386 protein-coding genes, 4 tRNA genes, 2 pseudogenes and 1 riboswitch (2 of these 393 cut by a window edge) are annotated in these 461,373 nt (G+C 60.5%); of the genes and pseudogenes, 188 read left to right on the plus strand and 204 right to left on the minus strand.

Annotation, left to right across the window (positions count from 1 at the left end):
• Positions 1-2,603, minus strand: partial view of an efflux RND transporter permease subunit gene (locus BLW03_RS17245; protein WP_074655264.1) — the 5' portion only. 592 nt of this gene lie to the left of the window's left edge; 2,603 of the gene's 3,195 nt are visible here — the first part of the coding sequence; it begins with the start codon at positions 2,601-2,603; its stop codon lies off the left edge, out of view.
• A gap of 133 nt (positions 2,604-2,736) precedes the next feature.
• On the opposite strand from BLW03_RS17245, the gene BLW03_RS17250 reads away from it, so the two are divergent.
• The 3 genes from BLW03_RS17250 (at position 2,737) to BLW03_RS17260 (ending at position 5,458) form a co-directional block, all read left to right on the plus strand.
• The gene (locus BLW03_RS17250; RefSeq protein WP_074655265.1) at positions 2,737-3,639 is read left to right on the plus strand and encodes a LysR family transcriptional regulator; all 903 of its coding nucleotides are present in this window, start codon (positions 2,737-2,739) and stop codon (positions 3,637-3,639) included.
• An 81-nt stretch (positions 3,640-3,720) separates the two neighbouring features.
• On the plus strand, positions 3,721-4,245 hold the full coding sequence (locus BLW03_RS17255; RefSeq protein WP_074655266.1) for a hypothetical protein: 525 nt from the start codon (positions 3,721-3,723) through the stop codon (positions 4,243-4,245).
• A 58-nt stretch (positions 4,246-4,303) separates the two neighbouring features.
• A complete protein-coding gene (locus BLW03_RS17260; protein WP_074655267.1) occupies positions 4,304-5,458 on the plus strand; it encodes a diflavin oxidoreductase in 1,155 nt (384 codons plus the stop codon).
• A 683-nt stretch (positions 5,459-6,141) separates the two neighbouring features.
• On the opposite strand, the gene BLW03_RS17270 is transcribed toward BLW03_RS17260, so the two are convergent.
• On the minus strand, positions 6,142-6,555 hold the full coding sequence (locus tag BLW03_RS17270) for a DUF6526 family protein (RefSeq protein ID WP_074656105.1): 414 nt from the start codon (positions 6,553-6,555) through the stop codon (positions 6,142-6,144).
• 77 nt (positions 6,556-6,632) lie between these two features.
• On the opposite strand from BLW03_RS17270, the gene BLW03_RS17275 reads away from it, so the two are divergent.
• The 4 genes from BLW03_RS17275 to sseA all read left to right on the plus strand — a co-directional run bounded on the left by BLW03_RS17275 (position 6,633) and on the right by sseA (position 10,549).
• Entirely contained in the window at positions 6,633-7,508 is an 876-nt protein-coding gene (locus tag BLW03_RS17275) for a deoxyribonuclease IV (RefSeq protein ID WP_074655268.1), read from the plus strand.
• A 327-nt stretch (positions 7,509-7,835) separates the two neighbouring features.
• Positions 7,836-8,702: a hypothetical protein gene (locus BLW03_RS17280; RefSeq protein ID WP_074655269.1), complete on the plus strand. Its 867-nt coding sequence runs from the start codon at positions 7,836-7,838 to the stop codon at positions 8,700-8,702.
• 115 nt (positions 8,703-8,817) lie between these two features.
• Positions 8,818-9,699, plus strand: a complete 882-nt coding sequence (locus BLW03_RS17285; RefSeq protein ID WP_083350615.1) for a DUF4159 domain-containing protein — start codon at positions 8,818-8,820, stop codon at positions 9,697-9,699.
• A 10-nt stretch (positions 9,700-9,709) separates the two neighbouring features.
• Entirely contained in the window at positions 9,710-10,549 is an 840-nt protein-coding gene (gene sseA / locus BLW03_RS17290) for a 3-mercaptopyruvate sulfurtransferase (protein WP_074655271.1), read from the plus strand.
• An 11-nt stretch (positions 10,550-10,560) separates the two neighbouring features.
• On the opposite strand, the gene BLW03_RS17295 is transcribed toward sseA, so the two are convergent.
• Positions 10,561-11,250, minus strand: coding sequence for an SIR2 family NAD-dependent protein deacylase (locus tag BLW03_RS17295; protein WP_074655272.1), 690 nt, complete (start codon positions 11,248-11,250; stop codon positions 10,561-10,563).
• A 181-nt stretch (positions 11,251-11,431) separates the two neighbouring features.
• On the opposite strand from BLW03_RS17295, the gene BLW03_RS17300 reads away from it, so the two are divergent.
• Genes BLW03_RS17300 through BLW03_RS17310 form a run of 3 tightly spaced genes read left to right on the plus strand, consistent with a single transcriptional unit; the run spans position 11,432 to position 14,530 of the window.
• On the plus strand, positions 11,432-12,847 hold the full coding sequence (locus BLW03_RS17300) for a hemolysin family protein (RefSeq protein ID WP_074656106.1): 1,416 nt from the start codon (positions 11,432-11,434) through the stop codon (positions 12,845-12,847).
• The gene (locus BLW03_RS17305) at positions 12,844-13,794 is read left to right on the plus strand and encodes an ABC transporter permease (protein ID WP_074655273.1); all 951 of its coding nucleotides are present in this window, start codon (positions 12,844-12,846) and stop codon (positions 13,792-13,794) included. Before BLW03_RS17300 ends, BLW03_RS17305 begins: the two co-directional genes overlap by 4 nt.
• Before the next feature lie 31 nt (positions 13,795-13,825).
• Positions 13,826-14,530, plus strand: coding sequence for a hypothetical protein (locus tag BLW03_RS17310; protein ID WP_074655274.1), 705 nt, complete (start codon positions 13,826-13,828; stop codon positions 14,528-14,530).
• Positions 14,531-14,599: 69 nt separating this feature from the next.
• Here the strand turns inward: BLW03_RS17310 and BLW03_RS17315 are convergent, their stop codons facing one another.
• The gene (locus tag BLW03_RS17315) at positions 14,600-15,079 is read right to left on the minus strand and encodes a metallophosphoesterase family protein (protein ID WP_083350616.1); all 480 of its coding nucleotides are present in this window, start codon (positions 15,077-15,079) and stop codon (positions 14,600-14,602) included.
• 121 nt (positions 15,080-15,200) lie between these two features.
• On the opposite strand from BLW03_RS17315, the gene BLW03_RS17320 reads away from it, so the two are divergent.
• The 4 genes from BLW03_RS17320 (at position 15,201) to secA (ending at position 20,457) form a co-directional block, all read left to right on the plus strand.
• Positions 15,201-16,151 carry a tyrosine recombinase gene (locus BLW03_RS17320; protein WP_074655275.1) on the plus strand — a complete coding sequence of 317 codons (951 nt, stop codon included), beginning with the start codon at positions 15,201-15,203 and terminating at the stop codon, positions 16,149-16,151.
• Positions 16,148-17,146: a tyrosine-type recombinase/integrase gene (locus BLW03_RS17325; RefSeq protein WP_074655276.1), complete on the plus strand. Its 999-nt coding sequence runs from the start codon at positions 16,148-16,150 to the stop codon at positions 17,144-17,146. The genes BLW03_RS17320 and BLW03_RS17325 overlap by 4 nt, the downstream gene beginning before the upstream one ends.
• A 38-nt stretch (positions 17,147-17,184) precedes the next feature.
• Positions 17,185-17,478 (plus strand): hypothetical protein, encoded by a 294-nt coding sequence (locus tag BLW03_RS17330; protein ID WP_139285241.1) that lies wholly within the window; start codon positions 17,185-17,187, stop codon positions 17,476-17,478.
• Between the two features lie 90 nt (positions 17,479-17,568).
• Entirely contained in the window at positions 17,569-20,457 is a 2,889-nt protein-coding gene (gene secA, locus BLW03_RS17335) for a preprotein translocase subunit SecA (RefSeq protein WP_074655278.1), read from the plus strand.
• A gap of 93 nt (positions 20,458-20,550) precedes the next feature.
• Here the strand turns inward: secA and BLW03_RS20495 are convergent, their stop codons facing one another.
• From BLW03_RS20495 to BLW03_RS17350, 3 genes are read right to left on the minus strand one after another with little or no spacing between them, the layout of a single operon-like run.
• Positions 20,551-21,147 (minus strand): hypothetical protein, encoded by a 597-nt coding sequence (locus BLW03_RS20495; RefSeq protein ID WP_139285242.1) that lies wholly within the window; start codon positions 21,145-21,147, stop codon positions 20,551-20,553.
• Between the two features lie 33 nt (positions 21,148-21,180).
• Complete coding sequence (locus BLW03_RS17345) at positions 21,181-23,070, minus strand: two-component system sensor histidine kinase NtrB (RefSeq protein WP_074655280.1); 1,890 nt, start codon at positions 23,068-23,070, stop codon at positions 21,181-21,183.
• Positions 23,071-23,075: 5 nt separating this feature from the next.
• Positions 23,076-24,509 carry a sigma-54-dependent transcriptional regulator gene (locus tag BLW03_RS17350; protein WP_074655281.1) on the minus strand — a complete coding sequence of 478 codons (1,434 nt, stop codon included), beginning with the start codon at positions 24,507-24,509 and terminating at the stop codon, positions 23,076-23,078.
• A gap of 71 nt (positions 24,510-24,580) precedes the next feature.
• Between BLW03_RS17350 and BLW03_RS17355 the strand changes: the two genes are divergently transcribed.
• The 6 genes from BLW03_RS17355 (at position 24,581) to BLW03_RS17380 (ending at position 30,574) form a co-directional block, all read left to right on the plus strand.
• Positions 24,581-24,907 carry a rhodanese-like domain-containing protein gene (locus tag BLW03_RS17355; protein WP_244502138.1) on the plus strand — a complete coding sequence of 109 codons (327 nt, stop codon included), beginning with the start codon at positions 24,581-24,583 and terminating at the stop codon, positions 24,905-24,907.
• Between the two features lie 322 nt (positions 24,908-25,229).
• Positions 25,230-26,084 carry a flagellin gene (locus tag BLW03_RS17360; protein WP_074655283.1) on the plus strand — a complete coding sequence of 285 codons (855 nt, stop codon included), beginning with the start codon at positions 25,230-25,232 and terminating at the stop codon, positions 26,082-26,084.
• 111 nt (positions 26,085-26,195) lie between these two features.
• On the plus strand, positions 26,196-27,584 hold the full coding sequence (fliD, locus tag BLW03_RS17365; RefSeq protein ID WP_244502139.1) for a flagellar filament capping protein FliD: 1,389 nt from the start codon (positions 26,196-26,198) through the stop codon (positions 27,582-27,584).
• 32 nt (positions 27,585-27,616) lie between these two features.
• Positions 27,617-28,087: a flagellar export chaperone FliS gene (gene fliS, locus BLW03_RS17370; protein ID WP_074655284.1), complete on the plus strand. Its 471-nt coding sequence runs from the start codon at positions 27,617-27,619 to the stop codon at positions 28,085-28,087.
• Positions 28,088-28,490: 403 nt separating this feature from the next.
• Entirely contained in the window at positions 28,491-28,832 is a 342-nt protein-coding gene (locus BLW03_RS17375; RefSeq protein ID WP_212733228.1) for a hypothetical protein, read from the plus strand.
• Between the two features lie 161 nt (positions 28,833-28,993).
• Complete coding sequence (locus BLW03_RS17380) at positions 28,994-30,574, plus strand: UbiD family decarboxylase (protein ID WP_074656109.1); 1,581 nt, start codon at positions 28,994-28,996, stop codon at positions 30,572-30,574.
• A gap of 19 nt (positions 30,575-30,593) precedes the next feature.
• Here the strand turns inward: BLW03_RS17380 and BLW03_RS17385 are convergent, their stop codons facing one another.
• Positions 30,594-31,604, minus strand: a complete 1,011-nt coding sequence (locus tag BLW03_RS17385; protein ID WP_244502140.1) for a carboxypeptidase-like regulatory domain-containing protein — start codon at positions 31,602-31,604, stop codon at positions 30,594-30,596.
• 274 nt (positions 31,605-31,878) lie between these two features.
• Between BLW03_RS17385 and BLW03_RS17390 the strand changes: the two genes are divergently transcribed.
• Complete coding sequence (locus BLW03_RS17390) at positions 31,879-32,868, plus strand: DUF4105 domain-containing protein (protein ID WP_139285243.1); 990 nt, start codon at positions 31,879-31,881, stop codon at positions 32,866-32,868.
• A 342-nt stretch (positions 32,869-33,210) separates the two neighbouring features.
• Here the strand turns inward: BLW03_RS17390 and BLW03_RS17395 are convergent, their stop codons facing one another.
• Positions 33,211-33,741: a molybdopterin-binding protein gene (locus tag BLW03_RS17395; RefSeq protein ID WP_074655287.1), complete on the minus strand. Its 531-nt coding sequence runs from the start codon at positions 33,739-33,741 to the stop codon at positions 33,211-33,213.
• Positions 33,738-34,448: a hypothetical protein gene (locus BLW03_RS17400; RefSeq protein WP_074655288.1), complete on the minus strand. Its 711-nt coding sequence runs from the start codon at positions 34,446-34,448 to the stop codon at positions 33,738-33,740. Before BLW03_RS17400 ends, BLW03_RS17395 begins: the two co-directional genes overlap by 4 nt.
• 30 nt (positions 34,449-34,478) lie before the next feature.
• On the opposite strand from BLW03_RS17400, the pseudogene nuoI reads away from it, so the two are divergent.
• Positions 34,479-34,991: pseudogene (gene nuoI, locus BLW03_RS17405) on the plus strand (NADH-quinone oxidoreductase subunit NuoI); the annotation flags it as partial.
• Positions 34,992-35,005: 14 nt separating this feature from the next.
• Here nuoI and BLW03_RS17410 read toward each other — a convergent pair.
• The gene (locus BLW03_RS17410) at positions 35,006-35,449 is read right to left on the minus strand and encodes an ester cyclase (RefSeq protein WP_074655290.1); all 444 of its coding nucleotides are present in this window, start codon (positions 35,447-35,449) and stop codon (positions 35,006-35,008) included.
• 134 nt (positions 35,450-35,583) lie between these two features.
• Here BLW03_RS17410 and BLW03_RS17415 point away from each other — a divergent pair, with 134 nt between their 5' ends.
• Positions 35,584-37,680 (plus strand): M3 family metallopeptidase, encoded by a 2,097-nt coding sequence (locus tag BLW03_RS17415; RefSeq protein ID WP_074655291.1) that lies wholly within the window; start codon positions 35,584-35,586, stop codon positions 37,678-37,680.
• A 161-nt stretch (positions 37,681-37,841) separates the two neighbouring features.
• On the opposite strand, the gene metH is transcribed toward BLW03_RS17415, so the two are convergent.
• Positions 37,842-40,553, minus strand: a complete 2,712-nt coding sequence (metH, locus tag BLW03_RS17420) for a methionine synthase (protein ID WP_074655292.1) — start codon at positions 40,551-40,553, stop codon at positions 37,842-37,844.
• Positions 40,550-41,668: a homocysteine S-methyltransferase family protein gene (locus tag BLW03_RS17425; RefSeq protein WP_074655293.1), complete on the minus strand. Its 1,119-nt coding sequence runs from the start codon at positions 41,666-41,668 to the stop codon at positions 40,550-40,552. The genes metH and BLW03_RS17425 overlap by 4 nt, the downstream gene beginning before the upstream one ends.
• Positions 41,669-41,828: 160 nt before the next feature.
• Between BLW03_RS17425 and BLW03_RS17430 the strand changes: the two genes are divergently transcribed.
• Positions 41,829-42,212: a response regulator gene (locus BLW03_RS17430; protein ID WP_074655294.1), complete on the plus strand. Its 384-nt coding sequence runs from the start codon at positions 41,829-41,831 to the stop codon at positions 42,210-42,212.
• Positions 42,213-42,231: 19 nt separating this feature from the next.
• On the opposite strand, the gene BLW03_RS17435 is transcribed toward BLW03_RS17430, so the two are convergent.
• Positions 42,232-42,996, minus strand: a complete 765-nt coding sequence (locus tag BLW03_RS17435) for a hypothetical protein (RefSeq protein ID WP_139285244.1) — start codon at positions 42,994-42,996, stop codon at positions 42,232-42,234.
• A gap of 190 nt (positions 42,997-43,186) precedes the next feature.
• Between BLW03_RS17435 and BLW03_RS17440 the strand changes: the two genes are divergently transcribed.
• The 3 genes from BLW03_RS17440 to BLW03_RS17450 all read left to right on the plus strand — a co-directional run bounded on the left by BLW03_RS17440 (position 43,187) and on the right by BLW03_RS17450 (position 46,175).
• Positions 43,187-44,248, plus strand: a complete 1,062-nt coding sequence (locus tag BLW03_RS17440) for a hypothetical protein (protein WP_212733229.1) — start codon at positions 43,187-43,189, stop codon at positions 44,246-44,248.
• Positions 44,249-44,326: 78 nt separating this feature from the next.
• Positions 44,327-44,444: riboswitch (SAM riboswitch) on the plus strand.
• Between the two features lie 149 nt (positions 44,445-44,593).
• Positions 44,594-45,892 carry a threonine synthase gene (gene thrC, locus BLW03_RS17445; protein WP_074655296.1) on the plus strand — a complete coding sequence of 433 codons (1,299 nt, stop codon included), beginning with the start codon at positions 44,594-44,596 and terminating at the stop codon, positions 45,890-45,892.
• 1 nt (position 45,893) lies between these two features.
• Complete coding sequence (locus BLW03_RS17450) at positions 45,894-46,175, plus strand: MoaD/ThiS family protein (RefSeq protein WP_074655297.1); 282 nt, start codon at positions 45,894-45,896, stop codon at positions 46,173-46,175.
• Positions 46,176-46,246: 71 nt separating this feature from the next.
• Here BLW03_RS17450 and BLW03_RS17455 read toward each other — a convergent pair whose 3' ends face one another.
• Positions 46,247-46,396 carry a DUF3309 family protein gene (locus BLW03_RS17455; protein ID WP_074655298.1) on the minus strand — a complete coding sequence of 50 codons (150 nt, stop codon included), beginning with the start codon at positions 46,394-46,396 and terminating at the stop codon, positions 46,247-46,249.
• A gap of 186 nt (positions 46,397-46,582) precedes the next feature.
• Here BLW03_RS17455 and BLW03_RS20715 point away from each other — a divergent pair, with 186 nt between their 5' ends.
• Positions 46,583-46,729, plus strand: a complete 147-nt coding sequence (locus BLW03_RS20715) for a hypothetical protein (protein ID WP_170835072.1) — start codon at positions 46,583-46,585, stop codon at positions 46,727-46,729.
• A 67-nt stretch (positions 46,730-46,796) separates the two neighbouring features.
• Here the strand turns inward: BLW03_RS20715 and lon are convergent, their stop codons facing one another.
• Together lon and clpX are read right to left on the minus strand one after the other, a co-directional pair.
• Entirely contained in the window at positions 46,797-49,223 is a 2,427-nt protein-coding gene (lon, locus tag BLW03_RS17460) for an endopeptidase La (RefSeq protein WP_074655299.1), read from the minus strand.
• Positions 49,224-49,424: 201 nt separating this feature from the next.
• Positions 49,425-50,708 carry an ATP-dependent Clp protease ATP-binding subunit ClpX gene (gene clpX, locus BLW03_RS17465; RefSeq protein WP_074655300.1) on the minus strand — a complete coding sequence of 428 codons (1,284 nt, stop codon included), beginning with the start codon at positions 50,706-50,708 and terminating at the stop codon, positions 49,425-49,427.
• 183 nt (positions 50,709-50,891) lie between these two features.
• Here clpX and BLW03_RS17470 point away from each other — a divergent pair, with 183 nt between their 5' ends.
• A complete protein-coding gene (locus tag BLW03_RS17470) occupies positions 50,892-51,524 on the plus strand; it encodes an FMN-binding negative transcriptional regulator (RefSeq protein WP_074655301.1) in 633 nt (210 codons plus the stop codon).
• A gap of 56 nt (positions 51,525-51,580) precedes the next feature.
• Here BLW03_RS17470 and clpP read toward each other — a convergent pair whose 3' ends face one another.
• From clpP to BLW03_RS17485, 3 genes are all read right to left on the minus strand, one after another.
• A complete protein-coding gene (gene clpP, locus BLW03_RS17475) occupies positions 51,581-52,210 on the minus strand; it encodes an ATP-dependent Clp endopeptidase proteolytic subunit ClpP (protein ID WP_280138050.1) in 630 nt (209 codons plus the stop codon).
• A gap of 195 nt (positions 52,211-52,405) precedes the next feature.
• A complete protein-coding gene (tig, locus tag BLW03_RS17480; RefSeq protein ID WP_074655303.1) occupies positions 52,406-53,809 on the minus strand; it encodes a trigger factor in 1,404 nt (467 codons plus the stop codon).
• A 129-nt stretch (positions 53,810-53,938) separates the two neighbouring features.
• Positions 53,939-55,078, minus strand: a complete 1,140-nt coding sequence (locus BLW03_RS17485; protein ID WP_212733230.1) for an aldose epimerase family protein — start codon at positions 55,076-55,078, stop codon at positions 53,939-53,941.
• 91 nt (positions 55,079-55,169) lie between these two features.
• Between BLW03_RS17485 and BLW03_RS17490 the strand changes: the two genes are divergently transcribed.
• From BLW03_RS17490 to BLW03_RS17500, 3 genes are all read left to right on the plus strand, one after another.
• On the plus strand, positions 55,170-55,883 hold the full coding sequence (locus tag BLW03_RS17490) for a uracil-DNA glycosylase (RefSeq protein ID WP_074656111.1): 714 nt from the start codon (positions 55,170-55,172) through the stop codon (positions 55,881-55,883).
• Positions 55,884-55,978: 95 nt separating this feature from the next.
• Positions 55,979-56,341 carry a YtxH domain-containing protein gene (locus BLW03_RS17495; protein ID WP_074655305.1) on the plus strand — a complete coding sequence of 121 codons (363 nt, stop codon included), beginning with the start codon at positions 55,979-55,981 and terminating at the stop codon, positions 56,339-56,341.
• A 205-nt stretch (positions 56,342-56,546) separates the two neighbouring features.
• Positions 56,547-56,870 carry a hypothetical protein gene (locus BLW03_RS17500; RefSeq protein WP_139285246.1) on the plus strand — a complete coding sequence of 108 codons (324 nt, stop codon included), beginning with the start codon at positions 56,547-56,549 and terminating at the stop codon, positions 56,868-56,870.
• A 25-nt stretch (positions 56,871-56,895) separates the two neighbouring features.
• Here the strand turns inward: BLW03_RS17500 and BLW03_RS20920 are convergent, their stop codons facing one another.
• The 3 genes from BLW03_RS20920 to BLW03_RS17515 form a co-directional block, all read right to left on the minus strand.
• Complete coding sequence (locus tag BLW03_RS20920; RefSeq protein ID WP_074655307.1) at positions 56,896-57,141, minus strand: hypothetical protein; 246 nt, start codon at positions 57,139-57,141, stop codon at positions 56,896-56,898.
• A 48-nt stretch (positions 57,142-57,189) separates the two neighbouring features.
• Positions 57,190-59,217 carry a beta-L-arabinofuranosidase domain-containing protein gene (locus BLW03_RS17510; protein WP_083350617.1) on the minus strand — a complete coding sequence of 676 codons (2,028 nt, stop codon included), beginning with the start codon at positions 59,215-59,217 and terminating at the stop codon, positions 57,190-57,192.
• A 120-nt stretch (positions 59,218-59,337) separates the two neighbouring features.
• The gene (locus tag BLW03_RS17515; protein ID WP_074655308.1) at positions 59,338-59,754 is read right to left on the minus strand and encodes a hypothetical protein; all 417 of its coding nucleotides are present in this window, start codon (positions 59,752-59,754) and stop codon (positions 59,338-59,340) included.
• A gap of 163 nt (positions 59,755-59,917) precedes the next feature.
• Between BLW03_RS17515 and BLW03_RS17520 the strand changes: the two genes are divergently transcribed.
• From BLW03_RS17520 to BLW03_RS17555, 8 genes are all read left to right on the plus strand, one after another.
• Positions 59,918-60,643 carry an LPS-assembly lipoprotein LptE gene (locus tag BLW03_RS17520; RefSeq protein ID WP_074655309.1) on the plus strand — a complete coding sequence of 242 codons (726 nt, stop codon included), beginning with the start codon at positions 59,918-59,920 and terminating at the stop codon, positions 60,641-60,643.
• Positions 60,644-60,733: 90 nt separating this feature from the next.
• Positions 60,734-62,515 (plus strand): mechanosensitive ion channel domain-containing protein, encoded by a 1,782-nt coding sequence (locus tag BLW03_RS17525; protein WP_074655310.1) that lies wholly within the window; start codon positions 60,734-60,736, stop codon positions 62,513-62,515.
• Positions 62,516-62,656: 141 nt separating this feature from the next.
• Entirely contained in the window at positions 62,657-64,834 is a 2,178-nt protein-coding gene (locus BLW03_RS17530; protein WP_212733231.1) for an outer membrane protein assembly factor BamB family protein, read from the plus strand.
• Positions 64,835-65,177: 343 nt separating this feature from the next.
• Positions 65,178-68,381: a TonB-dependent receptor gene (locus tag BLW03_RS17535; protein ID WP_074655311.1), complete on the plus strand. Its 3,204-nt coding sequence runs from the start codon at positions 65,178-65,180 to the stop codon at positions 68,379-68,381.
• 403 nt (positions 68,382-68,784) lie between these two features.
• Positions 68,785-69,726: a sulfate adenylyltransferase subunit CysD gene (cysD, locus tag BLW03_RS17540; protein ID WP_074655312.1), complete on the plus strand. Its 942-nt coding sequence runs from the start codon at positions 68,785-68,787 to the stop codon at positions 69,724-69,726.
• 2 nt (positions 69,727-69,728) lie between these two features.
• Positions 69,729-71,366 (plus strand): sulfate adenylyltransferase subunit CysN, encoded by a 1,638-nt coding sequence (cysN, locus tag BLW03_RS17545; protein ID WP_074655313.1) that lies wholly within the window; start codon positions 69,729-69,731, stop codon positions 71,364-71,366.
• Positions 71,366-72,208: a phosphoadenylyl-sulfate reductase gene (locus BLW03_RS17550; protein WP_139285248.1), complete on the plus strand. Its 843-nt coding sequence runs from the start codon at positions 71,366-71,368 to the stop codon at positions 72,206-72,208. Before cysN ends, BLW03_RS17550 begins: the two co-directional genes overlap by 1 nt.
• A gap of 72 nt (positions 72,209-72,280) precedes the next feature.
• Positions 72,281-73,045 (plus strand): sulfite exporter TauE/SafE family protein, encoded by a 765-nt coding sequence (locus BLW03_RS17555; RefSeq protein ID WP_074655314.1) that lies wholly within the window; start codon positions 72,281-72,283, stop codon positions 73,043-73,045.
• Between the two features lie 68 nt (positions 73,046-73,113).
• Here the strand turns inward: BLW03_RS17555 and BLW03_RS17560 are convergent, their stop codons facing one another.
• The gene (locus BLW03_RS17560) at positions 73,114-73,524 is read right to left on the minus strand and encodes a hypothetical protein (RefSeq protein ID WP_139285249.1); all 411 of its coding nucleotides are present in this window, start codon (positions 73,522-73,524) and stop codon (positions 73,114-73,116) included.
• Positions 73,525-73,662: 138 nt separating this feature from the next.
• On the opposite strand from BLW03_RS17560, the gene BLW03_RS17565 reads away from it, so the two are divergent.
• Positions 73,663-74,640: a glycosyltransferase family 2 protein gene (locus tag BLW03_RS17565; protein ID WP_074655316.1), complete on the plus strand. Its 978-nt coding sequence runs from the start codon at positions 73,663-73,665 to the stop codon at positions 74,638-74,640.
• Positions 74,641-75,338: 698 nt separating this feature from the next.
• Here BLW03_RS17565 and BLW03_RS17570 read toward each other — a convergent pair.
• From BLW03_RS17570 to BLW03_RS17580, 3 genes are all read right to left on the minus strand, one after another.
• On the minus strand, positions 75,339-77,915 hold the full coding sequence (locus BLW03_RS17570; protein ID WP_074655317.1) for a TonB-dependent receptor: 2,577 nt from the start codon (positions 77,913-77,915) through the stop codon (positions 75,339-75,341).
• 106 nt (positions 77,916-78,021) lie between these two features.
• On the minus strand, positions 78,022-78,390 hold the full coding sequence (locus BLW03_RS17575; protein ID WP_074655318.1) for a hypothetical protein: 369 nt from the start codon (positions 78,388-78,390) through the stop codon (positions 78,022-78,024).
• A 363-nt stretch (positions 78,391-78,753) separates the two neighbouring features.
• On the minus strand, positions 78,754-80,622 hold the full coding sequence (locus BLW03_RS17580; RefSeq protein WP_074656115.1) for an APC family permease: 1,869 nt from the start codon (positions 80,620-80,622) through the stop codon (positions 78,754-78,756).
• Positions 80,623-80,781: 159 nt separating this feature from the next.
• Between BLW03_RS17580 and BLW03_RS17585 the strand changes: the two genes are divergently transcribed.
• From BLW03_RS17585 to phoU (BLW03_RS17595), 3 genes are all read left to right on the plus strand, one after another.
• Positions 80,782-81,525 (plus strand): winged helix-turn-helix domain-containing protein, encoded by a 744-nt coding sequence (locus BLW03_RS17585; RefSeq protein ID WP_244502141.1) that lies wholly within the window; start codon positions 80,782-80,784, stop codon positions 81,523-81,525.
• Between the two features lie 12 nt (positions 81,526-81,537).
• Positions 81,538-82,926: a sensor histidine kinase gene (locus tag BLW03_RS17590; RefSeq protein WP_074655320.1), complete on the plus strand. Its 1,389-nt coding sequence runs from the start codon at positions 81,538-81,540 to the stop codon at positions 82,924-82,926.
• Between the two features lie 171 nt (positions 82,927-83,097).
• Positions 83,098-83,760, plus strand: coding sequence for a phosphate signaling complex protein PhoU (phoU, locus tag BLW03_RS17595; protein ID WP_074656116.1), 663 nt, complete (start codon positions 83,098-83,100; stop codon positions 83,758-83,760).
• Positions 83,761-83,921: 161 nt separating this feature from the next.
• Here the strand turns inward: phoU (BLW03_RS17595) and BLW03_RS17600 are convergent, their stop codons facing one another.
• The 3 genes from BLW03_RS17600 to BLW03_RS17610 are packed head-to-tail and all read right to left on the minus strand — an operon-like array spanning position 83,922 to position 91,597.
• Complete coding sequence (locus tag BLW03_RS17600) at positions 83,922-87,611, minus strand: UvrD-helicase domain-containing protein (RefSeq protein ID WP_074655321.1); 3,690 nt, start codon at positions 87,609-87,611, stop codon at positions 83,922-83,924.
• Entirely contained in the window at positions 87,605-90,361 is a 2,757-nt protein-coding gene (locus BLW03_RS17605; RefSeq protein ID WP_074655322.1) for a PD-(D/E)XK nuclease family protein, read from the minus strand. The genes BLW03_RS17600 and BLW03_RS17605 overlap by 7 nt, the downstream gene beginning before the upstream one ends.
• An 18-nt stretch (positions 90,362-90,379) precedes the next feature.
• Positions 90,380-91,597 carry an MFS transporter gene (locus tag BLW03_RS17610; protein WP_083350618.1) on the minus strand — a complete coding sequence of 406 codons (1,218 nt, stop codon included), beginning with the start codon at positions 91,595-91,597 and terminating at the stop codon, positions 90,380-90,382.
• Positions 91,598-91,671: 74 nt separating this feature from the next.
• On the opposite strand from BLW03_RS17610, the gene BLW03_RS17615 reads away from it, so the two are divergent.
• Both BLW03_RS17615 and BLW03_RS17620 read left to right on the plus strand, forming a co-directional pair.
• Positions 91,672-92,568, plus strand: a complete 897-nt coding sequence (locus BLW03_RS17615) for an SCO family protein (RefSeq protein ID WP_074655323.1) — start codon at positions 91,672-91,674, stop codon at positions 92,566-92,568.
• Between the two features lie 87 nt (positions 92,569-92,655).
• Entirely contained in the window at positions 92,656-94,560 is a 1,905-nt protein-coding gene (locus BLW03_RS17620) for an ABC transporter ATP-binding protein (protein WP_074655324.1), read from the plus strand.
• An 18-nt stretch (positions 94,561-94,578) separates the two neighbouring features.
• On the opposite strand, the gene BLW03_RS17625 is transcribed toward BLW03_RS17620, so the two are convergent.
• Complete coding sequence (locus BLW03_RS17625; RefSeq protein WP_074655325.1) at positions 94,579-96,687, minus strand: S9 family peptidase; 2,109 nt, start codon at positions 96,685-96,687, stop codon at positions 94,579-94,581.
• A gap of 183 nt (positions 96,688-96,870) precedes the next feature.
• Here BLW03_RS17625 and BLW03_RS17630 point away from each other — a divergent pair, with 183 nt between their 5' ends.
• The 3 genes from BLW03_RS17630 to BLW03_RS17640 all read left to right on the plus strand — a co-directional run bounded on the left by BLW03_RS17630 (position 96,871) and on the right by BLW03_RS17640 (position 98,952).
• On the plus strand, positions 96,871-97,383 hold the full coding sequence (locus tag BLW03_RS17630) for a DUF4142 domain-containing protein (RefSeq protein ID WP_170835073.1): 513 nt from the start codon (positions 96,871-96,873) through the stop codon (positions 97,381-97,383).
• Between the two features lie 120 nt (positions 97,384-97,503).
• Positions 97,504-98,322 (plus strand): TPM domain-containing protein, encoded by an 819-nt coding sequence (locus tag BLW03_RS21165; protein ID WP_074655327.1) that lies wholly within the window; start codon positions 97,504-97,506, stop codon positions 98,320-98,322.
• A 57-nt stretch (positions 98,323-98,379) separates the two neighbouring features.
• Positions 98,380-98,952, plus strand: coding sequence for a LemA family protein (locus BLW03_RS17640; RefSeq protein ID WP_074656118.1), 573 nt, complete (start codon positions 98,380-98,382; stop codon positions 98,950-98,952).
• A 105-nt stretch (positions 98,953-99,057) separates the two neighbouring features.
• Here BLW03_RS17640 and BLW03_RS17645 read toward each other — a convergent pair whose 3' ends face one another.
• The 3 genes from BLW03_RS17645 to BLW03_RS17655 all read right to left on the minus strand — a co-directional run bounded on the left by BLW03_RS17645 (position 99,058) and on the right by BLW03_RS17655 (position 101,708).
• The gene (locus BLW03_RS17645) at positions 99,058-100,062 is read right to left on the minus strand and encodes a polyprenyl synthetase family protein (RefSeq protein WP_074655328.1); all 1,005 of its coding nucleotides are present in this window, start codon (positions 100,060-100,062) and stop codon (positions 99,058-99,060) included.
• A gap of 143 nt (positions 100,063-100,205) precedes the next feature.
• On the minus strand, positions 100,206-100,709 hold the full coding sequence (locus BLW03_RS17650) for a YajQ family cyclic di-GMP-binding protein (protein WP_074655329.1): 504 nt from the start codon (positions 100,707-100,709) through the stop codon (positions 100,206-100,208).
• A 117-nt stretch (positions 100,710-100,826) separates the two neighbouring features.
• Positions 100,827-101,708, minus strand: coding sequence for a TatD family hydrolase (locus BLW03_RS17655; RefSeq protein WP_244502142.1), 882 nt, complete (start codon positions 101,706-101,708; stop codon positions 100,827-100,829).
• A gap of 71 nt (positions 101,709-101,779) precedes the next feature.
• Between BLW03_RS17655 and BLW03_RS17660 the strand changes: the two genes are divergently transcribed.
• The gene (locus BLW03_RS17660; protein WP_074655330.1) at positions 101,780-102,646 is read left to right on the plus strand and encodes a TIGR03435 family protein; all 867 of its coding nucleotides are present in this window, start codon (positions 101,780-101,782) and stop codon (positions 102,644-102,646) included.
• Positions 102,647-102,653: 7 nt separating this feature from the next.
• Here BLW03_RS17660 and metG read toward each other — a convergent pair whose 3' ends face one another.
• Positions 102,654-104,828, minus strand: coding sequence for a methionine--tRNA ligase (gene metG, locus BLW03_RS17665; protein WP_074656120.1), 2,175 nt, complete (start codon positions 104,826-104,828; stop codon positions 102,654-102,656).
• 124 nt (positions 104,829-104,952) lie between these two features.
• On the opposite strand from metG, the gene rfaD reads away from it, so the two are divergent.
• From rfaD to BLW03_RS17680, 3 genes are read left to right on the plus strand one after another with little or no spacing between them, the layout of a single operon-like run.
• Positions 104,953-105,945, plus strand: a complete 993-nt coding sequence (rfaD, locus tag BLW03_RS17670) for an ADP-glyceromanno-heptose 6-epimerase (RefSeq protein ID WP_244502143.1) — start codon at positions 104,953-104,955, stop codon at positions 105,943-105,945.
• 2 nt (positions 105,946-105,947) lie between these two features.
• Positions 105,948-106,568 carry a D-sedoheptulose-7-phosphate isomerase gene (locus BLW03_RS17675; protein WP_074655331.1) on the plus strand — a complete coding sequence of 207 codons (621 nt, stop codon included), beginning with the start codon at positions 105,948-105,950 and terminating at the stop codon, positions 106,566-106,568.
• A gap of 26 nt (positions 106,569-106,594) precedes the next feature.
• Complete coding sequence (locus BLW03_RS17680; protein WP_170835074.1) at positions 106,595-107,506, plus strand: ROK family protein; 912 nt, start codon at positions 106,595-106,597, stop codon at positions 107,504-107,506.
• A gap of 87 nt (positions 107,507-107,593) precedes the next feature.
• Here the strand turns inward: BLW03_RS17680 and BLW03_RS17685 are convergent, their stop codons facing one another.
• Positions 107,594-108,031, minus strand: coding sequence for a CYCXC family (seleno)protein (locus BLW03_RS17685; RefSeq protein WP_074655332.1), 438 nt, complete (start codon positions 108,029-108,031; stop codon positions 107,594-107,596).
• 357 nt (positions 108,032-108,388) lie between these two features.
• Entirely contained in the window at positions 108,389-109,825 is a 1,437-nt protein-coding gene (glmU, locus tag BLW03_RS17690) for a bifunctional UDP-N-acetylglucosamine diphosphorylase/glucosamine-1-phosphate N-acetyltransferase GlmU (protein ID WP_074655333.1), read from the minus strand.
• 272 nt (positions 109,826-110,097) lie between these two features.
• Between glmU and BLW03_RS17695 the strand changes: the two genes are divergently transcribed.
• Positions 110,098-114,306: an Ig-like domain repeat protein gene (locus BLW03_RS17695; RefSeq protein ID WP_212733233.1), complete on the plus strand. Its 4,209-nt coding sequence runs from the start codon at positions 110,098-110,100 to the stop codon at positions 114,304-114,306.
• A gap of 25 nt (positions 114,307-114,331) precedes the next feature.
• Here the strand turns inward: BLW03_RS17695 and BLW03_RS17700 are convergent, their stop codons facing one another.
• Positions 114,332-114,727 (minus strand): nuclear transport factor 2 family protein, encoded by a 396-nt coding sequence (locus tag BLW03_RS17700; RefSeq protein WP_074655335.1) that lies wholly within the window; start codon positions 114,725-114,727, stop codon positions 114,332-114,334.
• A gap of 22 nt (positions 114,728-114,749) precedes the next feature.
• Positions 114,750-117,230: a polyphosphate kinase 1 gene (gene ppk1 / locus BLW03_RS17705; protein WP_083350621.1), complete on the minus strand. Its 2,481-nt coding sequence runs from the start codon at positions 117,228-117,230 to the stop codon at positions 114,750-114,752.
• A gap of 171 nt (positions 117,231-117,401) precedes the next feature.
• On the opposite strand from ppk1, the gene BLW03_RS17710 reads away from it, so the two are divergent.
• Positions 117,402-117,785 (plus strand): hypothetical protein, encoded by a 384-nt coding sequence (locus tag BLW03_RS17710; protein WP_074655336.1) that lies wholly within the window; start codon positions 117,402-117,404, stop codon positions 117,783-117,785.
• 70 nt (positions 117,786-117,855) lie between these two features.
• Here BLW03_RS17710 and BLW03_RS17715 read toward each other — a convergent pair whose 3' ends face one another.
• The 6 genes from BLW03_RS17715 to BLW03_RS17740 form a co-directional block, all read right to left on the minus strand.
• Positions 117,856-118,809 carry a COX15/CtaA family protein gene (locus BLW03_RS17715; protein WP_074655337.1) on the minus strand — a complete coding sequence of 318 codons (954 nt, stop codon included), beginning with the start codon at positions 118,807-118,809 and terminating at the stop codon, positions 117,856-117,858.
• Between the two features lie 19 nt (positions 118,810-118,828).
• Positions 118,829-119,689, minus strand: a complete 861-nt coding sequence (proC, locus tag BLW03_RS17720; RefSeq protein ID WP_074655338.1) for a pyrroline-5-carboxylate reductase — start codon at positions 119,687-119,689, stop codon at positions 118,829-118,831.
• Positions 119,686-120,228 (minus strand): Uma2 family endonuclease, encoded by a 543-nt coding sequence (locus tag BLW03_RS17725; protein WP_074655339.1) that lies wholly within the window; start codon positions 120,226-120,228, stop codon positions 119,686-119,688. The genes proC and BLW03_RS17725 overlap by 4 nt, the downstream gene beginning before the upstream one ends.
• A 74-nt stretch (positions 120,229-120,302) precedes the next feature.
• A complete protein-coding gene (locus BLW03_RS17730; RefSeq protein ID WP_083350622.1) occupies positions 120,303-121,919 on the minus strand; it encodes a M28 family peptidase in 1,617 nt (538 codons plus the stop codon).
• 106 nt (positions 121,920-122,025) lie between these two features.
• Positions 122,026-123,312, minus strand: a complete 1,287-nt coding sequence (murA, locus tag BLW03_RS17735; protein ID WP_074655341.1) for a UDP-N-acetylglucosamine 1-carboxyvinyltransferase — start codon at positions 123,310-123,312, stop codon at positions 122,026-122,028.
• Between the two features lie 282 nt (positions 123,313-123,594).
• Positions 123,595-123,996, minus strand: coding sequence for a hypothetical protein (locus BLW03_RS17740; protein WP_074656123.1), 402 nt, complete (start codon positions 123,994-123,996; stop codon positions 123,595-123,597).
• Positions 123,997-124,189: 193 nt separating this feature from the next.
• Between BLW03_RS17740 and BLW03_RS17745 the strand changes: the two genes are divergently transcribed.
• The gene (locus BLW03_RS17745) at positions 124,190-125,479 is read left to right on the plus strand and encodes a M24 family metallopeptidase (protein WP_074655342.1); all 1,290 of its coding nucleotides are present in this window, start codon (positions 124,190-124,192) and stop codon (positions 125,477-125,479) included.
• A gap of 106 nt (positions 125,480-125,585) precedes the next feature.
• Positions 125,586-127,457 carry a sensor histidine kinase gene (locus tag BLW03_RS17750; protein ID WP_074655343.1) on the plus strand — a complete coding sequence of 624 codons (1,872 nt, stop codon included), beginning with the start codon at positions 125,586-125,588 and terminating at the stop codon, positions 127,455-127,457.
• 169 nt (positions 127,458-127,626) lie between these two features.
• On the opposite strand, the gene murQ is transcribed toward BLW03_RS17750, so the two are convergent.
• Positions 127,627-128,592, minus strand: a complete 966-nt coding sequence (gene murQ / locus BLW03_RS17755; protein ID WP_083350623.1) for an N-acetylmuramic acid 6-phosphate etherase — start codon at positions 128,590-128,592, stop codon at positions 127,627-127,629.
• 224 nt (positions 128,593-128,816) lie between these two features.
• On the opposite strand from murQ, the gene lepB reads away from it, so the two are divergent.
• Positions 128,817-129,341 carry a signal peptidase I gene (lepB, locus tag BLW03_RS17760; RefSeq protein WP_074656124.1) on the plus strand — a complete coding sequence of 175 codons (525 nt, stop codon included), beginning with the start codon at positions 128,817-128,819 and terminating at the stop codon, positions 129,339-129,341.
• A gap of 102 nt (positions 129,342-129,443) precedes the next feature.
• Positions 129,444-129,599, plus strand: a complete 156-nt coding sequence (locus tag BLW03_RS20720; RefSeq protein ID WP_170835076.1) for a hypothetical protein — start codon at positions 129,444-129,446, stop codon at positions 129,597-129,599.
• A gap of 77 nt (positions 129,600-129,676) precedes the next feature.
• Here the strand turns inward: BLW03_RS20720 and tpiA are convergent, their stop codons facing one another.
• The 7 genes from tpiA to gap all read right to left on the minus strand — a co-directional run bounded on the left by tpiA (position 129,677) and on the right by gap (position 136,716).
• Positions 129,677-130,435 carry a triose-phosphate isomerase gene (gene tpiA / locus BLW03_RS17765; protein ID WP_074655345.1) on the minus strand — a complete coding sequence of 253 codons (759 nt, stop codon included), beginning with the start codon at positions 130,433-130,435 and terminating at the stop codon, positions 129,677-129,679.
• An 89-nt stretch (positions 130,436-130,524) separates the two neighbouring features.
• Positions 130,525-131,739, minus strand: coding sequence for a phosphoglycerate kinase (locus BLW03_RS17770; protein ID WP_074655346.1), 1,215 nt, complete (start codon positions 131,737-131,739; stop codon positions 130,525-130,527).
• 107 nt (positions 131,740-131,846) lie between these two features.
• Positions 131,847-133,415 (minus strand): trypsin-like peptidase domain-containing protein, encoded by a 1,569-nt coding sequence (locus BLW03_RS17775; RefSeq protein ID WP_074655347.1) that lies wholly within the window; start codon positions 133,413-133,415, stop codon positions 131,847-131,849.
• Positions 133,416-133,447: 32 nt separating this feature from the next.
• A complete protein-coding gene (locus tag BLW03_RS17780; protein ID WP_074655348.1) occupies positions 133,448-134,791 on the minus strand; it encodes a M56 family metallopeptidase in 1,344 nt (447 codons plus the stop codon).
• Entirely contained in the window at positions 134,788-135,201 is a 414-nt protein-coding gene (locus BLW03_RS17785) for a BlaI/MecI/CopY family transcriptional regulator (protein ID WP_074655349.1), read from the minus strand. The genes BLW03_RS17780 and BLW03_RS17785 overlap by 4 nt, the downstream gene beginning before the upstream one ends.
• A gap of 38 nt (positions 135,202-135,239) precedes the next feature.
• The gene (locus tag BLW03_RS17790) at positions 135,240-135,515 is read right to left on the minus strand and encodes a DUF2164 domain-containing protein (RefSeq protein ID WP_074655350.1); all 276 of its coding nucleotides are present in this window, start codon (positions 135,513-135,515) and stop codon (positions 135,240-135,242) included.
• 193 nt (positions 135,516-135,708) lie between these two features.
• On the minus strand, positions 135,709-136,716 hold the full coding sequence (gene gap, locus BLW03_RS17795) for a type I glyceraldehyde-3-phosphate dehydrogenase (protein ID WP_074655351.1): 1,008 nt from the start codon (positions 136,714-136,716) through the stop codon (positions 135,709-135,711).
• Between the two features lie 217 nt (positions 136,717-136,933).
• Between gap and BLW03_RS17800 the strand changes: the two genes are divergently transcribed.
• The 12 genes from BLW03_RS17800 to BLW03_RS17855 all read left to right on the plus strand — a co-directional run bounded on the left by BLW03_RS17800 (position 136,934) and on the right by BLW03_RS17855 (position 146,301).
• Positions 136,934-137,779, plus strand: coding sequence for an ATP-binding protein (locus tag BLW03_RS17800; RefSeq protein ID WP_074656125.1), 846 nt, complete (start codon positions 136,934-136,936; stop codon positions 137,777-137,779).
• A 6-nt stretch (positions 137,780-137,785) separates the two neighbouring features.
• Positions 137,786-138,547: an ATP-binding cassette domain-containing protein gene (locus BLW03_RS17805; RefSeq protein WP_074655352.1), complete on the plus strand. Its 762-nt coding sequence runs from the start codon at positions 137,786-137,788 to the stop codon at positions 138,545-138,547.
• A complete protein-coding gene (locus tag BLW03_RS17810; RefSeq protein WP_074655353.1) occupies positions 138,544-139,179 on the plus strand; it encodes an ABC transporter permease in 636 nt (211 codons plus the stop codon). The genes BLW03_RS17805 and BLW03_RS17810 overlap by 4 nt, the downstream gene beginning before the upstream one ends.
• A 47-nt stretch (positions 139,180-139,226) precedes the next feature.
• Positions 139,227-140,108: a glycine betaine ABC transporter substrate-binding protein gene (locus tag BLW03_RS17815; RefSeq protein WP_244502144.1), complete on the plus strand. Its 882-nt coding sequence runs from the start codon at positions 139,227-139,229 to the stop codon at positions 140,106-140,108.
• A 27-nt stretch (positions 140,109-140,135) separates the two neighbouring features.
• A complete protein-coding gene (locus BLW03_RS17820; protein WP_244502145.1) occupies positions 140,136-140,630 on the plus strand; it encodes a DUF3224 domain-containing protein in 495 nt (164 codons plus the stop codon).
• A gap of 57 nt (positions 140,631-140,687) precedes the next feature.
• The gene (locus BLW03_RS17825) at positions 140,688-141,194 is read left to right on the plus strand and encodes a pyridoxamine 5'-phosphate oxidase family protein (RefSeq protein WP_074655354.1); all 507 of its coding nucleotides are present in this window, start codon (positions 140,688-140,690) and stop codon (positions 141,192-141,194) included.
• A gap of 93 nt (positions 141,195-141,287) precedes the next feature.
• Complete coding sequence (locus BLW03_RS17830; RefSeq protein ID WP_074655355.1) at positions 141,288-141,800, plus strand: type IV pilin protein; 513 nt, start codon at positions 141,288-141,290, stop codon at positions 141,798-141,800.
• 105 nt (positions 141,801-141,905) lie between these two features.
• Entirely contained in the window at positions 141,906-142,556 is a 651-nt protein-coding gene (locus tag BLW03_RS17835; RefSeq protein WP_074655356.1) for a LolA family protein, read from the plus strand.
• Positions 142,557-142,565: 9 nt separating this feature from the next.
• Complete coding sequence (locus tag BLW03_RS17840) at positions 142,566-142,916, plus strand: cupin domain-containing protein (protein WP_074655357.1); 351 nt, start codon at positions 142,566-142,568, stop codon at positions 142,914-142,916.
• 206 nt (positions 142,917-143,122) lie between these two features.
• A complete protein-coding gene (locus BLW03_RS17845; RefSeq protein ID WP_074655358.1) occupies positions 143,123-144,028 on the plus strand; it encodes a CREC-EF hand family protein in 906 nt (301 codons plus the stop codon).
• 43 nt (positions 144,029-144,071) lie between these two features.
• On the plus strand, positions 144,072-145,628 hold the full coding sequence (locus BLW03_RS17850; RefSeq protein WP_074655359.1) for a DUF2271 domain-containing protein: 1,557 nt from the start codon (positions 144,072-144,074) through the stop codon (positions 145,626-145,628).
• On the plus strand, positions 145,609-146,301 hold the full coding sequence (locus tag BLW03_RS17855) for a PepSY-associated TM helix domain-containing protein (protein WP_083350625.1): 693 nt from the start codon (positions 145,609-145,611) through the stop codon (positions 146,299-146,301). The genes BLW03_RS17850 and BLW03_RS17855 overlap by 20 nt, the downstream gene beginning before the upstream one ends.
• Positions 146,302-146,304: 3 nt before the next feature.
• On the opposite strand, the gene BLW03_RS17860 is transcribed toward BLW03_RS17855, so the two are convergent.
• The 7 genes from BLW03_RS17860 to BLW03_RS17890 all read right to left on the minus strand — a co-directional run bounded on the left by BLW03_RS17860 (position 146,305) and on the right by BLW03_RS17890 (position 152,283).
• Positions 146,305-146,736, minus strand: coding sequence for a cupin domain-containing protein (locus tag BLW03_RS17860; protein ID WP_074655360.1), 432 nt, complete (start codon positions 146,734-146,736; stop codon positions 146,305-146,307).
• 30 nt (positions 146,737-146,766) lie between these two features.
• The gene (locus BLW03_RS17865; RefSeq protein WP_074655361.1) at positions 146,767-148,095 is read right to left on the minus strand and encodes a M16 family metallopeptidase; all 1,329 of its coding nucleotides are present in this window, start codon (positions 148,093-148,095) and stop codon (positions 146,767-146,769) included.
• Positions 148,096-148,111: 16 nt separating this feature from the next.
• Positions 148,112-148,708: a GNAT family N-acetyltransferase gene (locus BLW03_RS17870; RefSeq protein WP_074655362.1), complete on the minus strand. Its 597-nt coding sequence runs from the start codon at positions 148,706-148,708 to the stop codon at positions 148,112-148,114.
• On the minus strand, positions 148,705-149,769 hold the full coding sequence (locus tag BLW03_RS17875) for a gluconeogenesis factor YvcK family protein (protein ID WP_074655363.1): 1,065 nt from the start codon (positions 149,767-149,769) through the stop codon (positions 148,705-148,707). The genes BLW03_RS17870 and BLW03_RS17875 overlap by 4 nt, the downstream gene beginning before the upstream one ends.
• 151 nt (positions 149,770-149,920) lie before the next feature.
• Positions 149,921-150,892 carry a 2-hydroxyacid dehydrogenase gene (locus tag BLW03_RS17880; protein ID WP_074655364.1) on the minus strand — a complete coding sequence of 324 codons (972 nt, stop codon included), beginning with the start codon at positions 150,890-150,892 and terminating at the stop codon, positions 149,921-149,923.
• A 42-nt stretch (positions 150,893-150,934) separates the two neighbouring features.
• Positions 150,935-151,519, minus strand: coding sequence for a TPR end-of-group domain-containing protein (locus BLW03_RS17885; protein WP_074655365.1), 585 nt, complete (start codon positions 151,517-151,519; stop codon positions 150,935-150,937).
• 119 nt (positions 151,520-151,638) lie between these two features.
• Positions 151,639-152,283: a DUF4254 domain-containing protein gene (locus tag BLW03_RS17890; protein ID WP_074655366.1), complete on the minus strand. Its 645-nt coding sequence runs from the start codon at positions 152,281-152,283 to the stop codon at positions 151,639-151,641.
• Between the two features lie 59 nt (positions 152,284-152,342).
• On the opposite strand from BLW03_RS17890, the gene BLW03_RS17895 reads away from it, so the two are divergent.
• From BLW03_RS17895 to BLW03_RS17930, 8 genes are all read left to right on the plus strand, one after another.
• On the plus strand, positions 152,343-153,461 hold the full coding sequence (locus BLW03_RS17895; protein ID WP_074655367.1) for a glycosyltransferase: 1,119 nt from the start codon (positions 152,343-152,345) through the stop codon (positions 153,459-153,461).
• The gene (rfaE1, locus tag BLW03_RS17900; protein ID WP_074655368.1) at positions 153,458-154,942 is read left to right on the plus strand and encodes a D-glycero-beta-D-manno-heptose-7-phosphate kinase; all 1,485 of its coding nucleotides are present in this window, start codon (positions 153,458-153,460) and stop codon (positions 154,940-154,942) included. Before BLW03_RS17895 ends, rfaE1 begins: the two co-directional genes overlap by 4 nt.
• Before the next feature lie 93 nt (positions 154,943-155,035).
• A tRNA-Lys gene (locus BLW03_RS17905) sits at positions 155,036-155,111 on the plus strand.
• A gap of 107 nt (positions 155,112-155,218) precedes the next feature.
• A complete protein-coding gene (locus BLW03_RS17910; protein ID WP_074655369.1) occupies positions 155,219-156,361 on the plus strand; it encodes an acyltransferase family protein in 1,143 nt (380 codons plus the stop codon).
• A 378-nt stretch (positions 156,362-156,739) separates the two neighbouring features.
• On the plus strand, positions 156,740-159,754 hold the full coding sequence (locus tag BLW03_RS17915) for a cellulose synthase operon protein YhjQ/BcsQ (protein WP_074655370.1): 3,015 nt from the start codon (positions 156,740-156,742) through the stop codon (positions 159,752-159,754).
• Entirely contained in the window at positions 159,751-164,352 is a 4,602-nt protein-coding gene (gene bcsA / locus BLW03_RS17920; RefSeq protein WP_074655371.1) for a UDP-forming cellulose synthase catalytic subunit, read from the plus strand. Before BLW03_RS17915 ends, bcsA begins: the two co-directional genes overlap by 4 nt.
• A 47-nt stretch (positions 164,353-164,399) precedes the next feature.
• Positions 164,400-165,536, plus strand: a complete 1,137-nt coding sequence (bcsZ, locus tag BLW03_RS17925; RefSeq protein WP_244502146.1) for a cellulose synthase complex periplasmic endoglucanase BcsZ — start codon at positions 164,400-164,402, stop codon at positions 165,534-165,536.
• 153 nt (positions 165,537-165,689) lie between these two features.
• Entirely contained in the window at positions 165,690-171,164 is a 5,475-nt protein-coding gene (locus BLW03_RS17930) for a cellulose biosynthesis protein BcsC (RefSeq protein WP_170835078.1), read from the plus strand.
• A gap of 135 nt (positions 171,165-171,299) precedes the next feature.
• On the opposite strand, the gene BLW03_RS17935 is transcribed toward BLW03_RS17930, so the two are convergent.
• On the minus strand, positions 171,300-172,853 hold the full coding sequence (locus tag BLW03_RS17935; RefSeq protein ID WP_074655374.1) for a hypothetical protein: 1,554 nt from the start codon (positions 172,851-172,853) through the stop codon (positions 171,300-171,302).
• 200 nt (positions 172,854-173,053) lie between these two features.
• On the opposite strand from BLW03_RS17935, the gene BLW03_RS17940 reads away from it, so the two are divergent.
• Positions 173,054-174,121: a lysylphosphatidylglycerol synthase transmembrane domain-containing protein gene (locus BLW03_RS17940; RefSeq protein WP_074655375.1), complete on the plus strand. Its 1,068-nt coding sequence runs from the start codon at positions 173,054-173,056 to the stop codon at positions 174,119-174,121.
• Positions 174,122-174,164: 43 nt separating this feature from the next.
• Entirely contained in the window at positions 174,165-176,156 is a 1,992-nt protein-coding gene (locus tag BLW03_RS17945) for an arginine--tRNA ligase (RefSeq protein WP_074655376.1), read from the plus strand.
• An 85-nt stretch (positions 176,157-176,241) separates the two neighbouring features.
• Here BLW03_RS17945 and BLW03_RS17950 read toward each other — a convergent pair whose 3' ends face one another.
• From BLW03_RS17950 to smpB, 3 genes are all read right to left on the minus strand, one after another.
• Positions 176,242-176,658, minus strand: a complete 417-nt coding sequence (locus BLW03_RS17950; RefSeq protein ID WP_074655377.1) for a response regulator — start codon at positions 176,656-176,658, stop codon at positions 176,242-176,244.
• Entirely contained in the window at positions 176,634-178,175 is a 1,542-nt protein-coding gene (locus BLW03_RS17955) for a leucyl aminopeptidase (RefSeq protein ID WP_074655378.1), read from the minus strand. The genes BLW03_RS17950 and BLW03_RS17955 overlap by 25 nt, the downstream gene beginning before the upstream one ends.
• Positions 178,176-178,250: 75 nt before the next feature.
• Entirely contained in the window at positions 178,251-178,778 is a 528-nt protein-coding gene (gene smpB, locus BLW03_RS17960; RefSeq protein ID WP_074655379.1) for an SsrA-binding protein SmpB, read from the minus strand.
• Between the two features lie 180 nt (positions 178,779-178,958).
• Here smpB and BLW03_RS17965 point away from each other — a divergent pair, with 180 nt between their 5' ends.
• From BLW03_RS17965 to BLW03_RS17980, 4 genes are all read left to right on the plus strand, one after another.
• Positions 178,959-181,445, plus strand: a complete 2,487-nt coding sequence (locus tag BLW03_RS17965) for a cohesin domain-containing protein (protein WP_348270849.1) — start codon at positions 178,959-178,961, stop codon at positions 181,443-181,445.
• Between the two features lie 75 nt (positions 181,446-181,520).
• The gene (locus BLW03_RS17970) at positions 181,521-181,970 is read left to right on the plus strand and encodes a type IV pilin protein (RefSeq protein ID WP_074655380.1); all 450 of its coding nucleotides are present in this window, start codon (positions 181,521-181,523) and stop codon (positions 181,968-181,970) included.
• Between the two features lie 5 nt (positions 181,971-181,975).
• Positions 181,976-182,422, plus strand: coding sequence for a type II secretion system protein (locus BLW03_RS17975; protein ID WP_074655381.1), 447 nt, complete (start codon positions 181,976-181,978; stop codon positions 182,420-182,422).
• A gap of 6 nt (positions 182,423-182,428) precedes the next feature.
• The gene (locus tag BLW03_RS17980; RefSeq protein ID WP_074655382.1) at positions 182,429-183,121 is read left to right on the plus strand and encodes a hypothetical protein; all 693 of its coding nucleotides are present in this window, start codon (positions 182,429-182,431) and stop codon (positions 183,119-183,121) included.
• Here BLW03_RS17980 and yihA read toward each other — a convergent pair.
• Together yihA and BLW03_RS17990 are read right to left on the minus strand one after the other, a co-directional pair.
• Positions 183,118-183,759, minus strand: coding sequence for a ribosome biogenesis GTP-binding protein YihA/YsxC (yihA, locus tag BLW03_RS17985; RefSeq protein ID WP_074655383.1), 642 nt, complete (start codon positions 183,757-183,759; stop codon positions 183,118-183,120). The two genes, BLW03_RS17980 and yihA, sit on opposite strands and share 4 nt — an antisense overlap.
• A 147-nt stretch (positions 183,760-183,906) precedes the next feature.
• Positions 183,907-185,289 carry an alpha-amylase domain-containing protein gene (locus BLW03_RS17990; RefSeq protein WP_244502147.1) on the minus strand — a complete coding sequence of 461 codons (1,383 nt, stop codon included), beginning with the start codon at positions 185,287-185,289 and terminating at the stop codon, positions 183,907-183,909.
• A 97-nt stretch (positions 185,290-185,386) separates the two neighbouring features.
• On the opposite strand from BLW03_RS17990, the gene BLW03_RS17995 reads away from it, so the two are divergent.
• Complete coding sequence (locus BLW03_RS17995; RefSeq protein ID WP_244502148.1) at positions 185,387-185,917, plus strand: AI-2E family transporter; 531 nt, start codon at positions 185,387-185,389, stop codon at positions 185,915-185,917.
• A 227-nt stretch (positions 185,918-186,144) separates the two neighbouring features.
• On the opposite strand, the gene BLW03_RS18000 is transcribed toward BLW03_RS17995, so the two are convergent.
• Together BLW03_RS18000 and BLW03_RS18005 are read right to left on the minus strand one after the other, a co-directional pair.
• The gene (locus BLW03_RS18000; protein ID WP_074655384.1) at positions 186,145-187,932 is read right to left on the minus strand and encodes an ABC transporter permease; all 1,788 of its coding nucleotides are present in this window, start codon (positions 187,930-187,932) and stop codon (positions 186,145-186,147) included.
• Positions 187,929-189,269: an ABC transporter ATP-binding protein gene (locus tag BLW03_RS18005; RefSeq protein WP_074655385.1), complete on the minus strand. Its 1,341-nt coding sequence runs from the start codon at positions 189,267-189,269 to the stop codon at positions 187,929-187,931. The genes BLW03_RS18000 and BLW03_RS18005 overlap by 4 nt, the downstream gene beginning before the upstream one ends.
• A gap of 174 nt (positions 189,270-189,443) precedes the next feature.
• Between BLW03_RS18005 and BLW03_RS18010 the strand changes: the two genes are divergently transcribed.
• Entirely contained in the window at positions 189,444-189,815 is a 372-nt protein-coding gene (locus BLW03_RS18010; RefSeq protein ID WP_074655386.1) for a response regulator, read from the plus strand.
• 70 nt (positions 189,816-189,885) lie between these two features.
• Here the strand turns inward: BLW03_RS18010 and BLW03_RS18015 are convergent, their stop codons facing one another.
• From BLW03_RS18015 to BLW03_RS18040, 6 genes are all read right to left on the minus strand, one after another.
• Positions 189,886-190,713, minus strand: coding sequence for a glycosyltransferase family 2 protein (locus tag BLW03_RS18015; protein ID WP_074655387.1), 828 nt, complete (start codon positions 190,711-190,713; stop codon positions 189,886-189,888).
• Positions 190,710-191,342, minus strand: coding sequence for an LbetaH domain-containing protein (locus BLW03_RS18020; RefSeq protein WP_074655388.1), 633 nt, complete (start codon positions 191,340-191,342; stop codon positions 190,710-190,712). Before BLW03_RS18020 ends, BLW03_RS18015 begins: the two co-directional genes overlap by 4 nt.
• A complete protein-coding gene (locus tag BLW03_RS18025; RefSeq protein ID WP_074655389.1) occupies positions 191,342-192,505 on the minus strand; it encodes a glycosyltransferase in 1,164 nt (387 codons plus the stop codon). The genes BLW03_RS18020 and BLW03_RS18025 overlap by 1 nt, the downstream gene beginning before the upstream one ends.
• Positions 192,506-192,511: 6 nt before the next feature.
• Complete coding sequence (locus tag BLW03_RS18030) at positions 192,512-193,678, minus strand: glycosyltransferase family 4 protein (protein ID WP_244502149.1); 1,167 nt, start codon at positions 193,676-193,678, stop codon at positions 192,512-192,514.
• Between the two features lie 126 nt (positions 193,679-193,804).
• Entirely contained in the window at positions 193,805-194,803 is a 999-nt protein-coding gene (locus BLW03_RS18035; protein WP_083350629.1) for a polysaccharide biosynthesis/export family protein, read from the minus strand.
• Positions 194,800-197,109, minus strand: coding sequence for a GumC family protein (locus BLW03_RS18040; RefSeq protein WP_083350630.1), 2,310 nt, complete (start codon positions 197,107-197,109; stop codon positions 194,800-194,802). Before BLW03_RS18040 ends, BLW03_RS18035 begins: the two co-directional genes overlap by 4 nt.
• 132 nt (positions 197,110-197,241) lie before the next feature.
• Between BLW03_RS18040 and BLW03_RS18045 the strand changes: the two genes are divergently transcribed.
• Both BLW03_RS18045 and BLW03_RS18050 read left to right on the plus strand, forming a co-directional pair.
• Positions 197,242-198,642 (plus strand): UDP-glucose dehydrogenase family protein, encoded by a 1,401-nt coding sequence (locus tag BLW03_RS18045; protein ID WP_074655392.1) that lies wholly within the window; start codon positions 197,242-197,244, stop codon positions 198,640-198,642.
• 48 nt (positions 198,643-198,690) lie between these two features.
• Complete coding sequence (locus BLW03_RS18050) at positions 198,691-199,647, plus strand: UDP-glucuronic acid decarboxylase family protein (RefSeq protein ID WP_074655393.1); 957 nt, start codon at positions 198,691-198,693, stop codon at positions 199,645-199,647.
• Between the two features lie 67 nt (positions 199,648-199,714).
• Here BLW03_RS18050 and BLW03_RS18055 read toward each other — a convergent pair whose 3' ends face one another.
• The 6 genes from BLW03_RS18055 to BLW03_RS18080 all read right to left on the minus strand — a co-directional run bounded on the left by BLW03_RS18055 (position 199,715) and on the right by BLW03_RS18080 (position 208,175).
• A complete protein-coding gene (locus tag BLW03_RS18055) occupies positions 199,715-201,622 on the minus strand; it encodes a capsule assembly Wzi family protein (RefSeq protein WP_244502150.1) in 1,908 nt (635 codons plus the stop codon).
• Between the two features lie 39 nt (positions 201,623-201,661).
• The gene (locus BLW03_RS18060; RefSeq protein WP_074655394.1) at positions 201,662-202,372 is read right to left on the minus strand and encodes a thiamine pyrophosphate-dependent enzyme; all 711 of its coding nucleotides are present in this window, start codon (positions 202,370-202,372) and stop codon (positions 201,662-201,664) included.
• Positions 202,373-202,508: 136 nt separating this feature from the next.
• Complete coding sequence (aceE, locus tag BLW03_RS18065) at positions 202,509-205,184, minus strand: pyruvate dehydrogenase (acetyl-transferring), homodimeric type (protein WP_074655395.1); 2,676 nt, start codon at positions 205,182-205,184, stop codon at positions 202,509-202,511.
• 108 nt (positions 205,185-205,292) lie between these two features.
• A complete protein-coding gene (locus tag BLW03_RS18070; protein ID WP_074655396.1) occupies positions 205,293-205,805 on the minus strand; it encodes an SRPBCC family protein in 513 nt (170 codons plus the stop codon).
• Positions 205,806-205,826: 21 nt separating this feature from the next.
• Complete coding sequence (gene argJ, locus BLW03_RS18075; RefSeq protein WP_074655397.1) at positions 205,827-207,050, minus strand: bifunctional glutamate N-acetyltransferase/amino-acid acetyltransferase ArgJ; 1,224 nt, start codon at positions 207,048-207,050, stop codon at positions 205,827-205,829.
• Positions 207,051-207,083: 33 nt separating this feature from the next.
• Positions 207,084-208,175, minus strand: coding sequence for a Gfo/Idh/MocA family oxidoreductase (locus tag BLW03_RS18080; RefSeq protein ID WP_083350767.1), 1,092 nt, complete (start codon positions 208,173-208,175; stop codon positions 207,084-207,086).
• 259 nt (positions 208,176-208,434) lie between these two features.
• On the opposite strand from BLW03_RS18080, the gene BLW03_RS18085 reads away from it, so the two are divergent.
• The 4 genes from BLW03_RS18085 to BLW03_RS18100 all read left to right on the plus strand — a co-directional run bounded on the left by BLW03_RS18085 (position 208,435) and on the right by BLW03_RS18100 (position 212,101).
• A complete protein-coding gene (locus BLW03_RS18085; protein ID WP_083350631.1) occupies positions 208,435-210,012 on the plus strand; it encodes a TolC family protein in 1,578 nt (525 codons plus the stop codon).
• 2 nt (positions 210,013-210,014) lie between these two features.
• Entirely contained in the window at positions 210,015-211,286 is a 1,272-nt protein-coding gene (locus BLW03_RS18090) for an HlyD family secretion protein (RefSeq protein WP_074656135.1), read from the plus strand.
• 95 nt (positions 211,287-211,381) lie between these two features.
• Entirely contained in the window at positions 211,382-211,564 is a 183-nt protein-coding gene (locus BLW03_RS18095) for a hypothetical protein (protein WP_074655398.1), read from the plus strand.
• Complete coding sequence (locus BLW03_RS18100) at positions 211,565-212,101, plus strand: 3-hydroxyacyl-CoA dehydrogenase NAD-binding domain-containing protein (RefSeq protein ID WP_074655399.1); 537 nt, start codon at positions 211,565-211,567, stop codon at positions 212,099-212,101.
• Between the two features lie 9 nt (positions 212,102-212,110).
• Here the strand turns inward: BLW03_RS18100 and glgX are convergent, their stop codons facing one another.
• The 4 genes from glgX to hxlB all read right to left on the minus strand — a co-directional run bounded on the left by glgX (position 212,111) and on the right by hxlB (position 216,494).
• On the minus strand, positions 212,111-214,294 hold the full coding sequence (gene glgX, locus BLW03_RS18105) for a glycogen debranching protein GlgX (RefSeq protein WP_083350632.1): 2,184 nt from the start codon (positions 214,292-214,294) through the stop codon (positions 212,111-212,113).
• Positions 214,295-214,358: 64 nt separating this feature from the next.
• Positions 214,359-214,802 (minus strand): low affinity iron permease family protein, encoded by a 444-nt coding sequence (locus tag BLW03_RS18110; RefSeq protein WP_244502151.1) that lies wholly within the window; start codon positions 214,800-214,802, stop codon positions 214,359-214,361.
• Between the two features lie 408 nt (positions 214,803-215,210).
• Positions 215,211-215,843 carry a 3-hexulose-6-phosphate synthase gene (hxlA, locus tag BLW03_RS18115; protein ID WP_074655401.1) on the minus strand — a complete coding sequence of 211 codons (633 nt, stop codon included), beginning with the start codon at positions 215,841-215,843 and terminating at the stop codon, positions 215,211-215,213.
• A gap of 69 nt (positions 215,844-215,912) precedes the next feature.
• Positions 215,913-216,494 (minus strand): 6-phospho-3-hexuloisomerase, encoded by a 582-nt coding sequence (hxlB, locus tag BLW03_RS18120; RefSeq protein WP_074655402.1) that lies wholly within the window; start codon positions 216,492-216,494, stop codon positions 215,913-215,915.
• Positions 216,495-216,942: 448 nt separating this feature from the next.
• Here hxlB and BLW03_RS18125 point away from each other — a divergent pair, with 448 nt between their 5' ends.
• Positions 216,943-217,302 carry a hypothetical protein gene (locus BLW03_RS18125; protein ID WP_139285250.1) on the plus strand — a complete coding sequence of 120 codons (360 nt, stop codon included), beginning with the start codon at positions 216,943-216,945 and terminating at the stop codon, positions 217,300-217,302.
• 97 nt (positions 217,303-217,399) lie between these two features.
• The gene (locus BLW03_RS18130; protein ID WP_074655404.1) at positions 217,400-217,993 is read left to right on the plus strand and encodes an RNA polymerase sigma factor; all 594 of its coding nucleotides are present in this window, start codon (positions 217,400-217,402) and stop codon (positions 217,991-217,993) included.
• A gap of 240 nt (positions 217,994-218,233) precedes the next feature.
• Here the strand turns inward: BLW03_RS18130 and BLW03_RS18135 are convergent, their stop codons facing one another.
• The 4 genes and pseudogenes from BLW03_RS18135 to polA form a co-directional block, all read right to left on the minus strand.
• Positions 218,234-218,938 carry a MarC family protein gene (locus tag BLW03_RS18135; RefSeq protein WP_074655405.1) on the minus strand — a complete coding sequence of 235 codons (705 nt, stop codon included), beginning with the start codon at positions 218,936-218,938 and terminating at the stop codon, positions 218,234-218,236.
• Between the two features lie 473 nt (positions 218,939-219,411).
• Positions 219,412-219,990, minus strand: coding sequence for a Swt1 family HEPN domain-containing protein (locus tag BLW03_RS18145; protein ID WP_074655407.1), 579 nt, complete (start codon positions 219,988-219,990; stop codon positions 219,412-219,414).
• Positions 219,983-220,632, minus strand: a pseudogene (locus BLW03_RS21375) (DUF5343 domain-containing protein). The gene BLW03_RS18145 and the pseudogene BLW03_RS21375 overlap by 8 nt, the downstream one beginning before the upstream one ends.
• A gap of 48 nt (positions 220,633-220,680) precedes the next feature.
• Positions 220,681-223,494 carry a DNA polymerase I gene (gene polA, locus BLW03_RS18155; RefSeq protein WP_074655409.1) on the minus strand — a complete coding sequence of 938 codons (2,814 nt, stop codon included), beginning with the start codon at positions 223,492-223,494 and terminating at the stop codon, positions 220,681-220,683.
• Between the two features lie 132 nt (positions 223,495-223,626).
• Between polA and BLW03_RS18160 the strand changes: the two genes are divergently transcribed.
• Positions 223,627-223,995, plus strand: coding sequence for a nuclear transport factor 2 family protein (locus BLW03_RS18160; protein ID WP_074655410.1), 369 nt, complete (start codon positions 223,627-223,629; stop codon positions 223,993-223,995).
• Positions 223,996-224,051: 56 nt separating this feature from the next.
• On the opposite strand, the gene BLW03_RS18165 is transcribed toward BLW03_RS18160, so the two are convergent.
• Both BLW03_RS18165 and queA read right to left on the minus strand, forming a co-directional pair.
• Positions 224,052-225,677, minus strand: coding sequence for a S53 family peptidase (locus tag BLW03_RS18165; protein ID WP_074655411.1), 1,626 nt, complete (start codon positions 225,675-225,677; stop codon positions 224,052-224,054).
• A 198-nt stretch (positions 225,678-225,875) separates the two neighbouring features.
• Positions 225,876-227,006, minus strand: a complete 1,131-nt coding sequence (gene queA / locus BLW03_RS18170) for a tRNA preQ1(34) S-adenosylmethionine ribosyltransferase-isomerase QueA (protein ID WP_074655412.1) — start codon at positions 227,004-227,006, stop codon at positions 225,876-225,878.
• A gap of 80 nt (positions 227,007-227,086) precedes the next feature.
• Here queA and BLW03_RS18175 point away from each other — a divergent pair, with 80 nt between their 5' ends.
• Positions 227,087-227,920 carry a TIGR03435 family protein gene (locus BLW03_RS18175; protein ID WP_083350635.1) on the plus strand — a complete coding sequence of 278 codons (834 nt, stop codon included), beginning with the start codon at positions 227,087-227,089 and terminating at the stop codon, positions 227,918-227,920.
• A gap of 6 nt (positions 227,921-227,926) precedes the next feature.
• Here the strand turns inward: BLW03_RS18175 and BLW03_RS18180 are convergent, their stop codons facing one another.
• Positions 227,927-228,598: a lysophospholipid acyltransferase family protein gene (locus tag BLW03_RS18180; RefSeq protein ID WP_244502152.1), complete on the minus strand. Its 672-nt coding sequence runs from the start codon at positions 228,596-228,598 to the stop codon at positions 227,927-227,929.
• A gap of 98 nt (positions 228,599-228,696) precedes the next feature.
• Here BLW03_RS18180 and BLW03_RS18185 point away from each other — a divergent pair, with 98 nt between their 5' ends.
• Both BLW03_RS18185 and BLW03_RS18190 read left to right on the plus strand, forming a co-directional pair.
• Positions 228,697-230,610 carry a PAS domain-containing sensor histidine kinase gene (locus tag BLW03_RS18185; RefSeq protein WP_074655414.1) on the plus strand — a complete coding sequence of 638 codons (1,914 nt, stop codon included), beginning with the start codon at positions 228,697-228,699 and terminating at the stop codon, positions 230,608-230,610.
• Between the two features lie 57 nt (positions 230,611-230,667).
• On the plus strand, positions 230,668-231,459 hold the full coding sequence (locus tag BLW03_RS18190) for a glycosyltransferase (RefSeq protein ID WP_083350637.1): 792 nt from the start codon (positions 230,668-230,670) through the stop codon (positions 231,457-231,459).
• Between the two features lie 145 nt (positions 231,460-231,604).
• On the opposite strand, the gene BLW03_RS18195 is transcribed toward BLW03_RS18190, so the two are convergent.
• From BLW03_RS18195 to BLW03_RS18210, 4 genes are all read right to left on the minus strand, one after another.
• On the minus strand, positions 231,605-232,744 hold the full coding sequence (locus BLW03_RS18195) for a trans-sulfuration enzyme family protein (RefSeq protein WP_074655415.1): 1,140 nt from the start codon (positions 232,742-232,744) through the stop codon (positions 231,605-231,607).
• The gene (locus BLW03_RS18200) at positions 232,741-233,940 is read right to left on the minus strand and encodes a trans-sulfuration enzyme family protein (protein ID WP_170835080.1); all 1,200 of its coding nucleotides are present in this window, start codon (positions 233,938-233,940) and stop codon (positions 232,741-232,743) included. The genes BLW03_RS18195 and BLW03_RS18200 overlap by 4 nt, the downstream gene beginning before the upstream one ends.
• Positions 233,941-234,247: 307 nt before the next feature.
• Positions 234,248-236,740, minus strand: a complete 2,493-nt coding sequence (locus BLW03_RS18205) for an ATP-dependent Clp protease ATP-binding subunit (protein WP_074655416.1) — start codon at positions 236,738-236,740, stop codon at positions 234,248-234,250.
• A 352-nt stretch (positions 236,741-237,092) separates the two neighbouring features.
• Positions 237,093-237,791, minus strand: coding sequence for an ABC transporter ATP-binding protein (locus tag BLW03_RS18210; protein WP_074655417.1), 699 nt, complete (start codon positions 237,789-237,791; stop codon positions 237,093-237,095).
• Positions 237,792-237,816: 25 nt separating this feature from the next.
• On the opposite strand from BLW03_RS18210, the gene BLW03_RS18215 reads away from it, so the two are divergent.
• On the plus strand, positions 237,817-238,098 hold the full coding sequence (locus tag BLW03_RS18215) for a hypothetical protein (RefSeq protein ID WP_074655418.1): 282 nt from the start codon (positions 237,817-237,819) through the stop codon (positions 238,096-238,098).
• Here BLW03_RS18215 and glnD read toward each other — a convergent pair.
• The 7 genes from glnD to BLW03_RS18250 all read right to left on the minus strand — a co-directional run bounded on the left by glnD (position 238,095) and on the right by BLW03_RS18250 (position 249,688).
• Positions 238,095-240,680, minus strand: a complete 2,586-nt coding sequence (gene glnD / locus BLW03_RS18220; RefSeq protein ID WP_074655419.1) for a [protein-PII] uridylyltransferase — start codon at positions 240,678-240,680, stop codon at positions 238,095-238,097. The genes BLW03_RS18215 and glnD overlap by 4 nt on opposite strands.
• 45 nt (positions 240,681-240,725) lie before the next feature.
• Positions 240,726-243,827: an efflux RND transporter permease subunit gene (locus tag BLW03_RS18225; protein ID WP_074655420.1), complete on the minus strand. Its 3,102-nt coding sequence runs from the start codon at positions 243,825-243,827 to the stop codon at positions 240,726-240,728.
• A 6-nt stretch (positions 243,828-243,833) separates the two neighbouring features.
• Positions 243,834-245,087, minus strand: a complete 1,254-nt coding sequence (locus BLW03_RS18230; protein WP_074655421.1) for an efflux RND transporter periplasmic adaptor subunit — start codon at positions 245,085-245,087, stop codon at positions 243,834-243,836.
• A complete protein-coding gene (locus BLW03_RS18235) occupies positions 245,084-246,355 on the minus strand; it encodes a TolC family protein (protein ID WP_074655422.1) in 1,272 nt (423 codons plus the stop codon). Before BLW03_RS18235 ends, BLW03_RS18230 begins: the two co-directional genes overlap by 4 nt.
• 326 nt (positions 246,356-246,681) lie before the next feature.
• Positions 246,682-247,692 (minus strand): TIGR03435 family protein, encoded by a 1,011-nt coding sequence (locus tag BLW03_RS18240; RefSeq protein WP_170835081.1) that lies wholly within the window; start codon positions 247,690-247,692, stop codon positions 246,682-246,684.
• 46 nt (positions 247,693-247,738) lie between these two features.
• Positions 247,739-248,077, minus strand: a complete 339-nt coding sequence (locus BLW03_RS18245; RefSeq protein ID WP_014785372.1) for a P-II family nitrogen regulator — start codon at positions 248,075-248,077, stop codon at positions 247,739-247,741.
• 120 nt (positions 248,078-248,197) lie between these two features.
• A complete protein-coding gene (locus tag BLW03_RS18250) occupies positions 248,198-249,688 on the minus strand; it encodes an ammonium transporter (protein WP_083350640.1) in 1,491 nt (496 codons plus the stop codon).
• A 176-nt stretch (positions 249,689-249,864) separates the two neighbouring features.
• Here BLW03_RS18250 and BLW03_RS18255 point away from each other — a divergent pair, with 176 nt between their 5' ends.
• The 10 genes from BLW03_RS18255 to BLW03_RS18300 all read left to right on the plus strand — a co-directional run bounded on the left by BLW03_RS18255 (position 249,865) and on the right by BLW03_RS18300 (position 262,304).
• Positions 249,865-250,548 (plus strand): hypothetical protein, encoded by a 684-nt coding sequence (locus BLW03_RS18255; RefSeq protein WP_074655424.1) that lies wholly within the window; start codon positions 249,865-249,867, stop codon positions 250,546-250,548.
• 134 nt (positions 250,549-250,682) lie between these two features.
• Complete coding sequence (locus BLW03_RS18260) at positions 250,683-251,297, plus strand: NADH-quinone oxidoreductase subunit B (RefSeq protein WP_074656141.1); 615 nt, start codon at positions 250,683-250,685, stop codon at positions 251,295-251,297.
• Positions 251,298-251,534: 237 nt separating this feature from the next.
• Positions 251,535-253,172 carry an OmpA family protein gene (locus BLW03_RS18265; RefSeq protein ID WP_074655425.1) on the plus strand — a complete coding sequence of 546 codons (1,638 nt, stop codon included), beginning with the start codon at positions 251,535-251,537 and terminating at the stop codon, positions 253,170-253,172.
• 192 nt (positions 253,173-253,364) lie between these two features.
• Positions 253,365-255,449, plus strand: coding sequence for a WD40/YVTN/BNR-like repeat-containing protein (locus tag BLW03_RS18270; protein WP_074655426.1), 2,085 nt, complete (start codon positions 253,365-253,367; stop codon positions 255,447-255,449).
• Positions 255,450-255,512: 63 nt separating this feature from the next.
• Entirely contained in the window at positions 255,513-256,661 is a 1,149-nt protein-coding gene (gene mqnE, locus BLW03_RS18275; protein WP_074655427.1) for an aminofutalosine synthase MqnE, read from the plus strand.
• A 29-nt stretch (positions 256,662-256,690) separates the two neighbouring features.
• Positions 256,691-257,614: a DoxX-like family protein gene (locus BLW03_RS18280; protein ID WP_074655428.1), complete on the plus strand. Its 924-nt coding sequence runs from the start codon at positions 256,691-256,693 to the stop codon at positions 257,612-257,614.
• On the plus strand, positions 257,611-258,279 hold the full coding sequence (locus tag BLW03_RS18285) for a DUF4166 domain-containing protein (RefSeq protein WP_074655429.1): 669 nt from the start codon (positions 257,611-257,613) through the stop codon (positions 258,277-258,279). Before BLW03_RS18280 ends, BLW03_RS18285 begins: the two co-directional genes overlap by 4 nt.
• Before the next feature lie 63 nt (positions 258,280-258,342).
• Complete coding sequence (locus tag BLW03_RS18290; protein ID WP_074655430.1) at positions 258,343-260,316, plus strand: glycoside hydrolase family 88/105 protein; 1,974 nt, start codon at positions 258,343-258,345, stop codon at positions 260,314-260,316.
• Positions 260,317-260,370: 54 nt separating this feature from the next.
• Positions 260,371-261,678 (plus strand): MFS transporter, encoded by a 1,308-nt coding sequence (locus tag BLW03_RS18295; protein WP_074655431.1) that lies wholly within the window; start codon positions 260,371-260,373, stop codon positions 261,676-261,678.
• An 8-nt stretch (positions 261,679-261,686) separates the two neighbouring features.
• Entirely contained in the window at positions 261,687-262,304 is a 618-nt protein-coding gene (locus BLW03_RS18300; protein ID WP_280138036.1) for a DNA-3-methyladenine glycosylase I, read from the plus strand.
• Between the two features lie 450 nt (positions 262,305-262,754).
• Here BLW03_RS18300 and BLW03_RS18305 read toward each other — a convergent pair whose 3' ends face one another.
• Both BLW03_RS18305 and BLW03_RS18310 read right to left on the minus strand, forming a co-directional pair.
• Positions 262,755-264,146 (minus strand): APC family permease, encoded by a 1,392-nt coding sequence (locus BLW03_RS18305; protein ID WP_244502153.1) that lies wholly within the window; start codon positions 264,144-264,146, stop codon positions 262,755-262,757.
• 51 nt (positions 264,147-264,197) lie between these two features.
• A complete protein-coding gene (locus BLW03_RS18310; protein ID WP_074655433.1) occupies positions 264,198-265,787 on the minus strand; it encodes a glycosyltransferase family 39 protein in 1,590 nt (529 codons plus the stop codon).
• Positions 265,788-265,927: 140 nt separating this feature from the next.
• On the opposite strand from BLW03_RS18310, the gene ypfJ reads away from it, so the two are divergent.
• Positions 265,928-266,851 carry a KPN_02809 family neutral zinc metallopeptidase gene (gene ypfJ, locus BLW03_RS18315; protein WP_074656143.1) on the plus strand — a complete coding sequence of 308 codons (924 nt, stop codon included), beginning with the start codon at positions 265,928-265,930 and terminating at the stop codon, positions 266,849-266,851.
• The gene (locus tag BLW03_RS18320) at positions 266,835-268,157 is read left to right on the plus strand and encodes a glycosyltransferase 87 family protein (RefSeq protein WP_074655434.1); all 1,323 of its coding nucleotides are present in this window, start codon (positions 266,835-266,837) and stop codon (positions 268,155-268,157) included. Before ypfJ ends, BLW03_RS18320 begins: the two co-directional genes overlap by 17 nt.
• Before the next feature lie 11 nt (positions 268,158-268,168).
• On the opposite strand, the gene uvrC is transcribed toward BLW03_RS18320, so the two are convergent.
• Entirely contained in the window at positions 268,169-270,172 is a 2,004-nt protein-coding gene (uvrC, locus tag BLW03_RS18325) for an excinuclease ABC subunit UvrC (RefSeq protein ID WP_074655435.1), read from the minus strand.
• A gap of 233 nt (positions 270,173-270,405) precedes the next feature.
• On the opposite strand from uvrC, the gene BLW03_RS18330 reads away from it, so the two are divergent.
• Positions 270,406-271,152 (plus strand): OmpA family protein, encoded by a 747-nt coding sequence (locus BLW03_RS18330; RefSeq protein ID WP_074655436.1) that lies wholly within the window; start codon positions 270,406-270,408, stop codon positions 271,150-271,152.
• A gap of 133 nt (positions 271,153-271,285) precedes the next feature.
• Positions 271,286-272,566, plus strand: coding sequence for a GGDEF domain-containing protein (locus BLW03_RS18335; RefSeq protein ID WP_083350641.1), 1,281 nt, complete (start codon positions 271,286-271,288; stop codon positions 272,564-272,566).
• A gap of 17 nt (positions 272,567-272,583) precedes the next feature.
• Here BLW03_RS18335 and ribA read toward each other — a convergent pair whose 3' ends face one another.
• Positions 272,584-273,234, minus strand: a complete 651-nt coding sequence (ribA, locus tag BLW03_RS18340; protein ID WP_074655438.1) for a GTP cyclohydrolase II — start codon at positions 273,232-273,234, stop codon at positions 272,584-272,586.
• 101 nt (positions 273,235-273,335) lie between these two features.
• Between ribA and BLW03_RS18345 the strand changes: the two genes are divergently transcribed.
• On the plus strand, positions 273,336-274,679 hold the full coding sequence (locus BLW03_RS18345; RefSeq protein ID WP_074655439.1) for a sensor histidine kinase: 1,344 nt from the start codon (positions 273,336-273,338) through the stop codon (positions 274,677-274,679).
• Here BLW03_RS18345 and BLW03_RS18350 read toward each other — a convergent pair.
• Positions 274,676-275,533: a ChbG/HpnK family deacetylase gene (locus tag BLW03_RS18350; protein ID WP_074655440.1), complete on the minus strand. Its 858-nt coding sequence runs from the start codon at positions 275,531-275,533 to the stop codon at positions 274,676-274,678. The genes BLW03_RS18345 and BLW03_RS18350 overlap by 4 nt on opposite strands.
• A 343-nt stretch (positions 275,534-275,876) precedes the next feature.
• Between BLW03_RS18350 and BLW03_RS18355 the strand changes: the two genes are divergently transcribed.
• Together BLW03_RS18355 and BLW03_RS18360 are read left to right on the plus strand one after the other, a co-directional pair.
• Positions 275,877-277,391, plus strand: a complete 1,515-nt coding sequence (locus tag BLW03_RS18355; RefSeq protein WP_244502154.1) for a sugar transferase — start codon at positions 275,877-275,879, stop codon at positions 277,389-277,391.
• 57 nt (positions 277,392-277,448) lie between these two features.
• Entirely contained in the window at positions 277,449-279,116 is a 1,668-nt protein-coding gene (locus BLW03_RS18360; RefSeq protein ID WP_074655442.1) for an NAD+ synthase, read from the plus strand.
• A gap of 81 nt (positions 279,117-279,197) precedes the next feature.
• On the opposite strand, the gene BLW03_RS18365 is transcribed toward BLW03_RS18360, so the two are convergent.
• Positions 279,198-279,929 carry a TIGR03435 family protein gene (locus BLW03_RS18365; RefSeq protein ID WP_074655443.1) on the minus strand — a complete coding sequence of 244 codons (732 nt, stop codon included), beginning with the start codon at positions 279,927-279,929 and terminating at the stop codon, positions 279,198-279,200.
• Between the two features lie 102 nt (positions 279,930-280,031).
• Between BLW03_RS18365 and BLW03_RS18370 the strand changes: the two genes are divergently transcribed.
• A complete protein-coding gene (locus tag BLW03_RS18370) occupies positions 280,032-280,958 on the plus strand; it encodes a thioredoxin domain-containing protein (protein WP_074656144.1) in 927 nt (308 codons plus the stop codon).
• 212 nt (positions 280,959-281,170) lie between these two features.
• On the opposite strand, the gene BLW03_RS18375 is transcribed toward BLW03_RS18370, so the two are convergent.
• The gene (locus BLW03_RS18375) at positions 281,171-282,490 is read right to left on the minus strand and encodes an NCS2 family permease (RefSeq protein ID WP_244502155.1); all 1,320 of its coding nucleotides are present in this window, start codon (positions 282,488-282,490) and stop codon (positions 281,171-281,173) included.
• Between the two features lie 112 nt (positions 282,491-282,602).
• Between BLW03_RS18375 and BLW03_RS18380 the strand changes: the two genes are divergently transcribed.
• The 3 genes from BLW03_RS18380 to nadC all read left to right on the plus strand — a co-directional run bounded on the left by BLW03_RS18380 (position 282,603) and on the right by nadC (position 286,030).
• On the plus strand, positions 282,603-283,751 hold the full coding sequence (locus BLW03_RS18380) for a DNA topoisomerase IB (protein ID WP_074655444.1): 1,149 nt from the start codon (positions 282,603-282,605) through the stop codon (positions 283,749-283,751).
• 129 nt (positions 283,752-283,880) lie between these two features.
• The gene (nadA, locus tag BLW03_RS18385) at positions 283,881-285,176 is read left to right on the plus strand and encodes a quinolinate synthase NadA (RefSeq protein WP_139285253.1); all 1,296 of its coding nucleotides are present in this window, start codon (positions 283,881-283,883) and stop codon (positions 285,174-285,176) included.
• 35 nt (positions 285,177-285,211) lie between these two features.
• Entirely contained in the window at positions 285,212-286,030 is an 819-nt protein-coding gene (nadC, locus tag BLW03_RS18390) for a carboxylating nicotinate-nucleotide diphosphorylase (protein ID WP_244502156.1), read from the plus strand.
• A gap of 257 nt (positions 286,031-286,287) precedes the next feature.
• On the opposite strand, the gene BLW03_RS18395 is transcribed toward nadC, so the two are convergent.
• The 3 genes from BLW03_RS18395 to BLW03_RS18405 form a co-directional block, all read right to left on the minus strand.
• A complete protein-coding gene (locus tag BLW03_RS18395; RefSeq protein ID WP_074655447.1) occupies positions 286,288-287,148 on the minus strand; it encodes a menaquinone biosynthesis family protein in 861 nt (286 codons plus the stop codon).
• 89 nt (positions 287,149-287,237) lie between these two features.
• Positions 287,238-287,831: a biotin transporter BioY gene (locus BLW03_RS18400; RefSeq protein ID WP_074655448.1), complete on the minus strand. Its 594-nt coding sequence runs from the start codon at positions 287,829-287,831 to the stop codon at positions 287,238-287,240.
• 170 nt (positions 287,832-288,001) lie between these two features.
• On the minus strand, positions 288,002-288,493 hold the full coding sequence (locus BLW03_RS18405) for a hypothetical protein (RefSeq protein WP_074655449.1): 492 nt from the start codon (positions 288,491-288,493) through the stop codon (positions 288,002-288,004).
• Between the two features lie 92 nt (positions 288,494-288,585).
• Between BLW03_RS18405 and BLW03_RS18410 the strand changes: the two genes are divergently transcribed.
• A complete protein-coding gene (locus BLW03_RS18410; RefSeq protein ID WP_244502157.1) occupies positions 288,586-288,969 on the plus strand; it encodes an FtsB family cell division protein in 384 nt (127 codons plus the stop codon).
• Positions 288,970-289,073: 104 nt separating this feature from the next.
• Here BLW03_RS18410 and BLW03_RS18415 read toward each other — a convergent pair whose 3' ends face one another.
• The 6 genes from BLW03_RS18415 to truA all read right to left on the minus strand — a co-directional run bounded on the left by BLW03_RS18415 (position 289,074) and on the right by truA (position 295,333).
• The gene (locus BLW03_RS18415) at positions 289,074-289,661 is read right to left on the minus strand and encodes a hypothetical protein (protein ID WP_244502158.1); all 588 of its coding nucleotides are present in this window, start codon (positions 289,659-289,661) and stop codon (positions 289,074-289,076) included.
• Positions 289,662-289,741: 80 nt separating this feature from the next.
• Entirely contained in the window at positions 289,742-290,170 is a 429-nt protein-coding gene (locus tag BLW03_RS18420) for a peptidoglycan-binding protein (protein ID WP_244502159.1), read from the minus strand.
• Positions 290,171-290,327: 157 nt separating this feature from the next.
• The gene (locus BLW03_RS18425) at positions 290,328-291,968 is read right to left on the minus strand and encodes a trypsin-like peptidase domain-containing protein (protein ID WP_074655451.1); all 1,641 of its coding nucleotides are present in this window, start codon (positions 291,966-291,968) and stop codon (positions 290,328-290,330) included.
• 226 nt (positions 291,969-292,194) lie between these two features.
• On the minus strand, positions 292,195-293,154 hold the full coding sequence (locus BLW03_RS18430; protein WP_074655452.1) for a DMT family transporter: 960 nt from the start codon (positions 293,152-293,154) through the stop codon (positions 292,195-292,197).
• Positions 293,151-294,428 (minus strand): M20/M25/M40 family metallo-hydrolase, encoded by a 1,278-nt coding sequence (locus BLW03_RS18435; RefSeq protein ID WP_074655453.1) that lies wholly within the window; start codon positions 294,426-294,428, stop codon positions 293,151-293,153. The genes BLW03_RS18430 and BLW03_RS18435 overlap by 4 nt, the downstream gene beginning before the upstream one ends.
• Positions 294,425-295,333, minus strand: coding sequence for a tRNA pseudouridine(38-40) synthase TruA (gene truA / locus BLW03_RS18440; protein ID WP_074655454.1), 909 nt, complete (start codon positions 295,331-295,333; stop codon positions 294,425-294,427). The genes BLW03_RS18435 and truA overlap by 4 nt, the downstream gene beginning before the upstream one ends.
• Before the next feature lie 300 nt (positions 295,334-295,633).
• Here truA and BLW03_RS18445 point away from each other — a divergent pair, with 300 nt between their 5' ends.
• Together BLW03_RS18445 and BLW03_RS18450 are read left to right on the plus strand one after the other, a co-directional pair.
• Positions 295,634-297,910 (plus strand): TolC family protein, encoded by a 2,277-nt coding sequence (locus tag BLW03_RS18445; RefSeq protein ID WP_074655455.1) that lies wholly within the window; start codon positions 295,634-295,636, stop codon positions 297,908-297,910.
• Positions 297,911-298,088: 178 nt separating this feature from the next.
• Positions 298,089-300,221, plus strand: coding sequence for a thioredoxin domain-containing protein (locus BLW03_RS18450; protein WP_074655456.1), 2,133 nt, complete (start codon positions 298,089-298,091; stop codon positions 300,219-300,221).
• Positions 300,222-300,413: 192 nt separating this feature from the next.
• Here BLW03_RS18450 and BLW03_RS18455 read toward each other — a convergent pair whose 3' ends face one another.
• The 7 genes from BLW03_RS18455 to BLW03_RS18480 all read right to left on the minus strand — a co-directional run bounded on the left by BLW03_RS18455 (position 300,414) and on the right by BLW03_RS18480 (position 305,235).
• Entirely contained in the window at positions 300,414-301,526 is a 1,113-nt protein-coding gene (locus tag BLW03_RS18455; RefSeq protein ID WP_074656147.1) for a YncE family protein, read from the minus strand.
• Between the two features lie 81 nt (positions 301,527-301,607).
• The gene (locus BLW03_RS21170) at positions 301,608-301,733 is read right to left on the minus strand and encodes a hypothetical protein (RefSeq protein ID WP_280138037.1); all 126 of its coding nucleotides are present in this window, start codon (positions 301,731-301,733) and stop codon (positions 301,608-301,610) included.
• Between the two features lies 1 nt (position 301,734).
• Positions 301,735-302,427 (minus strand): cytochrome c biogenesis protein CcsA, encoded by a 693-nt coding sequence (gene ccsA / locus BLW03_RS18460; protein WP_074655457.1) that lies wholly within the window; start codon positions 302,425-302,427, stop codon positions 301,735-301,737.
• 65 nt (positions 302,428-302,492) lie between these two features.
• On the minus strand, positions 302,493-303,173 hold the full coding sequence (locus BLW03_RS18465; RefSeq protein ID WP_074655458.1) for a heme exporter protein CcmB: 681 nt from the start codon (positions 303,171-303,173) through the stop codon (positions 302,493-302,495).
• Positions 303,170-303,655 carry a Cys-tRNA(Pro) deacylase gene (gene ybaK / locus BLW03_RS18470; protein WP_074655459.1) on the minus strand — a complete coding sequence of 162 codons (486 nt, stop codon included), beginning with the start codon at positions 303,653-303,655 and terminating at the stop codon, positions 303,170-303,172. Before ybaK ends, BLW03_RS18465 begins: the two co-directional genes overlap by 4 nt.
• Complete coding sequence (locus BLW03_RS18475) at positions 303,652-304,350, minus strand: ABC transporter ATP-binding protein (RefSeq protein WP_074655460.1); 699 nt, start codon at positions 304,348-304,350, stop codon at positions 303,652-303,654. The genes ybaK and BLW03_RS18475 overlap by 4 nt, the downstream gene beginning before the upstream one ends.
• A gap of 411 nt (positions 304,351-304,761) precedes the next feature.
• Positions 304,762-305,235 (minus strand): cytochrome c maturation protein CcmE, encoded by a 474-nt coding sequence (locus BLW03_RS18480; protein ID WP_074655461.1) that lies wholly within the window; start codon positions 305,233-305,235, stop codon positions 304,762-304,764.
• A gap of 146 nt (positions 305,236-305,381) precedes the next feature.
• Between BLW03_RS18480 and thiC the strand changes: the two genes are divergently transcribed.
• Positions 305,382-306,863, plus strand: coding sequence for a phosphomethylpyrimidine synthase ThiC (gene thiC / locus BLW03_RS18485; RefSeq protein WP_074655462.1), 1,482 nt, complete (start codon positions 305,382-305,384; stop codon positions 306,861-306,863).
• A gap of 247 nt (positions 306,864-307,110) precedes the next feature.
• Here thiC and mscL read toward each other — a convergent pair whose 3' ends face one another.
• The 4 genes from mscL to BLW03_RS18505 form a co-directional block, all read right to left on the minus strand.
• Positions 307,111-307,575 (minus strand): large conductance mechanosensitive channel protein MscL, encoded by a 465-nt coding sequence (gene mscL, locus BLW03_RS18490; RefSeq protein ID WP_074655463.1) that lies wholly within the window; start codon positions 307,573-307,575, stop codon positions 307,111-307,113.
• A 48-nt stretch (positions 307,576-307,623) separates the two neighbouring features.
• Positions 307,624-307,932, minus strand: coding sequence for a permease (locus tag BLW03_RS18495; protein ID WP_074655464.1), 309 nt, complete (start codon positions 307,930-307,932; stop codon positions 307,624-307,626).
• Positions 307,916-308,998 (minus strand): S-methyl-5-thioribose-1-phosphate isomerase, encoded by a 1,083-nt coding sequence (gene mtnA / locus BLW03_RS18500; RefSeq protein WP_074655465.1) that lies wholly within the window; start codon positions 308,996-308,998, stop codon positions 307,916-307,918. The genes BLW03_RS18495 and mtnA overlap by 17 nt, the downstream gene beginning before the upstream one ends.
• Before the next feature lie 188 nt (positions 308,999-309,186).
• Positions 309,187-310,029, minus strand: coding sequence for a PGN_0703 family putative restriction endonuclease (locus tag BLW03_RS18505; protein WP_074655466.1), 843 nt, complete (start codon positions 310,027-310,029; stop codon positions 309,187-309,189).
• A 134-nt stretch (positions 310,030-310,163) separates the two neighbouring features.
• Between BLW03_RS18505 and BLW03_RS18510 the strand changes: the two genes are divergently transcribed.
• Positions 310,164-310,370 carry a hypothetical protein gene (locus tag BLW03_RS18510; RefSeq protein ID WP_074655467.1) on the plus strand — a complete coding sequence of 69 codons (207 nt, stop codon included), beginning with the start codon at positions 310,164-310,166 and terminating at the stop codon, positions 310,368-310,370.
• Positions 310,371-310,764: 394 nt separating this feature from the next.
• Here BLW03_RS18510 and pyrE read toward each other — a convergent pair whose 3' ends face one another.
• Complete coding sequence (gene pyrE, locus BLW03_RS18515) at positions 310,765-311,373, minus strand: orotate phosphoribosyltransferase (RefSeq protein ID WP_074655468.1); 609 nt, start codon at positions 311,371-311,373, stop codon at positions 310,765-310,767.
• 90 nt (positions 311,374-311,463) lie between these two features.
• Between pyrE and BLW03_RS18520 the strand changes: the two genes are divergently transcribed.
• Positions 311,464-311,973, plus strand: a complete 510-nt coding sequence (locus BLW03_RS18520) for a DinB family protein (RefSeq protein WP_074655469.1) — start codon at positions 311,464-311,466, stop codon at positions 311,971-311,973.
• A 6-nt stretch (positions 311,974-311,979) separates the two neighbouring features.
• On the opposite strand, the gene BLW03_RS18525 is transcribed toward BLW03_RS18520, so the two are convergent.
• Together BLW03_RS18525 and uvrA are read right to left on the minus strand one after the other, a co-directional pair.
• On the minus strand, positions 311,980-312,912 hold the full coding sequence (locus BLW03_RS18525) for a CPBP family intramembrane glutamic endopeptidase (protein ID WP_074655470.1): 933 nt from the start codon (positions 312,910-312,912) through the stop codon (positions 311,980-311,982).
• Positions 312,909-315,881 carry an excinuclease ABC subunit UvrA gene (uvrA, locus tag BLW03_RS18530; protein ID WP_074655471.1) on the minus strand — a complete coding sequence of 991 codons (2,973 nt, stop codon included), beginning with the start codon at positions 315,879-315,881 and terminating at the stop codon, positions 312,909-312,911. The genes BLW03_RS18525 and uvrA overlap by 4 nt, the downstream gene beginning before the upstream one ends.
• Before the next feature lie 247 nt (positions 315,882-316,128).
• Here uvrA and BLW03_RS18535 point away from each other — a divergent pair, with 247 nt between their 5' ends.
• Positions 316,129-316,308: a hypothetical protein gene (locus BLW03_RS18535; RefSeq protein ID WP_074655472.1), complete on the plus strand. Its 180-nt coding sequence runs from the start codon at positions 316,129-316,131 to the stop codon at positions 316,306-316,308.
• Between the two features lie 74 nt (positions 316,309-316,382).
• Here the strand turns inward: BLW03_RS18535 and BLW03_RS18540 are convergent, their stop codons facing one another.
• On the minus strand, positions 316,383-317,210 hold the full coding sequence (locus tag BLW03_RS18540; protein WP_139285254.1) for a hypothetical protein: 828 nt from the start codon (positions 317,208-317,210) through the stop codon (positions 316,383-316,385).
• A 210-nt stretch (positions 317,211-317,420) separates the two neighbouring features.
• Between BLW03_RS18540 and BLW03_RS18545 the strand changes: the two genes are divergently transcribed.
• From BLW03_RS18545 to BLW03_RS18555, 3 genes are read left to right on the plus strand one after another with little or no spacing between them, the layout of a single operon-like run.
• Entirely contained in the window at positions 317,421-318,389 is a 969-nt protein-coding gene (locus BLW03_RS18545; RefSeq protein ID WP_244502160.1) for a hypothetical protein, read from the plus strand.
• A 51-nt stretch (positions 318,390-318,440) separates the two neighbouring features.
• Entirely contained in the window at positions 318,441-319,088 is a 648-nt protein-coding gene (locus tag BLW03_RS18550) for a nitroreductase family protein (RefSeq protein ID WP_074655475.1), read from the plus strand.
• On the plus strand, positions 319,085-320,068 hold the full coding sequence (locus BLW03_RS18555; RefSeq protein WP_074655476.1) for an alpha/beta fold hydrolase: 984 nt from the start codon (positions 319,085-319,087) through the stop codon (positions 320,066-320,068). Before BLW03_RS18550 ends, BLW03_RS18555 begins: the two co-directional genes overlap by 4 nt.
• Before the next feature lie 52 nt (positions 320,069-320,120).
• Here the strand turns inward: BLW03_RS18555 and BLW03_RS18560 are convergent, their stop codons facing one another.
• Both BLW03_RS18560 and BLW03_RS18565 read right to left on the minus strand, forming a co-directional pair.
• Positions 320,121-320,747 carry a UbiX family flavin prenyltransferase gene (locus BLW03_RS18560; RefSeq protein WP_074655477.1) on the minus strand — a complete coding sequence of 209 codons (627 nt, stop codon included), beginning with the start codon at positions 320,745-320,747 and terminating at the stop codon, positions 320,121-320,123.
• A gap of 15 nt (positions 320,748-320,762) precedes the next feature.
• Entirely contained in the window at positions 320,763-322,601 is a 1,839-nt protein-coding gene (locus BLW03_RS18565) for a lysine--tRNA ligase (protein WP_074655478.1), read from the minus strand.
• Between the two features lie 63 nt (positions 322,602-322,664).
• Here BLW03_RS18565 and BLW03_RS18570 point away from each other — a divergent pair, with 63 nt between their 5' ends.
• From BLW03_RS18570 to BLW03_RS18585, 4 genes are all read left to right on the plus strand, one after another.
• Positions 322,665-322,913, plus strand: coding sequence for an AtpZ/AtpI family protein (locus BLW03_RS18570; RefSeq protein WP_074656148.1), 249 nt, complete (start codon positions 322,665-322,667; stop codon positions 322,911-322,913).
• Positions 322,913-323,347, plus strand: a complete 435-nt coding sequence (locus tag BLW03_RS18575; RefSeq protein WP_074655479.1) for a hypothetical protein — start codon at positions 322,913-322,915, stop codon at positions 323,345-323,347. Before BLW03_RS18570 ends, BLW03_RS18575 begins: the two co-directional genes overlap by 1 nt.
• A gap of 71 nt (positions 323,348-323,418) precedes the next feature.
• Positions 323,419-324,150 carry a F0F1 ATP synthase subunit A gene (gene atpB, locus BLW03_RS18580; protein WP_074655480.1) on the plus strand — a complete coding sequence of 244 codons (732 nt, stop codon included), beginning with the start codon at positions 323,419-323,421 and terminating at the stop codon, positions 324,148-324,150.
• Positions 324,151-324,333: 183 nt separating this feature from the next.
• Complete coding sequence (locus BLW03_RS18585) at positions 324,334-324,639, plus strand: ATP synthase F0 subunit C (protein WP_074655481.1); 306 nt, start codon at positions 324,334-324,336, stop codon at positions 324,637-324,639.
• A gap of 74 nt (positions 324,640-324,713) precedes the next feature.
• On the opposite strand, the gene BLW03_RS18590 is transcribed toward BLW03_RS18585, so the two are convergent.
• From BLW03_RS18590 to BLW03_RS18640, 11 genes are all read right to left on the minus strand, one after another.
• Complete coding sequence (locus tag BLW03_RS18590) at positions 324,714-325,499, minus strand: phosphatase PAP2 family protein (protein ID WP_074655482.1); 786 nt, start codon at positions 325,497-325,499, stop codon at positions 324,714-324,716.
• A 252-nt stretch (positions 325,500-325,751) separates the two neighbouring features.
• Positions 325,752-327,320, minus strand: a complete 1,569-nt coding sequence (locus BLW03_RS18595; protein ID WP_074655483.1) for an NADH-quinone oxidoreductase subunit N — start codon at positions 327,318-327,320, stop codon at positions 325,752-325,754.
• Positions 327,321-328,928, minus strand: a complete 1,608-nt coding sequence (locus tag BLW03_RS18600) for a complex I subunit 4 family protein (protein WP_074655484.1) — start codon at positions 328,926-328,928, stop codon at positions 327,321-327,323.
• 18 nt (positions 328,929-328,946) lie between these two features.
• Positions 328,947-330,992, minus strand: a complete 2,046-nt coding sequence (gene nuoL, locus BLW03_RS18605; RefSeq protein ID WP_074655485.1) for an NADH-quinone oxidoreductase subunit L — start codon at positions 330,990-330,992, stop codon at positions 328,947-328,949.
• Between the two features lie 21 nt (positions 330,993-331,013).
• On the minus strand, positions 331,014-331,316 hold the full coding sequence (nuoK, locus tag BLW03_RS18610; protein WP_074655486.1) for an NADH-quinone oxidoreductase subunit NuoK: 303 nt from the start codon (positions 331,314-331,316) through the stop codon (positions 331,014-331,016).
• A 3-nt stretch (positions 331,317-331,319) separates the two neighbouring features.
• Complete coding sequence (locus BLW03_RS18615) at positions 331,320-331,826, minus strand: NADH-quinone oxidoreductase subunit J family protein (RefSeq protein WP_074655487.1); 507 nt, start codon at positions 331,824-331,826, stop codon at positions 331,320-331,322.
• A gap of 80 nt (positions 331,827-331,906) precedes the next feature.
• Complete coding sequence (nuoH, locus tag BLW03_RS18620; protein WP_074655488.1) at positions 331,907-332,962, minus strand: NADH-quinone oxidoreductase subunit NuoH; 1,056 nt, start codon at positions 332,960-332,962, stop codon at positions 331,907-331,909.
• A gap of 24 nt (positions 332,963-332,986) precedes the next feature.
• Positions 332,987-335,359, minus strand: a complete 2,373-nt coding sequence (locus BLW03_RS18625; RefSeq protein ID WP_074655489.1) for a molybdopterin-dependent oxidoreductase — start codon at positions 335,357-335,359, stop codon at positions 332,987-332,989.
• A 12-nt stretch (positions 335,360-335,371) separates the two neighbouring features.
• On the minus strand, positions 335,372-336,694 hold the full coding sequence (gene nuoF / locus BLW03_RS18630) for an NADH-quinone oxidoreductase subunit NuoF (RefSeq protein ID WP_074655490.1): 1,323 nt from the start codon (positions 336,692-336,694) through the stop codon (positions 335,372-335,374).
• The gene (nuoE, locus tag BLW03_RS18635; protein WP_074655491.1) at positions 336,694-337,203 is read right to left on the minus strand and encodes an NADH-quinone oxidoreductase subunit NuoE family protein; all 510 of its coding nucleotides are present in this window, start codon (positions 337,201-337,203) and stop codon (positions 336,694-336,696) included. The genes nuoF and nuoE overlap by 1 nt, the downstream gene beginning before the upstream one ends.
• Positions 337,200-337,499, minus strand: a complete 300-nt coding sequence (locus tag BLW03_RS18640; protein ID WP_244502161.1) for a transcriptional regulator — start codon at positions 337,497-337,499, stop codon at positions 337,200-337,202. The genes nuoE and BLW03_RS18640 overlap by 4 nt, the downstream gene beginning before the upstream one ends.
• Before the next feature lie 142 nt (positions 337,500-337,641).
• On the opposite strand from BLW03_RS18640, the gene BLW03_RS18645 reads away from it, so the two are divergent.
• Positions 337,642-337,992, plus strand: a complete 351-nt coding sequence (locus BLW03_RS18645) for a VOC family protein (protein ID WP_074655492.1) — start codon at positions 337,642-337,644, stop codon at positions 337,990-337,992.
• Here BLW03_RS18645 and BLW03_RS18650 read toward each other — a convergent pair.
• The 5 genes from BLW03_RS18650 to BLW03_RS18670 form a co-directional block, all read right to left on the minus strand.
• Positions 337,989-338,411, minus strand: a complete 423-nt coding sequence (locus BLW03_RS18650) for a ribonuclease E inhibitor RraB (RefSeq protein ID WP_074655493.1) — start codon at positions 338,409-338,411, stop codon at positions 337,989-337,991. The genes BLW03_RS18645 and BLW03_RS18650 overlap by 4 nt on opposite strands.
• Before the next feature lie 53 nt (positions 338,412-338,464).
• Positions 338,465-338,998, minus strand: coding sequence for a Uma2 family endonuclease (locus BLW03_RS18655; protein ID WP_074655494.1), 534 nt, complete (start codon positions 338,996-338,998; stop codon positions 338,465-338,467).
• Positions 338,999-339,092: 94 nt separating this feature from the next.
• On the minus strand, positions 339,093-340,346 hold the full coding sequence (gene nuoD, locus BLW03_RS18660) for an NADH dehydrogenase (quinone) subunit D (RefSeq protein WP_074655495.1): 1,254 nt from the start codon (positions 340,344-340,346) through the stop codon (positions 339,093-339,095).
• Positions 340,347-340,413: 67 nt separating this feature from the next.
• The gene (locus tag BLW03_RS18665) at positions 340,414-340,896 is read right to left on the minus strand and encodes an NADH-quinone oxidoreductase subunit C (RefSeq protein WP_074655496.1); all 483 of its coding nucleotides are present in this window, start codon (positions 340,894-340,896) and stop codon (positions 340,414-340,416) included.
• Positions 340,896-341,306, minus strand: coding sequence for an NADH-quinone oxidoreductase subunit A (locus BLW03_RS18670; protein ID WP_074655497.1), 411 nt, complete (start codon positions 341,304-341,306; stop codon positions 340,896-340,898). Before BLW03_RS18670 ends, BLW03_RS18665 begins: the two co-directional genes overlap by 1 nt.
• A 104-nt stretch (positions 341,307-341,410) precedes the next feature.
• Here BLW03_RS18670 and BLW03_RS18675 point away from each other — a divergent pair, with 104 nt between their 5' ends.
• The 3 genes from BLW03_RS18675 (at position 341,411) to BLW03_RS18685 (ending at position 343,302) form a co-directional block, all read left to right on the plus strand.
• Entirely contained in the window at positions 341,411-341,794 is a 384-nt protein-coding gene (locus BLW03_RS18675; protein ID WP_212733234.1) for a VOC family protein, read from the plus strand.
• Positions 341,795-341,890: 96 nt separating this feature from the next.
• Complete coding sequence (locus BLW03_RS18680; RefSeq protein WP_074655498.1) at positions 341,891-343,006, plus strand: WD40/YVTN/BNR-like repeat-containing protein; 1,116 nt, start codon at positions 341,891-341,893, stop codon at positions 343,004-343,006.
• Positions 343,003-343,302 (plus strand): ubiquitin family protein, encoded by a 300-nt coding sequence (locus BLW03_RS18685; RefSeq protein ID WP_074655499.1) that lies wholly within the window; start codon positions 343,003-343,005, stop codon positions 343,300-343,302. The genes BLW03_RS18680 and BLW03_RS18685 overlap by 4 nt, the downstream gene beginning before the upstream one ends.
• A gap of 42 nt (positions 343,303-343,344) precedes the next feature.
• Here BLW03_RS18685 and BLW03_RS18690 read toward each other — a convergent pair whose 3' ends face one another.
• Complete coding sequence (locus tag BLW03_RS18690) at positions 343,345-344,262, minus strand: prepilin peptidase (RefSeq protein WP_074655500.1); 918 nt, start codon at positions 344,260-344,262, stop codon at positions 343,345-343,347.
• 140 nt (positions 344,263-344,402) lie between these two features.
• Here BLW03_RS18690 and BLW03_RS20500 point away from each other — a divergent pair, with 140 nt between their 5' ends.
• A complete protein-coding gene (locus BLW03_RS20500; protein ID WP_139285256.1) occupies positions 344,403-344,552 on the plus strand; it encodes a hypothetical protein in 150 nt (49 codons plus the stop codon).
• Between the two features lie 60 nt (positions 344,553-344,612).
• Here BLW03_RS20500 and BLW03_RS18695 read toward each other — a convergent pair whose 3' ends face one another.
• Complete coding sequence (locus tag BLW03_RS18695) at positions 344,613-344,831, minus strand: DUF3185 domain-containing protein (RefSeq protein ID WP_074655501.1); 219 nt, start codon at positions 344,829-344,831, stop codon at positions 344,613-344,615.
• Positions 344,832-345,253: 422 nt separating this feature from the next.
• Here BLW03_RS18695 and BLW03_RS18700 point away from each other — a divergent pair, with 422 nt between their 5' ends.
• Positions 345,254-346,024 (plus strand): thiazole synthase, encoded by a 771-nt coding sequence (locus BLW03_RS18700; RefSeq protein WP_074656151.1) that lies wholly within the window; start codon positions 345,254-345,256, stop codon positions 346,022-346,024.
• On the opposite strand, the gene BLW03_RS18705 is transcribed toward BLW03_RS18700, so the two are convergent.
• The 3 genes from BLW03_RS18705 to BLW03_RS18715 form a co-directional block, all read right to left on the minus strand.
• A complete protein-coding gene (locus tag BLW03_RS18705) occupies positions 345,982-347,235 on the minus strand; it encodes a glycosyltransferase 87 family protein (RefSeq protein WP_074655502.1) in 1,254 nt (417 codons plus the stop codon). The genes BLW03_RS18700 and BLW03_RS18705 overlap by 43 nt on opposite strands.
• A gap of 14 nt (positions 347,236-347,249) precedes the next feature.
• Positions 347,250-348,461 (minus strand): glycosyltransferase family 2 protein, encoded by a 1,212-nt coding sequence (locus BLW03_RS18710; protein ID WP_083350646.1) that lies wholly within the window; start codon positions 348,459-348,461, stop codon positions 347,250-347,252.
• A 141-nt stretch (positions 348,462-348,602) separates the two neighbouring features.
• Entirely contained in the window at positions 348,603-349,472 is an 870-nt protein-coding gene (locus tag BLW03_RS18715) for an IclR family transcriptional regulator domain-containing protein (RefSeq protein WP_083350647.1), read from the minus strand.
• 183 nt (positions 349,473-349,655) lie between these two features.
• Between BLW03_RS18715 and BLW03_RS18720 the strand changes: the two genes are divergently transcribed.
• Positions 349,656-351,389, plus strand: a complete 1,734-nt coding sequence (locus BLW03_RS18720; protein WP_074655503.1) for a bifunctional transaldolase/phosoglucose isomerase — start codon at positions 349,656-349,658, stop codon at positions 351,387-351,389.
• Positions 351,390-351,584: 195 nt separating this feature from the next.
• Here the strand turns inward: BLW03_RS18720 and BLW03_RS18725 are convergent, their stop codons facing one another.
• The 5 genes from BLW03_RS18725 to ffh all read right to left on the minus strand — a co-directional run bounded on the left by BLW03_RS18725 (position 351,585) and on the right by ffh (position 355,868).
• Positions 351,585-352,253, minus strand: a complete 669-nt coding sequence (locus tag BLW03_RS18725; protein ID WP_074656154.1) for a peroxiredoxin family protein — start codon at positions 352,251-352,253, stop codon at positions 351,585-351,587.
• A gap of 39 nt (positions 352,254-352,292) precedes the next feature.
• Positions 352,293-352,742, minus strand: a complete 450-nt coding sequence (locus BLW03_RS18730) for a VOC family protein (protein ID WP_074656155.1) — start codon at positions 352,740-352,742, stop codon at positions 352,293-352,295.
• Positions 352,743-352,855: 113 nt separating this feature from the next.
• On the minus strand, positions 352,856-353,782 hold the full coding sequence (locus BLW03_RS18735; protein WP_244502162.1) for a dienelactone hydrolase family protein: 927 nt from the start codon (positions 353,780-353,782) through the stop codon (positions 352,856-352,858).
• Between the two features lie 110 nt (positions 353,783-353,892).
• Positions 353,893-354,408 (minus strand): VIT1/CCC1 transporter family protein, encoded by a 516-nt coding sequence (locus tag BLW03_RS18740; RefSeq protein WP_074655504.1) that lies wholly within the window; start codon positions 354,406-354,408, stop codon positions 353,893-353,895.
• A 65-nt stretch (positions 354,409-354,473) separates the two neighbouring features.
• Entirely contained in the window at positions 354,474-355,868 is a 1,395-nt protein-coding gene (ffh, locus tag BLW03_RS18745; protein ID WP_074655505.1) for a signal recognition particle protein, read from the minus strand.
• A 46-nt stretch (positions 355,869-355,914) separates the two neighbouring features.
• Between ffh and BLW03_RS18750 the strand changes: the two genes are divergently transcribed.
• Entirely contained in the window at positions 355,915-356,436 is a 522-nt protein-coding gene (locus BLW03_RS18750) for a DinB family protein (protein ID WP_074655506.1), read from the plus strand.
• Between the two features lie 18 nt (positions 356,437-356,454).
• Here BLW03_RS18750 and BLW03_RS18755 read toward each other — a convergent pair whose 3' ends face one another.
• On the minus strand, positions 356,455-356,658 hold the full coding sequence (locus BLW03_RS18755) for a DUF3311 domain-containing protein (RefSeq protein WP_074656157.1): 204 nt from the start codon (positions 356,656-356,658) through the stop codon (positions 356,455-356,457).
• 40 nt (positions 356,659-356,698) lie between these two features.
• Here BLW03_RS18755 and mazG point away from each other — a divergent pair, with 40 nt between their 5' ends.
• Genes mazG through menC form a run of 3 tightly spaced genes read left to right on the plus strand, consistent with a single transcriptional unit; the run spans position 356,699 to position 359,383 of the window.
• Positions 356,699-357,511 (plus strand): nucleoside triphosphate pyrophosphohydrolase, encoded by an 813-nt coding sequence (gene mazG, locus BLW03_RS18760; RefSeq protein WP_074655507.1) that lies wholly within the window; start codon positions 356,699-356,701, stop codon positions 357,509-357,511.
• Entirely contained in the window at positions 357,475-358,263 is a 789-nt protein-coding gene (locus BLW03_RS18765) for a GNAT family N-acetyltransferase (protein WP_244502163.1), read from the plus strand. Before mazG ends, BLW03_RS18765 begins: the two co-directional genes overlap by 37 nt.
• 10 nt (positions 358,264-358,273) lie before the next feature.
• Complete coding sequence (gene menC, locus BLW03_RS18770) at positions 358,274-359,383, plus strand: o-succinylbenzoate synthase (protein ID WP_074655509.1); 1,110 nt, start codon at positions 358,274-358,276, stop codon at positions 359,381-359,383.
• A gap of 1 nt (position 359,384) precedes the next feature.
• Here the strand turns inward: menC and BLW03_RS18775 are convergent, their stop codons facing one another.
• A complete protein-coding gene (locus tag BLW03_RS18775) occupies positions 359,385-360,248 on the minus strand; it encodes a hypothetical protein (protein WP_074655510.1) in 864 nt (287 codons plus the stop codon).
• 129 nt (positions 360,249-360,377) lie between these two features.
• Here BLW03_RS18775 and BLW03_RS18780 point away from each other — a divergent pair, with 129 nt between their 5' ends.
• Together BLW03_RS18780 and BLW03_RS18785 are read left to right on the plus strand one after the other, a co-directional pair.
• On the plus strand, positions 360,378-360,716 hold the full coding sequence (locus tag BLW03_RS18780; protein WP_074655511.1) for a bactofilin family protein: 339 nt from the start codon (positions 360,378-360,380) through the stop codon (positions 360,714-360,716).
• A 61-nt stretch (positions 360,717-360,777) separates the two neighbouring features.
• Entirely contained in the window at positions 360,778-361,395 is a 618-nt protein-coding gene (locus BLW03_RS18785; RefSeq protein ID WP_074655512.1) for a class I SAM-dependent methyltransferase, read from the plus strand.
• Positions 361,396-361,459: 64 nt separating this feature from the next.
• Here BLW03_RS18785 and BLW03_RS18790 read toward each other — a convergent pair whose 3' ends face one another.
• From BLW03_RS18790 to BLW03_RS20730, 3 genes are all read right to left on the minus strand, one after another.
• Positions 361,460-361,726, minus strand: coding sequence for a hypothetical protein (locus tag BLW03_RS18790; RefSeq protein ID WP_074655513.1), 267 nt, complete (start codon positions 361,724-361,726; stop codon positions 361,460-361,462).
• Between the two features lie 98 nt (positions 361,727-361,824).
• A complete protein-coding gene (locus BLW03_RS18795) occupies positions 361,825-364,203 on the minus strand; it encodes an APC family permease (RefSeq protein ID WP_074655514.1) in 2,379 nt (792 codons plus the stop codon).
• Positions 364,204-364,318: 115 nt separating this feature from the next.
• The gene (locus tag BLW03_RS20730; RefSeq protein ID WP_170835082.1) at positions 364,319-364,483 is read right to left on the minus strand and encodes a hypothetical protein; all 165 of its coding nucleotides are present in this window, start codon (positions 364,481-364,483) and stop codon (positions 364,319-364,321) included.
• A gap of 72 nt (positions 364,484-364,555) precedes the next feature.
• On the opposite strand from BLW03_RS20730, the gene lnt reads away from it, so the two are divergent.
• The 5 genes from lnt (at position 364,556) to BLW03_RS18820 (ending at position 370,593) form a co-directional block, all read left to right on the plus strand.
• Entirely contained in the window at positions 364,556-366,112 is a 1,557-nt protein-coding gene (gene lnt / locus BLW03_RS18800; RefSeq protein WP_212733235.1) for an apolipoprotein N-acyltransferase, read from the plus strand.
• Between the two features lie 4 nt (positions 366,113-366,116).
• A protein-coding gene (gene prfB, locus BLW03_RS18805; protein WP_212733236.1) for a peptide chain release factor 2 occupies positions 366,117-367,242 on the plus strand; the annotation gives its coding sequence in 2 pieces (ribosomal slippage) (positions 366,117-366,185 and positions 366,187-367,242; 1,125 coding nt in all).
• Positions 367,243-367,284: 42 nt separating this feature from the next.
• On the plus strand, positions 367,285-367,791 hold the full coding sequence (locus tag BLW03_RS18810) for a DinB family protein (protein WP_074656159.1): 507 nt from the start codon (positions 367,285-367,287) through the stop codon (positions 367,789-367,791).
• The gene (locus BLW03_RS18815; RefSeq protein ID WP_074655516.1) at positions 367,788-368,189 is read left to right on the plus strand and encodes a CoA-binding protein; all 402 of its coding nucleotides are present in this window, start codon (positions 367,788-367,790) and stop codon (positions 368,187-368,189) included. Before BLW03_RS18810 ends, BLW03_RS18815 begins: the two co-directional genes overlap by 4 nt.
• A 256-nt stretch (positions 368,190-368,445) precedes the next feature.
• Positions 368,446-370,593, plus strand: coding sequence for a protein-disulfide reductase DsbD family protein (locus BLW03_RS18820; RefSeq protein WP_074656160.1), 2,148 nt, complete (start codon positions 368,446-368,448; stop codon positions 370,591-370,593).
• Between the two features lie 6 nt (positions 370,594-370,599).
• On the opposite strand, the gene BLW03_RS18825 is transcribed toward BLW03_RS18820, so the two are convergent.
• Both BLW03_RS18825 and BLW03_RS18830 read right to left on the minus strand, forming a co-directional pair.
• The gene (locus BLW03_RS18825; protein WP_074655517.1) at positions 370,600-371,949 is read right to left on the minus strand and encodes a replication-associated recombination protein A; all 1,350 of its coding nucleotides are present in this window, start codon (positions 371,947-371,949) and stop codon (positions 370,600-370,602) included.
• Positions 371,946-372,731, minus strand: coding sequence for a TrmH family RNA methyltransferase (locus BLW03_RS18830; protein WP_083350651.1), 786 nt, complete (start codon positions 372,729-372,731; stop codon positions 371,946-371,948). Before BLW03_RS18830 ends, BLW03_RS18825 begins: the two co-directional genes overlap by 4 nt.
• Before the next feature lie 115 nt (positions 372,732-372,846).
• Here BLW03_RS18830 and BLW03_RS18835 point away from each other — a divergent pair, with 115 nt between their 5' ends.
• The 3 genes from BLW03_RS18835 (at position 372,847) to BLW03_RS18845 (ending at position 375,699) form a co-directional block, all read left to right on the plus strand.
• Entirely contained in the window at positions 372,847-373,488 is a 642-nt protein-coding gene (locus BLW03_RS18835; RefSeq protein WP_074655518.1) for an L-threonylcarbamoyladenylate synthase, read from the plus strand.
• Positions 373,489-373,611: 123 nt separating this feature from the next.
• A complete protein-coding gene (locus tag BLW03_RS18840) occupies positions 373,612-374,193 on the plus strand; it encodes a YdcF family protein (RefSeq protein ID WP_244502164.1) in 582 nt (193 codons plus the stop codon).
• Positions 374,194-374,364: 171 nt separating this feature from the next.
• Positions 374,365-375,699: a YncE family protein gene (locus tag BLW03_RS18845; protein ID WP_139285257.1), complete on the plus strand. Its 1,335-nt coding sequence runs from the start codon at positions 374,365-374,367 to the stop codon at positions 375,697-375,699.
• Positions 375,700-375,782: 83 nt separating this feature from the next.
• On the opposite strand, the gene BLW03_RS18850 is transcribed toward BLW03_RS18845, so the two are convergent.
• Both BLW03_RS18850 and BLW03_RS18855 read right to left on the minus strand, forming a co-directional pair.
• Positions 375,783-376,724, minus strand: coding sequence for an anti-sigma factor (locus tag BLW03_RS18850; protein ID WP_074655521.1), 942 nt, complete (start codon positions 376,722-376,724; stop codon positions 375,783-375,785).
• Positions 376,721-377,344: a sigma-70 family RNA polymerase sigma factor gene (locus tag BLW03_RS18855; RefSeq protein ID WP_083350652.1), complete on the minus strand. Its 624-nt coding sequence runs from the start codon at positions 377,342-377,344 to the stop codon at positions 376,721-376,723. The genes BLW03_RS18850 and BLW03_RS18855 overlap by 4 nt, the downstream gene beginning before the upstream one ends.
• Positions 377,345-377,486: 142 nt before the next feature.
• Here BLW03_RS18855 and BLW03_RS18860 point away from each other — a divergent pair, with 142 nt between their 5' ends.
• Together BLW03_RS18860 and BLW03_RS18865 are read left to right on the plus strand one after the other, a co-directional pair.
• Positions 377,487-378,290, plus strand: coding sequence for a TlyA family RNA methyltransferase (locus BLW03_RS18860; protein WP_074655523.1), 804 nt, complete (start codon positions 377,487-377,489; stop codon positions 378,288-378,290).
• A gap of 19 nt (positions 378,291-378,309) precedes the next feature.
• Positions 378,310-379,164 (plus strand): NAD(+)/NADH kinase, encoded by an 855-nt coding sequence (locus BLW03_RS18865; protein ID WP_074655524.1) that lies wholly within the window; start codon positions 378,310-378,312, stop codon positions 379,162-379,164.
• A gap of 252 nt (positions 379,165-379,416) precedes the next feature.
• Here BLW03_RS18865 and BLW03_RS20735 read toward each other — a convergent pair whose 3' ends face one another.
• The 5 genes from BLW03_RS20735 to rfbF form a co-directional block, all read right to left on the minus strand.
• Positions 379,417-379,560: a hypothetical protein gene (locus BLW03_RS20735; protein ID WP_170835083.1), complete on the minus strand. Its 144-nt coding sequence runs from the start codon at positions 379,558-379,560 to the stop codon at positions 379,417-379,419.
• Positions 379,561-380,143: 583 nt separating this feature from the next.
• Positions 380,144-380,220: transfer RNA gene (locus BLW03_RS18870), tRNA-Arg, on the minus strand.
• 85 nt (positions 380,221-380,305) lie between these two features.
• Positions 380,306-380,572 carry a type 1 periplasmic-binding domain-containing protein gene (locus BLW03_RS18875; RefSeq protein ID WP_074655525.1) on the minus strand — a complete coding sequence of 89 codons (267 nt, stop codon included), beginning with the start codon at positions 380,570-380,572 and terminating at the stop codon, positions 380,306-380,308.
• A 37-nt stretch (positions 380,573-380,609) separates the two neighbouring features.
• Positions 380,610-381,713 (minus strand): CDP-glucose 4,6-dehydratase, encoded by a 1,104-nt coding sequence (rfbG, locus tag BLW03_RS18880; RefSeq protein WP_074655526.1) that lies wholly within the window; start codon positions 381,711-381,713, stop codon positions 380,610-380,612.
• Positions 381,698-382,468 (minus strand): glucose-1-phosphate cytidylyltransferase, encoded by a 771-nt coding sequence (gene rfbF / locus BLW03_RS18885; protein WP_074655527.1) that lies wholly within the window; start codon positions 382,466-382,468, stop codon positions 381,698-381,700. The genes rfbG and rfbF overlap by 16 nt, the downstream gene beginning before the upstream one ends.
• A 115-nt stretch (positions 382,469-382,583) precedes the next feature.
• On the opposite strand from rfbF, the gene rfbH reads away from it, so the two are divergent.
• The 7 genes from rfbH to BLW03_RS18920 all read left to right on the plus strand — a co-directional run bounded on the left by rfbH (position 382,584) and on the right by BLW03_RS18920 (position 390,429).
• Positions 382,584-383,927 carry a lipopolysaccharide biosynthesis protein RfbH gene (gene rfbH / locus BLW03_RS18890; RefSeq protein WP_074655528.1) on the plus strand — a complete coding sequence of 448 codons (1,344 nt, stop codon included), beginning with the start codon at positions 382,584-382,586 and terminating at the stop codon, positions 383,925-383,927.
• Between the two features lie 70 nt (positions 383,928-383,997).
• The gene (locus BLW03_RS18895) at positions 383,998-384,795 is read left to right on the plus strand and encodes an aldolase/citrate lyase family protein (protein ID WP_074655529.1); all 798 of its coding nucleotides are present in this window, start codon (positions 383,998-384,000) and stop codon (positions 384,793-384,795) included.
• Positions 384,796-384,807: 12 nt separating this feature from the next.
• On the plus strand, positions 384,808-385,515 hold the full coding sequence (locus tag BLW03_RS18900) for an SDR family NAD(P)-dependent oxidoreductase (RefSeq protein ID WP_074656162.1): 708 nt from the start codon (positions 384,808-384,810) through the stop codon (positions 385,513-385,515).
• Positions 385,499-386,575, plus strand: coding sequence for a 3-dehydroquinate synthase (locus tag BLW03_RS18905; RefSeq protein WP_074655530.1), 1,077 nt, complete (start codon positions 385,499-385,501; stop codon positions 386,573-386,575). The genes BLW03_RS18900 and BLW03_RS18905 overlap by 17 nt, the downstream gene beginning before the upstream one ends.
• Positions 386,572-388,368 (plus strand): thiamine pyrophosphate-binding protein, encoded by a 1,797-nt coding sequence (locus BLW03_RS18910; protein ID WP_074655531.1) that lies wholly within the window; start codon positions 386,572-386,574, stop codon positions 388,366-388,368. Before BLW03_RS18905 ends, BLW03_RS18910 begins: the two co-directional genes overlap by 4 nt.
• Positions 388,369-389,418, plus strand: coding sequence for an NAD-dependent epimerase/dehydratase family protein (locus tag BLW03_RS18915; RefSeq protein WP_074655532.1), 1,050 nt, complete (start codon positions 388,369-388,371; stop codon positions 389,416-389,418).
• A gap of 27 nt (positions 389,419-389,445) precedes the next feature.
• On the plus strand, positions 389,446-390,429 hold the full coding sequence (locus BLW03_RS18920; RefSeq protein ID WP_074655533.1) for an alpha/beta hydrolase: 984 nt from the start codon (positions 389,446-389,448) through the stop codon (positions 390,427-390,429).
• Between the two features lie 72 nt (positions 390,430-390,501).
• Here BLW03_RS18920 and BLW03_RS18925 read toward each other — a convergent pair whose 3' ends face one another.
• The 3 genes from BLW03_RS18925 to BLW03_RS18935 form a co-directional block, all read right to left on the minus strand.
• Complete coding sequence (locus BLW03_RS18925; protein ID WP_074655534.1) at positions 390,502-391,734, minus strand: FtsX-like permease family protein; 1,233 nt, start codon at positions 391,732-391,734, stop codon at positions 390,502-390,504.
• Positions 391,735-392,054: 320 nt separating this feature from the next.
• Complete coding sequence (locus BLW03_RS18930; RefSeq protein ID WP_244502165.1) at positions 392,055-394,103, minus strand: hypothetical protein; 2,049 nt, start codon at positions 394,101-394,103, stop codon at positions 392,055-392,057.
• Between the two features lie 137 nt (positions 394,104-394,240).
• Positions 394,241-396,082: a SpoIVB peptidase S55 gene (locus tag BLW03_RS18935; protein WP_244502166.1), complete on the minus strand. Its 1,842-nt coding sequence runs from the start codon at positions 396,080-396,082 to the stop codon at positions 394,241-394,243.
• Between the two features lie 120 nt (positions 396,083-396,202).
• Here BLW03_RS18935 and BLW03_RS18940 point away from each other — a divergent pair, with 120 nt between their 5' ends.
• On the plus strand, positions 396,203-397,351 hold the full coding sequence (locus BLW03_RS18940; RefSeq protein WP_074655535.1) for a VWA domain-containing protein: 1,149 nt from the start codon (positions 396,203-396,205) through the stop codon (positions 397,349-397,351).
• A 76-nt stretch (positions 397,352-397,427) separates the two neighbouring features.
• Here BLW03_RS18940 and BLW03_RS18945 read toward each other — a convergent pair whose 3' ends face one another.
• The 7 genes from BLW03_RS18945 to purQ form a co-directional block, all read right to left on the minus strand.
• Positions 397,428-398,840: a sugar transferase gene (locus tag BLW03_RS18945; RefSeq protein ID WP_083350653.1), complete on the minus strand. Its 1,413-nt coding sequence runs from the start codon at positions 398,838-398,840 to the stop codon at positions 397,428-397,430.
• 570 nt (positions 398,841-399,410) lie between these two features.
• Positions 399,411-399,487: transfer RNA gene (locus BLW03_RS18950), tRNA-Val, on the minus strand.
• A 27-nt stretch (positions 399,488-399,514) separates the two neighbouring features.
• On the minus strand, positions 399,515-400,912 hold the full coding sequence (locus tag BLW03_RS18955) for a glycoside hydrolase family 28 protein (protein WP_244502167.1): 1,398 nt from the start codon (positions 400,910-400,912) through the stop codon (positions 399,515-399,517).
• A 229-nt stretch (positions 400,913-401,141) separates the two neighbouring features.
• Entirely contained in the window at positions 401,142-403,004 is a 1,863-nt protein-coding gene (feoB, locus tag BLW03_RS18960; protein ID WP_083350654.1) for a ferrous iron transporter B, read from the minus strand.
• Positions 403,001-403,231: a FeoA family protein gene (locus BLW03_RS18965; protein ID WP_074655538.1), complete on the minus strand. Its 231-nt coding sequence runs from the start codon at positions 403,229-403,231 to the stop codon at positions 403,001-403,003. Before BLW03_RS18965 ends, feoB begins: the two co-directional genes overlap by 4 nt.
• 295 nt (positions 403,232-403,526) lie before the next feature.
• Positions 403,527-404,321, minus strand: a complete 795-nt coding sequence (locus BLW03_RS18970; protein ID WP_074655539.1) for a tyrosine-protein phosphatase — start codon at positions 404,319-404,321, stop codon at positions 403,527-403,529.
• A 19-nt stretch (positions 404,322-404,340) separates the two neighbouring features.
• Entirely contained in the window at positions 404,341-405,036 is a 696-nt protein-coding gene (gene purQ, locus BLW03_RS18975) for a phosphoribosylformylglycinamidine synthase subunit PurQ (RefSeq protein WP_074655540.1), read from the minus strand.
• Positions 405,037-405,094: 58 nt separating this feature from the next.
• On the opposite strand from purQ, the gene BLW03_RS18980 reads away from it, so the two are divergent.
• The 3 genes from BLW03_RS18980 to BLW03_RS18990 all read left to right on the plus strand — a co-directional run bounded on the left by BLW03_RS18980 (position 405,095) and on the right by BLW03_RS18990 (position 407,481).
• On the plus strand, positions 405,095-406,303 hold the full coding sequence (locus tag BLW03_RS18980) for a hypothetical protein (protein ID WP_074656166.1): 1,209 nt from the start codon (positions 405,095-405,097) through the stop codon (positions 406,301-406,303).
• A gap of 103 nt (positions 406,304-406,406) precedes the next feature.
• A complete protein-coding gene (locus tag BLW03_RS18985; RefSeq protein WP_170835084.1) occupies positions 406,407-406,760 on the plus strand; it encodes a PilZ domain-containing protein in 354 nt (117 codons plus the stop codon).
• A 16-nt stretch (positions 406,761-406,776) separates the two neighbouring features.
• Entirely contained in the window at positions 406,777-407,481 is a 705-nt protein-coding gene (locus tag BLW03_RS18990) for a response regulator transcription factor (RefSeq protein ID WP_074656167.1), read from the plus strand.
• A 66-nt stretch (positions 407,482-407,547) separates the two neighbouring features.
• Here the strand turns inward: BLW03_RS18990 and BLW03_RS18995 are convergent, their stop codons facing one another.
• A complete protein-coding gene (locus BLW03_RS18995) occupies positions 407,548-408,120 on the minus strand; it encodes a YceI family protein (protein ID WP_244502168.1) in 573 nt (190 codons plus the stop codon).
• Positions 408,121-408,314: 194 nt separating this feature from the next.
• Here BLW03_RS18995 and BLW03_RS19000 point away from each other — a divergent pair, with 194 nt between their 5' ends.
• From BLW03_RS19000 to cobA, 5 genes are all read left to right on the plus strand, one after another.
• On the plus strand, positions 408,315-409,589 hold the full coding sequence (locus BLW03_RS19000) for an MFS transporter (RefSeq protein WP_074655543.1): 1,275 nt from the start codon (positions 408,315-408,317) through the stop codon (positions 409,587-409,589).
• 205 nt (positions 409,590-409,794) lie between these two features.
• Positions 409,795-410,484, plus strand: coding sequence for a phosphate signaling complex protein PhoU (phoU, locus tag BLW03_RS19005; protein ID WP_074655544.1), 690 nt, complete (start codon positions 409,795-409,797; stop codon positions 410,482-410,484).
• 38 nt (positions 410,485-410,522) lie between these two features.
• Positions 410,523-412,289: a nitrite/sulfite reductase gene (locus BLW03_RS19010; protein WP_083350657.1), complete on the plus strand. Its 1,767-nt coding sequence runs from the start codon at positions 410,523-410,525 to the stop codon at positions 412,287-412,289.
• A gap of 155 nt (positions 412,290-412,444) precedes the next feature.
• Entirely contained in the window at positions 412,445-413,104 is a 660-nt protein-coding gene (locus BLW03_RS19015; protein ID WP_074655545.1) for a precorrin-2 dehydrogenase/sirohydrochlorin ferrochelatase family protein, read from the plus strand.
• Positions 413,101-413,889, plus strand: coding sequence for a uroporphyrinogen-III C-methyltransferase (cobA, locus tag BLW03_RS19020; RefSeq protein ID WP_244502169.1), 789 nt, complete (start codon positions 413,101-413,103; stop codon positions 413,887-413,889). The genes BLW03_RS19015 and cobA overlap by 4 nt, the downstream gene beginning before the upstream one ends.
• 6 nt (positions 413,890-413,895) lie before the next feature.
• Here the strand turns inward: cobA and BLW03_RS19025 are convergent, their stop codons facing one another.
• Genes BLW03_RS19025 through BLW03_RS19050 form a run of 6 tightly spaced genes read right to left on the minus strand, consistent with a single transcriptional unit; the run spans position 413,896 to position 424,232 of the window.
• Positions 413,896-417,786, minus strand: coding sequence for a sodium:solute symporter family transporter (locus tag BLW03_RS19025; RefSeq protein ID WP_074655547.1), 3,891 nt, complete (start codon positions 417,784-417,786; stop codon positions 413,896-413,898).
• A 26-nt stretch (positions 417,787-417,812) separates the two neighbouring features.
• Positions 417,813-418,967 carry an N-acetylglucosamine-6-phosphate deacetylase gene (gene nagA, locus BLW03_RS19030; protein ID WP_074655548.1) on the minus strand — a complete coding sequence of 385 codons (1,155 nt, stop codon included), beginning with the start codon at positions 418,965-418,967 and terminating at the stop codon, positions 417,813-417,815.
• Positions 418,964-421,099: a glycoside hydrolase family 20 zincin-like fold domain-containing protein gene (locus tag BLW03_RS19035; protein WP_074655549.1), complete on the minus strand. Its 2,136-nt coding sequence runs from the start codon at positions 421,097-421,099 to the stop codon at positions 418,964-418,966. The genes nagA and BLW03_RS19035 overlap by 4 nt, the downstream gene beginning before the upstream one ends.
• Positions 421,100-421,154: 55 nt before the next feature.
• Complete coding sequence (locus tag BLW03_RS19040; RefSeq protein ID WP_244502170.1) at positions 421,155-422,372, minus strand: alginate lyase family protein; 1,218 nt, start codon at positions 422,370-422,372, stop codon at positions 421,155-421,157.
• Positions 422,373-422,418: 46 nt separating this feature from the next.
• Positions 422,419-423,045 carry a response regulator transcription factor gene (locus BLW03_RS19045; protein WP_074655550.1) on the minus strand — a complete coding sequence of 209 codons (627 nt, stop codon included), beginning with the start codon at positions 423,043-423,045 and terminating at the stop codon, positions 422,419-422,421.
• On the minus strand, positions 423,042-424,232 hold the full coding sequence (locus BLW03_RS19050; protein ID WP_074655551.1) for a sensor histidine kinase: 1,191 nt from the start codon (positions 424,230-424,232) through the stop codon (positions 423,042-423,044). The genes BLW03_RS19045 and BLW03_RS19050 overlap by 4 nt, the downstream gene beginning before the upstream one ends.
• A 140-nt stretch (positions 424,233-424,372) precedes the next feature.
• Here BLW03_RS19050 and BLW03_RS19055 point away from each other — a divergent pair, with 140 nt between their 5' ends.
• The 9 genes from BLW03_RS19055 to BLW03_RS19100 all read left to right on the plus strand — a co-directional run bounded on the left by BLW03_RS19055 (position 424,373) and on the right by BLW03_RS19100 (position 438,129).
• Positions 424,373-427,075: a TonB-dependent receptor gene (locus BLW03_RS19055; protein WP_170835085.1), complete on the plus strand. Its 2,703-nt coding sequence runs from the start codon at positions 424,373-424,375 to the stop codon at positions 427,073-427,075.
• A 40-nt stretch (positions 427,076-427,115) separates the two neighbouring features.
• Positions 427,116-428,249 carry a hypothetical protein gene (locus tag BLW03_RS19060; RefSeq protein ID WP_074655553.1) on the plus strand — a complete coding sequence of 378 codons (1,134 nt, stop codon included), beginning with the start codon at positions 427,116-427,118 and terminating at the stop codon, positions 428,247-428,249.
• Positions 428,250-428,422: 173 nt separating this feature from the next.
• Positions 428,423-429,973 carry a DUF7125 family protein gene (locus tag BLW03_RS19065; RefSeq protein ID WP_074655554.1) on the plus strand — a complete coding sequence of 517 codons (1,551 nt, stop codon included), beginning with the start codon at positions 428,423-428,425 and terminating at the stop codon, positions 429,971-429,973.
• 36 nt (positions 429,974-430,009) lie between these two features.
• Positions 430,010-431,944, plus strand: a complete 1,935-nt coding sequence (locus tag BLW03_RS19070) for a PAS domain-containing sensor histidine kinase (protein WP_074655555.1) — start codon at positions 430,010-430,012, stop codon at positions 431,942-431,944.
• A gap of 627 nt (positions 431,945-432,571) precedes the next feature.
• Positions 432,572-433,987, plus strand: a complete 1,416-nt coding sequence (locus BLW03_RS19080; protein WP_074655557.1) for a UDP-glucose dehydrogenase family protein — start codon at positions 432,572-432,574, stop codon at positions 433,985-433,987.
• A gap of 426 nt (positions 433,988-434,413) precedes the next feature.
• Entirely contained in the window at positions 434,414-435,268 is an 855-nt protein-coding gene (locus BLW03_RS19085; protein WP_083350659.1) for a hypothetical protein, read from the plus strand.
• Positions 435,269-435,375: 107 nt separating this feature from the next.
• Positions 435,376-436,143: a hypothetical protein gene (locus BLW03_RS19090; RefSeq protein ID WP_212733237.1), complete on the plus strand. Its 768-nt coding sequence runs from the start codon at positions 435,376-435,378 to the stop codon at positions 436,141-436,143.
• A complete protein-coding gene (locus BLW03_RS19095) occupies positions 436,143-436,850 on the plus strand; it encodes an outer membrane protein (RefSeq protein ID WP_212733238.1) in 708 nt (235 codons plus the stop codon). The genes BLW03_RS19090 and BLW03_RS19095 overlap by 1 nt, the downstream gene beginning before the upstream one ends.
• Positions 436,851-436,968: 118 nt before the next feature.
• Positions 436,969-438,129 carry a glycosyltransferase family 4 protein gene (locus tag BLW03_RS19100; protein ID WP_244502217.1) on the plus strand — a complete coding sequence of 387 codons (1,161 nt, stop codon included), beginning with the start codon at positions 436,969-436,971 and terminating at the stop codon, positions 438,127-438,129.
• Between the two features lie 19 nt (positions 438,130-438,148).
• On the opposite strand, the gene BLW03_RS19105 is transcribed toward BLW03_RS19100, so the two are convergent.
• Positions 438,149-439,270: a glycosyltransferase gene (locus tag BLW03_RS19105; protein ID WP_244502171.1), complete on the minus strand. Its 1,122-nt coding sequence runs from the start codon at positions 439,268-439,270 to the stop codon at positions 438,149-438,151.
• Positions 439,271-439,760: 490 nt separating this feature from the next.
• Here BLW03_RS19105 and BLW03_RS19110 point away from each other — a divergent pair, with 490 nt between their 5' ends.
• Complete coding sequence (locus BLW03_RS19110; RefSeq protein ID WP_074655561.1) at positions 439,761-440,915, plus strand: hypothetical protein; 1,155 nt, start codon at positions 439,761-439,763, stop codon at positions 440,913-440,915.
• Between the two features lie 48 nt (positions 440,916-440,963).
• On the opposite strand, the gene BLW03_RS19115 is transcribed toward BLW03_RS19110, so the two are convergent.
• From BLW03_RS19115 to BLW03_RS19160, 10 genes are all read right to left on the minus strand, one after another.
• A complete protein-coding gene (locus tag BLW03_RS19115) occupies positions 440,964-442,121 on the minus strand; it encodes a glycosyltransferase family 4 protein (protein WP_074655562.1) in 1,158 nt (385 codons plus the stop codon).
• 2 nt (positions 442,122-442,123) lie between these two features.
• Complete coding sequence (locus BLW03_RS19120; RefSeq protein WP_074655563.1) at positions 442,124-443,281, minus strand: glycosyltransferase family 4 protein; 1,158 nt, start codon at positions 443,279-443,281, stop codon at positions 442,124-442,126.
• A 58-nt stretch (positions 443,282-443,339) separates the two neighbouring features.
• Positions 443,340-444,710, minus strand: a complete 1,371-nt coding sequence (locus tag BLW03_RS19125; RefSeq protein WP_074655564.1) for an oligosaccharide flippase family protein — start codon at positions 444,708-444,710, stop codon at positions 443,340-443,342.
• 65 nt (positions 444,711-444,775) lie between these two features.
• A complete protein-coding gene (locus BLW03_RS19130) occupies positions 444,776-446,086 on the minus strand; it encodes an acyltransferase family protein (RefSeq protein ID WP_083350661.1) in 1,311 nt (436 codons plus the stop codon).
• Positions 445,986-447,404 carry an O-antigen ligase family protein gene (locus BLW03_RS19135; RefSeq protein ID WP_139285261.1) on the minus strand — a complete coding sequence of 473 codons (1,419 nt, stop codon included), beginning with the start codon at positions 447,402-447,404 and terminating at the stop codon, positions 445,986-445,988. The genes BLW03_RS19130 and BLW03_RS19135 overlap by 101 nt, the downstream gene beginning before the upstream one ends.
• Positions 447,401-448,651 carry an acyltransferase family protein gene (locus BLW03_RS19140; RefSeq protein ID WP_139285262.1) on the minus strand — a complete coding sequence of 417 codons (1,251 nt, stop codon included), beginning with the start codon at positions 448,649-448,651 and terminating at the stop codon, positions 447,401-447,403. The genes BLW03_RS19135 and BLW03_RS19140 overlap by 4 nt, the downstream gene beginning before the upstream one ends.
• Positions 448,652-448,763: 112 nt before the next feature.
• Positions 448,764-449,969 carry a glycosyltransferase gene (locus BLW03_RS19145; RefSeq protein WP_074655568.1) on the minus strand — a complete coding sequence of 402 codons (1,206 nt, stop codon included), beginning with the start codon at positions 449,967-449,969 and terminating at the stop codon, positions 448,764-448,766.
• Positions 449,966-451,204: a glycosyltransferase family 4 protein gene (locus BLW03_RS19150; protein WP_074655569.1), complete on the minus strand. Its 1,239-nt coding sequence runs from the start codon at positions 451,202-451,204 to the stop codon at positions 449,966-449,968. The genes BLW03_RS19145 and BLW03_RS19150 overlap by 4 nt, the downstream gene beginning before the upstream one ends.
• A gap of 90 nt (positions 451,205-451,294) precedes the next feature.
• Positions 451,295-451,933: a polysaccharide biosynthesis/export family protein gene (locus BLW03_RS19155; protein WP_074655570.1), complete on the minus strand. Its 639-nt coding sequence runs from the start codon at positions 451,931-451,933 to the stop codon at positions 451,295-451,297.
• A gap of 21 nt (positions 451,934-451,954) precedes the next feature.
• The gene (locus BLW03_RS19160) at positions 451,955-453,346 is read right to left on the minus strand and encodes a GumC family protein (protein ID WP_074655571.1); all 1,392 of its coding nucleotides are present in this window, start codon (positions 453,344-453,346) and stop codon (positions 451,955-451,957) included.
• Between the two features lie 411 nt (positions 453,347-453,757).
• Between BLW03_RS19160 and BLW03_RS19165 the strand changes: the two genes are divergently transcribed.
• Together BLW03_RS19165 and BLW03_RS19170 are read left to right on the plus strand one after the other, a co-directional pair.
• Positions 453,758-455,257, plus strand: a complete 1,500-nt coding sequence (locus BLW03_RS19165) for a sugar transferase (protein WP_139285263.1) — start codon at positions 453,758-453,760, stop codon at positions 455,255-455,257.
• 416 nt (positions 455,258-455,673) lie between these two features.
• Positions 455,674-457,677: an InlB B-repeat-containing protein gene (locus BLW03_RS19170; RefSeq protein ID WP_139285264.1), complete on the plus strand. Its 2,004-nt coding sequence runs from the start codon at positions 455,674-455,676 to the stop codon at positions 457,675-457,677.
• Positions 457,678-458,044: 367 nt separating this feature from the next.
• Here BLW03_RS19170 and BLW03_RS19175 read toward each other — a convergent pair.
• A tRNA-Met gene (locus BLW03_RS19175) sits at positions 458,045-458,121 on the minus strand.
• 181 nt (positions 458,122-458,302) lie between these two features.
• Here BLW03_RS19175 and BLW03_RS19180 point away from each other — a divergent pair.
• Positions 458,303-460,273 carry a M61 family metallopeptidase gene (locus BLW03_RS19180; protein ID WP_074655574.1) on the plus strand — a complete coding sequence of 657 codons (1,971 nt, stop codon included), beginning with the start codon at positions 458,303-458,305 and terminating at the stop codon, positions 460,271-460,273.
• A 184-nt stretch (positions 460,274-460,457) separates the two neighbouring features.
• Positions 460,458-461,373, plus strand: partial view of a P-loop NTPase family protein gene (locus tag BLW03_RS19185; protein ID WP_074655575.1) — the 5' portion only. 305 nt of this gene lie beyond the right edge of the window; only the first 916 of its 1,221 coding nucleotides appear in the window; its start codon is at positions 460,458-460,460; the stop codon falls past the right edge of the window.

Consider the following 461,373-nt stretch of genomic DNA (forward strand, 5'->3'; position numbering starts at 1 on the left):
CGTGCCGCAGACTTCTGGCCGTTGTCGATGACCTTCTGGATGTCGCGGCTTACCGCACCTAGATCTCGTCCCTGCACGCTGCCGTAGATATCGACGACGCGACGGATGTTGAAGTGATTGATGACCGTGATTTCATGCCCACGCTCGACCTTCGCGATATCGCCCAGGATCTCAGGCTGCTGCGGGTTGGCCGGAGCGGCACCCGCAACGCTGCGATTGATGGGGATGTTCTGCAGGTCCTGCATGCTGTCCATCTTGTACTGGGGCGTCTGCGCGACCATGTTGTAGTTCACGCCGTTCTTCCAGTTCAGAAAGAACATGGGTGTTACCTGGAAGCTGCCGCTCAAAGTATTCAACACACTCTGTGATACATCGCGAGCGCTGAACCCGCCCTGCAATGCTTTGGTGCGATCGACGTTGACTTCCAGCGAAGGTCCGTCGAAGGGCTGCTGAATGCGAACATCCACAAGTCCGGGGATGTTGCGCAATTGCTGAAGCATCTTGTCTGCAGATGCCTTGCTGGCCTGCACGTTATTGCCTTCGATCTGAATGTCAATCGGGGCCGGGATACCGAAGTTCAGAATCTGCGTTGTGATGTCCGCAGGCAGCATATAGAACGTAGCCTTTGGGAACATGCGTGGCAGCTCTGAGCGCAGTTGCTCAACATAGTGTGCCGTCGGCTTGTGATCTTCCTTCAGCGTAACGAAGATATCGCCGTCCGCTGCGCTGATGGTGCCGTTGGTAAGGTGCTGCGTGTTGAGCGAGCTGTACGGCATGCCGATGTTATCGAGCTGTCCGGACAGTTCGTCCGCGGGAATGGTCTTGCGGATGTGTTGTTCCACCAGGTCGAACAACTTCGCCGTCTCTTCAATACGTGTGCCGGTTGGGGCGCGTACGTGGAGCACAAACTGACCGCTATCCGTGTCCGGGAAGAAGTCCTGTCCAAGGAACGGGATCAGCACGGTCGTCAGCAGGCAGAGGCCGAGGAAGATCGGAACGAAGGCGCTGCGCGCCGCGATCAGGCGCCGCAGCATGCGATCGTAAGCCTGGCGAACCTTCTCAAAGCGAGCGTTGAAGGCACGCGTGAAGCGCGCGAACAGGCCGTTCTCATGCGAGTTGGGATCATGCGCCTTCAACAGGTACATGGCCAGCGTGGGCACCAGCGTACGGCTCAGGATGTAGCTGGCAAGCATGGCGAACACAACTGCCTCAGCCAACGGAACAAAGAGGAATCGTGAGACGCCACTGAGGAAGAACATCGGCAGGAAGACGATGCAGATACAAAGGGTAGATACAAGTGCAGGCACAGAGATCTGCGCTGCGCCCTGCTCGATGGCTTCAAGAAGCGGGAAGCCATCTTCCAGGAAGCGTTCGATGTTCTCGATGGTCACCGTCGCATCATCCACCAGGATGCCAACGGCAAGTGCGAGGCCGCCGAGCGTCATAGTGTTGATCGTCTCGCCAATGAGGCCGAGGATGATGACCGAGGTCAGAATCGACAGAGGGATGGAAATCGCGATAATGATCGTCGACCTCCAACTGCCAAGGAACACCAGGATCATGATGGCTGTCAGTGCTGCGGCGATGATCGCTTCGCGGATAACGCCCTCGACGGCGGCGCGCACAAAGACACTCTGATCGCCAAGCGGTGTCAGCTTCAACTGAGGCGGCAGCGTGGATTGAACGCGCGGCAGCAGGGTGCGGATGCCCTTCACAACGTCGAGTGTTGACGAGTTGCCGTTCTTGAGAACGCTGATGAGTACGCCACGCTTGCCGTCCTGACGCACGACGTTCGTCTGGAAGCTGAAGCCGTCGGCGACGGTGGCGACGTCACGCAGGAAGATGGTGGTGCCGTTGACCTGCTTGATCGGGACACCGGCGAGATCGTCCAGGGTTCGTGGTGTGCCGTTGGGGCGTACGTCGTACTCGGTTGGCCCGATCTTGATGGTGCCGGACGGTGTCACGATGTTTTGCTGTGCGAGTGCTGCGAGCAGGTCGCCGGGGGCGATGCCCTTGGACTGCATGGCACTCTGATCCATTGAGATGGATACCTGCCGCTGCTTACCACCGTAGGGCAGCGGAACCACTGATCCGGGTACGGTGACCAGCTGGGCGCGAACGAAGTTCGTGGCGTAGTCATTCAGCGTGGCTTCGGAGAGACCGTCACCCGATACGCCAAGCTGAAGGATGGGCACGCTCGAAGCGGAGAAGTTAATGATCTGCGGGGGCAAGACGCCTGGCGGCAATTGGCGTAGCAGGTACTGCGACGCCGCCGTTACCTGGGCGTTGGCCGTATCCAGCGACGCGCCGGGCTGCAGGTAGACTCGGATGACCGAAAAGCCGTTGTAGCTGGTGGACTCGACGTGCTGAATGTTGTCGACCAGCGTGGTCAGCGCCTTCTCATACGGCGTGGTCAGACGGCCTTCCACCTCTTCCGGGTTGAGTCCTGTGTAGGTGAAACCTACGGAAACAACAGGGATATTGATGTTCGGGAAGATGTCCGTTGGCGTCCGGAGAATCATGATCGGCGCAGCAATCAGGATCAACAGCGCCAGAACGATGAAGGTATACGGTCGCGTCAGAGCGACCTTGACGATCCACATGCGGCAATCCTTTAGCTCGCTGGGAGCGGGCCTGTATCTATCTGACTACGGAGTTGGCAAGTACGACTGTGGTTTCTTCCGGCGTCTTCTATCGGAAAAACCGATACCACGGGAAAACCGATAGTATCGAGACATGGAGCTACGACACCTCCGCTATTTCGTCGCCGTTGCTGAACAGCAGAGCTTTAGCCGAGCGGCCGGCCTGCTGCATGTCTCGCAATCCGCGATCAGCGAACAGATGGCTGACCTGGAGGGCGAGATCGGTGTGCGCCTGCTCGACCGTGGATCACGCAGAACCCTGCTGACCGATACCGGCAAGGTCTTTCTGCAGCATGCGCAACGCGTTCTGGAAGAGAGCAAGAGCGCCGTGCAGGAGGCGCAGCGTGCGGAACGTGGCGAGGTTGGATCGTTGCGCATCGGTTTCTTTGCAGGCGGTTTAGGCGATGGGTTTCCACGGTTGATTCGGAGCTTCCGAGAGAAGCATCCGCAGGTGGAGCTATCGCTTGTGGAGATGAGTGTTTCGGAACAGTGGCCCGCATTGCTGGAAGGGCGCCTAGACATCGCATTCACACGTGTGCCGGAACCGCAGTTTCAACGGGACATCCGCTTCGAGATCATTCAGCACGATCCGATGGTTGCGATTCTGCCGAGAACACATGCGCGCGCTGAGGCAAAGCGGATTGACGTAAAGGACCTGGCGAAGGATCGCTTCGTGGTGTCCTCCCGGGCAACGTCACCATCTGTCTTCGACAAGCTGATCGAGCTTTGCTCGGATGCAGGTTTCGTGCCCAACATCGTGAGTACCAACACCGTCTGGAGCAGCGTGACGCTGATGGTGCAGTCGGGCGAGGGCGTATCGCTGCTGCCGGTAAATCATCAGCAGCCCAGTGCGACGGACCTTTCGTTTGTTCCGCTTAAAGCAAAGAATGCCTTTGTCGAACTGTGTGTATGCTGGGCTGCAAAACGTGACCGGCAACTGCTGCGGTCGTTTCGCGAATTGACGCGGCTGCATGTCCGCGGACATGAGCGTTTGTAGTTACTCCGCGGATTCCGCAATCAGCTTGTGAAATGGACCTGCGGGCTGCATTGAGTAGGCTTCTAGTGTGAGGACATCCCCATGGCCCTGAAGACTGTTCGTCGACTCTTTTCTACTCTCTGCATTGCCTCGTTGCCGTTGCTGGCGTACTCCACTGCAGCGCAGGCGCAGACCGGTATCTATGCACAGTTCACCGGCCAGTCCAACGACCTGAACAGCAGCAGCGGGTGGTTCTGGGGAGCGACTTTCGGTTTCTATCAGGACCGCCACAGTGTGGGTCCGGTGCATCTTGGAGTCGACTTCCGCGGGGCAATTTTGAAGCATGACCAGGCACAGTTCGACAGCGGTCTCGGCGGTCTGCGGCTGACGGTTGTGCCACACGTGGTTCCATTCAAGATCTACGCGGAAGCGTTGGGCGGCGTGGGGATCGTGTCGAACGGGCCCACGAATACGCATGCCCAGTACCAAGTGAATGGCGGGCTTGAGTACACCATCCTGCCGCGCATCGATTGGCGTGTTGCGGAGATTGCTTACAACGGGTACTCGGGGACCGGAACGGGCAATCCCGTGGGACTGTCCAGCGGACTCGTCTTCCGCCTGCCGTAGAGGCGCGGCCGGGTCCGTGCATGCTAGGCTTAAGTCTTACGGATTAAGCCAAAAAAACATGAGCACTGAGACCCAGAAGTACACGCGCAATAGCCCCTATCTGTCGACCATGCTGGTCAACACCGTCCTGACCGACAAGGACTCTGAAAAAGAGACACGCCACATTGAGCTGTCGTTGGAAGAGGGCATGCTGTACACGCCCGGCGACGCTGTGGGCATCCAGCCGACGAACCGCGATGCGGAAGTCGAGGCCGTTCTGAAGGCTCTGAACTTCAAGGGCGATGAGAAGGTGCTGGACTTCTTCAAGAAGGAAGACACGCTCGACAATGCTCTCCGCACGAAGCTGCACATCGGTAAGCTGACGCGCGGCAGTGTGAACAGCTACGCGAAAATTGCGCCGGAAGGCACACCAGGACTGGACTTCCTGAAGGGACTGGCCGGCCAGGACAACAAGTCGAAGGCCGAAGAGTATGTGTGGGGCCGCGAGTTTCTGGACCTGATCACGGAGCACCCCGGTGGCATCACTGATCCGCAGCAGTTGTTCACCGTGCTGCAGCGCCTGACGCCGCGTATGTACTCCATTGCGTCATCGCAGGCGAAGCACGCGGACGCGGTTCACACGACAGTGCGCGTGGTGCGTTATCACACGCATAATCGCGATCGTCAGGGCCTGTGCAGCGGCCACCTGGGCGAACGTGCCGATGAGGGCGCGAACATGCCTATCTTCCTGCATGCCAATGCGAACTTCCGTCTTCCCGAAGACACCTCGATGCCCGTCATCATGGTTGGTCCCGGCACCGGTGTCGCACCCTTCCGCGCGTTCCTGGAGCATCGCCAGGCGCATGGTCACAAGGGCGAGAACTGGCTCTTCTTCGGTGAGCAGCGCGCAGCCTCGGACTTCCTGTACAAGGATGAGTTCACGGCGATGCAGGCAGATGGCACGCTCACGCGGCTGGATACGGCCTTCTCACGCGACCAGCAGAAGAAGATCTACGTGCAGGACCGTATGAAGGAGAACTCCAAGGAGCTGTTCGCGTGGCTCGAGCGTGGCGCCTACTTCTACGTCTGCGGTGACGCATCGCGCATGGCGAAAGACGTGGAACAGACGCTGCTCGACACGATCGCTAACGGCAAGGATTGCAGCCCGGAGCATGCTCAGGAATATCTGAACGATCTGAAGAAGCAGAAGCGGTACCAGCTGGACGTTTACTAAACGACGTTCGCGGAACGCAAAGAGCGCGGCGAAAGCCGCGCTCTTTTTGCTGCTTACGTGAATCCCTATCGGTTAAATGAGCTATGGCTCGCGCGGGTTGGACTTCGTCCTTAGTCTCCGATGAACAGCTCTTTGAAGAAGAGCAGCGACGTGCCTGGCGGGAACTGCCCCTCGGCGATAGGCTTGTTTATATTCATGAGCTAAGTGTCATGGCGTACAGCGTGAAAGGCATTGGGCCCGAAGACGGTGAACGACTTTCGAGACTTGATACTCGCACTCAATAAGTTCCAGGTTCGTTACCTGATCATTGGCGGTTATGCCGTCGGTGTGCACCACGATCCCCGAACAACCAAAGATCTCGATCTCTTTGTCGCTACCAGCCCTGACGACAGCGAACGGATTTTTCGCTGCTCTTCAGGACTTCGGGGCTCCACTCTCGGGGATAGGACCTGAGTTCTTCGCCACACAGCAGAAGCAATGGTTTCAGATGGGCCGTCCGCCGTTCCGCGTCGACATCCTGCAGGCATCGAGGGTAAAGAGTTTGAGGTCGCCTGGGCGAACAAGGTCGAGGGATCACTTTTTGGCGTTCCGGTCTTTGTTATCTCTAATCAAGTTCTGATCGACAACAAGCTCGCAACCGGTCGTGCCATCGACCGGCGCGATGCGAAGAATTTGCGGAAGCCTTAGATTCGGTCGTTATCCGCGCGCCAGTTCGTGATGGCGGCCTTGATTGCCTTGGGCTCCATGTTTTCTGCGACGGCGCGGCGGGAGAGTGCCACGACTTCTTCATCAGAAGCAAAGCGAAGCGCAATGAACTGCGCTGGTTTGATGCCGGCTGCGCTGCCGCCGAGGGTCATGATGCGGAGCGACTCTTCTAGGCGGATGATGCGGTTCTGGTTCTGCAGCGCGTAGATGCGCGTCATCACAATGGCGCCCACGATGAGGAACGTCACCGGCACCAGGAGGACGTTCGCCCTTGAGTATTCGTGAAGCAGGTGCACGATGGACATAATGAAACAGAGGAGCGCGAGAGGTGCGAGGACCAGGTACTTCGGGTCGCGGCGTGTGTGATTGGTGAAGCTCTGTGGTTCTGCCATGATGCCTGCCATTCGTAAATCAGATTGTGGAGTCGCCCAAGTCTCGCACGACGAGCGCTTCCTCTAACATCGAAGTGATGGCACCTGCTAAGACCTCTCCCAAGCGCATCGGCATTCATCTCTCCACCAGCGGCGGCACATGGACGGCTGTGCAGCGCGCGGTGGATTGCGGCGCGAACTGTTTCCAGATCTTTTCGTCGTCGCCGCGGCAATGGAAGGCGAACGCTGTCGCTCCTGCCGATGCGGAGCAGATGCGTACGTTGCGCGCACAGCATGGCATCGCGCCGATGACTATCCACGCGTCCTATCTGATCAATCTTTGCTCGCAGAGCGAGGAGGTGCGCAGGAACTCGACCGCTGCCTTTCGTGGCGAGGTGGAGCGAGCGCTGGCGCTGGGTGCAGAGTTCCTTGTCTTCCATCCGGGATCATGGAAGGGCCTGACGCGTGCCGAGGCGCTGCAGCATGCAGCGGAGAATATCGAGCGCGCGATCGAGGGGCTCGGCTGCCAGGATTCACACCTTCGCATCCTGATCGAGAACACGGCCGGCAGTGAATTCAGCATGGGCGGCAAGCTCGACCAGGTGGCTGATCTGCTGCACATGCTCGACCGCTGCGCCCCGGTGGATGTCTGCCTGGACACCTGCCACACGCACGTCGCGGGTTATGACATCGTTACGTCCGAGGGCTATGAAGAGACGATTGCGCTCATTGGGGAATCATTCGGCAAGGAGCGTGTACGCGTGTGGCATTGCAACGATGCGAAGGCACCCATGGGTAGCAAACTGGACCGGCACGAGCACATTGGTGATGGCACCATTGGCCCGGATGCGTTTCGGCGCCTGCTACGCGATAAGCGCTTTGCGCACTGCGCGTTCATCGCAGAGACGCCGGTGGACGATCCCGGTGACATTCTGCGGAACGTGAGTGTGCTGCGGACGCTTGCGGCTCAATAACCTGCGAAGTTTTATTCTGCTGATTCGCCCAAGAGCCAGGAATCGCGGCAGCAGATTGCCCGTGGGCAGACTTCGTTCAGAGCACTGCATATTCTTCGCCGATCGAACTGCGTCGCGGCATTTGCCGGCCTATCGTTCGCGCAGGACGGGGGCAAGGCGCTCGCGGTATCGGGCTAGCATCCATTCATCGAGGGCACCCAGACAATCTCGCTGTGCCGCAGGCGAGTGCCTTGCGGTCGGCAGTCCAGAAATATTTATGCGCGCACCCGCAACTGTTTCCAGAAGAGGCCGTCTACTGGTGCAAGCTTAACTCTGAGGTGCTCTCTCATGAAGATTGGTCTCGTCTCTGCTGCTCTGTTGCTGGCCGTTGTGCCGGTGTTTGCGCAAGGTCCGGGTGGTCCGGGCGGCGGTCCTGGCTTCATGGGCCGTGGCTTTGGCCCCATGGAGGGCGGCTTCGGCATGATGCGCCAGCCGGTGACGAACGCGCCGTACTCCGCAACGTTCACCAGCACTTCCACGGAGAAGCTGCAGGATGGCACGGTTTTGACTCATACGACGACCCGCGTTGCTACGCGCGATGCGCTGGGCCGTACTCGTGAGGAAGTGACCTTGCCGGCGCGTCCGGATGGAGATGGTAAGCCGCACACGATGGTCGTCATCATGGATCCGATTGCGCATACGATCACGCGGCTGCAGGCGGAAAAGAAGATCGCTATCGTTCACCAGATTCCCGAGCCGCGTCCGCATGACGGACCGGGACGTCGCGGACCGGGCGGACCGCCGCAGGATGCGAGTGCGCCGCCGCCGCCCGACGGTGGACAGGGACCGCGTGGCCGCCATGAAGACAGGAATGTGGTGACCGCTGACCTGGGATCGAAGACGATCGACGGTGTGGTCGCGACGGGCAAGCGTGTGACGCGGACCATCCCGGTTAGTGGAACGGACAAGCCGGTCGTGGCGACGCATGAGGATTGGTTCTCGCCCGATCTAAAAATCGAACTGAGCCGCAGCGATGTGGATCCGTTCCGCGGCACGCACACCACGGTTGTCAGTGGTCTCTCCAAGGCTGCGCCCGATGCGACGCTCTTTCAGATTCCGCAGGGCTACACGGTAGAGCAGGCTCCGCAGCACGCCGGGCGGCGCGGTCCAGGTCGTGATGGCCAGGCGCCACCACCCCCACCGTCTGGTATGTAGTCAGTTGTGTGACATCAACGCGGCAGACGCAAAGGCAGCCAATCCGGCTGCCTTTGTTCGTTTTATGCACCTGCATGCGGGAGACTCACGATAACTGGGCTTCGTCTAACCCGCAATGAGGAAGACCTGGGGCATGGCCGCGTGGGCTGGTGCGCTGGCGGGCGCTGTGCTCGCAGTGGCTGCGGTGGCCGTTGCGCCCGGGGTGATCTTTGCAGCCGGAACGAATGCCGGTCCGCAGTGGCATGCGCCGTTCCGCGAGTATCCGTCCGTCGAGTACGGACGTTTCCCGGTTCCGCCGGACTATGAGCGGCAGGGTGAATGGACGTTCGCGCGGCTGATGTTTCCAGGCGGGCCGCTCGACGGCTATCGAGGACGCTTCGATGGGCCTTGGCAGGAGGGCATGACGCTGTGGACTCAGGATTATCCGCGGGCTGATCGTGCGCTTGCGAATGCTGTTCACCGGCTCACCCGAGCGGATGCGCGATCGGTGGAGCAGTCGGTCTCGCTGGATGATGGCGACGAGATTTACAACTGGCCTTGGCTGTACGCGGTGCAGGTAGGCGAGTGGGGGTTGACGGACAAGCAGGCTGCGAAGCTGCGGGACTACCTGCTGCGCGGCGGCTTCTTTATGGCCGACGACTGCCACGGGTCGCAGGAGGAGGCTTACTTCGTTCAGACGATGAAGCGGGTCTTCCCGGAGCGTGAGTTGGTCGACATCCCGGACGGCGATCCGATCTTTCACACGCTGTTCGATCTCGATGAGCGCTTCCAGGTGCCGGGGTCGGAACACCTGGCGACGGGGCACAAGAAGGACGGCTACGTGGCGCACTGGAAGGGAATCTACGACGACAAGGGGCGCATTATGGTGGCGTTCTCGCTGAACAGTGACCTCGGCGATTCGTGGGAGTTCCTGGACGATCCGCGGTACCCGGTGCGCTACTCGGCTCTGGGAACGAAGATCGGTGTGAACTATGTGCTGTATGCCATGACGCATTAGGCTGGAGTGCATGAACGCTCTCGTCTCGCCGCAGTGGGTGGCCAGCCGTCTTGGCTCGCCGGACCTCGTGATTGTTGATGCCACCATGCCGCCCGTGGGGGTCGCGCCAAAGGTGGATACTCATGCGATCTACCTGCAGAAGCACCTGCCAGGTGCGGTCTTCTTTGACATCGATGAACTGTCTGACCACAGCAGCGGCCTGCCCCATACCCTGCTGAGCGCCGAGGCCTTCGGAGCGGCGATGGGCGCACGGGGCATCACGGAGACGGCGACGATCGTGGTGTATGAGCAGGGCGATGTGTTTTCAGCCCCGCGGGCTCGGTGGACCTTCCGCACGATGGGCGCGAAGGAGGTATACCTGCTCGATGGCGGCCTGAAGGCATGGGAGGCTGCGGGATTGCCGGTGGAGTCGGGTGCAGTGACTCGCGAGCCCGCGGAGTTCCACGCCGTCCTGGATGCGGCTGCGGTGAAGGACTACGACAAGCTCCGCGCAACGCTCGCAGCAGGCGAGCAGGTGCTGGACGCTCGCAGCGCCGGACGGTTCAGCGGCGCAGATCCCGAGCCGCGCGCTGGTCTGAGCAGCGGCCACATGCCGGGCGCTACGAGCACGCCGTTCCCTCAGCTTGCCAATGGCGCCGCGATGAAGTCGCCGGAAGAGCTCCGCTCGGTCTTCCAGGCGAAGGGAGTCGACCTGCAGAAGCCCATCACGACGTCGTGCGGATCTGGCGTCACGGCGGCGGTCGTCGCCCTGGGACTGGAACTGGCGGGCGCGCCGCTCGTTACGCTCTACGACGGATCTTGGGCAGAGTATGCGTCGCGTTCCGAGTCGGTGATCGTGAAGGACGTTTAAAGGCGAACGGCTCAGAACAGGGAGGGCAGGACAGCGGCGGCGGTGCCGATCTCGATGCGGTGGAAGGAGGCGGCGTTCAGCGGCTCTTCCGGTCCGACGTAGATCGTCTGTATGCCGCGCTGCCTTGCGCTGTGCACGAATCCTGCTGCTGGATACACCGAGCCGGAAGTGCCGACGACCAGCAGGACCGTTGCCTGGTCGAGCTGCTCGTAGATCATGTCCATCGCCAGCGGCACCTCGCCAAACCAGACGATGTGTGGCCGAACGGGTGATCCGCAGGTGTCGCAGACGGGAAGCGTTTCCAGATACTCCCGGCGGTCCGGGAAGGGCTCGTTGCACTTCACGCAGCGCGACTCGAACAGCGACCCATGCATATGGTGCACGTTGCGCGAGCCGCCGCGCTCATGCAGATCGTCGACGTTCTGCGTGCAGAGGAAGAGTCGATCGCCCATCTTCTGTTCGAGCTTACCGAGCGAGAAGTGAGCGGCATTGGGCTCGGCGGCCTCTGCATCGCGCCGCCGCATGGAGTAGAAACGCCACACAAGCGCAGGATCCGTGTCCCATGCTTTGGGCGTCGCGACCTGCTCTACGCTGTGCCCTTCCCACAGGCCACCCGATCCACGAAAGGTAGCAAGCCCGCTCTCGGCGGATATTCCCGCTCCCGTAAGAGCAAAGACACGGTCAGATTTAGACAGCAGCATCGAAAAACATTATGCGCGACAGGCTCATCCGATGACCGCCCTGCGTCAGGCAAATTTCAGGTCTTTGATGGAGTTTAAATTTGTGACCACAGGGTGATTGCCAGGTCGTTGGGCAGGCCGCTTGTTGGCGGCATCCGTGGCAGACTTCGCCGGTGCCGGTGCCGTACCGTACACTCTCCCCATGCTCGAGTCGGCATTTTTCAAGCTGATGACGGTCGCGGTGCTGATCCTGGCTAACGCGTTTTTCGTCGCGGCGGAGTTTGCCATCGTCTCTGTTCGGGAGACGAGGCTGGAACAGATGTTGCGGTCCGGTCGCGTCGGAGCGACCACCGCGCTGCGGCTCAAGCGTGAGATCGACGACTTCCTGGCGGCCAACCAGCTTGGCGTGACGCTGTGCTCGCTGGCGCTCGGCTACCTGGGCGAAGGCACCGTTGCACAGCTTCTGGAACAGATCTTCGACAGCATGACCTTCGTGCAGCACGTTCCGTTTTTGCATGCGCATGCAGCTTCCGTCAGCCACATCATGGCGATCATTATTGCTTTCTCCCTTATCACCTATCTTGAAGTGTTGCTAGGAGAACAGGTTCCTAAGTCATTGGCTTTACAGCGCGGAGAGCGTATTGCTTTGGCGGTAGCGGGTCCGATGGATGTCTTCATCCGGATCACGCGGCCGGCGGTCCGACTCCTGAAGGGATCGACAGCCTTCGTTCTTAAACTGTTCCGCGTGCCTCTCCGTGGCGAGGGTGGCGAGGTCCACTCGCCCGAGGAATTGAAGATGGTGGCAACCGCGACCCGTCGCAGCGGACTGCTGCCGCCCTTCCAGGAGCAGATGATCCACCGCGCCATCGACCTGAACCATGTGACCGTCCGCGAGATCATGACGCCTCGCGGCCGCATCTTCGCGTTGCCCGCAGATATGCCGGTGGAACTCGCCTCGGCCCGCATCATCGAGGAGCAGCATTCGCGCGTGCCCGTCTATGACCCCGCGCTTGGCACTGAGCACATCATCGGTGTCGTTTACTCCAAGGACATCTCGCGGCTGATGCACTTTCGGCGCGATAGTCGGCTGCCGGCGGCGTTGCAGGCGCAGAGCGTTCCGCTGAGAACCGTGGCGCGCGAGGTTCTTGTGGTGCCCGAGACGAAGCTGGCGGTCGACGTTCTGCAGGAGTTCCAGGAACGCCGTCGGCAGATCGCGATTGTGGTCGACGAGTTCGGCTCGACCGTGGGTCTGGTCACCGCGGAAGATGCGCTGGAGCAACTGGTGGGCGAACTGGAGGACGAGTTCGACCTTTCCGGTCGAGCGCTGCCGACCCCGGACAGCCGTGGCTTCGTGGAATTCGATGGCACGGTAACGCTGCGCGACCTGGCCACGCAACTGCATTGGCAGTTCCCGCGCGAACCCGGCATTGAGACCCTCGCGGGCTTCCTGCTGGCGCAGCTTGGACATCTGCCAAAGCCCGGCGAGCGCGTCTGCCATGCAGGCCGCTGCTTCACCGTTACGGAGCTGGCGGGACGTCGTATCAGCCGTGTTCGCGTAGAGCCGGATGAACGGGCGAAGAGGGTTGCGGAGGCGGAAGGGCAGCGTGCTTCTGCATGAAAGCTTTGCTTCCGGTATTTCGTCGTATCCTGCTCATGCTGCCAGTGTTATGGATCATCGTTTCGCTGGTTTTTCTGCTGATCCATCTTGTCCCGGGCGATCCCATTGCTCAGATGATGGGTGAGGGCGCGAGTTCAACTGACCTGTCGGCGTTGCGGCATAGCTACGGCCTCGATCTGCCGCTGCACACACAGTATTACCGGTATTGGATTGGCATCTTCCACGGTGACCTGGGGCGGTCGCTTCGTCTGCGAGACTCTGTGACGAACCTGGTCCTGGCGCGTTACCCCTATACGTTGCTGATGAGTGTGGCCGCTCTGGTGCTGGCGCTGCTGCTTGCGGTGCCCGCCGGAGTCGCGAGCGCGTTACACCGCGGCCGGGCGGCTGACAGGCTGCTGGGCGGTGTGTCGCTGCTGGGGCTGTCGTTCCCAAACTTTGCGCTGGGGCCGATCCTGATCCTGATCTTCTCGATCAGTCTGGGATGGCTGCCGGTATCGGGCGCCGGGACCGGGCCTCTATTTGGTGGCAGCACACTGCTGCACCTGATCCTGCCGGCGGTCACGCTGGGGCTTTCACTGGCTGCGATCCTGACGCGGATGGTGCGGGCGTCCATGCTGGAAGAGCTGGGCCAGGACTATATACGGACGGCGCGGGCGAAGGGGCTGCCAGAGCGGACGGTGGTCTATCGCCATGCACTAAGGAATGCTCTGGTGCCGGTCCTCACCGTGGTGGGTCTTCAGTTCGGATCGCTGCTCGCCGGAGCCATCGTCACGGAGACGATCTTTAGCTGGCCGGGCCTGGGGCGGCTGACGCTATCCGCCATCTCAAACCGCGACTACGCGCTGGTGCAGGGTTGCACACTGACGATCGGGCTGACCTACCTGGCGGCCAACCTGCTTACGGACCTGGCGTACACGCTCGCGAATCCCCGGCTCCGTCGATCCTAGAGTGAGCGCTAGACTGAGCCCTGGAGAACTCATGCCTCGCATCCTGCTGACCCTTGCGTTACTGATGTCTCTGCCCGCAGCGGCGCAGACGGAGCGGCACCAGTTGCCCGTTCCCGGGATGGATCCACCGAAGCCGGTTCCCGGTGCACCGACGCCGAGGAAGCCGGGCGGCGTGAAGGGCATCACCGAGCCGGACGATCCGGAACATCCCATGCCTGCCGCGAGGGACTTTCACGATCCCAGGTATCACCTGTCACTGCATGTCCCGGCAGGCTGGAACTTTGAACGGCGGGACGGTGTCCTGTCGAACTTTGGTGTGGATGTGCGGACGACGAAGCGCACCCTGGACGTCCGTGGTGTCGCTTCGATCAACTTCAATCCGTACCCGGTTTCCACGTTTTCGGGCGCTACGATCTACTACTCGGTGATGCCGAAGGCCACGGCGGCAAGCTGCGCGGCACAGGCTACGACCGCGCCTCTTACACCGCAAAATGATGTGCGCATCGGCGGTCTACCGTTCAAGCATGGCCGCGACGAGCATGGCCACGTCTGCATCGAGTCTCGCGACGAAGTGTTTACCGCGCTGCAGGGTCGCAGCTGCCTGCGGTTCGACCTGGTGGTGAACACCTTTTGTTCCCAGACCAGCGGGGCAATGGAAATCTCGAAGGACCAACTTGCGGATGTGCAGGGGCGGCTGGGAAAGATACTGGGTTCGCTCACAGTCGAGGGACGCTAATCCACCGCTTCTGCTGGGTGCCCCATTCTTTCGCGGCTGCATCACGAAAGGGTGGGGTATTCGGACTTCTTACAAGTCGAACGTGACGGGTTCTGCGGTCAGTTTCCCATTTTCGATCTTTAGGAAGGCCATGGCGATGGGCAGCCGGAAGCGGCGCGGGCCTACGCTGCCGGGGTTCAGGTAGAGCACGCCATTGCGGGTTTCGTGTCCGGGCTTGTGGGAGTGACCGCTGACGACGACCTGCACGCGCGCGGCCGTCGGGCTGATGTCGAGATCCGCGATCGAATGCACCAGGTAGAAGGTTCTTCCACCGATTTCGACCATCTCGGTTGCGGGGAGGCTGCCGCAGCGGCCGGAAGTATCGACGTTACCGCGGATGGCTGTGAGCGGGGCGATGCTGCCGAGGGTATCGAGAATGGCAGGGTCGCCGACGTCGCCTGCGTGAAGGATGTGGTCGACGCCCTGGATGCGTTCCACGACCTCCGGACGGAGCAGGCCGTGTGTGTCGGAGAGAATCGCGATCCGGATATTGGTGTTCGCAGTTGTCATTCAGGATCTTCCCATTGGCAACGGCGTTCCGTTCGAGGATTCGTCTCGGCAATCAAAAGCATATCGAGTTAGATTCCGGCATCTACCCGATCAGACGCATGGCCGACATAATCGAATTGCGATGGACGCCCCGCAGCCTACAACCGGAAAGCCGCAGCCCAGCAGTAATTCGGTGCTGGTGCGCGAGTACGTGACCTGCCTGCGAGTGGAACGTGGCCTGCGACCGCTGACCTGCGAGGCTTACGTTCGTGACCTGCAGCAGTTTTCCGAACACCTGGAAGAGCATGCCGGCGTGCTGCACGCGGCGACGCGCGAAGATGTCGCGGCCTGGATGGAGCATCTGCGTACGCATGACCGGACGGATCGGTCCGTCGCGCGGAAGCTGAGCTGCCTGCGCGGCTTCTATAAGTGGATGCTGCTGGACAAGCGCATTGCGCATGATCCCACCGTGAACATTGAAGCTCCGTCCACTTGGAAGGTGCTGCCCAAGTCCCTGGCCGAGAGCGAAGTCAACGGCATGCTGGAACAGACTTCGATGGCCGCGAACCATCCACAGGCGGGCGGTCTGCAGTTACGCGATCACGCGTTGATGGAGTTGCTGTACGCAGGAGGGTTGCGTGCGGGCGAGATCGTTTCGCTGCGTGTGGAGGATCTGCACCTGGACCAGCAGCGGGCGCAGGTACGCGGCAAGGGGGACAAGGAACGGATTGTGCCTCTGGGGAATGCGGCTTGCGCCGCTCTCCAGGCCTATCTTGATCGAGGCCGTGCGGAGCTGGCTGGAAAGGGTTTGCAGCGTGCGCTGTTTCTCTCGGTTCGCGGGAAGCCGCTGACGACGCAGGTGGTGTGGTCGATTGTGAAGGGAACCAACGCCAATGCCAGCCCCCATAAGCTGCGGCATAGCTGCGCGACCCATATGGTGGAGCACGGCGCTGACCTGCGCAGCGTGCAGACGCTGCTGGGTCACGCCGACATTGCGACGACGCAGGTTTACACGCACCTGGCGCTGGGGCGGCTGAAGGAAGTCCATCGGATGCATCATCCGCGCGGACGCCGGCGGACGGAGGCAGCATGAGCGACCGCATGCAGGCACTTGCCGACCGATTCATCACCATGCTGGACGCGGAGCGTGGAGCGAGCGAACACACCGTTCGCGCTTACACGCGTGAGGTGCAGGCATTTGCGCTCTATCTTGCAGGAACGCTCGGCGAAGATGTCGAGCCGAAGGCCATTGAGCATACCCACATCCGTGGGTATCTTGCTGTCCTGTACGACCGCGGACTGACGCGCGCCTCGGCGGCGCGCGCGCTGGCGGCAGTTCGGTCATGGTTCAAGTGGATGGCGAAGGAAGGCATCGTCGACCAGAATCCGGCGACGCTGGTGTCGACGCCAAAGCTGCCGAAGCATCTGCCGCGTGTGCCGTCCGCCGAAGAGGTCAACCGCGTGCTCGATGCCATTGAGCTGGGAAGCCGCGAGCCTCGCATCGAGAAGCCGAAGCGGTCGGGCAAGCGAAAGGCCGCCGACAATGAAGCCTATACTGGCTGGCCGGAACGCGACCGCGTCATCTGGGAGTTGCTGTACGGCTGCGGCATCCGAAATTCTGAACTGGTCGGCATCGACATGGCGAGCCTGCACTGGGCAAACGATGCGATCCTGGTTCGCGGCAAGGGTCGCAAGGAGCGCTACGTCCCGCTCGGCGACGCGGCTGCCGAGGCGATTCGCAGCTATCTGCCGCATCGTGAGGCGAAGCTGCAGGCGGCGGGCAAAGGCGCCCTTGCTACCGCTGGGCCACTACTGATCAATCAGAGCGCGCGTGGCGTTGCTCGGCTGACGACCCGGTCTGTCGGCCGCATCGTGAAGTCCATCGCCATTGCACGCGGGCTCCCGGCAGACGTGCATCCGCACACGCTGCGCCATGCCTTTGGCACCCACATGCTGGAAGACGGAGCTGATTTGCGGGCTATTCAAGAACTGCTGGGACACGAGCGGCTGTCGACGACGCAGCGGTATACACAGCTGACCGTAAGCCAGGTGCAGCAGGTGTATGACGAGACGCATCCGCGGGCTTGAGCATTCGTGCATGCCGCACCTGAGCTAGACTAAGAAGGATGCGTTTCCGCGCCACACATTTGACGTGCCTTTTGTTGCTGCTTTCGAGCCTGGCGGTATCGGTTCATGCCAGCAACGTGGCGCCGACGCGGACGCCGGGTGGTGTGTTTGTCCGGAACCTGCTGCTGCAGGCCGCGGTGGAAGAGTCGGAGCCGGTTCGGTCTGACTTCTCGGATAAAAACCGCGATGCCTCGACGGTTCCCACGCCTCACCTGTGGAATGCTGCTCACGCGGTTGCGGGGCCGGTGGCACACACGGCGCATGTACACGCGGTGACCGGAAGCAGCCTGTAGCGCGCTGGCAATCCCTGCCAGTTCTCGCGGCCGTTCGACGTGCCGCGCCCTACTCTCGCGCTACTTTTCGCACCAGCAAGGAATCCACCCGTGATTAATTCAGTCTTTACCAAGGTTTTTGGTACCAGCAACGAACGCGCCGTGAAGCGCATGCAGCCTGTTCTGGATCAGATCAACGGCTTTGAGGCGTCGCTGCTGCCGCTGACGGATGAGCAGCTTCGAGGGAAGACGCTCGAGTTCAAGGAGCGCATCGCCGCTCGCACGGCCGATATCGCCGATCGCGATGAGCGTATTGCTGCGGAGAAGGTCGTCCTGGACGAGATTCTGCCGGAGGCTTTCGCTGTTGTGCGTGAGGCGGGCAAGCGTGCGGTTGGCATGCGTCACTTCGACGTGCAGATGATCGGCGGCATGGTGCTGCACCAGGGCAAAATCAGCGAAATGCGTACGGGTGAGGGTAAGACGCTGGTCGCCACGCTGCCTTGCTACCTGAACGCGCTCGCCGGCCGCGGCGTACACGTCATCACCGTAAACGACTATCTGGCCAAGCGTGATGCCGAGTGGATGGGCAAGATCTACGGCTTCCTCGGCCTAACCGTCGGCGTCATCGTGCATGACCTGGACGACCGTGAGCGCCGCGCAGCCTATGCTGCCGACATCACATACGGCACGAACAATGAGTTCGGCTTCGATTACCTGCGCGACAACATGAAGTTCGAGCTGACGGACCTGGTGCAGCGCGGGCATTATCACGCCATCGTCGACGAGGTTGACTCGATCCTCATTGACGAAGCGCGTACGCCGCTCATCATCAGCGGACCCACCGACCAGACGACGGACAAGTACGAGCGCGTAAACCTGATCATTCCGCATCTTGAGCTGGGTGAGTTCACGGAGACTCTGGAAGAGAAGACGTACACCGGCGACTACGTCGTCGATGAGAAGACCCGTTCCATCACCGTCACCGACGAGGGCTGGGAGAAGATCGAAGGTCTGCTCGGGATCGGTAACATTGCCGACCCTGAAAACTGGGATCTGAAGCACCACGTTGAGACCGCGATCAAGGCGCACAACCTGTACAAGCGCGACGTGGAGTACGTGGTGAAGGACGGCGAGATCATCATCGTCGACGAATTCACGGGCCGCCTGATGCCGGGCCGCCGCTGGTCCGATGGTCTGCACCAGGCTGTTGAGGCGAAGGAAGGCGTGGCCATCCGCAAGGAAGACCAGACGCTGGCGACCATCACCTTCCAGAACTACTTCCGCATGTACAAGAAGCTCTCCGGCATGACCGGTACAGCGGAGACGGAAGCCGCCGAGTTCGACAAGATCTACAAGCTTGAGATCACGGTGATCCCGACGAACCGCGTGATGCAGCGCATCGAATTTCCGGACGTGGTTTACCGCACGGCGAAGGAGAAGTACTTCGCGGTTGCCGATGAGATTGAGCGTCTGCACGAACTGAAGCAGCCGGTACTGGTGGGTACGACGTCCATCGAGAAGTCTGAGCTGCTGAGCGAGATCCTGAAAAAGAAGAACGTTCGGCACGTGGTGCTGAATGCGAAGTTTCACGAGCGCGAAGCAGAGATCGTCGCACAGGCGGGCCGGCTTGGCATGGTGACCATCGCCACCAATATGGCGGGTCGCGGTACCGATATTCTGCTGGGCGGCAATGCCGACTTCATGGCTCGCCAGGAGCTGGTCAAGGGTGGAACCGCTCGCGCGCTAAGCGCCGTCGAGGGTGAGATTGCACCGGTCGCGGGGCCGGGCATGTTCCGCTTCTACTACTCCAACCAGGAGTACGAGTGCACGCAGGCCCAGTGGGATGCGAGCACCGCGCACTTCCAGGACAACGTGAAGCGCGAGCATGAGCAGGTGCTGGCCGCGGGTGGTCTGTTCATCATCGGCACGGAGCGGCATGAGAGCCGCCGCGTCGACAACCAGCTGCGTGGACGTGCAGGCCGCCAGGGCGATCCCGGCGCAGCGCGCTTCTACCTGTCGCTGGAAGACGATCTGATGCGCATCTTCGCGCGGGAGTGGGTCGGCACGCTGCTGCAGCGACTGGGTATGGAAGAGGGTGTGCCGATTGAATCCGGCATGATCACCAACCGTATCGCCGCTGCACAGAAGGCCGTTGAAACGCAGAACTTTGAAAGCCGCAAGCACGTCCTGGAGTACGACGACGTGATGAACAAGCAGCGTGAGGCCGTGTATGGCCTGCGGCATAACCTGCTTGAGGGCATCGACCAGAAGGAACTGATCCTGGAGGACTACACGGCGACTGCGCTGTCGAACATCCTGGATGAGTTCGCACCGGCCAACGTTCATGCGGACCAGTGGAAGGTCGAGGAGATGAAGGCGAAGCTCGTCGACATCTTCGGCACGGACTTCCCGAACGTCGACTTCGGCGCGCTGAACCGTCATGAGCTGGGCGAGACGTTGTTCGAGCAGTTGGGCAAGCGCTTCGAGGTCAAGGAACAGATCCTGGGGGCGGAGACGCTGCGTTACCACGAGCGCGTTGTGCTGCTGACGGTGCTGGACGGCCTGTGGAAGGATCACCTGCTTGCAATGGACCACCTGAAGGAAGGCATCGGTCTGCGTGGTTATGCGCAGCAGGATCCCCTCGTGGCCTACAAGAAGGAATCGTTCGACATGTTCGAGGCGATGATGGCGCGCTTCCAGGAAGACACACTGCGGAACCTGTACCGCATGCAGATCCTGGGACCGGACGGCACGCCGATTGAGTCGCTGGAACAGCTTGCATCGCTGCAGGCTGCGGCTGCGGCGCCGATCGCACCGCCTCCACCGCAACTGCCCTCCACGCCGCAGCGCACTACGCTGAGTGGTGGTGGCAGCGAGCAGCAGGCGGCAGCGTCGCCGGTACCGCAGGAGCCGAGTTTCCCGACGTCGCAGGGACCGCAGCGCCAGCAGTACGCACCCGCCAAGGCGACCAGCGGACAGAAGCCGAAGCGCCGCCGGTAGCTGTTGGTTCAAGATCGAAAGGCCGCGAGCTTTGCTCGCGGCCTTTTGTATTTCCAGCGGTCCGGATCGGGATGATGATCCCTTAGCGGTGTTCTACTCCAACACTTCATCCAGCACCACCTTTGCCTTCGTGGCAAGGGTGCGAGCGCCTTCGATGTCCAGCTTGGTCCAGGCATCATTGGCCTGCTTCAGGAACAGGCGGGCCTGTTCGATCTGCTCGGTGTGCAAGGCGATTATCGAAGTCGGGATGGCATTCAAGCGGCGTGTCTGGGCCTTCAGCAAGTCATCGGTCTGCTGTCGCAGGGCAGTGTTGGTGGACTCGCCGCCCGTTGTCAGGCTCCCCAGATCCATGGGGGGAGGTGCGACCACAGCGGTCTGCGTTGGTGGCACGGGAGTGGGCCGGCGACGCGGTGGCTGTGGGCGCCTGACCGGTGGCACTGGCAGGGGCAGTGTCGGAGATGCGATCACCGGCTCTTCCGGCATCGGTTCACTCGGATGGGTGGGCGGCGGCACACTCACCATCTCAACGGGTGGCGGTGGCGGTGCGGCTACTACGACTACCTTGCGATGGCAGCCGGCCAGTGACACCAGGGCGCAGGCGGAAACGAAGATGCGCAGGCATTGCCGCCGAGCCTTACGGGCCGGGCGGACCTTGTTGCCGCGATGCGGGATCAACACTCTGTTTTGCATCCGCATCTCCCTAGATTAAATCCGCCGTCACGTTCATGCGGATGTCTTTAGCCCCGTCTGTGCGGGCGAACGTGCCGCCAGCGGCAGGCGCAGCGTGAAGCTGGTGCCCCGGCCGGGCGATGCCGGATCGGTCTCGGACGTGACCTCGATGACGCCGCCGTGCAATTGCACGATGCGATAGGTCATGGACAGACCGATACCGCTGCCGGTCGCCTTCGTCGTGAAGTAGAGATCAAAGATCTGATTCAGCATCTCCTTCGGGATACCCATACCGGTGTCCCGAAGCGACAGCACGGCGGAGTGCCGTGTGTGGGACAGGTTGATGTGGAGCACGCCGCCGTCCGGCATGGATTGCATGGCGTTCAGGGCGATGTTCAGCAGCGCCTGTCGCAGTAGTTCCGCATCGGCAACGACACGGACCGGCACGGAAGGAGATTCTTCCGTGACAGCGACGGCGATGTTGTGGCCTTCAGCCTCTGCGGCAATCAATTGCGTCACGGCCTGGATGATGGGCATCAGTGGCTGTTCCTGCAAACGCGGTTCCATCGGCCGCGAGAAGTCGGCAAGCGTCTGCACGACGCGGTCCAGACGACTCATCTCGCTGGCGAGCACTTCGACGTGTCGCTGGGCGTCGGCATTCGGTGTCTTGGACAGTTTGCCGCGCAGAAGTTCCAGATGAACAACCATGGCGTTGATCGGGTTCTTCACCTCGTGGCCCACGCCGGCGGTCAGTCGGCCGATGCTGGCCATGCGGCGTGCTACCTCGATCTCGCGTTCCAGCTCTTCTTGTGCTGCCACATCGTGCAGCGTCAGCAGTGCTCCCATCCCACTGCCGGGGAAGCAATTGAGTGTGAGTTCGATCGTGCGTCCACCGTAGAGCGATACCGGCACATCGCGCACGCTGCGGCGTTCGGAGATGATCTCGGAGAGTAGCGTGCCGATCTCGCTGGACTGGGGGAAGACCTCGGTGAGCGGTGTTCCTGCTGTGGGCGCGGTGCCGGATGGAAGGAAGTTGGCGCAGGATTCACTGGCCATGGCAATGCGCAGATCCGCAGTGAACAGCATCACGCCATCCTTCAAGGTCTGCAGCATGCTATCCAGGTTGGTGGCCATCTCCGTGCGGGTCTGTTCGCTGGTGCGGATCTGTTCATCGATGCGGCTGATGGTGGAAGAGACGCGCTGGACCGCATCGCGTGACGTCGTCTCTTCAACCGCTACCTGCTCCGCACCGCCGCGTGTTGAGATCACCTCAAGTTCTCGGCCAATCTGCTCAATGGGGCGCAGCGCGGCGGCCGAGATGGCGGCAGCAACCAGCAACGATCCTCCCAGCGCGAGCAGGCACACGATCACGGCATCACGCAGCCAAGGAGCGTACGCATTGCGCAGCAACGTCGACCGGATACCGAGGTGTGCGACAAGAAAGGGCTGACCGTTGCGCTCCAGAGGGAGGCTCACGTCCAGCGTCTCCGGCGCGCCAAACAGCAGCTTGCGCTTGCTCAGCAGGGAATTGCCGCTGGCATTTGAGAAAGGCCGGCGATGCGGCGGCGTGCCGTCCACCATAGATGGGTCCGTACTGACGAGTACGCGACCATTCGCTCCGGCAACATACGCATCCTGCAGGCTTGCCGAGTAACGAACGAAGCCGTCCAGCGTGTTCTGCAGCGTGTCATCGGTCTGCAGCGCGTGTTCAATGGCAACCTCGAAGGCTGCCTCGCCCGCTTCGGTTGGAGGCTTTTCCTTCAACCCGTGCTGCAAAGCTGTCCGCGTCGCCGCGAGAATCTGGTGCACCAGCACGTCGTTCGCGGCCTCAGTCTGTGCCACACGTTCGCGCAGCAATTCAGACAGGAAGACAAGCGACAGCACCACCGTCAGGACGAAGGTGAAGAGCAGCGTTGCAGCAATCAGTTGAGAGCGAAGGCGCATCCGCTTCACGCCTCCTTATCGTCGAGGGCGTATTCCTTCAACTTGTTCTGCAGAGTCTTCGAGCTGATGCCGAGTATCTCCGCCGCGCGTGTTTTGTTGTTGCGTGTGGATTGCAAAGTCTTCAGGATGAGCTGTTTTTCCGCCTCGTCAACGGTCGTGCCAACACTCAGGTGAACCATCTCTTCCCCGCCGGCAATGGGCGAGGCGGCTGCAGAAGGAAGCCCGCCCATCAGGTGCGCGCCATGCGCTGGCGGAGTATTTGCGAGTTCGCCAAATCCCGAAGTCAGGTGCGATACGTCAATCTGCTTGCTGTTAGAGAGGATGACGGCACGCTCGATGGTGTTGCGCAGTTCCCGCGCATTTCCCGGCCAGCTGTACGCAAGGAAGCGCTCCATAACCGACCGTGCAATGCCTGGGACGGTGGTGCCGTGGCGGGCATTCATCTCTTCCACCATAGCCGCGGCCATTGCAGGAATATCATCCCGATGCTCGCGCAGCGGCGGCATCTGGATGTTGAAGACGTTCAGTCGGTAGTACAGATCGCCGCGAAGCTCACCGGCGGCGACGGCCGTGTGCGGATCCTTGTTGGTGGCGGCAATCACGCGCACGTTGACAGGAATTTCATCGCGCGATCCCAGGCGGCGCAGCTTGCGGTCCTCCAGCACACGCAGCAGCTTGGTCTGCGTTGCGGCTGGCATCTCGCCAATCTCGTCGAGCAGCAGTGTGCCCTCCTCGGCCAATTCAAAGCAGCCGGCACGACGCTCCTGGGCACCGGTGAAGGCGCCGCGTTCATGCCCGAAGATCTCGCTTTCAATCAATGTCTCCGGAATCGCCGCGCAGTTCACGGCGACGAAGGGTTTGTTACGGCGGCCGCTCATCAGGTGCAGCGCACGCGCCGCGAGTTCCTTGCCTGTACCGCTCTCGCCCGTGATCAACACACTCACGTTGTTGGGCGCAATTCGTTCGATCATGGAAAAGATCTCACGCATCTGTGGTGAGGAGCCAACCAGCGGCCCAAGCCGACCAGCAGCCTCGGCCTCGGATTCAACCTGCGCAATCTCTTCGTTCGCCTCGGACTGTTGCCGCGCGTTTTGCAGAATCGTCTTCAGACGCTGCGGGTCCACGGGTTTCTGCAGGTAGTCATAGGCGCCCATGCGCATCGCGTCCACGGCAGAGTCGATGGAGCCCTGTGCCGTGAGCACAACGACGGCCACCTGCTGCGGCAGTTCGCTGATCCGGTCCAGTAGCTGCAGTCCGTCCATGCGCGGCATCATCATGTCCGTTACAACAACGTCCGGTGACCAGCGCACGACGGCATCAAGCCCTGCGGCGCCGTCTACGGCTGTTTCGGTACGGTAACCCCAGGATGCAATCAGCTCCGCCAGTCCAGCGCGTGCGTTCGGTTCGTCTTCGACGACCAGTACCTTGGTCTGTGCCAATCAAAATCCTCTCTCGTTCGGTCGGTCGTTGGATGCCACACAGACAAAAGAAGTTTGCGTATGCTAACTGTGTGTTGCCCTATGAGATCAGCGTCGCCGAGGTAGCGCAACTACGCGCGGCAGGAACCCCTTTCACCTTGCTGGATGTTCGCGAGCCGTGGGAGGTGGCTACGGCCAGTATCGCTGGAAGCCTGGACGTTCCCATGGGCGAAATTCCAGCGCGCGCCAACCAGGCACTGGATCCGGATGCACACATCGTCGTGGTCTGTCATCATGGCGCCCGATCCTTGTCCGTTACAGCCTGGTTACGCCGCGAAGGCTTTGATCGTGCCCAATCCATGGCTGGCGGTATTAACCAGTGGACGCGTGAGATCGATCCGAAAGTTCCTCTTTACTAGGAAGAGTCCTTCACGACAGGGACCGTTCCGATCCCTGTGTCGCCCATAACCATCGCCGCTGCTCCTTTGTACTCCGAGCTGCAGGCAAAGGTACTCCGAGCTGCAGGCAAAGGCGTTCGCCTGAGCGGGGCAAACCTGTGTGCGACGGTTCCGTGTCGCTGCCTGTGTCGCCGTGCAACATACGAGTCCCATCCATCAATCGATAGCAAACACCTGACATCCGCCTCATGGAGTCCTCCAGTACGCCGATATTGCTTTTGAGCGCCAGGGTATGGCGTAGAAGTTCAAATCTCAAAACGCTGAAAAGCAGGAGCGAATCCAAATGTCCCTTGGTGTACTCAATAACATCTCCGCCATCTACGCACAGAACAATTTGAGCGCAACGCAGAATAGCCTTTCGAAGACGCTGCAGCAGCTCTCCTCAGGTTCGCGCATCAACTCCGGCGCCGACGACGCAGCAGGTCTGGCAGTTGCCGATGGCCTTGCTGCAAATGTGACGGCCCTGTCGCAGTCCACCCGCAACGCCAGCGACGCCACCGGCCTGCTGCAGACGGCTGACGGCGCCCTGTCGCAGGTGAGCACGCTGCTGAATCGGGCAGTCACGCTTGCGACCCAGGCGGCGAACGGCACCCTGAGCGCCTCGCAGGTCTCTTCGGCCAACCAGGAGTATCAAAACATCCTGACGCAGGTGGCAAACATCGGTTCCACTACCAACTTCAATGGCACCTCGGTCTTCTCCGCAACGGCACGCAACTTCTTCGTGTCGGATGGCACGACGTCCGGTTCTTCCACCTATAGCGACACGGTCGGTACGCTGACGGCGTCGAGTGTGGGTACGACCAGCGGCGGCGGTGGCGTCGACTTCTCGGCCACCAGTGTTGCAACGCTTTCGGCATCGTCTGCGGTCAGCGTGCTGACAGCACTGACGAATGCCATCGGCGACGTAGCCTTTCAGCGTGGCAGCATCGGTGCGGACATCAACCAGTTGTCTTCCGCGTCCTCAGTCGCTGCCAGTGAAGAGACAAATCTGACCTCGGCAGAAGACAGCATCCGCGCTACGGATTACGGCCAGGCCGCTTCGAACCTGTCGAAGTTCCAGGTGCTTTCGCAGACAGGTATCAGCGCACTGGCGCAGGCGAACAGCGTGCAGCAGGAAGTCACGAAGCTGCTGCAGTAATCCACGTGAAGCAGGTAGGGGCGCGGAGGAAATTCGATCCGCGCCCCCCTGCTGTTTCTGAGCGCTTTCTTTGGCGCAACTAATGGTCAACAGGCTTTTGCGGCAGGATGCGTGCACGCCTATCCAGGCAAGGGAGTCGACATGGCGGTTGTGGGTCTCAGCTTTGGATCGGCGACGAGTGGCACGGGCTTCGACGTAACGACGACGGTCGCCAGCATCATGACGAACATGCGCGCACCCGAGACCCTGTGGACAACGCAGACGGCCGCGCTCACCGCTCAGGACGCGGTGCTGAGCACGCTTGGCACGGATCTGTCTGCTCTCTCGACGGCTTTGGCTGCGCTCACCAGCTTCGACGGATCGTTCTCACAGAAAGAGGGAGCGGTCAGCGACACGACAACGGTTGCCTTGACGGACGCAACAACCGACGCCTCCGCCGGGACACACACACTTACCGTGGAGAACCTCGCAACCAGCAGCCAGCAACACTCCAGTGCGGTCGCTGCCGGGGCAACGCTCAGCGGCAGCATCACGCTGCAGGTTGGCAGCAGCACAACGCAGACGATCGCGCTCGACTCCTCGAACAACACCGTGTCAGGACTGGCGGCAGCCATCAACAATTTGAACGCGGGCGTCAGCGCCACCGTCATCACAGACAGCACGGGTTCGCGACTGTCCCTCACCAGCAGCAATAGCGGTGCGGCCAATACGATGACCATCGACTCCAGTGGCATGGTGGACTCAGATGGAAACACGGTCGCCATGACAGTGACGCAGGTCGGCTCGGACGCGAACTTCACGTTGGACGGGATTCCGCTGACTTCCACCTCAAACACCATCTCAACCGCGCTGATTGGGGTTACGTTCCAGTTGCTGGGCGTTACCAGTAGCCCCGTGACCATGCAAATTGCGGAGGACACCAGCACCATCGCATCGGCGCTGGCCACCTTCGTTTCCGCTTACAACACGGTGGCAACCGCGCTCGCCGGACAGGAAGCCAAGGACTCGACCGGTGCAGCCGAGCCGCTCTTCGGCGACCAGACCCTCTCGCTGCTGCAATCGGAGCTCTCCAGTGCGCTCGCCTTTGCAACGGCGAACACCGGAAAGAGCAGCAACCTCGCGCAACTGGGCATCGCCGTTGGAACAACCGGGCTGCTAACGCTCGACACCAGCACGCTTTCCACCGCGCTCGCCGGCAACTTCACGGGCGCCACGAACTTCTTCCAAGACGTGGGTGACTTCGGCCAGAACCTGACCTCGGTGCTGAATAGCCTTGGCACCTCCGGCAATGGTGCACTGGCTCTGCGGGCCGCGCAGAATACAGCGCAGGAGAGGACACTGGCTGACAACAAGACCAACCTGGAGGCCAGGCTGGTGACCTATCAGGCGAACCTGACGACGGAGCTGAATGCTGCAAACCAGATATTGCAAAGCATCCCCTCCCAGTTGGACGAGATGAAGGAAATCTACGCGGCAATCACAGGCTACAACGGCAACTAAGCGACGCATCCAGAGAGAAGAAGGGAAGCAAGATGGATTATCGGGAGCATGCGCTGGCCGGCGCAACCGGTGTGGATTTGATCGTTGCGTTGTACGACGGATGGATCCGTTTCCTGCATCGGGCGGCCGATGCGGCGGAGAACGGTGACGTGACCGAGCGTCGCTATGCGGTAAAGCGTTCTCTCGACATCCTGATGTACCTGGAAGCGCGATTGCGGCCGGACATCGGCGGGTCGCCGGCTGGGGCACTCTCAGACTTTTATGCCGCCATGTTCACCATGACGCTTGAGGCCTCAAGAGAGGGCTCCGCCGAAGCGTTGCGTAAAGTCATCGACTGCGTACGCAACGTCAAGGAAGCCTGGGGGGTCGTGGCGCGCGATCCCGTGGCAAACCGCGTGCTGCCCCGTGAGTTGCGGACGGCAGCAGAACGACAGCCGCTCCCTGGGACCATGCCGAGGAGCCAGTCGAGCAGTCCGCCGCTGCCGATGCGATGGAGCGCGTAGCCTGTCCGTTCCACTCCGCAAAGACGTGCCTTTATTTTTTTTGAGGCACTTGTAGACCTTTTTGGTGGCCTTATTTTTGGGCGATCTGCGTGCTTGCCCTCTCACCCAAAGGTGGTAAGCTGCATGAAACCTTGGTTACAGTTAGCAAAGTTACCAATGCTATCTCATCCGAGGCGAGATTGCGGTGAAGCGATTTGGCCTGTTTCTCGTATGTGGCACATATCACTCACTAAATTAGGAAACCAAGGTGGGGGCTGGCGCATCTTTTCATGTATGGACTCTCTCCATGTCGTCGGCGTGTGCAGTGCATGCCCCCAAAATCCTGCAGCCGAGGTGAAGTTTGAGTAAAATGTTGAGTTCCTGGAAAGAAATCGCCCATTTTTTTGGTAAGGGCGTACGTACTGTGCAGCGTTGGGAAAAGACGCTCGACCTGCCCATCCATCGTCCGCCAGGTGCGCCGAGCAATGTTGTCTTGGCTCGCACCAGTGATTTGGAAGAGTGGATGCACCGCGGACCCGTTTCGCGTGCGGAGCTGGAGGGACCTGTCCTGACGGGCACCGCTGACTCCATCGCGTCGCTGGCTTCTCTCGAACGCGAGGTCACGTACCTTGCAGAGATCGCCGGCATCACGGTACCTGTTGTGGACGCTGCGTCTTCGTTTGAAGAACGCGTGAACGCCCTGACCGAGCTCGTGGCTGAGGCGAACAGCCGCCTGTCGAAGCGGTCCGGTATTCGCGCCGCGTAACAGCCCCTTCTTTCCGCAGTGTCGACGCACCCGCCTTTATGGCGGGTGTTGTTGCGTGTGGCCCATGCGCTTGTGCCTTTCGAGTGATGGTCAAGTCGTCAGGCGATACCATGAATCCTGCGGCTGCTTGCATGCGGCGCGCGGCTTGGAGCAATAGCATCATGGCGTATCGTGACCTGCGCGATTGGATTGCGCGACTGGATAAGAGCGGGGAACTGAAACGCATCAAGATCGAAGTCGATCCCGATCTGGAGATGGCCGAGATTGCCGACCGCGCGGCCAAGATGAATGGTGGCAAGGGTGGCCCGGCGCTGTTGTTTGAGAACGTCAAAGGTCATCCCGGCGCGCGTGTGCTGATGAACCAGTTCGGCAGCGAACGCAAGATGCGTATGGCGCTGGAGTGCAACTCACTCGACGAGATCGCCGGCCGCATTGACACGCTGCTGAAGCCGCAGATGCCTTCCACGCTGATGGACAAGCTGAAGATGCTGCCCATGCTCGCCGAGGTCGGTTCGTTCTTTCCGAAGGTCATCGATCGACGCCATGCGCCGTGCAAGGAAGTCGTTCACACTGGCGATGCTATCGATATCTTCGAACTGCCTGTGCTGAAGACATGGCCTGGTGACGCTGGCCGCTTCATCACGTTGCCACTGGTCATCACACGCGATCCCAAGTCCGGCAAGCGCAATACCGGCATGTACCGCATGCAGGTCTACGACGAGCGTACGACGGGGATGCACTGGCAGCGCCAGAAGAATGCTGCTGAACATCTCCGGGATCGCATCCGCGCCACCGCAAGCAGTGACGCGGAGCGTGTGAACCTGATGGCCATGACCGCCGGCGGTACGGTTGCGTCGGGCGCTGCAGCGGAGAGCTTGCCTGGCGTCACGTTATCCCGCATTCGCGGTGAGCGCATGGAAGTCGCCGTCGCCATTGGCGCAGATCCCGCGATGACCTTCAGCGCGATCGTGCCCGCACCACCGGAGATTGAGGAGTTCCTGATCGCCGGCTTCCTGCGGCAGTCGCCGGTCGAGCTGGTGAAGTGCGAAACCGTTGACCTGGAAGTGCCGGCACACGCCGAGTACATCCTGGAGGGCTACGTTGAACTCGGCGAACTCCGCATGGAAGGTCCCTTCGGAGACCACACCGGCTTCTACACCATGCCGGAGGAGTACCCGGTCTTCCACCTGACGGGGATCACGCACCGCAAGAACCCCATTTACGCGGCAACCGTCGTGGGCAAGCCGCCCATGGAAGACGCGTGGCTGGCCAAGGCGGTTGAGCGCATCTTCCTGCCACTGATCAAGCTGACCATGCCGGAGATCGTCGACATCAACCTGCCGCCTGAGGGTGTTGCACACAACCTGATGTTGGTCTCTATCCGCAAGAGTTATGCGGGGCACGCGCGTAAGGTGATGAGCGGTATCTGGGCGCTGGGGCAGGCGATGTTCACGAAGTGCATCGTCGTCGTGGACGAAGATTGCGATGTGCAGGACGTTGGAGAAGTCGTGCTGCGCGTCGCGAACAACATTGATCCGGAGCGTGACATTCAGTTCACGCTTGGGCCGGTGGATTCGCTCGATCACGCATCGCGCCTGCCCAACTACGGCAGCAAGATGGGCATCGACGCTACACGAAAGTGGGCCGCGGAAGGATTCACGCGACCCTGGCCACAGATGTTGGAGATGCCGAAGGACGTGAAGATGCGCGTCGATGCGATCTGGTCCAGGCTTGGCCTGTAAACAGGCGCTTTCGCGCTTGCTAGTTCTTGAGTGTGTTGCGCTTGCTGTTCGTGGTCAGTTTCTTGAGCACGAACTCCTGGAAGACGTTGTTCATCGCATCGCCGGCGATACCAAGCAGGCCGTTGACCAGCGTCACCTTCGCGCCCTGTCGATCTTCGGGCGCGTAATAAAGGTTTGAGAGCGCACCTGCAGACATGTCTCCAAGTACCGTGGAGTAGTTGAATTGGTGCCGGCCGTTGTCTCCGCGCGTTACAACCGTTCGAGTGACTGCGTACAGAAAGCGCTTTCGGACGGTGCCGGTACCTCGGTAAAAGTAGCGCGGGTCCTGGTGGAATATGGACGGATAAATCGCTCCCCCCAGGAATGTACCGGAGACAAGATTGCCCAGGTCCGCACCGTAACGGCGACCATACCCTTTGGCTCCCTGGCCGTAGCCGGGAAAGGCATTGTCGGCCTGTTGGACACCTGCAACCACTCCCACCAGCAGCAGGTTTCCAGGGTCACTCGCATTCTTGAATGCAAGGCGGAATTTCTGCCCGGAAGTAAGTGGGACCGCCCGGTACATATAACTCACAAAGAAATTCGGAAGTATTCCTGCAAGGCGCTGCTGTTCGGCCATGCGGACCTGCGCCTGTGCGATGTCTTTCGCCGATGCAGTCACACTGACGGAGTCACTGGCCGCTGGGTGCAAAGTGAAAGTTGCCGTGGCGGTATTTGCTTCGGGCGCCAGCTTCACGGATCCGGAGATCGGGCTGAAGCCGTCGCGCGAAACAGAGACCGTGAACATGCCCGGGGGTAACTCACCGATGAAGAAGTTTCCGTCGGCATCCGTTTCGGCCTCGCGCGCAGGCAATAGTGGCGCGCTCAGCTGCACCTTCGCACCGGGAAGAGGATCGCCCTCGGGCGATGTCACACGGCCATTCAAGCTGCAGTACGTTACGTTTTGCTGGCCGGGGTCAGCAGCGGCCATCAAGGGGCGAACAGGACCCACAGTGTTCCACTGCTGCGCGTGCATGGACAAAGCGGGCACAGCGGCGAGCATAAGAACTGCGCCGCGTGCGTATAAGTGGGGCAGCCGGGAACGGTCGAAATTACGGAATGACTTGGACATGAACACCTGTTGGATGCGTGTCTCTGTCATAACTCTGGCTAGGAAGTCCGAACATCGGCCATGACCGCTTTTGGCCGATCGCTGCCTGTCGTGTCATTCGCATCTATCTCTCTATCGCGGCGATCCTTCCGCCGTGGTTTTCGGAGAGTTTGTGAACGAGGTACCGTCGCGCCGCAGGTGGCGCGCACGCATCATGCTGCTGCTGACAATCGCCCTGCTGGGCGGTCGGTTCGCGCATGCCTCGCTTGCGGTGCTTGTGGGCGAACCATTCGGCAGCTTCGGCACCATGATGCCCCTGGGTCACACCGCCATCTATCTGAATCACGTTTGTGCAGACGGCCCACTCAAGGTTCGTCAGTGTCATGCGGGCGAGCCGCAGGGCGTTGTGCTGGCGCGCTATCACGCGATCGGTAGATACGACTGGCTTGCGACGCCCGTTATGGATTTCCTGTACGCCACGCAGGATGCTTCTGAAGTCCCTGCATACGCGACGCCGGAAGCGATCTGGGCCATGCGGGAACGGTATCGCGAGCGTTTTCTGCGTAACGTGGTGCCGGACGGCGTACAGGGCACGATGGACCGCGATGGAAGCGCGAAGAACGCGCGCGATCTTGAGGAGTGGTGGGAAACTGCGGGCATGGCCTACTATCGCCGGCTTTGGGCCTATGAGGTTGCGACAACGCCAGAGCAGGATGCAGCCCTGGTTGCCGTCATGAATGACCACGCGAACCGTCATCGCTATCACCTGAGCGGCGCGAACTGTGCGGATTTTGCAGCCGAACTCCTGAACCTGTACTTTCCCGGAGCGGTGCGACACGCCGATCGCGTTGCGGACTACGGTCTGATGACGCCGAAGCACGTGGTGCGCAGTCTGTCCGAATACGCGGGGAAGCACCCGGAACTGGACCTTCACGTGTGGGAGATCGCCCAGGTACCTGGATCTCTGCGACGCAGCAAGACGGTGTGGGGCGGTGTGGAATCGGCGTTAAAGACGAAGCGCTACCTGTTCACGCTGCTCGTCATTCAGCCGGAGGTGCCGTTGGTGCTGGAGGCGCTGTATCTGCGGCACGGCCGATGGAAACTGGGAGAAGGCGCTCAGCCCATGCCGCCACTTGTCCCGTCTGCGACCGAAGAGACGCTGGCCTCGGTGCCAGCCACGACAGAGCCGGACGGGTCGCAGTAGGAGTCTGATCTGGCACCTCTGGCCTTCGGAGCGGCATAGCGGCGGCGGTGGCACCTGAGTCCGGCTGTCGCGCCTAGCTGTGGCACCTAGCTCCGGCTGTGGCATCTGAGTCCGGCTGTGGCATCTGAGCCCGGCTGTGGCGCCTACCTCTAATTTCGGAAGGGCACAGCTTCAGCTGTGCCGTTTAGTCCAGAAAAGAAATGGGCTTCAGCCCCTGAGGCTCAGCTTCTCTGCCGCGAGCAGAGCCACACGTCAGCACCTAAAGCCGAACATTCCGGATGGAACGTTCCGGATGAGCTTGTTGGCACGACTGAGGCTGTGCCCTTCCGAGCGAAAGGCGTCCTAAGGCGCCACAGCCTTCACAGTCAAGGAAGACAGGTTCCGCGCCCAGCGTGCGGGCTTCTTGTCTTCTGTGAGCACCAGCTTAAAGGCACCGTCGGCTGCGATAGGCGTGCCATCCAGCGTGTCTGCGACGATCGCCTGGCCATTGCGACATTCGGGGTTCGTATCGCAAAGCGTGATGGCGACGTGAAAATTGTCCGTCGCGCTTGCGATGACAACCATCAGGTTCGCAGAGGTCCTCGGACCCTCACCTTTTGCCGGCTCCACCAGGGTAAGCAGCTCCTTGACGGGCACTCCGCTATAGCTCTCGTCCTTGTTGTTGTGCGCGTTGTGGACGCTGACGGTGACGTGCGGCATCGCCTTCAGATCCGCCGGTGTCAGTGCCTTTTTCTTGCCCGCGATGCCGGTCAGTACCAACTCCGTGGAAGGTGCTGACTTCTTCATGTCCATACCGGCCATTTGTGCGGGCGACTTGATCGCGGTCATCGCTGGGAGAAGAAGTGCAAGACAGAGGCTGATCGGACGGGTCATTGGGCTGCTCCAAAAAGAACGCCGTTCTGGTTGTTGCGGATGCACTTGGTGTAGTTGAACAGGAAGGTGTCGCGCATGCGAGCGTAATCTGCCGTGGACTTGATGGGTGCCTTTGCCGGGTTCAAGAGATAGACCGTCGTGACGACGTGCGTGTGATCGTCGATCAGCATGTAGATCCCGAGTGTCTTACCGTCGACCTTGTTGCGATCAAGACCAACGATGCCGAAGGCATTGAAGGGCGACTTGCGCGTCATGTTGCGGGCCACGTTCTTGTCGGACGCAATGATGTCATCGAAGTCATCCATCAGCAGCTTGCGATTCGCGACAAAATTCGCGTCCGGAAGCACTTCGATCTTGGCGCTGGCGTAGGGATCGGCACCGGGATAGGCAAAGTCCACACGACGGCCTCCAAGCAGTGGTACGGAGCCGGTCTTGCCATGCGACTGCACGGGGCGCTCCTTCACATCGTCCGGCATGGGCACAATGTTTGTGACCTGCAGGCCGTCCGGGAAAGAGCAGGATTCGTAAGGCTTTAGCTGCGGAAGGGACTTCGGCGCAACTGCCCGGGGCGCCTGTGCTCCCGTCGACGGGAAAAGAAGCGGCTTGGGCGAAACGGGTTTCACCGCAGGGGAAGCTGTGGTTTGAGCGTGCAGTGCAGCCATAGGCAGCAGGAAGAGGGCGACGATGGCGGAGGGTGCAAGACGCATCTCTGAACACTACCGGAACGGCCGTCGTATACTCAAGCCATGTCAGTCGTCAAGAATATCGCCGGCATCGCCAAGGGCATGGGCATCACCTTTAAGGAGATGCTGCAGCCGTCAGAGGTCGAAAACTACCCCGACGGCCCAGGGCCGATGCGTGGCGCCATCTTCCAGGAACGCTTTCGCGGCAAGCACCAGTTGCAGCGCGATGAGAACGGGCTGGAGAAGTGCGTCGCCTGCTTCCTGTGCGCGGCAGCGTGTCCGTCGAACTGCATCTACATCGAAGCTGCGGAGAACACGGAAGAGAAGCGCATCTCTTCCGCCGAGCGCTACGCGAAAGTCTACAACATCGACTACAACCGCTGCATCTTCTGCGGTTACTGCGTCGAAGCGTGCCCCACGGACGCCATCACACACGGTCATGGCTTTGAATTGGCCAGTTTGAACGCGACCAACCTGGTCATGCGTAAGGAAGACCTGTTGATGCCCACACCCGCGACACCGCTGAAGCCGGGCAGCAGCGAAGACCGCGTCGAGCTGCTCTCGTAGTCCGGCGTTGCACGCTATAGCGCTTCGAAAGATTGCCGGTCAGTGACCTCGGTCCTGGCCGGCGTTTCCATCTCCTGCATCTTCGCGATGACAGCCGTCATATCCACAAAGTTCCACGCTTCCACAATCTGACCGCTGGACCATCTGGCCGTCGCAAAGCCCGAAACGGCCGCCGGCTTATCCGTTGCGTCTTCGCGGCCGTGAAGCGTCGCGGTCCAGCGCACCGCGGACTTGTCTCCGTCCACGAAGACATCCTGCATCTTCAGCTGGATCTTCGGAAAAGCATTGTGAAATTGAACAACAGAGGCTTTGAAGCCTGCGGCATCCTGGACCGAATTGAATTCGGGGAAGCCGTGCGCCCGCACCTCGGGGGCCAGCAGCTCATCGACGGTTGCGAGCCGTTTCTGATTCCAGACCTCTTCAAACCACCGCTGCGTCAGTTCGCGTACATCCTGCATGGCTTCCCTCCAGTGCTGGGAGACTATGCAGCCGGGGAAAGCCGTTGCAAGAAAAATTACGGTGAGCAGCGCAATTTCTCTTAATCGGACGGTGCCGGGTTCTCAAAAGCCATGCGCGGTCGGAGAATAGAGGCATGACTGTTCTGAATGAAACGCCGGTAGTTGCGGGAACCGCTCCAGTTTTCGACGCAAGCAATCCGTTCTTTGCGCCCAGCTCGTTGCCTTACTCTGCGCCTCCATTCGACAAGATCCGCGAAGAGCACTACATGCCCGCGTTCGATGCCGGTATGGCTGAGGGGCGGGCCGAGGTGGATGCCATCATCGCGAACACCGATGCGCCAACGTTCGACAACACCCTGGTCGCTCTGGAGAAGAGCGGCGCCCTGCTGAACCGCGTTGCCACTGCCTTCTATGCGATCGCCGGCGCGAATACCAATGCTGCGATTCAGCAGATGCAGCAGGACGTTGCGCCCAAGCTGTCGGCGCATGGCGACAGCATCAACCTGGACGAGAAGTTGTTTGCACGCGTGAAGACCCTGTATGAGCAGCGCGAGTCGCTTGACCTGGATGCGGAGTCGCTGCGCCTGCTGGAAATCACGTATGACGGCTTCGTAAAGGCAGGCGCGCTGTTGAGCGAGCCGAGCAAGAACACCCTGCGCGCGCTGAATACCGAGCAGTCCACGCTGCAGGCGAAATTCATCAATCGCGTGCTGGCAGCCATGAAGGAAGGTGGCCTGCACGTTGTGACGCGCGAAGCGCTGGATGGCCTGTCGGATGCAGAGATTGCAGAGGCCGCCGAGGCAGCGAAGTCGCGCGAGTTGGATGGCTTCTATCTCTCACTGCAGAACACGACGCAGCAGCCTGCGCTTGCTTCACTGACCAATCGCGAGACCCGTAAGGCCCTGTGGGAGGCTTCGCTGACGCGTGCCGAACAGGGGAATGATCACGACACCCGCGAGATGATCTCGCGCCTGGCGCAGCTTCGCGCGCAACGTGCGCATCTGCTGGGTTACGAAAGCTATGCGGCCTGGAAGCTCTCCGACCAGATGGCCCGCACGCCCGAAGCCGCTGTGAAGTTTCTCGACAACCTGGTCCCCGCGGCGCTCGTCGGTGCCAAGGCCGAAGCGGCAGAAATGCAGGCACTGATCGGCGACTCCTTCACGCTGGAGCCGTGGGACTGGGCCTTCTATGCCGAAGCTGTTCGCAAGGCGAAGTACGACATCAATGAAGACGAGGTGAAGCAGTACTTCGAACTGAGCAGTGTCTTTGAAGATGGTGTGCTCTTTGCTGCAACGAAGCTCTATGGCATCACGTTCTCCAAGCGGGCGGACCTGCCGGTCTACCACCCGGACGTTGTGACCTATGAGGTTTTCAACGCGGACGGATCGCATCTTGCACTGCTGTACTGCGACTTCTACCGGCGCGATTCGAAGCGTGGCGGCGCGTGGATGAGTTCGCTGCTGACACAGTCAAAGCTGCTGGGCGATGCGCCCATCATCACCAATGTCTGCAACTACACGAAGCCGGTGGGCGATGAACCTTCGTTGATTGACAGCGATGAGGCGCAGACGCTCTTCCATGAGTTCGGGCACGCACTGCATGGCTTGTTCAGTGAAGCGACCTACCCATCGCTCAGCGGTACCGCGGTACCGCGTGACTTCGTCGAATTCCCATCGCAGTTCAATGAGCACTGGGCTTCGTACCCGGCCATCTTCAATAACTACGCGAAACACTGGAAGACGGGCGAAGTCATGCCCGCCGACCTACAGGCAAAGCTGAAGGCGACGAAGAATTTCAATGGCGGCCACGCGTTAACGGAAGTACTTGCAGCGGCCGAACTCGACATGCAATGGCACACGCTACCCTCGGACAGTGAAGCGCCGGATGCATCGGCCTTCGAAGCCGCTGCGCTGGAACGTGCCGGTGTGTCGGTGCCACTGGTGCCGCCACGCTATCGCTCGACGTACTTCTCGCACATCTTCGGCGGTGGCTATGCCGCGGGCTACTACGCGTACCTGTGGGCGGAGATGCTGGACAGCGATGCGTATCACTGGTTCGAAGAGCATGGCGGCCTGACACGCGCCAATGGCGATCGCCTGCGCAACATGGTGCTGTCACGCGGCAACACCGCCGATCCTGCTGAGCTCTATCGCGCGTGGGCGGGTCGTGATCCGGTCATTGGACCGATGCTGCAACAGCGTGGGATTCCTGACTCGGCGGTGACTGGATAGCAACAGACTTCGGGTGCCCCATTCTTTCGCGAAGCGAAAGGTGGGGTATCGCGCGGAAGCGCGACGCTGCTGCTGGAGTCGAACGGTCATGCTTCGCGTGATGCCCCACCCTTGCTGCGCAAGAATGGGGACCCACATGCGAGGGCGCGATCCTCTTCCTCTTAGCCTTCGGGATCGTAATTAAGGTTTGGTCCGAGCCAGCGTTCGACTTCCACCAGCGGCATGCCCTTACGCTTCGCGTAGTCCTGCGCCTGGTCACGGTCGATCTTTCCCAGTGAGAAGAAGCGCGACTCGGGATGGGCGAAGTAGATACCGCTCACGCTCGATCCGGGCCACATCGCGAAGGACTCGGTGATCTCGATGCCGGTGTTCGCCTGCGCGTCCAGCAGGCGCCAGATGGTGCCCTTCTCCGTGTGGTCCGGGCAGGCGGGATAGCCGGGCGCGGGACGGATGCCGCGATACTTCTCCGCGATGATCTGCTGCGTGGTCAGGCCCTCGTTGCGGCCAAACCCCCACTGATCACGCACACGCTTGTGCAGCGCTTCGGCGAACGCTTCGGCAAGACGATCCGCGATCGCCTCGGCCATGATGGCGCTGTAGTCATCGTGCTGTGCGCGGAAGCCATCGCAGAATTCCTTTAGGCCAATACCAGTCGTCACTGCGAAGGCACCGATGGTATCGGGCAGCCCGGTCTCCTTCGGTGCGATGAAGTCCGCGAGGGAGCGGCATGGTTCGTTGCCATCGCGATGCGCCTGCTGCCGCAGAAAGTGGAAGTGTTCGCGGACGTCGCTGCGCGCTGCGTCGCTGTAAAGCTCAACATCGTCACCGACTGCACTCGCGGGGAAGAAGCCGTACACACCACGGGCACGCAGCAGGTTCTCGTTCACAATGCGGTCGAGCATCTTGTTCGCATTCGTGTAGAGCTCGCGAGCCTCTTCGCCCTGCAGCTTGTCGTCGAGAATGCGCGGATAGATACCCTTCAGACCCCATGTGTGAAAGAAGGGAGACCAGTCGATGTACTCGCGCAGCTCCGCAAGAGGGAAGTGATCCAGCACGCGCACGCCGAGGAACTCCGGCTGTGCAATGTCTTCGCTGCGCCACTCAATGGGCGTGCGGCGAAGGCGCGCGGTAGCGATGGGAACCATGGGCTGCTTGGGCGCCAGGTGGGCTTTGCGAACAGCCTCATACTCCGCGGCATGCTGTGCGACGTACTGTGCGCGATTGTCCTCGCTCAGCAGGTTCGTGGTCACCGGCACGGCTCGGCTCGCGTCGGTGACATGCACGACGGGCTGACTGTAGTGTGGCGCGATCTTGATGGCTGTGTGTGCACGGCTGGTCGTTGCGCCGCCAATCAGCAGGGGGACGGTGAAGCCCTGCCGCTCCATCTCCTTCGCAACGTGCACCATCTCGTCGAGCGACGGCGTGATGAGGCCGCTGAGGCCGATGATGTCCGCGTTCACTTCCTTCGCGCGCGCAAGGATCTTCTCCGCAGGCACCATCACGCCCATGTCGAAGACCTCGTAGTTGTTGCAGGCAAGCACCACGCCGACGATGTTCTTGCCGATGTCGTGCACATCGCCCTTCACCGTCGCGAGCACGATCTTGCCCTGCGTGCGCATGACGATGCCGGCCGCGGCCATTTCGGCCTTCTCAGCCTCCATGAATGGGAAGAGGTAGGCGACGGCCTTCTTCATCACGCGAGCCGACTTCACCACCTGCGGCAGGAACATCTTGCCCGCACCGAAGAGATCGCCGACGACGCTCATGCCCTGCATGAGCGGGCCTTCGATGACGAGCAGTGGACGGCCCAGCTTTGCGCGGGCCTCTTCCGTGTCTTCATCAATATAGGTGTCGATGCCCTTGACCAGCGCATGCGACAGGCGCTCTTCCACCGTCCCGCTGCGCCACTCTTCGGCCTTCTTCGCAGCGGCCTCCGGGTTGCTGGTGCCGGCTGCTTTGAGCTGCTCGCCATAGTCGACCAGGCGCTCCGTCGCGTCCGGTCTACGGTTCAGCAGGACATCTTCGACCAGCACCTTTAGCTCAGGCTCGATGGCGTCGTACAGCTCCAGCATGCCGGCGTTGACGATGCCCATGTCCATACCCGCTGCGATCGCGTGATACAGGAACGCCGAGTGCATCGCCTCGCGGACCTTGTTGTTGCCACGGAAGCTGAACGAGATGTTGCTGACGCCGCCGCTGACCTTCGCATGCGGCAGGTTCGCCTTGATCCAGCGCGTCGCGTTGATGAAGTCGACGGCGTAGTTGTTGTGCTCCTCCATGCCGGTCGCAACGGTCAGGATGTTGGGATCGAAGATGATGTCTTCGGCAGGGAAGCCAACCTCATCGACGAGGATGCGATAGGCGCGCTCGCAGATGCGGATCTTGTCTTCGTAGGTCGCTGCCTGGCCCTGCTCGTCAAAGGCCATGACGACGACGGCCGCGCCATACTTCAACACGGTGCGTGCATTCTGGCGGAACTTGTCCTCGCCTTCCTTCAGCGAGATGGAGTTAACGATGCCCTTGCCCTGTAGGCACTTCAGCCCGGCCTCGATGACCTCCCACTTGGAGGAGTCGACCATGAAGGGCACCTTGGCCACCTCAGGCTCGCTGGCGAGCAGCTGCAGATAACGGGTCATGGCGGCGACGCCGTCGATCATGCCCTCGTCCATGCAGATGTCGATGACATTCGCGCCATTCTCCACCTGCTGGCGCGCGACGCTGACGGCCTCTTCGTACTTGCCCTCTTTGATCAGCTTCGCAAACTTCGGGGAGCCGGCCACGTTAGTGCGTTCGCCCAGCATGATGAAGACGCCGGCCTGCTGTGTGAAGGGCTGTGATCCGCTCAGGCGGAGGGGCTTACTGTCACCGGTCATGCGCGTGCACCTGCCAGTTCCAGTGCGTATTCGCGCGGATGCTTGCCTTCGAGCGCCTTTGCGATCGCGGCGATGTGGTCAGGCGTGTTGCCGCAGCAGCCGCCGGCAATGTTGATCAGGCCGTTCTTCGCAAAGTCACCGAGGAAGCGCGCCATGTCGTCCGGTTCAAGATCGAAACCGGTCGGCGACAACGGGTTCGGCAGACCTGCGTTCGGATAGCAGGAGATTGCGGTGTCCGCTTTCGCGGCGAGTTCCGTGAGAAACGGGTACATCAGATCGGGACCAATCGAGCAGTTCAAGCCCACGCTCAGCGGCTTCACATGTTTCACAGCGTTCCAGAAAGCCTCGACGGTCTGCGCGGAGATCATCGTCTCGCCGCCACGTCCCACAGCAGCGGAGATCATCACGGGCAGGTCCGTGCCTTTGGCAGTGTGGCCGTCTTCTTCGAAGACCTCGCGGATCGCGACGAGTGCTGCTTTCGCATTCAACGAATCGAAGATCGTCTCGACCAGCAGAACGTCCGAACCTCCGGCGATCAGCGCGCGTACCTGGTGCTTGTACGCGGTCAGCACCTGGTCAAAGGTGACCACGCGAAACCCTGGATCGTCGGCATCGGGTGAGTTTGAGAGTGAGACGGTTAGCGGGCCAATAGCGCCGGCAACAAAGCGCTGGCGGCCCGTGTCGTTCGACGTCCTGTCTGCAAGCTCGCGGCACTGCCTTGCGCTGACTTCGTTGATCTCCCAAGCCAGGTCGTTCAGCATCGTGTCGTCGATGATCTTCTGGTAAAACTCGGGATCCTTGCGGCCGCCGTGTTCGCGCGGATCGTCCACGAAGAACTCGCTCTGCGAGATGCCGGTCGCGCCGAAGGTGTTCGTCTCGATGATGTCGGCGCCCGCGTTTAGAAAACGCTGGTGGATGTCGCAGATCATCGCCGGCTGCGTCAGCGAAAAGATGTCGCCGTTGTTCAGCAGATCCTTCGGGGCGTCCTTGAAACGTTCGCCGCGCATGTCCGCTTCGGTCATGCCATAGGTGCGGATGGTCGTACCCATGGCGCCATCGATGATGGCGATGCGGTCTTCCAGAACTTTGCTGAGTGGGTGTTTGCTATCCGGCATGGCTGAGATTAGATGATATCGAACGCGGAAAGCACCAAGGGCCTGAGTCTGTAGCCACGGCGGGTTCGCCTCCGGTAAACTATCCCTACCGCGTGAAAGCAATCGGTCCCTGGCTCGCCTCCGTGCCCTGTGCCTGCTTGCGATAGCGCGCTACACAACCATGTCACCGCTACCCCCCGACCCCTCGGCCAAGAGCATCCTGCATATCTGTGCGCGCGAGATGCTGCGTCCCTTACGTGATCAGATCCTGCGCCTGTCGGGATTCTTCGTCGACTCGACGCTGTCCACTGCGGAAGGGCTTTCGCTCTTCTGGGCCAAGCACTACGACCTGGTGCTGATTGATGTGGAGGGCGAGCACAAGGTAGGCGACGCGGAAGAGATGTGCTCTGAAATCAAAACTGCCCAGCCCGAACAGAAGGTGGCGTTCGTCTGCAATTGGCGCGTGGCCATCATGACGGACTGCCCGGATGAGATCCTGCGGACGGAGTTCGATCCGCAGCGCTTTGTCTCCGGCGTGCAGAGCATGATTACCCAGGCCAGCTAGCGACCTTACCGCGGGCCAGCTAAGGCGACGCCGTCTGTATGCTGGTATCGACCTCATCCTGAATCATGTTCTGGACGCTTGCCCACACCTTCGGATCGTTCTCGATCTCAATGTGCGGATGCATAAACGTGCGCGCAAACCAGGGAAACTGGCTCGTATCCACTGGCGATGATTTATAGCTGACCAGCTGATTGCCAAGGATGATCGTCTTCGCGGGGTCTTCCGCGTGAATACTGCGCCGCCCGCTCAGCAGACCCTCCGTCTGGTAGATGTTCATGGCGTGATGCACATTGGCCGGAATGGTGCTGTCGTCTTCACCCAGCTTTTGCACGGAATCCACCTGAATGGTCAGCAACACAGGAACGCCTATGCGGTCCAGCTGGCGCGCGATATTTACCGTCTCGGAGGCGCCCCAGCTATGGCCGTAGAGCACAATCCGGGCGTTGCGCTTCTCTGCTTCGCTGAGCGCGCCATTGCCGTCGGTATCCAGGTAATGCATGACAGCCGTCATGGCCTGCGTTGTGTCGTGATTGGCGAAGGTCATCACGGTCATGCGGTTGCCGTTGTGCTGCTGTAGATCGCGCGCGATGACGGCTTCTTTGTGGACGAAGTTCGTGCTCTTCACGCGGCCTCCCATGAAGCCAAGCACCAGCGCAGGGTGTGCCGGATACCCGGTTGGAGCAGGTCTTTCCGCGCGCGGCTGTGCGCAAAGTGTCGTTGCAGCGGTAAGTCCGAGAATGAGTACGAGAGTCGAGACGCGAGGGAAGGACAACGGGCAGGGCATGAGCGCACCATGGGGGCCGGCGCTCACGATGAGCGGCGAACGCCAGTCTGAAATTTACACCTGCGCGCCGACACTTGCCACGTCGCGCCGGGTCTAGGCCTGTAGACCACCGCAGATGGCGCACGGGCCGCTGGGCGGGTAAAGTGAAAATAGCCTTAAGATCGTCGCGCAACGCGCCGGGAGACCCTCTTTGAAGCTCATCAGCAGGACCGGCCCGGCACCGCGGCGATGGCTATGGACTCTCGTCGCCGCTGCCGCAGCATTGCAGTTCGCCGTTCCCGCGCGCGCTTCGGTCGCGTTGTTGATGGAAGAGCCCTACGGACAGTTTGGAGCGTTCAACCCCACGGGGCACGCCGCGGTTTATCTGAACCACGTATGCGCCGTTACGCCCACACAACTTCGCACCTGTCGCCCCGGTGAGTTGGGCGTCGTCATCAGCCGCTATCACAAGATCCATCACAACGACTGGATCGCCATGCCCCTGGCGCCGTACCTCTACGCCGTCGACGAGCCGTCTGATGTGCCAAAGTCTGTGACGAAGGAAGATGTCACGCGCCTTCGCGAGGCTTACTGGCGGGCGCACCTGCAGAAGCTGGCTCCTGCGAAGGCGGATGGTTCTGTCCCCGGTGGCGAGTGGACGCAGTTGGTGGGCTCCTCCTTCGATCGCAAAATCCATGGCTTTGAAGTTGAGACGACACCTGAAGAGGACGAGCACCTCATCGCCTACTTCAACGATCGGCGCAACGTCGGCCATTTCAATCTGTTCTTCCATAACTGCGCGGACTTTTCGAAAGCGGTTCTGGACATCTACTTTCCGCATGCCATCCACCGAAATTTCATTGCGGACTTCGGCATCACCACGCCAAAGCAGGTCGCCAAGTCACTGGTGAAGTACGGTAAGAAGCACCCGGAGCTGAAGATGTCCGCGTTCACGATCCTGCAGGTGCCCGGGACCGTGGGGCGCAGCCACTCTGTGGACGGTGTCGCGGAATCGCTGGTGAAGAGTAAGAAGTACCTGCTGCCGCTGGTGGTTCTGCAGCCGGAGTTCGCGGGTGCGCTGGCGGTCGGTTATTTGTCTGAGGGACGGCTGCACCTGCCGAAGGACGCACCCATCTTCGAGATTGGCGATCTGGTGCCCGCGAATGCGCAGGACGCTGCAACGCCGGTAGCCAGTGCGGCGCCGCCTCCGCAGGGCATCATTCCTGCCTCCAATGTGCCTGCCGTCACTCCTGCGCCATCAACAGCGCAGTAGGCACACCCATTGCATCGCTGCCCCCAAGGTGCTACAAAAGTGTTAATCAAGTCTGCAGCAGTGATGCCGCAGATCTGAGTTTCATGAAGAGTGGCTGAGGGACGAGCCCTGCGACGCCACGACAACCGGACGAAGTCTGTACCGGTGTCACCTCTCTCCTGGGAACCCGCGCAAGTGGGAACAGGGAACATGAGATTCGGGATACAGCCTCCACGCAAGGTGTGGACCAGCCGTATGACCGTCTAATCAGGCTTCCGTACGTACCGCCTATCCGGCAGGTGCGTCTTCCCGGCAGAGTCGTCGCATGTGGTCCATACCCCTCTTCCGCTTAGGGAAGAAGGTTTCATGTCGTCTGTCTCGTCTGCGTGTACACCGTACGAGCTCTACTCGAAGGAATCGGGCAAGAGCTACGGCAACCAGCCCCTGTCCATCTGCGATGAGTCGTTTACGCCGCTTGAAGTGCGTTACGACCTGGAAGCCGCCCGCAGCATCTTCACGAAGAAGGCTATTGAAGCCGGTCCCGACAACATGTGGCGCTACAGCGGCCTGCTGCCCCTTCCCGAGGGCTTTCAGCCGGACCTGCCCGTTGGCTTCACGCCCCTGGTGCGCGCGAAGAACCTGGGCAAACGCCTTGGCTCCGCTAACCTTTATGTGAAGAATGACGCGGTCTGCTTCCCGACGCTGTCGTTCAAGGATCGTGTCGTTGCTGTTGCGCTGGCGAATGCGCGCGCGTTCGGCTTCGATGTCGTCGGCTGCTCGTCGACCGGCAATCTTGCGAACTCGGTTGCGGCACAGTCCGCACGCCTGGGTATGAAGGCATGCATCCTGGTCCCGGCCGATCTCGAGCCCGCGAAGATTCTGAACACGCTGATCTACGGCGCACGTCTGGTACGCATTGACGGCAACTATGATCACGTGAACCGTCTCTGCTCGCTCATCGCCGACCAGTACAACTGGGGCTTTGTGAACGTCAATCTGCGGCCCTATTACGCAGAAGGTTCCAAGTCCGTCGGCTACGAAATCGCGGAGCAGCTCGGCTGGAAGCTTCCTGACAATGTTGTTGTGCCGATGGCCGGTGGATCGCTGATCCGCAAGATCAAGAAGGCCTTCGATGAACTCGTCTTCCTCGGCCTGGTTGAGAAGAAGCATGTGCGCTTTTTCGGAGCGCAGGCCACCGGCTGCTCGCCCATTGCGCAGGCCGTAAAGAATGATACGGAGACCATCACTCCGCAGAAGCCGAACACCATCGCGCGTTCGCTCGCCATTGGCAATCCCGCGGACGGCCCGTTCGCATCGCGCATGATCCGCGAGACCGGCGGCTGGGCTGAGGATGTTTCGGACGTCGAAATCGTCAGCGGCATTCAGGAACTGGCGGAGACCGAAGGCATCTTCACGGAGACGGCGGGCGGCGTCACCACTGCTGTCACCGCGCGCCTCATCGCGCAGGGCCGCATCGCTGCGGACGACCTTACGGTTGTCTGCATCACAGGCAACGGCTTGAAGACCACTGACTGCATCGCCGACCGCTTCACGCTGGGTCGCGCCGTGCGTCCGCGCCTTGCGGATTTCGAGGAATACATCAACGAGCTGGACGGCACCACTGCTTCTGCAGAGCCCGAACTGGCCATTGCAGGAGGGAAGTAACTTGTCGATTCGCGTCATGCTGCCCGCCGCCTTTGCGCGGCACACCGCTGGCACCAAGCAGGTCCAGTCCGAAGCCACCACACTGCCCACACTTGTCGAAGATCTTGGCTCGAAATTTCCCGAGCTTGGATTGCACATCGTCGATGAGTCCGGCACACTGCGGAAGTTCATCAACGTGTACGTCAATGACGAAGACATCCGCTTCCTGGGCGGAGACACCTACCAATTCCAGGACCGCGACGAAGTTATGTTTATTCCGTCCATTGCAGGCGGACGCTCGTAGGGAACACTCGGTCTTATGAGAAAAAAGGGATGCGCTCATGCGCATCCCCTTTTTTTCGAGCGCCTCTTGATCTAAACGCCGTGCATCAGCAAAACAATCAGCACGATGATCGCCAGCAAGCCAAGGCCACCGCTGGGATAGTAGCCCCAGCCGCGGCTGTAGGGCAGAATCGGCGATGTACCAAACGCCAGTACAAGAAGAATAATCAGCAGGATCAGCATCGTTGTTCTCCCTCAAATATCTGCGTCGACTTCGCGACACAAACGTCTAGATGCGGCCCCACGCGGCGAATGTTTCCTGCCTGCTGAGAAATGATTTCTTCCCTTACATGCAACCAGCAATCGCCGTGTTGACTCTATGTATTCGTTTGTAGCTGCTTCAACATTGAAGCGCGGGAGGAAGTTCTTATGTTTTTTGCTATTGCCGGTGTACTGTTTCTGCTTTGGATCCTTGGCGAAGTTTTCACCCACGGCGCCAGTCTCGCGATCCATATTCTCGCCATCGTCTGGGTCATCTCGCTGATCGGTGGACTGTTCACCGGCCGCAAGGCATAGAGCGTTAAAGTTTCGCAATGCAAGAAGGGCCGGCTCTCGCCGGCCCTTCTTTTTGGTTCCAAGGAGTCTACTGACGCGCTTCCGTCGCGGGGCGGATCGCATTTGGCGGCGGCATGGTCTTTGCCAGCGCCTCGGGCTTCTCCTCTTCCAGCTTCGGCAGCTTGCCTTCAAGAGCCAGCTCCAGCACGTCGTCCATCTCGCTGACAAAGTGCAGTTTCATCTCGTCCTTGATCAACTGCGGCAGCTCGTCAAAGTCTTTCTCGTTATCCTTTGGCATGATGGCCTCGCGGATGCCGGTGCGATGTGCCGCAAGCAGCTTTTCCTTCAGGCCGCCGATGGCGAGTACCTTGCCGCGCAGCGTAATTTCGCCCGTCATGGCGATGTCACGGCGCACCGGTATCATCGTCAGGGCCGACGTGAGTGCCGTTGCAAGGGTGATGCCGGCAGACGGACCATCCTTCGGGATTGCGCCCTCTGGAACATGTACGTGGATATCAATGTTGCGGTAGAAGTCCTTGGGAAGGCCAAGGTGCTGCGCGCGGCTGCGGACGTAGCTCAGGGCTGCCTGGGCGCTCTCCTGCATCACGTCACCTAGCTGGCCGGTCGTGGTCAACTTACCCTTGCCGTCCAGCACCTGCACTTCAGCCTGCAGAATCGCACCGCCCACTTCGGTCCATGCGAGTCCGGTCACAAGACCGATCTCGCTCTTCTCCTGCATGATCGAGTCGCGGAACTTCTGCGCGCCCAGGAACTCGGAGATGTTCTCGGCCGTGATAACTTCCTTCGCGTGCTTTGGACCGGCCTTCACAACGCGACGAACCACCTTGCGGCAGACGTTGCCGATCTCGCGCTCCAGGTTACGGACGCCGGCCTCGCGCGTGTAACCGCGGATAAGCTCCTTCAGGCCCTCGTCGGTGAACTCGATGTTCTCCTCGGTCAGGCCGGTGCCCTCGCGCTGCTTCTTCACCAGGTACTGCTTGGCGATCTCCAGCTTTTCGACCTCGGTGTAGCCGTGCAGACGAAGGATCTCCATACGGTCCTGCAGGGGACCGGGTATCGTGTGCAGCACGTTCGCCGTGGCGACGAAGAGCACCTGCGACAGGTCGTACTCGACGTCCAGGTAGTGATCCTGGAAGGTCGCGTTCTGTTCCGGGTCAAGCACTTCAAGCAGAGCCGATGCAGGGTCGCCACGGAAGTCCGATGCCATCTTGTCGATCTCGTCCAGCATGATGACCGGGTTCTTCGTACCAGCCTTCTTCATGCTCTGGATGATCTGACCGGGCAGGGAACCGATGTACGTGCGGCGATGTCCGCGGATCTCGGCCTCGTCGCGCACTCCACCCAAAGACATACGGACGAACTTGCGGCCCGTTGCTTTCGCAATGCTCATTCCAAGCGAGGTCTTGCCCACGCCCGGAGGTCCGACGAAGCACAGGATGGAACCCTTCGGATTCTTCACCAATTGGCGGACTGCGAGGAACTCAAGAATGCGATCCTTGATCTTTGGCAGGCCGTAGTGGTCTTCGTTCAGAATCGTCTCCGCATGTTCGATGCTGCGGATGTCCTTCGATTTCTTCTTCCAGGGCACAGCCAGTAGCCAGTCCAGATAGTTGCGGCTGACGGTCGATTCCGCAGACATCGGCGGCATCGCTTCGAGCTTCTTCAACTCCTGGATGGCCTTGTCGAAGACATCCTTCGGCATACCAGCCGCTTCGATCTTCTTCTTTAGCTCGTCCCATTCGGACTTCTCGCCGCGGCCCAGTTCCTTCTGTATGGCCTTGATCTTCTCGTTGAGGTAGTACTCCTTCTGCGCGCGCTCCATCTGCCGCTTCACGCGCGACTGCACGGTGCGGTCCATGTTGAGCTTTTCAATCGCAATGTCGAGTACGTCTGCAATCTTCGCCAGGCGAAGAGCCGGGTCGAAGATGTCGAGCAATTCCTGCTTCTCTTCGATCGAGAGCTGAAGGTTCGCTGCGATCACGTCGGCCAGCTTCGTGGGCTCATCCGTGCGTACGCTGGCGACCATCGTCTCGTAGTTCAGGCTCTGCTGCAGCTTCAGGTGCTGCTCAAAGCGCTGCTGCACCACCTGCATCAACTGCTCAATCTGCGGTGTGACGACAAGTTCGGTCTTGTTAGTCCGAACGGTTGCGACGAAGAATCCGTCGTCGTCATTCAGTTCCAGCGTGCGTGCACGCTCCACACCTTCGACCAGCACCTTGATGTTGCCGTCGGGCATCTTCACGGACTGCACGATGTTGCCAATAGTGCCGGTCTCGAAGATGTCATCGCCGCTGGGCTCGTCGATGGACGCGTCGTGCTGCGTTGCGAGGAAGATCTTGCGATCACCCGTCAATGCTTCTTCGAGCGCGCGAACGCTCGATTCACGACCGACAACGAAAGGCGTCATCATGTGCGGGAAGATGACCATGTCGCGGATGGGCATCATGGGGAGCTTGCGTACGTCGCCGTGGGGTGCATCAGGTTGCTTAGGCATAATCTCCCTCATTAGACGCCGGAATGTCACACAGGATGCGGACACCGGGAGCGCTTCGAGAGATTGTAGCGCCTCTCAGGCCATCGCACGCAGAAGGAGACGGGTGCGAATCCAGACCAACTTGCGATGCGATATCAAAAGGGCACTGAGAGTGAACTCAGTGCCCTTTTTGTTCGTTCTGCGAACGTGAATTGAAACGCTTTAGCCGGCCTTCTCCAATTGCACGGGAATCGTGACATTGCGGTTCTTCACCTGGTCCGCAGTAATCTCGATCTCCTTCACCTTCTTGTTCGTCGGCACGGTATACATCAGGTCGAGCATAAGCTCTTCCAGAATCATGCGCAGACCACGCGCACCCACCTTGCGATTCAAAGCCTCGTGCGCCACGGCCTGTGCGGCCTCGGCAGTCCAGGTGACCTTGACGCCTTCGAACTCGAATAGCTTTGCGTACTGCTTCAAAATGGCGTTGCGCGGACGTGTGAGGATGTCGATCAGCGCAGCCTCATCCAACTCGTCGAGAATACCGAGGACCGGCAGACGTCCGACGAACTCTGGGATCAAGCCATACTTCAACAGATCCTGCGGTTCTGCCTGGCGCAACAGTTCGGTGTCACGCTGCGCGCGGATCGGCGTTACTTCTGCTTCCTTGGCATCGCCGTTGGCATGCTTGAAGCCAAGCGCCTTCTTGCCGATGCGGCGACCGATGACCTTCTCAAGTCCGACGAAGGCGCCACCGCAGATAAACAGGATGTTCGTCGTGTCGACGATGGTGAACTCCTGGTGCGGATGCTTGCGGCCGCCCTGCGGAGGAACATTGGCGACGGTGCCTTCCAGCAGCTTCAGCAGAGCTTGCTGCACGCCCTCACCGCTGACGTCGCGGGTGATGGACGGGTTCTCATCCTTACGGCCGATCTTGTCAATCTCATCGATGTAAATGATGCCCTGCTGCGCGCGCGTTACGTCGCCGTCAGCGGCCTGCAGCAGCTTCAGGATGATGTTTTCGACATCCTCGCCGACATAACCGGCTTCCGTCAGCGTGGTCGCGTCCACGATGGCGAATGGTACGTCCAGCATCTTCGCAAGCGTCTGTGCCAGCAAGGTCTTACCGCTGCCCGTTGGGCCGACGAGCAGGATGTTCGACTTCGCAAGCTCGACGTCGTTGCCGCGCGTGCGGTTCATCTGGATGCGCTTGTAGTGGTTGTAGACGGCGACCGCAAGCTTCTTCTTGGTCAGGTCCTGGCCGATGACGTACTCATCCAGAAACGCCTTGACCTCATGCGGCTTGGGCAGGTGCGCAGGCGCAGTGCCGGCCTGTACCTCCGTGCGGTCATCCTCAAGGATCGAGTTGCATACAGCAACGCACTCATCGCAGATGTAGGCGCGGGGATAGTCAGAGGGGGAAGAGATCAGCTTTGCGACTGCATCCTGCGATTTGTGGCAGAACGAACAGCGCAGTGAGTCGTCAGAACCTTTGGAAGTCTTCATGCGGATCCGCAACTCCTCTCCGGGCAATACTCAACCCGGCAGAGTTCAAGTTTACACCTGTGTTTCATTCCACGTGACACGCGCCCGTACCCCATAAGCGTCATTCGGGACGTGCTTTCCACATGGGCAATGTGGCGGAATAATGGCTTTGTCAGGCATCTTGTCGTACCGTCGAACCACAATATGTACAATCCACCGCAATTCGAGCTGGCGTCCTTGCCGGACCTGCACGCCGTGATCCGCGCATGCGGCCTGGCGCAATTTGTTACGGGAACCGCCGCAGGCCTGCTCGCGACACCGCTGCCTCTTTTTCTCGACGCCACCGAAGGAGACCTGGGCACGCTCTACGGACACCTGGCCCGTGCGAACGACCAGTGGAAGACCAGGCCGGAGCATGAAGCGCTCGCAATCTTCCCGACGGCCGACGCCTACATCTCGCCTTCCTGGTACGCCACCAAGGCTGAGACCTCGAAGGTCGTGCCGACCTGGAACTACGAGACCGTGCACGCCTTTGGAAACGCAGAGTTCTTCGACGATCCGCGACGTCTGCTGGACGTTGTGACACGCCTGACCGATCTGCACGAGGGCAGGCGCGCCGAGCCATGGCAGGTGAGCGACGCTCCAACAGACTTCGTGATGGGCCAACTGCGCGGCATCGTCGGCATCCGCATGCCCATCAGCCGCCTGGAAGGGAAGCGTAAGATGAGCCAGAACCGCAGCGAAGCGGATCGTGCCGGTGTGGTGGAAGGCCTCTCCCAATCACCGCGCGAGGGCGATCAGATTGCCGCGAAGATTGTTCCTATTAAGTCTCGCTAAGGACAGCAGAAAGGCCCGGCAGAAGCCGGGCCTTTCGTTTGGATCCACTAGAATTCTTACGACTTCTGACGCGAGATGATGTCGTCGATCAGGCCATAGTCCTTTGCCTGGTCGGCGCCCATCGTGAAGTCACGATCGGTGTCGCGTTCGATCTGGTCGAAGGTCTGGCCCGTATGGTCCGCCATGATCTTGTTCATACGCTCGCGCAAACGAAGGATTTCGCGTGCGTGAATGTCGATCTCGGTCGCCTGGCCCTGGATGCCGTGGCCCATGATCAGCGGCTGGTGGATCAGGATGCGCGAGTTCGGCAGGGCGAGACGCTTGCCCTTCTTGCCAGCCATCAGCAGGAACGCGCCCATGCTGGCAGCCTGACCGATGCAAAGCGTACTGACGTCGTTCTTGATGTACTGCATGGTGTCGTAGATCGCCATGCCTGCGCTGACGGATCCGCCCGGCGAGTTGATGTACAGCTGGATGTCCTTGTCCGGGTCCTCGCCGGAGAGGAAAAGCAACTGCGCAATGATCAGGTTGGCGACGTTGTCATCGATGGGCGTGCCCAGGAAGATGATGTTGTCGCGGAGCAGACGGCTGTAAATGTCGTAGGAGCGTTCGCCCCGACTCGTCTGCTCGAGCACCATTGGAATCAGACCCATGTTCTCCCTCGTTCTTCCGTTGTTGCTCTTAATGCGGTTGTTCGATGTTCGTGTTGACGATCTTTCGGAGGGCCATGGCTTCAGCCATGCCGACCCTGTTCGCTAGAGTAAATGGCTTTAGCCGCTGAGGGATTTCCCCCTCAGGGGCTAAAGCCCGGATGTAACGATGATCTTACGGCACGGCTGAAGCCGTGCCCTTCCGAGACTTGCATCGCGGAAAGGCAGTGACTATGCCAGCTTCTCGTACAGCGCAGTTGCGGTAGCTTCGCGGCGCATCTGCTCGCGCATGCGGCCCACGGTGCCGTCGTTATTCATGCGGGTGCGCAGTGTCTCCAGCGGCTCCCGTGTCTGCAGGGACATGATCATCAGCTCGCGCTCGATGTCATCTTCCTTCACTTCCACGTTCATCTCTGCGGCGATCTTATCCAGGATCAGCGATGCCTTGACTTCCTTCACGGCTTCGTCACGCTGCGCTTCGCGCAGGCGGGGGAAGTCGAGTGTCTGCATCTGCTCGCGGGTCATGCCCTGCTGCGCGAGAGCGCGAAGGCCACGGTCCAGGCGGACGTCGATCTGTTGGTTCACAAAGCTCTCGGGAACGGGGAACTGGAACTTCTCGACAAGGGCATCCACCAGCTTACCCTTGGCCTCGTTCTCCGCCTGCTGCTTCTTGCCTGCGGTTGCGTTCTCACGCAGACCGGCTTCGAAGTCTGCCCAGGTCTCATACTCGCCCAGCTGCTTGGCGAACTCGTCGTTCTTCTCCGGGTAGACCTTGCGCTTGATGCCGTTGACCGTCACCTTGTAGTCCACGGTGATACCGGCCAGGCGGACGTCGCCGAAGTCTGACGGATAGCTGACTTCCAGCTCGAACTCGGAACCCTTGGACTGACCGCGCAGAGCGTCGTTGAAGGCAGGCAGCGTGTTCTTGCCGCCGATCTCGACCATCACGTCCTGGCCGTCGATCTCGTCGGCCTCGTGCTCGCTGGTGTCGCCTTCCGCCTTGCGGCGTGCACCAGTGAAGCTGATCTCAGCCCAGTCGCCATCGGCGAGCGGACGATCTTCTTCGACCGGTTCGATGGTCGCGTGCGAGTCGAGGACGCGGTCCATCTCAGCCTCGTACTCTGCCTCTTCCAGTGCGACGTTCGGCTTCTCGACAGTAACGGTGTCATAGCCGGCGACATCCACGGTGGGAGCGGTCTCAAACTGTGCGCGGAAGCGCAGCGGCTGGCCGTCCTCGCAGAACAGTTCGCTGAGCTGCGGCTCAGAGATCGGGTTCAGGCCCTGTGCCTTGATCTCAGCAACAAATCGCTCCTGCACCAGCGACTCCAGAACTTCCTGACGGATGTCCTTCGCGAAGCGGTTGCGGATGGTTGCCTCGGGCACCTTGCCGGGGCGGAAGCCAGGGATGCGCGCGAGCTTGCTGTAGCGCTTGATCACCTTGCTGTACGCCTTGGAAACTTCTTCAGCCGATGCTTCCACACTGACCGAGCGCGTCAACTCAGGGTTGAACGGCGGGCGATGCACGTGGCCCTCATGCGAGTGGTCGTGACCCTCGTGCGAGTGATCGTGCGTAAGTTCGGTCTGCTCTGCCGGTGTTGTCTCGGCTGCTGCTTCTACTGTCTCGTTCGGAGTCAAAATCGGATGCCTTCTGGGTGGGTCTCTGCGGCGGGCCGCGACGGGCTCGCCGCGGGCGGTCATGCCGTCGTATCAATGGTACGGACCCGGGACGGGAGGGTCAAACCTGTTACGTCCGCGGGCCGCAGGTTATTGTGTGGAACTTTTATCGTCGGGGTCCGAAGGAACGTCCACCCGGACCCTCCACAGGAGTGTTTCGTGGGGCGCGACCACCGTCCTGGCCCGCTCCGGACTGTCGCCGGAGGCCGTGCTGAAGTCGATTGCAACGCCCTTACCGTCCTTGGCCGCATCAACTCTCATGCTCCGGATGCTGGGCGTCATGGCCGTCATCCGCAGAACGTAGCCATCTGCGGCATTGCGCAACCGCATCTCCGGTCCCTGGCTAAGGTAGCTGTATTTCAGGTTGGTGAAGACCTGGTGCACATCGCCGGCGCCCAGCGGCACCGTGCGCGCCGCTGCGCGGGAGGCCGCGGAACCGATCGAAGCGGACGGGGTCACAGCCTCCGGCGGCAGAATGATCATACCGGTCAGGCCGGCGCGCGGCGCTGCGAAGTGAGCGTGCCAGCTGATGGCCAGGGCCCGCGGCGTGTCGTTATGGTTCGTTGCGGCGATCGTCAGGTCCAGGCCACGGCCCGAAAGCGTGGTGGTGACCTTCGTCTCAATACCGCTGGGAGGGGGAACGCGACCGTCCGTGCCGGCCGGAGGGACTGCGGGGAATGTTGCATTGGCCGTGCTGCCGTCTGGTAGAAAGTCACTGCTGACGTTCTGCGCCGGATGGTTCATCACCAGTTCTGTGAATGGCCCCCAGCCGGTTCCGTCAGGAACCTGAGTGCGGACCGAGATAGGGGAATTCTGCAAGCCTGCGCGCGGGGCGAACGTCTGGGGATCCAGCTGCTCCGGCAGAGACGTCTCCTCAGTGCCCACCAGTACCGGCACCTGTCCATGTCCCGGGACGTTCAGGTTGGCCTGCAGCACTGCCATGCCTGCGCCCGGCAGCAGCAGCGCGGACGAGAACTTCGGCGTCATCTCTTCTGCGTGATCGTTGCGCATCATGTGCAGCACGTCCTGCCCACCGGGCCGCGCAGCCACAACCGTATCCGGAGCGATCTCAGGCGTGGTCATTTTGTGAATCTTGCCGTGCAAGTGTGCCTGCCACACCACGCCTAATACGCCCAGCACCACGGCCAGCAGAAGGGCGGTGACCAGTCCGGAGCTGGCGAGGCTCATACCGCGCCTGCGCTGGCGGCCTTCGCTCTGATTTTCGTTCACGGGTGTCATCTCTCCAATACCAGCGAACTTGGCTAAAACGTTGAAACGAAGCGAGGCGGAATAGTGCCACGCTACCATCATGTTAGCCGTCATGCCATCTGCACGAAATACCAAAGCAGCTACCGAGCTTGCAAACGTCAGCGCCAACATCATCGCCTGCACACGCTGCCCGCGCCTTCGCGAGTACTGCACCGCACTGGGAGAGACCAAGCGCCGCGCCTATATCGATTGGGAATATTGGACTCTGCCCGTACCAGGATTCGGCGATCCCAATGCTCGTGTCCTGATCGTCGGCCTGGCGCCCGGCGCGCACGGAGCTAATCGCACGGGGCGCCCCTTCACCGGTGATGGCGCCGGATATTTCATGTATCCCGTGCTGTATGAGACGGGCTTCTCAAACCAGCCGGACGCCACCGATCGCGACGACGGTCTGAAGCTGCGCCACGCACGTATCGCGTCCATCTGCCGGTGCGCACCGCCAGCGGATAAACCAACGCCGCAGGAGATCCGCAACTGCGCACCGCATCTTGCCGCAGAGATCGGCGCGCTCCCTCGGCTCCGTGTGGTCGTCGCACTTGGACGCATCGCGTTCGACGGCTACCTGAACTTCCTGATTGCGCAGGGCGTCATCGACTCGCGCAGACACTACCCCTTTGGCCATGGTGTCGAACATCGGCTGCCGAACGGCATGGTCCTGCTGGCCAGCTATCATCCATCGCTGCGCAATACGAATACGGGACGGCTGAATAAAGCCATGTTTACGAAGATTTTCGTGCGTGCGCGGGAGCTCGCGGGACTAGGCTGATTTCACGACACAGCGTCGACTCTGCGTGAAACCAAACAACCCACGCGGATGAGTGCCCATCACAAGGAAAAGAAGCAAGGAAGCGAGGCACGAGGATGAGCAGCAAGAGTTTCTGGATCGCCTTTATCGCCGGTACCACCGCGGGTGCCATCGTTGCACTGTTGTATGCGCCGCAGACCGGTGCGAAGACACGCAAGCAACTGGGCCGCGCCTACGACGAAGCGGGCGACTCCCTTGAGGACGCAGCCGACTATGTGAAGGATCAGGCCGAGCGCCTGTCCAAGGAAGCGAATTCGGCCTACAAGAAGGGCGTCAAGCAGTTGGACAGCGCCTACTCCCAGGCCATCGACGCTCTGAATGATTCCTACAGCGAAGCCAAGGAGAAGCTTGTAAGCGTCGCCGACGTCGCCATCGACAATGTGGAAACCATCACCAAGAAGGCTCGCTCGCTGGTGTAGCCATTCGCTCTGGAAGCAACTGCAAGTTGCCGTCCTGAGTGAAGTCAGGGGACCTGCTTCCGCCGCAGTTCCAACAATGTGAAGGAGTAACCCTCCGAGGCATTGTGGAACCACCGGCGCGAAGCAGGTCTTTCTCGTTCGTAAGGCACTCGCCGCCTACAACAACTAAGACCCCGGAGAGGGGTCTTCATCGTTGGAGAGCCACTTGAACGAACCGACCAGCACCAGCCTTTCTCACGAAGCACGCATCCTCCGGGTCAAGAAGATCGCCCTGGAGCATTTCAAAGAAGAACACTGGGTCGAGATGACCTCACAGGTCGGATGTTCCGATCTGCTTGAGATGCGGGATGAGGCCCTCGGCTCGGTATCCTGGGGTGACGATGCGTACGCAGCGACCGTATTAAAGATTCTGTCTGCGATCGTTCAACGGAATCCGACAGATCTCGACCGGCTCGAACTCTACGCGGACAAATGCCTCGCGCACGCCGAAGCCGGCTCCTTTTCGGGAGTTACCCTGACTAGAATCTGACACGACAAGGTTGCGCGCCGGCAGCTTATTCGTCGTCAGAATCGCCGGACCTGCCTCGCTTTACGTTGGTCCGACCCAACTCCACGCAGCGGTCGGAGACCTCAACCGGATTGGCCATCTTCCCAGCAGCCGCTCGGGAGAACGTGCGCCACATACGGTTTACGTCCACAGGCTTCCCAGCCCTGACCTCACGCTCCACCGCAACGTGCATCGCTGAGAGAAGTTCGTCGCGTAACTCGTGAAAGAGTTTGCTGATATAGATCGAGGGCACTGACTGAGGCTAACAGTTCATGCAGTGTTGCCCGTGCCGAGTCGCCTTTTAGGATCCTGGTTGCAACGTCGGGAACGATGTAATGCGTAGTTTGGCTGCGCCGTAAGGGATAAGAGGAATTAACTCGTCCGGTAAAGTTCCGGCCGATGCACTCAACTTTGGGTGTTCCGGAACCGGAGCGGCGACGCCATCTTCGGAACGCCAGGCATCGAGTATCTTCGCAGGGACCAGGAGTTTCACACCCGGATTCGCGGCGGAAAACGGGATTGCCCCGATCGCAGACTCGTGCACGGCAAGTCCCGGAGCGGAAGTCTCATCGACGTGCAGAGCATAGTTCCACTGCGCCTGCGGAAACACCTGCCAGTCTGCAGTGATCCCTCGGTCACGCAGCTTGACCCAGGTCGTGCCGGGTGAAAAGGAAAAGAGCAACGGTCCACGACTGAGTGTGGCTGAGCCGTGATAGCCACGGGTCAACAATGGCTGCATGGGAAGCACGAGCTCGACAACATCGCCGGCCTTCCAGGTGCGTGCAACCTTTGCAAAAGTGCCCGGGGCGGACGCAGTGTTCACGACTTCGCCGTTGACCGAGATCGCTGCTTTTGCAGCCCACATCGGTATGCGGAGGTGAAGAGTGAAACGAACATCCGAGCTTGGGTTCACGGTGATGCGAACGCGCTCGCGGAACGGATAGTCCGTCTGCTCCTGCAGGTGCACGCTGCAGCCGTTGATCTGCGTCGTCACGCTGCAGGGCGCATAGATCATCGCAGCCAATCCATCTCCATCAGCAGGCCGCATCCACAGGGACGAAGTGAGCTTTGGCCAGCCTTGATGGAAGTTAGCCGTGCAGCAGCCAAAGTGTGGCTCCAACCCATACAGGTTGGATTCGGCGCTGTTGGTGGTCCACGGTTTGGAATTGAGGCTGCAGGAGATCTGGTTGGCCTGCTGGTCGTATTGATGGGCCCACATGTCGTCCGTGAACGTGCCTGGCAGAGCGTTGTAGGCGATGCGCTCAATGCGATCCGCAATAGCGGCATCTCCAAAGGTAGCCAGGGCTACTTCCATCGAGAACAGCGTCTCCACGACCGTGCAAAGTTCAGTGCCCTGGCTGGTATTCAGACCAGCAAGATGCTCATCGCACGAGAACATGCCATTCGGCTGGCCATGAAATTTATCCAGGGCGCCCAGTTGCCGGTAATAGCCTGCCTTCTCCGCAGCGTTACCGTTCAACCGGAACTGCACAGCAGCAGTCTTCAACGCCTGCCCGTTGTTGACGCCGTGTGTCTGCATCCCTTCTGCTTTGTTTCCGCTCGGCCTGCTCGGATCAAGCAGACTCCGTGAAGTTGGACCTGTGTATTTGAAATCCCGAAAGCTTTCCACCCAGTCGAAGCCCTGCTGCTTGAGCAGGTGCATCAGGGCGAGCAGCTTCGGATCATTGGTCTGGGAATATAACCACTGAACGACATAGACTTCGTCCTGCCACCGGTACTGGCCCCACTCCTGCAACGGACGTTGCGGCATCTCTGCTAACTGATGGTGGAAGTATCTTGTCAAGGCAGGATGGACGCGTGGGTCGCCCGTTGCGTCATGGTATTGCGCCAGTGCCTTGACCATCACCATGCGGGGCCACCAATCGTTGTTGGAAGCAGGTCCGATCATTCCGCTTGGCTGCTGGTTGTCGAGGGTCCAGTCGATGAACCGCATCGCCTTGGCCTTCAGGACGGGATCGTCCAACTGCCAGGCGAGCGGCACCAGCCCATCCAGAAAATAGGGACCGCGCTCCCAGCTTTCGCCTGTGCCACCCAGCCATCCGGAGTTAAGACCGACATCCGGCCAGAACTCATCCAAATGACCGCCCATGCCGTCCGCCTGAATTCGCATCTGGCGCAACAGCCAACCCGCAGGCCGGATCTGACCGACCAGCAGCGGCTGAAATGCTGCAGGCGCTAACTTCGCCGCAGCAGTATCAGCTCGTCCTGTCTTCGGGCCCAGAGCGGAGAGACCTCGAGACGTGACTGCGGACGCCGCCAACACACAGGCGGTCGAATGGAGGAACTGGCGGCGACTAGCAGAAGACATTGAGAGGCCTCAGGGAACAGACTAAAGCTCCAGGCGTTGCAGGAACAGTGGTTGGGGCTGCGACTGCGACCAAAGAGGGAAACGGTGCGGTCGCGTCGTGGTTTCCTGCTGGTACATCCGCTACTTAGTCAGTTCGACCGACAACGAATATCGGCTGGTGGTTCCTCGCCTTGCCGCGTTGCGCATAAGGAAGACCTGGATCATGTAATCGCCTGGTTCACTTACAGGTACTTCCGCCTTTGTCCCAGCAGACGCGCCCTTGAAGATCGCCTCGTCTTTTCCGAGTTGTGCACCCGGTCCATACACGTTGAAGAGATTGGATCCCACCCCACTCTTCAACGCGATGCGCAACACACCGGCCGCATCGATGGATACGAGATAGCGCACGTCGTCATAACCCCGGACGGAGCCCCGTTCCTTGTGTGCGCCTCCATCCTTTCTGACGTTAAAGCGATGGAGCTGATCATGAGCGACGGCTGGTCGAACCGATAAGATGAGTGCTGCAAGGAACGCGATCGCGATCATCCGATGGCTCATGTTTGTTCCTCCGCTACAGGGATGGTAGAAATTGCTCGAAAAGGATACGGCTGTGACGACGTCGAAGGACAGTCCATCAACAGTTTCGAGGTAGAAAACGTAACAAAGTCGCTGCCGGAAACGCCGTCAAAATGCTAATCTGGCCCGATCACGGGGAGGTCTTATGCTGCGGCGCCATCTCACCCCTTTCGCTTCTCTGGCGATCGCCCTTGCTGTTGTGCCGAACGCCATCGGGCAGACGCTGATTCGGATGTACGTGCAGGCAGGGAGCGGCGATTTTGCAGCAAATGGTGCGGGAGATTCCGCGCTCGATCTGCGGAAAGCACTCCTCGGAAAATCTCGCACCATCCGTGTCGTGGATTCACCGGCAGAAGCCGAGGTTGTTGTGCGGATTGACTCCCGCAACGTGCGCAAGGAGACGGCGTCTGTCAACACTTACGCCAACCAGAGCAAAGATGGAAAGTCGGGTACAGCCACGACAGTCCCGACCATTCGAAACGTGAATGTGCTGCATGTGATGCTGCTCGCAGGCAACTCACAGATTCCGCTTGAAACAGAATCAGCGCTCTCCTGGCGACTCGCCGCAGGTGACATGGCATCCAGCATCGATCATTGGGTAAAGGAAAACTACGCTAAGCTCATCGAACGCAGGACAGAGCAGAAATACGCTCCCAGCGCGACCGAAGCTGCGCCATCTCCGTCAACTCCACCGGCCGCAGCGAAGTCAGCGAATGACGCATCGATCGCTCCGGGCATGTCTGAGTCACAGGTTCTTGAAGCCATGGGCGCGCCGGAGAAAAAGGTTATCTTCGGGAAGAAGTCGCTCTGGAACTACCGCGGACTGCAGGTTGTGTTTGAAGACGGTCGCGTTACCGATGTGAAGTTCTAAGACTCATCGGAAAACAGCAGAAACCAAGGCTCAATTTCGATAGCAAAGGCTGGAAAGAACGCGCGAGTGAAAACATTTCCGGCTACGAGAATGACACTGCCGCAACGCATCGGCCTTTGGCTGTTGGGATGTGTCGTGGTGATTATCTTCGTGGTCGCAAACTCGGGAACCGATCTCTCACTCTCGGAATTTTCCGCGCCGGCTGAAGCTCCTTCTTCCAACACCGCTGTCGATCAGAGCTATTACGTTACCGCGCGGAATCTTGCGGCGCTGGCTGCGACGCCCCAGGAGCAACAGTATGCGGTGCTGGCCATGCGATCGGCAGATCACGAGCTCGATCAAAGCTTCGCCTCGGCCATTCGCAACTCGGCAGCCCACCGACTCGAACACACCGCCGCGGCGACGTCGATGCTTCAACGGATTGCTGAGCTGAAGCAGTCGATCCGGGCCGATCAGGCAGGAGTTGCGGCCGCGAGTGCCGATTCCTCGAAGGCCTCTGATGACGACGGAGAGCGGTTGCGTATCGCGCAGGCCCAACTCACGCTGGATGAAGATGAACTGGAGAATGTGCAGCAGGATCTCGCTCGAACGGGCGGGGATCCCCAAACGGATATCCAACAGGCTTTCGATCAGCACCGGTCCATTGAGAGTCAAGCCGCAGCACTGCCGAAGAACACGGCGACCGCAGATCTCGAGTCCGCACGGTCCCTGCATTCGGTCGTAGGTAAGGTGCGGATCCTCTCGTCCTTGAAACAACGCCGGAAGATGCTGGCGGACGCGCGCAACAAGGTGCTTGCAGAGCAACAGAAATTGCAGCAGCAACATGACGGCCTCGACCGCCAGACCTATGTGTCGACACCGGGCGAAGATCCGTCATCAAGATCAGGCAGACTGACGCAACTGCGTGTCTCAGCCGAGCGCGAAAAGGACATGGCCGACCTCGACAAGCGTGTCCGGGACCTGGGCCAACTGGCGAAGGTCTACGAGGATTGGGGCCACCTTGTGCAGACCCAGCGTCGAACACTGCTGACTTCGCTGGCCGCAGATTTTCTGACGGTAGTTATGGCGGTACTGGGTATCTTCGCGCTGAGTGGTTTTGCGCAATACCTTCTCAAACGGTGGGAGAAGAATCATCATCGCCGCTTGAAACATGCCCGCGTGGTCATCACGCTCATTCTGGAAATTGTCGTCGTCGCCCGGATTGCGGTCGTCATCTTCGGCATGCCAGGTGATGTCTCAACTATCCTCGGCTTCATCACAGCGGGCATAACGGTCACTTTGAAAGACTTCCTGGTCTCCTTCGTCGGCTGGTTCGCACTGATGGGAAGACGGGGCATCCAGGTTGGGGATTGGGTCGAAATCGACGGCACGCAAGGCGAAGTTCTTGAGGTCACCGCACTTCACACCTACCTCCTCGAAGCTGGAAACTGGGCAACAAGTGGTCAGTTCACCGGCCGCCAGGCCGTCTTCATGAACAAGTTTGCCGTGGAGCGCAAGTACTTCAACTTTTCAACGTCAGAGCAGTGGCTCTGGGACGAGTTCGTGGTTCCCGTGCCTGCAAGTAAGGTCATCACGCAGGAACTGCTGTCCCGCGTGCAGCACCTGATCGCAACGGAGACACGAGACGATATGGCAAGTGCGGAAGCATCGTGGCGAGAACTCGCCACGACGCATGGCCTTCACGAACGGAAAGGCGCACCCACAGCAATCGTTCGCACCTCTGCCGCGGGGCTGGAGGTGGTGGTTCGGTATGTCACCAAAGCTCCCACCCGCTTTGATACGGCTGTTCGTCTGCGCCAGCTTGTTCTTGGCGCGTTGGGGTTGGGTCTGCATGTCGACCCGAGCATGCCGGCTCGACCCGTTGGCACCTAGGCACCCTCAACATCCTTGACGATGCGGCGGCTTGCATTTGACGAGGCCGAGCTCAATCGGTGACGACGGACAACGCTCTCGCACTCCATATAGCAGCCTCGCAACATTGCGACGTTCCCTGCGGTATGCGAATGTGGACAAATGCGCCACACGTTCCTTCGACTGCTTTGCTGCGTCGTGTTTGTCTCATCCGCCGTCGCCCAACAGACCCCGACGCGCTCGGATCACGAACTCTTCGTGCAGACATGCAGCAGTTGCCACAGCGAAGAGATTGCGACGCAGAAGCACTATTCGCACGACACATGGCAGGGCGTCGTCGCGAACATGCGCTCTCGCGGAGCCCAGGGCACCGACGCAGACTTCGCACGCATCGTGAACTACCTCACGACGCTGGACACAGCTCCTGTAAAAGAAACGAGTAAAGCAACGCAGGAGTGGAAGACCTACGGTGGCGATCTTGCCAATCATCGCTACTCGCCACTCGACCAGATCAACGCCTCGAACTTCAATAACCTCAAAGTCGCGTGGCGTTTCAACACCGCAAACCTCGGCAGCAGCCCCGAATACAAGTTCGAATCGACACCGCTTATGGTGAAGGGCGTGGTCTACACAACAGCAGGCTCACGACGCGATGTCGTCGCGCTCGACGCCGCAACTGGCGAAATGTTGTGGATGTACCGCGAAGACGAGGGACAACGCGCAAAGAATGCGCCCCGCCAGCTCTCCGGACGAGGCCTCGCCTATTGGTCTGACGGCCAGCACAATCGCATTCTCTACGTCACGCCCGGCTACCGGCTGATCGCGCTCGACGCGACCACCGGCCACCGCGTCTCCACCTTTGGCCGCGGCGGCGTCGTCGATCTGAAGGAACAGGACGACCAGAAGATTGATCCGCTGGGTGGCGACATCGGCCTGCACGCAGCACCCCTTGTTGCGGGCGACACCATCATCATCGGCGCAGCGCACAGCGTCGGCCTCATTCCCAAGAGCAGGAACAACACCAAGGGCTACGTCCGCGGCTTCGATGTCCGCACCGGCCGCCGCCTCTGGATCTTCCACACCATCCCCATGAAGAACGAGTTCGGTGCCGACACGTGGCAGGGCGACTCCGCTTCCTACACGGGTAATACCGGCGTCTGGGGCCAGATGAGCGTCGACGAGAAGCTTGGCCTCGCCTACCTGCCGGTGGAACTTCCCACCGGTGACGCCTACGGTGGATATCGTCCCGGCAACGGGCTCTTCGGCGAGACCCTCGTCGCAGTCGATCTGAAGACCGGCAAGCGCCGCTGGCACTACCAACTCGTTCACCACGGCATGTGGGACTACGACATCCCTTGCGCGCCCGTCCTCGTTGACATCACCGTCGACGGCAAACCGATCAAGGCACTCGCGCAACCCACCAAGCAGTCCATCCTCTTCGTGCTTGACCGCGAGACCGGCAAGCCCGTCTGGCCTATCGTCGAGCAGGCCGTCCCCCAGGGTGACGTTCCCGGCGAAACCTACTCGCCCACGCAACCCATCCCCACCAGGCCCGCAGCCTATGGCCGCAACGGTTTCAGCAACAACGACCTCATCAACTTCACGCCGCAACTGCATGCCGAGGCGATGAAGCTCGCATCCCGGTACCAGATCGGGCCCGTGTACACACCGCCCGTCGTCAGCAAAGCCGACGGGAAACTTGGGACACTCATCCTCGGCTTCTCGCTTGGCGGCTCCAACTGGCCCGGCGGCTCGTACGACCCGGAGACGCACACCTTCTACGTCTTCTCGCAGGCCCTGGTAGGCGCGGCGGGCCTCGTGCCACCCGATCCCAATGAATCCGACATGCGGTACGTCCTGGGCCAGGCGGCCACGGGCCCGGAAGACACCGGGAGAGACCTGGACATCCACAAGATGCCGCTCGTACACCCACCCTACGGCGAAATCTCCGCTATCGATCTCGATCACGGCACGATCCTCTGGCAGATCGCACACGGCGAAACCCCGGACGAAGTCCGCACCAACCCGCTCCTCAAAGGCATCAACATCCCTCGCACAGGACGTCTCGGCATTATTGGCGTGCTCACGACGAAATCACTCCTGATTGCGGGCGAAGCTGGCACCTTCACAAACACAGCAGGAGTAAAAGGCGCACTGCTGCGTGCCTACGAAAAGACCAGCGGCAAGGATGCCGGTGCCGTCGCTATGCCCACCGGGCAGACCGGATCCCCCATGACTTATATGTGGAAGGGCAAGCAATACCTGGTAGTCGCAGTCGGTGGTCCCGGCCACCCCGGGGAACTCATCGCTTACAGCCTGCCCGATGAAGGGGCGAAGTAGTTTTCCGGAAAGTCCAGGTTGTCGGGAGCAAGTTCCGTTTCTCTCAGAGCGACAGATTTAGCCGGACTTCCTTGCAATCTGCGTCTCAATCCGATACACATCTAAGTCATGGTGCTGCGTTCCCACGCAACGTGTAACTGTTGTCGCCGCTAGGTTGAGCGCGCGCACCTTTCTGCTTTTCTCCTCATCCAATCTCTGATTCACCGTTGGCGCATCGCGCCGTTTCCCATGAGGTCCGTTCATGCTCCTGTGTCGTTGTTGTCGCCGCTGATCCTTCGCAGCCTTGCTGTGCGCTAACGCCGCGCGCCAGCCCGACAACCGAACACAACGAGAGGAACACCCTGTGACGCACCCCTTTGCGCGACGTTCGCGCTTTCTTGCATCCGTCCCCATTGCCATCTCCGCGGTCCTTTCCGTGACCGCTGCATGCGCGGGCGCGCAGGTTGTCGGCAGCACCTTGTACGGCGTCATCACCGATGGCAGCGGCGCTGCCGTTCCCAATGCAACGGTCATCATCCACAATGAAGAGACCGGCACTGAGCGTCGCCTGCGCACCGATGCCGCTGGCCGCTACAGCGCGCCGTCCATCGCGGTTGGCCTCTATTCTGTCGCCGTAACTGCCGATGGTTTCAGCGCAGAGAAGCACACGGGCGTCGTCCTCACCGTTGGTCAGGCCGCATCGCTCGACGTGAAACTGCACGTCCGCAGCGATGAGCAGCAGGTCACCGTCAGCGACACGGTACCCACGGTCAATCTGTCCAACGAACAGGTCAGCGGTCTCGTCACCGAGCGCCAGGTGAAAGACCTGCCGCTCAACGGACGCAGCTACGACCAGCTCATCACGCTGAATCCTGCAACGGTCAACTACACCTCGCAGCGGTCGGGTTCTGTTGGAACTTCAAACTCCTCGGTGGGCAACATGTTCTCCGTCTCCGGCCGACGCCCGCAGGACAATCTTTACCTGCTCAACGGCGTGGAGTACACAGGAGCATCGCTCATTAACGTGACGCCGGGCGGCACCAGCGGTCAGTTGCTGGGCGTGGAAGCCGTGCGGGAATTCAACGTGGTCAGCGACACCTACGGCGCCAACTACGGCAAGCGGCAGGGTGCGCAGATCTCCATCGTCACCGCATCCGGCACCAATGCTCTGCACGGCGCGGCGTATGAGTTCATCCGCAACTCCGCACTCGACGCGCGCAACTACTTCGACCAGGCGAAGAAGCCCAACTTCCAGCGCAACAACTTCGGCGCAGCGCTGGGCGGTCCTATCAAGCACGACAAACTCTTCCTCTTCGCCAACTACGAGGGCTACCGCCAGAACCTGGGCCTCAGCGACGTAACACTCGTGCCCAACGCCGCCTCGCGTGCAGCGGCCGCACCTTCGGTCCGGCCGCTGCTGAACCTGTGGCCCGTTGCGAACGGCCCGGACCTTGGCTCCGGTATCGCCATCGCATACTCCACGCCTGTCCAGCACATCCGCGAAGACTTCGGCACCGCGCGCTTCGACGCCAACTTGTCCGCCAACGACCTTCTCTTCGGCGTCTACACCGTCGACGACTCCACCGCGAACACGCCCACGGCTAACCCCTACTCGCTCATCAACGAAGCCCTGCGCGAGCAGGTGGCCAGCGTGCAGGAACAGCACGTCTTCTCACCGAAACTTCTGAACACGGCGCGCGCCGGCTTCTCACGCGCCAGCTTCTACTTCCTGGGCGAAGTACCGCCGGATGTCGCCGCTGCCAGCGGCACCTTCGTCGCGGGCAAGCCGATCGGTGCGATCGTGATCGCCGGTTCCACAGCCTCGAACGGCTCTTCGCAGATCACCGGCGCAGGCGCCAACGTAGGATCGAACAACGCGATCACACGCAACCTCTTCACCTTCGACGACCACATCTTCTACACCCTTGGCAGTCACACGCTTGAGGCTGGCGGATGGCTGCAGCGTCTGCAATCGAACGACAACCTGGCGCAGAATCAGTACGGTCAGGCCAGCTTCGCATCGCTCAGCACCTTCCTCACCGGCAACATCAAAACCTTTACGGTCGTGCCCAATCCAACGGCACTTGCATGGCGGTCGTGGTTCGGCGCGGGCTACGTGCAGGACACGTGGAAGGCGTTGCCCACGCTCGAAGTCACGGCTGGCATCCGCTTCGAATCCAGCAACGGCTTCAACGAGGCGAAGGGACGCGCCGGTGTCTATGGCTTCACGAATGGCATCATCAACAGCACGCCAACCGTCGGCAGCGCAGGCCTTGCAACCAACCGTGCAAAGTTCCTCCCGGAGCCGCGTGTCGGCCTCGCGTGGAACGTCTCCGGCGATAACAAGACCGCCATCCGCGCTGGCTTTGGCCTGCACCATTCGTTGCTCGACAACCTGGACTATCGCCTCGACCAGGCCGCGCCGTACAACACCACGCTGTCGTACAGCGGCACCACGGTGGCGAACCCGACATCCGGCGCGCCCGGCCTGATCTCGCCGTCCAACGTGCAGCCAGACATCGCAACGCCCACCGTCTACTCCTACTCGCTGCACATCGAACGCCAGCTTGCCGCGAACCTCTCCGTTACTGTTGGCTACATCGGCTCCCGGGGCACCCACCAGATCCTGTCGTCAAATCAGAACGAGCCGGCTTCGCAGTCATGCGCCAACAACTGCCCAACAGGCGTGCCCAACGGCACGCTTTACTACCCGACGACCACGCGTGCGAATCCGGCCGTGGCTAACACCACTTCGTGGTCAAGTGGTGGCAGCAGCAACTACAACGGACTGGTGCTGGATGTGCGTCAGAGCCTGCGCAAGGGCCTGACACTGCGGGGCGTGTATACCTTCAGCAAGAATCTTGACAACGGCAGTGCGTGGAATACCAGCGTCTCGGCTAACACGCCCGCCTTTGTCAGCTACCCGAAGAATCCATCGCTCGACTACGGTCCCGCGGCAACTGACGTACGGCAACTTGCAGCGTTCAACGGCAGCTACGATCTGCCCTTCGGCACCAGCGCCAGCAGCAATCCTGTCTTTCGTCGCTCCGTCGGCGGATGGTCCGTGAGCACCATCGTCACGTTGCAGACCGGTCTGCCGTTCACGCCGCAACTCGGCTACAACCCCACCGGCTCCGGCGACACGCGAAATCCCGTCCGTCCCAATCGCAACCCGAACTTCACCGGCAAGCTCTATACCGGCGGCAGCACGGCGCAGCGCGCAGCGAAGTACTTTGACGCATCGGCCTTCTCCGCACCCGCCTATGGCACTGTCGGCAATCTTGGACGAGACACGCTGGTATCTCCCGGCTTCGCCAACTGGGATCTGTCGCTGCTGAAGAACACCCAGGTAAGCGAGCGTCTCAGAGTGCAGTTCCGCGCGGAAGCCTTCAACCTGCTCAACCACACCAACCTGCTCACACCGAACCCGGTCGTCTTCTCCTCCGGACCGACGCAGGGCACCGCCGCCAACCAGACCGCCGCCGTCGTCGCAAGCCCCACGGCAGGCGTCATCACCGCGGCAGCCACATCACGCCAGCTCCAATTCGGCGTCAAGGTTCTCTTCTAGTCGGAAGCGAAGAAGAGAAAGGCCGGTGTGGGGCGACACCCGCACCGGCCAACATTTCCATCGACCACAAGATCGGGTGCTCCACACATACGCAAAGCGGATGTGTGGGTTGCTCGTGAAGCGGAGAGCAGCGGGCCAAAGCCCGCGCAATCCTCGCCCAGGGGAAGCCCTTCGTGCGCGGAATGAGAAATCAAGCGGCCCAAAGGCCCACGCGAAGGATGCTTTTTGAATCCGAAGCCCCCGTTTGCTAATCTCAAAGAGCAGACATGCGCGCGCCCCTTTCCATCTGCGACTGTTGTCCGGCCGTCCTCACGGCTGTGTGTTGTTGCGCGCGCTAGACTTCCGCTCTGCCTCTCCTCCACCAAACATCTCAGCGCACGTCCCCATGCACTCATAGGAATCGATGGCCACACTCACTCCATCTCTGCCGCCTGTCACCGCAGCACCACCGCGCCTCAGTCACCTGCGTCTGCTCGAAGCTGAGAGCATCCAGATCCTGCGCGAGGTCGCCGCCGAGTTTGAAAAGCCGGTCATGCTCTACAGCATCGGCAAGGACTCCTCCGTCATGCTGCGGCTGGCGCAGAAGGCCTTCTATCCCGGCCCCATTCCGTTCCCGTTGCTGCACATCGACACCGGCTACAAGTTCCGCGAGATGATCGAATTCCGCGACAACATGGCGAAGTCCATCGGTGCGGAGCTGCTCGTGTGGCGCAATGAAGAGGCTCTCGCAAACGGCACCAATCCCATCAAGCTCGACACCAAGCGCTGCTGCGGTCTGCTGAAGACGCAGGCGCTGCTCGACGGTCTGAGCCACTACGGCTTCACCGCGGCCTTCGGTGGCGCTCGCCGCGACGAAGAAAAGTCGCGCGCAAAGGAACGCATCTACAGCTTCCGCGACACAGCCGGCCAGTGGGATCCGAAGAACCAGCGCCCCGAGCTCTGGAACCTCTACAACGCCCGCATCCACCCAGGCGAAAGCATTCGCGTCTTCCCGCTCAGCAACTGGACGGAGGTGGATGTGTGGCAGTACATCCACGAAGAAAACATCCCCGTGGTCGATCTCTACTTCGCGAAGGAGCGGCCAATGTATTTGCGCGGCGACGCGTTGCTGCCCACCGAGCAGGACTTCGTGGCACGCCTTGGTGAGAAGCCCACCATGGTCAAGAGCCGCCTGCGCTCGCTCGGCTGCAGCCCCTGCACCGGCGCCATTCGCAGCGACGCCGACACCATCCCAAAAATCATCGAAGAGATCCTTGGTTTCCGCTCGTCCGAACGCGCCAATCGCGTCATCGACCACGACCAGGAAGGCTCCATGGAGATCAAGAAGCGCGAGGGCTACTTCTAAACATGAGCGCTTTGAATAACGATCTCGTCGAGTTGAAGCTGGACTCCACTTCGCATGCCTCCAACGACCAGGCGGCCAACGGAGCGCCCTCGGGCGAACCCGAGTCCTGGAATCCCAACATTGCGCTCCACAATCCGCACCTCGGCCAGACACCCGAGCCGGAACCGATTCACGTGTCCGCCGAGTTCGCTGCGAACTTCAACATCAGCGACTACCTCGCGGAAGAACGCGGCAAGGACCTGCTGCGCTTCTCCACCGCAGGCTCCGTCGATGACGGCAAGTCCACGCTTATCGGCCGCCTGCTCTACGACACGCAATCCGTCTACGACGACCAGATCCAGTCCATCGAAGGCAAGGGAACCACCGCGCCCGGTGTGCTCGATCTTGCACTGCTGACCGACGGCCTGCGTGCCGAACGCGAGCAGGGCATCACTATCGACGTCGCCTATCGCTACTTCAGCACGGCGCGCCGCAAGTTCATCATCGCGGACACCCCCGGCCACGAGCAGTACACGCGCAACATGGCTACCGGCGCCAGCACGGCTGATGTTGCCGTTGTGCTCGTCGACGCGCGGAAGGGCGTGCTCATCCAGTCGCGCCGCCATGCGTACATCACCGCGTTGCTCGGCGTGCGGAATGTCATCGTAGCCGTGAACAAGATGGATCTCGTCGATTACAGCGAGGAGGTCTTCGGAAAGATCCAGCAGGACTTCACCAGGTTCTTCCACGATCTCGACGTCGACGGCAACGACCAGACCACGCTGCACTTCGTCCCGGTGAGCGCACTCGCCGGCGACAACGTCGTCCATAGCAGCAGCAACACTCCGTGGTATCGCGGCCAGACGCTTCTCGGCCTGCTCGAATCGATTCCGTCCTCGCAGGTCAATGTCGACGCACCCTTCCGCATGGCGGTGCAGCGCGTCATTCGTCCCAACCTCGACTTCCGCGGCTTCGCCGGGCAGATCTCCGCAGGCATCATCCGCGTCGGTGACACCATCACCGCACTCCCCAGCGGTAAACACAGCAAGGTGCAACGCATCGTCACCTTCGATGGCGACCTGCCGGAAGCCTTCGCACCACTCTCCGTCACGCTCACCCTCGAAGACGAGATCGACATCAGTCGCGGCGACCTGCTCGTCAACACGGCTGAGCAACCCGTCATCGCGAAGGGTTTCACAGCATCGCTCGTGTGGATGGATGAGACACCGCTGGAACTTGGCAAGCGCTACCTGCTGAAGCAGGGAAGCCGCAGCGTTCCTGCGCAGGTCAGCACACTCGTGCGCACGGTCGATCTGTCAGAAGTGCCCGGCCAGCTAAGCCATCACAAAGCTGCGTCGACACTGTCGATGAACGGCATCGGCAACGTCACCGTCGAAGCCCTGCAGCCGCTCGCGTTCGACACCTATGCAGCGAACCGCCACACCGGCAGCTTCGTCCTCATCGACCTGCAGACCAATGCAACCGTCGCTGCTGGCATGATCCGCAAGGCGGAACTTACAGGCACCCAGGCTGCCGCACAGATCACACGCGACATCATCCTGCACCCCACACACGCACTGCGTCTGCAGGGCAGTGAAGACGCCATCGCAGCGGCCATCGAGGCACTGCGCAGCGCAGGCGCACTCCGGGAGAACGACTAATGGCAGAGCTTCCCATCAACACCGCTGAAGTCGTTTCGCGCGAACACGAAAAGCAGGTTTTGCGCGCAGAGCGTGAGACCGAGCGAGCCGGCGGCGCGCCGCTCCCCAGCGTGCCCATCAACGACACCGCAAACCTGCGCCCCGAACTGCTCGAGCAGTTAGCCCATGTGCGTCAAACACTGCGGGAAGAATTAAGCGCGGTGGGCCCCGATGAGGCCTGCCTCACCTGCAGTTTCCAGGCCGAAGACGTTCTGCTGTTGCACCTCGCGATGGAGCTGCGGCCAGACATCCCTGTACTCTTCCTCGACACCGGCTACCACTTCAAAGAGACCTACGAATACCGCGATCGCATCGCCACCGATTGGCACCTGAACCTCACCAACCTGCTGCCGCGACAGACCGTCCCTCAGCAGGAATCCGAGTTCGGCCTCCTCTACCAGACCGAGCCCAATCGCTGCTGCGGCTTCCGCAAAGTCGAGCCGCTCTTCGACGCCGTCGCGCAGTACAAGGTCTGGCTCACCGGCCTCCGCCGCGAACAGGCACGCTCGCGCACCGCCCTCAAAGAGATCGACGACTTCGCCGTGAAGCCCGGCATCATCGTGCGTAAACTCAGCCCCTTCGCGGACTGGACCACGCGCGATGTCTGGCAGCTCTGCGCCCACTTCAACATCCCGCTGCTGCCGCTCTACGACCTCGGCTACACCAGCATCGGCTGCGAGCCATGTACCACGCTGCCCACCGACCCGAACGATCCTCGTTCCGGCAGATGGGCAGGCAAGAAAGTGGAGTGCGGCATCCATATCCAGGCCACAGAAGATGGCAATCCGGATGCCTCGCACTAAGTAGTTAGCCAAGCGAATGAAATGGCTGACACGGGTACGGAACGCAGCAGCACCGCTGTTTGAAAGCTACGGATGCATTACCTTATTGGCTTCATCATCGCGATGTTCATCGCGCTCACCGGCGTAGGCGCCGGCACGATTACGACACCGCTTTTGATCCTCTTTCTTGGTGTGCCCACCAGCATCGCCGTCACCACGGGGCTGGTCTTCGCCGCATCCGTGAAGTTACTGCTGGTGCCCACGCAGATCCTCCGCAAACAGGTCGCGTGGAAGGTGCTCGGCTGGATGTTGCTGGGTGGTCTGCCCGGCGTTCTGCTCGGCTCCTTCTTCCTCGCACACCTCGTCAGCAAGGGTTCGCAACACTTCATGAACGCCTTGCTGGGCGCGGTGCTGGTGGGCACGGCGATCTACCAGATCTTCTACTCCTTCCGGCCGATCAAGAACCCGCGTGAGATCACCCGCGACGCACCCTGGGCCATGCCACTGCTCATGTTTCCTGTCGGTGCAGAGGTTGGTTTTTCCTCGGCCGGTGCGGGCGCGCTGGGCACTGCGGCTCTGCTCTCACTCACCACGCTGCCACCTGCGCAGGTCGTGGGAACGGACATCCTCTTTGGTTTCCTGGTCGCGGTCATCGGCAGCGGCGTCCACATGTTCAACGGCGCGCATGACACACAGTTGCTGAAGGAGTTGATTATCGGCGGCATCGGCGGCGTCATTGTCGGAACCGTCTCGGCAAAGTTCATCCCGAAGCGCCCGTTGCGCTTCGCGCTGTGGGTCTGGCTGCTTATCATCGGCGTGCAGTTTCTGTACACCAACATGATCAGTGTCGCGAAGTAGCGAAAGCCTCTTCAAAGGTAAAAAGCGCGGGCATCAATGCCCGCGCTTTTTATTGGTCGTACAGTGACTTAATTATTTCCGCACGCATGGTTATAGACCACCGGCTTCTTCCACTCTTCCATGGTCGCAAACAGGATGCAGTTCGCGCCGGTCTCAGTGTTCACGCGCCACGTCAGATTCCCCTGGCGATAGACCTGGAACTTGCCAGTGCCGGTGAAGGCCGCGCCATTCGGCGGGTTCGGCTGGATGCTGTCTGTCGCGGTAGTCGGCCGGTTCTCAATAGCCGCGCGAGGTTTCTGCGCGGGTGCCGGCGTTTGTTCGGCAGTGGGAGTCGGATCGTCTTTCACCGTGTCCGCGCCGGTGTCATCAATCTTGATGGCGCCATCCGCAGCCTGCGTCGCCAGATGCCGCTGGTAGGCGTAATACCCCAGGTAGAGCGCCAACAAAACCACGACAATTCCGAAAATTCGCTTCCCCATGTCACCCTCAAGGTACCATCGGCGCGTTGTGTCGGCAGTACCACTTTTGATCCGGCAAATCACCCTCCGATCAGATCGGCGTCGCACCAGCAGCTATTTTCCAGGGCCACTCCAAGACGTGAGGCGTAAAATCAATACGTGCCGAAGTATTCCATTGTCGTCCCGTTTCATAACGAGGAAGAAAACGTAACTGCGCTTTATGACCGTCTGAAAGACGTCATGGAGCATGTGGGCGAGACCTTCGAGATGATCCTCGTCGACGATGGCTCGCGCGATCGCACCTATCGCCTGCTGGAAGAGATTGCCGCCGTCGACAGCCGTGTGCTCGTCATCAAGCTTCGCCGCAATTTCGGACAGACCTCCGCACTCGCTGCGGGCTTTGACCATGCGCAGGGCGACTATGTCCTTGCCATGGACGGCGATCTGCAGCACGATCCGCGTGAGATCCCGGGCTTCCTGTCCAAGCTCGAAGAGGGTTACGACGTCGTCAGCGGATGGCGCGCGCAACGTGCCGATAACTTCGTCATGCGCCGCATCCCGTCGCGCATCGCCAACTGGCTGATGGCGAAACTCAGCGGCGTCGACATTCACGACTTCGGTACCACCTTCAAGGCCTACCGCCGTGAAGTCATTCAGAACATCCCGCTCTACGGCCAGATGCACCGCTTCATCCCGGCACTCGCATCCTGGTACGGCGCATCGATTTGTGAGATCCCGATCTCGAACCCGCCGCGCGTTGCGGGCAAGAGCCACTACGGCATCACGCGCACCTTCCGCGTCTTCTTCGATCTGCTGACCATCCGCTTCCTGCTGAAGTACATGATGCGGCCGCTGCACTTCTTCGGCAGCTTCGGCGCGATCAGCGTCCTCGCAGGCATGCTGATGGCTCTATGGCTGGCGGTGTTGAAGGTCGTCACACACGGCCACATGCTCGCACAGCATGGCCCCTGGTTCATCATGGCTTCGGTCTTGATCCTGGCCGGCGTGCAGCTTATCGGCATCGGCCTGCTGGGCGAGCTACAGGTGCGTCACTACCACTCACCGCAGCACCGCGCGCCCTACGCCGTCGAGCGCATGGTGCGTTTGCGGTCGTCGGAAGAGACGATGCTCTCGTAGGTTTGTCACTTGGAATACAAGTAGGGCCGCGACACAGTCGCGGCCCTTGTTATTTCTCCGGCGTTCTCTCCCTATTGGCGTCATCCCCAAACGCAGCGAAGGACCCCTGCGAAGCTCAATCACCGATACCATTAGCATCTTGCAGCCACCAGCACTCGCGATCGTCCGAAGCGCAGTAATTCAGCTCTGTCACTGTCCCCGCCTCGATCCGTTTCACTTGGTCACCAGCGGACTGAAGGTCCGCGACTTCCCAGCCCAGGGCGAAGCCCAGGGGTCCGGAGTCGATGGGACAATTGCGGGCTGAAGGCCCCGCGACAGAACGCTCCCCTTGTGCAAGAGACGTTCGGGGCAGCCTGCTCTTTGTCGCGTGCTTTCAGCTCGCCGAGCGGCGCCTCGAAAGGCACCCAGGGCTACGCCCTGGGGTAGGAAGTCACGGGCCTTCAGCCCGCCGGGGTGCGGGATGCCCATTCATGACAGCTGCTTCGTCATGAGAGGATTTGCAGTGACAGCGGGAACGAAGTGCCCGCCACCAATGGAAGGATTCTTTCGGAGGGGCAGGGTTTCAGCCCTGCCATTTCAGTCATCACTCAAGATGGCTTTAGCCGCTGAGGGATTTCGCTTCAGTTGCTAAAGCCGAATCCTGTTGTCATCCGCATATGGCATGGCTGAAGCCATGCCCTTCCGAAAACAAGACGCTCCTAGAACGTCAACGCAATCTGTCCGGTCACCGTGCGCGGGCTCACAAAGTGCGTTCCGCTGAACGTCGACAGGAAGTTGTACAGCGCCACCTTGTTCGTCAGGTTGCTGCCGGTGATGGACACGTTGGTCTTGTATCGATCCTTATGCAGCACGTTGTCCCAGCCAAGCTGCGCATCGAACAGCGTGCGAGGCGCCACGCGCGGTGGATTCCTGTCGTCGTTCTCCGTGCCCGGTGCGGGGATTTTGATCAGCGGCGAGTACAACTGGTTTGCCGAGCAGCTTGTGATCGGCGCTGCCAGCGTCGCCTTCACGTTGCCGCACTGCAACTGGATCTGCGCCTGCTGGTCGGGCGTGAAACCGAGCACTGTTGCCGCGTCCGTCGCCGCGCCTGCCACCATGCCGCTCTCATACCGCCACGTCAGACCCGCGTAGGGACCATGCTTGAACTGGTATTGGAAGTTGCTCGACTGCTGGAATGCCTGGTCATGATCGATACGGAAAACGGTGCTGGTGTTGATGCTGGGATCGTTCGAGAGCACGCCGCCAACCTCGGGTCCGAAGAAGCGCGAACGCGTGTGCCCAATCGCCGAATAAGCCGAGAAGCCATGATAGTTCGGGATGCTGACCTTCACGCCCAGTCCATCAATCTTCGACTTCGCCCACTGGATGGGGAAGGCAAGCGGCGAATTCAGCACGGTGTCAAAGTCAAAGTCGCGATCGGTGTACTTCCAGAAGTACTCCGCGTTCACAACCACGAAGTGGCTGAAGGCCTGTTCAAAGCCGGCGTTGTACTGGTTGCGTGCTGCGGGCTTCAAAGGCACGGCAGCCACGGCATCGCCTGCCGTGCTCTCCAGCCCACCAATGCCCGTGGAACTGCTGACCAGCAGGTTCTCGTTGTAGGGCGTCAGGAAGAACTTGCCATAGCCCAGGCGGAAGACGGTGCCTGTCGAAGCCAGGTGATAGCTGACACCCAGGCGTGGCTGCACCAGTGACCGCCGGCTCAGGCCGTTGTAGTTATCCACGCGACCGCCCAGTTGCAGATTCAGGTTGTGCCACGTGATGTTGTCTTCCACGTAGAAAGCTTCCTGCTTGATATCCGTGCGTCCCTTGAAGGTGTACAGCGAACCACCGCGCGTCAGGTCGTACGAGGCCAAGCCCGCGCTGTAACCATCATTCGCTACGTAGTTATTTCCAACACCGCACTGCGCCTGTGTCCGGATCGTCGGATCGGTCACGGCGTTGCCGTTTGCGTCGTTGCAGGGCGCATTGAATGTTGCGTTCGTCACGCCCAGGCCAAAGCCCTCTGACAGGAACGTGTGATAGATCGTCGCTCCCACCTTGATGGTCTGGATACCCTTTGTCATGGTGTAGTCAGCCTTGAAACCCGCGTTCTGCAGGCGACGCGATTGAGACAGCGTGACCGGCGAATCATCCAGGATGTCGTGGCTGGGGTAGTAGTGAAAGTTATCCTGCCGCAGGTATGGCGACATGCTGAACAGGCTGGTCGCGTTGATCGTGTGCGTCCAGGAGGGTGCGATGTTGAACGAGATGATCTTGCCGCGCTGATCCTGCGTCGGCTGGTCGTACTGGTTCGGCTGTTGAAACCACGAACGCGAGAAGGTCGTGTTCAACTGCAGCGCATCCTTGTCCGTCGGGTGCCAGTCCGCACGGTTGAAGATGTTCTGGTTGTTGCCGATGTCGTGGATCGGATGCAGCTCCGGGCTGTCCAGGTAACGTCCGCTGCGGAAGCCGTCGACGGAGACGAAGTCGCCGACCTTCGCGCCGCCTACGCCGAAGGCAAGGGACGGCGAGAACGTTCCAAAACTGCCGTACCCCATCGAGACGGTGCCCGTCGGCTTCAACTGGCCAAGGCCGCTGCGTGTCGTCGTCTCGACGACCAGGCTGGTCTTGTCGCCATACTCGGCCGGGGCGATGCCGTTGATCACGTTGACCGACTGGATGATGTTGGGCGAGGGCTGGTTGCCGAAGACGCGGCTCTGCTGATCGCTGATGGGCTGGCCGTCGATGGCAAAGGTGGTGTCGGCGTGCTCGCCCAGCGGATGGAAGAGACCGTTGGAATCCGACGCGATGCCCGGCGTGCTGAGTGTCACCAGCGACGACAGCGGGGAAGACGTACTGACCAGAGGCAGCTTCGTGAACAGGTCGCGGTCAATGGTATTGGCCTGCTGCGCGCTGGTGTTCAGCACGTCCTCTGCCTCGACGGTGATCTCCTGCGAGGCAGCGCCAATGACCATCTTCAGATCGACCGTCGTCGGCGATCCGGTGCGCACCTGTGCATCGCCGGTGCCTGCGGCAAAGCCGGCTGCGGCCGCCTCAACGTGGTAGCGGTTGTAGGGCAGGTTTGAGAAGGTGTAGTGTCCTGCGCCGTCGCTGGTCGCGGTGCGGCGCAGGCCGCTGACCGGATTGGTGATGGTGACCGTGGCGTTCGGAACAGCGGCGCCGGAGGGATCGGCGACGGTGCCTGTCACGGATCCTGTGTTGCTTTGAGCGACAAGCGAAACACCGGCAACGGCCGGTGACAGAGCAAGCATGAAGGCGAATCGGCCCATGCGCATGTGTTGGTTCTCCCTGAGTGTTGTTGCCTGCGGAGCGGTGCGTCGAGCGCACCCTGCGGACTCATCAAGCCGTAAACAACACGACAGAGAGTCCGTACTACCCGGGCTAAAACGCTGGAGGAGGCCGGCAGAACAGGGAAGAGTGCCAACCCGTGACCGGACCGGAGGCCGCGATGCGCAGAACAGGTCGCGGCTGCGACACCCGCGGAATCCCAAAGGCAAAGACAGCCAGCGTGACGATCGTCGAAAGCGCAACGCAAAGTGCGCAGGCATCGGCGGAGTCAGGACCGGCAGGATTGCCGGTCTGGTCGAGAGTCAGGCCCATGCCATGCAGCGAGGGAGCCGCAAGGGCATCTGCGTGGCCCGTTGCCGTGTGCGCAAAGGAGAACATCAGCAGCAGCAGGCAGAGCACCGCACACGCCTGGCTGAAGGCCGAGGACGAGCGGTCGCGCACTGGGAACTGAGGAAGTCTCATTTGGATGGAACCAACTCCAGCTTACACACAACAGCCTCGCCCACGAAAACCTGTCAAGAGGTAAATCGCGTAAGTGGCCTGTTATGTGAGACGTAGAGGTGGCCGGAAAGCTGCGCCAAACCTCTACAATAGAAGTAGGGACTATTGGGAGGGTGAGACCCAGATCTTGCGGCCGGATCGGGAATCCGTCAGTCCGGTATGGAGTCGGCATCTCCGGTAAAGGAGGGCGCGATGGCTGCTAACCCCTTTGGAATCTGATTTTTGTCTGTAACTCCCATGGAATCTAATTTTTGCCGATTCGGGAATCGTCAACTTCAATGGAATGAATAATTTGCAAGAATAAGGGGGAGGGGTACCCCCGCGCTAGCTGACATGCACGATAGGGCGACGCTCCTGCTGCGGGATTGCCTTGCGAAGGACCTCCTGGGTCAGCGGAGCCGTATCGCCCTCGCCCAGGAACAGGAATCGCATGATGTTCACGGCGGGACTTACCTGCGTCCACCGGAAGTACACGTGAGGCACCTTGCCGGTTCGGCGCTCCAGGTAGATCAGTACGCCCGCGATGGCATTGGCGACGACGGGACTCTTGGCGCTGAGGATGCGGTGCCGGCCCACACGCCGGCCGGTGACGCACAGCGTCTCAGAGAAATCGGAGGCGTCGCCGCGCACGACCTCGAAGAAGAAAAGGCACTCGTCGTCGCTGAGGTTGTGGAAGCGACGAACTTTCCAGTCGGCCACGTCCAGCAGTTCAACGGAATCGCCCAGTTCGGGTCCGCGAGCCACCAGCCGAATGAGTTGGTCGTCATCCTCGGCAAGGATGGAGTCCGCCGCTTCGTCCAGTTCCACCTCGGTGATGCGGAGTTCCGTCGACCGCAGCGCTCGCGAGACGAATGAGGACAGCAGGATGCAGCCGATGAAGATGGACGAGATCTTCAGGCCTTCTGGCCGCTCCACGATGTTGGCGAGTGTCGTGTAAGCGAAGATTGCGGTGGTCGCGATGAAGGCCCAGCGCAGCTTGGTGTTCCACACACTGAGCATCACCGCGACGGATGCCGAGGTAATCAGTACGAGGACACCCGTCGCATACGCGCCGCCCTGTGCATCGACGTCCGCGTGAAACAGGATCGTGACAACCGTCGCGATGCCCATGAAGACCAGCACCAGCGGTCGCGAGGCTCGCGCCCACTCAGGCGCCATGCCGAACTTGGGCAGGTAACGCGGGATCAGGTTCAGCAGGCCGGCCATTGCGCTTGCGCCGGCAAAGCCAAGGATCAGGATCGTGCTGACGTCGTACGCTGTGCCCAGGACGTTGCCGGCGTAGTGGTGCGCCAGCCATGCCATCGCGCGGCCGTTCGCCTCACCGCCCTCGGCGAACTCCTTCGCCGGAATCAGGACGGTCGTAATGATGCTGGTCGAGATCAGGAAGACACTCATGATCGCCGCCGCCGTGACCAGCAGGTGCCGGGCGTTGCGGACGCGCTCTTCTTCCGAATCTGCCTTGATCAGCGGCATCACCGCAACGCCGGTTTCAAAGCCGGACAGACCGAGTGCCAGCTTGGGAAACAGCAGCAGTGAAAGGCCGATCATCATCGGGATGCTCTGGTGCCGCTCGCCGATGGCGAGACGCCAGTGGTGCAGTACAGCGGGGTGCTTGATGATCTCCCAGAAGCCGGCGCCGACCACGATGGCGTTCAGCACCAGGTAGCTGCCGACGAGCCAGACCGCGACGTCGATGGCTTCCTTGAAGCCCTTCAAAAAGATGCCGCTGAGAATCGCCAGGATCAGCAGCGTCACGATCATCTGGTGATCCATCCAGCCCGGCATCAGCGGGTTGTGGATCAGGTGGTTCGCGCCATCCGCCGCGGACAGCGTCATCGTGATCACGAAATCAGTCGTTGCAAAGCCGAGCAGCACCAGAACGAAGATCTTGCCGCCCCACGCGGGAAAAAGCCGCTGCAGCATGGCGACGGAGCCCTGCCCATACGGACTCGCCTTGCAGACGCGCCGGTAGACAGGCAGTGCGGCGAAGAGCGTCACCAGAACAAGAACCAGCGTGGCCAGCGGCGACAGAACGCCCGCGGCAAGGAACGCAATGCCTGGCTGGTATCCCAGCGTCGAGAAGTAGTCGACGCCGGTGAGGCACATCACGCGCCACCACGGATTCTGCGCCTCATGTTCAACGTTCGGCGTAGGAACGCGCAAATCGGCGAGCAGCCAGTCTGAGAATGTCATCTGTTCGTTCGGAGTCCTCGCCAAAGTATAAGGTTGGCTGGTCGGTACGACTGCTTCTTGCCAACGATTCATACGTCATTAGCATTCCCCGACCCGGAGTGCGCTAGGCTGATGCGGAGGGCCGCTTGTAGCGGACCTTTTCAAGGGGGATTGCCGCACGTGAGTCAGACTATCTTTCTGCTGGAAGACGACGCGGACATCAGTCGGCTCGTTCGCTACCACCTGGAAGCTTCCGGCTTCACCGTGCAGGCGTTCTCGAACGCCGGCGATGTTCTGCCTGCAGCCGAACGCAAAGCACCGTCGCTGTTCCTGCTGGACATCATGGTTCCCGGCGGCGATGGCCTCGACCTCTGCCGTCGCATGCGCCTGAATCCCGCTCTCAGCAGCGTTCCCGTCATCTTCCTGACGGCGCTGGCGACCGAGAGCGACCGGGTACACGGTCTGGAACTGGGCGCGGACGACTACATCACCAAGCCGTTCGGCACACGGGAATTGCTGGCCCGCGTGAAGGCCGTTCTGCGGCGCTTCGAGCGCCAGGAACCAACCGAGACGCTGCGCGTTGGAGAGATCGAGATCGACGGCAGCGCCATGCAGCTGCGGGTGCGCGGTGAACTTGTCACAACGACAGCCACTGAGTTCCGCCTGCTGGACTATCTTGCCCGTCATCCCGGACGTGTCTTCAGCCGCGACCAGTTGCTGGACGCAGTCTGGGGCGATGCCCGCTTTGTGACGCCGCGTTCCGTCGATGTTTACGTTCGCCGCATCCGCGAGAAGATCGAAGATGACGCCGAAGAGCCGCGCTACCTGAAGACCATGCGCGGTGCGGGCTACCGCTTCGAGCGTGCGGATAAGATTTCGCAGGCTGCCGCTGTTCCCAGCGAAGCCGCTGTCGAACCCGCGTAGACTGCGGCCAGGGTGAAACGCCTCCTCAAGCATCCGCTGACACACGCGCTGCTATGCTTCGGCTTCGGCGCGCTGCTGATTGCGTCGATTCCTCGAAATCCGGGGTTCCGATGGATTGCCGTGATGCTCTACGCTGCCACGTGCCTCTCCAGCGGCCTTGCTGTTCGCAGGCAATTCCGCATCCGCGCCAATGCCGCAGCACGCGGCGTAGCCGCCATCGTCGGCCATCACCAAAGCTCCACCGGCACGACGCTCGCGCCAGTACTCGATCTGCGAAACACCGTCGACGGCGGCGGTCCGATCTTTGATCCGATCCTGCGCGCCGCACGCGACGCCAGGGAATACATCGCCGCAGAACGCGCCAGGCTGGAAGAGCGTGGCAATCAGCTTGAGGTCCTGCTCGAAGGCATGCAGGATGCTGTACTGGGTGTGGACTCAGCCGGACGCGCCCAGTGGAGTAACGGCCACATGCAGCGCCTGATGGGCCGCGACACTGCCGGCGTCTCCGTTCGGCACGGTCGTGCCCTGGTCCATACCTTCCGCGATCCCGCGTTGCTGGCGTCGATTCAGAACACGCTCGACAACGGCGTTATCACCGAATGCCGCAGCGAGTCCATCGTCGCAGGCCGCATCTTCCAGGTTCACGCGGCGCCATTGCCAGGCGGTGGCGCAGTCGTCGTTCTGCATGACAACACCCAGGCAGAGCAGATGGAACGGACGCAGCGTGACTTTGTCGCGAATGTTTCGCATGAACTGCGTACGCCGCTGACATCCATCGTCGGCTACGTCGAGACGGTGCTGGACCACGAGACACTCTCTGTTCCCGCACGTGAATTCCTCGACACCGTCCTGAAGAACGCTTCGCGCATGCATCGGCTCACGGAAGACCTGCTCTTGCTGACACGCGTCGAGCGCGCGGAGAATCCACTGGAGCCCGCGCCGGTTGAGTCTGACCAGTTGCTGCGCGATGCCCTCAGCATGGTCTCCGGTTCGACCTATGCGGAGGGTGCCCGGCTGGAGATTGACGGCAGCACGAGGCGCCGCGTGCTCGCCGATGAGAACGCGATCCTCCAGGTGTTGGCCAATCTGCTTGAGAATGCTGTGAAGTATTCGACCGGCATCGTAGTGCAACCGCGTGTGATCCTGTCTGCCAGAGAGACCGAAGGCGAGGTGGAGTTCTGCGTGAAAGACGATGGCCCAGGCATCGCGTCGGAGCATCTGCCGCGCATCTTCGAACGCTTCTACCGCGTTGAAAAGGCTCGGTCGCGGGCTACGGGTGGGACGGGACTCGGGCTCTCGATCGCGCGCGATCTCATTGAGCAGCATGGCGGCCGCATCTGGGTCGAAAGCGCGCTGGGCGAGGGGAGTACCTTCCGATTTACCCTTCCGTTCGCTGATTGACAGTCTTTTCACGCTTTTCCCGTACTCTAATAGCACGATTTCGTGTGCAGTACGTAAGGCGTAAGACATAGACACGATCGTGTACGCGGGCAGCACCATCTCACATTCTGTAAGCAAATTCCGCCGCGCAAGGTGCGCACGGACAGCGAAGGCATCGAGGGGTTCCGGATCATGAGGAAGCGTTTCCACCAATCTCTCGACGAACTGAAAGAGAAGCTGCTGGTCATGGCGGGCTTTTCCGAACAGGCGATTCAGCGTGCCATTGAGGCCTATCGCACTCGCGACGGCGAGATGGTAGAGCTCGTGCGTAAGTCGGAGCCATCGATCAACCGCCTCGAACGTGAGATCGACTCCACAGCATTGGATCTGCTGGCGACTGAGCAGCCCATGGCGGTTGACTTGCGCTTCATCCTGTCTGTGATCCGAATCAACGCTGACCTGGAACGCGTCGGCGATCTCGCCGTGAACATTGCCGTGCGTGTCGGCGAGACGAACGCGCTGCAGCCTGTTGATCTCCCGGTGGACATCCCACGGCTCGGGACACTGGCTGCTGCCATGATCCGCAAGGCCCTGGAAGCCTTCATTGATGGCGATGCGGAGATGGCAGAGAGCGTACTGGCGTTGGATGATGAGGTCGATCGTTTAAACTCGGCCGCCTTCCACGCTCTCTCCCGCGTCATTCGTGAGCAGCCCGCCGTCACCACGCAGGCGCTGAACGCGATGCTAATCGCCCGCAATCTGGAGCGCGTGGGAGACCACGCCACCAACATCGCAGAAGACGTCATCTTCTGGGTGAAGGGCAATGACATCCGCCACAAGATGACCGCAGCGTAAGTTAACCGTGCGACCGGTCAGTGGCTCATGCCATCGAGCTGGGTCACAGGGTGATCCCCGGATCGATGTCAACACCGTGTAAGTCATCCGGTGACCACCCGTCAATGGAACACTTCACCAGCGGCTGAAGCGAGGATCAAGCGTTGAGACGAGCGGGGAGTTCAGCCAAATAGGCTGAATTGTCCCTTGCTGTTTGTGAGTGTCGAAACCTCTTCAACCTCTGCTGTGATCGCGCCGCCCGAAACGCCAACATCGGAAGCCTCAACGCTCGTTGGAGCATCGTCGGCGGTGAACTGCCACGAGATCATCCGTCCCATTAACGGATAGAACAACGCCAGCATGATCGGTGTGTCCGCAGGCAACGTCTTCAGCCGCATCGCAGCATACGCACGCAGCTGCTGTTCGTAAGTGATCCGTTCTTCTGCCAGAAAAAGATCCTGCTCACCGGCAGCACGGTCGGCAGTCTTGAAGTCCACGATCCAGAGCGTGTCTTCTCCCGCAGCGCCCGGCTTGCTGCCAGCAAAGAAGCTGCGGTCGAGACGTACACGAACCATCTCGGTACCTTCACCGCTACGCCATGCCGCCTCATTAGAAGACATGCGATGCTGCAGCAGCAGCCACCTGCCGTCCGTGCTGCGCAGCATCTGGAGGAGCGCACGTTCCACGGTGCCAGCTGCACGCTCCACCGCAGCGGGCGGCAAACCGCCCGAGCGAAGCATCGCGTGAATAGCCGTAGACCATTGCGGCACTTCACGCGCCATATGATCCAGCGCGCTCTCTGGCGTCTCGCCTGCGGCGATGTAATGAGCGACAGCCTGAGTGACTCGCTCTACAAAGGCGTGAATCGCATTGCCGACGGCACGGGCGCCAAAGGTTCCCTGCGGCCGAGCGAATCGCTGACGTGTCGTGCCTGCGTCGAGACTCAGATAGCTCCCCATCGCGGGCTGGGAGTTGTGCAGGGAACGGATTGGATCGACGCCGTCCGGCAATCTCTGGAAAGACGGTAGCCGAAAGGTCTTCGGCTCCACGTCCTCAAGATCGGCAGATGCGGCAAGTGCCAGCGGCCCCGTCTCGAATGTATCGTTGACCAGCTCGATGCCGTGTACCGGAGATGTCTCCATTTCGGGGATGGCATCAACACGGAACTCCATGGAAGCCGCAGGCCATGCGGCTTTCAAAAGTGTCCCAGCTTTGACGGTCGGCGCGCCGTCACTCGCACGCGCCTCCGGGAATCCGTAAAGGTGCAGCGAAACACGGGCACGCGTCGCAGCCACGTAGAACAGCCGCTTCAACTCGAGGTAGACGCGCTCGCGCCGGCGCTTGCGAATGTACTGCAGGACGGCCTCTGCCTGGCCGCCCTTCGCAGGCAATGGCGCCAGTAGTACATCGTCCGAGTTGGCAACTTCCAGCCACTCGAGCGCGGTGAAGGCATCTCGTCCCGCAGGGCGATGCAGACCGGGTACTATCACCAGATCCCACTCAAGGCCCTTAGCGCGGTGGACTGTCATGATGTCGACAGCGTTTGCAACATGGCCGGTCTGGGCAAACAGGCGCTCCACGCGACGGTTCAGTGCGGGCAGCGTTACGGCTTCGCCGTCGGTTTCCATCGCATCCAGAACGCGCAGGTACTGTCGTACATTCTCGCGACCCACGTCATCGGTGCACAGGTCGCCGCCCAGTGAGCGCCAGGTACGGTCCACCCGGTCCGCAAGCGCCGCTGTACCTGCGTGACGCAGGGCGCCGTCCATGACGTCCAGCAAGCGAAGGACCCGTGAGGCGGCAGGCGCAGGCAGCAGCGATGTACGCTGACGAAGCAAGGGACGCAGCGCGTCGCCGCGGTGTTGACGATCATCGCCGGCTACCAGCGTGTGCAGATGCGCGAGCTCCACACCACACCACGGTGCACGCAGCAGCGCAACCCAGGCAACGCGATCGGCTGGATGCAGCAGCGCGCGCGTCACCGCCATCACGTCCAGCACCTCCTGCCGTTCGGACAGACTCTCAAGGTCCACGGCGCGGTAAGGGATACCCGCTCTGCGCAGCGTGTTGGCAATTTCCGTGACATGAGTTCGCGCACGGGTCAGCACCGCGATGGTCGATGTCTCGCCTTTTCGGGCCCGCCACTGGCGAATGACTGTTGCAATCGCCCTGGCTTCCTGGCGCACGGCACGCCGCCGCACGCGTCGGTTCTCCATGAGACCGTCGCCGGGCGCGATGGCCCTCAGATGCCACTGCGCACCATCGCCTTCGACAGGATCCTTCGCTGCGGTCGCCGTGTGGAACTCCACATCTCCCTCGGGCGCGTGGTGCGGCGGGAAGATGCGCGTAAAGGCGCCATTCAGTTCCTCGACAAGCGTTCGTGTGGAGCGGAAGTTGCTCGATAGCCGCAACACGCTGAGCTGAATCTCGCCCAGCAGCCCAGACGCCATGCAGCCTTGAAAGCGATCAACGCGCGCCTGCCGGAAGAGGTAGATCGACTGTTTCGGATCGCCGACAAGGAAGACGGTCTGGCTTGCGCCATCCCATCCGGAGGTGAGCGTCTGGAGCAGGTCGTACTGGCCCGAGGAGGTGTCCTGCATCTCGTCCACCAGCAGGTGCCGCAGCGGAGCACCAAGCGCACTCTGCGCCTCAAAGGCGTTCTCCTTCAGAGCAGTCCGCGCAGCCAGCGCGATTTCCGTGAAATCGCAAACACCCTCGCGCGCGAAGAGCAGTTGTAACTCCACCAGCGCGCGCTCCAACAGGCGGAAGAGCGCCTTTGCGACCTCCCACTGTTCGCGGGGATACACGGCGCCTTCAAAACCGCGCACAATATTCAACAGGTCCTTCAGTTCTTCTGATTGAATCGATTCAATCAGCTCCTTCAGACGCGCTTTAGCCTTTGCATCGACAACAGCGAAGACGTGGTTCGTATTGTGCGAAGCGCGCCAGCCATCCTTGGTCAGCAAGGCATGTGCGATGGCCTTCCAGTACCGCAACTGGTCCGGGCCACAGCCGGGAGGCACGGGCATGCCGCCGCATTCCCGAAACGGATGCGGATAGTCCTTGTAAGGATCTGCATAGGCAAGCTGCTCGGTGATGGCGGCAATCTCCAGCAGCGCCTCTTCATCGAAGGCGTCCCGCAGCTCTTCCATTGCACCGCAGACGACGCGCTCCAACGAGGCGTTCAGGCGGGGCAGCGTCACGTGTTCAAGATGCTCCTCCGTCAGGTGACTGCCCAGTGGGATCAGGCTGCCCCATTGCTCGCGCGTGCCCAGCATCTCTGCCAGCACTCTCTCGCAGAAGATCAGGTCCCCGTCGCGATGCAGCAGGACGGTACGTACCGCTTCGTTCAGTGCTTCGTCTTCGCCGCCGAACTGCATCATGACGGCGCGTGCCGCGCGAGCATAGATGGGGCGCGCATCCTGCATGGGACGAGTCACGCCCGCCTCGCCGGAAAGCAGCGGAAGTGACCGGGCGATCTCTCCGCACAGGGAATCGATGGTGCGAATGTTGAGTCGCTGCGGCCGTTGCAGCAGCCGCCATCCTCGCTCGGCATCGCGTGTCAATACGGCCTGCGCCAGCTGCCTGGTGAGCCGGGCAAAGTCACTGTCAGCCTTGGCTGTGCCATCCGCGGTGGAGCTCAACGCGGCCAGCACACGCTCCTGCATTTCGGCCGTGGCTTTGTTGGTGAAGGTAAGCGCCAGCACTTGTGCAGGCTCGTCGACGGTGGCCAGCAGCTTCAGGAAGCGCTGGATCAGAAGGCCCGTCTTGCCACTGCCTGCGGGCGCTTCCACAATGCAGGAAGTCGTGACGTCCAGCGCTGCTTCACGCTCTGCGGCGTCGCTCATCGGTGTCGGGAACTCGATTACCACGCGGGGGCCTCATCTTCCTCTTCCGTCAGGTCGTCGTCGGGTTCCAGTTGCGTCAGGTCGAGCCGGCAGATAGGGCGGGCCGCACAGTGCTTGCAGGTGATCAGGTGGTCCTTGGGATCGACGGCAGCTTCGCCATTGGCATACGCCTCCGCCAGCCGCTGCAGATCTCGCCGCCATTCCTCCATGCGTTCATCGAAGGGTAGATCGCGCTTCGTTCTGGTCGCGGGTCCGATCATGCCGGCACGTTCGGCCATCTCGTCGAACTTCATGCCGTCCTTCTGAACACGAACGCTGCCAAAGGCGATGCCGCGCACATCGTCGATGCCGCCAGCGATGGCGTAGACGGGAAGTTGTGGCGCTTCGAGTCGTTCGCCGATCCAATCCTTTCGCTCGGCGACTCCAGTCTTGTAGTCGATCAGGACGCTTGCCGCTGTTCCCTCCTCTTCGCTGCCAACGCGATCGATGCGATCCACGCGCATGTCCATACGCAACGGACCGACCTGGGCGCCGGGAACCTGGAGTTCCGTGTGCAGCACGACGAAGGGAGGACGTTGGCATTCCACATCGAGCCAAGAGGAGAGCAGCTTGAAAAGCCGCTCGCGCTGCACCTGGAGATAGGCCTCGTCCCATTGATTTGCGGGCGTGTTAGCGAAGGCCTTCTCGATGCAGACTTGCAAAAGCGTATCCCGCTCTCGTGCACCGTTCGTATCAACCTTGCTGATTCGCAACAGCTCGGCCTGCGTCTTCACCGTCTCCCAGAATGCCTGTAGTGCGGTATGAACCTGCTCGCCGCGGTCACGCGCGGAAAGACCCGCGTCAAGCGTTTCCAGTTCTCGCACGAAGAGACGACCTTGAGCGAATGCGCGAAAGCCGCACTGCGCCTGCGCTGTAAGGACGCTGACACCGCCCGCTGCCACACCGTCCGGCAGTGAAGGCAGGGAGATCAAGTCTTCTACCGGCTTAACCAGTGCGGGAGTCGCGACCGCTTCGTTCACCGCGGCGGACTCGAAGACAATGCCGGGCATCGCTTCGACGAATGGTGACGGTCTGCGGTGGCCCTCAGGACCGCTCGCTGCATAGCTGAAAATTGTCGTCGCGGACGAACGCACGCAACGCATTGTTGCCTCGCGCGCTTCGTTCTCGTCGCGGTCAGTTTCGCTGCCGGGCATGCCGAGTGCACGCTGCAGTGCGGAAGGCAGCAGGGGATGCATTGCGCGTCGGGGTGGCCAGGTGGCGTCGTCCGCATGCAGGAACCAGAGCACGTCGGCAGTACTGCCCGCGGCTTCAGTGACGCTCATCACCTGGATGGGAGCGCCCCTGTTTTCCGGAGCGAAGAGCGTCTCTCGTAGGATGTCCGTAAGGTCGTCGAGAAAGGCAGCAAAGGTCGTTCTTGCACCCAGGAGGTCCAGCGTTGAGAGACGATCCAGCGCCTCTTCCCATCGGTCTACGGCCTGGTATTCCGTGCTCGACCGCTCCTGCCGGCCCGGCCATCCAGCGCGTTGCAGCAGTTTGCGGCTCTCATCCGCGAAGAAAGCATACGAGTTACGCGAGTCTTCGAGCGTGCGCGCTGCCGATGCGACGCCGCGTAGAGCTGTGGCAGTGCCTGCATCGCTCCTCGCGAGGATGGCTGTTGCTTCAGCAAGCGATACCTGCGCGCGCAAGAGAGTAGCGGAGGCTTCACGCAAAACAGAGGCATCCAGCTCCGCACCGCGTTCCGGCGTGGGCGCCATCGACAGGTAAGGACTGCACAGGATTGCGCCTGCATCGGGAATAGCGATCGATCCTGCACACCACCGCAGCAGCCGCAGAGCATCGGCCACCATGCCGACCTGTGAGAGCGGCCGCCCGGTTGAGAACTCGTAGGGCGCGGAGTGGATCGGTGCGGTGACATCGGCGAGCGCCGGCGCGACGGCGGACCGCAGCGCGCGTTCCAACTCAGGCCGCGCAGTTTCCAGGTCTGGCGCAATAATCGCTACACGCTTGCCGCCCGTAAGTGCTTCGCGAGCCCACGCGCTGCACGCGCGCAACTCGTCGTCTGGACTGCCGCAGGCCAGCAGCGTCGGTGAAGTCATTTGTTCGCGCGCCGGCTCTACGTGTTGCAGCGATGCTCCGACCTGTTGCAGGGAATCGGCCACGGCGCGCTGCGCGGGTGTCAAACGATCGAAGCCGTAAAGAAGGTACTCCGCGACGACGGTCGCTCTTCGGTTGCGCAGCAGGCCTGCAATCTCGATGTCCAGATATGAGTTCGGAAGCAGACCTTCGTCGCTGCACAGGTTGCTGAATTGCCTGTACCAACCGGCGAACGTCGCGGCATCGGACAGATCAGCCTGCAGGTTCATCCGGCCGAAGCGATCTTCGATATCGAATGCGCCTAAGAGCCGCAGCGCCGCGGAGCATAGCTTTGCCTGCGAGGTCAGTGGGCGAAGGCTCTGCGCCGCATCTTGCTGGAGAACACGCTGCCATACAGCGCGCTCCTGCAGGTCGTTGAGCAGCACGCGCGTTTCTGACCCGGCGATCAAAGCCGACTGCCATAACGATGCGGTCCACGCCGTCCAGGACAACACGTTGGCCGGTTGCCAGGCTAACGTGCCTTCAGCACGCCGCGCATCGTCGAAGTGTGCTGAAAGGCGACGAGCGGTGCGTAGATTCGGCGTCAGAACGACGGCGCCGCGCTTCAAGGCAGCGTCCACGCGCACGGAAAGATGGTCCGAGCCAGCCGATTCAGGTTGGGTTGCGGGGCGGTCGGACATTCTCTTTTTATACGCCTTTCAAGCCTGCTGGATCTCACCTGCACTTGCGGGCTGGCCGCGGCGAAAGCTCAGTGCGAAGAGCAACAGTAGACCGCACAGGGGGACCAGCAGGGCCGTTCGCAGGGAACCAGAAGCGCGCGAGACGGTTCCCAGCAGCAGCGGCAGCGTCGCCGCGCCGATACCAGACACAGCGATGATGGTCCCAACCTCATGAGCGGCTGCGCCTTCTCCCAGCATGGATGAGAGGACCAGAGGGAACCACGGCGCCAGTGCGATGCCCAGCAGCCCAGCGATCACAGTGATGGTTGAGCCCCCATGGGCGCGGCTCAGCATCGCGGTAAGTGCTGTGGCGGTGAGCAAAGATCCGATCAGCAAAGTCCGCTCGCGCATCAGTCTCAGCAGCAGTGGCGCCAGCGCGCGGCCTGACGTGATGCCAATCCAGAGGGCGGACTCGCCGAGGGCGCTGGTCTGCAGCGCACCCGATCCGTACCGCGTGCCGAAGGTGGTAATCCATCCACCGATGGATGTCTCCACGCCGCCGTACAGCAGAAGGAGGAAGCCGAAGTAAGCAAAGGCGATTCCAGACAAACCGCGCCCTGAGGTCCCAGCGCCTTTCGCCACACGCGCTGGACCGAAGCCTTTTGCGTTCACCATGGCCGCGATGCAGGCGGAGAAAAAGAGGGTCGCGGCAGAGCCCAACAGCATACCCAGTCGAACATGTGGCAGCAGGCTGCCGAGCAGGAAGGGAGCGCATACCGCACCCAGGCTCCAGCTCAGATTGACCAGGGACAGGGCCGATCCCCGGTGGCTGGCGAAGCGCTGGGAAGCCAGCAAGTTGACCGCGGTGAGCATCTGTCCAACGCCAAACCCCAGCGGCAGCAGCGCCGCCGCGTCCCAGGGCAGGGAAGCGTGCGACAGCGCGCATGCGCCCAGCAGAGCAAAGCCAAGGGTCGCGGCGGCCGATCCCCGGATCAACGAGAACCACAGGCGGCTGGAAGTGGTGACACCCCCGAAGAAGGCCCCCACGAATTGTGCGGTGAAGAAAAGCCCGCTGCCGCTGTCAGTGGCATGCGCGCTTGCGGCCAGCACGGGCAGGGTTGGCCCCAGGAACACTGTGCCGAAACCGGCAAGCAGCATGCAGAGATGAAGAAGTGCAAGGTGGGGGGATGCACCGGCCGTGATTTCGGCTGGCGTCGGGGCGGGCGCTGCTGTGCGCTCGCCGGACTGATGATTCATGTTCCCTCCGCGGCTCGTCGGCGCAGAAGGCTGCGCTCGCCGGCCATCTCTTCCTCGCAAAGTATCATGGACGGATGAGCCGTAACGTACAAAGGTGCTGCGCCGCTGTCGTGCTCTGCTTCTGCGGACTGATCGCCGGATGCCGCAAGTCGACTGAGGTGCTCCCAAAAACGACGAAGCAGTTCTCCGTCAAAGGCAAAATCATCGCCACCGATCCGGAGCATGCGGAGATCACCCTGCAGCACGATGCGATCCCCGGCCTGATGGAAGCCATGACCATGCCCTACAAGGTCGCGCGCAAGGAGATCGTCAATGAGTTGCACCCCGGCGATGTGATCCGCGCGCGCCTTCTGGCCGACCAAACGAGCGATGGCGATTTCACGGGTGCCAAGCTGGATGAGATCGCAGTCATCGCGCAGGCCAAGCCGGATTTCAAGCCGACCAGTAACTATCACGCTCCCAACGTTGGCGACGTGCTGCCGGACTTTACTCTGATCGATCAGGATGGCAAGCCCATTCATACGGCAAAGTTCAAGGGCAAGACGTTGCTCATCACCTTCATCTACACGCGCTGCCCGCTCGACGACTTCTGCCCAAAGATGAGCCGCAATTTCGCAGCGATCTCCAAGTCGCTGGCAGGAGATCGCGCACTGTATGACGGCACGCACATGCTGTCGATTTCGTTTGATCCTGCCTATGACAAGCCCTCTGTCCTGCGCGCTTACGGCAAGTCCTACACGGGTGATGGCGGGTTTGCGCACTGGCAGTTTGCCGCGCCAACGGCTGCAGCGCTCCCGGAAGTAGAGAAGTACTTCAACGTGGGCGTGACGCCGGAAGGCAACGGCTCCCTGACACATTCGTTGTCGACTCTGCTGATCGATCCGGCTGGCAAGGTGGCGGCCTGGTATCCCGGCAGTGAATGGACACCGGAAGAAGTGGTCGCGAAGATTCGATCCGTGCCCCGCAGCTGATCGGGCACACAAGAATCCCATCGCGGCTGGTCTGCCGTGCATCTAGATAACTGCAGCAGCTACAAGGCCCGAGGAGGGCGGCAACACATGGGATCGTTCGGACCCTCAATGTCGGGCGGTCATTCGGCCCGCGGCGTGGAACGCGCATCGCGTAATCCATCGCGTTCTATCTCAGCAGAGCTCACACAGAAGAAGCCAAAGCCCCCGCTGAAGCGGGTGTGGCCCGAGGTCATGAAGCTGGTGAAGCCGCGTCTGCCGCTACTGGGCGGCAGTCTGCTGGTGCTGATTCTCAACCGTGCCTGTGGCCTCGTCCTGCCGGCTTCCACGAAGTACCTGATCGACGACGTCATGCGACAGCACCACGCCGAGATGCTGCCACGCATTGTTGGTCTGGTCGTCACGGCGACGATCCTGCAGGGTGTGACCACCTTTGCGCTCACTCAGATGTTGTCGAAAGCCGGCCAACGCCTCATCACGGAGATGCGTACGAAGGTGCAGGCCCACATCGGCCGCCTGCCCGTCGCGTACTACGATGCCAACCGCTCCGGAACGCTGGTGGCTCGCATCATGTCTGACGTAGAGGGCGTACGCAACATCATTGGCACGGGGCTCGTCGACTTCCTCGGTGGCTTGATGACAGCGATCTTCGCGTTCATCTACCTGATCCGTCTCTCAACGCAGATGACGCTGCTGACCTTTGGCGTCCTGATTTTGTTCGGTGGCGTGATGGCTCGCGCCTTCAAGACCATCCGTCCCATCTTTCGTGCGCGCGCCATCATCAATGCAGAGGTGACGGGCCGTCTCACGGAATCGCTAGGTGGCGTTCGCGTTGTGAAGGGCTACCACGCCGAGGATAGCGAGGCGCAGGTCTTCGCTGAGGGTGCGCAGCGGTTGCTGAAGAATGTGATCAGCACGCTGACGGCGCAGTCGATCATGGCACTCTCATCCACTGCGGTGATGGGAATCGTTGGAGCTCTCGTGATGTACCTGGGTGCTCGACAGGTGCTTGCCGGTCAACTGTCCACGGGTGGCTATGTCACTTACACCATGTTCCTCGCGTTCATGATCGCGCCGCTGATGAGCCTGGTGAATATCGGCACGCAGATTACAGAGGCGCTCGCAGGCCTGGACCGCACAGCAGAGATTCTGAACGAGCGCGAAGAAGATGCCTATCCGAATCGTAAGGTCGTTCTGCCTGCCATCGCGGGTGATGTTGTCTTCAACAACGTTGTGTTCGAATACGACCCTGGCAAGCCGGTCCTTCATGGCGTGAGCTTTGAAGCGAGGCCGGACACGGTCACTGCGCTGGTCGGTTCGTCCGGATCGGGTAAGTCGACGATCATCTCGCTCGTCTGCGCCTTCCACGATGCAACCTCAGGCAAGGTGCTGGTAGACGGCATCGACCTTTCTACCGTGCAGCTCGCTTCGTACCGATCGCAGCTTGGTGTGGTGCTGCAGGAGACGTTCCTCTTCGACGGGACCGTGCGTGACAACGTGGTCTTCTCGCGACCGGATGCCACGGAGGCCCAGTTCCTCGAGGCGTGCCGCATCGCACGTGTGGACGAGTTTGCGGAGCGGTTTGAGCTTGGTTACAACACGATCGTGGGCGAGCGCGGTGTGAAGCTCTCCGGAGGCCAGCGTCAGCGGTTATCCATCGCACGCGCCATCCTTGCCGATCCGCGTATTCTGATCCTCGACGAAGCAACAAGCTCGCTCGATTCAGAAAGCGAAGCGATGATTCAACAGGGGCTCAACCACCTGATGACAGGACGAACCACATTCGTGATCGCGCATCGTCTCAGCACGATTCGCAACGCCGATCAGATCCTGGTGATCGAAGGTGGCAACATCGTGGAGCGTGGCACGCATAGTGTGCTCTTCGCTTTACGTGGACGCTACCGTGAGCTGTATGACCGCCAGCACGGCCTGGAAAGCAACCTGTTTCTCGCGCCGGGCGAGGGGGACAAACTGGTGGAGCCGGCGGCTGTTTAGTACCAGCCGCCGCTGCCCCTACGCCAGTCCCAGCTCTACCAGGATAAACGCGTAATCCATGGCGATCTCTCGCAGGTAGTCGTAGCGGCCTGATGCGCCGCCGTGGCCTGCGTCCATGTTTGTATGCAGCAGCAGTGGCGTATCCGCATTCGTCTTGAGTGTCCGTAGCTTCGCTACGAACTTTGCGGGTTCCCAATACATCACCTGCGAATCATTCAGGCTGGTCTTTACCAGCGTCGCGGGATACGCGCCGGGCTGCAGGTTGTCATAGGGCGAATAACTGCGCATGTAAGTGAATGCTTCGGGCTCGTTCGGATTGCCCCACTCTTCATACTCCGCTACGGTCAACGGCAGCGTTGCATCGAGCATGGTGTTCATCACGTCGACGAAGGGCACGTGCGACAACACGACTCGGAATAGATCGGGTCGCAGGTTCACGACGGCACCCATCAGCAGGCCGCCTGCGCTACCGCCCTCAATGATGACCTTATCCTTTGCGCCGTATTTCTCTGCGATCAGGTGTTCTGTTGCTGCGATGAAGTCGGTGAAGGTGTTGCGCTTCACCATCATCTTTCCGTCGTCGTGCCATGCATCGCCCAGATCGCCGCCACCGCGAATGTGCGCGTAGGCCATCACGATACCTCGATCCAGCAACGAAAGACGGCTGGTGCCGAAGCCTACCGGCAGAGCATAGCCGTAGGAACCGTAGCCATAGACATACAGCGGATTCGTCCCGTCTTTCTTGAACGCATCGCGACGATAGACAAGCGACACCGGCACGCGGACGCCATCGCTCGCCGTCGCCCACACACGCTCGGAGGCGTAATGTTCTCGATCGAAGCCACCGGGCACTTCCTGCTGCTTCAGCAATGTCGAGATGCCTGTGGCGACGTCGTACTCATAGACGGATGCAGGTGTCACCAGCGATTGATAGCTGTAGCGTAGCGTGGTTGCGTCGAAGTTGCGATTGACGTGCAGACCTGCGCTGTAACTCGGTTCAGGAAAGGCAACGGTCGCAAAGTCCTTGCTCAATGTGTCGCCATCAAAGCGGAAGACGCGCATGCGATCCAGTCCCTGAACAATCTCAGAGGCGACGGCAAAGTGCTGGAAGACCTCGAAATCATCCAGCGGAATCTCTTTGTTCTCAGCAAACAGTTCTGTCCAGTGCTCACGATCGGGAGTTGCAACTGGCGCAGTGACCACGCGGAAGTTCTTGCCGGTGTCGTTCACGCGGATGTAGAAGAGACCGTCGCGATGATCCGGGTAATACTCCTGATCGGCAACGCGTTCGGCGAGTAGCTGGAACTCCGCAGTCGGTGTCATGGCATCGACGAAGCGATACTCCGAGGTCGTATGACTGCCGACTTCGAGGAAGAGAAACTTGCGATCGCGCGAACGGCCTACGCCAACGTTGAAGCGCTCGTCTTTCTCTTCGAAGACGAAGACATCGGTATCCGCAGCGGCGCCCAGCGTATGTCGCAGAACGCGGTCCTGCCGCTTCGTCTGTTCATCCTCTACCGTGTAAAGGATCATCTTCGCGTCAGGCGTCCATACCAGCGATCCAACGCGTTCCGCTGTGTCCGGAAGCACCTCACCCGTGCGCAGATCTTTCACGTGCAGGGTGTACTGGCGGAAGCCTGTCTCGTCTGTCGTGTACGCCAGCAGATTGCCGTCTGGACTAACCGAAAGCGCACCGAGTGCCATGAAGGGCTTGCCTTCGGCAAGCTTGTTCACATCGAGCAGAACTTCCTCTGGAGCGGTGGCGTCATAGCTCCGATCTGCGGCTGCGCGGCGGCGGCAGTGGATGGCATACTGCGAGCCTTCGATGGTGTGCGTGAAGTAGTACCAGTCACCATCGCGATAGGGGACAGAGGTATCGGTCTCCTTGATGTGCGAAAGCATCTCGCGATACAGCGTCTCCTGCAGGCCTTTCGTTGGCGCAAGGACCGTGTCGGTGTAGTCATTCTCCGCTTCCAGGTATGCCCGGACCTCAGCCGACTCTTTCTCGCGCAGCCAGAAGTAATCATCGTCGAGCGTTTGCCCATGCAGTTGCGTCGGGTGCGGGATGCGCGCTGCGGTAGGTGGCTGAACGGCTGGGTCGACTGCGGCAAGAAGGGGACTGTTCATCCTCTTCAGGATACAAACTCTCGCCTATGTTCGTATGCGAACAAAGTGGCGCGCCGTGGCGTAGCAACGGATTTGGCGCGTTCGGTCCCTAAACAACTGACCTGCGTGGAGATGCGCAGAGGTAGCCGGCACTTTCGCCGCTGCTGAACGAACGATCGATTTGCACGTAATGGGAGAATGACCATGAAGATCCGCACGCTTGCACTGACTGCCACGTTGTTCGCCTGTACCGCCACCGCAGCATTCGGACAGGGCTTCTCCGATAAGGACAAGAGCTTTCTGAAGGAGTCCACGCAGGACAACATGGCTGAAGTGAAGATGGCCGAACTGGCGCTGAAGACCACGAAGAACCCGAAGATCCGCAGCTTTGCAGAGAAGATGGTGACGGACCATAATGCTCTGCTGGCAGGCGCCAAGCCCGTAGCCGCCAAGGCTGGTGTAGAGCCACCCAAAACCGACGGCTTCGAAGCCAATGCCGACTACCTGAAGCTGAAGGTACTGACCGGTGAAACCTTCGATAAGAGCTATGTGAAGACCATGGTGAGCGATCACCATAGCGACCTGGACAAGATCAAGCAGGAGAACGCGGCGACATCGAATCCCGATATGAAGAAGCTAACGACGCACGCTGCGACCGTCGTTGCGGGGCACACGAAGATGGTCGACGCACTGGCAGGATCGATGGGCTTGCAGTAAGTTTCTCCAAACATCTGCGGCGGCGCAGAGGGCAGGCAACGCGCCTGCCCTTTGCTATGTCTCTCAGGTGTGATTGAAAACACGGAACATTTTCTGCGTCGCAGCGTATCATCAAGCGTGATGGCAGCACGGCTCCGGTATCTTTGGTTCTTCGTCGTTGCACTGGCTCTGTTCGGGTGTATTTTCCCCGCAGCCGCCGAGTCTGTGAAGTCGATGCCGCAACCGACGGCGTATATCAACGACTACGCGGGCGTTCTCAACGACTCTACGAAATCTGATCTTGATGCGCAGCTGAAGCAGCTGGATACGCAGGCGCATGCGCAGGTCTTCGTGGCAATCATCCACAAGATCGAAGACGACAACAGTCCAGCGGAATTCGCAAACCAGCTGTTCGCGAAATGGAAGCCGGGTTCCAAAGGATCCGATCACGGCGTGCTGCTGCTGTTATCCGTGGAAGATCACAAGTATCAGTTTGAGATTGGCTACGGTCTCGAAGGCATTCTGCCCGATGCCAAGACCGGCGATATCGGTCGGGAGATGGTGCCGGACCTGAAGGCCGGCAGCTACGACGGCGCGGTACGCACAGCGGTCAACGACCTGACAAACATCATCGCGCAGGATGCTGGCGTTACGCTCGATGTACCGCAGCACACCTACCGTCGGCAGACCGTGCGACAGAAGTCGGGTGCCAGCGGCATCATCGGTTTCCTGGTCGTTTTGTTCATCATCTTCCTGCTCATGCGCGGCGGCGGTCGCGGGGGGCCGGGCGGCTTCCTGACCGGTATGCTGTTGGGCAATATGCTTGGCGGTAGTCGATATCGCGGCGGTGGCGATGGTGGATTTGGTGGCGGCTTCGGCGGCGGTGGTGACAGCGGCGGTGGCTTCGGCGGCGGTGGCGGCGGCAGTTCGGGCGGCGGCGGTGCCGGTGGCGGCTGGTAAGTTTTCGAGGGTGAACAGATGGCACAGATGCTGGAAGGCAATTCAAGTGGGGGAACGATGAAAAAGGGCTTGATCGGTCTGATTGTGGCGGTTGTACTCATTGGCCTGGTGGCGATGAGCTTTATCTCCGCGAAGAACTCGATCGCGGTGAAATCAAACGGGATTGACGCGGCTTTCAGCGAGGTTGATGTCAACCTGCAACGGCGCGCCGATCTGATTCCGAACCTGGTCGCCAGCGTCAAGGGCTATGCCAAGGTAGAGACCAATATCCTCACCGCCATCGCAGAGGCTCGCAGCGGCTTGCTGCAGGCGCGCACGCCTGACGAGAAGCTTGCAGCGAACGATCGTCTGTCCGCCACGCTGCTGCCGCTTACGCGCATGCAGGAGGCTTACCCGGACCTAAAGAGCAACCAGCAGTTCATGCGGCTGGAAGATGAGCTCTCGGGTACGGAGAACCGTATTGCCGTCGCACGCAAGCGTTACAACGACTCCATCCTGGACTACAACAATACGATCGCAGTCTTCCCGAACAGCATGTGGGCCAGCATCGCCGGTTACAAGCCGCGGACGACATACTACCGCGCGGATCCAGGTTCTGCCACGGTTCCGAAGGTCGACTTCGATAAGTAGTTCAATCGAAGCAGAAAGAATGGCCGGGATGGCAGCGAAAGCTGATCCGTCCTGGCCTTTTTTTTGCGACAAGCTTATGGATAGAAAGGGAAGTAGCGTGACGAACTACCGGTCTCGGTCTGTCACGTAACCTGGCACCCACAACAGTGCGCGTAAAGCCCGGCCCGCCTCAGCATTGGCTTGTGGCAGATCGGCAATCGACTGACGAGCAGCTTCGGCGTACGCGCGGGCGGCGTCCATCGCATAGTCCAGAGAGCCGTGGCCGCGCAGGATGTCGAGGATGGTTGAGTGCTTTACGCGGGTAAAGCTGCGGTCGGCCAGAACGGTCCGAATGGCCTCGCGCTCGGCACCGGTACCGCGTTCCAATGCATGAATCACGGCCAGGGTAGCCTTACCCTCGCGGAGATCGCTCGCGGCGGGCTTGCCCAGTGTTGCTTCTTCGCCCGTCAGGTCCAGTACGTCATCGACGATCTGAAATGCAAGTCCAAGGTTGCGGCCATACTCGCCCAGCTGTTGTTCGACAGTTTCGTCCACACCGGCCAGTGCCGCGCCGAGTTGCATGCTCACCTTGAACAGCATTGCGGTCTTGCGGAAGATCAGGTCGAAGTACTCTTCTTCATTAATCAGGTGGCCAAGCTTCTGCATCTGCAGGAGCTCACCTTCGACCATCTGCTGGGTCAAGCCGATCAGCAGATCGAGGATCTTGAAGTTTCGTTCGTCCAGCGCAGTCTGGAAGGACTGCATGTAGAGCCAGTCGCCGGCCAGGACGCATTTGCTGGCACCCCAGGCGGTGTTTGCGCTGGGCTTGCCGCGGCGAGTCTGCGCCTCATCGATGATGTCGTCGTGGACCAGCGTTGCCGTGTGCAGCATCTCTACGACCGCGCCCAGCCTGATCCGGCTCTCGCCGGTGAATCCGAGGGCCTTTGCAGAGAGCAGCAGCAGGAGTGGCCGGATGCGCTTGCCGCCACCTGAGAGCAGGTAGCGGGCGATGTCCTGAATGACTACGACTTCCGACTTGGACTGGCGTCCAAACTCCCGCTCAACGGCGGAAAGGTCGTCGCGGACAAGGTCAAAGACCTCTTTCGCGGTCGCAATGGGTAAGGAACTCACGCATCTTTGACTTTATCAGTAACCGCAGCGTCACACACTATTTCAGAACGTTCGTCCTGTTGGAAGCGGGGATATGTTCTTCGTGTGCAACGCAAAAAGGGTGCCCCACGGGTCGCTGTGTGGCACCCAGTCACTGTCCACGGTTAGTTCGAGCGGTAGTTTGTAAACTGCAGTTCCACGCCAATATCCTTGCCCTTCAGCAGGGTAATGATCTGCTGAAGAACATCGCGATCCTTGCTGACGACGCGAACGGTCTCGCCCTGAATGGAGGCCTGCGCCTTCAACTTGGAGTCTTTGATGGCCGCCACGATCTTCTTCGCGGCATCGGACTGGATACCCTGCTTCAGCTTGACCTTCTGGCGGACGGAACTGTTCGCGGCGGGCTCAATCTTCTCGTATTCGAGGTTCTTCAGGCTGATGCCGCGCTTGACCATCTTCTGCTGCAGGATCTCGGTCACGGCCTTGATGGTGTACTCATCCTGCGACGCCAGCAGGATGTTCTCATCGCCACCCTCGAGCGTGATGGTGGACTTCGAGTTCTTCAGATCGAAGCGGGCGTTAACTTCCTTGGTCGCCTGCTCGATGGCGTTCTTAACTTCCTGGATCTCGACCTTGCTCACAACGTCGAAGCTATTTTCGGCTGCCATTGTTGTTCTCCTTGCCAGTGGTGCAGTCTTGCTGTGGTGCGTGGGAGTGCTATGTGTTCAGAGCACCGAATCCGTGCGGCGCGTTGCCGGGCCATTCTACGTACTTCCGCAAGACCGCTACGTCGTCACGTCGAATAGCCGTGCAAAGTTTGCTGTGGTTTCTGCTGCAAGTTGCTCTAACGAAATGTTGCGAAGTCCGGCGACGAACTCTGCCGTAACGCGGGTACGGCCGGGCTCGTTGCGTTCGCCCCGATGCGGGACAGGGGCGAGAAACGGCGCGTCCGTCTCGACGAGGTAACGGTTGGAGGGAACAAGCTCAGCTGCTTCGCGGATAGAAGGGAAGCGGGAGTAGGTAACGTTTCCTGCGAAGGACAAGTAGAAGCCGAGGTCCAGGGCGTGCCGAGCCTCGTCGGCCGAGCCCGAGAAGCAGTGCATCACGCCTACTCCACCCTCGCTGCTGAAGTGCTCTGCGATCAGCCGCAGCAGGTCGTCCTGCGCATCGGCCGGTCCAAAGCGTTCCTTGGCCTGCGGCGTGGCGAGATCGCTGGTCCTGCAGTGGATCAGGATGGGCTTTTTCACCGCAAGTGCGATCTCCATCTGCGCGAGAAAGGCTCGCTGTTGCACGTCGATATCAGGGTTGTCGGAATGGTAGTAGTCCAGGCCGATCTCGCCAATGGCGACGACGTTGGGGTCTGCCGCGAGGGTTGTCAGCTTCGCTAACGATGCTTTGTTCGCGTGTGCCGCCTCCTGCGGATGAATCCCGGCGCTACAGACAATGCGTGGCGCGGCAGCGTTGCCCCTGTACTTCACGGCAAGGTCACGCGCGCGATGCATCGTCTCCGGGCCGTCTCCGATCCCGACGGCAAGGATAGTCTTGACGTCGGACTCGAGTGCGCGCGTCAATACCGCGTCGAGGTCGTCGGCATAGCTGGAGAAGTCGAGATGTGCGTGTGAATCAACGATGTGCATAAGGTTACCGAATCGGGTTGGCAATGCCATACCCATCCCTCTATTCTGTCATCCCACAGGCATTCACAGAACGACACGCGACAGCGCGGAGAGACAGAACGATGGGTGAGCTTCTCCGTAGTCATCTTCTGATGGCGCTTGGTCTATGGTGCGGGTCCGCCGTCGCTCAGATCCTGCATCCGCAGCAACCGATGCCTTCGTTTGAAGTGGCCACGATAAAACCCTGGAAGCCGAGCCAACCGGCACCCACAGCCGATGGTGGTCCCGGTGCGGTGAAGAAGATTGTGAAGATGGCTCCGGTAGGGTCGCCCCCGCTCTCGCAGCGCGTTCACTTCATCGGCCAGATCCAGTTGCTGATCGAATCCGCCTACAATCTGCCGGTGTCATCGGGTAATCGCATTCTGGGTGGTCCGGAGTGGGTACGCAGCGAGGGCGACCGTTATGAGCTCATGGCGAAGATCGACGACGCAAAATTCGCCGAGATGCAGCGCCTCACCGTCTCGCAACAGCAAGGCCAGGTCGCACGGATGGAGCAGACGCTCCTGGCGGAGCGCTTGGGTCTGAAGGTGCATTTTGAGATGCGGGAGATGCCCGTCTACACGCTCGTGATCGCCAAGGGTGGAGCGAAGCTCACCGCCTCATCAGGGAGCGATCCGAGCCGGCTTACAGTGGCCAGAAGCGAAGGAGAAAATGATCTTGCGGCGAAGTCTGTGACAATGGACGAGCTCGTACGATCGCCCTTCCTGCGCGGGATCGGCAGGCCTGTGTTCAATCAAACCGGGATAGTTGGTCCTTGTGACTTCTCACTCAAATGGTCTGCGGATGAGGTGGCTTCCTCGGAGGGAAGCAGTGCGGTTCCCGGTCTGTTCCCTGCGTTGGAAGAGCAACTAGGGCTGAAGCTTGTCGCATCGAGAGGGCCGGTCGAGGTAATCGTCATCGATCACATCGACCGGCCTTCAGATAACTAAGCGAAGCCTAGCGTAGTCGCGCGCCGATCTCGATGTCTTCGAGGAAGCTCGCGAGTGCTGGTGTGCCGTCGCCGACTGAGGCAGCAACGACCATGCCCTGCGACTCGTAGCCGCGCAGCTTGCGTGGCGCGAGGTTTGCGACGATGACGACCTTCCGGCCCACCAGCTTCTCCGGCTCGTAGAACTGTGCGATGCCTGCGAGGATCTGGCGCTTCTCATAGCCAAGGTCGACTTCAAGACGCAGCAGTTTGTCAGCCTTCGGGATGCGCTCGGCGACGAGCACCTTCGCTACGCGGAGATCGACCTTGATGAAGTCGTCGATGGTGATCTCGGGGGTATCAGGCTTGGTCGCGACCTTAGGATCAACGGCCGCGATTTCCGTTGCTGGCGCGGCCTCTGCGCGCGGCGATGCTGTTGGAGTTCCATCGGCGATGGGTGTCAGAGGCTGTTCGCCTTCTGCGAGGTTTTGCGGTGCGTTGGGGTCGATTGCTGCGGGCTTTTGTTCTGCGTCGTTCATACGTGTGATCAGTTCTTTCTCCGCGCGCGGGAAGATCGGCGCGATGGTTCCAAGCCTGGTGTTCGCAGCGAACCCGCCGCGGGAAAGGTCGCGTAGTTCGCCGAGTTCCGCGGCACGTTCGATGCTGCCAAGGCCCAGTTGCTCCCACACGCGTGCAGTGGCGTAAGGCAAAACTGGATGCAGCAGTGCGGTGATGATGCGGATGCTCTTCGCGGCGGTCCGGAGCACTTCGGCGAGGCGCTCGCGTTGCGCAGGATCCTTCGCCAGCTTCCACGGTGCGTTGGCTGTGAGGTACTGATCCGTCGCAGCGACGAGTGCTGACGTCGCAGAGACGGCAGCGGTGAACTCTTGCCGCTCAAGAGCTCCGCGCACGCTATCGATCGCTTCGGCAGTGGCCGCCGTAAGCTCCGTCGTCAGACCGCTCTCTGGGATCACGCTTTCGAAGTTCTGCGCGATCATGTTCAGCGTACGGCTTACGAGATTGCCGTATCCGTTGGCCAGGTCGCTGTTGTAACGGGCAACAAGCGCGTCAAAGCTGAACGATCCGTCCTGCCCGAAGGGGATCTCACGCAGCAGGAAGTAGCGAAGCACGTCCGCGCCGAAGAGATCCTGCTCATACTTCTCGGTGTCCGGTTTGAGCGATCCGAAGGCATCGAGGATTGTCTCAGTCCGCACAATGTTGCCGCGGCTCTTGGACATCTTCGATTCTTCGAAGAGCAACCAGCCGTGCGCGACGATCTTCTTTGGCAGCGGCAGGCCTGCGGCGAGCAGGAAGGCCGGCCAGTAGACGCAGTGGAAGCGGACGATCTCCTTGCCAACGAAGTGCAGATCGGCGGGCCAGAAACGCGCGAACATCTCTGCGCCATCTTCGGTGTCATCGCCGTATCCGACGGCCGTCATGTAGTTCGCCAGGGCGTCCAGCCATACATAAATGACGTGCTTTTGAGACGTTTCAGATGCTGCAATGTCCGGCACCGGGATGCCCCAGTCGAAGCTTGTGCGCGAAACGCTCAGATCCTTCACTGCACCCGGCACGTAGGCGACGCCGGTATCGCTCAGCAGCGTCTCCGAACCGTCGTTCACGTTGCCGCGGAGGAAGCTAAGGACCTCGTTCTTGCGGGCCTCGGGGGTAATGGTCAACTGGTTCGATTCGATCAGGTCGATGAGCGGCTTTTGGAAGGAGGAGAGCCGGAAGTAGAAGTTCTCTTCCGTGATAGTCTCGGTCGGCTTGCCGTCGGGGCCTATGGTGCCCGGGGGACCTTCGACGAACATCTCCTCACCAACGGAGTACTGGCCGGTGTAGCTGTCGAGGTAGATGTGGCCGCGCTGGTAGAGCGCCGTGAACAGCTTCTGCACGCCGCGCTTATGCTTCGCATCGGTCGTGCGGATGTACTGGTCATACGTGATCCCCATCCGGTGCCAGAGCGAGCGGAAGCTGGCGCTGACGTCGTCGGCGAACTGTTGGGGCTCGATGCCTGCGGCTGCGGCGGAGCGGCCGATCTTCTGGCCGTGTTCGTCGGTGCCTGTTAGGAAGTAGGTGTCGGCACCATCAATGCGTTTGCGGCGCGCAAGTGTGTCTGCGGCAATGGTGGTGTACGCGTGGCCGATGTGCGGGCGCGCGTTGACGTAGTAAATCGGGGTCGTTATATAGAACTTTTCAGGCATCGCGGCTGATGCCAAGTTTACCAGTGCGACAGCGGTCATCCATTGCATCCAAGGGTGGAACGCGCGGATCGGTGTGGATTGACGGTCAACTTGTCCGCCATCGTCGCCGTCTACAATGTCAGCCATGGGCAAGATGACAGTCGTAACGGGAGCTGCGGGATTTATTGGCCGCAATGTAGTGGCGGAGCTGAATCGCCGCGGGCAGACCGACCTGCTGCTGGTCGACGACCTGGGCACCGATGAGAAGTGGAAGAATCTGGTCGGCCTGAAGTACGAAGACCTGTTGCCCATTGACGACTTTCTTGACCGTGTTCACAGCGACAGCGAAAGCGCTCTGCCTGAGATCGACGGCATCGTGCACCTGGGCGCGTGCAGCGCCACCACCGAGAAGGACGCGGACTATCTGCTGACCAACAACTACGCCTACACCCGCACCCTGTGCGAGTGGGCGCAGGTGCATGGCGTGAGGTTTGTCTACGCTTCCAGCGCGGCCACGTACGGCGATGGCGCGCTGGGCTATGACGACAGTGACGCTGTCACACCGAACCTGAAGCCGCTGAACATGTACGGCTACTCAAAGCACATGTTTGACCTGTGGGCCCTCCGCAACAACCTGTACAGCGGTGCGAATCCCATCGCAGGGTTGAAGTACTTCAATGTCTATGGACCTTACGAGGACCACAAGGATGACATGCGCTCCGTCGTCCACAAGAGCTTCGGCCAGGTGGGCGAGGGCGAGGGCAAGGTGAAACTTTTCAAGAGTCACAAGCCTGAGTACAAAGACGGCGAGCAGATGCGCGACTTCGTTTATGTGAAGGACGCAGTCGCCGTGACGCTATGGCTGCTGGAAAACCCAAGTATCGGTGGCCTGTTCAACTGTGGCACCGGCATCTCACGCACCTGGCGCGACCTGGTTACGGCGGTCTATGCTGCGATCGGCAAGGAACCGAAGATCGAATACATCGACATGCCCGAGAGCCTGCGCGAAAAGTACCAGTACTACACCGAAGCCAAGCCCGATAAGTTGCGGGCCGCTGGGTATGACAAGCCATTCACCACGCTCGAAGATGGCATCCGAGATTACGTGAAGAACTATCTGCAGGCGCGGAAGGCATAGGCATGGCTGAGGCTTCGATCAGGGCCGATGGTTCGATTTTCCAGCACAACGTGTCGGATGCCACCGCAATGCTGCAGTCGCTGTTGAAGCTGGAGCCCCAGGTGGAACAGGCGGCATCGCTGCTGGCGAAGGCACTGCTGGGTGGCAACAAGCTGCTGGCCTGTGGCAACGGTGGCTCGGCAGCGGACGCATCGCACCTGACGACGGAGTTTGTCGTGCGCTTCCAGGCTGATCGCCGGCCCTATCCCGCGATCAGCTTTGCGACCAACGGTGGCGATCTGACTGCTTGCGGTAACGACTACGGTTTTGACGAGATCTTTGCGCGGCAGGTACGAGCCTACGGCCACAAGGGAGACGTGCTGTTTGCCTTCACTACCAGCGGCAACAGCGAGAATGTTCTGCGCGCGCTCCTGACCGCGAAGGAGACCGGTGTCACCACCGTCGCCTTCCTTGGCCGCGACGGTGGCCGCTCCGGTGGCATTGCCGACGTTGAATTCCTCGTGGAGCATGGCGTCACAGCCCGCATCCAGGAAGCGCACAAACTGTTGCTGCACACGATCTGCGAGCTGGTTGAGGTTCGGCTGCACGCCGCAGCCTCCGCGGGCCATCAACCCCTGACATAAGAAACACGGCAAGGATTTACGAACAGATGAGCATTCGCATTGGCATTGACCTGGGCGGCACCAAGATTGAGGGCCGCGCCTTTGACGAGCACGGACACGAGCTGGACCGCCTGCGCGTCGCGACACCGCGTGAAGATTACCCCGGCACCATTGAGGCGATCGTCGACGTTGCGCATTCCCTGGAAGTACGCGTCGGCTCCAAGGGAACTGTCGGTGTGGGCATTCCAGGCTCCGTCGTGCGATCGACCGGGCTTGTGAAGAACGCGAACTCTACGTGGCTGAACGGCCGCGCCATCGAGGTCGACCTGACAAAGCGCATGGGCCGTGAGGTCCGCTGTGCCAATGACGCCAACTGCCTGGCAGTCTCCGAGGCGACCGATGGTGCGGGTGCGGGTTACGCCGTCGTCTTCGGCGTCATCATCGGCACTGGCTGCGGTGGCGGCCTTGCCATCAACGGGCACGTACACAATGGTCCGAATGGCCTGGCAGGCGAGTGGGGCCACAATCCGCTGCCCCGCCAGACCGCCGCGGAGTGGCCCGGCCCTGTCTGCTACTGCGGCAAGCTGAGCTGCATTGAGATGTGGTGCTGCGGTACCGGTCTGGAGCGGGACTTCCGGACTGTGACGGGTAAAACTCTGCGAGGGCCGGAAATCGTTGCAGCGAGTGTGGCAGGCGATGCCGACGCCGAGGCCGCGATCGTACGGTTCGAAGATCGCCTCGCCAAGAGCCTGGCAACGATCTATAACTCACTGGACCCGGACTGCATTGTGCTCGGTGGCGGCCTGTCGCAGCTGGACCGGCTGTACACAAATCTGCCGCCGCTGATCTCGACCTATACGTTTGGCGGGCCGGTGGAGACACCGATCAAGAAGGCCGTCCACGGAGATGCGAGTGGTGTGCGCGGTGCGGCCTGGCTTTGGCCATCGGCTGCAGTTTAAGCCAGGGCATCTACCTTCCTGAAGCCAGTTTGTCATCCCTTCGCTTCACGGAATGACAAACTGGTAAGGACTCGGCAGGGACGCCAACTACAGCGCAGCGTGCTCCAGATCCACACTCAGCCACTGACCCTTCTCAATCGCCGCACGGATTTGTGCGGGCGTCTTGCCGAGCTTTGTCTGCTGGTAAGCGAAGACCGCTTCCTTCATACAGGTGGAGCACTCGGCGCCGTGCAGGCCTTCGAAGCAGCTATGGAGGCTATTGTGGCCCATGGCCTGATCGCAGCGGCAGTAACAGGGCATCTGGTGTAGAACGGGCTGAATCTTGGCCGCCATCTTGTACGCCGTGACCTGATACGGATGGGAGAAGTAAACACCGGTGGTCTGCGCTCCGGAGAGGACGGGCGGCAGCGGCTTGGTGGGTGCGCCGTTGTTGTACGCGGGAATATCCGCAGACGGGTTCGACCACTGCGCGCAGGCGGCAACAGTCAGCAGGGCAATGGCGAGCAGCGGCAGCAGGCGTTTCATGTGTCCATGATAATCCCGTGGGGCTTGCTCTGAGGTATCTGATGGCTCAGCAGTCGAAGCTCACGGTCGCGTGATCGCTCACCCTTTTGCTTCGCGACGAACCCGACCCGGGATGATCGTCATTCGATTTGAGGATGAGTGCGCTAAGCAAAAAAAAGCCCGTATCGACGATTACCGCCGATACGGGGGAGGCCAGTGACGCAACTTGTAGCGGAGGGAGAAACTCAACCTTCGCAGAACCTTTGGGCAACAACCGCGCCCACACACAGTATGACGCAAATCGGGGTTTGAAGTTGCTGTTTGGTACGTAAAAATGCAGAAATATATAAAAAACAGTAGAAATGGCCGAGTATGACGTCAGCGGCCGTTCCCCTCTGCTAGCCGGGCGGCGGCACGTTTGTCAGATGCCCAACCCGCTTTGGTCACTTGCCTAGCGCGCCCAAGTGCCAAGGCGTCGGCCGGAACGTCTTCCGTAATGCTCGATCCTGCAGCAACATAGGAGCCACTTTCTAAAGTGACGGGTGCAATCAGCGTTGAGTCCGAACCTACAAAAACACCATCACCAATGGTTGTGCGGTGCTTGTGGACGCCGTCGTAGTTGCAGGTGATGACTCCCGCGCCGATGTTTGACCCGGCCCCGATGGTCGCGTCGCCCAGGTAGGCAAGGTGGTTGGCCTTTGAGCCCTCTCCCAAGGTCGTTTTCTTCGTCTCTACGAAGTTGCCGACGTGGGCGCGGGCGCCAATCTGGCTTTCGGGACGAATGTGAGCGTAGGGGCCAAGCTGCGCTCCGTCGCCGACCGTGGAGTCGGTGAGGATGCAGCCGTTGCGGATGAGGACGCCCTCGCCGATCGTGCAATTTTCGATGACAGAGAAGGAGCGGATGCGGCAGTTGGCACCAATGGTTGTGGCGCCCAAAAGCTGAACGAAGGGTTCGATGACCGTGTCTGCCGATACCTGGACTGAAGCGTCGATGACGCAGGTGTCCGGCCGAAAGATGGTGACGCCGGCCGCCATCAGCCGGGCGGCAGACCGCTCACGGAAGCTGGCGTCGAGGTGCATCATCTCCGCAATGGTATTCGCGCCGAGCACTTCGTCGACGGAGTCCGCGGCGATGGCGACGACGCGCTCCTCATCATGCACGAGCATCGCGGCGATGTCCGTCAGGTAGAACTCACCGGCAGAGTTGGTGTTCGCGAGCTTGCCAAGTCTGTCGAAGAGTGCGCTGGTGCGAAAGGCATAGATGCCACTGTTGATCTCGCGCAGGCGCTCGGGAGTGGCGAGCTCATCTTCGGAGAGAGACTTCTGCTCGACGATGCCGCTGACATCCTCGGAGCCGTCCTGCTTGCGGAGTACGCGGCCGTACCCGGTGGGGTCGGGTGGAATGGCCGTGAGGATCGTCATCGCTGCGTTCTGCTTTAGATGCGTGGTGCGCAGGGCGGTGATGGTCTCCGGGCGGATGAGCGGCACGTCGCCGGAGAGGACGATGAGGTGCGTAGGCGGCGTGGTGCCGGTCTCGGCATACCAGTCGCGGACGCACTGCAGTGCGTGGCCCGTGCCGAGTTGCTGCGGCTGCAGCACAAAGCGGACGCCGGTAGGCGCTGCGGCCGCCTGAATCTGTGCTGCCTGGTGACCGACGACGACGAGAATGTCTGCAGCCGAGACCTGGGTTCTGGCTGCGTCGATAACGTGCAACAGAAGCGCTTTACCGCCGACGGCGTGCAGAACCTTGGGGCGGGCGCTCTTGAGTCGCGTGCCTTTGCCCGCGGCCATGACGACAATGCCGAAATCACTCATGCACCCGATGCTACGACGAAGCGGCCGGACGTGCTTTGACGGTGGCCACCGGGAGCGATCCGAGGAAACTATCGAACGGAGGAATGACCTGAACGTGTGGTTGCCAAGGGTGATGGCGCAGGGGAGACTATGTCGTCACTCCTATGATTTCTACGAAGGTTTCTCGCCGCTTTGCCGGCCAAGCGTGTTGCTCTGTCCGCATCGCCGCGGCGATTGCCTTGTCTTTCGGTTTTGCTGGAATTGCGTTGGCGCAGGATGCTGCGAATCAACGGGTGGCTCTTCCCGCACTGCGGCAGGTACTGCCCGTGGGTGGCAGCGCGACGGGCGATCTCCCCGCGTCGCAACCCGTGCCCTTGGTGACGGTGCAGCTGAAGCGCAGCGCGGCGCAGCAGGCTGACCTGGACGCGTTTCTGAAGTCGGTGCAGACCAAGGGCTCTGCGGAATATCACCACTGGCTGACACCGGCGCAGTTTGCGGCGCGCTTTGCGCCTTCCGCTGCGGACGTTGCGCCGGTGACGGCCTGGCTTGGATCGCAGGGGTTGCAGGTTCAGTCGGTATCGGCCGGCGGGATGCGCCTTACGGCCAGCGGCACAGCGGCGCAGGTGGCTGGCGCGTTCCATGTCCGTCTACAGCGGTACGCGCTGCCTGCCGGGGATCGCGTGCAGGTGGATGGCACGCCAACCGTGCCGGATGCGCTGGTGTCTTCGGTGCTCGCCGTGGGTGGGCTTGATCAGACTTCGGCGACGGCTACCGCCGACGCGGTAGCAGGTCTTGAGGCGTCGATTGATGCGAACACCGCTGCGGTGCTGGCGGCCGATCTGAGCGGTGCCAGCGCGAGCGCCGAAGAACTGAACGCAGCGTTGGAACAGGCAGGCGCGCAAGGGCAGACGGTGGTGTTGCAGCACGTCACGGCTCAAGTGCTACCGGCGCACGCGCTGGTGCTGGTGTCGAACACGCATCCAAGCGCCACTTTGGATGCAACAGACGTGACCAGGACCTTGCGGCCTGACTGGCAGGTCGCTCCGGGACTTCCCTCCAACACGCTGCGTGCGTTGCCGGATGCTTCGGCGGTCGATGCCAATGCTCTTACGGCGGCCCTGCAGCAGATTGTGACGAAAGCCGCGGCGCGGCAGGGTGAGGTGGCGTCGACGTTCTACAGGTTGGCGTCCGCCAAGGGTGTCTTCACGCACGCGGACACAACGGTCCCGGTGGGAACGTGGAGTGCATCGGACGGCCTCGGGACGGTGGATCCGATTGCGCTGGTGAAGGCATGGCCTTACGGCGTTACGGCGCCGAACAGCACGACGATTGCGCTCTCAGCCCACGTGGTGACGCACGGCGGGACAATTACGTTGACTGCAACGGTGACCGGCAGCAACGGGACGCCGACGGGGACCGTCAGCTTTGGCAGCAGCCAGAGCGGCACACTGGGATCGTCAACGCTGGATTCTACCGGCACTGCGACGTACACGCTGAACACGCTGGCCGGTGGTCAGTATGGATTCTTCGGCACATACAGCGGCGACAACACTTACGCCTCCACGACGACCAATGTCGATACGGCTACTGTCAATCCAGAGGCCGTGACGATCACGGGTGCACTGTCTTCCGCGACGGCTGTGGGAGGTACCTTGCCGATCCTGGTGACCGTGAAGTCGCCCAGCGGCATTGGTCAGCCTGCCGGGGCCGTCACGGTGAATGCCTATGGAACGAACGTCAGCGCCTCGGCATTCGCGGGCACGCTGGTGGCGACATCGACGGCGGGCACGTCGGCTGCGGCGGTAGCGGTGCCGGCGAGCAACGCTGGTTCATTCACCTTCCAGGCCAGTTGCACGACGGATGCGAGCTTCTCCTGCTATCAGCCTGCGTCGTTCGCGGTGACTGTGGTTCAGGGAACACCGACGGTCACGCTGACACAGGCGGGCACAGCAACGACCGCGACTCTGACGGCGACGGTGGCAGCGCCGGCCGGCAGCACTTCGGCGGCGGTGCCAACGGGCACTGTGCAGTTCCTGGATGGGACGACAGTCCTCGGGAGCGGAACGGTCGATAGTTCCGGCGTGGCGGCGTATGCGGGTGCGCTTGGCACCGGCACGACGCACTCGGTCAGTGCGACGTACCAGGGCGATGCAAATTATGTCACTGCCAGCTCCAACGCTGCGGCTGCGACCAAGAAGACGCCAACGGTGACGTTGGCAATGGCTTCGACGGGCACCTCGTTGCAGGTGACGGTATCCGGCGGCAGCACGGCCACGGTCGTGCCGACGGGCAATGTACAGTTCCTGGACAACACCACGGCGCTGGCAACGGCTGCTGTGGATACGACGGGTGTCGCGTCCTACATGGGCACCTACAGCTCCGCGACAGGGCACACGATTACGGCTGTGTACGCTGGCGACTCGAACTACAACACCGCAACCAGCAACGTGTTGCCGTCAACGACAAAGGCAACGGCGGCCGCGGTCCTGATGCAGACCAGCACCGCAGGCGCGGCGTCTGCGGCATTCCGTGTGACGGTCGCATCAGCCACGACGAGCAGCAACGCCCCCACTGGCAGCGTGCAGTTCCTGGATGGCACGACGGTCGTCGGCAACTCACCACTCACCACGGCCGGCGTTGCAACTTACACTGGCACGCTGGCAACTTCGGTGGCTCACTCCATCACAGCGTTGTACCTGGGTGACGCGAACTTCAACGCGGTGACCTCAAATGCAGTTGCGGTTGCGGCTACGACGTCGCTGATCACCACAACCACGGCACTCACGTCGTCAAGTGGCTATACCGGCGTGTACGGCACAGCCTTGTCACTGATCTCCGTGATCACGCCATCGAGTTACGTCGCAGCGGGCACCGCGCCGACTGGCACCATCACGATCATGGACGCTGGTCTGCCCGTGGGAACTGGGACGCTGAGCGCAGGCAATGCAACGATAGTTGTGTCCACACTCACCGTCGGCGCGCATGCTCTCACCGCGGTTTATGGCGGCGACAGCAACTATGCCGCAAGCACTTCGGCTGGGGTGGCTTTCTCGATCACGCCGCTGACGGCGACCCTTACTGCTTCGATTTCACCGACAGGCTCTGTCGTCTATGGCAACAATGCAAGCATCGCGATCACGGTGACGGCTGCATCCGGCACGGTTGGCCCGTCGGGGACTGTGATGGCCACGATCAGCGGCAGCAATGGCACCTACTCGGCACCGCTTGTCGCGACCACTGGATCGCTCATCAGCACTGCGAACCTTGTGCTGCCAGTGCCGCCGCCCGGTACGTACACCGTCACCGTGAAGTGCAACACAAACCTCGTGTGCAACACGGTGACCCTGTCGTTGACGACGGCAAAAGGCTTCACGACCACCACGATCAACGGCGTCACACCGACCACGCCGCAGGCCGGCACGCCGGTCAGCATCAGCGCGACTGTTGCAAATACGGGGACCGGTTCCGGCGCGTACACCTACTCCGGCATGGTCAGTTTTTATAGCAACAACAAGTTCCTTGGCTCGGGCGCAGTAGTCAACGGTTTGGCGACGGGCACGGTCGTCTTCCTCAGCGCGTCTTCCCAATCGGTCACGGCTATCTACAGCGGCGACGTGAATTGGACAGGGAGTACCTCCGATCCGATCACCGTGACGCCGACACCGATCCCAGCGACGATCGTGGTCGCCTCGAACACGCTCACCGGTATCGTCGGGCAAAATATCACGCTCACCGCCGCGGTCAGCGCCGGCATTACGAACACGGCGCTGGTGCCCAGCGGCACCGTCGCGTTTTACGACACATTCAATGGCATTGTGGTGAATCTCGGTTCTGCGACGGTGCTGTCCAACGGTTTGAACACTGGCTATGCGCAGCTGTCCACCACGGGGCTGCGGCCCGGTTCGCACTCGATCCTCGCCGTCTACTCGGGCGATGCGGTCTTCCTGAAGACGCAGTACAGCAACCTGGTCGTGAATATCGGTGACTTCGCTCTCACCTTTGCGCCCGCGTCGTTGAGCCTGTCGTCGGGCAGCACGGGCAAGGGCGTTCTTACTGTTGCAGGTCTCGATGGCTATTCGGGAGCGGTTGCGCTTGCTTGCACCATGCCTGCTGGCACGGAGACGACCTGCGCCCTGTCTTCTGCGCTCATAAACACCGGCGGCACAGTACAGTTCACCGTGAGCACGACGAAGAACACTGCCTTGCTGGTGCGAACTCTGGCAGCGTCGCGGGTCGCAGGCGCTGCGCTCTTCGGTGGTTTACTGAGCGTTTGCGTCCTGCGTCGCCGCAGACGTGTGGCTGCTCTGCTGTCGTTGCTGCTTGTGGCAGTGATCGCAGGTGGCGGCTGTACCCAGGTGGCTGCCACGGACGACTCGTCCACCGGCACCACGACGAGCACCGGCACACCGCTTGGGACGATCAATCTGACAATCACTGCTGCGACTACGGATCTGGCAGTGAATGCACGGCATACTTATGTCATCCCGGTGACCGTGCAGTAGGGGAGAGACTGTCGCGTCTGGCCTGTCAGGAAGTGTGGGCAAAGGCAGCCGACGGACCCCCGACTGCGTCGGTGTCATCCCCAAGGTCCATGGCCGCGAGGAGGCCGTGCCGCAGGGCGAACACGTGAAGGACCTCGCTGTCCGAAAGAACATCCCCGTGAAGGCTCTTCACAAGTTGATGAACCCTGACGCGGATCTTGCCGCCTTTTTCTTCAGCCAGCTCCAGCGGTTCGACGTGGGGATCGAACTCACTCCATTGCCGAGTCCAATAGGCGCGGATACTCTCTTTCCCGACGATCTTGCCGCCCTCGGAAGCCTTGGGCCAGCTCACATCCTCCGTCATTAGAGCCAGCGCGCTGTCAATGTCACGCTTGTTAAAAGCGGCGTATGCCTGCCGGACAAGAGTTTCCAGGTCTCGCATCGTCTGTTCTCCTTGACGCTTTCTAGGGCGAAGTAGCCTTCTTCGCGGAGGCCTTCTTTGCAGACGCCCTCTTTGCAACGGCCTTCTTCGCAGCAGCATTTACGGGTGCTGCTGACTTCGCGGGAACTGCCTTCTTTGCCTGTGCAGAAGGTGCGGTGTGCTTCACCGCGGCGGCCTTCTTTTCTGCTGTCGAGACGTCCGAAGACCTGTGACGCAGAACGCGTCTCGCCGGCGGGCTTACCTTGTCTGCGGCTGCGTCCTTCGCCTCCGTCGCGGATTTTGCTGCGGCGGAGTGCCCAGGGTTGGGCGATGCCGGCGCCGATTCGGCTGCGGCAAGTTCCATCAGGAGGACTTGTGCTTCCACAGGATGGGAGCCGCGCGGAGGTCGCGTGTACTCGCCGTCCTCCTGCAGCAGCCGTGCCTTCACCGTGTCCGACAGGTATGCCTCAAGAATCTCTTCGCGCAGGCGCTTCTTGAGCGCCGGGGCGGTAACGGGGTAGAGGTCTTCGCAGCGCTCATACAGGTTGCGCGGCATCCAGTCAGCCGATCCGCAGAAGACTTCGCTCTTATCGGCTGCGCCGGTCTTTCCGTCGGTGCCGTTGGCAAACCAGAAGATGCGGCTGTGTTCCAGGAACCGGCCGACGATTGATCGCACGCGAATACGTTCGCTGAGTTTGCGGACACCGGGTCGCAGTGAGCACATGCCGCGGATGATCAGGTCAATCTCCACTCCAGCCTGGGATGCGGCGTACAGCGCGCGGATGGTTTTGCCGTCCAGCAACGCATTCATCTTCGCGACGATGCGCGCGGGGCGCCCGGCGCGGGCGTGCTGCGCTTCCCGGTCGATCAGGTGCAGGATGTCATTCGCCAGGGTGACGGGAGCCACCATCAGCGGCCGGAAGTTCTCATCCTGCGCGTCTGCCGTCAGGTAGTTGAAGACGCGCTGGACGGCACCGGTAATGGCCTCGTCCGCAGTGATCAGGCTGATGTCCGTGTAGAAGCGTGCGGTAACAGAGTTGTAGTTGCCGGTGCCAAGGTGCGCATAGCGGCGGGTCACACCGTCGGGATCTCTGCGCACGAGCAGTGCGAGTTTCGCATGCGTTTTCAGGCCGACGATGCCATGGAAGACCTGCACGCCCGCGTCTTCCAGCGTGCGCGCCCAGCGAATGTTGGAATCCTCATCGAAACGTGCCATCAGCTCGACGACGACGGTGACATCGGTTGTCTGGGCAGCATCCAGCAGGGCCTGGAAGAGCGGGGAATCAGCCGAGGTTCGGTAGAGTGTCTGCTTGATGGCGATGACGCGATCATCCTCCGTTCCGGCCTCGATGAAGCGCTCGACGGCGCGGAAGGAATCAAAGGGATGGTGGAGAAGGATGTCGCCCTGGCGCAGCGTTTCGAATAGGCAGCCGGGCCGGCCATCCGGCAGCGGCGGCGGCATGTAGTCGCGTCCGACAAATTTCGGGAACTTCAGGTCCGGGCGGTCGACCGCGTTCACGATTTCCATGACACGCGTCAGGTTGACCGGCTCTTCTGCGCGGAAGATCTGCCAGCGCTCCAGTTCGAAGTTGACGCGCAGCTGGTCGATCAGCTCTTCGTCGGCACCGGCCGCAATCTCCAGCCGAACGACGTCTCCCTTGCGGCGGTTGTGCAGCTCGGCGCGGACGCTCTCCAGCAGTGATCGCGACTCTTCTTCCTGCAGGTAGAGGTTGCTGTTGCGGGTGACACGAAAGGCAGCGCGTGCCAGCACTTCGTAGCCGGGGAAGAGGCGGGGGACGCGTGCCTGGATCAACTCATGAAGAAACAGGAAGCGGTACGTGCCGTCCGGCGAAGGCAGGCGGACCAGCCGAGGCAACGAGCGGGGAACAGTGACCACACCCAGCATGCCGACGCCGGGAGTACGGCGACCGCCCTGCTTGCGTCGCAGAAGGAGACCGATGCACAACGCCTTGTTGAGAACGCGGGGGAAAGGATGCGTCGGGTCGATGGTGACGGGCGTCAGCAGCGGATCGACCTCGCGGTCGAAGTACTCGTTGGCGTGACGAAGCGAGGCTTCATCCAGGTCGTCCCAGTCCAGCAGCTCCACGCGTTCGTCGCGCAGAGCAGGGATGAGGCTGCGCGTCCAGCAGGCGTACTGTTCGCGGTTGAAGCGGTGCAGCTGGTCGGCCAGGGCGTCCAGGCGCTCCTGCTCGCTCATGCCGTCATCGTCCTCGCCAAGCGGCTTCTGGTAGCCGTCTTCAATCCGCTGCAGGATGCCGGCGACGCGAACTTCGATGAATTCGTCTAGATTTGACGCGGTGATGGAGAGAAACTTGACGCGCTCCAGTAGGGGATTCGTCGTGTCCTGCGCCTCTTCCAGAACGCGGCCGTTGAAGCGAAGCCAGGACTCGTCGCGATTAAAGAACAGGTGCTGGGGAGAGCTGCTGTTCGCTATGCTGCGGGCGGGCTGAGCGGTGCGTTGCGGCGTGGCCTTGGCCCTGGAAGTATTCGCGTTCTTCGGCATGCTCTCTCTTGGATGAAGCGCCCGGCGAGATGGGCGCCTCGATGTCAGATTGTGTGCTCGATAGTACCGGCAATGTGTGAATTCCCGTTGATTTGCACAACGTCCAACTCGTTCGCGTGTTCAGGAATCTATGCTGAAGACAGAAAGTCTTCACATACAAGGGAGTACGACATGCGACCGATCAGTTTTGCAGCGGTAGTTCTTGGAGTTGCGGTTTCCGCAGGTAGCCTGGTGGCGCAGACCGCCAAGCAGGACATGAAGGACGCCGGCCACGACACGGTGACCGCCACCAAGAAAACGGGCCACGTCATCGCCAAGGGCACTGAAAAGGGCTACGACAAGACCAAGGAAGGCACTGTAAAAGCGGCGCACGCAACCGCACATGGCACCAAGGTCGCGGCCAAGGACACCGCTCACGTGACCGAGAAGGGCTACGACAAGACCAAGGAAGGCACCGTAAAGGCCGCTGACGCGACCGCGCACGGCACCAAGGTTGCAGCCCACAAGACTGCCAATGGAACGAAAAAGGCTGCCGACAAGGTCGACGGAAAGTAACGTTTTTGGGTCGTAAACAGAAGAAAGGGGACGCGGATATCCGCGTCCCCTTTCTTCTGCTTCGAAGGCGTTAGATTTCTGCGATTCGTTGCGTTGCACGAGGAAACAGGACAGGTACGGCCAATGCCGAAAGCGTGATCCAGAACAGGTCAGCGCCGAGCAGGTGCAGCACCTGGATCCAGGTCGGCGCCAGTGTCAGTACGTCGGCAATGCCAATGGCCGCCTGCATCCAGAGGTTCAGCATCAGGAGGTTCGCCCCCTTCGAGGCGCCTCCTCTACGCATCAGGACGGCAAGCCAGATGGAACCGGCCACCACAAGGAGCGACGCGGCCGGGTGCATCCAACGCATGCGAACCAGCAGGGGTGAGTTGGCTGCGAAGTCGGCAGCGATTGCTGCGCGTAACGATGCGGATGGAAAGAGCGTGTCGGCAAGCGCTGCGACCGAACCCGTGGCGCCGGTGACGATGCTCGCGAGCAGTGTCAGCACCATCGGTATCCGAAAAGAAGCCGCATTCGCCACCCGCATGCCGCGGCCCAGCAGGACTGCAACGACCGTGGCTGCGGCCAGCAGCAGCATGGTGTTCGTGAAGTGGATCGACTGGACCAGCACGCGAGCGTCCGAGGTGTTCTTCTCGACGTAGTGGCCGAGAACCAATACGGCTCCAAGAGCTCCTTCGATCAGCAGCAGGATGCCGGCCACAATCGACGCGGTCCGCGCCGGGTGGCGCTTCGGTGTGGCATAGAACGTCCAGACGATGAGCCCCACGAACATCGCCGTACAAATGCCGGTGAGCGAGCGGTGAAGGAACTCAATGACGGTGGCCACGCGTTGGAAATGCGGCAGCACTTCGCCATTGCAGAGGGGCCAATGGTCCCCGCACCCGGCACCGGAGGATGTTGCGCGAACCACAGCACCCTCAAGCACCACGATGACGAAGAAAGCCAAGGTGGCCCACGCCCACGCACGTGCACCGCGTCGGCTGCGTTGTTCGTGGACCGCGGGCGTTGTGATCTGTGTTGCCATAGTGGTTTTCCTTGCCTGCTTAGCCGGCAGCAAGTTCCTTGGCGCGTGCTGTGGCGCGTTTAACAGCCTTGATCAATGTGACGCGGAGGCCGCCCTCTTCAAGTTCGAGAATGCCGTCGACGGTGCAGCCGGCCGGGGTGGTGACGGCGTCCTTCAACAGGGCAGGGTGGTAGCCCGTCTCCAGCACCATGCGCGCGGAGCCGTAGGTGGTCTGCGCGGCAAGCATGGTGGCGACGTCGCGCGGCAGGCCGACGTTGACGCCGGCCTCAGCCAGTGCCTCGATGATGATGTAGATGAACGCAGGACCGGAGCCGGAGAGACCCGTGACGGCGTCCATGTGCTTCTCATCCACAACCACGGTGCGACCGACCGTACCGAAGATGCGCTGGGCGATCGACATCTGCTGCTCGGTGACGAAGCGGCCGGCGCAGAGCGCGGTGATGCCGGCGGCGAGCATCGCAGGGGTATTCGGCATGGCGCGGATGACACCGAGATCCATGCCTGCTGCCTCCTCGATGGAGGCCGTCTTCACAGAGGCCGCGAAGGAGAGCAGGAGCTTCGACGGCGTCAGCACCGGGCGGATGAGTTCGACGAGGCCGGGCACCTGCATGGGCTTAACGCCGAGCAGGATTACATCCGCGTTGCGTGCGGCCTCGACGTTGTCGGTCGAAACTTCCACGCTGAACTGTGCGGAGAGCGCATGCGCACGTTCCGGGTGCGCGACCGTGGCGGTGATCTGCTCCGGATGTAACAGGTTGTTCTTGAGGAAGGCCTGCAGAAGGATGCCGCCCATCTTACCCGCGCCAAGGATCGCAACTTTCACGCCGGGCATGGCCGCAGGTGTGACGGGAAGTTCGTAGTCCAGTGTTTCGTCGCTCATGCTTTTTCTTTGTTCTTTCGTTTGTCGAGATCCGCGAAGAGATCGTTCACGTCGAGTGCGATATCGGTGCCCGGCGCCCGCAGGATCAGATCTTGTTGTCGTTCCAAGCCACCCGGACCGTATACGTAGGCGATCCTTTCCTGGGGATCGATGAGCCAGATGTTGGAGACGCCCATGGTGCGATAGTCGGATAGAACCATGACGGCACGAGCCAGGCGATCTTCTGGACACATAATCTCTACACAGATCACTGGTGGAGTCTCTCCGACTTGCTCATCGGGAAGATCGGATTGAACCAAAGCCACGTCGCAGATGCGAACACGCTTTTCACCAACGATCATGCGGTATTCGAGGATAGGCTCCAGAGCAAAAGAAGCTTCACGCAGGAGAAACCAACTGTAAACGTAGCCCTGTGCCCGCCCGTGATCTTTCTCGCCCAAGTTCCGCTCCTGGATTTCGCCGTCGACTAAATCCACGTCGGGGTGGAAGGAAGTGTGAAGGTACTGCTCCATCGTCATCAACGTAGGTGTCGTCGCCATCAGCTTGCCTCCTTATCAAAAGATTACGCCAGCCGCTGCGTGGCGACTGGCGTTTATCGGGCGAAACGTTCGGTTTACTTCGTTGCCGTCAGGGCGAAGGAGCTTTCCGGGTACCACTCCGGCCGCGGTCCGTTGGCGACGCGAGTGGTGAGTTGCGCGAGGACGACGGTGAACTGGGCTGCTGCAACTTTGTCGACGGGCTGGTTCAGGTCATCGCTCGGCTTGTGGTAACGGGTCTTCACCCATTCGTTGAAGGTCTTCATCTCGGGCGAGTCCGGTGTCCAGCCGAACTTGAATGCGAGAGCGGGAATGCCCTGCTTCACGAAATTCACCTGGTCGGACCGCACAAAGCGGTTCTCGTCAGGCTGCTTGTCGAACTGGACTTCGACGTCATTGCTCTGGAACGCTGCACGGGCGTCGTTGCCCAGCGTGCTCTCTGCCATCCCCTGGACCTCGATGTAGCGCAGCGGGAAGAGTGGCAGGTACATGTCCATGTTCAGGTCCGCGACGATGTCCTGCTTCGGCACCGTTGGTTTGCGGGCAAAGTAGGATGAGCCGAGTTCGCCAAGCTCCTCGCCCGCGAGGGTGATGAAGAGGATCGACCGCTTGGGCTTTGTCTTCTGCGCCATGAGGATCTTCGCGCATTCGATGACGGACGCGCTGCCGGAAGCGTTATCCATGGCGCCGTTATACAGGTGATCGCCTGCACCTTCGCCGCGTACGCCCAGGTGGTCCAGGTGCGCGCTGACGACGACGTACTCCTTCTTCAGTTTCGAGTCTGAACCCTCCACCATGCCGATGACGTTCGGCGCGCGAAAGGGCGTTCCTGCAACGGATGTCGTAACCGTGCTGAGGGTGCCGGAAAGTTTGAAGCTTGGTATCGGCATACCGGCCTTTGCCAGTGCCGTCAGTTCGGCTGGCGTATGACCCGTGCCGGCGAAAAGCTTTGCGGCGCCTGCGTCTGTCAGAGTGCCGACGACCTTGATGCCGGGGAGGCTTTCGAGTGATGGGTCAGAGAAGTACAAAGCGGAGGGAGCAGGTGCGGGTCCTTTTGCGGGTGGCGCATCCGCGGCCGCCGGGCGCGGCATTGCGATCTGAATCATGCCGACGGCGCCTGCGGCCTTCAGCGCTTTCCAGCGCTGGTCGTTGCTTCGGCCATAGGCGCGCTGCGGCCCCAGAAGGTGCTCCGGCGGGTAGTTGTAAAAGACGACGATGCGGCCCTTCACGTCGGCGTCGGTGTAGTTGTTGATGTGTTTGGCAGGGATGCGCAGGCCGTAGCCGATGAAGGCCAGAGGAGCTTCTACCGCGGAGTTTTTGAGCAGCGGAGTAAGGTACACATCCGTGCCAAGCGTGAGCGGCGTGGAGGCGCCCTGATGCTTCAGGACCGCGCTGGATTTCTCCAGATCGAGCGTCATCGGCTGGAAGTCAATCTGCTGTTTGTAACCGTCCGTGCCAGCGGGTTTCAGGCCGATGGCCTTGAACTGGCTCTCGACGTAAGCCACTGCAGCGTCGTAGCCGGGGGTGCCGGTGCGACGGCCCTGCAACTTATCGTCGGCCAGGTACTGTACATGCGACCACCAGGCGGCGGCAGGCTCGCTCCAGTCCGTACGCTCACTGAGCAGCGGGATCTGCGCATGGGCGGCCAGTGTGAGGGAGAAAGAAACGAGCAGGGCGGCGGCGGTTCGGCGCATCAGAGAAGGTCTCCAGAAGTCACAAAGGGATGGGGCCATGGTAAATCCACCGGCACCATCCCCAGTTTGTGAACTTCCTTAGACCGCGGCTTCTTACGCCGAGATCCTACCGCTTGCCGAAGACCTCGCCCATGCGACGGATCTGCGCGCCAACGCCGCGCAGCTTTTCCTCAATGTGCTCATAGCCGCGGTCGATGTGGTACACGCGGTCCAGAATCGTTTCGCCATCCGCGACCAGTGCAGCTAGTACCAGCGATGCGGAAGCGCGGAGGTCGCTGCACATGACGGCAGCAGCCTGCAGCGGCGTGCGGCCGGTGATGGTGGCGGTGCGGCCGTGGACACGGATGTCCGCGCCCATACGCGACAGTTCGCTGACGTGCATGAACCGGTTTTCGAAGATGTTCTCCGTCACGCTGGAGGTGCCTTCCGCCTGCGTTGCCAGCGCCATGTACTGCGCCTGCATGTCGGTCGGGAAACCGGGGTACTCGACGGTGGAGATGTCAGCAGCCTTCAGCGATCCACGGCCTTCGCTGCGGACGCGGATATTGTCCTTGCCCACGTCCATGCGGACGCCACACTCCTCCAGCTTGCTGATCACAGCGGCCAGGTGCGCGGGGTTGCAGCAGTCAACGTTCAAATCACCGCCCGATATGGCGCCCGCGATAAGGAAGGTTCCGGCCTCGATGCGATCCGGATTGATGCGGTGACGCACGCCGAGCAGCTTGTCGACGCCCTGCACGCGGATGGTGGAGGTGCCGGCGCCTTCGATCTTCGCGCCCATACCAATCAGCATGGCTGCCAGGTCGGTGACTTCCGGCTCCTGGGCGCAGTTCTCCATGACGGTCTCGCCTTCGGCCAGAGTCGCGGCCATCAGCAGATCTTCCGTACCGGTGACGGTGATCTTGTCAAAGACGATGTGTGCCCCCTTCAGGCGCTCCGTGCGTGCTTCGACGTAGCCGTACTCCTGAGTGATCTTGGCGCCCATCGCCTCAAGGCCCTTCAGGTGCAGATCGATGGGGCGATCACCGATGGTGCATCCGCCGGGCAGCGCGACACGGGCCATACCGGTGCGGGCGACGAGCGGTCCAAGCACCAGCGAGGACGCACGCATGGTCTTGACGATCTCGTACTTGGCCTGGGGGTCGCTGAGCACGGCGCACTGAATGGTGGTGCGATGCTGTGCGCGGCCGTAGCCCAGCTCGACCTGCGCGCCCATGGCTTCCAGCAGCTTGCGCTCGGTCTCGATGTCGCGGACCTGGGGAATGTTTTCCAGCACAACCTCGTCTGCGGTAAGGATGGCCGCAGCCATGCAGGGAAGTGCCGAGTTCTTTGCGCCGGAGACCTTGATGGTGCCGAGCAGGGGATTCCCGCCGCGGACGACAAACTTATCCATCGTTCGAGTTTACGAAAGAGTTACGAGGAAGATAGGTGCCGGGGGAGGTACTTTTCACACTGTTTGCCGTGCAACCCTGACATTGCAGTGACTTGAATCGGCAGAATGCATTGCGACGCCTTTAAATCTGTCCAAGGACTGCTGTCTGTAGGGACGAAACGAATCGTAAGGGCACGGCTTCAGCCGTGCCCTTACGATCCCACTCTATGGTGATACGGCCTGCGCCGTGGATGCGGATCGGCTTCATTGGTCCAGGACAGACGCCTGCAAACGGAATAGCGGTTAGACGGCTGGAGCGCCCGCCTTTTCGCGGGACTTTTCGTGGTGCATCTGCTTGAGCTGCTTCATCTGGTCGGGCGTCAGGATGTTGCTCATCTGCATGCGGGTGCTTTGGGCTATGGTGCGGCGCTGCTGTTTGCGCTGTGCCTCCGTCAGCGTGGTGTCGGCGCTCAAGGCCTCCATCTTGCTACGACGGTCGGCCAGAATCGGCTCCAGCTTTGCCGTCTGATCCGGGGACAGGCCAAGCTGCTGACTGATCTTCTGGGCAGCTTTGTGTGGGTCGTGTTTTCCGGCGTGCTTTGCCATGGGCGCTTCGTTCGCCTGTTGCGCGAAGGCCGAGGTTGCGGTGACGGAGAGTGTGCTGACAGCGAGAACGAGGGCGGCGAGGGACAGTGTGCGTTTCATCTTCGAACTCCTTGCGGCGGCGGTCAGGCCGCACTGCATTCATAGACACGCAGCGCAGCGATGGTTGCGCGCAACTTTCCATCGCTGCCGGGTTCGTGCAGCACTTTGCTGTAACTTGAAGGCATCAACACAAATTCAGAATGGGTGTGCTTCGCGGGCTTCAGTACTTCTGCGCGCGCATCGGGAGATTGCAATGAATCGACGGAGATTTCTTGGCAGCACGGCATTGGCAGCGGCGGCAGCACCGGGATTTCTCTACGGCCAGCGGCCTGAGACGCCCGCAATGCCTACCGGTGCTCTTCCGCCGTCGATTGCAGCGCTGAAGAATCGCAGGTCTGAAGCAAAGCCCATTACGAATGAAGAGCGCGCCGCACGTGTCGCTCGCGCGAAGGAACTGATGGCGCAGCAGGGCATCGCCGGGCTGGTGATGGTGGGTAGCACGTCGCTGGTGTATTTCACGGGCATTCGGACAGGAAATAGCGAGCGCATGTTTGCGTACGTCATCCCGGCGAAGGGGGACGCCTTCATCGTGTGTCCGTACTTCGAGGAAGAGCGTATGCGCGAGCGGCTGACGACCACTCCCGGTGGCGATAACACGCGCATCTACACCTGGAAAGAAGATGAGAGCCCTTACGCGCTGGTGAACAAGGGGCTTGCGGATCTGGGTCTACGCACGGGCAAGATCGGCGTCGAGGAGAAGACGCCTTACGTCTTTGCGAACGAGATCGCCAAAGCATGTCCCGGCATGCAGATGGTGGATGCAACGCCCGTAACCGCAGGCTGCCGCATGATTAAAAGCCAGCACGAGCTGGACCTGATGCGCCTTGCAAACCAGGTGACGCTGAAGGTGTATGAGGCAGCGTGGAAGGCCGGCCATCCCGGCATGACGACCGAGCAGTTCAGCAATCTTATGGGCGTTGCCTATATCCAGTCAGGCTTTCCAGGCTTTTCAAGCTGCGAGACGGGCATCTACAGCGCGCTGCCCCATGGTTCGATCAAGCCGCAGGTCATCAAGGAGAACGACATTGTTCTGATCGACGATGGCTGCACCGTCGAGGGCTATCCCGCTGATATTTCGCGCACATGGGTCTACGGCAAGCCGACGGACAAGATGCTGAAGGTATTTGACGTGGTACACGCGGCGCAAGCCGCTGCGGCTGCCGCCGCGAAGGCCGGCAATGAAGCACAGATGGTCGACACGGCGGCCCGCGACGTCATTACCAAGGCCGGTTTTGGACCGGATTACAAGACCTTCACACACCGGCTGGGCCACGGCATCGGTATGGACGGGCATGAGTGGACGTACCTGGTCCGTGGCAACAAGACCATCCTGCAGCCGAACATGACCTTCTCGGACGAGCCAGGTATCTACCTGAAGGGCGAGTTTGGCGTGCGGCTTGAGGACGACATGATCATCACCGCAAATGGTGGTGAACTGTTCACGCCGCAGAGCCCATCGCTGACGCAGCCGTTTGGGTCGTAATTCTTCTCTCATGTTTTGAAGGTATGAAGGGCGGCCACAACATCCGTGGCCGCCCTTCCTTGCTATGGCGCAACGGTCGCTTTGCGCGGCATAATGGCAACATCCTTTGAGACGCCTTTGGCCCAGAACGTTCTTCGCGCAGCTGGTCCTGGGAACGATCCTGGTCCAGACCTTGATGCTGGGCGTCTTCCTCACCTGGGTGGTGATCTCGCAGCGCAATCTGGCACAGGAACGCACCAGCGCGCGCATTGCCGGTCAGCTCCAGCGCCTTTCGATGGCCAGCGCGAGGCAGCTGGCGCGAGGCGATCTATCGAGCCTGCAGGACATCCTTGAGCTCGCGGAGATCGCACCGACCATTCAGGCAACGCGGTTGACCGACCTGGCAGGCAAGACGCTTGCGGTTAGCAACGCCGGTCGCGATCGCGGACTGGACGCGCAGGAGCTCAAGGTGCTGCCAACTGCCACGACGCAGCAGATCTTCAAGATCAGGAATGGCCAGCCGGAGGCTGTTACACCAGTCCTTTGGAATGGCAAGGCGATCGCCCTGTTGTGGCTGGAACCGAATCCCTCCATTTCGTTCAGTACGGCAAATACCGTTGCGCGCATCGCTCTGACCTATGGAGCGTTTGCCCTGCTGGCGAACCTCCTGCCCATCTTCCTGTTTACGCAGGCGATGACGCGGCCGCTGCGCCGGCTGAGCAGCGCCACGCAGAGTGTCGTTCGTAACGCTGGGAGAGAGGATGTCTTTCCCTTGCCGGTCACTACTGCGAACGAAGCCGGCGTGCTGACAGTGAACTTCAACACGATGGTGCGTGAGTTGGAAGAGCAGCGCAGCGGTCTGCTGGAGACACTGGCGCTGCTTGATTCCATGCTTGGAAATGCACCCATCGGATTCGCGTTTTTCGACAGGGATTTTCGTTTCGTCCGATTGAATGGATTCTTTACAGAGATGTCCGGTCAGACACATGCGGCGCACATCGGTGCTCGGGTCGTCGACATTCACGCGGGTGACTTCGGACGCCATCTGCAACGCTGCGTGGCTGCGGTCTTTCAGAACGGGAAAGCCATGCGTGATGTCGAGCTCGCCGCGGAGCCGACGGGCGACGGCATGCCCCGCCGTACATGGCTGATGAACTTCTATCCCGTTCGCACGCAGGCCGATGCGGTGCGCTGGGTAGGTGTCATCGTTTCGGAGATCACGGACCGGCTGGCCGCGGAAGAGAAGCTGCGCAAGACCGAGAAGCTGGCAGCGGCGGGGCGCTTGGCCGCCAGCGTTGCGCACGAAATCAATAACCCGCTCGAGGCCGTTACGAACCTGCTCTACATCCTTCGCCATCACCAGCCGATGGACGAACAGGCGGTGCTCTACATCGAGATGGCGCAGGGTGAGCTGGCGCGTGTGGCCGAGATCACGCAACAGACCCTCCGCTTCTACCGGCAGTCCGTCTCACGCAGCCGGACGGACATCGCCGAGGTGATGACCTCCATCGTGACGCTCTATCAGCCACGTATGACAGCAGCCCGCGTCACCGTTGTGAAGGACTTCCGCGAAGGCACGGAGTTGCTCTGCTTCGGCGGTGAGATCCGGCAACTGCTGGCTAACCTGATCGTCAATGCCGTCGATGCCATGCAGGCGGGCGGCATCCTGTCGCTGCGCGCTCGTCATGGCAGCGGACGGCTGCAGGACGGCGCGTGGGGGGAGGGCGTGCATGTAAGTGTGGCCGACACCGGCATGGGGATGTCGCCGCAGACCATGGCGAAGATCTTCGAGGCCTTCTTCACGACCAAGCAGGCTACGGGAACGGGTCTTGGACTTTGGGTCAGTGAAGAGATCATCCGCAAGCACGGTGGCAGCATCCGCGTGCGCAGCCGCCAGGGCGAGCACAGCGGCACCTGCTTCTGGATGTTCTTTCCGTACGCTGCGGCTGTCGATGGGAAAGCCGTGGAGACTGCCCCGGCTAGCAGCCTTTCGAACTGACCGCGACGCTATCCCCTTGATGTCTGTGCGCCCCGCCGTCCTGTTGCAACAGGGCCTGTCAGTCTCGATCGAACCTCCGCGAGGTGCGAAGGGATTATGGAGACGCGCCCGCGCAGGAAAAAGGCAGGGCCTGAGCCCTGCCTATCAACACCGTTCCTTATGGCCCGGCTTACAGCTCCAGGGCAGTGTTCTCGATAGCACGCCGCACGTTACCATCTGACTTCTGCAGGCGGCGAACCGCCTCCATCTTGTCGACATTTGCCTTGAGCATGACAACGGCGATGGGGATCGATTTGCCGGCGGATTTGATGGTTCGAATCGCCTGTTCGCGGTCGACGCCGGTAACACGCTGCAGCACGTTGATGCCGCGCTCTACCAGCTTTTCGTTCTTCATGTGCACGTTCACCATCAGGTTGTCGTACACATAGCCGAGCCGCGTCATCGCGCCGGTTGTGATCATATTGGTGATCATCTTTTGCGCACTGGATGCCTTCAGGCGGGTCGATCCGCTGATGACCTCAGGGCCTACTTCGGCCACGATGGTGATATCCGCGGCGTCTGCCAGTCTTGTGCCCACGTTGCAGACGATGGCAGCGGTCTGTGCGCCGCGAACGCGAGCGTACTCCACCGCGCCGACGACGTAGGGCGTACGGCCCGAAGCCGAGATGCCGATGACGATGTCCTTGCGTGTGGGGCGGCGCTTCGCGATGTCGCGCTGGCCCATGTCTGGCGAGTCCTCATTGACGTCGGCCGCGCTGGCAAGCGCTTTCGGACCGCCGCACATGATGTATTGCACCTGAGCGGGCTGCGTTGAAAAGGTAGCAGGGCATTCTGCAGCGTCGAGCGATGCGATGCGGCCCGATGAACCTGCGCCGACGTAGATGAGGCGACCGCCATCGCGAAGACAGCGCGCTACTACGTCAATGACCTGGGCGATCTCTGGCAGAGCCTTCTTCACGGCCGCACTCACCTTTGCGTCTTCCGCATTGATGATGCGCGCAATCTCCAGGGCCGACTTGGTGTCGAGCCCTTCGGAGGCTTCATTCTGCCGCTCCGTGGCCAGGGTGCGGATGCTCTGCGTCTCACGCAGGGCCGGTTTGTGTGTTTGTTCTTCCATCATCAAAGTTGCAGGCATGGATCTCCGTCCTTCGCCACGGGGCCAATTCTATTCCAACGGCCGTACGATGCACGGACTTTCCTTGGAGATACCCGGAAGAAACACCAGGAATTATCTTACGGATATCAGACATATGCTCCTTTCGGGGGATTTCATCGTCTTACATTACAGTTGAGTGCAGAGCCGTGAACGATCCGCAAGTAACAGATCCGCATCCCTTTGACCCGGCAGCCCCACCTGCGGTGGCCGCACCGCGACCGGCTACCTCCCTGGGATGGCTGCGCGATGTGCTTGCTTCTGTGGCGGTCTCCGTCTTCATCATCCTGTTTCTTTACCAGCCGGTCCGCGTGGAAGGCACCAGCATGGTGCCGATGCTGCAGGATCAGGACCGCCTTTTCATCAACAAACTTGCTTACCGCATGGGCGATGTCCGCCACAGCGACGTGGTCGTCTTTCACTATCCGCGCGACATCACGAAGAGCTACATCAAGCGCGTGATCGCGCTACCGGGAGACCGCCTGCGCATCGATCACGGCCGCGTTTATGTGAACGACGTCAAGCTGTCCGAGCCGTATGTGCCGGCGCGCTATGCGGACGAACGTTCGCAACCGGAGATGCTTGTCCCCGCCGGCGAGTACTTCGTGATGGGCGACCATCGCTCTATCTCCAGTGATAGCCGTGACTTCGGGACGGTGGACCGCGGACTGATCTACGGTAAGGCGAGCTTCGTCTACTGGCCCTTCGATCAGGCCGGCGCGGTCCACTAAAAGCGATACGAACCTTCGCTGAGTCCGGCACCGTGTTCGCACAACGCCGCCTTGCTCCCTTGCGTCACACTATCAATAGGCATTTCGCCCCTGGAGTTTCCATTGAAAAAATTTGCCAGCAGTCTGCTTTTGATGATCACGCTGTTCATCGTCGGCAGCGCAGTTCTGCCCACAGTGGCCAACGCGCAGCCGCGCCGCCGCTACCATCACCGCTACTACCGTCACCACCGCCCTTACCACCGCGGCTATCGCCGGTAGGTGTCATCGGGCTCATGGCCTGAAGAGACAAGAAAGCCCCGCCATTCGGCGGGGCTTCTCATTTGAATGGGCTGCTTTTACTTGGGGTGGGTGTGGATGATCTTCGCAAGGGATACCGGATCCAGGCTCGCACCACCGATAAGTAGGCCGTCAATGTCGGGCTGCGCGAGAAGTGCCGCACTGTTCTCGGGCTTCACGGATCCGCCGTAGAGGATCCGAGTCTTCTCGGCGACCTCCAGATTGAAGACCCGCGCGAGTTCGGCACGGATGATGGCATGCACCTCATTCGCTACTTCGGGGCTGGCGGTTGACCCGGTACCGATGGCCCAGACAGGTTCATAAGCGATCACAAGCGTTTTGGTGCTGGCCGCGGGGAGATTGGACAGCGCGGCACCCATCTGCGCCATCAGCGTGTCCTTTGTGAAACCGCCCTGGCGGTCCACCAGCATTTCGCCGAGGCAGACGACCGGCGTCAGGGAATGTGCGATGGCGGCCTTCAGCTTCAGGCTGACATGCTCATACGTCTCATTCGCATAGAGCCGGCGCTCAGAGTGACCGAGCAAAACATGCGTCGCGCCGATGCTCGTGAGCATGGTGGGCGAAGTCTGGCCGGTGTACGGGCCTTCGTTCAGCCAGTGCATCGTCTGTGCGCCTGCCTGGATATGCGTACCGCGGACACGGTCAATCACCGTTGAAAGCGATGTGGCCGTGGGAAAAATTACGATTTCGGACGCTTCGTGGTCATGAACCTTCGGGAGAAAGGCATTCAGGAATTCGAGCGACTCCATCGGAGTCTTGTACATCTTCCAGTTTGCCGCAATGATTTTCTTACGCATCGTTTGGTCCCAGCCTCTCTCAATGCGGCAGCTTATGCGAGGCGGCAGTAACAGGCAACCCTGTTGCTGCCGCCTCGCGCGGTTGACGATTACTTTTGCGTGAGCGCCGCGACACCCGGCAAGGTCTTGCCTTCCAGGAATTCGAGCGAAGCGCCCCCACCAGTGCTGATGTGCGTAATCTTATCCGTCACGCCGGCCATCACAGCGGCAGAAACACTGTCGCCTCCACCGATGATGCTGGTGGCGAACTCATTGTCCGCAACAGCATGTGCGACAGCCATGGTGCCCTTTGCGAAGGCAGGCATCTCGAAGACACCCATCGGACCGTTCCACACGATGGTGCGCGCGTCCTTGATCTCCTTGACGAACAGCGCAACGGACTTGGGTCCGATGTCGAGTGCCATGAGGTCTGCAGGGAAGTCTTCTGTGCCGTCGAAGGTGCTGGTCGTCGCGTCGGGTGCGAACTTGTCCGCGAGGATGTGGTCGACGGGCAGAAGGAAGCGCACGCCCTTCGCCTCGGCTTTTTTCAGCGCGGCTGCGGCGACGTCGATCTTGTCGGCTTCCAGCAGGCTCTTACCGGTCTTCTGGCCCTGAGCGTTCAGGAAGGTGTAAGCCATGCCGCCGCCAACGATGATGGCGTCTACCTGGTTCAGCAGGTTGTCGATGACATCGATCTTGTCCGACACCTTCGCGCCACCGATGATGGCGACGAAGGGCTTGTCGGGCGTGGTGAGCGCCTTGCCGAGATAGTTCAGTTCCTTATCCATCAACATGCCGCTGGCGCTCTGCTTGACGAAGTGCGTGATGCCTTCGGTGGAAGCGTGCGCGCGGTGTGCTGCGCCGAAGGCATCGTTCACATAGACGTCAGCGAGCTTCGCGAGCTGCTCTGCAAAGGCTGGATCATTCTTCTCTTCTTCCTTGTGGAAGCGAAGGTTTTCCAGCAGCAGTGCCTGTCCATTCTCTAGTTTAGAGACAAGCTCTTCCGCGATCTCGCCGACACAATCGGGAGAGAAGGCGACGTTGCGCGATTCGCCCAGGTCGGCGTCCAGCAATTGGCGAAGACGATCGACGACAGGACGGAGGCTCATGCTCTCAACGCGTTCGCCCTTAGGACGGCCCAGGTGTGCGGCGAGGATGACCTTCGCGCCGGCGCGCAGCGCAAACTCAATGGTCGGCAGCGTCTCGCGGATGCGGGTGTCGTCGAGAATCTCACCGCCATCCTTCGAGAGCGGAACGTTGAAGTCGACGCGGATGAACACGCGCTTGCCATGCAGATCGAGGTCACGGATTGAAAGCGTTGCCATGTAGACAGGATACCGCTGCGGCCGCAGAGGCCGGGCGGCTATCGCGCGAACGCGAAGGCCCCCGCGGTGAGCGAGGGCCTTCGGTAGTGTCGCGGGATGGGCCGTCGCTATCCCTGGTTGGGAGAGACAACGCGGTAGCTGGCGCCACCATTCGACCAGACCAGCAGAAGCACGCCCTTGCCATCCGGCACGCTCTTGATGTTGCTGGCGAGCTGATCGGCGGAGTTAATGGGCTTGCGATTCACCTCCATGATGACGTCGCCAGGCTGCAAACCCGCGTCTTCAGCCGGACTGCCGGGACGCACCTGAGCAATGGCTGCGCCATTGACGCTGGAGGGGATGTTCATCTGCTGCCGAACGTCCGGCGTCAGATCGCTCATGGCCAGGCCAAGCTTGCCGCCATTGCTTGGGCCGCTTTTGTTGCTGTCATTGCCTGCCACCTCGCCGTCTTTCTTGTACTCACCCAAAGCCACGTTGATGCTTTGGCGCGATCCATTGCGAAGGATGCCGAGGCTGATCTTCGTGCCGGGAGTGAGTTGCGCCACCTGTACCTGCAGGGCGCCACCGTTTTCGACTGGCTTGCCATTCACGCTGGTGATGACGTCGCCATTCTTCAAGCCGGCATTACTGGCGGGAGAACCCGGTGTCACCTGCGAGACGATGGCTCCCAGCGCCTGGTCAAGATTGAAGAACTGCGCATTCTGCGGCGTCACGTCGTTCATGGCGATGCCCAGGTAGCCATGGTGCACGCTGCCGGTCTTGATGATCTGGTCTGAGATCGCCCTGGCTGTTGCAGAGGGGATCGCAAAGCTGGCACCGGCAAAGCTGCCGCTGTTGGTTGCGATCATCTGATTGATGCCGACCAGCTCTCCGTGAGCGTTGACCAGCGGACCTCCGCTGTTGCCGGGATTGACGGCCGCGTCTGTCTGAATGAGGCCACCGGGCGTGCGGGCATCGCTGGAGAACGGCGCTGCACGGTTGACCGCGCTGACGATGCCGCGCGTGACGCTGAACTGCAGCACGCCGAAGGGACTGCCAAACGCGAGCACGGTCTGGCCGGGCTGCAGCTTGCTGGAGTCGCCCCATGAGATGGCCGGCAAATCGTGTGCGTCAACCTTCACTACGGCGATGTCGGTGAGTTTGTCGGTACCGACGACCTTGCCCGTCAGTACACGACGGTCATGCAGCGTTACCTTGATCTGCGTAGCGCCTTCCACCACATGGTTGTTGGTGATGATGTACCCATCTGGCGAGATGATGACGCCCGATCCAACACCGTGGCGAAGTTGCTGTTGCTGCGGCATGGCGCCGCCGCGACCGAAGCCACCGCCGTTGCCGAAGAACTGACGTAGCTGGGGCGGCAGATCCGACGGGTCGATGCCGCGCTGTGGGGTCTGGGCCTCATCGTCGTCATCGGTGCCGCGGCTGGTGACCGCAACGTTGACGACGGCTGGCGTGACGCGCGCCGCGAGAGTCTCCATGTCATGGTCGAGCGCAGCAAGGGATGAGACGCTCTGGTCGTCAAGCGCCGAAGCGGAGATTGCGTTGGCGTGCACGCCGGTACCATGAAAAAACATGGCAGAGCTGAGCACGGCTACAGCGGCAAGGCTGCTGGGAAGGGCAAAGCGACGAGCCTTTGTGCTGGCATTAACTAATGAATTAGTAGCTTGGCGCATGGTGGTGTTTTCTCCTGGTAATGCATTGGGTGCTAAAGCTCGATGAGGATCCAGCCGTTGCGTACGGGGACGGCGACGTAGGGAGTGATGAAGTCGGTTGTGACGAACCGGACGGGCGCGACGCCATCGTCAGTTGAAGGCTCTGCCGAATTTGTCTGCCGAAGGTTGTTTGCCAGTGCAGTGTGGACGAAGCGGACAGCCGAGTCGCTCTGCGGGGCCCGTCTCACCGCGTCCGCGGAGATTCTGCGTAGCGAGTTCTCATGCGCGTTCGCAGCGCGATGACGAGTCCTTGATGGTGTCTTCACAGGGAATACAGCGGGCACCATCGGGACCGCGGTCGACGTGCCAGTGGCTGATGCTTTCACCATGGTGGCGGCGAGTGCAGCCGGCACCGTGGTGATCTCGGGAACCTGCGTGGTGGCGAAGCTCATGGGGGCGTTCGTAAAGCGGACGAGCTGTGGCGCGTGCGCAAGTCCCGCGGAAACCGTCAACAGAAGTACGGCACCGGTCGCACCGGCAGCGCGTGTATGCCAGAGTGTGCAGGCCGGACGTTGTGCGAGCAGCGCATACACGCGCTGGGTCAGCTCTGACTTGCGGCCCCAGGCAGCCAGGGCCAGACGAAGGCTCCTGCGATGCATGCGCTGTTCTGCAAGCTTTGTGAGTGATGCTGCGTAGGCGAGAGGTTCGGCTGTCGACGCGACGACTTCCGCATCGCAGGCGAGTTCGCGCTGGATGCCGATGCTCCGGTTGAGCCAGTGCAGCGCCGGGTTGAGCGGCACCAGGACAAGCCCGAACTGCAGCAGCAGGTTGACCCAGTCATCGCGACGGCGCAGGTGCTCGCATTCGTGCAGGGCGATCTGGTGCAGATCGTTCGACGAGAGTTTCGGAGCGAGCCAATCCGGCAGCAGCAGCACGGGCCGGAAGAAGCCGAGGATAGTGGGGCTATCAACCTCCGACGAGACGCAGAGGAGTGCGCGGCGGCCACCGGCCGGAAAGCTGTCACTGCCAGCAATCACGATAGGAGTGGCGTTGCGGCGTACCCGCCGCAGGTGCAGCCAGGCCGAAGCGAGATGAATGGCGCGCACGGCCGTTGCGGCGATCCAAACCATGACGATGGCTGAGGCGATCCACGGGGCCGCTTGTAAGGGCGACGACCCTGTAGGAGATGTGGTCACGCGTCGTAGCGACGGCAGCCAGGGAAGTAAGGCGGTCACGATGAAAATGGCGATGAGAAGGGTATGCCGAAGGGCAGGCGAGGCCTTCGGCGTAAAGCGCAGCAGGGCAGATGCCAACAGCGCTAGAGCTGCGCCCTGCCACAGACCGGCGATGCAGCCCGTCGCGAGAACGGTTGAGAGATGTACGAGGGCAGGGGTCATTTCGCTGCCTCGTTCGCGCCGGACTTCTGAGCGGCCTCTGCCTCGGCGATGGCCCGCTTGAGTCGCGCCAACTCGTCGGAGCTGACGTCCCCCTCGCCGAGCAGTGCAAGCATCAGGCGCTCGCGGCTGTTGCCGAAGAAGCGGTGCATCACATGGCGCACCTCGTGCTGCTGCGCATCCTGCTCCGCGACACAGGCGGTATACAGGAAGGCGCGGCCCTCCTGCCGGTGCTCGACGTAGCCCTTGGTTTCGAGGATGCGGATGGTCGTCAGGACCGATGTATAGGCGAGGCGCGACTCCTCAGGCATGGCCGAGACGAGGTCCTGCACGGAGCACTCGCCGCAGGTCCAGAGCAGGCGCATGAGCCGGAGTTCGGCTTCGGTCAACGTATTGGAGCGGCGCGGCGGCATTCGTCTCTGGTAGGAAAGACGAGCAACTAAGGAATTAGTTAGCGACGGGTAGTGCGCTTTTTTTCGAGGCGGTGCCAGTATTGGAAGGGGTCTTCGTATAGCTCGCCGTCGACTTCGGCGATGCGGCCCTGCATGCGTGTTTGCGCGTCGGTGACGGCTTTGTTGTAGACGGCGGGTGCGATGTCTTCGAGGAAGAAGTCGAGGAGCATGCCTGCGGGCAGGTCGCCGATGGGCTCCGGCAGGTTGCGGTCGAAGTAGCGCTGAATGGAGGCGATGGCCTCCTTGCGGAGATGGTCTGGGAGCTCGATCGGCATGGCAGAATTAGTTTGCCATCTGCGCTGTCATCCTGACCAAAGCGAAGAACCCCGACGCTCTCCAGCCTGCCGGAACTGCTCGGAGCTTTCTTATGAGAAAGCCTGGAACAGCACGTGCAGAACGGGGTGCATCGGGGTCTTTCGTCTGCGGCTTAGGATGACGGGCCGCGGGTGTTCGTGGTCGTGGTGCGAGCTACAGGCCCTTCTTCACCAGGAAGAGGATCAGGTCCTTCACGCGTGAGCTGTAGCCCCACTCGTTGTCGTACCAGCTGAGGATCTTGCCGGTCTTATCGCCAATCACCTTGGTGAGCTTCGAGTCGACGATTGAAGAGCGTCCGTCACCTTTGAAGTCGCTGCTGACCAGTTCTTCGTCGGTGTAGCCGAGTATGCCCTTCAGTGCGCCCTCGCTCGCGGACTTGAGTGCAGCATTTACGGTGGCCACGCTGATCGGCTTGTCCGTGTTGAACGTCAGATCGACGATCGAAACATTCGGTGTGGGGACGCGCATGGAGAAGCCATCCAGCTTGCCGTCCATCTCTGGGATGACGAGCTTCAGGGCCTTGGCGGCACCGGTCGACGACGGGATCATGTTGATCGCGGCGGCGCGGGCGCGGCGCAGGTCCTTATGCGGGAAGTCGAGGATGACCTGATCATTGGTGTAGCTGTGGATCGTGGTCATGATGCCGCTGGTGATGCCGAAGGTGTCGTTCAGCACCTTGACGACGGGCGCCAGGCAGTTGGTGGTGCAACTGGCATTGGAGATGACGTTGTGCTTCGACGCGTCGTACTTGTCGTCGTTCACGCCCAGGACCACCGTCAGGTCCTCGTTGGTGGCAGGCGCGGAGATGATGACCTTCTTCACGGTCTCACCCAAGTGCGCTTTGGCCTTGGTAGCGTCGGTGAAATGGCCGGTGGATTCGACGACGATCTGGGCGCCGGTCTCGGCCCAGGGCAGCTTCGCGGGATCGCGCTCGGCGAAGACCTTGATCTTCTTGCCGTCGAACGAGATGAAGTCATCGCCCGAGGTGATCTCCTGCTTCAGATTGCCCAGGATGGAGTCGTACTTCAGCAGGTGCGCCAGCGTCGCGGGGCTGGTCAGATCATTGACGGCTACGATTTCAATGTCGGCGTTGCCGATTGCCGTGCGGAAAACATTGCGGCCGATACGGCCGAATCCGTTGATGCCTACCTTTACTGCCATGACGTGTCGCTTCCTCTCAGATGGTTCGTTTTCGATGGTTTGATCGACCCTCTCAGTGTAGCGGTTAGGCCGCCGGTTGCGCGCGGGACGCACCGTAAGAGGCATGCGAATTGCGGGCGGCAGAACCTGCAAACGGTCCTTACGGACAGGGGAGCGGTTTGGCTGGGAACGCCGGGTATGGTACAAACCGGCTATGCGCGACTGGATGCGCAACAAGATGAGAAGACGCAGTAAGCGTGGCCCGAACAATAGCGAGGCCACCGGCAAGATTGGGCAGGAGATCCCCCAGGATCAGCCCGCAGCACTTCAACCCACCTACCCGGACGCACCGGCCAAGGCCGCTCCTGCGGCCGTAGCAGCGGAGGCCGCACCGGCTCCTGCAGCCGAAAGCGCGGCACCCGGCAAGATCGAGGTCGAGACTCAGCCCGAATCGCTGGGAACCCTGCCGGTCGAACCGCCTTCGATGCCTGCGGGCGATAAGGCGCAGCCGCGAGGCTATGTCGTGCTGGCCATTGGCCTGCCCGGCAGCGGTAAGACTACCTGGTACAAGCGTCGCGGCGTTACGCCGCTGAGCAGCGACATGTTGCGAACGATTTTGTTCGATGACATCACGGATCAACGCTACAGCGGACTCGTCTTCAGCACACTGCGCAGCCTGCTGCGTGCGCGTCTGATTGCGAAGATGCCGTGGAACTATGTGGATGCCACGAACCTGTCGGCACACGAGCGCCGTCAGTGGATCAAGATGGCCAAGAGCTTCGGCTATGAGGCTCAGGCGGTTTACTTCGACGTGCCGTTCGCCGTCTGTATGGAACGCAACAGCAAGCGCGAACGCCGCGTGGCGGACGACGTCATGCAGAAGATGGCAGAGCGTCTGCGTCCACCATCGTTCAAGGAAGGCTTTTCGAAGATCACCGTGGTCCGCGTAAAGGGACTGCCGGGCAGCACGCCGGCGGCTTCCGAATCCGATGCATTCAATGCGCCGGTTCCTGCGGACATCGATGAGCCGAACGGCTCGGACGGCAATGATGCCGACAGCAACGATCCAAACCAGGACGAGTAGCTACCGATGACAGCCGCTGCGGGCAGCGTTGAGTTCACCCATGTGAGCTTCGCCCCGCACGGTGTGTCGCGGCCCATTCTGAACGACATCTCCCTCAAGCTGGAAGCGGGCACCACGACCGCACTGCTGGGCCGTTCCGGCTCCGGCAAGACAACCTTGCTGCGCACCGTGAACGGCCTTGTGCTGCCGACGGGTGGCGGTGTGCGCGTGAGCGGTGAGGAGGTCGTTGCGGCAGATCTGATCAAGCTGCGGCGCGGCATCGGCTACGTCATCCAGGAAACCGGCCTGTATCCGCACATGAGCATCGAGCGTAACGTCGCATTGCCGCTGGAGCTTGCGGGAAAGACGCCTGGTGAACGCACGCAACGCGCGCACGCGCTGCTGCAGGATGTCGGCCTGGAACCCTCGCAGTTCGCCAGGCGCATGCCGTGGCAGTTGAGTGGAGGGCAGCGACAGCGAGCCGGTGTGGCGCGTGCGCTGGCGACCGATCCGTCGATCCTTCTTCTCGATGAGCCCTTTGGCGCGCTCGATCCGCTGACCCGCGCGGAGATGCAGACGATGCTACGCGACCTGCTGGCGCGGCTGGGTAAGACCGCCATTCTCGTGACGCATGACCTGCAGGAGGCGATCTTCCTGGCGCATCGCGTGATCTTTATTGACGCGGGCAATGTAGCCGCGGACATGGCTTCACATGAGGTTCTGCAGTCGGAACTTGAGAACGTGCGCGAGTATGTGCGGGCGGTGAATCGCTTTGAGGCAGCCGGATGACCGGCTTCCTGAATCAGCACGTGTATGAGCTTGCCCGGCTCGTCTTTGAGCACTTGTGGCTCACCGGCTCGGCGATGTTGTTTGCGACGCTGATCGCGGTGCCCACCGGCATCTGGCTGACGCGGCATGAGCGCTGGGCGCGGCCTGTCATCGGCTTTGCCAACATCGTGCAGACGGTGCCGAGCCTCGCGCTCTTCGGCCTGCTCCTGCCGGTGCCGTGGCTTGGCGACCGCGCAGCCCGGCTCGCGATCATCGCGCTCACCGGCTACGCACTGCTTCCGATCCTGCGCAATACGTACACAGGCATTCGCGGCATCGATCCCGCATTGATCGATGTGAGCAATGCGCTGGGCATGACCCCGATGCAACGTCTGCTGAAGGTGGAACTGCCTTTGTCGGCGAGTGTGCTGCTGGCTGGTCTGCGCACCGCGACGGTCACATGCGTGGGTGTCGCAACCATCGCTGCGGCGATCGGTGCGGGCGGGTTGGGCGAGTTCATCTTCCGTGGCGTGGCTTCGGTGGACAATCGATTCGTGCTGCTCGGCGCGATCCCCGCGGCGCTGCTCGCGTTGATCGCGGATGCGCTGCTTGGACTCTTGGAACACAGGCTCGCTGTGAGACGAGATTCATGAGGCCTCATCACGATGGGTGCCCGATATCTCGAAGAGACGCGGGAGCGATGCTCAAAGCGGCAATGATGGTCGTGGTGACGCTGATGATTCTGCCCCTCACCGCGTGCGATCCTCCCCATGGTTCGCGCATTGTCATCGGTGCCAAGAACTTTACGGAGCAGGTGATTCTTGGCGAACTCCTCGCGCAGCAGATCGAGTCGACTGGCGAGAAGGTTGACCGGCGGTTTTATCTGGCGGGCAGCTACATCGCGCACCAGGCACTGGTGGCTGGGCGCATCGATGCGTACGTCGAGTACACGGGCACCGCGCTGACCTCGGTTCTGAAGCAGCCACTGGACCACGATCCCGATCGCGTGCTTTCCACGGTGCGCCGCATCTACGCGGACAAGTATGCGGTGCGTGTGCAGCCGTCCCTAGGCTTCGAGAACACCTTCGCGATGGTGCTGCGAGGCGCGGATGCGGACCGTCTCCATGTGAGGAAGCTTAGCGATCTTTCACAGGCCGCGCCCTCGCTCCGGCTTGGCGTCGGGTATGAGTTCGAGGAGCGGCCGGATGGTCTGCACGGCATGGACGACACCTACGGGCTGCGCTTCGACGGGACGCCGCGCATCATGGACCTAGGACTGCTCTATCGGGCACTCGGATCGAACCAGGTGGACGTGATCTCTGGCAATTCGACTGATGGGCAGATCACCGCAATGAACTTGCGTGTGTTGGCGGATGACCGCCACTATTTCCCGCCGTACCAGGCGGTGCCGCTGGTCCGTGAGGACGCATTGCGTTTGCATCCGAGGATGCAGATGGCACTGGATCGGCTGACAGGCCGCGTGAGCGAAAGCGAGATGCAGGCGATGAACCATGCCGTTGAGGGGGACCACCGCGACCCCGCGGATGTGGTCCGTGATTTCCGAAAATCTCATGGCTTGTAGACGCATGCAGTCTGTAGACTTGCAGGCATGCGGCGAATAAAGAGCGAATCATGCCTGCTGGCGTTGCTGGTGCTTCTGTTCGCAGCGGGTGCCATGGCCCAGACCACAAAACGAGGACCTACGATGCACGCGACAGGAACGTTCAAGGTGGATGTGAAGCCGACCGACATCTCACCCATCGGCAAGGAAGCCGGGTTGGGTGCGATGACCATCGACAAGACGTGGAGTGGAGCCATCGAGGGTTCCAGCAAGGGGCAGATGACCACTTCCGTGACAGGCAAGGCCATGGCTTACGTCGCGCTGGAGACGATGAACGTGAAGGTTGACGGGCACGCAGGCACCTTCGTGTTCATCCATTCCGCGAGCATGATGACGGATGATCCCAAGGCGGCTGTGCTCGATGTAACGGTCGTCCCGAACTCCGGCACGGGGGAACTCGCGGGCATTGAAGGCAAGCTAAACATCATCATCGACAAATCCGGCCATACTTACGATTTCCAGTACACCTTGCCTGCTCGATAGGCGGGAAACGGCACGCGGGCCCCAGTGCATCCAACGCACCTGAAGTTGGAGGCAGGAATGGCTGAGAAGAACGTGTCGGGCGCGGAAGGCATCGCGAAGATCAAGGAACTTACCAAGGACATCCACATCGCAATGCTGACCACCGTTGCCGACGATGGCACGCTGCACGCGCGACCGATGGGTACGGAGTCCGCGGATTTCGACGGAACGCTTTGGTTCATCACGCGTATCGATTCCGGCAAGGTCGATGAGATCCGTGAAGACAGCCACGTGCTGGTGAGCTATGAGCAACCGAAGGATGGCATGTACCTCTCGCTGCAGGGCCGCGCCGGCATCGTGAAGGATCGCGCCATGATCAAGCAGCACTGGTACAAGATGGCGGATGCGTGGTTCGAAAAGGGCAGTGATGATCCTGCGGCTGCGCTGCTCAAGGTGACTGTCACCGGCGGCGAATACTGGCAGTCGAGTTCGTCCGGCATTGTGCGTTTGGGACGGCTGGCCCTGGCTTCAGTCCTGGGCGCGGACAAGGTCAGCGTGGGAGACGCAGGCAAGATTACGCTGTAACCGGACGCGATTTGCTACAGTTTGTGATGTCGGATCGCTCGCGGCATCGTCCTACAGGCAGGCCGCGAGCACGGCACACATTCGAGGAACTGCATGACCCTGAAGAACCGCAGCCGACGCATCGGCAACGAAGACGGCTTTACCCTGATCGAATTGCTGATCGTGATGTCGATCATCATCATCATTGCCACGTTCGCCATCCCGAACATTACGCGCATCAAGCGGCAGGGCAATGAGACGTCGGCCATCCAGTCGATCCGTGCCATCGTTGCGGCGCAGCTTCAGTATCAGCAGACGTACCCGGCCAACGGCTATGCCTGCGATCTGAAGGCATTGGGCGGCGATAAGTCCGCGGCACCGTCGCCGGCTGCCGCAGGTCTGCTGCAGCCGGATCTTGCCGGCGGACAGAAGGCCGGCTATACCTTCGCTATCGTCAACTGCAACAAGGTGACGATCAACAATCAGGACCAGTACACCAGCTACGAAATCACGGCTGTACCGCAGAAGATCGGCAACACCGGCGATCGCGGCTTCTGCTCCGACGACTCGCAGCAGGTAAAGTACGACCCCAAGGGCGGCACCGCCTGCACGCAGCCCATCCAGTAGAAGCGCAGCTAGTCAGCAAGCTAGCGAGCCAGTCAGTCAGCGGAGTTTGTGCAGCGGGTGCGGCTTCGGCTGCACCCATTGCATTTGCGGCATCCTAAGGAATCGATGAGATTGATTGCCCGTACCGCCGTTCTGCTTGCTACCGTTGTTCTTCCCGTCGCGGCTCAGGACGTTCACACGCTCGCCAGCAAAGTCGACGACCACTACAACCACCTGACCAGCCTGCGCGCCAACTATACCGAGCACTACAGCGGCATGGGCCAGCAACGTACGGAGACAGGCACCCTGCTGCTGCGTAAGCCCGGGCGCATGCGCTGGACCTATTCCAGCGGCAAGCTGTTCGTTCTCGACGGCAAGTTCGGCGTCAGCTACACGCCGGGCGATCCACAGGCGCAGCGCGTTCCGGCCAAGCAACTGGACGACATGCGCTCCCCGCTGCGCTTTCTACTGGGTCATACGAAGCTTGAAAAGGAACTCGATCATCTGCAGGCCACGCCCGCTGCAAACGGAGCCGTCACGCTGGCCGGCACGCCGCACTACGAGATGACACCGGGAGATCAGCGCGTGCAGAAGATCGCTGTCACTGTGAGCCCCTCATCCGGTGCGATCAGCGGTCTGCGCATCGAGGAGATCGACGGCAGCTTCACGGACTTCATCTTCCGCGACATGCAGGAGAACGTGCCCGCCGCAGATGCTGACTTCCGCTTCACGCCGCCCGCTGGCGTCACCGTGATCGATGGCCTGCCCCCCGCGTAGAGTAGCGGTATGAAAGCCATCAACCTCGCTGCAAAGCTTGCCACCTTTACCGATCACTGGTCGCCAAGGATTGTCGCCGGTTACAACGGCAACGACATCATGGTGGTGAAAGTCCAGGGTGAATTCACATGGCACTCGCATGCGGATACCGACGATCTCTTCCTCGTACTGAAGGGCTCTCTGACTATCCGAATGCGAGAAAGCGACGTGCATGTGGGCCCGGGCGAACTCTTCGTCGTGCCTAAGGGCGTGGAACATTGCCCTGTTGCGGCGGAAGAAGTTCACCTGCTCTTGATTGAGCCGGCAGGTACCCCCAACACGGGCGACGCGGCCACGGCAGCGGTCAAGCAGCGGGTCTGAAATATTCTCTGCGCGTCCGCTATTCGACAGGCGAATCATTCTCCTTCTTGATCTCGGACTGAATTTGTCCTACAAACATTTAGGACTAATCCTGTCCGCATTTCTCTCAGCGCCTCCGATCCAGCTCAGCCGAGCGTGAGTATGAAGCGAGTCTGAAGAAACTTGCCGCGGATTTGGTCGTCTAGAGGATTCAGAGAGTGAAGACTATGCGCCGTCAACCGTTGCTTTCCGCCGCCATTGCCGTATTTACGCCAGCGCTGTTCGCTCCTCTGCTGGTTGCGCAACCGCCACGGACTCCGCCTCCTCGTGTCTTCCTGCTGGCTCTGGATACGGATGGGGACGGCCAGCTGTCGGCGGTGGAGATCGCGGCTGCGAGCAAATCGCTGTTAACGCTGGACAAGAACCACGATGGGCAGATCACGCCGGACGAGTACGCGCCTCGCTTCCAGGCGGACTCGCCTGTTTCCAACGAGCTGTACGCGCGGCTGATGGCGATGGATGCCAACAAGGACGGTGTCCTGACTATCGATGAAGTGCCGGAGCGTATGCAGCCAATGTTTCAGCGTGGTGACACGAATCACGATGGCAAGTTGACGGGCGATGAGATCCGCGCGATGGCGAATGCGCAGGCGGATCCGCAGGGCCGGCCGGTTGGCCGCAACAATGCGGCAGTGCAGCTTCGTGTCGATCCGATCACTAACGCCATTGATGTCGATCATGACGGTATCTTCTCCGCTGCTGAGATTGCGAGCGCTCCCGGTGCTCTGAAGACGCTGGACAAGAACGCGGACGGCATCCTTTCAGCCGATGAGCTGCGTGTTCGTCAGCAAACCCCTGCGGAGCGCGCTGCGCACAGCATGGATGAGTGGGATGGCGATCGCGATGGCTTCCTCGTCAAGGGTGAATTTCCTGACCGCATGCAGGCAAACTTTGAGGCGATGGACCTGAATCACGACGGCAAAATCGACCTGGAAGAGCTTACGACCTTTATGGCGACGCAGCCCATGGGGCGTGGTCCCGGTGGACCGCCAACCGGAGCTGGTGAACGCCCGGGCGACATGAAGCCTCCCACCGAACGCATGCCCGACAACAACGCTTCGCCCGCACGCTAAACCCTGCAGCACTTACCTGCCTTATCCAGGAGAAGAGATCGTGATGAAAAAGAAGACACAGGGATTGTTTGCCTCCGCTGCCATGGTTTCGGTGGGCGTGCTTCCCGCATTCGCCGCCACGCAGGCTGTCCCCCCCGCCCCCTCAAAGCACGATGCTGCAGGCACTTGGGCTTTCGCGCATGAGAACGTGCTGGGCACCTCGCTCGACATGAATGTCAGCGCTGCCTCGAAGGCGCAGGCGCGGTCGGCCGAGGCGGCAGCACTGGCAGAGTTCGATCGGCAGTCGAAGATACTGAGCGCGTGGGATGCGAACAGTGAGTTCTCGCGCTGGCAGAAGACACACGGTGTTGCCGTCAAGGTATCGCCAGACCTGATGGACGTGCTGGCGCGCTTCGATGCGTGGCAGGGCGAGACGGGCGGTGTGTTGAACGCCTCCTCGGAAGCAGCCGCGAAGGTATGGCGTGGCGCTGCTGCTCGTGGTGCTTCTCCATCCTCGAATGAGCTCGATGGCGCGATTCGTGCGATGGCGCAGAAGCACTGGTCGCTTGACCGTGTGCAGGGCACTGCCACACGCCTGTCCGACGCACCGCTGGTGCTTGCCAGCTTTACGAAGAGCCTGATCACGCAGAAGGCGGCAGCTGCCGCGCTGCATGCGGGCGCCACGGGTGTCATGCTGAATGTGGGCGGCGACATTGTCACAAGCGGCGCCCTGACGCAGCGTGTCGACATTGCCAATCCAAAGGCTGATGCGGAAAACGATGCCGCGCTCGATACCGTTGTCCTTCGTGATCGTGCCATTGCCACCAGCGGCAGCTATCGCCGCGGCTTCGACGTCGCGGGCGAGCACCTGTCGCACCTGATCGATCCTCGCACGGCGCAGCCTGCTGCCGCGGTGCTGTCGTCGAGTGTGATCGCACCGGATGCTGCCACGGCTGGAGCGCTTGCAACGGCGCTGTCGATTCTTTCGCCGCGGGAGTCGGCTGCGCTGATGCAGCGCCATCCAGACTCGGCTTACATGCTTATCACCCGTGATGGTGAGCGTATCGCCAGCGCCGGCTGGAATGCGTATGCTGAGCCAAAGATTGAGCGTGTGGCGTATGCCGTCCACGCAGGTGCAGCAGTACCGCAGGCCGGATCGAACTGGAACCAGTCCATGGAGCTGCTGGTAAAGCTCGAGTTACCGCGCGTGGATAACCCTCGCTATCACCGGCCGTACGTCGCCGTATGGATCGAAGACAAGGACAAGTACCCGGTACGCACGGTGGCACTGTGGTTCAAAAATCCGCGTTGGCTGAATGAGTTGAAGGGCTGGTATGGCGAGGATCGCGTTCGCAACCTGGCGGAGGGCACAGACATCTCCGCGACCGTCTCAAGCGCTACGCGCGCGCCCGGTACCTACACGCTGAAGTGGGATGGCAAGGACAACAACGGCAAGCTGGTAAAGGCAGGGAAGTACACGGTGGTGGTGGAAGCTGCGCGCGAGCATGGCGGCCACACGCTGCTGCGTCAGGAGATCGACTTCAACGGCACTGCCGCGCAGATGACGCTGCCCGCCAGCGAGGAACTGGGAGCCGTTCAGCTTGACTATCGGAAGCAGTAAGGTCGAACACAGCCCTGAGGCACAGAGCATCACTGCTGCTGTAAGCCGTCGCACCGCAGCGGAAAAGGCCGCGCAGCCACTGTCTGCGCGGCTGCGGAAGAAGACAGCCATCGTATCGCGATGGCTGCATATCTACCTGTCCATGGTGTCTTTCGCCGTGGTGCTGTTCTTCGCCGTGACGGGCCTGACGCTGAACCATGCGGAGGCCCTGTCGCATGGCGAGGTCGTGCGCAATCTGAACGGCTCGCTCTCCGCAAAGGAGATGGGACCCAAGGATCATCCGGATACGCTGGCGATCGTGGAGCATATTCGCGCGAAGGATGGCGTGCACGGTGCTGTCAGCGATCTGCGCGTCGAAGACGACCAGATCAGCTTCAGCTTTCGCGGGCCTGGCTATAGCGCGGATACGACGGTGACTCGCGCCGATGGTACTTACAACATCGTGGAGACGCGCGCAGGCTTCATTGCGGTGATCAACGATCTGCACAAGGGCCGCGATACGGGGAAGGTCTGGTCGTGGATCATTGATGCGTCCGCGATCCTGCTGACGCTGGTCTCGCTGAGTGGACTGGTGCTGATCTTCTTCGTCTACAAGAAGCGTGTCAGCGGCCTGTTTCTTGCGGGCGTTGCGACGGTCGTCTGCCTCATGCTCTACAAGCTCTATGTGCCGTAGGGCTTAGTCGACGATGAGTTCGTAGCGCGCCATGATCTCGATCATGCGGGCCCGGTCGGGCGGGCCGTCGCTCATGGCTTCGCGAACTTCTTCGAAGTAGCGCTTGCCAATGGAGCCGGGATTCAGTGTGACCAGGGCTTTGGCAGGCACGTCATGCAGATTCGCATGGTGATGCTTCACACCGCGCGGAATCATCAGCGACTCGCCGGCCTTCAGCTCGCGCGCTTCGCCGTTGACGGTGGAAGTAAGCGTGCCTTCAAGGCCGTAGACGAACTCGTCCACGTTGCGGTGGTCATGTGGCTCCGGCACACGAGCGCCGGGCTGCACGAGGAATTCGAAGATCACAAGATCGTCTGAGCCCTGTGTCTCGTCGACCAAGAACGTTAATTCAATGCCGCCGAGGCGCACCACGGCGTTGCCGGCTTGCTGCTGCATGACTCACCTATATTCCGGGGAGTCAGCAGGCTAACATGCCAGGTCGGCGCGCGTGATCTTTAAGTCGCCGAGGTTGCCGAGAAGAGTCAGCGAGATGCTGTCCCCCACCAGCAACTGGTTCGCTACGCGCTGCACATCGGCGGGCGTCACGCGGTCGACGTCCGCGATGATCTCATCGACAGTGTTGAACCGGCCGTAGTACATCTGCTGACGAGCGAGATTTCCCATGCGCGCGGACGAGCTCTCGAGACCCAGAACGATGTTGCCCTTCGACTGATTCTTGGCGCGCTCCAACTCGTCTTCGCCGATGGGTTCCGTCTTCAGCTTGCGGAACTCTTCGATGATCAGGCGAACCATCTCGGGCGTCTTCTCGATGGATGTACCCGCATAAACGCTGAGCGCACCGGTATCGCGGTAGGGCGAGAGTTCCGAGTAGATGGAGTATGCAAGACCCGCATCTTCACGCACCGATTGAAAGAGTCTCGAGCTCATACCGCCGCCTAGGATCGAATTCAAGAGGTAGAGAACGTAGCGGTCGGGCGAGTCGACCGCGGGTGCGGGAACGCCGAGGCAGATCTGAACCTGCTCCAGTGACTTCTTCTTCTTGAGCGTGATGTGCGGTGTTGCTTTAGGTGCGGGGAAGCGCACCAGCTTGTCTTCGCCAGCCGGCGCAAGCGCTCCGAAGTGCTTCTCGACGAGCGCGATCATCTCGTCGTGTTTCAGGTGGCCTGCGGCGGAGACGATGACGTTCGACGGCACGAAGCGGGAAGTGTGGAAGGCGCGTACTGCGGTCTCATCGAAGCTGGAGACCGTTTCTGCTGTGCCGAGAATCGAGCGTGCCAGAGGGTCGTTCTTCCAGAAATTTGCGGTGTGAATCTCGTGGACAAGATAGTCGGGATTGTCCTCGTCCATCTTGATCTCTTCAAGGACGACCGACTGTTCGCGTGCGATGTCGTCGGGGGCAAAGGTCGGGTTGAGGACAAGGTCTGCGAGGATCTCCATTGCTGGCTCGACGTTGGTGTCGAGCACCTTGATGTTGAAGCAGATGGTCTCTTTCCCGGTGAACGCATCCAGGTTGCCGCCGATAGCGTCGGTCTCGCGCGCGATCTGCTTGGCGGTTCGCGAGGTGGTGCCCTTGAAGACCATGTGCTCCACAAAGTGTGACAGGCCATTCTCTGCAGGCTGCTCATCACGCGAGCCGGTGCCGATCCATACGCCGACGGAGACCGAGCGCATGTGCGGCATGCTCTCGGTCAGGACGAGAAGGCCGTTGGGCAGCGTGGTCTTGCGGATGTTACGAGCGGGGGAGGCGGCAGTGGCAAGCGTCGCATTCTCAGCGACGGGGACGGTTTCAACCATCCTTCCATTGTAGGCGCTAGGCGGGTTTGACGATGGGTTCGGCCGCGATGCGCGCGAGGAGCGAGGCCTTGATCGCAGGCCAGTCTTCTTCGGTGATGCTGTACCACTTCGTGTGACGGGTGGAGCCGTCGGGCATGATCATGTGGTTGCGGAAGGTGCCTTCAAACTGCGCTCCCAGCTTGAGCATGGCGCGTTGCGAATGGAGGTTTTCGTGATGGGTTTTGAGCGCAATGCGGCGCATATGAATCGATTCAAAACCGTACTGCAGTTGCAAAAACTTCACTCTGGGATTGACTCCAGTGCCTCGCCACTCTTTCCCAAGCCAGGTGAAGCCGATTTCGACGGTCCGGTGAGTCCGGTTGAGATCAAGGTAGCTGGAGGCGCCCACGATCTCGCCATCGACGGTCGTCACCCAGGGCAGCACGGTGCCGGTTCCGGCGGCCTGCACGGAGTCGTCCACCAGCTTCTGTACGTCGGCTGGCGTCTCGATGCGCAGGTTCATGAAACGCCAGTTGGTCGGATCGATGGCGACGCGCGTAAGCCCCTCGACGTGATGCGGGGCGATGGGTTCAAGCCGAATGCCAAAGCCTTCGAGAACCGGAGTCTGGTTCAAACGGCTACGCTCTCGACGCGTGCGGGCAGGTCGAGCAGAAGTTCCGCCACATGATCGTAGTCATGGCGCAGCACATCGCCTTCGTGCACGAAGCTGCCGACGATGGGAGTTACGCCCAGTTCGCGGATCCGGTCCAGGTCAGCCTCAATGGGCTGCTGGCCTTCGCGAGCGTACTTTTCCAGCAGCACATCGGAGATGGGTGCGGTATTCACAAGCGCGAAGTCGAAAAGACGCTTGCCGCCGCAGTGTGACTGGATGTGGCGGATGTGGTCGGCAGCGGATAGTCCAAGCGATTCGTTCGCCTGGGTCATCAGGTTGCAGATGTAGACACGCTTCGCGCTCGACGCCGCGATGGCCTCCGGGATGCCTCCCACCAGCAGGTTCGTGATCAGCGACGTATACAGCGAGCCCGGCCCAAGCGTGATCAGGTCAGCCTTGGCAATTGCCTCCAACGCCTCGGGCAGCGGCCTGGCGTCCGCAGGGTGCAGCATCAACTCGGTGATACTGCGCTTTGAGGCGGTGATGTTTGTTTCGCCGTGGACGGTCGTGCCGTCATCCATCAGTGCAGAAAGCGTCACGTTGCTGTTGGTCGCGGGATAGATGGTGCCGCGCGCGGCCAGGATCTGTGACGACATCTGCACGGCCTGGGCAAAGTCTCCGCCGTGGATTGCCGTCAGCGCCGCGAGAAAGAGGTTGCCAAACGAGTGGCCTCCGAGACCGTTGTTTTCGGAGTTGGAGGGGAAGCGGTACTGGAAGAGCCTCGTCAACAGGCGCTCATCTTCGCTGAGGGCGGCGACGCAGTTACGCACATCGCCCGGCGGCAGCATCTTCAGGTCCTCCCGCAGGCGGCCGCTGGATCCGCCATCGTCCGTTACGGTCACAATCGCAGAGAGCTCTCCAACGCGGCACGGCGGGTCGTCGCAAACGTCTTCAGGACGAGGTGGCACGCCACGACGATCGTTCACCTGCACGTAGCGCTTCAGGCCACGCAGCAGCGTGGAAAGGCCAGTGCCGCCGCCGATGGCGACTACGTTGATCGGGGCGTGAGGGTGCGAGGACATCGATCTAAGTCTATCGGGTACTTTCGTGTTCGTTAGATAGTTACGGCTGCGTTGCCGTCTTTGTTTCAGTCGCCGGATTTTAGCCCTGGCTTTGATTTTTAAGTGACAGAAACCCATGTCTCCGAAGCGACCTCGGCACGCACGTAGTGCTCTAGCCGAGCGGAATTGGAGTTAGCGCTGACTTGCCGTCCAGCACGGCCTGTATGTTGTCAAGTGCCAGCATCCCCATTGCGGTGCGCGTCTCGACCGTTGCGCTGCCGATGTGGGGCAGCAGGTAGGTGTTGGGCAGATCCAGGTACCCCGGGTTCACCTGCGGCTCGCCCTCAAAGACGTCGAGACCGGCGGCGGCAACGCGTCCGCTGCGCAGCGCAGCGATCAGATCTTCATCATGGACCAGTGCGCCTCGCGCCGTGTTCACCACGATGGCACCGGGCGGCAGCAGACCGATCGTCTCGCGATTCAGGAAATGCTTCGTCTCTGCCGACGAGGGCGCGTGGATCGAGAGGAAGTTGCTGACACGCAGCAGAGACTCGGGCGTCTCGTGAAAGATGGCTCCCTGCGCCTCATCATCTGGAAGGGGACGACGGTTGTTGTAATGAATCGTCATGCCAAAGGCTCGCGCACGGTGTGCAAGTGCCTGGCCGATGCGGCCCATACCGTAGATGCCCAGGACGCGTCCGCCGAGCTGCGATCCCAACAGGTCAGCCGGCTTGGTCTTTGCCCATTGGCCGGACCGCACAAGTTGCTGCGCCTCGTAGGCGCGCCGGGATGCACCCAGCAACAGCAACATCGCGACATCGGCGGTGGCGTCGGTCAGTACACCGGGTGTGTTTGAAACTGGGATTCCGCTAACCTTTGCGGCCGCAAGGTCGACGTGATCGTAACCAACGGAGAAGGTTGCGATCGCCTTCACAGACTTCGGCACACGTGAGAAGAAGGTTGCGTCGAGCTTGTCGGCAGGGCTGATGAAAAGTGCGTCTGCACCTTCAGCCGCGGCGATCAATTCGTCGGCAGAGAGCGGTTTGTCGGAGGGATTGCGGCGCGGTTCAAAGTCGCGCGCGATACGCGCTTCCACGGCATCGGTGAAATGACGCGTGACGACGAGGATAGGCTTGGACGGCATCTGTAGATGCTATCGCGACGAAGCAGGGAACAGCGAACTGCTCTAGCCCTCGGGGTAGAGCAGTTCCGTGAAGCGCGGGTCGTCGGTCATGTCCTGGAAGTCAGAGTCCGAGCGAGCATGGATGCGATTCATGCTGTTCAGTTGGATGGCCTCGGTCAACCGTTCCAGGCAGGTGGAGGTATCGCCTGTCATGGAAGCGAGTACGGCCAGGCCGTAGAAGGCGTAGTCCGCCTGTCCATCGCCATCCAGGATCTCGTTCAGGTGCTCTCGCGCGTCCTCGTACTGCCCGTCATTCAGCAGCGAGATGGCATAGTCGTACTTCTCCTCGGGCGAGGAGAAATCGTTTGTGCCCTTCTTCGACTGCGCAATGCAGGCGGACAGATACATGCGAATGCGATCGATGAACTCCGGCGGCGCAGTCTGCAACAGCTTCTCCAGCGCGGGGTGCGCGGCGGAGTAGTTGCCCTGCTGCATGGCGGTCACGGCTGCCTGGTACTGCTCCAGCGCGGCAGCGCGGTTCGCGTCGTGCGCAACGGGAAGGTGACCGGCAAGAGTGCGCGGAGCCTGCTTCTCGGCGGTCTTACTTGTGGCTTTACTAGCTTTAGCGGCGGGCTTTGCGACGGGCATTTTGGGTTCCTGGTCGGCAGATGGATTCTAAGGCTTTCGTCCAGAAGCCATTGTTTGGGGGAACGGATGTTCGCTATGCGTTATACGGTACGCCAGAGGCAAGGTCAAGAGCCCGGCACTCAGCGGTGTTCTGACGCGGTGTAGAGCACTGGATTCAGCTCAGGATCGTTATACATCTTCATCTGGCGATAGAGGCGAAAGCGTCGCTCGCCGCCAAGGATCTCTTCGAACAACAGTGTGAGCGCTTGGCGGAGATCGTCACGCTGTTCGATAAGGATACGCAGACGAAGCAGGTTTCGCTGCCGGTGCGCGGCTGTCGCGGTAAATCGTTCCGATTCTTCGCGCGTGTGGAAGATTTTCAGCGACAGGATTGAGAGCCGATCAAGGATCTGCCCGGGTGTCTCGGAGTGCAATGGAGCGGATTCGTTCTGCTGCAAAAGTTGCAGAAGAGTTTCGTCAAGACTCTCCACCAGATTGTTGCGCTGCTGGTTCGTCCGATCGATCGACCGCTTGCACTCCACGATGGTTCGATCGGTTGCGCTTGGGTCGCGTGCCTCATCTTCCAGATGCCACAACGTGAAGTTCGCCGCGTGCAGACGCATGGCAATCCCTGCGGGAGTCAGGCCTGCTGGGACATCGGTCCCCAGAAGTTGTGTGTTGCCCCCGTCGTTGTGCCAGCGAAGCGTCGCACTGTCCTGTTCGTCGACCAGTATCACCGGTACGAGCGGAGTGGGTGCTGCGTCCGGCTGTGAGGGCTGTTGCATTCCCTGCCATTGTAGCCATTCACCAGGCACTTACGACGGCGTTGGTATGCTGGTCACTCATGCGGCTCTTACTCATCGGGAACTACGCGCCGGACAAGCAGAACAGCATGTTGCGGTATTCCGATCTGCTTCGCCGCGAGATGGAAGCCCGCGGACACCAGGTGCGCGTCATCGCCCCGAAGGCCTTTGCAACGCGCGTCCACGGTCGCGGTAGCGCGGGGAAGTGGCTCGGCTACGTCGACAAGTATCTGCTGTTCCCGCTGCGGCTCCGCGCGGCCGCGCGTGGATGGGACTGGGTTCACGTGTGCGACCACTCAAACTCGATGTACCTGCAGCATCTGGACCCGGCGTTGTCGAGCATCACGTGTCATGATCTGCTGGCGATCGAGGCCGCGTCCGAGCTGCACACCGCTGAGCTGGGCCGTAAGGTGTCGCTGACCGGCCGCGTGCAGCAGCGGTGGATTCGCAAGCACCTGGTGGCTGCGGCCCGCGTCGTCTGTGTCTCACACGCCACGGAGCGTGGCCTGCGTGCGCTGGGCGCGAACGGCATCATCGTGACGATCCACAATCCGTTGAATCGCAAGTTCTCACCCGCGCCGTCGACCGTGATTGATGCTGTTCGCATCCGCGCCGGCCTGGCCGAGGGCGAGCCTTACCTGCTGCACGTGGGTGGTAACCAGTGGTACAAGAACCGAGTTGGTGTCCTGCGGATCTTCGCTGCACTACGCGCGCATGCTGATTTTGCCGGGATGCGACTGGTGATGGCGGGGAAAGACTGGACACCCGCAATGCACGCAGTCGTTCTGGAGCTTGGCCTGGGCGATGCCGTTGTGGCGCTGGCGAATCCAGGCGATGCTGAAGTGGATGCGCTGTACACGGGCTGCGCCGCGATGTTGTTTCCGTCGCTTCAGGAGGGCTTCGGCTGGCCCATCATTGAAGCGCAGAGCTGCGGTGCATTGGTGATCACTTCCGATCGTGATCCTATGCGGGAGATTGCCGGGGCAAATGCACTGCTGATCGCGCCCGCGGACCCTGCTGCAGCCGCCCATGAGATCGTTCGGCGCTGGCCGGAGCGTGAGGCGCTGCGGTCAGCAGGGGCGCGCAATGCCGCAGCTTACGAACCAGAGCGGCTGATGCCGAAGTACGACGAGTTCTTTCGTGGGGGAGCGGTCGCATGATTGCGGAACGGGATGCGGTATTGCGCCTGCTGGAGACCGGTTTCAGCCGGTTGCGGGTGCTGGTGGTGGGCGATCTGATGATTGATCGCTACATAGTGGGTGATGTCGAACGCATCTCGCCCGAAGCTCCCGTGCCGGTACTTCGGCAGGCGCGGGAATACTCCCGCCCTGGCGGCGCGGCGAACGTAGCGATGAACCTGGCAGGCCTGGGATTGAAGACAACGCTGGCCGGATTCGTGGGACGCGATGCTTACGCGACCGAGCTCCGCGAGCTGATGAACGATGCGGGTGTTGATGCATCCGGGCTGGTTGAGTCTGAGCTGCCGACGATCGCCAAGACACGCGTTGTGAGCCGGACGCAGCAGTTGTTGCGCATCGATGTGGAGAGTCGTGAGGTTGCTTCGCCTGACGCCTTTGAGACACTCCGTGCGAGGGCTTTGACTGCCGTTGCGGACGCGGATGCCGTCATCCTTTCGGACTATGCGAAGGGCGCGCTGAGCGAAGCGATCTGCGGGGCGGTGATTGAGGCAGCGCGGTCCCGGGGCATCCCGGTGCTGGTCGATCCGAAGACACGCGATCTGACGAAGTACGCGGGCGCCACGACCATCTGCCCTAATCTGCAGGAGCTGAGCGCGGCGACGGGCATCGATGCCTACCGCACGGATGATCTGCTGCAAGCCGGTCGCGATCTGCTGCCGGCGCTTGGGATCGAATTTCTGACGGTCACCATGAGCGAGAAGGGCATTCGGGTCCTTCGGCATGATGGCCTGCTGGAAGAAATTCATTCGCCGGCGCGGGCTCGCGAGGTCTTCGACGTTTCAGGCGCGGGCGATACGGTGATTGCAACGTTGGCTGCGGGCCTTGCGGGCGGCCTCGCCGTCGATAGCGCGGTGGAACTTGCGAATGTAGCAGCAGGAATCGTTGTGGCGAAGCTTGGCACGGTACCGGTGGCTGCGCACGAGATTGTTGCGGAGCTTACGATGTCGAGCGGCATCGCCTCTGCGGATAAGGTCCTGGAGTTTGACCGTGCCGTCGCACGCGTTGCGGAGTGGCGCGCGTCTGGCGAAAGCATCGTGTTCACCAACGGCTGCTTTGACCTGCTGCACATCGGCCACATCACGCTGCTGGAAGACTGCCGCCGCTTTGGATCGAAGCTGATCGTGGGCATGAACACCGATCGTTCCGTCAGCGACCTGAAGGGACCCACGAGGCCCATTGTTGGGCAGAACGAACGGACAAAGGTGATGGCGGCCCTCGGCTCTGTGGACATGGTCGTCCTCTTCGATGAGGAGACGCCGCTGAACCTGATCCGCGCCATGAAGCCCGACGTGCTGGTGAAGGGCGGCGACTACAACGTGCAGACTGTCGTGGGCCATGAAGACGTGATTGCGGCGGGCGGGCGTGTGGAGATTGTGCCGACCGTCGAGGGCTTCTCGACGTCGAACATCGTCAAGAAGATGGTTAAAGGAGCCGGCAGTTGAGAAATCCTCGCCTGCCTCGCCAGTCAGCGGAAGAGCAGAGCCCGGCCGGCGTCGTAGTTTCCACGGCATCGTAGGGTATTCTTGAATACGGATGAGAGCGTAGCTCAGTTGGTAGAGCATCGCCCTTTTAAGGCGCTGGTCCTGGGTTCGAGCCCCAGCGCTCTCACCACCCCCCAACCACACTACTTAGAGCCACGGCGAAAGCTTTACGGGCAACCGCGCCTGGACAATGAGCACGACCGGGCCATCCGCAGGCCTGACGGTACAATTCGCAAAATGACGAGTTCAGAGTTGGGCGGACCACGTCGCCACTATCGAGCGTTGGATGGTCTTCGTGCGGTTGCCGCGCTTTCGGTCATCTACTATCACAGCGCAGCGAACGGCATCCACCTTCCAATCTCCCAATTGGCCTGGGTGGGAGTTGACCTGTTCTTCGTCCTGTCCGGCTTCCTGATCACGGGCGTGCTGCTGAAGACACGCGAGACGTCCAACTACTTTCGTGTGTTCTACGGACGGCGGGCGTTACGCATCTTCCCGATCTACTATGCGGCTCTGGCGGCCATCTTCTGCGCCCACTTTGTGTTGCCTCACTATCCGGTCTACCCATGGACCACCCAGGTTTGGTACTGGATCAATGCGAGTAACTTCCCAACCGCCATAGCTCTCGCCGGTGTGACCGACCTTACCCACTTCTGGACGCTTGCGATCGAAGAGCAGTTCTATCTGCTTTGGCCGCTGCTGGTGTACAACCTGCGCAACCGAACACTTCTGTACCTCTGCATGTTGGCGCTGCCGGTCGAGTACGCCCTGCGCCTGCTGCCGACCGTGGCGCGACTGAATGCCATCACCGATAACCAATTCAGCTATCGGCTGACACCGCTCCACTCCGAGGGACTTTTCGCCGGGGCGGCGATCGCGATCCTGCTGTCGGAAGAGGTTCTTGGGCCGTCGACCTTGAAGATGATAAGGCGCATAGCGGCTTCTGCGGGCGTCCTCGCTCTTTTGTCGGTACGGTGGAACACGGCGCCGCAGTGGATCGTCGCTTCGCGTTTCAGCCTGCTGGCAGTGGCATTCGCGGCGTTTGTCGCAATGTTGGCGGTCGGGCCTGCGGAGAGCCTTCCCGCCCGCGCACTATCTTCCGGTTTGTTGCGGAAGATCGGCAGGATGAGCTTCTCGATCTACGTGATCCATCTGCCGATCATGAACTTTCTGAAGTCGCATGTCTTCGGCTATCCCTCGACGAAGATTGCGTTGCTCGATCGCCTCATCGTGTCCCTGCTGGTCACGGTCGGGTGCGCGTCGGCGGCGTGGTGGGCCATCGAGGAGCCATGCCTGGCCATGAAGAGATTTTTCCTCTACCGCAGTGCTACAGAGACAGGAACTCGCACCGAGTATGCGCCGAGTGCCTCGGCGCTCTGAGTGGCCTTCAGGGCCATCCCTGCTGTCTCGTTTTTCAGCCGACGCAGGTCTCGCTCTCGCTCGCGATGCCCGGCCGCATCTCTCTGTGCCGTCAATCTTTATGCCTGTTGTCGTTACCGTTACGAGGACGCTCAATGGGTCATCCGCAGTGCCACTTAAGTATTAACGGCCAATGTTGACTTGGCATCGGCGCAGACGTAGCCTCTGCCTAGCGCACCCTTATCGCACCAACAGAAGTGCATCTGAAAGTTGAAGCAGCCAGCCGCACCGCGGTCTGGTTCACGGCCCGTTGTGCCGCGTCTGTGTCGACACATGCACCAGGTTGCCGATGGGCAACACGGCCGCGCCCAAGCGACGTGTTCACGGAGTACCGAAGGCATGGACGAGTTCGCGATCAACCCGACAGATGTAGAGGAACTGGTGCCTGAGCCAGAGACGCCGGAAGACGTAGCGGTCCTTTACACGTGGGCGAACGTCCACGGCGGCAAATACCGGGACTTCTCCGCATCGCGCCGCGAATATCGCGCACAGCAGCGCCATCGCATGGTGGAGGCGCAGCGCCAGGCTGAGCTGGAGGCTGCTCGCGAGAGCGAGGAGAAGGCTGCGCGCGAGTTGGAAGCGGCACACCAGCTGGGAATCGCCGCAGGCAAGACGGCCTTACCATCCGCAGAGGCAGAAGAGATTCGCCTTCGCGCTGAAGAACGTGCCGGGCAGGAACGACTGGCTGCACAGAAACACGTACAGACCGCCGAAGATCTGCGACTGGCCCTCGAAGAGGCTGAGCGCGAGATGGAAGAGGCTCGTCGCCGCGCCGAGGAACAGGCTGCACGTTACGCCGAGGCAGACGCTCGTTGGCGTGCACAGCAACGGGGCATGGCTGAAGTTGTTCCCGGCGAAATCAATGATCCGTATTACTTCGCCGGTCCGTTGGATCCGGGGGCATTCGCACCCGGCAAGGGCGTTCGCAGCTCCATGCCCCGGCGCATATCGTCCGAGCGTCGCATTGTGGATTCGTACTATCGCGCCCGTGGTGAAAGCAACCCCGAAGGGAACCCGCGCAGGGGAGACGTTCGCCGCGACGACGAGGCTATCGGTCTGTTTGAGGCCGGTGGCCGGATCAGCTCCGGCCACAGACCCATTTATCGTGAGGCAGCGTCACAGCCCCCGATCGAGCACTCAGGGAATCATCCCGAGACTCAGCCGCGTCCTGCTGCAGACCGCGGCGAGCGGGACGTCGATGCTTCGCAGGATTCGGCCTCTGGCAACGTGCCTTCGCCCGATGCGCGCAGCCGCAGTCGCGAGAGTGCTTCCGATGTGCTGGCGCGAACCACGCGCCGTCCTCGTGCCAACGGAGAAGCTCCGATGGCGGGCGAGTATAGCGATTACGCGTCCCGTAGCTTCGAAGCGGACGGCCGCAATGCATCGGCGTATACGCCTTCTCCTGAGCCGCGCCGCCAGATCGAGTCGGACGACTCTGTCGACTTCCGTCCCGCCGGGGCGGAGCCAGGTCGTCCGGCTGGAGTTGAACTTCCACGCGACCTAGCAGGCGTCAGCAACAACGCCGGTTTCGAGGAAACGGCACCCCGACCCGCACGCACCCACTATGACGACCGTCCGCAGACGTCGCTGCTTCCCCCCCAACCGGCTCGCGAAGAACTCGCCCGTCGGGAAGATCGGCCGGCCTGGCTTGGACGGGATGCTCGACCGAGCGATAAGGACGTCACTCCGCAGGGTTTCCGCGAAGCCGATGAGCGGGAGATAGAAGGCCGTCGCCGTGAGCGCGATGCCTTTGAGGAATTCCTCTCACGGACTGCGGACCTCACGCCGCGGTCGACGGACGATCGTCCGGCACGCTCGGCCTACGTGGAACGCGATGAGGTCCGCGACGATCGCCGCGAAGCGCGCGCCGACACACGTCCCACGCCGGACCGCGAAGGTCTGCGTGAGGAGGAAGAACTCCCGATTCGCCGGAACGACAACCTGCAGGATGACTTTGCCGAGCGGCGTGCGTCCGTGGACCGGCTGCCCGCGATACCAGAACGTGGCGCCTACCGAGAGAAGTCTGGCGAGCTGCCAGTAGTCCGCAGCGCGCAACGCACGTCGCCCACGGCAGCCTATGAAATTCCCGGCGTTCGTGAGGTGCCGGTGCCCCGCGAAACGATTTCGCCGCGCGAGACAGGCTCTTTGCCCACCTCAGAGTTTCCTTTCGGGGCCACATCGCGTCCGGATGGGGAGATCGCCTGGCCGCGAAGTGAACGCCGCCGTTTCCCCCGATCGTCCGGCTCACATGGAATCGCGACACAGCTGAGTGACAGCCGCGAGTATCGGGCAGCAGCCCGCGCTTCGGAACTGGAAGAGAAGATCGACCGCTCGCGCCTGCAATCGGCTCGTCGTGAGGTCGATCTGCGGGAGGACTCCCGGCAGGATCCGGCGGGGGGCGTCTACGTATCCGGGCCGACCGCTCCCGCAGGCTTCCCTGCGTCCGCTGGTATGCCTGCGCCACGTGCGACGGACACGCTGCAGCGGTCGCAGGAGCGGGTCGCCGCGCGCTGGTTTGCCCTGAAGGGCCTGATGGGTTCCAACACTGAAGCTGTACCCGATGCGCTGTCGCAAGCGCGACCGGTGACCGAGACAAGCGCGCCGATGCTGTCGATCGTTGCGTTGTCGGGCGGCGTAGGGAAAACAAGCCTGGTCGCCACGCTGGGAAGAGCCCTGTCCTCCGTTGGCGAGCGGGTTCTGCTGGCAGACACCACCGCGCATGGTCTGCTGCCGTATTACTTCGGCGCGCGTGAATTGCGGCCAGACGTTGTGCGGACCTTCTCGCCACCGCCCGGCAGCATCGATGCGCCGGTGTACATGGTCAACTACCAGACCGATCGCCTCGCCACGGATGACGCCGGTCAGGTGAACCTGGTGGAAGAGATTGGCCGTCACAGCAAAGGGACGCAGCGCGTCCTGCTGGACGTGAATGGATCCAGCGCATGGCTCGTTCGCCGGCTTGCGCGCCTCAACTCCGCCGTCCTGGTGCCGATCACGCCGGATATGAACTCCGTTCTGAGCATCCAGAACGTCGAACGTTTCTTTGGGGGTACACAAGATAGTGAGGGCAGGCCTGTTTCGCCCTACTATGTTCTGAACCAGTTTGATGCGTCGTTGCCGTTGCACCTGGATGTCCGCGAGGTGCTGCGTCAGCAGCTTGGAAACCGCCTGTTGCCCGTGATGATCCGGCGGTCACAGTCTGTGTCCGAAGCACTCGCAGAAGGAATGACCGTGATTGATTACGCCCCCGAATCGGCAGTGACCGAGGATTACATACAGTTGGCCGAATGGGTCCGTCACCTTGCAGCGCCTGCGAGCATTGGTCTTCGCAGAATGCGCTGGAGCGAACGATGACACAAACGCGACTCTGGAAGCAGTTTGAGAGTGGCGATAACGTTTTGCTGACAGTCCTTCGCATTGTGGTAGTGTGCGTATCCATTGGCGTCCTGCTCTATGCAGGCGCTCTGGAACTGACATGGCCGCAGCAGGCCGTGCTTGGCGTGGTTTCTGTACTGATCGCGGTCTGGATGGATCGCTCGTCTTCGAGCTACCTGATCACACTGACGCTGATGATGGCCTCGTGCTATTCCACCTTTCGCTATGCCTACTGGCGTATCGAAACCGTCATCCAGTTCTTCCGGAATCCCTCGACGCAGTGGAACGCGCTGGATGCGTTCTTTATTGGCACGCTGGTCTTCGCTGAAGCATATGCCTTCTCGATCCTCTATCTCGGTTACATGCAGACGCTGTGGCCCCTGCGCCGCACGCCGGTGCCATTACCGGACGATCCCCAGGAGTGGCCCGAGATCGATCTCCTGATCCCGACCTACAATGAGCCGCTGAGCGTCGTTCGGTATACCGCCCTTGCGGCCATGCACATCGACTGGCCTGCCGATAAGCTCAACGTCTACGTTCTGGATGATGGCAAGCGCGAGGAGTTCCGGGTCTTCTGTGAAGAGGCCGGCATCGGCTACATGACCCGGGATGACAACCAGCATGCGAAGGCAGGCAATATCAACCGCGCGTTGAAGCGGCTGAAGGCTCCGCTCGTTGCCATCTTCGATAGTGACCACGTTCCCACGCGATCGTTTCTGCAGGTCACCGTTGGCTGGTTCGTGCGTGACGAAAAACTGGGCATGCTGCAAACGCCGCATCACTTCTACTCGCCCGATCCGTTTGAGCGCAACCTGGGGCAGTTCCGTACCATTCCGAATGAGGGCGAGCTCTTCTACGGCATCGTTCAGGATGGCAACGACTTCTGGAACGCGACGTTCTTCTGCGGCTCGTGCGCGGTTCTGCGGCGCACCGCACTCGACGAGATCGGCGGCATCGCCGTCGAGACGGTAACGGAAGACGCGCATACTAGCCTGCGTATGCAGATGAATGGCTGGAACACGGCGTACATCAATATTCCGCAAGCGGCCGGTCTGGCGACGGAACGCCTCAGCGGCCATGTGAAGCAGCGGATTCGGTGGGCTCGCGGCATGATCCAGATCCTGCGTGCCGATAACCCGCTCTTCGCGCATGGTCTGAAGCCGATGCAACGGCTTTGCTATTTCAACGCCATGACGCACTTCCTGTATGGCCTGCCGCGCATGATCTTTCTCTTCGCGCCGCTGATCTACCTTGTGCTGGGTCATACCAACGTACCCGGCTACTGGGCGGCCATCCTCGCCTACGCGTTCCCGCACCTGGTGCTGTCGTCCATGACGAACTCGCGCATCCAGGGCCAGCATCGCCATTCCTTCTGGAATGAGATCTATGAGACGGTCCTGGCACCGTACATCCTGTTCCCGACGTTGATGGCTGTCATCAATCCGAAGCTGGGGTCATTCAACGTCACGGCGAAAGGCGGCGTGGTCAATCGACGCTTCTTTGATTCGCGCATTGCGCTGCCATTCCTGACAATCCTTGCGTTCAACTTTCTCGGGATGCTCTGCGCCATTCCGCGGTACTGGCAGTTTCCTGTGTTCCACGGCGGTCTTCTCGCGAGCGTGTTGAACGTTCCGGCGAACATGTATGACGGCGCGCATCCGGGAACCATCGTCATGAACCTGATCTGGACGCTGTTTAATACGCTGATCCTGGGCGTGGCGTGCGGGGTTGCGTGGGAGAACCAGCAGCGGCGTCAGACCGTGCGTGTGACCATGCAGGTGCCCGCCACTATTCAACTGCCGGATGGTGCGCTGATCACCGGTGTCACCGCCGATGTCTCGAGCGGCGGCGTGATGATGGAGACTGACGAGCCCGCGGACCTGCGCGGTGGCGAGCCCGTTCGCATTCACTTCCCCGTGTTGGACGGCGAGGAATCGCTGCCCGCAACGATCGTGCGCGTGAGCGGTACAGAGCTGCGAGCACAGTTCGATCCGCTCTCCATCCCCGAAGAAGAAGCCCTGACACAGGTCCTGTATTCCCGCGCTGACACTTGGCTGGGATGGGGCGAAGCACGCGATGCAGACAGGCCACTGAAGAGCCTGTGGCTCATTATGACTCTTGCAGTCATTGGTCTGAGGGAGACGTTACGGGGCCTGATGAACAATAGTCACGGCAGTTCTGCGGACGCACCAAAGTCGCGCCTGGTCGCCAGTGTGGCTCCTCTCGGCCTGATCCTTGCGATCGGGCTTGGCTTGATGATGCCGGCGCGTCCGGCACATGCGCAGTCGCTGCCATCGGCAAATGTGACGCAGGCGGCACGGGGTGGCGCGGCAAATCTTGCGGCAGACGTCCCGGGCATCATCCCGGGCTCTGCTCCCGTAGCGAAGTCGATGCCTGCAGGTCAGTTCGACAACGTCTTCACGCTGCAGGATGTGGGCGTGGCGGACACCATCGTTCTGCGAGGTGTGGACGCCTATCACTCCGTCTACTTCGCCGTGCCGCAGACGCAGATCGTGAAGACCGCGAAGCTGAAGCTTCGCTTCCACTTTTCGCCGGGCCTGCTGCCCGCTCTGAGCCATCTGAAGGTGTCGATCAACGGTACGCTTTTCGCCACGCTGCCTGTTACCTCGCAGCCGGACTTCGCCGGTCTGCCTGCCGACCTCTCTCCGAGACAGAAAGTGGCAGAGAGTCAGAAGCTCTCTGTGCGTCGCACCAGCGAAAACAATGCGCTGCTGGAAGCGACACTGGAGATGCCGGCCGAGATGCTGGTGCGCGACAACCAGATCACTTTTGAGTTCATCGGTCACTACACCCTGCAGTGCGAAGACCCAACGCACTCAACGCTGTGGTCGCATGTGGACAACAGCAGCTCCATCGAACTCACAGGGAATCTGTTGCCGCTGCAGGACGACCTGAAGCTGCTGCCGCTGCCGTTCTACGACGCTGCGGTGAACCTGCATCCGGTAGTCCCCATTGTCTTCCTGAACCAGCCGTCGACCAGGGCGATGCAGGCTGCCGGCATCGTTGCCAGCTACTTCGGCATGCTGACGGACTACCGCAATGTGCGCTTCCCGGTCTCCCTCGGGCAAATTCCTCAGGGCAACGTTATCGTGATCAGTGAGAATGCGGGCGAGCTGCCGGCATCACTCAACGTGCAGGGAACCAGCGGCCCAACGGTTGCGATGCGAACGAATCCATCGGACCCGTACAGCAAAGTCCTCATACTCACCGGCGGCAATGCAAACGATGTCGTGACGGCCGCACAGGCTCTATCGCTGTCGCGTGATGTGTGGCAGGGGAACCAGGTGAGCGTAACGCTTCGTCACCCACCCCGAAGCGAACCGGACGACGCTCCGCGCTGGATGTCCACCGAAAAGATCACGGATGTGGGACAGCTCATGAACCAGGGCGACCTGCAGGGCGATGGCTCCGTGCCCCTGGGTATCTTCATGCGTTTGCCACCCGATCTGTACTATGGCTCGCGCGAGAACCTGCCGTTCCACATGGATTACCGCTACAACCCTGTGCCGCTCGCCAATGAGAGCACGTTGCAGGTGTACATGAACGGCGCCTATGTCTCGTCGACGCCCATGCCGCATGCGGACCGGGCAAGCGCGCGTCTTGAGACTGAGATACCGGTCCCGCGCATGAACATGCGGCCGTTCTCACAGACCATGAGTCTGAAGTTCGTCTTCCAGATGGCGAAGAAGAACAAGTGCCAGGACACAGCTCCACTGAATCTGCAGGCCGCCATCATAAAGGACTCGTACCTGGATATCCGGGGCATTCCGCACTTGGCTGTGTTGCCGGATCTGGAGCTCTTCAGCAACGCCGGCTTCCCATTCACGCGATTCAAGGATCTCTCTGAAACGACCGTTATTCTTCCGGAGAATCCGGGCGCTGACGAGATCGAGATGTTCCTGACGCTGCTCGGTCACTTTGGCGCGGCCACGGGGTATCCGGCAATCGACGTCACTGTCGCAGGACCAGAGGGGCTGAAGGCGGACGGTAAGAAGGATTACATCGTTCTGGGGACGGTTGAAGACCAGACGGCCTTCTCGACACTGAACGGTCACCTGCCGGTGCAGATCGGGACGGGCGGCGTGAAAATCTCTGATACGCAGGGCTTCTTCGCACCGTTGGAGCATGCGTGGTGGAAGGTGCGCTCGTCGGATCAGGTGAAGTCGGCTGAGCTGGAAGTCTCCGGCGCGCTGCCGGACGCGCTCATCGAAGGGATCGAGTGGCCGGCGCGGTCAAAACGCTCCGTGGTGATGATTGCGGTCCGCGACCACTCCGTCATCCCCACGTTTCTGTCGACCTATCTCCGCGTCAGCAGCACGTCAGACATTTCGCAATCTGTCAGCGTCATGCACGGCACGCAATTTGTCTCGTACCGCATCGGAAACGATGTGTACAAGGTGGGATCGTTGTCAATCCTGACTCGCCTGCAGATGTTCTTCTCAGAGTTTCCAGCATCCGTTGTATTGCTGGTCATCGCTGCCTGCATCGTGTTGGCGGCACTAATTCGCGTGGCACTGCGCCGGCGTGCGCGGCTGAGACTGCAGGGAGAGGACTGATGCTGGGCGAAGCAGGGAACAAATGGGGTTGGAGACGGTGGGTTTCATTGGCGATCGCGCTCGGGACACTCTCGCTGCAGACGGGCTGCCGTGCCGAGGTGCCATGGCCCCTATGGCAGCAGTACCGCGCCAAATTCATTGAGGCCTCCGGTCGCGTCATCGACCACGACCCTGCGTCGAATGAGCGAACCACCAGCGAGGGCATGGCCTATGGCATGTTCTTTGCGCTGGTGGTGAACGACAGGCCCACCTTCGACAAGTTACTGCGCTGGACAGAAGACAATCTCGCCGGTGGCGATCTCACCGCGCGGTTGCCCGCATGGAACTGGGGTAAGTCGCCCGAAGGCGAATGGAAGCCGCTGGATACGAACTCGGCGAGTGACGCGGATTTGTGGATGGCGTATGACCTGCTTGAGGCTGGTCGTCTCTGGAAAGACGATCGGCTCAGCAAGCTGGGCGATGTGATGCTGGACCGGATCGCACACAGCGAGGTCGTCGTGTCGCCATCGCTTGGGACGGTGCTGCTACCCGGCCCGTTCGGCTTCAAACCCAAACCCAATACGATGATCCTGAACCCAAGCTACTCTCCGCCGCAGGTGCTTGCCCGCTTGAAAGCAGAGCAGCCCTCCGGTCCATGGGGAACTGCGTTGGAGGACCTGCCGGGGTTGATTGGCGCTGCCTCCCCCAGTGGCTTCGTGATGGATTGGGTTATCTCGGGCGCGACGACTGCGCCCTCGGGCACGCCGGCGGAAATCGCCGCGGGAGCAACGGACGCCAAGCCCGTCGGCGGATTTGAGTCGATCCGCGTGTACCTGTGGCTGGGCATGGCTGATAAAGCGACCCTCGGAGTCCAGAAGTCGTTGCAGTACACCAACGGCATGACGCACTACATGGACAGCAACGTCACACCACCGCTGCAGGTCGATGCGACCGGTAAGGTGCTGAATCCGGATGGCCCTGTCGGCTTTTCGGCCTCGATGATCCCGTACCTGGTGTCGTTGGGGCACAAGGATCAGGCGAACGCACAAGCGACGCGGCTGGCAGCAAGTGTCGACCCTGCAACGGGGCTGTACGGCCGTACGCCGCGTTATTACGACCAAAACCTGGCGATGTTTTCGACCGGCTGGGGCGAGGGAAGATTCCGCTTCGATCGGGACGGCAGGCTGAAGCTGAAGTGGAAATGACGCCTCCAAGCTGCTGTTAGCCAATGAGTAACGCCCTGAAAAAAACCGGTGACACAGGCAGTAAAAGGGTAAGATTCTGAGGAACACCCGGACCCTATACCCGGGTAAGTATTCGGGACGCGCCGGCAGAGCATCGGTGCAAAGGCAATGACGATGGCAGGCAGGAACCCATCCCGGAAGACGCTATGGCTGCTGAGTGCGTTCCTGCTCAGTGGTGGCGGCGTGGTGGCTGGGCAGGCGCAGGCGCCATCGACTAATACCAATGTGGCCACACAGGCGCTGCTTGAAAAGGCGCGTTCGCTTGAATCCCGCGGCCGCATGGACATGGCAGCCCAGACCTGGCAGCAGGTCCTGCTCGCAGACCCAAACAACACCGATGCACTGGGTGGTCTCGCCCGTTCTGCCAAAATGGCGAACAACCAGGCGCTTGCCAATACCTATCTGCAGCGGCTGAAGTCCATCAATCCGAACGATCCCGGCATCGCGCGCGCTGAGAGCGTGATGGGGCAGGGCGCACAGCTCTCGCAACTGCAGCAGGCAGGCAAACTGGCCGCGGCCGGCAACTATGCCGAGGCCATGAAAATCTATCGGCAGGTGTTTGGAACCAATCCGCCGCAGGGCGAGTGGGCTCTCGCTTACTACCAGACGGAAGCAGCGACAGAAGAAGGGCGTCCGCACGCGATCGCAGGGCTGCGTTCCATGGTGGACAAGTACCCACAGGATTCGCGTTATCAGATCGCGCTTGGCCGCATTCTGACTTACAACCCGAAGACGCGTGCGGAGGGCCGCCGCCTGCTGGAGCGGCATCCCAGCGATCCGCAGGCCACCGACGCCTTGAAGCAATCGCTGGTATGGGACGCGCAAAATCCGGCGACGGCCGGCGACATTCGTAACTACCTTCAGAAGCACAGCGATCCGCAGTTGCAGGAAGCGCTCCGCAATACAGAAGCAAACCAGCGCGCCAGCGCCGCTGCCGCCCGCAAGGCTGCCGCAGCAGGTTACGGTGCGGGTGCGACGGAAGACGCCGCCACAACGGTGGCAAATCGCCAGCACAACGCGGAAGAAAACGCGGCGTATGTTGCACTGAACGCGAAGCGCTTCACGGAGGCGGAAGAGCGCTTCAAGTCGCTGCTGGCAAAGGATCCGAACGATCCGCGCGCACTGGCTGGCATGGGTTACGTGCGGATGAATCAGCAGAACTTCGGCGGCGCCATCAGCTTTCTGGAGCAGGCGAAACAGGACGGCGCGACGGACAAGGGACTCGAAAGCAACCTTGCCACGGCACGCTACTTTTACCTGATTCAGGAGGGCGGCACGGCCCTCAACGAGAACGACCTGACAACCGCCGAGCAGGAATACCGCCTGGCCCTGGGCATGCGCCCGAACGGGACGGAAGCGCTGCTTGGTTTGGGCGGCACGCTGGCGAAAGCACAACAGGCCGAAGCTGCAGCACCTTACTATGCTGAGTACGTCAAGCTGAAGCCTGCGGCGATTGAAGGCTGGCGCGGCCTCTTCATGGCAGAGTTCCAGACAGGGAACGCCCAGCGCGCGCTCGAGACGGAGCGAAGGTTGCCCGCGAACATTCGGACACAACTCATGCGCGATCCGGACTTCCTCCGGACGCTTGCATCTGCGTACAGCGCCGCTGGCCGCGACGCGGATGCGCAGCGCGTCCTGCGATCCGCGCTGGATCTGCCGTTCCCGACGGGCGCCCAGGGTGTGAAGTCCGACACGCAATTGCAGTATGCGAGCCTGTTGTTGCAGGCCAATCATCTGGATCAGGCGGCTGGCCTTTATCGGCAGGTACTCTCCACGGATCCAATGAATGCGTTGGCCTGGGAGGGGCTGGTGAACGCCCAGCACGTCATGCACAACGACACGGGCGCGATCCAGGCACTGGAAAGCATGCCGCCCGAAGTCTACGAGCAGGCACTGCGCGAACCTGGCTTCCTTGGCTCCGCGGCTGCAATCTACGCGTCACAGAACAAGAACGATATCGCACAGGGACTTCTGGAGCGCGCGATCGCGCGGGAGAACACGACCGGCCAGAAGGTACCGGTGCCTCTCCAGTTGCAGCTCGCTGGCCTTTACCTGCAGCGCAACGATGCAGCCCATGCGTTTCCTATCTACCAGCGCATTCTGAGTGAGAACCCCGACCGTGTGGACGCCTGGAAAGGCCTGCTCGGAGCGCTGCACGTCGCCAATCGTGATCGCGATGCACTTGCGCAGATCCAGCAGATTCCGCCAGCCACTCGCAAGACGCTCGAGGCCGATGTTGACTACCTGCAGACGGTAGGGAACATCTACAACGGCCTGGGCCAGCCTCAGCAGGCGATGGTCTTCCTGAACCGCGTGCAGCAACGCTACATTGCACAGCACGCGACGCCGCCGGCCGATATCGACATCCAGAACGCGTACCTGCTCTTCAACGGCCAGAATGATACCGGCCTGTATCGCCAGTTGCTGGTGCTGGGTAGCCGCACCGATCTGAGTGATGAACAACGCCGCACGGTGCAGACGATCTGGGCGCTATGGGCAGTGCGTCGTTCAAACCAGGCTGCGGCAGCCGGCAATGACAAACGTGCGCTTGCCATTCTGAATGCGACGGCCAAGGCTTTTCCGGATAACCCCGGCGTGGTGAAGGCTTTGGCAAGCGGGTATCTTCGTGCAGGCCTGCCGAAGCAGGCAGTCGCGATCTTCAAGTCACAGGACATGACCACGGGTTCGGCTGCGGACTACAAGGGCGCGGTTGGGGCAGCACTGGCCGCGAATGATCTCAAGAATGCCGAGTCGTGGCTGCGCTACGGCCTGAATCAGTACCCCCGCGACGGGCAGATGCTTGGCTTGGCTGCAAAGTTTGAGCAGGCGCGCGGCGACAGTGGGCGCGCCGCCGACTATTACAAAGCGTCACTCGCAGCGATGCCGCCGGCCGACCCAGGTTCAGAACTCGCATACATTCTGAACCAGCCCGTTGCGCTGAATCCGCGCGCATTGCCAAGCCCGACCTCCGCACAGGATCTGGCCTCGCTGCTCGCGCCCGGACAGGAAGATCGGAACGCCGATGGCACGCGGATGACGCAGGCTCCAGCACGTCCGTATCTGCCCAGCATGACAAACGCTTATGGGCAGGCACCGGTTCAGATTGGGGCCGGATCGCCGCAGCCGGGTGTAGCGGGCCAAGGTGAGTACGCTCTGCCCACATCCAGCGCACCGGCCGTTCCGGAATATATGGCGAATCCGAACTCTACGGTCCGGACGACGCCCACCACCCAGCGTCTGCGCGACTATAAGCCTGTCGATCCGTCCACAACGCCCGCTGGCGGCTACATGATCTATCCCGGCATCTCGCAGAACTATGCGCCGCCCCAGGTGACAAACCAGGGACTTGACCGGACATTGACTGCCAGCGATTCGCTGCCGTTGCCGCGGACCTCCTCGGCGCTCTCAAGCGAGCGCGATCTGCCGGCGGATATGGCTGCGGACCAGCAGCAGGACTCCTACCTGACCTATCAGCAGGAACAGGTGCGCCGCAGTGTGCAACAAGCGCAGATCGCCGATGATGCAAGCTTCCTGGCAACAGGTCCGCGTCGCGACGGTGCGCAGACGGGACAGTTCAACGGCGAAGTTTACGGACCGTACGTCCCATATGTGCCGCCAAGTCAGGCCAATGCGCGACCGATGATCACGTACTCGCCCAGTGACGTGAACGCGACGACCATGAAGAACGCTCGCAACACGCGCGTCGCTCCCAGGTCCGGAACCTCCGTCCATCCGGAGATCGCGGCAGCTGAAGCTGCTGCGGCGCGCCGGCGGCAGTCTGACCCGCGCGGCATGATGGGGCAGAGCAATCCTCCGGACGACCTCGACAACGGCGTTGCGCAAAATTCGCAGTATGTCGGGAGTGGCCAGCGCCAGGTATCGCGACCGTCGAGCATTCCATCGACTGAGCCCACGAACGGTGGCACGACGTATACGTCGCAAGCGCAGACCTACAACAGCCAGACGCAGAGTTACAGCACGCCCAATGGCATCGGCAGCACACAGACCACGACCGTCCGACCGGGGGGCTATCCGCAGGGTGTCCCAGGCACCGGCGAGACCTATGGTCAGCAGTACCCGCGGCCGACGGGCGGCCTGATCACCCATGCCACACCGCGCCGCGCTGTACGACAGCGCTCCGCAACGGCAGTGACGGCGGTCGGTCCGGCTGGCGCTCCCATCTTCTATCCGGCAGCGCCCACGGGCCTGACGAACCAGCCGTATCCCGACCTGCCGCCCTACAATGGGACTGGCCCGATCCCGACCGACGAACAGTTGATTGCGCGAAACCTTCCTCCGCTGCGCGGCAACTACGACCCTAACGGTGCAGTCGCCGGTCCGCCGCTGACGGAGCGTCAGCAGACCGAGCTGGACCTTGAGACGCTGGAAGCAAGCTACAGTGCCTGGATGGGCGGCAGCGGCACGGTGCGCTTCCGCAGCGGTCGCGCCGGTGTGGAACGGCTGTTTGATTACGAAGTCCCGTTCGAAGCCACCGTGGTCACAGGCAAGCGCGTCCGCTTCTCTGTAGTGCCGAAGGCCGTCTTCCTGAACAGCGGAACGCTGGATTTGACGGGTGTCGACCCGACGACGACTGCGGTACCCGTACTGGGCACGCTGCCGATTACTGCGATCACGGCTCCTGCTCCGCAATTTTCCTCGGGCGTAGGCGGAGAGCTGCAGGCAGTGGGCACCAACTTTGGGATCTCCGTTGGCTACACGCCGTATGACTTCCTTGTCAGCAACATCATCGGACGTGCTCGAGTTCGTTTCTTCAACCACCTCACGCTCTTCGGTGAGCGCGATTCGGTGAAGGACACTCAGCTCTCGTATGCCGGCATGCGTGACCCCGGATCGGTGACGCCCGTGTTCGCGGGCAACATATGGGGCGGCGTGATCTCCACCGGGGGCGGCGCGCGGTTTGACCTGGGAGACGAAAAGTCAGGCTTCTACATCTCTGGCGATGGCGGCACCGTTACTGGCTACCATGTGCTGGACAACAAGAAGATCGAAGGCACCATGGGTGCTTACTTCCGCGTGAAGCAGTTCCCGGGCTATGGCTCGATGACGGTGGGTGGCAGCTTCTTCGGCATGCATTACACCAATAACGAGCGTCCGCTGAGCTATGGCAATGGCGGCTACTTCAGCCCGAAGGTGTACTTCCTGGGGTCCGTCCCGGTCACATTCAACGGGTATTACAAGAAGAACTTCCATTACACGATCGCTGGCGCGCTTGGCGTGCAGACGTTTGAAGAAGACTACGCGAAGCTGTTCCCGCTGGATGCCGTGCAGCAGGCCGGTGCTTACTCCGGCTGCACGCTGACACAGATCGCGCAGCATACCTGCACGACGGCCGAAGTCGCACGGAATACAAGCACTGGCGCCAACTTCAACATCGGTGGTCAGTTCAGCTATCGCGTCGCGGAGCACTGGTTTGTCGGCGGCGCACTTGCTGCAAACAACACAAACAACTACACCATGGTGCAGCCCAGCTTCTTTGCACGGTACGTCTTCCGGCCGCAGTATGCCACGGAGGATTACCCGACGGGTCTCTTCCCCATCGAGGGATTGCGCCCTCTGCGGGTTCCGTAACGCTTATCTCGTAATCTGACGAAGGCATGGCTTGCGCCATGCCTTTGTTGTTTGCTTGCCGGTCCAAGCATTTGTTCTGCTGGAAGTTATCGATACGGAACCCACGTCTCAAGAGCGGGTGGTGGGGTAGCTCTCTCAGGGCAGGCGGCAGACCTTCGCGGCCTCGTTCTGGAATGGGCATGCGAACCTGGTGGAAGCGGTTGCGGGCAACAGCATCCACGTAGCGCCGAGTGCTCTCACGCGGCTAAGGCGTTCTGCATCGCTGGCTGTCGCGAAGCCGGTTTGAAGAGAACTTCCACGCTGCCAAGCCTCAGCGAGCGCGGGAACGACTGATGCGACACCGCCATCCTTCGCCTGGTCCGGCAGCACAGTGCGTCGGGCTACGGCGCGGAACATCTGCGCGTCTTCGCTGGGCGTGTCGGTATAGTCAGCATCTGCGGCGAAGACTGCGTCGACCGGCGTGTTGGAGCGGACCCACAGGAATGCCCGCTCGTACGCGTTCCTGGGAACGGCGCCCGGCATCTCCCATTGGCCAGAATGCCCATAGATGCCGCGCTGCATGAATAACAGGCCCGCAGCCGTGACCAGGCAGGCGATCGCCGGCATCCAGCGCAAGCGCCGTGACAGGTCGCCGAGCAAGCCTCCGGCAAGGATCACGAAGACGAGGTAGACCGGGTGCAGCAGACGCAGCGGCTGCATACGCGCCAACAGCAGGCTCGTATTACCCGGATGGATGAGCAGTATGGAACCAGCGGCAGCGATGCCCGCGACTGCCGCAGTGGCAAACGCCAAGTCTCTTGAGGATGATGCATTTGGACTGTGCATGGCGCTTGGGCGCGCGAAGTAGACCAGCAATACCGGAGCGGCAATCAGGCCTACCAACTCGTACCACTCCCAACGGGCAAGGAACCAGTAGCCACGGCTGAGCGATGCCGCGCGAACGGCTGTGGGATCAGCCGGTGCGAGAACCTGCACGGCGGCCATCGCCATCAGCGCAAACGCAGCCAGTCCCACTATTCCCAACGCAGGGCGAGCCGACCGGCGCGCGATGACCGCAGCAAACAGCAGCGCAGCCCATACCGTCATCAGCGGATGCAGTGGTGCGGCGACCGCAAGGCATAGCAGTGCGGACCAGCGCCTGGAGCGGAGCAGCAGAGACAACCCGTAGAGCACCAGGGGTGTCCATAACGAGCGCGCCGTCAGGTAGGGATCGGCAAGATACAGAGAGGTGCCTGCGACGGGCAGACCAAGGGCCACCGCTAACAGCAGCACCGCCCATCGCTGCGACCGTACAGAAGGGAAGAGTACGCGCGCTAACGACCCGGCCGCAAGCAATGTCGCGAGGAGTGATACAGCAAATATCAGCAGCATTGCCCAGTCCTGCGGCAGATTCAGCACGCGGATCAGGCCTGCCAGAGCTGGAACGAACAGGCTCTGCGAAGTGTGCGCGATGGCGAAGGAATGTGGAAGATTGCGTTCTGTGGGGAATAATTCCGGATGCAGCCGCAGGGTGACGCCGGTCGCATAGATGCCGCCATCTTCCGCGAACGGATGGTAGCCGAGCAGCGCAAACGCGAGCGCCCAGCACAGGAGGATCCACGCTACCTGTGGCCGCGCAGAGGGAATGTCCTTCGTGGCACGGCCCCGCTTTTGTCGGTTCACCTCGGATAGAAGTGTGATGGTTGCCATGGACTCTCTTGGGTTTGCTTCAACCGGCCTCGAACACTATAAGCCAACGTACAGGTACAGACGTGCCACGGGCCGTTGAGTTGTGTTGCTGGGTCGCAATGGCGGTCCGGCAGGCTCTTGCTCCGTATAATCATAGGGATGTCCCCCAAACACTCCGGCCCGCCTGCGGCCCTTGGGAACGCAGCCGGAAGGAACGCCGCTTGAGTCAAGAAGAGAAAAGCAGCAACGTACGGAAGTACTGGAAACTCATCCCCGGGTTTGCCATCTCCGCGTACTTCCTTTGGCGCGTGCTTCGTGATCTAAAGGTCGACCGGCTGCGTGCGATGCGGTTGTCGCATCCCGTTTGGATCATGGTCTTCCTTGTTTTCATTGCCTGCGACTACGGCCTGCGCGGCTATCGCTGGTGGTACATGCTGCGTCCGGTCAAGGCCTCCTATGTCGCCTGCGTTCGCGTGCTGCTAACCAGCCTGGCTGCTAACAACATTCTGCCCTTCCGCATTGGCGACTTCATGCGGATCTTTGCCTACGCGCCAGATGTGAACGCACCCTCGTCCACGGTTCTCAGCACCGTACTTCTGGAGCGTCTGCTCGACATCTTTATGCTCTTCACTTTCTTTGTGATTGAGTTGCAGGGGGCGGATTCGCGCTTTCCGCGACAGATGATCCACGGGCACAGCCTGGGCGTGCAACACCTGGCGATCGTCCTGTTGATCCTTGCTGCCCTTGGCCTTGGAGCACTGCTGTTCGGAACGAATCTGCTGCAACGGCTTACGAACCGATTGATTACGCGGTTCGGTCAGCATCCCCGCACGGAAAAGATCGGGGAGTGGGCACGGCTGCTATTTGGCGCGGTGGCTCACCTGACTTTCGCGGGACGCGTCTTGTTGGTCGTCATCACTGCGGCCGTGTGGTGCTGCGAGGGTGTTGTCTTCGTCTCCGCTGCGAAGATGGTCGGCATCGCCTCCGGCGTACGGGGGCCATGGCTCGCAGCATCGCTCAGCAACCTGTCCTTCATGTTGCCGAGCGCGCCCGGCGGCATCGGTCCTTTCGAAGGATCGGCTAAGCTTGCCATGCAGTCGCAGGGCGCCATGGCAGACGATGCGGCGCTGTATGCGGTGCTGGTTCACGTACTGATCTGGTTTGCCATTACGGCGGTTGGTGGTATCGGCTTCCTGGTGCATCGCGCATCGCGCGGTGCGATGAGCAAGCCGCTGGCGCAGGAGTTAGCTGCCGTTCCTGTCGAACTGGAAATTCCCGAAACTCATTAAGATTCACAGAACGCACTAAGTTCCGAAACATCGCGAGATTCCTATGTACCGCACACAGAAGCAGGCGCTGCTCAGCAAGATCGAGCAGGTGTTGAAGGATAAGTACGACATCACCGGCGCGAACATCGCGACGGAGCAGCCGCCGACCATTGCGCTTGGCGAGATTGCGACGCCCGTTGCGTTTGAACTGGCGAAGCGGCTGCGCAAGGCTCCGAAGATGATCGCGGCAGAGCTTGCTGCGGAACTCAGTGGCATGGACGGTGTAGCAGCCATCGAAGTCGCGGGCGCCGGCTACCTCAACATCAAGCTTGACCGTGCGGCAGCGGCGAAGCGTATCGCGAACGGGGAACACGCGGATATCGGCGGCAAGGGTCTGCGGCTCATTGAGCACACGAGCATCAATCCGAACAAGGCCGCACACGTGGGCCATCTCCGCAACGCTATCCTTGGCGACACCTTCGCACGCCTGTTGAAGAAGGACGAGTACAAGTCCGGCTATCCCGTCGTGGTGCAGAACTACATCGATAACACCGGCGTGCAGGTTGCCGATGTGGTGGTTGCGCTGCTGCATCTGGAAGGCAAGACGCCGGAGCAGGTCGATGAACTTATCGGCGGCCTGATCGCGCGCGGCGAGCGGGTCGATTACTACATGTGGGATCTGTATGCCCGCGTGTCGCAGTGGTATGACAGCGATCCGGCACAGAAGGAAGCGCGCAAGAAGCTTCGCCTCGACACGCTGCATGAGCTTGAAGTAGGGCACAACGAAGTCTCTCGCGTTGCCGATCTTGTTGCCACGGCGGTGCTCGAGCGCCACCTTGAGACGATGGAGCGGCTCGGCATCGAGTACGATTTCCTGCCGCGCGAAAGTGAGATTCTGCACGGCCACTTCTGGGATGCTGCACGCGCACTGATGATTGAGCGCGGTGTGTTGTACGAAGAGACTGCGGGTAAGAACAAGGGGTGCTGGGTCATGCGGCGTCCAAATGCCGACACCATGGAAGCGGGCGCGACTGACGAGGATGCGAAGGTCATTGTTCGATCCAACGGAACGGTGACGTATGTCGGGAAGGACATCGCCTATCACCTTTGGAAGTTCGGCCTGCTCCCGGGCCGGGATTTTGGCTACAAGGTCTTCCGCGAATACGAGACGCACCCCTGCTGGATCAGCACGATGGATGGCGAAGAGAAGCATCCGCACTTCGGCCAGGCGACGGCCATCTACAACGTCATCGACTCCCGGCAAAATGACCCGCAGGCAAACGTTGTAGAGTCGCTTCGCGCGATGGGCTACATCGACGCAGCGGAGCACTACACGCATGTGAACTACGCCTTCGTTGCGCTGACGCCTCGTTGCGCCGAAGAACTGGGCTACGTCCTATCCGATGAAGACAAGCAGCGGCCCTACATCGAAGTCAGTGGACGTAAGGGCTTCGGCGTAAAGGCCGACGACCTGTTGGATCGCCTGATCGCGGCCGCCCGGGCTGAGGTCGATGCACGGCATCCTGAAGACGCGGAAGAGCTGCGGCGGGACGCCGCGGAGAAGATCGCGATCGGTGCTCTGCGTTACTTCATGCTGAAGTTCACGCGCAATACGCTTATTGCTTTTGACTTCCGCGAGGCACTGTCGTTCGAAGGCGAGACTGGTCCGTATGTGCAGTACTCGGCGGTGCGTGCCGCGAATATTCTGCGCAAGTCCGGCGTGTCGCATGACGATGCACTTGCTGGTCTGCAGGGCATCGACCTGGCACCTTACTTCACCGGCGATGTGGGCGACAGTCTGTGGGCGATGTGGTTGATCGCATCGCGTGTAACAACCGTCATCGAACAGGCGATTGCAGCAGCAGAGCCTGCCATAGTTGCTCGCTATGCCTTCCAACTTGCGCAGGAGTTCAACAACTTCTACCACCGAAATCATGTGCTGAACGAGACCGATGAGTCGCGGAAGAAGCTGCTGCTGGCTACCGCGGCCGTGGCCTACCGTGAGTTAGAGCGCGTGTTGGGTTGGTTGGGAATTGCCGTTCCGGTTTCCATGTAGGGGGTGCAAGCTTCTGTTGCGAAGTTCATCAAGCCAGGGTCCGGGATACGGCGAGAAGCGCACGGAAGATCTGACAAGTAACGCGTTATGCAGCTTGTGTGTCTGAGGGGATGTTTGCGACCACCCGGGTCAGCACTTTCACCAGTTCGGCGGGGTGCAGCGGTTTGGTGATCATCTCTGTGACGCCGAGGCGTTCCATCTCCGCGGGATTCTCCGATGCAACGCCGTTCACGAAAAAGACCACGGGAGCGGTGATACCTCGCTCACGCAGGGTCTGGATCAGTGTCAGGCCGTCCATATGGGGCATCTGCTTATCGCTCAGGATCACGTCGATGCGCTCTCGCTCCAGCACCAGGAGGGCGTCCAGGCCGTGTTCCGCGACGTGCACGGTCGCGCCCGTTTGCTGCAACACAAGGGAGAAGGTCAGCCGCAGGACGGGCTCATCATCGACGACGAGGATGGTGGAGTCGGAGAGCGTCATGCAGCCAGCGCTCTTACCCATTCCACGATGGAACGCACGGCGACGCCGCTCGGGCCTTTCGCAATTTCGGTGTGATGCTCGTCGATCCACGCCTGGCCGGCGATGTCGAGGTGAACCCACGGGGTCTCTCCCACGAACTCTTTCAGGAACATGGCTGCAGTGATGCTTCCGCCCCAGCGATCCCTGCCGGTGTTCATGATGTCCGCAATACTGCTCTTGATGAGTTCGCGATAGTCATCCGTGCAGGGCATTCGCCAGAAGTGTTCCCCGGCGGTACGTGCGGCCTGGTGAAAGTGAGCGCATGTCTCCTCATCGTTCGAGAAGAGTCCCGAGTTCAGCTTGCCCAGCGCAACCACCACGGCGCCCGTGAGCGTAGCGGCGTCGATCAGATGAGTCGCGCCAAGCGTCTTGGCGTAGTGCAGACCGTCGGCCAACACTAGCCTGCCCTCGGCATCGGTGTTCATGATTTCGATGGTCTTGCCGGACATTGCGGTCAGAACGTCGCCAGGCTTGTACGCCGTGCCGCTTGGCATGTTCTCAGCCGAGCAAATTACGCTGATGACTTCAATCCTCGGCTTGAGGGCTGCGATGGCCTGCATGGCGCCGATCATGGCTCCGGCGCCGGCCATGTCGTACTTCATCTTGTCCATGCCGTCAGCCGGTTTGATGGAGATGCCGCCTGTGTCGAACGTGATGCCCTTGCCGACTAGTGCGGCGATCTTGCCGCCGGGCGCTGGCTGCGCAGGTGTGTACCGCATCACGATGAGTGCCGGCGGCTCCGCCGAACCTTGGGCAACACCGAGGAATGCGCCCATGCCGAGTTCTTTAAGTTTGGCAGTGCTGTGGACCTCACAGGATAGGCCGGCTGCCCGGCACATCGTGGCTGTGCGCTTCCCGAGCTCGGTCGGCGTCAGTACGTTGCCAGGTTCGTTGACCAGCGATCGCGTGAAGTTCTGCGCCGCAGCGAAAATCATGCCTTCGGTGTGGCCTTCGCGGATCTCGTCCTGCGTCACCTTCTGTTGCGCCGGAGCAAGGATTGTGATGCCTTCCATGCTGCGATCCTTGCGGTCGCTGCGGTAGGTGTCGGGGTCAAAGTCGGCCAGGAGCGCGCCCTCAACCAGCGAACGCGCCGACGGCATACAGTCCAGGCTCTCCAGGTGCTCATCGGAGAGCGCGCGGTCTTCCGGGAAGAGAATGGCGACGCTGCGGATTGATTTTGATTTCGCGAAACGAACCGCAGTGCCGGAGCCTATTCGCAACTCGTCGGGTGAAAGTTTCTTCACGTTACCCAGGCCAACGATCAGCAGGCGATCAGCCTTGAGGCCTTCCGGACGGTGCAGCAGCAATGTCTCTCCCCGGGCGGCTTTGAACTCGCCGGATGCGAGCACCGTGCTGGCTGCGTCGCTCAAGACGTCCGAGGTGGTCAGCAGAGTCGGAAGCGGGTTGGCGTCTGTACCCGAGGCAATATCAACTGCAAAGACGGTGAGCAGGGGCGTGACAAACGAATCTGCATCCGCGAAAAGAAGCTGTGTACTCATACAGCTTCCAAGTGTATGCCGATCCGAGGGCCGGAATAGCGGGGTCGCAGGCCCTATGGGTTGTCAGAAATTTGGCTAGCGGCGCTGACTGCGCGCAATGGCAGACTTGGCTTCCTTGTCCGCCTCGTGCTTGCGTTCGGTTTCGCGCTTGTCCCAGTCCTGCTTACCCTTGGCCAATGCCAGCTCGCACTTCACGCGACCGTTCTTGAAGTACAGCCGCGTGGGGATGAGCGTGTAGCCCTTCTCCTTCGTCTTGACGGACAACCGCCGCAACTCTTCCTTATGCAGCAGCAACTTCCGTGTCCGTGTCTCCTCATGATTCATGGTGTTGCCATGGGAGAAGGCGCCGATGTGCGCATTGAGAAGGAACGCCTCGCCGTCCTTGACCAGGCCGTAGGCATCGCGCAGATTTGCCTTGCCTTCCCGGATGCTTTTGACCTCTGTGCCGCGCAGCGCAACGCCGCACTCCCAACGATCGGTCAGGAAGTAGTTATGCCCGGCCTGCCGGTTGTACGCGGCGTCGCGGGTGCCGACTGCAACGGCGTCGCGCTCCTTCGGCTTCTTTGAAGGGTTCTGCTGCGTCGCCGTGGGACTGTGTGCCATAAGATTTCAGATGCTAGCACGGGCCTTGCGGACGCACCGTCTGTTGCGCCCGCGATGGTACACTCGACACACGAAAACAGGCAGTATCGAGCCTCCCCCGGGTTTGTTGTGAGCGCTTTGCGCTCACGCCCGTCCAATGGGAAGCAGGGATCACCTGGAAGGCGGACGCGGAAGTTGAAGATGCAAAAAATGGGAAACGGCGGCGAGATCCAGGGGCACGGACGCAGCCTTTGCCATGGTTTGCCTCGCGGCCTTCTCCGCTCGGGCGTAACCGCAATCCTTGTGCTGTCACTGGCGGCTGTGAGCGTCCCTGCGGGCCATACACAGTCCGCTAACGCCTGGTCCAAGCGCGGTGCCGATGCTGAAGTTCGGGAAGACTGGGATGCGGCGTTCGAGGCCTATCGCCAGGCCCACCTGCTTAAGCCGGCCGACCTTCGCTACAAGACACATTTTGAACGGGCCCGCTTTTCCGCGGCTGCTGCCCACGTCGATCGCGGTCGGGTTCTGCGGCAGAGTGGCGACATGCGCGGCGCGCTGACCGAGTTCGAACGCGCTTTGGCCATCGACGGCGGCAACCAGTCCGCGCAGCAGGAGATCACCGTCACGGAGCGGCAGCTGTCGGATGCGCCGACCAGCAGCCTCGACCTGCCGGTTCCTGCCGGCCCTGCCCCGGAACTGGCTTCCATCTCCGAACCGCTGAAGCTCAAGCCTGTTTCCAGCAATCCTCTGACGCTGCACATGGTGGAAGACACCAAGGTCCTGTACCAGGCGATCGGCAAGGAAGCCGGCCTGAACGTGATCTTCGATCCGGACTATACTTCGCGCCGGATCGCGCTCGATCTGAATAATGTTTCGCTTTCGGACGCATTGCGTATTCTGGGCACGCAGGCAGGTACCTTTTACAAGCCGGTGACGGCGAACACTATCTTTGTTGCGCAGAACACGCAGACCAAGCGCAACGATCTGGCGTCCGTTGCAGTGCAGACGTTTTATCTGTCCAACGCAGCCACACAGGCCGACCAGAACGAACTGCTGACGGCGCTCCGTAACGTGCTCGATCAGAACGTCAAGATCTTTCTTGTGCCCAGCCAGAACGCCATCGTGATGCGCGCGACGCCGGACCAACTGATGCTGACGCAGGAGCTTCTGAATAATCTGGATCGTCCCCACAGTGAAGTCGTAGTCGACGTCGCCGTGCTGGAAGTGAATCGTGACCGTGCGCGCAACCTGGGTGTGACCCTGCCGCAGAGTTTCTCCATCACGCCGCAGGTCGCGAACTCCACCACATCGTCTTCGACCAGCACCACAACCACCAGCACGACCAGCACCACGACGTCTCCCACGCTGAACACGCTCGCGCACCTTACTGGCGCGAACTTTGCCGTGTCATTGGGAACCGCCACGGTCAATGCGCTGCTGACGGATAACGACACACGCGTGTTGCAGAATCCGCGCATTCGCGCGACCGACGGCCAGCGCGCCCAGCTAAAGATCGGCCAGCGTATCCCGGTGGCGACCGGATCGTACTCGTCCGGCGCCTCAACGTCGGTTGTCTCGTCGTTGGTCAATACGCAGTTCCAATACCTTGACGTCGGTGTGAACATCGACATGACGCCAACAGTGCACCAGGACCGCGAGATCACGTTGAAGATGGTGCTTGAGATCTCAAGCCAGAACGGCAATGTCACCATCTCGGGCGTTACGGAACCCATCATTGCGCAGCGCAAGGTAGAGCAGACCATCCAGCTGAAGGAAGGCGAGCCGAGCATCCTGGCCGGCATCCTGACACGGTCAGAGTCGGACTCCATCTCCGGCACGCCTGGTCTTGCGAGCATTCCCGGACTCAAGCGGTTGTTCTCTTCCAACAGCCGTGATCGAACGCAGGATGAGGTCGTCTTCCTGTTGATTCCGCACATCGTGCGCGAGCCGCTGGTGACCCGCATGAACACCCGCGCCATCGATACGGGCACGGGGCAGAGCATTGAGCTGCGCCACGACGCGATGTCCGAAGTACTGGCAACCGATACTTCCGCCAGTACCTCAACCGGCGCTTTCCAGCAGCAGCGCGGCCTCGGCAATGTCGCTGCTCCTGGGAGTTCTCAGCTCTCTGCTGCGCAGGCTGCATCCGCGATGATCGGTCAAGTGGGGAATGAGAACTCGCCGGCATCGCAGCGAGCCATGCAGGCTCTTGCGGCCAGTGGTTCGCCAAACAATGCTGCCGCGGCCGCCGCGCAGGCCATCCCGGCTGCCGGTGCGCCGGTCAACTTCAGCATTACGCCGCCACAAGCCACGCAGGCCGTGGGCGCCACCTTCCAGATGGCGGTGACCGCCAGCGGAGCCAAGGACATGTACTCCGTGCCGCTGCAGGTGCAGTTCAACCCGGCACTGCTGTCGCTGGTCAACGTAGACTCCGGTGAGTTCCTCGGTCGTGACGGCCAGTCGGTTGCAATTGTCCATCGTGATGAGGGCAACGGTATGGTGACCATCTCCATTTCGCGTCCACCTGCAGTGCGTGGCGTCGATGGCCAGGGCTCCGTCTGCGTGCTCACGTTCAAGGCGACTGCTACGGGTGACTCGCAGGTGTCGCTGGTGAAGGTGGGCGCGAAGGACAGCAAGCAAACGAATATGCCTGCCGTTGGCGGCGCCGCTACCGTGCACATCCGCTAAGAGGGTCACTTCATGTTCCTTTGGCTGAGATTCCGCGCAGCAGCACAGAATCGGGTGCCCACCTCAGCTTCGCGAATGGAAAGCACCCAGTCTGGTGTCACCCTCGTTGAGCTGGTCGTAGTGGTGAGCATCATCGCCATCCTTGCGACAGCGGCAGTGCCCGTCACACGCTGGCAGGTGAAGCGGGCTAAGGAGCGCGAATTGCGTGCCGCACTTTGGGAGATGCGCGGCGCCATCGACCGTTACAAGGACGCGGCAGAACGCGGCGCCTTTCAGACCAAGGTGGACAGCTTTAACTACCCGCCGGACCTGAGCTCGCTTGTGGACGGCGTGGATGTGCAGGAGAAGAAAGTGCGCTTCCTCCGCCGCATCCCGCGTGACCCCATGACCAACAGCACAGAGTGGCAGCTGCGTGCCATGCAGGATGATGCAGACAGTACGAGTTGGGGTGGTCAAAACGTCTTTGACGTTCATTCCAAAAGCCAGGGCACCGCGCTGGATGGCACGAAGTACTCGGAATGGTAGGGGCGATGACGACCAACAATACATCCCGGCGCACGCTCACGCAGAGGCCTGCGACCCCGTTTTCCGGCAATGAGAGCGGCTTTACGATGCTGGAACTGATCGTCGTGATGATGATCATCGGCGTACTTGCTGCCATGGCAATTCCGGCATTCACACATCACCTGAAGGTAGCGCGCGAGGCTGTGCTTCGCGAAGATCTGCATGTCATGCGGCAGGCCATCGACAGTTACACCGTGGACAAGCAGAAGGCGCCGCAGTCGCTGGACGAACTGGTGACCTCGGGCTATCTGAAGACGATGCCCATGGACCCCATGACGCACCGTACGGACACATGGACGGGCGATCGCTCCGACCAATACCAGAACGTCGATGAGACGGCCACCGGCATTAATGACGTGCATAGCGGTGCGCAGCAGTTGTCCACGGACGGCTCGCTGTACACCACCTGGTAGGCCGTCTTGGCTGCTTCTCAGGCTGAGACGCTTCGACTCTTCACTGCACTGCGTCTGCACCGGCCAGCCTGGGCTGGCGCGCTGTTGCTTTGCATCGGTCTCAACGACACAGGCCGAGCGCTCGCGCTGGCAGCGCTGGCTGCAGGCGCCGCCACTCTTTTCCTCGAAGACGAACCGGCCCGCCTGCGCGAGGCATCCCGCGAAGGCTGCGCTACCTTCACCGTTACGACACTCGACGAAGCTCTGCGCGCGCTGAAGAATGAGGTGCGCCAAGGGCGTGCGATCACGGTTGCACTGGGTGGTTCGGTGGAACAGTGGCTCACTGAGTCGGTCGAACGAGGTGTGCTGCCGCATGCGGTCGCGGCTACGCGAAAACTCTCGGGATCCGAAGAGCTATCGATCTCCACGTTGAAGCACTGGGGTGCTGAGCGACTCGTTGGAGATGGCCTGGCTGAAGCTGGCGAAGTCGACCTTGCGGAACGGGTGAGGGAAGTGGAACGCGATTGGGAGCTCGCAGAGGACGTTTCGAGCACGCAGATCGAACGCCGTGCGAAGGACGCATCCTTACTCGCTCTCGCAGCAGGCGATGCACCGATGTCCGCGATTCGGCAGCAATGGCTGCGCGCCGCGCCGACCCTCTTCCCGCGAGCCCTCAGCCGCCCGTATTGGGTGCGAAGAACGGGCCACCGAGTTCACTAGTCCTCGTCCGGGGTGCCGACGCGGGCGGCTTCGATGCGGGCCCAGAGTTCCTTCATGCCGCGGCCGTTCTTGCCTTCTTTCGCAGCGACGGCAATGATCTCTCCCACACCGTGCTCACGCTTTAACGTTGCAAGGGAGTTGGCAAGTGTGTTGTTCGAGAGCTTGTCGCTCTTGGTGCCGACGACCACGAACGGCTGACGATGCAGCTGCATGTACCTGATCATCTGTGCGTCGCTCTCCTGCGGCGGGATGTTGGTATCCACCAGGCAGCAGCTCAACGCAAGAGTCTCCCGGTCCGCAAGGTAAGGATCCACGAAGCTCGACCATTCGGACGAGATGGACTTTGAGATCTTCGCATAGCCATAACCCGGCAGATCGGCAAGGATCAGTGCCGGCATGGGGCGCATGGTGCCGGAGTTGAGCACCTCATGCATTGCGAAAAAGTTGATGGAACGTGTACGGCCCGGCGTGGATGAGACGCGTGCCTGACCTTCGCCCAGCAGCGCATTGATCAGGCTCGATTTGCCGACGTTGGATCGACCAAGGAAGGCGATCTCGGGGACACCGCCGGTCTTGACCGTGGAAGGGAAGTGCTCGGGCGCGAAGGCCGACAGCAGAAATTGGGCGCGAAGACGCATAGGTCCAGTGTATCTGCCCCTTGCCGGTCTGTTCGAAGGCCTTGCGTCTCCGCGTGCGTAGGTGCGAGCAGATACGAGCACCTGGCAAAAGAAGAGGCCCACAGCAGGATTTGCCGCGGGCCTCACAATTACGAATTGCGCTATTGGTTATTCAAACACCGGCGCATAGACGCAGTAGCCGCGGGGCGGAGCAGGGAACTCACCCTTGCCCTCGGCGTCTGTGCCGCGTTCGTCGGGGTGTGCCTCGTCCTTACCATCCCATGCGACGGGGACAAAGCGGGTATTAGGCCACTTGGTGGTCACGGTGGTGCCGCTCCACTGGTTGCCAAGGTTGTTCAGGACATAGATCAGGCCGCTCTGTCCCTCGTTGCCGCCGCGCTGCGAGATGTAGAGATCCGGATCGGCGTGCAGGATGCAGCTTTCGCCACCGGCGTGCTCATGGTGCGCCTTTACCAGCGCATCGATACCGTTGGGAGTACCTGGTCGCGCCAGGCCGAAGTTGTAATAGTCCTTCCAGAAGACGCAGGGGTAACCGTCCTGCGTCAGGATGAACGAGTATCCGAGCATCTTGTCATTCACGACTTCGTTACCACCCATGTCGTGGTTTTCGGTAAACGTCACCGCATTGAAGGGCCGCGCTGCAGAGACGGAGTTACCGTCGGTCAGGTTCCGCAGATCGTAATTCGGCGTGTCGCAGACATCCTTCAGCTTGTAGCGCAGCGGAAAATCAAATGCTGCGATCTGCGAATCGGTTAGTTTACTTACCGAATCCAGCCAGTCGCCAATGTCTTCCGGTCCGCTCCAGTACTCGCCCACGACAAACGGGGAGAAATTAGGATTGTTTTTCTTCTGATATTCGTACTTGGCCAGCAGGCCAATCATCCACGCGCCAAAGCCCTTTACGAAATCAAAACGGAATCCGTCGAAGTCGAGATCCTCAATAATCATGCGGGCATAGTCATACATTGCGCCGTAGACCTTGGGGTTGCGATGGCAGAGATGGGGGAAGCCGGCGAACTGCTCGCCTTCCATCATGACCTTCTCGTAACGCGACGGGTGAAAGCAGTCCCAGTTACGAGCAAATTTTCCGCTGGCGGGCGTGAACTTAGTCCAGCGCTTCTCGCCGTCAAGAGGGTTCTCTTCTTCCGCATCGGCGCCGCTGTTGTGATTAATGACCATGTCCGCGATGGCGCCCATGCCATTCTCGTGAATGATGCCGATCAGCTTTTCCAACTCAGCGCGATTGCCGAAGCTGGTCTTTAATTGACCCTTCTGCTCGAAGTCGCCCAGGTCGAAATAGTCATAGGGGTCATAGCCCATAGTTCCCTTGTCAGCGCCCTTGCTGATCGGGGGAAGCCAGATGGAATCGAATCCGACACCCTGCTTGCCAAGCTTGGGAATTTCACCCGCGACATAGTTCCACCACTCGCCCAGCTTGTCTTCATCCTTGGCACAATCCCAGTAAAAGCCCTGCATCATCACTGCCATGTTCGTTGTTACTCCGGTCTGCACAGCTGGGTCGCACTGCATCGCAGCACCTTTACCGTGTTTTGCTGTGTATCGTTTCGGTCTGATGCATCCAACAAGTGCGCGTTGTATGTTTCTGCGGCGCGGCGGGAGTTATCCAATGAATGGCGAGCGTACGACGCCCGAACGCACAAACGACGCGCGGATTTCCATGGCAGCAACGCCAGTTTCGTCACGCAGCGGCGATCACCTGCGCACGGCAGGTGGCGCTCTGATGGGTTGGTGGCGCGCCACAACGCTCGATGCACTGTGCGTCGGCGCGATGTGGTTTGTGGGGCTCTACTTTATCCATGTGCCGTGGGCGCCACTGTGGGCCATCGTAGGCGCCGTTTGCCAGTTCGTGCCGGGCATCGGCATGGCGATCAGCGTCTGTGGCCCTGCCGTCGCGGCGGCGCTGGCATCTACCGATTCGGACTTCGACAAGCTATGGTGGACTCTCGGCCTCTACGCCTTCATTGCCATCGTTGACGGACTCATCGTGCAGCCCATGCTGCTGAAACGGACGGCGCTGGTGCCGTGGTGGGCTGCCATGCTTGGCCCGATCGTCGGTGGTATCCTGCTGCCGCCATGGGGTGCATTAATCGCGCCGCCAGTGCTGGCGGTGATCTTCGCGTTTCGCAGGAAGCGCTGAACCTTGAAGGCCTTGTCGTCCTGAGCGGAGCGAAGCGGCGTCGAAGGACCAGCATTCAGTTGACTTCACGCGAAATATAAACTGAGGGCGCTTCGTCCTCCGCTTACATTTTTTGACTGCCATCGGAGTGCGGGTCCTTCGACTTCACCACGCTGCCCACGTTCCGCTCAGGATGACAAGAACTCAGAAAGGCCCGCACGGGGTGACAACCATCACGCGGATCCCTTCTAAGCGCCCAGCTTGTACTTGCTCTCCGCAATGCGGAAGAGCGGGCGCCACACCAGCCGGTTAATCGTCACTACCATCAGCGCCATCACAATTGTGGCCAGCAGCAACACTGCGAAACGTCCGGCATCCGTGGCTGCGCTGATCTGTTCGCCGAGGCCGAAGGTGGTCAGCGTGTTGCTCTTCAGGCGGAAGTATTCGGCGATGATGCTGGCATTCCAAGCACCGCCGCTGGCCGTAATCAACCCTGTCAGAAGGTAGGGGAAGATGCCCGGCAGGATAACGGTGCGCCAGCGCTGCACGGTGCCGAAATGGAAGAGGCGCGCCACTTCCTTCAGGTCGTTCGGGATCGCCATGGCGCCCGCAATAACATTGAAGAGGATGTACCACTGCGTGCCCAGCAGCATCAGCAGGACAGCACCTGTGCCCATGCCGGCGCCGCTCTTCAACAGCAAGAGCAGCAGGACAGGGAAGAGCGCGGTCGCCGGGACACTTGCCGCAATCTGCGCCAGAGGCTGCGCGATGCGCGCCAGTCGCGGGTGAAAGCCGATGGCCACACCAGCCGGCACCGTCCAAAGCGTAGCCAGCAGCAGGGCGATGACAACCCGCATCAGGGTCATGCCGGCGCCGCCAAAGATCTGCAGCACCTCATGCTGATCGATTCCACGCAGCAGGTGCAACGCTCGAATAGCCGCGTATCCAACCATCACAAAGATGGCGGCAATGGCAACTGTGCGTACTACGGTGGAGGGTGCTCGCCTGCCTGCCTCGTCGTACTGCGGATGCGTTGAACGACGTTTCGCCTCTCGGCGGTAGAGCCGCTCTGTCAGTGGCTCCAGCGTCAGGTGTCCAAGCCGCCGCACAAAATTGGATTGCTGCAGCATGGACAGAAGAGGCGAACGGACGCGACGCGAACTCTCAACCTGCTCGAACTTGAAGCGGTCGCTCCACGCGATCACTGGCCGCCACAGCAACTGGTCAGTGGCTACGATGATCAGGATCATCGTCAGCAGGCCCCACAGGATCGCGGTGGTATTGCCCTCGCTTGCTGCGGTCTGCAGATAGCTGCCCAGGCCGGGAAGACGGAAGTCGCGTGAGCCGAGCACGAACATTTCGCATGCCATCAGGAAGAACCAGCCACCGGCAACGGAGACCATGCTGTTCCAGATCAGACCGATTGCGGCGTACGGCAGCTCAAGCTGCAGCAGGCGCTGCCACCGGCTGAAGCCATAGATGGCGGATGCTTCCGTTAACTCGCGTGGCAGGCTCTTCAGCGAGGAGTAGAACGAGAAGGCCATGTTCCACACCTGGCCGGTGAAGATCAGGATGATGCAGCCCAGCTCCAGTCCCAACTGCCGAGTACGAAAGAGCGCGACCATCGCCAGCATGACGCCGGGCAGGAAGCTCAATACCGGGATGGATTGGAGGATGTCCAGCGCGGCGATCATGAGCGCTTCCAGTCGACGGCTGTACGCGGCAATATACCCGTAACCGACTGCGAAAATCAGGCTCAGGATGTACGCCAGCCCCATGCGGACGATGGAGTAGAAGGCGTAGCGAGGCAGCGCGTGCGGCGACAGGCTGAGCACGACGTTCGGCTGTGGCTGGCCCAGCCACAAACGCGCGATCTGCACGACGCCGTAGAAGATGGCAAGGCCGATGCATGCCACGACGAGATCGAGAAAGAAAGGCCAGCTGCGCTGTACCGCCTGTGACCGCGCGAGTGTTTGCGGGATGCCCAGTTCGCGGCGCGTGCGTAAACTGCCGAAGCTGTCCGGCAGGTTCTTCATCCGGCGACTTCCGTCGCGGACTCCGCAGACTGGTTCTGTGCCAGCGTGAAGCGTCGGCGCTGTGCGTCAAAGTCGAACAGCTCAGCGTACCGGCCCCAGTTGATGGCCGTCTCCAATTGACGCAGTGTCTCTTCCTCGCTGAACTGTTCATCCAGCATGTCGTGAAAGAACTCTTCCGGAACGGTGCCGTCGCTCTTCGCTTCCAGCGCTCGCATGATCTGCCGCAGCAGTAGAACGTTCTTCACTGCGGCTTCCCGGAAGATCTCTTTCTGACGGAGGATCTCGGCGTTCGCGAACTCGGCGCCGATGGGCGTCAGGTCGGCGTCGCCCTCGGTGACCTGTAGAAAGCCAAGCAGCGAGGACGCATCCACGATGGGCAGAAGATCGTCGACTTCAAACGCAAGGTCATCCGCAAGGCGATAGATATCCGCCTTGCCGCCATGATCGACCATCAGCTCCAGCAGACCTGCAATACCGCCCGGTCGTGCGTGCGGCAGCATTTGGTAGCTCATCAGGCGTTGATCCCGGACGCGTTTGCCGTCGGCGGTGCGCGGCAGCGCGGGGGGCTGCGCCTCGGGCTGGGTCAATACCTTGTAGATGTAGTCCACCAGCTGCGTGAATGCGGCAGCCTTGCGATCACGCGGATGCTGCAATGCCACGCGGAAATCGGTGCGCACGTGGCCCGGATTGCGGCCAAGCACGATGATGCGATCAGCCAGCAGAACGGCTTCTTCAATGTTATGCGTCACGATAAAGATCGCCTGCGTCGGCATGGTCTTCTTCTGCCACAGTTCCAGCAGCTCTGAGCGCAGGTTCTCCGCAGTAAGCACATCCAGGGCAGAGAAGGGCTCGTCCATGAAGAGTACTTCCGGCTCAACTACAAGGGCACGTGCGAAGCCAACACGTTGCCGCATGCCGCCTGAGAGTTCCTTCGGGTAGGCGTGCTGGAAGCCGTCAAGGCCGACCGTGTCAAGCATCTTCAGGGCACGCTTGCGGCGCTCGGCCGACTCCATGCCGCGCGCCTGCAGCGGCGCTTCAACATTCTCAAGGACAGTAAGCCAAGGGAACAGAGCGAAGCTTTGAAAGACGATGGCAACATTGATGTCGGCTTGGGCAATGGGCTTTTCATGCCAATAGACCTGACCGGCGGATGGGATGGAGAGTCCCGTCAACATCCGCATCAGTGTCGATTTACCGGATCCGGAAGGACCCAGCAGGGCAACAATTTCACCCGGCACAATGGCCAGGTCCGTTGGCGAGATGACCTGGATGCGGTTCTCGCTCGGCTGGGCGTAGTACTTCTCAACGCGCTCTGCGCGGATAATTGCCTGCTGCATGCCGTCTCCCTTGGTTGAGGCGGAAAGCTGATCAGAAAACCCTGGGCTTAGGTTGGGCGGACGGTCCGAGAGGCCAGAAGGCCCATCGTGCTCTCTGAGCCTAACATCCCTTCCTGTCACAGCAACTTCCACAACTTGCAAAGAGGTTTAGGGTCGAGTAGAACTGAGACTGACATGACGACTTCCTCCACAAAACCGCGCGTTCTGGTTGCCGACGATGAACAGGTCATCGCGAACACGCTTGCGATCATCCTGAATCAGGCCGGCTTTGAAGCCAGGGCCGTTTACTCCGGCGAAAATGCCGTTGAGTGCCTGGACGAGTTTCAGCCGAACATGCTGATCTCAGACGTAATCATGACCGGCATGACCGGTATCGAGGCCGCCATCAAGGTCCGTGCCAAGCTGCCCAGCTGCAAGATCCTGCTGTTCAGCGGCCAGGCCGCTACGGCTGACCTGCTGGAAAAGGCACGCGCCCAGGGGCACGAGTTCGAGATCCTGGCCAAGCCCGTTCACCCAACCGATCTGCTCGCAAAGCTTCGCAGCTAAATGTTTCGATGAAGTGAAAAGGCCTCCTCTGGGAGGCCTTATCACTTGGGTGGGAGTATTGCGTGCACCTTTACAAAGTGGAACGTTCTCCGCGAACGAGCTCGATTCGCTTTAGTTCGATCAGGTACTCGTAGAAGCTGGACAGCGTGCTATACGTGAAGCCTGCGTATCCGTCCAGTACCGCCCCGCGAATGAACATCATGTAAAACCACTTGAGCAAAGGCCGCATGGGCAGCTGGAAGAAGAGTGCCTTTTGCGCTGCTCGCTTCACCGCGCGGTCCTTTGCGAAAAGAGCGATACGCAGCGATGCGTCAACCGTGGCGGCACCACTCGCCAGAAGCTGCGCCTCCATCGTCGAATACACGTTATGCTTTGCCACCCAGTGAGCAATGCCCTTTGAAAACGGGTAGTGGTTCAGGGGGCAGATTAGCTCGATGATGCGACCATCAACCTCAAGGACCTCATTGATCTCGCGCACGTAGCGCGCTCGTCCGCGCCTGACCAGCCGCGTGTAAAAAGGCGTAATCTGAGCGTGCTTCAGCCAGGTGTCCCAAAGGTAGTCATGCCGGCGAAGGCGAAACCCATCGACGTCCGTGGGCGCCTTTGCAACTGCTTGTTGCATTTCCTCAACGAGTTCAGGCGTTGGGCGTTCGTCAGCGTCAAGGATCAGCAGCCACGGATGCCGGAAGGCCGGCTGTGTCAACGAGGCGTTACGCTGTGCAGCGTAGTTGTCAAAGACTCGCTCGTGCACCGTCGCGCCAAGTCTGCGCGCCATCTCCTGCGTGCCATCCGTGCTTAGGGAATCGAAAACGTGCACATCGTCTGAGAACGCCACGCTGCGAATCGCGCCGTCAATGTCCGCACTTTCGTTTCTGGTGAGGATCACGACGGAGATCACGTTAAGGAATCCTCAAGGACTGTTTCCATCACGGGAATGCCGCTGGTGTTGACACGTGCTCTCAGGGCTACCGCCGGATTACCCGCATAGACGGTCCACGGCTCCAGCGAACGCGTCGCAACCGAACCGAGCCCGAGCACGGCACCTACGCCCACCTGTACGCCGGGCCCGACCGAGGCGCGGGCGCAGATCCAGCAGTACGCGCCGAATCGCATCTCGTACGCGAGTAAGGGAAAGGCTGCGGAGTTGTAATCGTGCGTGGCCCCACAAAGGTAAGCTCCCTGAGACAGAATGGAGTGCGAACCGAAGTGCATGGGCGCAGGGTTGTAGATCTCCACACCGTCCGCCGCCGTGACTTGGTCGGCGCAGCGGAGATTCCACGGAGCCCAGATGCGCGATCCAGGATAGAAGTGGCAGTGGGGGCCCATGGTTGCGCCGAAGCTACGCAGAAGAGCGACTCGCCAGGCGTGCAGCGGCCTTGGCGAGGTGCGGTAGAGGGTCAGCCAAACCAATTGCCACAGCAGGCGGACGAGTCGATTCTTGCGTGAGAAAGCCGGTCGCAGGTACGGGTCCGCGATGCCGTCAGCGGCAATGTGCTGCGACGCGTCGTAGGCCACTTCGCGAGCCATCAGCGCCCCCTGCCTTCAAGATGCGCCTGCCGAAAGAGAGCCATGATCGTCTGCGCAGTCTCAAGCATGTCAAAGCGCGAGCGGAAGCACTCTGCCGCCTGCTCGCTCATCTTCAAACGATCTCCGGGATCCATTGCAATCCAGCGTTCCAGCAGCCGGCGTGTTCCTTCCAGCGTGTCCGCTTCAATCAGCGTGCAGCCCTGGTCCGCCAGCATGTCGCCGATGTTCACTTTGTCGCTCAGCAGTACAGGCAGTCCGGCGGCAAGCGCCTCAGCCACAGCGATACCGAAATTTTCCTGATGCGACGGAAGAATGAATGCCTCGGCTGCACGGAATGCACCCCACTTCGCCGGGCCACGCAGGATGCCTGGCCAGTGCACACGGTCGGCGCAGCCAGCCCTTTCTGCGATTGCGTTCAGTTCCGGCACCCACCCCGTCTCGTCCGGCCCGGCCATCACCAGTTGCAGATCAGGATCAGTCGCTGAGAGATCCGCAAACGCCTGCAGCAGCAGGTCGCAACCCTTCTTGGGGTGGACGCGGCTCAGGTAGATGAGGAAGCGCTTGCCGCGGACCTGTGGCACAAGCTCCAAAAAAGTAGCGATGTCCTTCGCGGGGTCCGTCTGCGGAGCACGAATACCGTAGGGAACCACCTGAGGTCGCCACTTCCAGAATGCGAAGCTCTCCTGTGCCAGCCGTTCTTCGGTGTCCGTCGTAAACAGCACGCGATAAGCCGAACGCAACACCCAGTACTCCACCGGATACCAATAGAGGACCTTCTTCAAATGCTTCAGACGGTAGCGGCGTTTGAAGTAGGGGTCCAGCATGCCGTGCGAGAAGACCATGTACGGCTTGCGGCCTCGCACTGCCAGCATCGCTGCGAGACCGTTGTACTGCCAAAGGCCATTGACGATGACGCCGTCAAAGCGATGGATGTTATCGCGCAGCCAGGGCAGCAGTCGCTTGTTATAGGCAAAGGTGGCGCGGACGGGTCCGAGAGCGTGTACCGGATAGGGAAGGTTTTGGAGATACGGTGCGTCGGGCGGGTCTGACGTCACGGCTTCGCCGATGTATCCTTCATCGGCGTAGCTGAACAGGGTCCGCACACCCTCAATGGGGCCGCCTGCAGCTGGATTCAGCGTTGAAATGATATGAAGAATTCGCATACTGGCCTATTTAGCTGCTCCTTGTATGGGCAACTTGGTGACATACCGAAGAGCTTCCTTCAGTCCACGCAAATCCTCGCGGTAGCTCCAACGCGACAGGATGTCACGGCTTCGCTGGCCCATCCTTTCACTTTTGCCTGGTTCAAGGGTCGCCGCGAGCGCATCCCGGAGCTTTGCGATATCGCCCACTGGGTACACGTAGCCATTCTCTCCATCCCGCAAAAGGTCCGCAGCGCAGCCCACATCACTGGACACGATCACCGGCAGGCCGGTAGCCATAGCCTCATTCGTGATCAAGCCCCATGCTTCGTGCCGGGACGGTAAGACGAAGACCGTGCTCAGGTCGAAGAAGCGCGGCAGTTCGCTCTGGTTCCGGAAGCCCAGAAAGCGAATGCCTTCCATGCCGCTTGCCTCGGCGCGCTGTTGCAGTTGCGCGCGCATCTCACCATCGCCCACGATAAGCAGGTAGGGAGTAAGCGTCGTCTCGGAGCGAAGGCGCAGGTAGGCCTCCAGCAGATGGTCCGCATGCTTTCGCTCCTGAAGCTTACTGGCGAACAGGATGACGGGGCGCGACGGATCGAGGCTTAGCTCTGCCTGTAATTTCTGGCGGGTGAGAGTGGAAGATGCTGCGCGACTGGCAAAGTATTCGTTATCGACAGCGTACGGCATGGTGAAAGCGGGAAAGTCTGAGCCGAAGTAACTCGTCCAGTATTCGGCGTTTCGCGTTCCGATGGGCAGAACAGCGTCCACAAGCAACTTCAGACCGCTCAGGTAAAGCTGCTTGAGGGCAAGCTTTGTGCTGGAGCGATCGCGGTCTGCAAGCCACGATTCAGCGCGCAACAGCACAGGGATACCGAGTGCGTTTGCCGAAAAGATCGCATGCAGACTATTCACCGTGGAGTAGCCATGAACCCACATCGCGTCGAATGGCATGCTATCGATACCGCCGGCCAGAGCACGGAACATCCCGCGTGAGATGGGCCGCGTGGGACTGAGCTTATCCGTATCGCGCCAGCGAGACAGCACCACCGAACGATATCCCTCGGTCAGGGGGACATCCCACTCAACATCGACGCCAAAGCCGGGATCCTTGTACTTCCGGAGGGACAAGTCGGAACAAAAGAACACCTTCAAATCAATGTCAGGATCAGCCGCGATGCGGCGGAGCAGCATCGCCTGATATTGAATGGGATGGCTCACGACGTAAGCCAGCCGTATTCTTCGGTGCGCGCCTTCCATGTATCCTCACGTGCAATCTTGAAGCGTTGCGATTTTTTCCTGAGCAGCGTTTCTGAGCGATTAACGCAGGATCGTGGCCATTGCAACAACCAGCGCGATCACGGTGCCCGAGGACTGTGTTGCAAGGAACTTTTTCAGACCGCTCGATGGCACAAGCAGAATGTCATCGGATTGCAGGACCACATCGGCAATCTTGCCGTCCTGGATCTGCCGAAGCTGTAGATTGATGATGGTTCGTTGCCCACCCACGTTGCGGATCAATCGAGCCTCATCACCCTTTGCCGGGAAGGTCATACCACCAGCGGCGCTTACCGCTTCCACGGCTGTAACAGGCACGGAGCCGCTAAGTTGTCCCACACCCGGCTTCACGACCGCACCCAGTACGTAGTACTGCCCAACTCGACCCACCGTGATGACATCACCGGTGAAGATGGGAATGTTTGCCTGCATGGTTCGTGCGGGGTCGTTGCCGATGTCTACGATGATGGGCTCTGCCTGGCCGACGCGATCAATCCGGAGGATTGTGCTTGCCGTCGCAGGAATACCACCGTTCGCTGCCACAATTTCCAGCAGGCGCTTGGGACCCAGAACCGGGACGGTCCCCTTGACTTCGCCCACGACCGTTGCGAAGTGCTGCGGCGCTTCCGTCAGTTCGATGGAAACCTGAGCGCTGTGAAAGATCTCAGCCTTTTCGAATCGCTCCGACATCGCTGCCTCAGCATCCTTCACGGACAGGCCAGCGACGTGGATGACGCCCCCAAGATTCATGCGAATACTGCCATCCAGGTCGACACGTTCACTGTCGGTGTACTCCGGGTCGACGCCGTAGACGCTGATCTTCAGCAGATCACCCGGCATCAGCGTCAGTTCACGCTGCGGTGGAAACAGGACTGCGGGATCGGTCGTGATAGGCAGATGAACATTGAGTCCGGGCGCGGACGTGGGCACAGTACCGGTGTATTGCGCGGCTGCCGGCAGGCAAAACGCAGTGCAGATTGCCAGGCACAAAGCCGCCAGTATTGCTGCTTTAAGCAAACGGAGAACTCGGGTCAAACTCATGCTCTGTCCTCTCCGTCGTGACCTTCCGCCCCGGATGGTTCACCGGGACCAGAGGAACGATTGCCGCCATCGCGAGCCTTACCTTGACCGCCGCCGGGCGTGGCATTCGAGCCCGCTTCCCATGACTCAGAGTCGATGTTGGAGTAGCTATAACCGGAATAGCCGTAGTATCCGTGGTATTCCGGTGCGTTGATATCGACAGAATTAAGAAGCACCCCCGTGATGTTTGCACCGGAGCGCACCAGCAGATCGCGTGATCGGCGCACCGCGTTCCGACTGCTCTTGCCATGACGCACCACAAGCACGATCGCATCGGCCTGCCGGGCGAGGATCACGCCATCGGTCACAGACAAAATCGGCGGCGTATCGATCACAATGTGCGTGTAGATGGAACAGCAGTACAGCAGCAGATCGTGCATCGCCTCAGAAGACAGCATCTCCGTGGGGAAGGGCGGTACCGGACCGCTGCAGAGCACGTCGAGGTTTGGAACCTCCGGCACATTCTTCACCGCGTCTTCCAACGTGCTGCCGCCGGACAGCACCGTCGACAAGCCCACACGTCCGTTCAAACCGAATCGGTGGTGCACATTGGGCCGGCGGAGATCGCCGTCGATCAGGATGACCTTTGTGTCGCGCTGAGCCAGGATCGCCGCCAGGTTCGTGGCAACGGTTGTCTTGCCCTCACCTGGCGTGGAGCTTGAGATAAGAATGACCTTCGGCGGATGACCGGTCGTAGCCAACAGAAGTGAGGTTCGAAGCGATCGGAACGCCTCAGAGAACTGAGATTTCGAAGTGGCAAGAACACCGATATTGTTCTGAGCCACTGACATCGTCCCGGTATCGGAACTCAGGCGTCGCACCCGCGGGATCACCGAGAGTGAGGGCAGTTGGGTGATCTGTTCCACCTCGGCGACGCTGCGAATACCGGTGTCCAGGCTCTCCATCGTGAAGGCGATCATCAGGCCCGCAACCAGGCTGATGAGGAGCGTCCGCAGAAGGATGGTAGAGCGAGGCGTAATGGAAGGAGCAGCGGGCTTCAACGCCTGATCGACAATATCGATCTCAAGTGAATCCAGGCCAGCCTGAACGCTTGCAGCGCGCAGCTTGGAGAGCAGGCTCTCGTAGAGGGTGCGGTTCGCTTCGTAGTCCCTCTGCCGCAGCGTGTATTCCACCAGGTCATCGCGCAGGCGGTAGGATTCCTGCTTCTGCTCCTCCAAAGCGGAGCTCGTCTGATCTTCGTTAGCCTTTGCAGCCACCAGGGCCTGCTTGGCTTCGGTCAGCAGGCGATTCTCTTCGGAGCGTAACTCTCTCTGGATCTCACGCTGGTGCGCCTGTAGCGCGACAATCTTCGGGTTCTTCGGGCCCAGGGTGATACTCAACTCCGCGATGCTCGCCTGTGTCTCTGCCGCATCCGAACGGAGCTTGGACAGTTCCGACTGTCCTCCGGCGACATCGAGGTTGCTTTCCAGCAGGTCAGGGTCGCTGTTTGCGAGCACCCGGTAGCGCGATTCCGCCAGGATGCGCTGCACCTTCGCACCGACCGAGGCGGTGCTGAGCGCGTCGACCGAAACGGCCAGTTGCGTCGTCGGCGGCTTGGTCGCGTCAAAGCCGAGGCCGAGCACTCCCAACCGCTTCTGTAGATCGATCAACTGTTCCTGGGATGTTTCGACCTGCTGCCGGAGGTCGTCCAGCTGGCCAGACAGCCACTGTGAAATGCGCTTCGTCGATTCAAATCGTGTTTCAAAAGAACGCTGCTGATACGCGTTGATGACCTGGTTGACGATGTCCGCTGCGAGTTGCGGCTTGCTTGCGGTGCAGGTGATGCGGACCATCGCGGTGCGCGGAATCACGGTAGCGACGACAGCGCCACCCAGCCTCCGAAGAACTTCCGTACGCACCACCGGGTCATTGATGTCCCGAAACCGTGCCGCTTTGCCGCCCATGAAGTCCGGGTTGTTCACCAGGTTCATATTCCGCGCAACATTCAGCAGCAGGGAATCGCTCATGATGATTCCCAGTTCATTCTCCAGGTTGGTCTCCTGGCTCAAGGAACTCCCCATCATCTGCGTCGCTGTACTGTTTGCCTCGTGGACCTGGATGCGACCAGTTGCCGTAAAGATGATCGGCTGCGTTGAGGCGAGGTAGTAGCCGTAAAGAATCCCCACAATGGCGCATGCGATCAGGATCCACCGGCGTTTGCGAATGACGGCAAGCGCCTCCGACAGCGCACTGTCGGCAGCAGTGGACGTGAACCCGGCAGGGTTGGCCGGATCATGGGTAACCGGCTGGTTCATAACTGGAGGCATCTGGAACCGATCATACCCGACGTTTCTTCCGTAACCTCTACATGTCAATCGGATTACCACGTGCACGAAGGTCCATGCATCTTGACGCTTTCGGTTGCACCTCCCTGGGGGCTCTGAGGTAGTCTGGTTTCTATGGGTAAGTGCGTGAATATCGCGGTGGTGGGTTCCGGCTACGTTGGCTTGGTAGCAGCGGTTTGTTTTGCAGAGATGGGGCACCAGGTGACCTGCGTCGACAACGATCCACGTAAGGTGGCGGCATTGCAGGGTGGTGACACGCTCATCCACGAAGAGCATCTGCCCGAGCTTCTGAATCGCTACCGCAACACGAAGGTGACCTTCACCACGGACCTTGGATCGGCTGCGGAAAAGGCTGCTGCCATCTTCATTGCTGTCGGTACGCCTCAGTCTGAGACCGGCGACGCCGATCTGTCTTACGTCGAAGCTGTCGCATGCGAGATTGCTCGCCACCTTACCAGCTACAAGGTCATTGTTGAGAAGAGCACTGTTCCCGTCTACACGAACGAGTGGATCCGCCGGTCCGTGGAACGCAACGGCGTCGATCGCAAGATGTTCGATGTAGTGTCAAATCCTGAATTCCTGCGTGAGGGCTCGGCGGTCGGCGACTTCCTGCATCCCGACCGTATCGTGGTCGGTGCCGACAGTGAGCGCGCCGCGCAGATACTGCAGGACATCTATTCGCCGCTGACGGATGGCAGCTACTACACGAAGCCGGACATCATTCCCGGACCGTTCAGCGCAGATGCGCCCCCGCCACTTCTTCTCACTTCCACGAAGAGTGCTGAGATCATTAAGCACGCGTCCAATGCCTTCCTGGCGCTCAAGATTTCGTTCATCAACGCGGTCAGCAATCTGTGCGAGGCCACTGACGCGAACGTGCAGCAGGTGGCGCAGGGCATGGGGCTCGATAGCCGCATCGGACCGCGCTTCCTTCGCCCCGGTATCGGTTACGGCGGTTCGTGCTTCCCGAAGGACGTCGCTGCCTTTCGGTCTGTCGCAGAGCAGATGGGTGTCGACTTCTCGCTGCTGTCGGAAGTGGAACGCATCAATGCAACGCAGAAGAAGCGCTTTCTCGCGAAGGTGCGCGCGGCTCTGTGGACCTTGCGCGGCAAGAAACTCGGCATCCTGGGCCTTGCCTTCAAGGGCGACACGGACGACATCCGCGACAGCCCCGCCATTGAGATGATGAAGATGCTGGTAGCCGAGGGATGCTCGGTGCGAGCCTTTGATCCTGCTGCTATCGAACGCACCAAGGCGGTTGTCCCTGAGTCGGACAAGGTCTCTTACGCTGCCGATGCCTACGCTGCCGCTGAAGACGCCGATGCGTTGCTAATCCTTACCGACTGGGCGGAATTTGCCAAGCTCGACCTGGATAAATTGCGCACCGGTCTGCGTTATCCCATCATCGTTGACGGCCGCAATATGTTTGAGCCATCCACGGTTGCTGCAGCAGGCATCACTTACTACAGCGTTGGACGTCCCGCTGCGCACCCCGTTCGAGGGGAAGTTAAGTAGAGTTCTCGACGTCCGCAACGCAGAAATACGATAAGTGAGGAAAGCCCGATGGCTTGGAAACGTGTGTTAATTACGGGGGCGGCGGGTTTTCTCGGCTCGCACCTTACGGATGCAGTTCTTGCGGAAGGAGCAGAGGTTATCGGTGTCGATAATCTTTGCACGGGCTCGCTCGACAACCTTAAGCATCTGAACGGCAATGCGAAGTTCAGCTTTGAGCAGCATGACATCTGCCAGCCGTTTGATTTTGGCGAAGTTGATTTCGTCCTCAACTTTGCTTCGCCGGCCAGCCCCGTCGACTACATGAAGCTTGGACCTGAGACGCTGCGCGTCGGCTCTGACGGCACGGTCAATGCGCTGGAGGTGGCCCGGAAGTACAAGGCTGGCTTCCTGCATGCCTCCACTTCAGAGTGCTATGGAGATCCCGAGCAGCATCCGCAGAAGGAAACCTACTGGGGCAACGTCAATCCCATCGGGCCACGTTCTGTCTACGACGAGGCCAAGCGCTTCTCCGAAGCCACCATCATGGCCTACCAGCGCTACTACGGCGTTCAGACCAGCATGGTGCGCATCTTCAACACCTACGGCCCGCGTCTGCAGCCCAACGATGGCCGCGTGATCAGCAACTTGATGATGCAGGCTCTCGCCGGCGAAGACCTTACTGTCTACGGCGACGGTGCTCAGACACGTTCGTTCTGCTTCCAGTCTGATCTTGTGCGTGGCATCCTCGCACTGGCAAAGTCGGGGGAACCTTTGCCGACAAACATCGGCAATCCGGAAGAGTGGACCATCCTTGAGTGCGCGAAGACCGTGCTCGAGGTGACCGGTTCCTCCAGCAAGATCGTCTACCGTCCCATGCCGACAGATGATCCCAAGCAGCGCAAACCGGACATCACGAAGGCCCGCGCGATCCTGGGCTGGGAGCCCACAGTGAACCTGCGCGAGGGCCTGGAGATGTCCATGGACTACTTCAAGCAGCGCATTGCGCAGGCTTCCGCCGCAAAGTAGATGGATGCAGACACCGAAGCGCCATCGCGACAGTCGCGATGGCGCTTTTTCTTGTTGCAAGGGATCGTTAGAACCCGGACCTCATCTTCGGATACCACGTCACCTGAAATGCGCCCGTCGTGCTGCTCTGCGGGCCAGCCTTCCACACAGGAGCCTTCCAGCGCTCCTCCTGGAACCACGCATTTAGTTCCACATCGCGCTTCAATCGCTTAATCACGTCCACGCGATAGATATCCTGTGTTGTCCCACCGGCGACGAAGTCTTTCGCGTTCTTCTTGCGCAGGTATTGAGCCGTGATGGTCTCGTTGCCGGAGAGATGATAGGTAATCCAGGCCTGACCACCCTTGGCTTCGCGTCCGATCCAATCCCCCATGATGTTGCCATTATTGGTGTAACCCTGACGCTGAATGTCCTCGTAATAGACGCCCTGGCCGAACATGCTGCGTGTGGTGACGTAATCCGTATAGGTCCCTTCAACACGGAAGTCGACCTTCGGCAGGAAGGGCAGGTGCGTGATGTAGACGCCCGGCCGCCATGCCGCCCGGCGTGGTGCTGAGATGGGGAAGACGTCGTCATGCGTAACCGAATCCGCATACAGTGTTGCGATGTTGCGCAGGAACGGCAGACGGTAGGAGAAGGTGACCGAACTATAGCGGGCGCCGGGATCGTCTCGTGAATACTTTTCCGCCGTCGTCGTGTTCTGGGTAGAGAAGAAGCCCTTTAAGAATGAGTGCAGCGTGATGGGCGCGTGGCCTTGCCCGCCGAAGATGATCGTTCGCTGAAAGCCCACCTGGAAGTTCTTCGTTGGGGCAAAGTCGAACTTCTCACTATGCGCGTAGGGGTGCCGCGGATAGGTGTGTCCCTGCAGGCTGCCGATCATGAAGTCGTATCGGACATCGCCAATCAGGCGGCTCAGCAGAGGAATGTGAAGTGGCTCGACGCGGTTGAAGCGGAAGGCGTACATGTTCTCGGCATTGTTCGACCATGCCATGGCGCCCCCGAGGCCGGGCCCAAGCCACGCGTCCGATTTTCCGAAGGAGATCTCATGACCCAGGACGTGTGCCGACGCCGTAGCCTCCAGAACGCGGAAACGATTGGCTGCGGCCACTGGCCCCTCGGGGATCGTCGGTTCCGGCCGGTTCGTGCCACCGAACAGGTTGTTGGTTGATCCGTAGTTGATGCCGTCGCTCGCTGCTACCAACTGCTGCGACAGCGCAAGGCTGTAGCCCTCGTACGTGGGGGCATGTTGCACTTCGCCGCGAAAGTACAGCGAGAACGGCCCAAGCTCTCCCGTTGCCGAGAAGCCGTCATAGCTATTGAAGCCGCTGGAATAGGGGCGGCCATAGTCATTGTTGAAGGTCTGTCCCAGGTGATAGCTGTCGCGCAGAACCGTTCCGCCCACCATGCGCGCGCCCGCGTAAGCAGAGCTCAGGCCGTAGACCAAGCCGCGCTTCTTCAGGGGCAGGGTGTTGGACGAAGGCTCGTCGCGCAGTTCGTAGTAAAGCTTGTCCAGCAACTCCTCTGCCTGGTCGTTCCCGTCGAAGCGGATATCGCTCTCTGAAAGATCCAACATATGTAAAACGCTGCGGCGCGTCCACGGGCGCAGTGAAAGATAAGCCGTATCGAGATAGCCCATGGAATAAAGCCGCAGCAGCGCCGGATACATCCAGCTATCCATTGGAATGTAGGGGGAACTGAGCCATTCGCCCGTGGGCACTGGTCGGCCATCGTCGGTGTAACCAGTCCGTTCCGGGAGAGCAGGTGTGGTCGAAACGGGTGCAACAAAGGGCTGCGACGCTGCGGTCGGCGCGGGAGCAGGTTCCGGCGCAGTCTGTGCAACTGCAGTCTGTGCAACGATGGTTGCGCCGCTAAGCGCGATGGTCAGTCCAGCGGTGCTTGCCGCTGCCTTCAGTGTGCGACAGCAGGCGAGCCGCGACCGCAGGAGCCGCGTAGGGTAGGAGGTCAGATCGGACACACGGTAAGTCTACCCGTCCCGGGCACTTGTGCGTCGAATCTATGCGACAGAGCTTCCGTCTAGTGGCATCAGTCCACGAACCTTTAGTCGGTGCTCCATGCCCTCCAGCGCGTCGGGGGCTCCGAGCAGCCGGGTTGCATGGATGACGGCTCCGCCCCAGCCATTGCGGGCGCGCAAGATCGATTCCTGCACCACGCGGCAAACAGCAACGGCGTCGGCGTCATCGACCGGCAGGATCGGTACCTTCGTGCCCAGCGTACGGCGCTGCGCATCGGCACGGGACAGCGGCTCGGAGCGTACCACCACAATCAGCGGCAGGTCATTCTGCTCGATCAGGGACAGCACTCCGTCAAGAGCAGGGTAAGCGCGCAGAAGAGCGACCGTTACGGCGCGTGGTCCTGTAGCGCGTGCCGTTTCAGCATGTTTCAACGCCATACCGGCTGCAACGGCCGCGCACTCCTCGCCACTGCCGGGGCAGACGACCGCATGCAGCGACGACACTTCAATGGGAAAGTAGGACGCGATCGCCGCCCTCGCGAGAGGGTCCACACCCTCGGTCAGCAGCGTGTCGCGACGATGCATCTGCGAAAGCAGGGCAGCGTGAAGAGCCTCGGGCTGGGCAGTCATCTCGGCACGATCTGCCCGGGAAAGGCCTTCCGTTGCGGTCCTGTCGCGCTTCGTCATCCGCAACTGTTGCATGGTGGCGTACATGCTGCGCATGGCAGCGTCGCTGATCAGCGGCTTACCCAAAGTGGTTCATCCTCGAATCGAAAGCAGTGGTGTGTGGAGAGTATCGCATCATTCGCGGAAGGCACCCGGTTGAGTGAACAGGCTGCAACAACAAAGGGCGCCGACCAAGGTCAGCGCCCGCTTGTCTCGTCCGAAGTTACTTCTTCGAAGGATCACTACCTTCGGTATCGATCCCCAGATCGGCAAACGCTTTCTGAGCAACCTTCGCCTTGACGCTGCCCTCGCGTACCAGCTTCGACAGTGTCGCCGTGACAACGGCTGCCGCATCCACTTCGAAGTGACGGCGCAGGTGTTCGCGGTTGTCGCTGCGACCGAAGCCGTCCGTGCCCAGTGTGACCAGGCGCGAACCAAGCCAGGGCGCCAGCGAGTCCGGCATGACCTTCATGTAATCGCTTGCAGCGATGATGGGCCCGTTCGATCCGGTCAGTGCCTGCAGCAGGTAAGGCTGCTTCTCCTTCTCCGCCGGGTGCAGACGGTTCCAGCGCTCCACGTCGAGCGCGTCGCGGCGCACCTCGATGTAGCTCGGAACAGACCAGACATCTGCCTCGACGCCGTACTTGGTCGACAGGATCTCCTGCGCCTTCAACACTTCGTTCAGGATGGTTCCCGAACCGAAGAGTTGCACGGTGGCAGCGCCCTTCGCTGCGGGCTTGAACTTGTACAGGCCGCGCAGAATGCCTTCGCGAACATTGTCGCCTGCGGGCATCTCAGGGTGGATGTAATCCTCGTTGTACATGGTGACGTAGTAGAAGATCTGCTCGTCATCCGCGTACATGCGCTTCAGTCCATCCTGAAGCACAACCGCGAGTTCGTAAGCGAACGCGGGGTCGTAGCTGATGCAGGTGGGGATGGTGCTGGACAACACGTGCGAGTGGCCGTCCTGGTGCTGCAGACCCTCACCCAGCATGGTCGTACGGCCGGCGGTGCCGCCCATCAGGAAGCCCTTGCCACGCGAGTCTGCGAAGGCCCACGCCATGTCACCGATGCGCTGGAAGCCGAACATCGAGTAGTACATGTAGAAGGGAACCGATGGCAGATTGTAGTTCGCGTAGGCAGTCCCTGCGGCGGTAAAGCTGGCCATCGATCCGGCTTCGGTGATGCCTTCTTCCAGGATCTGGCCGTCCTTCTCCTCGCGGTAGGAGAGGAGAACATCGCTGTCATGCGGAATGTATTTCTGGCCTTCGCTGGCGTAGATGCCGACCTGCTTGACTGCGGACTCCATGCCGAAGGTACGGCCCTCGTCGGGAACGATCGGCACGATCAGCTTGCCAATCGCCTTGTCCTTCATCAGTGCTCGAAGGATCGCAACGAAGACCATCGTCGTCGAGACGGCGCGGCCCTTCGATCCACCGAGCCACTCCTTGAAGAAGTCCATTGAGGGTGCGGCAAACTCAAAGGGCTTGACCTCGCGCCTGGGGATGTAGCCACCCAGGTTGGCGCGGTGCTCCTGCATGTACTTCAGTTCGGGTGCATCGTCCGCCGGCTTCCAGGGTTTACCTGCAGCAGCCTGCTCTTCGGGGACGGGAATGTCGAAGCGCTTGACGAAGGCGACGACGCCCTCATCCGTCAGCTTCTTCTCGTTGTGCGCGGCGTTACGGCCTTCCGTGGTCGCGAAGCCGTATCCCTTTACTGTCTTGGCAAGGATGACGGTCGGTCCGCCCTTGTGCTCCACGGCCTTCTTGTAGGCGTTGTAGACCTTCAGGGGGTCGTGTCCGCCGCGGTGCAGACGGCCGAGCTGCTCATCGGTGTAGTCCTTGACCAACGTCAGAAGCTCAGGGTACTTACCAAAGAAGTGCTGGCGGAGATACGCGCCGCCCTTGGCCTTGTACGCCTGGAAGTCGCCGTCGACGCACTCTTCCATGCGCTTCAGCAGCAGGCCGGTGTGATCCTGCTCGAAGAGCGCGTCCCAATCTGAACCCCAGACGACCTTGATGACATTCCAGCCGCAGCCGCGGAAGTGGCCTTCCAGCTCATCGATAATGCGCTTGTTGCCGCGCACCGGCCCGTCCAGGCGCTGCAGATTGCAGTTGACGACAAAGATCAGGTTATCCAGGTTCTCACGTGCGCCCAGCGTGATCGCGCCGAGTGTGTCGACCTCGTCCGACTCGCCGTCGCCGACAAAGGCCCAAACCTTGCGGTCGGTCTTCGCGATGAGGCTGCGGTTCTCCAGATACTTCATGAAACGCGCCTGATAGATGGCGTTCAGCGGGCCGATGCCCATGGAGACCGTGGGGAACTGCCAGAAATCCTGCATGAGCCAGGGGTGCGGATAGCTGGACAGGCCAGCGTGGTCGCGCAGTTCGTGGCGGAAGTTAAGAAGGTGCTCTTCGGACAGACGGCCTTCCAGGAAGGCGCGGCCGTAGACGCCGGGCGATGCGTGGCCCTGGAAGTAAACGAAGTCGCCGGGCTGATCGCCATAGCTGCCATGGAAGAAGTGGTTGAAGCCCACTTCCAGCAGCGTCGCGAGCGAAGAGTAAGTAGAGATGTGGCCGCCGATACCGGCGTCCTTTTTGTTCTGGCCGTGCACCATCGCCATGGCGTTCCAGCGGATCAGCGCCTCGATGCGCTTCTCCATGTCGCGGTCGCCGGGGTAGGGCACTTCGTCATGCTTGGGGATGGTGTTGCGGTAAGGCGTCGCCAGCTCGTTTTCGGCGTGAACACCGGCCTCGCGCGCGCGCTGACGCAGTGCGGTCATCAGCTCCGCGCCCTGTTGTGGGCCCTCGGCGACAATCATCTCGTCAAACGCTTCAATCCACTCCGCAATCTCCTGCTGCAGATCGCTTACCGGGGGCACAGCTACATTGGTCGCCATATTGCTCCAGCTTCGACGTCTTTTTGATGACCTGAATCGTCTCAAAAAGCGGCTTTTCTTACCTGACAATTATAAGTGGGAACCGTATCCGGTATAAGCGCGGGTCGCTTATCGCACAGCGACCGGCTTACCTCCGAACGACGCCGCCAGCTGTTTCACTACTTGTCGGGACAGAAAGTTCGGACCGAACAGCAGCATCAGGAAGCGCCAGGACGGGCGGTCGATAATTACGGTCTCGGTCATGTGGACTCGGGTCACCGTAGGAGAAACGGCCTCAAGCTGGTAGATCCAGATGCCACGCAGGTAGCCCGGGCTGGTGAGTGCCACCTCGCGGAGACGTGGAGGCGTGCTCGCCTCCACACACATCAGCACCGGCAGCTTACCTTCAGTCTCCTGCCAGCATGGGTGGCCATTCTGCGGCGGCGCAGGGGCAACGGTCAGACCCTTGCGCCATGTGGGTTGCTCCTCCACGTTCGCGATGCGCTCCCACACGGCCTTCTGGCTTGCAGACAGGTCGGCGGTGTACTCAGCCGTATGGTCCAGCGGCTGCATGTAGCCAATGCCCCACGCTGCAGCAACCAGCATGACCAGCACTGCAACGATGGTCAGCAACCGCCGCATCCAGAGTCCCTCCGCGTTTCCTTAGGTCGAATAGTCCGCGTTGATATGAACGTATTCCACCGTAAGATCGCAGGTCAGGAACTTTGAGTGGCCTGGGCCCGAACCAAAGTTGACAGCAATGGTGTACTCACGCTGCTGCATCTTCTCGTGGACTGCCGCCTCGTCATAGCCGTCAGCGCGCATGCCATGATCGAAGATGCGGACGCCGCCGATGGTGATGGTGACATCTGCTGCGTCAAACGGAACACCCGCATAGCCGGCTGCACACAGGATGCGCCCCCAGTTGGGATCGGCGCTGGACCAGGCCGTCTTGCAGAGTGGCGAATGGGCGATGGACTTCGCGATGGTCTTAGCCGACGCGTCATCCGGCAGGCCAGAGACATCGAGTGTCACGACATGCGTGACGCCTTCGCCGTCGTCGATGATGGCGTGCGCCAGGTCATCGCAGACCCGTTGAAGCTCTGCGCAGAACTCGTCCTGGAAGCTGCGCTGCACACTGGTCCACTTCACGCCGCTGGCACCACTGGCAAGGATCAGTACGGTGTCGTTAGTGGACGTATCGCCGTCAACCGAGATGGAGTTGAAGCTGGCCTCTACCGCTGGTTCGAGCAGGCCGCGGAGATCCGACGGATCGATCTGCAGGTCTGTGAACAGGTAGACCAGCATGGTGGCGTGAGGCGGTCCAAGCTGAGGTCCGATCATGCCGGCACCCTTGCAGCAACCGAAGATGCGGACGGAGCTCTCGGCGTCCTCCAGTGTCGCCTGCGACACCTTCATCTTCGTGTCGGTGGTCATGATGGCAGTGGCGAAGGCCTCAGCCGCAGCCTGATTGCTTGCGAGCCGTGCGTGCGCATTCGGCAGCGCCGCAATCAGCTTCTCGACGGGCAGCGGAACACCGATGATGCCGGTGGACGAAGGGAACACCTCGGTCGCGGGGCAGCCGAAGATTTCGCCCGCGGTAGCACATGTCTGCTCTGCGACTTGCAGGCCCAGGGGGCCCGTCGCGCAGTTCGCATTGCCCGCGTTGATGACCAGCGCGCGTACTTGACCCTGCGTCGCGGCTATGTTCCGTCGGCCGATGGTAACCGGCGCAGCGACGACCTGGTTCTTCGTGAACATGACGGCGGCGGATGCGGTGCGGTCAGCTACCGCGACGGCCACATCGGTGCGACCGCTGGCCTTGATGCCGGCCTTAACAGCAGCCCAGCGAAATCCGCGGGGCAATTCCTTACGTATCGATGGCAACTGCGTTTCCTTCTCTTCTGTTGAATCTGTTTGTTACCAGCCGGTGCTGTCCACGCGGACGGTAGTGCCGGTGCGCTGGCTTTCCATGGCAAGCTCGATCATGCGGGCAACGCGGATGGCACAACGAGCCGTGACCGCGGGCTCTGCCGTGCCGAGGATCGAGTCGGCCACATTCTGATAGAAGCCTCGATAGTCCCCGGGAATGGTCGGCACTTTCTCCGTTACTAATTCTGTGGGCTTGGTGGTGTCGGTAGCGGTCGTCAGTGTGCCCCATCGATCTTCCGCTTCGGCTAGCCAGGGAGACGACGAGTCGAGCGATGGGGGCAACATTCCGGCCAGGATTGTTGGCTCCTGTGGATCCAGACCATACTTCACATAGCTACCGCCCGTACCGTTCAGACGGTAGCGGGGACCGCCTTCAGCGGCCAGAACCGTTGTACCCAGCCGAACGGTCATGGTGCGATCCCGACCCGTTGGAAAGACGAGAATTAAGTCGAAGGCGTCTGGCACCTTCCCGACATTTCGGTCATGGCGGATGTTCGCGGTGATCGTCGACGGATGACCGAAGAGGGTAAGGGCCTGATCGATCAGGTGCGGCCCGATGTCGTAGAGCTGGCCTCCGCCTTCTTCCTCCTCCCGCCAGGCTCCCGGTTTCGGATCGGGGCGATATCGGTCGAAGCGTGACTCGAGTGTGACCGCACGGCCTACTTTGCCTTCCTGCAACAGCTTGCGGAGCGTCTGGAAGTCGCCGTCCCAGCGACGATTATGGAAAGGGAAGAGGAGAACGCCCTTCTCGCGGGCGATCTTTTCCAGCTCCTCAGCCTGCGCTAGTGTAGTCGTCATCGGCTTGTCGCAGACGACGTGCTTGCCGGCCAGCAAAGCCTGCTTAGTGAACGGATAGTGTGTCGGGTTGGGCGTCCCGATGACGACCAGTTCTACATCGCTGGCCAGAAGTTCTTCGAAGCTGCGCAGCTGCGCGGCGTGGGGGTAAGCCTGTTTCGCCGTCTCGCCCGTCCGCTGGACGATGGCGGTCAGTTCCAGCGACGGAACTGCCGAGACAAAGGGCGCGTGAAAGACGCGGCCCGCCAGGCCGTAACCAACGACTCCAGTGCGAATGCGGCGCAAGTGATCTCCCGGTGCCCGGTAGGGCGTGCGAACAAACAGGATAGAACGACGAGCGATCCAGCGTGTGAATGATTCGCGACAGGGGCATCTACCGCTTGCACCAGATGTGTTGCACACTGTGAGGACTGCCAAATCGTCCCCCTGCGTCGCAACATGAACATTTTCTGCATCGAAGGCGCGGGTAGGCCGCATCAGATAGGCAACGCTGATGATTTGCCACTCCGAGCGCACTGACCGTCGAGTCAGTGGCGGAGGTCGAGTGAGCACAGCAGTAATGGAGCGTATGACGCAACACGATCGAGCATGGAGCTGTTCCCCGCGCCCGGGGCGGTGGGCGACGGCGGTTCTTGCAGCAATCCTTCCGCTGGCAGCGGGCGCGCAGGCGACATCGCAGGGCAGCAACGGCCAGGGTTCTTCGGCTGGCGGCCACGCAGCGAGTGGCCCGGCGACGGTGCAGGCAGCACAACAGACCCTGCAGTCAATCCCCGGCGGCGGGCAGTCTCAGGGTGGCGTGAACGGCGTTAGCCAGAATGACTACAAGGGCTCGCTGATTCAGGGCAAGGCGACTGACGGCATCCTGGAGCTGACTCTGGACGATGCCATTCAGCGCGGGTTCCGTAACAACCTTGGCATCATCTTGCAGGGTTCGGCGGTGCAGAACGCGTCGGGCACACGTCTGCAGCAGTTGCAGGCTTTGCTGCCCACGATCACTGGCTCGGCGACCTACACGGTGCAGCAGGTGAACTTGGCGGCTTACGGCCTCACCTTCCCGGGTGTCCCGCAGATTGTTGGTCCCTTCCAGGTCTTCGACTTCCGCGCGTATCTTTCGCAGTCACTGTTGAACATCAACAGTATTCAGAGCTATCTGGCTGCGAAGCACAATTTCCAGGGGGCCAAGCTTTCAGCAGAGGATGCGCGCAACCTGGTGGTTTTGACCGTCGGGAACGCGTATCTGTTGTGCATCGCCGACGCATCGCGCATCGAGGCAGTAGAGGCGGAGAAGGCGAATGCAAAGGTTTCGCTTGATCAGGCAACCGCAAACCACGATGCCGGTACCAGCCCCAAGCTGGATGTGCTGCGCGCTCAAGTCGACTTCCAGAACACCGATCAGCAGCTGATCCAGGCTAAGAATCAACTGGAAAAGGACAAGCTTGCCTTGGCGCGGGCGATTGGTCTGCCGCTGGACCAGAAATTCCACGTGTCGGATGCCTCGCCGTATACGGCCGCGACACCCACCACACCTGACCAGGCTTTTGCCGACGCCATGAAGAACCGTAAGGATCTTGCCGGTGCGGAAGAGCGTGTCAAGGGTGCTGAGTCGCAGAAGTCCGCGGCCAGGGCTGAGTACTATCCGACGGTGAACGTGACCGGCGACTTTGGCGATCTGGGCACAACTCCAGGCCACTCGCACGGAACCTACACTGCGACGGGCGAGGTCTCCGCGCCGATTTTGCAGATTGCCAAGACGCGCGGCGACATTGCCGTGGCGGATGCGAGCCTGCAGCAGCAGAAAGCTCGTTACAGCGACCAGGTGCAGCAGATCAACGCGGACGTTCGCGATGCCCTGCTGGATATTGAGGCCGCTGCAAAGCTTGTAGAAGCTACCAAGTCCAACGTCGATCTTGCGAACGAAGCGTTGAGCGAGGCGCAGCAGCGCTTTCGCGCGGGTGTCGCAGACAATCTTGCCGTGTCCGACGCACAGTCGCAGACGCAGCAGGCGAATGATCAATACATCAGCGCGCTCTACCAGCACAATGTGGCGAAACTTTCGCTGGCGCGCGCGGTCGGCTATGCCGGCACGAACTATAAACAGGCTCTTCAACTCGGAGGAAAGTGATCGTGGCAGATTCCGATCAGCAACAAGCTGGTACTCAGCAGCAGGACAACAATCAGGCAGCTCCGCCGGCTCAGGACAACAAGCCTGAGGTGACGGAGAGTGCTCCCGCAAAAGCTCGTCGCAAGTTCATCATTATTGCGGTGGTCATTCTGCTGGTGCTGACAGCCGGATTCTTCTATTGGCGCTCGACCTTCACAGAAGATACGGACGACGCGCAGATCGACGGCGATCTGTACCAGGTGTCAGCGCGTGTCAGCGGCCAGGTCATCAAAGTGAACGTTACTGACAACCAGAAGGTCAACATCGGCGACCCGATTGCCGAGATTGACCCGCGCGACTACCAGGTCGCACTGGAGCAGGCAGAAGCACAGCTTGCGAATGCCAAGGCAAGCTTCACCCAGGCTAACGCGAACGTGCCGATCACCAGCGTGCAGACTCGGACGCAGGTCAGCACTTCAGGCTCAGACGTTGCAACCGCCGAAGCAGCCGTCGCACAACAGCAGAAGAATGTGTCGGCAGCGCAGGCTCGCGTGGAGCAGGCAAAGGCGAACGCTCTCAAGGCTCAGCTTGACGTGGAGCGCTACACGCCGCTCGTCGCCAAGGATGTCATCAGCAAGCAGCAGTTCGATCAGGCTGTAGCGCAAGCGTCCGCGACGAACGCGGCACTGCTTGAGGCGCAGCAGAACGTGATCGCTCAGCAGGCAGGCGTCGCGCAGGCACAGTCCAAGCTGGCAAGCTCCCGCAGCGATGCGCAGCAGGCCCGTGAGAACGGTCCCAAGCAGGTGCAGGTACAGCAGGCACGTGCGCAGGCAGCGAATGCGGACATCATGACGGCGCAGGCAAAGGTGGACCAGGCGAAGCTGAACCTGAGCTACTGCCACATCACGGCACCGACCAGCGGCATCATCAACCGGAAGAACGTTGCGGTTGGCCAGAATATCTCCATCGGCCAGAACATGCTCACGATCATTCCGCTGGATAACCTCTGGGTGACCGCGAACTTCAAGGAAACGCAGTTGGAAAAGATGAAAGTTGGACAGGTCGTCAACTTCACCGTCGACGCTCTGGGCGGCCGGAAGTATCACGGTCACCTGACTCAGGTCGGTGGCGCAACGGGCTCGCGCCTGTCGCTCTTCCCACCGGAAAACGCTACCGGTAACTATGTCAAGGTGGTGCAGCGCATCCCGGTCCGTATCGACATCGATAAGGGCGAGAATGACGATCACCTGTTGCGTCCTGGCTACTCCGTCGTGCCGGATGTGGACATCAAGTAGCCCATAGTTGCGGTGAGAAAGAGGCACGGCTTCGGCCGTGCCTCTTTGTTCGCGCCGAATCGACTACACTGACTGGAACGAAGGAGTTTTGCCGCATGCCGCTGTCCGGAGAAGCAATTCGCACCATGAACTACGTCGACGACATTTCTGTGACGCTGCGGCGCATCCACGCCGTTCTGCCGTCGCTTACGCCGGAAGAGCGCGCCCGCGTTGCCGAGCACATCTCCAAGGCCGAACCCAGCTACGCTTCGGTCGTCTCGGCGATCGAGGCGAAGTAGTTGACGTCTGTAACCCCACCTTTCGAAGGTAAGAAGGGCCCGCTGACGCTCGCGCTGATTGGCGCGGGCAAGGCGGGCCGTTCGCTTGCTGCCGCGGCGATTCGTGCGGGACATCGTGTGGTGCTGGAAGACGTCATGCCGGCCAAGCTGCGCGAGGCGCTCGACGAGATACCGATCGCAGGCATGCCAGGCACGCTTGAGACTGTCACCACGGTCGAAGATGCCGTGCGCGAAGCCGACATCGCGATCGACTTCGTGCCGGATGAACTCGAGTCAAAGCTTGAGATCGTCTGCATGGTCGACCGCATGGCTCCGCCGAAGACGGTGCTCTGCATCCAGACACGCGCGCTCAACGTGACCGATCTGGCGAATTGCACGTATCGTGCTGATCGCTGCGTTGGCCTTGTGTTCGACGAGACAATTACCGTTCGTCGCGGCATCAAGACATCCGACGAGACCATGGCACTGGTGGAAGCGTTTGCTCGCTCCTGTGGCGCCGCCGTAGAAGTGCGGGACGAAGCACCGATCACGCTGTAACTAGCCGGTTCAGGAAGCCGTGGCGTCCTTGACGAACAGCGCCAGCGACTGCGCTTTCACGGTGTAAGTCTCCTGGGCTTCCGGGCTTTCTTCCATGACATCCCGATCGGTATCGAGGAGCAGTTGCCACGCGCCATTCTTCGGCAGCGTGAACGGAACGTCCTCATGGAAGTCATTCACCGCCAGGAAGAGTGATTCTGTGTGGCCTCGCTCGGCGAGCCCCGACGGACGTGCTTCGCCGTCGATCATCATGCCAAAGCACCGCGGTGCATCGCCGTTCCATCCGCTCCGCTGCGTCTCGGTAGCATCCGGCAGAAACCAGCACAGCTCACGAATGCCCGACTCGGTGTCCACTTCGTCGTGCAGGTAGCGACTGCCGCGGAGCACGGGATAGCGAAACCGCAATGCCAGCAGCTTCTTCGTGAAGGCAAGCATCGCAGCATTCGTCTCACGCTTGCTCCAGTCCACCCAGCTGATGTCGTTGTCCTGGCAGTAGGCGTTATTATTGCCGCGTTGCGTCCGCGCGAACTCGTCTCCACCCAGCATCATCGGTGTGCCGTGCGAGAGCAGCAGGGTCGCCATGAGGTTTCGCATCTGCCGGTTGCGCAGGGTGTTGATCTTGCTGTCGTCCGTTGGTCCTTCTACGCCGCAGTTCCATGAACGGTTGTCGTTGCTGCCGTCGCGATTGTCTTCGCCATTCTCGAGATTGTGCTTGTCGTTGTAGCTGACAAGGTCATTCATGGTGAAGCCATCATGCGCCGTAATGAAGTTGACGCTGGTCCACGGTCGCCGGCCGTGGTGGTCGAAGATCTCGGGCGAGCCGGTCAGTGCTTTTGCCAGCTCTGTGCTGCTGTCGCGACCGATCCAGAAGCCTCGCGAGCGATCGCGGAAGGTGTCGTTCCACTCCATCCATCCGGGTGGAAACTCGCCTACACGATAGCCTCCAGGACCAATGTCCCATGGCTCAGCGATCAGCTTCACGCGGCTCAGAACCGGATCCTGCATGACGACTTTCAGGAAGCCGCTACCTTTGTCGAAGCCATCCGGCTCGCGTGCCAGGATCGTCCCAAGGTCGAAGCGGAAACCATCGACATGCGTTTCCTGTACCCAGTAGCGCAGGCTGTCGCAGACCATTTGCAGTACGCGTGGATGATTCACATTCACCGTGTTGCCGGTGCCCGTGTCATTCACGTAGTAGCGACGATTCTCGGCATGCAGGCGATAGTAACTGGCGTTATCAATTCCCTTGAAGGACAACGTCGGACCGCGTTCGTTACCTTCCGCGGTGTGGTTGTAGACCACGTCCATCACCACTTCGAGGCAGCGCTCGTGATACTGCGCCACCATGGTCTTGAACTCCTGCAAGGCACGCTTTGGATCGGCGGCATAGCGAGGATCCGGCGCGAAGAACCCGATGGTGTTGTAGCCCCAGAAGTTCGTCAGGTTCATGTCATGCAGGTGCGACTCATCCATGAAGGTCTGAATGGGCAGCAGTTCAATCGACGTCACGCCGAGCGACTCGATATAGTCCACGACCGGCTTCGATCCCAGGCCTGCATACGTGCCGCGCAGATTCTCTGGCAGATCCGGATGCAGCTTGGTGTAACCCTTCGTATGCAGCTCATACAGCACGGTGGCATCCCACGCGACGCGGCACGTCCGTGGTGTGCTGATGCTGTCATGCCACGCGAAGTTCGGGTCGGTGACCAGGCACTTTGGCATGCAGGTGGCGCTGTCACGCGTGTCGAAGGTGGTGTCATCGCCCGTCTCGACGATGTACCCGAAGATTTCAGGTCCCCACTTCAGGCTCCCGATGTGAGCCGTTGCGTACGGATCCAGCAGCAGCTTGTTCGGGTTGAAGCGATGACCCTGGGCGGGCTCATAAGGACCGTAGACGCGATAGCCGTACGCCGTGCCGGGAGCCAGTCCCTCGACGTATACATGCCAGATGCCGTCGGTGTATTCCGGCAGCATGATGCGTTCCACCTCGTTCTCGCCCGACTCATCGAACAGGCACAGCTCAACGCGCTTGGCGTTGTCGCTGAACAGGGAGAAGTTCGTACCGCTGCCGTCCCAGGTTGCACCGCGAGGGTTTGGTGAGCCTTCGCTGATTCTGTAGCGTGATGTCTGGGTCAAAACGGTCTGTTTCCTCTGCACGTTCGGCGACTGCCGCACGGCCTTTCGTGACGTCATCCCAGTTTATGCGGATCGGGCAGGGAAGTGTGCGCTTCCTTGTCCGTCTGTCTGCCGACGGACGCTACAGCGGAAGCTGTGTGACTTCTGCCGCGGGCTTCTGGGGTTCGTCGCATTCTGCTCGCACAGCTTCGTAGCCGGCGTGCAACGCATCGAGCTCCAGGTCGCTCAGGTTCTCAATGTCGATCATCTGATTGCGAGCGCGTTTGCTGGAACGGATCAACTCATCCAGCTTCAGGTTGATCGCACGCGCATCGCGGTTCTGCGTGTTCTGAATCAGGAAGACCATCAGGAACGTGACGATCGTCGTGCCAGTGTTGATCACCAGCTGCCATGACTGGGAGTAGTGGAAGAGCGGTCCCGTTGCTGCCCAGACCACAATCAGCAGAACGGCGGCGCAAAAGGCCCATTTCGAGCCAAGCCAGCCGGAGGACGATGCAGCGAAACGGCCGAACCAGTCATTCGTGGTGCGCATGCGTACTTCTACGGGAACGTCTTCAGTCGGCACCAGTCACACCTCGCAGCTCAGCGCAGCCTGCCCTCTGCATGGATGCGCTCTGCTCGACAGTAGACTGCTCGGTGACGCCTGGAAGACGATTGCTCCATCTGCACCACCCCCCCCGTCTGTTTCCCGTAAATATTAGAAAACAAGCAAGTTGACGATTCCCGTTTTTGCAAAAATCAGATTTCAAAGGACTTACAGGCAAAAATTAGATTCGAAAGGACTTAGCTGCAGGAGGACTATCCCGTTAATTCCCCTACTTCAATTGTAGCGATTTGAGACGGGAAACCGGCCAACTCTATGTCTTGTGGAATGAGTGCTTTAGGTGCTGAGGGGCTTGACACGATTTGCGCGCGCGAAAAGAATGAGGTGGCCGGAGAATCCCGGCCACCTCGTCTCTGCTTTCCTCTTGGTTTAGCCGAGGTTCTTGATCTTCGCGCGCAGGGCCTTTGCGGCTGCGGCTGGATCGGACGCGCCGTAGATGGCAGCACCTGCAACGGCGACCGATGCGCCCGCCGCTTCTACTTCGCTGATGCGGTCCAGATTCACGCCACCGGCAACGGCAAACGGGATGTCGGCGCCGCGGCCCGCTTCCAGCAGCTTGCTGATGGAGTAGCCGGCCTCTGCCTGCTCATCGAGACCTGCATGCAGCTCCACGGACTGAACGCCCAGAGCCTTGAGCTGCTTGACGCGTGTTGCCTTGTCGAGAACGCCGATAACGTCCGCTACGATGCCCTTGTTGTGCTTCTTCGCGGAGTCGACCGCGCCGGAGATGGTGCTGTCGCCCGCTGCTGCCAGAACGCTGACCAGGTCTGCGCCTGCCTTGAAGGCCATGTCGGCTTCCAGTGCGCCTGCGTCCATTGTCTTCATGTCCGCGAAGACGATCTTGTTGGGGTAGGCAGCCTTGACGGCGGTGACGACGGCGAGACCCTCCTGCTTGATGAGCGGCGTACCCAGCTCAATGATGTCGACGTGCTCCGCGACCTTCTCCAACAACGTGAGGGCGTCCTTCGTGGACAGAAGATCGATTGCTACCTGCAGCTTCATGAAATAGTTCTCCTTCGAATTAGATGAGCGGGGGTTGCACCGGACTCTTTTCCGGTGCGCTGCGATCCGTTACTCAAGGTTGGCGTGGCGCTTCAGCAGCTCCTCCGAGCTCTGCGTGCCGGACTTCCACAGCGCGTGGAAGAGCGTGTCCATCACCAGCAGGACGGCCTGCTCAAAGAGGGAACCGGCGTACTGCTGTGAAGCGCGCTCGCCTGTGTCGGATTTCGACGCGGCGGGCAGCAGGATAATGGCATCGGCAAGCTGGCCAAGCTTTGACGCCGGCGCCGTGGTGATGGCGAGCATGCGTGCGTTGTTCTTCTTCGCCACTTCGACTGCATTCATTACCGATGTCGTCGTGCCGGAAGCAGAGGCGACGACAAGAAGATCGCCTGCGGTGATGGAGGGCGTGGTGGTTTCACCCGCAACGTAGGCCTGCAGGCCCAGGTGCATCAGGCGCATGGCAACCATCTTCAACGAGAGTCCGCTGCGACCGGCGCCGAAGAGGAAGATGCGCGGGCTGGTCAGGATCAGCTTTGCCGCGGTCTGAAGCTGGGTGGGGTCTACGGCGTCGAGGGTGGTCTGGAGTTCGTGGACGAGAAGGTTGCGAGCGGTGGTGATGTCTTCGATCTGGGGTAGGGCTTGGTGAGGCATGGGTATTGGATGCGCTACCGCGGGGTATCAGTCCCTCAGCGGCTGAAGCCGAAGCTTTGTTGAAAGAGTTATGACAGGGCTAAGCCCTGTCCCTCCGAAAGATGGTCGCTCTCTCGACTGTTGAACAACAGTGACGAGACAGGCACCGAACTGGGTGCCCCATTCACACGCGAAGCGGGTGAGTGGGTTTTCGCGGGTGAGCGAGCGAAGCGCTTCGGAGGGGCGGGGCTTTAGCCCTGCCATTACGGATACATAAACGACCCCGGCTTTAGCCACTGAGGGACGGTTGGCGTTTCGCACGGATACCCGCTCACCGCTTCGCGCATGAAGGAGCACTTGGACATCCCCCCGTCGTTGAGCACCGGGCATCTCGGCCTCGGAACTGGTGCTTCTTTACGACTTATTCGTCTATAAGTGAGAGCGGCTACACTCTTGGTAGAGAGGCGCGATGCAGAAGACACAACATCGATCGATGGGCCGTTGGTTTCTTGCGGCGGGTCTGTTGCTGTTCGGCCTCTTCCTGAGTGGGTTCTCGTGCCCTGGCAACATTCCCGATCATCTGCCGGCGCGGGCTGAGGCTCGTGCTGCATCCGCGCAGCAGTCGCTGCGGCGGCAGTCGGTTCGTGCCGAGATCAAGGTGGAGCAGGCGAAGGCCGCTCCAATGCTGGCGATGCTGCTCTCGCTGGTGCCGGCGCGACCGCACGCGCCCTCAGACGCCGTTGTCGTGGTGGCGACGACGAGTGACAGCAGCCTCTGGCTGATGCCATACATGTTCCGTCCACCTCCTGCAAACATCCTCGTTCGGTAGCGATCTGCTTCGGCCCACTTTGGTGCCAGGGCATGCGTGACCCGCGGAGCGCCCGCTCCGCAAGACAGCGGCGATGAGCCGCCGAGGAACTACATCTATGCAGACGAATCCTGTTGGGATGACGAATGGATATCGCGCGCCGAGGACGGCGAGCGCGGCGAATGATCGCGCGGATTTGCTGGACGCGATGGTGGAACATCGGAACTATCTGAATCGAGTAGCGTTCTCGATCCTGCGCCATGCGGAGGACGCCGAGGATGCGGTGCAGGCGGCCTACCTGTCGGCGTGGACGGGGTGGGCATCGTTTCGCCAGCAGTCGTCGCTGAAGACGTGGCTGACGACGATTGTGATGAACAAGGCGCTGACCGAAGTGCGGAAGCGGCGGCAGACGTGCCTGTCGATGGATGCGGACCCGTTGCTGATGGCGGATGCCGAGTGGCAGTTATCCGTGGGGCAGGTGACGCCGGAGCAGCATGTGATCCGCGAGCAGAGTGTGCGGCGGTTGCAGGAGCGGATGGCGCGATTGCCGCAGCCTACGCGAACCATCGTGATGCTGCGGTTCGGGCAGGACCTGAGTCTGGAAGAGGTTGCGCTGAGCAGCGGGACGACGCGGTCGTCGGTGAACTGGCATTTGTCGCGTGGGTGTAAGGCTTTGCGGAAGAGTGTGGCCCGACGGCGGATGTTGATTTGAGAGGGCGGCCGGGATGTTGGGGTCTTCAGCCGTTATTCGCGCTTTGCGCGAAGGCCCCCCTCATCCGCTTTGCGTAGGCATGGGGCACCCGGCATCCAGGCGGACTGAAGGTCCGCGACTTCCCAGCCCAGGGCGAAGCCCTGGGGCCGTACCAACAAATCCCGATTAGCGGGCTGAAAGGCCCGCGACAAGATGTGCGTGGAAACCCGGACACATCGCTCATAAGCGCTCGCAAGGGAACTACGGATGCGGATGGAAGACTGACCGGAGCAGGAAGGCGATGCCGTTCCATGAGATCTGCACGCCGATGCAGAGCAGGATGAAGCCCATGACGCGCATGATGCCGTGCGCGGTTGCAGGTGGGATCGCCTTGGTGATGCGGGCTGCGTAGGCGTAACAGAAGTAGACGGCGGCGCTGAGAACGAGGATGGCGAGGAAGAGTCCGAGATGAGCGAGCAGGGCAGCGGTGCCGTGGTCGCCGGAGAAGCGTGCGCTCAATGTGAGCAGCACGACGAGCGTGCCCGGGCCTGAGGTGACGGGAAAGGTGAAGGGATAGAAGGCCTTCTCCTGCAGATTGACGAGCGCGTAGTCCGAGCCCCGCAGGGCTTGTTCGCTTCCCAGTTGGGCTTCTTCCTTTTTGGTGTCGGCCAGCGCCTGTGAGTCCTTCGCATTGAGGACTCCCCAGCCAATCGCCGCGATCACAAGGCCTCCGGAGACCTGAACGATGGGCAGCGAGATGCCGAAGAAGTGCAGAATCGCCGAGCCAAGCAGTTCAAAGATGCAGAGGAAGATGATGTTGTTGATAGCGATCTTGCGGGCGAGCGCGCGATAGACGCCCGACGGCACCTGCCCGACCAACCCGAGGAAGACCAGGGATGAGCCGAGTGGGTTGATCAGGGGTAGCAGGGCCGTGAAGGCTATGAGAAATGAATTCCAGACGGGCAAGGATCTTTCCCTCGGGTATGATCGTACCGCTTTCGCGATGTAGTGCCCGTCCATCCGCTTTGCAGGATGGGAACCCGGTTGTGAGGCACCCAGATTGGCAGCGATGGTAAGTTGTTGCCATGCCGGAAACGTCAATACCGTATCTCAATACCACGACGGCTCACAAGCACTCTAGGCATCATCGTGCTGAGTTGGAGCGGTCGGAAGTTTGTGGCTGCTTCTATTGCCTTTCGATCTACCCGCCCACTCAGATTGTCGAGTGGATCGATGATGGGCAGACAGCGATCTGCGCGAAGTGTCCAGTGGATTCGGTGATTGGGTCTGCTTCGGGGTGTCCGATCACCGCTGAATTCCTTGAGCTTATGCACTCACACTGGTTCTGACCGGCCGTTTCACTCGGCGGCTGAAGCATTGCCCCACGGTCTGCGCTTCGCGCGAATTCCCATGCGAAACACAAGATAGATCGGCCACATTTAGGCACCTACTTGCTTGATCCAATCGCGGATCACGGACCCGACCCTTTCGAGGTCCGCGTTTGCGAGTTCACCGCTATGCATGATGACGTTTCGGGACCGCTCTAACGTGCTGATGATGTGCCGCACCCAATCTATCTCACGAAGATGAACCTCAAACTTTTCCCAATTTTGCGAGATTATCGCGGTGAGGTCTCCAAACTCCGTGTAGTTCAGGAGTTGATCCCCACGTGGAGTATGCCAACGGACTTTCGCCTCTTCCTCGCGCCTGCTCTCAGCTTTCTTACGGATGCGCTCGCTGACGCAATTCTGCCACCAATTCTCTCCATCGGATTCAAGAAGTCTCTTCAAAACGAACTCTCGAACTCCGTTTTCGAACGCTGCGATCGCCGTATAAGCAGTCGCCATCCGGCGAGCTCGCAAAACAAATTCGGGATCTAGTGTTTCCAGTGCGACGCTTCGTGCCACGCCTTGATCGAGATTAGGAGAGCGTGCGGACCTAAGCTCTCTTTGCGTGCCATCGAGTGCTTGCTCAGTAAGCAAGCCGCGGAATGCAAATGCGTAAAGCTGGTCATCCATTGGAACTGACCAAGTGCTTTCGGAGACTCTCGAAGATTGCGTCGAACACCGCTGGATCTCTAGTATCGGGTAGGACCACCTGAATGTTGTAGTGAAGTTCTCGAAGATTCAGCTGTGGCGAAGAGTTACTCTTCGCTGCAATTGCGGGCTTCTCCTTTTCGGTGACGTCTTGCGCATGCTCGACCGGTGCGGTAGCAAGTGGAGGCGGTGTAGCTATCGGTTCCCAAGACGCGAGGTCGGCTACAGACTTGAAGGTCTTCGCCATGAGGCCGAGTACATTGTCCGAATATTGACCTTGCGTAAGTGTCCGGAACTTATTCTTGAGTTCATCCGCGGAGAGTTCGTGGGCCTTTGTATTGACCGCAAAGAGTTCTCCATAGGTTCTCGAAGGCCCTCGGCCAATATCTCTCCCGATCGGCTTTGGTCCAAGAATTCGAAGTATCTCTTGGTCGGAACACCTGAATCGTCAATCAGACCCAGTGCCTTCAAAAGGCCTATAAATAATCGGTCGTTTGAACTGTTGAACTCGAGATTCTTAAGAAAGGTACTGTTCACACGCTCAGGAGCCTTGGCACTTTTTAAAGCGTTAAGGAATTCCTCTAAGTTCTTCGTCGTTATGAGATAGGAGCTCGGGAGTGGCATTTAATCCTCGAGCGCAGCTTATCAACGCACTAGTCACATGCATAGCCTTTATTTAGCGTCGCGCCAGTTGGGGCCTTTGCCCACTTCAGCGACGATTGGGATGGAGAGCGATAGGACGCTCTCCATTTCGTGTTTTACGAGGGCGGTTACGGTCGCGGCTTCTGCTTCGGGGGCGTCGAAGAGGAGTTCGTCGTGGACCTGGAGGGTCATGCGGGTGGCTAGTTTCTGGTCGCGCAGGGCCTGGTCGATGCGGAGCATGGCGACCTTGATCATGTCGGCGGCGGTGCCTTGCAGCGGGGTGTTGACGGCGGTGCGTTCGGCGAAGCCTCGCATGTTGGGGTTGCGGGACTGGATGTCGGGGATGGGGCGGCTGCGGCCGAAGAGTGTGGTTACTTTGCCCGTTTCGCGAACGGTCGCGAGTGTCTCGTTGATAAAGTTCTGCACGCCCTTGTAGCGGTCGAAGTAAGTCTCGATGTAAGTGCGTGCTTCCTTTTGATCGATGCCAAGTTGTGCGGCGAGCCCAAAAGGCGAGATGCCGTAGACGATGCCGAAGTTGACGGCCTTGGCGCGGGCGCGAGTTTCTTTCGACATGGTGACGGGGTCGACGCCGAAGACCTCGCTGGCGGTGAGTGTGTGGATGTCGATGTCGTTGCGGTAGGCGTGGAGGAGCAGCGGGTCCTGCGAGAAATGCGCCATGAGGCGCAGCTCGATCTGCGAGTAGTCGGCGGAGAGGATGACGTTGCCGGGTGCCGCGATGAAGGCGGCGCGGATCTCGCGGCCAAGCTCGGTGCGGACGGGGATGTTCTGCAGGTTGGGCTGCGTGGAGGAGAGGCGGCCGGTGGCGGTGCCCACCTGATTGAACGTCGTATGGACGCGGCCTTCGCTATCGGCGAGTTGCGGCAGCTGCTCGGTGTAGTTGCTGCGGAGCTTGGCGAGCTGGCGGTACTCGAGGACGAGGCGCGGCGCTTCGTGGTGTTCGGCGAGCTCTTCGAGCACATCCTGCGCGGTGGAGACGACTTTGCCCTTGCCGTACTTCATCGGCTTGGGCAGTTCCATCTTGCCGAAGAGGACTTCGCCGAGCTGCTTGGGCGAGTTGATGTTAAAGGTCATGCCGGCCATCTCGTGGATGCGGCTGGCCAAGTCGTCCATCATGACGGCGAGTCGCGAGTTCTGCGTGCGCAGTAAGTCGCTGTCGATACGGACGCCGGCCTGTTCCATGCGGAGTAACACCGGGACTAACGGTAAGTCGATTTCGTTGTAAGTCTTGTCTAACTCGCCTTCGGCAATTTGTGTCTTGAGGATGGGCTTGAGTTGGAAGACGGCTGCCGCAGCTTCGGGCAGGATGTGATCAGGTGCGACCTGCTTCTTTTCGACGACGGTGAGTGCGCGGTCGTTGAAGCGAGCGGCGACGTCCGAGAGCTTGTGCGAGCCGTGCGTGGGGTTAACGAGGTAGCTGTAGAGCATGACGTCGTCGCGCACGCCTGCGATGGGCAGGTTGGCAAGTTCGCAGGTGCGGAGGACTGCCTTGAGGTCGTGGACGGTCTTGGGGATGGCAGGGTCGGCGAGGGCCTTGCGGATGGGCTCGGCGAGATCGCTGCGGAGGTCGAGGAGCATGGCGGTGTCGGCGGTGGCGGTGATGCCGATGGGAAGCGGCTCAGTCTGCGGCGCGGCGAAGGGCTTTGGCTGCGGTTCTTCTGCGGGAGCGCCGAAGAGATCCATGTTGGTGGCGATGGGGTCTTCCGCGGGTGCTTCGGGATCGGTCTCGGCTTCTGCGCCGGACTCCTCGGCGAGTGCTTGCTTGTCTTCGGGGAAGAAGAGGGTCAGGCCGGTGTCGCCACTGGCTGCTGCGAGAAGCGCAGTGATGTCCCTGGCGGTTGGCTTCAGGATGTAGTCGACGTGGGCGGCTTCGGGGCTGGGGAGGTCCTTGAGCAGCGTCGTGAATTCCAGCTCGGTGTAGAGGCTGCGGAGCTCGGCGAGGTTGGCTTCGCCTGCGGTGCTCATGGCCTCGATGGAGTAATCCACGGGAAGATTGCAGTGGATGGTAACGAGATCCTTGGACAACATGACGGTGTCGCGGTTGTTCTGCAGTGATTCGCGCTGCCGCTTGCCCTTGATGCTGTCGGGGTTGTCGCGGGCGGCGTCGAGCGCGGCTTCGACCGAGCCCCATTGCTGAATGAGTTCAACGGAGCCCTTATCGCCGATGCCGGGCGCGCCGGGAATGTTGTCGATGCTGTCGCCGCGCAGGGCCATGACGTCGATGACCTGCCTGGGCGGAACGCCGAGCACCTCTTCGACCTTCGCGGGGTCGAGGATCAGGTTGTCCTTCGTGGGGTTCAGGATGGAGACGTTCTCGTTCACGAGCTGCATCATGTCCTTGTCGGACGAGACGATGTAGACGTGGTGCCCCTGCTCGGCGAGGCGGCAGGAGAGCGTGCCGATCACATCGTCGGCTTCGAAGCCTTCATGGTGAAGGATGGGGATGCCGAAGGCTTCAAGCGCGCGGCGGATGTAGGGCTGCTGCTGCGTCAGGTCGGGTGGTGTTTCGCTGCGGGTGGCCTTGTAACCGGCGTAGTCGATCTCGTCGAACTGCTGGGTCTTGATGTTGAACTTGCGGATGGTCTTCATGGCCGCAGCGGCTTCGTTGCGGTGCACGGGCGCGCCCCCCTCGTAGATGGCTGCGAGGTAGTGCGGGGCGAAGTCCTGCCGCAGCTTGTTGATCATATTGATGAAGACATAGGTCGCCGCGGTGGGGATGCCGGTGCGCGTGGACATGGGCCGCGACCGCTGCATGGCGTGATAGGCGCGGAAGACGAAGGCCATGGTGTCAAGCAGGTATACGGGCGGCTTTTGTTCGGTCGGCATGGACTTCTAGTATCTCGCTTTGCGGCTGTGAATGGGGCTGATTGGGCCCGCTGTGACGATTTGTGAAGACTACTGACAGTACGGTGTCAGCAGGATGTCTCTACGCTGGCAGAGATGTCCAGGAGCATTGCAATGGCAACGAAGCAAGAAGCGTGGAATTTGTACGAACGGTATGTGCAGGCTTGGGCGGCAATCCCCCGGGAGGAGCGTGCGGCGATTGCCGACGAGGTGCTTGCCGACGATCTTCATTACTTCACTCCTCAGGTAGAGGGCAGCCGCGAAGCCGCGATTGCGGATATGCAGGGATTCCAGGAGAAGTTTCCGGGAGGGCGTTTCGATGTGGAGGATGGCTCCGTTCATCACGACGTTGCGTTGTTCACATGGGTGCTGGTGCAGTCGGATGGAACAAAGCTGGTGAAGGGGCACGATCAGATTCGCATCTCCGCGGAGGGCAAGATCGCCGCTCTGATCACCTTCGCGCCTTCCACTCCGAAGCCGTAGTGGTATTCGCCAGGCAAATGGGCCAGGCAGCGTCTGCTGCCTGGCCCTTTGCTGTTCTACCTGCCTGTCTTCGCGCTTTTCTTCGCTGATTTCTTATTCGCGCCTGATGCCAGCAGAGCGGCGATGGCTGTGCCGATGGGCGAGCCGAGACCGGTGCAGGCGTCCCATCCTGCTCCCGCTTTGTAGGCTCCGTTGTTGCCCTGCGTGATATCGCGAAACGCCTTCGCGCCCTTCGCCGCGTAGATCTTTGGCTGGATGAGTCCTGCGGCGGACTTGTTCCTCGCGTTGCAGACGGCGATCAGGCCCGCCCACAGCGGAGCGACGGCGCTGGTGCCGCCAATGACCATGGTCTGGCCGTCGACGCGGATCTGGTAGCCGGTCGTAGGGTCGGCGTCGCCGCTCACGTCGGGCACGCCGCGTCCCTTCCTGGTGGCAGCGATGCCTGCCTGCCAGGCGGGCTGCGGGAAGGCTGTGCTGATGCCACCGCCGGTTGCACCTTCGTTGTTGGCAGTCTCGTTCCAGACGACCTCGGAGGTGATCGCGTTGTTCGCTGCGACGAGCTTTGTTCCGCCGCATGCCAGCACGTTGGGGCTGCTGGCGGGGAAGTCGACGTGGTTGGCGCCGTCACTTACGCCGTCCGCCGAGCCGTTATCGCCGGCCGCGACGGTCACGGTAATGCCGAGAGCGGCTGCGGCTTTGCATGCGGTGTCCAGCGCGTTGCGAGCCTGCGCGGTCCAGCTCGATTCCGGTCCACCCCAGCTAACGGAGATGACCGTCGGCTTGTTGGTGGTGTCATGTGTCGCGGTCGTAATGGCATCCACGAAGCCCTGGTCGGTGTTTGGTGCAAAGTAGACGGCAATGTTTGCGCCCGGCGCGACGGCAGCGGCGACTTCGATGTCGAGCATGACCTCACCGTCGGCACCGTCGGCGGTGCTGGGGGAGTTCTTTCCGCCGTCAACTGGTACTGCGACCACCTTCGGCGCGGCTACGCCGATGGATTTGAAGTAGGCCGTGATGTCTGCCGTCCGGTAGCCGCCACCCAACTCGATGAGTGCGATGGTCTGCCCTGCCGCGGAAGCTCCCGCGGGGAAGCTGTAGAGCTTCGCCAGTTGCGGTGGTGTGAAAGAGGAGGATACGGCGCGAGGCCGAGCCACGCGAAAGTGGGGCGATGCCTGCGGACGATCGTCGAGTCCAAGGACGGCCTGCACATGCTGCAGCAGCGACTGCGGCAGGGTGATCTGACCCTCGCGAATGCGAAACGTGGTCTCACCATCCGTGTGCTGGTGCAGCGCGATGCCGAAGGCCTTCTGCATGTCGGCGACCGTGCCCGTGAGTTGAATGGTGCGGCGAGCGGGGTCAGACTTTGGCGTGAGGCCGTAGGCCTTTGCGAAGGCTGTGACGGCTTTGACTGCGGCTGGGGCGGCTCCGTGTGCGGCTTTGAACTGTGCGCGGGTGAGGTGCTTGCCCGCGACGGCGGACGCCGGGATTGGTTTCGCGCAGTGCACAATCACGGACACGCTGATGCGCTTGCGTGCGCCGGCCGCGACCTTCGGCTGCACCGCGGCGCGGCGTTTCCCGGTTGGTGCCATGGGAGTCCTGTCGCTGCCGGGGAGGGGAACTCGCGCTTCGGTCAGGTAGTTGAGGGCGGGGACGCGGGCGGCACTCTTCGTGGTTTTGGACATGGCAGGCTCCTGCTTTTTGAGATGCCTTGTCTTCCTGCCTGATGTGATGGCGGCGCGATAAGACGAGCTTGTCTGAGAGAAGGGGGCGCTTTGTGTCGCATCAGACTGAGCAGTTCGCGCGTACGCGACTAGTCCACCCTTTCGCGATGAAGCCGCGAAAGAATCGAGCACCCGTGCTTCTGTCCTTGCGAGAAGCGCCTAGCTTAGGAACATGCAATCGCCGTAGGAGAAGAAGCGATAGTGCTTGTGCACGGCGTGTTCGTACGCGGCAAGAACCTTCTCGCGGCCACCTGTTCCCGCGAAAGCGCTTACCAGCATCAGCAGGGTCGACTTGGGCAGGTGGAAGTTCGTGAGCAGGGCATCGACCAGCGCGAAGCGGTGTCCTGGCTGCAGGAAGATGCTGGTGCTGCCGGAGTGTGCGTGGACCTGGTTCGTCGCGGCCACATGTTCCAGCGTTCGCGTCGTGGTGGTGCCGACGGAGACGATACGCCTGCCTTCGGCTTTGGCGCGGAGGATCGCGTCGGCGGTGACGCCGGGCAGCGTGTAGTGCTCCTCATGCAGGCGGATGTCTGCGAGAGTATCCGCGCGCACGGGCTGGAAGGTGCCGAGACCGACGTGGAGGGTGACGTGTGCCGTCTCCACGCCACGTTGCTTGATCTGCTGCAGGATCTCCGGTGTGAAGTGCAGACCGGCGGTGGGTGCTGCGGCGGACCCGTGGGTGTCGGCGCCGGCGTAGACCGTCTGGTAGCGATCGCGGTCTTCCGGCTCGTCGTCGCTACGGCGGATGTAGGGCGGCAACGGCATGTGGCCGAGGCGATCAAGTGTGCCGAAGAAGTCGGCTGCGGGTGCGAACTGGAGGGTTCGTTCGCCGAAGTCGCCGGCTTCGATGACGTCGGCTTCCAGGTGGGCCGCAGGCTGTCGGTCCTGCGTCTCAGAGGCAAGATGTGGAGCACCCGATTCGCTGGCTTGCTCAAAGAGGAGACGTTCGCCGACGGGGACTTTGCGACCGGGTTTCACCAGGGCACGCCAGCGGCCTTCGCCGAGTGGCTGGGTCAGCAAAACTTCGACGTGGCCTGTGGGCGCGGGGGAGTTGTGCTGGGTGCGCAGGCCCGCTCGTCGTGCAAAGAGCCGTGCCGGAATCACGCGGCTGTCATTCATCACCAGCAGATCGCCGGGCCGCAGCATGGAGGGGAAATCGCGGAAGTGCCGGTCGGCGAGTGCACCGGAGGTGCGGTCCACCGTCATCATGCGAGAGTCGCCGCGTTCCGCCGGTGGGTGTTGCGCGATGAGTTCCGGGGGAAGGTCGAAGTCGAAGTCAGTTACGCGCACAGTCTCATTGTAAGTAGCTCGCGTTCTTCGGCTCAGTGAGTCATATCATCACTTCAATTCTGTGAGGGACTCACTTGCTGATGGCGCTACGTGGATCATTCTCCGTATTGCTAGGTTTGCTGTTCGTCGCAGGTCCTGTCGCTGCGCAAACGGTCAGTCCAACGCGACAAAGCTTCGAGGTGACCACGGTTCGTCCGGCAAAGCCGGACAGCACAGGGCAAAGCTGGCATACGCAGAACAACCGCACAGACATGGAGAACTTCACCTTGCGACACCTGATCCGCAATGCCTACCGGCTGAAGGTTGACTCGCAGGTGCTGGGCGGGCCGGAGTGGATGGACAAGGATCACTTCGATATCACGGCGAAGATGGACGACGAGGACTTTCGGAGGACGAAGGCGCTCCCGGCCTCGGAGTCGGGCCGTGTGAGTGCGCAACTGCAGCAGTCGTTGCTGGCGGAGCGGTTTGACCTCCCCGCTTCTGTTGAGCAGCGTTCCATGCCGGTGTATGCGCTGGTGCTTGATGCCCCCGGTAACAAGTTAGTCAGGTCCGCGGATCCGCCCTTGAAGGACGGCGAGTTGAAGCCGGAGGTGGAGCACATCATTTCAATGCGTACTCGCGACCACGACATGCACCTGGAGGCAAAGAGCATCACAATGGCCGATCTAACCGGGCTACTCTCGGATCGGTACGAGACAGGGCATCGTGTGGTGGTGGACCAGACCGGGCTGACGGGGAACTTCGACTTCAAGCTGGACTGGGCACAGGACAACGGTTCGGGGATTGCGGCCGATGCGACGCAGCCGGGACTCATCATGGCACTCCGGGAGCAGCTTGGTCTCCGATTGGAGAAGCAGGAGCGAGACGTTCCGGTGGTGGTCGTGCAGTCTGCCGCTCTTCCACAGTTTGATTGACGGCGTTTAAGCCTCGGCGGAGCGAACGGCCCCATTGAGCGAGTCTTGTAAGGAAAGTGTCGTTGGATCTTCCAACGGTGCCTGCCACGCTACGCGAACGCGGCTGAATGGCTTTGGGATGAGGAAGCGGTCCCAGGAGCGAAGGGTCCACGCGGATTCCGGATGCAGATGGAAGCAGGATGCGCTACTGTGGGCGCGCTGCGCGATGGCTGCCGCTCCGTCCTTTGCCACGTAGACAGGGCCTCGCGGCCCGTCTGCGGTAATGGCTACTTTGTAGCCGGCCTTGCGGGCGCGCGTGGCGGCGAGCAGGCCGGCGGCGCCGCCGCGTGAACTGGAGCCGCGCACCGGCACGAAGCCCAGGCGCTCCACCAGGCGAGCGATGAGTTCGCCGTCGAATGAGGCAGAGATGAGGATGCGAATGCCGAGCCCGCGGTAGCGCCAGGCTGCCAGCAGCAGTGCGCGATGCCAGAAGACGTAGACCTCCGCTTCCTGCGGGAAGCGGTCTGCGGGGCGGGCACCGGGTGCGTCCCGATCTTTGAAGCGCAGCGTGGAGCCCAGCAGGTGCAGCAGGAAGGAGGCGAGAGGTGGCACGATGGTCAGCAGCAGCCGCTGCTGACGCGTGAATTGCAGGCCGCCGGTATCTCGGGGTTCCGCACTTGCCTGTTGGGGAGAGGGCACGGGAATATTGTAGGTTGCGTGCGATGAAAGTGGCTGCACGGAATACAGACTTGAAAGACACGCAGTAGCGCTTAGACTGGATGCAATCCCCCGCACCGATGAGTGAAACCGTCCCAAAGACTGACTTGCCGACTCTGCCTTCGACAACGTCGGACGCGGTGATGCCTGCTGACATCCGCGATGACCTGCGCTACATGCTGGATCACCTGCCGGACGGCGTCATCTTCCTGGATGAGGAGTGGCGGATCACCTACGCGAATGAGCAGGCGCGCCGTATCAGCCGCATTCGCCCGGAACATCTGAACAGCAAGTCACACTGGGAGCTCTATCCGGCCACCGTGGGGACCGAGCAGGAGCGGAAGTACCACCGCGTCATGCACGAGCGGACGACCGAGGAGCTTGAGTTCTACTACGAGCCTTTCGAGGTCTGGATCAAGCTGCGAGCGCTGCCCATCGCCAGCGGTATCGCGGTCTACTACCAGGACGTGACCGAGCTGCGGAATTCCCAGCGCGCCGCTGAGTTGGCCGCGGCGCGCCTTCGGCAGGTCTTTGATGTGACGTCCGACGCCATTGTCACGTTGAACCGCGAGTGGCGTTACACCTTTGTCAATCGGCGCGCGAAGGACCTGCTGGGAAGCGGCGATGAGCTGCTCGACCAGACTGTGTGGCATTTCTTCCCAGAGACTGTCTATCCCGGCTCGCCTTACGTCGAAAACTTTTATCGCACGATGGTGCAGCGCGAGGCGACGATCTTTGAGGCCTACTACCCCGAGCCACTGAACAAGTGGCTGCGGCTGGAGTGTCAGCCCTCCGAAGAGGGCATTGCCATCTTCTTTCGGGATATCACTCAGAGCAAGAAGTTTGAGCATGCACTGCGCGCGCAGCAGGCGGAGACGGAGCGGCAGCGAGCGGAGCTTGAGGCGATCTACCGCACGGCGCCTGTCGGCCTGATTCTCTTTGAGCCGACGGAGCTGCGGTATGCCCGCATCAACGATCGCCAGGCAGAGATGATGGGTCTGCCGCGGGAGGCAGTCATCGGGCGGCGCGTGGAGGAGATCGTGAAGTCGCCGGTCGCACTTGAGAATCTGCGCAAGGTGGCCCAGGGCGGCGTTGTCACGGACTTCACCTATGAGACAGGCTTCATCGGTCGCCCGGGCGAGTCGCAGGCCTTTAATGTGAACTATTCGCCTGTCTTCGATGAGGACGGTAAGGTCCGGGCCATCAGCGTCGCTGCGCTGGATGTTACGCAGCTGCGCAAGGCCGAGCGGGCTCTGATTCAGAGCGAGAAGCTGGCGGCGGTGGGACGCCTGGCCTCTTCCATCTCGCATGAGATCAACAACCCGCTTGAGGCAGTGACGAATCTGCTGTACCTGATTGCGACGGATGCCGCGTTGCCCGAGTCGCTGAAGACGTATGTGCATGCGGCGCAGGACGAACTCTCGCGCGTCTCCCAGATTGCCACGCAGACTCTGCGCTTCCATCGCCAGTCCAACAAGCCGACCGAGGTAACTCCCGCGCAACTGGTGGATGCGGTGCTGAACCTCTTCGCGGGCCGTTTGAGCAACAGCGGCATCCACGTGGAAGCGTCCTACGCGACGGCAACGAAGATCCTGTGCTTCGAGAACGATATACGGCAGGTACTGAACAACCTGATCGCCAATGCCATTGACGCGATGCGCACGGGCGGCCGCCTGGTGATTCGCGCGCACGACGCGCGGCACCGCATGCTCGGAACGCCGGGGATTCGCATTATCGTCGCCGATAACGGCTCCGGCATGTCGGCGGAGACGCAGCGCCGTCTCTTCGAGCCCTTCTATACGACCAAGGATCTCAATGGAACGGGCCTGGGCCTTTGGATCTCGAAGGAGATTGTGGAACGTCACGGAGGCGAGTTGAATGTGCGATCGACGCAGGAGCCGCAGCGGCAGGGCACTGTCTTCTCGCTCTTCCTGCCGCTCGAGCGTCGGTCCGTGAAGCGCGAGGAATCTCCTGTTGCCCGGATTCCTGCGTGAGCCTGCGTTAGCATTACGGCTGAGCTTTTAAGTTTTTTGAGAGAAGGGTAGCCCAGCATGGAGATGACGTCGCAGGCAATTCTGCCCTGCACGCTGGTAGTGCCCTGCTACAACGAGGAACTGCGGTTTCGTGAAGACGCGTTCTCAGCCTTCCTGGCTGCAGAACCCGACGTCACGCTGCTGTTCGTAAACGATGGCAGCCGCGACGGCACGCTGGCGCGGCTGCAGGCCTTTTGCGCGGCACACGCCGGCCGCTGCGACGTACTGGATGTGCAGCCGAACGGCGGCAAAGGTGAGGCAGTGCGGCGCGGCATGCTGCATGCTCTGCTCACCGCCGCAAATGGTTCGCTGGTTGGCTTCTGGGACGCTGACCTGGCCACGCCACTGGATGCTTATGATGACTTTCGCCTGATCCTGGAGACGCTGCCGGAGATCGAGATGGTCTTCGGATCGCGCATCCAGCTGCTGGGCCGCCACGTCAGCCGCAATCCCATGCGTCACTATGCGGGCCGCGTCTTTGCGACGACTGTCTCCGTGGTGTTGGGTTTACCTATCTACGACTCGCAGTGTGGCGCCAAGGTATTTCGTGTGTCAGGCGTGCTGCGTGAGGTGATGGCACGACCGTTCGTCTCGCGCTGGATCTTTGATGTTGAGGTGCTGGCGCGCTTCCTTGCTGTGTGGCGCGCGGGGAGCGTCCACCCGGAGACCCGCATCTACGAACTGCCGCTGAAGGTGTGGATCGATGTGCCGGGATCGAAAGTCCACTTCAGTGACTTCGTCCGTTCCTTCACGGATCTGATCAAGATCCGAGGCAGCTTCCCGCCGGGGCATGGACCGAAGGGCCGGTAAGTTCTCAGTTCGTGATCGAGTTAGAGGGGTGGGGTATCGCGCCTCAGCGCTAAAGTTCCGCGCGAGAACAAAACGTTCGCGCAAGCGCGAACACCCCAACCTTCGCGAAAAACCGCGAAAGGTTGGGTACCCGTCTTCGCCGCTCCTACAACTTTGCGATCTGCGCTGTCAGGTCGGCGATCAGGTCGTCAGCATCCTCGATGCCACAGGAGATTCGCAGCAGGTCTTCCGGGATGCCGCGTGCTGCCCGCTGATCTGCAGGGACGCTTGCGTGGGACATTCCGTATGGAATGCTGATCGACGAGTTCACGCTGCCGAAGCTCACGGCGATTTTGAAGAGCTCAAGACCCCCCGCAATCTGCTTCGCTGCCGCAGGGGAACCTGCGCGGAAGGTCAGCAGAACGCCGGCACCAGTCGCCTGAGCTGCCTGCACTGCGTAAGCGGCATCCCCTTGCAAGCCAGGGTAGGCGACTTCCAGTTGAGGGTAGTGCAGGTGCAGGTGTTCGGCGATGCGTTGCGCATTGGCCTGTTGCGCATCGATGCGGAGCTTCAGCGTCTTGAGGCCACGCAGCAGCAGGAAACAGTCCATCGGGCCGAGCGCTGTGCCCTCCGCGTTTTGGAGGAAGTAGATTTCTTTCGCCAGCGCTTCATCTTTCACGACCACTGCGCCTGCCATCACATCGCTGTGGCCGCAAAGCAGCTTGGTGCCGGAGTGGATGACGATGTCGGCACCGAGTGCGAGAGGCTGCTGCAGGTAGGGCGACATCGCGGAGCTGTCGACACAGAACAGTAGGCCGCAATCCTTGGCAACGGCCGCGAGGGCGCGGAGGTCAAGCACGCGCAGCAGGGGATTGGTAGGGGACTCGACGTAGAGCATACGCGTCGCGGGCCCAACGGCTGCTCGCACGGCGTCGATATCGGTTCCATCGACCAGTCGAACGGTAACGCCGGCGCGACGCACCACGCTGTCAAACAGACGGCTTGCGCCGCCATAGAGATCCCAGTCCGCCACAATTTCGTCGCCAGCCTTCAGCAGCCGCGTGACGGTGGCGATGGCGGTCATGCCGCTGGAGAAGGCGAAGCCACGGGCTCCGCCCTCAAGCGCAGCCATGTGGTCTTCCAGTACCCGCCGCGTCGGATTGCCGGATCGGGAATAGTCGTACTCGCCGAAACTGTCCGCGTGCTCCTGTTCAAAGGTGGCCGTCTGGTAGATGGGCGTGGCCATCGGACGGTAGGGATCCTTTGGTGCCGGGTCGAAGTGGACGAGGCGTGTGGCGGTCTTCATTCGCCACTTCCGGCGGTGTTGCCGTTGAAGGTGGCAGCGAAGGCCTGCTCGAAGTCTTTGATGAGGTCCTTCGGCGACTCCAGGCCTACGGAAAGGCGGATGAGACGGTCGGGGATGCCGAGGGCTTCGCGCTGTTCCAGCGGCAGGTCGCAGTGCGAGGCCGTGGCGGGATTGGTCACAAGCGTCTCGACGGAGCCGAGGCTCTCCGCGCAGGTGCAGAGGCGCAGCGCGTCAATGAAGTGCAGCGAGTCGACGGTATTGGCCGCCAGTTCGAAGGACATCATGCCGCCGAAGCCTGTCTGCTGCTTCTCGGCGAGTGCCTTCTGCGGGAAGGAGTCGAGGCCGGGATAGTTGACCTTATGAACCAGCGGGTGCTGCTCCAGCCAGGTTGCTACGGCCATGGCGTTCGAGCAGTGCATGGCAAGACGTGCAGGCAGAGTCTTGACGCCCTGCAGCGCAAGCCACGCATCGAACGGCGGCTGGATGCTGCCGATGGTCTTGCGCACCAGGCGCATACGCTCTACGAGCGCTTCGTTGTGCGTCGCGAGCGAGCCGCCGATGGTCGCGTTGTGCCCATCGATGTACTTTGTCGTGGACAGCATGGAGACGTCCGCGCCAAGGTTAAGGCAGTTCTGCAGCAGCGGCGTCAGGAAGGTGTTGTCAACGGCGACGAGGATGTCCTTGTGCGAATGCGCCATCTCCGACAGTGCGCGAACGTCGCTCAGCTTCAGCGTCGGATTCGCAGGCGTCTCAAGGAAGAGGAGGCGTGTGTTCGATTTGATCGCCTTTTCCGTGTCTTCCACGCTCGCGGTGTTGGCGAAGGTGTACTCGATGCCGAAGTTGCCGAGCACCTGGTGGAAGAGCCGCGAGGTACCGCCGTAATTGACATCGCTCAGGATGACGTGATCACCGGCCTTGAGCATAGAGAGGCAGAGCGTCGTGATGGCCGACATGCCGCTGCGGAAGCAGAGCGCGTGTTCCGTTCCTTCAATGGCGGCGATCGCCTGCTCCAGCGCGTTGACCGTGGGGTTCGCACCGCGAGAGTAGCCGTATCCCTTGGTGACGCCCACGCTCTCGTGGATGTAGGTCGCCGTCTGATGGATGGGGAAGAGGATCGAGTTCGACTGCTTTTCGTAGCTCCGGTTGCTGTGGATGACGAGTGTCGATGGATCGAAGTCCGGGCGGTCTGGCAACATGCTTCTCCCTGCGTGCGGTTGTTCACCGCGTACATCAATCTTCTTATTTCAGCACATACGTTGGATCGACGCGGGTGATGCGGCGATTCGTCGATTGCGTCGTTACGCCGGGAGATCGCGAGCGTGTGTGAATTTCGCAGTCGCCGTCATCACGAGCCTCTCGCTCCGGTCCATGCCGCGCCGGTGAGCGCCTGTCGAGGCGCACTGAAGGCGCGGGCTTTCAGCTCGCAGACGTCGCGCTCCATAACCTTAAACAGAGAAGGGAGGCCGATGTGGCCTCCCTTCCTGGTGTTCGTATTCGAGCGATCTAGACGATGGCGAGTGCGGCGCCTTCCATCTGCTCGTCGCCTTCCTGCGCGACGGGACGGTAGAAGAGCTTGTCGCCCGACAGGTAGACCTCAAGGAACGCCGGCCGTGCTGTGATCTGGCCCGCGATCAGCGCCTCGGAGAGCGGATCTTCCACGTAGCGCTGGAGGGCGCGGCGTAGCGGACGCGCGCCGTAGCTGCGGTCGACGAGTGTCTTGTCGAGGATCCACTTCTTGGCCTCGTCGTTGACGCTGATAGTGATGGCCTTGTGCACCAGGTTGGTGTTGAGGTTCTGCACCAGCAGCTCCAGGATCTGCATCAGGTCCGCATCCGATAGCGACGTGAAGACGATGATCTCGTCCAGGCGGTTGATGAATTCAGGGTTGAAGGTACGCTTCACTTCCGCCTTCACCATCTCCTCCATCTTCTCCAGAACAATCTCTTCCTTGTTCGAGGCGAAGCCGAGGCCTTCACGCTTCATCAGGTGCTTGGCGCCGATGTTCGACGTCATGATGAGGATCGTGTTCTTGAAGTCGACGGTGTTGCCCAGGCCGTCGGTCAGGTGGCCGTCTTCAAAGACCTGCAACAGCAAGTTAAAGACATCCGGATGCGCCTTCTCGATTTCGTCGAGGAGCACGACCGAATATGGCGACCGCTTGACGCGCTCGGTGAGCTGACCGCCCTCTTCGTAACCAACGTAGCCCGGAGGCGAACCGATCAGCTTGCTGATCGAGTGCTTCTCCATGAACTCCGACATATCGAAGCGGATGAGGCTCTTGTCGCTGCCGAAGAGGAACTGCGCCAGAGTGCGCGCCATCTCCGTTTTGCCGACGCCGGTGGGTCCGAGGAAGAGGAAGGAACCGATGGGACGCGCAGGGTTCTTGAGGCCCGCACGCGAACGGCGGATGGCGCGGGAGAGGGCACTGATCGCCTTCTCCTGGCTGATGACACGCTTGTGGAGTTCTTCCTCCACGCGCATCAGCTTCGACATCTCTTCTTCCTTCAGCGAGTTGATGGGTACGCCCGTCCAGCGGCTGACCACGTCCTCAATGTCTTCCTTGGTCACAATGCCCGAGGAGGAATCGTCAAGGTGGTACTTGTCACGCAGGGCGCGAAGGTTCTCACGCTCTTTACGCTCTTCGTCGCTGTAGAAGCGCGCCTTCTCGAACTCGTGGTTCGCGATGGCGTTCTCCATGCGGTGCACGATGAACTTGATGCGCTTCTGGACCTCAGTCAGTTCGTCGGGCAGGGTGGTCTGGCGTAGTTTCACGCGAGCGCCCGCCTCGTCGATCAGATCGATGGCCTTGTCCGGCAGGAAACGGTCCGGGATGTACCGCGAGGAATGCGTGACGGAGTAGGTGATGGCCTCATCCGTGTAGCTGACCGCGTGGAACTTCTCGTATTTGTCCTTGATGCCCATGATGATCTTGATGGCATCTTCTTCGTTGGGGGGCGGTACCTTCACAGCCTGGAAGCGCCGTTCCAGCGAGCGATCCTTTTCAATCGACTTGCGGAACTCCGCAGGGGTAGTGGCGCCGATGCACTGGATCTCGCCGCGCGAGAGTGCCGGCTTCAGGATATTGGCGGCGTCTAGCGATCCCTCGGCCGATCCAGCGCCCACCAGGGTGTGCAGCTCGTCAATGAAGACGATACTGTTCTGGTTCTCCATCAGTTCTTTCATGATGGTCTTCAGGCGCTCTTCGAATTGGCCGCGGTACTTGGTGCCCGCAACGATCAGCGAAAGGTCGAGCGACAGGACGCGCTTATCCGCCAGAAAGCTGGGGACTTCGCCGTCGGCGATCTTCTGCGCCAGACCTTCGACGATTGCCGTCTTACCCACGCCAGGCTCGCCGATGAGGACCGGGTTGTTCTTGGTCCGGCGGCAGAGAATTTGGATGACGCGATCGACTTCCGTGTCACGGCCCACCAGCGGATCCAGCTGCTGATCCATGGCGGCCTGCGTCAGGTCACGGGAGAACTCGGCGAGCATGCTCTGTTCGCCACCGCCGCCCTGCTGCTGGGCGCGGCCCTGCTTGCCGCTTCCCTGCTGTGCCGCCGGCTTCTCCTGCGTGGTGCGCTGGAGTTCTTCTCGGATGGTAGGAAGGCGCAGGCCACGCTCCATCAGGATCTCCGCGGCGAAGCACTTCTCTTCGCGCAGCAGACCCAGCAGGAGGTGCTCCGTGCCAATGTGTTTGTGGCTCAGCCGCTCGGCTTCCTCTGCGGCGTAGGCCAGAACACGCTTGCACTCGTTGGAGAGGGGGAGATCGACCGAAGTCGAAACCTTCTCACGAATGGTCGTGTGTCCTTCAATCTGTTTGCGGATGGACTCCACCGAGGCGTGCGATCGGAGGAACCGGTTGGTCAGCGCCTTGTCCTCGCGGAGCAGGCCCAGCAACAGGTGCTCCGTCTCGATGTAGGGCGAGCCAAATTGACTTGCTTCGTAACGCGCAAAGAAGATCACGCGCCGCGCTTTTTCGGTGTAACGCTCGAACATGCTCCCCCTTAGCCCTCATGCTGCGGCGTGCTGCCGCTTCTGAGGCCATTGGTTCACCGCTCGTTCCCGCATCACGCGCTAAAGCGTTCGATGCGGGAACCCCTAGAACAAACTCCGCCGAAGGCACGCCGGCGAAGCTGCTCCCACATCTCAAAGTGCGACCAGTGTACCGAACCCGGCACGTTGTGCGCATTTGCCCTGAAACTTAGGCAAAACCTTATCAGGCAATCACACTCCTGAAACCTGTTTATTGGACGCATCCTGTGGGAAAACGATGCGTAACCGCTACGGCGTAGCGGTCGTTCGTTGACAGCACGCATAAAGCGAACCAAAGCAGGGCGCCGTGCGCGTTTCAGCCGACCAGTTGTCCCTCGCGCAGTACCAGCGTGCGGTCGCAGCGGGCGGCAATCGCCATGTTGTGCGTGACCATGACTGTGCTGACGCCGTGTGAGGCGTGCAGACGGTTCAGGAGATCGAAGATGGCGTCGCCAGTCGCGGCGTCCAGATTGCCGGTAGGCTCGTCGGCCAACAGCAGGCGCGGTTCCGTCACCAGGGCGCGCGCCAGCGAGACGCGCTGCTGCTCGCCGCCGGAGAGTTCGCCGGCCCGATGGGTTGCGCGGTCGGCCAAGCCGACCTCTGCGAGCCACTTGCGGGCCTTCCGGCGGGCGTCAGCCTGCGATTCGCCCCGGGCCAGCAGCGGCATGGCGACGTTTTCCTCGGCGGTGAACTCCGGCAGCAGGTAATGCGCCTGCCAGACATAGCCGATGGTGCGGTTCCGGAAGTCGGCCTGCTGCTGTGGCTTTAGAGAGGCGAGGGAAGTACCGTCGATGACGACATCGCCGGAAGTGGGCGAATCCATGGCTGCCAGCAGGTGCAAAAGGGTGCTCTTCCCTGCGCCACTGGCGCCGACGATGGCCAGCATCTCGCCACGCGCGACGGTGAAGCTAAGTTCGCGAAAGAGCGCGAGCTCGCCGCGGCCGGTGGTGTAGCTCTTCGTGAGCGCGTCGACGGTTACCAGTGGCGTCGCATGGAGTGGTGTCGGGTCGGGCATCTATCCTCATCGTAGAGGAGACACGATGCATCCTGCTGTCGAAAGCTTCCTGGCGAAGCCCGCCGCTGACGCCCCGGCGGGCCCACTGCGTGCCCTATGGCATGCCGCCCACGGCGACTGGACCGCCGCACACGAGATCGCACAGGCCAGCGAAGACCGCGATTCGGCCTGGGTGCACGCGTATCTGCACCGCGAAGAAGGCGATCAATGGAATGCGGAGTACTGGTATCGGCGAGCGGGTAAGCCCGTGTTCAAGGGTTCGCTGGAAGACGAGCGGGAAGCGATGATCGCTACGCTGCTCGTCTAGCCAGCGTTTGTCGCAATGGCCGTGACCAGCTTTGCCTGCAACTCCGGCAGTTCCGCGCTCTCCAGCACATCTCCATCTCGCGTCAGGTAGAAGACGTCGATGGCGGTGTCGCCTTCGGTGTCGATGACGGCAACCTCAATGTTTGCGCGGGCCTCGCCGATGGTGGTGCTGATGGCATAGAGCAGACCGGGAAGATCCTGCGCAACGACCTGCAGGACTGTCGAGTGAGACGAAGACTCCGTGTCGAACTCCACGGAGGTCTGCACATCGACGAGCGGGGCGCGGCGGCGGGATCGCTTGCGGTTGGCGATCATCTTCTCGGCCACGGCTGGGTCCGCGATCGCGTCATGCAGGTTCTGCACCAGGCGTTCGCGTTCGGACGGGTTCATCTCCAGCGTCTTGAAGCTGTCGGTGAAGCGGAAGCTGTCGACGACGATACCGTGCGCGTTGCTGAAGGCATCTGCCGTGATGATGTTCATGCCCCACGCTGCCAGCACGCCGGCTATGCGCGCGAAGAGCAACTGGCGATCGGGTGTGACCAGCGTGATCTCACTGCGGTCAGCGCGCCATACGAAGTCAAGCTGCACTGCGTCGATGCTGAGCTTTTTGCTCATCAGGTAATGCGTGCGGATCTGCTCGGGCGAGCGGGTGCGCAGGTAGCGTTGCGGGAAGCCTTCCAGGAAGTGCATCACGTCGCGGCTTTCGCCCTGCAGCAGTTGCGCGACGCGCAGGACGAGTTCGCTGCTGACGCGCAGGTCGACGCGCTCTTCGTCGATGTTGCGGTCGAGGTGGTTTGACGTGGCGATGTACAGGCGCCACAAGTTCTCAGCCTTCCACGGCGTCAGCGCGTCGGGGTGGACCGCGTGGATGTCCGCAAAGGTGAAGAGTGTGATCATGCGCAGCTCTTCGGGCGTCTGGATCTTCGCCGCGAAGCCGCGGATGGTCTCTGCGTCAAAGATGTCGCGGCGCAGGGCAGCGCTCATCTCCAGGTGATTCTGGATCAGGCCCAGGACGAGCCCTGCTTCGTAGTCATCCAATTCAAGCCGCGCCACAACGCTCTTCGCCAGGCGCGCGCTTTCCGTGGTGTGTTCGCCGGTCGACCGGCCCTTGCCCGTGTCATGCAGCAGCGACGCGAGATAGAGCAGATCGGCATGCTGCAGGTCGCGCAGGATGGCGGCGAAGCGACGCTTCCACTCTGCCATGGGGCCTTCCCCAGGCGTGAAGAGGCCGTGCAGTGTGTCGATCAGCACGAAGGTGTGTTCGTCCACGGTGTAGCGGTGATAAGCGTCGCGGATGACGAGCGCATCGATCCCGTGAAATTCCGGGATCAGCAGTTCGAGGATGCCCAGCGCGTGCATCGAGCGCAGTGCCTGACCGGCGTACCGGCCGAGCAGGATCAACCGCAGCTTGTGCCAGAGCGCAGTACCCTCTTCCAGTTGAGACGACAGGACCGGAACGGCTTCTTCGAGCCGAACTTCTGCCACGTTGCTGAGTGGCGCTCCGGTCTCCGCGATGGTCTGGAAGGCGAGCAGCATCACCTCTGGATCGCACGCGGGATCGTACGTGCCGCTGGCGTCGTCGACCATGATGCGACCGCGTTCCAGCCGCATGCCCGGCGTTTCCGGAGGAACGCTGCGCTTCAACAGATCTCGCGAGATCTTCAGCAGCGATTTCTGCTTGGGCAACGCATCGATCTGCTGCTCCAGCCTCCGGGCGATCACACGCGCGTGGCGGAAGTAGAGTTGCATCCAGTGCGCCGCATCGCGAGGCAGGCCGCTTGGAACGCCGATACCATCCGCGGCCGCAGCGTCCTGCGTCTTCCAGTCGAGCGCGTTGCTGTCGCGGCCGTTGCGCAGATGCAGGAAGCAACGAACAGCAGCAAGAAAATCGAATGCCTCGCGGAACTCCGTCATCGGTGACGGTTCATCCTTCGTCAGCCTCGCGAGCCAGCCGCAGACATGCGCATCGCGCAGCCCGCCGGGGCACTCCTTGATGTTTGGCTCCAGGTGGAAGAGTGTGTTGCCGTAACGGGCGTGACGCTCGCGTGTCAGTTCGGCGACGCGCTGGATAAGACCCTTCCGCTCGCGGTCCAGCAGTTTCGGCACGCATTCGTCCGTCAGTTTGCGGGAGAGCGCGACGTCGCCCGCGACCTGCCGTGCGTCGAGCAGGGAGAGCGTGAACTCCGCATTGTCGCTGTCGTACTTCTCACATTCGGAGAGGACGCGTGTCGTTGCGGCAACGCGAATCTCGCTGTCCCAAAGCTGCTGATTAATCCGCTTGATCGGATCCTTCGCGCTCTTTTCTTTCGCGGCATCTTCCACGATGAACAACAGATCGAGGTCCGAAGCAGGGAAGAGCTCCTGGCGTCCGTAGCCGCCGACGGCCAGCACGGCGATGCCGCTCTGCAGGCGCTCTTCGGTGGCCTCAGCCGCCTGCCACAGCGCGCGGACCAGCGCGTCGGCTGCGGCAGCACGCGCATGAACCAGCGCCACGCCCGTTGTTGCGCGAGCACTAAATTGGCCTCGCAGGGTGGCCATGCTGTGGAGGTACTGTTGCCGGGGCGCGGCGGTGTCGTCTGCCATGCCCTTACCTTCTCATGCTTTCCGACTTCTTTCTAGAAGCAGCTCTCAGTGGGAGTCCGCAATCTCCCGCGGGCTGAAGCGGCGATAGAGCAATGGCAGCACGAAGAGCGTCAGCAGCGTCGCGGTGACAAGGCCGCCGATGACGACGACCGCCAAAGGTCTCTGGACCTCGGCGCCGCGCGAGTTTGCAAGGGCCATCGGAACGAAGCCGAGCGAAGCCACGAGGGCTGTGATGAGCACGGGTCTCAAGCGGTCCGACGCGCCTTGTTGCACGGCTGTCTCAAGATCCTTACCGTCTTTACGCAGCGTGTTGATGTGCGACACCATCACAACGCCGTTCAGTACTGCAATGCCGAACAACGCGATAAATCCAACGCTGGCCGACAGGTTCAGGTTGATGCCGGTGATCCAAAGCGCAGCAATGCCGCCGACCAATGCCAGTGGAACGATGCAGAGGATGAGCAGCATCTGCCGGGCGTTGCGGAAGGTTGCATAAAGCAGCGCGGCGATGATGAGGATAGAAATGGGGAAGACGATGGCCAGGCGCTGCTGTGCGCGACTCTGGTTCTCGTACTGGCCACCCCACTCCAGCCGATAGCCGGTAGGAAGCTGCATGCCGCTCGCAATGGCCTTTTTGCAGTCGACGACGAAGCTGCCCAGGTCGCGCCCGTCCACGTTCGACGTAACGACAGCGCGGCGCGTAGCGTTTTCGCGATTGATGAGAATCGGGCCGCGCACTTCGCGGATCTCAGCAAGCTGATCGAGCCGCACGAGGTTCCCGCTGGGTGTCTTCATCTGGATCGCGCTCAGTTGCTCGGGGTCGTTGCGGAGGTTGGCGGGCAGCCGTAGTGCGATGGCGAATCGCTGCTGGCCGATCAGCATCTCGGAGACAGTCTTGCTGCCGTACAGCGACTCGATAAACTCACGAATGTCCGAGACGTTGATGCCGTAGCGTGCGATGGCATCCCGGTCGATGCGGATCTGAAGCTCCTCCGCTCCGGAGATAAGTTCCATCTGATTTTCGGAGGCGCCTTTGACGCCGCCGATGATGCGGTTGGCCTGGTGGCCAAGCTGTTCCAGCGTGTCAATGTCGCCACCGGTTTCGGGCGCAAAGATCTTGAGCGCTATGTCGCCGCGTGTGCCGGTGATCGTCTCATCCATGCGCATCTGCATGGGCTGGGTGAACTCGTAGTTCACGCCGGGAATCTTCTCCAGTTCTTTCTCAATGCGGTCGGAGAGCTCTTTGTGTTTGCTGGTGCTCGCTTCCTGAAATTTCGGTGTGAACGAGACGTAGGAGTCCGACTCGTACTCTCCCATGGCCTCAGTCGCCAGGTCGGGGCGACCCAGCTTGGTGACGACGCTGCTGATCTCGGGGAAGCTCTTGATGGTGCGTTCAATCTGCTGGCCGATGGCGACGGATTCCGTCAGTGAGATGCCGGGCAGTCGCTTGGAGGTGATGACCATGGAACCTTCGTCGAGCCGCGGCATGAACTCCGTGCCGATGAACTTGAGCGATCCGATGGCCAGGACGATGAGCACACCGGAGACGACGAAGATCCAGCGCGAGTACCGCTCCGAGCGCTTGAGCGCACTCTCGTAATGACGGCGAAGTTTGTCGAACCAGTTCGGCTGTTTCTCTTCGTGCTTCTCCCGTTCTTCCTTTGTCTGCTTCGCCTTATGACGCAGTGCGAAGGAACAGAGTGTGGGCACGATGAAGAGTGCGAGGAAGAGGGAACCCGCAAGCGCAGAGACGACCGTGACCGCCATGGGCCGGAACATGCGGCCTTCAAGGCTCTCCAGCGTAAGTACCGGCAGATAGACCGCGATGATGATGAGGACGCCGAAGGTAACGGGACGGGCGACCTCGATGGCGGCGTCGCGGATGATCTCCAGCAGCGGTCGCTGCTCGCCTGTCTCGACGCGATGGATGCAGTTCTCCACCATGACGACAGAACCGTCGACGATGGTGCCGAAGTCGATCGCGCCAAGGCTCATCAGGTTGATGGAGATACGGAAGGCACCCATCCCCAGGAAGCCAAAGAGCAGCGAGAGTGGGATGGTGACGGCAACGACGATGGCTGCGCGCCAGTCACCAAGGAAGAACAGCAGGATGACGATGACGAGGAACGCCGCCTCAATGAGGTTTTTCTTGACGGTGTGCGTCGTGGCGTTGATGACATCGCTCTGATCGTAGAAGGGGAGAATGCGTGCGCCGCCCGGCAGCTTGAGCGAGGCGACCTTTTCCTTCACCAGCTTGATGATCTGGTCGCCGTTTTCTCCGCGCAGGATGATGACCATACCGGAGACGGTCTCACCCTTGCCATCCTTCATGACGGCGCCGTGACGGGGCAGTGCCGATAGCTTCATCGTGGCGATCTGGTTCAGGTACGTCGGGATGCCATTGCGTGTGGTGACGACGATCTTTCCAAGGTCATCGAGCGACGTGGCGCGACCGATGCCGCGAATGGTGTATTGCTGCTCGGCGTGCTCGATGTAACTGCCGCCGAAGTTGTCGTTGTTCGACGAGACGGCGGTGACGACGTCGTGCAATGTGAGGTCATACCGGCGAAGGCTGTCAGGGTTGACCTCGATGGTGTACTGCTTGGTCTCGCCGCCCCAGGAGTTGATTTCGCTGACACCGGGAATGGAGAGCAGGTCATAGCGGATGACCCAGTCATGCAGCGTCTTGATGTCCATGGGGGACATCTTCGGAGCATCGACGGTGTACTGGTAGACCTCACCAAACGCCGTGGCCATGGGGCCAATCTGCGGTTGCAGACCCGCAGGGATGCGGCCCTGCACCTGGTTCAACCGCTCGGCGACAAGCTGGCGGACGAGGTACTTGTCCATGCTGTCATCGAAAATGACCGTGACCATGGAAAGGTCAAGCTTCGAAGTGGAGCGCACCATCTGCAGCTTTGGCATACCCATCAGCGATGTTTCGATTGGGTACGTCACAAGCTGCTCGACTTCAACAGGCGACAATCCCGGGCACTGCACCGTCACGACGACCTGGTTGTTCGTCAGGTCGGGGAAGGCCTCGATCGGCAGCTGGAACATCGTGTAGATGCCGCCTGCAATCAGGACGAGCAGCATCGCAGCCACGAGCCAGCGGTTGTCCAGCAGGAATGAGATGACCTTCTTCATCTGCGTTTAGCTGTCTCCCACGGTGCCCTTGAGCAGCTCGCCCTTCACCATGAACGATCCCTTGACTACGATGCGGTCACCCGGCTTCAGTCCCTGCACGATCTCCGCACGGCCCATGGAATGCGTGCCCAGCTTGACGACCTGTGGCCGGAAGGTAACGCCGTCGGCGGTCAGGAAGACGATCTGATTGCCGTTGATGTTCTGTAGCGCGTCCTCCGGAATGAAGACAGCAGTGCGTGTGGCGGACCCAGTGATGTGTGCCGCGGCAAACATGCCGGGACGCAGGCGCTGCGCGGGGTTGGGCAGCACGATGCGCACCGGAATGGTGCGCGTCTGCGGATCGAGTTCGCTACCGATCTGGCCGACACGGCCCGTAAAGGCGAGGTCGGGAAAACCCTGCGTGGTGACGTCGGCAGCAGCGCCGTTGTGCAGCAGGCTGATGTCCTTTTCGTTCGCCGAGGCTGTAACCCACACCGTGGAGAGGTCGGAGATCAGAAACGCCTCATCGCCCGTGTTGACGACCTGGCCCACGGTGAGCGAACGCGTGAGGACGATGCCGTCGATGGGAGAGCGGATGGGCACGAGTTCGCGGTTGTAGAGGTTGTTTGCGTTCAGGCTTTCGGGCGCGACCTGCAGCAGTTCCGAGAGATGTTCGCGCTCCATGTGGACGCTGGCCTCGGCATCGGAGAGACTCTGCTTTGCCTGTAGCAGATCCTGCTCAGACTTCTGCTTTTCTTCCAGCGATGCTGCCTGGATGCCGTACAGCTTCGCATAGCGATCACGGGCCTGCGTGGCGAAGGTGACGGCTCCCTTCGCACGATCCACCGCGGCGAAGGCCTGCAGGAGAGCGCCGACCGTCTCATGCACGGAATGGCTATGGACCTCGCCCAGTGTTTGACCCCGGTGAACGACCGCGCCCGGCAGAACATTCAGTGCCGTGATGCGACCGTCCGCGATGACGCCGACGTGCGAGGTACGCTGATCATTCGGAACCACCTGACCGTTGAGTGTCAGGAGCTGCGGAACCGTCGCGGTTTCAACCGGCGCAATGGAGATACCGGCCTTTTGCTGGTCGGCGGCCTGGATCTTTACAGCGTCGCTGCTGCCACCCATGCTGTCCGGTTCGCCGCTTTTGCTGTCACCCTTCTTCGAAGAGGCCTGCTGATCGGAACCCTTTGCGCTGCCGCTGTCGCTCTTCGAGCAGGCGAGGAGCGAGAGGCAGAGGAGGGCTGCGGGGATGAGGCGTGCGTGCGCGTTCATGGGCGCTCTCCTGTGGCGATCTGCAGGCGGAAGGCGCTCTGTTGATACTCGGTGAGGGTTTTCAGTGCGGTAATCTCAACGTCGATCTCGGTGCGTTCGGCGTCAATGTAGCGCAGCAGGTCGACACCGCCGATGCGGTAGGCCTCGGTCATGATGGTCAGGTTCTGGCGAGCACGGTAACGCATGTCGGGCAGTGTGTGTTGCACAATCTCAAGCTGCTGCTGATAGCTGACGCGAGCGGCATCGATGTCAGCTTTCGCGGCCATCTGCGCCTGGCGTAACTGGTCTTCTGCGAGACGAACCTGTGCCTGCGCTCGTTCGATCTCGCCCTGGTTCCGATTACGGACCGGAAGTTGGATGTTCATGGCGGTGTAGAGCGTGTTGTCCGCGCTGTTGCGCTTGTAGCCTGCAGAAAGGTCGAGGTCCGGTGTCGCGACGGCATGTTGGAGCCGCAAATTCGCCTGGGCCGACGCGAGTTGCTGTTCCGCGATCTTCAGATCGTAGCGGCGGCTCAGGGCCGTCTGCACGTCGACAGGCGGCAGCATCTGCACGTTGGCGATGTCATCCGTCAGGCGGATCGTGCTGAAGTCCTGGCGGCCGATCTGGCGGAAGAGTTCCGCACGGGCAAGAGCAGCGTCGCGTTGCGCGGTCTGCAGCGATAGGTAGACACGGTCGCGTTCGATCTGTACGCGAATCAGGTCGACACCTCGCATGGCTCCCTGGTCGACCCGCTCTTTGTGATAGCGGACAATCTCGTCCACGCCGGCGATGTCCTGCTGCAGCAAGTCCACGATGGACTGGGCGCTGACAGCCTTCCAATAGCTCGCGGCGACACTGGCGATGAATTGCTGCCGCTTCAGATCGCGTTCCGTCTGAGCGACGTGCAGGTCAGCTTCCGCTACGCCAACACGCTTCCTGCGCTTGCCATCGAGCTCGAAGGTTTGCATCAGGTACCCATAGTCCTCGGTCTGGGTGGTGAAAGAGAACTGCGAGTCCCAGGGACGGAGGTCTTCTGACTGCAGATAGAGTCGCGGATTAAGACCAAGCCCTGCCTGTCGTACCTGGGCTCGGGACTCGTTCAATTGCTCGTCGAAGACCTGGGCGGCAGGGCTGGAGAGGGCAGAGGTGATTGCATCTGTAAGGCTCAGAGGCTGCTGTGCAATCAGGTGAGGCAAAGCGAAGAGCGCGGCGGCAGTCGCGTAACCGAACGTGCGGGCACGCAGAGATTTGCTTTCCCCACTGCGCCTGCATGACTCTGGTCTGGACATCCCGGTTTCTTCCTGGCTCCTTTGCACTGATCGCGACCTGCGGAAGCTGTCGTGACTCTTCATGGACAAGTGTCCACAGGCCCGCAGAGATCAGGCGTTATAAATTCTGCGATTCGACCATTTACACGACATCGCCATGATCTCGCCTGCGAGCCAAGATCACAACGCCGATAGCAGTCCAGGACTGCTGCAGGACCTGAGGCAGCAGTTGTCGTGAAGCCGACTCTATCAGCAGATAACTTAAGTTTCCATAAAGAGCTCAATCAGCTGTGATTACCTCAATCGCTGATCTCTGCGCTTTTGGAATGGTGATACAAGGTCACGCGCTAATTCTCGGAGGGTCGCTCCACGTGCTCGACCACGAGAAAGCTGATAGGGGCTTTGGCGGGCTTCAGTCGAAGGCCCAGCTGCTTCTTCAGGGCATCGAGGATGTTCGCAGAGTTATCCCCGACCGCGTCGTTCTGTCCGGACGCGTCATGCACCCAGCTCAAGGTGAAGTCATAGAGCCCGTTGAGTCCGGTCTGATCGACCACAGGGCGGGGCATTGCAGCCATGCCCGTCATCGTTGGCAGCGAGGTCGCCAAAAGGGAGAGGGAAACGGCGTGACCGCCATAGTGTTGTCCCGGCTCGGTGGAAGCGACGTGCGCAATGACGCCGCAAGCGCCAGGGATATTGACAACGGCGCCATGAGCAGCGCCAGCCGCAGGAGTTCCGTCCGGCCCGCGAGCCTCGCACTTGTCTGAAGATGGAAGGAGATCCGGTCCCAAGACACCAGGACTGACCAGCACAAGCGCAAAGACCGGGGCATCCGCGGTGGTGGTGTGCGTGACCAGATGGAAACGCTCAGCGAGAAGGGTCTGCATCATCCGGCGCATCTGGTCGATGGAGGTGTCGGCGGGAGCGCGCGCCGTAACGTCGAAGAATTCCGGGGCTGCGTCGAAGGATCCGGTCACCCAGAATGGCGCTCCGGATTTTGGTGTGCCGGAAAAGAAGTTGAACCGGAGAGCAAGCTCCTGTGTGCCGGAGAGCTTGTAAGCGAATGAGATGAACCGCCACAAGGGCTGGTGACTCGCAATCAGGAGACCGCCGGCAGCTGATCGCGCATCGTCGGCATCGATGGTGCCGTAAATGTTGCCGGAGTCGAGTGGAACGTTCGTGTGTTGCGCCGCGCCGGGCTTGCTTGGGCGGACCGAAGCGGTTTCAAAGGACGGCGCCGCAGGTGCGGGGGCAGTCTGGGCACATGCGGATGCCGCTGCCAGGATGCAGAGAGACGGCGTGAATCGGAGTAGAGAAGAGACATCGGCATCCCGGGGGAAGTCAGGTTCGACCAACGACAACGGGCACGGCTCGTGGCCGTGCCCATCGTATCGCGAAGGAGCTGGTTTAGAGCGCCAGATCGCCGCGGTCTTCGTTGCGGATGCGGATGGCGTCGTCGACGCGGGTGATGAAGATCTTGCCGTCGCCTATGGAGCCGGTCTGCGCCGCAGTGATGATGGCGTTGACGGCCTTCTCCGCCAGGTCGTCGGTGACGACGGTTTCGAGCTTGATCTTTGGCAATAGATCGACCGAGTATTCGCGACCGCGGTAGAACTCCGTGTGACCCTTCTGGCGGCCGTGTCCGCGCGCTTCCAGGATGGTGATGCCTTCAATGCCGGCCTCGATAAGTGCTTCTTTGACTGCGTCCAGCTTGCCTGGCTGGATGACTGCTTCAATCTTCTGCATGGTGTTCTCCGAATCCTTCTCGCGTGCGCCGTGTGCGCCGCGAAGCATCTCATTCTGCCCGAAAGGTCCGGGCGCTGTCGTCACCCATTGGTGAAACGGCAGCACCCATGCTGGTTCCGCTTAGTAGGACGGCTCGGCGTGATAACCCTCTTCGCCGTGCTGGGACAGGTCAAGACCCGTGTCCTCATCTTCGGCGGAGACGCGCAGACCGATCGTCTTGTCGACCACGATCAGGATGATCGTGGTTCCCACGATGGCCAGGCCCCAGGCGATCGCCACGCCGACCGCCTGGTTCAGCAGCTGGTGTCCGTTGCCTTCCAGGACGCCGGTCGCTTTGCCTGCGCCAAGGATGGGGTTGATGACCGATGTGGCGAAGATGCCGGTCAGAATCGCGCCGATAGTCCCACCGGCACCGTGGACACCGAAGGCATCCAGTGAGTCGTCGTAGCCGAACTTCTGCTTGACGATAAAGACCATGAAGAAGCAGAAGACGCCGGTGATGGCGCCGATCCACAGGGCTGAGATCGGTGTCACGAATCCGGCCGCCGGGGTGATGCCGACGAGGCCTGCGACCGCTCCCGAGATGGCACCCAGGGCAGTGGGCTTGCCGGTCTTGATCCACTCAGCAACTGTCCATGCGCAGGCTGCTGCGGCAGCAGCAAAGTGCGTGGCCACAAATGCGGAGGTGGCCAGACCGCTTGCATTCAGGGCCGAACCCGCGTTGAAGCCGAACCAGCCAACCCACAGCAGCGCGGCTCCAATGAAGCTGAGCACCAGCGAGTGAGGCGGCATGGGTTCCTTCGGGTAGCCGCGGCGCTTGCCCATGTAGAGGCAGGTCACGAGGGCCGAGACGCCGCTGGTGACGTGCACGACAGTTCCGCCGGCGAAGTCGAGCGTGGGGAACTTGCCACCGAGAGCAGCGTTCAGCAGGCCGCCCTTACCCCAGACCATGTGTGCCATGGGGCTGTAGACCAGGATCGCCCAGAGGATCATGAACACCAGCATGCCGCTGAACTTCATGCGTTCTGCAAAGGCGCCCGTGATCAGCGCCGGGGTGATGATGGCGAACATCAACTGGTAGACCATGAACGTCTGCAGGGGAATGGTCGTGACGTAAACCTTATCCGGCACCAGGCCGACGCCGTGCAGGAGCGCGTTCTGGAACGAACCAATAAAGAAGCCGAAGTGGCCGGTGTTCTCACCAAAGGCCAGCGAGTAGCCGATGAGCGCCCACAGGACCGTGATGACGCCCATCATGGCAAAGGTCTGCATCATGGTGGCGAGGATGTTCTTCTTGCGAACCAGTCCGCCGTAGAACAGGGTCAGGCCGGGCGCGGACATCATCAGCACCAGCGCTGCGGAGACCAGCATCCATCCGTTATCGCCAGCGCTCTGCGCCGCGGCTACCGACGTCTGGAGATCAGCATTCGCCTTCTCCAGCGCGGCAATGCGAGCGTCGGATGTCGGTGCGGTACCAGAGACGCCATGCAGTTCGGGACCGGGGCCTGCAGTCGGTGTCTGCGCATGCGCGCCACCCGCGATCAGGAGCAAAAGTACCGAAAGAAGACATGGAAGCAGGCGCTTCCGGGAAATTCGTTGCAGATTACGCATAGTGCAGATCACCTGTGCCGAAAAAAAGTAAGGGAGTCGGCCACATCGCGGCCTCATCGCAGAGGAACGCGGCGTGGTATCGCCGGTAGAAGGAAGCGCGGCGAAACGGTGCGTACAGTTGGTTCGTTTCGTTTACTGTACACAATGACCCGAGGTACTTAGGTGGTTCACAACGCATGACGGCACGATTTCCCGCACGCGTCGCAGGATTACGCGGCACGTCTATTTTTTTCGCGCTGCTGGCCCTCGGAACGAGATCGCTGCTTGCGCAGGGACTGCTTTGTCCGTCGCGGCAGTTTGAAGGGCAGGTCGAAGCAGGGAAGAGCTTCCGGCGTCCGATGGATCGATCGCACGACTTTGTCCTGGAGAGCATCGCCTCCGGGTGGATCGTCCGCGTCCTGCCAGCTTCCGGTCCGCGCCCGATGCATGATTATGCAGAGCTCGCCACGCCGCCATACCGTTCGCCTAACCCCTTACTCATCTCAACCGATTTCAGCTTTCGCGCGCAGGACGCCATTGCCTGGAACCCGCGGGAGTTTCATTTCTTCACCACTGGAACGCAGTTGGCGACGGCGACCAGGGCTCTCGAGGCGACAGAGCGAGAGCCGAATCACCCATCGGCCGGTGCCGCACTCTTTCCCCTGCTACCCCAGGCGTGCACGGCCGAGTTGCGGATCACGGATGCCCGCATCGCCGGCGGTACGGCCGACCAGGCAGCCACTGCCGCCATGGTGGCGTCCCACTTCGCGCAGACGGCACACACGCTGGAGACCGATGCCACGCCAACAAAGCTGGGCCGGATCGTCTCCTTGCATTTCCGCGTGTTATTTCAAGGCAGCAAGCCCGCTTCCTCTCACTGAAGCACCGTGATTTGCATCACAATATCTACCGGTGCCGTGTTCAAGAATCTGTTGCAGGTCAAATAAGGTCGACTGCATCGAGATTCGGAGACATCGTCCGGCTTCACAAAAGTTCGTGACATAGAATGAGGATCATGAGTACACCTCCAGAAGAGACCTCCAGCAACGGTCGGCCCGCGTCGCCCCAGGGGTCGGACCGCTACTTTTTCGGGACCCTTGATTCCTTTGGGAAGAACCAGGACAAGCTGCGTGAGGTGAACTGGGGACCGCAGCAGCCTGAGGGCGTTGTACTGGCGTCCATGGACGCTGCGGTGAACTGGGTCCGCAAGAACTCGGTTTGGCCCATGACCTTCGGCCTGGCCTGCTGCGCCATCGAGATGATGAGCATGGGCGGGTCGCGCTACGATATTGCCCGGTTTGGTGCAGAGGTGTTCCGTCCCTCGCCACGCCAGAGCGACCTGATGGTCGTCGCCGGTCGCGTTTCGCAGAAGATGGCGCCCGTGATTCGCCGGCTGTATGAACAGATGCCGGAGCCCAAATGGGTCATCAGTATGGGCGCGTGTGCAACTTCTGGGGGAGTCTTTAACAACTACGCGTTACTTCAGGGGGTCAACCAGATTATTCCCGTTGACATCTATGTTCCTGGGTGTCCCCCACGTCCAGAGCAGCTTCTTTATGCAATTACACTCCTTCAGGAAAAAATTCAGCGGGAGCGGGGCAGCATAAAGGACTCTTTGAACATCGCATAGTGCATATAAGGATTTGTTTCGCCCCCTGCCGAGCGTTACTGGTTGGATTCGGCCTGTGGTCACGGAACAGTTGCGCTGATGTAAACCAGCATCAGTGCATAGGACAACAGCAACGGTAGATATTTCTGTGATCGCATAGAAATGCTGCTATACACTCAATCGCAATCGTTACCAAGCGGGCCATTTCTCTCTAGAGCCCGCGCAAGCGTATTAGATATTCCGCGGAGGATAAGTCGCATGTTTTCTCAGCCGTTTCGCAAACTGGGCCGTTCAGTATTGGCAGCCAGCGCAGTAACCCTGGGCGCTGCAAGCCTGGGTGCGCAAACAACGCCAGCCGCACCGCCCGCAGGTCCCAACCCGTCGCGCGTCGACATCTTTATGGGATATTCATACTGGAGCGGTCATGGCCAGCTGAAGCCCGCCGGTATCAGCTACTCCTCGATTAACCTCGGCGCCATCGGCAGCGGAGCCTACTACTTCAACAAGTATGCGGGTTTTGAGGTTTCGGCCGCATTCCATCCGGACGGCAACAACGACGGCCTCATGCCGCTGCTGCAGGCTGGTCCGATCTTCCGCCTGCCCGGACAGTACGTTACCTTCTTCGGTCACGCGATGGCCGGCGCTGCCCGTCTGGGCGGACCGAACAGCGAAGTTCCCGGTGCGGTCTATCACGAGCCCTACAACTGGGGCCCGGCCCTCACGGCCGGCGGCGGCATGGATTATGATCTGCCGTTCTTCAACCACAAGCTGGGTCTCCGCCTGTTCCAGGCTGATTACACCTACATCCACGAGGACTACGGCCCATACACGCAGATCCCCACGGGCGGTGTGCTCGGTGGCCGTGCGAACGTAAGCTCTGCTCAGCTGAGCTCGGGCCTGCTGATTCACATGGGCAGCATCGTTCCGCCGCCCCCTGTGACCTACTCGTGCGTCGCCAGCCCGGCTTCGGGTTATGCGGGTGATCCCATCACCGTGACCGGTACGGCCATGAACGTCAACCCGAAGAAGACCGCGACCTACGCGTGGACTTCGGATGGCGGCAAGGTATCCGGCACCAGCAATGTTGCGACTGTGGACACCACGGGTGCTGCACCTGGTACGTACAACGTGAAGGGAACTGTCACGGAGAGCATGAAGGCTGGCCGTTTCGCAGAGTGCGCTGCTCCGTTCACGGTTAACCCGCTGCCCGCTCTGTCGCTCAGCTGCTCTGCCAGCCCCTCGTCGGTTGCGCCGGGTGGATCTTCGACCATCAACTCGGTGGTTTCGGATTCCTACGGTCGTCCGGTCAACTACACGTACAGCTATAGCGCCACCTCTGGTTCGATCTCGGGCAGCGGCACCACCGCGACCCTCTCGACCGCTGGTGCTGCTCCTGGCACGGTCTCCATCACCTGCAACGTCATGGACGACAAGGGCCGCAACGCAACGGCATCCACGACGGTAGCGATTGTTGCACCGCCGCCGCCGCCGCCAGTCGCCACGTCGAAGTCGCTCTGCTCCATCACCTTCGACAAGGACAAGAAGCGCCCCGCACGTGTGGACAATGAAGCCAAGGCCTGCCTGGATGACATTGCTCTGAACCTGCAGCGCGATTCGTCCGCGAAGCTTGACCTGGTTGGCAATGCTGCAGCCGGCAAGCGCACTGGCAAGCTCGCTGCTGAGCGTGCCGTCAACACGAAGGCCTACCTGGTCACCGAGAAGGGCGTCGATGCTTCCCGCATCCAGCTCTACACCGGTTCGACCGGCGACAACTCGGTCACCTCGACCCTGGTTCCGGCTGGCGCCACCGCGCCTGACCTCGGCACCTCGGTGGATGAGTCCGCTGTCAAGGTCCAGCCCCGCACCGCTCCGGCTCGCCGTCACCACAAGAAGTAAACCGGAACGGTAATGAACAGGAGGCGGCTGACCGAAAGGTCAGCCGCCTCTTTGTTTTCCGGCGTCTAAACTTCTGGCGCTTTCGCCAAGTCAAAACGGGATGCACCATGACGTGCCGTCGCAGGTTCCTTTACGCGCCTCCCAGGAGTCGCGGCAACTAGAATCATGGTGCTTTCTATAACAAGGAAACCCATGAAGTCTTTTGTCAAAATTGCTGCCTCGCTGACCGTTCTCGCTACGCTTTCCTCTGCTGCCATAGCTCAAAATCGCTGGCTGCCGTATGGTCCGGATGGCGGCGACGCCCGTTCCTTCGCGACCGACCCGCACGACCACAACCACATCTATCTCGGCACTGTGAGCGGCACCATCTACGACTCGCATGATGGCGGCCAGAGCTGGAAGCGTCTTGCTGTCGTAGGCAAACGCGATGATCTGGTGCTGGACAACATCCTGGTCGACCCTTCGAACGCCAACCATGTGCTGGCGGGCGGATGGGTGTTGAGTGACGTGGATGGGGGCCTGTATGTCTCCAATGACGCGGGCAAGACCTGGACGCCCAACAAGCAACTCGCCGGGCATTCGGTGCGATCGCTCACTGTTGCTCCCTCTGACCCGAAGATCATGATCATCGGCACGCTCGACGGCGTGTATCGCACGACGGACAGTGGCACCACCTGGACGCTGATCAGCCCCGAGGGCAGCAAGGAGATTCACGAGGTCGAGTCAGTCGCCATCGACCCGAAGGACCCGCAGCGGATGTACGCGGGCACCTGGCATCTCCCCTGGCGTACGACGGATGGTGGTCAGACCTGGCAGAACATGAAGGAAGGCATCATCGACGATTCCGATGTCTTCTCCATCATTGTTGATCCTACGAATCCAACGAACGTCTACCTCTCGGCCTGCTCCGGTATTTATCGCAGCACAGACCAGGGTATGAAGTACACGAAGGTGCAGGGCATCCCTGCCACGGCCCGCCGGACACGCGTGCTGATGGAAGACCCCAAGGCGCCGGGCACCGTCTTCGCCGGGACCACGGAAGGCCTGTGGAAGACCAGCGACAGCGGCCGCACCTTTCTTCGGAACGGCGATCCTTCTTGGATCATCAATGACGTCAACATTGACGCGGAGAACAGCAAGCGCGTTCTGCTGGCCACCGATCGCAACGGCGTTCTGCTCTCGAACGACGGCGGTCTGACCTTTGCGCCGTCGAATCGCGGCTTCTCCTCGCGCCAGATTTCATCCATCGCACAGGACCGTACCAACTCGCAGCATGTGTACGTCGGCATCATTAACGACAAGACAGCGGGAGGCGTCTTTGCCAGCGAGGATGGCGGCCTTACTTGGACACAGAAGGCCAGTGGTCTGAGCGGCGCCGACGTCTTTTCGCTGACGCAGGCCCCCGACGGCACGATGCTCGCCGGTACGCGGCACGGTATCTTCCGTTCGAACGGCGACGGTTGGGTCAGTTCGGGCCTGACGCTGGCACTCGCGGCAGAGCCTGATCCCGAGGCACCGAAGAAGCCGAAAACGCCGGTGAAGACTCCCGCCAAGGCCACGACCCGTGGGCGCGCGACCGGCAAAGCCTCCACGAAATACCATGCACCCGCCGTCAGCAGCATGGCGCCGTCTCGTACCGTGCCGCCGCAGGAGTCGAACACCGGTGTGTACTCCATGACGTCGCTGGACAACACGGTCTATGCGGGCACGGAAGAGGGCCTCCTGAGCTCCGCGGACAATGGCCGCACCTGGAATCACGTACGCAGCGCTGCGGGCACCTGGCGGCTGGTATCGGCCCAGGGCCTTCGCGTCGCCATCGGCGATCTTCACAAGCTGGCTTTGTCAGTCGATAAGGGGATGAACTTCCACGAGATCTCAGCGCCCACGGAACTCACCTACATCACGGCGGTCGCAGTGGATGACGGTGGCAGGATCTGGGTCGGTGGACGCGAGGGCATCTGGGTTTCGGACAATAACGGTACGTCCTGGCATTCGCAGCCGAACCTGTTCGTGCCCAACGTCAGCGGGATCTACTATGACCACGCCAGCAGCCGCGTGCTGGTCACATCGCATGAGCCAAACACCCTCGTCTTCAGCGTGCATACGCCGGATCTGAAGGTGAGCTACAGCGATGCGGGCTGGTCGCTCCGCACGGTGCGCCCGGTGGGCGACCACCTGGTGGGTGTCACGCCGTTTGACGGCGTCGTGCTGGAGCCGCGGATGGTTGTGTCGCAGGAGCAGCCGCTGCGCAAAGAAGCCCCATCAAAAACCAACTGAAACCGACCCGCGGCGCCACACAAATCGAAGCGTGGCGCCGCCGGGCTCATCTAAACTAATGTCATGACCGAATCGCCCACAGGCCGCCCTCGCCACGAGTTTCAGACAGACGATGCCAGCCTGTTGCCGATTGCACAGAAGGTGATGGCCGGCGAGCGCCTCTCCGCCGAGGATGGTTACGCGCTGTATCGGTCGCCCGACATTTTGGCCGTGGGTTGGCTCGCCAACCTGGTGCGCGAGCGCATGCACGGCAACCTGACGTTCTTCAACGTCAACCGCCACATCAATCCGACCAATGTCTGTGTCGCCAGTTGCCGCCTATGTGCCTTTGGCAAGAAGAAGGGCGATAGCGGCACGTACACCATGGCCCTGGAAGAGGCGTGGCAGTCGGCCGGCGAAGGTTACAGCGAAGCTGTCACGGAGTTCCACATCGTTGGCGGATTGCATCCTGACCTTCCCTTCGAGTACTTCCTCGACCTGGTGCAGGGCCTGAAGGTCCGCTTCCCGAAGGTCCATATCAAGGCCTTCACGATGGTTGAAGTTGCCTTCCTGGCAAAGCGCGCAAAGCTCTCGATTCCCGATGCGCTCATCCAGATGAAGCTCGCCGGTGTCGACTCCTGCCCGGGCGGCGGCGCGGAGATCTTCGCGGATCGCGTGCGGCACATCATCTGCGACCACAAGATCGACGGCAGCGAGTGGCTCGAGACGGCGGAGATGGTCCACAACGCGGGTCTCCGCTCGAACGCGACCATGCTCTACGGCCACATTGAGAACGAAGAAGACCGCGTCGACCACATTCTGAAGCTGCGCGCGGTGCAGGATCGTACGGGCGGCTTCCAGACCTTCATCCCGTTGGCCTTCCACCCCGAAAACACCGTCCTGGGCCACCTGCCGCGCACGACGGGCTTCGACGACATGCGGCAGATCGCCGTGGGCCGCCTGCTCCTCGACAACTTCGCGCATGTGAAGAGCTACTGGCAGATGGTGACACCGAAAATGGCGCAGATATCTCTTCGCTTCGGTGCCGATGACATCGACGGCACCGTCGTCGAAGAGAAGATCTATCACGAGGCAGGCGCGACCACCCCGCAGGGGATGCGCCGCGCAGATCTCGAACGGCTCATCCGTGAAGCAGGCCGAGAGCCAGTTGAGCGCGACACGCTCTACAACCGTGTGACGCGCACGGAAGACACCTTCGTGATTGCCGTTTAGTTTCGCCCCCTCCCTGATACGCTGCTTGCGTGACCACTCGCCGCCAGCCGGGCATCTATGTTGAGATCCTCATCGATGCTCCGTTGGAACGCGTCTGGGAACTGACGCAGGAGCCCGGCGTCCACCAGCGTTGGGACCTTCGCTTCACCAACATTGAATATCTTCCACGGCCTTCCTCTGAGGAGCCGCAGCGCTTTCTCTACGAGACACGCATCGGAGCCGGTCTCGCCATTCGCGGTACCGGGGAGAGCATTGCCACGCGGACAGCGGAGGACGGTTCCGCAATCTCATCTCTGCGTTTCGCGTCGGATGACGCTCTTTCGCTGATCCACGAGGGTGCCGGTTACTGGCGCTACATCCCGACGTCCTCAGGATTGCGCTTTCTTACCTGGTACGACTACCGAACCAGATTCGGGCGGCTGGGCTATCTTGCAGATCGCACGATCTTTCGCCCGCTCATGGGCTGGGCGACAGCTTGGAGCTTCGATCGCATGCGGCTTTGGGCAGAGCATGGCATCCCTCCGGAACTCTCCCTACGCATGGCCGTGATTCACGCGATGTGCCGTACGGGGATTGCGTTTGTGTGGTTGTGGCACGGCCTGGTCCCCAAACTCATCTTCAAGGATCCCGACGAGCAGGCTATGCTGCTGCAGGCAGGAGTGGGTCTGCGCTGGCTCCCATGGATTGGCGGCGGAGAGATACTGATGGGCATCCTCGTCCTTGCGCTCTGGCGATGGCGCAGCTTGTTCCTTCTGAACATCACGCTCATGATTGGGGCACTGGCAGCCGTGCTGTTGCGCTCACCGGCGTATCTTTCGCATGCCTTCAATCCAATGACATTGAATCTATGCGTGGCACTGCTGGCGGGTGTGGGATACATCGTCTCAGCACAGCTTCCATCGGCGCGCCGATGCCTGCGGGTGGATCCCAGGGAAAAGGACGGAAACGGATGATCTCCATCTATCAACGTGCGCTTGGGTCTGATTTCGCGCGGCTGCATCCACGCATTCAGCAGCGCTTCGCTCTGCACTCACAGAGCGGTTTTGCGCACGTTGGTACGGGTGTCATGGAGTCGCTGTGGCACGGCCCACCCTATACACTGCCGTTCCTGTACATCGGCACGTGGCGCGCCATCATGTTTCCAGAGCAGGGAAAGAACGTCCCTTTCACCATCCAGAACTACGGCTATCGCGACCCGCTCGGCCGCGAGACCGTGACGTGGGTGCGCACCTTCCGCACCGCCCGACCGCGCCGCTTCGACGCGTACATGATCTGGAGCGAGGAACGCGGATGTATCGTCGATTACCTCGGCACCCATCAGCACCTGGCCGTCGATCTGGAGCTGAGTGTCGCAGAGAATGGCGGCCTCCGCATCCGCTCGCGCGAGCAGCGCTTCTATGAAGGGCCGGTGTCGTTTCGCTTTCCCATGTTCTTCTCCGGGGAGGCCGATGTCTGCGAGTGGTACGACGATGCGGCCGGTTGCTTCCGCATCCGCGTGAATGCAAGCAATCGTCGATGGGGACCACTCTTCGGCTATACGGGCAGCTTCCAGTCTGAGGTTGTCGCGCCCCTGCCACCGGCGGAGATTCTTCCGCGGCGGCTTGAAGCACGCGAGTGATAATCGCCAGCTTGGACGACCGGCGCCAGCTGCTTATGTCGGCGTGCGCTACCATAAACCCGAATGAAAAACGTTTCGATAAGCATCCTCGCCGGAGCAGCCTTGCTGCTCGTGACCTCTCCCGCAACGTACGCACAGAGCATCGCAGCGGCTGCTGAGCAGGCGCGGGTAGACGGTGCGGCCATGGCTTCGACCGTGATCGCGAAGTGGCCCAATGGTGTGCTGGCGACACAAGCGCGGCCCGGTGTGTGGACCTATGAGACGGGTGTCACTCTCGACGGCATGGCAGCGCAATGGCAGGTGTCGGCGAACGGCGGTGACTTCGCCTACGTGAAAGCTGCGGTGGATCGCTGGGTGGATGACAAGGGCAACATCAGCGTCGATCCGGGCAAGGCCTTTGATCCTTCGGCGCATACGCTCGACAATCTGGAGCCCGGCCGTGCCGTGATGCTGGTCTATCGCGTCACCGGCGATGCGCGCTACGCCAAGGCTGCGAAGACGCTGTATCAGCAGTTCGCCACGCAGCCTCGCACGACGGAGGGCGGCTTCTGGCACAAGCAGATCTATCCGCGGCAGATGTGGCTGGACGGCGCCTACATGGCCGAGCCTTTTCGCGCGGCGTACGCGCACACATTTCAGCAGACGGCTGACTTCGACGACATCGCAAAGCAGTTGCTGCTGATGCGCGACAAGACGCGCGACCCGAAGACTGGACTGCTGCATCACGGTTGGGACGCAAGCACTGCGGCCGAGCAGCCGCAGCCATGGGCCGACAAGCAGACCGGAATGTCTGCCGAGGTGTGGGCGCGTGCGATGGGCTGGTATGTCGTAGCACTCGTGGACACGCTGCCGTGGTTCCCTGAGGGGCATCCGGATCGTCCAAAGCTGATCGCTGCATTGCAGGACGCGATGGCAGCCGCGACGAAGTACCAGGACAAGTCGACAGGCCTGTGGTGGGATGTGCTGGACAAGGGCACGCAGCCCGGCAACTTCCTCGAAGCATCTGCTTCCGAGATGTTCGTCTATGCGACTGCGAAGGGTGTACGCCTTGGCTATCTGCCGCAGAGCTACGAAGCTTCCGCAGTGCGCGGATGGACCGGCATCGAGAAGAAGTTCATCACGAAGGACGCGGCGGGCCAGGTCACATTGCATGGCACGGTGAAGGTCAGCGGCCTGGGTGGCAAGCCCTATCGCGCGGGTGACTACAACTACTACGTCCACGAGGGTGTGGGCGATGACGATGGCAAGGGCGTCGGCATGTACCTGATGGCGGCGAGCGAGATGCAGATGGCTGCAACACAGTCGCTGGCTCAGGGCAGGCTGGTGCTTGCGGATGCCTGGTTCGATTCGCAGACGCGCAAGAATGCCGAAGGCCAGACCGAGCTCTTCCACTACAAGTTCGATGATGACGCGAACTCCGGCTTCGCGTTCTTTGGCAGAGGCTTTGAGCGCAACGGTGCGCGCATCGCGAATCTGCATGCAGCGCCCACAACGGAGAATCTTGCAAAGGCGAGCGTGTACATCCTAGCCTCGCCCGACATACCTTCGAAGACGCCGAATCCGAACTACATGGATGCGAAGTCCGGTGATGCGATTGAGGCATGGGTCAAGCAGGGCGGTGTCCTTCTGCTGATGCAGAACGACAACACCAACGCGGAGTTCGAGCACTTCGACACACTCACGCGGCGCTTTGGCATCCACTTCAACCCGGTGCTGCGCAACACGGTTGAGGGGCGTCACTTTGAGCAGGGCGAGCTTCACATTCCTGCCGGCACCGGTGGAATCTTCCCGCAGCCGCTGCAGGTCTACATGAAAGAAATCTGCACCATCACGACGAGCGGCCCCGCCAAGCCCATCTATGTCGACAGGGGCGATACGCTGATGGCGGTTGCGCGTGTGGGCAAGGGGACTGTGTACGCCGTGGTCGACCCTTGGCTCTACAACGAGTACGTGGATGGCCGCAAACTTCCGAAAGAGTTCCAGAACTTCGACGCGTCGGTAGCCTTGTCCGCCTGGGCATTGCGGCAGACGAAGTAAGCTTGCGCCGCACATTGGCGCAGTCCCGGTCGACGAAGGGACTGTCTAACAGACATGCCGAAAACAGCTGAACGCCCTGCACCCAACGCCGTCGCCGTGGGGCGCTTCGCCCACATCTGGCGCGCGTTGCGGCACCGCAACTTCCGCCTGTACATGATGGGGCAGGGCGTGTCGCTGATGGGCACGTGGATGACGCGGCTAGCACTGTCGTGGCTCACCTTCCGTCTGACGCACTCGGCATTTTTGCTGGGTCTGGTCGGATTCTCCGGGCAAATCCTGACATTCCTGCTGGCCCCGTTTGCCGGCGTCTGGGTCGATCGAGTCGATCGCCGCAAACTGTTGCTTGCAACGCAGGTCGCCGCCGCTCTGCAGTCGCTGGCTCTCGCATGGCTGACGCTCGCGGGTGTGATCACCATTGGTGAGATCCTTGCGCTGGCCGCATTGCAGGGCCTGATCGATGCCTTCGATATGCCGGCTCGGCAGTCGTTCGTGGTGAAGATGGTTCCCGAAAAAGCCGACCTGGGCAATGCCATTGCGCTTAATTCCTCAATGGTGAATGTCGCGAGGTTGGTGGGACCGCCCGTAGCTGCCTTCGTGATCGCGAGACTGAGCGAAGGATATTGCTTCCTGATCGATGGCGTGTCTTACATCGCGGTCATTGGGTCGCTGCTGCTGATGCGCGTCGTGCATGAACGTGTCGTCACCAATGGCAAGCCTTCCATGCTGGTCCAGATGCAGGATGGCTGGGGTTATGTCTCGCGCTATCTTCCGGTGCGCAATATCCTGCTGATGTTCGCGATCAGCAGCCTGCTTGGTATGTCCTCCATGGTGCTGACGCCAGTGGTTGCTATCGATGTCCTGCATGGCGGGCCGCATACGCTGGGTCTGTTAACGGCATGCAGCGGCGTCGGTGCATTGACATCGGCAATCCTGCTGGCATCGCGTAAGAGTGTTATCGGCCTGCTGCGCAAGATCCAGATGTCGTCCTATCTATTTGGCGCGGGTCTGATTGTGTTAAGCCTGTCGCACTGGCTGCTCCTGTCCCTGGCTGCAATGCTGGTCTCGGGCTTCGGCATGATGCAGGGTCTGGCATCCAGCAACACCGTCATCCAGACACTTGTGCCGGAAGAGAAGCGCGGTCGCGTGATGAGTTTCTACACGATGGCCTTCATTGGCATGACGCCCTTCGGAAGTCTGCTCGCGGGGTCTCTCGCGGCCCGGTTTGGTGCGCCGCACACGCTGATGCTGTGCGGTGTGGGCCTGATCCTTTCGGCGACCCTGTTCCTGTTGCAGAGCCCTCACATGAAGCGCGAGATGCGACCTCGCTACGAGGAACTCGGCCTCCTCCAGCCGCTCGCATAACTGGGTGGATGCGCCCTGTGACAGATAAGATCGTCTGCATGGGTAAGAAGCAGATTGATCCGGCGCACCGTTGCCGATGGGCGAACAGCGATGCGCTGATGACCAAGTATCACGACGAAGAGTGGGGCGTGCCTGAGCGCGACCCGCGCATGCTGTGGGAGACCCTAATGCTCGAAGGCTTCCAGGCTGGCCTGTCGTGGAGCATCATCCTGCGCAAACGCGAGACCTTCCGCGAGGCCTTCCTCGACTTCGATCCGAAGAAAGTCGCGCGCTTTGGCGAGCGTGAGATCGAAGTGCTGATGGCCAACCCGGGCATCGTTCGCGCTCGCGCCAAGATCGAATCCACCATCAAGGGCGCGCAGATCTATCTCGATATGAAGGAACGCGGCGAGAGCTTCGCAGACTTCTGCTGGAGCTTTACGGACGGCAAGGTCCTGAAGGGCGATGGCGAGACCTTTGCGACTACGACACCGCTCGCGGAGAAAATCGCGAAAGAGATGAAGAAACGTGGCTTCAAGTTTGTGGGGCCATCCATCACTTACGCGTGGATGCAGGCCGTCGGCATCGTGAATGATCACAGCAAAGAATGCTTCCGCCGCAAGCAGGTCCAGCCATCGACCGGGTGAAGGTGTATTGCGAAGGAATCGCAGCGGTCGAGATCCCCGTTGCGCGCCTGATGAGCAAGGACTATCGCGGCAAAAGAGAAATGCCGAGTCGGACTACGGAAGTCATGCACGCTCAAGGCGACCATCCACCTGAGCCTCTCGACCATCCACTTGACTCTTGATCGTCAAGCTGAGCCTCTTAATCATCCACTCGAGCCTCTCGACCATCTACGTGAGCCTCTCTCCACCCCAGGCTCTCTCCACCTGAGCTTCTTCATCATCCCCCCTGAGCCTCTTTCGGAGGAGCATGGCTTTAGCTATGCTGTTTGCGTCCAGGTTGAAACACGGCTTCAGCCGCTGAGGGATTCACTGCCCGTCGATAGGAAGTCCCTCAGGAGCTAAAGCGCAGTCCTTAGCAGTGCAGTTCTGACATGGCTGAAACCATGTCCCTCCGAGGGCTAGAGCGCCGAGCTAAAGCGCCATCGCCTTCCGCTTACGTTCGAAGAGATAGAAGACCGGCACCCCGAGAACGATCACAAGGCATCCGAGCAAGGTGTTCTTCGGATCATCCATCAGCTGGAAGACCGTCAGCGCAATCGATGCAAGGATGAAGAGAATCGGGACAACCGGATAGCCGGGCGTCGAGAAGGCACGAGGCTTGCCGGTCTTTGCGTCGCGGCTGCGGAAGACAAAAACAGTGCTGACAGCGAGGCCGTAGGTGATCCACTCCGCGAAGATGGCGAGTGAGAACAGCGCCTGGAAACGGCCAATGGCGAAGATCAGCAGGGACGACATCGCAGCCTGCACGACGAGTGACACCGCAGGTGTTTCAAAACGCGGATGGACGCTGGCAATCGATGAGAAGAATAGGCGGTCGCGTGCGGCGGCAAAGCTGATGCGTGCCCCCGAAAGCGTTGTGGCGATGAGCGTCGCGGTGATACTGATGGCCATGCCGATGCTGACCAGCGCTGCTCCCCATGCGATGCCGTGAGAGCTCATCACCAGGCGGAGAGCGTCTGCGGCAGGACGATCATCCGCGGCAAGCGCCGCTGCCGGAAGCACGTATTGAATCGCCGCATTGGTCAGCATGTAAAGGCCACCAACAGCCAGAATTCCGCCGACCAACGCAATGGGCAGATCACGCTGCGGGCGCTTCACTTCGCCTGCGACGGCCGCTACGTCAGACCAGCCGTCATAGGCCCACAGCGCGGCGATCAGCGCCACCATGAAGCCGGCTGCTCCGCCTCGTGCTCCTGTGAAGACAGAGGCGAAGTGGTGCACGGACCCGAGTGGACCGGCGAAGACAAAGCAACTGATCGCAATGACCGCGATAAGGATGACCTTCAGGAGAGTCAGGCCCATCTGCACGTCCGCCGCCTTGCGTGTGCCGACGATATCGAGGCCGGTTGCGAGCCACAGGGCGACCAGTGCGGCGACCTGTCCCCAGTTCATATGGAGGAAGGCGGGATTGTTGAAGAAGTAGAAGATGCTGAAGGTCGCCAGCGTCCGCACAAGACCGCTCACGACCGATGCGATGGAGGCGGGCTTCGCAATGGTCCACCACGTCCACATGTGCAGGAAGCCGACCATGTCGCCATATGCCTCGCGCAGAAAGGCGTATTCGCCACCATAGGCGGGGCGGGCAGAGGCGATCTCTGCATAAGTGAGAGATCCGAAGAGGCTGAGCAGGCCGCCGACGATCCACACCAGGTACAGCGTGCTGGACTTGCCGACTGCCGCGATCATCTCGCGCGGGACAAGGAAGATGCCGCTGCCGATGATGATACCGACAACAATGGCCGTGGCATGCCGTGCGCCGAGGACACGCGGCAGTTCGTGGTCGTGCTGCGGGTGGGAAGTCATGCGGTGGATGCAGCGTAGCATCCACCGCAGCGATCCGGGAAATCGAATCGATCAGAAGTAGAACTTGCTCTCGGCCCAGTCCGGGGCCAATGGCATCTTGCGATGACGCGCGAGGTAGATATCGTGCCGCTCGTACGGCATGGAGAGCGGGTTGTCGACGTGACCGACCACCTGCACCTCCTCGTAGTACTTGCGGAGCTTCTCCACCGACGTCTTGCGATCGATGATCATCAGTTCTCCGTCCAACCCGCGCGTGCCCCACAACCAATAGGTGTTGTGCTCGCTGATCACTGTCGGCAGGCCGTGCCCCAGCCACTCCAGCGATGCGGCTTCACCGTAATTGCCGCAGAAGATGCCAACCTTCGCCCGGTCTTCCGGCGAAAGGCTGTTGACGATGCGGGTGACCTCGTCGACATTCTCCTGCCAGCCGTAACGGTCCGCGAAGAACTGTGGCAGGGCAGCGCGTTCTGCGTTCTCCGTCTCGGTGTCCGGAAGATGGAGTGTCTTTGCGAAGCGCCAGTAAGCCTGCGGTCTGAGAACCGGCGCGGCCGATGGAAAGACGATCGCCGAAAAAACAAACATGGTGGCGATGGCGCCGATGAAGGCGAGACCGCTGTCACGTTGTACGGTCTCTCGCTTGGCGAATCGTGCCTGCCATGCGACACCGCCCGCGGCGAAGAGGATGGGATAGACCGGCGCAAAGTAATAGTCTTTCGCCCCGAGCGCGATCATAACGACGAGCAGAATCAGAAACGTCAGGCCAAGCCATCTGCGGTCTGCTCGTCGCAGCAGGTGAACCAGTCCGGGAATCCACACCAACGCGGTCCACGGGCCGATGACCACAAGTTGATTAAGCAGGAAGGCCGGCGGCGACAGCGCGATGTTCTTGCCTTCAACACGCCCGTTGTGCAGGAATTCGAGCGTAGGCCAGTGGTTGTGAAGCTGCCAGAAGACGTTGGGGAGCGCTATGACGGTTAACAGCGCAACGCCGTAGGCGGCCTGGCGTGTAAAGAGAACTCTCCGCTGCGGCGTGAGCAACAGCGCAATGCCGAGCGAGACCAGGAAGAAGAGCATGGACGGCTTGTTCAGCAGACCGATGCCGGCGCTGACGCCGAGCAGGGACCACCACATCCAGCGGCGGTCAGTGCCTTCCGCCTCATCGCGCAGGATCATGATCAACGCGAGCAGGCACGGCATCCAGAACATAGACTCGAAGCTGTTCATGGACAGAAAGCCATCGATGCCGAGGAAGAGCGGGACGCAGGTGACTGCGGCCATGGCCAGCGCCTGCGCGGATCTTCGGCCACCAAGTGACCAACAGAGCATGCCCGTCAGAAAAACGCGCATCGCTCCCGCTCCAGCCGATAAGATCCGGATGCCTAAAAGGCTGTGGCCGAAGACCGTCTCAGCGAAACGGGCCTGCAGCGCCACGATTGGGCCGTGATCCACATAGCCCCACGCCAGGTGGCGTCCGCACATCAGGTAGTAGAACTCGTCGCGAAAGTATCCAACGCCGATATGCCGCTGCCAGAGGGTTGCGGCGATGTGGATCAGAAGTTTGATCGCCGAGAAAAGCAGCGCAAGGCGGACGGCGGAGCGCAGGGAAACGTCTGCCGGTCGGACGATGGTCGTGCGGGTCATGCCGGAAGCATACGCAACCCGCAGCCTCCTTGTTCCTCCAATTTGCAGCTTACGTTTCCGGCGCAGGCATCGGCGGGCGTGCGGTAGCATCCAACGGAGCGCAAAACAAATTTACGCACCACACACCAAGGGGCACACAGATGGAATGGACGCCGGGCGGTACCAGCAGTGACATCGAGGATCGGCGGGGCGATTCCGGCGGCGGTGGCGGCTTCAACCTGGGTGGCGGTGGTGGCTTCGGCATCGTGGGCTTCATCATTGTTGTTGTGATCGGCCTCATCTCCGGCCGAGGTTTCCTTGGCAGCATCCTTGGCGGTCTCGGCGCGGGCATGGGCAGCGGTGGGGCCAACGTACAACCGGCGCAGGAGCGCCAGGCACGTAACGCGGATGGCACCGTGCAGGAGAGCAGTTCGGAGCATCGCGACGTGCAGCTTGTCTCCTTCGTACTGGACGATGCGCAGAAGACTTGGACGGCGATCCTGCCAGAGCAGGCCGGGCGAAACTATCGGCATGCCAAGCTGGTGCTCTTCCGCGATGCAACCCGTTCCGGCTGCGGCAATGCACAGTCCTCTACGGGTCCTTTCTACTGCCCGCAGGACGAGCGTGTGTACATCGATCTCGGTTTCTGGGATGAGTTGCGCAAGCTTGGCGGCAATACCGGCGACTTTGCGCAGGCCTACGTCATCACGCATGAGCTTGGCCATCATGTGCAGAACATCCTCGGCATCGAGCAGCGGGCGCAGAGCGCCATGCGCGATCCATCGCAGCGCTCGAAGACCTCCGTTGAGCTCGAACTGCAGGCCGACTGTTACGCAGGTATCTGGGCGCACAGCACGCAACAGCGCAACATCCTCCAGTCGGGCGATATCGACCAGGCGCTGCAGAACGCGGCTGCCGTGGGTGACGACCACATCCAGAAGATGCAGCGTGGCAGCGTGAGCCCGGAGAGCTTTACGCATGGCACCAGCGCGGAACGCCAGGGCTGGTTCAAGCGCGGCTTCACCACGGGCGAGGTGAAGCAGTGCGACACCTTCACCGCCGGGGCAGATGGCTACGGCCGCTGAAGACGTGGGCGCGCCGTTAGCCGTCGATGATCCAATCCGAAGACGGGCATCGGCGCGCTTGGCTCTGCGGCTGTATGTCATCGCTTTTGTGTTGCTATCGGTGATCGGGTGGGGCCTTGAGATTGCCGGCCGTGCAGACGTGGGCGATGTGTCGATTGACCACTCGGCACTCTTTCATCCGGAGGAAGATTTCCGGGACCACGCTGCCTTTGGCGACCTGACCGACGTGAAAGAGCGCACCGTACACCTGAGTGCTGCGGCACTCCGAAAGCCGGACGCCGTCGCCTTCCCCTATCCGCCTGCGTCGGCGTTTCTGTTCAAGTTCTTCAACCAGGGGTTCCGTAATGGCGTGGCTGCCTATCTTTGTTGCTTCGGACTGATCGCTATCATTGCGATTCTGCTGGTAGCGATCAGGATGGGCCGCGCACTGCCGCTCGCCTGGGCTGCTCTTGCGGTCACGGTGCTCCTGGGCTCTGCGCAGATCTTCTGCGCGAATCGCGGAAACCTGGAGCTCTTCAGCGCGACCTTCGCAGCGGCAGGGCTCGGTTTGTTTCTCGGAGGCTTTGGCTGGGCGGCCGCGGTGCTGATCGGTTTGGCGATGTGTGTCAAACCATTTCCGGCGGCGCTGCTGTTGTTGTTCCTGTGGCGCAGGCAGTGGGCTCAGGCAGCGGTCGCTCTTGCTGTCTGCCTCGTCCTGTCGATCAGTGCCCTGTACATCCTGGGACCGAGTGTGGCCGCAGCAGGGAAGATCATTCTTGCCTGCTGGGGTGATTACTTTTATCAGCAAGTCCTTGTGCTGAACATCGTCCAGGAACTCAAGACGGATCATTCCCTGATGGACGCAGTGAAGATGCTCCTGTGGCGATTGCTGGGGGATGACTCGCTGGCCGTCCGGTTGACGGATTCGGACCTGCCGGTATGGGCCCGGCTTGATCTCTGGACCCGGTTCTTCGAGGTCTTCGCAATCCTCGCAGTTACAGGAACGGCATGGTACTTCCGTCGCAAACCGATTCTCAACCAGGTCTTCGCGCTTGTGCTGTTGATGCTCCTGCTGCCTTACATCTCGTCGGAGTACACGCTGATGCTGCTGTACCTGCCGTGTGCAGTGCTGCTGCTCTGGATCAGCCGCGATGAGTGGGCGGCGAGTACCGGGCAAATGGTTTTGCTGGCCTTGCCGCTGGCAATGATCTTCGCGCCGCTGAATGTCGTGGGGGTGTACTCAGGGGTCGTAAAGACCCTTCTGTTGCTTGGTCTGTTCGGCTACATCGCGGTCGTGCCGTTGCAAAGAACAAACACTTCGCAGTGATACGGTAGAGACTACTGCAGGATGCGCAGGGAAGGTTCTGCCGAGTCGGTGGTCGGTGTGCCCATCCCATCGATGGCGCCCTCCCGTTCCCCGTCGAAGTAGGCACGAATCTTCCTGGCCGTTGCCGCGTTCACCACCGCTGTCAGAGCGTCGTAGCCTGCTGCCTTGATCCCGCGCAGGCTGCCGAAGTGTTCGATCAGTCGCTTGCGGGTGGTGTCGCCCACGCCCGGTATCTCCAGCAGTTCGCTGTCGCGGTCGCGCATCTCGCGGCGTTTGCGGTGGTAGCTGATGGCGAAGCGATGCGACTCATCGCGGATGCGCTGCACTAAGTGGAGGACCGGACTGCGCCGGTCTAAGACCACAGGATCGTCCTCCTGCCCGTAGACGTAGATCACCTCTTCACGCTTGGCGATGGAGGCCAGCGGCTGCAGGGTGATGCCAATGCTCTCAAGCGCCGCGTACGCCGCGTGGAGCTGGCCTAAGCCGCCGTCGATGAGGATCAGCGAAGGGAAGGGCTCGTTGTTGGCCTGCAGCTTGCTGTAACGGCGAACAAGAATCTCGTGCATTGACGCGAAGTCATCGACACCGCTGACCGTCTTCACCTTGAACTTGCGGTAGTCGGCCTTCTTCATCTCGCCGTTCTCCCAGACGACCATGCTGGCAACGGTCTCGGCGCCGGCGATGTGCGAGATGTCGAAGCACTCGATGCGTGTGGGCGTTTCGGGCAGTCCCAGTGCCTCCTGCAGCGCATTCGCGATGGCGTTCTTCGATGGTGTCAGCGTGCGGAAGCGTTGATCGTACGCCTGCTTGGCATTCTGCCCCACAAGGTCGACGAGCGATCGCTTGTCCCCGCGCTGTGGTGCGAGGATCTCGACCTTGCGGCCGGACTGCTCGCTCAGGAAGGATGCCAGCGCCACTCGATCGGGGAACTCCAGCGGCACAAGGATCGTGCGCGGAACGTAAGGCTGATCCAGATAAAGCTGCTTAAGAAACGCTGAGAAAAAGACGCCTGGGGAGAATGGTTCGCCGGCGGCTGGTGACGCGTTCACGCTGTCCGCCGCGGGCTCGGCTTGTTCTTTCAGGCTGACGCCCGGCGTCGGCTCAACGGAGAGTTCATCCTGCTCAGGTTCGGGAGCATCGAAGAGCAGATCGGGCAGGTCTTCCCAGAAGAAGTCACGCTTGTCGACGATCTTGCCCTCGCGCATATGGAACTGCCCGACGGCGAGCATCTCCTTGTCGAAGTGATAGCCGAAGACGTCGGCATCCTCATTCTCTGCAGAGGCGATGCGCTGCTTCTCCTGCAACTGGTGCACGGTCACTAACTGGTCGCGGAATTTTGCTGCCATCTCGTACTGCTCGTTCATGGCAGCGTCGGCCATGCGCTTCTTCAGACGGCCCTCAAGCTCATCTTCATGGCCCTCCAGGAACAATTGCACATCGCGGATGGCCTCGCGATACGTCTCTGCTGCCACCTGGTTCTCGACACAGGGCGCCAGGCACCGCTTGATGTAGAACTCGAGGCACGGCCGTGGATGATACCGATTCAGGTCGACCTTGCAGCTCGGGATCAGGAACGATCGATGGATCAGGTCCACGATGCGATACGCAAGGTTACCCGGGAAGTAGGGGCCGTAATACTGGCTGCCATCCTTCTTCAATTTGCGTGTGACGAAGACCTTTGGGTGACGGTCGCCCACGGTCAGCTTCACGTAGGGGTAGGTCTTGTCATCGCGCAGCAGGATATTGAAACGCGGCTTCCGCTGCTTGATCAGGTTATTCTCGAGCGCCAGAGCTTCGTGCTCGTTCGCTACCTGAATGTAATCAACGTCGACGGCCTCACGCATCAGCGAGCCGGTCTTCCGGTTTGCTAACTGGTTCGCTTCCAGCAGGTAACTGCTCACACGGCTGCGAAGGTTCTTCGCCTTGCCGACGTAGATGACCTCGCCTTCCGCGTTCTTGTACAGGTAGACGCCTGGCTGCTTTGGCAGCGTCCGAATTTTAGCGGCGAGATCCATGGGGCTTGTTTCGAGGCGAGCGCGATGCTGACTGTAGTTTAGATCGCCGCCGTGACAGGAAGATTCTGCCCGAAATTCCGGCAAATTCTGCCATGCTTTTGTCGTATTGCTTTCGCACGGACGGTGCAAAGCTATCAATTCAAAGTGGTTGTGCCGTAGAAGTGTTTGGTGTCCAAGTTGCTTCGTTCCCTACGTCAGGCGCCATGCGCCTTTAAGACCTGGAGGATGGACCAATGAATACCAGCGCAAAGAAAATGACACGTGCGGGTTTGGCGGCAGGTTCCGCTGCCCTGATTCTCTTTCTGACCACGGGCTGCTCCACCAAGAACTACGTTCGTTCGCAGACGGCACCCCTGGTGCAGAACACCAATGAACTTGATGCACGCACCTCGCAGGACCACCGCAATATCGTAGACACGGACACGCGTGCGCAGGCGGGTATCGCCAGCGCTCAGAACGCAGCGAACGCAGCGGATCAACATGCAATGGCCGCTGGTCAGGCAGCGAACCAGGCGCAGGGTAGTGCGAAGGATGCTTACAACCGCGTCGACTCTCTGTCGGGTGTAGTGGCTGGTCTGGATACTTACAAGCCGTTGAGTGAGAGCAGTGTGACCTTTGCCTTCGATAAGTCGACGCTAACGCCGGCGGACAAGAAGGCCCTTGACACCATCGCGGCGAGCCTGGACACAACGAAGCACTACATCCTGGAACTGACGGGTGGAACTGACTCCACGGGCGATGCCCAGTACAACTACGCCCTGAGCCAGAAGCGTGCGGACGCCGTGGCCTTCTACCTGCAGAGCAAGTACAACATTGCGCCGCACAAGTTCTACATGGTCGGCATCGGCAAGGATAAGGAAGTAGCTTCCAACCGTACGGCAGCAGGTCGTAAGGAGAACCGCCGAGTTGAGGTTCGCGTCCTGTCGAACCTGCAGGAAGAGGCAACCACGTCCGCCCAGAACGCACCGGCCGGCCAGTAGTTCCTTTCGCTCACCGTATTCCAAAGGGGTGGCCAACATGGCCACCCCTTTTGCATTGTTTTCTTCATGAGTAGATTAGGGAGCCACATAATTTCAAGGCAATCGAGTACGCTCACTGAAGAAGGGCCGTCCGATGCCAAAACTAGTATCCAGTTCTTCAGAACTATCTGGCATAGGTACCAGCAAAGAGGATGATGCCCAGATCACCGGGAAGCAGCTCAATGAAGAAATTCGGCTGTTGGACAGCGGCGGTCTTCGCTGGCTGAGTCACATACCCACGCTTGAAGCCCACTTCGAGACAACGACAGCGGCGCAACGCTCTCGGCGATTTTGGATGCTCGGCATCGTCTGCATCTTCGTGTTCAACTTCTTCCTGATCTCTGACTATCTCTTCTCTCCGGCGCACTTCCTTCATGCGTTCGTGGTCAGGGCCTGCATCGCAACGCCGCCGACGATACTCGCGGTCGTCTTCTTACGCCGCGGCGTCAGCAAGGCGGTACGCGAGGGCATGGCCATTATGGTCTGTGCCATCTTTGCGTTGTGCAGCCTGGATCTTTATTTCAATGTCAGCCCGGTGGTCTCGACCTATGCCATGACTTCGATGGCGATCCTGGTGCTCTTCACCAACATCGGCATTCGCGTTCGTTTGCCGTACGCGATTTTTGCAGCGGTGATGTGCCTTCTGTTTGGCATCGTCTACCTGCTGACAGACTCCACGCTGAAGAACCCGGAGAAGTTTCAAAGCTTCTCGATCCTGCTGGCAGCCGCGGTGCTTTCCCTGGTGTCCAACTACACCGCCGAACGGGGAGAGCGGCTCAACTTCCTCCATCGGATTCGAATCGAAGCGAACTTTGGAGCGTTGGTCGATGCGAACGATCAGCTGCTGATTCTTTCGCGGGAAGACAAACTTACCGGGATGGCGAATCGCGGTCACTTTGACGAGACCTACAAGCGCGCCTGGGCCGAATGCGCTCAGAGGGGAGCAGGTCTTTCGATCATCATGATCGACATCGACAACTTCAAATCCATGAACGACCGCTACGGCCACCCGTATGGAGACCTGGTTATCCAGCGCGTGGCGCTGCTGCTGAAGCAGTCTTTGCGCAATGAGAATGACTTTGTGGCGCGCTACGGTGGCGAGGAATTCGTAGTGATGCTGCCCAACGCTGCCGAGAGAGTTGCACTCCACGTCGCGCAACGAATCCGGTTGCTGGTGGAGGTCGCAGGCAGTCCCCCGGTTTCGCTGTCAGTCCCAAGTGAAGGCGGTTGGGGAACCGTCAGTTGCGGTGTGTCAACGGCCTGGCCGCGTCACGGCATGAATCGTAACGATCTGATTGCGCGCGCCGACCTGGCACTCTATCGAGCCAAAGCCGACGGACGGAATCGCGTCTCTGTCGATGAGCAGGCAGCTTAGAGGGGGAGGGGCGAAGACTAGAGCAGTGAGCCGATCAGGTGGCCCATCTTGTCCCGCTTCACTTCCAGATACTTCTGGCTGGTTAGTTCCGCGGCGACTTCTGCACTGATCCGTTCCACGACTCGAATGCCGGCATTTTCCATGGCCTGCACCTTCTCCGGGTTGTTCGTGATCAGGCGGACGGCCTTGACGCCCAGCTGCTTGAGGATCTCCGCAGGCAGGGTGAAGTCGCGATGGTCGGAACGATAACCCAGATCTTCATTGGCCTGGATCGTGTCCCGGCCCTGGTCCTGCAGTTCGTAGGCGCGCAGCTTTGCCATCAGGCCGATACCGCGGCCTTCCTGCGCCTCGTAGATCAGGATGCCGGCGCCATGTGCCGTGATCGTGTCCAGCGCCAGTTCGAGTTGCTGGCGGCAGTCACAGCGCAACGAATGAAACACATCGCCCGTAAGGCACTGCGAATGGACGCGAACAATCGGTGTCTTGCCGTTGCAGTCACCGTCGCTGCAATTCCCGAAGACTAGAGCGACAGCTTCTTCGACCGTCTTGCCCATGGGACCGGGCGTAGCACCCGGAGGCAGGTGGCCTTCGAAGCCAAGAATGCGGAAACTGCCCCAGCGCGTGGGCAGATCGGCTTCGGCAATTTTTTCAACCCGGCTGTAGAGCATAACGTCATTCTATAGATGCAGGGCGAACCGGACGGATGCAGACGCAGCGTCTTGGAGCAACGGGGCGGCGCGGAGGCGACCGGTCGACGTAGAGTAGAACCGTGAACCCAATCGAACCCAAGCTGGTTCTTATCTCGTTGTTGGTCCAGTTGGGCGTCGCGGCGGCGGTATCCAGTTCGCTGGCGCGGTCCACGTTGTTCCGCAGGCTATTGCTGAGGCCCGAGCGCTCCCCGATGGACCGGTTGAAGATGGTTGCGCTGATCTGCGCTCCACTGATGCTCGGCGTCTGGATCCGCGGGGTTGTGCCGAACTTTCTCGCTGCCGATATCTCGCTGGCAACGGTGATATTGCTGGGCACCATCGTGGGCACGCCTGCGGCATCCATGGGGGCAGTTCTCCTCTCGCTTCCAGCGCTGCTCCATCGCGAGTACCTCTCACTCCCCGTAAACCTGATTGCGGCCGCAGTGGCGGGAGCGTTCTACCGTTTCGTGGATGTTGAAGCTGTCTGGTCGTTTTCACCGATGATCGACCTGAGCCTCTATCGCTGGGTCCGCCGCAACCTGCGCCGCCCTCACCTGGACCGGCAGGTCCTCCTGCTGGTGATCATCGCCCTGCTGCAACTGGGTGCCAGCGAAGTTGCAGAGTTCTATCCGCGCCGCTACTTCAGCCTGCGGTCTGACCTTTGGCTGTTGCAGCTTGCCATCTGCGCCGCTACTCCGGTGCTGGTGGGTATCCCACTGAAGATCTGGAATGCGATACGCATTGAGGACAAGCTGGAGCAGCAGGCGCGCCTGCTGCTGGAGGCTCGGCTGGACGCTCTGCAGCGCCAGATCAATCCACACTTTCTGTTCAACACGCTGAACTCCATTGGATCGCTTATACGGGTCGAGCCGGACATGGCGCGCGAGATGGTCAACCGACTGGCCAACATCCTGCGCATCTTGCTCCGGACGCGCGAAGCGTTTGTGCCTTTCCGTGACGAGCTTGCATTCACGGACGATTACCTGGGCATTGAAGTGGTTCGCTTTGGAGAAAAGCTGCGCGTTGTGAAGGAAATTGCGCCGGAGACGCTGGACCTGGTCGTGCCCAGCATGCTGCTGCAGCCGCTGATCGAGAACAGCATCAAGCATGGTCTGGAGCCGCGCATCAGCGGTGGTACGGTGACGCTGCGGAGTCGCGTGCGTGGCCAACGACTGCTGCTTGAGGTGGAAGACGATGGAGTCGGCGTCGCGCCGGAACGACCGCTGAACAGCGCAAGCGGTCTGGTGCGGCCAGGGACCGGCATCGGCATGAAGAACGTGCGGGAGCGTATGGAAGTGCTCTACGGCCCCGACGCTGTGATGGAGATGGAGAGCCGGCCGGGTCGGGGCACACGCATCACGCTGGAGATGCCGATCGTCGATAGCACCGAGCTGGCCGGTGGCCGGGGCGATTCCCGGCGCTAGAGGTCTGCGAAGCTGATCAGTGCAATGCGGCCATCGCGAACTGCCTTTGGGATCAGTTGAAGAAGGGCCTCCCGCTCCGTGTCGCGTGTCGCTCGCAGACGTGTCTTCACCTGATCCAGATCCCGATCGTTGTAGCCCGGGTGGCAGACCAGCTCCCACGTGCCCGGCGTTGCCGCGGTGAGCAGGCGCTCTAACGTCTCCGCATCCAGGTTCCCCGTAGCGGAGACGCCGATCGAGCCGTCCGTCGTTTTCAGGCCGGCAGCCCGGCGCAGTTTGTGAAACCTCTCCGAGAACCTCCGCAACGCAGCGACCTCCATCTTGCGCAGGAGCGCTCCACGGGTAAGGTTGGCCGACCATGCCTGCTCGAACGGATTGCGGATGGCCCGCACGTCGCAACGCAGGGCTGCACGGATCAAAGGTCGCGCGACGTGCGGAAACAGGTGCGTGTGCTTGTGCGTGTCCACGTGAGTGACCACGACGCCGGCAGACTGAAGTCGGGAGATCTGCGCGACCGCCTCAATCTCAATCTCTTTCTCGGTGATCCGACCCATCTGCAGATCGGCAACAAACCGGACAAGGGAAGTCTGCAGCTTGCCGTTTTTATTTACGAGCGATGGGACCTGGGCTGCGGGGGAAACGGGGGATCCATCTACCAGAACGACATGGCAGCCAGTCGCAGGCGCGCCCCCGGCGATGGCGTCTTGGAACGCCGATCCGTTCGCCATCAGCGTCGTCGATGACAACGCACCCGCGGCGGCAAGCTCTGTGACCGCCCGGTTAACTCCGGCGGTCAGACCTGCGTCGTCAGCGTTCACAATCAGGCGGATCGCAGGTGTCGGTGTCAGAGGAGGCATCTTGCGAAGTCTAAATGCGCGCGCCGAATCGCACCGGCCCGAAGTGTGAACGGTCGCATAGGCCTACCGACCGTCGGCTCGGTCCGCTGCACACTGCCCAAACGCGAGCGCCATTTTCGGCAACTTTTTCCCACTGTTGGCGCATTTTGCGACATTTGATTGCATAAACAACATCTTTTAGCTCCTCCACTGGGTTATTCTCGGTTCAAGCAGCCAGTAAAAGGCAGTCATCCCAGAACTTTCTGGCGGTGCTGCAGGCCGAACTCCCTCAACGTAACCACGCGCAACGCCATGAAGCAGCCGGTCCTACGGGACGGTGAGCACGCGGCAAAAAAGGGTTGTGATGCCACCAGCACGAGATTACCCCCACGAGGGTGTCATGAGCGGCCGACCGGCGATGCGGTCGCCGATGCGCACTGGCTCGGTCGCGCAGGGCGTTCTGGAGCGGCCAAGCATCACAAGCGCGGCCTGGGCTGTTTTGGATGTCGTAACGACCCTTGTCGCCTGCATGATCGCCACGCGCTTCCGGCTGGATGTAGCGGATCCCGGTAGCGCAATGAGTAGCGAAGGTCTGCTAAGCGGCCTCTGGAGCACATTCGGGGCTTACATGGCCTGGTTTGCCGTGTGCCTGGTCTTTTTCACACGCTCCTATGGCCTCTACGGCCCAATTCAAAATCGCAGCGGACTCAATGAGCAGCGCATGACTCTGCAGGCAGTTCTCGTCTCTGGTCTGATTCTTTGCGGCACTATCTATCTTTCGCGCGGCGAGGCCGCCTCACGCATTGTTGTCGTGCTCTCCGTGCTCCTGACCGGGGCCATGCTCTGCGCGCGCCGAGCCCTATGGCGCTCCATGGTCTACACGCGCTATCGCGAGGGCGTGGATACGCGCAATGTACTCATCATTGGCGCGGGTCGCGTGGCGCACGCTCTGCGCAATCACCTGGAGTCCCTTCGCCACCTGGGTTTCCGCTTTCGTGGTTTCATCTCGCTGACGGAGCAGGAGGCAGAGAGCGGCGATGCTGACATTATCGGTGACGTAAAAAACTGCCTGGCGCTTGCGCGGGCGCTCTTCGTCGATGAGATCTTCTTCTCGGTACCGGCCGACAAGAGGATGGTGATCGCGCTGGTGAACGAGGCCCGTGAGCTGGGCATCGATGTGCGCGTCGTGCCGGATCTCTACGACGGCCTGGCCTGGAATGCGCCGGTGGAGTACATCGGCCAGTTTCCGACCATCCCACTCCATCGCAGGGATTTCCCGATTGGCTCCTTCATGGTGAAGCGCATGATGGACATTACCCTGTCGGCGCTGGCGCTGCTGGCACTGAGCCCGGTCCTGCTTGCGATTTCGATCGCCGTACGGTTCAACTCCACCGGTCCCATCTTCTATAAGGCGCGGCGAATCGGCCGCAAGGGACGAACCTTTAACTGCATGAAATTCCGCACCATGGTCCAGAACGCGGACGATCTGAAGGCGCAACTGGAACACATGAACGAGCGGGACGGCATCCTCTTCAAGGTGACGAACGATCCGCGCATCACACGCGTGGGCCGTGTTCTTCGCAAATACTCGCTCGATGAAATTCCGCAGTTCTTCAACGTTCTGCGGGGTGACATGAGCCTCGTTGGACCACGTCCGCCGATCGCCTCCGAGGTGGAGCGGTATGACCTCGCCCATCTGCGTCGCCTGGATGTCCTGCCCGGAATCACCGGTCTGTGGCAGGTGGAAGCGCGGCAGGACCCATCGTTCGACAGCTACATCTCGCTCGATACGGCCTACGTCGAAAACTGGAATCTATGGCTCGATCTGAAGATCCTGGTCCGCACCGTCAGTGTCGTGCTGGGCGGGACGGGCACTTAGCGTGTAGCGAACTGACCTGCCACGAGCGCCACCTCACCCACTTAGTAGAATGATGTTGTGAAGATTGCTCTGGCGCAGCTGAATCCCACCGTTGGCGATTTCGCCCGGAACGTAGCAAAGATTCTGGCAACAGCAGAGCGCGCGGCAGCACTGGGCGCTGAGCTGGTCGTCTTTCCAGAACTTGCGGTTTCGGGCTACCCACCCCAGGATCTGATCGAAGACGATAACTTCCTTGATCGAGCAGAGGCGGCGCTTCAGCAGGTCGCAGCGGCAACGGCCAACGCCGGGATGCCAGCCATCCTGTGCGGCAACGTTCGGCGATCGGAAATTCGGCCCGGGAAGCGCGCCCGCAATGTTGCAGCGCTGTGTTTCGATGGCGCCGTGAAGTTTGTGCAGACGAAGATGCTGCTGCCGTTCTACGACGTCTTCGATGAGCAGCGTTACTTTCAGCCGGCCACAACGCAATCTTTGTGTGCCTTCGGCGATGAAGTACTGGCGATCACGATCTGCGAGGATGCATGGAACGATAAAGGCTTCTGGCCAGACCGCCTCTATGAGAACGATCCTGTCGAACGCCTTATGAACTGCTCCCTGCCTGACGGACGCAAGCCGACGGTGATGTTGAACCTGTCCGCGTCGCCCTATTGGGAAGGGAAGCAGTCAGTGCGGCGCCGCATGATTGGCGCGGTCGCCAGGCGCCATGGAGTACCCGCTGCCATGGTGGGACAGGTCGGTGGCAACGATAGCCTGATCTTCGATGGTGCTTCGTTCGCCGTGGATGACCAGGGCGAGACCGTCCTCGCGGCAAAGAGTTTCGAGGAGGACCTCGTGCTCTTTGATACCAGGAACCTGTCTGCAGGCACGGCTCCCGCGCTGCCGCAGGATGGCGTCGAAGCAGCCTGGAATGCACTCGTTCTGGGTGTTCGTGACTACGTTCGCAAGTGCGGCTTCAGCAAAGTGTTGCTGGGTCTCAGCGGCGGCATTGACTCGGCCGTGGTTGCCGCGATTGCCGTAGACGCACTGGGTGCGGAGAACGTGCTCGGCATCGGTATGCCCAGCGAATTCTCGTCGACCGGATCGGTTGAAGACGCGCGCGCCCTCGCGACGAATCTTGGTATCCGATTTGAAGTGATCGCCATTCGCGAAACCGTCGACATGATGGCCCGCGCGCTGCAGCCACTCTTCGCGGGCACTCCTTTCGGCCTTGCCGAAGAAAACATGCAGGCGCGGATCCGCGGGACATTGCTCATGAGTGTATCCAACAAGTTCGGTCACCTGGTGCTGACCACGGGCAACAAGAGCGAGATGTCGGTGGGATACTGCACGCTCTACGGCGATATGGTCGGCGCGCTTGCCGTGATTGGCGACGTCTGGAAGACGCGGGTCTACGAACTGGCGCGGTACGCGAACCGTGAGCGCGAAGTGATCCCGCAGGACACCATCACGAAGCCACCGAGCGCGGAGTTAAGGCCTGATCAGAAGGACACCGATTCGCTGCCGCCCTATGAGGTGCTCGACCCGATCCTGCAGGCTTATGTGGAGCGCTACGAGTCGGCGGAGCAAATTGCAGAGTCACTCGGAGTAGATCTCGAACGTGTCGACCACTTGCTCCGGTTGGTGGAACGCAGCGAATACAAGCGCCAGCAGGCTGCACCGGTGCTGAAGGTGACGGCAAAGAGCTTTGGAACGGGGCGTCGATTCCCGTTGGCGGCCCGAGCGCGTTAGCGCTGTTCCAAGATGTTTCCCGTTTCCCCTGGGCCGTGGGACGCCGTCTTGCTGTTCGCCTTCCACGTTGAATCGAAAAGCCTAGTTCGGCATGGGCGTGTCGACGTGGTCGATCACGAGCGTCGCTACGGTGCTGCGCTCACGCACCAGGCGCAATCCCAGTTCCCCTTCGAAGGCAGCTCTCATCACTGCCTTCGGGTCTGCATGGATGTCACTCGCTTCATCGACGTAGGGTCGAAAGTCGATGTCAAAGTCATATTTGCCTGAAAGATTCGTCTTGTCGACCAGAGGCGCGGCCAGCGGTTCCGACATGTAGGTCACGAAGTCCTGCATGCTGAAATTCCTCGCCACCATTCCCATCGAGGAGTTCTGGTGCCACGGTTCGCCGTCTTTCACGGCGGCAACTTTGAGCTTTTTCAATCCCTTCGGTGCGATGGTGAGGCAGTAGGCATCCACCTGCTTTGTACCGGGATGCAACTTCAACGCAAATCGCTCGGCGAGCAATGAGCGGAGCATGACACGCATCTGTTCTGTCGTCGGCTCTCCCTCAACCTTGGCGATGATGTCGTAGTGCTGGTGGCCCAGGTCCTCCGGTCCGTCAATCTGTACACGCTGCACTTGATAGGCCCACTTAATGGAAGTGAGCAGCGTAACGTCATGCATGCGCAGGGACCCGTGGGAGACCGTCACCTCCCCGTCGCGTTCAAATTCCACCGCACCGCTGCTCGGCTTGACCGTGGCTACATCGAAGTTGGTCTGCGCGAAGGCACAGGAGGCGGCGAGCAGACCGGCGGCGAGGAGAGGAAGGTGCATGTGTAGGCCTTACGCAGGTAGCCCGCCCGGGGTTCCGCAGATTCTGGCTTTCGTATCCGAAACTCAACGTCACCCGTCTCAAGTGAGAAAATGAAGACGATCATGCGAATTAAGTCTCTTTCCGCCTTTGCTGGTACGTTGGCGCTCCTTGCCGGCGCCGTGTCTTTCGCCCAGACGGCCGCGCCCAGCGCGGATCCGTTCCCGCCTGTGAATCCAAAATTCTTCGATGCGCCGTCGCCCACCGCTGCGGATGTCGACGCTTTCCTGAAGGCCATCTGGGGTTACGACACCAACCGTACGTGGCGCGTGGAGGCGGTGCAGAAGACAGCTGCGCCCGGCGTCAGCAAGGTGACCATCTTCGTCGCGGACAAGAGCCAGGGCAACAAGGTCGAGAGCGTGCGCTTTTTCGTCACGCCCGACGGCAAGTATGCCATTGCCGATACGGTCTTCCGCTTTGGCGCAAAGCCATTTGAAGACAATGCGAAGCTGCTGGAAGCTGAAGCGAACGGCCCTGCGGAGGGCTCCGCTTCGAAGAAGATTCTGCTTGTGGAATTCGCCGATCTGCAGTGCCCTCACTGCAAGGAAGCCGTGCCCACCATGGATCAGTTGCGCAAGGACTATCCGGACGCTCGCATTGTCTTTCAGAACTATCCTCTGACCCAGATTCATCCGTTCGCGTACAAGGCTGCGGCCATGGGCAACTGCGTTGCTGCCGCCAAGGGCGATGCTGCCTTCTTCGCTTACATCAAGGATGTCTTCGATCACCAGGAGTCGCTGACCGACCAACTCGCCGAGACGACCATGACCAATGCTGTGAAGGCCGCGGGCGCCGACCCGGCATCGGTCGCGACCTGTGCCGCATCGCCCGCAGCCAGGGCGAAACTGGATGGTCAGACGGCTCTTGCGGAGAAGATCGGCGTCGACCAGACACCGATGATCGCAGTCAACGGTCACCTGATGCCGCTGGGCGGCGTACCCTACGAAACGCTGAAGCAGGTCATCGACTGGGACCTCAAGCAGGGGAAGTAGTTGACACGCGCGATACAATAAAGGAAGAAGCAAAGGGAGGGCCTACGGGCTCTCCCTTTCGCGTTTTGGCGGCTAAGTGCTTTGTTCTCTAATTTTTGCGTGTAAGTCTTTTCGAATCTAATTTTTGCCGTTTCGGGAAACGTCAAGTCCTTTGGAATGAAATTTTTACGGAAATTGCGGGGGGGGGGAGGATCCGAACCGGTGCCGTGGCACTAAGTGCGAGAGAGGAACGCGAAGCGCGCGATAAATAATCCTGCCAATAAAAAAAGCAGCCAGTCATGCCGCGTCGCCTTGCCGCTGAATAGTCGCAACGCCGCGAAGGCAGTAATGCCGATTCCGAGGCCATTTGCGATGGAGTATGTCAGTGGGATCATCACCAGCGTGAGGAACGCGGGAATGGCGACGGTCGCATCGGCCCAATCCACCTCTGCGATCGACCCAAGCATTAATGCGCCGACGATGATTAACGCGGGCGCGGTCGCGGCGCTTGGAATTGGTCCCACCAGCGGCGCCAGGAAGAGCGATACCAGGAAGCAGAGTCCCGTGACGATCGCGGGGATTCCTGTGCGTCCTCCGGCGGCAACGCCAGCCGACGATTCGATGTACGAACAAACGGTGCTGGTGCCCGTCAGCGATCCGACGATGGTCGCCGTCGCGTCCGCGAAGAAGATGCGCGACAGCCTCGGGATCTTCGCATCGTCCGTGATCAGTCCAGCCTTCTTTGTGACTGCGACAAGGGTTCCAACATTGTCGAAGAGGTCGACGAACAGGAAGACAAAGATGATCTCAAGCGCGCCGGTATGCAGCGCACCGCGTATGTCGAGCTGCCCTGCGGTCGCTGTGAGTTCGTGCAGAGCGAAGTGCTGCGGCGTCCAATGGACCTGTCCGAAGACGTACCCGGTGAGCAGAGTGCCCACGATACCGACGAGGATCGATGCGCGGATCTTCAGCATCTGCAGCACCGCGATCAACAGCAGTCCAAAGAGCGCGAGAGCAGTACCCGGCGCGCGCAGATTGCCGAGCGCGACGACTGTGTCTGAGTCGCGCACCACGATGCCCGATTCGATGAGGCCGATAAACGCGATGAAGAGTCCCACGCCGCCGGCAACCGACGCATGCAACTCCCGCGGGATCGCTTCGACCAGCAGTTGGCGAATGCCTCCAAAGGTGAGCGCGAGGAAGATGACTCCTGACAGAAAGACAGCGCCCAGCGCGGTCTGCCACGGGATGTGCATCTTCAGGCAGACCGTGTACGTGAAGTACGCGTTCAGCCCCATGCCCGGCGCGAGTGCCAAGGGGTACCTCGCCAGCACGCCCATCAGGATCGATCCGAAGGCTGCGCAAAGACAGGTCGCTGCCGTCACTGCGGCGATCGGCATGCCTGTCTTCGACAGGATGGCGGGGTTGACGAAGATGATGTACGCCATCGTCAGGAAGGTGGTCAGGCCCGCGAGAATCTCGGTGCGCCAGGTGGCGCCGAGACCGCGGAAGTCAAAGTACTGCTCGATGCGCGCGTGGGTGCTGTTGGACAAGCGGGCCTTTCCGTTGGACGGGTGTAACGCCATCATACGAAACCGGGAGGACGTTGATGGCGTCAGCGTAGGCAGTCACGCAGATGAGTTGGAATGCATCCCACTCTGTGCGATGAAGCCACGTGTAGCCGCCCCTCACTCGAAGTCCAAGCAGAAGTCTCGGAAGGCAGCCGTGGAGATCGTCCTCGATCCCGAGGAGGCGGCGCGAGCTGCGGGTTTGCGCTACGTCTCCGACCGCCAGCCCGGCATCCATCGTGTGAAGCGAGGCGATGCCTTCCGATTCGTCGCACCCGACGGAAAGTTGGTGCGGGACAAAGCGGTGCTGGCCCGCATCAAGTCGCTGGTGATCCCGCCAGCATGGACCGATGTGTGGATTACGACGTCAGCAAACGGACACCTTCAATGCACAGGCCGCGATGCCCGCGGCCGCAAGCAGAGCCGCTACCATCCGCACTGGCGCGAAGTCCGCGATGAGACGAAGTACGAACGTATGGCGCACTTCGCGAAGGCTTTGCCCGCGATTCGCAAACGTGTCACGCACAACATGGCACAACCCGGCTTATCGCGTGAGAAGGTGCTTGCCACCGTGGTGCGGCTGATGGAAGAGACGCATATTCGTGTGGGCAACGAAGAATATGCGCGCACCAACAAGAGCTATGGCCTGACCACCATGCAGAACAAACACGTCAACGTGCGCGGAGCCACGGTGCGCTTTAGTTTTCAGGGTAAGAGCCGCGTCCATCACACCATTGACCTTGCCGACAAGCGCATCGCTCGCATCGTGAAGCAGTGCTCGGATCTGCCGGGCCACGAACTCTTTCAGTACGTCGACGAGGAGGGGAATCCGCACTCCATTCACTCAAACGACGTAAACGACTATCTGCGTGAGATCACCGGCGAGCACTTCACGGCGAAGGACTTCCGTACATGGGCCGGGTCGGTGCTGTGCTGCGATCTGCTCAGCGAGTTTGAGCCCGCGACCTCGGTTACGGAGGCGAAGAAGAACGTGGTGCAGGCGATCGCGCAGGTTGCTGCGAAGCTCGGAAACACACCCAGCGTCTGCCGCAAATGTTATGTCCACCCCGCGGTGCTGGAGCGGTACTTGGGTAACATCTCCGCGGCGGATGCGAAGGCTACGCTGGACCACGAAATCGAGGCGGAGCGTATGACCATAGCCCAGCACAGCGAGGCATTGCGCAAGGAAGAGCAGGCTCTGCTCAATCTATTGCAGCAGAAAGAGCTGCTGACGAGAGCAGCGTGATTGCGTAGAAGCCGCGTCCGCTGACTGGGCAGGAGCATCTGATCCGAAGAAGCTTTATCCTGAAGTCTGGCAGCAGGCTGCGCCGTAGAGGTCACCAGACCGCGCGAGCGCGTTGTGAGGGAGTGGACGTTGGCATCGGTTGACCGCACCATCCAGTTGATTCGCATTGGCGAACAGCAAGGCAGCAGTTGTTCCTCAGCATTGGCGGAAGCACCGTGGGAGAGCGACGTCCATGAGGGCTACGGCCCGGGAGCTTCGCAGCGGGATCTGATCCCCGGCGGTTCGCCGGTACAGGGAGTCATTCCCCGCGAATATCGCCAGGCTTCGGCCGCTGAGCTGGACCTCCGGATCCGCGCCGCACGTCATTCGCTGGGGGAACGGGTGGTGCTCTTAGGGCACTTCTATCAGCGGGATGAAACGATCCAATACGCCGATTTTGTCGGCGACAGCTTTCAACTGGCGCAAGCCGCCAAGACTCGGCCCAAGGCGGAGGCGATCGTCTTTTGCGGTGTGCATTTCATGGCTGAGACGGCTGACATGCTCTCGCGCGAAGACCAGGCAGTGATCCTGCCAAACCTGGCAGCCGGTTGCTCCATGGCGGATATGGCTGACCTGGACAGCGTGCAGGACTGCTGGGAGGAGCTAGAGGCTCTGTACGGCACGGAGCCGGATGCGCAGGGGCGCGTGCCGGTCATCCCGGTCACGTACATGAACTCCTCCGCCGCGCTGAAGGCCTTCTGCGGAGAGCACGGTGGCATCGTCTGCACGTCCTCGAATGCCTCACGAGTGCTGGAATGGGCCTTTGCGCGCGGACAGCGTGTACTGTTCTTTCCAGACCAGCATCTGGGCCGCAACACCGCGTTTGCCATGGGCATCCCGCTGGAGGAAATGCCGGTGTGGCAGCCAGAGCAGCGACTCGGCGGCAACAACGAAGCCACGATGCGTGAAGCCCTTGTGATCCTTTGGCATGGCTACTGTTCCGTGCATAAGCGCTTCACCGTAGAGCAGATCAAGCATGCGCGGCATCGGCATCCGGGCGTCCGTGTCATCGTGCATCCTGAGTGCCCGATCGAGGTGGTGCAGGCCGCCGATGAGAATGGCTCGACGGACTACATCAAGAAGGCGATCGAGGCTGCGGAGCCCGGCGGCATCTTCGCCATTGGTACCGAGATCAACATGGTGCAGCGGTTGGCAAATGAGCATCCTGAGCACACGATCTTCTGCCTTGATTCGATCATCTGCCCCTGCTCGACGATGTATCGCATTCATCCCAGCTACCTGGCGTGGGTGCTGGAATCGCTGGAGCGCGGCGAGATCGTCAATCGCATCACGGTACCGGAGGGCGTGGCTGTGCCCGCTCGCGTCGCGCTGGAACGAATGCTGAGTCTCAATCCCACGACTGTGCCGACGGGGCAGGGGCAGTGAGCCTTTCGCCGGACCTAATCGAACGCATAGTCCGGATGGCGCTGGATGAGGATGCCCCGTGGGGCGACATCACTTCGGAGGCGTTAATCCCTTTAGATGCTATTGTCACGGCACAACTCGTGGCCCGCGAGGACGGCGTGTTGTGTGGCGCAGAGATCTTCGCTGCTGCCATGGCGATGTGCGATCCTGGCATCGTCGTGGACTTTGCCGTAGAGGACGCTTCGCGCTTTACCGTGGGGCAGACGCTTGCATCTATCACCGGCCCCGCGCGCGGCGTACTGCGTGGTGAACGGGTGGCGCTGAACTTCACGCAGAGGCTTTCGGGCATCGCGACGATGACGGCGAAGTATGTCGCGGAAACGTCCGGTACGCAGGCGCGCATTGTGGATACGCGCAAGACCACGCCGGGGTTGCGGCAGTTTGAGCGGTATGCCGTGCGGTGCGGCGGTGGGTGGAACCATCGCTTCTCGTTGTCCGATGCTGTGATGGCAAAGGACAATCATTTGGCCATCGTGGCTCAGAGCAGTCCCTTGTCTTTGACCGAGGCTTTGCTTGCAGCTCGCAGGCGTTTGCCGCATACGATGCACATCGAAGTCGAAGTGGATCGTCCCGATCAAATAGAGCCGGTGCTCGCTGCCGGTGTCGATACGATCATGCTTGATAACTTCAGCACCGCTGCGATGCGGGACGCCGTGGTGCAGACCGCCGGGCGTGCGCTGGTTGAAGCGAGTGGTGGGATAACGCTGGGACGGATCCGTGAGATTGCGGAGACTGGCGTGGACGTGATCTCGGTCGGGGCGCTGACGCATAGTGTGCGGGCGCTGGATCTCGGGCTGGATATCGCTGTCTTTTAGCGCTGGCCTTCAGCCCGCTCAAGTAACCTCTTCAGCCTGCCTACCAGGTCTCAGACGCACGACCTTGGCACCTGCTTGCCGCTCTTAAAGTTGTCATCCTCCGTTGTGCTGCGGGATTTGCGACTTCATGAGGGAAACAACGGTGATAGCCGCGCGCTGAATCTTGAAGTAAATCCATGGAAAAAGGGCCACCGTCTCCGGTGGCCCTTGGTGTCTACGCGCGAGCGCGTCGTGATCGGTACGAAGTGCTGAAGTGCTTAGTCGATGAAGTCGACCTTTGACTTCATGGGGATGACACCGCGTTCGTAGCCCATGTCCAGCAGCTTCTGGATGGCGATGCGGCCGTCGTCGCCGTAGTTCAGCGTGCGTTCGTTGACGTACATGCCGACGAACTTGTTGGCGAGGGCGGGGTCGAGGTCGCGTGCGAACTGCATTGCGTACTCGAGTGCTGCCGGGCGGTGGTCGAGCGCGTGCTGGATGCTGTCGCGCAGGGCCTGGGTCGTAATCTTCATGCTCTCAGCGCCCAGCGAGCGGCGGATGGCGTTGCCGCCGAGGGGAAGGGGCAGGCCGCCGGTTTCGTCGCGCCACCAGACTCCCATGTCCAGGATCTTGTGCAGGCCGTTGTCGCCGTAAGTGAGCTGGCCTTCGTGGATGATGAGGCCGGCGTCGAACTCGCCGGAGACGACCTTGGGGATGATCTCGTCGAAGGGAACGGTGACTGTCTCAATGTCCGGCGCGAAGAGCTTCAGCGTCAGGTATGCCGTCGTCATGGTGCCCGGGACGGCGATCTTCAGCTTCTTGACTTCGTCCAGCGTGTACTTGCGCGGCGAGACGATCATGGGGCCGTAGCCATCGCCCACGGAGCCGCCACACGCCATCAGCGCATAGTTCTCCTGCAGGTAGGGATAAGCGTGGAAGCTGATGGCGGTGACGTCGTAGTACGGATCGTGGATGGCGCGCTGGTTGAGCGTCTCGATGTCCGTAAGGACGTGCGTGAACTTGTAGCCGGGGACGCGGACCTTGTTGGTGGCCAGGCCGTAGAACATGAAGGCATCGTCGGAGTCCGGGCTGTGCGCAATCTTGATCTCTTGAACGTCGGTCGCGGTGGTAGTGCTCATGTACGTGTGTTGCCCTTCTGTGTTGCTGCTCGAAAGTATCTCTAAAGATTCGACGTTCGCGCGCGCGCGACGACTCATACGATGCTGCGTTAAGCGCGCTTGACCAGCGCTGCTGCGATACCCGCTGCAGCGCAGATCTTAACCACGTCCGACAGCGCAAAGGGCAGAACGGTGCTGCCAAGCGCTGCGGAGAAGTGCATGCCCAGCTGGTGGCTAAACCAGAGCGCGCCGCAGGTGTAGACGACGGCCATGGCAGCGACGCCGCCCAGCGCGTACGCAACGAAGCGAGGCGACTTCACCATCCGTGGCACGGCGCCAGCAATAGCGGCGGCCAGCGGATACGCGAACAGGTAGCCGCCGGTGGGGCCGAGGAGGCGTGCAATGCCGGGTAGACCAGCGGGCGTGAAGACTGGCAGTCCCGCTGCACCTTCCGCGAGGTAGACGGCCATAGCCGCGAAACCTGCACCTGGACCGAGCAGCATGCCGACGAGGATCACGGCAAAGGGCTGCAGTGTGAACGGCACGGGGGTAAAGGGCAGCGGCACGGCGATGTGTGCGCAGAGTGCGACAAACAGGCTGGCGGCGACGACAACAGCCGCACGTACCAGCAGATCAAGCGAGCGCGAGCGGCCGTTGACCGCAAAGGGTGCCGGGCGCAGAGCAGAGGAGGTAAGACGCGACATCAGGTGGCCTCTCAGAAAATCTTCTCCGATTGTACCGGGGCGAGGTGAGTTGGTTGCCGTCTCCTGGCGTCAGAGGGGCCACGGTGCTGCCGAATATCGCTACCACTGGCTTCCGTCGACGGCTTCAAATCTGCCGCGACCAGCGGCGCGTGCCAGACGAATGCCAGTCGCTACCGTTCGGGCTTGGAGAGGGATCCGAACGGGCGCTGCACGCCACCTGCGGGCAGGCCACCCGGGGCGGGATCGCTGAGGTCGCCATTGTCCTGGTTGAAGTAAGCCCAGTCGGGCCGCCGGCGGGGCGGACCCTCTAACCCGGTCTGTGCTGAGGTCACGGATGCCTTCGGTACCTGGATGCCTTGCCGCCGCGCCGGATGCCGAACTGCCTGGGCAGACGCTACAACGCCTGCCGCAAGATCGAGTCGAGGATGCGGACTGGAGCGGCGCCGCACTATGCGCGCTTCAGCCTTGGAGCCGACCGCGGTGCGCCTCTGTGCGATTCGCCAGAGCGTCACTCCGACGAGAGTTGGGACAGAGCAGCCAGCAGCGATCTGGAGCAGCAAGTGCATCTGCAGCCGAGGATAGCAATCGGCGAGGATGCCGCCAAGCGGGAGGCGCGATGACAAACCCAGTGGACCGCCGCAATGGACTTTTGACGGGCTCATGTGTTCATGCTGTACGGGCTTATCTGTGCTACGCCAAAAGAGGCCAGCGAAGGGGTATCTTTCGTGGCACATTCTCTTGATACACAGAGGCGATGAAGCATCTACTGGAGGAGATGCCGCAGCAGCACAATCCGACGCGCACAGGCCGAGTCATGAGTCAATTGAGCCGTGCGTATGAAGCCGTGTACAACGGCCGGACGAAGCTCGCCACGGGAGCTGCCGGCATGCTCGCACTCATGGTCGGCTATCACGTGGTTTTCGGACAGAACGGCCTGACGGCCTACCAGGCCAAGCGCCGGGATGCGCGGGATCTGCAGGTGCAGGTGCAGGAACTGAAGCGAGATAACGATCGTCTGAAGGCGCACGTGGACCGGTTGACGAATGACCCTGATGCCATCGAACATGAGGCTCGCGAAGAGTTGCACTACACGCGGCCCGGCGAGGTCATCTACACCATGCCGGCAGAGCGCAAATAGTCCGGCGGACTTCAGTCCGGCTCTCTCCAATGGAAAAGGCTTCAGCTCTGAGGGATTCGTCCCTCTACATGGCTGAAGCCTCTTGTCCTTGTGCTGAAGGGCAGCTAATCGACGTGCAGGTCACCGTCGAGGTCGACGGTCAACTTATCCTTCGCAACCAGCATGGAGTGGATCTTCAAGGCATCCAGCGCCACCATGTAACCAGTGGACTCCTTGGACCGTCCAAGGGCAGTCCGCAGCAGTTCCAGTGCGTTCAGTTTCATGTTTGCAGGTAGCTTGCGGCTGAGGAACGGCACCAGGATGAAGTCAAGTTCCTTGTTTCCGGTGAAGCGGTCAATCCGTGCATCGCGAAAGCCAATGGATTCGCCTTCGGCATCCGGCATGACCGACACGTCGGCTTCCGTATTGAAGCCAACTCCAACGCACTTGCCGAACATGCCCGCGCCCAGCCGCGAGTGCGTGTGGACATGGATGACGACACGGTCATCCTTGAAAATGACGCTGGGATTGTCGACGTAGACGAAGCAGGCGGAGTTCGCGTCGCCACGGAGATAGTAGCGCCCATCGGGACCGGAGAATAGTTGCTGCTTCAGCGTCCGTTCCAGCGCACCAGACGAGACCTTGAGCTCGATCGCACGTGCTTTGACGGTGAGCAGGGACATGAGGGCAAGCACAAGCAGAGAGCGCTTCACAACTCCTAGGATACCGCGTAGGCGTCGCGAAAACAGAGTAGCCCGGCGCGATGGCCGGGCTCTCTACGATCAGGCACAGATTACTTTCCGGCGACTTCTTCGGACTGATCCTGGGCTGCATCGTGGTCTGTCACCCCGGCGACGGGCAGGGGAGCGGTCGCCAATTCAGCGTTCGGGCCCAGGCCCAGCTTGATAAGGGCACGCGAGTCAGGAACGATCTTCGTCTGCCAGCCATTGTCACCCTGCATCTTCTGCATAGCAGCTTCGCTGGCATTGTCCCAGTGACCGCTGGCCTCGCTAAGGTAGCCGGCCTTTACAAGCGCACCCTGGATCTGCATGGCGCGCGTGTCATCGATAGCGCGCTGGTGCGGGGATTTGTCGGCCTTGGTGACTTTGTGCCGGGGAGCGGTGGGGCCTCGCCGAATGCGGGACGCCTCAGACGGCAGCGCGGTCAGCAGGATCGCGGCGGCGGTCAGGATTGCGGTCGTAAGGGGGGAAGAAGAACGCATAGCAAACCTCAACAACAATGGTATTCGTATCGTGTGATCGGCTGATTTCACACAGTACACACCTTTCTAAACACAGGCGCAAGGGTAGTGTGTCGCTCCAAAGCGACACCGGCAGCCCATTTGACGGGCTGCCGGCGCGGTTTGGCTTGGATTGGCGTTACGGCAGGCGACCACCGACGAAGCTGGATCCGCCACCACCACGTGCATTGGGCGAGTGGACGACGAAGACAACGTCATCCCCGGACTTCAGCTTCGCGATCGCCGACTCAAACTCGCTGAGATTCGGCGTTGCGTGGCGGTTGACCTCGGTGATGATGTCGCCCTTGCTGAGCGGCAGATCATCGGCAAAGGAGCCCGGCTTGATGTTCGATACCGCGACGCCACCCGAGAGCTTCAGGCGAGACAGCATCTCCTGCGGAACCGTGGTAACGGACATGCCGAACTTATCCTGCGAGACGTTTGGCGATGGCTTTCCGGGTGTTGCATCGTCATCTTCGCCGCCATTCATGGCGACAGCGGTGTCGTTGCGGTCAGCAATGGCAACCGTCACGGTGTTTTCCTTGCCATCGCGGAGATAGGTCAGGCGAGCGCTGGAACCGGGACGGCGAGGCGCCACGTTCGAGACCAGGTCGTCACCATCCTTGACAGCGTTTCCGTCGATGGCGGTGATGACATCCTGAGCCTTGATGCCCGCCTTGGCTGCCGGACCACCGGGGGTGACGGTACTGACCAGAACGCCTCCCTTGGCGAAGCCGTAAACGCGGCTAACCGAGGAGGAGAGCGTCGGCTGGAAGGAGATGCCGATCGATCCGCGTACGACCTTATGCTCCGGCGAAATCAGCATGTTGTAGACGCTGATAACGGTGTTCGACGGGACGGCAAAGCCGACGCCAACGGAACCCATGGACTGCGTGTAGATGGCAGTGTTGACGCCAACAACGGAGCCGGTCATGTCCAGCAGCGGACCACCGGAGTTGCCGGGGTTGATGGCCGCGTCCGTCTGAATGAACTTCTGGAACTGGCTGCCACCACCGGGCTCGGTGCGGTTCTTTGCGGAGACGATGCCGGCGGTTACAGTCTGCGAGAGTGAGAACGGGCTGCCGATCGCAAGAACCCAGTCACCCACCTGCGCGCCATCCGAGTTGCCGAGCTTCACAGTTGGCAGGGGGCTGGGCGCGTCGATCTTGATGACGGCGAGATCGGTTTCCTTATCGACGCCGATCACGCGCGCCGGGCGGCCCGGGTCATTTTCACTGTCGGTCGAGAGCTTGACATTGATCTTGTCCGCCTTGTCTACGACGTGATTGTTCGTCACGATGTAGCCGCGGGGATCGACGATGAAGCCCGATCCGAGCGCGCGGCGCTCAGCGCCTGCAGGACCGGCCTGATCGTCATCGTCATCGCCATCACCGCCGCCAGGGGCGCCGTTCCCGCCGAAAAAGCGGTTAAAGAAATCCTGCATGTCGCCCTGATCACCGCCCTGACCACCACGCGGAACAATGCCACGGCGTCCCTTGGGAGCGGTCGACTGCTTGGGCAAAGACTCAGTGTTGATATTCACGACAGCAGGACCAACCTGCTTTGCGATCTGTGTGAACTGGTTCGGCTGGCTCGCTGGCGGCGGCACGCGCAGGGGCGTGGCGTCGCTGGTATCTGCCTTCTGCTGCATGGCGCCGTGCACGGTGCCCGTGAGCACGGAGCCGGCGATAACACCGGCTGAGAGTGTTCCGAGCAGCACAAAGGTGGCTGCAAGCCGGTGCGAGCGAAGTCTTTCTGGGAAGGACTGAATCGGTGCCATGAAGTGTAATGTCCTCGTTCTTTGTGCAACATCGGGAGCCTGTGTTTCAGGCCCGTGGACTTTTAGACGCCGTTTGGGGCGATTTGTATGCGTGGAATTGCCTGTCGGCGATTATGCGCCACCGTTGGCTTGTGATTCCACTCTGGCAGTTTCAATTCGTCTGCATCGGTCCATCGGATGAAGCTTCGACCCAAAATCCGGTGCGTGGCGATACGCTGCCGGGCGGTTATCGTTCTTCTGACTGGCCTTCGAGAATCAGATTTCCTTCGGGCTGTTCGGACACCGCGCCCGACAGTAGTTCACTCGCCACCAGGCTGCAGAATATGAGGGCTGCGCCCGAGGCGGAGCGGAGCGTGAGGCGTTCTCCGAAAAATAAAAGGGCGGTCAGCAGTGCAAAGGCTGGCTCCAGCGCCAGCAGGAGAGCCGTGTGGCTTGCCTGGAGATGCTGCTGCGCCCAGGACTGGATGCTGAACGCAGCGGCCGTTGCGAGCAGGGCGCAGACAACCAGCGCGAAGACCAGTGACGTGGTCCAGTGCAGGTACGTGTGTTCAATGGCCGGTGTCGCGATGGACATGAAGACAGCCGCGAAGCCGATCTGTAATGTCGCCAGTTGTGCCGTTGGAATACGCCGCGCGAGATGGGCCAGTGACAGCAGATGCCCGGCGAAGGCAACGGCGCAGAGCAGACTGAGGACATCTCCGCGATTGACACCTCGGGTGAATTCACGCAGCGGCATACCGGCAGGGGTGGTCAACAAAACGATGCCGGCAAAGGCGCCGGTCGCACCCAGCAGAGCTGTCGCACGGGGCTTGGAGGCGCCGGGCGCGTGAAGTCTCGGTACCACGCTACACAGCGGAACCAACACGACGACCAGACCCGTCAGGAACGCCGAGCGGTCGGGTGTTGTGTACACCAGCCCGGCGGTTTGCAATTCGTATCCGGCCGCGAGAAAGAAGCCCGCGACAACGCCTGCCTTGATCGCATCGCGCCCCATGCGTGGCCACTCGCGCGCGTGCAGGATCGCCAGCGCGACGAAGGCAAGAATCATGCGCAGTTGGTTGAAGAGCAGTGGCGAGGCGTCGCGCAGAGCGCCTTTCACGACGCCGAAGGTTCCGCCCCACACGGCGACCGTCGCTAACAGAAGCAGGTGCGCCAGCACGGACTGACGGCGCGTCGTGCCAGTCATGGCTGGCCTGCACCGGATGCTGCGTCGCTCTCAGTTTCGTCGGATTCGATGTTGCCACAAAGGTCCAGAAGGATCAGCAGGACGCGCCGCAGTGCCAGGTCGCGGCCTCGCGTGTCGTGCCATTCGTTGGTGGTGTGGACGCCGCCTGCGAGGCCGCCTGCTCCAATGGCCACGGCTTCCAGGCCGAGCGAAAGCGGGATGTTTGCGTCTGTCGAACCAAGCCTCTCTTCGGTGCGCAGACGAAGGTGCCGGTCCACCGCTCGAACTGTTTCGAGCAGGCGCGAATTCGGGTCGAGTTCCGCCGCAGGACGATCGCCGATGAGCGTGATCTGCGCCTGCAGTTTCTCGCCACTGCTGGCGCGATTTGCGGCCAGTACCGCGTCCTCAACCGCACGGTAGAGATGTACCTCCAGCAGCAGCAATTGCCCGGCGTCGGTAGACCGCAGATCGAAGGTGGCCTCGGCCGATTGCGCCACGGCTGTGACCGAAGTACCGCCCCGGATCTCGCCCACATTCAAGGTCGTTCGCGGTCGGACAGGCAATGTGCGGGAGCAAACCTCGGCGATGGCGGTACTGAGCGCAACGATGGGATTCGCGACCGCCGAGTCAGTCCATGCATGGCCACCGGGGCCCGTTATCTCGACGCGGAACCGGCGGCTGCCGAGCGCTCGTGTGACGATTATCTCGGTCCCCGCACCTTCCAGAGCCAGCGTGCCACAGATGCGTTGGGCGAAAGGCGACCCGGTGAAGAGATGCCGCATGCCGCGGAGATTGCCTTCTGCTTCCTCGCCAACGTTGGCGGCAAAGAGAATGTTGTTCACTGGCTTCAAATCCGCATGGCGAATAGCAGCGGCCAGCGCCAGCAGGCCGGCGAGACCAGCCCCGTTGTCGGAGATGCCGGGACCAATCAACAGTGATTCATCCTGCCGTATCTCCAGGTCCGTGTCCCCCGCGAAGACGGTGTCGAGATGCGCTGAGAGCAGGGCGACGTTCGACTCGCCATCGTCAGGCCGCAGCAGTCCAAGAGCATTGCCGGCATCGTCGATGTGGACGTCATGGAGACCCAGTTCGAGCATGCGGTCGGCGAACCATGCGGCACGCGCCGCCTCACCGAAGGGAGGCGCTGGGATCGCGACCAGCTCCTTCTGCCATGCGCGAATCCGTTGCTCATGCAGGTGCAGCCAGGCGAAGGCGCGATGCACCGCACGGTCCTGCGCCAGGTTGGCGATGCGCGCCAGCGGCAACGGCTCTTTTGGCCGTTCGCGGAAGATCATACGGCCGCCACCGTTCCAGAATTCTGTTGGGAGCCGGTGACGTCGGCGAGGTAGTTCACCTCCGCCAGATGCAGGCCTTGTGGTGGCGCGGTGGCACCTGCCTGTCGGCGATCACTAGCGGCCAGGATGGTGGGGACAGCATCGGCGGGCATGCGTCCCGCTCCGATCTCGACACAGGTACCGACAATGTTGCGAACCATGTGATGGAGGAAGCCACTGCCGGTGACGCGATAGACCAGCAGGCCATCCAAAGCACGCCAGCCCGAACTGAAGATGGTGCGGACGTTGTCGACCGGCTCCCCTGCGTCCAGTAGTCGCCGGGTGCGATCCGGATCGGATGCGGCAAAAGAGGTGAAGTCGTACGTCCCGACAAATGCCTCGGCTGCGTGCTGCATCGGTTCCAATTGCAAAGGCCAGCGGCAGTCCCATACATAACGGGAGATCGGCGGCAGGCAGATGCGTTCCGTTCTGTCGCCGGCAACTCGCCGCTGGAAGATGCGGTACTCGTAAGTCTTATCGCGGACGCCGGATCGAGCGTGAAAGTCGGCAGGTGCATCCGTCAGGCGGACGATGCGGATGCTGGCGGGCAGGCGGCGATTCAGCGCCGTATGCAGCCGGTCCGCGGGGATGTTCACCTGCAGCGTCAGAGACACGCTCTGTGCCGAGGCGTGGACACCCGTGTCGGTGCGGCCGGAGCCTTGCGGTAGAACGGTCTCGCCGGTGACGTCGCGGACGACCGCTGCCAGCGTTCCCTGGATCGTGGGCAGTCCAGGTTGGACCTGCCAGCCAAAGAAATCCGTGCCGTCGTAGGCCACGGAGAGGCGGAAGGTGCGCGCGGGCGGTGCGTCCGGCGGTCTTCCGGCTTCGCTGTTTTCTCCGGAATGTTCTCGGTCAAGAGGGAACATCGGGGCTGTTTGAACCGTACCATGCAGCACCCATGCGAACGGGTGTTGCCGGTTGCTATACTTTGTCTTCCGAAGAACCTGCGTCGGTCTATGCGTTTGATCAGGGGATCGTGCCCCACGGGAGAAGCCGTGTGTCACAAACCCTTGCAGATGAAAACCATGCCTGCCCGTTGCAAACCTCAATGGGGATGCGCGAATGGCGGATCGCACGGAATATAGTGCGTCCATACGACGCTGGCGCACGTCTTCGTAAGGGAATACTTTCGGATTGGCTGGAGAAGAGGCGTGAGAGCAGGAAACATGCAGGGAGCAGCGAGCGTCGCTCTGTTGCTGATGGGAACTCTGGGATCTGACGTGTCTGCGCTTGCGCAGGCAGCCGCACCGCAAACCGCCGGGGGCACCCAGACCAATCCGACTGCACCTGCCACGCCTCAGGCGCAGCAGGTGGATACGACCGGTCGTCCGGATATTCCCCAGGCGCCGGAACCGGCGCACCCGGGGCCACTGTATCTTCGCAAGTCCGGCAAGGATTACAGCAATTTGAAGGCCTATAGCTTCAAGCATCCGCTTGGGCCCTACACCTCCACCGACTACGACGCGCCGCGTCTGTCGAATACCCCGAAGCTTGCCGACCTTCTGCGTAACGGACAGCTCTATCTGAGTCTTTCGGACGCTGTCCTGCTGACGTTGGAAAACAACTACGACATTGAAATTGCACGAGTCAACCTGGACATTGCGGATACGGATATCCTCCGCGCAAAGGCTGGCAGCACGCTGCGCGGTGTGTCCTCGGGCGTCGTAACGAACACACTTGGCGGGACATCGTCTACCGTGACCGGCGGTGGTGGCCCAGGCGGCACCACAACATCCTCCGGCGGTTCCGGTACCGGCGCTTCGGGCCTTGTGCTCAGCACCAATGGCGGTGGCCCCACGCCGTTGAACCGTGACGGCCTCCTCACGGGAACGATCCAATACGAAGATGCAACGACACCGGGCGGATCGAGCCTGGGCGGCGGCACTTCGAGCACGTCGACTAGTACGGGTACAGGTACCGGCACAGGAACCACAACCGGTACGGGCTCAACGGGTACCGGTACGACCTCTACCGGCACATCGAACCTGTTTAACGCTAACCCAACCGAGACGACGACGGGAACCTACAACTTCAATTACCTGCAAGGGTTTTCGACCGGCACGCAGTTGCAGGTGTCGTTCACGAACTCGCGCGTCTCTTCCTCGTCGACCCTGACGTCCTATCGTCCGAACTTCAACTCGGCATTCAAGGCAACGGTCACACAGCAGTTGCTGCAGGGCTTTGGCCCTGGCATCCAGAACCGCTTCGTGGTGCAGGCGAAGAACAATCGCCGCATTGCCGATTCTGCCTTCCGTCAGCAGTTGATTTCGACGGTCACCCAGATCGAGAGCATCTACTGGTCACTTGTTTCCGCTTATGAGGATGTACAGGCGAAGACTCGTGCGTTGGAGCAGTCGACCAAGCTTGCATCGGATAATCGCCGTCAGCTTGAAATCGGAACGCTCGCGCCGCTGGATATCGTCAACAGCGACCAGGCCGTATCGACCGACCGGCAGTCGCTGACCACGTCGCAGTCGAACCTGGAGTATCAGCAGTTGCTGATGAAGCAGGCTATCGTCCGCGATCTGAACGACCCCGTCCTGGCCAACGCGCCGGTCATCCCAACGGACCGTGTCAGTCTGGAACGTACGCCGGAAGAAGATATGCCGGTGGAAGACCTGGTGAAGCAGGCCTACATCAACAACCCACTCGTGGAGCAGGGGCTGCTGACGCTGGATAACAACAAGATCACCATCAAGGCGGAGAAGAACGGCCTTCTGCCGATTCTGAATGCGTATGCCTTTTATGGCGGCACTGGCATCGCTGGTAATCCGAATCCAACGTCGACGATTTGTACCAGCAACCCGACCCTGGCGAACTGCGGCCTGACAAACGTTGGCGGCTATGGCACGGCATTCCAGAACGGCTTTAACAACAGCGCACCAGACAAGGGCGTCGGCGCCACGCTGAGTATTCCCATCCGAAACCGCCCGGCGCAGGCTGATCAGGCGCGTTCGCAGATGGAATACCGTCAGGCACAGATGCGCTTGCAGCAGCTGTACACACAGCTCCGCATCCAGGTCATCAACGGCCAGTTTGCACTCACGAATGATCGTGCATCGGTGGTTGCGGCGCAGGCGACTCGCGACTACCAGGCACAGGCTTTGGATGCGGAACAGAAGCGCTTCCGGCTTGGTGCGTCGACCACCGCGAACGTGCTTCAGCAGGAGCGCAACCTGGCCACAGCGGAGAACACGTTGATCACCGCAACCGCCGTCTATGCTCGTGATCGCGGCGGTTTGCTCTCGATCCTGGCGAACACACTCGATCGTTACGGTATCTCGCTGGTGCAGGCAGCCGCAGGCACCATGACGACGGCTCCCGTCGTTCCCGGACTGACGGCACCGCAGGCACCAGCCGCTCCGAGGCCGCTGACGAGCACTCCGGCACCGCTGCCGCCGGACACTACCCGCCCGGCACCTGGAGCAGTAACACCTCGGTAGTCTGAAGCAACAAGAGCAGGTGGGAAGGGCGAAGGGGCAATGGCCTCTTCGCCCTTCCTCTTTACACGTCCCAAAGGTCTCTTTTCTCTGTGAAACGAGCGCCCCAAACCTGGTACCCAGCCCGTCGGCTCAATCCGTCTGCCGCGTGCAGCACGCTCAACTCCACTAAACTGGATAGATGTCCGATCAAGCTCTGAACGCACTCGCCTCTGCCTCGTCCGCCTATCTCCGTTCGGCTATGCATCAGCCCGTTCAGTGGGAGCAGTGGGGTGATGCGGCCTTCGCGCGCGCTGCAGCAGAGAATAAGCCAGTGCTGCTCGACATTGGTGCTGTGTGGTGCCACTGGTGCCATGTGATGGATCGCGAGAGCTATGAGAACGCTGAGACTGCAGCGCTGATCAACGAGTATTTTGTCGCTGTGAAGGTGGATCGCGATGAGCGGCCTGACGTGGATACGCGTTACCAGGCGGCAGTCGCCGCCATCAGCGGACAGGGCGGATGGCCACTGACCGCCTTCCTGACACCCGACGGCCGGCCATACTTTGGCGGCACCTACTTCCCGCCGGAAGAGCGCTACGGCCGGCCAAGCTTTCGCCGCGTGCTGATGACGATGGCGGGCTCGTATTACGACAAACATGACGAGGTAGAAGAGTCCGCGAGCAGTGTGATGGAGGCCATCGAATACAGTGAGACCTTCACGGGCGAGGCGACGGATCTCGATGCCTCCAGCGCAAGTCTGGACTTGCTGGACAAGCTGGTTGAAGGAGCTCTGAAGCAGTTCGATCCGATTCACGGTGGCTTTGGATCGCAGCCCAAGTTCCCGCATCCTGCTGCGCTGGAGATGCTGCTGGACGCGGCGTCGCGTCCTGGCGGAAAGGCGGCACAGTGTGCGGAGACTGCGCTTGTCTCACTTAAGAAGATGGCGCGTGGCGGCATCTTCGATCAGCTTGCCGGCGGCTTCCATCGCTACTCGGTCGATGAGCGCTGGGTGGTGCCGCACTTCGAAAAGATGGCGTATGACAACAGCGAACTGCTGCGGGCCTATGTCCACGCATTCCAAACGTTCGTTGATCCGGAATGCGCCGATGCCGCGCGCGCCACGATGCAGTGGATGGATGAGTGGCTCAGCGACCGTGAGCGTGGCGGCTTCTACGGTTCGCAGGACGCGGATCTATCGCTGGACGATGACGGCAACTACTTCACATGGACGCGTGCCGAAGCAGCCGCTGTCCTGACGGAAGATGAGTTGAAGCTCGCCGAGCTTTACTTCGACATTGGCGCCGTGGGTGATATGCATCACGATCCTGCGCGCAACGTCCTCTTCCGCCCGATGACGCTGGAGCAGGCGGCACAACAGTCAGGAGTCGATGAAGAGATCGCACCGATGATGCTGAAGGTCATCCGCGCGAAACTTCTGGCATCCCGGCTTGAGCGCCCTACGCCCTTCGTCGATAAGACGATCTACACGGGCTGGAACGCCATGTGCATCTCCGCCTATGTGCGCGCGGGACGCGTGCTGCAGATGCCGGCAGCACGCGCGTTTGCACGCAAGTCGCTCGACCGCGTTCTGGATGCGGCGCTGGTCGACAGCTCTGTGAAGCACGTCGTCGCCTATAGCGACCCGGCCGCGCCGCACTCGGATGTTGCGGGAGTGCTGGACGACCATGTCTTCCTGGGGCATGCGTGCCTGGACATGTGGGAAGCCACGGGCGAAATCGTGTATTTCAACGGCGCGCGAGTGATCGCGACGACGCTGCTGCGTAAGTTCTATGACGGCCGCGGCGGCGGCTTCTTCGATACGGCCTCGGACTCCACGGAGACGATTGGCGCGCTCAGTACTCGCCGCAAGCCAGTACAGGACGCGCCCACGCCCGCAGGTAATCCCGCGGCGGCTTCGCTGCTGTTGCGGCTACATGCCCTTACCGGCGACGAGAGCTATCGCGAAACTGCACAAGAGACGCTGGAGACCTTCGCCGCCATCGTCGAGCATCTCGGGCTTTACGGAGCGACCTTCGGCCTGGCGCTGGGACGGCTGGCGCGTCCCGCCGTGCAGGTCGTTATCGTTGGCGGCGGTGCGAGGGCAGCGCAACTTGAGATGGTGGCGCTCGCGCGCTTTGCCGTGAACAAGACCGTCATCCGTATCGCGCGCACGCAGCTTGGTTCGCTGCCGCCCGCGCTCGCCGAGACGTTGCCGCATCTGCCTGAAAGCGATGAAGCAGTCGCGCTGGTATGCAGCGGTGTGACCTGCCAGCCGCCCATTCGCGATGCTGCAGAATTGGCCGCAGTGTTAAATGCGGTAGATGCACTCTAAGTACGGTTTCATTTCCTCCGAGGATGTTGTCATCCTGAACGCAAGCGAAGTCGAAGGACTTGAATTAGCTGGCGGCGCTACAAATGCGCGCGGCGGCGCTCCCACCTGGCGCTGTCGCCAGACGAATGCGGGATCTTCAACGGCACTTGAGCTGCGCTGCGTTTCGCTCAGGAGAACAAGGGAACGAAGTCGTTACCGCGTGCGGAAGGACTTGATCGCGATTGCGTTGGGGTGCGTGCCGACCGGCAGCATGGTGAAGAGCTCCGGGCCGTTCGTGTCGCGGGTGCGGATCACAGCAACGTCGCTGCCGCCGGAATCGGCGACCAGCAGCACGGGCTGTCCTGCCGATAGTGCCATGGCTGTCGGCTGCGGACCGGTATGAACGCTCATCGACATGCGGCCTTCGTCGATGGCGTACAGGCTGACCGAGTCGGCGCCGGCATTCGATACCCACAGCGAGGTGTTGTCGTCGCTGACGATGCCGTTCGCAGGCTGCGTGCCAATGGGATAGGTGCCGCCAACCTCATTGGTGAAGGTCGAGATCTCGCTGACGCTGCCTGACCCTGCGTTGCTGACGAAGATTTCGCCCCCGTCAGGCTTCACGGACAGGTGAATTGGCATGCGGCCCACGCGGAGGCGAGCCATCAGGTGGTCCTGCATCGTGCTCGGATCCTGCTTGGCGGGCCATGTCCCGGGTGCGGTCGCGAGGCTGATGGAGAGCACATGGTCGTCGGCAGAGCAGGCAACAAAGGCTTTGGAGGAATCGCTCAGGACCGCGACGTCGCTCGCACCCGCGCAGTTGCCGAAGGTGGCGCGAAGGCGCGGCATCGGGGCGCTCGTGATCTCGTAGACAGAGACACTGCCGCTGCCGCGATTTGCGACAACAAGCGAGCGTCCGTCCGGTGCAACCTTCACCGTCGCGGGCTGCTCACCGCTGCCGACGCTTGCGAGTTCCCGATGATTCGTCAGATCAAGCACGCTTACCGTGTTGGAGCCGGTGTTGGTGACATAAGCACGTTCCCCTTTCGGGTCCACGCTAATGCTCGATGGCTGCCGATGCACGCCGATGGTAGCTGCGATGGCGTTGTTGTTCGCGTCGATGACGGACACCGTGCCGCTCGCAGTATTGACGACGTAGACCTCGTTGCTGGCGGGATTCGCAGCGACAGCGGAGGGCGTCTCGCCGACCTTCAACGTGCGGTCCGTGCGGAAGTTCACCAGGTCCAGAACGCTGACAGTACCTGTGCCGCCATTGGTGACGTAAGCGTATTCACGGTAGTTGTCCGCAAGCTGGGGGAAACGCATGCGTCGGCACCCGCCTGCGAACAGCAGCAAGGGAAGAGACGCGAATGCAAGGGTACGAGTGAGGCGCACGGCGATCAATCCTTAGTCTTCCGTGCGATTCAGCTTGACCCACATACCGCGGAGCCACAGTGCGAAAACAATGTTGACGCCAGCGACCAGCAGGTAGGCGGCCCAAAGGAAGTGCATGCTGTTGACGGTGGGTTGCATGTCAGGCCTCCAGAGCCCGCAGTGCAGCGCGTTCTTCTGCACGTTGCTCGCGTCGAACGATGGCGTAACGCGCCCAGATCAGCGCGGTACCCCAGCAGAACCAAGCTGCCGCATTCCAGAGAAACGCGGGCCACATGGAAGGATCGAGCGAGCCATCTCCCGTAAGAACCGGCGCGGGATGTTGCGTGCGCCACCAGCGGATGCTCATGAAGACAATGGGCACATCGATACCGGCAAAGACACTGAGGACTGCCGCGATGACGGGTGCCTGGCTACTCGTCGAGAATTTACGCACCAGGATATAGCTGACGTACAGCAGGAAGAGCATCAGCGCAGACGTAAGTCGGGCATCCCACGCCCACCAGATACCCCACACCGGTCGGCCCCAAAGCATGCCAGTCGCCAGGCCCAAGCCGACGTACATCACCGTCACTTCAGCCGTTGCAATCGCAAGCGCGTCCAGCTTTGCCGCCAGTTCCTGCTTCGTCCGACGGAAATACAGGAACGCGATAGACGCGATCATGTTGATGTACGGGAAGATCTCCGCGGAGATGTTGATGGGTACGTGCCAATAGAAGATCCGGTAGATGGATCCCATGGTGGCCTCGACCGGCGCAACGAAGACAGCTTCGTAAAAGCCTATGGCCAGCAGGGCCACGCTGAAGCCGCACAACATCCAGAAATAACGCTTCATGATCGTTATCCAGTCTACCGGTTGGAGCGCTTGGCTGGTGTGTTATTCGGCCCGGCGTCTGGGCGTTATTCGGCGTTGAGGACGGTATCGAACAACAGGATGCAGGCTGTGGTGAAGATGACGTCAAACCCGAAGATGAGGCGAATCCACATTTGCGGTTCAAACTCACCCGTGATGACGCCCGTAGTGGCCTGGGTGACGCCCAGCAGCGCCGGAATTGAGATAGGGAAGAGGATGACCGGCAGCATCAGCGCACGGTTGCGGCTGCGCAGGCCGAGAGCAGCGAAGAAAGTGCCGTTGACCACGATGGCCCAGGTGCCCAGCGGCAGGATGAGCCACAACCACTTGATCTCGCCCAGCGGGTGCAGGTTGTAAAAGACGACGAAGACCGGCGCAAGGACCGCCTCGACGAATAGCACGAACAGCAGGTTGGCGAAGGCCTTACCGAGGAACAGGGCGGACGCGGGGGCGGCGGACATGCGGTGCGCGTCCAGCACCTGGTTACGGCGCTCACGCTCCCATGAGATGTTCAGCGATGTAGTCGCGGCGAAGAGCAGTCCCACCCACAGCAGACCGCCGCTCATTTGGCGAGCAAGCGTCGGGTAGCCCGTGGGGTCGAAGGCCATGGCGAAGACCACGGCGATCAGCAGCGTGAAAAACAACATACCCGCAACGGCCTCGCGGCTTCGCCATTCCAGTTGCAGGTCTTTCCTGAGGTGCAGCCAGACGGTGCGCGCGTAGTTCACGAGGGAGTCACCAGAGCTTTCGTCAGGTCGGCAACCGCGGCCTCGGCAGCGCGGATGTAATCGGCTGGAGCGAGGATTAACTGAAGCCCACGCATGCCGGCAGAGACGCTGATGGTCTCGAAGAGTTCGACTGCCTCGTCGACGAAAGCGCGATAGGCCTTCTTCGCGCCCATGACGGTCACGCCGCCGCGGATGTAGCCGGTGAGCGGTTCAACATCTTTCAGCCCGGCGAGCTCGGCCTTCTTGGCGCCCGCGGCGAGGGCCAACTTCTTTAAATCAAGCTCACTATCACCGGGGATGGCGGCAAAGACGTACTCGCCATCGCCCAGACGGCAGAGGAGTGTCTTGAAAACCTGCTCGGCCGGCATGCCGATCTTTCGTGCCACGTTGGTGGCGGTCAGGTCGTCGGGATCAACCTCGTACTCGCGAGTCGAGTAGGGGATGTTGAGGCGGTCCAGCAGCCGCGCGGCATTCGTCTTCACGCGGCGGTCGCTCCCGCAGGCGCTTCGGCCGTGACAATCGACCCGCTGCGCATGGTGACGATTTGGTCGGCGGCTTCTGCCACGAGTTCAAACTGATGGGTCGTGACGATGACCGTTCGTTGTGCGCCACCAGGCAGCGGCCAGGTGCGGAAGTCGAGGAGCAGCTGCACCAGCTCTTTCGCACCGCCCACATCCATGTTGCTGAAGGGTTCATCGAGCAGCAGCAGTTCCGGATCGGCCACGAGTGCGCGCGCCATGGAAACTCGCTGGCGCATGCCTTGTGAGAACTCGGATACGGGGCGACGGATCGTGGGATCGAGCCCGACGGCGCGCAGCGCCATCTCGGGTGATCCACTGCAGTCGCAGGTGGCACCTGGATTCTGAAGCCGGGCGAAGTAGCGCAGATTCTCCATGGCCGAAAGCTCTTCGTAGAGCATGGGAGCGTGACTCATGTAGGCCATGCGTGCGCGCGCAGCGTGCGGGTTGCTTCCCAGCGTGTTGACTGTCCCGCTGGTGGGTGTGATCAGACCTGCAAGGACACGTAAAAGCGTTGACTTGCCCGCACCGTTGGGGCCCAGCAAGACGTGGAAGCCGCCGGCAGGGAACTCGCACGTAACGCGCTTGAGCGCAGCGAAGCTGCCGTAGAGCTTGGACAGGTTACTGACACTGGCGGCGGGGATGAGACTGGACTGCATCGTTTCCGAGTATAGTGCGCCGAATTCGGTTGGCGGGCCGCGACTTCGCCTCTGGAGTTGGCGCAGGCGCGACCGTAAGCAGGGCCGACTGTGGTTTGCCTCGCCAATACGGCACGGATTCCGAGCTGAGCTTCGATCTTGATCGATTGGGAACGGCACAGCTTCAGCGGTGCCTACTTGCACTAGCCGGTAGATTGGGCCTTAGCCCCTGCGGTTGAGCTTTCGTCTCAGCGCGAGGAAAGCGTGCCTCAGCGGCTAAAGCCGCTCGCTTCTTTGAGAGTTTCCGGCACAGCTGAAGCTGTGCCCTTCCGAACGCCCTGGATCCAGAAACCCTCAATCCAGATCAGCGAAGGCTTTGCCGCTCCGCGCACCAGCTGTCGGAAGAGTCTCTTTGAGACTCCCGAGAACGTCCTACTTGGCTGGGACTACAAGCGTGGCGGTCGTTCCCGCCGCCGGGCTGGCAGCAGGCTTGTCTCCGGGCTTGGCGGGAGCGTACTTGCTGGCGCACTTGGCCTGGAGCTGGTTGGCCTGAAAGGTGCCATCGCGGCCCAGATGGCCCATGGCGAGTGCTTGCGCGTCGTCCTTGAAGGTGTCGGGTGGCGGCTCGGCGCCGTCGTAGCTTACCGGCAGTTCCTTGCCCAGCTCCAGCAGAACGAAGCTGGCATGGGTACCCATGCGGTGGATGCTGCCGGGCTTCACATTGCCCGCTACGCGCAGATTCCGGCTGTACGCCTTGTTGCCCATGCCCTGCAGCTCGCCGATAGTGCAGTAGTAGCTGGTGGCCTTGCTGTCGCGCGCGCCGCTGATGGCCAGGTAGAGCACGGCCGCGATGATGACGACGGATGCAACGATGACCTTTAAAGACGATGCGCTTTTGGTGTTCATGGCTTCTCCATTTTACCGCGCATTCGCCGGGGCTGCCGTGCCGATGATCGCACTGTCTTTAGGGCTGCTGGAACGGTTACGCCGCCTCGTCGACCGCGCCAAACGGGTATACTTCGCCATAAGTCATACGTAGGGAGACACGGCAGATGAGCGCACTCGCGGGCAGCAATGGTAACGGACACAATGGCAACGGAAAGCAGTATGACGTGCCCACGCCGCGCGCGGAGTGGATTGTCAAGCGCCGCGAAGAGGCTGCACGCACCGGCGATACGAACATGAGCCAGATGCACTTTGCACGCAAGGGTCTCATTACGGAAGAGATGGCCTACGTTGCGCACAAGGAAAAGCTCGCACCGGAGTTCATCCGCAGCGAGATCGCCAAGGGAACCATGATCATCCCGGCGAACATCATGCACCCTGAGCTTGAGCCCATGGCAATCGGCGTCGGCTCGCTCTGCAAGATCAACGCAAACATCGGCAACAGCGCGCTCGTCTCCAACGTGGACGAGGAACTCCGCAAACTGCACACCGCAGTCCACTTCGGCGCAGACACCGTCATGGACCTGTCCACCGGTGGCGACATCCCGATGATTCGCGAGGCCATCATCCGGCACTCGCCCGTCCCCATCGGCACCGTGCCGCTGTACGAGGCACTGAGCCGTGTCAAGCGTGTTGAGGATCTGAACATCGATCTTTACCTCGAGGTTATCGAGGAGCAGGCGCAGCAGGGCGTCGACTACTTCACCATCCACGCGGGCGTGCTGATTCAGTACGTGCCCATGGTCTCGAAGCGCATCACCGGCATCGTCTCGCGCGGTGGCGCCATCCTGGCGCAGTGGATGACGGCGAACCACAAACAGAACTTCCTGTACGAGAATTTCGACCGCATCACCAAGATCATGGCGAAGTACGACGTGAGCTATTCGCTGGGTGACGGTCTGCGTCCGGGTTGCGTTGCGGACGCTTCGGACGAGGCACAGTTTGCCGAGCTGAAGACGCTGGGTGAGTTGACCCGCCAGGCCTGGAAAGACGATGTCCAGGTGATGATCGAAGGCCCCGGTCATGTGCCGATGGACAAGATCAAGGAGCAGGTCGACAAGGAAGTCGAGCTCTGCGATGGCGCTCCTTTCTACGTGCTTGGACCGTTGGTCACCGACATCGCTCCTGGTTACGACCACATCACCTCGGCCATTGGCGCGGCCATGATCGGCTGGCATGGCGCGGCGATGCTCTGCTACGTCACCCCGAAGGAGCACCTCGGTCTGCCGAACGAGAAGGACGTGAAGGACGGCATCATCGCGTACAAGATCGCCGCGCACGCAGCGGACATTGCGCGTCACCGTCCCGGCGCACGTGATCGTGATGACGCGATCTCGCACGCGCGTTACACGTTCGATTGGGATGCGCAGTTTGACCTGTCCCTGGATCCTGAGACGGCCCGCGGCATGCACGATGAGACGCTGCCAGACGACTACTACAAGGAAGCGGCCTTCTGCAGCATGTGCGGACCGAAGTTCTGCTCGATGAACTGGTCGAGCAAGGTCGACAAGTACAACGAGGAAGTGCACGGTCTGAAGAAGCCGGAGCTGACACAGATCGTGACGGAGCAGCTGGCGCTGCGCGGGTAGACCGACGTTGATCCAAGGAAGATGGGCCGCACATTCCTGTGCGGCCCTTTTTATTTCTCCAGAGTCGAGTCTGGAGTGTCGCGAAGTGCGACCACCGCCGGACTAATCACCATGGCAAGAAAGCAGACTGCAATCAACAGATCGTGCATAGTGCGGCCTCACGCGGGGGAATCGACTTCCCCGCAGATGAGGATGCACTGCCATCGAACCATTGTCAGCCGGAATCTGCATGGATGTACCTGTGTGGTCACGCCTGCAGTGCGACGGGCTCCGTGCAGAACTTGCAGCGGGTCGCAGCAACGGGGATGTCGCTGAGGCACTGTGGGCAGGTCTTGGTGGAGGGCGGTGGCGGAGGCGCAGCCGGTTCGAACTTCGCCATCAGGTACTTCATGGGAACGACGATCATGAAGTAGATTGCGGCTGCGTTCAACAGGAAGCTGATGAGTGCGTTCAGGAACTTGCCGATGTGGATCTCACCCGGCGGCACATAGTTTGCCGGCAGCGGGTTTGGCGGCACGACGGTGCGCAGCGTCGGCATGTGGAAGACCATGCTTGAGAAGTCCGGTGCGCCGACGAGCGCTGAGATCATGGGGGTGATGACGTCTGCCGTCAACGATGCGGTGATTGCTCCGAAGGCCGCACCGATGATGACAGCGACCGCCAGATCGACTACGTTCCCGCGCAGGATGAAGTCGCGAAAGCCTTTCAGCATATGGTCTCCCTTTCTGTTCGAATCAGCTTACACGTCCTGCTGCTCGGCTCACAGCCATAAAGGGTAGATGAGAAAGAAAGCGATCATGCAGACGGCCATCAGGTCCATGTAGGCGCAAAGCACCACGCCTCCGTGGTACCAGCTCCAGCGCGTGCGCATGCAGCGGCACGTGTCTGCAGTGCCAGCAAAGGACAGCAGCAGCGGCAGAACAATCCAGTACGACAGGCGATTGTGAGGGAAGTTCGACAGCCAGAAGGCAGAGAGCAGAGCAATAAGAACCAGCAGATTGGCGCGCACGAGCGAGCGTTTGCGCCAATCTGCAAAGTCCTGCAGCCACGAATTAGACGGTGGCCGCATTCACCTCGGCCTGCATGGCAAGCATGGTGTCGCCATACGGGGGATAGAGCACGCCGCGCTCGGTAATGATGCCGGTGACATACTTCGCGGGGGTTACGTCAAATGCCGGGTTCTCGATGCCCACATTGTCAGGCGTCATCTGCTTGCCGTTGGAGTGGGTGACCTCGTAGGCGCTGCGCTGCTCAATGGGGATGTCATCGCCGTGCTTCGTTGCCATATCCACCGTGGCCCAGGGCGCTGCAACGTAGAAGGGAATGCCGTGTTCCTTTGCGAGGACTGCGACGGTGTAGGTGCCGATCTTGTTGGCGACGTCTCCGTTGGCTGCGATGCGGTCTGCGCCGACGATGACGGCCTGGATGCGGCCCTGGCGCATGAGCGCGCCGCTCATGTTGTCACACAGGACGGACGTTGGAATGTTGTCCTTCATCAGCTCCCACGCGGTCAGGCGAGCTCCCTGCAGGAAGGGGCGCGTCTCGTCCGCGAGGACGTCGATCTCATGCCCACGCTCGACAGCTGCGCGGATGACACCAAGCGCCGAGCCGTAGCCACAGGTGGCAAGCGCGCCCGCGTTGCAGTGCGTCAGGACAGTGCCTTTCTTCGGCAGCAGGTCCGCGCCGAACTGGCCCATCGTCTTGCATGCCGCAATGTCTTCGTCGTACATGCGATTCGCTTCGGCCACGACTTCGTCGGTAATGGCCTTGATCTTGTCCGCATCACTGCGATCCGCGGGCTGCGACGCTGCCAGCTTGCGAACGAGCGTACGAATGCGCTCGATGCCCCAGAACAGGTTGACCGCGGTAGGACGCGTCGCGGCGAGCACGGCTGCCGCCTCGTCAACATCCTTCAGCAAGCCGTCAACGGTGGTCGCGGGCGATTTCTGTACGGCAAGCGCCATACCCATCCCGGCGGAGACGCCGATTGCCGGCGCACCGCGGACGATCATGTCGCGGATGACGGTGGCAACGTCCTGGTAGGTGGTTGCGAGAACGTAGGTCTCTTCCAGCGGCAGCTTCGTCTGATCGAGGAAGTTGACGCCCTTATCGGTCCATTCGAGGGTAGGAATCATCGTCTATCAGTTTACTGCTCTGGGCGCTTGGGCGCTGAAAGCCAGTGACGCGCTTCATAGGATGGACAAACAGAGCTGACCCCTCTGTCCCCGTCATCTCGGTAGTCCGCCCGCCTTGCCGTAGCGCAGCGGAGCGAAGGATCGGGTTCTCCCACCATACGTCCGAAGTCGACGTCTGCACCTTCGAATCACGAATGAATGCCGTACTTCACGCCCAGGAACGCCTTTAGGGGTCGCGGCAAAGTTTTCGCGATCTCCTGCCATGTCAGAAAGATCATGCGGCTTCGCAGTGCTGATGCGTTGATGCAGGCGACGACGGCAAACCACTCCTCGCGCAGGTCTGGCCGGCGGCCGTCGCAGATCACGGCGAAGCGGGCGTCGTGATGCGCCGCAGCGAGTACCCCGCGCAGCAGTTGGTAGCCACGAAACTGGCCGCGTGCGCGTGGCAGGCGCTCGGTGTCGAAGAAGAGCTCAAAGTCTTCATAGCGCGCCATCAGGTCGGCTCGAGCAGTCTGGAAGTTGCTCTCACTCAACTTGGCTTCCACCAGCAGGTCACCCAGGCGCATGTCGACCTCGGTACGGTCTTCCAGTTCGTTCGCGATGGGTGTGCGAACGCGGACGCCGAACTCTGGTTTTGCTTCGGGCTCAGCGTGTAGGAGTGCCTGCAGGGCTTTGCACTGCAGCGTCTTCGGATGGCAGAAGATGTTCATCAGCAGCGCATCGCTGCTGTTGCTGCAATCGAGTTCAGCGCGCTCGCGCTCATTGCCACGCACGATGCGGCTGGAGGCCGTGTAGGTCTTCGCTAGCCGTTGTGACCATGTTGCGTTGGCTCGGATGCGCTTGTACGAAGCCGGGAAGAAGTTGCCGTGATTTCCGGTCTCGTCTTCGCGGTAGAGGACGCTGGCTACGGAGCTGTAGGTCGTCTCATGCGCGTGCTGAGAGGCAAGTGCAAGATTGCGCGCGCTCAGTTCGCGACGTAATTGCGATGCGGTTCGTGGTGCGGCTTCGGGGAGTTCGGCGCGGCCCGGCATATTTTGATTCTAGGCGATGAGAAGGCGAATATATCCACGCCGGTTCGCGCTCGTATTCCCGCCTTCATTCGGGCCTAAGGCAAGCCCGTTGCTTCGTTAAGGTAGGCCTCCCGAATTCGGGCTACCATCGAGGGATGCGCTTTCTGAATAAAGAAAACCTCGCCGCGGGCGAGGACTGGTACGGCAACAATGCTGCGGTAACTTGCTACAACTGCGGCAAGGTCTTTCTCACTTCACAGATCCTGCACCGTAAGGGCCGGGCTTGCCCTCAATGCGGTGCCTGCAAAGTGATGTTTACGAAGCAGGGTGTTGAGGTTTCTGAAGCCGGGGATGCCGCCTAGCCTGGTCAGTCTCAGGCGGCGTTTGGAAGGCTACAGCTTTAGCTGTGCCGGAAGCGTCGAAAAGAGAACGGGGCTTCAGCCCCTGAGGTTCGCTTTCGTCAGCGCAGCCCATCGAGAAAAAAGCTAAACCTCAGCGGCTAAAGCCGTATTCGACAGAAGTGGATATTGGCACAGCTGAGCTATGCCCTTCCGAGTGAATGCAGCCATGCCTTCTGAATGATCGTGCTGCGGGCTCAACGAATGACGTTGAGCCTTTCCGAATCTCGCCCCATAAGCCCGACTCGATTCCAGTATTCGTACCATCCGCGAATCAGACCTAAGTAGTTCGCAGTCTGCGCACGGCCCACTCGTGCGCGATAAAGCTGGGCATGAATGGGGCACCCGCTCTCGTGATTTATGCCTGCTTGAGTTTTTCCGCACGGACGTCGCTTGCGGTGAAGACGCTGACGAACTGTGCGGAGCCGATGACGGCTTCGATGTTGGCTCGGCCACCCTGTTCACGGTCTACAAGGCAGAGCACCGCGGCGACCTTCATGCCTGCGGCCTGAACGGCTTCGATGGCGGTGATGGTGCTGCCGCCGGTTGTGCAAACGTCGTCCACCACGACAACCTCGGCGCCTTCGCGGACATAGCCTTCGATCTGGCGGCCGGTACCGTGCTGCTTCATGGCCTTGCGGACGAGGAAGCCGTGGACCGGCTTCGCTTCCGGGTTCGCGAGTGCATACCAGGCTGTAGCTGATGCGGTGTTGCTGACGAGGGGATCGGCGCCCATGGTCAGGCCTCCTACAGCGACCGCGTTGGGTGCGTGCTGACGGATCATTTCGGCAAAGACCAGGCCGCTCAGGCGGCCGCCCTCTGCATCGAGCGTGGTGGTTCGGCAGTCGATGTAGTAGTCCGACTTCGCTCCCGATGCGAGCGTAAAGTCGCCGAGGCGGAAGCTCAGCTTTGCAATGAGGGAGAGCAGCGCGGCACGATCGGCGACGAGGGCGGTAGTCAGGTCCATATCTCTATAAGAGCAGCGACTTCGCGAGTCAGCAAGTTGGCGTTGACAAGGATTTTGCCGAGGCGTCTGATGCCTGCGTGAGGTGATGGTATGGATGCTGTCTCTTTCTTCCGGGCGCAGTTGGAGCGGGAGCAGGCACTGAATCGGAAGGTGCTGCAACAGGTGCCTGAGGGGAAGAACTCCTGGAAGCCGCATGAGAAGTCCATGGAGTTTGGCTACCTGGCAGCGCTGGTGGCGCAGATGCCCGGGTGGATCGCGATGATGATCGCAACGGACGGTCTCGATCTGGACGACAAAACATCGGGTGACAAGTTTCAGGCACGCGCTTCCGAGTCGAATGAGGCTTTGTGGGAGCTGGCCGAAGAGAACTACCTGAAGGCCAAGTCCGCGCTGGAAGGGACTACCGAAGAGCACCTCGAGGGATCGTGGGCATTCCGTATGCGCGGTGTCGCTCTGAACAGCGGTCCGCGCCTGGAGCAGATCGCCGACACCTTCACGCACATGGCGCACCATCGCGGCCAATTGACGGTCTACCTACGACTGCTGGGCGCGAAGGTGCCCGCGACGTATGGGCCCAGCGCCGACGAGAAGGTCGCGTAACGCGCCTTAGTGGCTGCCGAGCTTGTCCAGGTGGCGGAAGCCATCCGTAAGAAAGAACATCACCACGAACAGGAAGCCGTTATAGGCCGCGTGTACGGTGGCGCTGGCAGCGACGGACCCGAAGCGCAGGCGCACGACCGTAAGGACACCGCCGACGACCCACAGCACGCCCACGGCATTCCATGCCCAGCCGAGCTGTGCTGCGTGCATGGCTGCGAACATGCCGCTGGTCAGGATGCCGGAGAAGATGAGGCCACGCCGCGACAGGTCGCCGGTGGTAGCCCAGCGTTCGCGGTCCGCTTCGGTCCAGCGCGAGGCGATCCAATCATGGAAGATGGCGAAACCGCGAAGGAGGAAGCCGCGGAAGAAAATCTCCTCACACACCGGCGCGACGAGCGTTCCGAAGATCGCAATGATCCACACATCTGACGGATGCTTGAAGAACTCGTCGACCGGCATCTCCTTTGGCAGTGTCAAGAAGCTTTCGAGCGCCTGTGCCACGATGCTGAGAACCACGCCCGTCAGCAGCAGTTTGGCGGCATTCGTTTTTGCGGCAATCGAGTTCCAACTTAGAACCTCTCCGAACGGCCGCTTCCACATGCGCGGGAAGAGCGCATAGGCGGTCAGCAGTGTCAGACCGAAGGTAATCGCCTCAAGAAAGATGCTGGCCTTCGGTCGCGAGGTGAAGGCCTTCGCAGCATCATGCGCAGAGGCGTGTCGCAAACCCTCTGCAATGTCGTAAGCGACGGCAAAGCCGATGGAAACCAGCGCAAGAAATACCAGAATCATGACGAGCAGCATCGCGGCGTAGCCGAGGTTTGGCTGGCGCTCCACTGGCTCGTCAAGCGGCATCGCCGGCTGCGGCGTCCACAGGCGGAACTCGCGGGGCGGTGGCGGAATGTGGTCGGCCGGGTCGAAGCCGTTGCGATCGTTCGTCACGCGATCTTTGTCCTCGCGGCTTTCTTTGCCTTGCTCTTCACTGCTGCGGCTTTTGCTGCGGCCTTGCGCTTGGCGGCGCGTTCTTCCACGGATGGAGCGAACTTGGTCGGGTTCGCGACTTCGGTCTTCACATTCACGGGCGCGACGTATGCAGGTGCCGGTCCACGCTTGGTGTACGGACGCTCCTCATACAGCTTGGCGAGGAAGAAGCCGGTGTGCGACGCCTTGATCTTCGCGATCTGCTCCGGCGTGCCGGCGCCGACAACCGTACCCCCGCCGTTGCCTCCCTCGGGACCCATGTCAATCAGCCAATCCGCGTTACGGATGACGTCGAGATTGTGCTCGATGATGAGCACACTATTTCCCAGGCCAACCAGCTTCTGCAGTACTTCCAGCAGCTTGCGCACATCGTCGAAGTGCAGGCCCGTAGTCGGCTCGTCCAGCAGATAGAGCGTGCGCCCGGTCTGGCGCTTGCTGAGTTCCTTCGCCAGCTTCATGCGCTGCGCTTCGCCACCGCTGAGCGTCGTTGCAGACTGCCCCAGGTGGATGTAGCCAAGGCCGACATCGACCAGCGTTTGCAGCTTCTGCTTGATGTTGGGCAGGTCGCCAAGCGCGACAAGCGCGTCGGCAATGGGCAGCTCCAGGATGTCTGCGATCGAAAGGCCATTAAGCTTTACGGCCAGCGTCTCCTGGTTGTAGCGGCGGCCATTGCAGACCTCGCACAACACGTAGACGTCCGGCAGGAAGTTCATCTCAATGCGGCGCTGACCGTCGCCCTGGCAGGCCTCGCAGCGGCCACCCTGCACATTGAAGCTGAAGCGGCCGGACTTGTAGCCGCGCTCACGCGACTCCGGCAGCATGGCGAAGTATTCGCGGATCTGCGTGAAGACGCCGGTGTAGGTCGCCGGATTGGAGCGGGGTGTGCGGCCGATGGGCGACTGGTCGATCTGCACCGCCTTGTCGAGCTGGTCGATGCCGGTGACGCGCTTGTGTGCGCCGGGCTCGTCTTTGCTGCGATAGAGGAACTTTGCCAGCGAGCGGTACAGGATGTCATTGACCAGCGTGCTCTTGCCGCTGCCGCTGACGCCAGTGATGACGACGAGCGCCCCGAGGGGGAAGTGCGCGGTCACGTTCTTCAGGTTGTGCTCGGTTGCGCCTTCGACCACAATCTCTCTGCCGCTCAGCGCGCGTGGCGCGTCGTTGCTGCGAATGTCGATCTTGCCGGAAATGTACTGCCCCGTCACAGACTTCGGATTTGCCGCCATCTCCGCGGGCGTGCCCGACTCGATCAGGTAGCCGCCATTCTTGCCGGCGCCGGGACCCAGGTCGAGGATGTAGTCGGCCTTGCGAATGGTGTCTTCGTCATGCTCGACGACCAGGACGGTGTTGCCCAGGTCGCGCAGGTTCTCCATGGCGGAAATCAGCTTCATGTTGTCGCGCTGATGCAGTCCGATGGAAGGCTCATCCAGCACGTACAGCACGCCGCGCAAGCGTGACCCGATCTGCGTTGCTAAGCGGATGCGCTGGCCTTCACCGCCGCTGAGCGTTGCCGCGCTGCGGTTGAGCGAGAGATAGGACAAGCCAACGGCATTCAGGAACTCGAGCCGTTCGATCACTTCCTTTTGCAGGCGATCTGCGATGAGCTTCTCGCGGCCGGTGAAGTGGAAGGTCTGCGCTGACTGCATGGCCTCGTCCAAGGGCATGGAGGTGAAGTCGCTGATGGACTTGCCATCGACTTTTACGGCCAGGGATTCCGGTCGTAGACGCTTGCCGTTGCACGCGGGACACAACGTCGCGGACATGTACTGCATGTAGTACTCGCGGAAGCTGTCGGACTTCGACTCTTCCATGGTGTCGCGCAGGTAGCCGAAGATGCCATGGAAGCCCGTGCGTGCAGCCTCGCCGCGCGCCGGTCCGTAGAGCAATACCCTCTGCTCCGCCTCGGACAGATCTTCAAACGCGACCTTCAGGTTGATCTTGTTCTTGTCGGCGAAGAGTTTGATCAGGCGCAGCAGATACGCCGAACCGGCACCGGGTCCCATGGCGCCGTCGAGCAGCGGTTTGGACCAGTCCGTGATGGTCTTGCCGGGATCGAAATCGTAGGTGCTGCCCAGGCCGTTGCACTCGGTGCAGGCGCCGTAGGTGCTGTTGAATGAGAACGAACGAGGCTCCAGCTTGGGCACGTTGATACCGCAATCCGGGCAGGCCATGGACGTGGAGTAGAGGGTCTCGTCCATGCCGTGAATCGCGATGACGACGAGTCCGTTCGCCATCTGCAAAGCCTTCTGTACAGAGGCTTCCAGCCTGCGGGTGTCAGGCCTGCCCTCGGCATCGAGCTTCAGGATGACACGATCTACGACCGCTTCAATCGTGTGGTTCTTGCGCTTTTCCAGGCGCATGCCTTCGGTGATCTCGATCATCTCGCCGTCGACGCGGGCGCGGAAGCCCTGCTGGTCGAGCGATTCGAGTTCTTCGCGGAACTCGCCCTTGCGGCCGCGGACGAGCGGTGCGAGCACCGTGATGCGTTCGCCGGGCTTCAGCGCGACGACACGTTCGACGATCTGGTCGGCGGTCTGGCGGCTGATCTCATGCCCGCACTGCGGGCAATGCGGCTTGCCCACGCTGGCCCACAGCAGGCGCAGATAGTCGTAGATCTCCGTGATGGTACCCACGGTGGAACGAGGCGAGCGCGAAGTCGTCTTCTGCTCGATGGAGATGGCAGGGGAGAGGCCGTCGATCGCGTCCACGTCCGGCCGTTCCATCTGGTCGAGGAACTGCCGCGCGTAGGCGGAAAGTGTCTCCACGTACCGGCGCTGGCCCTCGGCGTAAATGGTATCGAAGGCCAGCGAACTCTTGCCCGATCCGGAGAGGCCAGTGACCACCGTCAGCGAGTTTCGCGGGATGGTGACATCGATGTTCTTCAGGTTATGATGGCGCGCGCCGCGGACGGTGATGTGAGTAATGCTCATAGGGCTTGTTCGTGACCGATATGGGGCGAGTTGCGCCGCATCCCCTAGGTTACGGCATCCGCGCGGGCAGCGCTTCCGGCATACTGGAAGAAGCCATACTCGCATCGCTCCCACGCAACTACGTCGTTTGGTCGTGCAGGTACCCGTATGGGTACTGCCGCGTGTGCGGCAGGCGAGGCAAACTGTGTAAGGCCTCCTCATCGATTGTGGAGAGGCGATTGCCCACCCCAGGGCAGGAGAGATTTTTGTGACGACCGTAGTCTTGATTTGCGCCGTTCTTGCCAGCCTTGCTGGTGGAGTCCTGTTGGCGTACGCGATCTGCTATTCGATGTTCAACATCTTCCGGATCCATTCGATCCAGGTGGCACAGCAACGCGCCGCACAGCGCCAGGCGCAGGCCATGACCGCGGCAGACGCCGCAATCTAGACCTCCTCACCCGAAACCGTTATCAGCCCCACCGCCGCAGGAACTGCGCTGTGTGGGGCGTTTCTGTTTGTGGCTTACTGCGTCGGCGCGGCCTGCTGGCGTTTCCGCAGTTCTTCGAAGATCTGCTCGGGTGTGCGGGCACCGTTGGGTGATTGCTGCTGATCCGTACCCGCAGCCGGCGTGCTGGTGCTGTCACTGGTCGTCCCGGTCGCTGGTGTGCTGTTATCGGAGGAGGCGCTCCCTGCGGGCATGGGCGGCGGATACCCGGGACCGCCGCTTCCGTCACCGTCGGACGGCGGTCCTCCCGGACCCGAGGGCGTGGCGCCGCGAGGTCCTTGCGGACCAAAGCTGCGTGAGGTCGGGAGACTGGCCGGCATGACCGGGTTGGATCTGCGGCGAAAGCGGTCATCGTCGTTGGTCACCTGGCGGACCTGTGGAGGCGACGCAGAGCCGGTACGAGCGGTCAACACAAGTTCTTTGGGCGACGTTTCACTGCCATTGATGAGCATCATGTTGATCGAAAGCCCGTCGAACAGCTGCCCCATGACTGTCTGCACGGAACCAGGGCCGTAGTTGCCAAAGACACGCTCGTCCGGCACGCCGCCAGTGATCTTCATCCCGGTCTCCCGGGCAATCTGCTGAAGGATCTCAGGCAGAGCGTCGCCTGCTGCATCGACCGTGAGACTGGAGCCATTCCAGGAGATGTGGCTCTCGCCGCGTGGCGAACTTCCCGTGGCCGCGGGATGCGCTGACGGCAAGTCAGACACAGATTGCGTTGGAGCCGTGGCCGGGATGGCCGCCGAGGGCTTTGCCTGCGCTGTGAGTGGGGACGCGCCGACAAGCGAGGCTGCGATCGCAGCAAGACGGAAAGACTGGCCGATAAGTTTGTCGCGCTGCGTCATGGGCTGCATCCTTTCAGGTGAGACGGCTCTGCGGGGCGATATGCTCACATGCACTTGGGTAATGGCGTCTGTACTAGACTAGCAACCGCGGTGGCATCTGCCGCAACTGGAGTTTTGTCGATGTCGCTCATGCGAGGGAACAGGATGCAGGGAACTGGGAAGCGGACCTGGTTGTGCGCTGCGGCTTTGGCTTGCCTGTCCGTTCTGGCCTTGCCCGCCTTCTCCGAGACCTGCATCACGCAGTCGGCGATGACGCCGGCCGATCGTACCGCGCTGGAAGACGCCGGTCAGCGCTTTGCAGCTTTGACCGCGGCGAACAATGCGGACGCCGTGCGTGCGCAGACGATGCCCCAGTTCGCGCAGGACTTTGGCGGCATCGCCGAAGCGATCCGTACAGCAGCGCCGAAGCTCCAGGGCGCCAGCTTTGTGCGGGATACCCTTTGGATTCTCGACGCGTCCACCTCAAAACCGGGTGCTGACGGCAGTGCGCAGGACGCACAGTTCTTCTGCAATCTGAACGGCGGATCGCTCCAGACCAGTTTCCTGATCCCGGCATTGCCGGCCGGCCGCTACGCGTTGGTGGTCCTGAACACGGCGGGTACAACTGAGCCCTATCAGATCGCCATGTTGCTGCGTCAGAGCACGCCTGGCACCTGGCAGATGGGCGGCCTGTTCCCGCGCGCGACCACTGCCGGGGGACACGACGGTGTGTGGTTCTGGAAGGCGGCGCGTGATTACGCGGCCAAGAAGCAGTCCTGGAATGCCTTCGTCTACTACAACGAGGCCGAGCAGTTGTTAAAGCCGGTCAGCTTCCTCAGCAGCTCGCACCTGGAAGCGCTGCAGGCTGAGCGGTCGAAGTCGGCTCCGCCCGCACTGTCGACCGGCATCAGCGCAAGCCAGCCGCTGGTCATCGCGGCCAAGGGAGGAGCGGAGTTCCGTGTGACCTCGCTTGAGGCCCTGAATGCTCCTGCACAGACGGGCCTCGATCTGCTGGCGCACATCCACACGGAAGACGCGGTGTCCGACCCTGTGGCATTGCGCGCGCGGAATGCCGCCGCGGCCAAAGCGATCGTCGCTGCCTATCCGGAGCTCCGATCGGCGTTCCATGGCGTGTGGATTGTTGCCGATCTTCCAAATGGGACCACATTTGTGAGTGAAGAGCCGATGAGCGCGCTGTAGCGACGTTTGAGAGCTAGCCCCGGGGCTGGACTCCCGTTACACTCATACGCGATGCTTCCACCGCTTAAATCGCTGCCGGACGCGATCCGCGAACGCCGCAGCACACCCTCGTTCGATGGGCGCGAAGTCCCCGCAGAGGATATTCGAAAGATCCTCGAGGCAGGACTTTCCGCACCCTCCGGCTACAACGTGCAGCCATGGCGCTTCGTGGTGGTGCAGTCGCCCGAGGTGAAGAAGAAGCTACGTGCAGCATGCTTCAACCAGGCAAAGGTTGAAGAAGCTCCCGTGGTGATTGCCTGCTGTGGTGATGTGGACAGCTGGCGTCGCGACGCCGACGACATCGTCCGCATGGGCCTTGAGGGCGGCATGAGCGAAGGCTACGCCGCACAGTTGAAGAGCTACGTTGAAAGCTATCTGCTGAGCCTGAACACTGACCAGATGCATGGCTGGCTTAACAAGCAGGTGACCTATGCTGCTGCCTACATGCAGTTGACTGCCGAGGTCATGGGCTATGACACCGCAGCCATGGAAGGTTTCGAAGAGGACCACGTAAAGGAAGCGCTGCGTCTGCCACTGAGCTACTGGGTCGTCTCCCTGCTTGCCATCGGCCATCTGAAGGGGCCGGACAAGTATTTCGGCGGGCGATTCGACATCAATCACACCTGCTTTGCCGATGAGTTTGGGAAGCCGCTGAAGTGAGTGGAAGTTCCACACGCCGATGGCCGGTCTGGGTCGCGGTCGGGGCCAGCATTGTCGTCGTGCTGGCGCTGCTGATCTGGTTGAATCCCTTCCTGCTGATCGACACGAGCGTCGATGTCTACCTGCGCACGCACGGCGTCAGCCATCACCACGTGGATGTCGACGGATACCAGATCCACTACCTCGAAGCGAAGGCCCCGGCGGGTTCGCCGGATAAGCCCCTAGTGCTTGTCCATGGACTCGGCGCGCGCGCTACAGACTGGGCGCCGCTGATCCCGGCGCTTGCTGCCCACGGCTACCACGTCTATGCGCTGGACCTGCTGGGCTATGGCAGCTCGCCGAAGCCTCGCGACGGCGACGCCTCGCTGGCCGTGGAAGAGCACATCACCTCAGGGTTCCTCCAGGCACTGCGTCTGGACAAACCGGATGTCGCCGGATGGTCCATGGGGGGCTGGGTCGCAATGAAGCTTGCACTGGACTATCCCGAACGTGTGCGGCGGCTGCTGCTCTATGACAGTGCGGGGCTGTATTTCATCATCGACTTTCCGCACACGCTCTTCACGCCGACGGATCGCGCAGGCTTCGATGCGCTGATGCAGCGCATCGAGCCGGATCACCCTCGCATGAAGATGCCTGGGTTCGTGATACCCGGCATGCTGCGGCGCTTTGAGAAGAACCGCGCCATCGTCGACAGCTCATTCCACAGCATGCTGACAGGCCGCGAGATCCTCGATTTCCGGGTGCACGCCTTGCAGATGCCGGTGCTGATCGTGTGGGGGACTGAGGACAAGCTGACGCCGCTGGCAACTGGTCTGCGCCTGCATGAACTGGTGCCGCAGTCTGTGTTCGTGGGATTGCGCGGCTGCGGACATCTCGCTGCCGCCGAATGTTCCAAACAGGTGCTGCCAGAAACTCTGAAGTTCCTCGACGCGGAGCCACCGCTCCCCGCATCGATCAACTACCTGGACGCGCCGAAGTAGCGGTGCACCACGTCTCTCTGCTGAGACAAGGCACACAGAGTGCCGTGACGTCCTATTCGCCGGACTTCCACTGGTAGGCTTCAGCCTGCTGCAGCCCAACGTGTGCCAGCACACGGCATGCGAACTGACGTGCGATCTCCTCCAGCCCCGGTGGCCGGAAATACATCGCGGGGATCACCGGAAAGATGGTTGCGCCGGCGTCGGCTGCCAAGGACATGTTGCGCAGGTGAATGCGGTTGAACGGCGTCTCACGTACACAAAGGATCAGCGGCCGACGCTCCTTAAGCGTCACGTCGGCGGCGCGGTCAATCAGTCGCGATGCCAGACCGTTGCTGATGGAAGCCAGAGTCCCCATCGAGCAGGGAAGAACGATCATGCCGTCCGATGGATGGCTGCCGCTGGCGACCGCGGCACCAATGTCATCGTTGCGAACCGTCTTGATCTTGGAGGAGGCCGGACCACCACCAACAGCCTGCAAAAGCGCGTCCACCAAACCACTGCGTCCAGTGGGCGCCAGCTCCTCTCCGACGACGCGCAAGGCGTGATCGGAGGCAATGAAATGAATCGTCTCAACGCGAACGTCCGCGTCCAGCAATTTGAGCAGGGCAGCGGTGAAAAGAGCGCCGCTGGCGCCCGTCATGGCAACGGTAAGAATGCGGCCTTGCGTGGACTGATTCATAGTGGTCGTCCCTGATTACGCGGTTGGCTCGTCAGACTTCTCCAATACCGGCTTCTTGGCAGGGCGGAGGAGCGGGAAGAGGATGACGTCGCGAATGGACCGCGAGCCGGTGAGCAGCATGGTCAGGCGATCGATGCCGATGCCTTCGCCACCGGTGGGTGGCAGGCCATAGGCCAGCGCACGGACGTAGTCCGCGTCCATGGCGTGAGCTTCGTCGTCGCCGCGCTCCTTCTCGTGGAGCTGGTCTTCAAAGCGCCGGCGCTGATCTTCCGGGTCGTTGAGCTCGCTGAACGCATTGCCGATCTCGAAGCCGCCGATGTAGAACTCGAAACGCTCGACCCAGTCGGGTTCGTCCGGTTTTACCTTGCTGAGTGGTGAGACGGCTAGCGGGAAGTCGTAGATGATGTGCGGCTGGATGAGATGTTCTTCGGCAAGGACCTCAAACAAATCCGAAATCGACTTTCCAAGTGGAGCGCCACCCATATGAGCATCGTGTATCTGTTTGAGAGCTCTGGCACGTAGGTATTCACCGCGCTTTTCCGCGGTCATGAGCTGCATCTGATCGCCGCTCTTGATCCAACTCCCTGATGTTTCGCTCGAAGCTTCGACCCAATCGCTCGACGCGTCACCGCCGGCAGACTGCGCTGCGCGCACTATCGCTTGACCGAACAAACTCCGTTCATTGAAGTCGTCTTTGGATAGAGCTGCTCCGTATTCTTTCGGCCACCACTTGATAATCGCTTCCTTCATCGAAAGCTTCGTCCACTTTCCAAGATCAATCTCCACCATCTCGCCGGCGCGAGGCCCCTTGGGCAGCGGGAAGTTGATCAGCGTTGTCCCATTCACTTCGTTGGCGACGAAGGTGACGATCTCTTCCGTCATGGTCATCAGGTCGTTATAGTTCGCGTAGGCCTGGTAGAACTCCAGCATCGTGAACTCAGGATTGTGCTGGGTGCTGATGCCTTCATTGCGGAAGTTGCGATTGATCTCGTAGACACGGTCCAGGCCGCCGACGACCAGGCGCTTCAGGTAGAGCTCCGGCGCAATGCGCAGGTAGAGCTCCATGTCCATGGTGTTGTGGTGCGTGACGAACGGCCGCGCCGCCGCACCGCCGGCGACGGGCTGCATCATGGGCGTCTCAACTTCGATGTACCCGCGGCTATCAAAGTACGTGCGCAGCGCCTTCAGCACCTGCGCGCGCTTCACGAAGACATCGCGTGCGGGCAGGCGCTTCAGCGGAGCCGTTGCGGCTGCAATCGCCTCCGGGTTGACGCTGTCGGCTGCTGCTTCCTCGGTCGACGGCTCAGCGGCATCTTCGCCGGTGTCCATGAACAGGTCGACATAGCGCTGGCGGTAGCGCAGCTCAATGTCGGTGAGGCCGTGGAACTTGTCGGGCAGCGCGAGCATGCTTTTCGACAGGAAGACCAGCTCCGTGACGTGTACGGTGAGCTCGCCGGTGCGCGTGCGGAAGAGGTGGCCCTGCACGCCGATGTGGTCGCCCAGGTCGAGCAGCTTGTAGAGCTCAAAGGCACGCTCGCCCACATCGTCCTTGCGGACGTAAATCTGCAGGCGGACGCCGTTATTCTGCAGCACGGCAAAGCCTGCTTTGCCCTGGCGGCGGTGCGCCATGACACGGCCCGCGATGGCTACGGGAGGCTTGTCTGCCTCAAGCTGCTCGCCGGTGACGTCGGCGTAGGCGTCGACGATCTGTGGGGCGGTGTGTGTAAACGAAAAGCTGTTGGGGTAGGTGGCCTCCAGCGGCAAAAGACCTGCCTGAGCGCCGAGCTCCTGAATTTTCGTGAGCTTTTCCTGGCGCAGCTTGTACTGCTCTTCTTCAAAATCGGATGCGAACATGTCCTTCGAAGTATAGAAGGCTGCGGCGCGCGGCAGGGCGCGCGTGATGTAATGGCTTCTGCGATGAGCGACAAAGGCAACACACCGGGCAAACCGAAGGGCACACTGGGCGATCTGGTCAAGGCCGAGAGCATGATCCAGCTTGCGATCGCGCTGCCCATGGGCTGCGTTGTGGGTTGGTTTCTCGGCAGCCTGCTCGACAAGCACTTCGGCACGCACTACTGGATGGTCGTCGGCATCCTGATCGGCGCGGCAGGCGGATTCATCAAGATCTACCAGACCGCTTCGAAGTTCATGAAGGACCCCGAATAGTGGCGGAGAGCCTGGCAAATTTCACCGACGCGGATGCGCGCGAGGTCATCACGCGCGCCGTCAAAATCGTCGTGATCCTGGGCGTCATCGGCGCGCTGATCACCCTGGCAAAGGCTGGCTGGAAGTCCGCGCTGCTGCTGCTCATCGGTGCAGCCATTTCAGCGACCGGCTTATGGGAGTGGCGGCGGCTGATGGCTGCCCTCACCGCACGCATGGAGCCGCTGGAAGGCGAGCATATCGTGGGCGCGCGCAGGCCTTCGATTGGGTTCGCTCTCGCGGGGTTCTTTCTCCGTTTGTTCGCAGTCGTGGCCGTGCTTTATGTTAGCCTTAGGTATCTGAACGGCTCTGCGCTCGCGCTTGCGGCGGGTCTTGCGATGGGCGTGTTTGCGCTCACAATCGAAGGCCTGCGGTTGCTGCGGAGCGGCACCATTTAGCCGCCACTCAGAGCTGATTTTGAAACCCCTTCCGATTCACGCCCCTGCGGCTTGAACGACAAGAAAGAACCATGCCGGAACAGCTAGTTTTCACACGATTTCTGAATGCGCACTTTGCCGGTCCGGTAGATGCGTTGTTGCGTGCCGTGCACGTGCATCCCATGTACCCCGAGGCACCGATCTCCAACGCCGTTGCGATGGAATTGATCGTCGTTGTGCTGCTGCTTCTGTACTTCGTCGCGGTTCGCGCATCGCTCAGTGTTGATCGTCCGAATGGCGTGGCGCACTCCGCGGAGATGATGCACGAGTTCGTCAGCGGCCAGGCGGAGAGCATCGTCGGCCACGGCTACGAGAAGTTTGTCGGCTACCTGTCGGCACTCGCACTGTTCATCCTGGTGATGAACCTGCTTGGCCTGATTCCCGGACTCATGTCGCCGACCTCAAACCAGGTCGTGCCGCTTGGTCTGGCACTGGTTACATTTGTGTACTACCACTACCACGGCATCCGCTCGAACGGCGCTGGCTACATTAAGCAGTTCCTGGGACCCGTATGGTGGCTGGCGCCGCTGATGTTCATCATTGAAGTGGTCTCGCACTTCGCACGTGTCCTGTCGCTCACCGTCCGTCTGTACGCGAACATGTTCGCGGGTGACCTTGTGACGCTGGCATTCTTCTCGCTGATTCCGGTCGGCGTACCGCTGATCTTCCTGGGGCTGCACCTTGGCGTGTCGGTCATCCAGACGTACGTGTTTATGCTGCTGGCGACGATCTATCTGAGCCTGGCTGTCTCGCACGAGCATTGATCCGCTAACGCGGATCAGTCCGGGCTGAAGCCCTGACCTGCCGTGTAGTGGATGCATAAGTTTGACGTACGTGGCGCAGCCTCTTCCACGTATGGAGTTCGACCCGGATGAGCGTGAGGGGGTCAGCACGGTGAACCTCAACCACCCACTGGTCCGGCATTCCGGAGGCATTTGGAGCACGACATGAAGTTCATGAAGTACGTATTTATGATGATGGCGACCCTGCTGATCGCAGCGCCAGTATTCGCGCAGGATGCAGCTGCGAACTCGTCCAAGGGCATGCTGTACATCGGCGCCGGTCTGGGCATGGCACTCGCTGCCGGCCTCTGCGGCCTGGCACAGGGTAAGGCAACGGCTTCGGCCGCTGAGGCTCTCGCACGCAATCCCGGTGCACGCCCCGGTATCTTCACCTTCCTCATCCTCGGCCTGGCCTTCATCGAGTCGCTGGCACTGTTCACGTTCGTCATCATCTTCATCAAGCTCCAGTAGTACCCTCCGCTGCTAGCGCAGCAATAGAAAGGCCCTCGCTTCGGCGAGGGCCTTTTTCATTGGTCTGAAGCCGGTTATCGAACCTTATCCGCGTGGTGGTGCGCACGGTAGACGTAGTGGCCGATGAGCCAGCCTGCGGCTGAGCCGATGAGGACGTCGGAAGGGAAGTGTTGCTGGCCGAGCACGCGGGTCATGGAGACGGCGCTGGCGGCGGTGTAGACGCCGAGCTGAGCCCACGGGTTGTGATACTCGCCTGCAATGACGGCAGCAGAAGACCACGCGACCATGCTGTGGCCGGAGATGAACGATGAATCTGCACCGGACGACCCAATGTAAAAGTTGCCGCGGGCGTTGTCGGTGAGTGGCCGTTCGCGGAAGGACGAGAGCTTCACGATCTCGTCGGCGACGTACGCTTCGATCCAGGCCTGCGATGCAAGGATGCCGGTCTCTCGGGCCTTCTCGTTATGGACTGCGGTTCCCCAGAGAAACATTGCTGCTGGTGCTGCGATGAAGCCATCGCGGCCCGCGTCGGAGACGTTGATGGCCGTCTGGTTGAAGCTCGTGTCGTGGCTGACGACGTCGCGCATCGTGTGCGTGTCGGTCGCAAAGGCAGCGGCGGTGGCGCCGGCAAGTGGCAGCAGGTAGGCAAGATCTCTCGTGCGGATATAGATCGGTGAGACGACGATGTGCGCTGCGTCGGCCAGCATGTGGCGCGGCGTGTTGCGGAGGGTCACTGGCGAGTGTGGCTGGTCTTGCAGTGGCGTGTCATCCTTCGCGGATGTGGAGACGCTTGAAGGCGCGCCACCCTGTTGATGCTCGGCTGCGCGGGCTGCCGAAGGCGCGTCCGGCAGTTCGTCCATCGCTATGAGGGAAGATGATACTGCTTGCTGCGCCCGCGTCGAGTGCGCGCTGATGGCCAAGGCAGCGCAGACAAGCGCAATGCGGCCTGGCAAACAGCAGCTTCGACGTGGGGTACTAGGGGAGGGCACAACCGATGTCATTCGGATAGGTTCTCTGACGGCGCTTAAGTCACCCTGAAGAATCGCCGGAGGGAAAGGAAACGGGATGCGCCGAAGCGCATCCCGTTTTGTATGGCGAATGATCCGCGCGGTCTAGTGCAGTGCTGCCGGATCGCCCACAGTGTTGCCCGTTGCAACGCCCGCAGGGGCGGTAGCGATGGCGGCGACCTGTGCCATGGTGAGTACTCTTCCCGGTGCGATGCCGAGTAGAAGGGTCGCAGCCACGGCTGCTGCCAGAGCAAGGTACGACGGGACACGCGTGATGGTCGGGGTGGTGAAGTAGCCGGTCGGACGCTGCAGCATGGCCGGATCGGTCTGGCTCGCGAGCGTGTAATCCGCGAACTCGGCAGTCGCGGGCGCTGTGTAGATGCGCACGATCAACCGCAGGTAGTAGAAGCATGCGACCCCGGAGTTGAGCAGGCCGATGACCGCGAGGTTCACGTGGCCGGTGTGCATGACCGCCGTGAAGACGTAGAACTTGCCGAAGAAGCCGCCGGTGAAAGGGATACCGATCATCGACATCAGGAAGAAGGTAAGGGCAGCGCCGAGCACAGGATGGCGCAACGCGAGGCCAGTGTAGTCTTCGCCGGTACGCAGGCGCTCCTGGTAGCCGGTGACCAGGGTGATGACGATGAAGGCGCCGACATTCATGGCCGCGTAGGCAGCGGAGTAAAAGGCTGCGGCAGCGATGCCGTCCGTGGGCAGGGCAGTGAAGGCTGCAATCAGGTAGCCAGCGTGAGCGATCGAGGAATAGGCCAGCATGCGCTTCACATCACGCTGCATCAGCGCGCCAAGATTGCCGATGCACATGCTTAGCACGGAGAGGATCGCCATCAGGATCTGCCAGCGTGGCTGCAGCATGGCATAGCCCGAGAAGAGGATGCGCAGCAGAACGGCAAAGGCAGCGGCCTTCGGTGCGGTCGACATCATGCCGACGACGGGCGGCGGTGCGCCTTGGTAGACGTCCGGTGTCCACACGTGAAAGGGAGCAGCAGAGACCTTGAAGCCGATCCCGATGATGATCATCGCGACGGCGAGGACCGCAAGCACCGGGGTCTGTGTCGTCGTCATGGCCTGCGCAATGACCGTGAGGTTCGTCGACCCGGTTGCGCCGAAGGTGAGCGCGATGCCGTAGAGGAAGAACGCCGTGGCGAACGAGCCGAGCAGGAAGTATTTGAGCGAGCTCTCGGTGCCGGTGGCTTGGCCCTTGCGGAAGCCTGCCATGATGTACGTCGAGATTGATGAGATCTCAAGGCCGATAAAGACCATCAGCAGCTCGGTCGAGCAGCACATCAGCATCATGCCGACGGCGCCGAAGCAGACCAGCGCGTAATACTCACCAGCGTGAGATTCCTTGCGGTCCAAAAAATCCAGCGAGGTGAGCAGCGTGGCCACGACGACCAGGCCGATGATGACCTGGAAGAAGACCGAGTAGCTGTCCACACGGATGGAGTCGTGGAACGCATTCATGATGCCCAGGTGAAGCTGCCAAAGGCTGATGACAGTTGCGACGACGCCGCCAAAGATTGCGAGCCAGCCCAGCGGTTTCCGCGAGCGTGATGGGGGCAAGACAGGCTCCAGAAGCATGATGATCACACCAATGATGGTGAGCACATACTCCGGCAGCAGCGCGAGAACGTTGTTTCCAAGGGATTCGAACATTTAGCGGGCGCCTCCTGCTACGGATGCTTCGGGGCGTGTCCCGACTGATGCGGTGAGAGCGGTTGGTACAAGCTTCTGAATGCTCAATCTGTTTCCAAGCGGAAGAAGGGCGTCCATGATCGTCGGCGATGCAACGCCCATGTATAGGAACAGCACAACCATAGGCCAGAGTGCCAGGTGCTCACGTGCCGTAATATCCCAGCCACGCTTCTCTGCAGTCACTGCGCCAAGGTTCGCGTAGAAGACGCGCTGAATCATGGTGAGCAGATACGCTGCGGAGAAGATGACGCCGGTGGTGGCGATGGTGGCCCACAGCCAGGGATGTGCGGAAAGCTGCGTGGATGCAGCGCCGGAGAGGATGAGGAACTCACCGACGAAGCTGTTCAGCATCGGCAGGCCAACGTTGGACAAGGCAGTGATGACGAAGAGCGTCACCATCCACGGCAGGCGTCCGGCGATGCCGCCGAGTTCGCGCATGTCGTAAGTGCCGTAACGCTCGTACAGGAAGCCCATCAGCAGGAAGAGCGCGCCGCCTGAGATGCCGTGGTTCAGGATCTGGTACATGCCGCCGTCGAGGCCGTTGATGGTGAAGCTGAAGATGCCAAGCGTGATAAACGACAGGTGACCCAGCGTGGAAAAGGCCGCAAGGCGCTTCAGATCGTTCTGCACCAGCGCGATGCATGCGCCGTAGACGATTCCAATGGCACCGAGCGCGATCATCAGGGGAGCGATACGGTGCGCCTGCTCTGGGAAGATACCGAAGGAGTAGCGCAGGATACTGTACAGACCGATCTTGCCGGCCACCACCATCACGGCGGCCGTCGGTGCTTCGCTGATGGCGTCCGAGAGCCAGCCATGCAGTGGGAAGACAGGTACCTTGACTGCGAAGGCGAGCAGGAAGGCAAGCGATGCGAGCCACAGCGCAGTCGAGGAGCCAGGGATCGCGTGTGCCGAGGCAAGTGCGATGAGGCGCGGCATCTCGAACGTGCCCGTCTTCGCATAGATCCAGATCACACCGACCAGCAGGATGGCCGACGGGATGAAGTTATACAGGAAGTACTTCATCGCGGCCTTCTGGCGGTTGTTGGTGCGGCCGAAGACAGCGATCAGCACCGTCATGGGAACCAGCGCCATCTCGAAGAATGCGTAGAAGAGGAACAGATCCAGCGAAGCAAAAACGCCGAGCATGGCGACCTGCTGCAGCAGGAAAAGCACATAAAACAGCTTACGGCGCGATGCGATTGCGTTCCACGATGCCAGGACACCGAGAGGAGCCAGAAGGCCTGACAGCACCAGCAGCCACATCGACAGGCCGTCCACGCCGAGGTGGTAGCGGATCAGCGGCGACGGGATCCAGAACTTGTTCTGCTCGAACGCGAAGCTTGTGACGTACTTATACGTGCTGCCGAGGATCGGGTCGCCGACAAGGTGCGTATGCGCCTCTGCAAAGTGGGCAGGGAGGTGCAGCGTCATGGCGAAGGTGATCAACGTGACCACCAGGGCGCCCCACTGTTGCAGACGGCCGCGGTCCGGCAGCACGGCAAGAATGCCTGCTCCCGCCAGTGGCGTGAGGATGATCAGCGAAAGGATGATGCCGTTCAGATTCATGGTGTCCTTTGCCGTCTCCTATTTCAGGTGCAGCGCGACGCGGGTAGCGTGCGCTGTCAGCGAGGTGTAGGTCATCAGCAGGATGACGGCGGCGGCGCCGGCGGCGAGCCAGCCGGCGTACGAACGAATGTTGCCGGACTGCATGCGGCGCGTGCCCTCGCCGGCCTGACGTGTCAGGAAGGTGGCAAAGGCGCCGGAGCCGTTCACGATGCCGGTATCGACAAGACCGAGGAACAGTACACGCGAGATGATGAGGATGGGCGTGATGATGGCGAGCTGGTACAGCTCATCCACGTAGTACTTGTTGGCAACAAGGTTGTAGACAGGGTTGCCAGCAGCCTTCGCGCCGAGCGTGCCGGGCTTCTTGTAGTAGAAGACGTAGGCTGCAAGGAAGCCGATGATTGCGACCAGAACAGACACGCCTGCGAGGCCAAGCTCAAGACCGTGCGAAACCTGGTCGGCGTTGGCTGCGTTCTGCGCTTCGATCGTCAGAGCGAAGACGGGATCGAGGAAGTGCTCGAAGTGGTTGGAACCACCGAGCGCCTGAGGAATACCGACCCAGCCGCCAATGACGGAGAGAATCGCCAGGATGACGAGCGGCGCCAGCATGACCCAGGGTGACTCATGGACGCCATGCGAGTGGGTAGCCTGACCGCTATCGTGTTCGGCTTCGTTGTCATGGTGTGCAGCATGTGCGTCTGCGCCGAGGTGCGCTTCGTCAAAGCGCTCTGCGCCGAAGAAGGTCTTGAACCACAGGCGGAACATGTAGAACGAGGTCAGACCAGCGGTGATGACGCCAACGGCCCACAGCAGCAAGTGCAGCGGGTTCGGCGAGCTGAAGGTGCGGTAGAGGATCTCGTCCTTCGAGAAGAAGCCTGCCAGCGGCGGAATGCCGGCGATCGCGACGACGCCCGCGGACATCGTCAGGAAGGTGATGGGGGTCCGCTTGCGCATGCCGCCCATGACACGCATGTCCTGCTCGCCGCTGAGCGCGTGAATGACCGACCCGGCCGCGAGGAAGAGCAGTGCCTTGAAGAAGGCATGCGTCATCAAGTGGAAGACAGCAGCCGAGTACGCCGCAACGCCGCAGCCAAGGAACATGTAGCCAAGCTGCGAGATGGTCGAGTACGCCAGCACACGCTTGATATCGTGCTGCACCACACCGATGGTCGCTGCGAAGAGCGCGGTGGCCGCGCCGATGATGGCGACGACACCGAGGGCGTAGGGCGAACGGTCGAATAATACGTGCGAGCGGCAGACGAGGTAGACACCGGCGGTGACCATCGTCGCCGCGTGGATCAGTGCGGAGACGGGCGTGGGACCTTCCATTGCGTCCGGCAGCCAGACGTAGAGCGGAATCTGTGCTGACTTACCAGCAGCGCCGACGAGCAGCAGCAGCGCGATGGCAGTCAGGAAGCCGCCGTGCAGCTCCGGCTGGTGGTTGATCGCGCTGAAGATCTGAACGAAGCTCAATGTGCCGAAGTGCTGGATCAGCAGGAACATTGCCAGCAGGAAGCCGAAGTCACCCACACGGTTGGCAACGAATGCCTTACGACCAGCAGCGTTGGCGCTGGGCTTCTGCCAGTAGAAGCCGATAAGCAGGTACGACGCCAGGCCCACGCCCTCCCAGCCGACGAAGAGCAGCAGGAAGCTCTCAGCGAGGACCAGTACGAGCATGAAAAACATGAACAGGTTCAGGTAGGCGAAGAAGCGCCAGTAGCCATCCTCATGTGCCATGTAGCCGGCCGAGTAGATGTGAATGAGGAAGCCAACGCCAGTGACCACCGCCAGCATGATCAGCGTGAGGTGATCGACAGTGAAGGCGAAGCGGACCGTGAGCGCTGACGTCTCAATCCATGGACGGGAGGCTGCGGTGATCTGCAGGATGTCGTGCGACAGCATGTGCTGCCACAGCCAGGCGACGAGCGCCAGGGGAAGGGCGGTAAATAACAGGGCAATTGCGGCCACGCCCGCGCGCGGCAATCTGCGGCCAAGTGTGCCGTTGAGCACAAAGCCGAAGAAGGGCAGCAGCGGGATGAACCAGAGCAGATGTTCAATCGTCATCGGAAGGTCTTCGATCTCCGCTTAGTTCTTCATCAGGTTGATGCTGTCCACGTCCAGGGTTTGGCGTGTACGGAAGATGGCGATAATGATGGCGAGTCCAACCGCGGCTTCTGCCGCTGCCACCACCATTACGAAAAATACAAACAGCTGACCCTTTACCGCATGATGCATATGGGAAAAGGCCACAAAGGTCAGGTTCACCGCGTTCAACATCAATTCAATCGACATGAAGACGGTGATGATGTTGCGCTTGATCAGAAACGCGCCAATACCGATGCAGAACAGGATCGCGGCGAGGATCAGGTAGTAGTAGATGGGCACCATGGTTTAGGGTTCCTTCCGCGCGAGAACGACCGCGCCCAGGATGGCTACCAGGATGAGGATCGATGTGACCTCAAACGGCAGCAGCAGATCAGTGAACAGTACGCGACTGATAGCGCTCATATTGCTGACGCCATTGTTCAGCTGGCCGCCGAAGGTCGCGTAGCCAAGCTTTGTGCGCTCATGTAGGAAGGTGTACGCCAACAGGGCGAAGACGCCCACGACGCCCGGGATACCAGCGAAGTACGCTGCCCTGGAACCGCGGGTGCGTTCTTCTTCGCCTGCATTCAGCAGCATGATGACGAAGGTGAAGAGCACCATGATGGCGCCGGAGTAGACGATAACCTGTGCAGCCGCGAGGAACTCAGCGCCCAGCGTCCAGTAGATGACGGCGAGCGACATCATGACGACCACGAGCGACAGCGCAGAGTTGATGGGGTGGCGCTGAAAGAGGAGATTCAGCGCGCTCACCACGCATATCGCCGCGAAGATGAAGAAGAGCGCAGTTTGCATCGGTCCGGCAGATCCTTACACGTGCTAAAGGCGGTTGAAAAGAAGGGTGATGACCCGATTGTAATGCGTCGGTCGAGAGATCAGCCGTGGATGGCGAGTACGAGTGCGGTGATAACGATGTTGATCATGGCCAATGGCAGCAGCCACTTCCAGCCAAAACTCATCAGCTGGTCATAACGGAAGCGCGGCAGAGTCGAACGCACCCAGATGTAGAGAAACAGGAAGCAGAAGACTTTGAAGACGAACCACAGGATTGGGAAGATCGCCGACAGGATCGGGCCGCCGAAGTTGTCCGGCAGCAGGTGTCCCAGCGGGGAAGTAGCGCCGCCGAAGAAAAGCAGCGTAGCCACGCAGGAGACGGTGATCATGTTCGCGTACTCCGCCATGAAGAACATGGCGAACTTCATCGAGGAATACTCGGTGTGATAGCCGGCGACAAGTTCGGACTCCGCTTCCGGAAGATCGAACGGTGCGCGGTTCGTTTCAGCGTATGCGGCCATCAGGTAGATGAAGAAGCCCAAGATCTGCGGCCAGATGTTCCAGCTCAGCAAGCCGTGGTGCGCCTGTGATCCGACGATGTCGCGGAGGCGGAGCGATCCGGCGCGGAGCACAACACCGACCAGCGACAGGCCCAGCGCAAGCTCGTAGCTGATGATCTGTGCCGAGGCGCGGAGCGAGCCCAGCAGGGAATACTTGTTGTTCGAAGACCAGCCCGACAGCGCAATGCCGTACACGCCAACCGACGTGATGCCCAGGACTACGAGCAGGCCGATGTTGATGTCGGAGATCTCGAAGAGGCTGACGCCGCGGTAAGTGAAGACGTTGCCGAAGGGCACAACCGCGATGGAGATCAGAGCGCATGAGAGAGCGATCACGGGCGCGATGACGAAGAGCGGCCGTTCGACCGCGATCGGCATGAGGTCTTCCTTCAGGAAGAGCTTGATGCCGTCAACGAGCGGCTGCAGCAGGCCGAAAGGCCCTACGCGGCTCGGTCCCCAGCGATTCTGGATCAGGCCGATGACCTTACGCTCCAGCAGCACCGTGTAGGCCACTGAGGTAAGCGTAATGACCAGCACGACCACGATCTTGAGGATCGTCAGGAGCAGGAAGATTTGGAAGTCGGAGAGATGCGTCACGGCTGTCGTTGTCCTGTTCTTGCGTTAGTCGGCTGGAATGCCGGCGGGTTCAACGGCATACTTGTCGGCGAGTTCGACCAGCTTGGGCGAGTAGCGGCCAAGCGTGCCGGAGGTGAACAACGTGTCGTCTGCAGGCAGCACAAGATCGCGGCGAGCCGGCTCAATCTGGACCAGATCGGCAGGCGCAGCGGGCGAAAGGTGCTGGTCATTGCCGCTCAGCAACTGCAGGCGCAGCAAATCATAGCCGGGCACCAGACGCTGAATCTCATCGAGTACAGCGAAGGGATCGAAGGGCGAGAGCTTCATCTCAAGGTTGTTTGCCGAGAGCCAAACTGCATGACGGTCGGCCTCACCAGACTGCGCACCGCGCGTCTGACCCAGGTCAGCGCGAAGTCCCGCACCCTGCTTGCCGAAGGGCACCAGCTCACGGATGTTCGCGCCCATCTTGTCGGCGACGCGGACGATCAATTCGAGATCGGTACGAACACCCGCACGATCGGAAGCCTTCTTCACAAGTTGAAGATCGCCGTAGCTGTTTGTGACCGAGCCCGACTTCTCATACAGGTTGGCCGAGGGGAAGATCACATCGGCAAGCTGCGCGGTCTCCGTCAGGAACATGTCATGAACGACAACGAAGGTGTTCGCCAGTGCCGCCGGATCGACCGAGTAGCGCGAGACCGGGTTGGCATTCACGACATACAGCGCGCCAAGGTTGCCGGCGATTGCTGCGTCGAACATACCGATCAGGTCGAGACCAGGCGTGTTGCTGAAGCGTGCGCCATACTCGTTGTTGAAGTCGTGCGAGCCCTGCAACGGCAGGTAGCCGGGCAGCATGTCGGGCAGCAGACCCATGTCCGAGGCGCCGTGGCTGTTGACGTAGTCGCTCAGCAGCGCAAACTTCGCGTTCGGCAGCGTAAGGCCAAAGTCAATCAAGGCCTTCAGGCTGGCACCGCGTAGCTCGCTGCCAATCAGGATGACGATCTTCTCTTCGGCCTTCACTGCGTCACGCAGCGCGGTGAGAGACTCCGCACCTGCAGCACCAGCGAGCGTGCTCATCGCTTCGCCGTAGCCCAGTTCGTCAATCTCCGCGAAGAGCTTTGCCTGGCGGCGCAGCTTGATCGGCTGGTGATTTACGACATAGAGGCGAGCACTGTTCAGACGAACATCCGCGCGGATATTCCATGCGGTCAGCGGATTCTCGTTCGTCGGATCGCCGCCCACCAGCAGGATAGCGGGCGATGTCTCGTTGTCATGCTGCGATGCGAAGCGATCGCGATGACCGCTGAGTGCTGCGGCGAAGGTAACGTAATCAGCCGTGCGGTGGTGGTCGATGTTATTGGTGCCGAGGACACTGCGGCCGAACTTCTGCAGCAGGTAGGCCTCTTCGTTCGTCAGGCGATTGCCGCCAATGACGCCCGTTGCAGCGCCGCCGCGGGCATCCCGAATCTCGCGCAGCTTGTTTCCGGCGTAGGCGATTGCCTCGTCCCAGCTGACAGCCTTGAACTCACCGTTCGACTGCTTGATCATCGGCTGGGTGATGCGGCTGTGCGAGTTGGCGAAGTCAAAGCCGTAGCGGCCTTTGTTGCACAGGAAGTCGCCGTTGATGCCGCTCTTGTCGCGGTTGTCGCCGCGGACAATCTCGCTGCCGTCGGTCGTTGCGCGAACACCCAGCGTGGTCTTGCAACCGTCACCGCAGTGTGTGCAGACCGTGGCAACGTGGTTCATCTCCCACGGGCGCGTCTTGTACCGATAGGTGTCGCTGGTCAGCGCGCCGACAGGGCATACGTCGATGCACATGCCGCACTCTTCGCAGTCCAGGTGCTGCAGGCCATCTTCACTCTGCGATGCGGGGATATTCGGCGCAATGACAGCGGAGGAACCGCGGTTCTGGATGCCCAGCGCGAAGACGTCCATGCCCTCGCCGCACATACGAACGCAGCGATAGCAGAGGATGCAGCGGGGACGATCGAAGTAGACCGTCGGCGACCACTGCTGCTCCTCGCGGTGATTCTTCGGCTCGGTGTAGAACGATTCCGCCGCGCCGTACTTGAAGGTCATGTCCTGCAATTCGCACTGGCCGCCGGCATCGCAAACGGGGCAGTCGAGCGGGTGATTGCCCAGCAGCAACTGCAGTGTGGCCTTGCGAGCCTGCGCGATCTCCGGGGTCTCCGTCGCAACAATCATGCCTTCCGCAACGGGCGTGGTGCATGCCGTCTGCAGCTTGGGCATCTTCTCAATGCGCACAACGCACATGCGGCATGCCGCCTGCAGTGACAGGCCGGGGTAGTAACAGAAGGCAGGGATCTGGATGCCGGCTGCCTTGCAGGCGTCGATGAGCAGCGTGCCCGCGGGGGCGGTAATCTGCTGGCCGTCTACGGTAAGGGTTACGTCTGGCATTCGTGTCCTCTGCTAGTGCGAAGCGCCGATAAGTTCTTCGGTGGTGATGAAGGTCTTCTCTGTCCGAGCGCCCTTGAGGTATTCCTCGAACTCAGGGCGGAACTTCTTGATGAAGCCAAGCGTTGGCATGGCTGCGGCGTCGCCAAGCGGGCAGAAGGTGCGGCCCATCATGTTCTCAGCCAGGTACTGAATGTTGTTGATGTCCTTCAGATTACCGCCACCGTTATAGAAACGTGTCAGCGTCTTCTTTAGCCAGTCCGTTCCCTCGCGGCAGGGGATGCACCAGCCGCAGGATTCATGCTGGTAGAACTTGATCGTCCGCAGCGCGAACTCAACGATGGAGACCGTTTCGTCCAGCACAACAATGCCGCCCGAGCCGAGCATGGTACCGGCCTTGCCCATCTGATCGAAGTCGAGGCCGACATCGAGCTCATCGGCAGTGAGAACCGGGCAGCTCGATCCGCCGGGAACAACAGCTTTTAGCTTGCGACCACCCTTGACGCCACCGGCAACTTCATAGATGGCCTTCTTCAGGTTGTAGCCCATGGGCAGCTCGTAGACGCCGGGGCGCTCGACGTGGCCGCTGATGCCAAAGAGGCGCGTGCCGCCGTTGCGCTCGCTGCCGATTTTCGCGTAGTCCGCGCCACCCATCAGAAGGATATGCGGCGCGGAAGCGATCGTCTCGGCGTTATTGATGACGGTCGGACCGCCGTACAGGCCCACGACAGCAGGGAAGGGGGGCTTGATGCGCGGAACACCACGCTTGCCCTCCAGAGACTCCATCAGAGCGGACTCTTCACCGACTTCGTACGCGCCTGCGCCGGTCTGCGTGACGATGTCGAAGTCGACGCCTTCCTTGCCGAAGATGTTCTTGCCCAGAATGCCCTTGGCGTACGCATCGGCAACGGCTTTCTCGACGATCTTCAGCAGGTAGCGATACTCGCCGCGCAGGTAGATGAAGCCCATCTTCGCACCGATGGCCAGGCCCGCGATCATGGTGCCTTCAATGACGGCGTGCGGATCGTGCAGGAAGATGACGTGATCTTTACAGGTGCCCGGCTCAGACTCGTCGCCGTTGACCAGGACGTACTTGGGCTTCTCACTCGTCTTGGGAACGAAGGACCACTTCAGGCCGGTGGGGAAGCCTGCACCACCGCGTCCGCGGAGGCCGCTGGCCTTCATCTCGTTGATGACCCACTCAGGACCCTGTTCGATGGCCTTCTGTACAGCCTTGTAGCCGTCCAGTTCGATGTACTTGTCGATCTCTGCAGCGCCCTGTCCAAAACGGCGGGAGAGGACGCGAACCTCTTCGGGATGCGATACCAGGGTGGGCATTACTTCACATCCTTTCCGCGGCCGGCGGCATAGTCAGCCAGGATCGCGTCGACCTTTGCGGTAGTCAGGTTGTCATGGAAGTCGTAGTTCACCTGCATGGCAGGCGCCCAGCAACAGGCACCGATGCATTCCACCTCTTCCAGGCTGAACTGGCCGTCGGGCGTAACTTCCTTGTGACCGATGCCAAGCTTCGCCTTGCAGTGGTCCAGGATGTCATAGCCGCCAACGAGCATGCAGGAGATGTTGGTGCACACCTGCACGTTGTACCTGCCAGCCGGCTTGGTGCGCAGCATGGAGTAGTACGACAGCACGCCTCGTACGTCCAACTCCAGAAGGTCGAGTCGCTGTGCGATCTCGGCAACAACGGCGTCCGAGACATAGCCCACTTCGTCCTGCGCGTACAGCAGCATAGGGACAAGAGCGGATCGCTTTACCGGGTAGAGAGTGACGAGTTTGTCGAAACGCTCAGCGGTAGCCTGCGTGAAGATGCTGTCGGTTACGGTGCTCACAGGTTAATTATCGCCGATGCCAGCCGCTCTGCGTACAGGTCCATCTCATCTTCGTCGTCACCCACGCGGGCACGCCCATTTTCTGTCAGGGTGAAGGTGCGTTCCTCACCCTCGCTGGTGGTGTAAGCAGCAGGCACGAACTGCATCCAGCGCAGTCCATAGCGAACAAGGATGCGGTCTTCGCTTACTTCGACGACAGCATGTTGCTCACGGCCGAGCGAGTGGACGGCGGCGTAGGAGCGCAGCAGGGAGGCCCAGGATGTCCACAGTTCGCGATGAAGTTGTTCGGTTATCACCTCTTCACGCTACCGCAAAGCTGCGCTAGCATGGCGGAGCTCCTCGCGAAACCGCAGTGATGCGGTTTCTGCCCTGTCCTAAGCTCTCGTCAGGGCACGGACAGAGTTCTCAGCGAGGGAGCATGATCCCGGAGTGAATTCCATGGCCAAGAACCAAGTTGCCTATCTCGAACTGCCGACCCAGGATGTCGCTTCCCTCAAGCAGTTCTACGGCTCTCTGTTTGGATGGAGCCACGAGGACTTTGGCCCGGACTACGCTGCCGTGCACGGCTCCGGTCTTGAGGCTGGATATAACGGCGGCAGTGACGGTCGTTCCAGAGCACCGCTTGCGATGATCGTGACCGACCATATCGAAGCCATGGAAGGGCAGGTGGTTGCCGCAGGTGGAAAAATCACGGTGCCTACGTTTGCCTATCCGGGCGGCCGGCGGTTTCACTTCACCGATCCGGCGGGCAATGAGCTGGCCGTGATGCAGCCAGATTCGCGGTCCTAAGAGTTCAGCGTCCCTGCCGAGCGTGCGTCTGGTGTGTCGCCTTGCGTCTGCGCCTGTTCCGCGGATTCCTCTCCGAGCAGATTCCAGCCGTCGAAGGTGCCATTCATCCCGCTTGCCGTGTGAACCATGTCGGAGACGAATTCCTCGCGCACCGTGTCCCGGAGGCTGCGCTTCACACCCACACGGATCTGAAAACGGTCCCCCCGTTTTTCCGGCTCAGGTTGAAGCACACGGGTACCCTTCGCGAATAATGCCTTGATGAGAGCGCGCGCGCACTCGTCATCGTCCGAGGAGAAACACAGAACGATGGAGCGCGTAACTTCCACGTTGTATTGCTGATCCACCAACTCCTTCAAGCGGGCGGTGTTGTTCGCAAGCTGCTGGTCAAGATTCTCTTTCGCGCTGGCTTCAGTCGTCATGCGTGGCAAGTCCTCGCGCAGTTGGATGCGCCTGACGGGACTTACGCAATCCGCTAAGCCTTCGGGGCGCTGTCGATCTCTTCGAAGATGTCCGCGATCGTGAGACCTACCGGAGTGCCGGGGATGGTGAAGGCTTCGTCCACCATCGGCAGTGCACCTCCGCTGGCATCCAGAACCCAGCATTCACGAGACTTCGGATCGATGATCCAGATATTTGGCACGCCCATGTGCAGATATTCCTGCGCGCGCGTCACGACCCGTTGAAAGCGGTCCTCCGGCGACAAGACCTCGACGCAGAGAACGGGCGGATCCGTCAGGATGCCGGTGAACGGCTTCTCAGACGGCACAACGCACACATCTGGAACACGGAAACGAGTCGACGACACCTGGACCCGCTGCTCGGGAAGAGCACGAAGAAGCCATTCTTTCCGGTGCATGTAAAAAATGGCGCTGATCGCACCTTGAACTGCGGAGTGCCATTCCTCGCCCAAGTAGCGCTCCTCGAGGTCACCGTCGACATAGTCACAGTCCGGCTCGTAGGAACTGCGAAGATATTCGCTCACCGGGATGTGGACCGTGGTCGCCATGGATCTATTGGACGCTGCTTATGCGGATCCGCGCAAGAGAAAACCCCACGTCTTCGGAGCGAGACGTGGGGCATCTGGATTTAAAGGTCAGCGACTAGCGGTCGATTTCACCGAGCACGATGTCGATCGATCCGATGACCGCGACCACATCGCCCAGCAGCTTGCCCTTGCACATGGTCTCCAGCGCCTGCAGTGTGGCGTAACTTGGGTTGCGCATGTGGCAGCGCAGCGGCTTTGCTGTGCCGTCACTTACGACGTAGTAGCCCATGACGCCGCGCGGCGACTCCACTGTCTGGAAGACTTCGCCTGCCGGAACGCCGAAACCTTCGGTGACGATCTTGAAGTGGTGGATCAGCGATTCCATCTGCGTCTTCATCTGCTCACGGTTCGGCAGGATGATCTTCGGCGCGTCTGCGACAACCGGGCCTTCGGGCATGCGATCCAGCGCCTGCTGGCAGATCTTGATGGACTCATACATCTCTTCCATCCGGATCACGTAGCGCGCCCACACATCGCCCTCGGTGCGGATCGGCACCTTGAAGCTGTACTTCTCGTAACCGGAGTAGGGCATGTCGCGACGCAGATCCCAGTCCACGCCACTGGCGCGGAGCGGCGGTCCAGTCACGCCAAGAGCAACAGCGTCCTCAGGTGAGAGGTAGCCGACACCCTTCAAACGCGAAATCCAGATGGGATTGCCGGTCAGCAGACCCTCATACTCCGCGATTTTGGACGGCATGATCTTCAGGAACTTCTGCACGCGTGCGAACCAGTCGATGGGCGGTTCCATGCTGATGCCACCAACGCGGAAGTAGCTGGTCATCATGCGCTGTCCCGCAACCGCCTCAAACAGGCGCAGCAACTCTTCGCGCTCACGGAAGCAATAGAGGAAGACGGTCAGCGCGCCGATGTCCATGGCATGCGTACCCAGCCAGACCAGGTGGCTCTGGATACGCGTCAGTTCGTTCAACAGAACGCGGATCGTCTCCGCGCGCTCGGGAATTTCCAGGCCCAGCAACTTTTCAACCGCCAGACAGTAGGCGAGGTTGTTGGTCATGGGACACAGGTAGTCGATGCGATCGGTCAGCGGTACCACCTGCTGGTAAAACTTCGCCTCGCAGGTCTTTTCAATGCCGGTGTGCAGGTAGCCGATGTCCGGCGCCAGCGAGACGACGGTCTCGCCGTCGATCTCAAGGACCAGGCGCAGAACCCCGTGCGTGGACGGGTGCTGCGGTCCCATATTCAGAACCATGGTGCGGTCCTGCGCGGGATCGTCCTGGTGACGTGCGGAGTCGGCGACGACGTCCAGGACGTCCGGCGTGATCATGTCTGGCGCGGCAACAGGAGCCATTGTGCGAAACCCTCAGGTGGTGCGGTTACTGAAACAGCAGGCGTTCCAGCGGAACCCTGCGACAGTTCTAGCGGTAGCCTTCGACCGGATAGTCCTTACGCAGCGGATGACCTTCCCAGTCGGTAGGCATCATGATGCGCGTCAGGTTCGGGTGGCCGCTGAAGCGGATCCCGAAAAGGTCGAAGACCTCGCGTTCGTAGAAGTTTGCGGAGGGCCAGACGGATGTGATCGACGGCACAACAGGGGAGTCGCCCTCCAGCAGCACAGCCAGCCGGATGCGTACCTTCATCTTCATCGAAACGATGTGGTAGCTGACCTGGAAACGCGGCTCGCTGGGGTACCAGTCCACGGCGGTGCAGTCTTCAAAGAAGTTATAGCCGGCATCCTGAACAGCCTTGGCCGCCGCAACGATATTGTCCGCACTCACGGTGACGGTCAGTTCGTTTCGGTCGAACTTGGCCTTGACTGGCATATCGCCCAGCGCAATCATGGCTGGGTTGTCGGTCATGGCCTCACGAACGGCTTCGAGAGAGAGGAGAGCTTCTGCCATTACAGGTCCGCCTTATCGTTGCCCCAATCGAGCACGCCCTTTTTCCAGACATAAAACAAGCCTACGGCGACGAATCCCAGGTACACGATCATCTCGTTGAAGCCGAAGAACTTCGAGCCGGTCAGGGCCGGCAACTGACGGAAGACGGTCGCCCACGGCAGCATGAAGACTGCCTCAACGTCGAACAGGATGAAGAGCATGGCAACCATGTAGAAGCGGACAGAGAAACGTCCGCGAGCGTCGCCCACGGGATCCATGCCGCACTCATAGGCGCCGGCCTTCACCTTGCTGGGCCGCTTCTTGCCGATGAAGAACGAAGCGCCCACCATGCCGCCAGCCAGGCCGATGGCCACCAGCAGTTGCAGCGCGAGCGGGAGATAGTTCCAGACGTAAGGGTGTGTCGGGTTCATGTTTACCCGATTCTAGCTGGAGACCGCACCGAAGGGAATCCGGGTGCCCCGTGGGCGCTGAGAATTCGCTTCCGCCGGTCGAATTCGTGGCCCATCATGTTGCCATGATGGATCGAGCACACAATCTGACGGCAATTCTTCCATGCAACGACGTCTCCCGGAGCAGAGCCTTCTACGAGCGGATGGGCTTCCAGGTCTGGGCCGGCGACGACCACTACCTGATGATGCGCGACGGCAAGGGTGGCGAACTCCACCTGCAGCCAGCCTGTGAAGACTGGCTGGTGCCGGGCCGCAATCCCTTCGGCCTCTACCTGTACTCGGAGGACGTCGACACACTGGCCGAGAACTTCCTCGGCGAGATCCTCGGGAAGATTCATGGGCCGGAGGACAAGCCGTGGGGCATGTATGAGTTCTCAGTTTCGGACCCGGACGAGACGCTCGTCCGCATCGGCTGGCCGACCCATCTGCGCGCAGCTCTTTCGAAATAAGCAGCAAGAAACTCTTCCCATCAGATCGCTGGACGCGATAAAGTGCTCGTGCTGTCGTTTGTGGACGATGTACACATCCAAAATTGGAGAACGGGAATGAGCCGGATCAGGCTGCTGGTGGGCACACGTAAGGGCGCCTTTGTGCTGGAGGCGGATGGCACACGGAAGGACTGGACTGTAAGTGGTCCGCACTTTGCTGGATGGGAGGTGTATCACGTGAAGGGGTCACCGCTGAATCCTGACCGGATCTACGCTTCGCAAACCTCCTCATGGTTCGGGCAGGTAGTGCAGCGGTCGGATGACGGCGGCAAGACGTGGGCTGCGGCGGGGAACAAGTTCCTGTACGAGGGCGTGGCCGGAACGCACCAGTGGTATGACGGCACACCTCATCCGTGGGAGTTCAAGCGTGTGTGGCACCTGGAGCCTTCGCTCTTCGATCCAGAGGTCGTCTACGCCGGTGCAGAGGACGCCGCGCTCTTCCGTTCAACCGACGGTGCGGCGAGCTGGACGGAACTTGCCGGGCTCCGCAGGCACGGCAGCGGCCCAAACTGGCAGCCTGGTGCGGGCGGCATGTGCCTGCACAGCATTGTGCAGGATCCTGCCGATGCGAAGCGGATGTACATCGCTATCTCGGCGGCAGGTGCCTTCCGTACGGATGACGGCGGCGAGACGTGGAAGGCCATCAACCGCGGCCTGCGTTCAGAGTTCATTCCGGACCCAAACGCCGAGGTCGGTCATTGCGTCCATCACATCGCCATGCACCCGTCGCGGCCGCAGACGCTCTTCATGCAGAAACATTGGGACGTGATGCGTACCGACAACGCGGGAGATCAGTGGTCTGAGGTGAGCGGCAACCTGCCGACGGATTTTGGGTTCGTGATCGACGTGCATGCGCACGAGCCCGAGACGGTGTACGTGGTGCCAATCAAGAGCGACTCGGAGCACTATCCCCTCGACGGTGCCCTGCGCGTCTTCCGCAGCCGAGGCGGGGGGAACGAGTGGGAGCCACTGACAGCCGGTCTGCCGCAGAAAGACTGCTACGTGAACGTATTGCGGGACGCCATGAGCGTCGACTCACTGGACGAGTGTGGCGTTTACTTCGGCACGACCGGCGGACAGGTCTACGCATCCGCAGACGGCGGTGACACCTGGAATGCGATCGTGCGCGACCTGCCCGCTGTGCTGTCCGTCGAGGCACAGACGCTCGCATGAAGATCCGGGTAGAACTACCGGCGAACCTGTGCCGGCTGGCACACGTCGCGCCTCTGGTAGAGCTTGAGGCAGGGGATCAACCCACCCAACGGTCCATGATGGAGGCGCTGGAGGCAAAGCTGCCAGCACTGCAGGGCACCGTTCGCGATCACACCACGCAACTGCGGCGGCCGTACCTGCGCTTCTTCGCCTGCAACGAAGACATCTCGCACCAGGACATCGACCAGGCGCTCCCACCATCCATCGCCAATGGAAGCGAACCTCTGCTGATCATCGGAGCCGTCTCGGGCGGCTGAGTGGAGCAACGTGGGACGGATAGTGCTCGCCTCGTCGAATGGCTATCGGAAGAGAGCGAGATAGGCATCGGTGATCCGCTCTCCATACAGCGCGGCAAGTAGCCCGCCCATGCACAGGAAACTGCCGAAAGGAAGCCGCGTTGCGGCGTCCGCTTGTCGGCGGAGCAGCATGACAGTCGCATAGAAGGTCGCCAGCATCAGGCCGAGGAAGAGCGACAGGACGGTGGGGGCCAGGCCGACGAAGGCTGCGATCATGGCCAGCAGCTTGGCGTCGCCGAGACCCATGCCGTCCCGTTTACGGATTGCCCGATAAGCAACGCGGATGAGGAACAGCAGCAGGAACGCGCCGATTGCCGCAAGCAGGCGGCCGAAGATCAGGTGCTCTGCACCCGTCAGGAAGATGTTGCCGGGGCTGCGTCCAGCGTTCGCGCTGTTGATGTCGGGGGCGTGCTGCAGAATTACGTTGCCTTCATTGTCGCCAAGAAAGACCGCCTCCGCGCACGCGAAGATCAGTCCAAGCAGGATGCCCGGGATCGTCAGCGTGTTGGGTAGTAAGTGATGCTTCCAGTCGATGACCATCAGTGCGATCAGAAGGCTGCCGACCATAGCGATTCCAACGGCGTGAACGATGAGCCTCGCGAAGATGTCGCCGGAGAGATCTATCCCATGGGCCACAACCAGGGCGGATAGCGCGAACCAGATGCCGGTAACGAGCTCCACCGCCGGATAGCGCCATGAGATTGGGGCGCCGCAGTCTCGGCAATGTCCGCGCAGCAGTGCGTAGCTCAGCAGGGGAATGTTGTCGTACCAGCGGATGGTGTGGCCGCAGGCAGGGCAGCGCGAACGCGGTGTCGCAACCGACTCATCCAGCGGAAGCCGTGCGATACAAACGTTGAGAAAGCTGCCAATCAGCAGACCGAAGAGAAACGCAATCGCTGGGAGGAGTAGGTCGGCTCGCACAGACTGAAGTATAGGTGCTCATGCATTGCTCGAGCTGAAGTATAGGTGGTCATGCATTGCTCGAGGCTTTGGCGCTATCCGGCGTTTCGGCCACAGCCTCACAGCAAACCTGTTGTCGGTTGCCGCCAATCGAATTCTTCATGATCCGCAAACTCAAATCCGGTGAATATCGCATCTACTCCCGCTCGACCGACGAGAAGACGGGCAAGCGGAAAAACCTGGGCACCTTTGCCACACGCGCTGCGGCAGAGAAGCATGAACGCGCGATTCAGTACTTCAAACACGGTTAGAGCTACAAGAAAAGGCAGGCCCGGCCTCATGGGCCGGGCTCCTCACTGCTTTGCCTCGATCTACTTCTTGGCGCCGACGACGGTAAGTCCCAGCCCGCAAACGATCAGCACACCAGCCACAATCGGGCCGACCGGTACGTGCTTCGTCGATTCGTGGCTGATCTGGATGGGGCCGGCATCCACGTCCTTCTTCTGATGCGTGAAGGAGAAGCCACCTGTTACAAGGCTGGCGACACCCGCCAGGATCAACACCACACCAACCACAACCAATGCCTTCATAAGGACTTACCTCCGGGAAAGAACAACTGGCCGTGTGACGGGAAGCACGGGAAAGAGGATGCTTTGCGTGTGGCGGAAACCGACGCACCGTGCGGCTTGCAGCGGCGCGGCTTCCGGGCGTATGTTGTCTCTACACGGGAAAGGAGGATGATCCAGCCTATGAAATCTGACAGTTATTTGTGTGGTTCAACAGTACGTGAGGTGACTGAGGCTTAGGGCGTTCCGCTCTAGACCTGGCAAGTGTTTTTGCCGAAAGAACGATCATCAGCAAACTCCGCCGAGGCCCTCCAAATGAGTGGACGCCTCAGGTCAATCTCAACAGTTCACCGGTAACGGCTCGGGTCATCATGACCCGGGCCGTTGCTTTTTGGCGGTGACGACAAGCACAGAATGGGAAGCATTCCGGTCTTAGAATGGAGTCCATGGAACTTCTGGTTATCGCAGGCAAGGCCTTTCAGTCACGGCTGATCGTTGGAACGGGCAAGTACAAAGATGGAGCGGAGACACGTGACGCGATCGAAGCGTCGGGCGCGGAGATGGTCACGGTCGCGGTCCGCCGCGTGAATCTCGACCGCTCCTCGGAGTCGCTGCTGGACTTCATCGATCCGCAGCGCTACTTCCTGCTGCCGAATACGGCTGGCTGCTACACGGGCGAAGAAGCGATCCGTGCCGCACGGTTGGGCCGCGAAGTGGGTCTTTCGGATTGGGTGAAGATCGAGGTCATTGGGGACAAGCGCACCCTCTATCCCGACGTAGCAGGAACGCTGTTAGCAACAGAGGTTCTGGTCAAGGAAGGCTTTACGGTATTGCCGTATACCTCTGATGACATTGTGTTTGCTAAGCGATTAATCGATGTCGGCGCGGCCGCGGTCATGCCGCTGGGAGCGCCCATCGGTTCCGGCCTGGGCCTGCAGAACACGGCCAACCTGCGCATCCTGCGGGAGATGATCACGGAAGTACCGTTGATTGTGGATGCAGGCGTAGGAACAGCCAGCGACGCTGCGGTGGCGATGGAGATGGGCTTCGACGCCGTTTTGATGAACACGGCGATCGCAGAAGCGCGTGAGCCTGTCTTGATGGCGGAAGCGATGGGGAATGCCGTTCTCGCCGGCCGCCAGGCGTTCCTTGCGGGCCGGATGCCACGCCGACTCTACGCCTCGGCCAGTTCGCCCATGGAAGGCGTCTCGCGATAGTCTCCGGTCTCCCTGGTGTCTGTCCGTGCTGTGCGCAGCAGCGTCCAGGCACCAGCGAGGAACAGGATGACGAGCAGCGGTCCATCGATCTGCTTCCGGATCTCCCAGCTGTAGATCGACAGGCCGTTCGCCACCAGGAAGAACACGATTGCAAACACTCCTGCCGCTACACGGAAACGATCTAAATTCGTGATCCAGCGCCAGGCGAGCAGCGCCAGCGGCAACGTGATGGGCGCGACGTCATATTCCAGCAGCCGCGGATTTAACAGAATCGTTCCGACCAGTAACAGTGGAGCCCAATCCTGCAGTGTGAAATCGCCGCGCAGGAAGCGTCGCGACAGGTAGACCATGCAGGCCAGCAGTGGCAGCGCATAGGCAAGGTAAACGAAGTAGCTTGCCGGCGCGTACGGCAGACCGTGATCGAAGCGAATGGCGCTGAACAGTCCAGCGGGGCTGCATCCGAAGTCACGGTTGAAGCTGAACTGAAGCTCGACGGCCTGGAGGTAATGCCGGAAGAGCGATGGCCAAAGCACCGGCTGTATGCCGAACAGCAACGTTCCTGCTGCAACGGTCGCGACGGCTGGCAGCATCTGCCGACGGGCTGAGAGCGGGGCGATGACGACAAGGCTCAGCAAGGGCGCTTTGACGCACGATGCAAGGACGACCGCGCAATAGAACGACCACCAGTTCTGCCGTCTCCAACCGTAAACCGCCGTTGCAAAGACCAGGGCATACAGAATGTAGGCGATATTGCCGCTCTGAATGGTGCCGTTCGCCAGCAGCCCAGGAAAGAAAAAGGTTACCGGAGCTACATAAGCGAAGATGCGGAGCTCCCGGCTCTTCAAAAAGCGCATGCTGACCCAGATCTGCACCAGTGCGCCTGTCGCGTATAGCAGCCAATAGACTGAGCCGCTGAACCATTCGGGCAGATGTGCAATGGCCCTCAGCAAAGGCAGGGTAATTGGTGAGTAGACGTAGCTGTATGGGGGCGCAACACCAGCCTGCAGGGAATGAGCAGCATGGTAGGCGCGCTGCACAGCCATTGCCTGCTCATAAGGGTCCAGACCCGCTGCAGCATCGTGCATGCCCTTGGCATAGATGGCAACGTCCCAGCCGGGAGCGTCGAAGTGCACCCATACCGGAAATACCGCAAGCGCGAGCACCCATAGCAGCAGAACAGAATTGCGATGGATACGGCTCGATCCGTTCAACGTACCAGAGTCTCTCAGCGGACGGCCTCAATCACGGACGCAAATCGTTCTTCCGGCTGCGACGAGGAAGACCGGCGGCGTGCCGGCCAGGTGAAGACGCTGCTCACGGAAAGATTCCAGACCGATCCCAGGACAATGCCCGAAAGACCGGCCAGGTACCATTCCACATTCGATTGCAGCAATGCGCGCGAGAGGACGACATTCGCCCATGCTCCGAAGGAGCAGGCCAGCGCAAACTTTGCCAGGCCCGGCAGCAGCCGCGATCCTTTCAGTTGGCGGTCGCGGAAGGTGATGCGGTTGTTCGCGAAGAAGTTCGCGACCATGGCAAAGGTGGTGGCAAAAAATTGAGCTTCGACAAAGTGCATGTGGCGTAGCCGCATCAGTGTCAGCAGGGTCACCAGGTGTACCAGGAGACCGCAGCCGCCGACCAGAAGGTATACCGCCATTCGAGGCGGCAGGGCATTGCCAAGCAGCTTGTTGGCCACCATGAAGAGGTATTCGATTCCCACGACGATGTCCAGCTTGCTCTGGCCATGCCGGCGTGCCGCGAAGGTATAACCAACCTCGCCGACGCGAACCGGGCGACGTGACGATGCCAGGAGATCGACCAGGATTTTGAAGCCCTCGCCCTGCAGATCCCGGACGACCTCCTGCAGAAACTCGCGCCGCAGGAGGAAGTAACCGCTCATGGGATCCGTGAGTTCACAGCGGCAGATGGACTGGCTGATCTTTTGTCCGCAGCGACTCAGCATGACGCGTCCGCGTTTGAAGTCACCCATGCTGCCGCCAACGGAGTTCCGTGTGGCCACGACGACATCAAGGGATTCGCGCCGCAGTCGACGAAGCATCTGTGGCAGGATCGCGGTGTCATGCTGCAGATCGGCATCCATTACGGCGATCACAGGCGCGTGGGTGGCCATCATGCCTTCAATGCAGGCGGACGCGAGGCCGCGGCGGCCGACACGGTGGATCAGTCGCACATTTGGCGTGTCGACGGCGCACGCCGTCACTACCTCTGCGGTTCCGTCGGGCGAATCGTCATCGACGAAGATCGCCTCCCACCGCAAGCCGTGCAGATGTTGTGCAAGCTCGGCGAGGATTAGCGGAACATTGTCGCGCTCATTGAAGGTCGGCAAGACCACGGCGAGGTCGAGGCAGTGTCCCGCCGGAACCGGGTGATTGAGGGGCAGGATGTGCTCAGGCTCAAAAGCCGATTGGACGGGCATACGCGAGAAGACACCAATCTTTCTGGCAGTTGCCGATGCAAATGCCCACTGACTCCCATCCTGCGACGCGCAAAGGGGGGCAGCGGTTTACATACTTACAGAAAGCAGATTAAGGCGTCCCGATATGGGCAATACGACAAGCTAGCGCAGAAAGACGCTCAGTTCATTGGCGGCCTGGCGCAGATAAGGCAGAAAGTGCGCCTGCATCTCCATCATAGGCATCCGTGGGGCATGGCCGCTTAGATTAATGGTTGCAATCACTTTGCCGCTTGGCGCGTAGACCGGCACCGCCATCGAGCGCAGGCCCACCTCGTATTCCTGGTCGCAGACCGCATAGCCGTTGCGTCGCACATTGCGCAACAGCATGCGCAACTTCTCTACGGTGTTGACCGTGCGAGGAGTAAATGGCTTGAGGACGACCCGCGAGAGGTAGCGTTCCACCTCGTCGGGAGGCTGGGAGGCGATCATGACGCGACCCATGCTGGTGCAATACGCCGGCAGACGGCTACCAATGTGGAGATCAACACTCATCACGCGCTGGACCTGCGTCCGGGCGATGTAAACGATCTCATCCCCATCGAGCGTCGCTACGCTGAAGCTCTCGTTCAGCTTCTCGCTCATGCGCTCCAGAATGGGCTGCGCAGCAGACGACAGCGTATTGCTCACCGTGTACGTGTGGCTCAACGTCAGCATCTTCGGACGCAGGCTGTAGCGCTGGCCGTCCTCTGACCCTACGTACCCCAGCTTGTTCAGCGTATAAAGACAGCGGCGAACGGCGGCGCGGCTCAGACCGGTTTTATTCGAGAGCTGCGAGATGGTCATCTGCGGTGTCTGCTGGGTAAACGTCTCCAGCACCGTAAGGCCGCGCGCCAGCGAGGTCATGAAATTCGCGTCACCCTGGTAGATCTCAAGCGCCTTTGCGGGCGAGACCTTTACGGGCGGTTCAGCAACGGCGGCGGGAGCAGGCACAGGCAGCACGGACACGGAGATCACCTCATTGGATCGGCTCATTTGCTGGCAAACGAACGTTGCTGTTCGAATAACGCGCAGATGAGCGATAAACGCACTTTCAGTGTAGCCGCCTTCCCACAGGCCGCGCAATGGTGCAACTTCTGTCGCTGGCAAGGTTTGGCATGGGCCAACCCGATTGAGTGACGCGGACGCGACCCTGCCTCCCATAGAATGAGAGGCATTATGAGCTCGTTAGATCTGCAGATTTCGCTCCCGTCCGCGCTCCAAAGCACCGTCACCAGCACCGCAGCCGAATGGCAATCGGGCGGTAAGCTAAGCCGTCTCTGGGCGAAGGATGCATCGCTCTGGACCTCCGCCACGGGCAGCGATGATGAATCGATCTGGCTCGGCTGGCTTGATATCGTGGAGCGCCAGCAGGCTGATCTCGCGTCTTTCGCCGCTTTGCGCGAAGACATTCGCAGCACCGGCTTCACTCACGCCCTGCTCCTCGGCATGGGCGGCTCGTCCCTTTGCCCTGAGGTTTTGTCGCTTACCTACGGCCAGCAGCCCGGCTTCCCCAAGCTGCACATCGTCGACTCGACCGATCCCGCGCAGGTCGCTGCCGCACGCGCCGCCGTCGATCTGAAGAAGACGATCTGCATCGTCTCGTCAAAGAGCGGATCCACCCTGGAGCCGAACATCCTGAAGGACTACTTTTTCAGCGAAATGGCGAAGGAAGTCGGTGCGGGCAATGCCGGCAAGCACTTCATCGCCGTGACCGATCCTGGCAGCAAGATGGAAGCAGTGGCAAAGGCCGACGGCTTCCGCCACATCTTCTATGGTGACAAGACCATCGGCGGCCGCTTCTCGGCTCTGTCCAACTTTGGTATCGTCCCCGCAGCCGTTGCCGGCCTGGATGTTCCGCGATTCCTCGCAGAGGCGAAGCGTGGGGTTGATGTCGCACACAAGGCCGACGTCGCCAGCAATGCGGGCGCGCTGCTGGGCATCGTTCTCGGCGACGCTCATAACGCCGGTATGGACAAGCTGACCTTCTTCACCTCGAAGGAGATCTTCGATCTGGGCGCATGGCTTGAGCAGTTGATCGCCGAGTCTACCGGCAAGACCGGCAAGGGCATCACGCCCGTCGACCGCGAGCCTGTCGGCCCGCCCAGTGTCTACGGCAAGGACCGCGTCTTCGCCTACATCCGTCTCAGCACCAGCGACAACGCTGCGCAGGACGCCGCTGTCGAAGCTCTCGCTGCGGCCGGTCATCCCGTGGTGCAATTCACCATCGATGACGTCTATGAGCTGCCCGCCATTATGTTCCTGTGGGAGATCGCTGTTGCCGTCGCCGGTTCGGTGATGGGCATCAACACCTTCAATCAGCCTGACGTGGAAGCAGCGAAAATCGAGACGCGCAAGCTGACCGATGAGTACACCCAGACCGGCAAGCTCGCTGAGCATGAGCCGATCCTCGACGTGGATGGCATCAAGCTCTATGCCGACGAAGCCTACGGCCTCACGCTGTCGACCACCGCAGGCGGCAAGACTCTTACCGAGTACCTGAAGGCGCATCTCGCGCAGATCAAGCCCCATGACTACTTCGCGACGCTCGCCTATATCGAGATGACTGAGGCGCATGAGGAATTGATCCAGCGCTTCCGCATGATGGTGCGTGACCGCGAAACGGTGGCTACCTGCCTTGGCTTCGGCCCGCGCTTCCTGCACTCGACCGGCCAGGACTACAAGGGCGGACCGAACACGGGAGTCTTCCTGCAAATCACCGCGGATCACGCAGCAGACCTTGCGATCCCGAATGCGCGATACACCTTCGGCGTTGTCATTGATGCACAGGCAGCAGGCGATCTCGCCGTACTGCAGCAGCGTGGACGTCGTGCACTGCGCGTGCACCTGGGCGCAGATGTGACCAAGGGCCTGAATGCTCTTGGTGTCGCGATGGTCGAAGCACTCGCGTAAGCCATTCGGCGAACACCGATTGCGTATCGTGTGCCCCATTTTTTCGCAGGCTCTATCGCGAACGAGTGGGGCATTCGTGCGTAGCGCGAGCCATACTTTTCGGCGGAAGCGTTCATGCTTGACCGCGACAGCCCAACCCCATGCTCCGCAAAGAGTGGGGTGGGGTGTCGAGAGTGGGCATTGGGCGGTGGCGAACTAAAGAGCTGCGAGCACGTCCTCGGGCTCAGGCCGGACTCTGAAGTCCGCGTGTGCCTCGGCGAAGCGAATCACACCGTCCTGCCCTACGACGAACGTTGCTGGCAGCGGCATCTTCCAGACAGCGTCGTCCACAGGAGCCATCACGTTCTTGCCGCTGTTGATGAATGGAATGTTTACCAGGATGGACCGGTAATAACGCTGCAGTGCCGCGGAGACGCTATATGCGATCCCGAACTGCTCGGCCAGTGCGGAGTTGGCATCCTGCAGAAGAGGGTAGGGAATGCCGTACTGCTGCACGGCGAAGTCGCTCTGGCGCAGCGTCTCCGGTGAGATGGCGACGATGAACGCACCGCGCTCGCGCAGTTCCGGATACAGATCCCGCCACACCTCAAGCTCCGTGACGCAATAAGGATCCCAGCGACCGCGGAAGAAGTTGATGACGAGTGGCCCCAGCGCCAGCAGGTCGGTCGACCGGATCGGCTTGCCGGAGATCGCGTCCGGCAGCGTGAACTCCGGGGCTGTCGCTCCTGCAGCCAAGACCCGATCTTCAATGCCGGTCTCGAAAAGCTCGGCGATCGTCTGCTCGCTGATGGCCAGTCGTTCCGGTTGCACCAGTTTGCGGGTGTTGTGGGTAATCTCGTCGAGCTTGCTTTGCAATTGCGGCATTGCATCCATTCTCTCAGCTTGAGAGCGCCGGCGCGAGGGTCACTCCCGAGCCGCGGCTTCCAGGTCGGCGATGATGAACTTCTTCATCTGCATCATCGCCTGCATTGCCTTCGGGTGTTTCAGGAGATGGAAGATGTTGTCCGGGACGATCTGCCACGACAGACCGAACTTGTCGTCCAGCCAGCCGCACTGCACCTCGCAGCCACCGTCCGCTGTCAGCTTGTCCCAGTAATAGTCGATCTCCTCCTGGTCCTCACAATGAACGACAAAGGAGACGGCCTTATTGAACTTGTGGTGTGGTCCACCATTCAACGCCGTGAAGGTCAAACCCTCCAGATCAAACGAAACCGTAATCGCCTTGCCGTCAGGGGCTGTCAGGCCTCCGGTCTTCTTCGCATTCGGGAAGACGGAAAGGTAATAGTCGACGGCCTCCTCGGCATTGCCGTCGAACCAAAGGAAAGGGGTAATCTTTGAAGCTGAAACAGCCATTTGCCATCTCCAGAAGGTCATGGCGTCTGCCGTGTCCTTCAAGTGCGGGTTCATGTCCTGGGACAGAACGATTTGGGAGGGCACAGCTTCAGCTGTGCCAATACCAAGAGCAACTACATGCCGCTCATGTTCATGTCATGGCACTGCATCGCGCTCGCCTTGTCCGCGACAGCCTTCTTCCGCGGCACGGGCGAATACAGCGCAGCATGGGGCTTGCCGGCAGGCATCTTGTCGATCTTCGCCAGCTCCGCCTTCATCCGCGCAAAGCCCTGCTCACGGGCCGTCTTGTTGCCCTCGACCGTGTTCGTCGGATCCACGCCGGCACGCATAAAGCCGTGGCCCGCACCGTCATACGTGACCGGCTCGTAGGTCTTGCCGGCGGCCTTCATCGCGGTAATGGTCGCAGGGATGGTCGCATCGATACGCGCATCGTTACCCGCGTAGAAGCCGTAGATGGGCACGTTGATATTCGCCATGTCGGCATCGCTTGGTGGTGGGCCATAGAAGACGAACGCCGCGCTCAGATCTTTCCGATGTGTAGCAAACGCGAAGCTCTTGCCGCCTCCCCAGCAGAATCCAGTGACGGCCAACTTGCCATTCGCAGCAGGAACCTTCTTGATGTAGTCCGCGGCCGCGTCCAGGTCGGCCATGACAACGCTGTTGTCGAGGCCGCTGACAGCCTTCGTCACCGCATCCATGCTGGCAAACGAATCCGTGCCGCCACCATTCGGACCCATGCCGCTCAGCACATCGGGCGCGATCACAACATAGCCCGCGGCAGCCAGATCGTCGGCCATGGTCTTCGCCCACGCGCTCAGGCCGAAGATCTCCGGGATCAGCACCACGGCGGTCGCCTTGTTCTTCACTTCGGGGTAGACGACGAAGGCCTGGATCGGCTTGCCGCCAGCCTGCAGCGTGACGTACTCGTGGTGGCGAGGCGATGCGTCCAGCTTTTTCACAGCCCAGTCCTGCGCATGGATGACGGCGGTGGAGGCGCAAACGATAACGGCTGCTGCGGCGGTCTTCAGACTGAGTCTCATGCGGAGGAGTCTAGTCAAACCCCGCAGCGACGCGCAACGGTGAAATCACGGATTAGTTGTCACTGCACCGTCACTGACTCGAAGCTCTCGTCCCGTGATTTGAGCTGGCCTTAGGACTGTCCAATCAGGATGCCGGAGAGGAAGACGAGTCCGCCGCCAACGACGACCTGAAGAATCGACAGACTGAAGCTCGTCTTCATGAAGCGATAGCGAACCCAGGAGATCACCATCAGTTCGACGCCGACCACCAGGTACGCATAGATCAGGGCCGTGTGAACATTTGCAATGAGGAACGGCAGCGTGTGGAGGAAGCCGCCGATGAACGTCATCAGGCCCGTGACGAGGCCCCGGACGATGGGACTGCCGCGACCCGTAAGTTCACCGTCATCGGACAAGCCTTCGGAGAAGGCCATGGAGATGCCCGCACCGACCGCAGCAGCCGCGCCAATGAGAAATGCTGTCCTGGAACTATGCGTTGCAAAGGCTGTGGCGAAGATGGGCGCCAGTGTTGATACGGACCCATCCATCAGGCCTACGAGGCCTGGCTGCACGATGCGAAGCAGGAACTTTTGCTCGTCTGCGAACACTTCCTTAAGCGTGTCAACACGCTGTGTCTGCGTAGCCATTCCTTTGTAGATGCGGAGAAATCGCCAAAGAAAGTGCGATCAAAACAGTCCATAAAAGAGGGAGACTAGCGGCCGAAACCACCGCCGCCACGTCCCATGCTGCCCATCTGGCTCATCAGGCGACGCTGCATTTTGCCACCGCCGCTGCCCAGGCCTTTGAACATCTTGCGCATCTGGCCGTACTGCTTCAGCAACTGGTTCACTTCCTGAACCGACGTACCGCTGCCCGCAGCAATCCGCTTACGCCGCGATCCGCTGATGATCTCGTGGTTCAGCCGCTCCTTGGTCGTCATCGAGTTGATGATGGCCTCGGTCCGCGTCAACTGGCCCTCGTCCACGTTCTCTGCTGCCTGTTGCAGACCCTGGAAGGGGCCAACGCTCGGCATCATCTTCAGGATCGACTGCATGGAGCCCATCTTCTTGATCTGGCGAAGCTGGTCACGGAAGTCTTCGAGCGAGAAGCCATCACCGCTCAGAGCCTTCTTCGCGAACTCCTCTGCCTTGCCGCGATCGAGCTTCTCTTCCGCGCGTTCCAGCAGCGTCTGCAGATCGCCCATGCCCATGATGCGCGAAACGATACGGTCCGGGTGGAAGGGTTCGAATGCATCCGGTTTCTCACCGGTACCCAGGAACTTTACGGGTGCGCCTGTGACATTGCGGATCGAAAGCGCCGCGCCACCGCGAGCATCGCCGTCCATCTTCGTCAGCACAACACCGGTGATGCCAAGCTGCTTGTGAAAGGCATCGGCAGAATTCACAGCGTCCTGGCCGGTCATCGCATCCGCAACAAACAGAATCTCCGAGGGATTGAGCAGCGCCTTCAGCTTGCTCATCTCCTCCATCAGCGCGGTGTCGATGCCAAGTCGGCCGGCGGTATCGACGATCAGTACGTCGTTGCCAAAGTTCCGAGCTTCGCGCAGTGCTTCCTTCGCCAGCCGCTCGACTAGCGGCGTGCCGGCTTCTACTTCGCCGGTTTTGCCGATGTAAATCTGTGCGCCAACGCTCTTGGCGACGATAGCCAGCTGCTCACGCGCGGCCGGGCGGTAGACGTCGACCGACACCAGCATGGGCCGGTGTCCACCCTTCTTCAGCCACGCGGCCAGCTTGCCCGCGGTGGTCGTCTTACCAGAACCCTGCAAGCCCGCCATCAAAATGACCGACGGCGGCTGCGAGCTGAATTTGAACTTCGCCGTGTCCTTGCCGAGGATCTCGACCAGCTCATCGTGCACGATCTTGATGATCTGCTCGGTCGGCGACAGGGCGGTTGCTACCTGCGTGCCGATGGCCTTCTCGCGGATGTGGTCGATCGTCGCTTTGACGACGGTCAGGTTAACGTCGGACTCAAGCAGGGCGAGGCGAATTTCCCGCAGCGCCTCGGAGATGTTCTCGTCCGTGATGGTGCCCTGGCCGCGAAGGTTCTTAAAGGTGCGCTGAAGCTTTTCCTGGAGGTTTTCAAACATGGCTTATCCCCGTAAGTTTATCAGTGAGAAGCGGAGGTGACCCGGAATGGCTGAGCACGAAGTAGAACCATGGCTGCGTGGTACCCACACGGACATCGATCCGGTCCGCCGGGCGGTCGTACATGCTCTGGAACTGGCCGAGGAGGATGTCCATCGATGGACGCGCGATTTGGACAGTGAGGCTTTGGAACTTGAGCCGCTCGGGTTACCCTCCGTTGCCTTCCAGATGCGTCATATCGCCCGCAGCATTGACCGCCTGACGACCTACGCCAGTGCAGGGAGCCTGTCGGAAGACCAGTTGCTGGCTCTGGGGACAGAGCGGACGCCCGGCAATAATCGAGAGGCGCTCTTCCAGGAGTTCACCGCGTCAGTCCGGGATGTAAGGCGATTCGTGATGACTTTGCCTCTCGAGGATCTGATCAAGCCCCGCAGCGTGGGACGCGCGGGTCTACCAACGACACTGGCGGGGTTGATGATCCATATCGCCGAACACACGCAGCGCCACACGGGACAACTGATCACAACGGCCAAGGTTGTGATGGCGCTGCGCGATGCGCAGGGCAGCTAATTCTTCGTCAGTTCGAAGCTAGCTTTTTGTCAGTTTGTAGACAAGCCCAAGCACCGCCGTCGCCACAAACACCCATGCCAACTGATACCAGTAAAAGAATGGAAAGCCGAAGAGCGTGGGCGTCTCGTGGTTATACAGGCCGGGAAAAATCAGCGCGAGCACAGGAATAACCAGCAGCCAAAGAGCCCTGTTCGGTCCGGATGTTTGCTCGTCACGATCCATGTTCAGCAGCATACTGCATCGCGATTGATACGATGGACGCATGATCGACAACTCATCGGCACAGGCAGCAGGCGAAGCCTTCGCAGAAGCCGTCCGCATCATGGCGCAACTCCGTGGTCCGGGCGGTTGCCCGTGGGATCGCGAACAGACGATGGATTCCATCAAGCCGCATACGCTTGAAGAGACTTACGAAGTTTTCGATGCCATCGATCGCCGCGCATGGCCCGAACTGCGCGATGAACTCGGCGACCTGCTGCTGCAGGTCATTTTCTATGCGCAGATCGCTGCGGACGACGCCCACTTCAACATTGAGGAGGTCGTGCTCGGCCTCAGCGCGAAGCTCATCCGTCGTCATCCACATATCTTCGCGGACGCTGTCGCTGAGACCGCCAGTGACGTGAATCGCACGTGGGAAGCGGTCAAGCAGCAGGAGCGAGCAGGAAAGCCCAAGTGCGACGAGGGCCTGATGGCCGATGTGCCGCAGTTCATGCCGGCACTCGTTGAAGCGCGCAAGCTAGGCTCCAAAGCAGCTAAGGTAGGCTTCGACTGGCCCGACGTCACAGGCCTCTTCGACAAGGTGCAGGAAGAGATCGCAGAGGTCCGCGCGGAAGTTACTGAATCGCCCGACGTCGCGAAGCTGGAAGAGGAAATCGGCGATCTGTACTTCGTCCTCACAAACCTGTCAAGGCACTTACAGGTCGATCCGGAGCAGGCACTGCGCAAGGCGAATGCAAAGTTTCGCCGACGCTTTCGTGCCATGGAAGTGGAAGCAGGAGATGCTTTTGAAGGACTGTCCTTACAGGAAAAAGACACGCTATGGGACAACGCAAAGGCAGCGGAGAGGCAGGCATGAGCGAACTGCGCATTGCACGTCTTACAACGCAGGAAGAATTCGAAGCTTGCGTTGATCTACAGCAGCAGACTTGGCAATACTCCGCGGGAGAAATTCTGCCGCGGCGTGTTTTTTTTCTTGCGGAGAAGTTAGGTGGCCACGCGCTTGGCGCTTACGACGGCGACAAGCTTGTCGGCTTCAACCTGGGTCTGCCGGCGCAGCGTCGCGGCATGGGCTACATCCATTCGCAGATGCTCGCCGTGCTGCCGGAGTACCGGAACAGCGGCCTGGGGCGGCGCATGAAACTTGCGCAACGTGAGCTGGCTATTGAGCAGGGGATCCAGGTCATCGAATGGACATACGATCCACTTGAGATCAAGAACGCCTTCTTCAATCTGTCGCGGCTGGGCGCCATCAGCCGAAGGTATGTTCCGAACTTCTACGGCGCATCGTCGTCACCTTTACAGGGCGGTCTTCCCACGGATCGGCTTTATGCCGAGTGGTGGGTCAAGTCCGCGCATGCGGAGCGCGTAATGGCCCGGCAACCATTCACTGAGCGGGTGTTGGAGCGCCTCTCCGTGCCGGCGCAGATTTACGCGTGGAAGGCTGAAGGCGACCGGCGCGCGCAAAAGACACAGACCGTTCTGCGCGGACGTCTGCAGCAATATTTTGCCGACGGTCTCTGCATCATCGGCTATGACCGCGAGGCCGACGGAGCCGGCCTCTTCCTGCTGGGCGAAGTGCCCGCCGAACTTGAACTGCGAAAGACCTAGGAGATTCGTGATGAAGATCGATGCAATCGTAATGCGTGAGATCAAGATGCCACTGGTGCATCCGTTTGTGACCAGCTTCGGCAAAACGACCGATCGCCGCATCCTTCTCATCGAGGTCCAGTCCGAAGGCTTTTCCGCATGGGGCGAGTGCGTCGCGGGTGAGCACCCCTACTTCTCGGACGAGATGATCGACACGGCGTGGACCATCACCGAGCACGAACTCGCAACCCGCATGATCGGTAAGGACATCGCCGCGGGGCGCGACGTGCCCGCCATGCTGCTGCAGGTGCGCGGACACCGCATGGCAAAGGCCGCGCTTGAGAACGCGGTGTGGGACCTGGAGGCACAGGTCAAAGGCATCTCGCTCGCAAAGCTGCTGGGCGGCACGCGTGACACGATCGCCTGCGGTGTCTCCATCGGCATGCAGCCATCTATCGAGCAGCAGCTGGCCAAAGTAGAGACAGAAGTCGCCGCGGGCTATCAGCGAATCAAGCTGAAGTGCCAGCCCGGCTATGACTCGAAGATGTTTGCCGCAGTGCGCGAACGCTGGCCTGACATTCTGCTGAGCTGCGATGCGAATTCTGCCTATCAACTCAGCGATGCGGACCATATCGCGTCGTGGGATGAATTCAAGCTGCTAATGATTGAACAGCCGCTCTGGTATGACGACTTCTACTTCCACGCGCAATTGCAGAAGCGCATCAATACGCCCATCTGCCTCGACGAATGTATCCGCAATGCGCGTGATGCGCAGGCTGCACTGGAACTGGGAAGCGGTCGCATCATCAACATCAAGGTTGGCCGTGTTGGCGGCTTCACGGAGGCCATTGCGGTGCACGATGTGGCCCGGCAGCATGGCGTGCCGGTGTGGTGTGGCGGCATGCTGGAGAGCGGCATCGGACGTGCGCAGAACATCGCTCTCAGCAGCCTGCCAAACTTCTCACTGCCGGGTGATGTCTCCGCCTCCAAACGCTACTGGAGCGAGGACATCATCGAGCCGGAAGTCATTGTCAGTAGTGCAGGCGAGATCGTGGTCCCGACCGCCGCGGGCCGTGGATACGAAGTCAGGCAAGACCGCGTGGATGCATTGACGGTCCGGCAGCAGAGACTGAGCATCTAGGTCAGGGCTTGGTGTTCAGCAGCATATTCACGGCTTCGCTGACCGATGGCGCCTTCGGCAGATACGTGATGTCAGTCGCAGTCAGTGTTTGATGGTAGGGGACGACCTTCACCATTAACTCGCGCAGTTTTACGTCGATGTCGATGGCTCGATACGCATAGTGGCCGCCGCCCACTGGCTGCTGCTCGTAGGTCAGCGTTCCTCCCTGGTAGACACGCGCAAGAATTCCGAACATCAGGTTCAGATTTTTTGTGACATTGACCTCGATGCGCAGCAGATGGTGCGTTTCAGCATCGATCCACATGCGGCCGGCGATTCCGAGGAGGAGTTGTTGGGCTGTCGTTTGGGGATGGTATTTCGGATTCGGTGTGTAGTTCAGCACGACCTGCGGCCTCGTGAACTGCGGCAACTGTGGCTGACCGGATACCAGCGTGTACTCCATCGCAGTCGGTAGAGCGCTGATCAACTCGATACCGTATTTATCTGACGAGTCCGAATTACGCCGGCGCCGCAAAAGCTCTGCCGCGGACACGGACCGCAGACGCTTCTCCTCATCCGCCGCCTCTTCGCTAGTCAATGGATGGCCATGCCGCATCAGCGTGCGGGCCACATTGCCATCAGCGCTTTCGATTAACTCGCGGACGCTGTCATCCCTGGTATCGATTCGGTGAACGCGATAGCGGAGAGCCCACGTCGTGTGATGAAAGTCTTCCAGTTGGTACTTCACTGCATCGGCGATCAACGCAGGCACTTCTTCCTGCGTGATCGCTTCGGCTGCTGCAGCATGCGGCACTGCATGTGCTGCGGGAAGCAGGAAGGCGGCGAGCGCGCCGGCAGCGAAGAGGAACGTTAGCGGAAGTTTCATTGTGCGATCAAAAGTCCTGCAGCCAGATTGTGGCTAGTGTACCGATGAGTGACTTATAGCGACGGCGCGTTGCCACCCGGGTGCGCGTTGGTTAGACTCACCGCAGGTCGAGTGAGGGAGCGCGTAACGATGGCAGGAGAAGTATCCACGGTCTTAGGCAAGTCCATTACAGTGCGCGGCGAAATTGTCGGTTCTGAGGATTTGGTAATTGACGGCAAAGTTGAAGGATCCATCAAGCTGACGGAGAGTCGCCTGACAATCGGTCCGAATGCGGAGATATTCGCAGACCTACACGTCCATGACGCTATCCTGCTGGGACGGTGTGAGGGTAATGTGATCGCGAGCGGACGCGTGGAGTTGCGCAAAGGGGCGTCCTTAACGGGAAATCTCACAGTGGCGCGTCTTAGCGTTGAGGACACCGCTTACCTTAAGGGCAACGTCCTCCTGAGCGGTACGAAAGAAGCATAAGCGATCGAATCAGCTTCACACGGCATGGGCGCCAGGTGCGCCGTAGATACCGGAGGTAGATGTGCGTCTGTTTGGCGGTTCTGAATCCCGTAATGCAGCGGCAAAGGAAAGCGCGCGGATTCCACGCGTCTCGAGCGGGTGGACTCACCTGCTGAAGCTGCTGCGCGCAGATGAGGGACAGCGCATCCTGGACATCGGGCCGACGTCGTCCATCAACATCAACTTTCTTACCGGTCTTGGTCACAGCATCTATATGTCCAACCTGGTCTCTGAGGTGTCCGATCCTCGTTGGTCGCCCACAGAGGCTGATGGCGCTTTTCCTGTCGAAGCATTCCTCGATGAGAACCTGAACTTCCGGGGCAGGGAATTCGACACCGTTCTGTTCTGGGATACTGCGGACTTTCTTCAGGCTGATCTGCGCGAGGCGGTCATTGGCCGTCTGCACCAGGCGCTTGTCCCGGGCGGTCAGTTGTTGGCGTTCTTCCATACGAAGCCGGAGAACGGCTTTCACCGTTATCATCTGCGTGAAGACGGCCAGGTGGATTCACAGCAGATGTCCGATCAGCCTGTGAAAGAGATTCTCAATAACCGGCAGATCGAGAAGCTCTTCAGCGAATACGGCAGCTACAAGTTCTTCCTCGCGAAAGATAATCTTCGCGAGGTGGTTGTAACCCGCTGACAACTTTTGGATAACGAAAAGAGGGAGCGCCTGGGCGCTCCCTCTTTCACGATCTGGAAGAATCTTACGAAGACTTGCGGCGGTCAGCCCAGCGCTTCTTCTGTGCATCCGCGATACGCTTGCGCGCCTCGGGGCTCAGGTTGCGCTTCTTGCGGCTGGAGCTGGTGCTCTTGGTTGCTGGCGGCGGTGCAACTACCTTGCGCGGACGACCGACGGCTTTTTTCGCAACGACGGGTGCTGCGGTTGTGCCGGAGCCTGCCAATAACGCGCGGGCCTGCTGTAGCTTCGCGATCTGGGCATCAATCTCTGCGAGGATGCGGTTTACTTCCAAAGTGTAGCCTCCTGAGAGCTCTCGCTCCGAACACAAGTGTAGACCATTCTGCTCGGGAGATTCGATCTTTCGAGTAACTACTTTGGGTTACGAAGTAGTTATTTTTCGGGAATATTAACGCTTGTTCCAGCGGCGGTGAGGGAATATCCGGGCCCCTCATCGTCAACGTCCTGGAACCGCGATACGGCACCAAGACCGCGCCGTTGGCTCTGTTCATCCATGTTCAAGCGCAGTTGCTGCGAGGTCGCAGTTCGGTCGTTTGCATAAGAGGATGCGAGACGAGTAAGTGCGAAGGTAACTATATCGGAGTGGTGCAGGTGTTCCATATCAGGATCGCGCCGCATATTCAGCCACAGCCGGTGCACAAGCTGTACATCGCTGGCAGGAATGCTTGGCGTATGCGGCCCTATATGGAAACTCTCAGCTTCACCGGCAGGCGGCACGACGTAGAAGGTGAACTGCCGTTTCGGCTCGGGCAAAGCCTCCCATGCCTGGCCTACGTGGTAAGCCTGTTCCTGCGCCGTTAGCTTCGTCGAGAGGCCAGAGACGACCGCTGCGACATCCAAAGAGTTTGCAGTGCGAACAATGGCAGCGAAGACATCGCCAGCTGGAACCACGACAAGACCGATGTGTTTGCCGAAACTCTCAGCGACGGAAACAGCCTTGGTAAACAACATCTGTTCGTGCTCGCTGAAGAGCTGCTCGGATGCGTCCACGTATTCCGGACCACCAGCACCCATCATGCGAGCTGCGAGAACTACCAGGTCCTGATCATCGGTATCCGTGCGCGCAAGAGCCCACTTTAAAGCATGAGGTGTTTCTGCGTCGCGCATGGTCACCAGGACGCCGCCTGAGCGAATCGCCAGGTCATCCCGGCCCACTTCTTCCGAGTGCTCCAGCTGGAAGTGTTCCTTCATCTGCCGTTCCGTTGCCTTGTGGCGACGTTTGTTGTCACGCTCAGATAACGAAAAAATGATGAAGAAGGCGACGGCAAAGATGATGCCGCTAACAGTCGCGACGGACTTGGTAAACAGATTCACGATCGCAATGGTCAGCAGCACAAGGAAGACGCAGGCCAGGCCAATGGGATATTCCGTTTTACCAATCTTAAGGTTGAGCGGGACCTTCGCGCCACGTTCGCCTTTGTACTTCCACCGCAGCACAAGCATGGCCAGCGCGTTGAAGGTAAAGCTCCAGATCACGCCGAAGGCATACGCTTCGCCGATCATGATGACATCACCGCGCGTGACGATGATGACAAACAGCTGGATGATGCAAACCAGGTTGACGATGCGATAGCTGGTGCCGAATTTACGTTGCGGCTTGCGAAACCAATCTGCAAGCACGCCATCTTCTGCAACGCGCATCAGCACGCCTGTAGAACCGACAATGGCCGTATTGACTGCACCGCCAAGAATCAGGAAGCCGACGATCACAACAAAAACGCGGAAGGCCACGCGCATCGCCAGGGGGCCGACCATGTACATGGCCATGCCGGCGATCAGGTTGTCGCGGTAGACGCTGACGCGAACCCCGTCGGGGATCAGCATGACGGCAAGCAGGGAACCAAGGCCGGTGAAGATCGTGCTGTAGATCGCGATGATCAGCGCCGCGCGCTTCAGGTTCTGTAGTTTGGGATGTTCGATCTCGCGATTGACCTGTGCGAGTGACTCTTCGCCGCTCATGGCCAGTACGGAATGGCCGAAGGCCATGAGGATACCGAAGAGACCAAGGCTCTTTGCAAAGCTTGTGTGCTTCAGAAAGCCAAGCGAAGAATCTGAGAATTTGAGGTTCGAGGGCGTGGGAAGAGGTGGCAGGTGCGCGCCGTAGTGGCCCACGCTGTACAGACCCCAGCCGATCAGAACGATCACCATGATAGTGGTGATCTTCATGATGGTCAGGGCCTTCTCGCTCGATTCCTCGATGCCCTTGATGTTCTGCCACCAGAAGTACAGCGTGATGATGATGGCAATGCCGGCAGAGGTGTGATTGACGTCAAACTGCCGCGTGGTCCCCGCAGCATTTGTCACCATCGCGTGGAAGTGGTGGGACGAACCCATCTCGATCAGCAGGCCGTTGAACAGGCCCACGATATATTGCCCTGCCGAAACGCCGGAGATCGGGCCCGTCAGGACATAGTCGAACATCAGGGCGGAGACACTGATCTTGGCGAAGGTACCGCCCAAGGCTTCCTTCACGATGCGGTAGACGCCCCCGCGCGTGTACATGGAACAGCTCTCGACATACACGGCACGAACCGCGTACGAGAACAGCATGACACCCAGGATGAGCCAGGGAGCAGACTTGCCGACAGCCTCCTCGGCGATACCGCCTGCATAGAAAGCGGACGAGCCAAGATCGTTGAGAACGATGGCGGCGGCGCGCCAGAAGGAGATAAACGTCAGCATCACGGAGGATGCGACTACCAGGCGAACTCGGCTGGATTGCGTCGGTGCGGGAATGCGTTTTGACGCCATTGGTTAAAGGGAACTCGTCTTCCGGCGTAGCCTGAGTTGCCTCGGCGGAAAGCATCGCCCAGCGAGGAGTGTACTGCGACGATGTGGGAGAGTCAATCGCCTGTGCACGCAGTTACTAGCTCAGACCGTCGGGAGAGGTGGCTTCTTCCCCGTTATCCGAGAAGAAGTCGTGAATGTCATGAACCACTGTGATCGCAACCACGATCGCGGAACCTCCCATGCCAATCAGGAACATGGGTACCAGTACATGCGAAATGGCGCGGACAATCAGGTCGAGCATGATCTTCATTGTATGCCTGTCAGCGAGGCTCGCAGCAACGTTAAACGAGGCAGGATGCTAGACTCCAACGCGATGCGCGTCCTTTCCAGCCGAGTCCTGACAGCGCTGCTGCTCGCCAGCGTCCTGCAGATCGTTATCTTCCCTGTAGCGGGACCGCTGCCCGCTTGGCGCTCTGCTTTGTCATGGTTCGCGCTTATCCCATTGCTATGGATGCTCCTGTCCGCCGGCGCCGCCTGGACGATGCGGCAGGCCGCACTCGTCGGGTATCTGAACGGTGTGCTTTGGTATCTGGGCACGTGCTATTGGATCTACTTCACAATGCATCAGTACGGCGGCATGGCGGTTCCTGTCGCGATGCTGGTCATGCTTCTGTTCTGCATGTACCTGGCGCTCTATCACGCGTTATTCGCGGTCCTGCTGCACATGGTGCGCCGAGCCGGTGCCGTATACGCGCTGATGGCCGCACCCTTTCTCTGGATCGCGGTGGAGCTTGCCCGTGCGCGGGTCACCAGCTTTCCCTGGAATCTACTGGGATATTCGCAGGTCGACAACGCCGTCCTGGCATCGCTTGCCCCCGTCACCGGTGTCTATGGGTTGAGCTTCGTACTGGCTGCCGGAAACGCTGCGATTGCGGCGGCTATCGTTCTGCCCAGGCGGCGCGTCGCCACCACCGTCGCCTTGGTAGCGGCGGTGATCGCAACAGGCGTCCAGAACTTCGGCTGGATGATGCAGGCGCCCATCCGGCACGGTTCTCAAAAGGCTGTGCTGCTGCAGCCCAACCTCTCGGTCACGGGAGGGGAGAGTGCTGACGCAGGGACTCTTGCACGCAGTTCTGCCGGACTTTCGTTGCAGGCCTCCGTGCTCGATGACTCTCCAGCGCGCGTGATCCTGTGGCCGGAATCGCCGTCGCCCTTCGATACGCAGAAACCTGGCTTCGTCTCCACGGTAAGTGGCCTTGCCTCTGAAACGCATGCGCCGGTCATCTCTGGCGCAGTCGGCTACGTGCAGGACCCATCGATCCAGCGGGGCTATCGCGTCTATAACTCCGCGCTGCTTTTCAAGCCGGGCAGTGGCTATGCCGCGCGTTATGACAAGATCCACTTAGTGCCATTCGGGGAATTTGTCCCGTACGCCAACCTCTTTAGCTTCGCCAGTGGCCTGACGCAGGCGGTGGGCACGTTTGATCGGGGTAGCAGCCGCGCAACCATCGACGCGGACGGCCATCGCTATGGCGTGTTCCTTTGCTACGAATCCATCTTCAGTGATGAGATACGACAGTTCGCGCGTAATGGTGCAGAGGTGCTGGTGAACCTGTCCGACGATGGCTGGTATGGCGATACCAGCGCGCCGTTCCAGCACCTGAACATGGCGCGTATGCGCGCCATCGAAAACCGTCGCTGGCTCCTTCGCGACACCAACAACGGCATCACCGCTTCCATCGATCCCAACGGCCGCGTGGTTGAGACGATGCAACGAAACCAGCGCGGAGCCGTTGCTGTCCACTTCGACTACCTCTCGGACAAGACGTTCTATACGCTGCACGGCGACCTCTTCGCGTACGCCTGCACGCTGTTCGCAATCGCCCTGCTGGCTTACGCGGCGCTTACACCCAGGCGGGCGGTAGACTGAAGTCATGTTGACTGACCTGGAATACAGCTACTCCCCGGTTCGTGCCCGCGTGCGCGATCTGCGGGAGTATCTTTGACTCGCCCAAACTCAAGAAGCAATTAGCCGTCGTTGAAACGGACATCTCCGACCCGGCGGTCTGGGCCGATGCCGCGCGTTCACAACCGCTCATGCGCGAACGCAAGCGCCTGGAGACGCTGCTCTCGGATGATGCAGAACTCGCTCGTCGCACAGACGATATCGACGCCTACTTCGAACTTGCGAAGGAAGGCGAAGACGTCGAGTCGGAGCTCGCAAAGGCCATCAAGGACGTCGACGAGTTCGCCGAGCAACTTGACTCGAAGACCATGCTCTCGCAGGAGAGTGATCCTCTGAATGCCATCGTCACAGTCCATCCGGGCGCCGGCGGTACAGAGAGTCAGGACTGGGCCGAGATGCTGATGCGCATGTACCTGCGCTGGGCCGAGAGGCAGGGGTTCAAGACCGAGATCAATGAAATTCAGGACGGCGACGAGGCCGGCATTAAGTCCGCCACATTTACGATCACTGGTGACTTCGCGTACGGCCTGCTGAATGGCGAGACCGGCGTCCATCGCCTTGTTCGCATCTCGCCCTTCGATTCGGCGAAGCGGCGCCACACGTCTTTCTCGTCGGTCTTTGTATCGCCTGAGATCGATGACACGATCATCATCGACATTAAGCCGGATGAGCTGCGTATCGATACGTATCGCTCCGGCGGGAAGGGCGGTCAGCATGTCAATACGACCGACTCCGCTGTTCGCATTACGCACCTCCCCACCGGTATTGTCGCCGGCTGCCAGAACGAGCGGTCGCAGCACAAAAACAAAGAGAAGGCGATGAAGATGTTGCGGTCACGCCTCTACGAGTTCGAGCTGGAGAAGAAGCGCGCGGTTAGCAAGAAACTCGAAGATGCAAAGAGCGACAACACTTTCGGTTCGCAGATCCGCTCGTATGTTCTGCAGCCCTATCGGATGGCTAAGGACCTGCGCACACGCGTGGAAGTGGGCGATGTGGATCGGGTGCTCGACGGCGATCTGCAACCCTTCATCCGCGGTTTCCTGAAGATGCGGCGTGAGGGTGGACCTTCTGGTCCCGTGGAAGACATCGACTAAGCGAAGTAAGTCTTCGCTATGTTGGGCTGCATCTTACTCAGCATGGCGAAGACGACACTCGAATCCGAACTGAAGAATCAACTGAAGGCTCTACTCGACGGCGGGCAGGCTCATGCGAAGCTCGACGACGCCGTGACTGGCATTCCTGCCGAAGCGCAGGGCCAGGTGCCGCAAGGATTGCCATACTCTCCCTGGCAGTTGCTCGAGCACATTCGTATCGCACAGAGAGACATTCTCGAGTTCAGCGACAACACCGACGGAACCTACAAAGAGATGAAGTGGCCGGACGACTACTGGCCCAAGTCTCCTGTGCCGCCCGACGCGCACGCCTGGGATAAGAGCGTCGCGGAGATGCGCAAGGATCGCGCAGCCTTCGAAAAGCTGCTTGCGGAACGTGACCTGACGGAGCCCTTCCCGTGGGGCGATGGGAAGCAGAACCTGCTGCGCGAGGCACTGTTGATCGCGGATCACGAGTCGTACCATACAGGCGAGTTGATCGTGACGCGCCGGTTGCTGGGGGTATGGCAGCCGAAGAAAGGGCACGCATGAACTCCCCGGAAGACATTGCAGGCATGCTCGCGGCAAAGACCATTGCCGTCGTGGGGCTATCCGACGACCCGTCAAAGCCAAGCCACTACGTCTCGGCTTATATGCAGACGGCAGGGAAGCGCATCCTGCCCGTAAATCCATCCGTCCAGTCCGTCCTGGGGGAAACCTGCTACGCCTCACTCAAAGACCTGCCCGAAAGGCCCGGCGTAGTGAATGTCTTTCGCTTGCCCAAGGCGATCCCCGGCATCGTCGACGAGATGATCGAGCTCGGCCTGACCGATCTTTGGGTACAGCAGGGCATCCGCCACGCCGAGGCCGCAGCCAAGGCTGAAGCAGCCGGCATCCGCGTCGTCATGGACCGCTGCATCATGGTCGAACACCGCATGCGAGGCCGTTAGCCGACACAATCGGGTCGCCTTTAAGGAATCAGCCTCCAGGCATCCCTCTTCAATCAGTTTTTACTAACGGGTGGGCGTGATCCGATGTTGCTGAAATGAGCAGGGCAGGTGCGAATTGTAAGGTCACAGCTTCAGCGATGCCATATCAGTCCTTCCGGAAATCCGACTTTGGCCGCTCGGGCGTAACCGATGGGTAGGTTCCGCGTCGAATGAAAGCAACCGTCGAGAAAAGCAACAGCACCCTACAATGACAACGATGAGATTTCCACGCGCCTTTCGTCTTCTGCCGGCACTGTTGCTGGCATTCCTGTCGCCCAGCCTGCTCTCCGGCCAGATTGGCATCACGGTAGGCGATGGCGGGCCCGGCCCGGTGAAAGCGCAGCACCTGACCGTGGAGATGATCTCTGCCGGCCCCCAGATCGCCGCTGGCGGGAAGCAGACTGTCGCCTTCGTCTTCTCCATGGAGACTGGCTGGCACGTTTACTGGCGCAATGCCGGTTTCGCCGGCTACCCGCCCCGCGTAAAGTGGACGCTTCCCACTGGCGTCACCACGGGCGAGCTCCAGTTCCCTGCGCCGGACCGTCTTCCCCTGGATACGACGGTCGACTATGGCTACGAAGATTCCGTCGCCTATCCCGTTACCGTCGAGGCCGCTCCGAAGTTAAAGCCCGACGCGAAGGGGAATGTTCATCTGGCGGCGAAGCTCGACTGGCTCGTATGCAAACAGGTCTGCGTCCCCGGCAAGGCCGATCTCGGGCTTGATTTGAAGCTGGTACCGGCTGGCACCCAGGTAAGTCACGACGGCGAAAGTGTCGGCGAACTAGGCGCTGCACTAAAGTCCATGCCGAAGCCGATCCCCCCGGCATTCAAGCTCACAGCGAACAGCGTCGGCGACCGCATCTACCTGACCGCCGTCACCGGTACCCACGAGACCGATCCTGAGTTCTACCCGATGGATCAGGATGTCATCGCGGATGCGGCGGACGTCCCGGCTTTTGGCCTGGAGGACGGCGCTCAGATCCAGATGCAGAAGTCACCCGCGGCGAAGACAATGCCTGCGACCCTGCATGGACTGCTCAAGTTCTCGCCCGAAGAAACTTACGAGATCAACCTTCCCATCGTGGCAGGTGCGCCTGCCGTCATTGCAGGCGGATCGACGAGCACGACAGATGGTGGCGCGACGAAGCTCACTGCAATCAGCGCCATAGCGCTGGCCTTCGTGGGTGGCATGCTGCTGAACCTGATGCCGTGCGTCTTCCCGGTGCTCTTCCTTAAGGCGCTCTCGCTGCTGCAGTCTTCCACGGAAGAGAAGCATCGCGTCCGTGCCCATGGCGTTGCGTACACGCTTGGCATCGTGGCTTCGTTCTGGCTCGTGGTTGCCGCTCTACTTGCGCTGCGTGCCGGCGGCAAACAGTTTGGATGGGGCTTCCAGTTACAGTCTCCGGGTTTCGTCGTCGTCCTGGCCGCGTTCCTCTTCTTCTTCGCACTGTCGCTGTCTGGCATGTTCGAGCTTGGCCTGTCGCTCACCAGCACGGGCGATGCGCTGACCCGCAAGAGCGGCTACACCGGCTCGTTCTTCACCGGCGTCCTTGCAACCGTCGTGGCAACGCCATGCGTTGGCCCCTTCATGGGCGCCGCCATCGGCTTCGCCCTGGCACAGCCTGCGGTCGTCACCTTCCTGGTCTTCACCTCACTCGCACTGGGACTGGCCGCGCCTTACCTGGCTCTTACGTTGCAGCCAGCATGGGTCCGCCTGCTGCCGAAGCCCGGTGCATGGATGGAAGTTTTGAAGCAGGTCACGGCGCTGCCGCTCTTCGGCTTTGTCATCTGGTTGGTTTACATCTACGGGCGCCTCTTCAGCGGACCAAACAGCGGTTCCGACGGCATCCTGCGGATGACCCTGCTGCTGACGTGCCTGCTGCTCATCGCGATTGCCGCCTGGGCGCTCGGCCGCTGGCCTGCGAATCGCTGGAGTACCATCGCCGCCGTGCTGATTACGGTCGGTGCTTTGGCAGTACCACTCTCCGCCTCGCATGAGGACGCAACCGCCACTGTTTGGAAGACCTTCAGCGCAGAAGACGTTCGGCAGGCCCGCGCGAGTGGCAAGGCAGTCTTTGTCGACTTTACGGCGGCGTGGTGCCTTAGCTGCCAGGTGAATGAGCGCGTTGTACTGAACTCGGGTGATGTGAAGAAGCAGCTGCAGGCAGCCAACGTCGTGCCCATGCGCGCGGACTGGACGCAGTACGACCCGAAGATCACTGCAGCTCTCCAGGCCGTGGGGCGCAGCGGCGTACCGACGTACATCATTTATCCTGCAAATCCGCAGGCTGCTCCGGATGTACTGCCAGAGGTACTGAGTAAGAGCGTCGTACTGGATGCAATGGCGAAGGATCTGAAAAAGTAAGGCCGCCTACTCGGTGCCAGCGGCTTCGCGCGCGCGGGCGATCTCGTCCATACGCTGCGCCAGTTGCCGCTCGCGGCCCTGGTCTGTCGGGATGTAGTAACGACGGCCCCTGAGTTCGTCGGGCAGGCATTGCATCGCGGCGACCTTGCCCGGCAGGTCGTGCGCATACTGGTATTCCTTGCCGTAGCCAAGGTCCTTCATCAACCGGGTCGGGGCGTTGCGCAGATGCAGCGGGACCGGCTGCGCACCGGTTGCATTCACGTCTGCAGCGACGTCATTGAAGGCGACGTAAACTGCATTCGACTTAGGCGCCAGCGCCAGGTACACCACGGCTTGAGCCAGTGCTAACTCGCCCTCCGGTGAGCCAAGGAAGTGCATCGCCTGCTGTGCGGAGAGTGTCAGGTTCAAGGCCTCCGGTGCCGCAAGGCCAATGTCTTCGACGGCCATGCGAACGACCCGGCGAGCAATGTACATAGGGTCTTCGCCCGCGGCCAGCATGCGTCGGAGCCAGTAGATCGAAGCGTCCGCATCGGAGTTGCGAACGCTCTTGTGCAGCGCGCTGATCAGGTCGTAGTGCTGCTCGCCCTTTTTGTCGTAGAGCAGCGTGCGCTGCTGTAGCGCGTCGGCGACGGCCTCGCGCGTGAGCCTGGAGTCGCCACGGCCGATCAGCAGGTGCGCCGTGGTTTCCAGTGCGTTCAGGGCGTAGCGCGCGTCGCCGTTGCTGAAGCTGGCGATACTCTCCAGGGCGCCCTCCGCCGCCTCAATTTGAGACGTCTCAATCCCACGCTCTTTATCGGTCAAAGCACGCCGCAGCAGAGCCACAATCTCTTCATCACCGATGGACTGGAGCACGTAAACGCGGCACCGGGACAGCAACGCGGCATTCAGTTCAAACGACGGATTCTCCGTCGTCGCACCGATCAGCCGCAGAGCTCCGCGCTCGACGTAGGGCAGGAAGGCATCCTGTTGCGCCTTGTTGAAGCGATGGATCTCATCGACAAACAGGATGGTTCGCGAGCCGTGGGAGGCCGCGCGCTCCGCGTCGACCATCACCTGCTTGATCTCCTTGATGCCGCTGGTGACCGCACTGAACTCGATGAACGTCGCGCTGGTCGTCTTCGCGATGATCTTTGCGAGGGTCGTCTTGCCGGTCCCGGGTGGGCCCCAGAAGATCATAGAGCCGGGCTCCCCGCGCTCGATGGCCAGGCGCAGAGGTTTGCCCGGGCCGATCAGATGCTTCTGTCCTGCGAACTCGTCCAGGTTGCGGGGCCGCATGCGTTCCGGCAGCGGCACATCGCGCTGATCTTGTGGCTGTCTGGTCGTCTGCTGCGATTCGAAGTTGTCGAAGAGGCTCATCGTGTCGATCGATCTTTGAAGCGTCTCTGCTGTGATGCTTCATAGAGGAGCAGGGAACCCGCGACGGCGGCGTTCAGGCTCTCCGTGGGACCGATGGTAGCCAAAGTGACGCGTTCGTCGCAGACCTCCAGCAGCGCACCCGAGACTCCGGCTGCCTCATTGCCGACGATGATCACGGCCGTACCGTCGAAGCTGGTGACGTGAGCCAACTCCCCGTCGCGTGCGACCGCCGCGAATAGCCTGGCATCTACGGCCCGCAGAGAGAGCAGGAGATCGTTGTTCCAGCGAGGCAACGGCATGCGGAAGGCGGCACCAGCGGAGGCCCGCAGGCACTTGCCGTTCCACGGATCGACCGTGCCATCCCCGAGAGCCACAGCCGAGGCACCGAAGGCCTCGGCGGAGCGGATCAGCGTCCCCAGGTTGCCGGGGTCCTGGATGCCATCGGCCAGCAATACGAGATCGCCCGTCCGTGGCACATACGACTGGGCGGGCCGGTCGAGCATAGCGGCGATCCCCTGGGCCTGTTCCGTCGCCGCGGCGCTGTCGAACGCCTCGCGCGAGAGCAGCAGGACTTCGCGTGCCGCGTCCTCAGGCAGTTGATCCAGTACGCCCGCCTGGTCGTCGCGAACATAGAGGGTCGTCAGCAGCAGGCCGCTGGCCACGGCCTCGCGCACCAGGTGAAAGCCCTCGATCCCAACCGTTTCGCCGCGCCTGGTCTGCAGTGCAGATCGCAGGGCACGCACGCGGGTATTCGTCTTGCTTGTAATCCGTTCCGGCATCATGCGGATTCTACGTGGTTCCTTCGATCAACGAAGCATTGCCAATGTGCTACCGTGCTGTTTTGGGCGCTGCTTCGCTGGTATGGGAACCGCTTGACTGTTTGGCCTTGGAGAGTGCATGTCGGCAGAGATGTTGCGGATGAACCCGGATGAGCCTGAAGCAGACCTGGTGCGGTATGTCGCCAGTTCGCTCGAAAGCGGTATGGTCGTCGCGATGCCGACTGACACCTTCTACGGTCTTGCCGTAGACCCGGTGAATCTGCGAGCCGTTGAGCAGATCTACGAATTGAAGACCCGAGCCAAACACAAGCCTTTGTCTCTGCTGATCGCCAACCTGTCGCAGGGGTACGAACTGGCGCGCGATATTGACACTGCATTTGACCGGCTGGCAGAGAAGTTCTGGCCCGGCCCTTTGACGATCATCGTCAAGGCTGGATCGCGTCTGCCACTTCGTGTGACCGCGCATACGGGCAATGTTGCCTTGCGCGTTCCGGAGGCGCCTATCGCGCGTGCCGTTGTGGAAAAGCTCGGACTGCCCATCACGGCCACCTCCGCGAACCTTGCTGGCCATCCGGAGTGCACGCACGCTCGCTGCGTGCGCGAGCAGCTTGGCGACCGGATCCCGTTGATCGTCGACGGTGGACCAACGGCGCGGACCGTTCCAACGACGATCGTGGACCTTAGCGGTGGCGGCAACTCGTGGATGATCCTGCGCGAAGGGGCCATTCCAACCCACGAGATCGCTTTGGCACTTCAGTAGACGGGCAGTCGTTCAACGAAAGAACCGGGCGCAAACCTTATGGCAGCAAGATCGCGAAAACGGCGAAGCAGGGAGGGACATCCGTTCCGAACGCTTTTTGTCGTTCTTGTGCTGGTTGCCGGCGTGTGGTTTGCCAGTCTGTATTTGCGCATCGACCGCGTAGCCAGGGAGGACCAGGCGCAGCCGTCGGACGCTATTGCCGTCTTCGGGGCCGCACAGTATGTTGGGCACCCGTCTCCTGTCTTCCACGCACGGCTGGATAAGGTGGTGTCGCTCTACCGGCGCGACATGGCGCCGGTGATCATCACGCTCGGAGGCTCTGCGGACGGGCGTAGCGGGCAGACGGAGGGTGGCGTCGGGCGAGATTATCTGCTGGCTCAGGGCGTGCCCTACGACAGCATCATTGCAGAGACGGAATCGATCAGTACGGAGCAGCAGGCCGAAATACTCTCCGACATCGCGCGGCAGCGCGGATGGAAGCGGGTGATCGTCGTCAGTGACGGGACGCACCTCTTCCGGATTCGAGCACTCTGCCGGCGGCAGGGGCTGAATGTTCTGACATCACCGCGCGCGCCGTTCGGTAACCTGTCCGGGTGGGGTCATTTCCAGCGGGTAGCCCACGAGATGTTGAGCTACACGTTTCTCCGCATGCATGTTGAGGCGGGATGGGCTAAGCGCTGGATGGAAGGCAAGGAAGAGTTGTAAAGCGCTTCGCGTAGTCTCAAGAAAAAGCGGTCGTACTTTCTTCAAAGGCGGCGTTGCGCCGTCTACCGAGAGGGAAGTCTATGCCAGCATCTTCCAAGGTGCCGGCAATCTCCTTCGTTCCGTTACAATGATGCTTGGTGGGGCCCAGTGCTCCCAGTGCAGGAGCAGCTTTTGTTCTCAGTTCCACGTCAGATGTCTCGCGCGTCAGCCCTCACCCTGGGTTCGGCTGCGGCGGTATTTTTTCTTGCCGGTTGCGGCAACAACTATCGGCCGGTGGTCAGCGCCATCAATCCGGTTGGGCCGTCCAGTCAGCCCACGGTCTATGCGACCGCTCTGTCTGATCCGGGCAATGGAAAGAACGGCCTGATCACGGTGGTGGACGTTTTCGGTGAGACCAACATCGCGAATGCCTCGGTGGCTCCATTGCCGTCCTACCTGGGGGTTGATCCTCTGGGCGAGGCCTACGTCCTGCACTCCAACAGCGTTCTCGTCGACTCGTTCACGAGCGCTTCCGGGCTGATGACGAATGCCGTTCGTCAATCGTCGCTCGCGGCAGGTGCGGCTCCCACGCAGGTCAATCCTGGATCGGGCAGTGGTGCAATCTACATCACTGAGCCCGGGCTGAGCCAGGTCTCCGTACTGACAGGCGGCGCTCCTCCCACAGCACGGCAGGATTTGCCGGTACCAGCGAACCCGGTCTACACCGTGGGCTTGTCGAGCTCGCAGCGTGTCTACACGCTTAGCCAGGGTGCCACTCCAGGAACTTCCGTCGGCACTGCCACGGCGATTGAGAACGGCACGAACAACGTCATTTCAGCCAGCATCCCAGTCGGTATTAGCCCGATCTACGGCATCATGACGGCAGACAGCCGCCGGGCGTTCGTCGTCAACAAGGGCAACGGCACTGGAAATGGAACGGTCACCGTCATCAATGTGCAGGGGAATGTTCTCGACCGCACGGTCAACGTGGGCGTGAATCCGATTTGGGCTGATCTGGCTCCGGCAGTGAACGAGATTGCCGTGCTCAACGCCGGCACCGGCACCACGCCCGGTTCTCTCAGCATCATCAACGTCGCGCTCTGCTCGCAAATCGCCTTGACCGGTAACACGGCGTGCGATGCGACCAACCCCACGGACGCCGCCAACTTTGGCACGGTTCTGGCTACCGTGCCAGTTGGAGTTGGCCCCGTGCAGGTCGCCGTTCTACAGGATCTGAGCAAGGCCTATGTGGCCAACGCTACGGACGGAACGGTTACGGTGGTAGATATGAACAGTATGGTGGCTACCAAGACCATCACCTTGCCAAAGCAGGCTGATGCTCAGGGAAACCTCACCATCCCTTCGAACCTGAACTGGATTGGCGCGGTGGCGGGAGATCCGACGGGCAAGGTGCTGGTGACAGCGAAGAACTCCCAGAGCCTGTACATCATCCGGACGGACACGGATGTGCTCTCAACGTCCATTCCGCTGCAGGGGTATGGAGTCTCGGTGCGTATCGCTCAGTAGGCTATTCAATCGATGAAGGAACACAAGAAGGGGAGCCGTCACGGCTCCCCCTTTTGCGTCTGGACGTTGCTTTGTGGGGCGCGCTAGGAACCGATCATCAGGATCGGTAGCGTCGGTGTCTGCGAACCACCATCATCTTCCATAGTCACGCCGAAGGTGCTGGCGAGCACGCCCTTGGGCAGTTGCGGCAGGATCACACTGGCGTAGCCACGTTCGTCCGGCTTGAAGGTGCCGGCAGGGATGGGCTGACGACCCTCTCCTACGGGGATCAGCCAGAGCTCATAGGTCTTCTCGGGCGGTAGCTGTTCCATGTTGCTGCCCTGGAAGACGAGAGATCCGCTCTCAGCCAGGTAGGTGACCCGCGCGGATGGGATCGGCTGCGAGTTCTGCTTGGTCAATTGGAAGCGTTGCGCCGCGCCGGAACGCAGTGTTTCCAATACCTGTTGCGCCTTTGCAGAGTTCGTTGTGGCACGCACGACGCTGGCGTTTGCGAAGGCGACCTTGTCCTGCAAATCCTGGGACCGGTGATACAGGTCAAAAGTGCTGACAGCCAGACCAGCGGCCACGGCCCACCCTGCCCATGGCATCATCACGGCAAAGATGTTGCGTCGCGGCGCCTCTTCGTCTTCAGCGTAAGAGCGCATCGGCAGAGGTGCGTCGTGGGAGGGTTTGCTGCTGTCGGCCTGAAGCGGTTTCCGATCGAGGACGCTCGTCGACGATTCCGAGACGTGTGGCGCGTCTGCCGCGGCTGGCGCCTGGCTGGCGCGGTTGATCAGCGTGGGAGCAGGCGCAGCCTTCTTCTCTCGCGCCACTTCCTTCAACAGGCGCTGGCGAGCCAGCGCTGGGGGTGCGACCGACTCAGCGGACAGGGCGAGCAGCGCAAGATCGCCGCGCACGTTGGCAAGTTCTGCGCGCGCTTCAGGCGACTGCAGCAGGAAGTTCTCAAGGCGTGTCTGCTCCTCCGGCTCCAGGAGCTGCATCGCGTAGAGATAAAGATCTTCGGCTGTAACCGGCTGGTTGCTCACGCGTGCATCGCCTTTCTGAGAACCAGCAGAGCGGTGCGAATCCGCGTCTTCACCGTGCCCAGAGGGTCACCGGTAAGCTCTGCAATCTCCGAATGTGTCAGGCCATCAAAGAAGGCCATCTCGATTACCTTGCGCTGTTCCACGGGCAGCCCGATGATGACACCACGTGCGCGTTCCATCATCACGGTGCGCTCAGAGTCATCAGCGAGGTTAAAAGGCGAAGCAAGCACAACGTCCTCTACGGAATCAGACGGCTTGCGACGGCGTAGAGCATCGATGGAGCGATTGCGGGCAACGACCGAAAGCCATCCACCGAGCGATCCTCGGGTGGAGACAAAGCTTTCGGGTTTGCGCCAGATCTGCATAAATATGTCTTGCAACACGTCCTCGGCTGCAGCCGGATCACGCAAGACACGGAGCGCGACCGAGTACACAACCCTGCTGTAGCGGTCGAAGATGGTCGCCATTGCGCCCTCGTCACCCCGCTGGATGGCACGGAGCAGAAGACCGTCATCACTCGATGGGGCCATCTCGCTCTCTCTAACGAAAGAACGCGCAAACGGCTCCTGTGGATTGGGCCGCGGCGTGATGTCACCGAATGGGGAGTCGGAAGGAGGCATATTTGTTGACAGTGTGAATCGTTGTGTTCGCAGTGCACGGCCTGATCTTTCAAACAGGACTTGTGCCTCGCAAACCTCCCGATGAGTGTAACGCGCATTCCGAAATGTTGGGCATTTGAGAGGATGGAAAGAGGCGGGGTACATGGCTAAGCAACGGTTGGACAAAGTAATGGTGGAGCGTGGCATGGTGCCCTCGCGGGAGCGCGCGACAGGGCTGATTCTCGCGGGCCGTGTTCTTGTCGCCGAACAGAAGCTGACCAAGGCCGGTGCCGCTGTGGATGGAGATGTTGCCATTCGCATCCTCGGGGAAGGCATGCCCTTCGTCAGTCGCGGTGGCCTGAAGCTGCGCGGCGCACTGGATCGTTGGGATATCGATCTGCGAGGTCGGCTCTGCGTGGATATTGGTGCATCCACCGGCGGATTTACAGACTGTATGCTGCAGGCCGGCGCAGCCGCGGTGCTGGCGGTCGATACCGGTTACGGGCAGATGCATATGTCCATGCGCAATGATGCGCGCGTCGGCCTGATGGAGCGCACAAATGCGCGTCTGCTGGAGCCGGGCGTGCTCCTCACGCAGTCTTCCGCACTGGCCCAGTCGGCCACTCCTGCATTGGCCCCTGATGTGGCACCGAGCTTTTTTGCAATGGATGTCTCCTTTATATCTGCAACGCTGGTGGTGCCGGCTGTGGTGCGTTCCCTTGCTCCTGCAGAACAGCAGTGGCGGGGCGAGGCCGTGACGCTGGTGAAACCGCAGTTTGAAGCTGGCCGCGAGTGGGTGGGCAAGGGAGGCATTGTGCGCGATCCGGCTGCGTACGAGATTGCGATTGATCGCGTCCGAGGCGCGGTTGCTGAGGCGGGTGGAGTAACGGTCGATGTCACGGACTCGCCGATCACCGGCGCGGAAGGCAATCGTGAGTTTCTGCTCTATGCCCGATTCGGCGGCTGAGAGAAGTACACTTGTGCCTATGCCGCACGTTGCAATCATCTCCAAGCCGCAGAAGCCGGAGTTAGTCGATCTGCTTCCAGAGCTTGTGAATTGGCTTGAAAGCCATAACTACACCCCGGCCCTGGACGAAACCAGCGCGGAGTACATGGGCCAAAAGGGACTTGCCCGGGATGATATGCCCAAGCTGTGCCCGGAACTGGTGATCGTTCTCGGAGGCGACGGCACACTGCTCTCTGCTGCGCGTTCTTTTGCGCGCACGGATACGCCGATTCTCAGCGCTAATCTTGGTTCGTTAGGTTTCCTTACGGAAGTTCCTCTGTCCGAGCTGTATCAGACGCTCGACGCCTGGCGCGAAGGTTCGTGCAAGGTGGATCAGCGTGGCATGATGCACGCTGAACTGGTTCGCGATGGCGCAGTTTACAAGGAATGGGACGCGCTGAACGACGTCGTCATCGCAAAGGGCGCAATCGCGCGCATGGGTGACTACATCATCGAGCTTGGTGGCCAACTGGTCGCGCGCTTTCGCGCCGATGGCATCATCGTCTCGACCCCGACAGGCTCCACGGCCTACAACCTCGCGGCCAATGGCCCCATCGTGATGGGAAGCGTGAACGCCATGATCGTCACACCCATCTGTCCGCACCTGCTGACGCTGCGGCCGATCGTTGTGCCGGGCGACACGGAAGTGCGCGTTTGTGTGGAAGGCATCGCCGATCAAACGTACCTGACGGTCGATGGCCAGGAGGCAGTCGAATTGAAGTTGCACGATCAGCTTCGGTGCCGGCAATCGAAGTACCGCGTGCGACTCGTGCGGCTCGGCGAGCACGGTCTGTTCAGCGTACTTCGTTCCAAGCTGAAGTGGGGCGAGCGCTAGAACGAATGCTGCGATGCAAGAGAAAAGGCCCTGCGAGGGCCTTTTTCACTTGTGATCAAGGATACGAACGCTACGGCTTCGTCGATTGTCGTTCTCATGCCGCATGCTATGTAGTCCTGCGTGGTCACCACGTGGGCATATGAGTCTGGTCGTCCACAGCCCACGGTAAAGTCGCGAGAAGTTGTCCCACAGATCAGGAGAGATAATTGCCGCCTGTTGCGGCGGCTCAAAGCCTTCAGTCAGGCAAGCAATTTAGCTGGCGTATCCAGCACTGCTGCCTGGAAGGAAGTGGTCAATGCTGCTGTAGATGGAGCCATATTGAGCGGTTTCCATCTTGACGACAGTTACAACCGGGTGTGTCCAATGCTTCTGCAGTTTTGTGATTTCACTCTTCATGTGGGCAAGCTCCTTTCGTGCCCGAAGCATACCCAGAAAAGCCGTAGTCACTCGCCTACATCGTGTCGGCGGCTGCCCGAACAAATACTTTCTCGATGCGCGCAACTGACTTCATTTTCAAGGGAACCCGCAATAGTTTTCGAAGGCTTAATCGGTTTGAGCGGCGAATATTTGTAGTTTTGCTTTGTAAGTCGTATTTCTTCACGAAACGGACCGCACGATGCTTAGGCCCCTTCGAAGGAACGTGAGCATTCTCCATCAATCTGGCGGTCACGACAGAATGTCGTCTTTGAGCATCAAGGGAAGCCGCCGCATCATTCTGCAGACGCCGCTGTCACTGACTACTCAGCGTCTTGGAACGCAACGTGCATGCGCTCTGCACCTCGCAGCCCACGGGAGCTGCCGAATGAAACGAGAGGGCCTGGCGAACGCATTGAAATGGTCAACCCTGCCGTTGCAGTCGCGCGGGACGGGGATCATGCGTGGCTACTAGAGGCACCATCATGACGCGAGTGCAGTCTGTCGTCGTAGAACGCGCAAGCGAAAGGGCCACTCGGTTGAGTGGCCCTTCGTAGATCTTTTATGGTGCACCCGGAAGGATTCGAACCTCCGGCCTATTGGTTCGTAGCCAATTGCTCTATCCAGCTGAGCTACGGGTGCACACTGTCGCTTCAACACCGTCAAAGCGCGCTTACTCAAGATACCAAGAGAGAGGCTATGACGCAACTCTCACACAGTGGAAATACTATGCGGGAAGTGCAGCCGGATCGTCCTGCTCCAGCGGTTCTTCGAGGGAGGGTGGATCGACGATCTCGATACCTGCGCGGCGCAGCAGCTGCCGCACCACAGGCTCATTCAGGCGTGTTGCGTCGTACTCGATGCCGATAGTGCCGGCGCGCTCGTCGAGCGTGACGCGGCGAATGCCATAGACCTCGCGAATGCTCGCGAGGGCCAGCACAGAGCGTTCGCTTGGCGCCGCGGCGAAATGGAACAGAACGTCAACGGTGGTCATGGGTGCAGGATACCAGTTCAGGAAGTAGGAAACAGTGTCAGGCGCTCATCTTGAGCAGCGTCTCGTAGTCGGCAATCTGCTTGAGCGTCAGTGCCTGCATGTCGTCGCCTGCAGCTTGCGCGCGATACCAGCGGACAAGCCACTCCAGCGTTGTGTCCATGCGGAGCGACGGTCGCCAGCCGAGGTCAGCGCGCGCCTTCGATGCGTCGAGCTTCAGGTAGCCCGCCTCATGAACGCCTGGATCAGGATCCAGTGTCCACTTGGCTCCATCTCCCCAGACATCGACCATCTTCTCCACGATGCGCGACACCGGCCACGCATCGTCGTCCTGCGGTCCGAAGTTCCACCCGGCAGCTGCAGATGAGTTGCCCTTATACAGTTCCTCGGCGAGCCGCATGTAGCCCCAAAGTGGCTCCAACACGTGCTGCCAGGGGCGGATGCTCTTCGGCCGGCGAATGCGAACGGATTCGCCGCGAAGGAAGCCGCGGACCAGGTCGGGCAGCAGGCGATCGTCGGACCAGTCGCCGCCGCCAATGACATTGCCCGCGCGGCCTGTTGCGATGCCGCACCGGTGCTGGTCAAACGTGGCCACGTTGAAGAACGACTGCCGGTAGGCCGCCGTCACAATCTCGGCGCACGCCTTCGAGGACGAATAGGGGTCGTAGCCGCCCAGGGGATCGCTCTCGCGATAGCCCCATGCCCACTCTTTGTTCTCGTAGCACTTGTCGGTCGTTACGGAGACCACAGCTCGTACGCTGGGCGTCTTGCGCACGGCTTCGAGCACGTTAGCTGTGCCGATGACGTTCGTCCGGTAGGTCAGCAGGGGATCGACGTATGAAAGCCGAACGAGTGGCTGCGCGGCCATGTGGATCACGATCTCCGGAGCGAACTCGGTCATGCTGGCCGTGATCTTCTCCAGATCGTTGATGTCCCCGCGCGTGTCTTCAATGACGTCGCCTATCCGCGCAACGTCAATCAGGTTCGGCGTCGTGTAGGGATCCAACGCATAACCGCGCACATTTGCGCCCAGCTTCGCCAGCCACAATGCGAGCCATCCGCCTTTGAAGCCGGTATGGCCCGTCAGGAAGACACGCCTACCCTGCCAAACAGCTTTGTCCGGACCAGTTACCAGAGCTTCCACGGTGCCTTGCCTTTCGACCAGAGATCTTCGAGTTGATGCTTATCGCGAAGGGCATCCATCGCCTGCCAGAAGCCGTGGTGGAAGAACGCCTGGACCTGGCCCTTTTCGACCAGGGCTTCCATGGGTTCGCGCTCGAACATCCATTCATCATTCTTTACTTCATCGAGCACTCGTGGCGACAAAACAAAGAATCCGCCATTGATCCAGCCACCCTCGTCCTTGGGTTTTTCCTGGAAGGCGTAGACGTGATTGTCCTTCAGGCCGAGCGCGCCAAAGCGGGCACTTGGCTGGATGGACGTCAACGTCGCTTCCTTGCCATGGGACTTATGGAACTCGATGAGTTCGGTGATGTTCACATCGCTGACGCCATCGCCATAGGTCATGCAGAAGGCTTCGTCGTCACCCAGATACTGCCGAATGCGGCGCAGCCGGCCGCCCGTTCCCGTGCTCTCGCCGGTGTCGACCAGCGTCACCTTCCATGGCTCCGCAACGGACTGATGGACCGTCATGGCATTGTTCTTCATGTCGAAGGTGACGTCGGACATATGCAGGAAGTAATTGGCGAAGTATTCCTTGATGACATAGCCCTTGTAGCCACAGCACACGATGAACTCGTTGATGCCATAGTGCGAGTAGATCTTCATGATGTGCCACAGAATCGGACGACCGCCGATCTCCACCATGGGCTTGGGACGCAGACCGGTTTCTTCGCTCAAACGCGTACCCAGCCCGCCGGCAAGTATCACTGCTTTCATGCTTCCTCATCCCGGGGCATCTTTTGAGGCCCCGCCCGAATTTGCCAGATATTAAGAGTACGATAGACAGCCCGGATGCGTCCGACAGCCGTCTACTGTAAGCTACAGGATATTCATGACCGACAAGGCCCAAGCTCTTCGTCAGCAGATTCTTGACTTGGTAGAGGCGTACCATGCAGAAGCTTTCCCCCCGAAAGACTTCGTCCCTAACGCCAGCAATGTTCCTGTCTCTGGAAAGGTAATCGACGCGGCTGATATCAGCGCCGTGGTTGATTCCGCGCTCGACTCGTGGTTCACGACCGGCCGCTGGGCGAAGGACTTCGAACGCAAGCTGGCGCGCTTTGTTGGCGTACGGTCCGCGTCCCTGGTGAACAGCGGATCCTCCGCAAATCTGGTGGCTTTCTCCGCGCTCACTTCGCCGAAACTTGGCGACAGACAGATCAGGCCGGGCGACGAAGTCATCACGGTTGCCGCCGGTTTCCCGACGACGGTCAACCCGATCATTCAGAACGGCTGCATCCCTGTCTTCATTGACATTGCACTGCCCAGCTATGAGGTGGACGTTACCCTGCTGGAAGCGGCTCGGTCCGAAAAGACGCGTGCCGTAATGATTGCGCATACATTGGGCAATTGCTTCGACCTGGAAGCCGTATCGGCGTTCTGTAAGAAGTACAACCTGTGGCTTGTGGAAGATTGCTGCGATGCACTTGGCGCTTCGTTCAACGGGAAGATGGCGGGTACCTGGGGAGACATCTCCACGGTCAGCTTCTATCCCGCGCACCACATCACCATGGGAGAGGGCGGCGCTGTCATGACGGACAAGCCTGCCCTGCAGGTACTCATCGACAGCTACCGTGACTGGGGGCGTGACTGCTGGTGTGAACCGGGTGTCGACAACACCTGCGGCAAGCGCTTCGACTGGCAACTGGGCACGCTGCCGTGCGGCTACGACCACAAGTACACGTACTCCCACATCGGGTACAACCTGAAGGCAACCGACATGCAGGCCGCCCTGGGTGTATCGCAGATTGCAAAGCTGCCGGAGTTTATTGCCAAGCGTCGCAAGAACTTTGATTATCTAAAGGCAGCGCTGCAGCCTGCCTCGGAATGGCTGCTGCTGCCAGAGGCGACTCCTGGCTGCGACCCAAGCTGGTTCGGCTTCGTTATCGGCGTTCGCAAGGATGCTCCCTTCACGCGCGACCAGCTGACAGCGGCGCTCGAAGCGGCGAAGATCGGCACGCGCCTGGTATTCGCGGGCAATCTGACGCGGCAGCCGGCCTATGAGCATGCAGAATTCCGCGTGGTGGGCGAGCTGCCGAACACAGACTTTGTCATGAGCAATGTCTTCTGGGTGGGTGTCTTCCCAGGGCTCACCGAGCCCATGCTGGACCACATCGCAGGGACGATCCTGACATTCTGCAAGCAGAGCAAAATGCTGCCGATTGCATCTACCAACTGATCCTGAACCCAGTTTTGCGGCACATAGCGCCTGCATAAACAAACTGCACCACAGAAGGGCGGATAGCTGAATGAATGTGCGCGAACGCAAGATGCTCGACTTGTTGAAGAAAGGCAAAGACGAATACGGATACCTCGCCGTCAAGGCGGAGTACGAAGCTGAAGGTACTCGCGTTGACGAGCTGCTGCGCCTGGTGGAGATCTGCCGCAAGGCTGGTCTGGAGCTGGCCGTGAAGATCGGTGGCTGTGAGGCGATGCGCGACCTCATGGAGACGAAGCAGATCGGTGTGGATTACATCATCGCCCCGATGATCGAGAGCCGTTATGCACTGTCGAAGTTTGCTGAGGCAGTCGATAAGGTTTACCCGAAGGACGAGCAGGACGATACTGATTTCCTCTTTAATCTTGAGACCATCAACGCCTTCAACGTTCTGGATGAGATGGCTGACTTCGCCGCTGCCGCGCCTGAGATCGCTGGCATCGTCTTCGGACGCGTTGACTTCTCGCTGTCCGCTTCTCTCGGACGCGAGGCCATTAACGGCCGAGAAGTGACCGACTACGTTTTGAAGACTGCGGCCGCAGCCAAGTCGCGTGGTCTCGATCTCGTCGTCGGTGGCGGTGTGTCCAGTGATTCCATCCCTGTTCTGAAGGAAATGGCCGCGGTTCACCTGACCCGCTTTGAAACCCGTAAAGTCATCTTCGACGGCCACGCAGCTAACGCTCCGCACATCGATCAGGGCCTGCTGAACGCGGTTCACTTTGAGCTGCTGTGGCTGCTGAACAAGCGTGAATACTACGGCTCGATTGAGAAGGAAGACTCCAAGCGCATCGACATGCTGGAGAAGCGCTGGGCAGTGCTCAACTCGTAGGTGGTTTCGGGTATGAGTCATCGTTTCCTCGTCTTCGGTGCAAGCGGCGCCATCGGCAGTTCGCTGGTGGCGTCCGCTGCTGCGCGGGGATGGGATGTCACGGCTGTCGCGCGGCATACCCCCGAAACGAACGATGCGGCGAGTGTCTTCGCTTACGATCCTTCTGACGGTTCAAACTTTGCCGACTCATCCTTGGCTCAGGCCGAGCCTTTTGACGCAGTCTGCTGGGCGCAAGGCGCCAACGTTAATGACAGCATTACTGACGTGGATCTTGAAAAGCACCTCGATATCTACCGGGCAAATTGCCTTTACGTTCTGGCTTCGTTGCAGGGCTTGATGAATGCCGGTAAGTTACGCGCACCGGCAAAGCTTTGCGTCATCAGCTCCATCTGGCAAAATCTTGCGCGGCAGTCAAAACTGACTTACTGCATGACCAAGGCTGCGGTAGAGGGCATGGTTCTCTCGCTGTCCACGGACCTTGCCTCCGATGGCCACCTGGTCAATGCTGTCCTGCCCGGAGCGCTTGAGACCCCGATGACCCGCAAGAACCTTTCCGCGGAACAGATCGATCGTCTGACCGCCGCAACACAGTTTGGTCGCCTGCCTTCGCTTGAAGACGTAAGTGCTGCTGTGCTGTTTCTCTGTTCGCCGGAAAATACCGGCATTACCGGCCAATTCATCGCGGCCGATCTGGGGTTCAGCCGTGTCCGCATCGTTTAACATCCAGTCCTCAACCGGCGAATACAGCGTGACCGTTGAAGCGGGAGCGTGGACGCGCTGGGTTGCAGAAAAAGCATCGGCTTCCGTAGTTGCTGATGCGTTCTTTCAACCAACTTACCCGACCGTCGGTACCGGACCGCTCTTTGTTGAGGCTGTAGAAACAAACAAATCTCTCGAAGCTTCGCCCGCTCTCATTGAGCAGATGAGACGCAGCGGCGCGAATCGTTCCACTGAGTTAGTCGCAGTCGGCGGCGGCATCATCCAGGATCTCTCGGCATTTATCGCTTCCGTGTACATGCGCGGCTTGCGCTGGACCTATGTTCCGACGACCGTCCTTGCGATGGTCGACTCCTGCATCGGTGGTAAGTCTTCGATCAACGTCGGGCCGTACAAGAATCTTGTCGGCACCTTTCATCCGCCGCAGCAGGTGTTGATTGATCCAGAGTTTATTCAGACGTTGCCGGTCGATCAGCGTGCCAGTGGCCTGATTGAAGCGGTGAAAATCTGCTTCTGCCGCGGCGAAGAAGCGTTCGACAAGCACCTGAGCTTTAGTCCGTCCACCAGCATGCCGAGCGACCGCCTTGAGGGCGTCATCATCAACAGTTTGCTCGCCAAGAAGTGGTTCATCGAAGTGGATGAATTCGACAAGAAGGAACGGCTGCTGCTTAACTTCGGTCACACTTTTGGTCATGCGATGGAAGGCGCCTCCCACTTCGCAATTTCGCACGGCATCGCAGTGGGTCTAGGCATCGAGTGTGCGATCGCTTATCAGCAAAATTCTGGCGTCGACTACAGCGCGGTGACCCGCGTCGCAAGGCTGCGCAGTCACTTGAGCGAGATGATTCGCAGCGATGCAGGCCTGTCCGAGCAGCTGCGCAAGTTATCAGTAGAAGATGTGCTGGAACGCTTTGTCTCCGACAAAAAGCATGGCAAGGACTTCTACGCACTGATCCTGATTGCGCACGACGGCAGTGTCGTTATCAGCAAAGAGCCGCGTACAGAAAGCACCCTCAGTGCAGTGCGGCGAGCCGTAGAACAAATCGTAGAGGCATACGCATGAAGAAGTATTCCGACCTGATGGCCGACTGGCTGGTCGAGCTTGGTTACACCCATTGTTTCTTTCTCGGCGGCGGAAATATCATGCACCTGCTTGAGAGCTGCAGCCATCGCTTCACCTGCATCCCAGTCGTGCACGAGGTCGCTGCCGGTATCGCGGCGGAATACCTCACGGAGCTTGGCGAAGGGAAGCGAGCCTTCGCCCTCGTTACCGCTGGCCCCGGTTTCACAAATGTTGTCACTGCGATGGCAGCTGCTTTTCTAGAGAGCCACGAACTGCTGGTGATCGGTGGGCAGGTCAAGGTCGCCGATCTCTCCCACGGAAAAGTGCGGCAACGCGGCATCCAGGAAGCGGATGGCGTGGCGCTGGCGGCGCCCATCAGCGTGAAGTCTGTGTTGATGGATCACACTATCGATCAGCAGACCTTCAATGAATGGAGTCAGGCTGGCAGCTATGGACGTAAAGGCCCCGTCTTTCTCGAGGTGCCGTTGGACGTGCAGGGAGCGAATGTGGATGAAGTCGCTCTCAGCAACGCGTCGGGATCCCCGGCGGGTCCAGCGCTTCCATCCGCTACACCGGCGCAGATCGCAGAAATCAGGAGTTTGCTCTCCGCGTCGAAGCGTCCCATGCTTCTGATCGGTGGCGGCATCGATCGGAAGCTTATTCGTGATCTGCTGCCAGCCCTCGCGGAAAGCAATCTGCCACTGATGGTGACCTGGAACGGCATGGATCGTGTGCCCTCTGACCATCCGTTTTACTTTGGTCGTCCCAACACCTTCGGTCAGCGTTCGGCCAACATCATTCAGCAACAGGCTGACCTTGTCATAGCGTTGGGCACACGGCTTGGTCTGCAGCAAACGGGGTTCAACTGGCAGAAGTTCGCTCCTCTCGCAAAGCTGGTGCAGGTCGAGATCGATCAGCGCGAGCTTTCCAAGGGACACCCCCGCGTTGACGTGCCCATCTGCGCTGACGCCAACGGCGTCTTGCGTGAGCTTAGTTCAACGAAGCCCGGCGACTGGTCCGAGTGGATCGACTTCGCACGCTCCGTGCGGCGCGAACTTCCGCTAAACGATCCGCAGAACGTAACGGCAGAGGGCTATCTTTCGCCGTTCGAATTCAATGAGAAGCTTTCGGCTCTGTCGACCGGTGACGACATTGTCATCCCTTGCTCGAGCGGCGGAGCGTATACCTCCGCCATGCAGGTATGGGACCTGAAGCGAGGTCAGATCAGCCAGACGACCAAGGGGCTTGCTTCCATGGGCTATGGTCTTGGCGGAGCCATTGGCGCTGCTCTTGCGTGGCCGGGGCGTCGAACCATCCTGATGGAAGGTGATGGTGGCTTCTCGCAGAATCTCCAAGAGCTTGGTACCGTCCGCGCTCAGAAGCTGAATCTGAAGATCTTCATCAATGACGATCATGGCTATGCTTCGATTCGCATGTCGCAGATCAATTACTTCAAAGGCCACTACGTTGGTTGCGACATCGAAACGGGCCTTGGTCTGCCGGACTGGAATCTGCTTTTTCCGGCTTACACCATTCCCGTGATGACGTTGCAGCCCGGCTTTGAAACCGATCCGGAGTTCCTCAAGCGCTTCAATGCACCGGGGCCTGCGGCGTTCCTTGTTCGTGTGGATCCGAAGCAGACTTACTTCCCGAAGATCATGAGCCGCATCACCGAAGCAGGCAGTATGGAATCGAACCCGCTGCATTTCATGTCGCCCGATCTCGAGCCGGAAGTTGCGGCGAAGGTATACCGCTACATCAGCGGCGATACGGATGCGAAGGTTACGAAGTAGATGACGGCCGCAAAGCCAATCCCGGAGAGCGATCTGGCGGCGATCCTTGCTGCCACGCGCGAAATCTGGGAGCCGTTGCGCGGCCGCAGTATCTTCATGACGGGCTGTACCGGCACCTTCGGTGCGTGGCTGCTGGAAAGCCTCAGCTACACCAATCGCGCGCTCGACCTGCGCGCTAACGCGGTGCTGCTTTCACGTCGGCCTGATGTCTTTCGTGCCAAGATGCCGCATCTGTTCGCGGACGACCTTATCACGATGTATGAAGGAGATGCGAGAGACTTCGCATTCCCGGATGGCCAGTTTCCGTTCATCATCTGCGGCGCGACAGAAGCCAGTGCGAAGCAGCAGGCGGAGCAGCCGGTGGAGATGCTCTCAACGATTCTTCGGGGTACGGAGCGCACCCTGGAGTTCGCGGCGCAATGTGGTTGCAAACGCCTTCTCCTGACCAGTTCCGGCGCAGTCTACGGTCGGCAGCCCAGCGAGATCGTCCATCTTCCAGAAAGTTACGCTGGCGCGCCGGATCCCACAGACTTCAACTCCGTCTACGCTGAGGGGAAGCGCGCCAGTGAACTGATGTGTGCCGTCTACGGACGGCAGTACGGCTTCGCAACGATTTTTTCGCGTGCGTATGCGATCGGCGGACCGCACCTTCCGTTGGACATGCACTTCGCTCTCGGCAACTTCATTCGTGATGCACTGGCTGGAGGCCCCATCCGGATCGCGGGCGACGGCACACCGACGCGTTCCTATCAGTATGGCGGCGACCTTGCGGTGTGGCTGTGGACCATGCTCTTCCGTGCGCCGGACCGCGCCGCATATAACACTGGTTCCGGTGAGAGCCTCTCGATCCTGCAGTTGGCGGAGGCTGTGCGCGACGTCCTGAATCCATCGATCTTGATTGAAGTGGCCAAGAAGCCTGCTCCAGGTGCGCCTGTTTCGCGGTACGTTCCTTCGGTTGAAAAGGCGGAAAGGGAGCTGGGACTTCGAAATGGCGTAACGATGGAGGAGATCATTCGACGGACAGCTCGTTGGCACGGCTGGCAGGGTTAGCGGCTGGCGTGTAGGCTGGTCTCTCGTATGAAGACCACCAAGGTACTCGCTTCCGTTTGCGCCGCCCTGTTCGCTCTCGGCGCAGCTGCCCAGACCTCTGCACCAACTCCCGCTGCCGCTGCACAGACTGCCGCAGCCGGGAAGTTCACCAGTACGTTCCCCCCGCCGCCAGGGATGACCATCATCGCTCCGCCGGATGGCCATGCGTGGACTCCGCTTTGGCCCGCAGGCGCTCCCGGCGCGCAGGGCACAGACGAAGCGGACGTTCCTGCCGTCGCGCTGTTCCTGCCGCGTGTCAATCCAACGAAGACCGTCGTTGTGGTGGCGCCCGGTGGTGGTTATGTGCACCTGTCGATCGAATACGAGGGCTACCAGGTGGCGGAATGGCTCGCCGAGCACGGTGTCGCCGCAATCGTTCTGCGGTATCGCCTCGGGCCCAAGTACCACCATCCCATTGAGCAGGGCGACGCGGCGCGTGCCATCCGCTATGCACGCACGCATGCGGCGGAGTGGGGAGCAGACCCCGCGCACGTTGGTATGTGGGGCTTCTCCGCGGGTGGCCATCTGACGGCGACGGCGGGCACGCACTTCGACGCGGGCAACGCCTCCGCTGCAGATCCTATCGACCGTGTCTCCAGCCGGCCTGACTTCATGATCCTCGCTTACCCTGTCATCTCGTTCGATCCTGCCGTAATGCACGCTGGCTCGCGTACCTACCTGTTGGGCGACAAGCAGACCGATCCGGCCATGGTTGCGCTCTTGTCGGACGAACTACAGGTGACGCCACAAACTCCGCCCACCTTTCTCTTCAGCACAACCGACGACGCGACTGTTCCTATTGCGAATTCCATCCTCTTCTACTCGGCGCTCGTGAAGGCCAAGGTGCCCGTGGAGATGCACATTTACAAGCACGGTGCGCACGGTGCCGGGCTGGCGCTTGCCAATCCCGATCTGCGCTCGTGGACGGACAATCTTCTGAATTGGATGAAGGCGAACGGATGGGCTCAGTAGCGTCTTAGGCAACGACTACTTCTCTGTCATGCCCGTAGCGGAAGGGATGACAGAGAGGAAGCTCGAAGGCGCTTACTCGTAGCGCAACGCTTCAGCCGGCAGAATCCTTGCGGCGGACGAACTCGGATAGAGTGTCGCCAGAAGCGACACGGCAAGCGACACAAATGCGACCAGCACACCGTCGATCAGCCGCGGCGCGAAGGGCAGGTAGTCGATCGAGTAGACCTGCGCGGAAAGCTGGATGAAGTGGTAGTGACCGCCTACCCACGAGATGCCGTAGCCAAGCATCAGGCCGATCAACGTGCCGCTCAGCGAGATCAGCAGACCCTGTGCCAGGAAGATGCGGCGCACCTGGTCGGGCCGCACGCCGAAGCTCATTAGAACGGCGATGTCACGGGTCTTCTCCATGACCAGCATGGTGAGAGCGATCAGGATGTTGAGCGCGGCGACGCAGACGATCAGCGCAATGACGATGAAGGTCACGACGCGCTCAAGAGCCAGCGCCCGGAAGAGTTCACGATTCTGATCCATCCAGTTGGTCGCCTGGAATCCCGGGCCGGCGGCCCGTTCAATCTCGCGGCCGATGGTGTCGGCGTGGTACAGGTCGTCCACTTTGAAGCTGATCACGGAAATCAGGTCGGGTTCCGAGAACAGCCGCTGTGCGTCCGACAGACGAATGAAGCCATAGCTGGAGTCGTACTGGTAGAAGCCCGAATGGAAGATACCGACAAGCTGAAATCGCTGGTACTTCGGGACGATGCCGAGTGGTGTCAGTTCGCCCTGAGGGCTGGTGACCAGAACGGTATCGCCAACGCCGGCACCGATGTTCTCGGCAAGGTCCGATCCGAGAACGACCGGCGGTAGTGTCGTCGCGGCGTTGTTTTTCAGCGGGGCGGACGATCCGGTCTTGACTGCCTGCAGCAAGTCGCTGACCGTCTCCTCCTGCGCGGGGACGACGCCCTTCAAGAGCCCGCCACCAGAACGTGCTCCGCGCGAGATAAGCACCTGTCCGTACAGGCCCGGGGCGGCAGCCGTGACGTGTGGCCGGTTCCGGAGGCGTTCGAGTAGCGGTCGCCAGTCTCGCATGCCGTCCGCAGCGGACTTCATCAGGTCCACGTGCGCGGTCGAGCCGAGTAATCGAGATTGCAGGTCTCGCCGCATGCCGTTGGTGATAGCAAGCGCGATGATCAACGACGCCACGCCAGCCGCAACTCCCGCGACAGAGATGGCCGTGATCACGCCAATGACGGCCTGCCGCCGCTTGGCACGAAGATAGCGAGCGGCAATGAAAAGCTCGAAGCGCATGAGTGGTTAGTATCGCCTACGCGACCCTAAGCAGGGAGATCAGGTGTCCAGAGTATCGGGCGCCCCACTCTTTGCGAAGCAAAGGGTGGGGTGTCGCGCGTAGCGCAACCAGCGGTGTCGGAGCAGGCGGGACGATCGGAAGGAGAAGCAGCTCGAGCCTCGCTCGAATAGCCCACCCTTTTGCGATAAAGCCGCGAAAGAATGGGCACCGGCTTGGTTGGTTGTGCCCACTCACGAAAATGGAGCGCCCGGCTTGGTCGGTTGTCTCCACTCATGACGACGGGGCCTTCATGAGTGGGGCACCCGGATTTGGCTTGTCTTTAGCGGGCCAGGGCTTTCACGCTAACGGCATTCTCGTTTCGGTCGAAGACCCGGATGGCTACGGTGTGCTCTCCGGTGCCGGTGACGGCGGAGGTGAAGTCATAGTGTTCGGACTTGCTGTCGCTGAGCGCGCCCGCTGGCTCCAGATACTGCCAGGGGCCCGCGTCGACCGAATACTCCGCATGCGATATGGGGCTCGTTGCGTCGGTTGCGTCGAAGGTGGCGTGCAACTTGCCGGCGCCGACTGTGGCGGTCAGCGTGCCAGGGACGGGCGGTGTGGTGTCGATCTTAAACGGCGCGGAGGTTCGCTCGCCTTTCAGCGTATCCGCGTCTGTGTGGACGGGCGCGTCGCTTGCAGTTACGCGCAGTTCATATTCGCCGTCGGGTAGCAGGGCACTGTCAAAGCTGTAGGCGCGCTCGCTAATCTTGTCCTTCAGCCGGTGCCAGGTTTGCTCGTGTACGTCGCGGAAGTCGACGGCAAACATCAGATCGTCGTTGTTGGGATCGTGTGCCAGCCAGCGTAGCGTGACCGCGTTTCGGTCTCGCTGTGCGATCAGTGGCGGTGCGCCTGATTCCGGCAGGGCAAGTGCCGGTGCGGTCGATGGCGCGCCACGGAAGCTGATGGCCACCGTGCTCGATGGGGCCGCGCTGCCACCGCCGGTATAGCGTGCCCCGGGCTGCACCGCGATGTCGTCCACCTGCGGCGGCAGGTTGCGCGGCAGGTAGTTCATGGTGACGGAGCGCAGTTGCGCGCCGGGTTTCAGCACGGCCTTCCACTGCAGGTAACGCGACGCGGGAGCGGGCAAGGGTGTCTGGTTCGCGGTGACCGACTTCCAGTCGGACCACAGATTGCCGAGCGTGTCGCGCGGATTTTCGATGTTGCCCGAGCGCACGAACAGGTCGACGCCGGCTGCCGATCCCGTAACCTCCGCGCGTCCCCAGCGGGTGGTCGTCTCACCATCGAAGACATCGGAGATGTAGCTCGCATTGGCCGCAACAACGTCGGAGATCTGCAGTACTTTACCGCTGTTTGCGGTGACCATGGCGAGTCCAGCCGCGGTCGGTGTCATGGCCGTTACTTGGCTTGCTTCGGTGTGCGCGATGTCGGTGTACACGCCGGCGTTCTCCGTGTCGATGCGATAGACGCGGCCTCGATTACCCGTGCCCGCATAGAGCGCGCCGTTGCGTACGGCCAGCGCATAAACCACATCCTGCTGCAGCGCGACCAGGCGGAGCGGCGTGCCGTCTGGCGAGATGCGGTAGATCTCTGATCCGTCCGGGACAATGGAGTTGTTGTTTGCAGAGATCGCAGAGCCCGGTTGCAGGATCGTGATGGAGACAGCCTGTTGACCGGATGCGGGCAGTGGCGGCAGCGCGGGTGGTCTGCGATCACCAACGGCGGCTGCGTACAGGTTGCCGGCGGCGTCCAGAGCCATGGTGGTGATCTCGTGCTTTGGCGCAGCATAGAGCGCGAAGGGCTTGCCGTCAGAAGCGATGCGATAGACGATGCCCGCACCGTCCGAGCCTGCGTAGACCGTGCCGTCGGGCGCGACAAGCAAAGAGCGAATGTGCTGATCGCCGGAGTGGAAGAAGACCGTTGGCTTCGGCGTTGCGGTCGGTGAGGTGCCCGCCAGCTTCACTCGGAAGATGGTTGCAGGGGCACCCGCGGCAACGAGGAGGTCACCGTCTTTGGCTAGGGCAAGGCTCCAAAGATACTTTGGCTTTTCTGTCGTAAGTGATGCATCGAAAACTACTTCAGGCGTTCCGCCTCCGCGAACCCGGTAGACCTTGCCATCAGGCGAGGTTGCCGCGAGGACGCTGCCATCCGGGAGCGGCAGGACGGCCTGAACATTGAGCTCTTTAAAGGATGCGGCGGTGGTAATGGCCCCCTTCTCATCGATCTTCAGGAGTTGTGATCCGCCGGATGCTGCGCCAGTCCCGGCATAGAGGCTGTTCCCACTGCTAGCTAGTGACCACAGGAAGGTGGCCTGGGTGCTGGCGATGGCACGCAGTGCGGGGGCCGGCTCCAACCGGCCGTCGTTGCGCACGGCGATGTTGGTAGGTGTGCCGCGCTCGAACTCTTCATAGCGACTGACGGTCCACTGCCGGGTGCCCTGTGCGGCGATCGGCAGAGCGGTGACGGCGAACGAGAGGAGCAGGGCAACGGTGTGTCGGATGGTGGGCCTCAGCGGATGCGGATAGTGACGACTTCGGCGCCGGAGAGTTCGGCGCCGGCAGGTGCGGAACCGGCCTCGGCGGCGGTCTCGGAGGTGAAGGAGATCTGCCGCGTACCGCGCAGGGGCTGCATGACATTCGCGATAGAGGGCGGCAGCGACGGCAAGGCTACGGCGGCGGTAACGGCCTGTGTCTGGTGGTCGAGCAGTGTGACCCACACGCGATCGTTGGCGTGGCTGCGGTTCAATTGCGCGACGGTATCGGCAAGTCCCAGCGGTTGCGCACCGGCGTTGGCGGGCGGACGCAACAGACGGTCGAGCGAGGCACCATCACTGACGAAGATCCGCAATGGACCTTCGGTGAGAGTGTCGGGCAACGTCACCGGGATCCTTAGGACTCGTGTCTCCTGCTGGAAGGGGCGGATCGTCGCCTCGACCGTGATGGTGTCGCCGGGGCGAGCTTCATTGGTGCTCAGGCGGACGGTTTCAATCTCGGCCGACTCGCGGTGCGGTACGGCTGTTGCCTCGATCCGGATGCTGTCGATGTGCGGCTGTGCGAGGTCGTTACCATAGACCGCCATGAATCGTGCCCCGAAGTACTGCGTCGCTGCCGAGGCCGCGGAGACACCGTCCGCCGAGGCGAAGGTGTTGCTCAGGCGGATCGCGCCGGCATTGGCGAGGGTAATCTCGCCAGTCAGGTGCAGACTCATGTCATTCGCAGCGATGTTGGTCTGGTTCAGCGACTGGAAGACAGCCGCCAGCATCACCTGGGGCGTCAGTTGCCGATTATCCAACACCTCGAAGTGCAGCGACTGCGCCGGCAGGTTGCTGCCGGTGGCAGGTGTGACCGCGACGCTCACGGGGATCATGCGCGCCGTCCTGCCGAACGTCCCGGCGACGGCGTTGGCGCGGTCCTGCGTGAAGCTGCCGACGGTCTCCGTGGTGTTAACGATCTTGAAGGCGTTCATGGGCGAGGGCAGCGTGGCCAGAACCTGTGCCTTGGTCATGGGGATGGAGACGTCGCCGAACTGGGTGATGGGATGGCCGCAAGCGAGCAGTTGGTGCGCATCAACGTAGGTGACGGTGCAGGTAGCGGCGACGTTCAGATCTCCTCGCGCCAGGACCGCGGAGACTGCGGAGCCGGGCACGATTGGCTCGGGCTGTAGGGTCTCTGGCGACGCAGAACCGATACCGCTGACGGGTTCCAGTCCCATGGCGCGGAAGCCGTCACCGTAGCGTGTGACGGTGTCGGACGAGAAGCCGTTGAAGACCAAAGGCGTGTCAATGGGACGGATCTGGAGGTTCGGATCAGTTGCTGTTGGCGCAGCCGCAGCGCCCTGCGTTCTGCCCAGCGGGACAGCGATGCCCGGATCGACCAGCGCCGGCAGATCGCGCACCTGGAACATGCTGCCGATCGGCGTGATGCCGCAGATCGGCTCTTTACTGAACTGGCCGATGCGGTACGAAACCGCGCCGAGCAGCTTGCCGTCGATGTAGACAGGGGAACCGCTCATGCCCGCTACGACGCCCGTGAACTCGGGTTTCGTGCCGTGCAGGCGGCCGAGGATCATGTCCTGACCCGGGCCGATGGCGTCCTTCAACCGGCCAAGGATTTCGACATCCATTGGCTCAGGATCGACGCCCTCGAAGACCGTCCACGCCGTCCCGTGCAGACCGCGTTTAACGTCCGCGAAGGGAAAGATCTCTGCGTTTCTTGGCGGACCTGAGACGGGTGCCTGCGCGCGGAGGACTGGGGGCGCAATCGCCCCCGCGACCAGCGCAAGCGCACGCCATGACACTGCCGAAACAGGCAGGGGAAGCGCTCGACCGGTAGCCTTTCGACGGGTGATCACGTCTACCAGAGTAGGGCCAAGCGTACCGCGTGCCAAGTGATCTGATTTCGTCATACCGGATGGACGTACGCCGCCGGGTTTACGCTTAGGCAGTACCCCCATTGCATCGGAGAGCATCGCTTGAACGCAGCCATCAAGAACCTGGCAGCCGCCGCCATCGGCACCATCCTGTTTGCCGGCACCGCATCCTTTGCGCAGACCACGCCTCCGCCTCCTACCGACCAGGGCGGGCCGCAGCAGGACAACAGCCCCGTCATTCTCAAAAAGAAGCCGCAGCAGTCGCCACAGGATGAGCCGCCGCCACCCGCCGAGGAGCAGGAGAAGGTCAAGAATCCGAAGGGCCTTGAGAACTACTCCATACGCGTCGATGTGCCGGTCGTGACCGTTGACGTGAGCGTGCAGTTGCAGAAGTCAGGCCAGTTCGTGCCGGGCCTGAAGGGTGGCAACTTCAAGGTGACGGAAGACGGCGTCGAGCAGCGTGTGACCGATGTGCGCATGCAGCAAAAGCCGATCACCGCTGTTCTGCTGCTGGAGTTCGCGGCGAACAGCTGGGCGTTCATTCAGGACATGCAGCAGTCGTCGTATGTCTTCTTTCGCCAGTTGAAGCCGGAGGATTACATCGCAGTCATCACGTATGACCTGCGGACGCGCATCCTGACCGACTTTACGCAGGACAAGGGCATCACGGAGCAGGCACTGCGCTCGCTAACCATTCCGGGCTTCAGCGACACGAACGAGTTCGACGCGCTATACGAGACGCTCGACCGCGTCAGCCGCATTGAGGGCCGGAAGTACATCATCCTGATCTCAAGCGGTCGCGACACCTTCAGCAAGATCAACCTGGACCAGATCTACAAGAAGGTCAAGCAATCACAGGATGTGACGATCTATACCATCAGCACGGGCGGCCTGGCGCGCGAGTTGACGGACGCTCGCGGCGGCATGGGTGGCATGCAGCGCATGAACTACCTGCAGGCTGACAACCAGATGCGGACGTTCTCTTCGATGACGGGTGGTCAATCGTATTTCCCGATCTTCCAGGGCGCGCTGCCGGAGGTCTTCAACTCCATCAATGCCTCTATCCGCAACCAGTATGTGCTGAGCTATCGCCCCACAAACACTGCTCAGGACGGCACCTATCGCAAGATCAAGGTGGAACTCGTCGACCGCGAAGGCCAACCATTGAAGATGGTGGACGAAAAGGGCAAGCAGATTAAGTACTCCGTAATAGCCCGCGACGGATACCGTGCTCGCATGCCCGTGGAGTAGGTCTGCTGTATCGAAACAGTGAAGGCCGGACGTTTGTCCGGCCTTCATTGTTTCCATGTACGAATCAGGAGAGGTATCAGGCAGCGCCACTACCGCGCAGCACTGCGGGTAGCGTCATTGCGAGGATCTTCACATCCATCAGCAGGGTCCAGTGATCGATGTACCGAAGATCAAGATCCACCCACCCATCGAAGTTCAAATTGCTGCGGCCTGACACCTGCCACAGACCGGTCATGCCTGGCAGAACGCTGAAGCGGCGCATGTGGCGCAGCTCCTGAAAGCGAGTCACGTCCCGCAGCGGCAGCGGGCGGGGACCAACCAGGGACATCTCGCCACGCAAGACATTCACCAACTGCGGTAATTCGTCGATGGACGTCTTCCGGATGATCTTGCCGATCCACGTGATGCGCGGGTCGCTCTTGATCTTGAACACGGGGCCCGCATTTTCATTCAAGTGCTCGATCGCTGCCTGCTTCTTTTCCGCATCGACCACCATGCTGCGGAACTTGTACATGTAGAAGCGACGCTTGTTCAGGCCGTAACGCTGCTGCTTGAAGAAGACCGGACCCCAGTCGGACAGGGGAATCAGGATCGCGACCACAAGGAAGAGAGGGAGCAGCAGGACTAAGAGGACGCTGGCGATAACCACATCGAACAGCCGCTTGATGTGCCGGCGCCCGTCGTGGTGCGTCATGGTCAGGATCATGCGGCCGTTGTCTTCGCGGATGCTCTTGACCACGCTCGTCATGACGATCTTCGTGGGGAACTGCGTCTGGACACCGGCGATCTCCACGATCTCCGTGACGCGCTGAATGGTGCTGTAGTGCGACTTGATTGGCAACCCGATCATGACATCGTCGACTGGCGTATGCATCAGGATCGTGGAGAGAGATTCAACATCTCCTAAGCGCGGTCCGATCGCCTCGCTCCCCTCGAGTTCTTCGCTATCGACAAAGCCGTAGATGTCATAGTCGTAGGCGGTCGACTGGCGCAAATCAAGGGCCAGTTGCTGCGCGAGGTTGCCGCTGCCGACGATCAGAGCGACACGGCGAGGACGCGCATGAGCATGGAAGATTGTGGCGGAAAGGCTGACGAACCCTCGGCTGACCACTAGGAAGACAAACGCAGCAATCATGAAGACGATCGTCGGGCCCAGAAGCGTGCCCCCGGTGTGGCGCAGATGCAGCGCGAAGGCCGCAAGCGGTGTGCTCAACAAGACGCCGCCGAGGACTCGAAACACCAGATCAGTCGTCGAAGTGCTGCGGTAGAGACCGACTGCCCAGAGGCAGAATCGCCAGATCAACAGGGCTGCTCCCAGCAGCACCAGGTTCCGGACGGAGATGCGAATGTCGAAGTAGTGATGCAGGTCGTCGGCCAGCGCTGGTTGATAGTCCCAAATGGTTCCCAGTGCGAGCGACATCGCTAGCAGTACGACGTCGCTCCATCGAAGGGCCGATGAATTAAAGATTCGGGTTGCAATGCGGTGCATTTCGGCATGCCTGTTTGCCCTCGGTATTTCCGAGGGCGGTTGTGCCCGCCGAGTTGGCGGATGCTCCTGGTTAACTGCGTCAGGTAAGGACTGCCCGTCGGCACCGGATACCGCATGTGCAAATGCCAGAGATCGACTCTGCAGCACATGCCCGGCCGCCGCTGTCCGGCGCTTAAAGTCCGGACGGAAACTCAGCGGGAAAATAATGCGGGGAGCGAACTTAGCCCGAACAGTCGATTGTCATAATGCGTCAGATGTCCGAATTGGATTGACGTTTGTGAGCATCCCGATCGTTAGTTTTACGGTATTACAAAGAATGCTGAGTTCATCGAAGTGAAAGTCGACTACCGACGACAGGATCGCGCGAACGGGGCACGCCGGTGTCGCAACGTAAAACGCGCAAGAAACTTGCCTCTTAAAAGGATCAGAGACGGCAGGCGCAGAGCCTCTCCGATCTTTCTGCGCACCCGCGATGCTGGAGATATCGCACGGAGCGGCATATTAGCGGAATGAAAAACGCGCCCATCGCTGGGCGCGTCTCCCGAAGGTATTCGGAATGGATCAAATTTTTGGTGGGCAAGGAGGGACTCGAACCCCCGACATCCTGCTTGTAAGGCAGGCGCTCTAACCAACTGAGCTACTCGCCCATTCCGTTATCCAGCATACCAGCTTCGTTAGCGAAGGACGTAGGGAGTGACCGGTGCCGCGATTGGTTCCGGAATCTTTGCCGTGGACGCGGCGGGTAAGGGAACTGCACCCTCGATGCCTTTGCCGTGCACGTTCACGGTAGAGAGTAGCGGCCCCTCGATGCCGGTGACGTGAATGTTCTTCAAAACCAGGCCGTTGATGTTCGCCATGAGCATGCCCTTGCGGGCTGTGCCGGTGATGTTCTCGAAGATCAGTCCTTCCAGCGGCTTCTTCGGATGGATCTCCGTGGCGGCTACGAGTTGCGGCACATCGCTGACGCGGATGTTGGTGAAGCGCAGATTGCGGAGCATGGGCAGGCCTTCATCGCCGGGCACAGGATCCTGATCCTGCAGGCCGCTGTTAAGATCGTTGATGCGCAGGAAGCCTTCCCGCACGCCGGAGACGTCGATGTCGTTGAAGGTCAGGTTCTCAATGTATGCGCCGCGGCCCGGACGCGTCTTGATGTAAAAGGCGTGAGTGTAGGCGGTGGTGCACTTGCAGTGTTCGACGAGCACATTGCGGACGCCGGCGGAAGCCTCTGACCCGATACCGATGCAGGCCCATCGCGTATCTGCGAAAGTGCAGTTGCTGATTCGAACATCCTCACACGGACGAGCGATCCGATTCGCCTCAGACCCACGGCCCGACTTCAACGAGATGCAGTCATCGGCGGTCTGAAAGTTGCAGCCCTCGATGACTACCTGCTTGCACGAGTCCACATCGATCCCGTCCGCGCCGCTGTCTACCTGCACATTGCGGAAGGTTACGTTCTCGCAAAAGAGTGGGTGGATGGACCACATGCCATATTGCTTCGTATAGCAGTTCTCTACGATCACGTTGCGGCAGCTCACGAACTCCATCAGCGCAGGCAGACGCATGCGCGTCTCCTTCTGCACACGACCGACAATCGCAGGACTGCCAACGATGCGGCCCGGGCCGACGATGCGAATGTTCTCCGCGTCGATGGCGTAGAGAAAGGCGAGATAGCCCTTGATGAATTTGCCCTCCCACCGCACCTGCGAGATGGGGTATTCACTCAGCTCCGACGCGCCATTCAGCGTGGCGCCTTCGGCCAGATGCAGCGTGGTGTTACTGCGAATTTGTAGCGCGCCTGTCAGGTAATCGCCGGCCGGAACCAGCACTTCGCCACCACCCAAAAGCGCGCAGCGATCCAGCGCCTGCTGCAGGGCGAGTGTGTCCTTGGTCCTGCCATCGCCGGTCGCGCCCATGTCTCGGACGTTGATCTGCACGTTGTGATTTGTGCCGGCTGCTGGCGCAGGCTTTGCGTGGGCATCCATCGCTTCGGCAAGCAGCGGCATGGCAAGCAGGCTGGCGCCCGCAGTCTTCAGAAAAGTGCGTCGCGCAGTCGTCGTGGTGGGGTTCAACAGGTCATGCCTCCAGCGCGCATCGGGCTTCGCCAGTCACGCGTTCCAAGGCTAGGGCTTGCGACGCAGCGTGACAAGTGGTCAGACCACATCCGCAGTTCGGCGGAACTGAAGTCCCTTCAACGATTGTCATCCCGCAGCGTACCGAAGGGATCCGCAGGTGGGCCGCTTCCTCCGGACTTATGCCTTTGATCGCTGACCTTGGATGGGTGACTTGCCGGGGCCGACGTTAAACGTGGAAAGCCAAAGCAATGCGATACGTCACGAACGAAGCCGCGTAAGCCAGCACTGTCATGTACCCAAGCTGTAGCAGCGGCCACTTCCAGCTGTTTGTCTCGCGACGAACGACTGCCAGCGTTGCCGTGCACTGCATCGCCAGCGCAAAGAAAACCAACAATGCCAATGCGCCGGCGAGGCCAACCTCCGCACGTAGCGCGACGCCAGCGTTGACTGAGCCGTACAGTGTTGCGAGAGTGCTTACGACGCTCTCACGTGCGACGAACGCCGTCAGCAGCGAGATGCCAACATTGCGCGTCAGGCCAAGTGGCCTTAGTAGCGGCACGATCAGGTCGCCGAGGTGAGCGAGGTAGCTGGAGCCCACGTCGCTCGGCTGGCCGTTGTGGAAGGGCATGTGCGACAGGAACCACACGCCCAGGTTCAGTACCAGAATGACCGTTCCGACCTGCTTCAGGAAGACCTTGCTGCGGTCATAGATAGCCAGCATGATGGTACGCAGTCGCGGCAGGCGATAGTTGGGAAGCTCAATTGCGAAGAGCGATGGCTGCCCCTTCAGCATGCTCGAGTTCAGCAGCTTCGCCGTGAAAAGTGCTGCCAGCAGGCCGAGTGCGTACAACAGCATCATGGTGGCTGCCTGAAGGCCAAGCGCGTTGCCCAGCAGCTGGCGTGCAGGAATGAATGCGGCAATGAGCAGCGCGTATACAGGCAGTCGCGCGGAGCAGGTCATGAAGGGCGCGATAAGAATCGTTGCAAGACGGTCTTTCTTCGAGGGGATCGCACGTGTCGCCATGATGGCCGGAACCGCGCAGGCGTAGGCGCTCAAGAGAGGCAGGAACGACCTGCCATTCAGACCAACACGTCCCATCGTCCGGTCGGCAATGACGGCTGCGCGCGCCATGTAGCCGGAATCCTCGAGGATCGTGATCACAACAAACATGCAAAGGATTGTCGGCAGGAATCCGAGCACCGACGCGACACCATTCCAGATGCCGTCGACGAGGACGGCGCTGACAATTGCGTTAGGAATGTGCGCACCGACCATCGCACCAACGGCGCTAAGCCAGTTGCTCAGCGCGGTGCCAGCCGGGTAGGCGGCACGGAACATGATCTGAAACGCCGCCAGGATGAACACCAGGCAGAGGATGGGACCGACCACGGGATGCAGAGCCCAGCGATCAAACTCGCGGGTGAAGCGGGAGTGGTTCGGGCGGCGGTAGGCGCCGGTTTTCGTCAGGTTATTGCAATCCGTGGCGCAGCCGGGGGCAGCGTTGCCGCCTGCCTGCAGGACCGGCAGAAGGGCAGCGGCGGCATGTTCGCCATTGAGGAATCGGGTGATCGCGTCGATGCCGGTGCCGCGGGACGCGCTGATCAGGGCAGTGGGAGCACCCAGTTCGCGAGCGACGGCCAACGGATCGATGAAGCCCTTCCGCGCCGTCAGTTCGTCCGCCATGTTGATCAGAACCAGCGTGGGCAGGCCGCATGCCAGCACCTGGCCGATGAGCGTCATGTACCGGTGCAGCTGTGTCCCGTCGACGACGAGCAGCACTGCATCCAGCGCGGCCACGTTGTGCTGCTTGCCCCTGAGGACGTTGACGGCGATTTTTTGATCTTCAGATTCGGGTGTGAGGCTCCAGACGCCGGGAAGGTCGACGACCGTCTGACCGGTCTTGAGCTTGCCGCTGCGGTGTTCCACCGTCACGCCGGAATAGTTGCTGACCTTCTGTCGCATGCCCGTCAAGCGGTTAAAGAGCGTGGTCTTGCCTACATTCGGCGGCCCGATCAGGCCGACAGTTTTGTAGCCACCAGCATTCCGCTGCGGTTGTGCGGCAGGTGCGGGAGCGATCAGGGTGCTCACCGCGTGCGCTCCAGGGCGATCTTCACGGTAGCGGCCGTTTCACCACGCAGGGCGATGTCAAAGCCATCGACGCGAACGATCAGTAGCGATTTTTTAGACAGGCTGCGCACCAGCTCCACCTCCGCACCGGAGTTCAGGCCCAGCGAACACAGGTGGCAATACGCTTCGCCCTGCGCAACGCCCAGAACGTGCGCCTTTTCTCCGCGATTCAACTCTGCCAGGTGCAAACCAATCCTTCTTCCACACGCATGTAGCTTTCATCATCGTAACGCAATCTACGACAATATCAGTCCGCGATTGCTGCTGCTGGTTTGGATGACCTGGGACGGCGCAGGATGCGGAAGAGTTGGCTTGCGTCGTAGGACGGCTTGGTCGGAGGGTTTGACGTCCGACTGGCGGGCGGAGGATCCCGAGTGGTCAGGATGCCCTTGGGGAAGCCCCGAATCCAGGATCGCCCGATGCTCTCAAAGCCGCACGAAGCCCCAGTCGTTGCACAAGTGCTGTTCGGCGCGGACGCTGCAGTCAGCGCGAGAAGATCCGCTTCCACAGGCTGGGCTTTTCTTCCGGCTCGTCTGGCTCGGAAAGTTGGAGGGGTTCCGGCAGTGGCTTGCCTTCGAAGACCATCATGGGATTCGTGACGCAGAGGCGTGTCGCCATTTCCTCGCCAAGGCGCTCAGACACCAGGCGGCGTGCGGCGCTCATGGTGGGCGTGCGTCGCTCCAGATCGTGTGCGTCCGTGGCGAGGAAGTGCACCGAGTTCTTCTTGAGCAGGGACCACGCGAGCGCCTCCGCCGTAGGGCCGAAGTCGCCCACCACGGATCCGGCCGTCACCTGCAGCAGAAGCCCGTTCGACACCCACTCCTGCAGCTTTCCGGGCGTACGCTGCAGGGTCACATTGCGTTCCGGATGCGTCAGAATGGGCGTCATGCCTTCGACGCGGAGGTTGTAAAGGATCTCATCGATGCGGTTCGAAATGCCGATGTCCGGCAGTTCGATGAGGAGGTATTCCTTCTCGTTGATGGTGTACCGGCGGTTGTGGAGGCGGGCGTCCTCGGTGTTCTCAAAGTTAAGGTGAAAATCGCAGCCCAGGCCCAGTGTCATCGCCGCTGCAACATTGGGCGGCAGCGTCTCGCGAATCTGCTGCAACAATCGCTCATTTCGAGCGCGGTCGTAGGGATAGCGGTCGTTTGCGTGCGGAGTGGCCACGACGTGGGTAAAACCGTCGTCCATGGCCATCTGCACCATCGCAACCGATTGCTCGAGAGACTTCGAACCGTCGTCGATGCCGAACAACAGGTGCTGATGGATGTCGACCATGCTGGTTTTCTCTAAGCTGCTAAGCCGTTTGCAGGCTGGCAATGAGCCCCTGAAATAGTTTGAGACCATCGGCTGATCCCAGCAGAGCCTCGCTGGAACGGTCGGGATGCGGCATCATACCGAGCACGTTACGGCCTTCACTCAGGATGCCGGCGATGTTCTCCAGCGATCCGTTGGGGTTCGCTTCCGGCGTGACCTCTCCCGTGGGCGTGCTGTAGCGGAAGGCGATACGGTCAGCCTTCTTTATCGCAGCAAGCGTTGCATCGTCGCAGAAGTAGTTGCCTTCCATGTGACCGATCGGCATCTGCACGACTTCGCCACGCGACAGCAGATGGGTGAACGGGGAGTCGCTCGTCTCCGTGCGAAGGTGAACCTGCTTGCAGATGTAACGCAGACCAGCATTGCGCATCAGCGCACCGGGCAACAGGCCGCTCTCACACAGGATCTGGAAGCCGTTGCAGATACCCATGACCGGGCCACCAGCGGCGGCAAATTTTTTGACCGATCCCATGATGGGCGCGAAGCGCGCAAGGGCGCCCGTCCGCAGGTAATCGCCATACGCAAAACCGCCGGGCACCAGGATAGCGTCGCAGCCCTGCAGGTCTTCCGACGCGTGCCAGAGGAACGTGACGGGCTGGTGCGCCACAGCGTCGATGACGTTGTAGGTATCGTGGTCGCAGTTGGATCCGGGGAAGACAAGCACACCGATCTTCATGGCTTCAAGGGTACAGGATGACAGCGCGTGTCTGTTAGGCCGGGTTACACTCGTGCGCATGATTCCGTCGCTTCGTCTGGACTTCAACGCGCGCTTCACCGACGAGAAGTACCGAAAGCTGCGCGCCGAGCTCGATCGCAGTACCCGCAGCGCCATCGACCTGCGAGTCTCGGAGACACCGGTCTTCCTGCCTGAAGCGATGGTGGCGGAGATGGTCAAGGCCGGCGCGGACATGACGCATCAGCTAGTAGGCAACACCGAATATCTGCGCATGGCGGAAGAGACGATCCCGCCGGCCTTCCGCGTTGCGCACACAGATGCACACCCAAACTTCATGACGGCGGATTTCGGTCTCGTGCGTGAGGCAGACGGCTCGCTGACCCCTCGGCTGGTCGAGTTGCAGGCCTTTCCGTCGGTCTACGGCTACCAGGCGGTCCTCGGCGAATGCTACAGGCATGCATTCGATCTGGACCCCAGTTTGAATCGATTCATTGGCGTCGATGAGGAGCAGTACTGGGAGGCAATGCGACACGTTGTCGTCGGAAATCACGCACCGGAAAACGTCATTCTGATGGAGGTCACGCCGGGCGAGCAGAAGACGCTGCCGGACTTCCGGGTCCACGAAGACCGGCTTGCCATCCGAACCGTCGACATCACCCACGTTCGACAGCGCGGTCCAAAGCTCTTCTATGACCGTGACGGCGTCGAGACGCCGATCGAGCGAATTTACAACCGCGCCATCGTGGACGAGATGCTCCGCAAAAACATTAAGCCAGGCTTTGACCTGACAGCAGACCCGGACGTCGGATGGGCCGGCCATCCCAACTGGTACTTCATGATCAGCAAGTTCTCGATCCCGTTCCTGGAGCATCCCTCAGTACCTCCGTCGGTCTTTCTGGACGAGTGGATGCGCGGCAAGCATCGGGACCGCCTCCCGTCCGACCGCGGGGAATGGATTCTGAAGCCGCTCTTCTCCTTCGCGGGTAAGGGGATTGAGTTTGCTCCCAGCGAGGAATTGCTGCAGTCCATCCCGGCGGAGCAGCGGCGAGACTACCTGCTGCAGCAGCGGATGCACTTCGCTTCGACGGTGGAGACGCCCTTCGGTCCAACGCAGGCCGAGATCCGCATCCTGTACATTTGGCCGGACGACGGGGATCTACGGGCGATTAACACGCTGGTACGCCTGGGCCGGGGCAAGATGATGGGCGTCGACCACAATCGCAATCAGTTATGGGTTGGAGGCTCCGCAGGATTTATCCAGACTTGACGATTCCGAACTTTCGACGTAGTGACCTGCGACTTTTGGGGTACACTTCTTTTTAGATGTGACTAGAGTAACCACTCCTTAGGTTTAACCATTGATGTTCTCCATGCCACCTGTCTCCATCCCGCCAAAGCCTCTCTCCGACGCAACCAACCCCATGCGGAACGCGGTGCGCTTCCCTCTGCGACTGAACGTGCATATCGACACGGACAACGGACCAGTGGAAGCAGTTACTGAAGATATCTCCGCCTCGGGTGTTCAGTTCGTCATGCCTTGGGCTCCGCCCATCAACAGTCGCCTGGCCTGGACTCTCGTCTTGCCTGGCGAAATCATGGGCTCGCCGGACGATGTGACGGTGAGCTGCGTGGGCCGCGTGGTCTGGCATCGACCGGGCATCGTGGGGAAACAAGTGGGGGTGGTGATTGATGGATATCGCATCGGAGAACTCGCGCGTGGATGAGCGGTCGCTGAACGAGATGCAGGAAGATGATGTGCCAGAGAACGGCATTCGCGTCATCCTTGCGGACTCGCAAGCGATCTACCGTGTGGGCATGCGCAAGATCCTGGCACTGGAAGATGACATTCGTGTTGTCGCGCAGGCCGAGACCTTGCTTAACCTTTACGCCGCGTTGCAGCGCTTCCCGGCCGACGTTGTCGTGCTTGAGGGCCACCTGATCACGGGCACAGTGGACGCCATCGCAGAACTTGTACGACGCGCGCCCAATTCCAAGATCATCGTGCAGGTTATTGAGAATGATGAGGCCGTCACCGTAGAGCTTTACCGGCGCGGCGTACGCGGTGTGGTGCCTCGTTCTATCTCACCGGATCTGCTGGTGAAGTGCGTGCGCAAGATCGCGGCAGGTGAGACATGGATCGACAATCGCTCCATCAATTGGGTCATTGAGGCGTATCGCTCGCAGGCCAGTGCATTGGTCAGCCCGCGTCCGCGTCCGCGCCTATCGCCCAAGGAAGTGGCGATCATCACCTGCATCACGCGTGGCATGCGCAACAAGGAAATTGCCTATCATGTCGGTACGACGGAGCAGGTGATCAAGAACTACCTTCGGAAGATCTATGACAAGCTGGGCGTGAGCGACCGCCTCGAACTTGCCCTTTACTGCATGCACCACCAGTTGCTGAAGCATTATCCGCAGGAAGCCGTCACGGAACTGGTCCAGTAATGTCTCGACTACTGCAAAAAGGCCCCGCATCTTGCGGGGCCTTCCTATTGCAGGGAATCTTGCGCCCTACTTGTTGATCTCGATATCGATGGTGAACTTCACCTCATCGCCGAGTACGGGCGGTACAAACTTGGGGTCCTGACCGAAGTTAAAGTTCTTACGGCTAAGCACGCCAGTAGCCGAGAAGCCGCTGAGAATCTTGCCATTCTGGCCGGGCTGCGGAGCTGCGGGCCCCTCTACGTCCAGTGTCACCGGCTTGGTCTGGCCGCCCAGCGTCAGATCGCCCACAATCTGCAGTTTGCCGTCACCGGCGCGCTTCACCTGCGTGGAACGGAAGGTCAGCGTCGGGTACTTTGCGACGTCGAAGAAGGTTTCAGACTTCAAGTGACCATCGCGCTTGGGCTCGCCGGTGTCCACGGTGTCCGTCTTCATTGTGGCTTCCACGTGCGACTTGGACGGATCCTTCTCATCCCAAACCACCGTGCCGGTTGCGCCGCCAAGCTTCCCGTGGACATTGCTCACGCCGAGGTGCCGGATGGTGAACTCTGCGCCGGAGTGAACCGGATCAATCGTCCATGTGGATGTCTGCGAAAACGCCGGCATGGCCACTGCAAGCGCGGCTACAGCAAATGCACTCATGAAGTTTTTCATTACTTCTCCCTTGGATCAAACTCTTCCTGCCACTCTATCGACGCACAGGCCGTCGAGTGGTTATAGCGATTCAGATGTCGATACAAAATACTTCGATGCAGAAATAATTTCTGCGGATCGGTTGATAGGAAGATTTGTCTCGCGTCCATGGCCCATGAGCCATTAGGATCGGACGAACCCCTATGGCAACTGGCATTGTGCAGCAATGGAAGACGCTCACGTCTCCTCAGAGAAACGCGTTCATCGCATGTTTTCTAGGATGGTCGCTCGACGCGTTCGACTTCTTCGTCCTCACCTACTGCATCAGTGCGATCGCCACCGACTTCCACGTCGGCGTGAAGGACGTGACGGAAGCGTTGTTTTGGACCCTGGTGATGCGACCGGTCGGCGCGCTCCTTTTTGGTGCGCTTGCTGAGAAGATCGGGAGACGGCCGACGCTGATGATCAACATCATCAGCTTCTGCGTCTTTGAAGTGGCAAGCGGCTTTGCACCTACACTGCACTCGCTGTTGATCTGCCGCGCATTGTTCGGCATTGCCATGGGTGGAGAATGGGGCGTTGGCGCGGCTCTGGCCTTTGAGACGTTGCCCGAAGAGAATCGAGGGTTCTTCAGCGGCCTGCTGCAGGAAGGCTATGTCATCGGCAACCTGCTGGCGGCCTCCGTGTACGGTCTGTTGTTCTCGCATCTGCCCCTCGCAGGCTCCGGCATGATGACGAACTGGCGTCTGATGTTCTTCATCGGTGCAGCGCCAGCGATCCTCGTTTTCTATATCCGCAGCAAGGTGGACGAATCGCCGGCGTATCTCGCTGGAAGGGCGAAGGCAGTCAAGCCTACGCTGAATCTCAGCGATGTCATGCGATACCTGCCGAACTTCATCTTCCTTGTATTGTTGATGACTGCGTTCACGTCCTTCAGCCATGGCACGCAGGATCTGTATCCGACGTTCCTGCAGAAGAACAAGGGATTTTCTTCCGGCACGACGGGTTGGGTGAGCGACGTCGGCCACATCGGTGCACTGCTCGGCGGCATCACCTTCGGCACGCTATCGGAACGTTGGGGCCGCAGGCGCTGCATTGTGATTGCGGCGTTGATGGCGATCCCCATGATCTATTTCTGGGCCTTCACCGCAGTCCCACTCATGGTTGCTGCAGGTGGCTTCCTGATGCAGTTCATGGTCCAGGGCGCATGGGGCATCATCCCCGCCCATCTCAACGAACTTTCTCCGGCGGCCGTACGTGCAACGTTCCCCGGTCTGGCTTATCAGCTTGGAAACCTGCTGTCGTCCCGCAATGGACCACTGCAGGCCTCAATGGCCGCGAAGTACTTCAAGGGCCAACTCGGTCCAGTGCTCGCAATCACCGTGGCCGTCGTGGCAATCGCGGTAAGCCTGCTGGCGGGCTTCGGTCGAGAGGCCAGGGGGCAGAGTATGCTCACGACGGACGACGTGGCGATCTAAAGGATGGGCGACGGAAAGGCGCTTACGGCCGAGGTTAGTGGGCGTGAGCAGTCCTGGAAATCTTGACTGGGTCGGACCACCGTGAGCAGTCTGGAAATCTTGACTGGTCGGACCACTTGGATAGGCCGATCGTCATTTTGGCCTGATTTCATGCGCTCGTTGGCCTTCTAGGACATTTTCCGCGAAAATAGAAGGACAGGCCCCTATGCCACGAATTCATTTCCAGCAACAGCTCGCTACGCTTAAGGACAAGCTCCTTGCGATGGCGGCACTTTCGCAGCAGGCTCTCGAACTCTCGGTCGAGGCGTATCTGCAGCGCGATACGGGTCTGTGTGATCACGTACAGGACATTGAGGCAGCGATCAACGCCGCAGAACGTGCCGTGGGCGAGATGGCCTACGAGCTCCTGGCGAAGGAGCAGCCCATGGCGATGGACCTCCGCTTCATCATGGCGGTCATTAAGATCAATGGCGATCTGGAGCGCGTCGGTGATCAGGCAGTAGCGATCGTCAAGCGTTGCGGTGAATTGCAGAAGTTCGATCCCAACGCTGGTCCTGAGAATCTGCCCGGAGACATCGCGCAGATGGGCGTCATTGCCGTCAAGATGATTCGCCGCGCAATTCGTTCGCTGCTGGAAGGCGATCCCGTACTTGCCGAGAAGGTTCTCGATATGGACGACGAGATCGATCGTCTGAACCACGAGACACAGGCCGCGCTGCGCGATGAGATGATGCGTCGCCCTGAAGTCACTGAGAACGCTCTGAACTCCATCATCGTTGCGCGCAACCTCGAGCGCAGCGCCGACCACGCCACCAACATCGCGGAAGATGTCATCTTCTGGGTGCGCGGTTCGGATGTACGTCACAAGGCCGCCACGGCGACCGTCCTACAGTAACGAACCATTCAGCCGGGAAGGCATTGGAAGCGAAGAGTATGGCAGACGAAGTAGTGAACCCGACCAACGCATCGCACATCGTAACGCCCGTGGACGCAGCGGCGCCCATCAAGCCTGTGAAGGAAACGAAGGCACAAAAGAGCGAGCGCCTGAAGCTGGAGAAGAACCCGTGGGAGACGTGGTCTGAGGTTCGCCAGTTTGCGCGCGAGGGCCGCGAGGCTGTGCTGCCGGACTGGGCAAACTTCTACTTCAAGTGGTGGGGAATCTATACGCAGGGTGACGGCGTCGGCGCGGTTGGCGGCGTGGGTGGCGAAGGCAAGGTTACCGAATACTTCATGATGCGCGTTGGTATCCCCAATGGCATTCTGACCAGCGAGCAGACCCGCGTCATCGCTGACATTGCGCGCGACCATGGTCGCGACCTGGCTGACATCACAACGCGTCAGAACATCCAGTTTCACTGGCTTACGATTGAGTCGCTGCCGCTGGTGGTCGATGCTCTGTCAGCCGTTGGCCTGACCCCGAAGGGCGCCTGCGGCGACGTGGTCCGAAACGTCACGGGCTGCCCGCTGGCCGGACTGCACAAGCATGAGTTGATCGATGCGGCACCGCTGGCGCAGCGTGTTGCAGCGCACCTTACCGCGCACCCGGACTTCGTGAACCTGCCGCGTAAGTTCAAGATCACCATCACCGGCTGCCCGGAGTGGTGCTCGTACCCGGAGATCAACGACATCGCACTCACCGGCGTGGAGCGCACGGTCGATGGCAAGCGTGAGGTTGGCTACTCCGTTCGCGTGGCGGGTGGCCTGTCGAAGGATCCGCATCTCGCGATCCGCCTGAATGCGTTCATCAAGCCGGAAGAGGCGGAAGAGGTCTGCTACAAGATCACGGAGATCTTCCGCGATCAGCAGGGTTCGCTGCGCGAAAGCCGCACGCACGCCCGCATGAAGTTCATGTTTATCAAGGATGGCTGGACGGCCGAGAGCTTCCTGGCGGAACTGAACCGCAAGCTGGGCTACGAGCTTGATGCGGCGCCGGATGAAGTTGTTCCCGATGATCTTTTCCGCGACCACACGGGCGTGTTGCCGCAACAGCAGGATGGCCTTTCGACCGTAGGTATTACGGTCCTGCGTGGCCGCCTGAGCGCGAGCCAATTGCGCACACTTGCTGACCTGGCCGATGAGTTTGGCAACGGCGATGTGCGCTGCACGATTCAACAGAACATCCTGATCGTGAACGTTCCGAACGAGAAGGTACAGCCGCTGATCGCGCGCATCAACGCGCTCGATCTGCATGTGGACGCGACCAACTTCTGGCGTGGCACCGTTGCCTGCACCGGCACGGAGTTCTGCAAGCTCGCGATCTCCGAGACGAAGGGTTTCGCACGCTGGCTGGTGGACGAGATGGAAGACCGCGTCCCCAATTTCGATCAGCAACTGCGCATCAATGTCACCGGCTGCCCGAACAATTGTGGCCAGGCGTGGATCGCGGACATCGGCCTGGAAGGCAAGAAGATCAAGCACGAAGGCCAGATGGTGGATGCCTTCTACTTCTGCCTGGGCGGTGCGCTCGGTAAGCACGCCGGCTTCGCTCGTGCCGTGGGATACCGTGTTCCCGCGACGGAGGTGCCGGTGGCGATGGAGCGTTTGCTGAAGACGTACCTGAAGGACCGCACACCGGAAGAGAATCTGCGCCAGTACTTCGCACGCTTCAGCGACGAAGAGCTGCGCGGCCAACTCGCCGGAGCCGTCGTCGCGGCAGTCGAACATGACAAGCCGAGCGGACGTCCGCCGGCAGACGCATAGAAAGCACCGGTGCACAACCGTCTCGGGTGCCTGACGAGACGGTAAGAATTTGGGGCCCCATTCTTTCGCGGCTGTATCGCGAAAAGGGTTGGGTATCGCGCACACAGCGCGACCCAATGATCCAGGCTGGGCCTTTCCGCTCAGGAGGAAATCTGATGTCACTCTTCCCGATATTCCTGAAGCTCACCGCACGCCGATGCCTCGTCGTCGGCGCAGGGTCGATCGCGGAGTCGAAAATCCAGAGCCTGCTGGACGCCGACGCGGATGTGACTGTCGTCGCAACGCGAGTCTCGCCGAAGGTACAAGAGCAGGCGGAGAGCGGCGAGATCAAGCTGCACCTGCGGGAGTTCGTTGAGAGCGATCTTGAAGGGAACTTCCTTGTCGTTGCTGGAACCGATGTGCCGGAGGTCAACCGCGCGGTCTTTGCCGGTTGCGAGCAGCGCAATATCCTGGTGAACGCGGTCGATGATCCACCGTATTGCGACTACTACTTTCCATCGATCGTGAAGCGCGGTGATCTGCAGATTGCCATTTCGACTGCAGGCGAAAGTCCGGCACTGGCGCAGCGATTGCGTAAGGAATTGAACGCGCAGTTGCCGTTGGATCTTGGTCCCTGGCTGATGGAACTGGGCCGTCTGCGCCGCGAAGTGTTGGGTATGGAACCGCTGGGCGAGCCCCGCAAAATGTTGCTGCACCAACTGGCGCAGCGCGAAGTCTGCGGCGCCGAGGCTTGCCCGTCCCGGGAGATGGCTCGGGCCCATGCGCGTGAGAACTATCCGGAACGCAATCCGCAACTGGTGGAGAAGCGATCGTGAGCGCGCAGAAGGGAACCGTCTACCTCGTCGGAGCCGGCCCCGGAGACCCCGACCTGCTGACGCTGAAGGCTGCTCGACTGCTGGCGACAGCGGATGTTGTGCTGCACGACGACCTTGTGCCTGATGCAATCGTCGCGATGGCCAATCCGCAGGCCCTGATCACCAGCGTGGGAAAGCGGTGCGGACGGCCACGCATCACGCAAGCCGGAATTCACGAATTGATGATCGACTCTGCACGCCGCAACCTGAGCGTTGTGCGTCTGAAGTCGGGTGACCCGCTCGTCTTTGGGCGCGCCGCGGAAGAGCTGAATGCATTGACGGAGGCGGACATTCCCGCAGAGGTTGTGCCGGGCGTCTCTGCCGTCTTCGCTGCGGGAGCCGCGCTGCAACTGCCCCTGACCGACCGGCGCACCGCTTCGAAACTTATCCTGATCGCAGGCCAGCATGCCGCGGACAAGTCCGCGCCGCCGCCGATGTGGAATGGTCCGCTGCCGGAAGACGCAACGCTGGCAATCTACATGCCAGGAAGAAATCTCTCAGCGCTTGCCGAGGAGATGCACAAGAACGGAGTTGCCGCAGATATGCCGTGTGTGGCCATCTCATGTGCCGCAACTCCACGGCAACGCGCAGATGCTGCGACGCTCTCCCACTTCAGTGAACTGCAGCCCGGTCCGGCGCCGCTGCTCGTCTTGATCGGGCGCGCAATGCAGCCCATGCTGCGAACGGCAAACGACGAGGCCGCGCATCGTGCGATCGCCGAAGTGATCTCGACACTGAGTCTGTAGTCTCCGCTACTTCACACGCTTCGCTGGGATGACTGACTCCGGTACTTCCGCCGTGGGCAGGTAGCCATAGAGCAGATACTGCTGCCGACGTTCGCGAAACTTCCAGAGATCTTGTTCCCATGCAGCAGCAATGTCGTGCGGATCCTTGCCTGCGGCGAGAGCCTGCATGGTGGCGTCGTTGGCAATGATCTTCTTTGCGTTCGTAAAGGAAAACTGCGTTGGATACTGTGCGTGCACGGCGCTGAGTAACTCGGCACCCATCGCGGGCGCGTCGAAGCGGGTGCGGTCGGTTACGGTCGCACGCACGCCGTGAATCGTCTGTCCTGCGAAGGGGTATGGCTTTGTTGGGGTGAAGGTGACGGGCGCGAAGGTGATGCCGATCAACTTGCGCGCATTGAGCGTGTCAGCCAGCTTCTGCGCCTCAGCGTCGGTCGCGATCCAGGCCGCGCCTACCTGCTCGAAGGGAGCGTCGGTGCCACGGCCGACGGATAGGTTCGTCATTTCGGCGAAGGCGATGCCGGTATAGGTGGTGGCCGCTGACAGGCTCTGCAGGTTCGGCGATGGATTCACCCACGGCAGGCCGGTCTGGTCGTACCAGAGGCCGCGTTGCCAGTTCTGCATGGGCACCACGGTCAGCTTCGCACCCAGATGCCGTTCGCCGTTGAAGTAGCCGGCGAGCTCGCCCATGGTGAGGCCCAGTGACATTGGCTCGTCACCGTAGTTGATGTAGCTCTCCGTCCCAGGATCGCTCTTTGGCCCGGTCACCATTACGCCGCTGATAAGTGCGGGGCGGTCCAGTACGACGACTGGCGTACCTGTCTTTGCAGCGGACTCAAGCACATAGGCCATCTCGGTCTCGTAGGTGTAGAAGCGAGCACCCGCATCCTGTAGATCGATGAGGATTGCGTCCAGCTTCTGCAGGTCTTCCGCCTTGGGTTTCCGGTCTTCCAGCTTCGCGCCGTAGAGCGAGACCACGGGCAGTCGCGTCGCCGCATCGACCGCGTTGCCCAGGCCCTCTTTGTCTTCTGCTCCGAGGATCCCGTGCTCTGGTGCGAAGAGGGTTGTCAGCTCCAGACCATTCGATTTTTGCGCGGCGAGCACGTCGATGGTGCGCTTGCCGTTACGATCCAGGCCTGTGTTGTTGGTGAGCAGACCCACCCTCAGATGGCCAGCCATGCGCGAGGGCAAGGCGTGCAGCGTGCGGAAGTTCGTCGCTTCCAGGACATCGATGCCGGTGAGCGTCTGCTTGTCAGCGAGCGGCTTGTCCAGCAGAAGCGCGCGTGCGGCTGCGGTTGCGAGCTTACCGCGCAGGGGCGTAATCGCGGCGCGACCACGGGGGTGCACGGCGTTCGCCAGCAGGATCACGTAGCTATCGCTGCGTGGGTCCATCCAGATGCTGGTACCGGTAAAGCCTGTGTGGCCGAAGCTGCCGACCGGGTAGATATCACCGCGTGGGCGTGAGAAGGGCGAGTCAACATCCCACCCAAAGGCTCGCAGCCCCTTTGCGCCCGTGGGCTGCTCAGGCCGGCACATCAGTTCCAGGGAAGATTGCTTGAGAGGGAAGGTACTCGGCCGGCCTGCGAGTCGGTCCAGCAACGCCTGCGCGAAGAGCGACACATCCGCCGCGGTCGAGAAGACACCTGCATGACCGGCAACACCACCCATCCGGCGAGTGGTGGGATCATGGACCTCACCGCGCAACAGGCGATCGTCTGCCATTGGCTTGTCATCGTTGTGTGCGGTGGGTGCGATCATCGGCTTCAGATTGGCGGACGGATTGTAGGTCGTGTGCACCATACCCATTGGTGCAAAGACGTGTTTCGCAGCGTAGACATTGAGAGGTTCGCCGCTTAGCTTCTCCACGATGGCGCCGAGAGTGATGAAGTTGATGTCGGAGTATTTAAACGTCAGGCCCGGAGGCCCATAGGGAGCGGACTCCATGGCACGCTTCACGCCCTCTACCTTGCCGCTCCATGCATCGGTCAGCGACACGTCTTCTTTCAGACCGCTGTAGTGCGTCAGCAACTGGCGGATGGTGATATTGCTCTTGCCGTTCGCGGCAAACTCCGGGAGGTACTTCACGACGGGATCGTCGAACTGCAGTTTGCCGGCTTCGTACATCTGCATGATGGCGACCGAGGTCGAGATGCACTTGGAGAGCGACGCCATGTCGTAGATGGTGTCTTCGCTGGCTGGTTCAATTGCGGGATCTTCCGCGCGATTGCCGTAGGCCTTGTGGAAGACCACCTTGCCGCCGCTGCCGATGACCACGACGCCACCGGGCAATAACTTCGCCGCCAACCCGGTCTGCATCACCGACTCGACCTCGCTGAAGTTGTAAGTCTGTGCGCCTGCGGCACCGGTGCCTGCGAACAGGATCACCAGCGCGGTAGTAACGGCTGCGCGCTTGTGCTTCGTGACCATACTTGCCAGTGATCCGACGACGAACGTCGTTACGGAGCCCAGCAGGACATACCAGGTATAAGCGATCTTCGACAGCATGAAGCCTCGGATGTGCAGCGATGGCACTGGAAGAATGGTTGGCAGAAACAGCGCCAGGTTCAGCGTGAACCCGACGATCAAGCCCGTGACCGCACCGGCCTGCGTGGCGTATTTCGTAATGGTGCCCAGGAGGAAGACGCCGAGTAGTGCGCCGTAGGCGACGGATGCGATGGAGAGGCCAAGTTCGACCACGTGTCCCTTGCCTCCGGCCTGTACGGAATAGATGGCGATGCCGATCAGGATCGCTGCCCAGAAGACCGTCGCAACACGCGAAAGCAGGTTCCGTTCCTTGTCGGTCGCGTTGGGTTTCAGGTGCAGATAGAAATCGATGATGGTCGTCGACGACAGCGAGTTCAACGCTGCCGAAAGGTTCGACATGGCCGCTGCAAGGATCGCTGCGATCAAAAGGCCAGCGATGCCAACGGGCATCTGCTGCACGATGAAGGCAGGGAAGAGCCGGTCCGATCCTTTGACGGTGAGCAGTGCCGGGTGCTGCCCATAGAAGACGAAGAGGCCAGCGCCAATGACGAGGAAGAGCGTGAATTGGAGGAAGACCACGCCACCACTGGCCAGCAGGGACACGCGCGCATCGCGCAGGTTCCTGGCTGCCAACAGGCGCTGCACCATCAACTGGTCGGTACCGTGCGAGGCCATCGTGAGGAAGGCGCCACCGATAAGACCGGCCCAGAAGGTGTAGGTCGTCGTCAGGTTCATACCGAAGTTGAAAACCTGAAGCTTGCCCGCAGCGCCGGTAATGGCATGGACGGTCGTCCAGCCTCCGTCGATCTTTGAGCCAAGCGTGAAGAGTGCGATGACGGTGCCGCCGACGTACAGGCCCATCTGCACGACGTCGGTCCAGATAACGGCCGCCATGCCGCCCTCGAAGGTGTAGACCAGCGTCAGCAGGCTGATGATCACGATACTGGCTATGTCGTTCGTGCCGATAGCGATGCCGACGACGATGCTGACCGCGTACACTCGCACACCCTCTGCCGCAGCGCGCGTCAGCAGGAAGAGGCCAGCCGTAACCTTATGCAGTACCCGGCCGAAGCGCTTGTCGATCAACTGGTAGGCGGTGAACAGTTCCCCATCGAAGTAGCGCGGCAGGAACAGGATGCAGATAAGAATGCGGCCGACCATGTAGCCGAAGACCAACTGCAGGAAGGTAAAGTTGCCGCCAAACGCGATGCCGGGCACGCTGATGATGGTCAGCGTGCTCGTCTCCGCCGAGACGATGGAGAGGGCAATCGCCCACCAGGGCACGCTGCGTTCCGCAAGGAAGTACGAGGCAAGGCTCTTATCGCCGCCTTTGCGAAAGCGCAGGCCGAAGAGCGTGATGCCCAGCAGGTAGACAACGATCAGAGCAAGGTCAAAGGCGTGGAGCCGTGTCGGCATACGTGAAAGTGTACTGTGATCGCCACTTACGTGGGCAACATCTGTCCTCGAAGGATGGTACCGGTGCGCCGGCCTGCATCGTCGAACAGGTTGAAGTCTGCCCACTCACTTGCGGATGGGAGCCCCAGCATCGCCGCCGGATTGCGGCTTGCAAGGCGCACTGCAGAGGGCAAGTCGATCCCGGTGAATGTCTGCACGTTGGCTACCGCGCGGTCCATCGTCAGTACAGAACCGGCGAGAGCGCCATCGTGCATGGCGACGCCGTTTTCCACGTGAGCGAGCATGTCGCCCAGAAGATAGTCGCCGTCCGGCATGCCGGTCGCTGCCATACCGTCCGTCACAAGGATCGCGTGCTCTAGACCCTTCATGCGCAACCACAGCCGCACGGCCTCCGGGGTGGTATGTATGCCATCGCAGATCAGCTCGGCATAGAGTTTGTCTGCATCGAGGACAACGCCCAGCATGCCCGGCTCGCGCTGGGTCAGGCCGCGCATGGCGTTGAATGTGTGGGTCGCAGAAACAGCGCCCGCTGCAATGCCCGCGCGCGCTTCGGTTGCAACGGCGTCACTATGTCCCAGGCTGACGCGCACGCCTTTGCTGCTGACGTACTGGATGAGTTCAAGAGCGCCCGGCAGCTCCGGGGCGATGGTCATCAGGTGGATATGGCCCCGTGCTGCCTCCGCGAAGCGATCGTAAAGGTCGATCACAGGCTGCTGCAGTTTCTCCGGCGCATGCACGCCACGCTTGTTGTGCGAGAGGAACGGACCTTCGAGGTGGATGCCGATGGGCGTGGCTGCAAGCTGCGAAGCGGGACCCGCTTCGATAGACGTTGCAATGGTGTCGAGCGCGCGCAGGATCTCATCCACGCCAGCGGTCACAGTGGTTGCGAGGAAGCGGGTTGTGCCATGCGCTGCCAGCACCTGCGCCACAGTGCCGATGGCGTCCGTCGCGCCCTCCATGACATCGCGGCCACCGGCGCCATGCACATGCACGTCCAGAAACCCGCTGGACAGCGTGGTCTCCGGCAGATGTAACGTGCCTTCCAGCGCAGTGTGCGCTGCCGTGGTTGTGAGGCTTTCGATGCGACCTTCGTTCAGAAGAATCAACGGCTGGGAGATCACCCCATCCGGGGTGATCAAGGCCTTCGCCGTAACGGCTCGTGGGGAATTGTTCGTAGTCATCGTGCTGCCACCGGGGGGCCTGGAATGCCAATGTCTGAGGCGGGGGGAAGGGTCTGCGTGCGGTCCCACTGGCGCTGCGCGCTGCGGAACTTATCGATGCGCGCGAACCACGTGTTCAGCGTGAAATCGTAGCGGGCAAGGTTGTTGCGAAGGAAGTAGGGCCGGTTGCTCTTCAGCCAGGCCGACTCATACAAGTCACGCAGCAGGGAGTAGTTGTTGCGGAAGTCCTGCAGCTTCCCGTTGACAGCGTTGATGTCGGCCAGGTCGCGCGCAATCTCCGTGCGGGCGTCTCGATCTTTCGAGTTCTGCAGTCGGTAGGCTGCGTCGTACTCGATCGCGATATCGTCGGTCAGTTGGAATTTGAGGCCGATCAAGTCCATGCGCCGTGCGCCGAGGTCCATCGCGTCGAGAGCATCCTGCTCGCGCAGGTTACCTTGTGCGCGAGCCTCTGCGATCAGGATGATGGCGCGCTCCGCATGAAGGCGCAACTCATGCAGCGAGGACCGGATCTTGGGTGCGTAGATCTGGCCGTCCGCGCTCCACGGATCGATCCAGAAGAGAAGGTCGCTGGCATCGCTGGTCTTGAAGTTGTTCTTCAGCAATGCGTGCGCAGCCATAAGCTCCTGCTGCGCCTCATTGATCTTGCCGCTTGCATCGCCGTGGAAGGCCTGTCCATAGTTCCCCTGGAACTGCGGGATGGAGCTTTCGCCTTTGTGCCACGCCGCCTCTGCGCCGTAGAGCAGCGCGTACCAGTTGTTGTTGAAGAGAGCCTCGCCATCGTCTTCCCAGATGGTGTTGAGCTGGCCCGTGCAGCCGCTCGCCTGACCCTGCGCAGTGAACTGCTGGATGTTGGGCAGGGTGTTATTGAAGTTGGGCCAGACGCGGCTCCAGTTGTTGACGCCCGGCGCCACCCAGCACTCGATGCCGGCGTCGGTGTAGGGCTTGATCCACGGGGCAAAGCTGGTGTGCGGGTTGTACTCCCAGGCCACGGCGATCATCTGCGACTTAAAGTCCTGCGGCAGAGCCTTTACCAGCGCAGGTTCCTTCATGGCGATGTCGCCCCAGAAGAGGAAGCGGCGATTCAGGGGCTTCAGCGCGGCGACGGTGCTCTGCAGGTAGTCGAGATACACCTTGCCCAGTCCCTGCGCATCGACAGCAGCTTTCGTTTGTCCCTTGCCCAGCTCGACGGTTTCATCGGCGCCCAGGTGCAGCAGCGGTGCAGGAAATTCCGCCGCAAGTTCCGCATACATACGCTTGGTCAGTGCAAGCGATCCGGGCTGACCGGGTGCCAGCACGTGTCCATTCGGCGTCTCGGAGAGAGAGGCGTAGAACTCCTCATTCAGCATGTAGTGCAGATGGCCGAAGGCCTCCTGCTCGGGCACGATCATCACGTGATACTGAGCGGCATAGACCACGAGTTCGCGTGCCTGTGCCGGGCTGAGGGTGCCGCCCGGAGGCGCGGCCAGCGGGTCGCTGAGGTACTGCAGGGTGTTCTCAAAGTAAGGCGAGTAGACGTTGATCTTGTATGCGGCGAAGGTCCGAATCTCCTTCTTCTGGAACTCAAAGGTTGGCATCGGGCCGCGCGACAGGTCGTCATGAACGCCGCGGTACTTCATGGCCGGCCAGTCGCGGACGGTGGCTGTCTGCAGCTTGGCTGCGCTGCCATAGCCCGTGACCAGTTGCCTGGCCGTCATGGCTCCGTAGAAGACTCCTGTGGACGTTGCTCCTACGACGTTGATGCCAGTGGCGTCCGGGACGATTGCGTAGCCTTCGGCCTGCATCTCCGGAGACCATGTGAGCCTGCCACGACTGAGCGCTTCACGCCCGGCTGCGCTGTCGGCACGTAGCAACGCGATGTGAGCGCTGGCCGACGAGGTCGTCGGAACGTCGATCTTTGTGAGTTCCCGCGTCAGTTCGGCGGCAGCGAAGGTGTCCTCTGCGGTGCAACTTGCGCAAACTACGTGGACACCGGCGGCCAGAGGTAGCAACTCGGCCGGTGCTGCTTCACGCGGCGCGGGTAGCAGCGCCATCTGCGCGCGTGCCACGAACGGCAGACTGAGCAGCAGTGCGCAGGCGATACGAGAGAGTCGACCAGGATTGCGGCGGTCAGGCGTGAGCGCAGAGAAGTGCATGATGTCAAAGCTAAACGATTCTGCGGCTTGGGGCGCATCTTGGAGGGATCAAGAGCTATGCCGGTGGACGCACCGTCCAGAGAGCGGGCTGGCGTATCGGGAAGGTCCGCAACAACTCAGCTGAATTTGGTTCCGCAGGCAGGCGTTTCCACACCTCTAAATACTCAGGTCTGCCGAAGGCTCGGCCGGCCAGCAGAAGCGAGGGCTGGCGTACCGGCCAGTCTGTGAAGTGCTGCACGTCTGCTGGGTACTTCCACCGGGCACGACTTTCTATCGCGGGGAAGAGGAAGGCGACGGCCGACCGCATCCCGCGGCCATCGGGCAGGGTAAGCTCCCACAGGCGCTCCAACGGGCTGGACAAGACCTCACACGTGGTGGCAAGGCAGTCGAGCGTGAAGAGGCTGGAGGCGTAGGCGTTCGCACGATGCAGCTCAAGCGGGAACTCGCCGTCCAAATTCATCTGTCGCAACAACTTCTCCTTGAAGCGGTGTGAGCATTCGAGAGACAGCGCGCTGTTGCGGGCGAAGCGCGCGCACTCGGCGGCCTGCAGCGTCCAGCAGATGGCGAGACGGTCCTTTGCCTCGCGAGCGATCATGCCTTTCTTCGATTCATTCAGCCACGTACTGTAGTCTCCAAACCACTTGCGCAAAGCGGTGGCTTCTTCCTCCGTTGCGACGCCGTTATAGGCGCAGAGGAACGAGGTCGCGCGCACAGTCTCCGCGAGCGAAACGGTCTCCTCAACGCCACGATAGTTGCCGTCGGCAGCAGGTGGTACCGTCGCCGCGTGTTCCAGGTTCGGCTCCATGCGCGTTTCAGCGTCCATGAACCACGCACGGAGATGAAGAATGGCGTGGTTTGGATACCTTGTCTCGCCTGTCAAACGCCACGCAGCGACACAGACAGCGACGATGCCGTTCATTCGCACCAGGGCATCCCGATGTGCCGTGAACGCTTGAGGATTGGTGTAGCCCTGCCGATGCTCATAAGGCATTTTGGTCTCGGTCGCAGCGGGGAACCACTCGGGGTCTTCGGAGTAGTAGGTGCCTCTGTTGAGCGCTTTGAGTGGCGCGGCCGTTGTGGTGACGGTCTGGGGTGCTTGGTTTAAGGCATCGTTCGCTGCAGCGAGGATGCGTGCGCGGTCGTACTCGGCGACGTTGAAGTGGACGCCCTCGGCGAGCTGCGCCCGCAGAACGTGCGGAATGCCACACGCAGCAGCAACTGCATTGGAGCAGAAGTTGCGACGTGTCATCGACGGGTACGGCGAGCAGGGCATCGTGGGCAGAAGGCTAACACCTTCCGGCTTTCCTGCGCAGACAGGCTTATAGCCAGCCCTTTGTGCGGGCGAGTCGCGATGCTTCCACGCGGTTGGAGGCGCCCATCTTCGCGATGGCCTCTGAGAGGTAGTTGCGCACGGTGCCGTCGGACAATCGCAGTGATCGGGCGATCTCTGCCGTGCTCTCTCCCTCACCGGCGCGCCGCAGGATCTGGCGTTCGCGATCCGTCAGCGGGTCGTTCTCGGCGTTCCAGATCTCGGCTGCCAGGGCAGGATCGACGACACGCATGGACTGGTTCACGCGGCGGACCGCATCAGCGAGCTCTGCTGACGGACGGTCCTTCAGCAGGTAGCCATGCGCGCCGGCATCCAGTGCGCGCCGCAGATAGCCGGGCCTTGCAAAGGTGGTGACGATGACGACGCGTGTCTCCGGGTAGAGCTCGCGGACGCGAGCGGTGAGTTCGAGGCCTGTCAGTTGCGGCATCTCGATGTCCGTCACCAGCACATTCGGCCGTTCGCGGCCGACGACGCGCAGCGCCTCCTGGCCGTCGGCAACCGCAGCGATGACTTCAATGTCGTGCTCGATGGAGAGCAGTGCCGCGAGTGCACCTCGCACCATACCCTGATCTTCCGCGAGCACAACGCGGATTTTGCTGTTCGACGGGTTGCTCAAGCGTGTGTCTCCTGCTGTGACAGTGCAATCTTTTCGATGGGCTTCGCTGTCGGTAGTTCCACGCAAAGGCTGTTTCCACCGTCAACGGCGGGAGTCATGCGCATCTTGCCTTGAAGCCCTTCAACCCGTTCGCGCATGCCGCGCAGGCCATTGCCTTCCAGCGCTCGTGAGCCGACTCCGTTGTCGTGGACGGTCAGCGCCAGGCCCTGGACATTCCGGGCCAGACTTATGTGGCAAGTCGTCGCATGCGCGTGGCGCACGATGTTGGTGATGGCCTCGCGCAGGCACAGGCAGAGCACGTTCGTTTCCGGAGGCGTCAGGTCCGCGGGTTCAAGGTCCGTACTGAGCGCGACGCCCGCCGACTGGAGTGTTCGCCGTGCATTCATTACCTCGGCAGGGAAGCCTTCCGAGCGGTAGCCGACGACGGCCTCGCGCACTTCTGCAAGTGCTTTACGAGCTGTCTGCTCGACGTCGATCATCTCCTGCTTGGCACGTTGTGGATCGATCTCCAGGAGGCGGTTCGCAAGCTCCGACTTGATGGCGATGACGGTGAGCGTGTGGCCCAAGAGGTCATGCAGATCGCGAGCGATGCGTTCCCGTTCGGCAACCTGTGCGAGATGTTCGATCTCTTCATTGGCCTGCTTCAACATGTACGTCGCCTGCTGCTGTCGTGAGTAGGAAAGGTTGCTGAGACCTACGACGATGCAGAAGAAGACGCCGGTTCCACATGCCCACCACGCCAGGTGAAACAGCCACGTCTCAAGAACGATGCCCATGATGGTTGCGGCCAGCAGATAAAGATAGGTCCGGGTGCTCCGCAAAACGAAGGCAAGCATCACAATCGGAAATACGAATGCTCCGGATGCGCTTTGGTTGAACGGAAAGTACGCATACCCGAGCGCGAACATGAGCACGAATAGTATCTGTTGCGTGCGTCCGCGGGACTCCGTAATCCCGAAATAAAGCCCGAGGAAAACCACGTAGAACGCGGCGAACCATAACCAGTGCGTAAGGGAGTGCCGATAGTACGGCTCAATGAAAAAGAAACAGGTGTAAAGCAGCGAAACATACCGCAACACGCGTGCGCTGCCGGTTGACTTACGCCAGGCCTCGCCCGCCGGGGGAGCCTGCGCTCTGGGCCGGGTGGGGCAGTCGTTCGATGGGATGATTTGATCGCGCTCAAGCATACCCAATCATCATGCGCCCTGCGGACGCTTGTCGTCAGGACGAGGTGTCACAGCGTCCACATGACATTTGTCACAGTGACAACTGTCATGTCACGGGGCTGACTCCAGGCACTGCTACAGACAGCGCGGAGATCGCAATCTTGACCTTGTCAGCACGTGAGGTCAGCGAAATGCGCTTCGAAACACCAGTAGTAGCAGTGGTCATGATGATGGCTGGTCCGGCCTTTGCACAGCAATGCAATACCGGCACGTCCAGCATTCGCGGCGAGGTGCGGGACATCACCGGCGCCCTGATCGTCGGGGCGACCGTCACTGTGGATGACACAGCGTCCGTGAGGAGCAATGAGATGGGTCGCTTCGAATCCGCGTGTGTCGTGGATGGCAGCCACAGCGTACGGGTCGAGGCTGCAGGTTTCGAAGCCATTACGGAAGTTGCTCGCGTAACAAAGGAGGCTCGCCCGTTCGTTGCAAAGTTGAAGCCGTCGGCAACCATGGAGGTCGAAGCGGTCGATGCGAGCGGCGTCGACAGCGAAGACGTCGCCGGATCGAAGACCCTGCAGGCAAACGACCTGAAGCAGATGGCGGATGATCCCGATGAGTTTGCGCGGCAGCTACAGGTGCTGGCTGCTGCGGCGGGCGGTGCACCCGGGCAGGCGATCATTACGGTGGACGGTTTCCAGAACAGCGGCAGCATTCCACCGAAGTCTGCGATTGCGTTCATCCGCGTGAATCCTGATCTTTTCTCGTCAGAGTATGAGCGCCCGCCCTATCAAGGTGGGCGAGTCGAAATTTTCACCAGGCCCGGCCAAAGCAAGCTGCACGGAGCCTTATTCACAACGCAGAGCGGCGCCTCCCTGAATGCAAAGGACCCCTTTGCTCTGAGCCGAGCCGCCATCGGTAAACAGCGCTATGGATTTGAACTGAGCGGCCCCATCCGGAAAAACAAGGCCGACTTCTCAATCGCGCTGGAGCATCGCCAAATCGATCAGTTTGCCGTCGTCAACGCGGTGTCGCTCGATGCTGCAGGTAACGATGTCAACGTGATCGGGAACGTTGCTACCCCGCAGACGTTGTGGGAGGGCAGTGCGCGGCTCGGCTGGATGCCGAATGCGAAGAACAACCTCACCGCGACGTACTCGGCTAATGTCAATTCACTTCATAATGTTGGCGTCGGTGGCGTTGTTTTACAGCAGGCCGGTTACGACAGCCTGCAACAGGAGCATGCCCTCCGCTTTACGAATCTTCAGACGCTGTCCGCTCGACTGGTTCATGAGAGTCGCGTGGGCTATACATGGCGCACGCGCGACGATGCACCGCAAAGTAACGCCTCCTCGCTGGTAGTCGCCGGGGCCTTCACCGGTGGCGGAGCAACTACGCAGATGCTGCGCAGTCATCAGCGCGATTTTGAGATCGATGACGACATCCTCTACACCCGCGGCAAGCACAGCGTGAAGGCTGGCGTGCAGCTGTTGAATTCGACGCTGAATGATTCTTTGCCGACAAACTTCAACGGCCAGTATGTCTTTGGTGGAGACGCAGTGGGCTCGACGACGATCAGCGGCCTGGAGCAGTACCGTCGCGCACTGCTGGGCCTGCAGGGGGGAACGCCGACTCTCTACACCATCACCGCCGGGACCGCCGCGATCTCCCTCAACCAGTTGCGCGTGGTGCTTTATGCGCAGGACCAGTGGAAGCTGCGGCCGCGTTTGTCGCTGTCTTACGGCCTGCGCTACGCCGTGCAGAGTTCGCCCACGACGCTACGCAACGCGGGGCCGCGCCTTGGCCTGGCGTGGTCGCCGGACAAGGCACAGCGCTGGGTCTTCCATGCTCGCACTGGCCTCTTCTTCAGCCCCATCGAAACCGCCACGGTGTTGGAAGCGAATCGACTGAATGGTATTCAGCAGCGGCAGATGCAGATCTACAGCCCGGTCTATGGTCAGCCGATAACGACGGGCACCGCGACCATCACAACACTGCGCGCGCCACTGCCGGGCCTGAGCCAGACGCCCTCGTTGCAATCGCACGTGGGCGTAGAGCATGAATTCACCGGCCACTGGCATGCGCAGGCAAACCTGTACCTGGTGCGGGGCTGGGACCTACTGCGCTCCCGCAACATTAACGCGCCGCTGGATGGACAACCTGGCGGCCCTCGACCACTGGCGCCAAACACCAATATCGACCAGTACCAGCAGACCGGCATCGTCCACGGCAACGTGATGTTTCTCGGCGTAGACCAGCACAGCCTGCGCCATGTCCAGATTTTCGCGGGTTACATCCGTATGGACCTGCGAACGAATGCCGATGCAGCTGGTGTATACCCTCAGAACAGCACCAGCGACATCGGTGAGACAGCGCGGCCGTCGTGGCTGGCAACGCATCACGCCATTGCTTTTTCGAACGTTACTCTGCCTTTGGGGCTCGCCTTATCGACCCAGTTCGATGCTGCCAGCGGCAATCCCTACAACGTGACAACGGGCTTTGATACGAACGGAGACGGTGTGCTGAATGACCGCCCCCGATTTGCGACAGGCGCGGAGAGCACGGTGTATCGCACGTCCTTTGGATCGCTGACAGGAGCGGGTGCAGGGCGGTACATCCAGCGCAATGCGGGCACGCTGCCGTGGAACATTCACCTGGATTCGAACCTGAGCAGAAGCTTCGCTCTGCCACATCGGGATGGTGGTGATGCAACCAGCCTTGCTGTCAATGTGCGTTCAACCAATCTACTGAACCACACCAATGCCACGGCCGTTGGAGGCGTTCTTGGGTCTCCGCTCTTCGGCCGCGCCTATGCTGCGGATCCCGGGCGCCGTGTGGAAGTGGGCCTTCGGTACAGCTTCTAGTTTCCTTTCTCATTCACCCCAAACTGCAGGAGGTCCTGCCATGAAATTAATCGCACGCACGATTCGCTTGATCCTGATCGTCGCATCGGTAACCGTGTCACTCACAGCGCAGAGCATCGCGCCGCCCAGTACTGGTCTGCTGGTGCACTATCAGTACTGGCCCGTTCAGTTCGTGCAGTGGGTGGGCACGGAATTGCCGTACAGCATGATCGAACTGGATGTCGATGCAACTGCGAAGCAGCCGCTTTACAACGTGATACTGACGGAACGGGCAAGCAGCAAGCGGATCAGCTATGCAAACTCCGACTTCCTGGTTGCTGCCGCGAAGGCGCAGGGGCAGGAGGCGTACAGGACGCAGATCGTCTTCGATACAGCAGAGGCCACTAATGTGGGCGCGACATCCACGCTTCGACTGTCGCTGGCCGATGGCAAGCCGCTACAGTGGCGCTTCGTGCAGGGCTCTGACATCTCAGAGCAAGGGGCGGGCCTCACCCCGCTGCCGCAGATCCCGATCCCCGTTTTTGCCTATCGGGAAAAGTCTGCCGTGGCGGGTGAGGGAACCGCACTGCAGATCGGCAACACGGTAAGCGCAGCCGAAGTTTGGACAGAGATTTCAAAGCCGCCTTACTTTGTCGCATACCGCGGTGCCATGTCGCTTGGTGCGCACATGACCGTGCTTGCGGCCGGCACGCAGGCCTGGACGCTTACGTCGCCTCCTGCAGATCTCAAGACGGGCCAGACTTGGGAACTTGAGGGCGATCATGGCGACCATCGCACGCTACGCATCTCTAAGGTGGACGGGACAAAGTTCGTGATGACCGGCAACGACCGCTTCGATCCGTCCACGGCCTTCACTCTCGACTGCATACGCACTGCCGATGGTTGGTCCATCGAGCGTATCCGCTACGCGCCTGTTGTCGACGGCGATAAGCATTACCTCGCGATGCAGTTTACGACCCCGCTTACGGCGCGCAGTACGTCGGGCACGGTGGAGATGATCATTGGGCGCAAGTCGAAGATGGCTTCTGCCAGCCTGACGGTAGTGGCGTCTCCAGAAGAGCGCGCCACGACGTTGCAAATGCTTGCGCCGGTATGGGCGAAGGGAAAAGGCTTGATCGAACAGACTTCAACCAGCGCATCGACCATCACCATCGTCTCGAGGCCTTCCCACTGATCGAGTTGCGGACAGACTTCAAGAAGTCCGCAGCGAAGGTCAACTACATGAGGTGCGAAATGCTTTCGACGTGGTCAAACATTTGTTAAAGACATAGGGCCGGTATGCGACACCCGATCGAATCGGTCATTCGCTGTCGTAGCGCACTTGCTGTCGGGCGCTATCTTAGGTAGATGTCATCTTCGTTTGAGCTGAAGCGTCTGGATACCGGGATCAATGGGCTGGACGATATCCTGTCGGGCGGACTACCCGCGGGACAGATGTACCTTCTGGAAGGCGACCCTGGTACCGGCAAGACCACACTTGCCATGCAGTTCATTCTCGAGGGCACGCGGCGCGGCGAAAAGTGCCTGTACATCACGCTTTCGGAGCCACGTTCCGAACTCGAACTGTCGATGCGTTCGCACGGTTGGGATCCTGCCGACCTGCCCATTGCAGAGTTCGTGCCCGAAGAGGCGAGCCTCTCCGCCGAACAGCAGTACACCGTCTTCCACCCGAGCGAAGTGGAACTCGCTGGCACCGTTGAGAAGCTCGTTTCGACACTCGACGATCTGCAACCGGACCGGCTGGTCGTCGATTCGTTATCTGAGTTGCGGCTGCTTGCATCCGATAGCATGCGTTATCGTCGACAGCTACTCGCGCTCAAGCAGTATTTCGCGGGTAAATCGACCACAGTGTTATTGCTGGATGATTTGACAGGTAATGGTCGGGATCTGCAGTTGCATAGCATCGCACACGGCGTCATACGGCTGGAGAAGATCAGCCGGTCCTATGGCGCGACACGCAGACAGATCGAGATCGTAAAGCTGCGCGGATCAGGCTATCGCGAGGGCTTCCATGACTATGTGATCCAGCGTGGCGGTGTGATGATTTTCCCGAGGCTGATCGCAGCAGAGCACAGCGAGAGCTTCGAGGGGGAACGCATTGCCAGCGGCCTGACAGAGCTGGATGCAATGTTCGGCGGCGGGATAGCGCGCGGCTCGTCGACGCTATTCACGGGGCCGCCGGGTAGCGGCAAATCAACTGTTGCAATGCAGTTCGCCTTTGCGGCGGCAGCGCGCGGGCAGCGCTCCATTTTTTATACCTTCGACGAGGTGCTACGAACCGCAAAGGACCGCGCCAGAGCACTTGGCATGGACATTGACAGAGAGCTGGAGCGCGGCACCCTGTCGATGTCTCAGGTCGATCCGGCAGAGCTTTCGCCGGGTGAGTTCATTCACCAGATCCGATCGGACGTCGATGAGAAGGGAACGCGCGTGGTAGTCATCGACAGCCTGAATGGCTTGATGAACTCGATGCCCGGTGAGCGCGATCTTGTCATGCATCTTCACGAACTGCTTGCGTATCTGAACCAGAAGGGCGTCGTCACATTAATGGTGTTGGCGCAGCAGGGACTCGTGGGAACGATGCACGCGCAGGTGGATGTCAGCTATCTGGCCGATACGGTTGTGCTGCTTCGCTACTTCGAATCAAAGGGTGCCATCCGGCAGGTGATTTGCGTGTTGAAGCAGCGTGTAGGGGCTCATGAACGCACGTTGCGCGAGCTGGTCTTTGGATCGAACGCGATCGAAGTCGGGGAACCACTGGTCAACTTCCAGGGCATCCTTACAGGGGTGCCGCAAATGTTGGGAGGGACGGAGGCCGGTGTTGACGAGAACGCTCCTCACCCTGAAGGCGGAGCGACATCAATGTTCGGAGCCTTTGCCAGCCACGATGCCCTCTAGGATGTTCATGGCCAGCCGCACGATCGTAGGAACAGCATGAGCATGGTGGTGCGAGTGATCGCACCCAGCGGCCGCGATGCGGAGTTGATTCTTGCTCTGCTGACGCAGCACGGGATTCATTCCGAGGCTTGCGCAGACCCTGTGCAACTGCTGAGTCGCGGGTATGACGTGGGTCCGTTGCTGTTGGCGGAGGAGTCGCTGACCCCCTCCTTGATTGCAGCCCTTGCCCATTTCGTGACAACGCAGCCTTCGTGGTCTGACCTGCCGATCTTAATCCTGACAACGGTTGGTCGAGACACCGAGCGGACGCGCCGGCTCGAACGCGAGCGTCTGCCGATCGGCGCTCCCATCCTGCTGGAGCGCCCCATTCGAACAGCAACCTTGCTCAGCAGTGTGCAGGCAGCGGTCCGCGCGCGCAGCCGACAATATCAAGTGCGCGACACCATCGCAGAGCGCGATGCAACTGCGGCCAAGTTGCGTGCCGAACAAGAGACCTTGCGCACCGTGCTCGACAGCATGCCCGTTGGCGTAGCTGTTGCGAGCGCCACGGGCGAAGTCATCCTGACGAATCCCATGCTGGCACACATCCTGCGGCACGAACAGCTACCGACACCTGATTTCTCGGCATACAGCGAGTGGAAGACATTTCATCCGGATGGTCGACGAGTTCAATCGGAGGAGTATCCCATCACGCGTGCCATCCGGACGGGCGATCGCGTTGCTGGCGAAGATTTTCTCTACCGCCGCGGTGACGGGACCAATGCGTGGATACGTCTCTCTGCTGCTCCGATTGTCGATGCCGAAGGAGTCGTGTCGGGCGGAGTGACAGCGGTCATCGACGTGGATCATGAGCGGCAGGCAGCGGAAACATTGCGCCGCAGCGAAGAACGCTTCCGCCTGCTGATTGACCAGGCCAGTGTTGGAATCGTCATCGGCGACCTCGGTGGCGGCCTTTCTTACATGAATCCTACCTTGCTTCGCGCGCTCGGTTACAGCCAGGCGGAGATGGAGGCAGGAGCCATCCGATGGGACGAACTGACACCGCCGGAGTATGCGCACCTCGACGAGCAAGCAATCCATGAACTTCAAACCGTGGGCGTTGCGCAGCCGTATCAGAAGGTCTATACCGCCCGTGATGGCCATCCCATCCCGCTGCTGGTCGGCGCTGTTCGCATCCCGTCTCAGGGAGCGACGGGACGCGAGGAAATCGCGGTCTTCCTGACGGACCTAAGTTCGCAGAAGCAAGCTGAGGCGGCGTTAATTCAAAGTGAGAAACTGGCAGCGGTCGGCCGGCTCGCTGCTTCAATCTCCCACGAGATCAACAACCCGTTGGAAGCTGTAACGAACCTGCTTTACCTGGCGCAGACTGAGCAGACAACGGATAGCGGACGTCAATACATTGAGCAGGCATCCCAGGAGCTTGCCCGTGTGTCGCAGATCGCGGGTCAGACACTGCGCTTTCATCGGCAGTCGACACGGCCCCGCTCTGTGACACCGCGCGAATTGATAGAACCTGTCCTGGCACTTTATGAGGGGCGACTGCGAAATGCGCGCGTGCTTGCGGTAACGGAGCACCGTGGGGACATAGCGTTTGTCTGTTATGAAGGGGACATCCGACAGGTCCTGAACAACCTCGTCGGGAATGCCATCGATGCGATGCGCGGCGATGGAAAACTGCGAGTTCGAAGCCGCGCCGCTACCGATCAGCGCACCGGACGACCAGGCGTGCGGATCACGATTGCCGACACGGGCGCGGGGATGTCACAGGCAACGTTGCAGCGAATTTTCGAGCCTTTTTACACCACGAAGGGAATTCACGGCACCGGGCTTGGCTTATGGATCTCACACGGCATCGTCGAGAAGCATCACGGATCCCTCCGGGCTCGTAGTCGAGAATCTGCAGGCTCATCCGGAACCGTATTCACCCTATTCCTTCCGCTTGAACCCGGAATTGAGGTTCAGCAAAATTAGGTCGCTGTTTGTAACGAAAGTGGCGCGGAATGGCACGTTGGGTGCTGGGCAATGTGCGGCATGAGCTGGGTCAGGAATATGCTTTCGCTTCGGCGAAAAGAGGAAAACTCTTTCTCCTCATGCCAATTTCCAGTAAACCTTTGTCGCGAATGCGCGAAAAGGATTCTAGGAGCCAACGCATGGTATTTCTTTTCCTTTGTGTGTTCGCGGTAACAGCACTCCCGGCCTTGATCGGTACCTACCTGACGTGGAGGCGGCGAGAAAAGTACACACGTCAGCACGCCGTTATGCAGAGCTGGGAACAGTCGTAGCTCTCATCCGCGTCTCCCTCACTGCGCTTCATCCAATTAATCTTCCGCACATAACTGTCTCAGCCTGTGTCAGCGCCGGTTGAGCCTGGCCAACATGCAATTGGCACTGCTTTCATGCCCATATCGGCGGGGCGCTTTGCTAGCTCCGAATGTCAGCAATTCTGGCGTCCGAAGTAGGTTGTGCGGAACGAAACATGGGTGAAATTCACTCCGCGCTTCTACCTAGTTTGCGATCGAACATCACGAAAACGCCCACTTTCCCGTGCTGGATGGCACGTTGCGTGCACATCAGTGTGCAAGGGTTAAAGGGAGAAACATGCAGAAAAAGGTAAGGATTACAGTCGTTGGTTCGGGTTATGTCGGTCTTGTTGCTGCAGCTTGTTTTGCGGAGATTGGGCATGACGTCATCTGTGTCGACAATGATCAGTCCAAGATCGATGCCCTGAAGGGCGGCGCATGCCTGATTCATGAAGAATTCCTGCCGGAGTTGCTTGATCGCCATCGCAACGGCCGCCTGCAATTCAGCGCCAACCTGGCAGAAGCTACGGCGGGATCAGACGCTATTTTCATCGCAGTTGGTACGCCACAGTCCGACACCGGCGATGCTGATCTTTCGTACGTTGAGGCCGTTGCGAGCGAGATCGCACGCCACTTAACTCACTACACCGTGATTGTTGAGAAGAGCACGGTTCCGGTCTATACGAACGAGTGGATTCGTCGCACGCTTGAGCGCAACGGCGTTGCTCGCGGTCTGTTCGATGTCGTGTCGAACCCAGAATTTCTTCGTGAAGGAACAGCAGTCCGTGACTTCCTCCACCCGGATCGCATTGTTGTCGGATCAGACCGGCAGGAAGCCGCAGAGGTGCTTTCGGCGATCTATGCACCGCTGACAGATGGCAGCTATTTCGATGGCGAGAGCGCGATACCTGGCCCGCTCAATACGAACACCCCGGCCCCAATCCTTCACACGTCCACGAAGAGCGCAGAGATCATTAAGCACGCCTCCAACGCGTTTCTCGCAATGAAGATTTCTTTCATCAATGCGGTGTCAAACCTCTGCGAAGCAGCGGATGCGAATGTTGAACAGGTCGCCAGCGGCATGGGACTCGATAGCCGAATCGGCGGACGATTCCTACGCCCTGGTATCGGTTATGGTGGTTCCTGCTTCCCGAAGGATGTAGCCGCGTTCCGCTCCGTGGCAGACGCTCTTGGTGTTGACTTCTCCTTGCTGCGCGAGGTGGAAAGCATCAATGTTGAGCAGCAGAAGCGCTTCCTGCGCAAAATCCGTTCCGCGCTCTGGACTCTCCGCGGTAAGAAGCTGGGTGTGCTCGGCCTTGCCTTCAAGGGAGGAACAGATGACATCCGCGACAGTCCGGCGATCGAACTGATCAAGCTCCTGATCGAAGAGGGTTGCACCATCTGCGCGTTCGATCCGGCCGGTATGGAGCGTGCTCAGGCGATGCTGCCCGTATCAGCAAAGATGCGCTACGCAGCCGACGCCTACGAGGCAGCGATGGAAGCGGATGCGCTTCTCATCCTTACGGATTGGGATGAATTCTGCGACCTTGATCTCAACCGGATTAAGCTCAATCTGCGTTATCCTACGGTGCTCGATGGTCGCAATCTATTTGACCCGGAGACTGTTGCTGCAGCAGGCCTCACCTATGTCAGTGTGGGCCGACCCACTGCACACCCTGTCCGAGAACTGTCTTCGGTAAAGCAAACGGCTTAAGTATGGGGGCCGACCGGGAACCTTCAGTAATCTGGTCGGCCCTTCACACTCTTCAGCATGAGTCACTCAGAGGGAGTCGTGAGGCTCTATCGCTCTTGTCGAGAACGACGGCGGCGATAGGGCCATTTCATATCGCGGGACGCGTGAGATGGAATGGCTATCGTAAGGGGCGTTATACCGACGACGCTGTCGTCTTTAAGCTGAGTTCCACCGCTCCTCTTTAGAAGTTGCATTCCATGACATCAAAACAAGACACGCTTTCGCAAGAACCGATCCTTAATTTTGCATCAAATCAGTTGCCACAGAAACGTTCTTTGCTTACCCGGGTCTTCAAAGGAGTCAGTGATTTGCAGTGCAGCGGGGGCGGACTGTTTCTCGAGGTTAATGGAGTTCATGAGAAAAGCAAGCGGTAGAAGTGCGATGAAAATGAGCGCGAGAAGGGTTCTTCGATATACAGGACTCGCCCTGTCCGCCGCTTGCGCGCTTGGCCTTACTGGCTGCGTCAAGAATGGCGGCGGTTCCGGCGGCAGCGGCAGCACGGGAGGCTCCGGCGGATCGGGGACCACACCGGCCGACTATATTTACCTGTCGCATAACTGGTCACTGACGGCAACGCCGACAAAGGGCGGAAGCACCACCCCGTACACCGTCTCTGGTGTCATTGACGAACAGCCAGGGTCGAACGCATCGCACTACGTGACCTCTGTGTTGCAGATCGGATCGCCTTGTTATGACGGGGCGAACATCGTGCCGGCGGATGGCAGCGTGAATGGTGCCCGAATTCAAACTTCGTCGTTCGACGTAGCAGGTCAGGTCATGTCGCTGGATGCCCAGAAAGACTCGACTGCGACCCACCTAACTGGCGTCTACACAATATCTGGCGGGTGCGCGAACGGTGAGGCCGGTACTATCTCCGGTCAGGCTTACGCAGCACTCAGCGGCACCTACGTAGGGTCTGTCGCGGGGCAGCCAGGGGAGACCATCACGCTGAATGTGAATCAGGAGTTGCTGGGTACGGGTGTCGGGACGTTCGTTGTGTCCGGCACCGCCAGATTCAGCGGAATCTCTTGCTTTACACAGGGGACTCTCGGAGTGACGAATGCCTATGTGCGGGGCGGTGCCGTCGTATTGCAGTTCGCAACGAATGAACCGCAAGGTTCGCAGGTGTCGCTGAACGGCACCATCGATGCGGCCGCGAAGACCTTTAACGTGACGTCAGGCGCGGTGACGGGTGGAGCGTGTGCAGCGTCACTGGGCAACATCGCTCTTACAAAGCAATAAGCGTCTGGTTCAGACAGGAAGAAAGTGTCTTAGGGTGTTGAACTGAGTTGAGTCCTCATGTGGCAAATATCGGCAAAATGGTGAAGCGGTGCCTGTTGGGAACTGTCTTGACTGGCGCCTGGTACCTTACGGGCTGCGGGTTTGGAGGTGTGCCGCTCAACGGCGCGCCTACGACTCCTACGACAAGCAGTGACAACTGGGAGATCATGGTCACACCGTCGAACGGCGTTTCTGCGAACAGGCTGTCGATGCTTTCGGGATCCATCCTGAGTAGTCCGAGTGGTTCATCAACACAAGCTCCCGCCGTCTTTCAGGGAGTATCAAGCTGCTTTGCTGCGGCGAACGTGATCCCGATGGACAGCACCATCGCGAGCAATGTTTTCCAAGGACGATCGTTTGGGGTGCAGGGACAGTACCTCTCCATGACGGGGAACTTGAACACCGCTCATGACAGCATGACGGGCACCTACTCGATTGCCGGCGGTTGCTCCGACGGTGAGTCGGGAGCCTTCACCGGAACGCGTTACCGCGCGCTGACGGGAACCTACACGGGAACGGTCTCACAGGGCGGCAACACTTACACCGTGTCCGTGACTACAACGCAAGGCGATGCCACCGGCGTTGGCAGCTTTTTAATCGGCGGCACGGCCACTTTCGGCGGCTTTAGCTGCTTCACTACTGGAACCATCCCCGTCGGGTCTGGATACATCAGCGGCAGCAACCTCACGCTGTCAGTGACCTCGAGCAATGGGGCAGTCATCCAGATGAATGGTGAGATTGACCCGGCGGCGACAACGGTGTCTTCCGGAAACCTCGTGATTACCGGTGGCGCTTGCAGTGGCCAATATGGTCCCATAAAGCTGACGCGGCAATAATGAAGAATGGTCGCGATGTTGGAGACTCAACGCTGATGCTGAACTGCAAATTTTCTCTTTTCAAATCGGATCATTCATCCATGTCACACGAGCGGTTGCTTGCGCACATGCATACGAAGCGAAAGGTGCGGGCATGTTTGCTTGCCACACTCGCCCTATTCGTAATGCCGAAGGGTTTCAGTCAGGCCATTCCCACCGCCGTGAAGAACGTGCCGCTATCGTTTTTTGGTGGAGTCTCCGGAGTCTATACGGGGCTGTCAGGTGGCAAAAACCTGAGCATCACAGCAGGCGCCGATCTCAGGCTGCGTGACGTCTTTGGTCTTGCTCCCTCGATCGAGTTGCGCGGAACCTATCCCATGGTTCGCGGCAATGTGGTCGGGCAGAAAAATGTTCTTGCTGGTCTAAGAGTCGATCGAACATTCGGGCGTATTACACCATACGGCAACATACTCTTCGGCCTCGGTCAGATGACGTATGATCCGTTGCGTGCCAACCCATCGGCGACTTTTGCCTACGCTTACTCGTCATCGAATGTCTATTCCCCCGGGGCAGGTGTCGAATTCGAGGTGACTCCGGCCTGGGGAATTAAAGCAGACGGACAATTCCAGCGATATTCGACACCCGTGAATGAGTCTGGCCATATCTATGCTAAATCGCTTACGCTGGGCGTGGTTTATCACCTGTTCGGAGGAAGCGGCCCCCGGTAGCCTCCGCGGGCATACTTCGATGCCGCTGCGGTAGCCCGCAGGTGGTGATCTAGACTACAAACACCCGTGGCTATGGGACGTGGAGTGCCGCTTGTCGAACGAGAATGCACCCAGGCTGGTGAGCTTCTACAGTCACACCAGCAGCATCAGCGGTGCCGAAGTTGTCCTGCTTTCCGTTCTGGATGGACTGGATCGCACGCGCTACGAACCTTTGCTGATCGCCCCCTGCGGGGAACTGGCGAATTCAGCGGTGCGCCTGAATGTCAAGCATCTGCCCTTCGATGAATTGCATGCGCGGTTCACAAAGAACCCCTTCCGCTTGGCGCGGTATGTTTTTCAAGCAGCAATACACATCTTCGAACTGAGGGCTCTCTTGAAAAGGCGTCGCCCTGCGCTGCTCCATGCGAACAGCATTCGCGCAGGCATGATCGCGAGTATGGCCGCTACGGGCCTAAACCTTAGAGTGATCTGGCATCTTCACGACATTTTGCCAGACAATGCGCCCGGACTGGCGATCCGTAAACTAGCAAACTCTCTATCGAGAACGGCATATCTTGCAGTGTCGAATGCCACTGCGGCCGGGTTCGCGTTTTGTAGAGAGCACCATGTGGTCACCAGAAAGATCGAAGTGATCTACAACAGTGTGGACTCCAAACGATTTTGCCCAGACGCCGACGCTCGACTGGCGATACGCCAGGAACTTGGGCTCACGGATGACGACGTAGCCGTCGGCGCAATTGCACAGATCACGCCTAGGAAGCGGCAGTTGGAGCTTTTGGAAGTCTTCGCGGAAGATCATGCAAAGGTTCCAAACGCCATTTTGTTCTTTGTGGGCGGAGGCCTCTTCAATCTGAAAAACCGGCAATATGAGGCTCGCCTGAAGGCGAGAATCGACGAACTTCGACTGGGCGACCGAGTACGTTTTCTGGGCAAACGCTCCGACATACCATCGATCCTTAATGGATTGGATATCGTCGTTCAGAATTCGGATCGGGAGCCATTAGGGATGGCCATCCTTGAGGCGATGGCGACTGCCAAGCCTGTTATCAGTACAAGCGTGGACGGGACGCCAGAGGTCATTGCCGACGGGGAAGATGGATTTCTTGTCGCGTTGGATGAACCCACGCAGTTGATGCAGCGAGTCAAGAGTCTTCACGACGATCCTGACATGCGTCGGACATTCGGTATGCGTGGCAGGGCAAAGGTGCTGACCAAGTTCTCACCCGGCGAACAAGCCAGTCGCTTGGACTCCTATTACCACGCGCTGCTGGCCGATTGATTAGGCCGACCAGCAAGTGTTAGGTGGTCGCAAGAGGGACTTCCGACGCTGTGTGTTCACTCAGGCACTCGGAGATCATCGCGAGCATCCTCTTATGAAATACAACGGTGTCGTACGTCTCGGCGTGAGCTCGGATCGCATGAGGATCCCACTCTGTTCCTTCGCAGCGTTCCAGGGCTCCTCGTAAAGATGCGACGGTTTGCTCTGCAAAGAAGATTCCGTTTACTCCTTCGCGAACCGTTTCCAGTGCGCCCCCGGCTGCGTATGCGATGACCGGGCGACCCGCCGCATTCACTTCCAACGGTGTGATTCCGAAATCCTCTTCACCGGGAACGAGCAAGGCCTTGCAACGACTTGCATAGCTCGCGACCTCCTGGTCAGAGAGTTGTCCTGCAAAACTGACGGACGGACCAGCCATAGAGCGAAGTCTTTCCAGTTCCGGTCCTGAACCGATGACGATAAGGCGTTCACCCTTTTGTGTGCACGCTTTCACCGCCAGATCGATGCGCTTGTAGGACACGAGACGGGACACAACGAGATAGTAGTCCTCGACTTCGCTGGAGATCGTAAAGCGCCCGGTCTCGACGGGTGGAGGAATGACCAACGCGTCCACGCCGAAAGCGCGACGGAGCCGCACTTTTACCGTTTCAGAGTTCGTAACGTAGTGGTCCGGCCGCAAAGCGGCTCGCTGCTCCCAGCGTTTCAGCATGAGGAGCGGAATCTTCAAGAGCAGACGCCCCAAGGAGCCGCGGCTAGTGTGGGTTATGTACTTGTCCGACCTCCAGACCCAACGCATCGGGTTGTGGCAGTAGCAGATGTGCACAGCTCCCTCTCGTCTTTTCACGCCTTTGGCGTATCCGAAACAGCTCGTGATCACCAGGTCGTACTCTCGCAGGTCGATCTGCTCGACGGCGAAAGGGTAGAGGAGAAAATAGGCACGAAAAAGCTTCTTTTTGAACGGTAAGTACTGCATCCAGGTGTTCTTGGGCTTCGCCTCCAACAGGTAGGACGAAAGGCGCTCTGGAATACTTAGCGTGGTCAGCAGGTCCGCTTCGGGGAAAAGTCGATGAATGCTCTCCGTGACACGCTCCGCCCCACCCATTTGCGCAAAGTTGTCATGGACGATTGCGACTCGGATCAAGGTCTCCCCCATACACGCCCATCCTGGCCGCTAGGCTGATTTGACGCCGCACGCCTGGGCCCTTCGGAGCAAGCCTCGACAAGTAGAAGAGTGTGACGTTGTGAATGCGTATGAATGTCTGGCCCTCGCGGCGAGTGGATCTTCAATAGCGCTTTTGCCTGATCGGGCACGCTTCTTTTGTAGCGTGCAATTACCTGACCGTTCGGAAATGTAACAGAAGACGTAGTTGGAAAGTGGCATAAAATGCCCACATTTGGGCAAATAAAGGGAGTTCCATGCCTATAATCACTCACAGACGCCGAATACTTTCCAACGAACTCGATGGAAGGTTGCCTGAGTTACTGAACGTTCATTTTCTGATTATCAAAATAAGATTTAAGGAGCCAAATTGCGCAATCTTTTGCGGACCTGCATTCTTGCCCTCGTTTCAACTGTTCCTCTTGTAGCGCAAACAGCTCTACCAGCCGACTCAATCGCTGATGCAGTCGGTGTGAACATTCACCTTGATTTCGGCAATACCGGTTACGGGATGTACCCGGACATGACAACGTCACTGCTCAAGAAATCGGGTATACGTTACTACCGCACCGGCATCACAGCCTGGAATCAGGCCGCGGTGAACAGCATCTTCAAGAACCTCGGAACTGCTGGAATTCGTGGCCTCTATGTCATCAAATCCTCCGACCTCACCCCCCAGCTTCCAGGGCTCCTCACGGCAACCGGGAATGTCGCGGGCATCGAGTACCAGAACGAGCCGGACAACGATAATAACCCCTCGTGGATTTCGCAGACTCGCACGTTCGGCCCCCAGCTTTTCACGAGCATGCACAACTTGATGCCGTCAGTTCCAGTGATCGGGCCGGCACTTGTGTATGACACCTCCGCGAGCGCCCTCGGTGTTGTTCCAATGGACAACAATAACCTACACAGCTACATGTATAACTACCCGCCGGATATCGACTATCCGCCAGCTTCCACGCCCAGCATGAATGCCGGTGCGGGACCATGCACGCGGAACGCTGCCAGTGAGTGGGTATGTTTCCCGGGGCTGAAGTACGCCATGGCAACAGCATCCGTCGATGCGCCGGGGAAGCCATTCTGGATCACGGAAACCGGCTACACGACCTCTGGTGATAGCTCGTCTGTGCCCGTGCAGTATCAGGCGGCATACTTCACGCGGCAGGTTCTGTGGGCGGTGCAGAACGGCGTTTCCAAAGTCTTCTTCTATGAATTGCTGGACGAAAGCGTGAGCGGAACCTACGGCATCGTGACCGCAGCAATGCAGCCAAAGCCGGGCTTCACTGCGCTTTCCAGTGTGATCAATCTCATGGCGGACAAGAACGCGAACTTCTCGCCCAGCAGCCTCAACTATCTGGTGTCAGGTGGTGATCGCTTCATTCAGCACGGCTTGTACGAGAAGAGTGACGGAACGTTCTATCTGGTTCTGTGGCAGTCCGCTGCCATGTGGGATGGCTCGAAGGACATCACTCCGGCGGCGGAATCAGTCAGCGTTTCCGTACCTGGTAAGCAGATCTCTGCTTCGTACACGATGCAAGCGTCGGGCGAGTTTAAGGTTTCAACGATGACTGGTAGTTCGGCGAATCTGTCGATCGGCGTCTACCCGGTTTTCTTGAAGATCAATTAACCCATCGAGTCGCCACCGGACACATGTTCGGTGGCGACTCTACGCAACTTATCTCGGCTTAGCGTCAAGTACCTCGCGGTAGATCGACTCCAAGGTGTCGATGACTGCGTCCCAAGAGTAAGTCTCGAGCGCGATCCGTCGATTGCTTGCTCCCATCCTTTCGCATAATTCGGATGAGGAGAGGAGCTTATCCAGTGCCGAGGCAAGTTCATCTGCACGTCCGGCGGTGAAGCGGAGTGCGCCTCCCTGATCCAGGAGAACCCCAAGACCGCCAACGGTCGTGCCTATTACAGGCTTCCCGCACGACATAGCTTCCAAGACCGTCATGCCAAATGGCTCGCTCGATGATGGAAGGCAATAAATAGTGCTGGCGTTGATCAACTCGGGAACGTCTTCTCTCGCGATATTGCCAAGAAAGTGGATGCGGTCACGTACCGTGCTGGAAGCGGCACGTGCGTATACTTCTGCCTCATCAGGCCCTTTTCCCGCGATGTGCAGCACGGCCGCAGGAAACTTATCCGCAACTCGTTCAAAAGCTTCGATGAGTAGAGGAGCGCCTTTGCGGCGAACCAGATTCGCGAGATAGAGAATTACCGGCTGGGATGGAGCGAGCTCCGGCATTGGCCGAAAGGTCTTCGCATCGATACCGTAAGGAAGTATCCGAACCTTGGCCTTTGTGGCTTCGTCCTTCGGTAGGAGGATGTGGCTGGCGATGTTCGGGATCATCACGCGAGCCGCGCTTTCCACTTGTCGGTGGAGGACCCAAAGCTTTAGAGCCGTACCAATAGAGCGCGGCAGCTCCGCGGTGCCGGGTGCAGGTAGAGGACCGAGCAGAATCGGCAGTCCTGCCCCAGGTAAGAACAGGCTCATGCCTGGCACCACGGGGTTCAGTTGGTGCACAAGCCGTATAGGGAATTTCTTCATCAACCTCGAAAGCAGGGATCGGACGCGCACAGCGTATTCCAGCCTGGACAGCGAGGATGGATTGTCACGCGACGGCTTTGCGAAGGTGTGAATCGGGTAGAGGTGTACGTTGGGCGGCAGTTCATGTTGCAAGCTCATCAACGGAACTGCGACGTGAAGTTCATATCCCCGCTGCGCGAGACGATAGACATACTGGAATGCCAGCAGGCCATCCCCATGCGGCTCGCAGTCCGTCATGAAGTGCGATGGATGCGAGATGAAGATGTGAATCGGTTCCTGCATGCTCAATCCGCAACTCCTTGCACGTCGCGCTGATGTGTGGCGGCTGCAGCGTCCGCCGGGAGAGAAGTCTCCGATTCATTTCTCTGAGCCTTCAAAGGTGTCGCATGGAGAAGCTCGTTATAGATTTGCTCCGTTTGATCTGCCATGACTTTGCACGTGAACTTCTCGCAGCCTTTGCGTGCGGCCACACGCATCGTCCCGCGTAGTGCTTCATCGCCCGCTACTTTCAGCAATGCCTGCGCCAAGGCCTCAACATTCTCGGGTGGTACCAGCAGGCCTGCCGAACCGTGGTCCAGAGCTTCCGGGATCCCATCAACGTCCGTGGCGATGATGGCGCAGCCGGCGTGGCGCGCTTCCAACAGGACGAGTCCAAGGGACTCTCTGCGCGACGCGAGTACGAAGACATCGCACCCCAGCATGTATTTTTGCGGCTCGCTGGTCCATCCTTCAAAATGGATACGCGCGCTGTACGGCGAACGGCTTACGAGGTCTTCGAAGAGTGTCCGCTCAGGTCCATCTCCCACTAGGTAAAGGTGAGCCTTGTCGTACTGCGCTGCTACGCGCTCAAACGCTGGCACCAGTTCCTGGATACCCTTTCGGTAGTTCATGCCGGCCACCGTCACGAGGGATAGTCCCTCGAGCGGTTCGGGAGTGATGTCCTCTAACTTCGGGAGACGAGGGGTACCGAGAGGCCCATTCAAAATGACGCGGAACTTCTCTTTTGGAATGCCCGTCTTCGTCATGGTGTCCATGACCGACTGACTCACTGCAATGACGCGATCTGCCAGCCGCATCAAATTCGATTCGCGATCATGGACATTGTGAAGGTGTGAGACCAGGGGGATTCTCGGGAATCGTGAGCAGAGCCATGCAAGAAGTAACCCGGTCCGCATGTGAGCGTGGATCACGTCGGGCTTATCGCGCCGCAGGATCTGCATAAGGCGAAACGTCGCCTTTGCGAGATTGGGAATGCTTCGGGATTGATCAACAGGCACCCAACGCACACCGTGCTGTTGCACGAGGGGGACGAAGTCTCCGAAGCCGGAGACGACGGTGACGTCATGCCCCGAGTCGCTCTGCTCGCACGCAAGATCCACCGCAACATTGACGATGCCATTGCCGCGGTTTGTCAGGTCGTTCAGGATATGCAGAATACGCATCGCAATTCTTTCTCTGAGGTCGTGAGCACAAGCGAGATATTGCTACCGCTTTGCTTCGTTACACCGTTGCAGGTCTTATCTTGTTCCGTACCGATACAAATAGATTACGAAACTCATCCATCTTCGGGATCAGACTGGGCGTTGGAAGATGCATGTAGAAGCGGAAGCTCAACAGGGTAAGCGTGATGCGGATAAGTGCGGCAATGAGCAGCGCGCAACTCGCACCGATAATACCGAATGGTGGAATCAAGACCATCAGCAACGGAATGCTGATCAGCAAGCCGCTTGTCTGAAGGATAGTTACGAGCCCTGGCTTCCCGAGTGCCATATACGCCTGGGTCAGAACCAACGTCGCACCGGACAGGATCGCTTCCACGATGAGAATGTCCAGGATGACCGTGGCGTAGCCGTAGTCCTTGCCATACAACAATGGCAGGAAGATCGGGCCAAGGATCGCGACGAAGATGCCTGCAACAATGGAGACGGCGGTACTGAGCCGTACCGCTTTGCCGACCAGTGCAAGCATCTCGGTCAGTTCGAGGTTGACCGCTCGGGGGAACAGAATGCTGGCAACGGATGCCTGCATCACGTTCAATGTTCGCGACAGACTCAGCGCGACGACATAGATACCCATGGCAGACGGGTTTAACATGCGTACGACGAGCGCCTGATCTGCATAAAGCGACAGAGTGCCGCAAAGGTCGACGCCATAGGAGCGAATTCCGAAGCTCAGCAGGAGTCTTGATGAGTGTAGGAAGTCCTTGGCTGGCCCACCCAGATCGACCCACACCCGGCGAAACAGGAAGATGACCGTTGGGATGCCGCCTGCGACATAGGCGAGCGCTGCGGTCGCGGGAGTCAGCGAATGGGCAGCATAAAACGCTGCCAGAACGAAGACGGAAACGAGTGGCGTGAGTGCGAAGGAGACACTCGATGCGAAGAAATCCCCATTGCTCTCGCAAAGGCCGCGCAACATGGCAATGAGCAGCACGACTGTTCCGTTGATCATGAACAGCTGCGCCAGATGCACGATGTGCGGAGAATACTGGGTGAGCCAGAAGGGCATGCACACGACGCCGAAGATAGTTGAGATCAGGCCCAACATCAGTGTCAGGTAGAGTGACGCTCGGATGAGGTCAGTGCGCGCGGCCAGTCCCTCCCGAAGCCGATAGATGAGTGCGCTGGGCAGGCCGAGCGTCATCAGATTTGGAAGGAAGTTTGGCCATACCGCAATGGCTGCGAGTTCACCGCGACCACCGGGATGGAGAACGCGGGCGGTAAGGATGCCAGTGAGAGCGTTGATCAAAATGAAGATTGCGCGGGCGCCGGTAGATTGCAAAACCGCAACGAGGCCGCCGGCCTTATACGACGCAATGGCAGCTTCGGCTTCCTGCGGTGTTACGACATCGGGTTCTGCGGTTTCAGACATTCTGACTCCAGAAGATTGTGGGAAGAGCGGTGAGTGTTGAGGACAAAATCAGTCGAGCAGTCAACTCAGGAAGCCTGGTTGTTCGCGGGTCTGCGTGACAGTAGCGTTTCCGAAACAACGCCTTTCGCTGCAGGGCGCTCCGAGCTACGTCCGAGCCTCTGCGCCATCCGATGAAACGGCCTCTCGAACAGAATGTAGAAGAGATAGGCGATGGGAAGAGTGGCCACGGCAAACAGTAAGGCGACCAGAAAATTCGTCTGCTGATGATGAAAGTGCATGAGCCATAACGCTGAACAGAGTTTAAAGAATGGGTAGTGGATCAGGTAGAGCGAGTAAGAGATAGTCCCAAGCAGGGCGAATCCCTTAGCCACATTCGGCGCCAGGTATTCGAGCAGGTGCGCCTTGCGGAGCCCAGCGCGAAGCATCAGAAACCAAAATGCTCCCCAAAGCAGCTCTTGATATTCGATCGGCCAGTTTGTAGCTGTGCTGCTCACGGCCACGACTCCAGAAAAAACTGCGAGGAACAGTTCTGTCTTCAAAAACGTGTTTGTTGTTCCGCGACGTATTTCTTCCGCGAGCCAAGCGCCCCCGCACCAGATGACCCAGTACATCAGAGAGTTTCCGACTTGCCCGATGGTCTGGAAGCGATCGCGTAGCATCGGTGTCGCAAGGATGACGGCCAGCGCTGAGAACGAAGTGATGCAGACGACGGTGTATGAGACCTTCCATCCGCGCCACTGCAATAACGCCCAGAAAATTGGATAAAGAAGATAAAGTTCCAGTTCAATCGGCAAAGACCAAAGCGCTGGATCGCCCTTCATCTGATAGGGATCTGCGCCGTAGTTCTGAACCATGAAAATGGTCTGCAAGACCTTGGATGGAGCGCTTCTGGGCATACGCACCAGGTGAAAGCAAACGTACTCCACCACGAGCGCGATGAGCACCGCCATCAAGTAAGGCGGGTAAATTCGGAAGAAGCGACGTACGGAATACGAACGCAGCGTGAGGTCTCTTCCTCCGGCTGCATAGGGATAGTGAATACAAAAACCGCTGATAAGGAAGAACAGCATGACGCCAGACCGAAAGAAGGGAACCGGTGCGGAGAGATACGCAGTCCAATGATCGAACCGACTGTACAGCGCGGGAGATGCTGCGATCCGCTTGAACCCGATCCACATGTCCACGCGGCAGTGATACACAACGACAGCAAAGGCCGCGAGACCTCGCAGGATGTCAATCCAGAAAAAGTGATTCTGTGCTTCCGTGCGCGGAGACTCAGACGGTGGAGGGAGATGTGTCAAGGCGAAATCCTTCCTTGGCGACAACCTTGTTGTCCAGGCTTTGATCGATACGATCGTCTTTGGGCAACTTCTCATGCACAGCCCATGCTGCGAACATCCAGAAGAAGAAACCGGGTACACCGAGATTCGAGCTACCCAGTGGTATTTGAGAGAGGAAGGCTAGCGAGATGATGGCAGGCAGCGTCAGGATGGCGCCGCCCCCCTGTCGTTGAAGCATGCGGATCAGGAGCCATCCAAGAGATCCGAAGTAGAGGAAGCCGCCGACTAGACCAAGCGTCAGGAAGCCTTCCGCGATTCCGTCGTCATGCAGGCTGAAGCTGCCGTCATTCGAAATGAGATCGACGCCCACACCCAAGCCATATCCCTGGGGATGCTCGCTCACCATCTTCATGGCGCTTGACGCACCACGTGTACGGTCGTTGCCGCTGGCATCATCGCTGGGGTGCGTGAACGACGAGATGCGATCGTTGACGACTTCGGCGGCCGGACCAACGGCGAGCGCGGAACCAAAGAGCATGGCGAAAAGCAAAGGGACGGCAATGGTGCTTGTGACACGCTTCGGTGCGATGGTTGCCAACAATATGAGACCGAAGACGGTAGCCATCCAGCCGGATCGTCCCAGCGTCAGCAGCAGTGCAAGCGCACCCGCACTGAAGACGACCGGTGACAGTTTGTGCCTCGAATCAGCAACGATGAGTAGGCCGGCCGCAGTCACGAGCGCGAACGCGCCAGCTGAATTCATGGTACTGAAAACTCGAAGACCGTAGGGCTCCGGCGTCCCCATGCTTGTTACGTCTGCTACACCACCGAGTTGCTCCAGCCAAAACACATCCCACGTGGGCGCCACTACGTACTGGTAGAGACCGTAAACGCCCATGATGAGGATGGCCCAAAAAAAGGAGCGTCGAATCGACCTGATCACCATGGCCTGCATGTCAGGAGCGGCAGTGGTGAACCACCAGGCGAATGCTACCGGTGTGCCCCACTGTAGCAATGCGCCCACAACGGTTGTGATGGACTGCTGGGTGATGCCGATGATAGCGCCGTAGCAGATTGCCATTGCTGCGATGACAAACGCGGCTGTTGACTTCAGAGGGGCGGAAAGAATTTGCTTGAAGTCCAGTACTGGTGCGACGAATGCCATGAGGTACGGAACGATCAGGACGAGGCTGGGCTCTTTCCAGCCTGCCTGGTAGTCCATCACACGACGAAGAAACGCGCACAGGAACCAGGACCACAGCAGCGCGTCCATATATAGGTCAGGCCGCTTCCGTAGTAACAGTCCTCCAATGAGGATGGCTCCGATTGGGAAGAGCACGCGCGCGACCCCGCCCGCTCCCAGGAGAAGCAGGGCTGCGATCACGACAACGAATGTGATTAAGAGAGCTTTCACGAAGCTGACTCCGCTGTCCCGAGGCCCGCGGCGGGCCTCAGTTTGTCTTGTACTGGCTTTGGGTGGCTTAACGAGAAGGGCTTTTCAATCGCCAGGAATAATACTGTGGCCGCCGCGAAACTGCCGGCAAATGCGAGGACCAGGAGAAATGGCGCTGCTACTGTGGGATGCGCTTTGGCCCATGGCAAATGTGCTACGACCACTGCAAACACGTTCAGAGTGAAGCCGTGAATGAGGTAGAACGAATAGCTAATATTTCCCGTCCACCGCAGCGTCACATGATTAAAGAGATTCTGAAGGATGCCTCGAGGCTGTAGCGTCGCAAACGAAATCGCCGTGTATAAAACGAGCACGAGTATGGCGCGAATGCCCGCGTGTGTGGGGGAGCCATGCGCCAACGTCTTCACGGTGTGAATCTCGCTGTAGATCAGCACGCCGAGAGCTATGCCGGCACACAGAAGCAAGGCCGCTTGTACTCGCACAGACAACAGCTTCAGGCCACGATGTGTGCTGAGCACCTCTTCCACAATCATTCCGGCGAGGAAAAGGGTAAAGCGGACATACGAGCTATCCTGCGCGTGGTAATGCGGAAAAAAGTTCGGTCGCAGCAGGACGAAAGCGATGTAGCCAATGATTAAAGCGGCCCAGAAAGCTACACGATGGAAGCGCCCCCAAGACGTGAGCCGAAGTAGGCGAACAAGGATCGGGATCAGCAGGTAGAACGAAAATTCGTAGCTCAAAGACCATGCAGCGGAAATGACTGGCGGCATGTCGAGTACGCCTGGTAAGAAGAGCAGGTTCGCTACGGTATAGCGGAACTGATCGAGCAGACCATTACCTTTGTAGTGCTCGCCCATATGGAAGACAAGCGACAGCACAAGATAGAAGACGAAGACCGCGAGGAACGCGGGGTAAACGCGCTGTATCCTTCGCATCATGAATCGGCCATAGTGGACACGCGGCCGCATGGAAGCACGGTAGATCAGCATGCCGCTGAGCAGGAAAAATAAGTCAACGCCGGTACCGCCGAGCTCAGCACATGTGACTGCCAGCCTCGACTGAAAAACGTCAGCCAGTCGCGAAAGGATCACCATCTGGAAATGGCAAATGAACACCAGGACGATCGCAAGCCCACGCAGACCTTCCATTGCCGCGATGCGATTTTCTCCCCGCCCGGTTTCGTACCAGCCGTCCAGTGTACGGCGAGTCCGGCCTCGTCCGGCAGTGTTGATATCGGCAGTCGTCACGCGGCTCAATCCTCTCTTTACGCTTCTGATTTAAGTGGCTCTTGCTCTGGATACGCCTCATCTGGTGAGCCGTATCCGGAAATTGGGTGACGTTATTGCGCTCGCCGACGACCTAAGCGACGATCGTCCGATAGCAGTCGGTGAGCGCTGCACGCATAGCGTCTTTGCTGAAGCGCTCTTCAATAAGAGGCCTCCCAATCGAGCCGTAATACGCAGCCTGATCTTGTTCCAGCAACAGTCGTGTGACCAGGCTGGTTGCCTCCGCAAGGTCACCCAGCGCGTAAGTATTCGCGGCAAGTGGTCCCACTAGGATGTCGCGCGGTCCACTGACTGCGGTCGAGACCACCGGGACTTCCATCGCCAAGGCTTCGGCGATCATGTATCCGAAAGACTCATAGACAGATGTTCCCAAAAGGACATCTGCCGCGGCCAGATAGGTGCGAATGTCATGCTGCCACGGCACAACCTGTATATCGTCTTCAAGCCCCAGTTGAGAGGCGCGCTGCAGAAAGGCGTTTTTTAATTCGCCCTCTCCCATCCAGATCGCCTTTGCGTCTGTGACGTGCACCTTGACCTTTTTGAAGACCTCAAGGAAAGCCAAGGGGTCCTTCTGGGGTGTCATTCGACCGATGCCCAGCAGCAGGGGCGTGTGGCTCAGTCCCAGGTCTGCCTTCGCCATCTCGCGATTGCGTGGGCTGAAGTATTCCGTGTCAATTGCGGGGTTAACCACTCGCACTGCCCACGGACTGCAGAGTCCGTACCGCACGATATCCGCTGCTTCACTTGGTGAAACGGCAATAAAGCCTCGAACCATCCGTCTCAAAGCGCGTTCGATATACAGATACTTCTTCCCGAGAGGAACTGCGATCGCGTGGGGACTGTAGATCACCGCGGTTGATCGGCCGGGCGAATATGCTGCGAGTCGGCCGAGCACGCCCGCCTTCGAACTGTGGCAATGCAGGACGTCGGGACGAAACTCCCGAATGATTTTCTTCAACGCGAGAACATTCCGAAATTCTTGCCCAATCGATATTTCGCGTCGCATGTCCACCGGGAAGGTAGACCAACCCTGCTCCCGGATGGTCTCAAGAAACGGCTCCAGTCGAGAATCCGCGCGGCTTTGACCAAAGGCAAAGCCGAATTCAAACGGCGAATCCTTCATACTTTGGCCGATGTTCTCCAAGTACCGTAGCGTGCCACCGAGTGTCGCTTCGAGGACGTGCAAAACGCGCAGGCGCCGCACAGGCCTCTTTTCCGCCGAAAGAGACGGCACGTCGTACGCAGGAAGCATCTCGTGTGTCGGTTCAGCTATCTTCATGCGTATATCTCGCGATCCGCAGACCGAAGCATGGTGGCGTAAATGTTTTCCAGCCCATCCAGATGCTTCTCAAGCGTGCACGGGGCCGACCAGTAGGCTTCATACGCATTCTTGCCCAGGTATGCTGCGAATTGACGATCTTTGAGAGCCCGGATCTTCTCGCGCAAATTATCCAGATCCCCGCCACGGAAGATCAATCCTGTACGTCCATCAGAAACCATCTCACGTGCCGCAGAAGTGTCCGGAACGATGCACGGAACACCCATGGACAGGGCTTCAAGCACAACGAGCGGCTGCGCCTCATACCAGAGAGAAGGGAACACCATCGCGCGTGACTGCTTCAGGCTTCGCAGTGAATCAGGCCCAGACAGCCATCCCGATATGGTTGCGCTCGGTAAGATCTTCGTTACTTCCTCTCGGCATGGGCCGTCACCCAGAAATTTCGCTGAAACGTCTTCCATCTTCGCTGCGGTGGCGAATAACGCCGGGCCCTTTTCAGAGACCATGCGCCCAAGAAACGTGAAGTCACTGTGGTTTGCGACGTCAGCGGCAGCTTCTCGTTGTGTCTCCACGAAGTTCGACAGCCGGTGGACGCGCGTGAGCGGCGAGAGGTGCGGCTTCATGACCGACAGAACCAGGTCGGAGATTCCGATGACATCCGTCAAACCACTAGGCATGAGACCTCGCTGCTGCTGCACAACCTGCCTTCCTATCCTCCAAAGCTTGTCCGCATAGTTGCGGCTGTCGCACTGAGCCGTGATGCATTGCAAACTGAGTGGATCGCGTAAGCAAATCGTGTTCGAGCCGTGGTCGAACTTCGTACCCGTCGGGCAAGCAAGAAGATAATCGTGCAGCGTGCAGACCACTTGAAACCCACGATCCAGGGCCATCCGCACAACGCTCGACGAAAGAGCCTTCGCCCAAAGATGAACATGCACGACCGTATCGGAAGGCGACAAGCGATCGAACAGATTAGCCGCGATGCGGGCGCTCTTGCTATTCCATATCCCCTGGGTAGCAGCGCGAAGTCGATTTGGATCGTTCAAAATTTCCTGTTGATCGGTCGACACGATCTCGATTCCCGGAATGCGTAATTCCGGTGCGATCGGGCCAACCGCAGTAAGCAGGGTGACTGAATTTCCTCGCGCCGCCATACCGATCGCACTTTGCAGGGCGATTTTATCGGCCCCGCCAGTGATCCTGGCATTGTCGTTGATGATGACGACATTTTTCATGACCGGACAACTCCCAGATGCTCTTCGGGAGGCACCCGCAAATACAGCATTAATATTTCATCCTCTGCGTAGAGAAGAGTCATTCAGTGGCTACTTCAACGGGTAGTAAACGCCGGGATTGATCAGCTTTACATAGCGCGACACGGCCGTCAGATTGTTCTCCGGAACGATGAGCGTGTCACCATCCTGAACGAAGGTCTCGGTCGTCGTATGCTTACTGCCGGAGCGCTTAAGATTTAGAACAGTCGTTTCTCCGACGCCTTCGCCAATCGGTCGAATCAGCAGGACATGCTTCATGTTAGCGGTATCCTTGAAGCCCTCCGCGACTTGGATTGCCTGTAACGCTGTGAGGGGACCATTCAGCGTGTACTGGCCGGGCTTACCCACATTTCCGCCGACGAAAATGTGGGGTTTTTCAAATCTGACGATTTCCACGCTGACTTCCGGCTTGTTAAGACGCGCAGCCGCCTTCATCGTGATGGCTTCTGTGGCTTCGTCGAGCGACAGTCCGGCGAGCCGGACCTCGCCGATCTCCGGCAGCGCGACATAACCGTCCGGTTGAACGGATACGGTCGCGTTCAAGTCGGGAGTCAGATGATAGGTGACCTTAATCTCATCATTGGAACGGAGTTGATACCGTCCCGTCCCGTGATGCAGAAACTGTCCTGACGTCGTGAGGGGGGCGCAGAGCACCAGCCCCAGTAGCGCTGCGATCGAACCATGCTTCATAACTTTGCTCCTGTCGCTTTGCTAAGCGGTGATTGCGAATTCGCGCAAATGTGTTTTCTTCAGACGAGCGTTCGCTGATGAATCCTTGAACCAAGCCAGTGCAAAGCCCACCAGGGCGCCAGCTCCGAGGCCTACGAGCAGATTCACGCGTAGTGAAGGCGAAACAGGAATCGGCGACGACATCGGTTCTTCAATCACAGCGACATTTGCAATGTTCTGCCTATCCATCTGGGTCGAGACTCGAGCCTGCTCCATGCGCTTGAGGAAAGCTGCATAGTTATCCTGAGCATCTTCCTGAACGCGCTCAAGGTTCGCCAGCGTCACTGAGTCCTTGTCTAGCGCTGCCAACCGCTTCTGGATGTCGCCCTCAACATTCTTCAACGAGTGAAGCCGCGCCAGGTAGCCGGAACTGTCGACATCGTTTGAAGCCGCCTCCTTGGTGACGTACTGGAAGAGGGGATTGATGTCCGTCGTCTGTTCTGTGGCGGCCATGTGCTGGCTCTCAGCCAGTTCAGCCTTCGTGTTGGCAATCTTTTCGCTGTTGATCTGCACGAGGCGATCGGTCGGCTTGTATTGCTGCAGGAGAGATATCTGAGTATTCTCAAGCGCGTTCAAATTCGCCTGAAGATGTTCGATCAGGGGCTGATTGACAGCTGTTCGCACCTGGGTCGGCAGTCGCGAGGTCACATTCTTGCTCTGTCCTTCGAGCGCGCGCCGGCGGCTACCAAGTTCCTGCAGTTTTACGTCCGCGTCATGGATCTGATCCTGTGTTGCGGCGAGTTCCTTAATCAGCTCTGTGCGCTGTTGCTCCGCGGAGGAGATGCCGGAACGCGCACGGAACTCGGAAACGGCTTGTTGCGCCTGAGCCATATTCTTTTTCGCGCCGTCAACTTGGCCTTCGAAGAATTCGTATGAGTTCGGCGCCGCGTGGGCGGAGATGCTGGCCGTGACGTATCTTGACGTCAAGAATCGGAGCGTCTTCACCGCATCCTGTGGCGTGTGAGCATAAAAGGCCATCTGGATGACATTCGTCTTGCGAATCGCGGCGATGTCCAAATTCTTGTACATCTTCAAAACAGATTGCTCAGCCGCCTTCGGGGAAGGCTTCGTGCCCGCCGCCGTCATTCCCGCGTCTTCGGCCACCTGGGTAAGAATCTCGCGACTGCGGAGAACTTCGATTTCCGAATTGACGTCTTCTTCCGTCACCTGGCTTGGAGCCATGGCCTGTGAAGGCGTGTCGGTACCCATCACAATCGCCATGCGGCTGTTGCGTACAAGGAGTTTGGCCTCTGCCCTGTAGGTCTTCGGTTGGACCGCTGTCACGATTACAGCAAGGACTGCCGCGACTCCAATGCAAAGCAGCAAGAGAACCCATTGACGCTTGACCACGCCGGATATCGAACTGGTACTCATGTCATTCATCAATACTCACACCGCTCAAACTTTGAAATAGCCACCCTCCCATTGACGTGGGCCGTGGTGGTTTAGCGCTCTGCGTAACCGAATGCGTAGCGTCGCATATCCTGTTGCATTCCTACTTCCATTGCAGAGTTTTGCAGAAGAAAAAGGCAAAATATCACCCGGATAATCCAAGCAAACTCATGAGTGACGTCAAGAATTGGATGGAGTGTGGGTAAAATCTTGCCACTTGTTGGCATCGCGGAAGGGAACTGATTGGCCCCGGCCGGGTCGACGTCGCATGCGCGCTTCCAAAAGTCACGGCAATCGCGTTTGGTCGGCAACTTGCAACACTCCATTTCAATTCTGTAGCGGAGTCGGCCTGATATCTGGACGACTGCGTACTTTACCTGATGGAGAACACTTTTGCCAACCGCTGATCCGGTACGTTCTGTGGCTCCCCTGTCCACGGCGAAAGCGATTCATTCGGGACATCGAATCGCCGGAAACTTCAACGATCGCCTCGCTGTCCGTTTTCTAGGCACGTCCGCAGTCGCATGTATGGATCTTTTGTTACTGAGTGCGTCTTTCGTGGTCACTACGGTTCTCTGCTACCGTTTGCCAACACAGTCCAACCTGGCAACGTTTCTCTCTTTGCGCATTTCTATGCGCAACCTCCTGCTTGGTCTAGCCTGTGTCTTGTTGTGGCACGGCGCACTGTGGGCCTCGGGTATTCACCGATCGCAAACATTCAAGCATCAGATGCGCCGCATTCCGCTGGCAATATGCCTCACCACTTTGGTGGCGATGTTTGCGTTCTTTCAGCGGTCGAGTGAGAACGTGTTCTTTGCGGGTGCAGTTATGTGGCTCCTCAGCCTGTTCTGCTTCTGCGGTTCTCGCCTGCTCATCTTCCTGTTCGTACGGTTTGTGCGCGCGCAAGTGGGCGCACACAGGAGTGCGATTGTAGTTGGTAGTGGCAGCGTGGCCCAAGATTTGTGCCGGCAGATCACTGCGGATTCTCATTCGCGCTACAAAGTCATCGGTTTTGTTGATAGCGCACCGCAGGAGTTCGCAGAGTCAAACATCGGTCAGCACCTTGGAACCTTTGATCAGCTCGAAGAAATATTGCTAGGGCAGCCAGTGGATGATGTGTTTATCGCGCTTCCCCAGCGTTCGAGCTACGTAGTGACCCAGCGAGCGCTGGCTCTCTGTGAGATCGCCGGCATCCAGTCTCACCTTCCAGCGAACAACTTTCAGACATCCATCACAAAGCGAGTCTCTGCAGAAGGCAGCCAGATGGTGCTCCATATGGTGCACCACGACAGTCGACGTTTCCTCAAGAGGTCTTTCGATCTTGCAGGTGCTTCATTCGGCTTGCTGCTCCTGTCCCCGCTCTTACTCGTGATTGCGATCCTGGTGAAACTCACCAGCGATGGCCCAATCATCTTCAAACAGAAGCGATATGGCTGGAATCGGCGCATATTCCACATGTACAAGTTTCGCAGCATGGTCGTAGACGCGGAAAAGCAGCAGGCCAAGCTCGAGCACCTCAACGAACTCGGAGGGCCGGTCTTCAAAATTACGAATGATCCGCGCGTGACGAAGATCGGCGCATTCATCCGCAAAACCTCGCTCGACGAACTGCCACAATTGTTCAACGTTTTGCGTGGCGAAATGTCTCTCGTTGGACCACGGCCGCTGCCCATGCGCGATGTCGGTCGCGTGAACGAACTGAGCACGATGCGTCGTTTTTCTGTCAAGCCAGGTATGACAGGGCTCTGGCAGGTGAGTGGACGGAGCAGCCTTGACTTCAGCGGCTGGATGACGCTCGACCTGAGTTACATCGATGAGTGGTCACTGGGGCTTGATCTTCGTATTCTCGCGCAGACCTTTCCGGCAGTTATGAAAGGCCGTGGTGCCTCATAAGCGTCGTCACAGCTGCGAAATAGGCGACCGTGAGGTCGCCTTTTTCGTGCCCAGATGAAGTTCCTCGCGGATCTTGAGGCCGTAGAGCAGTTCCTCCACTCGGGTCGCGATGGCCGAGGTCATAGACAGGTCCGTTTTAATCTGCGAGACCCACAGCACGGACAACCGATCCTCTTCGAATCAACCCAGTCCGCGGATCAGAAGTAAAAAATTCCTGCAGCGGTTCGTTTTTACGCGCCAAAACACGCGAAATCGGAAGATTTTGTGAGTTTTATGGCGTGTCCCATCATGCAAGAATCGGATCACGACTAAGGCTATAAGGCTTCAGATTCGGAGGTGCTTGGCAGAGCACCGCGGAAGAACTGCGCCTATCCGGTTGTATTACCAAAAGCCAAGCAGTCGCCGCGAGGAAGTTAATGTTGCCGTCATACCGTCGTGATCTAAGAGTGCCCCTGCACCTCATTAAGTTGCTTACCGTTTTATTACTTTTCCCATTTTCATTTGCCACAGCGCAACAACAAGCGGCACAGAGTGATGGATTCGTCGACTCCATTGGGATCAATATCCACCTGATCTTTACGGAAACGCCTTACTACACGAACTTTCCACTTGTGAAAAGCTCTCTGCAGACATTGGGCATTCGTCACATCCGCGACGGCGTAATGGATACAGGCATGCAGGACTACTATGACCGGCACAAGGAACTGGCGGCCATCGGAATCAAGGGTTTATACGTCGTAACCCCGGATCAGTCTGCCGCACTTCTCCAGCAATGGCCAAGCCGCGTCGGTTCCGCGTTCGAGGCGTACGAAAATCCAAACGAATACGACTTCTCGGCAAACTGGCTCTCCACGCTGTGGGGCAGTATGCCCGTCCTCAGCGCGGCAGGCAAGGTCGCTGGCTACCCGGTAGTCGGTCCATCGATCGTGTTCCCGGCGGACTACTACCTACTCGGCAACATGAGCGGCTTTTTCAATTACGCCAACATCCATAATTACTACGCAGGACGTAATCCCGGAACTGTCGGATGGGGCGATGGCGGCTATGGCAGCATTCCGTACAGCCTGAACATGGCGAAGGTTACGTCTGGAAACCTGCCGGTTTACGTGACGGAAACGGGCTACAGCACCGGCTCATGGATGACGAACTACGTTTCGGAAGAGGTTAGCGCAGTCTATCTTCCGCGCCTTCTGATGGAACACTTTAATGCTGGAATCCGCAGGTCGTACCTCTACGAATTGATCAGCCAAGGCGGTCAGGATTATGGATTGATCCGCGCGGACGGCAGCTTCAAACCTTCCTTCTATGCGATCTCGAACCTGACCAAATTGTTGGCCGATCCGGGCGGCTCATTCACACCTGGAACCCTGACGTACACCCTGGCCGGTGCAAGCACAAGTGTCCACCAGCTTTTGCTGCAGAAACGCGATGGCACCTACTATCTCGCCCTCTGGCAGGAAGTCCCGAATTATGAGCCGGATCTGCACTATGACATTCCAGTTGCACCGATGAACGTCACTCTGAATACATCCTCTTCGTTCTCCGGTGTCACTTCATACCAGTGGGATCGTAGTGGGAATGTCACCGCCACAGATCTGCCTCCGGGCCAATCCATCCCACTTACCGTCACCGATAATTTGCAGATCATCAAGCTGTCTTCGAGCGCGGCGTGCACCTATACACTCGGAACCTCTACGCTGCCGATGTTGCCGATCAATATGCTCGCGATGGATCACTCCGGAGGAACGGGCTCCTCGCCCTATACCAGCACGGGATCCTGCACGACACAACCCACATCCTCTGCCTCCTGGCTTACAGCGTCAGCTTCCAACGGCGTGCTTTCCTATACCGCGCAACCGAACACCGGTGATTTTCGTCAGGCCACAGTCACACTTGGGAACGCAAGCATCAGCGTCTACCAGGCTGCTTCCTCTGCTGTCTTTGTGAACTTTGATCTCAATGTCGCTGGTGGTTGGATTCAGATGGATGGCACCGGCATGTCGAATAAATGGTGGGCTATCTGGAGAAATGGAGAGGTCCACACGTTGTCAGCTTCAATACCGCAGCGTATCAACGGATCGGTCTACTTGTTTGATTACTGGACATCCGGAGCGGGCGGGACCACTGCGGTGTCTGTGACGCCGCCTGCGAGGACGACAACCTACACGGCTCATCTTGAGACCGCAAACTACCTGAACGTGACGGCCGGTTCCGGTGGGACGGTCAGCGTCAATAACCCCGGGCCGCAGCTTGATGGCTTGTCATACTATCGGCCGTGGGATGCAGTGGGGGTTACGGCTACGCCAGCGTCCGGTTGCCGCTTCCTTAGATGGGATGGCTCATCGTCACTTTCTTCATCCCTCAGCCTTAGCATCACCGCACCGACGAATCTGAATGCCGTCTTTGCATGCGGCAACTGAGACCCAGAAGCCGACATGTGACGGTCCGCTCACACGAGTGGACTGTCACAACTCTCTGTCAGTTCAACCATCCTGACACAACCGCGCTTGTGTCAGGAGCAGGTACAAGGGAACAACTAAGCAACATCGTTCCACGCTCACTGTCGATGCGTGGAAAGCAGTGCGAGAGTCATTACGCTCTGGCAATATTCCTCCACAACTAGTTGGCGAGTGATCTTCGAGGGGGAGGCACTTAGCAGCCCAAGATAGGCATCTTGTTACTAAATCATCAGGAAACGAGGGTCGACATACTGAATATCGATGATTAAGCAAACGAAAAAAGCCAAGGAGTGAGATCTCCTAAGCTTTTCATTCAGCACAAGTTGTTTGGTTGCGGGGGTAGGATTTGAACCTACGACCTTTGGGTTATGAGCCCAACGAGCTACCGGGCTGCTCCACCCCGCATAACCAATATAGCGCTGTTAGCGGAGTGAGTCAAACGGACGGATGACCGGCTTATCGGGTCTACCGCTGACCGAGTTATTTCGGCCGCAGTGCTAGCATCGATGCACGCAAATTCCCACGGCGTCCAGCGTGTGAATTGCCGTAAGCCAAGTCTTCCAAGGAAGTGAGACCTCTCCTCACCATGCTCAAACCTGCCTACCTGATGGTGGCTGCTGCCATGTCTGCGTGTGTCACTGTGAATCTTTCCGCTCAGAAGATGCCGATCCAGATCACCGCGGACCTGACGGAGGGTGCTCGTCACCTTTATCACGCGGAGATTGACATACCGGTTAAGCCGGACAGCACCGCTGACTTCATCACGCCGCGCTGGATCCCCGGAACACATGCTCCAGGAGGGCCGCTGGCTGATCTGGTTGGCGTCGTGTTTACCGGCAACGGCCAGACCCTCAAGTGGCGCCGTGACGATGTGCAGTTGGCCGAGTTCCACGTGACTGTGCCCAAGGGCGTGACCAGTGTGCACGTGCATGTCGACTCCATCGTGGCCGGCCGCGTTACGACAAAGATGTCCGTGCTGGAGTGGGAACGGCTGATGATGTATCCGGCGAACGTCCCAACGAAAGATATTGCGATTCAGCCGTCGGTAACGGTCCCGGCAGGGTGGGGAACCGGCACGGCTCTGAAGCCCATCAGCACGGTACCCACGCCGGCTGTTACGGGCGTGGATGAAGGCGCGCATGCGCCCGCACCGGGCTCTGTGACGACGAAGTACAACGTCACGACAGCAGAGCAGCTCGAGGATTCGCCGGTGATCACCGGTCTCTACTTCCATGAATTCCCGCTGGCACCAGAAGTAACGCCGAAGCACTTTCTGGACGTTGTGTCGGACGATCCCGAAGATTCGAAGATGCGTCCGGAGACGCTTGCGGAGATTGGCAACCTGGTTCGTGAGGCTGATGCCAACTATGCGTCGCACCACTACAGTGAGTACCACTTCCTGCTGACACTCTCAGACCGCGCAGGCGGCGAGGGCCTGGAGCATGGTCAGTCGTCAGATAACGGCGTTGGCGAGAAGGGCTTTGCCGACGACGCCCACCAGTTAGGCGAGGCCGACCTGCTGGCGCACGAGTTCACGCACTCCTGGAACGGCAAGTATCGCCGGCCTGCTCGTCTCTACCAGCCGGACTTTGCCACCGCGCAGCAGGGTGACCTGATGTGGGTGTATGAGGGCATGACGCAGTACTGGGGCAATGTGCTGGCGGCGCGTGCTGGCCTCAAGTCGCAAGAGCAGTACCGCGACATGCTGGCGATGAGTGCAGCGCAACTGGACTACAAGTCGGGCCGCTCATGGCGCTCCACGGAAGACACCGGCATCGCGGGCAGTCTCATCCGAGGCGGGAATCAGAACTGGGTCAACTGGCGTCGCGGTCAGGATTACTACCAGGAGGGCGAACTGGTCTGGCTCGACACCGATACGAAGATCCGTCAGTTGACGGACAACAAGAAGTCATTGAATGACTTTGTAAAAATCTTCCTGGGCAAGGGCGGCAACACCGGCCCGCTGGTCGTCGGTTACGAATTCCCGGAGCTGGTGAAGGATCTGAATGAAGTGGTGAAGTTCGACTGGGATACTTTCCTGCGCGAGCGCATCATGAACATCAATCCTCGCGCAGACCTGGATGGTATTGAGCATGGCGGCTACAAACTGGTCTATCTCGATCATCCCTCCAAGAGCGAGCGTACCCTGGCCAGCAGTCGCCGTGGCAGTGCCATCAATGTTTGGTATTCACTTGGCTTACGTGTTGCAGCGGATGGCACATTGGGTGACATTCGTTGGAACGGTGTTGCCGACAAGGCAAAGCTGGCGCCGGGAGAAAAGATCATCTCGGTCAACGGTATGGTCTTTTCCAGCGACAGCTTGAAGGCGGCACTGCTGAAGGCGAAGACCGACCCGGCACCGATCCACCTGCTGGTTCAGCAGGAAGACGCCATTATGCCGATCGATCTGGATTATCACGATGGCGAAAAGTATCCGGCTATGGTCCGCGTGGAAGGCACACCGGCCTATCTGGATGACATCACGAAGCCGCTGACTACACCGCAACATGCGCCCGCTGCAGCACCGACAACAACAGCGGCGCCTGCTACGAATTAACCCTTAGCGGTCAGGTAAGACATAGAGAGGCACGGCCGGCAGGCCGTGCCTCTTCGTTCTGAAGAGATAGAAACCTCGTTTTTGTAGAGATAAAGCCTCGTTCGATCAGGGGCTGCACCACGAAAAGTGCAGGTTGCGCTTGAGCGGTTGATAGGCGAATATAAGGCGAAGAGAGGGCGACCCCATGCTGCACGCCGCTACCCTTCGCCGACAGATCGAGGACGCACTGCAGGACCGCGTGCCGGGCGCACTTTCGCCCCGGCCTGCAGGTCTGCGGGAATATACGCCGACTGGTATCGACGCGCTGGATGTGTTGCTGCGTGGCGGTCTACCCACTGGAGCGTTAGCGGAGCTGGTAGGGCCGGAGTGTTCAGGGCGCACGACTGCGGCGTTGTCATTTTTGGCGCAGGTGACGGCAGAAGGGAACGTGTGCGCTTGGATAGACGTCTCCGACGCTCTTGATCCGCATACTGCCGCAGCCAATGGAGTAGACCTGGAAAGGCTGTTGTGGGTGCGTTGTGCCAGCGGTAAGACTGCCCCACCTGTGCTGCAGACGGAACCGGTTACGCCACAGGTCATTGCATCGGCACAGCAGATAGAGGCCACAGCGGCTCGGCCTGCTCCACCTGCACCGGGAGGCGGCGGCAGCCCCCATCCACGCAGTGAAGGTCGAGGGATGTCTGAGGCAATTCATAACCTGCTGAAGCAGCAACCTCGATCTGCCGCGATCAAAGACATGCGACGCAATCGCGGCATCGGCACGCCCGGGATGGGGAATCGATCGTTGACGCATCGTGCTGACATCAAGCGTGAGGAGCAAGTGCCTACCGATCGCCAGCCTCCAAGACGTGGTGAACATCTACAGACAGTTTCCTCGCAGCAGTCTTCCTCGTTGCAGATGAGCGCAAGTCTCGCTGCTGCGATCAAAGAAAAGAAAGCGATGAAGCTCGCAGATGCAGCACAAGGTGGACCAGAGGCACAGCGTATTACGACAACACAACGATGGTCTCCGCTGGACCGAGCCTTGAGCGCAGCTGACCTTTTACTGCAGGGCGGTGGATTCCGAGCCATCGTGCTCGACCTTGGCAGCACGCCAGCTG

The organism is Terriglobus roseus, from assembly GCF_900105625.1.
Taxonomy (GTDB): domain Bacteria; phylum Acidobacteriota; class Terriglobia; order Terriglobales; family Acidobacteriaceae; genus Terriglobus; species Terriglobus roseus_B.

Bases quoted from the DNA above. Each gene is read 5' to 3' on its own strand.
- BLW03_RS17250 (WP_074655265.1), top strand. From the start codon at position 2,737: ATGGAGCTACGACACCTCCGCTATTTCGTCGCCGTTGCTGAACAGCAG.
- BLW03_RS17255 (WP_074655266.1), top strand. From the start codon at position 3,721: ATGGCCCTGAAGACTGTTCGTCGACTCTTTTCTACTCTCTGCATTGCC.
- BLW03_RS17260 (WP_074655267.1), top strand. From the start codon at position 4,304: ATGAGCACTGAGACCCAGAAGTACACGCGCAATAGCCCCTATCTGTCG.
- BLW03_RS17270 (WP_074656105.1), bottom strand. From the start codon at position 6,555: ATGGCAGAACCACAGAGCTTCACCAATCACACACGCCGCGACCCGAAG.
- BLW03_RS17275 (WP_074655268.1), top strand. From the start codon at position 6,633: ATGGCACCTGCTAAGACCTCTCCCAAGCGCATCGGCATTCATCTCTCC.
- BLW03_RS17280 (WP_074655269.1), top strand. From the start codon at position 7,836: ATGAAGATTGGTCTCGTCTCTGCTGCTCTGTTGCTGGCCGTTGTGCCG.
- BLW03_RS17285 (WP_083350615.1), top strand. From the start codon at position 8,818: ATGAGGAAGACCTGGGGCATGGCCGCGTGGGCTGGTGCGCTGGCGGGC.
- sseA (WP_074655271.1), top strand. From the start codon at position 9,710: ATGAACGCTCTCGTCTCGCCGCAGTGGGTGGCCAGCCGTCTTGGCTCG.
- BLW03_RS17295 (WP_074655272.1), bottom strand. From the start codon at position 11,250: ATGCTGCTGTCTAAATCTGACCGTGTCTTTGCTCTTACGGGAGCGGGA.
- BLW03_RS17300 (WP_074656106.1), top strand. From the start codon at position 11,432: ATGCTCGAGTCGGCATTTTTCAAGCTGATGACGGTCGCGGTGCTGATC.
- BLW03_RS17305 (WP_074655273.1), top strand. From the start codon at position 12,844: ATGAAAGCTTTGCTTCCGGTATTTCGTCGTATCCTGCTCATGCTGCCA.
- BLW03_RS17310 (WP_074655274.1), top strand. From the start codon at position 13,826: ATGCCTCGCATCCTGCTGACCCTTGCGTTACTGATGTCTCTGCCCGCA.
- BLW03_RS17315 (WP_083350616.1), bottom strand. From the start codon at position 15,079: ATGACAACTGCGAACACCAATATCCGGATCGCGATTCTCTCCGACACA.
- BLW03_RS17320 (WP_074655275.1), top strand. From the start codon at position 15,201: ATGGACGCCCCGCAGCCTACAACCGGAAAGCCGCAGCCCAGCAGTAAT.
- BLW03_RS17325 (WP_074655276.1), top strand. From the start codon at position 16,148: ATGAGCGACCGCATGCAGGCACTTGCCGACCGATTCATCACCATGCTG.
- BLW03_RS17330 (WP_139285241.1), top strand. From the start codon at position 17,185: ATGCGTTTCCGCGCCACACATTTGACGTGCCTTTTGTTGCTGCTTTCG.
- BLW03_RS20495 (WP_139285242.1), bottom strand. From the start codon at position 21,147: ATGCAAAACAGAGTGTTGATCCCGCATCGCGGCAACAAGGTCCGCCCG.
- BLW03_RS17345 (WP_074655280.1), bottom strand. From the start codon at position 23,070: ATGCGCCTTCGCTCTCAACTGATTGCTGCAACGCTGCTCTTCACCTTC.
- BLW03_RS17360 (WP_074655283.1), top strand. From the start codon at position 25,230: ATGTCCCTTGGTGTACTCAATAACATCTCCGCCATCTACGCACAGAAC.
- fliS (WP_074655284.1), top strand. From the start codon at position 27,617: ATGGATTATCGGGAGCATGCGCTGGCCGGCGCAACCGGTGTGGATTTG.
- BLW03_RS17380 (WP_074656109.1), top strand. From the start codon at position 28,994: ATGGCGTATCGTGACCTGCGCGATTGGATTGCGCGACTGGATAAGAGC.
- BLW03_RS17390 (WP_139285243.1), top strand. From the start codon at position 31,879: ATGCTGCTGCTGACAATCGCCCTGCTGGGCGGTCGGTTCGCGCATGCC.
- BLW03_RS17395 (WP_074655287.1), bottom strand. From the start codon at position 33,741: ATGACCCGTCCGATCAGCCTCTGTCTTGCACTTCTTCTCCCAGCGATG.
- BLW03_RS17400 (WP_074655288.1), bottom strand. From the start codon at position 34,448: ATGCGTCTTGCACCCTCCGCCATCGTCGCCCTCTTCCTGCTGCCTATG.
- BLW03_RS17410 (WP_074655290.1), bottom strand. From the start codon at position 35,449: ATGCAGGATGTACGCGAACTGACGCAGCGGTGGTTTGAAGAGGTCTGG.
- BLW03_RS17415 (WP_074655291.1), top strand. From the start codon at position 35,584: ATGACTGTTCTGAATGAAACGCCGGTAGTTGCGGGAACCGCTCCAGTT.
- metH (WP_074655292.1), bottom strand. From the start codon at position 40,553: ATGACCGGTGACAGTAAGCCCCTCCGCCTGAGCGGATCACAGCCCTTC.
- BLW03_RS17425 (WP_074655293.1), bottom strand. From the start codon at position 41,668: ATGCCGGATAGCAAACACCCACTCAGCAAAGTTCTGGAAGACCGCATC.
- BLW03_RS17430 (WP_074655294.1), top strand. From the start codon at position 41,829: ATGTCACCGCTACCCCCCGACCCCTCGGCCAAGAGCATCCTGCATATC.
- BLW03_RS17435 (WP_139285244.1), bottom strand. From the start codon at position 42,996: ATGCCCTGCCCGTTGTCCTTCCCTCGCGTCTCGACTCTCGTACTCATT.
- thrC (WP_074655296.1), top strand. From the start codon at position 44,594: ATGTCGTCTGTCTCGTCTGCGTGTACACCGTACGAGCTCTACTCGAAG.
- BLW03_RS17455 (WP_074655298.1), bottom strand. From the start codon at position 46,396: ATGCTGATCCTGCTGATTATTCTTCTTGTACTGGCGTTTGGTACATCG.
- BLW03_RS20715 (WP_170835072.1), top strand. From the start codon at position 46,583: ATGTTTTTTGCTATTGCCGGTGTACTGTTTCTGCTTTGGATCCTTGGC.
- lon (WP_074655299.1), bottom strand. From the start codon at position 49,223: ATGCCTAAGCAACCTGATGCACCCCACGGCGACGTACGCAAGCTCCCC.
- clpX (WP_074655300.1), bottom strand. From the start codon at position 50,708: ATGAAGACTTCCAAAGGTTCTGACGACTCACTGCGCTGTTCGTTCTGC.
- BLW03_RS17470 (WP_074655301.1), top strand. From the start codon at position 50,892: ATGTACAATCCACCGCAATTCGAGCTGGCGTCCTTGCCGGACCTGCAC.
- BLW03_RS17490 (WP_074656111.1), top strand. From the start codon at position 55,170: ATGCCATCTGCACGAAATACCAAAGCAGCTACCGAGCTTGCAAACGTC.
- BLW03_RS17495 (WP_074655305.1), top strand. From the start codon at position 55,979: ATGAGCAGCAAGAGTTTCTGGATCGCCTTTATCGCCGGTACCACCGCG.
- BLW03_RS17510 (WP_083350617.1), bottom strand. From the start codon at position 59,217: ATGTCTTCTGCTAGTCGCCGCCAGTTCCTCCATTCGACCGCCTGTGTG.
- BLW03_RS17515 (WP_074655308.1), bottom strand. From the start codon at position 59,754: ATGAGCCATCGGATGATCGCGATCGCGTTCCTTGCAGCACTCATCTTA.
- BLW03_RS17520 (WP_074655309.1), top strand. From the start codon at position 59,918: ATGCTGCGGCGCCATCTCACCCCTTTCGCTTCTCTGGCGATCGCCCTT.
- BLW03_RS17525 (WP_074655310.1), top strand. From the start codon at position 60,734: ATGACACTGCCGCAACGCATCGGCCTTTGGCTGTTGGGATGTGTCGTG.
- BLW03_RS17530 (WP_212733231.1), top strand. From the start codon at position 62,657: ATGCGCCACACGTTCCTTCGACTGCTTTGCTGCGTCGTGTTTGTCTCA.
- cysD (WP_074655312.1), top strand. From the start codon at position 68,785: ATGGCCACACTCACTCCATCTCTGCCGCCTGTCACCGCAGCACCACCG.
- cysN (WP_074655313.1), top strand. From the start codon at position 69,729: ATGAGCGCTTTGAATAACGATCTCGTCGAGTTGAAGCTGGACTCCACT.
- BLW03_RS17550 (WP_139285248.1), top strand. From the start codon at position 71,366: ATGGCAGAGCTTCCCATCAACACCGCTGAAGTCGTTTCGCGCGAACAC.
- BLW03_RS17555 (WP_074655314.1), top strand. From the start codon at position 72,281: ATGCATTACCTTATTGGCTTCATCATCGCGATGTTCATCGCGCTCACC.
- BLW03_RS17560 (WP_139285249.1), bottom strand. From the start codon at position 73,524: ATGGGGAAGCGAATTTTCGGAATTGTCGTGGTTTTGTTGGCGCTCTAC.
- BLW03_RS17570 (WP_074655317.1), bottom strand. From the start codon at position 77,915: ATGCGCATGGGCCGATTCGCCTTCATGCTTGCTCTGTCACCGGCCGTT.
- BLW03_RS17575 (WP_074655318.1), bottom strand. From the start codon at position 78,390: ATGAGACTTCCTCAGTTCCCAGTGCGCGACCGCTCGTCCTCGGCCTTC.
- BLW03_RS17580 (WP_074656115.1), bottom strand. From the start codon at position 80,622: ATGACATTCTCAGACTGGCTGCTCGCCGATTTGCGCGTTCCTACGCCG.
- phoU (WP_074656116.1), top strand. From the start codon at position 83,098: ATGAGGAAGCGTTTCCACCAATCTCTCGACGAACTGAAAGAGAAGCTG.
- BLW03_RS17605 (WP_074655322.1), bottom strand. From the start codon at position 90,361: ATGTCCGACCGCCCCGCAACCCAACCTGAATCGGCTGGCTCGGACCAT.
- BLW03_RS17610 (WP_083350618.1), bottom strand. From the start codon at position 91,597: ATGAATCATCAGTCCGGCGAGCGCACAGCAGCGCCCGCCCCGACGCCA.
- BLW03_RS17615 (WP_074655323.1), top strand. From the start codon at position 91,672: ATGAGCCGTAACGTACAAAGGTGCTGCGCCGCTGTCGTGCTCTGCTTC.
- BLW03_RS17620 (WP_074655324.1), top strand. From the start codon at position 92,656: ATGGGATCGTTCGGACCCTCAATGTCGGGCGGTCATTCGGCCCGCGGC.
- BLW03_RS17625 (WP_074655325.1), bottom strand. From the start codon at position 96,687: ATGAACAGTCCCCTTCTTGCCGCAGTCGACCCAGCCGTTCAGCCACCT.
- BLW03_RS17630 (WP_170835073.1), top strand. From the start codon at position 96,871: ATGAAGATCCGCACGCTTGCACTGACTGCCACGTTGTTCGCCTGTACC.
- BLW03_RS21165 (WP_074655327.1), top strand. From the start codon at position 97,504: ATGGCAGCACGGCTCCGGTATCTTTGGTTCTTCGTCGTTGCACTGGCT.
- BLW03_RS17640 (WP_074656118.1), top strand. From the start codon at position 98,380: ATGAAAAAGGGCTTGATCGGTCTGATTGTGGCGGTTGTACTCATTGGC.
- BLW03_RS17650 (WP_074655329.1), bottom strand. From the start codon at position 100,709: ATGGCAGCCGAAAATAGCTTCGACGTTGTGAGCAAGGTCGAGATCCAG.
- BLW03_RS17655 (WP_244502142.1), bottom strand. From the start codon at position 101,708: ATGGCATTGCCAACCCGATTCGGTAACCTTATGCACATCGTTGATTCA.
- BLW03_RS17660 (WP_074655330.1), top strand. From the start codon at position 101,780: ATGGGTGAGCTTCTCCGTAGTCATCTTCTGATGGCGCTTGGTCTATGG.
- metG (WP_074656120.1), bottom strand. From the start codon at position 104,828: ATGCCTGAAAAGTTCTATATAACGACCCCGATTTACTACGTCAACGCG.
- rfaD (WP_244502143.1), top strand. From the start codon at position 104,953: ATGGGCAAGATGACAGTCGTAACGGGAGCTGCGGGATTTATTGGCCGC.
- BLW03_RS17675 (WP_074655331.1), top strand. From the start codon at position 105,948: ATGGCTGAGGCTTCGATCAGGGCCGATGGTTCGATTTTCCAGCACAAC.
- BLW03_RS17680 (WP_170835074.1), top strand. From the start codon at position 106,595: ATGAGCATTCGCATTGGCATTGACCTGGGCGGCACCAAGATTGAGGGC.
- BLW03_RS17685 (WP_074655332.1), bottom strand. From the start codon at position 108,031: ATGAAACGCCTGCTGCCGCTGCTCGCCATTGCCCTGCTGACTGTTGCC.
- glmU (WP_074655333.1), bottom strand. From the start codon at position 109,825: ATGAGTGATTTCGGCATTGTCGTCATGGCCGCGGGCAAAGGCACGCGA.
- BLW03_RS17700 (WP_074655335.1), bottom strand. From the start codon at position 114,727: ATGCGAGACCTGGAAACTCTTGTCCGGCAGGCATACGCCGCTTTTAAC.
- ppk1 (WP_083350621.1), bottom strand. From the start codon at position 117,230: ATGCCGAAGAACGCGAATACTTCCAGGGCCAAGGCCACGCCGCAACGC.
- BLW03_RS17710 (WP_074655336.1), top strand. From the start codon at position 117,402: ATGCGACCGATCAGTTTTGCAGCGGTAGTTCTTGGAGTTGCGGTTTCC.
- BLW03_RS17715 (WP_074655337.1), bottom strand. From the start codon at position 118,809: ATGGCAACACAGATCACAACGCCCGCGGTCCACGAACAACGCAGCCGA.
- proC (WP_074655338.1), bottom strand. From the start codon at position 119,689: ATGAGCGACGAAACACTGGACTACGAACTTCCCGTCACACCTGCGGCC.
- BLW03_RS17725 (WP_074655339.1), bottom strand. From the start codon at position 120,228: ATGGCGACGACACCTACGTTGATGACGATGGAGCAGTACCTTCACACT.
- BLW03_RS17730 (WP_083350622.1), bottom strand. From the start codon at position 121,919: ATGCGCCGAACCGCCGCCGCCCTGCTCGTTTCTTTCTCCCTCACACTG.
- murA (WP_074655341.1), bottom strand. From the start codon at position 123,312: ATGGATAAGTTTGTCGTCCGCGGCGGGAATCCCCTGCTCGGCACCATC.
- BLW03_RS17740 (WP_074656123.1), bottom strand. From the start codon at position 123,996: ATGAAACGCACACTGTCCCTCGCCGCCCTCGTTCTCGCTGTCAGCACA.
- BLW03_RS17745 (WP_074655342.1), top strand. From the start codon at position 124,190: ATGAATCGACGGAGATTTCTTGGCAGCACGGCATTGGCAGCGGCGGCA.
- murQ (WP_083350623.1), bottom strand. From the start codon at position 128,592: ATGCCTGCAACTTTGATGATGGAAGAACAAACACACAAACCGGCCCTG.
- tpiA (WP_074655345.1), bottom strand. From the start codon at position 130,435: ATGCGTAAGAAAATCATTGCGGCAAACTGGAAGATGTACAAGACTCCG.
- BLW03_RS17770 (WP_074655346.1), bottom strand. From the start codon at position 131,739: ATGGCAACGCTTTCAATCCGTGACCTCGATCTGCATGGCAAGCGCGTG.
- BLW03_RS17775 (WP_074655347.1), bottom strand. From the start codon at position 133,415: ATGCGCCAAGCTACTAATTCATTAGTTAATGCCAGCACAAAGGCTCGT.
- BLW03_RS17780 (WP_074655348.1), bottom strand. From the start codon at position 134,791: ATGACCCCTGCCCTCGTACATCTCTCAACCGTTCTCGCGACGGGCTGC.
- BLW03_RS17785 (WP_074655349.1), bottom strand. From the start codon at position 135,201: ATGCCGCCGCGCCGCTCCAATACGTTGACCGAAGCCGAACTCCGGCTC.
- BLW03_RS17790 (WP_074655350.1), bottom strand. From the start codon at position 135,515: ATGCCGATCGAGCTCCCAGACCATCTCCGCAAGGAGGCCATCGCCTCC.
- gap (WP_074655351.1), bottom strand. From the start codon at position 136,716: ATGGCAGTAAAGGTAGGCATCAACGGATTCGGCCGTATCGGCCGCAAT.
- BLW03_RS17800 (WP_074656125.1), top strand. From the start codon at position 136,934: ATGAGAAGACGCAGTAAGCGTGGCCCGAACAATAGCGAGGCCACCGGC.
- BLW03_RS17805 (WP_074655352.1), top strand. From the start codon at position 137,786: ATGACAGCCGCTGCGGGCAGCGTTGAGTTCACCCATGTGAGCTTCGCC.
- BLW03_RS17810 (WP_074655353.1), top strand. From the start codon at position 138,544: ATGACCGGCTTCCTGAATCAGCACGTGTATGAGCTTGCCCGGCTCGTC.
- BLW03_RS17815 (WP_244502144.1), top strand. From the start codon at position 139,227: ATGCTCAAAGCGGCAATGATGGTCGTGGTGACGCTGATGATTCTGCCC.
- BLW03_RS17820 (WP_244502145.1), top strand. From the start codon at position 140,136: ATGCGGCGAATAAAGAGCGAATCATGCCTGCTGGCGTTGCTGGTGCTT.
- BLW03_RS17825 (WP_074655354.1), top strand. From the start codon at position 140,688: ATGGCTGAGAAGAACGTGTCGGGCGCGGAAGGCATCGCGAAGATCAAG.
- BLW03_RS17830 (WP_074655355.1), top strand. From the start codon at position 141,288: ATGACCCTGAAGAACCGCAGCCGACGCATCGGCAACGAAGACGGCTTT.
- BLW03_RS17835 (WP_074655356.1), top strand. From the start codon at position 141,906: ATGAGATTGATTGCCCGTACCGCCGTTCTGCTTGCTACCGTTGTTCTT.
- BLW03_RS17840 (WP_074655357.1), top strand. From the start codon at position 142,566: ATGAAAGCCATCAACCTCGCTGCAAAGCTTGCCACCTTTACCGATCAC.
- BLW03_RS17845 (WP_074655358.1), top strand. From the start codon at position 143,123: ATGCGCCGTCAACCGTTGCTTTCCGCCGCCATTGCCGTATTTACGCCA.
- BLW03_RS17850 (WP_074655359.1), top strand. From the start codon at position 144,072: ATGAAAAAGAAGACACAGGGATTGTTTGCCTCCGCTGCCATGGTTTCG.
- BLW03_RS17860 (WP_074655360.1), bottom strand. From the start codon at position 146,736: ATGCAGCAGCAAGCCGGCAACGCCGTGGTGCGCCTCGGCGGCATTGAA.
- BLW03_RS17865 (WP_074655361.1), bottom strand. From the start codon at position 148,095: ATGGTTGAAACCGTCCCCGTCGCTGAGAATGCGACGCTTGCCACTGCC.
- BLW03_RS17875 (WP_074655363.1), bottom strand. From the start codon at position 149,769: ATGTCCTCGCACCCTCACGCCCCGATCAACGTAGTCGCCATCGGCGGC.
- BLW03_RS17880 (WP_074655364.1), bottom strand. From the start codon at position 150,892: ATGCCGTCCAAGCCTATCCTCGTCGTCACGCGTCATTTCACCGATGCC.
- BLW03_RS17885 (WP_074655365.1), bottom strand. From the start codon at position 151,519: ATGCCCGTCGCAAAGCCCGCCGCTAAAGCTAGTAAAGCCACAAGTAAG.
- BLW03_RS17890 (WP_074655366.1), bottom strand. From the start codon at position 152,283: ATGCAACAGCCCTCACAGCCGGACGCAGCACCCACTCCGCTCGTACCG.
- BLW03_RS17895 (WP_074655367.1), top strand. From the start codon at position 152,343: ATGCGGCTCTTACTCATCGGGAACTACGCGCCGGACAAGCAGAACAGC.
- rfaE1 (WP_074655368.1), top strand. From the start codon at position 153,458: ATGATTGCGGAACGGGATGCGGTATTGCGCCTGCTGGAGACCGGTTTC.
- BLW03_RS17910 (WP_074655369.1), top strand. From the start codon at position 155,219: ATGACGAGTTCAGAGTTGGGCGGACCACGTCGCCACTATCGAGCGTTG.
- BLW03_RS17915 (WP_074655370.1), top strand. From the start codon at position 156,740: ATGGACGAGTTCGCGATCAACCCGACAGATGTAGAGGAACTGGTGCCT.
- bcsA (WP_074655371.1), top strand. From the start codon at position 159,751: ATGACACAAACGCGACTCTGGAAGCAGTTTGAGAGTGGCGATAACGTT.
- BLW03_RS17930 (WP_170835078.1), top strand. From the start codon at position 165,690: ATGGCAGGCAGGAACCCATCCCGGAAGACGCTATGGCTGCTGAGTGCG.
- BLW03_RS17935 (WP_074655374.1), bottom strand. From the start codon at position 172,853: ATGGCAACCATCACACTTCTATCCGAGGTGAACCGACAAAAGCGGGGC.
- BLW03_RS17945 (WP_074655376.1), top strand. From the start codon at position 174,165: ATGTACCGCACACAGAAGCAGGCGCTGCTCAGCAAGATCGAGCAGGTG.
- BLW03_RS17950 (WP_074655377.1), bottom strand. From the start codon at position 176,658: ATGGGTAAGAGCGCTGGCTGCATGACGCTCTCCGACTCCACCATCCTC.
- BLW03_RS17955 (WP_074655378.1), bottom strand. From the start codon at position 178,175: ATGAGTACACAGCTTCTTTTCGCGGATGCAGATTCGTTTGTCACGCCC.
- smpB (WP_074655379.1), bottom strand. From the start codon at position 178,778: ATGGCACACAGTCCCACGGCGACGCAGCAGAACCCTTCAAAGAAGCCG.
- BLW03_RS17965 (WP_348270849.1), top strand. From the start codon at position 178,959: ATGCAAAAAATGGGAAACGGCGGCGAGATCCAGGGGCACGGACGCAGC.
- BLW03_RS17970 (WP_074655380.1), top strand. From the start codon at position 181,521: ATGGAAAGCACCCAGTCTGGTGTCACCCTCGTTGAGCTGGTCGTAGTG.
- BLW03_RS17975 (WP_074655381.1), top strand. From the start codon at position 181,976: ATGACGACCAACAATACATCCCGGCGCACGCTCACGCAGAGGCCTGCG.
- yihA (WP_074655383.1), bottom strand. From the start codon at position 183,759: ATGCGTCTTCGCGCCCAATTTCTGCTGTCGGCCTTCGCGCCCGAGCAC.
- BLW03_RS17990 (WP_244502147.1), bottom strand. From the start codon at position 185,289: ATGCAGTGCGACCCAGCTGTGCAGACCGGAGTAACAACGAACATGGCA.
- BLW03_RS17995 (WP_244502148.1), top strand. From the start codon at position 185,387: ATGAATGGCGAGCGTACGACGCCCGAACGCACAAACGACGCGCGGATT.
- BLW03_RS18000 (WP_074655384.1), bottom strand. From the start codon at position 187,932: ATGAAGAACCTGCCGGACAGCTTCGGCAGTTTACGCACGCGCCGCGAA.
- BLW03_RS18005 (WP_074655385.1), bottom strand. From the start codon at position 189,269: ATGCAGCAGGCAATTATCCGCGCAGAGCGCGTTGAGAAGTACTACGCC.
- BLW03_RS18010 (WP_074655386.1), top strand. From the start codon at position 189,444: ATGACGACTTCCTCCACAAAACCGCGCGTTCTGGTTGCCGACGATGAA.
- BLW03_RS18020 (WP_074655388.1), bottom strand. From the start codon at position 191,342: ATGGCTCGCGAAGTGGCCTACGACGCGTCGCAGCACATTGCCGCTGAC.
- BLW03_RS18025 (WP_074655389.1), bottom strand. From the start codon at position 192,505: ATGCGAATTCTTCATATCATTTCAACGCTGAATCCAGCTGCAGGCGGC.
- BLW03_RS18030 (WP_244502149.1), bottom strand. From the start codon at position 193,678: ATGCTGCTCCGCCGCATCGCGGCTGATCCTGACATTGATTTGAAGGTG.
- BLW03_RS18035 (WP_083350629.1), bottom strand. From the start codon at position 194,803: ATGAGTTTGACCCGAGTTCTCCGTTTGCTTAAAGCAGCAATACTGGCG.
- BLW03_RS18040 (WP_083350630.1), bottom strand. From the start codon at position 197,109: ATGCCTCCAGTTATGAACCAGCCGGTTACCCATGATCCGGCCAACCCT.
- BLW03_RS18045 (WP_074655392.1), top strand. From the start codon at position 197,242: ATGGGTAAGTGCGTGAATATCGCGGTGGTGGGTTCCGGCTACGTTGGC.
- BLW03_RS18050 (WP_074655393.1), top strand. From the start codon at position 198,691: ATGGCTTGGAAACGTGTGTTAATTACGGGGGCGGCGGGTTTTCTCGGC.
- aceE (WP_074655395.1), bottom strand. From the start codon at position 205,184: ATGGCGACCAATGTAGCTGTGCCCCCGGTAAGCGATCTGCAGCAGGAG.
- BLW03_RS18070 (WP_074655396.1), bottom strand. From the start codon at position 205,805: ATGCGGCGGTTGCTGACCATCGTTGCAGTGCTGGTCATGCTGGTTGCT.
- BLW03_RS18095 (WP_074655398.1), top strand. From the start codon at position 211,382: ATGCCGCTGTCCGGAGAAGCAATTCGCACCATGAACTACGTCGACGAC.
- glgX (WP_083350632.1), bottom strand. From the start codon at position 214,294: ATGACGTCACGAAAGGCCGTGCGGCAGTCGCCGAACGTGCAGAGGAAA.
- hxlA (WP_074655401.1), bottom strand. From the start codon at position 215,843: ATGAAGCTGCAGGTAGCAATCGATCTTCTGTCCACGAAGGACGCCCTC.
- hxlB (WP_074655402.1), bottom strand. From the start codon at position 216,494: ATGCCTCACCAAGCCCTACCCCAGATCGAAGACATCACCACCGCTCGC.
- BLW03_RS18125 (WP_139285250.1), top strand. From the start codon at position 216,943: ATGCAGAAGACACAACATCGATCGATGGGCCGTTGGTTTCTTGCGGCG.
- BLW03_RS18130 (WP_074655404.1), top strand. From the start codon at position 217,400: ATGCAGACGAATCCTGTTGGGATGACGAATGGATATCGCGCGCCGAGG.
- BLW03_RS18145 (WP_074655407.1), bottom strand. From the start codon at position 219,990: ATGGATGACCAGCTTTACGCATTTGCATTCCGCGGCTTGCTTACTGAG.
- polA (WP_074655409.1), bottom strand. From the start codon at position 223,494: ATGCCGACCGAACAAAAGCCGCCCGTATACCTGCTTGACACCATGGCC.
- BLW03_RS18160 (WP_074655410.1), top strand. From the start codon at position 223,627: ATGGCAACGAAGCAAGAAGCGTGGAATTTGTACGAACGGTATGTGCAG.
- BLW03_RS18165 (WP_074655411.1), bottom strand. From the start codon at position 225,677: ATGTCCAAAACCACGAAGAGTGCCGCCCGCGTCCCCGCCCTCAACTAC.
- BLW03_RS18175 (WP_083350635.1), top strand. From the start codon at position 227,087: ATGGCGCTACGTGGATCATTCTCCGTATTGCTAGGTTTGCTGTTCGTC.
- BLW03_RS18185 (WP_074655414.1), top strand. From the start codon at position 228,697: ATGAGTGAAACCGTCCCAAAGACTGACTTGCCGACTCTGCCTTCGACA.
- BLW03_RS18190 (WP_083350637.1), top strand. From the start codon at position 230,668: ATGGAGATGACGTCGCAGGCAATTCTGCCCTGCACGCTGGTAGTGCCC.
- BLW03_RS18195 (WP_074655415.1), bottom strand. From the start codon at position 232,744: ATGAAGACCGCCACACGCCTCGTCCACTTCGACCCGGCACCAAAGGAT.
- BLW03_RS18200 (WP_170835080.1), bottom strand. From the start codon at position 233,940: ATGTTGCCAGACCGCCCGGACTTCGATCCATCGACACTCGTCATCCAC.
- BLW03_RS18205 (WP_074655416.1), bottom strand. From the start codon at position 236,740: ATGTTCGAGCGTTACACCGAAAAAGCGCGGCGCGTGATCTTCTTTGCG.
- BLW03_RS18210 (WP_074655417.1), bottom strand. From the start codon at position 237,791: ATGCCCGACCCGACACCACTCCATGCGACGCCACTGGTAACCGTCGAC.
- BLW03_RS18215 (WP_074655418.1), top strand. From the start codon at position 237,817: ATGCATCCTGCTGTCGAAAGCTTCCTGGCGAAGCCCGCCGCTGACGCC.
- glnD (WP_074655419.1), bottom strand. From the start codon at position 240,680: ATGGCAGACGACACCGCCGCGCCCCGGCAACAGTACCTCCACAGCATG.
- BLW03_RS18225 (WP_074655420.1), bottom strand. From the start codon at position 243,827: ATGAAGAAGGTCATCTCATTCCTGCTGGACAACCGCTGGCTCGTGGCT.
- BLW03_RS18230 (WP_074655421.1), bottom strand. From the start codon at position 245,087: ATGAACGCGCACGCACGCCTCATCCCCGCAGCCCTCCTCTGCCTCTCG.
- BLW03_RS18235 (WP_074655422.1), bottom strand. From the start codon at position 246,355: ATGTCCAGACCAGAGTCATGCAGGCGCAGTGGGGAAAGCAAATCTCTG.
- BLW03_RS18245 (WP_014785372.1), bottom strand. From the start codon at position 248,077: ATGCAGAAGATTGAAGCAGTCATCCAGCCAGGCAAGCTGGACGCAGTC.
- BLW03_RS18250 (WP_083350640.1), bottom strand. From the start codon at position 249,688: ATGCGTAATCTGCAACGAATTTCCCGGAAGCGCCTGCTTCCATGTCTT.
- BLW03_RS18255 (WP_074655424.1), top strand. From the start codon at position 249,865: ATGACGGCACGATTTCCCGCACGCGTCGCAGGATTACGCGGCACGTCT.
- BLW03_RS18260 (WP_074656141.1), top strand. From the start codon at position 250,683: ATGAGTACACCTCCAGAAGAGACCTCCAGCAACGGTCGGCCCGCGTCG.
- BLW03_RS18265 (WP_074655425.1), top strand. From the start codon at position 251,535: ATGTTTTCTCAGCCGTTTCGCAAACTGGGCCGTTCAGTATTGGCAGCC.
- BLW03_RS18270 (WP_074655426.1), top strand. From the start codon at position 253,365: ATGAAGTCTTTTGTCAAAATTGCTGCCTCGCTGACCGTTCTCGCTACG.
- mqnE (WP_074655427.1), top strand. From the start codon at position 255,513: ATGACCGAATCGCCCACAGGCCGCCCTCGCCACGAGTTTCAGACAGAC.
- BLW03_RS18285 (WP_074655429.1), top strand. From the start codon at position 257,611: ATGATCTCCATCTATCAACGTGCGCTTGGGTCTGATTTCGCGCGGCTG.
- BLW03_RS18290 (WP_074655430.1), top strand. From the start codon at position 258,343: ATGAAAAACGTTTCGATAAGCATCCTCGCCGGAGCAGCCTTGCTGCTC.
- BLW03_RS18295 (WP_074655431.1), top strand. From the start codon at position 260,371: ATGCCGAAAACAGCTGAACGCCCTGCACCCAACGCCGTCGCCGTGGGG.
- BLW03_RS18300 (WP_280138036.1), top strand. From the start codon at position 261,687: ATGCGCCCTGTGACAGATAAGATCGTCTGCATGGGTAAGAAGCAGATT.
- BLW03_RS18305 (WP_244502153.1), bottom strand. From the start codon at position 264,146: ATGACTTCCCACCCGCAGCACGACCACGAACTGCCGCGTGTCCTCGGC.
- BLW03_RS18310 (WP_074655433.1), bottom strand. From the start codon at position 265,787: ATGACCCGCACGACCATCGTCCGACCGGCAGACGTTTCCCTGCGCTCC.
- ypfJ (WP_074656143.1), top strand. From the start codon at position 265,928: ATGGAATGGACGCCGGGCGGTACCAGCAGTGACATCGAGGATCGGCGG.
- BLW03_RS18320 (WP_074655434.1), top strand. From the start codon at position 266,835: ATGGCTACGGCCGCTGAAGACGTGGGCGCGCCGTTAGCCGTCGATGAT.
- uvrC (WP_074655435.1), bottom strand. From the start codon at position 270,172: ATGGATCTCGCCGCTAAAATTCGGACGCTGCCAAAGCAGCCAGGCGTC.
- BLW03_RS18330 (WP_074655436.1), top strand. From the start codon at position 270,406: ATGAATACCAGCGCAAAGAAAATGACACGTGCGGGTTTGGCGGCAGGT.
- BLW03_RS18335 (WP_083350641.1), top strand. From the start codon at position 271,286: ATGCCAAAACTAGTATCCAGTTCTTCAGAACTATCTGGCATAGGTACC.
- ribA (WP_074655438.1), bottom strand. From the start codon at position 273,234: ATGCTCTACAGCCGGGTTGAAAAAATTGCCGAAGCCGATCTGCCCACG.
- BLW03_RS18350 (WP_074655440.1), bottom strand. From the start codon at position 275,533: ATGCCTCCTCTGACACCGACACCTGCGATCCGCCTGATTGTGAACGCT.
- BLW03_RS18355 (WP_244502154.1), top strand. From the start codon at position 275,877: ATGCCACCAGCACGAGATTACCCCCACGAGGGTGTCATGAGCGGCCGA.
- BLW03_RS18365 (WP_074655443.1), bottom strand. From the start codon at position 279,929: ATGCACCTTCCTCTCCTCGCCGCCGGTCTGCTCGCCGCCTCCTGTGCC.
- BLW03_RS18370 (WP_074656144.1), top strand. From the start codon at position 280,032: ATGCGAATTAAGTCTCTTTCCGCCTTTGCTGGTACGTTGGCGCTCCTT.
- BLW03_RS18380 (WP_074655444.1), top strand. From the start codon at position 282,603: ATGAAGCCACGTGTAGCCGCCCCTCACTCGAAGTCCAAGCAGAAGTCT.
- nadC (WP_244502156.1), top strand. From the start codon at position 285,212: ATGGCGCTGGATGAGGATGCCCCGTGGGGCGACATCACTTCGGAGGCG.
- BLW03_RS18395 (WP_074655447.1), bottom strand. From the start codon at position 287,148: ATGAGCACTACCACCGCGACCGACGTTCAAGAGATCAAGATTGCGCAC.
- BLW03_RS18400 (WP_074655448.1), bottom strand. From the start codon at position 287,831: ATGTCGCGTCTTACCTCCTCTGCTCTGCGCCCGGCACCCTTTGCGGTC.
- BLW03_RS18405 (WP_074655449.1), bottom strand. From the start codon at position 288,493: ATGAGCCCGTCAAAAGTCCATTGCGGCGGTCCACTGGGTTTGTCATCG.
- BLW03_RS18410 (WP_244502157.1), top strand. From the start codon at position 288,586: ATGAAGCATCTACTGGAGGAGATGCCGCAGCAGCACAATCCGACGCGC.
- BLW03_RS18420 (WP_244502159.1), bottom strand. From the start codon at position 290,170: ATGCGTTCTTCTTCCCCCCTTACGACCGCAATCCTGACCGCCGCCGCG.
- BLW03_RS18425 (WP_074655451.1), bottom strand. From the start codon at position 291,968: ATGGCACCGATTCAGTCCTTCCCAGAAAGACTTCGCTCGCACCGGCTT.
- BLW03_RS18430 (WP_074655452.1), bottom strand. From the start codon at position 293,154: ATGACTGGCACGACGCGCCGTCAGTCCGTGCTGGCGCACCTGCTTCTG.
- BLW03_RS18435 (WP_074655453.1), bottom strand. From the start codon at position 294,428: ATGATCTTCCGCGAACGGCCAAAAGAGCCGTTGCCGCTGGCGCGCATC.
- truA (WP_074655454.1), bottom strand. From the start codon at position 295,333: ATGTTCCCTCTTGACCGAGAACATTCCGGAGAAAACAGCGAAGCCGGA.
- BLW03_RS18445 (WP_074655455.1), top strand. From the start codon at position 295,634: ATGCAGGGAGCAGCGAGCGTCGCTCTGTTGCTGATGGGAACTCTGGGA.
- BLW03_RS18450 (WP_074655456.1), top strand. From the start codon at position 298,089: ATGTCCGATCAAGCTCTGAACGCACTCGCCTCTGCCTCGTCCGCCTAT.
- BLW03_RS18455 (WP_074656147.1), bottom strand. From the start codon at position 301,526: ATGCGTTTCCCCCAGCTTGCGGACAACTACCGTGAATACGCTTACGTC.
- BLW03_RS21170 (WP_280138037.1), bottom strand. From the start codon at position 301,733: ATGCAACCCACCGTCAACAGCATGCACTTCCTTTGGGCCGCCTACCTG.
- ccsA (WP_074655457.1), bottom strand. From the start codon at position 302,427: ATGAAGCGTTATTTCTGGATGTTGTGCGGCTTCAGCGTGGCCCTGCTG.
- BLW03_RS18475 (WP_074655460.1), bottom strand. From the start codon at position 304,350: ATGCAGTCCAGTCTCATCCCCGCCGCCAGTGTCAGTAACCTGTCCAAG.
- BLW03_RS18480 (WP_074655461.1), bottom strand. From the start codon at position 305,235: ATGAACACCAAAAGCGCATCGTCTTTAAAGGTCATCGTTGCATCCGTC.
- thiC (WP_074655462.1), top strand. From the start codon at position 305,382: ATGAGCGCACTCGCGGGCAGCAATGGTAACGGACACAATGGCAACGGA.
- mscL (WP_074655463.1), bottom strand. From the start codon at position 307,575: ATGCTGAAAGGCTTTCGCGACTTCATCCTGCGCGGGAACGTAGTCGAT.
- BLW03_RS18495 (WP_074655464.1), bottom strand. From the start codon at position 307,932: ATGCGGCCACCGTCTAATTCGTGGCTGCAGGACTTTGCAGATTGGCGC.
- mtnA (WP_074655465.1), bottom strand. From the start codon at position 308,998: ATGATTCCTACCCTCGAATGGACCGATAAGGGCGTCAACTTCCTCGAT.
- BLW03_RS18505 (WP_074655466.1), bottom strand. From the start codon at position 310,029: ATGCCGGGCCGCGCCGAACTCCCCGAAGCCGCACCACGAACCGCATCG.
- BLW03_RS18510 (WP_074655467.1), top strand. From the start codon at position 310,164: ATGCGCTTTCTGAATAAAGAAAACCTCGCCGCGGGCGAGGACTGGTAC.
- pyrE (WP_074655468.1), bottom strand. From the start codon at position 311,373: ATGGACCTGACTACCGCCCTCGTCGCCGATCGTGCCGCGCTGCTCTCC.
- BLW03_RS18520 (WP_074655469.1), top strand. From the start codon at position 311,464: ATGGATGCTGTCTCTTTCTTCCGGGCGCAGTTGGAGCGGGAGCAGGCA.
- uvrA (WP_074655471.1), bottom strand. From the start codon at position 315,881: ATGAGCATTACTCACATCACCGTCCGCGGCGCGCGCCATCATAACCTG.
- BLW03_RS18540 (WP_139285254.1), bottom strand. From the start codon at position 317,210: ATGACGCAGCGCGACAAACTTATCGGCCAGTCTTTCCGTCTTGCTGCG.
- BLW03_RS18550 (WP_074655475.1), top strand. From the start codon at position 318,441: ATGCTTCCACCGCTTAAATCGCTGCCGGACGCGATCCGCGAACGCCGC.
- BLW03_RS18560 (WP_074655477.1), bottom strand. From the start codon at position 320,747: ATGAATCAGTCCACGCAAGGCCGCATTCTTACCGTTGCCATGACGGGC.
- BLW03_RS18565 (WP_074655478.1), bottom strand. From the start codon at position 322,601: ATGTTCGCATCCGATTTTGAAGAAGAGCAGTACAAGCTGCGCCAGGAA.
- BLW03_RS18570 (WP_074656148.1), top strand. From the start codon at position 322,665: ATGAGCGACAAAGGCAACACACCGGGCAAACCGAAGGGCACACTGGGC.
- atpB (WP_074655480.1), top strand. From the start codon at position 323,419: ATGCCGGAACAGCTAGTTTTCACACGATTTCTGAATGCGCACTTTGCC.
- BLW03_RS18585 (WP_074655481.1), top strand. From the start codon at position 324,334: ATGAAGTTCATGAAGTACGTATTTATGATGATGGCGACCCTGCTGATC.
- BLW03_RS18590 (WP_074655482.1), bottom strand. From the start codon at position 325,499: ATGGACGAACTGCCGGACGCGCCTTCGGCAGCCCGCGCAGCCGAGCAT.
- BLW03_RS18595 (WP_074655483.1), bottom strand. From the start codon at position 327,320: ATGTTCGAATCCCTTGGAAACAACGTTCTCGCGCTGCTGCCGGAGTAT.
- BLW03_RS18600 (WP_074655484.1), bottom strand. From the start codon at position 328,928: ATGAATCTGAACGGCATCATCCTTTCGCTGATCATCCTCACGCCACTG.
- nuoL (WP_074655485.1), bottom strand. From the start codon at position 330,992: ATGACGATTGAACATCTGCTCTGGTTCATCCCGCTGCTGCCCTTCTTC.
- nuoK (WP_074655486.1), bottom strand. From the start codon at position 331,316: ATGGTGCCCATCTACTACTACCTGATCCTCGCCGCGATCCTGTTCTGC.
- BLW03_RS18615 (WP_074655487.1), bottom strand. From the start codon at position 331,826: ATGCAAACTGCGCTCTTCTTCATCTTCGCGGCGATATGCGTGGTGAGC.
- BLW03_RS18625 (WP_074655489.1), bottom strand. From the start codon at position 335,359: ATGCCAGACGTAACCCTTACCGTAGACGGCCAGCAGATTACCGCCCCC.
- nuoF (WP_074655490.1), bottom strand. From the start codon at position 336,694: ATGCCCACCCTGGTATCGCATCCCGAAGAGGTTCGCGTCCTCTCCCGC.
- BLW03_RS18645 (WP_074655492.1), top strand. From the start codon at position 337,642: ATGGCCAAGAACCAAGTTGCCTATCTCGAACTGCCGACCCAGGATGTC.
- BLW03_RS18650 (WP_074655493.1), bottom strand. From the start codon at position 338,411: ATGACGACTGAAGCCAGCGCGAAAGAGAATCTTGACCAGCAGCTTGCG.
- BLW03_RS18655 (WP_074655494.1), bottom strand. From the start codon at position 338,998: ATGGCGACCACGGTCCACATCCCGGTGAGCGAATATCTTCGCAGTTCC.
- nuoD (WP_074655495.1), bottom strand. From the start codon at position 340,346: ATGGCTCCTGTTGCCGCGCCAGACATGATCACGCCGGACGTCCTGGAC.
- BLW03_RS18665 (WP_074655496.1), bottom strand. From the start codon at position 340,896: ATGGCAGAAGCTCTCCTCTCTCTCGAAGCCGTTCGTGAGGCCATGACC.
- BLW03_RS18670 (WP_074655497.1), bottom strand. From the start codon at position 341,306: ATGAACCCGACACACCCTTACGTCTGGAACTATCTCCCGCTCGCGCTG.
- BLW03_RS18675 (WP_212733234.1), top strand. From the start codon at position 341,411: ATGATGGATCGAGCACACAATCTGACGGCAATTCTTCCATGCAACGAC.
- BLW03_RS18680 (WP_074655498.1), top strand. From the start codon at position 341,891: ATGAGCCGGATCAGGCTGCTGGTGGGCACACGTAAGGGCGCCTTTGTG.
- BLW03_RS18685 (WP_074655499.1), top strand. From the start codon at position 343,003: ATGAAGATCCGGGTAGAACTACCGGCGAACCTGTGCCGGCTGGCACAC.
- BLW03_RS20500 (WP_139285256.1), top strand. From the start codon at position 344,403: ATGATCCGCAAACTCAAATCCGGTGAATATCGCATCTACTCCCGCTCG.
- BLW03_RS18695 (WP_074655501.1), bottom strand. From the start codon at position 344,831: ATGAAGGCATTGGTTGTGGTTGGTGTGGTGTTGATCCTGGCGGGTGTC.
- BLW03_RS18700 (WP_074656151.1), top strand. From the start codon at position 345,254: ATGGAACTTCTGGTTATCGCAGGCAAGGCCTTTCAGTCACGGCTGATC.
- BLW03_RS18710 (WP_083350646.1), bottom strand. From the start codon at position 348,461: ATGCCCGTCCAATCGGCTTTTGAGCCTGAGCACATCCTGCCCCTCAAT.
- BLW03_RS18715 (WP_083350647.1), bottom strand. From the start codon at position 349,472: ATGAGCCGATCCAATGAGGTGATCTCCGTGTCCGTGCTGCCTGTGCCT.
- BLW03_RS18720 (WP_074655503.1), top strand. From the start codon at position 349,656: ATGAGCTCGTTAGATCTGCAGATTTCGCTCCCGTCCGCGCTCCAAAGC.
- BLW03_RS18725 (WP_074656154.1), bottom strand. From the start codon at position 352,253: ATGCCGCAATTGCAAAGCAAGCTCGACGAGATTACCCACAACACCCGC.
- BLW03_RS18730 (WP_074656155.1), bottom strand. From the start codon at position 352,742: ATGGCTGTTTCAGCTTCAAAGATTACCCCTTTCCTTTGGTTCGACGGC.
- BLW03_RS18735 (WP_244502162.1), bottom strand. From the start codon at position 353,782: ATGAGACTCAGTCTGAAGACCGCCGCAGCAGCCGTTATCGTTTGCGCC.
- BLW03_RS18740 (WP_074655504.1), bottom strand. From the start codon at position 354,408: ATGGCTACGCAGACACAGCGTGTTGACACGCTTAAGGAAGTGTTCGCA.
- ffh (WP_074655505.1), bottom strand. From the start codon at position 355,868: ATGTTTGAAAACCTCCAGGAAAAGCTTCAGCGCACCTTTAAGAACCTT.
- BLW03_RS18750 (WP_074655506.1), top strand. From the start codon at position 355,915: ATGGCTGAGCACGAAGTAGAACCATGGCTGCGTGGTACCCACACGGAC.
- BLW03_RS18755 (WP_074656157.1), bottom strand. From the start codon at position 356,658: ATGGATCGTGACGAGCAAACATCCGGACCGAACAGGGCTCTTTGGCTG.
- mazG (WP_074655507.1), top strand. From the start codon at position 356,699: ATGATCGACAACTCATCGGCACAGGCAGCAGGCGAAGCCTTCGCAGAA.
- BLW03_RS18765 (WP_244502163.1), top strand. From the start codon at position 357,475: ATGGGACAACGCAAAGGCAGCGGAGAGGCAGGCATGAGCGAACTGCGC.
- menC (WP_074655509.1), top strand. From the start codon at position 358,274: ATGAAGATCGATGCAATCGTAATGCGTGAGATCAAGATGCCACTGGTG.
- BLW03_RS18775 (WP_074655510.1), bottom strand. From the start codon at position 360,248: ATGAAACTTCCGCTAACGTTCCTCTTCGCTGCCGGCGCGCTCGCCGCC.
- BLW03_RS18780 (WP_074655511.1), top strand. From the start codon at position 360,378: ATGGCAGGAGAAGTATCCACGGTCTTAGGCAAGTCCATTACAGTGCGC.
- BLW03_RS18795 (WP_074655514.1), bottom strand. From the start codon at position 364,203: ATGGCGTCAAAACGCATTCCCGCACCGACGCAATCCAGCCGAGTTCGC.
- BLW03_RS20730 (WP_170835082.1), bottom strand. From the start codon at position 364,483: ATGCTCGACCTGATTGTCCGCGCCATTTCGCATGTACTGGTACCCATG.
- lnt (WP_212733235.1), top strand. From the start codon at position 364,556: ATGCGCGTCCTTTCCAGCCGAGTCCTGACAGCGCTGCTGCTCGCCAGC.
- BLW03_RS18810 (WP_074656159.1), top strand. From the start codon at position 367,285: ATGGCGAAGACGACACTCGAATCCGAACTGAAGAATCAACTGAAGGCT.
- BLW03_RS18815 (WP_074655516.1), top strand. From the start codon at position 367,788: ATGAACTCCCCGGAAGACATTGCAGGCATGCTCGCGGCAAAGACCATT.
- BLW03_RS18820 (WP_074656160.1), top strand. From the start codon at position 368,446: ATGAGATTTCCACGCGCCTTTCGTCTTCTGCCGGCACTGTTGCTGGCA.
- BLW03_RS18825 (WP_074655517.1), bottom strand. From the start codon at position 371,949: ATGAGCCTCTTCGACAACTTCGAATCGCAGCAGACGACCAGACAGCCA.
- BLW03_RS18830 (WP_083350651.1), bottom strand. From the start codon at position 372,731: ATGATGCCGGAACGGATTACAAGCAAGACGAATACCCGCGTGCGTGCC.
- BLW03_RS18835 (WP_074655518.1), top strand. From the start codon at position 372,847: ATGTCGGCAGAGATGTTGCGGATGAACCCGGATGAGCCTGAAGCAGAC.
- BLW03_RS18855 (WP_083350652.1), bottom strand. From the start codon at position 377,344: ATGCCTCCTTCCGACTCCCCATTCGGTGACATCACGCCGCGGCCCAAT.
- BLW03_RS18860 (WP_074655523.1), top strand. From the start codon at position 377,487: ATGGCTAAGCAACGGTTGGACAAAGTAATGGTGGAGCGTGGCATGGTG.
- BLW03_RS18865 (WP_074655524.1), top strand. From the start codon at position 378,310: ATGCCGCACGTTGCAATCATCTCCAAGCCGCAGAAGCCGGAGTTAGTC.
- BLW03_RS20735 (WP_170835083.1), bottom strand. From the start codon at position 379,560: ATGAAGAGTGAAATCACAAAACTGCAGAAGCATTGGACACACCCGGTT.
- BLW03_RS18875 (WP_074655525.1), bottom strand. From the start codon at position 380,572: ATGACCACCGTTGACGTTCTGTTCCATTTCGCCGCGGCGCCAAGCGAA.
- rfbF (WP_074655527.1), bottom strand. From the start codon at position 382,468: ATGAAAGCAGTGATACTTGCCGGCGGGCTGGGTACGCGTTTGAGCGAA.
- rfbH (WP_074655528.1), top strand. From the start codon at position 382,584: ATGACCGACAAGGCCCAAGCTCTTCGTCAGCAGATTCTTGACTTGGTA.
- BLW03_RS18895 (WP_074655529.1), top strand. From the start codon at position 383,998: ATGAATGTGCGCGAACGCAAGATGCTCGACTTGTTGAAGAAAGGCAAA.
- BLW03_RS18900 (WP_074656162.1), top strand. From the start codon at position 384,808: ATGAGTCATCGTTTCCTCGTCTTCGGTGCAAGCGGCGCCATCGGCAGT.
- BLW03_RS18910 (WP_074655531.1), top strand. From the start codon at position 386,572: ATGAAGAAGTATTCCGACCTGATGGCCGACTGGCTGGTCGAGCTTGGT.
- BLW03_RS18915 (WP_074655532.1), top strand. From the start codon at position 388,369: ATGACGGCCGCAAAGCCAATCCCGGAGAGCGATCTGGCGGCGATCCTT.
- BLW03_RS18920 (WP_074655533.1), top strand. From the start codon at position 389,446: ATGAAGACCACCAAGGTACTCGCTTCCGTTTGCGCCGCCCTGTTCGCT.
- BLW03_RS18925 (WP_074655534.1), bottom strand. From the start codon at position 391,734: ATGCGCTTCGAGCTTTTCATTGCCGCTCGCTATCTTCGTGCCAAGCGG.
- BLW03_RS18945 (WP_083350653.1), bottom strand. From the start codon at position 398,840: ATGCACCGCATTGCAACCCGAATCTTTAATTCATCGGCCCTTCGATGG.
- BLW03_RS18970 (WP_074655539.1), bottom strand. From the start codon at position 404,321: ATGGTCGACATCCATCAGCACCTGTTGTTCGGCATCGACGACGGTTCG.
- purQ (WP_074655540.1), bottom strand. From the start codon at position 405,036: ATGAAGATCGGTGTGCTTGTCTTCCCCGGATCCAACTGCGACCACGAT.
- BLW03_RS18980 (WP_074656166.1), top strand. From the start codon at position 405,095: ATGATTCCGTCGCTTCGTCTGGACTTCAACGCGCGCTTCACCGACGAG.
- BLW03_RS18985 (WP_170835084.1), top strand. From the start codon at position 406,407: ATGCCACCTGTCTCCATCCCGCCAAAGCCTCTCTCCGACGCAACCAAC.
- BLW03_RS18990 (WP_074656167.1), top strand. From the start codon at position 406,777: ATGCAGGAAGATGATGTGCCAGAGAACGGCATTCGCGTCATCCTTGCG.
- BLW03_RS18995 (WP_244502168.1), bottom strand. From the start codon at position 408,120: ATGAGTGCATTTGCTGTAGCCGCGCTTGCAGTGGCCATGCCGGCGTTT.
- BLW03_RS19000 (WP_074655543.1), top strand. From the start codon at position 408,315: ATGGCAACTGGCATTGTGCAGCAATGGAAGACGCTCACGTCTCCTCAG.
- phoU (WP_074655544.1), top strand. From the start codon at position 409,795: ATGCCACGAATTCATTTCCAGCAACAGCTCGCTACGCTTAAGGACAAG.
- BLW03_RS19010 (WP_083350657.1), top strand. From the start codon at position 410,523: ATGGCAGACGAAGTAGTGAACCCGACCAACGCATCGCACATCGTAACG.
- BLW03_RS19015 (WP_074655545.1), top strand. From the start codon at position 412,445: ATGTCACTCTTCCCGATATTCCTGAAGCTCACCGCACGCCGATGCCTC.
- BLW03_RS19025 (WP_074655547.1), bottom strand. From the start codon at position 417,786: ATGCCGACACGGCTCCACGCCTTTGACCTTGCTCTGATCGTTGTCTAC.
- nagA (WP_074655548.1), bottom strand. From the start codon at position 418,967: ATGACTACGAACAATTCCCCACGAGCCGTTACGGCGAAGGCCTTGATC.
- BLW03_RS19035 (WP_074655549.1), bottom strand. From the start codon at position 421,099: ATGCACTTCTCTGCGCTCACGCCTGACCGCCGCAATCCTGGTCGACTC.
- BLW03_RS19040 (WP_244502170.1), bottom strand. From the start codon at position 422,372: ATGCCCTGCTCGCCGTACCCGTCGATGACACGTCGCAACTTCTGCTCC.
- BLW03_RS19050 (WP_074655551.1), bottom strand. From the start codon at position 424,232: ATGCTTGAGCGCGATCAAATCATCCCATCGAACGACTGCCCCACCCGG.
- BLW03_RS19060 (WP_074655553.1), top strand. From the start codon at position 427,116: ATGAAATTAATCGCACGCACGATTCGCTTGATCCTGATCGTCGCATCG.
- BLW03_RS19065 (WP_074655554.1), top strand. From the start codon at position 428,423: ATGTCATCTTCGTTTGAGCTGAAGCGTCTGGATACCGGGATCAATGGG.
- BLW03_RS19070 (WP_074655555.1), top strand. From the start codon at position 430,010: ATGAGCATGGTGGTGCGAGTGATCGCACCCAGCGGCCGCGATGCGGAG.
- BLW03_RS19080 (WP_074655557.1), top strand. From the start codon at position 432,572: ATGCAGAAAAAGGTAAGGATTACAGTCGTTGGTTCGGGTTATGTCGGT.
- BLW03_RS19085 (WP_083350659.1), top strand. From the start codon at position 434,414: ATGAGCGCGAGAAGGGTTCTTCGATATACAGGACTCGCCCTGTCCGCC.
- BLW03_RS19095 (WP_212733238.1), top strand. From the start codon at position 436,143: ATGAAGAATGGTCGCGATGTTGGAGACTCAACGCTGATGCTGAACTGC.
- BLW03_RS19115 (WP_074655562.1), bottom strand. From the start codon at position 442,121: ATGCAGGAACCGATTCACATCTTCATCTCGCATCCATCGCACTTCATG.
- BLW03_RS19120 (WP_074655563.1), bottom strand. From the start codon at position 443,281: ATGCGTATTCTGCATATCCTGAACGACCTGACAAACCGCGGCAATGGC.
- BLW03_RS19125 (WP_074655564.1), bottom strand. From the start codon at position 444,710: ATGTCTGAAACCGCAGAACCCGATGTCGTAACACCGCAGGAAGCCGAA.
- BLW03_RS19130 (WP_083350661.1), bottom strand. From the start codon at position 446,086: ATGAGAAGTTGCCCAAAGACGATCGTATCGATCAAAGCCTGGACAACA.
- BLW03_RS19145 (WP_074655568.1), bottom strand. From the start codon at position 449,969: ATGAAGATAGCTGAACCGACACACGAGATGCTTCCTGCGTACGACGTG.
- BLW03_RS19150 (WP_074655569.1), bottom strand. From the start codon at position 451,204: ATGAAAAATGTCGTCATCATCAACGACAATGCCAGGATCACTGGCGGG.
- BLW03_RS19155 (WP_074655570.1), bottom strand. From the start codon at position 451,933: ATGAAGCATGGTTCGATCGCAGCGCTACTGGGGCTGGTGCTCTGCGCC.
- BLW03_RS19160 (WP_074655571.1), bottom strand. From the start codon at position 453,346: ATGAGTACCAGTTCGATATCCGGCGTGGTCAAGCGTCAATGGGTTCTC.
- BLW03_RS19170 (WP_139285264.1), top strand. From the start codon at position 455,674: ATGTTGCCGTCATACCGTCGTGATCTAAGAGTGCCCCTGCACCTCATT.
- BLW03_RS19180 (WP_074655574.1), top strand. From the start codon at position 458,303: ATGCTCAAACCTGCCTACCTGATGGTGGCTGCTGCCATGTCTGCGTGT.